Source organism: Pseudomonas sihuiensis (assembly GCF_900106015.1).
Classification (GTDB): Bacteria; Pseudomonadota; Gammaproteobacteria; order Pseudomonadales; family Pseudomonadaceae; genus Aquipseudomonas; species Aquipseudomonas sihuiensis.
Genome location: NZ_LT629797.1, coordinates 4,015,529 through 4,467,978, shown reverse-complemented (window position 1 = coordinate 4,467,978; position 452,450 = coordinate 4,015,529). Strand labels below are relative to the sequence as shown.

Genomic DNA, 452,450 nt, shown 5'->3' with positions numbered 1-452,450 from the left:
CGCATGCCAGTTGGGGGGAGGAGGTGGAGCGCGTACTGCAAGGCTTTCCCGCCTATCAATCCATCCAGTGGGTCGGCGACGATCTACGCATGCGCTGGCTGCTACCGGTGGCCGGCAACGAAGCGGCGCTGAATTTTCGCCTGTACCCGGAGCACCCCAATTACCCACTGGCGATGGAGGCTCGCGAGAGCGGCGAACAACGTTTCTCCAACAGCTTCGATCTGGTCCAGGGCGGACGCGGCTTCGTCCTCTACACACCGCTGTACCGCGAACATGACGGCACCAAGGTGTTCGACGGTTTCCTCCAGGGCGTATTTCGCGTCGAACCGCTGATGCTGCAGTTGCTCACCCAGATCGATCGCGAAGCCTTTAACCTCGAACTGCTGGAGAACAGCCACAGCCTGTTCCGTCATGGCGCAGCGGACACCGATATGCGACACAGCCTGCAACTGGGCCTGAGTCTGCTCAACAACCAGGACTTCAGTCTGCGCCTGAGCCCCACCGAGCAACTGCTCGACCAGCTCGAGTCGCCCTTGCCCGGCGTGGTGCTCGGCGCCAGCCTGGCGATCAGCCTGCTACTGGTCGCCGCCCTGGCCCTGGCCCTGGAGAACAGCCGTCGTGCCCATGCCCTGCAACTGGCCAACCGCCGCTTCAAGCTGGAGGCCGAACGCCGCGAAGAGACCGAGCAGCGCCTGCGCGAGAACCGCGAGCGCCTACAACTGGTGCTGGACCTGACCGACTCCAGCCATGACGGGCTGTTCATCTTCGACAGCGGCACCCGCGAGCTGCTGCACATGAATCAGGCCACCTACGCCACGCTCGGCTATCGCCCTGAACAGTTCGCCGAGCTGCTGCGCGATGATCCGGAGAAACTCCTGCCAGGCTTCCACCGCTGGCTGGAGCAGGCGCGCCAGGCGCAGCGCGACAACCTCTCGCGGATATTCCAGCGCGAGCTGATCCGCCGCGATGGCAGTCGCCAACCTGCCGAAATCAACACCCAACTGGTGCAGTTGCATGACCGCGAATACCTGATCGCCGTTTCCCGCGACAACAGCGAGCGCCTGCAACTGGAAGCGCAACTGCAGCGCCTGTCACAGCTCGACGGCCTGACCGGGCTGTACAACCGCCGTTACTTCGATCAGCAACTGCTCGCCGAATGGCGCCGCCTGCGCCGCCTCGACGCGCCCCTGGCGCTGCTGATGCTGGATATAGACCACTTCAAGGCCTACAACGATGCACTCGGCCACCTCGCCGGTGACGATGCCCTGCGCAGAGTCAGTGCAGCCCTGCGCGACAGCCTGCAACGCGAAGGCGATACGGCCTGCCGCTACGGTGGCGAGGAGTTCGCGATCATTCTCGCCAACACCAATCAGGAGGGTGCCGAGCAGGTCGCCGCGCGCGTCCATGCAGCCATCGCCAGCCTGGATATCCATCACCCGGCCAGCCCGTTCGGCCAACTGACCCTGAGCATCGGTATCACGGTGGTCGACCCAGTGAGCGACGAACAGCCAGGCGAACTGCTCGCCCAGGGTGATCAGGCGCTGTATCGTGCCAAGCATGAGGGTCGCAACCGAACCTGCCTGTGGCAGCCCCCCGCGCTTGACCTGCATCAAGGCCCCTGAGGCGCATCAGGCAGACAATGGAAATGTCGTGAAAGCCTCCAGCCATGGGGCGCTACAGGGAAGCCGAGATGACCAACGCAAAACGCCGCCTGCCCTATCTGTTCGCCGCCAGCCTGGCCTTGCTGGCGGCCGCAGCCTGGTGGCAACTGCGCCCGGCGGGGCTGGGCGAGGGTTTCGCCAGCGGTAACGGGCGCATCGAAGCCACCGAAGTGGATGTGGCGACCAAACTCGCCGGGCGCGTCGCCAGCATCGAGGTCGACGAAGGTGACTTCGTCGAGCCCGGCCAGATTCTCGCGCGCATGGACACCCAGGTGCTCGAAGCCCAGCTGGCCCAGGCCCGTGCCCAGTTGCGCCAGGCAGAGAATGGCCAGATCACCGCCGCCAGCCAGATCAGCCTGCGTCAAAGCGAAAAACTTGCCGCCGAGGCCGTGGTGCACCAACGCCAGGCTGAGCTGGATGCCGCGCGCAAACGTCACGCGCGCAGCGCCACGCTGGTCAAGCGCAACGCCCTGCCTCAGCAGACTCTGGATGACGATCTGGCCCGCCTGCAGAGTGCCGAGGCCGCGCTGGCCGCCGCCCGCGCTCAGGTCAGCTCGGCCGAGGCCGGCATAGCTGCAGCCCAGTCGCAGGCCATCGAAGCGCAATCGGCGACCGAAGCGGCCCGCGCCAGCGTCGAGAGGCTGCAGGTGGACATCGACGACAGCCAGCTCAAGGCTCCACGCGCCGGCCGCGTGCAATACCGCGTCACTCAACCCGGCGAAGTGCTCGGTGCCGGCGGCAAGCTGCTCAACCTGGTGGATCTGACCGACGTCTACATGACCTTCTTCCTGCCCGAGCGCCAGGCCGGCCGCGTCGCGTTGGGCAGCGAGGTGCGCCTGGTGATCGACGCCGCGCCGCAATACGTGATCCCGGCCAAGGTCAGTTATGTCGCCAGCGTCGCCCAGTTCACGCCGAAAACCGTGGAAACCGCCAGCGAGCGCGAGAAACTGATGTTCCGGGTCAAGGCGCGCATCGACCCCGAGCTGCTGAGCAAGCACCTGCAGCAGGTGAAGACCGGTGTGCCCGGCATGGCCTACCTGCGCCTCGACCCTGAGGCTGAATGGCCTGCACATCTGGCGATCAAGGTTCCGCAATGAACGCGCCGGTCGCACGCCTGGCTGGCGTCGGCCTGCGCTATGGCCAGACCCACGCCCTGCAACAGGTCGACCTGGCCCTGCCAGCCCGCTGCATGGTCGGCCTGATCGGCCCGGACGGCGTCGGCAAGTCCAGCCTGCTGGCGCTGATCGCCGGGGCGCGCAAGCTTCAGGAAGGCAACATCGAAGTGCTTGGCGGCGATATGGCCGATGCCCGCCATCGTCGCCGCGTCTGCCCGCATATCGCCTATATGCCGCAGGGCCTGGGCAAGAACCTGTATCCGACGTTGTCGGTGTTCGAGAACCTGGATTTCTTCGGTCGCCTGTTCGGCCAGGACGCCGCCGAACGCGAACGGTGCATCGACGACCTGCTGCGCAGCACCGGCATGGCGGCCTTCCGCGAGCGCCCAGCGGGCAAGTTGTCCGGCGGCATGAAGCAGAAGCTCGGGCTGTGCTGCGCGCTGATTCATGACCCGGATCTACTGATCCTCGACGAGCCGACCACTGGCGTCGACCCGCTGTCGCGCAACCAGTTCTGGGAGCTGATCGCGCGCATCCGCACGCAGCGCCCGCAGATGAGCGTGCTGGTGGCCACCGCCTACATGGAGGAGGCCGAGCGCTTCGACCATCTGGTGGCGATGGATGCCGGCCGCGTGCTGGCCGAAGGCAGCCCGGCGGAACTGCGCGCACGCACCAACAGCGTCAGCCTGGAGCAGGCCTTTATCGCCCTGCTGCCCGAGGAACGCCGCCGCGGCCATCAGCAGGTGGTCATTCCACCCCTGCAAGACAGCAACGAGATCGCCATCGAAGCCAAGGGCCTGACCATGCGCTTCGGCGATTTCATCGCGGTGGACTCGGTATCGTTCCGCATCCGCCGTGGCGAGATCTTCGGTTTTCTCGGCTCCAACGGCTGCGGCAAGAGCACCACCATGAAGATGCTCACCGGCCTGCTACCGGCCAGCGAGGGCGAGGCGCTGCTGTTCGGCCAGGCAGTCGACCCGCGCGACATGGCCACGCGCAAGCGCGTCGGCTACATGTCCCAGGCGTTCTCCCTGTATGGCGAGCTGACGGTTCGGCAGAACCTGGTACTGCATGCCCAGCTGTTCCATGTCCCGGCCGAGGAGATCGAGCCGCGTGTGACGCAGATGGCCGCACGCTTCGACCTCGGCGAGGTCATGGACATGCTCCCCGAACGCCTGCCCCTGGGCATCCGCCAGCGCCTGTCGCTGGCCGTGGCGGTGATCCACAAGCCGGAGATCCTGATCCTCGACGAACCCACCTCGGGGGTCGACCCGGTCGCCCGTGACGGCTTCTGGCAACTGATGCTCGACCTGTCGCGCCAGGACGGCGTGACCATCTTCATCTCTACCCACTTCATGAACGAGGCGCTGCGCTGCGATCGCATCTCGCTGATGCACGCCGGCAAGGTACTCGACAGCGACACGCCGCAAGGCCTGATGGAAAAACGCGGGCTGGACAGCCTGGAAGCCACCTTCATCGCCTACCTGCAGGAGGCCGTCGGCGTGCAACCGGTCAGCGAGGTGCCGCCACTGGAACAGGCGCCACCCGCGCAGCGTCAGCGCTTCAGCCTGCGCCGCCTGCTCAGCTACGCCCGCCGCGAGGCGCTGGAGCTACGCCGCGACCCGATTCGCGGTGGCATGGCGCTGCTCGGCACGGTATTGCTGCTGTTCATCATCGGCTACGGCATCAGCCTCGATGTGGAAGACCTGACCTTCGCCGTGCTGGATCGCGACCAGACCACCACCAGCCAGGAATACCACCTGAACCTGTCCGGATCGCGCTACTTCCTGGAGAAAACGCCGCTCTCCGATTACGACGAGCTGGAACGACGCCTGCGCAACGGAGACATCAGCCTGGCGGTGGAGATTCCGCCGAACTTCGGCCGCGACCTCAAGCGCGGCGCCAGCCCGCAGATCGGCATGTGGATCGACGGCGCCATGCCGACCCGCGCAGAAACCATCAAGGGCTACGTGAACGGCCTGCACCAGCACTACCTTAGCGAGCTGGCGCGGCGTTCGCCGCAGCCGCAAGCAGCCAACGCCGCCGAGTTGGAAGTGCGCTATCGCTACAACCCGGACGTGGAGAGCCTCAAGGCCATGGTGCCGGCAGTAATTCCGCTGCTGCTGATGCTGATTCCGGCGATGCTCACGGCCCTCGGCGTGGTGCGCGAGAAGGAACTGGGCTCGATCATCAACCTCTACGTCACCCCGGTCACCCGCCTGGAATTCCTGCTCGGCAAGCAACTGCCCTACATCGCCCTGGGCCTGTTCAACTTCATCCTCCTGGCGCTGCTGGCAGTCACCGTGTTCGACGTGCCGCTCAAGGGCAACCCGCTGACCCTGCTGGCCGGCGCCCTGCTCTACCTGGCGTGCGCCACAGGCCTCGGCCTGCTGATGTCGACCTTCACCAAGAGCCAGATCGCCGCGGTCTTCGGCACCGCCATCGTCACCCTGCTGCCGGCCATCCAGTTCTCCGGACTGATCTACCCGGTCGCCTCGCTGGAAGGCGCAGGCGCGGTGATCGGCCAGCTCTACCCGACCTCGCAATTTCTGGTGATCAGCCGCGGCATCTTCTCCAAGGCACTGGAGCTGCAGGACCTGGCCGGCTACTTCGCCGCCCTGGCACTGACCATCCCGCTGCTGACGCTGCTCAGCGCCAGCCTGCTGCGCAAACAGGAGGTCTGATGGAACGCCTGGCCAATATCCTGCACCTCGGCATCAAGGAGTTGCGCAGCCTGCAGCATGACCTGGCGCTGGTACTGCTGATCCTCTGGGCCTTCAGCATGGGCGTTTACTCGGCCGCCACCAGCATGCCGGAGAGCCTGCACAACGCCGCCATCGCCGTGGTCGACGAAGACCAGTCGCAACTCTCAGAGCGCCTGATCCAGGCCTTTCAGGAGCCCTATTTCCGTACCCCGGAACGCATCGACCTGAGCGAGATGGATCGCGGCATGGATGCCGGGCGCTACACCTTTACCCTGAACATTCCGCCGAACTTTCAGCGCGACGTGCTCGCCGGTCGCAGCCCGGCAATCCAGCTCAATGTCGATGCGACGCAGGTAAGCATGGCCTTCACCGGTGCCGGCTACATCCAGAACATCGGCGCCAGCGAAGTGGCCGAGTTCGTCCGCCGCTACCGTGGCGAGCTGCAGCAGCCGGCCGAACTGGCGCTGCGCATACAGTTCAACCCCAACCTGACGCGCGCCTGGTTCGGCTCGGTGATGGAGGTGATCAACCAGATCACCATGCTGTCGATCATCCTCACTGGTGCGGCGCTGATCCGCGAACGCGAGCATGGCACCGTGGAACACCTGCTGGTGATGCCGGTGACGCCACTGGAAATCATGCTGGCCAAGGTCTGGTCGATGGGGTTGGTGGTGCTGGCGGCTGCAGCCCTGTCACTGCTGCTGGTGGTGCAGGGATGGCTGCAGGTGCCGATCGAAGGCTCCATTGCTCTGTTCCTGGCCGGGGCGGCGCTGCACCTTTTCGCCACCACCTCGATGGGCATCTTCTTCGGCACGCTAGCGCGCTCGATGCCGCAACTGGGCCTGCTGATCATCCTGGTGCTGCTGCCGCTGCAGATCCTCTCCGGCGGCACCACGCCACGCGAGAGCATGCCCGAGCTGGTGCAGCAGATCATGCTGGCGGCGCCGACCACTCACTTCGTCGCGCTAGCCCAGGCCATTCTCTATCGCGGTGCGGGGCTGCCCATCGTCTGGCCCTATATGCTGGCCATCGCCGGCATCGGCGCTCTGTTCTTCGTCGCGGCGCTGAGCCGCTTTCGCAAGACCCTGGCGCAGATGGCCTGAACAACATGTAGGAGCGGCTTCAGCCGCGAAAATCACGCTGCTGAAGCCGCACCCTTTCACTGAATAATCAGATTGTTGAACAGCAGGTCTTCGACGATGGGCTTGCCCTCTTCGCCATTGATCGCGTCCTGCACCTGCTTCAAGGCCTCCAGGCGCAGGTTCTCACGGCCATCGGGCGCGTTGATGATCTCGCTGGTCTGCGCCGAGAACAGCATCACCATCTGATGGCGGATCAGCGGTTCATGCTGCTTGAGCTTCTCCTCGGCCTCGGTGCCGGTCACCCGCAGGGACACATCGGCCTTGAAGAACTTCAGACGATTGCCTTGATCCGCCAGGTTGCCGATCAAGGCTGGCGTCAGGTTGTGATAAATCGTCGCAGGAGCCTCCTCCTTCTTTTCCGAAGAGGCCAGGGCAGGCAGGCAGATCGACAGGCTCAGTAGCAGGGCGGTCAACAGTTTCACGTTCGGCACTCCATCGGGGATGTGCCTAGCATAGCCATCCACAGGCCTGCACCCAAGTCCGGCGCTTATGCCGACCTATCAGGCATCGGCATGCTCGTTGACCCCCGGCGGGCGCTTTCTACACTGCATGGCACCCTGCAAGAGGAATGACCTTGATGAAAGCCCTGCTGTGCAAAGCCTTCGGCCCCGCCGACACCCTGGTACTGGAAGACCTGCCAAGCCCCGAACCGAAAAAAAACGAGGTGCTGATCGAGGTGCAGGCCGCCGGGGTCAACTTCCCCGACACGCTGATCATCGAAGGCAAATACCAGTTCAAGCCGCCCTTCCCCTTCGCCCCGGGTGGCGAGGTAGCCGGTGTGGTCAAGGCCGTCGGCGAGAAAGTCAGCCATCTGCGCGCGGGTGATCGGGTCATGGCGTTGACCGGTTGGGGAGGCTTCGCCGAAGAGGTCGCCGTGCCGGCCTACAACGTGCTACCGGTGCCAAAGAGCATGGACCTGACCACCGCGGCGGCCTTCGGCATGACCTACGGCACCTCGATGCACGCCCTCAAGCAGCGCGCCAACCTGCAACCGGGTGAAACCCTGCTGGTCCTCGGCGCCTCCGGCGGCGTCGGCCTGGCGGCGGTGGAAATCGGCAAGGCCATGGGCGCCAAGGTCATCGCCGCGGCGAGCAGCGCCGAGAAACTGGAAGTGGCGCGCAAAGCCGGCGCCGATGAGCTGATCAACTACAGCGAGCAGAGCCTGAAGGACGAGGTGAAGAAGCTCACCGGCGGCCAGGGCGTGGACGTGATATACGACCCGGTGGGCGGCACGCTGTTCGAAGAAGCCTTCCGCAGCATCGGCTGGAACGGCCGCTTCCTGGTGGTGGGCTTCGCCGCCGGCGGTGGCATCCCGGCACTGCCGGCCAACCTGCCGCTGCTCAAGGGCGCATCCCTGGTCGGCGTATTCTGGGGCTCATTCGCCCAGCGCCAGCCGCAGGACAACGCCGCGAATTTCCAGCAACTGTTCGCCTGGCATGCCGAAGGCAAGCTCAAGCCGCTGGTGTCGCAAACCTTCCCGCTGGAGCGTGGTGGCGAGGCCATCGATGCCCTCGGCCAGCGCAAGGCGGTGGGCAAGGTGGTGGTGACTGTGCGTTAGCAGTGCGTAGGGCGGGTGCAACCCGCCGAATCAATCAGTGGCGGGTCGCACCCGCCCTACCACTTTTTCGTTCAACCTCGCGGCGCGTAGGCGAACACGTCGGCGCGCATCTGGTGCGCGTCCATCCCCGCTTCGACCAGTGCATCGAGCGTGGCGTAGACCATCGCTGGCGAGCCGCTGGCATAGACGTGCAATGCCTTGAGATCCGGGAAATCCTCGCGCACTGCTTCGTGCAACAGGCCGCAACGACCCTGCCAGCCACACTGGTCGCTGACTACCTGATGCAGGTGCAGATTATCCAGCTGTTGCCACTCGGCCCAATGTGGCAGCTCGTAGAAATCCTCGGGCCGACGCGCGCCCCAGTACAGATGCACTGGGTGAGCGAAACCCGCCGCGCGGCAGTGCTCGATCAGGCTGTGCATCTGGCCCATGCCAGTGCCGGCAGCGATCAGCACCAGCGGCCCATCGGGCAGGTCGGCGAGGTGGGTGTCACCGTAGGGCATCTGCACGCGAGCCATGCCGTTGCTGCGCAGATGCTCCAGCAGGGCAATGCTGCTGTCCTCGCGGGCGAGGATGTGCAGCTCCAACTCACGCCCGGCGTGCGGCGCCGAAGCCAGGGAGAAGGCCGCCATCTCGTCATCCGGGCGCTGCAGCAGCAGGTACTGCCCGGCGTGATAGCGCGGCGCCTTGCCGGCCGGGGTGCGCAGACACACGCGGAACACATCGCCACCCACGGCCTGGCATTCGGTTACCTGGCAGTTCAGCTCGCGCACCGGCAACTCACCCGGCGCCAGCACGCCATCCCAATGCAGCACGCAGTCTTCCAGCGGCTCGGCCAGGCAGGTGAACAGCTCGCCGTGATCCAGCTCGGCGCCGTTCTGCCGCACGCGCCCTTCCACCAGCAAGGCGGCGCAGATATGGCAGTTGCCGTTGCGGCAGCTCTGCGGACAGTCGTAGCCCAGGCGCCGGGCGCCATCGAGAATGCGTTCGCCCGGATGCAGCGCGAGGGTGACGCCGGAAGGTTGCAGGGTGACGTTCATCAATCGATTCCCAGCTCGCTCCACAGCGCGTCGATACGTGCCACCACGGCTGGATCCTTCTCGATGGCGCGGCCCCATTCGCGGGTGGTCTCGCCCGGCCACTTGTGGGTGGCGTCCAGGCCCATCTTCGAACCCAGGCCGGAGATCGGCGAGGCGAAGTCGAGGTAGTCGATCGGTGTGTTGTCGATCATCACCGTGTCGCGCTTGGGGTCCATGCGCGTGGTAATCGCCCAGATCACGTCATTCCAGTCCCGTGCGTTGATATCGTCGTCGGTGACGATAACGAACTTGGTGTACATGAACTGTCGCAGGAACGACCACACACCGAGCATTACGCGCTTGGCGTGGCCCGGGTACTGCTTCTTCATGGTCACCACCGCCATGCGGTAGGAACAGCCTTCCGGCGGCAGATAGAAGTCGGTGATTTCGGGGAACTGCTTCTGCAGGATCGGCACGAACACTTCGTTCAGCGCCACGCCAAGAATCGCCGGCTCATCCGGCGGCCGGCCGGTGTAGGTGCTGTGGTAGATCGGATCGCGGCGACGGGTGATGCGCTCGACGGTGAACACCGGGAAGGTGTCGACCTCGTTGTAGTAGCCGGTGTGGTCACCGTAGGGGCCTTCCGGCGCGGTTTCGCCCGGATGGATCACGCCTTCGAGCACGATCTCGGCACTGGCCGGCACCTGCAGGTCGCTGCCACGCGCCTTGATCAGCTCGGTGCGATGACCGCGCAAGAGGCCGGCGAAAGCGTATTCGGAGAGGGTATCGGGCACCGGCGTCACGGCGCCGAGAATGGTCGCCGGATCCGCGCCAAGCGCGACACAGACCGGGTAAGGCTTGTCCGGGTGCTTCTGGCACCACTCACGGTAATCCAGCGCGCCGCCACGGTGGCTGAGCCAGCGCATGATCACCTTGTTGCAGCCGATCACCTGCTGGCGGTAGATACCGAGGTTCTGTCGTTCCTTGTTCGGGCCCTTGGTGATGGTCAGACCCCAGGTGATCAGCGGTGCCACGTCGCCCGGCCAGCAATGCTGGATCGGCAGTTTGCCCAGGTCGACATCGTCGCCCTCCTCGATCACCTCATGGCAAGGCGCGTCCTTGACCACCTTGGGCGCCATGGAAATGACCTTCTTGAAGATCGGCAGCTTGCTCCAGGCATCCTTGAGGCCCTTGGGCGGCTCAGGCTCCTTGAGAAAGGCCAGCAGCTTGCCGATCTCGCGCAACTCGGACACCTCTTCGGCGCCCATGCCCAGGGCCACTCGTTTGGGCGTGCCGAACAGGTTGCCGAGCACTGGCACATCGAAGCCTGTGGGCTTTTCGAACAGCAGCGCCGGGCCGCCCTTGCGCAGGGTGCGGTCGCAGATTTCGGTCATTTCCAGAACGGGCGATACCGGGGTCTGGATGCGCTTGAGTTCGCCGCGCTTTTCCAGTTCACGGATGAAGTCGCGCAGGTCGCGATACTGCATGCAGGAGCCTCGTGTCGGACAGGCAAGAGTCGGCCGCAAAGTTTAGCGCCGAAGTCGGGCTTTCAGAAGGCTTGAACGCCTCCAGATACGACAAGGCCGGGTTTCCCCGGCCTTTTGGCAAGACGTGATGTCTTACTTGCGCTTCATCGACAGGAAGAACTCATCGTTCGTCTTGGTCGCTTTCAGCTTGTCGATGAGGAACTCGATCGCTGCAATCTCATCCATCGGGTGCAGCAGCTTGCGCAGAATCCACATGCGCGACAGCTCTTCTTCACCGGTCAGCAGTTCTTCGCGGCGGGTGCCCGACTTGTTGATGTTGATCGCCGGGAACACGCGCTTCTCGGAAACACGGCGATCAAGGATCAGCTCCATGTTGCCGGTGCCCTTGAATTCCTCGTAGATCACTTCGTCCATCTTCGAGCCGGTTTCCACCAGCGCGGTGGCGATGATGGTCAGCGAACCGCCTTCTTCGATATTACGCGCGGCACCGAAGAAGCGCTTGGGCTTCTCCAGGGCGTGGGCGTCGACACCACCGGTGAGGACCTTGCCGGAGCTCGGGATCACGGTGTTGTAGGCACGCGCCAGACGGGTGATGGAGTCGAGCAGGATGACCACGTCCTTCTTGTGCTCGACCAGGCGCTTGGCCTTCTCGATCACCATTTCGGCGACCTGCACGTGGCGGGTCGGCGGCTCGTCGAAGGTCGAGGCAACCACTTCGCCGCGCACGGTGCGCTGCATTTCGGTCACTTCTTCCGGGCGCTCGTCGATCAGCAGAACGATCAGGTGGCACTCGGGGTTGTTGCGGGTGATGTTCGAGGCGATGTTCTGCAGCATGATGGTCTTGCCCGCTTTCGGCGGGGCGACGATCAGGCCGCGCTGGCCCTTGCCAATCGGCGCGCAGAGGTCGATCACACGGCCGGTGATGTCCTCGGTGGAGCCGTTACCGGCTTCCATGGTCAGGCGCTTGTTGGGGAACAGCGGCGTCAGGTTTTCGAACAGGATCTTGTTCTTGGCGTTTTCCGGACGGTCGAAGTTGATGCTGTCGACCTTGAGCAGGGCGAAGTAACGCTCGCCTTCCTTCGGCGGGCGGATCTTGCCGACGATGGTGTCACCGGTACGCAGGTTGAAACGGCGGATCTGGCTGGGCGAGACGTAGATGTCGTCAGGGCCGGCCAGGTAGGAAGAGTCGGCGCTGCGCAGGAAGCCGAAACCGTCCTGGAGGATCTCCAGCACGCCGTCACCGGAAATTTCCTCGCCGCTTTTGGCATGCTTTTTCAGCAGGGCGAAGATGATGTCCTGCTTGCGCGAACGAGCCATGTTTTCCAGGCCCATTTGTTCGGCCATGTCCAGCAGTTCGGCAATCGGCTTTTGCTTGAGTTCGGTCAGATTCATAGGAATGACGTGATCATCGAGAGGAGAAGAAAGCTGTTAGCTTGAGAGGCCGCGCCGCAGAGAAGGCGACAGGATCGCGAACGAGTTCGTATAGGAATGAATCGGCGACGGCGTGCAGAGAGCTGCATGGAGGATGCAGCGGGGTCGAATTTAACACCGTGAAAAAACAGCGTCTAGCCCCGAAAACGAAAAAACCCCGCGAATTACGGGGCCTCTTCCAGAGCGACTTGCCTCAGAGCGGTAGGGTGGGCTTCAGCCCACCAGCACGCCAACTGCAACCAGCTCGGTGGGCTAAAGCCCACCCTACTTCTTCAGCCCCCTCAGATGTTGCTGTCGAGGAAAGCAGCCAGCTGCGACTTGGACAGCGCGCCAACCTTGGTCGCTTCGACGTTGCCGTTCTTGAACAGCATCAGGGTCGGGATACCACGCACGCCGTACTTCGGCGGGGTTTCCTGGTTCTCGTCGATGTTCAGTTTGCAGATCTTCAGCTTGCCTTGGTATTCCTTGGCGATCTCGTCGAGCACCGGCGCAATCATCTTGCACGGGCCGCACCACTCAGCCCAATAGTCGACCAGAACCGGACCTTCAGCCTGGATGACGTCCTGGTCGAAGCTGGCGTCGCTGACGTTGGTGATGAATTCGCTCATGAGGAGTCTCCGTATATTCGGAAGCAAAAAATTGCCGGGAGGAATTTTTGACGTCGCTTGCGACGGCCCGATGGGCTGCTGCCAAGGATGACTGGCAACCAAAAAGTGGCGACATCATAGCCCGGCTTGCCTGACACCGAAAGGCACTGGCGATTGAGCCACTCAATAGTTTCAATCACCAAGCGTGATGAAGGCTATTCCAGTGCGCAGCGCCGCCGCGCGGATGTGCTGCTGCATGGCTTTCTGTGCCGGGCCGGCGGCATGCCGGGCCAGGGCCTTGAGGATCTTGCGATGCTCCTGCCAGGTTTCCTGCGCACGCTCCGGGCGGATGAACGGCAGCTTCTGACTTTCCAGGAAGATCTCGGCGCTGGAGGTAACCAGGGCGAACATCGCCTGGTTGCCGCTGGCGGCGAGAATACGCTGGTGAAACTCGAAATCCAGCCGGTTGGCCTGCTCGAAATCACCTGCACGCAGCTCGCGGCGCATCTGCTCGACGTTGTCTTCGAGAATGTCCAGCACCTCGGCGGTCATCACCCCGGCCGCCAAACCACAGGCGAAGCCCTCCAGAGCAAAGCGCAACTGGAAGGTATCGGCCGCCGACACCTGTGCGGCGAAGGGCCAGGCGAAAGCGCCGGCCGCCTCGGCCTTACTCGCCTCCTGCACGAACACACCCTTGCCGGCCTGTACGCTGACCAGGCCCAACGCGCTGAGCGACGACAGCGCCTCACGCAGTGACGCACGGCTGACACCAAGGCGCTCGGCCAGATCGCGCTGCGACGGCAGCGCGTCGCCGGGGCGATAGCCCTCGTCCTCGATCAGGCGGCGGATCGCCTGCAAGGCGTATTCGGGTACCGCGCGGGGAGCAGAAGCATTCATGACTGTTCGGGCCGGTCAGTCCAGTGAAGTCGCCTTTGTACGGCCATAAGGCCGCCCCAGGCAAGCGACGCCCTCTTGTGGAACAGCCTGTCACGCGGATGCACCGAGATAGCTCAGAAACGCTTCTGACCAACTGGTCAGCTACGCCAACTGTTCAGACCAGTAAGACCTTGTTTCCACTCACCCGAAACGATGAAAGCCCTTATTTCATTGAACTTGGCACAGGCGATGCACTGCATGAGCCAGGCAAAACGCTTCAGTTTTCGTTCATTCATCGGGAGTTCGACATGCGTAAACTTCACCGCACCCTGCTGGGTACCCTGTTCGCTGCACTGGCCTTTGGCGCTGCCACCGCGCATGCCGATGCCCTTGAAGACATCAGCAAGGCCGGTGTGCTGAAGGTCGCCGTGCCGCAGGATTTCCCGCCGTTCGGCTCGGTCGGCCCGGACATGAAACCGCGCGGCCTGGATATCGACACCGCGCAACTGCTGGCCGACAAGCTGGCGGTAAAGCTGGAGCTGACCCCGGTCAACAGCACCAACCGCATTCCCTTCCTCACCACCGGCAAGGTCGATCTGGTGATCTCCAGCCTCGGCAAGAACCCCGAGCGTGAAGCGGTGATCGACTTCTCCGCCGCCTACGCGCCCTTCTACCTCGGCGTGTTCGGCCCGGAGGACGCCGCCATCGCCAGCCTCGACGACCTGAGCGGCAAGACCATCAGCGTCACCCGTGGCTCCATCGAGGACATCGAGCTGAGCAACGTCGCTCCGAAAGGCGCCACCATCAAGCGCTTCGAGGACAACAACTCGACCATCGCCGCCTACCTCTCCGGCCAGGTCGAGCTGATCGCCAGCGGCAACGTGGTGATGGTGGCCATCTCCGAGCGCAACCCCAAGCGCGTACCGAGCATGAAGCTCAAGCTCAAGGATTCGCCGGTGTACGTCGGCGTGAACAAGAACCAGAGCGCGCTGCTGGACAAGGTCAACACCATCATCGCCGACGCCAAGGCCGACGGCAGCCTCGAGTCGCTCAGCCAGAAGTGGCTGAAGCAGCCGCTGCCGGCCGGCCTCTGAGCCACGCGGAGAGCTGAACCATGGCGTACCAGTTCGACTTCGCCGCCGTCCTGCAGCACAGCGATCTGCTGCTGCAGGGCGCGGCCTTCACCCTCGGCCTGACGGCGATCGGCACCCTGCTGGGCGTCGGTCTCGGCATCGTCGGGGCGATACTGCGCGCCTGGCGCATCCGCCCGTTCGACCGGATATTCGGCATCTACGTGGAGCTGATCCGCAATACGCCTTTCATCGTTCAGCTGTTCTTCATCTTCTTCGGCCTGCCCTCGCTCGGCGTGCGCCTGAGCGAGTGGGAAGCCGCGGTGCTGGCCATGGTGATCAACCTCGGCGCCTACTCCACGGAAATCATCCGTGCCGGCATCCAGGCCATCCCACATGGCCAGCTCGAGGCCGCCAGCGCACTGGCCATGAGCCGCTTCGAAACCTTCCGCCATGTGGTGCTGCGCCCGGCACTGGGCAAGGTGTGGCCGGCGCTGTCGAGCCAGATAATCATCGTCATGCTCGGTTCAGCGGTGTGCTCGCAGATTTCCACCGAGGAGTTGTCATTCGCCGCCAACTTCATCCAGTCGCGTAACTTCCGTGCCTTCGAGACCTACCTGCTGACCACTGCGCTGTACCTGGTCATGGCCATCGGAATTCGCCAACTGCTGGCCTGGTTCGGCCGCCGTTTCATCATGGGAGCCCGCTGATGGACTTCACCCTCTGGGACATCCTGCGCAACCTGCTCACCGGCTTGCAGTGGACGCTGCTGCTGTCACTGGTGGCCTTCGTCTGCGGCGGTATCGCCGGCCTGCTGGTGTTGCTGGCGCGGCTGTCGCCACTGTCGGCGCCGCGCATCCTGGCCCGTGGCTATATCGAACTGTTCCAGGGCACGCCGCTGTTGATGCAGCTGTTTCTGGTGTTCTTCGGTATCGCCCTGCTCGGCATCGACGTGTCGCCCTGGCTGGCTGCGGCCACTGCACTGACGCTGTTCACCAGCGCCTTTCTCGCCGAGATCTGGCGCGGCTGCGTCGAGGCCATCACCCGCGGCCAGTGGGAGGCCGCTGAAAGCCTGGCCATGAGCCGCCTGGAAACCCTGCGCCATGTTGTCCTGCCGCAGGCCCTGCGCATCGCCGTGGCGCCTACCGTCGGTTTCTCGGTACAGGTGGTCAAGGGCACCGCGGTGACCTCGATCATCGGTTTCACCGAACTGACCAAGACCGGCAGCATGCTGGCCAACGCCACCTTCGAGCCCTTCATGGTCTACGGCTTCGTCGCCCTCGGTTACTTCCTGCTTTGCTACCCGCTCTCGCTCGCTGCATACCGCCTGGAAAGGAGGCTGAATGTCACTGCTTAACGTCACCGCCCTGCACAAGTATTACGGCGACAACCACGTGCTCAAGGGCATCGACCTCAAGGTCGAGGAAGGCGAAGTGGTCGCCATCATCGGCCGCAGCGGCTCGGGCAAGAGCACTTTCCTGCGCACGCTGAACGGTCTGGAGTCGATCAACGACGGCGTGATCGAAGTCGACGGCGAGTACATCGACGCCGCCCGCGCCGACCTGCGCAGCCTGCGGCAAAAGGTCGGCATGGTGTTCCAGCAGTTCAACCTGTTCCCGCACCTGACCGTCGGCGAGAACGTCATGCTCGCTCCGCAAGTGGTGAAGAAGACCCCGCGCGCCGAAGCCGAGAAGATCGCCCGGCAGATGCTTGAACGCGTCGGCCTGGCGGAGAAGTTCGACGCCTATCCCGAGCGCCTGTCCGGCGGCCAGCAGCAGCGCGTGGCCATCGCCCGCGCCCTGGCCATGTCGCCCAAGGTGCTGCTGTGCGACGAAATCACCTCGGCGCTCGATCCGGAGTTGGTCAACGAGGTACTGGCAGTGGTCAAGCAACTGGCCAGCGAGGGCATGACCCTGATCATGGTCACCCACGAGATGCGCTTCGCCCGCGAGGTGGGTAACAAGCTGGTGTTCATGCACCATGGCAAGGTGCATGAGATCGGCGATCCGAGAGCGCTGTTCGCCGCCCCGCAGACCGAAGAGCTGCGTAATTTCATCGGTTCGGTGAACCTGTGAACGCGCCGGCGCCCCTGCCGCTGCGCATCGAGCCACTGACCCGCGCAGCCTTCGCCCCCTTCGGCGAGGTGATCGAGACGGCTGGTGCCACGGCCTTCCCGATCAACGTCGGCACCACCACGCGCTACCACGACCTGGCGCAGGTGGAGCTGGCCGGCGAATCACCAAGAACCCTGGTGAATATCTTCGAGGGCAAGGCTTGGCACGCGCCCATCGCCATCCGCATGCTCGAACGCCACCCGCTGGGCAGCCAGGCCTTTTATCCGGTGGACGGCGGGCGCATGCTGATCGTCGTCGCCCCACCCGGCGAGCTGGACGAGTCGCAGATTCGCGCCTTCATCAGCGCGCCAGACCAGGGCGTGAACTACGCCCGCGGCACCTGGCATCACCCACTGCTGTGCCTGCAGCACCCCGGCCGCTTCATCGTGGTGGACCGTGGCGGCGAGGGTCACAACTGCGACGAGCAGGTGTTGAAACAACCACTGAGTGTGCTGAACCTGCAGTAATCACAGGTCTAGACCAGTTTCATGCGACATCCGTATGCGTTGGCTCATGCGCTCAGTCGTGGCAGGATGCGCGGAAATCGAACGAGATGCCGTAATCATGCCCAAAGCCCCTGCCGAGAGTTTTCCCCTGATCGCTGCCATCGACCTGGGTTCGAACAGCTTTCACATGGTGCTGGCCAAGGCCGACAGTCACGAAATTCGCATCCTCGAGCGCCTCGGCGACAAAGTGCAACTGGCCGCAGGCCTGGACGACGAGCGTCAGCTCAGCGAAGAAGCAATGCAGCGCGGGCTCGACTGCCTGCGCCGCTTCGCCCAGTTCACCAACACGCTGCCGGAAGGCGCCGTACGCATCGTCGGCACCAACGCCCTGCGTGAGGCGCGCAACCGCGCGGTGTTCATCCGCCGCGCCGAGGAGATCCTCGGTCATCAGGTCGAGGTAATTTCCGGCCGTGAGGAAGCCCGCCTGATCTATCTGGGTGTGTCCCACAGCATTGCCGACACGCCCGGCAAGCGCCTGGTCGCCGACATCGGCGGCGGCAGCACCGAGTTCATCATCGGCCAGCGCTTCGAGCCGCTGCTGCGCGAAAGCCTGCAGATGGGCTGCGTAAGCTTCACCCAGCGCTACTTTCGCGACGGCAAGATCACCCCGGCGCGTTATGCCCAGGCCTACACCGCGGCCCGTCTGGAACTCATGAGCATCGAACAGGGCCTGCGCCGCCTCGGCTGGGAAGACGCCGTTGGCGCTTCCGGTACCATCAAGGCGGTCGGTCTGACCATCAAGGCAGCGGGTTTGGGCAGCGGCGAGGTGACGGCCGAAGGCCTGGCCTGGCTCAAGCGCAAGCTGTTCAAGCTCGGCGAGGTGGAGAAGCTCGACCTCGACGGCATCAAGCCGGACCGTCGCGGCATCTTCCCCGCCGGCCTGGCGATTCTCGAAGCGATCTTCGATGCCTGCGACATCCAGCGCATGAGCCATTCCGAGGGCGCATTGCGTGAGGGCGTGCTGTACGACCTGCTCGGCCGCCATCAGCATGAAGACGTACGCGAACGCACCCTGGCGGCGTTCATGGAGCGCTACCACGTCGATGTCGACCAGGCCGCACGGGTCGAGGCCAAGGCACTGTCGGCGCTGGACAAGGTGTCCGCCGATTGGGGCCTGACCGATGACTGGCATCGCGAACTGCTGAGCTGGGGCGCCAAGGTGCACGAGGTGGGTCTGGATATCGCCCACTACCAGTACCACAAGCACGGCGCCTATCTGATCGAGCACTCCGACCTGGCCGGCTTCTCGCGCCAGGACCAGCAGATGCTCGCGCTGCTGGTGCGCGGCCACCGCCGCAACATTCCCAAGGACAAGTTCGCCGACTTCGGCGAGGAAGGCGTGAAGCTGATGCGCCTGTGCGTGCTGCTGCGCTTCGCCATTCTGTTCCACCACATCCGTGGTACGCAGGACATGCCACAGGTGCAGTTCAAGGCCGGCGACAACAGCCTGGAGATCGTCTTCCCTGAAGGCTGGCTGGCCGCCAACCCGCTGACCCTGGCGGACTTTGAAGCCGAAGCCGAATGGCTCAAGCGTATTGATCTGACGTTGAGCGTGCGCTGATACCCCGGTGCGCATGGCGCACCCTGCGGGCGCGGCTCGGCCTGTAGGGCGGGTGAAACCCGCCAGGACCACAAAGCCCCCTCTCCCGCACTTCGGGCACCCCGCTCCGCGCCCCGACCTGATCGCCAGCGATCAGGCGCTCAGGCGCTCATCGGCGCAGGAAGCAGTGCTTCCAAAAGCGCGCCTCTTCGCCCCACAAGTGGGAGAGGGTCATCAGATGGCCGCAAGCGGCCTTTTTAACGCGTCACGATCACTGGTGCGGTGAGTTTCTCCAGCAAGCCGGACTGTGCGCTGCGCGGGTTCTGGTTGCCGGTGGGCTGTTGGCGCAGGTAACGACCATCGGACTGCAGCACCCAGGCCTGGGTGTTGTCGGTCAGGTAGCTTTCCAGCTCCTTCTTGACGCGCGTGATGAGCTTCTTGCCCTCCACCGGGAAGCAGGTCTCCACGCGCTTGTCGAGGTTGCGCTCCATCCAGTCGGCGCTGGACAGATAGATTTTCTCGTCGCCGCCGTTGAGGAAGTAGAACACCCGCGTGTGCTCGAGGAAGCGGCCGATGATCGAACGCACCTGGATGTTATGCGAGACCCCGGCAATACCCGGCCGCAGGCAGCACATGCCACGCACCACCAGGTCGATCTTCACCCCGGTCTGGCTGGCCTTGTATAGCGCGCGGATGACCTTGGGGTCGGTCAGCGAGTTGAACTTGGCGATGATATGCGCCGGCTTGCCTTCGGCCGCCGCTGTGGTTTCCTTGGCGATCAGGTCGAGCAGGGTCTTCTTCAAGGTGAAGGGTGCATGCAGCAGCTTCTTCATGCGCAGGGTCTTGCCCATGCCAATCAGCTGACTGAACAGCTTGGACACGTCCTCGCCCAGGGCCACATCGGCGGTGAGCAGGCTGTAGTCGGTATACAGCTTGGCGTTGCCAGCGTGGTAGTTGCCGGTGCCTAGGTGAGCGTAGCGGACGATCTCGCCGTTCTCGCGGCGCAGGATCAGCATCATCTTGGCGTGGGTCTTGAAGCCGACCACACCGTAGATCACTACTGCACCAGCGGCCTGCAGACGGCTGGCCAGGGCCAGGTTGGACTCTTCGTCGAAGCGCGCACGCAGCTCGATCACCGCGGTGACTTCCTTGCCGTTACGCGCTGCCTCCACCAGGGCGTCGACGATCTCCGAGTTGGCGCCAGAACGATACAGGGTCTGCTTGATCGCCAGCACGTGCGGGTCTTTCGCCGCCTGGCGCAGCAGGTCCACTACCGGGGTGAAGGACTCGAAGGGATGCAGCAGGAGGATGTCCTGCTTGCTGACCACGCTGAAGATGTTCTCGGCGTTCTGCAGCAGCTTGGGGATCACCGGGGTGAACGGCGCGTACTGCAGATCCGAGTGGTTATCCAGGCCAGTGATGCTGAACAGGCGGGTCAGGTTGACCGGGCCGTTGACCTGGTACAGCTCGCCCTCGGTCAGGCCGAATTGCTTGAGCAGATAATCGCGCAGGTGTTTCGGGCAGGTGTCGACCACTTCCAGGCGCACCGCATCGCCATAACGACGGCTGAACAGCTCGCCACGCAGGGCACGCGCCAGGTCCTCGACGTCCTCGGTGTCCACCGACAGGTCGGCGTTGCGGGTCAGGCGGAACTGGTAGCAGCCCTTGACCTTCATGCCCTGGAACAGGTCATCGGCGTGGGCGTGGATCATCGACGACAGGAACACGTAGTTGTCGCCGGGGCCGCCGACGTCTTCCGGGACCTTGATGATACGCGGCAGCAGGCGTGGCGCCGGGATGATGGCCAGACCGGAATCGCGACCGAAGGCATCGACGCCTTCCAGCTCGACGATGAAGTTCAGGCTCTTGTTCACCAGCAGCGGGAAGGGGTGCGTCGGGTCGAGGCCGATGGGGGTGATGATCGGCGCGATCTCGTCGCGGAAATAACGGCGCACCCAGGCCTTGAGCTTGGTGGTCCAGAACCGCCGGCGGATGAAGTTGATGTTGTGCTTGGCCAGCGCCGGGAACAGCGTGTCGTTGAGAATGGCGTACTGTCGCTCGACCTGCTCGTGCACCAGTTCGCTGATGCGCGCCAACGCCTGGTGCGGCTGCAGGCCGTCGGCACCGGCCTGTTCACGGGCGAAATTGATCTGTTTCTTCAGGCCGGCGACGCGGATCTCGAAGAATTCGTCGAGGTTGCTGGAGAAGATCAGCAGGAACTTCAGACGTTCGAGCAGCGGATAGGACTCATCCAGCGCCTGTTCCAGGACGCGGATATTGAATTGCAGCTGCGACAGCTCACGGTGGATATACAGGCTGCTGTCATCCAGGTTATGGATCACCACAGGCGCAGGTACGACCGGCGCAGGGGCCTCGATGACAGGGGTTTCCACGGCTACAACCTCATCGACGACCGGTTGGGCATCTTGCAATTCAGGGGTACTGAGTCCTTCGGTGTTCATCTGGAGTTCCTGTGGGGCCTACTGCCCCTGCTTCAGCAGTTCTGCCGCGCGCACGGCGAAATACGTCAGGATGCCATCGGCACCCGCACGTTTGAAGGCAGTCAGTGATTCGAGAATCACCGCCTCGCCCAACCAACCATTCTGGATCGCCGCCATATGCATGGCGTACTCACCACTGACCTGATAGACAAAGGTCGGTACCTTGAATTCCGTTTTGACCCGCCAGAGGATGTCCAGATAGGGCATGCCTGGTTTGACCATGACCATATCGGCGCCTTCGGCCAGATCGGCGGCCACCTCATGCAGCGCTTCGTCGCCATTGGCCGGGTCCATCTGGTAGCTGGCCTTGTTGGCCTTGCCCAGGTTGGCCGCTGAACCCACCGCATCGCGGAACGGGCCGTAGTAGGCGCTGGCGTACTTGGCCGAGTAGGCCATGATGCGCACATTGTTGTAATCGGCCAGCTCCAGCGCCTCACGGATCGCCTGCACGCGGCCGTCCATCATGTCCGAAGGTGCGACCACCTGAGCACCGGCTTCGGCATGCGACAGCGCTTGCTTGACCAGGGCATCGACGGTGATGTCGTTCTGCACGTAGCCGCTTTCATCGAGGATGCCATCCTGGCCGTGAGTGGTGAACGGGTCCAGCGCCACGTCACTGATCACCCCCAGCTCAGGGAATTTCGCACGCAGGGCACGAATCGCGCGCTGGGCGATGCCGTCCGGGTTCCAGGCTTCTTCAGCCAGCAGGGATTTCTTCTCCAGCGGCGTCACCGGGAACAGCGCCAGCGCGGGAATGCCCAGGGCGACCCAGTGCTCGGCTTCCTTGAGCAACAGGTCGATGGACAGACGCTCGACGCCTGGCATCGAGGCAATTGCTTCGCGGCGGTTTTCGCCGTCGAGGACGAACACCGGCAGGATCAGGTCATCGACACTCAGGCGGTTTTCTCGCACCAAGCGCCGGGAAAAATCATCACGGCGGTTGCGACGCAGGCGAGTGGCGGGAAACAAGCGATTAGCGGGGGTAAAGCTCACGGCAGGCTCCGAAGCCCGTAGCAACGGGCGAGTGTGACAGTTATAAGCGGTCATTATGACCAAAGTATGACAACGCACGACAGCGCTGCGACCGCTTGCCGCAAGCCCAGCAAGCATAGCGCCGCAACTGTGGCGAAGATATGTATCACGCGTCTACACCACAGCCGTTTCCCCGCCCCGGAAAGCACAAAGGTGGACGGGCCTGCGCCTGTCCACCGTTGTAAGGGCCAGCCATGAATTAGCTTTAGGCAGGCACAGCATCCTGCCCACGCGGGGTCCAGAACAGCGCGCCCAGGCTCAGCAGGCTGTAGCCCAGCAGCAGCGCCCAGAGCAGTGGCTGGGCGGTCAACAGACCAAGCTGCAGGGCCAGCCAGACCGCTGGCAGGTTGAGCAGCAGACGCAGTACTTCCAGACGCTTGGCCGTCGGCCGGTTTTCCAGCCAGCTGCCGATGATCGTCAGCCCCACGGCCATCCACACAATGCCCAGCAGCGCCTGCGCCAGGCTCAATGTGTCGCCCATGCCCAGCAGCACGGTGCCGGCCACCACATACAGGCTGAACTGCACACCGGCATAGAGCTTCTGCGCCAGGCTCAGCGGCACGTCGAATTTGACAAACTGCCTGAGGTCCGGCTTGGTTTGCGGGTATTTCGCTGCGACATCGGCCGGACGCCAGCCGGTGCGCATAAACCAGATACGCAGCTTGTCCCACCAGGACTCGGCCCGCACCGCATCACGCCACAGCGCCACATAAAACTGCGCATTGGCCCACAGCGGGTTCCAGCTGGCCAGCGGCGTGGTCACGCCAAAGATCACCGGTTCTTCGTCCAGCTCCTCCTGAAAGGTGCCGAACAGGCGATCCCAGAGAATGAACACGCCGCCGTAATTGCGATCCATATACACAGCATTCTGCGCATGGTGCACGCGGTGGTTGGACGGCGTGATAAAGAACCACTCGAACCAGCCCAGTTTGGGAATGTGCCGGGTATGCACCCAGAACTGATAGAGCAGGTTGAGTGCCGCCACGGTGAGAAATACCAGCGGCGGAACACCGATCAGGGCCATCGGCAGGTAGAAGATCCAGCCGAAGATGAAACCGGTGCTGGTCTGCCGCAACGCCGTGGAGAGGTTGTAGTCCTCACTCTGGTGATGCACCGAATGCGCCGCCCAGAGTACGTTGCGCTCGTGGCCCAGGCGGTGGTTCCAGTAGTAGCAGAAGTCATAGAAGACAAAGGCGAACAGCCAGACCCACAGGCTGCTGGCCGATAACTCGAACACACCAAAGTGCTGCCAGGCCAGGGTGTAGGTAAGCAACCTAACGGCCTTGGTCAGCAGGCCCACGGAGGTTGACAGGAAGCCGGCACTGAGGCTGTTGAGCGCATCGGAGAAGCGGTAGGTGCTGACCCCGCGCCAACGATCGAGCAACAGCTCAAGGGCGATCAGGGCAAAGAAGAACGGCACGGCGTAGAGGATGTAATTCATGGTTTCACCTGTGGCATAGGCCATATCGCAGCACGCGGCTAACGGTTAGGATTGCTGAATAAATCCTAGCCCAGCACTGCAAGCGTCTCGCGGCGCGCCATGCCAACCTAAGTGGCATATGGCGACATCAGAGCTCAGGCTCAAAGGACATGACTCAACCCGGTACAGCTGGCAATTCAGGAGAACTTGATGAACAAGAAAGTCGCGGTGATTCTTTCCGGCTGTGGCGTCTACGACGGCGCGGAAATCCATGAGAGTGTGCTGACCCTGCTGCGCCTCGATCAGCGTGGTGCTCAGGTGCAGTGCTTTGCCCCCAACGTGCCGCAGCTGCATGTGGTCGATCACTACAGCGGCGACGAGATGGACGATACGCGCAACGTACTGGTCGAGTCGGCGCGCATCGCCCGCGGCAAGATCAAGGACGTCAAGGAGCTGCACGTCGGCGACTTCGATGCACTGATCCTGCCCGGCGGTTTCGGTGTGGCGAAAAACCTTTCCGACTTCGCCACCAACGGTGCCGGCTGCACCGTGCAGCCGGACGTACTGGCCGCATGCAAGGCCTTCGTCGATGCCGGCAAGCCGGTCGGCCTGATGTGCATCGCCCCGGTACTTGCGGCGAAGATCTTCGGTGCCGGCGTGGTCTGCACCATCGGCAGCGATCATGACACCGCCGCCGCCCTGACCCAGATGGGCGCCGAGCACCATGAGTGCGAGGTCAGCGACATCATCGAAGACAGCCAGCGCAAGCTGGTGACCACGCCGGCCTACATGCTCGCCCAGTCCATCGCCGAGGCAGCGTCGGGCATCAACAAACTGGTCGACCGTGTGCTGGAGCTGGCGCACCACTGACTTACGCTATGTAGGGGCTTTGTAGGGTGGGCGGGAAGCGTTCCGCTTAAGCTTCAGCATCGATCTGTAGGGTGGGCTTTAGCCCACCAATGGCGATCAATGTGGGATAAAGCGCAACGCCGCCCGCCCCACCCTACAAAGTTCAGGGTTCCTGTCTGTAGGGTGGGCTTTAGCCCACCAATGGCGATCAATGTGGGATAAAGCGCAACGCCGCCCGCCCCACCCTACCAACCAGCACCACTACAGGGCGCTTCGGTCATTGGCCAGGGCAGTCTGGCCGCGCCGCTGGTCAAACCGCTTGGGCTGCGGCAGCGTGGCGACAGGATTTCCCGGAGCCCCTGCCATGTCCCAGCCCTTCGTCCTCAGCCCCGACCTGCAACAGGCGGTGGCCAGTTTCTTCCAGCGCATTCCCTTCAATCAGGTGCTCGGCATCGAGCTCGATGAGCTGAGCTCCGAGCGGGTGACCATGCACCTGCCGATGAAGCCCGAACTGATCGGCAACTTCGTCCACGGCATCCTGCATGGTGGGGTGATTTCCTCGCTGCTCGACGTCTGCGGCGGCGCCATGGCGCTGATCGGCGCCTTCGCCAACCACCAGCACCTGCCGCCAGCCGAACGCATGAGCAAACTGTCCAAGCTCGGCACCATCGATCTGCGCATCGACTACCTGCGCCCCGGTCGCGGTCAGCGTTTCACTGCCACGGCCACGCCACTGCGCGCCGGCAACAAGGTGGCGGTGATTCGTATGGAGCTGCATAACGACGAGGGCGTGCTGGTGGCGGTTGGCACCGGCACCTATCTGTGTGGCTGACGGAGTCCGCCCAGGCTACAACTGTGCGTATGAACGGATGCCTTTGTAGGAGCGAGCTCTGCTCGCGAAGCGCCCTGCCCCAGGAAATTCGCGAGCAGAGCTCGCTCCTACGGTCATTGCCTCGGTAGCCGAGGCAGCTAGCGACTCAGCCGTGTGAGAATTCGATCCAGCGCATTGGCGAAGGCCTGCCGGTCCTTTTCCGAATACGGCGCCTGGCCACCACCCACCTGCCCCTGCTCGCGCAGGTCGGTGAACAGATTACGCACCGCCAGGCGCTCGCCCATGTTGCGCTCGTCGAACTCGCGACCACGCGGGTCGAGTGCGGCGACGCCCTTCTTCACCAGGCGGTCGGCCAGCGGCACATCGCTGCAGATCACCAGCTCGCCGGGCACCGCATGTTCCACCAGATGATCATCGGCCGCATCCGGCCCGCTGGGCACCACAATCAGTTTCACGCAGGCGAAGTTCGGCCGCGCCACGGCCTGCCCGGCCACCAGCACCACTTCGAAGCCCCGCTTGAGGGCGAACTTGACCACCTGATCCCGCGCCGCCCGAGGGCAGGCGTCGGCGTCGATCCATACACGCATGCAGCTACTTCCGCAGAGAAACCAGCGCCCAGTATGCCAGCAGGCGCGAGGCTCAGGCCTGGTAGAACGGTTCGCAGCGCTCACGCACGGCGCGCGACAGGTTGTCCTCGGCCAGTTCGATCAGATCCAGCTCCACCTCGTCCGGCAGCAGCTCCGCTACCAGCGCAGCCAGGCGACGCTGGCCACTCATGTCGGCGCCGGAAATTGCCAACAGCAGCCGCGGCTGCAGACCGATGGCTGGATCACGCAACGCAGCGAGAAAGGCCTCACGTATGGCAAGTTGGGCACAGGCCGCTGAGAGTGCCTGCTCCAGGGTGGGGTGACGCAATACAGCCAACGCCAGATCGGGGCTGTCGGCGTAGTGAGTGGAATGGATCGAGGAAGACATGCGCGCACTCGGCAGAGGAATTGGAAGCAGCCTAGGTGCACTGAGACCAGGTGTCGTAGCGGCGGTTCACGCTATGACACAACGAGGGCGGGCAAAGCTCGCCCTCGTTCCAACCTGAGTAGACTGTCTAGGCCTGCTCGACCATGCGTCGACGCTCCCCTAGCAGGCTGCGCCCGTACAGCAGCGCGATACCGACCAGCGCCAGGCCCTGCGCCGACAGGCTCCAGGCATCGGCATGAATGCCCAGCCAGTCGAACTCGAAGAAGGTCACCGGACGCGTGCCGAGCACGCCGGCCTCCTGCAACGCGGCCACGCCATGGCCAGCGAAGACCACGGAGAGCGCGCACAGCAGCACCGCGTTGACGCCAAAGAAGGTCGCCAGCGGCAGTTTGCGCGAGCCGCGCAGGATCACCCAGGCCAGGCCGATCAGCAGCACCAGCGCGGCAGCGGCGCCGACCAGTACCGCACCGTGCCCGGCAGGGCCGGCCTGCAGCCAGAGGGTTTCGTAGAACAGAATCACTTCGAACAGCTCGCGATACACCGAGAAGAACGCCAGCATGGCGAAGCCGAAACGGCCACCACCGCCGACCAGGCTGCTCTTGATGTAATCCTGCCAGGCCGCAGCGTGGCGGCGATCATGCATCCACACGCCGACCCACAGCAGCACCACGCTGGCGAACAGCGCCGTGGCGCCTTCCAGCAGCTCACGCTGAGCGCCGCTTATGTCGATCAGGTAGGCCGCCACCGCCCAGGTCGCGACACCGGCCAGTAATGCCAGACCCCAGCCGATGTGCACGCTGCGTACCGCCTGCTGCTGCCCGGTATTGCGCAGAAAAGCGAGGATCGCCGCCAGCACCAGAATCGCCTCGAGCCCCTCGCGCAGCAGAATCAACAGGCTGGCGAAGAAGCTCAGGCTGTCATCCATTGCGCCATCGGCCAGCAGCGCCGCAGACTTGTCCAGCTCGACCTTGGCCTGCTCCAGTGCCTGAGCAGCCTGCGCGACGCTGGCACCATCCTGCAGCGCCTGCCGATAGGCCATCAGGGCGCGCTCGGTAGTCTTGCGCTGTGCGGCATCGAGGTTGTCGAGAGCGCTTTCGACCAGTTCGAAGCCTTCCAGATAGGCGCCTACGGAGAGGTCATAAGCCTGCTCGCGATCACCTTCGCGGTAGGCCTGCAGGCTGCGCTCCAGGGTCGAGCGGGTGTAACCGATGAGCTGCTGCGGACCACGCTGCTCCACTACCGGATGAGCGCGCTGGGCGCGGAACGCGGCGACATCGCCGCCGGTGGCGGCGATCTCGGCAGGCGTGCGCCCTGCCAGCTCGTTCATGGCGAAGCGTGTCTGGCTCTGCGCTGGCGCTGTTGTGAAACCGGCGATGTAGGCAGCCAGATCCCAGCGTTGACGCTCGTCGAGCTGATCGGCGAAGGCCGGCATATCGGTGCCTTCGATGCCCAGACCGAGGGTGTTGTAGAGATCGTAAAGGCTCAGCCGATCCAGACGCGCGGCATCACGCAGATTGGCCGGTGCTGGCTCCAGGCCGATACCGGCAGGTCCATCGCCCAGGCCGGTGTCGCCGTGACACACCGAGCAGTGCTGAGCGTAGAGCGGCGCGCCGCGTTCCGGGTCCGGCGTCAGCACTGGGCTCTGCAACACCTGATAGAGCTCGGCCAGACGTGCGCCCAGTTTGCGGGCGGCGCCAGCCACCTCCTCGCCCGGCTGGCGCTGAGCAATTGCCTGACGCAGATTGCTGACGCCCTGCTCCAGCTCGGCGCGGCCGGCCTGAGCGGGCAAGGCGACGATCAGGCCCTGCAGTACATCGAGAAACTCCAGTTGCTCCTGATATTCACCGGCATCGATAACCTGACCGCCCGCAACGGTGGCCGGGTAATCAGCGCCGATGTAACCGATCAGGTGCAACGCCTGTGCGGCACCGTCGAGGGGCTCGCCAATGGCGAGAAAGCTCAGGCTGGCCAGCAAAGGCAGCATCAGCCAGGAAAGAGAGAAGCGAAAGCGGGTCATTAATGCATCCCAAACGAGAATGGGTGGCATTAAATTGTTGCTGGCCTAACGATTGAGCACAAGAAGAATATGAAATACTCAGTAACAAACTGCCGAGCGGAACCTGAAAGACCGTCTTGCCCGCACAGGCGGGCATGCAGAACCTGCGAATCACCTGGGCTCCCGCCTTCGCGGGAGTGACGATGAATGGCTTTTTCAGAACATCCCTGGCAAACGCTATCGGCCAGCGTTGAACGATAGCGACCGAGACTCAGACTGCCGCGCGCTTGACTGTCGCCAACAGGCCGGCCGCAGCTGCGAACAGGGCGGCGAAACTGCGATTCATCACCCGCTGCTGGCGGGGTGTGCGCAGCAGGCGCAGCACTCGCGAGGCAAGGCCGGTGTAACCGGCCATGACGATCAGATCGACGATGATCATGGTCACGCCCATGACCAGATACTGCGCCACCAGCGGCGCATGCGGATTGATGAACTGCGGCAGCACCGCGAGCATGAAGACGATGGCCTTGGGGTTGCTGAAGTTGACCAGAAAGCCACGCAACACCAGGGTCAGCGGCCGGCCGATAGGACGCTCGGCCGCGCCGGCATCCAGATCGCTGGGCAGGGCGACCCACTGTTTGTAAGCGAGGAACACCAGATAGGCCACGCCGAACCACTTGATCAGGCTGAAGGCCAGGGCCGAGGCCGCCAGGACGGCGCCTACACCCGCGGCGACGATGGCGATCTGCAGCGCCAGACCGAGCTGCAAGCCGAGCGCGTTCCAGTAGCCGCGCCAGAAGCCGTACTGCATACCGGCCGACATCGAGGCTACGGCACCAGCACCCGGCGACAGGCTGATCACCCAGCAGGCGACGAAAAAAGCGAGCCAGGTTTCGAGAGCCATGGCGTGATACCTCAGGAAAGAAAAACGGGAGCAGGCGTTAAAGCCTACTCCCGTCCGATCAATCCGGCGAGCCCTTGCGCAGTTGCACCGGCTCACTCGGTTCCTGCTTGCGCATCCGCCCGCGCAGGCGGATGTTGATGGCCTCGACGGCGAGAGAGAAGGCCATGGCGAAGTAAACGTAGCCTTTCGGCACATGCACATCGAAGCTCTCGGCGATCAGCACGGTACCGACGACGATCAGGAACGACAGCGCCAGCATCTTCAGGCTCGGATGCTTGTCGATGAACGAAGCGATGGTGCTGGCCGACAGCATCATCACCAGCACCGAGATGACGATGGCGGCGACCATCACCGGTACGTGCTGCACCAGGCCGACGGCGGTAATCACCGAGTCGAGGCTGAACACGATGTCGATGATGGCAATCTGGATGATGATGCCCATGAAGCCGTAACTCTTCTTCGGTGCATCCTGGCCGCCCTCTTTCGCACCTTCGAGGCTGTGGTAGATCTCCGCCGTACTCTTGAACAGCAGGAACAGGCCCCCGAAGAACAGGATCAGGTCGCGCCCGGAAATCCCCTCACCGAAGACATGGAACAGGTCAGTGGTCAGGCGCATCACCCAGGTGATCGACAGCAGCAGCAGGATGCGCGTCCCCATGGCCAGCGCCAGGCCGAAGAAGCGCGCCCTGGGCTGCTGCTCGACCGGAAGTCGGCTGACCAGAATGGAAATGAAGATGATGTTGTCGATACCCAGAACAATTTCCAGGGCGGTCAGAGTCAGGAACGCGACCCAAATTTCCGGGTTGCTAAGCCATTCCATTCGGAGTTACTCCAGCGAGGGGTTAGGTTGTGTAGGAAAAGTGACTGGCGACGACGGCCACGCATGGCCGCGGCGTACAGGCACCTTTCGTACAGACCCTAGGTTGCGCGATGCTTCTCGAAGTACGCGAGCTCAGCGCCAGCGCCGTACCGACTTCTGGAAGAACAGACTGTTGGGCACCTGGAGCAACGCGCCGGCCGCGTCTTCGCTGAGATCCTGCAGAGTGGTATAGAACAGATTGATGGCAATGACCCGGCCTTTGACGCCCGGTTTGTCGGCACTGTCGATCACCTCGACCGTATCGCCGATACGGAACGGCCCCATGGTGAAGATCAGCAGCGCGCAGAACATGTTCGACAGCACGCTCCAGATGGCGAAGAACGCCACCGCGGCGACCGCGGTGAAACCGGTCAGCGCCGTCCACAGCACGGTCGCGGAAACACCCAGGCGCTCCAGCACCATGAGCAGAGCGCTGCCCATGATCAGCCAACGCACCAGCCCGCGCAGCGGCTGCAGCACCTCTGCCGGCAGCAGGCTGTAACGCGCTCCGAGGCGGCTGATGGCGCGGGTGAGAATGCGCTGGGCGATCCACGCCAGCAGGATGATCAGCAGTACCTGGCCGGTGCGAATCAGTGGGTCGCGCCAGGCCGCCAGCAGTTCAAGCTGTTCCATTACTCGGCTTCCTCCAGTTGCTGCTGCAACGCCTCCAGGGTTTCCAGCGCCAGCAGCCAGGCTTCCTCCAGCTCGGCCTCGCGGGCCTTGAGCTGCGCCTGTTCGGCCAGACGCTGGCGCAGCTCATCCTTGCGCGCGGACTCGTACAGACCGCTGTCGCCCAGCTGGGTTTCCACGGTGGCGAGCTTTTCCTGCACCTTGCCCAGCTCCTGCTCGAGCTTGTCGGCCTGCTTCTTGTGCGGCGCCAGTTGCTGACGCAGCGCGGCGGCGGCCTGGCGCTGGGCGCGCTTGTCGGTCTTGTCCGCCGCCCCTTCAGCCGGTGCGCTCGGTGGCGCCTGGCGCTGCCGGTAATCGACCAGCCAGCGCGCGTAATCGTCCAGATCGCCGTCGAACGGCACCACCCGTCCTTCGGCAACCAGCAGGAATTCATCGGTGGTGCTCTTGAGCAGATGACGATCGTGCGAGACCACCACCACAGCACCGGCGAACTCCTGCAGGGCCATGGTCAGGGCCAGGCGCATTTCCAGGTCGAGGTGGTTGGTCGGTTCGTCGAGCAGCAGCAGGTTGGGCTTGCCCCAAGCGATCAACGCCAGGGCCAGGCGCGCCTTCTCGCCACCGGAGAAATTCACCACCGGCTCGTCGCAGCGCGGGCCACGGAAATCGAAGCCACCGAGAAAATCACGCAGGGTCTGCTCGCGCTCGGCCGGTGCCAGGCGCTGCAGGTGCAGCAGCGGGCTGGCCTTGTCATCCAGGGCGTCGAGCTGATGCTGGGCGAAATAGCCGATCACCAGGTTCTCGCCACGGGTCAGGCTGCCACCGAGCGGCTGAAATTCGGCCGACAGGTTCTTGATCAGCGTCGACTTGCCCGCGCCGTTGGGGCCGAGCAGGCCAATACGTGCGCCCGGCACCAGGCTCAGCTTGACCTGCTGCAGCACGGTCTTGTCGCCATAACCCAGGCGACCTTCGCTGAGGCTGAGCAGTGGCGTGGAGATCTTCTCGGCCTCGCGGAAGACGAAGTCGAAGGGCGAGTCGACATGCGCCGCGCTCAGCTCTTCCATGCGCTCCAGAGCCTTGATCCGGCTCTGCGCCTGACGGGCTTTGGTGGCCTGGGCCTTGAAGCGGGCGATGTACTTTTCCATGTGCGCGCGCTGCGCCTGCTGCTTCTCGTACGCCTGTTGCTGCTGGGCCAGACGTTCGGCACGGGTACGCTCGAAGGCCGTGTAGCCACCACGATAAAGCGTGAGCTTGCGCTGCTCGACATGGGCGACATGGTCGACCACGGCATCGAGAAAATCGCGGTCGTGGGAAATCAGCAGCAAGGTGCCGGGGTAGCTTTGCAGCCAGCCTTCCAGCCAGAGAATGGCGTCCAGATCCAGGTGGTTGGTCGGCTCGTCGAGCAGCAACAGGTCGGACGGGCACATCAGTGCCTGGGCCAGGTTCAGGCGCATGCGCCAGCCACCGGAGAAGTCGCCGACACGGCGATCCATCTGCGCGTTCTCGAAGCCCAGGCCGGCCAGCAGCTTGCGCGCGCGGGCGTCAGCGCTATAGCCGTCGGCGCTGTCCAGCTCGCTGTGCAGGCGAGCGATGGCCGCACCATCATGCGCCTGCTCGGCGGCCGCCAGTTCGGCCTGTACGCGGCGCAGGTTGTGATCGCCGTCGAGCACATAGTCCACCGCCAGCCGATCGAGGGTATCGACCTCCTGGCGCATATGGGCGATGCGCCAGTCACCGGGCAGCAGGCAATCGCCGGCATCAGGCGTCAGCTCGCCACGCAACAGGGCGAACAGGCTGGATTTACCGGCGCCATTGGCACCGATCAGGCCGGCCTTGTGACCGGCGTGCAGGGTCAGCTCGGCGCCTTCGAGAAGACGCTGCGGGCCACGCTGTAGAGTGAGGTTCTGGAGTCGGATCATAATGGCGGCGGAGTCTACCAAATCGCCCCGGAGGCCGCGTGCAGGATCTGTGGAATTTCGCCCTCAAACTCTACGCCAGAGCAGGCGTGGAACAGGCCTGCCTGGAGTTGCAGGAAACAGGCAGTGACGTATGCCTGCTGCTGACCGGTGCCTGGTTGCAGCGGCGCGGTGTGCGCTGCCTGGATGAGCGCCTGCAAGCACTGCAGCAAGCGGCTGCCCTTTGGCAACGCGAGGTGATCGCGCCCTTGCGTCAGGTACGCCAGGACTGGCGCGCGAACGCTAGCCAGGATGCGGAACTCGCAGCCTTACGTGAGCAGGTCAAGAAGCTGGAACTGCAGGCCGAGCGGGTATTGCTCGATCGTTTGCAGGCGCTGGCCGAGAACTGGCCAAACGAGGCAGGCGGAGACGATTGGCTGATTCGCCTGGCCGGAGGGGACAGCGCCGCGCTGCAGGTGCTACGCGGCGCCGTTGATCACCCTTAGGAAGCGCTCGGAGTACCCGGGGCGGTGGCCCCATTGGTGGCCGCAGGAGCAGCAGGGGCTGCCGCAGCAACTGGTGCGGCAACTGCCTTGGCAACTGCTGGCTTGGCCGGAGCCTTCTTCGCCGGCGCCTTGGCAGCGGCTGGTTTCTTCACCGCAGCCGGCTTGCTGACCGGTTTGCTCGCGGGTTTTGCAGGCGTGGCCTTGGCAGCCGGCTTAGCAGCGGGTTTGGCGACCGGTTTACTGGCTGCTGCGGGCTTGGCCGGTGCTTTTGCTGCAGCAGGCTTGGCTGCCGGTTTGGCGGCTGGCTTGGCTGCAGCGGGCTTGGCGGCAGCTTTCGGCGCAGCGGGTTTTGCCGCAACAGCCTTGCTGGCAGCTGGCTTAGCCGCAGGTTTGCTGGCTGCCGCCGGTTTCGCTACTGGCTTGGCGACGGGTTTGCTCGCCGGTTTGGCAGCAGCCGGTTTGGCCGGGGCCTTCTTCACGGGCGTCTTCGCAGCAGCAGGCTTCTTCGCCGCGACCGGCTTGCTGGTCGGCTTGGCGGCCGGAGCAGCGGCTTTGGCCTCACGTACATCCAGCGCCTTACCAGCGGCTTCCTTCACGTTGCCTACGCCCTGTGCCAGCTTCAGGCTTTCCTGGGCATCACGCTTGAGCTGGGCGATGTAGGTGCGGGTTTCGCTCTGGCTGGCCTTGAGCGAGTCGAGCAGCTCCTCCAGCTCGGCGACTGCGTCCTTGGCTTTGGCTTGCGCCTTGGCCTTGCCGGCAACAGCAGCGTCTTGCAGCTTGCTGCGAGCCTTGTGCAGTTTTTCCTGCGCCTTGCCGCGCTGCTTCTCCAGCTTCGCGAGCAGTTTCTCGGCGTCGATCAGCGCTTGCGAGCAGGCATTTTCCAGGTGTTCGAGCAGGCTGGCAGACAGTTGGTGCAGCAGGTGCAACGGGGTAGTGATGGACTTCTTCTTGGCCGACATGGCGCGCCTCCAGGCGGATGTGAACGCGCCCATACTAGACGCAGCCGCAAGGCCTCGCCATAGGCCTTTTGGCGAGCCGAGCAGATGCCGAACCGCGCTGGCATAATCGCCGAAGCCTTTTGCCGTTTCAGCGCACGCCACGGCGCCGCGTAATCTCAACAGCCCCTAAGCATCTTGATCGGGAGACACCGTAATGAGCCGCGCCGTACTAGCCGCCCTCGCTATCTGCTGCAGCCTGGGCGTACAGGCTGACCAGCACCAGCAGGATCTGGCCTACAGCCTCGGCGTGCGTCTTGGCGAGCGCCTGCACGACGAGGTGCCAGACCTGCCGCTGAGCGAGTTGCTCGAAGGCTTGCGCCAGGCCTACGAGGGCAAGCCCCTGCGCCTCGACGCCAGCCGGATCGAGCAACTGCTCGATGAGCACGAAGCGCGTATCGAAGCCTCGCCACAGCGCCAGAGCAAAGCTATCGAGGCCGAGCAGCGTTTTCTCGCCGAGCAACGTCGCCGCCCTGACGTACGGGCGCTGGCCAACGGCGTACTGGTGACCGAGCTCAGCCCTGGCAGCGGTCCCATGCCCACCGCTCGCAGCCGAGTACAGGTGAGCTACCGCGGCGAACTGGCGGACGGCAGCGTCTTCGACGAGAGCAGCACACCGCAGTGGTTTCGCCTGGACAGCCTGATCGGCGGCTGGCGCAGCGCACTGCTGCAAATGCCGAAAGGCGCTCACTGGCGCCTGGTGATTCCATCGGATCAGGCTTACGGGGAGGAAGGTGCGGGCGACTTGATACCGCCCTATGCGCCACTGGTGTTCGATCTACGCCTGCTCGACGTAGCCGACTGAAGGCTAGCCTGCCGGCCTGATGCCGATCCGATCAGAGCGGCCTTGCGTAGGAGCCCCACCCCGGGGCGAAGCTTTTCAAGTGCGTTCAAGTGCGCACCGTCCTGATTCGCGGCGAGGCGCCGCTCCTACAAACTTGATGCGCCGACGCTTAACTGACTGGCGTCAGCCTCACGGCCCGGAGTACTCCGGACCATTGCCAGCACGGGCTCAGAGCGCTTCGGCGGCCAGTTCCTGATGAGCGTTGTGCAGTACTTCGATCAGGCAGTCTTCCAGCTCGAAACGCTCGTGCAGCAACTGCCCCAGATGATTGAGCTCTGCCACCAGCGACGTGCTGTCGCGACAATCGCCATTGTCGCAGTGGTCATTGAACGCCAGCGCGACCGCCGTAATGGCTTCGATACGCGGGTAGATCTGCTTGGCCAGCTCCAGACCACGCTGGTCGTTGAAGGCCTTGGCCTCGTTGGTCAGCTGCTCGTAGACCTCGAAGTGACCAGCAGACACGTAGTCCACCAGCAACTCGCAGAAACCCTGCAGAGACTCACAGTTGATGGCTGGCGCCTGCGGCGCCTTGGTGAGGGCGGTGTAAGCCAGCACAAGTTCGCGGCGTTCACCCAGCCAGCGATCGATCAGCTGGTGAACCCCACCCCAACGTTCCTGTGCATTCTGACAACTCTCAAGCATGATGAACCTCGCTTCCCTTATCGATAATGCCTGTTATACGTCCGCTCCCGAGACGTTTTTCTGTCAATCGGTGCTTGGCCTTGGGAAGGCAACCGCAAAATGGCATTTTTCCGGCGGTGCGTGCGAGCCAGATTATGCTCGTGGGCACCCACCATCAAGGCATCGCCGTGAGAAAGTTTCATACGAGCGTTTAATCTCGAAGCCACGACCCGCGTGGCTTCGTGCAATTCGCATTCTCAATTGCGACGCAGCAGCTGGAACAGGCAGAAACCGAGCATGCCGATGAAACCGAGCAGGCTCCACTCGGGGATGCTCATGCCAAACAGCGTCCACTTCACCTCGGCACAGTCAGCGCTCCCCTGGAACACCAGGCGCACGATGTCCTGCATCGGCAGGGCTTCCATCATGAACTCGAGGCTGGGCAGACAGGCTTCGAGCTGATCGGCCGGTACGCTCTGCAGCCAGATCTGCCGGCCAGCGGTAGCGGCGCCAGCGCCGGCGAACAGCAGTGCCAGCACCGCGTAGATGCGACGACCGAGACTCCCCGGCCCATGGATCGCAGCGATCAGGCAGACCACGCCGAACAGAATCACGCAGATTCGCTGCAGCACGCACATCGGACAGGGTTCCAGGCCGACGACATGTTCCAGGTACAACGCAGCCGCCATCAGCAGTACGCAGCCGATGAATGCCAGGAAAAACAGAGGACGCGGGCTGGCCAAGTGCATGGTGGCTCCGGGAGGGAAATCGAGGGCAGTACGGTAGAGGAAAGCGAGGGCGCCTTTCAAGGCGCCCCATGACTCAGAGCAGGCTGTTCATCATGCCCGAATGCCCCTCCGTCCGTACGGCGAGTGCGCTGCGGCAATCAGCCGCATCCATTCAGGCTGTCACGCCCTGCGGTTGCGGCAGCGGTGGCAAGCCCTGATGCAACAGGCCGAGGCTCTCCAGCAACAGCTGATTGCTGCGTTCCAACTCGCCCAATTGCGCCAGCAGACGCGCCAGCTCGGCGCAGGTTTCCGGGTGGCGCTCGAGCTTCAGACTGGTCTCGAAATAGTCTCGCGCCTTGCCCCACAACTGGTTCTGCAGGCTCAGACGGCCCAGGGTCAACAACAGGGCAGGATCCTGCGGATGCTGCTTGAGCCAGAGTTCGGCCGTTTGCAGCTGACGCGCCGGGTCGGCGCCACGCAGCACACCGTAGAAGCGCGCCAGACGGCTGTCGTAACCACGTTTGAGCGCGCTGCGCAGCACTTCCTCGGCTTCTTCCTGCGCGCCCAGTCGACGCAGTTGCTCGACATAGGTGGCGATCAGCTCAGGCTCCTGACGCAGTGGCGCGGAAAGCTGCTGCCAGGCTTGCGTCAGCGGCTGAAGTGCAGTTTCGCCATGGCCCTGGCCAGCCAGTCCGGCATCGGCCAGGCGACCACGCCAGGTTTCGCGCTCCAGCTCGTCGAGTTCTGCGGCGGGCAGCGCCTTTTCCTTGCGCAACTCGGGCAGCAAGCCAAGCAGTGCCGACCAGTCCTGGCGCTGCAGATACAGACGCTGCAATTGTCGCAGCACCAGGTGATGGCCTGGGTGGCGTTCACGCATGGCCTGCAGGGTTTCCAGTGCCGCGTCGCTGTCGCCGCGGTTACGCTGCAGCTCGGCGTGAGTCAGGGCAATCGCCAGTTCGGCCTGGGGTTGCTTGTTCAGTGCGCGTTCGAGCAATGCGTCGCTCTGCTCGTGATCGCCAAGCTTGCTAGCGGCACGAGCAGCGCCGAGGTAATACATCAATGGCTGACTGTCGGCTTCGGCGGCACGGGTCAGTTGACGCTGGGCACGCGCCCAGCGACCTTCGGCCAGGTCGAGCATGCCCTGCTCGGAAGCCAGGCGCACACGGCGGTTGCGATGCAGACGCGACCAGGGGTTGGCCAGCCGTGTCGAGCTGAGCAACAAACGCAGTGTCCACTTGACCAGGTAGTACAGCACCACCACGACCACCAGCAGGCCAAGGAATGCCCACAGGCCGGACTGATAGCGAAAGCCCTGGTAGGCGAACAGCACATAACCGCGATCAGCCTCGATGGCCAGACTGAGCAGATACAGCCCGGCGGCGATGGCCAGCAATAACAGGAGCCAGATCAGGCGTCTCATTGCGCCTCCTCGGCCGCCGCGGCCCCCTGCCGACGTTGCGCCTGTTTACGTTGCAGGTAGGCCTGCAGCGCATCGAGCGAGTCGCTCAGGTCCGGCACCTTGACCTCGATGCTGGCATCGGCCAGCTCGCCGAAGCGCTGGCGCAGGGCACGACTGTCCGGGTTGTCCAGGTTGAAGTGGGCATCGAGGATTTCCTCGGCCTGTTTCAGCGACTGCTTGTACACACCGGTCTGACCATGCAGCGCGGCCCATTGCGCCTGTTCCAGCGCCAGCGAAAGGCTCAGGCGCACCTGCGACAGGCTTTGCCCGGACAGCAGCGGACGCACGTTGCGATCGGCGTCGAACTCGATACGGAAGTACTCCGAAAGCTTCTTCGCCCACTCGCTCCACCAGGCACTGCCGTCGCCTTCGGCTGCCAGGTCGGAGAGCACGTCACCCTGCCCTTCGAAGGTCGGCGCCAGTGGATTGAGGGTAGCGGCCTGCTCACGCAAGGCGCCCAGCTGCAGGAACAGGCCGACGCGATCCGGGCGCTCGGTGGTGCGCAGGGCTTCGAGACTACGGCTGAGCTGCTCGCGGGCAGCAAAGGCGGCAGGGTCGTCCTGTTCGCGAAGAATGTCATCGGCAGCCGCCACCAGTGCCTCGGCACTGGCGACGTCCTGCAGCGCAGACAATCTCAAGGTGGCCAAGCGCAGCAGGTGTTCGGCCTCGTCCAGGCGCCAATCCTGGCGGCTACCATCGAGCACGCTTTCCAGGCGCTGACTCAGGCGCTGCTGATCGCTCTGCAGATTGGCCAGCAGGCGACGGCGCTCGTCCAGCTCGCTGGCACTGGGTAACTCGGAGAGACGCTTATCCAGTTGCCGGGACAAGTCAGACACTTGCTTGGCACTGTCGTCGCGGGTGCTTTGCAGGTCTTCGGCCTGCTGCTGGTCCCTGCCCTGCATTTCATGCAGTTGCCAGAGGCTCCAACCGCCAGCACCGGCGCCAGCCAGGCCAATCAGCAAGGCGAATGCGGCAAGGCCGCTGCCAGCGCCACTGCGTGGTGCCTTCACCGGTGGCGGTGCAGGTGTGGATTTCACGGCTTCGCTGGCCGGTTTTTCTTCTGGCGTGTTCGGGGTGGATGCTTCGCTCACGTATCCGTCCTTTTAGAGGGCGGCAGCCGGAAACTGCTCCAAAGCTGCCTGCAAGGCCGCGGCACTGGCGCCGCGACAGTCCACAACGATCTGGGCACCCGCAGCGCGGGCCTGTTCGGCGACGCGCGGGCTGGGTACGAACAAGGGTAGCCGAGCCAACGCCGGCCAGTCATCGCCGGCTAGCTGCAGCAGATGTTCGAAACCCTGCCCACTGCTGACAACCAAGCCATTCAGGCGTTCCGCTTGCACTTGTCGGCTCAGCTCGCCCGGCGCGTACTGCGGCAGCACACGGCGATACAGTGGCAGATAGTCGACGCTCACACCTTGGCTGCGCAAGCGCTCGGCGAGGAATTCTCGGCCACCTTCGCCACGCAGGATCAGCACGCGCGGTGCAGGTGCCGCGATGGCCTGCTGCAGTGCAGGCAGAGCGAGCAACGCCTCGCTGTCATCGCCCAAGTCGGGAAAATGTACGCCCAAGCCTTGCTCGGCGAGTACCGCAGCGGTAGCCGCGCCGACACTGAACCAGGGCAGATCAGGCGTCGGCGCCCCATGCTGCGCCAAGAGCTGCAGGCCAATTCGGGCTGCCGGCTTGCTGACCACGATCACCGCGCAGTAACGCTGCAAATCGGCAAAGGCGCTGCGCTGCTCGGGTGTCTCGTCCAGTGCCTCGATGGCCAGCAGCGGCATGCAGTGGCTGACGACACCCTGCGCAGCCAGGGTCTGCGCCAGCGCCGCACAATCCTCGGCAGGACGCGTCAGCAACAGGCGCCAAACGCTCAAGGGTGACCGGCCTCACCATAGACGGCCTGGAGAATGGCATCGGCCCCCTGCGCCAGCAGCGCCTCGGCGACACGCACCCCCAGAGCCTCGGCATCGCTACTGGCGGCGCGATCTTCGGCGCGCAGCAACAGGCCGCCGTCAGGTTGGCCGACCAGGCCGCGCAGCCACAGCTGATCATCTTCGAGCAGGGCATAGCAGGCGATAGGGACCTGGCAGCCGCCATTGAGGTGCTTGTTCAGCGCGCGCTCGGCGGTGACACGTAGCGCGGTGTCACGGTGATGCAGCGGCGCCAGCAAGGCATGCACGTCGCTGTCGGCACTGCGGCACTCGATGCCCACGGCGCCCTGGCCGCCGGCCGGCAGGCTGTCCTCGGCGCTGATCGAACTGCGGATACGATCCTCGAACCCCAGGCGGATCAGGCCGGCTGCGGCGAGGATGATGGCGTCGTACTCGCCGGCATCGAGCTTGGCCAGGCGGGTATTGACGTTGCCGCGCAGGAACTGGATTTTCAGGTCAGGCCGGCGCGCCAACAATTGAGCCTGACGGCGCAGACTGGAAGTACCGACCACGCTGCCGGCGGGCAATGCATCAAGGCTGGAGTAGGTGTTGGAGACGAAGGCGTCGCGCGGGTCTTCACGCTCGCAAATGCAGTACAGGCCCAGCCCTTCGGGAAAGTCCATCGGCACGTCCTTCATCGAGTGCACGGCAATGTCGGCCTCGTTTTCCAGCAGTGCGGTTTCCAGCTCCTTGACGAACAGGCCCTTGCCACCGATCTTCGCCAGCGGCGCGTCGAGCAGCTTGTCGCCGCGGCTGACCATGGGCACCAGGCTGACCTTCAGACCGGGATGAGCCTGTTCCAGGCGGGCTTTGACATGTTCGGCCTGCCACAGGGCCAAGGCGCTCTTACGGGTGGCGATGCGAATTTCGCGGGACATGAGGCAATTCCAGAAAACCGATTGCCGCGAATCATAACAGGCTCGCCCGACGCCGGCGGAAGGAGGCGGCCATAGGCCGCAGCCGGCGCCCCCTTATAGAGACTGCATCAGTTTGCGTACACCGGCCACATGACGGCGGCTGACCACCAGCGAGTCGCCGTCCAGACCTTTGAGGAACAGTTGAAAGTGGCCGAGCGGGGTGCGCTGCAGGCGCTCGATACGCTCGCGCGCCACCAGCGCATTGCGATGGATGCGCACGAAGCGATCACCGAACTCGTCTTCCAGCGCCTTCAACGGCTCATCCAGCAGGACTTCACCACCCTCGTGACGCAGGGTGACGTATTTGTGGTCAGCGATGAAGTAGACCACGTGATCCAGCGGAATCAGCTCGATGCCCTTGCGGGTACGGGCACTGATATGGGTACGCGGGCCACCGCCAGTCTCAGCTGCGGGACGAGTCAGGGCGGCCAACTGCACACGATTGGGCCGCTCGGCCTTTTTCAGCGCTTCGCTCAGGCTCTCAGGGCGCACCGGTTTGACCAGATAGCCCACTGCACTGACCTGGAAGGCTTCCAGAGCGAACTCATCATGCGCCGTGCAAAAGATCACCGCTGGCGGCGCTTCGCGCTCGCACAATTTGGCAGCCACCTGCAGGCCGTCGAGGCCGGGCATGCGGATATCCAGCAGGACCACATCCGGCTTGAGGCTATCAATCAGGGTCAGGGCTTCCTCGCCATTGCTGGCGGCGGGCTCCAGGACCCGGTAACCCTCGAGCTCACCGACCATGCGGCTCAGGCGCTCGCGGGCAAGGGGTTCGTCATCGACGATCAGGACATTCATATTGCTCTGGCTTCCTGCGTGAGTCTCGCACAAGGATAGCGTAGACAGCTGTAATGACGGCCGTCACGGCGCTCCACGCTGAGACTCGCGCGCGGCCCAAAAAGTGCCGCCAGGCGCGCATCGATATTACTCAGCGCTTGCTGCGTTCCCCGTGACGGATGCTGCTCGCCCCGCTCTTCATACGGATTGCTGACACACAAGCTGAACACACCATCCTGGTAATCCGCCTCGACCCGCACCAGGCCGCCTTCGATACGCGGCGCGATGCCATAGATCAGCGCATTCTCCAACAGAGGCTGCAGGGTCAGCTGGGGAATCGGCAGATCCTCCGGCACACCTTCGACCTCCCACTGCAACTGTAGTCGCTCGCCGAGCCGATAGTGCTCGATCGATAGATATCGTTTCGCCAGTTCCAGTTCCTCCTTCCACGGCACCAGCGTGCCAGGTTTGGCCAGGCTGGCGCGAAACAGATCGGACAGATCCAGCACCGCCTGCTCGGCCTTGTAAGGATCGAGCGTGACCAGGCTGGCGATGCTGTTGAGGCTGTTGAACAGAAAGTGCGGGCGAATCCGCGCTTGTAACGATTCGATCCGCGCACGCAGCTCGGCCTGCTCCTGCCGACGCCATTGGCTCTGCAGATAGAAATAGCGTAGCAGCAGTGCGGACATGATCAGGCTGATCAACGCATGACGCAGATAAAGATTCACTTCACCACTGCGCGGCAGCGGCCCACCCAGCTCGTAATAGTCGGCCACCGCCGTACAACCCAGGGTCAGCAGCACCACCAGCGCGCAGCACAGCCCCCCAGCCAACGCGGGACGCAGACGTGCCAGCAGCGGCCGCAAGCGGCAGAGCACAGCAGCCGACAGCAGCACGATCCACTGCACGAACAGTGAAGTCAGGGCCAGGCGTACCCAGTCGAACCCCGGCGTCATCGGTTCGGCGAGCACCAATACCAATACCAGCAACTCGGCCAACAGCACCATGCTCAGCAGCGCTTCGGGCTGACACAGTTCCGGGACGAAGAAGTCGTCGATAGCGGCGTTGTATTTGTTCTTGGTAGAGGATTGTCTGTGCATCGACGCAGTTTCCTTGTCGCCCTGCGAGCCGGCAAGCCAGACGGCCCCAGCCGGACAAAATAAAGCACCGAAATGCCGCCTTCAGGGCAAAATTGTGAAGCAGCCGACAACGCCATCGAACGCCCAACGGCGAACGCGCCCCGGCGAAACGCCTGCCGACCCTGTTATTATCGACGCACTTTGTCCGCCATGCCGGCCGCCGACGCGGCCGCCCGATCCAGAGCCCGAACCAGAGCAAGTGCCATGAGCAGCGAAAAAACCAACCAATCCTGGGGCGGCCGCTTCAGCGAACCTGTCGACGCCTTCGTCGCCCGCTTCACCGCCTCGGTCGAATTCGACAAGCGCCTGTACCGCCACGACATCATGGGCTCCATCGCCCACGCCAGCATGCTGGCCAAGGTCGGCGTCCTCAGCGATGCCGAGCGTGACGCCATCATTGATGGGCTCAAGCAGATCCAGGGTGAGATCGAAGCCGGCCAGTTCGACTGGCGCGTCGATCTGGAAGACGTGCACATGAACATCGAAGCGCGTCTGACCGACCGCATCGGCGTTACTGGCAAGAAGCTGCACACCGGTCGTTCGCGCAACGATCAAGTGGCCACCGATATCCGCCTGTGGCTGCGCGACGAAATCGACATCATCCTCGCCGAGATCACTCGCCTGCAGCAGGGCCTGCTGGGATTGGCCGAAGCCGAAGCGGACACCATCATGCCGGGGTTCACCCACCTGCAGACCGCCCAGCCGGTGACCTTCGGTCATCATCTGCTGGCCTGGTTCGAGATGCTGTCGCGCGATTACGAACGCCTGGTCGACTGCCGCAAGCGCACCAACCGCATGCCGCTGGGCTCGGCGGCGCTGGCCGGCACCACCTACCCGATCCAGCGCGAAATCACTGCACAACTGCTGGGTTTCGACGCCGTTGGCGGCAACTCGCTGGACGGTGTATCGGACCGCGACTTCGCCATCGAATTCTGCGCTGCCGCCTCGCTGGCGATGATGCACCTGTCGCGCTTCTCCGAAGAGCTGGTGCTGTGGACATCCGCCCAGTTCCAGTTCATCGACCTGCCGGATCGCTTCTGCACTGGCTCCTCGATCATGCCGCAGAAGAAGAACCCGGACGTGCCGGAGCTGGTGCGTGGCAAGACCGGCCGCGTGTTCGGTGCCCTGACCGGCCTGTTGACCCTGATGAAAGGCCAGCCGCTGGCCTACAACAAGGACAATCAGGAAGACAAGGAACCGCTGTTCGACGCCGCCGACACCCTGCGCGACAGCCTGCGCGCCTTCGCTGACATGGTCCCGGCGATCAAGCCCAAGCGCGAGATCATGCGCGAAGCCGCGCTGCGCGGTTTCTCCACCGCCACCGACCTGGCCGATTACCTGGTACGCAAGGGCCTGCCCTTCCGCGACTGCCACGAGATCGTCGGCCACGCCGTGAAGTACGGCGTCGACAGCGGCAAGGACCTGGCCGAGATGAGCCTGGACGAGCTGCGCCAGTTCAGCGACCAGATCGATGATGACGTGTTCGCCGTGCTGACCCTGGAAGGCTCGGTGAACGCCCGCAACCATATCGGTGGCACGGCGCCGAACCAGGTGCGTGCCGCCGTGGTGCGTGGCCGCAAACTTCTCGCTACTCGCTGAGGTCGCAAAGGGGCGGCGCACGCCGCCCCTGCCAAGGCAGGCCATTCGACCAGGAGGTCGCCATGCGTTACACACTCCCAACGACCTTGCTACTCAGCCTGCTGGCAACATCAGCAGTCGCGACCGAACACGACTACTGGCAAGTACAGACGAGCGTCTACACGCGGCACTACCACCCCGAGCCCGATCACAACAATCACCAGCGCCTGATTGGCCTGGAACGTGGTTATGCGTCCGGCAACCTCTGGGGCGGCGCAGTCTTTCGCAACTCGTTCGACCAGAGTTCGCAGTACGCCTATGTAGGCCGCCGCTTCGACAGTAACCGCCACCCGTTCTACGCCAAGCTGACCGGCGGCCTGTTACATGGTTATCGCGGTGAGTATCGCGACAAGATCCCTCTCAATCATCTGGGTGTAGCACCCGCGATCATTCCTTCGTTGGGCGTGCAGAGCCACGGCATGGCAGCGGAGCTGGTACTGCTGGGCAACGCCGCGCTTATGGTCAACCTCGGCCTGCGCCTTTGACCGCGCCATAACGACAGATAGCGCACCGCTGAGCGCCAGGAGACATCAATGCCTTTGCACATCCGCCCCGCCACCCCTGACGACGCCGAGCTGATCCTGCGTTTCATCACCGACCTGGCCATCTACGAAAAGGCCGAGCATGAGGTGAAGACCGATGCTGCCGGTATCCGCGATAGCCTGTTCGCCGAAGGCAGCACTGCCCACGGTCTGATCTGCGAGAACGACGGCCAGCCCATTGGCTATGCCGTGTACTTCTTCAACTACTCCACCTGGCTGGGCAAGCACGGCCTTTACCTGGAGGACCTCTACGTCAGCCCCGAGGCTCGCGGACTGGGCGCCGGCAAGGCGCTGCTGCGCCACCTGGCACAACTGGCCGTGGCGAGAGGCTGCGGTCGCTTCGAGTGGTCGGTGCTGGACTGGAACACCCCGGCGATCGACTTCTACGAATCCTTCGGCGCCCGTCCGCAGAGCGAATGGACGACCTATCGCCTCACCGGCCAGGCCTTGCTGGACTTCGCCGCAGGCTGAGCAAGCCAGCGTCTGGCCGGGGCAACATCTCTGGCCTAAGGTAATTACACCTCCACCTGCCCCGGACCATCATGCGCACACTCCTTGCACTGCTCAGCGTTATCGCCCCGGCACTGACAGCGGCGACACCGGTCACCATTCCCGTCAATGCATCCTGGCATATGCAGCTCGATGGCAAACTGCAAACACCCAATCGCCTGGTCTATGACATCGACCTGTACGACACATCCAAGCAAACCATCACCAATCTCAAGGCGGGTGGCCGTATCGTCATCTGCTATTTCAGCGCGGGCACCTGGGAAGACTGGCGCAGCGACGCTCAGGCCTACCCCACGGCGGCGCTGGGCAAAGCATTGCCTGATTGGCCTGGCGAGCGTTGGCTCGACTATCGCCGTGACGATGTACGCCAACTGCTCGCCAAACGCCTGGACCTGGCCGTCGACAAGGGCTGCGACGCTGTCGATCCGGACAACGTGGACGGCTACAGCAATGACAATGGCCTGAGCCTGACGGAAGCCGAGCAAATAGACTTCAACCGCTGGCTGGCCAGCGAGGCGCATAGCCGCGACCTGAGCATCGGTCTGAAGAATGCCGTGGAACTGCTGCCTGAGCTTGGCGACTACTTCGACTTTGCCATCAACGAGAGCTGCTATCGCTACAACGAATGCGACGGTTACAGTCACATGCGCAGCCAGGGCAAACCGATCTTCATCGCCGAATACCGCACCCTCAATACGAGTCTTTGCAGTCGAGCCGCGAACTCGGGCTTTCGTCTGCAATTCTTCAAAGTCAGCCTGAAGGGCGTTGGCGTCCCCTGCGACTGAGCCAAGGCCGGAACACGAGAGGAACCATGAGTCAAAACAACGAGCAAGAAGACGAAGACTTCGCCGAAGCCACCCTGATTCAGGCCATCGAAAACCAGTTGGAAAGCGGTGAGCCCGCTGCAGCCAAGGCGGTTTACAACAAGCTGACGCTGGTCGGTTACGAGCGCGAGGAGATCCTCGAGCTGATGGCGCTGGTCCTGGCCCATGAAGTCGACGCCATGCTGCGCGAGGATCGCCCCTTCGATGGCGCCTGGTATGAGCAGGCCCTGCGCGCCCTGCCGGAGCTGCCGGAAGAAAACTGAGCAAGGATTGATCCAGGCCACTGGCCGGACTGGCAAGCAGATTGCTACTGTCACTGCCAACTCCGACCAGGAAGGCACCGTCTTCGATGGCCTGTCAGTCGACTCGAACTCTCGCTCTGCTTGTCTTCACGCTCTGCTTGAGCGGAGCGTGCATTGCTCGAGCCGAAACGCCGCGTATTGGTGCCGAGGATGACTGGTACCCCTACACCGCTCTGCGCAATGACAGGATCGAGGGCATGTCGGCAGACATAGTCCGCGCCGCTTTCAGTGCCAGCGACACGTCCGTCGAGCTGACGCCCTACCCCTATTCGCGCTGCATGGAGCTGGCACGTTCAGGCAGCCTGGCAGGCTGCTTCAACACCACGCCTGACGCGCACATCCGCGCGGAGTTCCTGTTACCGCAAGAGGTGCTGTTCAGCGACGATATTCTGCTCTGGGGCCATGCAGGGGACGCGGCAATAGATGACCTGGACGCGATCCGTGGCAAACGCGTGGCAGTCACCATCGGCTATACCTACGGCGAGTACTTCGACAGCTATGCAGATATCCAGCGCATTGCGGTACGGCGAGATATCAATGGCTTTCGCATGCTGCAGCGTGGGCGCGTGGACTACGTCATCGCCTTTCGCGGCACCACCGACGCACTGCTGCGCGACAACCCCGAACTGGTCGGCCAATTCAAGGCGCTAACGAGGGTACATCGCCCGCGACTCTACTTGACCTTCTCCCGCCACCATCCACGGGCTGCTGCCTTGCTGCGCGACTTCGACGCAGGCATGCGACAGATCAGGCAGGATGGTACCTATCAACGAATTCTCGGCAACTGGCAGCTCAGCGATGGGCAGAGCGCGGCACATGGCTCTACACTGCAAGAGCGCCATAACAACAAGACGGAGTCACCATGAAGTCATTCACCGCTGACCTGATCGACGAGCTGGAAATCCTCGCCCTGTACAACCTGGACAACCATCAGGAGGGGCTAAAGGTGCACAACAACGCCTCATTCAAGGCGCAAGGCGCCATCACCCGTCTTCACGAAAAAGGCCTGGTGAGCCAAGCCGACGGCGGCTATCTGACCAGCCTGGGCATCGATGCCGCCGAGCATGCGCAAGCCCTGTTGACCATTCTCTCGACCCGTCAGACCACCTCCGCTTAATCTCGGTTGCCCGCCGGCCGCCCTTAAGGGAAAGGCGCGGCGGGCGATATAGCGTCAAAGGCACTGCACTGGCGAGCCTGCCGCTGATAGGCTTGCCGGATCTGCAGTAGAGTTCGAGCATGACGCGCACGCAGGAAATACGCCCCGATATCGATGACGGCATCGACCGCAAGGTGCTGGCGCAATTGCGCGCGCGCTTTCTGCAGATCAATCAGGGCCGCCTGCAGCGGGCCATGGAGGCGCTGTCCACACGCCAGCAACTGGTCCTCAAGCTGTTGCCATTGCTGCTGCACGTCAATCATCCACTGCTGCCTGGCTATGTCTCGGCCAGCACGCCGGCCGGCCTCAGCGGCTTCGAGCCGGATGATGCCAGCCTCGCCGAAGTCCAGCGCCTGACCCGCTCGTTCGTCTACAAACCGCGTCGCGGCCAGGGCGCAGCGCCGCTGCATGGCCTGTTCCTGATGGGTAGCCTGGGCACCGTGGCGCAGGCCGAACAGAGCGATATGGACCTGTGGTTGTGCCACTCGCCCAACCTCACGGCGCAGGAACTGCAGGACCTGCGCAAGAAGTGCGATCAACTGGAAAGCTGGGCTGCCACTCAGGGCGCCGAGGTGCATGTCTTTCTGGTCGACCCGCAGCGCTTCACCCAGGGCGCGCGTGAGGCGCAACTGACCTCCGACGACTGCGGCACCACCCAGCATTATCTGCTGCTCGACGAGTTCTACCGCACCGCCATCTGGCTAGGCGGTCGTACGCCGCTCTGGTGGCTGGTGCCGGTCTACGAGGAAACGCGCTACCACGACTACTGCCGCACCCTACTGAGCAAACGCTTTGTACGTGCAGAGGACGTACTCGACCTCGGCAACCTGGCACATATCCCACCGGAAGAGTTTATCGGCGCCGGCATGTGGCAGCTGTACAAGGGCATCGAGTCGCCCTACAAGTCGGTACTCAAACTGCTGCTGACCGAGGTCTATGCCAGCGAGCATCCCAAGGTCGAGTGCCTGGCGCTGCGTTTCAAGCGGGCGGTGTTCGAAGGCCGCCTGGACCTCGACGAACTGGACCCCTACATCGTCGTCTACCGTCGCTTGGAAGAGTATCTGAGCGCGCGCGGCGATCAGGAAAGGCTGGAGCTGATTCGCCGCTGCCTGTACCTGAAGGTGAACAAGAAGGTCAGCCGCCCACCGACGCGCGGCCGCGCCAAAAGCTGGCAGCGCCTGCTGCTCGAGCGCCTGACTGCTGAATGGGGCTGGCACAGCCGCCAGCTCAACGTGCTCGACAGTCGCAGCCAGTGGAAAGTGCGCCAGGTCGCCGCCGAGCGCCGCGTGCTGGTCAACGAGCTGACCTACAGCTACCGCTTTCTCTCGCAGTTCGCCCGCAGTGCCGAGACCGGCAGTTCGCTGAACAACCGTGATCTCAACGTGCTGGGCCGGCGCCTGTATGCAGCCTTCGAGCGCAAGGCCGGCAAGGTGGAGTACATCAACCCCGGCATCGCCCCGGACCTGGCCGAAGACACCCTGACCCTGGTCCAGCACCCCAGTCCCGAGGCGCCCAACGAATACCAGTGGGCGCTGTTCAACGGCAGCCTGGGCGCCCAGGAGTGGAGCGACTTTGCCCCGCTAAAGCGGTCGCGCGAACTGATCGAACTGCTCGCCTGGTGCCATCGCAACGGCGTGATCGACAGCAGCACGCGTCTGTCGCTGCACCCAGGCAGCAGCGACCTGACCGATTTCGAACTGTCCAACCTGATCACCAGTCTGCAGCAAAGCTTCCCCTTGCCGCAGCCCAGCGTCGAAGAAACCGCCCTGTTGCGCGCCAGCATTCCCAGCCAGGTGCTGTTGCTGGTCAATGTCGGGGTAGACCCGCTCAGGCAGCACAGCCAGATGAACGTGCACATGACCACCGGGCGCACCGATGCGCTGGGCTATTCGGGGGTGCGCGAGAACCTGGTACTGACCCTCGATCAGGTGGTGCTCAACAGCTGGAACGAACTGCAGGTCAGCCGCCATGACGGCACCGACGCCCTGCTCGACTGCCTGCGCGACCTGCTCAACAGCCTGCCGATCGGCGGCCCGCAACCCCAGGTACAGGTGCGCTGCTACTGTCGTAATCGCGCCCAGCCGATTGCCGAACGCGTCGACGAGTTGCTGCGCGACCTGCTCAACACCTATGCCGAAGGTCGCCAGTCACGCTATCTGGTGCAGGTACGTCAGCATTACCACGTGTTGCAGCTGACACCCGGCCAGGTCAGTCACGCTGCTCTGGGCGACCTGCCGGCGCTGCTGGAGCACCTCGGCGCCGAGCAGGAGCTCTACAGCCCCCTGCACCTGGACCGTCATGCCCTCGATGGCGACGACCTCGCGCTGATCCTGCCCATGGGCCGCCCACAGTGCATCCAGGTGTTCTATCGCCTGCACGAAACCAGCGGCGAAGCGGAACTGACCCTGCTCGATGAACGCAATGCACTCTGGCGCCGGCGCCTGCCATTTCGCGATGAGCAGAGCCTGCTGACGCCGATCCATCGCTTCCTGCAGTCACTGCTGTATCGGCGCAATGCCATGCTGCCGCTCGATGGCGCCGACAACCAGCCGCCGCTGGAAATTCTCTACTACCAACTGCTGCCGGCGGCGCCATTACGGGCTCAGCGCCTCGAGCGCAGGCCGGCGCCCGAGGCGCAGGTCAGCCACCCGTTCTACGATGTGCAGGCCATCGTCGAGCCTGGCGACGGTCGCCAGCGCCACGTCACCCTATACTGCAACCATCGCGAGTTTTCCGAGCTGGAGTACGGCCGCGAGCTGTATCGCGCCGTGGCGCAGCACATCCTTGCCCAGCGTGCCGGCGGCGAGCGCTACCCCTGCTACATCACCGACCTCGACCTGTCCGCCGTGCTGGCCGGGCAACAGGCGCAAACGGTGCATTACCTGCACTCCAAGAGCGGGCTGGAAGATGCCCTCAATACGGCGCTGCAGCAGGTCTAGCCCTTCATCGGCGCATCCGGATTGCTCAGTGCATAGAGGTAGCAGCCGCCCATGCTGTGGTTGGCGGCGACACCTCCGTAACTGGCGGTGAAGGTCACCGGCAAGCCCAGGTGCTGATAGAACCAGCGATCACTGTCCGCCGGTGGCACCTCGGGCACCAGGTCGCTGTCGTTGACCAACCGATAAGTCGGCACGACCAGCCCGTTGTAATAGCTGGCGAACGCCGGGGACGCCAGACGCGGGCTGGCAAAGTTGTAATGCTGCAGCGGCAATGCAGGCCAGCGCTGCAGCAGATCCGGCACCACCAGCGTACTCAGTGCGCTGCCCAGGCTGTGACCACAGGCCCAGAGCCGCGCCTGCGGCTGCAAGCCGTCCAGTGCCAGCAGAGCCTGGTCACGCAACGAGGTGTAGAGTTTCAGAAAGCCGTCGTGCACCAGACCCGCCCCAGCCTGCCAGGGGTAGTCGCGCTGATCCAGGTCGAGGTCATCGAGCCAGTCCTGCACCGACTCGGTGCCGCGAAATACGAGGTAGCAATCACCCTGCGGATCCCGCGCGGCGAAGCCGAAGGGCTCGGACTCATTGAACACATGCCACTCGCTGAGCACGCTCCAGATTGGCGCGGAAAGCTGCCAGCCTTCCAGATCAGGCTGTTGCCAATGAAAGTGCTCGGGCGTGCGCGGGCACTGCTGCGCCAGCCATTGCTCGTACTGGTCGTAGGCGGCCATCAGCAGCTCGGCGCAAAGCAAGGCGCGCGACAACTGGTAGGACGGCGGGAAATACAGCGGCAGACTCGGCATGGCGAGGCCTCCTTGCCATTAGCGGAAACCTCACTCTAGCCCAGCCTGGAGAAAGGCGTCAGCGGTCGTATTCGCCTGCTGCTTCCGGTTGGTATTCGACTTCCAGGAGGGTCAATTTGAGCTGCTTGCCGCCCGGCGCCGGCCAGTCGATATGCTGGCCGACGGACAGACCGAGCAAGGCGCTGCCGACTGGCGCGAGGATGCTGACCTTGCCTTCGCCACCGGCATCCTGCGGGTAGACCAGGGTCAGGTGATAGTCCTTGCCGCTGCTCTCCTCGCGGCAGTGTACGCGCGAATTCATGGTCACCACACCAGCCGGCACCTCGTCGTGCCCCACCACTTCGGCACGATCCAGCTCAGCCTGCAGCGCCTGGGCGCCAGGACCGAACTCGTCCAGGCTGTCGAGCAGGCGCTCCAGACGCTGCAGATCGAGGCGAGTAATGGTGATGGTCGGTGAGCTGTTCATGATGCCGGGCGGACTCCTTGCGTAAACCGTAAAAAAGCAAAACCCCGCCCGAAGGCGGGGTTCAGCTGAATGTTCTGTCGACCCTAACACAGCCGGACAAATAAACAAGACCGCCGGATCAGTGCGCCCGTTTGCGCTCGCGCAACCGCTGCTCGGCGGCCTGGCAGATCAAGCGGCGCCGCGCGTTATCGGCCGCGCCCCAGTCGAGAATCTCCTGCAGGGTGCGACCGCAACCGAGGCACTGCTCGTGCTCGTCGAGGCAACACTGGCGCCGGCACGGCGAAGCCAGCGGCGCCACGTTCGGCTCAGAGCTCATCGAACTCCAGCTCGGCGCCCGACTGCTCGAGCGTGATGCGTACCAGCATTTCACCCAGCTGTTCGTCGCTGGTATCGCAGATCCAGCGGCCGTCGGCCTCGTCGTAGTCGAAGTGGAAGCCACCGGAGCGCGCGGCCAGCCACAGCTGACGAATCGGCTCCTGACGGCTGAAGATCAGCTGGCTGCCATTGTCGAAACGCACCGTCAGCACACCGGCGCTGTTTTCCAGATCGACGTCCAGACCGCTGTCGTCGAAGATGTCCTCCACCGCCTGCTGGGTGGCATCGACCAGGTCGTGAAAGCGGGCTTCGCTCAGGCTCATCGGGGTGTCCTCACTAGATGCAGCGACTGCAGAAAAATTAGGCGAAAACGCAAGACCAGGCTAGCGGCCTAGGCGCAAAGGTGGCGACGGTACTCGCCCGGACTCGTTCCCGTCCAGCGACGAAATGCGCGCGCCAGCGAACCCGGCTCGCTGAAACCGACCAGAAAGGCGATTTCCGCCAGCTCCAGTGCGGGATCTCGCAGGTAGTGCAGCACCAGCTGCTGGCGGGTTTCGTCGACCAATTGGCTGAACGACAGCCCGCCCTTACGCAGACGCCGCTGCAAGGTCCTTGGGCTCAGCGCCAGGGCAGCGGCGATGGCCTCCAGATCAGGCCCCTGCTCCGGCAACTGGCGCGCCAGCTCCAGGCGCGCGCGATCGAGCACACTGTTGCCCTGATTGAGCTCGGCCAGCAGGCGATCGGCGTAGGCATCGAGCATGCCACGCACCTGAGCATCGGCCTGGTTCAGCGGCGCCGCGAGCAAACGTTTGGGAAAGATCAGGGCATTGTCGGGTTGATCGAACAGCACCGGGCAGCGAAAGATGCGCGCGTGCTCAGAGGTATCCGCCGGCGCCGGATGCTGGAAGCGCACCTCGGTCGGCGCAATATCCAGGCCGCTGATCCAGCGTCCAAAACTGACCCAGCCGGCCAGGGTTTCTTCACTCAGCTGGCGCTGCTGCTGCGCCAGCAACGGCTGCCAGCTGTGGGCGACCAGCGGCTCGCTGTCGGGCCGAGCGGGCTCGTCGTCGAGCACCACCAGCCCCAGGTTGCCAACCAGCGAGGCATAGCGCGCCTGGCGATGCAGCGCGTCAGCCAGGGTCGCGCAGCTCATGATCAGGTAACCGAGCACGCCGTAATAACCCGGCCGCACCGATTCCCCCAGATGCAGGCCCAGATTCGGGTCGCCGGTCAGGCGCACGCCTTCGCCAAGCAGCGTCAGGTAAGCACTGGCCGCGATGCGCTGATCGCGCTGGCTCAGGGCTTCAGGGCTGAGCTGGGCATGGGCGAGCAGCGCGTCGGCCGCCACCCCCTGGCGCTGCAGGTGTTCGATAAGGCCTTGCAGGTAGGCTACCGAGACCGAGCCGGCCAGAATCGCGGGATTGTCCATCGAGGCTCCTCGTAACTCGCCGCATGCTAACCCAAGCCGGCACGAATGCCTTCGGCACACACGCCAGATGCAGACGCAAATCGAGCCAGCGCCCCGCCAGGCGGGCGCCGGGCGCATAGGCAAGGTGGCAGGGGGTCGGTATACTCCGGCGCAATTCACGCTTATTTTCAAGGACTGCCCCATGAAGCGACTGACCCTCGCGCTCCTCGCCGCCGTTTGCCTGCTGGCTGGCTGCGGTCAGAAAGGCCCGCTGTATCTGCCGGGCGACGACAACGCCGGCAACAGCCGAGACCGTTTCGAACTCTGACAGGAGCTGCCCCATGGAAGCCTTCAACTACCGCGACGGCGAGCTGTTCGCGGAAGGCGTTGCCTTGTCCGCGCTGGCCCAGCGCTTCGGCACGCCCACCTACGTCTATTCCCGCGCCCATATCGAAGGGCAGTACCGCGCCTATGCCGATGCCCTGGCCGGCATGCCGCACCTGGTCTGCTTCGCGGTCAAGGCCAACTCCAACATCGGCGTACTGAACGTCCTGGCGCGCCTCGGCGCCGGCTTCGACATCGTTTCCAGCGGTGAGCTGGAGCGCGTCCTGGCCGCTGGTGGCGAGCCGAGCCGCATCGTTTTCTCCGGCGTTGGCAAGAGTCGCGACGACATGCGCCGCGCGCTGGAAGTCGGCGTGCACTGTTTCAACGTCGAATCCAGCGTCGAGCTGGAGCGCCTGCAGAAGGTCGCTGCCGAGCTGGGCGTCAAGGCGCCCGTCTCGCTGCGGGTCAATCCGGACGTGGACGCCGGCACCCACCCGTACATCTCCACCGGCCTCAAGGAAAACAAGTTCGGCATCGACATCGAGCAGGCCGAGGCGGTCTACGCCCGCGCTGCCGAGCTGCCGAACTTGGAAGTGATCGGCGTCGACTGCCACATCGGTTCGCAGTTGACCACCCTCGAACCCTTCCTCGACGCCCTGGATCGCCTGTTGTTGCTGGTCGACAAACTGGCCGCGCGCGGTATCACCATCAAGCATCTGGATCTCGGTGGTGGCCTTGGCGTGCAGTACCGCGACGAGCAGCCGCCGCTGGCCGGCGACTACATCACCGCCGTGCGCAAACGCCTGCAAGGTCGCGACCTGGGCCTGGTGTTCGAACCGGGCCGCTTCATCGTCGCCAACGCCGGCGTGCTGCTGACTCAGGTGGAATACCTCAAGCACACCGAGCACAAGGACTTCGCCATCGTCGATGCGGCGATGAACGACCTGATCCGTCCCGCCCTGTATCAGGCGTGGATGGACGTGTCGCCGGTGCAGCCACGTGAAGGCGAGTCGCGTAACTACGACCTGGTCGGACCGATCTGCGAGACCGGCGACTTCCTGGCCAAGGATCGTCAGTTGGTGCTGGCCGAGGGTGACCTGCTGGCCGTGCGTTCGGCAGGCGCCTATGGCTTCGTCATGAGCTCCAACTACAACACCCGCGGCCGCGCCGCCGAGGTGCTGGTGGATGGCGAACAGGCTTATGAAGTGCGTCGTCGCGAGACAGTCCAAGAGCTCTATGCCGGCGAAAGCCTGCTGCCGGCCTGAGGGCGACGTCATGCTATTGCGCTTTACCAAGATGCACGGCCTGGGCAATGACTTCATGGTCCTCGACCTGATCAGCCAGCACGCCCACGTGCAACCCAAGCATGCCAAACAATGGGGCGACCGCCACGTCGGTGTCGGTTTCGACCAACTGCTGATCGTCGAGCCGCCGAGTCACCCGGATGTCGACTTCCGTTACCGCATCTTCAACTCCGACGGCTCGGAAGTTGAGCAATGCGGCAACGGTGCGCGCTGCTTCGCCCGCTTCGTGCTGGACAAGCGCCTGACCACCAAGAAGGTCATTCGCGTCGAGACCAAGAGCGGCATCATCGAGCTGCGCGTGCAGAACGATGGCCAGGTCTGCGTCAACATGGGCGCACCGCGCCTGCAGCCGGAACAGGTGCCGTTCCAGGCCGACCAGGCCGCGCTGACCTATCACGTCGACGTCGAGGGTCAGAGCGTAGAGCTGGCCGCGCTGTCGATGGGCAACCCGCATGCGGTGCTGCGCGTCGATAGCATCGATGACGCACCGGTGCATACGCTCGGGCCGAAGCTGGAACACCATCCGCGCTTCCCGCAGCGGGTCAACGTCGGCTTCCTGCAGATACAGGATCGTCAGCGTGCGCGCCTGCGCGTGTGGGAGCGTGGTGCCGGCGAAACCCTGGCCTGCGGCACCGGCGCCTGCGCCGCGGCCGTCGCGGCCATTCGCCAGGGCTGGATGGATTCGCCCGTGCAACTGGAACTGCCAGGCGGCAAACTGTCCATCGAATGGGCAGGCGAGGGTCAGCCGGTTATGATGACCGGGCCCGCTGCCCGCGTATACGAAGGACAGGTTCGCCTATGACCGACCAGCAGGATTCGCCCAAACCGCTCGATTCGGAAACGGTCGCGGCCTATCTGCGCCTGCACCCGGAGTTCTTCATCGACCATGAAGAACTGATCCCCGAGTTGCGTATTCCGCACCAGCCCGGCAACGCCGTGTCGCTGGTAGAACGCCAGGTCAAGCTGCTGCGCGAGCGCAACATCGAGATGCGCCACCGCCTTGGCCAGTTGATGGACGTCGCACGCGACAACGACCGCCTGTTCGACAAGACCCGCCGCCTGGTGCTGGATCTGCTCGATGCCGGCAGTCTCGAGGAAGTGGTCGGTGTGGTCGAAGACAGCCTGCGCCATGAATTCCAGGTGCCCTTCGTCGGCTTGATCCTGTTCAGCGACAACAAGCTGCCGGTCGGCCGCTCGGTCAGCTCGGCCGAAGCGCATCAACAGGTTGGCGGCCTGCTCAGCGGTGGCAAGACCATCTGCGGCGTATTGCGCCCGCACGAGCTGGAGTTTCTCTTCGGCAAGGAAGACGCGGCGCAAGTCGGCTCCGCCGCCGTGGTCAGCCTCAACCATCAGGGCCTGCATGGCATTCTCGCCATCGGCAGCGCCGACCCTCAGCACTACAAGAGTTCGCTCGGTACCTTGTTCCTCGGCTACATCGCCGAAGTACTGGCACGTGTCGTGCCCGGTTTCTCCACGCCGCTACGTTCGGTACGCTAGGTCGTGTAGGGTGGATGACGCGAAGCTCATCCACCATTGGCCCGTTCGGAACCCGGCACGTGACACTTGAAGCCCACCTCGACGCGTACATCGAACACCTGCGCCGCGAGCGCCAGGTGTCGACGCATACCCTCGACGGCTATCGGCGCGACCTCAGCAAGGTACGGGCATTCTGCGAAGCCGAAGGCCTGAGCGACTGGGCCGGGCTGGACACACGCAACCTGCGCCGCCTGGTCGCCCGCCTGCATCAGCAGGGCCTGGCAAGCCGCAGCCTGGCGCGCCTGCTCTCGGCCACCCGCGGCCTCTATCAATATCTGTTGCGTGAAGGCCTGTGCCGTCACGATCCGGCGACCGGCCTGAGCCCGCCAAAACGCGAGCGCCGCCTTCCCCGCACCCTGGACGCCGACCGCAGCGCGCAACTGCTCGACGGCGCGGTGGAGGACGACTTCATCGCCCGCCGCGATCAGGCCATGCTCGAACTGTTCTATTCCTCAGGCCTGCGCCTGTCCGAGCTGGTCGGACTCGATCTAGACGGCCTGGACCTGCCTGCCGGTCTGGTACGTGTGCGCGGCAAGGGCAACAAGGTGCGCGAACTGCCGGTCGGCAGCATGGCGCGACAGGCACTGGAACACTGGCTGCCACTGCGCAAGCTGGCCAACCCTGGCGACGGTGCCGTGTTCATCAGCCAGCAGGGCCGTCGCCTGGGGCCACGCGCGGTGCAACTGCGCGTGCGCCAGGCCGGCGTGCGCGAACTGGGCCAGCACCTGCATCCACACATGCTGCGCCACAGCTTCGCCAGTCATATGCTGGAATCCTCACAGGATCTGCGCGCGGTACAGGAGCTGCTCGGTCATGCCGATATCGCCACCACGCAGATCTACACCCACCTGGACTTCCAGCACCTGGCCAGTGTCTACGACCAGGCCCATCCACGTGCCAAGCGCAAAGGCGGTTCCGAATGAGCATTGAACTGATCACCTTCGACCTCGACGACACCCTGTGGGACGTCACTCCGGTGATGCAGGATGCCGAAGCCGCCCTGCGCAATTGGCTGGCCCTGCATGCGCCGCGCTTGGGGGCAGTGCCGGTCGAGCATCTGTGGGCGGTCCGCAGCCGTCTGCTCGACGCCGAGCCGATGCTCAAGCATCGCCTCAGCGAGCTGCGCCGGCGCATTCTGTTTCACGCCCTGGAGGACGCCGGCTACCCGCACAGCGAAGCGCAGACGCTGGCCGAAGCAGGATTCCAGGTCTTTCTCAGCGCCCGCCATCAGGTCGAACTGTTCACCGAGGTACATCCGACGCTGGAGGCCTTGGCCGAGCGCTTCATGCTCGGGGTGATCACCAACGGCAATGCCGACGTGCGTCGCCTGGGCCTGTCGGACTACTTCCAGTTCGCCCTGTGCGCCGAAGAGCTGGGCATCGGCAAACCCGACCCGAAACCTTTCCGTGAAGCGCTCAGCCGCGCAGGCGGCGTGGCGGCCGAGCGTGCCGTGCACATCGGCGATCACCCCAGTGACGACATTGCCGGTGCCCAGGCAGCCGGGATGCGTGCGATCTGGTTCAACCCGCAAGGGCGAACCTGGGAGGGTGAAACGACCCCGGATGCGCAGATCGCCAGCCTGGCCGAGCTACCGGCACTGCTGGGCAGCTGGATGCGTTAATGCCGCCCCCCCTTGATCTGCGCCGCCCCGGATTGCCGCCAGGGATGGCGGACACAAAAAACCCGCCACAGGGGCGGGCTTTTTGTAGCTAGCCGTCCTCAGATGGGGCGGCTGCCGTATTTGCTGTCGGGCTTCTTGGGTGGATCGGCGACCACATTGGGCTCCACCTCCTGCACCTTGCCACCACGGGAGAGAAACTCTTCCATGGCACGCGCCAGGGCATCGCGCTCCTTCTGCTTGGCTTCGATGCTGGGCAGCTCATCGACTTCAACGGCTTTGGCCTTGCTCTTCTTGCCGCTGGCTACGACCGCACCATCGCCTTCATCGTCGCCGCTGTCACCGTCATCGGCAGCAGCCAGCTCCTCACCATCGTCCTCGTCAGCCCCGTCCAGATCGTCTTGTTCCAGGTCTTCGTCGCTCATGTTCAACCTCATGACTTGCGAAAAGCAGGTTAGTTATAGCCCAGTCGCGCGATGTACACCGCTCGACCGGAAAAAATTCAAATAGCCTCACCATGCAAGGTCGCCACCACTCGCCGAGCACCGCCATGATCGCGATGCTCACCAAGGTAGATCCCCTGCCAGGTACCAAGCGCCAGCCGTCCCTGCTGTATCGGCAGCTGTAGCTGAAAGCCCAGCAGACTGCCCTTGAAGTGCGCCGGCAAATCATCCGGCCCTTCGTAATCGTGCTCGTAGCCCGCCTCCCCCTGCGGCACCAGACGGTTGAAGAAGCGCTCGAAATCGCGGCGTACCGCGGGGTCGGCGTTCTCGTTGACCGTCAGCGATGCCGAGGTGTGCTGCAGCCACAGATGCAACAGACCAACACGTACCTGCGCCAGTTCCGGCAATGCTGCCAGCACTTCTTCGGTCACCAGATGAAAACCGCGCTCACGCGGGCGCAGACTGATGATGCGTTGCTGCCACATGCCGCTCTCACTCTCGATGGCTCCAGCGCGCGCATTCTAGCGTGCTGCCAGAAAAAACAAAGGGCGCCCGAAGGCGCCCTTTGCGATTTACCGGAGGATCACTTATTGGTGAATTCCGGGTAGGCCTCCATACCGCACTCGGCGATATCCACACCTTCGTATTCTTCTTCTTCGCTGACGCGCAGACCGATCACCGCCTTGATGATGCTCCAGACGATCAGGCTGGCGATGAATACCCAGGCGAAGATGCTGCCGATACCCAGCAACTGAGCACCCAGCGAGGCATCGCTGTTGGTCAGGCAGACAGCCAGCAGACCCCAGATGCCGACCACACCGTGTACGGAGATGGCGCCAACCGGATCGTCGATCTTGACCTTGTCCAGACCGAGGATGGCGAACACCACCAGCACACCACCCACGCCGCCAATCAGAGTCGCCTGCAGGCCGCTCGGGGTCAGCGGTTCGGCGGTGATGGCCACCAGGCCAGCCAGGGCACCGTTGAGCGCCATGGTCAGGTCAGCCTTGCCGAACAGGATGCGGGCAACGATCAGCGCGGCAATCAGGCCGCCGGCGGCTGCCATGTTGGTGTTGACGAACACCTGGGCAACGGCGTTCGCGTCTTCGATGGTGCTCATCTTCAGCTGCGAGCCGCCGTTGAAGCCGAACCAGCCCATCCACAGGATGAAGGTGCCGAGCGTCGCCAGCGGCAGGTTGGCACCCGGGATGGCGTTGACCTGGCCGTTGGCGCCGTACTTGCCTTTACGTGCACCGAGCAGCAGCACACCAGCCAGAGCAGCGGTAGCACCCGCCATGTGAACCACACCGGAGCCTGCGAAGTCGAGGAAGCCTGCTTCGTTGAGGAAGCCCGAGCCCCATTTCCAGAAACCCTGAACCGGGTAGATGAAGCCGGTCATGACCACGGCGAAAGCCAGGAAGGCCCACAGCTTCATGCGCTCGGCAACGGCACCGGACACGATCGACATGCAGGTCGCGGCGAACACCACCTGGAAGAAGAAGTCCGAACGGGCCGAGTAGTAAGGTGCATCGTCGCCACCGGCAAGTACCGAGTCGACGCTGTTTTCGTCACCGATCAGGAAGCCCAGGCTCGGCAGGATGCCGCCTTCCGGGCTGGAGTACATGATGTGGTAGCCGATCACCAGGTACATGACGCTGGCCACGGCATAGAGCGCCACGTTCTTGGTCAGGATCTCGGTGGTGTTCTTGGCACGCACCAGGCCGGATTCGAGCATGGCAAAACCCGCTGCCATCCACATCACCAGGGCACCACAGATCAGAAAGTAGAAGGTATCGAAGCCGTACTGCAATGCAGTCAATGCTGTGTTATCCATTTTTCACCTCTTGCCGCGCTTTTGTAGTGCGCTGTTCGGTTGAAACGTCCAGGTTGGCTCAGGACGCGTCCGCATGCTTACAGGTCGTTGCCACGCTCGTTCTGGATCACCGGAACCCCTGCGCCGTGAGGCGACCAGGCATTCCCATCACTAGGCCGAGCGCAGGACCAAAGAGGGTCTGGCACAGCAGAGCGGCGAAGACATCGCCGGCTCCGGCTTTGGCCCTCGAAAACAGCGTAAAGCCAGAATTCGAGGACAAAAGGGCTCCTAGCCCTGCGAAAGTTCGCAGAGTCATGGGTTTACTCCTGGGGCGTGGGGTTCGGAGGCTTGTTAGATCGCGTCGGTATCGGTTTCGCCGGTACGGATACGAATCGCCTGTTCCAGGTTGACTACGAAAATCTTGCCGTCACCGATCTTGCCGGTGTTGGCAGCCTTGGTGATGGCCTCGATCACGCGATCGAGCTGATCGTCAGCGATGGCCACGTCGATCTTCACCTTGGGCAGGAAGTCGACCACATACTCGGCACCGCGATACAGCTCGGTATGGCCTTTCTGGCGGCCGAAGCCCTTGACCTCGGTGACGGTAATGCCCTGCACGCCGATCTCCGACAGCGACTCGCGCACGTCGTCCAGCTTGAACGGCTTGATGATGGCAGTGACTAGCTTCATGAAACTTTCTCCCGTGTAAGGTGGACTTGCCCCAGGAATTGCGAACCCGGCTCAAGTCTAAGCGCAGTGTCTGGCTTTTGTAATGCACCGACCGCTCCAGCCTGGTGTGGTCGATACCCACCAACCGCTCCCGACGAAGCACTCCCCCGCTTCGCCTGCAGCACCAGAACTGCATCGGTGCATGCGTCGCTGGGGTCTAAGCAGAAAGCTTGCCAGCTCACGCAAAAGCGCTATCTATCAAGCCTTTAACAGCTTCCAGCCACAGTGACCGGTCATTCACGCCGAATGCAACGCACAAACTTGGTGCATCTACACATTGGGTAATGCTCAAAAATCGTGCAACCAGTGCTAGACCGCCCCGCCGGTGGCTGCGTGCTACACTGCCGACCGTCTGTTTACGGAACCTGATCATGCTGCCGCCGAAAGCCTTGCTCGACACTCTCAGTAGCCACGCCTCGCGTCTTTTCAGCGGCGACAGCCCGCTGCCTCGCGCCGAACTGGAAGCGCAGTTCAAAGCCCTGCTACAGAGCGGTTTCAGCAAGCTCGATCTGGTCAGCCGTGACGAATTCGACAGCCAGATGGTGGTCCTGGCCCGCACCCGCGCTCGCCTCGAGGCGCTGGAAGCCAAGGTCGCCGAACTGGAAGCCAAGCTCACCGCCGCAGACTAAGGTTATGTTGTAGGAGCGGCTTCAGCCGCGAACAGGCTTCGCGGCTGAAGCCGCTCCTACAGGCACTGCACCCCACCTGATCAAGGAGCGATCATGTCCCTGGCCATCGTTCACAGCCGTGCCCAGGTCGGCGTCGAAGCACCGGCTGTCACCGTCGAAGCGCACCTGGCCAACGGCCTACCCTCCCTGACGCTGGTGGGCCTGCCGGAGACAGCAGTCAAGGAGAGCAAGGATCGCGTGCGCAGCGCCATCCTCAATGCCGCCTTCGAATTCCCCAGCAAACGCATCACCTTGAACCTCGCGCCCGCCGATTTACCGAAAGACGGCGGCCGTTTCGATCTCGCCATCGCCCTGGGGATTCTCGCGGCCAGCGGCCAGGTGCCGGCTCAATCCCTGGACGAATGCGAATGCCTGGGCGAACTGGCGCTGTCCGGCGCGGTGCGTCCCGTGCAGGGCGTATTGCCGGCAGCCCTGGCCGCGCGCGCAGCCGGGCGCACCCTATTGGTGCCGCAGGCCAATGCCGAAGAGGCCAGCCTGGCCTCAGGGCTGAAGGTAATCGCCGTCGAGCACCTGCTGCAGATCGCCGCGCACCTCAACGGCAGTGCTCCTCTCGAACCCTACGCCGCCCAAGGTCTGCTCAGGCAGAGCCTGCCCTATCCGGATCTGGCTGAAGTGCAGGGCCAGTTGGCCGCCAAACGTGCGTTGCTGGTGGCCGCCGCTGGATCGCATAACTTGCTGCTCAGCGGCCCACCCGGTACCGGCAAGACGCTGCTGGCCAGCCGCCTGCCCGGCTTGCTGCCGCCGCTGGACGAGAGCGAGGCCCTGCAGGTCGCCGCCATCCATTCGGTAGCCAGCCATCTACCGCTGCAGCACTGGCCGCAGCGCCCCTTTCGCACGCCGCACCACAGCGCCTCAGGGCCGGCATTGGTAGGGGGTGGCAGTCGCCCGCAGCCTGGCGAAATAACCTTGGCCCATATGGGCATCCTGTTCCTCGATGAGCTGCCGGAGTTCGATAGGAAAGTGCTGGAGGTGCTGCGAGAACCGCTGGAAAGCGGCCACATCGTCATTGCCCGGGCACGCGACAAGGTACGCTTTCCCGCGCGTTTTCAGCTCGTTGCCGCTATGAACCCCTGCCCTTGCGGCTATCTGGGCGACCCGAGCAACCGCTGTCGTTGCACACCGGAGCAGATCCAGCGTTACCGCGCCAAGCTGTCCGGGCCACTGCTCGATCGCATCGACCTGCACCTGACGGTCGCCCGCGAAACGACGATATTGAACGCCCCACCGCAAGATGGCGAAAGCACTGCGCAGGCGGCAACCAAAGTGGCGCGGGCACGTGAGCGACAACTGCAACGTCAAGGGACGGCCAATGCCTTTCTCGACTTGCCCGGCCTGCGTCGGCACTGCGCCCTGAGCGGCAAGGATCGTCAGTGGCTGGAAAGCGCCTGCGAACGTCTCGGCCTGTCGCTACGCGCCGCGCACCGAGTGCTCAAGGTGGCGCGCACGCTGGCAGACCTGGCGGAGCAGCAGCAGATCAGCCGGGAACATCTGGCCGAAGCGCTGCAGTATCGCCCCGCCGCGGGATGAATCAGCGGAAGCGCTCGACCTCCTGACGCAGCTGAGCGGCCAGGCGATCCAGCTCGCGCGCGGTATCGGCCAGGTTGGCCACCACTTCACGCTGCTCGCCATTGGCCTGGGCGATGCTCTGCAGGTTGGCGCTTAGCACGGTCGCAGTGCTGCTCTGCTCGCTGGTAGCGGTGGTGATGGCGGCGAATTGCTCGCCCGCCTCGGCGCTCTGCTCACTGATCTGAGCCAGCGCCGCAGCCACCTTGGCATTACGCTCCAGGCCATCCTGCATCAACTGTCGGCCGTGCTCCATGGTGGCGATGGCGCTGCTGGTCTCGCTCTGGATGCTGCCGATCATGGTGGAAATCTCGTTGGTCGCCTCACGGGTGCGTCCAGCCAGGTTGCGCACCTCGTCGGCGACCACGGCAAAACCGCGGCCCTGCTCGCCGGCACGTGCGGCTTCGATGGCAGCGTTGAGCGCCAGCAGGTTGGTCTGGTCGGCAATCGCGGTAATCACGCTGACGATACCGCCGATCTCCTGGGAGCGCTGGCCGAGGCCGTTGATGGCCGTGGAGGTTTGCTCAAGTGCTTCGGCGATCTGCACCAGCGCTTCGGAAGCCTGATCCATCGAGGTACGCCCGATGCGGGTTTGCTGGGCATTGTCGCTGGCCAGGCGTTCGGTGCTGCGCATGTTGTCGGCGATGTTCTGCGAGGTGGCACTGAACTCCTCCACCGCGCCGGCCATGCTGCTGATCTCGCCGGATTGCTGGTCGATGCCCTGATAGGCATCGCGCGACAGCGTGGACATCCCCTGCGAACGCGCGCTGACATCCTGAGCGGCGCTGCGAATACCCGCCACCATGCTTGCCAGCGCCTCGCCCATGCGGTTGAAGCTGCGCGCCAGCTCACCGATCTCATCGTCGCTGGACTGCGCCATGCGCGCACCAAGATCACCGGCACCGAGCGCCTGCGCCTGCTGTACCAGATCGCCCAGCGGGCGCAGTTTGCGTCGCAGCAGCCAGACCACGGCGATCACCGCCAGCAGCAGGGTCAGTGCGCTACCGATAGCCAGCTGGGTACCGACACGCCAGGTAACGGCCTGAATTTCCTCGCGCGGCATGCTCGCCAGCACCATCCAGGGTCCGCCGGTAAAGGGCATGGCGACGCTGTAGAATTCATTCTGGCCATCGTTCCAGAAACCGCCGTCCCCCGAGTGAGCGATCAGCTCGCCGAGGGCTGCCGGCAGTGTATCCAGAGCGCCAGTGCCAGCGGGCTTGACCAGCCACTTACCCTGCTCGTCGAGCAGGGCAAGTGAGCCCGTTTCGCCAATCCGAAATTCGCTCAGTTTTTTGAATTGCAGCTTCTGCGCATCGGTGTAGTCGAAGCCGACGAACAGCACGGCAATGACCTGCCCACTGCCATCACGCACGGGGGTGTACTGGGTCATGTAGTTGCGGTCGAAGAGCAAAGCCCGGCCCACGTAATTCTGCCCGGCCAGCAGGCGCTGATAGGCCGGGTGCTGGTGATCAAGCGCCGTTCCCAGCGCACGAGTGCCGTCCTGCTTGGTCAGCGAGGTGGTGATGCGAATGAATTCGCTACCGTCACGCACGAATACCGTGGCCACACCCGCAGTCATGCGCGTGAAGTCATCGACCTCGGTGAACTCGTTGTTCAAGCGCGTAGCCCCCAGGTAAAGCGCAGGTGTCTGCAGGCTGCCGACGCTCACACGCTCTTCACTGCGCACCTGCAGCCCTGTGCTGAAGCGCTGTTCGAACAATCCAGCCAGACGCTGCGTGCTCTCACGCAGGCTGCCGTGGAAGGTTTCGAGCTGGTCGGCCAGCAGCCCCGCCTCGCTGCCCAGGTGCTTTTCGCGAGTGACCAGATTGGCCTCGTTGAGTGAGCGCAGGGCAAACAGGGTGCTGACGCCGATCAGCAGCACCAGCACCAAAGCCAGCATGGCAGCCAGTTGCAGGGCTATACGAGAGCGAGGAGGATTCATTAGGACTCCAGGTGTGCGCCCATGGGCATATGGGCATATGGGCAGATAACTCAGGCAATTTCGATACCACCCAGCCGTCATATGACTCGGCGAAAGGGCGCGAGGATACTTGAGCATTCAGCTCGGTCAATATCCAAGCGCCATAAGGCCGTCATTTATTATCAAAACAGTGTTACAGAGTGATGATTGATAGGTTTTATCGATCACTAAATAGATGCTGGCACTCATACCCACAGAGAGCAGCCTGGCCACACTACAGTCGGCCTGCCCGGTCTTGGATGGCCGTCAGCGCCCTGAGCGCTGGCCATGACCGTTCAGCGCAAACGCTCGACCCCGGGCAGTGCCAGCGCGGCGACCTCCGCCAGCAAGTAGTCACGCAAACGCTGCAGACGTGTCTGCGCACGATGTCCACGCGGCCACACCATATAGTAGCTGTCGCCACTGAATACCGCCGTCGGCCAGGGCACGCCGAGCCGGCCGGCATTCACGTCCTCGGCCACCATCAGCAGATCACCAATGGACACGCCATAGCCGCGTGCCGCCGCAACGATGCCCAATTCGAGCATGTCGAACAGCTGCCCGGTCTTCAGCGGCACCTGTTCGATCAGGCCTGTAGCCTGCAGCCAGCGCCGCCAGTCGCGGCGATCCGGCGTCGGGTGCAGTTGCTCCGCCGCGCGCAGCCGCGCCAGCGACCAGGGGCCGGCCTCAGAATCGCCGGCAGCGCACACCGGAATCAGCCACTCCTCGAACAGCAGCACGCTCTCCCACTCATCTGGGAACTGACCGTCGGACAGCAGCACCGCGCAGTCGAAGGGTTCATGGCGGAAGTCGACCTTGTCCACGTCCATCCAGGCACTGGTGAGCTGCACTTCGCTGTCCGGGTTGGCCAGACGAAAGTGCGACAGGCGCGCCAACAGCCAACGCATGGTCAGGGTCGACGGTGCCTTCAGACGCAGCACCTCATCGTCGGCGTGCAAGACAGCGCTGGCACGCTCCAGTGCATCGAAACCCTCACTCAGCCCCGGTAGCAGGGCGCGGGCCGGATCGGTCAGGTGCAGGCTGCGACCACGGCGCTCGAACAGACGGCAGGCGAAGTACTCCTCCAGCGTGCGGATATGCCGACTCACCGCGCTCTGGGTGATGGCCAGCTCTTCGGCGGCGCGCGTGAAGGAGGCATGCCGGGCTGCAGCCTCGAAGGCGCGCAGGGCGTAAAGCGGTGGCAAACGACGACTCACCGCATCGAACCATGAGTTTTAATCATGCCTGGCATGGCTATTTTCCTTTTGTGAGCAATCGACGAGAACCACAGAATAGCGGTCATTGCTCATTCCCCGACAGCCTGGGGATGCTTACCCTGCCGAAGTTTTACTCATCATGAAGAACTCCCTTGGCCACGAGCTGGGTGCGCTGCTGCGCCTGGCCGGCCCGCTGATCTCCGCACAGCTGGCCCACGCGCTGATGATTTTCACCGACACGCTGATGATGGCCATGCTCGGCCCGCAGCAGTTGGCCGGCGGCGCGCTGGGCGCCACTTGCTATTTCATCTTCTCGATCTTCTGCACCGGGGTGATCGCCGCGGTGGGCAGCCTGATCGCCATCCGCCATGGCGCGGGCGATCCGGCAGGTATCACGCGCCTGATCCAGAACGGCCTGTGGCTGGCCATGCTGCTGGGCGTAGCCAGTGCGCTGTGCCTCAACAGTCTGGGCCCGCTGCTGCCGCATCTGGGTCAGGACCCAGGCGCGGCCGGCCAGGCCATGGAGTTCCTGCGCCCACTGTCGCTGGCCCTGCCTGGCTACCTGTGCTTCATGGCGCTGCGCGGCTTCACCAGTGCCATCGGTCATCCCGGCCCGGTGATGGCCATCAGCATCGCCGGTACCATCGCCAACTTTGTCATCAACTATGCGCTGATCAAGGGCTGGTTCGGCCTGCCCAGCCTGGGCCTGAGCGGCATCGGCATGACCACTGCGCTGGTCAGCAGCGCCATGGCACTGGCATTGGCGCTGTACATCCTGCTCTCGCCGACCTATCACCGCTACAAACTGCGGGGCGGTGTGGGCCGCCCACAAGGGACGGAAATGCGCGCCCTGCTGCGCCTGGGCTTGCCCATTGGCGGTACCTACGCCGCCGAGCAAGGGCTGTTCACCTTCGCCACCCTGTGCATGGGCGCGTTGGGCAGTGTGCAACTGGCGGCACATCAGATCGCCATGCAGACGGTGGCGCTGGCGTTCATCGTGCCGCAAGGGCTGTCCTATGCGGTGACGTTCCGCGTCGGCCTGCATTACGGCGCCGGGCACCTGCACCTGTCGCGCCTCAGCGGCCATCTGGGCATGGCCCTGGGAGCAGCGTTGATGCTGCTGTTTGCCCTGCTGTTCTGGTTGCTGCCGGAGTGGATCATCGGTCTGTTCCTCGACCGTCACGACCCGGCGTTCGCCGATATCGTCACCCTCGCGGTCAGCCTGCTGGCGATCGCCGCCTGGTTCGAGCTGTTCGATGGTTTGCAGAGCATCGCCATGGGCGCGATCCGCGGGCTGAACGACGGCCGCACCACCCTGCTGATCGGTCTGACCGGCTACTGGTGCGTGGGCGCACCGCTAGTCTGGCTGTTCGCCTTCGCCCTTGGCTGGGGCGCACAGGGTGTCTGGTGGGGCCTGGCTGCCGGCCTGGCGGTAACGGCGAGCGGTCTGGTGCTGGGCTTCCAATGGAAGACCGCACGGCTGCAGCGGCCGAACAGGATAGAGGGCGAGGTCTATCTGTCGTAGCCCGGATGCAATCCGGGAAATGCCCGGCACACGGCCCCGGATTGCATCCGGGCTACGGGTTACGATCCGGCGAGTAGCGGCTGGCGCAGGCCGAACACCAGAAAGCGTGCCAGCTCCGCCAGAGGTATGGCCTTGCTGATCAGGTAACCCTGTACCTGATCGCAACCATACTGGCGCAGCATGTCGAGCTGCTCGATGTTCTCCACCCCTTCGGCCACCACCTCGAGATTGAGGTTGTGCGCCAGATTGATCATCGCCCGCACCAATTGGCGATTCTCGGCACGCTCGCCCATACCGCCGACAAAGCTCTTGTCGATCTTCAGCAGAGTGATCGGCAAGTTGTTGAGATGAACGAAAGACGAGAAACCGGTGCCGAAGTCGTCCAGCGAGAAACGCACGCCGAGCCGCCCAAGCGCCAGCATGGTCTGCTGCACCTGATCGCTGCGGCGCATCACCGCGGTTTCGGTCAACTCGAACTCCAGCCACTGCGCATCGACCCCGCGTTCTTCGATCAGGCGGCTGAGGGTCGGCAGCAACTGGCTGTCCTGAAACTGGCGGAACGACAGGTTGACCGCCATATGCAGTGCCGGCAGGCCGCGCCCACGCAGCCACTGCATATCGCGCAGGGCACGGGAGATGACCCAGTAACCGAGCGGTACGATCAGCCCGGTTTCTTCAGCCAGCGGTACGAATTCATTGGGCGAAAGCAGCCCACGCTCGCTGTGCTGCCAGCGCACCAGTGCCTCCAGGCCGACGATGCGCCCGCTCTTCAGACACAGGCGGGGCTGATAATGCAGCTCCAGTTCGTCACGGCGTAACGCACGCCGCAGCTCGCCTTCCAGATCGGCCTGGCTGCGTGCGCTGCGGTTCAGGCGTTCGTCATAGACATGAAACACGCAGCCTTGCTGATTCTTGGCCTGTTGCATGGCGATATGCGCGTGCCACAGCAGCGGATCGGCGCCCTCGCCCGCACGGGCGTGGGCCAGGCCAAGGCTGCAACCGATCAGCAGACTCTCGCCATCCACCCAGTATGGCTCTCCCAATACCTCGGTGACGCGCTCGGCCAGGCGCTCCACGCGCTGCGGATCGCGGCGTGCATCGAGCAACAGAGCGAATTCGTCGCTGCCCAGGCGGGCGATCTGATCGCAGGGCTGCAGCAACCCCTTGAGCCGCGCCACCACCTGCAGGATCAGGCGATCTCCGGCCTGGTAGCCAAGGGCATCGTTGGCGTGACGGAAGTTGTCCAGATCGAGGTGACCCAGCACCAGGCCACGGCCGCCACACTCGGCCAGGCGCGCCGCGAGCAGGGTCTGGAAACCCTGGCGATTGGCGATGCCGGTCAAGGGGTCCTGTTCGGCCAGGCGCTGCAGGGTGTGCTTGAGGTTGCCCTGCTCGCGCACGTAGCGCAGGCAACGGCGCAGCACGTCGAGGTTGAGGCTGCCGCGCACCAGCCAGTCGCTGACGCCGGCGGGCTCTTCGATTGGCTCCTCGTCAAGCAGCAGGACGATGGGCAGGGGGCACTGATGGGGCTCGGGAAGACGATCCGGGGTACTCAGCAACAGACCACTGGCGTGATCATCGAACAGGTTGCTGGCCGCTTCCCACGACGGCGCGGTAATCAGCGGGGATGGGCTGCCCAGGGCGCTCAACTGCTCGCGCAACAATTCGGCCCAGTCCGGCGTTTCCGCCAACAGGACCAACCGCAAGGGTTCGACGAGCGTGGACAAGCAACCTCCCCAATGACCACAAGAATGATGGCGAATCGCGTCGCCTGAACGCGCCGTAATCGGCGTCTAATCAATCACATCCGTGCGAAAGGTAGTGCAGATCCTGAGGTATAGCCAGTAAACCGACAAGTGGCACCAGAGTACTGGAATAAAGTGATTAACCAAGTGCATGGCTATGCAATTTCGTGCGCTAGGCCACAGTTCCGGACGGTCGCGGCAGAAGTCGCCAGGCCTGTTAAAATGCGCGGCCCTTTTTCTGCGAACGATCCCATGTCCCGACTGAACCCCCGGCAACAAGAGGCCGTGAACTACGTCGGCGGCCCGCTTCTGGTGCTCGCCGGTGCCGGTTCCGGCAAGACCAGCGTGATCACGCGCAAGATCGCCCACCTGGTGCAGAACTGCGGCATCCGCGCCCAGCACATCGTCGCCATGACCTTCACCAACAAGGCCGCGCGTGAGATGAAAGAGCGCGTCGGCACCCTGCTCAAGGGCAGTGAGGCGCGCGGCCTGACCGTGTCCACCTTTCACAACCTGGGCATGAACATCATCCGCAAGGAATACGCGCGCCTGGGCTACAAACCCGGCTTCTCGATCTTCGACGACGGCGACATCAAGGCGCTGCTCAGCGACATCATGCAGAAGGAGTATTCCGGCGACGACGGCGCCGATGAGGTGAAGAACCTCATCGACAGCTGGAAGAACGACCTGATCCTGCCCGACGAAGCCCTGGCCAAGGCGCGCAATCCCAAGGAACAGACTGCCGCCATCGTCTACCTGCACTACCAGCGCACGCTCAAAGCCTACAACGCGGTGGACTTCAACGACCTGATCCTACTGCCGGTGAAGCTTTTTCAGGAGCACGCCGACATCCTGGAGAAATGGCAGAACCGCATCCGCTACCTGCTGGTGGACGAATACCAGGACACCAACGCCAGCCAGTACCTGCTGGTGAAGATGCTGGTGGGCATGCGCAACCAGTTCACCGTGGTCGGCGACGATGACCAGTCGATCTACGCCTGGCGTGGCGCGCGCCCGGAAAACCTGATGCTGCTGAAAGAGGATTATCCGTCGCTGAAAGTGGTGATGCTGGAGCAGAACTACCGCTCCACCAGCCGTATCCTCAAATGCGCCAACGTGCTGATCGCCAACAACCCGCACGTGTTCGAGAAGCAGTTGTGGAGCGAGATGGGCATGGGCGACGAGATTCGCGTGATCCGCACCCGTAACGAAGACGCCGAGTGCGAGCGGGTGGCCCTGGAAATTCTCACCGAGCATCTGCGTACCCAGCGTCCCTACAGCGAATTCGCCATCCTCTATCGCGGCAACTACCAGGCCAAGCTGATGGAGCTGAAGCTGCAGCACCACCAGATTCCCTATCGCCTCTCAGGCGGCACCAGTTTCTTCGCCCGCCAGGAGGTGAAGGACCTGATGAGTTACTTCCGCCTGCTGGTCAACCCGGACGACGACAACGCCTTCCTGCGCGTGATCAACGTGCCACGTCGGGAGATCGGCTCCGCCACTCTGGAAAAACTCGGCAACTACGCCAGCGAACGCAAGATCAGCATGTACGCCGCCGCTGGCGAGATGGGCCTCGGCGAGCATCTCGATGCGCGCTTCACCGAGCGCCTGCAGCGCTTCACCCGCTGGATGGATCGGGTGCGCCAGGAGTGCGCGCAGAACGATCCTATCGCTGCGATTCGCAGCATGGTCATGGACATCGACTACGAGAACTGGCTACGGCAGAACGCCTCCAGCGACAAGGTGGCCGACGCGCGCATGGGTAACGTCTGGTTCCTCGTCGACGCGCTGAAGAGCACCCTGGAGCGCGACGAAGACGGCGACATGACCATCGAAGACGCCATCGGCAAGCTGGTGCTGCGCGACATGCTCGAGCGCCAGCAGGAAGAGGAAGAAGGCGCCGAAGGCGTGCAGATGATGACCATGCACGCCTCCAAGGGTCTGGAGTTTCCGTCGGTGTACATCATCGGTTTCGAGGAAGAGATCCTCCCCCACCGCTCCAGCATCGAAGCCGACACCATCGAGGAGGAGCGGCGCCTGGCCTACGTCGGCATCACCCGCGCCAAGCGCAACCTGGCGCTGACCTTCGCCGCCAAGCGCAAGCAATACGGCGAGGTGATCGACTGCTCGCCGAGCCGCTTCCTCGACGAACTGCCGCCGGAAGACCTGGTGTGGGAAGGTCTGGAAGAGGCGCCGGTGGAGGTCAAGGCCGCACGCGGCAACGACGCCCTGGCCAATATGCGGGCGATGCTCAAGCGCTGAAAACCGGACCTTGCTGCCTGGTGGGCCGAAGCCCACCCTACCGCGCTGAAAACCGGACCTTGCTGCCTGGTGGGCTGAAGCCCACCCTACCGCGCTGGATCGCCGCCCGGCCCACCCTACGCCTGAGCGGAGTAGGGTGGGCTTCAGCCCACCACTTCAATGCCACTGGCACCCTCGTCACATTTGCCAGTCAGAAAGAAGATACCGCTCAGACACAGAGGGCTGGAACCATGCGCACATTCACGCTCGACCTCGATGCCCTGAGTCAGCTGATCAACGGCCGTGAGCAGCAGGAGAACTGGCTGGATCTGGAAAGTGGCAGCGTTCTGACCCTGCCTGCGGGAGATCACTACAGCGACGAGCGCCAGCAGATCGAGCTCGATCCCGAGCGCTACAGCCAGGTGCCCAACCTCGACGCCCCCCAGCGCGTGGCCATGCGCGAATCCTTCCTGTTCACCCTTGACGATGTGCATGCCCACCCGCTGCTCAGCGCCGCGCTGACCGGCCGCAGGCCGCTGCGCGCGTTCGACTACGAGATCGAGGCCTTTCCAGCGATTCGCGAACAGTGGCAGGCCTACGAGATCAAGCAACTGCGCGAGTACGTCCTAAACTGGCTCTACGAACTGGGCATCGAGCCCGCGCCGGACAAGCTGCCGCTGGATACGCGCGGCATTCCCAGGGACATTCTGCGGCGGCTGAGCAAGAGCGCCTGAGCGCAGTGCGCCCCCGGATTGCATCCGGGCTACCAACCTGTCCAGGCGGTCAATGGGTCACGACTGTCGGGCAGGCTGCGGTTTCACTACACAATGCGGGGCATTTTGAGCGAAAATCCGCAGCTTTTCTGCTCAACCAGAGGATCGACCGTGGAGTCGTTGAAACAGAAGATTCGCAGCGAAGGCATCGTGCTGTCCGAGCATGTACTCAAGGTAGACGCCTTTCTCAACCACCAGATCGATCCGCGCCTGATGCAGGAGATCGGCCACGAGTTCGCCCAGCGTTTCGCCGGCCAGGGTATCACCAAGATCGTCACCATCGAGGCCTCGGGTATCGCCCCGGCGGTGATGGCCGGCCTGGAACTGGGCATCCCGGTGATCTTCGCACGAAAATTCCAGTCGCTGACGCTCAAGGACGACCTGCTGATCTCCAAGGTGTTCTCCTTCACCAAGCAGACCGAAAGCACCATCGCCATCTCCGCCCGTCACCTGACGGCAGCGGACCGCGTACTGGTGATCGACGACTTCCTCGCCAACGGTCACGCCGCCAAGGCGCTGATCGACCTGATCCAGCAGGCCGGCGCACAGATTGCCGGTATCGGCATCGTCATCGAGAAATCCTTCCAGGACGGCCGCAACCTGCTGGAGAGCGAAGGCTACCGCGTCGAATCGCTGGCCCGTGTTGCCGCGCTGGAGAACGGCCAGGTGCGCTTCCTTGACTAAAGACTGTGCACGGCCTCGCGCGCTTTAGGGCGCGGCGGTAGCCTGCAGGCCCGCCAGTAGCAAACGCTGGTAGAGGGCTTCACGCACACCGTCCGGCGCCTCCAGACTCATGCGTCGCAAATGCTCGGCATAGGCTGCCGGCGCCGGCGCATCGAGCGTGGCCTTGCCCAGGTCCAGCACCTCGCTCAGGCGCAGCTTGCTCTTGAGCCAGCTCAGCGCCCGCACCAGATCCTGCTCCACCGCGCTGAAGTCACTGCCCAGTGGATATTCGGCGAACAACTGTGAATGCTCTGCGCGCAGCGCCTGCAGGCGCTCGGGCAGGTTGTTGCAAAAGCGCTCATCGAGGCGGAAATCCGTCGGCAGCTTGCCGGCCTGCTGCGCCTGCTCGATCAGCCCGTTCTGGAAACGCGAATCGCTGATCTTGAGCAGCGCCTCGATCACCTGCGCGTCGGTCTTGCCGCGCAGATCGGCGATGCCATATTCGGTCACCACGATATCGCGCAAGTGCCGAGGGATGGTGGCGTGACCATATTCCCAGACGATGTTCGAACTCACCTCGCCGCCGGACTCGCGCCAGCTGCGCAGCAGCAGGATCGAGCGGGCATCCTCCAGCGCATGGGCCTGGGCAACGAAGTTGTATTGCCCGCCGACCCCGCTGAGCACGCGACCATCTTCCAGTTGGTCGGCTACCCCCGCGCCGAGCAGGGTCATGGTGAATACCGTATTGATGAAGCGCGCATCACGGCGCTGCAGACGCTTGAGTTCCTCCTGACCGTAAAGCTCGTTGATGTAGCGGATGCCGGTCATGGCGAAGCGCTGCCGTTCGCTGTCATCCAGCTCGCGCAGACGCCGGTAGAAGCTTTCCGGGCCGAGAAAAAAACCACCGTGCAACACCACGCCGCCGTGCGCGCTGCCGAGGCAGGCTTGCAGGCGAGCCTGCGTCTGTGGATCACCGAGGTCCGCGGCGACGCGGCTACCATCAGGCCACTGCAGTTCGCCCTCCTCCAGGCGCATATCGCCCCGCAGCAGGCCGCTATCGCGCAGCCAGGCCAGATCGCTCGGCTGCAACTTCGTCGGCAGCCCCGCGTCAACCAACGCCTGAACGCTGTGTGGCTGCCCCTGTTCATCCAGTGCACCACTACAGGCCAGACGCTGCAGGCGTAGATCTGGATAGACCCGGCGCCGTAGCAAGCCGGCCTCGGCCAATTCCAGCAAGCCGTTGATGAACATTTCGCTGCAGCCATAGAGCCCATGCTCGAGCGGCTTGAGGCCGCCATTGGCGGTAATCTCGCACGCCCAATCATCAGCACGCAGCGCCTGTAACAGCGCGCGGTATCGGGCATTGTCGTCCTGCCTAGCGATAAGTGCCGACGCCAAGGTATCGCCCATCGAGCCGATACCGATCTGCAGGGTGCCGCCGTCACGCACCAGGGTGCTGGCGAACAGGCCGATGCAATGATCCTGCAGGGTCACCGGCATGTTCGGTGTGGAAAACAGCCTGGTGCGCTCGTCCTCGCCGATATGGATATCGAAAGTATCGCGCGGCACCTGGGCATCGCCGGCCATGTAGGGCAGATCACTGTGGATCTGGGCGACGCTGAGCACGGTCTCGCCAGCCTCGCGGCGCTTGTCCAGCAGTGGCAGCAGATCGAGGGTGACGTCCGGGTTGCAGCTCAGGCTGAAATGCTCGGGCTGCGCGGCGTCGACGGCGACCAGTTGGGCGACCAGATTCAGGCCCTTGGCATTGAGGTCGCGGGCGACATGGCTGTAGTTGCTGCTGATGTAGTCCTGCTGCGCCGGCTCGCATTCGAGCAGGCTGCCGGGCTGGAAGAAGAACTGCTCGACGCGCACGTTGCTCGGCAGCTTGCCGCTGTGCAGATCGGCGAGAAAATCCAGCTCGGGATAATCGCCGTAGACCCGGTCGACGAAAGGTTCGAGAAAGCGTCGCTGCAAGTCCTGGGCGGCACGCGGACGCGCCAGGCACAGCGCGGTGTAGATGGTCAGTTGCCGCTCGGGCATCTCCCGCACCCGTGCATACAGCGCGTTGACCCAGCGATTGGGCTTGCCCAGACCGAGCGGTAAACCCAGATGAATCGGCCCGGCGATCTCGCTCAGTACGCGGTCGACGGCTTGTTCGAGGGTACAGGTGTGCGGCATCTGACGCTCCTCGCGACATCCATGACGAATGCAGCTTGGACTGTGTAGCCACCGGCATGGTTGCATGCCGCCGCCCTAAGAACCTGCTTACGATCTGCTGCGCGTCGGCCCTACTGCGTTAAAAACAGGCTGGAGCGCCAGCCCGGTCGGAAGCCGCTTGCGGCTAACGCACTTTAGTGCGGCCCCGAAGGGGCGAGCGAAGCGAGTACTGCTCATTTACAGCTCGTAAAGTCGAGCGCGACTCCGACCGCTCCTCGCCTATTTTTGCCTTGTATGGCTCTAGCTCGCGAGCTCGTGAGCAGGCTCTAAACGAAAAAACCGCCCGGAGGGCGGTTTTTCAGGGAAGAGACGGGTCTTACAGACCGGACATCTTCTTGATCGCTTCGCGCAGTTCGTCGTCCGAGCAATCAGCGCAGGTGCCTTTCGGTGGCATGGCGTTGATACCGGAGATGGCAGCAGCGAGGATGCCGTCGAGACCGCCCTGGTGGTCAGCACGCTCTTTCCAGGCAGCGGTGTCGCCGATCTTCGGCGCGTCCAGCACACCGGTGGCGTGGCAGGCACTGCAATGCTTGGCGATGATGTCGTCAGCGGTGCGTGCACCACCACCGGCGGATGCGGCGACGGTTTCGACGCCCTTGCACTCTTCGCCCATGATGCACACCTCGCCTACAGGCTTGAGGCGCTCGGCGATAGCTTCATCGGTCGTGGCCTGAGCAGTCACTGCCCACAGGGCCAATACGGCAGCCGGTACTGCCAGCATTTTCTTCATCAGATTCACGGTACACCCTCTTCGTGGCTAGTCACGCCCGCGGCCACGGTTTCGCGAGCGGGCGACAGTATAACGGCAAGCAGGCCAGGCCGAAACAACCCATATTGTCGCAGGGTTATTGATCAGAAGTTCGCTGGCGTCGTGGCACTGATCAACCGCGCCGGTACATCGAACGGATTGCGGAAGCGATGCGGCTTGCTGCTTTCGAAATAATAGCTGTCGCCTGGCTCGAGGATGAACACCTCGTTGCCAACGGTCAGCTCCAGCTTGCCCTCGACCAGCATGCCAGCCTCTTCGCCTTCGTGGGCGTACATTTCGTCACCCGTATCGGTGCCGGCCGGATAGGTCTCGTCGAGAAAGGAAATGGCGCGACTCGGGTGGGCCTTGCCAATCAGCTTCATGGTGATGGCGCCACTGCAGATATCGGTCAGTTCGGCGGCACGATAGACCACCTGGGTCTGGTTCTCCTGCTCCATGTCGAGCGAGAAGAATTCCACCAGCGACATGGGAATGCCGCCGAGCACCTTTTTCAGCGAACTGATCGAGGGGCTGACGCTGTTCTTCTCGATCATGGAAATGGTGCTGTTGGTGACGCCCGCCCGCTTGGCGAGTTCACGCTGGGATAGGCCTTTGAGCTTACGAATCGATTGCAGTCGAACGCCGACGTCCAATGCTGGAATCCCCCTTGGGATAAGAGACGAAAAAGTGTCCGTATCATGGCATAGCGTTCGGAATTTACAACACTTGCGTTCACCCTTCGCCTACACACCTCCCAGGAAACCCGTTAAAAGGCCGCGAGCCAGAGCCATGCAACGCAAAAATAGGGGAGGATGCAGAGTGTACGAGCTGTACATGAGCAATACGACCGGGCTGGCGAACCAGCCTGTTTTTAACGCAGCATGGCCGACGCGCAGCCGTCTTTTAACGGGTTTCAGCCCCCGAGATAGAGCAGCGGTACCCGCCGCAGGTTGCAAAAAATCTGATAGGGAATGCTACCTGCCGCCATGGCCACGTCGCTGGCCAGCACCTGTTTGCCCCATAGTTCGACATGGCTGCCAAGGCCGGCCTGTGGCAAATCGGTCAGGTCGACAGTGAGCATGTCCATCGACACCCGACCGATCAGCCGGGTCAGCTGACCGTCCACCACCACTGGCGTGCCGCTCGGCGCATGGCGCGGATAGCCGTCGGCATAGCCCATGGCGACCACACCGACGCGGGTCGGCCTTTCGGCGACGAAGCGCGCGCCATAACCCACCGGCTCGCCGGCCGGCAGTTCACGCACGCTGATCACCTTCGATTCGAGCGTCATCACCGGCTGCAGGCGAGCGGCCTGCTCCTGAGCCTGCTCGAACGGCGTGGCGCCGTACAGCATGATGCCGGGGCGCACCCAGTCGCTCGGCACCTGCGGCCAGCCAAGCACGGCCGGCGAATTGCGCAAGCTGACCTCGGCGCTGAGGCCTTCGCGCGCCTGCTGGAACACCGCCAGTTGCTCACTCGTGCGCTCGCACTCGGGCTCATCGGCGCGAGCGAAGTGGCTCATCAGCACGATCTTGCCAACCTTGCCGCTGGCCAGCAGGCGCCGATAGGCGGCCTGGTACTCGGCCGGATGCAGGCCGACGCGATGCATGCCGCTGTCCAGCTTGAGCCAGACGGTCAGCGGCTTGCTCAGTTGGGCCTGCTCGATAGCCTCGATCTGCCACTGCGCATGGGCGACACACCACAGGTCATGCTGGTCGATCAGCGCCAGTTCGTCGGCCTCGAAGAAGCCTTCGAGCAGCAGGATCGGCGCCCTGATGCCGGCCTCGCGTAACGCCAGCGCTTCTTCGATGCAGGCCACGGCAAAACCATCGGCCTCGGCTTCGAGTGCCTGCGCACAGCGCACAGCGCCATGTCCGTAAGCATCGGCCTTGACCACGGCCAGGGCGCGGGCGCCGCTCAGTTCGCGGGCCAGTTGGTAGTTGTGACGAAGCGCTTGCAGATCGATCAGGGCACGAGCAGGACGCATGGCAAGGTGTTCCCTCGGTTGTAATCAGTCACACGGTGGCCGCTAGCGGCACTGTTCAAAAAAAACCCGGCAGGGAGCCGGGCGAAAAGCCAACACAAAAAAAATCCGGGAGAATTTTTTGACGTCGCTTGCGACGGCCCGGAGGGTTGCCGCCATGGATGGCAGGCAACAAAAAGCTGTGGCCGCCTCAGACGGCAGCCACCACACACATTTCCACCAGCACTTCGGGCTTGTACATCTTCGCCTCGACGCAGGCGCGGGCCGGTGCATGGCCGTCAGCGACCCAGGCGTCGTACTCGGCGTTGAGGCCGTCGTAGTCGGCCATGTCCTTGAGGAAGATGGTCAGCGAGAGAATCTTGCTCTTGTCGCTGCCACCCTCGGCCAGCATCTTGTCGATGTTGGCCAGTGTCTGGCGGGTCTGCTCGCGGATGTCACCGCCGAAGTCATCAGCCAACTGGCCGGCGAGGTAAATCGTGCCGTTGTGGATCACCACTTCGCTGTAGCGTTTGGCCACATGCAGGCGCTGAATCGACATAAAGCTAAAGCTCCTTGGATTGCGAAAGCGCGAAGGCTATCAGGTGCGCAGCGGCTGCGGTGCTGCTTGCACTTCACGCGCCTTGCGCGAGTAACGCGAGATATCCAGGCCGTCGGCGCTGATCTGCGGACGCTTGTTGGCCATCAGATCGGCGAGCAGGCGACCGGAGCCGCAGGCCATGGTCCAGCCCAGGGTGCCGTGGCCGGTGTTGAGGAACAGATTGCGGTAGGCGGTGGCGCCGACGATCGGGGTGCCATCGGGCGTGGCCGGACGCAAACCGGTCCAGAAGTCGGCGCGCTGCAGATCGCCGCCTTGCGGATAGAGGTCGGCAGTTATCATTTCCAGGGTTTCGCGACGACGCGGGTTGAGCGACAGGTCGAAACCGGCGATCTCGGCCATGCCACCGACACGGATGCGACTGTCGAAGCGGGTGATGGCGACCTTGTAGGTCTCATCGAGAATGGTCGAGGTAGGTGCCATGTCCGGGTTGGTGATCGGCACGGTCAACGAGTAGCCCTTGAGCGGATACACCGGCGCACGGATGCCCAGCGGCTTGAGCAGTTGCGGGCTGTAGCTGCCGAGGGCAAGCACGTAGCGGTCGGCGGTTTCCAGCTTGCCGTCGATCCACACGCCGTTGATACGGTCGCCCACGGCGTCCAGGCGCTGGATGATCTGGCCGAAACGGAACTCGACGCCGAGCGCCTTGGCCATGTCCGCCAGCTTGGTGGTGAACATCTGGCAGTCGCCGGTCTGGTCGTTGGGCAGACGCAAGGCACCGGCCAGCTTGTGCTTGACGCCAGCCAGGGCCGGCTCGACGCGGGCGATGCCGTCGCGGTCGAGCAGCTCGAACGGTACGCCAGAGGCTTCCAGCACGGCGATGTCCTTGGCAGCGGCATCGACCTGGGCCTGGGTGCGGAACAGCTGGGTGGTGCCGAGCTGGCGACCTTCGTAGGCGATGCCGGTCTCGGCACGCAGCTCGTCGAGGCAATCGCGGCTGTACTCGGACAGACGCACCATGCGCTCCTTGTTGATCGCATAACGGCTGGCGGTGCAGTTGCGCAGCATTTGCGCCATCCACAGGTACTGGTCAACGTCACCGGTGGCCTTGATCGCCAGCGGAGCGTGTTTCTGCAGCAGCCACTTGATGGCCTTCAGCGGCACGCCTGGGGCAGCCCAGGGCGATGCATAACCGGGAGAAACCTGGCCGGCGTTGGCGAAGCTGGTTTCCAGCGCCGGGCCGTTCTGACGGTCGACCACCACCACCTCGAAGCCCTGACGGGCGAGGTAGTAAGCACTGGCGGTACCAATCACACCGCTGCCGAGAACCAGAACACGCATGTTTTTCTCCCCGCCGCGCCCAGGGCGCGTGCGTTACAGGCCATTGTTGTAGATGGGCGCAGTATAGGAAGAGCCGCGCAGTGCTTTTCACCATATACACAGCTATATTTGGCGAGAATTCTTGGCAATAAGCCGTTTTGCAGAGGCGGATTCCCCATGAGAACCCAGCACCAAAGTCGTCGTGAACTGGACAAGATCGACCGCAACATCCTGCGCATCCTGCAGGAGGATGGGCGCATCAGCTTCACCGAACTGGGCGAGCGCGTGGGGCTGTCGACCACGCCCTGCACCGAGCGCGTACGGCGCCTGGAGCGCGAAGGCATCGTCATGGGCTACCACGCCCGCCTCAATCCGCAGCACCTCAAGGCCAACCTGCTGGTGTTCGTCGAGATCAGCCTGGACTACAAGTCCGGTGACACCTTCGAGGAGTTTCGCCGCGCCGTACTCAAGCTGCCGCATGTGCTGGAATGCCACCTGGTGTCCGGCGACTTCGATTACCTGGTGAAGGCGCGCATCAACGAGATGGCCAGCTACCGCAAGCTGCTCGGCGACATCCTGCTCAAGCTGCCGCACGTGCGCGAATCGAAGAGCTACATCGTCATGGAGGAGGTGAAGGAGAGCCTGGCGCTGCCGGTGCCGGAGTGAATCTGTAGGAGCGAGCTCTGCTCGCGAACCAGACCAGCAAAAGCTTCGCGAGCAGAGCTCGCTCCTACACAATGGTCGATCGTTCCCACGCTCTGTGTGGGCATGCAGCCCCGGACGTTCTGCGTCAGCCTGCTGCACGCGGCAAGTCGTGGCGCGGAGCGCCACTGCAGGGGGCTACCACGCAGAGTATGGGAGCCATCAGCCTAGACGAGTCGCTGGCGAGTGGTGGCGATCAGACGGTGCACCTGGCGCTCCACCGCCGGCTCGATCGGCAGTTCCGGCCCACGCCCATGCGGGCAAGGCAGACGCGGTGTGGTGCCGAACAGGCGACAGATCAGCGGGCGCTGGTCGTACACCTCGCAACCATTTGGCCCCAGGTGCACGCAGTTGTACTCGGCCAGTGCCGCGTCGTGTTCGGCATCGCTTTTCACCGGCAGGCGCGCCAGCTCTTCGGATGAGGCGGTCACCGGCCCGCAACAATCTTGGCAGCCGGGTATGCAGTCGAAGCGCGGGATCTGCCGGCGCAGGTGATCGATCTTGCGGTCGGTGCAACTCATACTCGGGCGCCTTGAAACAAAGGTGGCAGTTTACAGCGCCGCAGCAGACCTGGCGTAGCCGGATGCAATCCACGAACTGCTGCGCGAGCGTGATGCGCACGACCTTGGCGATCCCGCGCCCACGGGCAGGAAATTCCGCTTTTTTCCGTAGGCCTCTTGGCGCCGGACAGATCACCCGCTTATGCTGCGTTGAATTTTCCACACAACAAAATCAGGATTTCGCACATGAACGCCCGCGTTCACCAGCCCGTCCACAGCCCGCAGCATGCCGCTTCCTATTACGCCGCCAGCGTCAATCGCCAGCAGGCCTACCCGCCCCTGGGCGGTGAGCTGCAGGTGGACGCGTGCATCGTCGGTGGCGGTTTCAGCGGCCTGAACACCGCCATCGAGCTGGCTCAGAAAGGCCTGTCGGTGGCGCTGCTGGAGGCGCGCAAGATCGGCTGGGGCGCCAGCGGGCGCAACGGCGGGCAGCTGATTCGCGGCGTTGGCCATGATGTCGAACAGTTCGAATCGGTGGTCGGCAAGGACGGCGTGCGTCAGTTCAAGCTGATGGGCCTGGAGGCGGTGGAGATCGTGCGCGCACGCGTCGCCCAGTACCAGATCGATTGCGATCTGACCTGGGGCTACTGCGACCTGGCCAACAAGCCGGCGCACATGGAAGGCTTCGCCGAAGACAAGGCCGAGCTGGAAAGCCTCGGCTATCGTCACGAACTGCGCATGGTGCCGAAGGAGCGCATCCACGAAGTGGTCGGCTCCGACAACTATCACGGTGCCATGATCGACATGGGCTCGGGCCACCTGCACCCGCTCAACCTGGCGCTCGGCGAAGCCGCTGCCGCCCAATCGCTCGGCGTGCAGCTGTTCGAAGACTCACCGGTGACACGCATCGACTACGGCAATGAGGTGCGCGTGCACACCGCAGGTGGCCAGGTGCGCGCCCAATATCTGGTACTGGCCTGCAATGCCTACATCAACGGCCTCAATCCGACCCTGAGCGGCAAGGTGCTACCGGCCGGCAGCTATATCATCGCCACCGAACAACTCTCCGAAGAGCAGGCGAGGCAACTGATTCCACAGAATATGGCGCTGTGCGACCAGCGCGTGACAGTCGACTATTACCGACTCTCCGCCGACCGCCGCCTGCTGTTCGGTGGTGCCTGCCACTATTCCGGGCGTGACCCGGCCGATATCGCTGGCTACATGAAGCCGAAGATGCTCAAGGTGTTCCCGCAACTGGCCGATGTGCGCATCGACTATCAATGGGGCGGGATGATCGGCATCGGCGCCAACCGCCTGCCGCAGATCGGCCGACTCAAGGATCAGCCCAACGTGTTCCACGCCCAGGCTTATGCCGGCCACGGCGTCAACGCCACGCACCTGGCCGGCAAGCTGCTCGCCGAGGCCATCGCCGGTCAGGCAAGCCGTGGCTTCGATCTGTTCGCCCAGGTACCGCACATGACCTTCCCCGGCGGCAAGCACCTGCGCTCACCGCTGCTGGCCCTGGGCATGCTCTGGCACCGGCTGAAGGAAGTGCTCTAGCTGGCCAGGGGCATCAGGAGCGTGCCGCGCCCACTGCCTGCATCTCGCTGAAGGCACCGCGCTGACTGGCCAGGATGATGAATACCAGGGCACCGGTAGCCATCATCAGCGGCAACGCATGGCCGCTCAGCCACTGGCTGACGGCGCCCGTGGCCAGCGGCCCGACCAGGCAACCCAGGCCCCACAGCTGAGCGACGTGGGCGTTGGCACGCACCAGTTCATCATCGCGGTAACGCTCGCCGATCATGATCAGCGACAGGGTGAACAGACCACCGGCGCTGGCACCGAAGGCAACGAACACCGGCCAGATCAGCGGCGTGTGCAGGAGCAACGGTATCGCCAGGCTGGACAGCAGCAACACCACGCCACAACAGCGGAACAAGGTCTGCCGCGACATGCGGTCGGCCAGCCAGCCGATGGGCAGTTGCAGCGCGGCATCGCCGATCACCACCACGCTGACCATGACCAGCGCCACCTCCTGGGTGAAGCCCTGGCGCAGGCTGTAGATCGGCAGCAGGGTCAGCATCATCGCCTCGAAGGCGGCGAACAGCATTACCGCCCAGGCAATCGCCGGCAACTTGCGGCAGAACACCAATAGCCCGCGCCCAGAAGCGCTATGCGCATCCACCTGGGGTGCACCGGTGCGCCCGAGCAGAATCAGCGAACCGCCGATCAGCAGACACACGCCCGTCCAGAAACCCCGGTCAGTCGCCGTGCCGAGCGCTGTCAGCAGCAACGGCCCGCTGAGCTGGCTCAGCGCATAGCCGGTGCCATAGAGCGCCACCAGACGGCCGCGCCACTTTTCCACGGCGAGCTGGTTAATCCAGCTTTCGCCGAGCACGAACACCACGGTCAGCGCCACGCCGAGGAACAGCCGCAGCCCCACCCACACCGCATAATTCTGCACCAGCGCCAGGCCAGCCACCGACAGCGCACCGAGCAACAGACACAGCTGCATCAGCACGGTGGTACCGAAACGTGCCGCCAGGCGCCCGGCCAGCGAAGCTCCGAGCAACACACCAACCGCAGGAGTGGCCGCCATCACACCAATGGCAAAAGAATCATAGCCCCAGCTTTCCAGGCGCAACGACACCAGCGGCATGGTCACGCCCAGCGCCAACCCGATGCTGATGACCGCCGAGCAGACGGCGAAGTAGGTGCCCCAACGCATTGGTGAATTCCTTGGCAGACGAGCCACTGCAAAGACAACGGCCGGGCTCCTCGGGAACCCGGCCGTAGGTTTCGGGAGCGAGATAGCCGGCAGTTTCGCTGCGTTCTCGGCCCTCTCCCCCAGCCCCTCTCCCATAAATGGGAGAGGGGAGCCGATCACCTGGCCGACGACCAGGAGATCGCCCCGGTGCCGCTACAGCTTGATCCAGGTGGCCTTGATCTCGGTGTACTTGTCGAAGGCATGCAGCGACTTGTCGCGACCGTTGCCGGACTGCTTGAAACCACCGAACGGCGCGGTCATGTCACCGCCATCGTACTGGTTGATCCACACGCTGCCGGCACGCACGGCGCGGCCAACGCGATGGGCGCGGGACAGGTTGCTGGTCCAGATACCTGCCGCCAGGCCATAGATGGTGTCGTTGGCGATGGCCACGGCATCGGCCTCGTCATCGAAACCGATCACCGACAGCACCGGGCCGAAGATCTCTTCCTTGGCGATGCGCATGGCGTTGTTCACCCCGTCGAAGATGGTCGGCTCGACATAGGTGCCGCCGGTCTCCTCCATCACCCGCTTGCCGCCGGCCACCAGCTTGGCGCCGTCGTCATGGCCGGCCTGGATGTAGTTCAGCACCTGGTTCATCTGGGTGGTGTCGACCAGCGCACCGACATTGGTTGCCGGGTCCAGCGGGTTGCCCGGTTTCCAGGCCTTGATCGCCTCGACCACCATGGGCACGAACTTGTCCTTGATCGAGTTCTCCACCAGCAGGCGCGAACCGGCGGTGCAGACCTCGCCCTGGTTGAAGGCAATGGCGCTGGCAGCCGCTTCGGCAGCGGCCTGCAGGTCCGGCGCGTCAGCGAAGACGATGTTCGGGCTCTTGCCGCCTGCTTCCAGCCAGACGCGCTTCATGTTCGACTCGCCAGCGTAGATCATCAGCTGCTTGGCGATCTTGGTCGAGCCGGTGAACACCAGGGTGTCGACATCCATGTGCAGGGCCAGGGCCTTGCCGACGGCGTGACCGAAGCCCGGCAGCACGTTGAATACGCCAGCCGGGATGCCGGCCTCGATGGCCAGCTGGGCGATGCGAATGCCGGTCAGCGGCGACTTCTCGGACGGTTTGAGAATGACCGAGTTACCGGTGGCCAACGCCGGACCGAGCTTCCAGCAGGACATCAGCAGCGGGAAGTTCCACGGTACGATGGCGGCGACCACACCCACCGGCTCGCGGGTGACCAGGCCGAGCTGGTCGTGAGGCGTGGCAGCGACCTCGTCATAGACCTTGTCGATGGCCTCGCCGCTCCAGCGGATGGCGTTGGCGGCGCTGCCGACGTCGATGCTCAGCGAGTCGCTGATCGGCTTGCCCATGTCGAGGGTTTCCAACAGGGCCAACTCCTGACCGTGCTCTTCGATCAGCTCGGCGAAGCGGATCATCACCTTCTTGCGCTTGGCCGGGGCCATGCGTGACCACACACCGGATTCGAAGGTGGCGCGGGCATCCTTGACCGCCACGTCAGCGTCAGCCTGGTCACAGCTGGCCACCATGCCAAGCAGGCGGCCGTCGACCGGGCTGATGCATTCGAAGGTAGCGCCAGACTCGGCGGAGCGGTACTCGCCGTGTACGAACGCACGGGTTTCGATGGTCAGGGTCTTGGCACGCTGTTCCCAGTCGGCACGAGTCAGGCTAGTCATTCCGGCATCCTCTCAATGGGTGGAAGCGGCGCCTGCGAGGGCGCGCACTGTCAATAATTCTGCAAGGCCAGATCGCTGGCCAGATCCTGGCTGACACACTAAACCAGGGGGCTGTGGCTTTTCAATATTTTTGACACGGACCGGCAAAAGCCCTTGTCATGTGCGTTTTTTTAAACATAGACTGCTGCCACGACTTTCCCGCGAAGGCCCTGCTGGTCGCGCGGTTGCCGCCACCGAAACCATGGAACAGCCAGATGAACATCGAACAGATCGTCGACTTCGCCCAGGCTGGCACGGCCGCCGAACACTATCGCCCAGCGCCGGAAAAAGTGCTCAAGGGCGATCCGGAGCAAAGCGTGCGCAACCACTACAGCAGCCCGTGCGGTCAGTTCAGCACGGGCATCTGGGAAGGCGCCGTGGGTCAATGGACGGTGAGCTACACCGAGTACGAGTACTGCGAGATTCTCCAGGGCGTGTCCGTGCTGCGTGACGCCGACGGCAACGCCAAGACCGTACGCGCCGGCGACCGTTTCGTGATTCCTGCTGGCTTTTCCGGCACCTGGGAAGTGCTCGAAGCCTGCCGCAAGGTGTATGTGATCTTCGAGCCCAAGTAGGTTCCCGAACTCCTGTTGCTTGTCACCCTTTGGCCCGCCTTGCGCGGGCCTTTTTCTGCGCGCCCCATGCCCAGCGGCAGTGGAGCGCGCGTCGTGTAGGGCGGGTGCAACCCGCCTTGAAGGAACTGGCGGGTTTCACCCGCCCTACCCCAGCCGGCAGGCAAAAAAAGACCCGCACGCGGCGGGTCTCAGGTGCGCCCGGCCTGGTGAGCCACGGGCGCAGGTACAGCAGGAACGACTCAGGCCAGCTCGTCGAAGCACTCGGCGACGATGGCGATGCCTTTTTCCAGTTGCGCGTCAGGGATGGTGACAGGCATCAGGAAACGGATGACGTTGTAGTAGGTGCCGCACGACAGCAGGATCAGGCCCTTCTCGCGAGCACGGGCGACGATCTTGCCCACCAGCTCGGCAGCCGGCTTGCTGTGGTCACCGCCCTCGAACAGCTCGATGGCGACCATCGAACCCAGGCCACGTACGTCACCGATCACCTTGTGCTTCTCGGCGATCTTGTTCAGGCCGGCTTTGAGCTTCTCGCCGACGGCGTTAGAGCGCGCCAGCAGGTTCTCTTCATCGAACACCTTGAGTACGGCCAGGGCCGCGGCGCAGGCGATCGGGCTGCCGGCATAGGTGCCGCCCAGGCCACCGGGGGCGATCTTGTCCATGATCTCGGCCTTGCCGCACACGCCGGAGATCGGGAAGCCGCCGCCAACGGACTTGGCGAAGGTGGTCAGATCCGGCACCACGCCCAGTTGCTCGGTGGCGAAGAAAGTGCCGGTACGGCCAGCGCCGGTCTGCACTTCGTCAGCGATCAGCAGAATGCCGTGCTGGTCGCACAAGGCGCGCAGGCGCTGCATGAAGGCCGGGGAGTTGACGTAGAAACCGCCCTCGCCCTGCACCGGTTCGATAATGATCGCGGCGATGTCCTGCGGCTGCGCGTCGTTCTTGAAGATGCGCTCGATGCTGGCGATGGACTCATCCTCGCTCACACCATGCAGCGGGCACGGCGCCTGGGCGCGGTACACACCAGCGGGCATCAGGCCCATACCGGCGGAATACGGTACGACCTTGCCGGTCAGCGACAGGGTCATCATGGTACGACCGTGGTAGGCGCCGGTGAAGGCGATCACGCCGGCGCGGCCGGTGGTGGCACGGGCGATCTTCACCGCGTTCTCCACGGCTTCGGAGCCGGAGGTGACCAGCAGGGTCTTCTTGGCGAAGTCACCCGGCACGCGCTTGGCGATTTCTTCGCACAGCTCGATGTAGGGCTCGTAGGCCAGCACCTGGAAGCAGGTGTGGGTCAGCTTGGTCAGTTGCTCCTGAACGGCGGCGATCACCTTCGGATGCAGGTGGCCGGTGTTGAGGACGGCGATACCGCCGGCGAAGTCAATGTACTCGCGGCCTTCGACGTCCCACACGGTGGCGTTCTCGGCGCGCTCGGCGACGATCGGGTGGATCTGGCCGACACCGCGCGGTACGGCGGCCTGGCGGCGTTGCAGCAGGGATTCGTTGGTCTTGCTCATGGTGTCCTCATGGTCATCCCCGGCGGGAGGTCGGCTCAGCATGCGATGATCGACTGAACCGAGCCCGCGAGGGACTCAATAGGGTTACGACTTACAACCGGGGCGCCGCACGCTCTTTCGCACCTTGCCCCGTCTTGGAAATCAGCGGATTTCCGAATCAGATTCCACCGAGGCACATGTACTTGATCTCGAGGTAGTCCTCGATCCCGTACTTGGAGCCTTCACGGCCCAGGCCGGACGCCTTCACGCCGCCGAACGGGGCGACTTCGTTGGAGATCAGGCCGGTGTTGATACCCACCATGCCGTACTCCAGCGCTTCGGCCACGCGGAACACGCGGCCCAGGTCACGGGCATAGAAGTAGGACGCCAGGCCGAACTCGGTATCGTTGGCCATGGCAATTACCTCGGCCTCGTCCTTGAAGCGGAACAGCGGCGCCAGCGGACCGAAGGTCTCTTCCTTGGCCACAGCAGCGGTTTTCGGCACGTCGAGCAGAATGGTCGGCTCGAAGAAGGTGCCACCCAGGGCGTGCGGTTTGCCGCCCAGGGCCAGCTTGGCGCCTTTGCCCACGGCGTCCTCGATGTGCTCTTGGACCTTGGCCACGGCCTTCTCGTCGATCAGCGGACCGGTGGTGGTACCGTCTTCCAGACCGTTGCCAATCTTCAGCTTGCCCACTGCCGCGATCAGTTTCTCGGCAAAGGCATCGTAGACGCCGTCCTGCACGTAGATGCGGTTGGCGCAGACGCAGGTCTGGCCGTTGTTGCGGTACTTGGAGATCAGTGCACCTTCCACGGCAGCATCCAGGTCGGCGTCATCGAAGACGATGAACGGCGCGTTGCCGCCCAGTTCCAGCGACACCTTCTTGATGTCCTGGGCGCACTCGGCCATCAGCTGACGACCGATTTCGGTCGAGCCAGTGAAGGACAGCTTGCGCACGATGGGGTTGCTGGTCAGCTCGCCACCCACTTCGCCGGCGCTGCCGGTGACCACGCTGAGCACACCTTTGGGGATGCCGGCGCGCTCGGCCAATTCGACCAGGGCCAGGGCGGAGAACGGGGTCTGCGAAGCCGGCTTGATCACCATGGTGCAACCAGCGGCCAGTGCCGGGCCGGCCTTGCGGGTGATCATCGCGGCGGGGAAGTTCCACGGAGTGATGGCGGCAGTCACACCGATCGGTTGCTTGATCACGATCAGGCGCTTGTCCGGCTGGTGACCAGGAATCACGTCACCGTAGACGCGCTTGGCCTCTTCGGCGAACCACTCGATGAAGGAGGCGGCGTAGGCGATCTCGCCCTTGGCTTCGGCCAGCGGCTTGCCCTGCTCCAGGGTCATCAGACGGCCCAGGTCATCCTGGTTTTCCATCAGCAGCTCGAACCAGCGACGCAGCTTGTTCGCACGCTCCTTGGCGGTCAGCGCACGCCAGGCCGGCAGCGCCTTCTCGGCGGCCTCGATGGCGCGGCGGGTCTCAGCACGGCCCATCTTCGGCACATGGCCGATGATCTCGCCAGTGGCCGGATTGTTCACGGCAATGGTCTGACCGCTGTCGGCGTCCAACCACTGGCCATCGATATAAGCCTGTTGGCGCAGCAGCTGGGGGTCTTTCAGTTGCATGGCAGTCTCCTTCAGTTCCGACACCCGGGCGTCGGCGTAAGTCGTTGGAGTCACGGGCAGAGCCCGCAAGGCCGAAACGAGCCGTGCGGGGCCTGATAATGGATTCAGAACCGTTGAACGTGCGAGGGTTCAGAATGACTGAACACGCCGTTTGAAATCTCAAACGAATCCTAGGATCGGCAAGGGTAAAGGGCAATAGGCGGCCAAGGAAAATCCATAAAATAATGGCAAAAACTTCTCAGAAGGCCGTTCTGGCAGCGCAAAAGTGTAAAGTGCGTTTTAAATAATGCACAGTCATGCAGAATGGACGCTAACCGCCGAGATGCGTATGATTGCGCCCCGCAACGCACTCGTAGCTCAGCTGGATAGAGTACTGCCCTCCGAAGGCAGGGGTCGTGGGTTCGAATCCCGCCGAGTGCGCCAGATAGCGAAAGGCCCCAGATGAAAATCTGGGGCCTTTTTGTTTTTGCAGACACTCAACTCAAGGCGCCGTCTGATAGACGTCATACGGCAACGATGAGATCCGCCCGCGACGCGCCTTTTAACTCGTTGCCCATCTCCTGCTCGTTCCGGCTACCGCCATACCAAAGCAGCTCGCTCATTCTCCAGAAGCAGCAACTGGGCCGCACGCGCATTGGCCTGCCCGCATGCAGGTGCTTATCGCCCCGGCCACAGCCCGTGATCGTTTGGCACACAGACACCAGAACTTGGCACCCAGAAGCAAACTCCAGCGGGCCGATCTGGCTTAAATGGCTTGCAGAAGTCCAGCACTCGGCAGTTTGAACGCTGGACGAACGTCAATGCCTGCGGAGGTGCCCGATGAAAGTACTGCTTGCCTTGCTCGCTCTGCTGGCAACCATCGCTCAGGCGCATGCCGAACAGGTGGTGCGCGTATACGGGTGGAAGGACTACCTGGCCCCTGACGTGCTCAGAGATTTTCAGCAGCAAACCGGTATTACCGTCGATTACCAGACCTATACCAGCACCGACGAGTTGCGCCAGGCGCTCAGTGATGGCTCGCACTATGACCTGGTGATGCCGAGCCACTTCATGCTCGAACAACTGATCGAGGAGCAGCGCCTCACGCCGTTGGATACCAGGCAACTGACGCACTACGCCGAACTCGACCCCTGGCTGCTGACGATTCTCGCCGGTCTGCCACAGGCCAACCGTTACGCAGTGCCCTATCTATGGGGCTCCACCGGGCTGGTAATCGCCCCAGACCTGGCGCAAGCCAGCTACGGCGCTCCCCCGCCGAACAGCTGGAAGCTGATGTTCGAGGCCGCCGAAACAGAACGGCTCAGCACATGCGGCGTAGCGATGCTGGACGCTTCCGATGAGACCTCATCAGTGCTGCTCAACTACCGCGGGCGGCGCCTGTCGCGTATCACCAACCGCCAGTTGATCAAGCAACTGGACGGATTGAAGGCCGTCACGCCGTTCATTCGCACGATGAACAACTGGGACTTCGTCGACGACCTCATAAACGGCAAGCTGTGTCTGGCCATGGCCTGGAGCGGCCATGCCGTGCGTGCGATGCAGGACAATCCGAAGCTCGTCTACCGCATTCCGGAAGAAGGCGCGGCGATCTTCATCGATACCCTGGCGATCCCGAGCGATGCCGCCAACCCGCAACTGGCCTACCGCCTGCTCGATTTCCTGATCGACCCACCAATCGCACTGCGCAACGCGCTCAACTCTCGTTTCTATGCACCGCTGCCTAACGAGACGCCAGCCATGCAGAGCTTCGCAAAAGCGCACCCGGCACAGGTGCTGACGACCGATCAAAGACGACGCAGTTATCTGCTCGAGAGCGTGCCCACCTCACAACGCAAGATCCTCGATGAAGCCTGGCAGGACCTGAAGAGGAACCGCTATTGAAGCCCCAGGCGATTGAGGCGCTCTCGGCATGCGCGCCCTGGATAGGGCGCGGCAAGCAGCACAGCGACAAAGCAGCAAATTCCCCTACGAGGCCCCGCCAATACCAACAAGCTCGGGCCACTCAAGCCCCTCAGGAGACCCCATGAGCGAAATTCAGTTACTGCCCAAAGTACGCCAATACCTGCAACGCGATCACGGCCACTTCATCGACGGCCAGTACCGTAGCGGCAGCGGCGACAAGCGTATTCCCGTCGTCAACCCCGCCAATGGCGAGGTCATCGCACAGGTCAATGGCGCGACAGCCAGTGAGGTCGAAGAGGCCTGCCTGTCCTCCCGACGCGCCTTCAGTGGCGAGTGGGCGCAGACGTCGCCCTATCAACGCGGCCTGATTCTCAATCGTCTGGCCGACCTCATCGAGGCCAACGGCGAGGAACTGGCGCAACTGGAAACCCAGTGCTCGGGCAAGCATATTCAGCTGTCGCGCATGTTCGAGGTTGGTCAAAGCGCGATGTTCCTGCGCTACTACGCCGGCTGGGCCACCAAGATCAGCGGCGAGACCATGACCCCGTCGTTCCCGTCCATGGCCGGCGAGCAGTACACCGCTATGACGCGCCGTGAGCCAGTCGGCGTGGTCGCGGGCATCGTGCCCTGGAATTTCTCGGTAATGATCTCCATCTGGAAGCTCGGCGCAGCCCTGGCAACCGGCTGCACGCTGATCCTCAAGCCGAGCGAATTCACCCCGATCACCCTGCTGCGCCTGGCCGAACTGGCCATAGAAGCAGGCTTACCGGCAGGCGTACTGAACGTGGTCAACGGTACGGGTGAAGTCGGTGCACAGCTGATCGAACACCCCAAGGTAGCCAAGGTTTCGTTCACCGGCTCGGTTCCAACGGGCCTCAAAGTCGGTCAGAGCGCAATGGCCGCCAACCTGACCCGCGTGACCCTGGAGCTGGGCGGCAAGAACGCCGCAGCACTCTTGCCCGATGCGGATATCGATGCCGCCGTGGCCGGCCTGATCCAGACGGGCTACGTGCACCAGGGCCAGGTCTGCGCCTCGCCGGAGCGCATCTACGTGCACCGCTCGCAGCTCGATGAAACCCTGGCCAAGTTCGCCGCAGCGGTGAAGGGCATGAGCATTGGCTCGCCACTGGACGAGAGCGTGCAGTTCGGCCCGCTGGCCAACAAGCCGCAGTTCGACAAGGTGTCGCAATTTCTCGCCGCGGCCCGCCATGACAACCAGGTCATCTGTGGCGGCAACCCGCTTGCGGGCTCGGGCTTCTACGTCGAACCCACCGTGCTCCTGGCCAACGGCCCGCAGGATCGCTTCCTGTACGAGGAAACCTTCGGCCCGATTCTCTGCGTAGTGCCTTACGACGAAGTGGATGAACTGCCGGCACTGATCAATGACTCGCCCTTCGGCCTCACCGCCAGCATCTGGACCAACGACCTGTCCCGCGCGCTGCGCCTGATCCCGCAGATCGAGGCAGGCACGGTCTACGTCAACATGCACACCTTCCTCGACCCATCGGTGCCCTTCGGCGGCATCAAGGCATCCGGCATGGGGCGCGAGTTCGGCAGCGCCTTCATCGATGACTATACCGAGCTGAAGTCGGTGCTCATCCGCTACTGAGGGTAGGGCGCCCGGCCAGATTCACAAGCTGGGCGCCTTGTTGCGCGCTCGCGGGTGCAGCCGATGAGGTTGAAACGACGGGCAGCTGCGCTGCAGTGCCCGCTGCTCGAGTTACTTCTGCGTGCTCAGGAAGCACGCCACTGCATGGCGATCCTCGGCATTCGCCAGGCCCATGTAGGGCATGTAGGTACCGGCCACGAATGCCTGAGGTGAAGCGATGAACTGCTCCAGGCTTTGCATCTGCCATTCGACCGCCTTCGCCTTCATCGCCTGGGAATAGCTGAAACCAGGCAGACTCCCCGAGGTTCGACCAAACAGGCCCTTGAGATTCGGCCCCATCTTGGTGGCACCGCCCACGGTGACCGAATGGCACACCGAGCATTCGCTGGTAAACAGCGCCTCACCCTTGTGCTGCTGCGCAGTGGTGCATTGCGCCGCGAACACGGGCGCGGACAGCAGCAGGCAGCCAAGGCCGGCCAGCTTGGTTAGGGTTTTCAAAGCAGAACCTCACATCATCCAGTTTCTGAACAGGCCAGCGGCGATGTCGCCAAACTCAGCCGTTTGCCCTCTGGATTGTCCTCGCTCGACAGCGAGGGGGTTTTATTGCCTGTGCCAGGCCCCTTTGCCAACTTGCCAAAATGGGAAAAGCGCCGCGCCAGCCCCTGATAGAGGCCGGCGGCCACGCGCACGACTGATACAGGCTGCGCCTAGCGCCCGCTGTAGCGCTTGCGGTAATCGCTCGGGGATACCCCGAAGCGCGCCTTGAAGGCCGTGGAGAAGTAGCTGGAGTCGGTGAAACCCCATTCGTAGCCCAGGGCCGAGAGCTTCTGCTCGCTGCCGGCCTGACGCAGCGTCTCGGCGCAGAAGTCCAAGCGCCGGTTCTTGATGTACTGCGCCACAACCAGGCCCTTCTTGGCGAACATGCGATACAGACCCCGCATCGAAACACCCACCTCCCGGGCGATGGCCTCCGGGCAGAGCTCTTCGCTGCAGATATGTTCGTCAATGAAACGTAGCGTCTTGCGGAACAGCCGCTCGTGGGCGTCGGGAACGCTATCGCTGGCACACAACACGGGCCGCAACAGGCTGACCAGCGCCTCGAGGGTCGCCTCGCTCTCGCTGACGCTCAGCGCACCCTGCTGGGTCGACTCGAGAATCAGGCGGTTGGCCATTGCCGCCATCGGCGCGCTGGCGGGAATGCGCTGAGCGCAATGCACTTCGGTGAAGCGCCGACTCTGCTCAAGCAGGTGGCGCGGAAGGATCAGGGAGATCTGCCGCGAAGAATCCTCGTAGAGAAAATTGTTCGGCACGCTGGAGTCGATCAGGGTGATATCGCCTGGCTGCATTTCCACGCAGTTGCCCGCTTGCTCCATGCCTGCACGCCCCGCCAGCTGGGACACCAGGTAGAAATGCTTGCAGTCACTCTGCGCTATTTCCTTCGACGAGCGAAACAGGCGCGCCTGGGTAATGTCAACGAAACTCAATCTCAGCGCACCCGTCTGGTGCTCACGGATGGAGCCGGAGAATCCTTCACCCAGGCATTGGGCATCGAAATGCCCGCACACTTGATTGACGTCATGCAGCCAGCCATCGAAGCGGCCGGCTATTTCTGCTCGTAAGATCGTCATGGCTTTAGAGCCTCACACTCGGCTGGATCTTGTTATAGGTTGCCGCTGTGCCAGATTGTTACCGTCAGCAGTTACTACTTTAGCCCTCCGAAACGCTGATAGAAACTTTCACTGGCATCCGGCAGAGGGCCATCGGCCGTTTCCAGCGTGGCATTCAGCCAGGCCTCGGCACTGCAATAGATGAGACGGTAAATATTGCGACACAGCTGACGTGCAGCACGCCCTTCCCAGTCGCCCGGGAGGAGCTCATCCGGCAACTGCGGATCGCGCAGCAGCAACCGGCGATACTCATGGATCAGCAAGGTTCGCGCCAGAAAGCAGTCTGCAGGCTTCAGGCTTTCCTGCTCCCTCAGTTCCTTCCACAACGGGCGGAACAGCTGGATGAATTCACTGTAATGCCTGCCCAGCTCATCGATGTTCCAGCTCTCGCGAACCTGGGCGCGTAGCGCTCTCGAAGCCAGGACATCCTGGGTGCGGGTCTCGAAGATGATGCTGTCGTCCAGGGCATCGAGCTCCTGCAGCGTCGCGCTGACGTCGACCCGGTCGCAGCGGGGGTTGGCCAGCACCGTCGGCGCGATTGCACCAAAACCTTGCCACTCCAGCTCTTCGCGCACCTGTTTGCGCTTGTCCTGCGACAACTGCGAAAGCACCACCAGGCACCAGGCACCGTCCCACACCGGCACACTGGAGCTGTAGACCCGCTTGAAGGCCTTCTCGAAGCGGCGCCGACCGGCGCCGGTCAGGCTGTAGTAACTGCGCCGCCCGACCTTCTCGGCGCTCAACCAGCCTTCCTTGGTCAGACGAAAGATCGAGGTGCGGATCAGCCGCTCGTTGATGCCCATGGGCTCGAGCAACTGAATCAGGCTACCCAGCCACACGGTACCGCCATGGGGTTCTATGGCATCGCCGTACAGGGTGATGATCAGCGAGCTGACGCGAATCGGCGTCTGCTGCTGGAAGCGGGTGATGAGTTGGTCCAAGGGAGCAAGCGAAGTCATGGGCATTCTGGAAGCGGAAAAGATGCCGAATATACCCGCTGGTACTTCGGCATGACCATCGGCGCGGGGCGCCGTTTCGAGTTCAGCGGGCTCATGGCGACGAACTCCCCTTGGGCCGCAGTCCCCGGTCGGCGATGCGTGGCCGCTGCGCCTCGACGGCCGGCAGCGGTTCGCAGACCGCGAGGCTCTCCATGCAACGCCGAGCCAGCACCTGGTACTCATGGGTGCCTGTGCGTTTCCAGGCCACTTCCTCATCGCTGAGGCTGCGCTTGACCTGCGCCGGCGCGCCCATCACCAGTGACTGCTCGGGGCAGCTGAAACCTGCCTTGACAAAGGCAGTGGCAGAGACGAAGGAGCGCGCAGCGATCTCGGCGCCATCCATCACCACCGCATTCATGCCCACCAGTACGTCATCGCCAATTTGGCAGCCATGCAGCACGGCGCCGTGGCCGATATGGCCATTGCGCCCGACCACGGTGTCGCTGTCGGGAAAGCCATGCATGACGCAGGTGTCCTGGATGTTGGCGCCTTCTTCGAGGATGATCCGGCCGAAATCGCCACGCAGGCTGGCCAGCGGCCCGACATAGCAGCCCGGGCCGATGATCACGTCGCCGATCAACACCGCGCTGGGATGTACGTAGGCCGTGGGGTGCACCACAGGCACCAGGCCATCGAGGCTATAGCAGGTCATCGGCACGCTCCCAGGCAGCGACATGACGGCGACTCTGCACCACGACGAAACGCCGCACGACGAAGGCCATGTCGGTAATCGAGGCGTTCGCCGCCGGGTTGCCGCCGCTGGCATGAAAATCACTGAAGGCAGCCGACTGGTTGACCAGCACGCCGCCATCGAGGTTGATCGACAATGCCACCGCCACCTCCTGGGCCAGCGCTTCGGCACGCTCCAGCACCTTGTCGTCGGTGCTGTAGACGCCCAGGGTCAGGGCGCCTTTCTCGGCGATCAGCTCACCGGCAAGTTGCAGGCTGTGGGCACTGTCGTCGGTGGCGATGACGAAGGCGATGGGGCCAAAACGTTCTTCGCCATAGGCCTCCCTGGCGCTGGCATCGACCTGCAACAGCAGCGGCGTGCGCACACGCGCCCCTGGAAACTGCGGATGCTCGCGCACTTCGCTGTCGAGCAGTAGTTCACCCAGCCTCCGGCAAGCCTGGATACGCTCGGCAGTGGCGTTCGACTGGATGGCGCCGAGCACCGCGCAAGCACGCTCGTTGTCGCCGAGAAAGTCCCGAATGGCGCCAGCCAGGCCCTGGGCCACCTCAGCGAAGGACAGATGGCCGTCAGCCGTGGCGATACCGCCGCGCGGCACATAGATGGCCTGAGGGGTGGTGCACATCTGCCCGGAATAGAGACTCAGAGAGAGCGCCAGGTTGCGCGCCACGGCCTGGAAATCCCGCACGCTGTCGATGATCACGCTGTTGATGCCAGCTTTCTCGGTGAAGACCTGAGCCTGCCGCGCATTGGCCTCCAGCCAGTTGCCGAAGGCGCTGGAGCCGGTGAAATCCACCAACTTCACCCGCGCATCCAGCGCCAGGCGCTGACTCACGGGGGCCTCGGGGGTATCGACCACAAGACTGACCAGGGCCGGATCGAAGCCCAGCTCAGCCAGCACCTGTTGCGCCACCTTGACGCTCATCGCCAGCGGCAGGATGGCGCCCGGGTGCGCCTTGACCATGACCGGGTTGCCGCTGACCAGGCTGGCGAACAGCCCGGGGTAGGTGTTCCAGGTCGGGAAGGTGGAACAGCCGATCACCAACGCCAGGCCACGCGGCACGATGTGCCAGCGCTTGTTCAACAGCAGCGGCGCCTGCTTGCCCTGTGGCTTGATCCAGCTGGCAGTCTCCGGCACCGCGGCCATGGCCTGCCAGGCATAGGCCAGCACTTCCAGAGCACGATCCTGGGCATGCGGCCCGCCAGCCTGGAACGCCATCATGTAAGCCTGCCCACTGGTATGCATCACGGCATGCGCCAGCGTCGGGCTCAACGCATTGAGACGCTGCAGTATTTCCATGCAGGCCCCCAGGCGCGCGCGCGGCCCGGCATCACGCCAGGCCGGCAGAGCCGCCTGCAGGCGCGTCATCAGGGCATCGGCATCGTACTGGTCGTAGCTCACGCCCAGCTCCAGCCCATAAGGGGAGCGCTCGCGCCCTACTCGTGCCAGCGGGTCCGGCCCTTCCAGCTCGAAATGCCGCCCCAGCAGCGCCTCGAATTGCGCCTGTGCGTTCTGCACCGAGGCCTCCGGGTACTGCTTGAGGCTCTCGGGGAACGGCGACCAGTAGCCCCGCTCGCCAATGGCCTCGACGGCACGTTGCAGGGTCGGGCGGTGACGCTCGAACAACTCGATAGCGGCAACCTGGGCTTGCGTGGACATGAAGAACTCCTCGACCCATACAGGCCTTGAAATGGCGCAAATAAACACGCTTCGTTTCATTTTTTGTATCACATAAGAAAAATATAGAAAAGCGCCAGTTTCTGTATCGGATGCCGAGCACCCTTGTGCAAGCCCCATAAACACGTCAAGAACGCCGAATAAAGCCAGGCCTGAGCATGGCTCGGGGAATCCCACGACCGCATGTCCGCGCCACTCTCACCACTAAAAGACACGTAAATATTATTTTTTACTCTTGTTTTGTATCGCTTCGCGCATATACTCGAAGCCAGGTCGAGCCGTGAACTAGCGGCTCGCCTCCGCGAAGGGCACCGCCCCGAGCCACTAATCAATAAGAGCGGCTGGCACCAAGCCGCGCGTGCAGCAGAGGACGTTCGCCATGCCTCGTACCCTTGCCGTCCTGCAGCCAGAGCAGGGCGTCCGCCTGATCACCTTGCAGCGCCCCGAGGCGCTCAATGCGCTGAACACCGAATTGCTCGCCGAGCTGGCCAGCGAGCTGGATCTCGCCGAGCAGGACATCAACAACCGCGTGGTGGTCATCACCGGCAGCCGCAAGGCATTCGCCGCCGGCGCCGATATCAAGGAAATGGCCGAGCGCGATCTGGTGGGCATCCTCAATGACCCACGCCTGGCGCACTGGCAGCGCATCACCCGCTTCAGCAAACCGCTGATCGCCGCCATCAATGGCTTCTGCTTGGGCGGAGGCTGCGAGCTGGCCATGCACGCCGACATCCTCATCGCCGGCGAGGACGCGCGCTTCGGCCAGCCGGAAATCAACCTCGGCATCATGCCCGGCGCTGGCGGCACCCAGCGTCTGCTACGCGCGGTGGGCAAATCCCTGGCCATGCAGATGGTGCTCGGTGGCGAGCCCATCGACGCCCGCCACGCCCTGCGTGCCGGACTGGTCAGCGAAGTGACCCAGCCTGAGCTCACGGTCGAGCGGGCCATGGCCATCGCCCGCCTGATCGCCCAGAAGGCGCCGCTGGCCGTGCGCCTGGCGAAAGAGGCCGTGCTCAAGGCCGAGGACACCGACCTGGCCAGCGGCCTGCGCTTCGAGCGCCACGCCTTCACCCTGCTCGCCGGCACCCGCGACCGCGACGAAGGCATCCGCGCCTTCCAGGAAAAGCGTCGCCCCGACTTCACCGGCCAGTGACCACTGGCCACCCTCTCCCGCCGCACCGGAGCGCCCGAGACATGACCTTCGACCACATCCTCTTTGCCATCGAGGCGGGTGTCGCCACCCTCAGCCTCAACCGCCCAGAGCAACTGAACAGCTTCAACGCCAAGATGCACGGCGAAGTCCGCGAAGCCCTCAAGCAGGTACGCCAGAACCCGGAGGTTCGCGTCCTGTTGCTGACCGGCGAGGGCCGCGGCTTCTGCGCCGGTCAGGATCTGGCCGACCGCAACGTCGCGCCGGGCAGCGCCGCGCCGGATCTGGGCGCCTCCATCGAGCAGTTCTACAACCCGCTGATCCGCACCCTGCGCGACCTGCCCATGCCGGTGATCTGCGCGGTCAACGGGGTCGCCGCCGGCGCCGGGGCCAATATCCCCCTGGCTTGCGACCTGGTGCTGGCCGCCCGTTCCGCCAGCTTCATCCAGGCCTTCTGCAAGATCGGCCTGATCCCCGACTCCGGCGGCACCTGGACCCTGCCACGCCTGGTCGGCATGGCCCGTGCCAAGGCCCTGGCCCTGCTGGGCGAGCGCCTCAGCGCCGAGCAGGCCGAGCAGTGGGGGTTGATCTACCGCGTGGTGGACGACGCCGAGCTGCGCGACGAAGCCCTCAAGCTGGCCCGCCATCTGGCGACCCAGCCCACCTACGGCCTGGCGCTGATCAAGCGCAGCCTCAACGCCAGCCTGAACAACGGCTTCGACGAGCAACTGGAACTGGAGCGCGATCTGCAGCGCCTGGCCGGTCGCAGCGAGGACTACCGCGAGGGCGTCAGCGCCTTCATGGCCAAACGCACCCCTGCCTTCAAAGGACGCTGAGCCATGCCTGCCCTGCCCAACACCTCACTCGTCGCCGTCATCGGCGCCGGCGCCATGGGTGCCGGCATCGCCCAGGTGGCGGCCCAGGCCGGCCATCCGGTGCGCCTCTATGACAACCGCCCCGGCGCCGCCGCCCAGGCCGTGGAGGGCATCGCCCGCCAGCTCGCTCGCCTGGTCGAGAAAGGCAAGCTCGACGCCGACGCACAACGTGCCATCGTCGCTCGCCTGCAACCTGCAGACGCACTGCAAGAGCTGGCCGATGCCCACCTGGTGATCGAAGCCATAGTCGAGAACCTGGAGGTCAAACGCAGCCTGCTGCGCGAACTGGAAGCGCTGTGCGCCCCCACCTGCATCCTCGCCAGCAACACCTCGTCGCTGTCGATCACCAGCCTGGCCACCGGCCTGAAGCACCCTGGTCGGGTGATCGGCATGCACTTCTTCAACCCGGCACCGCTGATGGCTCTGGTGGAGATCGTATCGGGCCTGGACAGCGACCCTGCGCTGGCCGACAGCCTGCATGCCACCGCCAAAGCCTGGAACAAGAAGCCGGTGCACACCCGCTCCACTCCGGGCTTCATCGTCAATCGCGTGGCGCGCCCCTTCTATGCCGAAAGCCTACGCCTGCTGCAGGAAGGCGCCGCCGACTGCGCCACGCTCGATGCGCTGCTGCGTGATGCCGGTGGCTTTCGCATGGGCGCCTTCGAGCTCACCGACCTGATCGGCCATGACGTCAACTACGCCGTCACCTGCTCGGTGTTCGACGCCTACTACGGCGACTTCCGCTTCCAGCCTTCGCTGATCCAGAAGGAACTGGTCGACGCCGGCCGCCTGGGCCGCAAGAGCGGTCGCGGCTTCTACGACTACGCCGAAGGTGCCCAGCGCCCCAACGCCAGCGAGTTGAGCAGCGACCTGAGCGTCGACGGCTGCGTGGTGGAGGGCGACCTGGGTGCGGCCGAGCCGCTGCTGGCACGCCTGCAGGCCGCCGGTCTGGCGGTGACCCGGCGTGACGGCGCCGGCCTGCTGCGGGTCGGTGACGCGGTGCTGGCACTCTCCGATGGGCGCCTGGCCAGCCAGCGTGCCCGCGAGGATGGCCTGGCCAACCTGGTGCTGCTGGATCTGGCGCTGGACTACACCAAGGCCAGCCGCCTCGGCATCAGCTGGGCAGCCGACACCTCCAAACTCGCCCGCGACCAGGCCGTGGCGCTGCTGCAACGCGCCGGCATCACGGCCAGCCCGCTGGCCGACCTGCCGGGCCTCGCCGTACTGCGCACCGTCGCCATGCTCGCCAACGAGGGCGCCGATGCCGTGCTGCAAGGCGTTGGCTCGGCGGCGGACATCGACCTGGCCATGCAGGCCGGCGTCAATTACCCCCGGGGGCCGCTGGCCTGGGCCGACGCCATCGGCCTGCCCTGCGTGCTGCGCATTCTCGACAACCTGCAGGCGGCCTACGGCGAAACCCGCTACCGCCCATCACTGCTGCTGCGGCGTCATGCCGCCGAAGGGAGAGTCTTCCATGACCAACTATGAAGCACTGTCATTGGCAGTGGAGTGCGGCCGCGCGCTGTTCGAGCGCGACAGCGCCAGCCAGGCCATGGGCATGCGCCTGATCTCCGTGGCACCCGGCCAGGCACAAGTCGGCATGAGCGTGCGCGCCGACATGGTCCAGGGCCACGGCACCTGCCACGGCGGCTACCTGTTCGCCCTGGCCGACTCGGCCTTCGCCTTTGCCTGCAACAGCTATAACGAGGCCACCGTGGCCATCGGCTGCAGCATCGACTATGTGGCCCCGGCCAGCCTGGGTGACACCCTTACCGCCCAGGCCAGCGAGCAGAGCCGCAGCGGACGCACCGGCAACTACGACGTGCGTATCGAGAACCAGAACGGGCAACTGATCGCCCTGTTCCACGGCAAATCCTACAGAGTGCGCGGCACAGTGCTGGCGCAGGAGACCCCTGATGAATGACGCCCAACTGCACGATGCCCTGATCATCGACGCCGTGCGCACCCCCATCGGCCGCTATGCCGGCGCGCTCGCCAGCGTGCGTGCCGACGACCTCGGCGCCATCCCCATTCGCGCCCTGCGCGAGCGCCACCCGGAGCTGGACTGGAACGCGGTGGACGACGTGATCTATGGCTGCGCCAACCAGGCCGGCGAGGACAACCGCAACGTCGCGCGCATGGCCGCGCTGCTCGCCGGCCTGCCGCAGAGCGTACCCGGCACCACCCTCAACCGCCTGTGCGGTTCCGGCCTCGATGCCGTGGGCAGCGCGGCGCGTGCCCTGCGCTGCGGCGAGGCCGGACTGATGATCGCTGGCGGCGTCGAGTCCATGTCCCGCGCGCCACTGGTAATGGGCAAGGCGGAAACCGCCTTCTCCCGCCAGGCCGAGCTGTTCGACACCACCATCGGCTGGCGCTTCGTCAACCCGCTGATGCAGGCCGAGTTCGGCATCGACTCCATGCCGGAGACGGCCGAAAACGTCGCCGCGCAATTCGCCATCTCCCGCGCCGACCAGGACGCCTTTGCCCTGCGCAGCCAGCAGCGCGCTGCCGCCGCGCAGGCCAACGGGCGCCTGGCGAAAGAGATCGTCGCCGTGGAGATTGCCCAGCGCAAAGGGCCACCCAAGGTAGTGAGCCAGGACGAACATCCGCGTGGCGACACCACCCTGGAGCAACTGGCCAGACTGGGCACGCCGTTCCGCGCCGGCGGCTCGGTCACCGCCGGCAACGCCTCGGGCGTCAACGACGGCGCCTGCGCCCTGCTCCTGGCCAGCCCCGCCGCCGCCCGCCAGCACGGGCTGAAGGCCCGCGCCAGAGTGGTCGGCATGGCCAGCGCCGGGGTCGAGCCACGCATCATGGGCATCGGCCCGGTGCCAGCCACCCGCAAGGTGCTGGAGCTGACCGGGCTGACCCTGGCCGAGATGGACGTGATCGAACTCAACGAAGCCTTCGCCGCCCAGGGCCTGGCCGTGCTGCGCGAACTGGGCCTGGCCGACGACGACGCCAGGGTCAACCCCAACGGCGGCGCCATCGCCCTCGGCCATCCACTGGGCATGAGCGGCGCCCGCCTGGTCACCACCGCCCTGCATGAACTGGAAGAACGCGGTGGCCGCTACGCCTTGTGCACCATGTGCATCGGCGTAGGCCAGGGCATCGCCCTGATCATCGAACGAATTTGACTCACGAAGGAGCGCACGCCCTGCCATTCATCGTGAAAGCGGCGGACTGGCAGGCACAGCAAAGACTCTGACACGGAGCGCGAACTACCCCAAGAACCGGGAGCGCTATGCTCCCTCATGACACTCGCGGCCCCTGCCGGGCTGGCGTACAAGAACAACTCGAGTGAAACCATGAACATGTACCATGATGCCCAACGTGCCCTGCTTGACCCGATCGAAACCGCCAGCGTCGATGAACTGCGCCAGCACCAGCTGCAGCGCATGCGCTGGAGCCTGAAACACGCCTACGACAACGTGCCACTCTACCGCCGCCGCTTCGACGAGGCCGGCATACACCCGGACGACCTCAAGTCACTGGACGACCTGGCCAAGTTCCCCTTCACCAGCAAGGGTGACCTGCGCGACAACTACCCCTTCGGCATGTTCGCCGTGCCACAGAGCGAGGTCGTGCGCGTCCATGCCTCCAGCGGCACCACCGGCAAACCAACCGTGGTGGGCTACACGCAGAACGACATCGACACCTGGGCCAACGTGGTGGCGCGCTCGATTCGCGCAGCCGGCGGGCGCAAGGGCGACAAGGTGCATATCTCCTACGGCTACGGCCTGTTCACCGGCGGCCTCGGCGCGCATTACGGCGCCGAGCGCCTGGGCTGCACCGTGATCCCCATGTCCGGTGGCCAGACCGAGAAGCAGGTGCAACTGATCCGCGACTTCCAGCCCGACATCATCATGGTCACGCCGTCGTACATGCTGAACCTGGCGGACGAGATCGAGCGCCAGGGCATCGACCCGCACAAGCTGGCGCTGCGCCTCGGCATCTTCGGCGCCGAACCCTGGACGGCCGAGCTGCGCCGGGCCATCGAGGAGCGCCTGGGCATCACCGCCCTGGACATCTACGGCCTGTCGGAAATCATGGGGCCAGGTGTCGCCATGGAATGCGCCGAAAGCAAGGATGGCCCGACCATCTGGGAAGACCACTTCTACCCCGAGATCATCGACCCGGTGACCGGCCAGGTGCTACCGGACGGCGAGTACGGCGAGCTGGTGTTCACCTCCCTGTCCAAAGAGGCGCTGCCGATGATCCGCTACCGCACCCGCGACCTCACCCGCCTGCTGCCTGGAACCGCACGCCCGATGCGGCGCATGGACAAGATCACCGGCCGCAGCGACGACATGCTGATCATCCGTGGCGTGAACGTGTTCCCGACCCAGATCGAAGAGCAGGTGCTGAAGGTTCGCCAGCTCTCCGAGAACTACGAGATCCACCTGTTCCGCAACGGCAATCTGGACAGCATCGAGATCCATGTCGAACTCAAGCACGAGCACGATGGCCTGGGCGAAGCCCAGCAGCAGTCCCTGTGCAACGAGTTGTCGAAGCACATCAAGACCTACATCGGCATCAGCTCGCGCATCGTCCTGCGTCCCAGCTATTCGCTGAAGCGCTCCGAAGGCAAGGCCTGCCACGTGTACGACAAGCGCAACCAGTAAGCGCACCACTGTGCGAGGCGCTGCATTGCGAGCGCCTCGCACGCCTACCCCCTATCACCGACAACAACCCGAGATGCAGCCGACTGCCTCACGGCTGCATTCGCTCGCCAAATAAAACCGAAATATAAAACAAGAATATATTTTCGTATCTCTTTATAGAGCATCCCGTGCCACGGCTCTGGGCGCTATCTACGCCACGGAAAATTCTATTGCCGCGAGACGCTATCGGTCTCCAAGCGCACTCATGGCGCTTCCCCCTTCCTCGCTCATGACCAGAAAGCATGAGGACGGCCTTCAGATACGATACAAAAATCTAATTCGATACATATTTTAGTGTTTGATATTTTTTTACGTATCATTTAAAAATATCACCATGGCAACGCCACCCCACGAACCCCGCACAGCTGGAGAACGGCATGTACGCACAATTGGTTGAGACCGGCGTGAAGCGCGTGAAGACGCTGGAGGAAATGCCTCCCGAGGAACGCGCCTTCCAGGAAAAGATCGACGCTGAAATCAAGATCGAACCGAAGAACTGGATGCCCGACGGTTACCGCCAGACGCTGATCCGGCAGATGTCCCAGCACGCCCACTCGGAAATCGTCGGCATGCTGCCCGAAGGCAACTGGGTGACCCGCGCCCCGACCCTCAAGCGCAAGCTGCAATTGATGGCCAAGATCCAGGACGAAGCTGGCCACGGCCTGTACCTGTACAGCGCCATGGAAACCCTCGGCGCCTGCCGGGACGAGGAAATCGCCAAGCTGCATGCCGGCAAGGTGAAGTACTCGAGCATCTTCAACTACCCGACCCTGAACTGGGCCGACATGGGTGCCGTGGGCTGGCTGGTGGACGGTGCTGCGATCGTCAATCAGGTGGTGCTGCAACGCACCTCCTACGGCCCCTACTCGCGCGCCATGGTCCGCATCTGCAAGGAAGAGTCCTTCCACCAGCGCCAGGGCTACGAAATCCTCCTGCACATGATGCGTCACGGTAACCAGGCGCAGAAGGACATGGTGCAGGACGCCATCAACCGCCTCTGGTGGCCGGCCCTGATGATGTTCGGCCCCAGCGATGCCGACTCCCCCAACAGCGCCCAGTCCATGGCCTGGAAGATCAAGCGCCAGAGCAACGACGAGCTGCGCCAGCGCTTCATCGACCAGACCGTGCCGCAACTGCAGTTGCTCGGCTGCACGGCCCCCGACCCCGACCTGAAGTGGAACGAAGAACGCGGCCATTACGACTTCGGCGAGATCGACTGGAGCGAGTTCTACGCCGTGCTCAAAGGCAACGGCCCCTGCAACCACGAACGCATCGCCACCCGCCGCAAGGCCATCGAAGACGGTGCCTGGGTGCGTGAAGCCGCCGTGGCTTATGCGCGCAAACAACAACACAAACGCGACGCCGCCTGAACCGACAACCCCTGCCCCGCCAATGCGGGCCAGCGCGAGGAGATACGCACATGAGTGAATGGACCCTTTTCGAGGTCTTCGTCCGCAGCAAGCACGGCCTCAACCACAAGCATGTCGGCAGCGTGCATGCCGCCGATGCGCCAATGGCCATCGAGAACGCCCGCGAGCTGTACACCCGACGCAACGAGGGCGTGAGCCTGTGGGTGGTGCCCTCGGCACTGATCACCGCCTCTTCCCCGGACGAAAAAGAGCCGCTGTTCGACCCATCCCAGGACAAGGTCTACCGCCACGCCAGTTTCTACGAGTTGCCCGCCGAAGTCGGCCACATGTGAGGCACCAGCCATGACCGCCCAGCACGATCTGATCGAATACCTCCTGCGCCTCGGCGACAGTGCCCTGATCCAGGGCCAGCGCCTGTGCGAATGGTGTGGCCGCGCTCCAGCCCTGGAAGAGGAACTGGCGTTGATGAACGTCGGCCTCGACCTGGTGGGCCAGGCCCGCAACTGGCTGGAATATGCCGCCGAACTGCTCAACGATGGCCACGATGCCGATCACCTGGCCTTCCGCCGCGATGAGCGCGCCTACCGCAACCTGCTGCTGGTGGAGCAACCCAACGGCGACTTCGCCGTCACCATGACCAAGCAGTTCCTCTACGACGCCTGGCACTTCCAGGTGTTGCACGGCCTGTCCAGCTCCACGGATGCACGCATCGCCGGCATCGCCGCCAAGGCCCTCAAGGAAGTCACCTACCACCTGCGCCGCTCCAGCGAGTGGGTGCAGCGCCTGGGTGACGGCACCGAGCACAGCCACCAGCGCATGCTCACCGCCGTGCAGGAACTGTGGCGCTTCAGCGTCGAGCTGGTGAATGCCGACGACGTCGAGCAGCGCCTGTTCGAGGCCGGCATCGCGCCCGCCCAGCAGGACGTCACCGCCGGCTGGCAAGCCAAGGTGGCCGACACCTTCGCCCGCGCCACCCTGCCCGTACCGGAAGCAGCCAGCCACTTCTACCTTTCCGGGCGCCGCGGCCTGCATACCGAGCACCTGGGTCTGTTGCTGGCCGAAATGCAGTTCCTTCAGCGGGCCTACCCCGATGCCAGCTGGTGAGCTGATCGCCAGCGACCGCGCGCCCCTGGGGGCCGGTGACGTCGATCGCGCCTGGCAGGTACTGGACGCGGTGATGGACCCGGAAGTCCCGGTGGTCAGCGTGGTCGACCTCGGCATCGTGCGCGCGCTGAGCCCCGACGGCGGCACCCTGCATGTGCTGGTGACTCCCACCTACTCCGGCTGCCCGGCTACCGAGGTCATCGAACGGGACATCGAGCAGGCGCTGCTGCAGGCGGGTTTCGCCCCGCGCCTAGAGCGCTGCCTGACGCCCGCCTGGACCACGGACTGGATCAGCGCCGCAGGCCGTGAACGGCTGCGCGCCTACGGCATCGCCCCGCCACAGGGCAGCGCCAGCAAGCGCAGCCTGCTCGGCGAAGAGGTGGAGATCTGCTGCCCGCAGTGCGGCAGTGCTCATACCGAACGGCTCAGCGAATTCGGCTCCACCGCCTGCAAGGCCCTGCACCGCTGCAAGGACTGCCTGGAACCATTCGATTACTTCAAGTGCATCTAGAGGAGCGGGAGAAACGTCGCGAGCGCAATGTTTCTCCGCCGGAGAACAACAATGAGCAAGTTCCACAGCCTGACCATCAAGGACGTCCGCGCCGAAACCCGTGACGCGGTGTCCATCGCCTTCGACGTTCCCGGCGACCTGGCCGACGCCTTCCACTTCACCCAGGGCCAGTACCTGGTGCTGCGCACCGAGCTGGACGGCGAGGAAGTACGGCGCTCCTACTCCATCTGCACCGGCACCGGCGATGGCGAGCTGCGGGTGGCCATCAAGCGCGTAGCCGGTGGCCGTTTCTCCAGCTATGCCAACGACCAGCTACGGGTCGGCCAGCAGCTCGAAGTCATGCCGCCGGATGGCCGCTTCTTCGTGCCCATCGAGCCCAGCCGTCGCGGCAACTACCTAGCCGTGGCCGCCGGCAGCGGCATCACGCCGATCCTGTCGATCATCAAGACCACCCTCGAGTGCGAACCGCAAAGCCGCTTCACCCTGCTCTACGGCAACCGCTCCAGCGCCTCGGCACTGTTTCGTGAGCAGTTGGAGGATCTGAAGAACCGCTACCTGCAACGCCTCAACCTGATCTTCGTGTTCAGCCGCGAGCAACAGGACGTGGATCTGTACAACGGTCATATCGATGCCGGCAAATGCAGCCAGCTGTTCAGCCGCTGGATCCAGGTCGATGCGCTGGACGCCGCCTTTATCTGCGGCCCGCAGAGCATGACCGAAACCGTGCGGGAGCAATTGCGCGAGCACGGCATGCCCAGCGAGCGCATCCACTTCGAGCTGTTCGCCAGCGAAGGCGGCGCCGCTCGCCGCGAAGCACGCGAGGCAGCCCGCAGCGCCGACAGCGTCAGCAGCCAGATCACCGTCATCAGCGACGGCCGCGCCCTGAACTTCGAGCTGCCACGCAACACCCAGAGCGTGCTCGACGCCGGCAACGCCCAGGGCCTGGAACTGCCCTACTCGTGCAAGGCCGGGGTGTGCTCCACCTGCAAGTGCAAGGTCATCGAAGGCGAGGTGGAAATGGACAGCAACTTCGCCCTGGAGGACTACGAGGTGGCCGCCGGCTACGTGCTCTCGTGCCAGTCCTATCCGGTCAGCGAAAAGGTCGTCCTCGACTTCGACCAACTCTGACAGCGCCCTGCCAAGGCCTCACCCGAATCGTAGGAGCGAGCTCTGCTGGCGAAACGTTGGCTTGAGCATGTGTTCGCTCGCGAGCAGAGCTCGCTCCTACAAAGGACTCCACCCGCTTCACCTGCGTTGCACCGCCTCTACAACCACAACAAGAGAGAGCAAACATGAGCCCGCACGACCTCGAACGCATCAGCCAGCACCCGGACTTCATCCAGCTGGTACGGCGCAAGCAGCGTCTCACCTGGTCCCTCACCGCCGCCATGCTGGTCATCTACTACGGCTTCGTGCTGCTGGTGGCCTTCGCCCCCGGCGCGCTCGGCCAGTCCCTCAGCGGCGGCGTCACCAGCGTCGGCATGCTGGTGGGCGTCGGCGTGATCCTGCTGTCGTTCGCCCTGACCGGCATCTACGTCGCGCAGACCAACAGCGTCATCGACCCGCTCAACGACAAGGTCAAAGAGGTGCTCGCCCCATGAAAGCACTCACCTCCCTGCTGCTCGGCGCCGGCCTGCTGGCCTCGCCGCTGGCCTTTGCCGCCGACAGCGGCCGCCCACTGAACTGGACGGCCATCTACATGTTCCTGGCCTTCGTCCTGTTCACCCTCGGCATTACCCGCTGGGCCGCGCTGCGCACCCGCTCCACCGCCGACTTCTACACCGCCGGCGGCGGCCTCAGCGGCTTCCAGAACGGCCTGGCAATCGCCGGCGACATGATCAGCGCGGCGTCCTTCCTGGGCATCTCGGCGATGATGTTCATGAACGGCTACGACGGCCTGCTGTACGCCCTGGGCGTGCTCGCCGGCTGGCCGATCATCCTGTTCCTGATCGCCGAACGCCTGCGCAACCTGGGCAAGTACACCTTCGCGGACGTGGTGTCCTACCGCCTGGAGCAGAGCCCGATCCGCATCACCGCCGCCTTCGGCACCCTGACCGTGGCGCTGCTCTACCTGGTGGCGCAGATGGTCGGCGCCGGCAAGCTGATCGAGCTGCTGTTCGGCCTGTCGTACCTGCAAGCCGTGCTGCTGGTGGGCGTGCTGATGGTCTTCTACGTGACCTTCGGCGGCATGCTGGCCACCACCTGGGTACAGATCATCAAGGCCGTGCTACTGCTCTCCGGCACCAGTTTCATGGCCTTCATGGTGCTGCGCCACTTCGGTTTCAGCACCGAGGCGATGTTCGCCGCCGCCACCGAGGTGCACGCCAAGGGCAGCGCGATCATGGCCCCGGGCGGGCTGTTGTCGAACCCCATCGACGCCATCTCCCTGGCCCTGGGCATGATGTTCGGCACCGCCGGTCTGCCGCACATCCTCATGCGTTTCTTCACCGTCAGCGACGCCCGTGAAGCGCGCAAGAGCGTGTTCTACGCCACCGGCTTCATCGGTTACTTCTATCTGCTGCTGATCGTGGTCGGCTTCGGCGCCATCGTCATGGTCGGCACCAATCCCGAGTTCCGTGACGCCGCCGGCGCCATCATCGGCGGCGGCAACATGGTGGCGGTGCACCTGTCCCAGGCGGTGGGCGGCAGCCTGTTCCTCGGTTTCATCTCCGCCGTGGCCTTCGCCACCATTCTCGCCGTGGTGGCCGGGCTGGCACTCTCCGGTGCCTCGGCGGTGTCCCACGACCTGTATGCCTGCGTACTGCGCAAAGGCAAGGCCAGCGAGCGCGAGGAAATGCGCGTCTCGCGTATCGCCACCCTCGGCATCGGCGTGCTGGCGGTGATCCTCGGCCTGCTCTTCGAGTCGCAGAACATCGCCTTCCTCTCCGGCCTGGTGCTGGCCATCGCCGCCTCGGTCAACTTCCCGGTGCTGTTCCTCTCCATGTTCTGGAAGGGCCTGACCACTCGGGGCGCGGTCGCCGGCAGCCTTGCCGGGCTGCTCTCGGCCATCGTCCTGCTGGTGCTGAGCCCGGCGGTGTGGGTCAACGTGCTGCACCACGAAACGCCGCTGTTCCCTTACGCCAACCCGGCGCTGTTCTCCATGAGCCTGGCTTTCTTCAGTGCCTGGCTGCTCTCGGTGACCGACACCTCCGAGCGCGCCCGGCAGGAGCGCGGCCGCTACCTGGCGCAGTTCATCCGCTCCATGACCGGCATCGGCGCCAGCGCTGCCAGCCGCCACTGACTCCAACGGATTGACGGACACAACAACAATGAACCTCAACCGCACCACCACACTGCTCGCCACCCTGGCCCTGCCTCTGGCCACACCGGCCCTGGCCGGCTTCATCGACGACAGCAAGGCCAGCCTGGAGCTGCGCAACCACTACCTCAACCGCGACTTCCGCCAGCACGGCGCGGGCCAGTCCAAGGCCGAAGAATGGGCCCAGGGCTTCACCGCGCGGATCAGTTCCGGTTTCACCGAAGGCAGCGTCGGTATCGGCCTCGACGCCATCGGCCAGTTGGGCGTCAAGCTGGATTCCAGCCGCGACCGCCGTGGCACCGGCCTGCTGCCCTTCGATCCCGCCGACAAGCAGCCGGTGGACGACTACAGCGAACTGGGTCTGACCGCCAAGCTGCGCGCCGCCAACAGCGTGCTGCGCCTGGGCACCTTGCAGCCGCAGCTACCGGTGGTCAGCTACAACGACACCCGCCTGCTGTCCTCCACCTTCCAGGGCGGGATGCTGACCAGCCAGGAGGTCGACGGTCTGACCCTCAACGGCGGCCGCCTGACCCGCGTCAACCTGCGCGACTCCTCCGGCCGTGACGACATCGGCTACGGCGCCGCCAGCAGCGATGCCTTCGATTTCGCCGGCGGCACCTACGCCATCACCCCGCAGCTAGCGGCCAGCTACTACTACGGCAAGCTCGACGACATCTACCGTCAGCAGTTCGCCGGCCTGGTGCACAGCTTGCCGCTGCCCGGCGGCTTCAGCCTGAAGAGCGACCTGCGCTACTTCGACAGCCGTGGCGACGGCGCCGCACATGCCGGGCGCATCGACAACCGTAACCTCAACGCCATGTTCAGCCTGAGCCAGGGTGGGCACCGCATCAGCGCCGCGTTCCAGCGCATGTCCGGCAGCAGCGCCTTTCCCTTCCTCAACGGCGGCGACCCTTACGTGGTGAACCTGGTGACCTACAACACCTTCACCCGCGCCGAGGAGGACGCCTGGCAACTGCGCTACGACTATGACTTCGCCGCCGTTGGCCTGCCGGGCCTGAGCTTCATGACCCGCTACGTCGACGGCCGCAACGCCAAGACCGCCAGCGGTGATCACGGCGAAGAGTGGGAACGCGACAGCGACCTCGCCTACGTCATCCAGAGCGGCGACCTCAAGGGCCTGAGCCTGCGCTGGCGCAACGTCACCTTCCGCTCGGGCAACGGCCTGAGCACCGACCTCGACGAGAACCGCCTGATCCTCGGCTACACCCTCGCCCTCTGGTAGGCCAACCACGAACCCCGGCCGGCACCCCTGGTGCCGGCCTTTGTCACGGAGAATTCCCATGAGCAACGCCCCCACCCTGCAAAGCTTCATCGGTGGCCGCTGGATCGGCCAACACGGCGCCCAGCTACTGCGCAGCGCGGTCAACGGCCAGCCCCTGTTCCGCACCCACGAAGAGGCGCTGGACTTCGCCGAAGCCCTGGACTTCGGTCGCTCGCGCGGCATCCCGGCGCTCATGGCCCTGGACTTCCAGCAGCGCGCCGCGCGCCTCAAGGCCCTGGCGCTGTACCTCAACGAGCGCAAGGAACAGCTCTACGCCATTTCCCACCACAGCGGCGCCACCCGTGCCGACAGCTGGATCGACATCGAGGGCGGCACCGGCACCCTGTTCGCCTATGCCGGCGTCGGCGCCCGTGAGCTGCCCTCCGGCAACATCGTCCACGAAGGCCCGGCCATGCCCCTGGGCAAGCAGAACCTGTTCGCCGGCAGCCACATCCTGGTGCCGCGCGGCGGCCTGGCCGTGCACATCAACGCCTTCAACTTCCCCATCTGGGGGATGCTGGAAAAGTTCGCCCCCACCTTCCTCGCCGGCATGCCCTGCATCATCAAACCGGCCAGCGCCACCAGCTACCTGACCGAGGCCACGGTGCGCCTGATGCATGAGTCCGGCCTGCTGCCCGAAGGCAGCCTGCAACTGATCATCGGCGGCACCGGTGACCTGCTGGACCGCCTGCAAGGCCAGGACGTGGTGACCTTCACCGGCTCCGCCGACACCGCCGCCAAGCTGCGGGTCAACGCCAACCTGGTGCGCAACTCGATCCCCTTCAACGCCGAGGCCGACTCGCTGAACTGCGCCATCCTCGCCCCGGAAGTCACCCCGGACGATACGGAGTTCGACCTGTTCGTCAAGGAAGTGGCCCGCGAGATGACCGTCAAGGCCGGGCAGAAGTGCACCGCCATCCGCCGTGCCATCGTCCCGGCGAAACACATCGACGCCGTGGCCGAGCGCCTGCGTGAGCGCCTGGCCAAGGTAGTGGTGGGCGACCCCTCGGTGGAGGGCGTGAAGATGGGCGCGCTGGCCTCCCACGCGCAGCAGGCTGACGTTGGCGAGCGCCTGCAAGCCCTGTTGGCCGGTAGCGAGTTGCTGTTCGGCGCCCAGGACGGCTTCGCCCCCCGTGGCGAGGGCGTCAACGAAGGTGCCTTCTTCGCCCCCACCCTGCTGCGTGCACGCGATCCGCACGCCGAAGGCGGTGCCCACGACATCGAGGCCTTCGGCCCGGTCAGCACCCTGATGGCCTACGACGACCTGGACGAAGCCATCGCCCTGGCCGCCCGCGGCAAGGGCAGCCTGGTGGCCAGCCTGGTCACCAAGGATGCGGCCGTCGCCGCCCGTGCAGTGCCGGTGATGGCCGCCCTGCATGGCCGCGTACACATCCTCGACCGCGAAGCCGCTGCCGAATCCACCGGCCACGGCTCACCGTTGCCGGTGCTCAAGCACGGCGGCCCGGGCCGGGCCGGCGGCGGCGAGGAGCTGGGCGGCGTGCGTGCAGTGAAGCATTACCTGCAACGCACCGCCATCCAGGGCTCGCCGAGCATGCTGGCCGCGGTGACCCGCGAGCACGTGCGCGGTGCCCAGGTGATCGAGACCGAGGTGCATCCGTTCCGCCGTTACTTCGACGAACTGCAGATCGGCGAATCCCTGCTGACGCACCGCCGCACCGTCACCGAAGCGGACATCGTCAACTTCGGTTGCCTGTCGGGCGATCACTTCTATATGCACTTCGACGAGCTGGCAGCCACGGAGTCGCAGTTCGGCAAACGCATCGCCCACGGCTACTTCGTGCTCTCCGCTGCCGCCGGCCTGTTCGTCTCCCCGGCACCGGGCCCGGTACTGGCCAACTACGGCCTGGACACCCTGCGCTTCATCAACCCGGTGGGCATCGGCGACACCATCCAGGCGCGCCTGACCTGCAAACGCAAGATCGACCAGGGCAAGAAGAGCCCCAAAGGCGAGCCTCAGGGCGTGGTGGCCTGGGATGTGGAAGTCAGCAACCAGCTCGGCGAGCTGGTAGCCAGCTACGACATCCTGACCCTAGTACTGAAACGTCCACAGGCGCAGTAACGCAGGTTAAAAACGCTGAACAACCGGCCCTCGGGCCGGTTTCCTCATGAAGCGAGCCCTCTTCGACAGTTCAAAGTGAGCGCCCCAGCCCAACGCGGTGTGGTGACATACGTCTGCGCAGGTAATCGCTTGATCTAACTCCTACCTGGATGCAGTAATGGACTTGTATGCCCCCGCATCGTTGGATAGACCTATCCAATCGACCTGACTCGCAGATCACGACACGGAAATTACGAGCCCCGAAAATGCCCGCAACAGCTAATTGTTTCACCCTGATCAGGGTTGCCCACTACACCAGCATTGAATTTCGGCAGATACTCTGGCACTACCCGTATCAAGGCGGGTAGGAGCCGTCATCGTAACGACAGGAACAACCCTCCAATGAGGCATTTCCAGGAGCCTGAAACAGAGTGGATGTCAGAACTTGGCTGAGCAACCAAGGACAGGCCGAGGCCGATGTACTGTGCGACCACCTGACGGACGACTACAACTTACTGTTGATGAAGTGCTCTGTTCCTCAGCGCTCTAACAGTGAGTTACCTCAGCAGGTAGGAGAACGGAGCTCATCTGCCCCGCCCCTAATCAATCAAACTGGTACTGCACGCCTGCGCCGACATACCAGGCGCGCTCAGGGCCGGGTTCGTAATAGCGGCCGTTGCCATCGCCGACGATCACCGAGCCGATGTACTGGCGATCCAGCAGGTTGTCGATACGCAGCACCTGGTTGAAGGTCAGCGCGCCGGCCTTCTGTTCGAAGCGCGCCTGCCAGTTGAACAGCGCGTAGCTGGGCGCCGCCTTGGCGGTGTTGCTGTCCTCGACGTAGAGCTTGCTGCGATAAAGGCCTTCGACGCTGCTGCTGAACCATTCCAGCGGTTGCCAGGCCAGCTCACCATAGAGGGTGCGCGCGGGAATGCCCGGCAGGTGGTTGCCCGACTCGATCAGCCGGCCGTTGCTGGTGAAGTCCTGGCTGTAGACGGCATCGATCTGGGTGTAGGCGAGATTGGCGCGCAGGGTTTCGCTCAGCTGGCTTTCCAGAGCCAGCTCGACGCCGCGACGGCGGGTCTGGGCGGCATTCTGGAAGCGTGAGCGACCGCCACTGGCTGATTCGACCACCAGTTCGTCGTCGGTATCGATCTGAAACAGCGCCAGTTGCAGGCTGCTCGCCTCGCCCAGACGCGCCTTGAGGCCAACTTCGAACTGCTCGCTGGTGGCCGGCTTGAGGTCGAAGCCGAAGCTGTTGTCGGCGCCCGAATAGGACAACTCGTTAAGCGTCGGCGTCTCCACACCCTTGCCCCAACTGGCGTAGACATTCAGGTCTGGCGACAAGGCGTAGCTGGCGCCCAGGGTTGGCGTCAGCTCGCGGTAGGTGACCGAGCCGCTGTCATCGCCATTGCTCAGGAAGCGGTCGTCCACCTCGAATTCCACCTGGTTGTGGCGCAGGCCGGCCTGCAGGTCGAGCTTGCCCAGCTGCCAGGCAGCCTGGACATAGGGCGACAGGCTGGTGACCTCGTTACGCTCGTCGCGGCGCAGATCGCCTTTGACGCCCAGGGTGCTGCCGACGAAGTTCTCATAGCCCTGGCGATCGTCGCGTGAATGGTCGTAATCCAGGCCGGTGGTGATGGTCAGCAGGCTGCTGCCGAGGTCGAACGACTGGATCCAGCGGTTGCCAATACCGTGGAAGCGCCGTTCGAAATCGATCACTCCACCAGATTGTGTTGGGTTGTTTTCTTGGAACGATTTGCCAATCGACTGGTATTGGATCACCCGTCGTGTACCGCTGTAGACCGTGCTCTGCCAGGTGCCGGCGGCGAAGCTGCGCTCGTAGTTAAGGGCGAACTGGCGATGGTCGACGGTCTTGCGTGTGTTGAACAGCAGGGCGCTGGGGGCGGCGGCGCGGAGGTTGTTCTGTACCTGCGCCCAGGTCAGACCCTGCGGGTCTTGTGTGTCGTTCTGATCCAGTTCGCTGACGCTCAGGCTGAGCTTGCTCGCGTCATCCGGGTACAGGGTCAGCTTGGCGAAGGTCTTGTCGAGGATGGCGCCGCTGTGGTCGCGGTAGCCATCGGTCTCGAAGTGCGAGCGATTGATGATGAAGCCGGCCTTGTCGTTGCCGCCCTCGGCGGCGACCCGGGTACGACTGGTGCTGTAGGCAGCCTGCGAGGTGTCGACGGACACCTTGGGCGCACCTTCGCCATCGCGTGAAAACATCTGGATGACGCCGCCTGAGTTGCTGCCGTAGACGCTAGCGAAGGGACCGCGTAGCACCTCGATGCGCTCCAGGGTATCGAGATCGAACGTCGCCGCCTGGCCCTGACCGTCGGGGTTGGACAGTGGCACACCGTCGGCCAATAGCTTGATGCCACGGATGCCGAAGGCCGAACGCGCGCCAAAGCCGCGCGAGGAAATCTGCAGGTCCTGCGCATAGTTCTGGCGGTTCTGCGCCACCACCCCCGGCACGCTGCCTAGGGCTTCGGACAGGTTGACGCCTGGTTTGCCCAGCGTCGCCTGCTCGGCATCGATGCGGTTGACCGAGAAGGGCAGTTGCCAGCCGCTGGCTTGGTAGCGGCTGCCGGTGATCACCAGTTCGTCGAACTCGTAGGGCGTCTGCTCGGCCATTGCAAGCCCGGGCAACAGGACAATGCAGGTCAGCTTGAAACGCATGAGCAGTCCTTAGTCAATTTCAACTTATTTGTATCCCTAGTTAGATGCAGCCGATGATTTCCTCGCGGCAGAGCAGTCGCTGTCTTGGTGCACCAGGTCAACGAACGCCTATGGCTATCCATCCCGGAAGACGGTACATACCAAGCCAACTTCCCCCCTCCCAACGCCTTCAATCTGATCAATAAAAACTGCATCGCCAAAGGCCTGAGACTGGGTATGAACGTGAGGACTTGGATGACAGAGGCCCCATCACAAAAATAGCGACGCTACAGCGCAGCCGACTGAGTAAGCTCCATAGGCTCAACGAGAGTGTATGCCTATGGAGCTAGGCACTCCGCAAGCCGGTGTTGCTGGCACTGTCTTATCCCACTCGCGCTAACCGACGGCTCAAGCCCTCCGAGTCGCCTCTCAACTAGTAGATATACGCCAGACGGAACTGCAGCGAATGGTCGACCATCGGCCCAGAACGCACCTCCACATCCCGCCAGTACTGCCCCATCAGTTGCCATTGTTTGCCAAGCATCGTCGTGGCCGACAGCCCTATTGTTCCGTTGTTATGGCTAGTTTGCAGAGTCTGCCCATCCAAGGTCTCGCGCGAGCCCCAGTTGTGGCGGTATGACAGCGCCAGCGAGGTGGCCGGGGTGAAGTTGTAACGCAGATGGTTGTGCAACTGCATCAGCGGTTCGCGGCGAGCGCCGGTATCCCGCTGTTCCTGATAGAACTCGGTTTCGGCAATCACATCCCACGTCCAGCGCTCATTGAAGCCATGCACGTAGCCCACCTGGAAATCCGCTGCCCAGCGGTTGTTGCTCAGAGCAAAGCCCTGGTTCTTATCGTCGCCGGTGGGCGCAGTGATGAACAGCGACCAGCCTAGGTGGCGGTTGCGCTCCATGTCGGCCAGAGTCCATACAGTAGCGCCAAAAGTGATGTCGCCGATGCCCTTGTTTTTCTGCCCGTTGACACCGATTTCCTGATGGCCATAAGGAATCACAATCTGTGGATCCCAAATCAGGCCGGTATTGAAGAACTCTGTAAAATGCACCAGACGCAAAACCTCAACAGTCAAATCCAGATCCATATTGTCGGCAACGCGCTTGCCGCCACTGTAAAGGCGGTCGATGCGCGGGTTCTGCTGGTACAGCAAGGCTAGGTCGGTGCCGGCAGGCAATGCAGCGTAGTCGCCAGAGTCAGGCTTGACATCAGCAAGCGCAGGGGTAGCGCATAACGCAAGGATCAGCGAGCACAGCAAGGCGCCACTTTTGTGCAAAAGCGTTTTCATGGGGTTCACCTTTCTACCAGTTAATTGTTATTGGAACGGTTTGAGGCTTGCCCGCTCGCAAGGATTTGCGAGCGGGTCTAGGGGATGGGTTAGTGCGCAACGGCGGCTTCGGTGGCAGCGCGTAGATCGAGACTGCGCTTAATGATGTATTGATGAATCAATTGCATCTGCGGCATGTCCAGCACCCCTGCGAAGCTCGGCATGCCCTTGTTCATGAACGCGCCGCTGACGATACCGACGAAAGCTTGGTGCTTGTCGGCGCTCAGGTAGCGTAGATCCGGGATAACTCCCCCACTGGCCGCGTTGAGGCCGTGGCAGGCACCACACATACCGTTAAACAGGGTGCGTCCCTGAGCGATTTCATCCACCGAAGCCGTCAAGGCTGGCACGTGCGGGGGAAGTACCGGAGCCTTGCGCGGCGGCGGCAACTCACCTTTAGCGCCGAGCTTGAACACTAAAACACGTGACTCAGGTTGCACCTTACCCTTGTCGGTCAACGGACCTGCGATCAGCGGCATGATCCCGCCCCAGCCGGCCATGAACGCCACATACTGCTCACCCTTGACTTCGTAGGTGACCGGCCCGCCGAGCACCCCGGAGTTGGCGCGATGCTCCCACAGTTGCTCACCCTTATCGGCACTGAAAGCCATCACGCGACCATCGGAGGTGCCCTGAAAAACCAGGTTGCCTGCGGTACTCAGGGTGCCGCCATTGCCCGATTCGACATAGTCATGGATCCAGGCAGCCTTCTGCTTGATTGGATCCCAGGCGATCAGGTGACCACGCCAAGCGCTACGAATCTGACTGAGAATTTTCGGATCTTCCGGCAGATCGGGAACGTCCAAGCCGAAGTTCACGACCGACTTGGTCGGCAAGAAAAGCGGCTGGTCGGCGGCCTTGAGTTCGGCCATGGTTTCCTGAGCTGGGATGTACACATAGCCGGTCTGGGGATTGAACGACATTGGGTGCCAGCTATGCCCCCCGAGAAAACTCGGCTGCACTACCTTGGGGGCTTTGGAGTAGTCGGACTGCTCAGTGAGGATTGGGCGTCCTGTCTTGGGGTCAAGGCCGCTAGCCCAATTCACCTGCACAAAGTTATTGCCCGAGATGAACTCACCGTTGGTACGGTCGATCACGTAGAAAAAACCGTTCTTAGGGGCCTGCATCAGCACCTTCCGGGTTTTGCCGGCAATCTGGATGTCGGCCAAGATGATCTGCTGGGTGGCGGTGAAGTCCCAGCGGTCGCCCGGGGTCACCTGAAAGTGCCATACGTATTCGCCGGTTTCGGGGCGCAACGCGACAATCGAGGACAGGTACAGGTTGTCACCTTCACCCTGACTGCGGAACTGGTAATTCCAAGGCGAGCCGTTGCCAGTTCCAATGTAGAGCAGATCTAGCTCGGGATCATAGGACATCGAGTCCCAGACAGTGCCACCACCACCCCACTTGACCCAGCCGCTGCCCTTCCAGGTTTTCATGGCCTTGGCCATAGCTTCGTTTTCAGGGGGCAGTGCGGGGTCGCCGGGCACGGTAAAGAAGCGCCAGGCTTGTTTGCCGGTGTCGGCGTCGTAGGCGGTGACATATCCACGCACGCCAAACTCGGCGCCACCGTTGCCGATCAGCACCTTACCTTTGACGATACGAGGGGCACCGGTGATGGTGTAGCTTTTGCTGGGATCCAGGACGGTGTCAACACTCCAGACCTCCTTGCCGGTGCCGGCGTCGAGGGCGATCAGGCGGCCATCGAAGCTACCTACATAGACCTTACCCTGCCACACAGCCACGCCGCGGTTGACCACGTCGCAGCAGCCCTGGCTGAGTTTTTCCATGGGGATCTTGGGGTCGTACTTCCACAGCGGTTTGCCGGTGGCAGCGTCGAAGGCGTAGACGATGCTGAAGGCGCCGGTGGTATACATCACCCCGTCGACCACGATTGGGGTAGCCTCGGTGCCGCGGTCAATGTCGAGCTTTTGCGTCCAGGCCAAGCCTAGGCTGGCGACGTTCTGGTCGTTGATGCGAGTCAGAGGACTGAAACGCTGCTCGTCATAGGTGCGACCGTGAGCAAGCCAGTTTGCAGCGTCCTGATTGGCATTGAGCAGACGGTTGGCGTCGATGTTGCCGGGGGGGGCCGCGTGGGCGAGCGTGGCTAAGCAAAGCAAGGAAAGCGGCATCAAGAGTTTCATTTTTATATTTATCTCTTTCAGGGTTGATCTTGGGCTTGTGTATAGGTGCTCTGACAGAATTAGAGCAAAAGAAGGACGAAAGAACGTTTGCTTGCGTGCCAAGCACTGTTGATTGCCTGCCATGTTGCGGGGGCGTGATGCCTGAGGATTAAGGTCTGGCGAGATGGTGATCATCCTAGCGGTGGAGAAAACCCAGACAGTCGCCAAGTAAGACTCCAATCGCCTGAACGAAAAATGCCGCACCTTGAAGGGTGCGGCATTTTTCGTTACAGCGCTCGGATCAGTTCAACGCGTCACGGCTGTGCACGCCGTCGACCAGACGCTGGATGCCCAGCGGGTTGGCGTTCTGCAGCGCTTCGGGCAGGACCTCGTCCGGGTAGTTCTGGTAGCACACCGGACGCAGGAAACGGTGGATCGCCAGGGTGCCGACCGAAGTGCCGCGGGCGTCGGAAGTCGCCGGGTACGGGCCGCCATGCACCATGGAGTCGCAGACTTCCACGCCAGTCGGGTAACCATTGAGCAGCACGCGGCCGGCTTTGACTTCCAGCAACGGCAGCAGGTCGCGGAAGGCGCTGAGGTCTTCACGCTCGGCGATCAGGGTGGCGGTCAGTTGGCCGTGCATGCTTTGCAGCGCGCGGGTCAGCTCGGCGCTGTCGGCGACTTCGACGACGATGCTGGTCGGGCCGAAGACTTCCTCCTGCAGCAGGTGGTCGCCTTCGAGCAGCATGCTCACGTCAGCCTTGAATAGCTGCGGCTGCGCCTGGTTGCCGGCCTGCTCGTTGCCTGCCAGGTGGCTGACTTTTGCATGGCCTTTGAGCTGCGCCACACCGTTGGCGTAGCTGCGCAGGGTGCCGGCGTTGAGCATGGTCTGCGCCGGTTGCGCGCCGATGGCATCGGCCAGACCGGCGACGAACTCGCTGAACTCGGCGCTGCGAATGCCGATGATCAGGCCAGGATTGGTACAGAACTGGCCGCAGCCCAGCACTACGGAACCCGCCAGCTCCTTGGCCACGGTGACGCCACGCGCTTGCAGGGCGCCCGGCAGGACGATCACCGGGTTGACGCTGGACATCTCGGCGAATACCGGGATCGGCTGCGGACGGGCAGCGGCCATGTCGCACAGGGCGCGACCGCCTTTCAGCGAACCGGTGAAGCCGACAGCCTGGATGGCCGGGTGCTTGACCAGAATCTCGCCGACGCCACCGCCGAAGATCATGTTGAACACGCCCTTGGGCATGCCGGTTTTCTCGGCGGCGCGAATCACTGCGTCAGCCACGCACTCGGCAGTGGCCATGTGGCCGCTGTGCGCCTTGAACACCACCGGGCAACCGGCAGCCAGAGCCGAGGCGGTATCGCCACCCGCGGTGGAGAAGGCCAGCGGGAAGTTGCTGGCACCGAACACGGCGACCGGACCGACGCCGATCTGGTACTGACGCAGATCCGGGCGCGGCAGCGGCTGGCGATCCGGCAGGGCGCGGTCGATCCGTGCACCGTAGAAGTCACCACGACGCAGCACCTTGGCGAACAGACGCATCTGGCCACTTGTACGACTACGCTCGCCCTGGATACGGGCAGCCGGCAGTGCGGTTTCGCGGCAGACCAGGGCGACGAAGTCATCACCGAGGGCGTCGATTTCGTCGGCGATGGCCTCGAGGAACTCGGCACGACGCACAACCGACAGATTGCGGTAGGTCGGGTAAGCGGCGGCAGCAGCCTGGGCGGCCGCGTCGACTTCTTCCGGCGTGGCCTGGATGAAAGTGTACGGCAGCGCTTCACCGCTGCTGGCGTCGAGGCTTTTGTGCTCCACGGTGCCGGCAGCGCGGCGCTCACCGCCGATGTAATTGTGGCCAGTCAGACTCAGCATGGCGTTCTCCTGTCAGTAAATGGCGGGCAAGGCGCCATCGGGACAATGAATGAGGCCCGGCGGCAAAGCCGGGATGCACAACCACCTGCGCAGTTGTAGGACGTATGATAAGTGACAACATATCTATTTGTCCTCGGATACGCACGCTTGAAGCAAAGTAAGTTGCAATGCCTTGCAGACTGAACCAGGAAATCGGCCAAGCGACATGGTGCGGATTGGGCAAAAGCCCACGGACGCTATGGGAAAATTCCATGTGTGTTTGATGCGCGCGGTATGGTGCAAAAAACCGGTAGCCGGACGCTGGCCTGAACGATCACGACGCGGTGTGCGCCCCGGTATTGATGCAGTGGCTGTGGTTGCGCGGCCATGCGCTCTGCTGGCGCGGAGGCTCTCAGGCACATGCCCTCGGGCTATCGATCAGCAGCCGAGACGGGTCAACGATTGCTCAGGCCTGGACATCTGCGGCTTCGTCCAGACCCGGGCGAGCAGGCGCTCTGGCCACCTCCAGGCGGTCACGACCGCGTTGCTTGGCCTGGTAGAGCAGCTTGTCGACGGCGCTGAGGAAGTCCTGCGAACGGTCGTGGGCGCCCGGCACGATGGTGCCCACGCCGAGGCTGATGGTGAGCAGCGACGACACGGCGGAGCGCGCGTGCGCGATGCGCTGCTGACGCACCTGCTGGCGGCAGCGTTCGGCAATGTGCCGGGCGGCGGCCTCATCGGTCTCCGGCAGCACCAGCACGAACTCCTCGCCACCGAAGCGGCCGACGAAATCCCGCGGCCTTTTGACCGCGCGGCTCAGCGCCTGACCGACGCTCTTCAGGCAATCATCGCCCTGAACGTGGCCGTAATGGTCGTTGTACTGCTTGAAATGGTCGATATCCAGCAGGATCAGTGATAACGGCTGCTGACTACGCTGGGCGTTGGCCCATTCGGTGGCCAGCACCATGTCGAACATGCGCCGGTTGGCCACACCGGTGAGGCCGTCCTTGTAGGAGTACTCCTCCAGCTGCTTCTGCAGGGTCAGCAGCTGTTCCTCGGTCTTCTTGCGCTCGCTGATGTCGAACATGAAGCCGATCAGCGCGTCTACCTCGCCGTTATCGTCGCGCACCACATGCACCACGTCGCGAATCCACACGTAGTCGCCAGCGGCGGTCAGCGCGCGGTAGTCGGCCTCATGATCGACGCCGTTCTGCGACTGCGAGATGCAGAATTGCACCACCTTTTCGCGGTCGTCCGGGTGCATGCGCGTCGCCCAGTCCTCGGCGCTGACCCAACTGGCCTGTGACCAGCCCAGCAGGCTCTCGATCTGCGGGCCGATATAGGCGAAGGTCATGGTCTTCCAGTCGATCTTCCAGGGGATCGCCTTGGTGGACTCCAGCAAGGTCTTGTACACCGCCTGATCAGTTGCTGCGCTCATGTCCACCACCTCTGCCCGCCTTGCGCTTCGTTATAGCGCAAAGGCGGGTGGAGGGTGGTGCAATCCTTACTCGTCCGCTTGCAAACCCGCATACAGACGCGTCAGCTCGTTGAGCTGGCGAAACAGCGAATCGGCGCTCACGGTGGGCACGGAGGACTGGGTGTTGTGCAGGTCGATGCCCTTGAGGGTAAAGCCCCAGTGGGCGCGGGCGCGACGCTGGGTGTTGGCGATTTCCTCGTTCGGCGTGCCGCGGGCCTCCAGCTCCTTGAGGATGGTCTCGAAATCGCTCACGGCTTTGTCCAGCTTGGCGTCCAGGTCCGGCGCAGGCACACGCCAGGACTTGGCCATGTAGAGCATTCCGGCTTGGCTTCGACCTGCTGGCGATGAACAGCCCAGGTGGCGTCGACCTTGGCCAGCGCAGCCTTGATCTCGGCAGTGGGTGCGTAACCGGCCAGGGCCTTCTGGCTGGCATCGAAGTGCTCGACGGTTTCCTGCAACTGACGCTGAGCGGCATCGACACGCACATCCGCCCCCAGCATCAGGTAATTCTTGACCATGCGCTGGCTCAGCGAACGCTGCAGGCCGGCCATGTTCATGGCTTAGGAATCGCTCAACTGCGCCAGGCCAGGCTGGGCATGCTTACCAGCGTGCTACAGGCGAGCAGAAAAATAGACAGATACTTCTTCAAAACGTCGATACTCCAAAATTCGAGGACGAGGCAATACACCATAGACCGGCGCCTACAGTGACGGGTAAACCCTTGAATGCGGGATTTTTATTGGAATGCGGAGGGGCAGTTTCGGCAGGGATGAATACCCGGCTACTGTGCAAGGGGCGCAACAATAGCTGCTAAAAAGCCATCATTCTGTGCGGACAGTCATGCTCGTCGCATACCGTATTGCTGTGTCAGGGCGGTGCACGACCCTATCAGGCCCAACCTTCAAGGCGCATGGTGGCGCGCACCAGGCGCTGCTCTTCCTGCTCGATCTCCTGCAGATTGTCGCGAATGCTGTTGATATGGTCGCGAGCGGCGCGCTGCGCCTGTTCCGGCAGGCGTTCGATTACCGCGTGATACAGCCGTGAATGCTGGCGGTCGATCTGCCGCTTCTGCGCCGGGCGGTGGTAGAGGTTGTTCACCGAGGCGAATACGGTGCTGAGCATCAGGTCGGTCAGCGATTGCAGGGTATGCACCAGCACCGGATTGTGCGAGGCCTCGCAGATGGCCAGGTGGAAGGCATGATCGAGGCGTGCGTGTTCGCGCGGGTCGACCGGGCTGTCCTGGGCATGGGCGGCGAGCATTTCCTCGTAACGTCGGGTCAGCAGGACGAAATCCGCCTCGGTGCCACGCAGCGCCGCCAGGCGCGCCGATTCGCCTTCGAGCAGGCCGCGTACTTCCAGCAGGTCATACAGGGTGCGCGGCTGCGAGTTGAACAGATGCATCAGCGGGCTGGCGTCGCGCTCGCCACTGAGCTTGGCCACCCGTGAGTCGCGACCCTGGGCGGTGTCGATGATGCCGCGACCGCGCAACACCTTGAGGCCTTCGCGCAGCGCAGAACGGGAGATGCCCAGCTTTTCGCACAGGCGCCGTTCCGACGGCAGTGGCTGGCCCACCTTGAGTACGCCGTCGACGATCAGCCGCTCGATGCGCTCGGCCACCACGTCACTCACCTGGCGTCGTGCAGCACCCTGATTCGTATTCATTTTCAGCCCTCCAATAACTGGTCGTACCAGTTTTCGCAGGCACATTCACTTGCGTTCGAAGCCAGTGCCCAGGCCTTAAAGCATAAGTCTTTTGTCTGGATCGCGGTGAAAGACTGACGAAAGAAACTGGTCATACCAGCACAAGCAAAGATGGACGGAAAAATACAGACGGCCTAAAGATGCAGACCAAGGTCTGCAGCATGACCGCCAATAACAACATCGTCCACGATTGAGCCTGCCATGAGTATTCTGTACGACGAGCGCGTCGACGGCGCGCTACCCAAGGTCGACAAGGCCGCCTTGCTGGCCGAGCTGCGCCAGCGCCTGCCCGACCTTGACATCCTGCATACCCAGGAAGACCTCAAGCCTTACGAGTGCGATGGCCTCTCCGCCTATCGCACCACACCCATGCTGGTGGTACTGCCAGAGCACATCGAGCAGGTGCAGCAGTTGCTCAAGCTCTGCCATGCCCGTGGCGTACCGGTGGTGGCGCGCGGCGCCGGTACCGGTCTGTCCGGCGGCGCACTGCCGCTGGAGCAGGGCATCCTGCTGGTGATGGCGCGCTTCAACCAGATTCTCGAGATCAACCGCGAAGGCCGCTTCGCCCGCGTGCAGCCCGGCGTGCGCAACCTGGCGATCTCCCAGGCCGCCGCGCCCTTCGACCTGTATTACGCCCCCGACCCGTCCTCGCAGATCGCCTGCTCCATCGGCGGCAACGTCGCCGAAAATGCCGGTGGCGTGCACTGCCTGAAGTACGGCCTGACCGTGCATAACCTGCTCAAGGTCGACATCCTCACCGTCGAAGGCGAGTTCATGACCCTCGGCAGCGATGCCCTGGATGCACCGGGTTTCGACCTGCTGGCGCTGTTCACCGGCTCCGAGGGCATGCTTGGCATCGTCACCGAGGTGACGGTCAAGCTGCTGCCCAAGCCGCAGGTGGCCAAGGTGCTGCTGGCGGCCTTCGACTCGGTGGAAAAGGCCGGCCGCGCCGTGGGTGACATCATCGCGGCCGGTATCATCCCCGGCGGCCTGGAGATGATGGACAACCTGGCGATCCGTGCCGCCGAAGACTTCATCCACGCCGGCTACCCGGTGGAGGCCGAAGCCATTCTGCTCTGCGAGCTGGACGGCGTGGAGGCCGATGTGGCCGACGACTGCGAGCGCGTGCGTGAGGTGCTGGAAAAGGCCGGCGCCACCGAAGTGCGCCTGGCCCGCGACGAGGCCGAGCGGGTGAAATTCTGGGCCGGGCGCAAGAACGCCTTCCCCGCGGTCGGGCGCATCTCGCCGGACTACTACTGCATGGACGGCACCATCCCGCGTCGCGAGCTACCCGGCGTACTGCGCGGCATCGCCGAGCTGTCCGAAGAGTACGGCCTGCGCGTGGCCAACGTGTTCCACGCCGGCGACGGCAACATGCACCCGCTGATCCTCTTCGATGCCAACGTACCCGGCGAGCTGGAACGCGCCGAGGCCATCGGCGGCAAGATCCTCGAACTCTGCGTCAAGGTCGGCGGCAGCATCACCGGCGAGCACGGCGTTGGCCGCGAGAAGATCAACCAGATGTGCGCACAGTTCAACAGCGACGAGATCACCCTGTTCCACGCGGTGAAGGCGGCGTTCGACCCCAGCGGTCTGCTCAATCCGGGCAAGAACATCCCCACCCTGCACCGCTGCGCCGAGTTCGGCGCCATGCACGTGCACCACGGCCAACTGCCCTTCCCGGAACTGGAGCGCTTCTGATGTCGCATGATTTCGATGCCAGCGCCGCGTTGCTGGAACAAGTCAACTACGCGCTGAACAGTGCCACCCCGCTGCGCATCCAGGGCAGCGGCAGCAAGGCCCATCTGGGTCGTGTCACCACGGGCGAAGTGCTGGATACCCGCCTGCATCGCGGGATCGTCAGCTACGACCCCACCGAGCTGGTACTCACCGCCCGCGCCGGGACGCCGCTCAGCGAGATCGAGGCAGCGCTGGAAGCCAACAACCAGATGCTGCCCTGCGAGCCGCCGCACCTGGGCGATGGCGCCACATTGGGCGGCATGGTCGCCACCGGGCTGTCCGGCCCGCGCCGGCCCTGGGCCGGTTCGGTGCGCGACCAGGTGCTCGGCACTCGCGTGATCACCGGCCAGGGCAAGCTGCTGCGCTTCGGCGGCGAGGTGATGAAGAACGTCGCCGGCTACGACCTGTCGCGCCTGATGGCCGGCAGCTTCGGCTGCCTCGGCCTGCTCGCCGAGGTGTCGATCAAGGTGCTGCCCAAACCGCGCCAGGTACTCAGCCTGCGCCTGCAAATGGACGCCCTGCATGCCCTGAACAAGCTCGCCGAATGGGGTCAGCAGCCGCTGCCGATCAGCGCCGCCAGCCACGACGGCGCGGCGCTGCACCTGCGCCTGGAGGGTGGCGAAGGCTCGGTTCAGGCCGCGCGCCAACGCCTTGGTGGCGAAGAGATCGACAACGGCTACTGGCATGAACTGCGCGAACAGCGCCTACCGTTCTTCGCTGGCGAGGGCACCCTGTGGCGCCTGTCGCTGCCGGCCAACAGTGGTCTGCTCGACCTGCCCGGTCGCCAGATGATCGACTGGGGCGGCGCGCAACGCTGGCTGATAACCGACGCCGATGGCGAGCTGATCCAGCGCGTGACGGCCAAGCTCGGCGGCCACGCCACCTGCTTCGCTGCCGGCCAGGCGCAACCTTTCCAGCCGCTGGCCGCACCGCTGCTGCGCTACCAGCGCCAGCTGAAGAACCAGCTCGACCCCCAGGGTATTTTCAACCCTGGCCGCATGTACGCCGAGGTATAAGACGTGCAGACCAATTTGAGTGAACAGGCCAAACGCCTGCCGCGCGCCGAGGAAGCCGAACGCATCTTGCGCTCCTGCGTGCACTGTGGCTTCTGTAATGCCACCTGCCCGACCTATCAGTTGCTCGGCGACGAGCTCGACGGCCCGCGCGGGCGTATCTACCTGATCAAGCAGATGCTCGAAGGCAACGAAGTCACGGCCAAGACCCAGGAGCACCTGGATCGCTGTCTGACCTGCCGCAACTGCGAGACCACCTGCCCGTCCGGCGTGCAGTACCACAACCTGCTGGATATCGGCCGCGAAGTGGTCGAGCAGGCGGTGCCGCGGCCACTGAACGAACGCCTGCTGCGTCAGGGCCTGCGCGCCGTGGTGCCACGACCGGCGCTGTTCAAGACGCTGACCCAGACTGGCCTGGCCCTGCGCCCGCTGCTGCCGGCCGCGCTCAAGGCCAAGCTGCCACGCGAAATTCGCCCGGCCAAGCCACGCCCGACGCAGCAGCACACGCGCCGCGTGTTGATGCTCGAAGGTTGCGTGCAGCCGGGGCTGTCGCCCAACACCAACGCCGCCACCGCGCGAGTGCTCGATCGCCTAGGCATCAGTGTCACGCCAATCCGCGAGGCCGGCTGCTGCGGCGCCGTCGACTATCACCTCAACGCTCAGGAGGCCGGCCTGCAACGCGCCCGGCAGAACATCGACGCCTGGTGGCCGGCCATCGAGGCCGGCACCGAAGCCATCGTGCAGACCGCCAGCGGCTGCGGCGCCTTCGTCAAGGACTACGGCCATCTGCTCGCCAGCGACCCAGCCTATGCGAGCAAGGCGGCGCGGGTCAGTGCCCTGGCCAAGGATTTGGTCGAGGTGCTGCAAAGCGAGCCACTGGAGCAGTTGCAGGTACGCGCCGAGCAGCGCCTGGCCTTCCATTGCCCCTGCACCCTGCAGCATGCACAGAAGCTCGGCGGCGCTGTTGAAGGCGTGCTGACGCGCCTCGGTTTCGGCCTCACTGCCGTGCCGGACAGCCATCTGTGCTGCGGCTCGGCCGGCACCTATTCGCTGACCCAGCCGGTGTTGTCACGCCAGCTGCGCGACAACAAGCTCAATGCCCTGGAAAGCGGCAAACCGGACGCCATCGTCACCGCCAATATCGGTTGCCAGACCCATCTGGACGGCGCCGGACGTACGCCGGTAAGGCACTGGATCGAAATAGTCGAAGAGGCCATGCACTGATCGCCGTAGCCCAATTCGGGACAACGAACGCCGCAAATCCCGGATTGCATCCGGGCTATGAAACCACGTATATGAGGTATGCCATGCAACATAAAGCCGTACTCAGCCAGAACGAAGTCGCCCAGATCCTTCAGGCAGCCCGCAGCGAAGCGCAGCAACAGGGCTGGGCTGTAGCCATCGCCGTGGTCGACGACGGCGGTCACCCGCTGGCCCTGGAACGCCTCGACGGCTGCGCGCCGATCGGCGCCTACATCGCCACCGAGAAAGCGCGCAGCGCCGCCATCGGCCGCCGCGAGACCAAGGGTTACGAGGACATGGTTAATGGTGGTCGCAGCGCTTTCCTCAGCGCACCGCTGGTGACTTCATTGGAAGGTGGCGTACCGGTGCTGGTGGATGGCCAGGTGGTGGGTGCCGTGGGCGTGTCCGGGGTCAAGGCCGAGCAGGATGCGCAGGTGGCCAAGGCGGGGATAGCAGTGCTGTAAGCAGCGCGCATCGTTTTCTCCCCTCTCCCGCTTGCGGGAGAGGGGCTGGGGGAGAGGGCTGGAAGCGACGCGAAACGCCGCTATTCCCCTCTCCCTAACCCTCTCCCCAGAGGGGCGAGGGGACTGATCGAGGCGAGACGAAATTCATAGGCATCCCAGGCAACCGGATGCAGACAGGAGAACAGAAAAATGACCGAACGCGTGCAATGTCAGCGCCTGCAGGTAGCCGCCGAGCTCAAGCAATTCATCGAAAGCGAAGTGCTGCCCGGCAGCGGGATCGAGGCTGCGGCCTTCTGGAGCGGTTTCGACGCGCTGGTGCACGACCTGGCCCCGCGCAACCGCACCCTGCTGGCCGAGCGTGACCGTCTGCAGACCGAGCTGGATAACTGGCATCGCGCCAACCCCGGCCCGATCACCGACATGGCCGCCTACCGCGCCTTCCTCGGCTCCATCGGTTACCTGCTGCCGCAGCCGGAGCAGGTTAAGGCCAGCACCGCCAACGTCGACAGCGAAATCGCCACCCAGGCTGGCCCACAGCTGGTAGTGCCGGTGATGAACGCACGCTACGCACTGAACGCTGCCAACGCCCGCTGGGGCTCGCTGTACGACGCCCTGTATGGCACCGACGCGATCAGCGAAGAGGGTGGTGCGAGCAAGGGCCCGGGCTACAACGAAGTACGCGGCGCCAAGGTGATCGCCTTCGCCCGCGCCTTCCTCGACCAGGCGGCGCCGCTGGCCAAGGGCTCGCACGCCGACGCCAGTGCCTATGCCGTGGTCGCCGGCCAGTTGCAGGTGACCCTGAGCAGCGGCGCGCAGACCTCCCTGGCGCAACCGGAGAAGTTCGTCGGCTACCAAGGTGAGGCCGCCACGCCGAGCGCGGTGCTGCTGAAAAACAACGGTTTGCACTTCGAGATTCAGATCGACGCCAGCAGCCCCATTGGCAGCACCGACGCCGCCGGCGTGAAAGACGTGCTGATGGAAGCGGCGCTGTCGACCATCATGGACTGCGAGGACTCCGTGGCAGCCGTCGACGCCGCCGACAAGGTGGTGGTCTACCGCAACTGGCTGGGCCTGATGAAGGGCGATCTGGTCGAGGAACTGGAAAAAGGCGGCAAGCGCATCACCCGCCGCCTCAACCCGGATCGCACCTACACCGCCGCCAATGGCAGCGAACTGACCCTGCATGGCCGCTCGCTGCTGTTCGTGCGCAACGTCGGCCACCTGATGAGCAACCCGGCGATCCTCGATGGTGAAGGCCATGAGATTCCCGAGGGCATCCTCGATGCGGTGGTCACCAGCCTAATCGCCCTGCACGACCTGCAGCGTCGCGGCAACTCGCGTACCGGCAGCGTCTATATCGTCAAGCCGAAGATGCACGGCCCGTTCGAAGTGGCCTTCGCCAACGAGCTGTTCGGTCGCGTCGAACAGCTGCTGGGCATGCCGAACAATACCCTGAAGATGGGCATCATGGACGAGGAGCGGCGCACCAGCGTCAACCTCAAAGCCTGCATCGAGGCCGCCAGCGCGCGGGTGGCCTTCATCAATACCGGTTTTCTCGACCGCACCGGCGACGAGATGCACACCGCCATGGAAGCCGGCGCCATGCTGCGCAAGGGCGATATGAAATCCAGCGCCTGGATCCAGGCCTACGAGCGCAACAACGTGCTGGTCGGCCTGGCCTGCGGGCTACGCGGCAAGGCGCAGATCGGCAAAGGCATGTGGGCCATGCCGGACCTGATGGCGGCCATGCTCGAACAGAAGATCGGCCACCCGAAAGCCGGCGCCAACACCGCCTGGGTGCCGTCGCCGACCGCCGCCGTGCTGCACGCCCTGCACTACCACAAGATCGACGTGCAGGCGGTGCAGAGCGAGCTGGAGCTGATCGACCCGGCCAGTCAGCGCGACAGCCTGCTGAATGACCTGCTCAGCGTACCGGTCAGTGCCGAACGCCCCTGGAGCGCCAGCGATATTCAGCAGGAACTGGACAACAACTGCCAGGGCATCCTCGGTTACGTGGTGCGCTGGGTCGAGCAAGGCGTCGGCTGCTCCAAGGTGCCGGACATCCACAACGTCGGCCTGATGGAAGACCGCGCCACCCTGCGCATCTCCGCCCAGCACATCGCCAACTGGCTGCACCACGGCGTGGTCAGCGAGGCCCAGGTACGTGAGACGCTGCAGCGCATGGCGCAGGTGGTCGACGGACAGAATGCCGGCGATGCGGCCTACCGCCCGATGGCACCGAACTTCGAGCAATCCCACGCCTTCCGCGCCGCCAGCGACCTGGTATTCAAGGGCCGCGAGCAACCGTCCGGTTACACCGAGCCGCTGCTGCATGCCTGGCGTTTGCGCTTTAAAGAGGAGGTCTGAACATCTCACCGATCATGTAGGAGCGGCGCCCCGCCGCGAAGCTGGAGAAAAGCTTCGCCCCGGGGCGGGGCTCCTACACAAGGGGGTTAACAACCGTGGATGGCTATTGATGCCTTCACGGAGCAGTAGCAAGCCCTGACGGTTTCTGACCGTCGGGGCTTTCGAGCATGAGCGCGGCGGCTGCCGTCGCAGCTCACGGAAAGGTCGGTGCCGTGGTGCCCGGCCCTTCCAGATGCGTGGCGCCGGGTGTCCCCGGAAAACTGTGGTTCACAAGAAAAAGAAGGAACCAACCCATGAGTCAAACGCTGCTGTCCATCCTGGCCTTCGTGCCACTGGTGCTAGCGGGTGTACTGCTGATCGGCTTTCGCTGGCCGGCCAAGTACGCGATGCCGCTGGTGTTCGTCCTCACCGCCCTGATCGGCCTGCTGGCCTGGGACATGTCCCTCAACCGGGTCATCGCCTCCAGCCTGCAGGGGCTGATTCTCACGGCCTCGATCCTGTGGATCATCTTCGGCGCGATCCTGCTGCTGAACACCCTCAAGCACTCCGGAGGTATCTCGGCGATCCGCCGGGGCTTCTCCAATATCAGTCCGGATCGCCGCGTACAGGCGCTGATCGTCGCCTGGTTGTTCGGTTGTTTCATCGAGGGCGCCTCCGGTTTCGGCACCCCGGCTGCCGTGGCCGCACCGCTGCTGGTAGCCCTGGGCTTCCCGGCACTGGCCGCGGTGGTACTGGGGATGATGGTGCAGTCCACACCTGTCTCCTTCGGTGCGGTGGGTACGCCGATTCTGGTGGGTGTCGGCGCCGGTCTGGATAGAACCGGCATCACCGAACAACTGGTGGCCACCGGCAGCACCTGGGAAACCTTCTTCCACCTGATCTACTCGCGGGTGGCCATCACCCACGGCCTGATCGGCCTGCTGATGCCGCTGATCATGGTGATGATCATGACGCGCTTCTTCGGCAAGAATCAGAGCTGGAAGGAAGGCCTGGCCATCGCGCCGTTCGCCATCTTCACCGCCTTCGCCTTCTCCCTGCCGTACATGGCCGCCGGCGTGTTCCTCGGCCCGGAATTCCCCTCGATGATCGGCGCCCTGGTTGGCCTGGCCATCGTGGTGCCGGCCGCCAAGGCCGGCTTCCTGCTGCCAAAGGAAACCTGGGACTTTGCCGATCCCAAGGACTGGCCGTCCGACTGGATGGGCAAGATCGAGATGAAGCTGGATGAGGTGGCCGGCAAGGCGCCAATCTCGGTGCCCATGGCCTGGGCGCCCTACCTGCTGCTGGCGGTGTTCCTGGTCATCTCGCGTATCTTCCCCGAGGTGAAAGCGGCGCTGATGAGCCTGAGCTTCGGCTGGAAGGACATCCTCGGTGAGACCGGCGTATCCGGCACCATCGAGCCGCTGTATCTGCCAGGGGGCATCCTGTGCATGGTGGTGCTGGTGACCTTCTTCCTGCACCGCATGCGCTTCTCCGAGCTCAAGGCGGCAGTGGGCGAGTCGAGCAAGACCCTGCTCGGCGCCGGCTTCGTGTTGATCTTCACCATTCCCATGGTGCGTATCCTGATCAACTCGGGGGTCAACGGCAGCGATCTGATGTCGATGCCGGTGGCGATGGCGCAACTGGTGGCCGACAGCGTCGGCGGCGTGTATCCGTTCTTCGCCCCGGCGGTCGGCGCCCTGGGCGCCTTTATCGCCGGCTCCAACACCGTATCCAACCTGATGCTGTCGCAGTTCCAGCTCAATGCTGCCGAGCTGATCGGGGTATCCGGAGCGATGATGGTGGCCGTGCAGTCGGTCGGTGCCGCGGCGGGCAACATGATCGCCATCCACAACGTGGTAGCGGCATCGGCGACCGTTGGTCTGCTCGGGCGTGAAGGCATCACCCTGCGCAAGACCATCCTGCCGACGCTCTACTACCTCGCTGCAGCCGGCTTGATCGCGCTGGTGGCGATGTACGGCATGGCACTGACCGATCCGCTGATGACCAGTCGCTGACTCTGACGGGTCGTGCACTGTGCGACCCGACTTTGGTTGGTCCCTGGCTGGTGGCGAATGCCACCGGCCGGCTTGGCGCGTCAGTACAATTGCGGTAGCTTGCGTCGCGCAACACCGTGAGATTGGCCTGAGGTTTTTATGAAAAAGTGGCAATGCGTGGTCTGTGGACTGATTTACGACGAGAGCCAGGGCTGGCCGGATGACGGCATCGCTCCCGGCACCCGCTGGGAAGACGTGCCGGAAGACTGGCTATGCCCTGACTGCGGCGTCGGCAAGATGGATTTCGAGATGATCGAAATCGGCTGATCACGCCTGGTTTTCAAAAAACGGCGACCCTCGGGTCGCCGTTTTTATTACATCAATCGCGCCTACTGAATAATCACCAGCCTTGCATCCGGGCTACGAAGCCGAACCAACATCACAGCAGCACCCTGCCAAGCCCGCGCCAGAGCCTTCGCCGCGATTGCTGGAGAAAAATCTTCAGCGCCATTTAATCAGCGCCAGAAGCCGGTCGCCCTTCACTTACAGCAGGCAATCACAGCCAGCTTCACTCAACTGAAGGAATATCATCATGGCTCTGTCGATTCATACCAACTACTCCTCGCTGATCACCCAGACCAACCTGGGCAAGACCAACAACGCCCTGGGCACCAACCAGCAGCGTCTGGGCACTGGCTTCCGCATCAACTCCGCTGCCGACGACGCCGCCGGTCTGCAGATCGCTACCCGTCTGAACGCCCAGTCCCGCGGTATGGACGTGGCCATGCGCAACACCAGCGACGCCGTATCGCTGCTGCAGACCGCCGAAGGCGCCTTCAGCGAAATGACCGATATCGTTCAGCGCATGAAAGACCTCGCCACCCAGTCCTCCAACGGCACCAACGCCCAGGCCGACCGTGACGCCCTGCAAGCCGAATACGACGAGCTGGGTAAAGAGCTGGCCAATATCATGACCAACACCAGCTACGCTGGCGACGCCCTGTTCGGTCTTGACGGTGCTACCGGCAAGTTCGGTGCCGCCGCCGTGACGTTCCAGATCGGTGCCACCACTGCCGAAACCCTGGAGCTGGACGCTACTACCCAGTCCGCTGCCCTGGGTACTGCCCTGGACGGCCTGTCCAGCAACTACACCACCCCAGGCACTGCCGGTACTGAAATCGCCGACGCCGCTGGCGCCAACGCCATGATTGATACCATCAACACCGCTCTGGACGACATTGGTGCCATGCGCGCCGCCTTCGGTGCCAACATCAACCGCCTGAACCACACCGCCAACAACCTGGCCAACATGAAGGACAACACCGACATGGCCAAGGGTCGCATCATGGACGCCGACTTCGCCAAGGAAAGCGCCAACATGAGCAAGAACTCCATGCTGATGCAGTCGGGCATCTCCATGCTCAAACAAGCCGGCCAGATGCCGGGCATGGTCATGTCCCTGCTGGGCTGATCCCGCGTCATCCAGGCGCAAAGGATTGCGCCGATCCCTCCCAACGCCCCGCATCCGCGGGGCGTTTCTTATGGCCAGCGGCCACCTCTGCATCCCACCTCATCAGGCGCATTGATCAACTGTCATCAAGCTCAGACATGATCGATACGGCTTCGGCGAATCTCGGCGATATCGTCGACTTCGCCCACAGACTGGCTAGTATTGAGTGAGCGCCCCCAGCGAACGGCAACCTGCTTCCAGCAACAAGCAGCTGGCACAAGACTTGCCAGTGCATTTCTCTGGCGCCAGAATGCCGACCGTCTGTCGCCGGGAAATTTCCCGCATGGAATTGCCGCTCGCCTCAAGGACCGCATGAACACCAGCCCCGAAACGCCGCTAGCCGAGCCGGAAAGCAACATTGCGTGCCTGATCATCAGGACCGGCCGCAGCGATTGTTATGCGCATTTCTACCCGGCGTTGTATCAGCTGACTCTGATCAAAAGTGGTATCGAGGAGAAGATCGACCTGGGCTATTCCGGCAGCCGCCTGCTCGAACGCCTGCTGCAGGAACCTGGCGAGGTGGTGTCACGCGACGAGTTGATGAACCACGCCTGGGCTGACCGGGTGGTCGGCCAGGGCAGCCTCAACCAGCAGATCTATACCCTGCGCCAGATACTGAGCGACGAGAAGAGCCGGGAAATCATCCAGACCCTGCCGCGCCGCGGCTATCTGCTCAACCCCAACTACCTGGTCGAGCCGCCGAGCGTCGATGACGTTGGCGCAGCCAGCGAAACGCTCGACACACCGGCCGTGCAGCCTGCCTTCCTGCGCCGGCATAGTCGCCAGCGGGCATCCTGGCTGATCCTGCTGAGTGTTTTCGGCATCGCCGGAATCAGTCTGTTCGCGACGCTGTACCACATCAGCCAGCCCAAGGATCTGCACAACAGCGAAATGAATCTGGGCCCGCTGCACGTGCACTACATCGATCAGGACTCGCACCGTCTGCAGCAGCTGATACTGCAAACTCACGGTCTGACCAGCCGGCTTGCGGTGCTGGCCAGCAAGCCGGCTACCGTGGTGCTGCGCCTGCACGGCGGTTTCTATGAGCTGCTGTGTCTGCAGCCCAGCGGCGCAGCGCGATCGCTGATGCTGCATGAAAGCCAGCTGAGCCAGGTGGCCGACGCCCAACTGAGCAGGTGTCTGCCATGAGCCTCGGTAGACAGTGCGGCATCAGCGGCGCCTGGTTGCTGAGCATGTTCGCCACGGCAATGGCCATGCTGCTGGGCATGCTTGCCCTGTGGCTGAGTTTCCTTTCCAGCAGCGAACTCGACGGTCGCTACCAGTCCAGCGGGCAGGTGCAGTTGAGCAATGGCCAGGTGCTGGACATCAGTCACAGCCTGCAGGTCAACAACGGTCGCTTCTATGCCATGACCCGCCAGGGCGACAGCATTCTGGAAACCTCGGGCGTGGTGGATTATGGCTTCCTCGGCAATTATCGATTGCGTGTCGAGGACGGCCAGGTCACCGGACTGGCCAGCGAGATCGACGACGAGCTGGTGTTCAACCTGCTCTACGGCCGGCACAAGGGCTCGACCATTCGCCTGACCAGTATCGATGGCTGTCTCTATGCGCTGGAAACCCGGCAGGTGTACTGCCAGGCCCGCACTCCCTGAGGCGGAACGCGCCATCGCTCAGGACTCCGGCAGGCTGAGCTTTACGCCTTCGGCACGGACTTCGGCGCGCACCTGCGCCTCGCCGAACAACTCGCGATACAGGCCTTCGGCCTGGCTGGTCAGCAACAGCAGCTCGATACGCCGATTGGCCCCGTTCTCCGGGTCGTTCGGTAGCAGCGGCATGCCGTCTGCCTGGGCGGCCACCTGCAGCACGTTGCCGGTCGGCAGGCCGGCCTCGACCAGCACGTTGCGCGCGCGCAGCGCACGGTCGCCAGAGAGATTCCAGTTGTTGTAGCCACCGACCACGCCACGATAGGGCATGGAATCGGTATGACCGCTGATGATCAGATGGTTTTCCACCCGCCCCAGAATGCCGGCCAGACGCCGCAGCAGGGTCTCGAAATGCGGATTGAGGTGGGAGCTGCCGCGGTTGAACATGAAACGCTGCGCATCGTCCTTGATCAGGATGCGCAGGCCCTGCGGCACCACCTGGATTTCGATATTGGCCTCGGCATCCAGCTGCAGGGCCAGCTCCTTCATCAGTTTGGCCAGCTCCTGCATCTGCAGCGGCTCGGCAAAATGCGGCCGGCGCGGCTCGCCGGGCTGGCCCTCGCCCAGAGCCGCGCCGGGGTCTTCCTGAGGCGTGCGCGCGCGGTTCTCGGGGTCGCGGCGCGGGGCAACCTGCACCGGCACGCCATCGAGGTCCAGCGGCGTGGTGCTGGAGCCGTCGAAGATGCCGGCCCCACCGTCGACCAGCGGATTGTTCAGCATGTCGGCATTGGCACGACTGGCGTCCTGGGTCTGCGGCTGGATGATCCACAGCACCATGAACAGCGCCATCATGGCCATGGTGAAGTCTGCGAAGGCCACCTTCCAGGCACCGCCATGCTCGTCGTGGCCGCCCTTCTTGCCACGCCGCTTGATGATGATCTCGTGGCCGTCACCGCCGCGCGGTTTCATGCAGCGTCCCTTTCATCTTCGTAACGGTTGACCCAGATCTCCAGCTGCTTGAACGCCGGTTTGACGTCCTGCTCGATCAGCTTGCGCCCGGCATCCACCGCCAGCAGCGTGGGCTTGCCGGCGACGTGGGCGACCAGGGTGGTACGCACGCATTCGAGCGCAGACATCTCGGTCTTGATGCGCTGGCCCATGGCACTCGACAGCGGCTCCATCACGCAGTAGCACATGAAGATGCCGAGGAAGGTGCCGACCAATGCCGCCGCGACGTGGGCGCCGATCTCGGCCACCGAACCGCCGATGTTGCCCATGGTGATGACGATGCCGAGGATCGCCGCGAGGATGCCGAAGCCCGGCATGGCCTCGCCGATCTTGTGCAGCGAGCGCGAAGGCTGCATCAGCACGTGCTCCATGGCCTCCAGCTCCTGCTCGAGGAAGCCTTCCAGTTCATGCGCGCTGATCTTGCCCATGGCCATCAGGCGGAAGTTGTCGGCGATGAAGGCCATCAGGTTCTTCTCCTGACGGATCAGCGGGTACTTGGCGAACAGGTCGCTCTGCTCCGGCTCCTCGATATGCGCATCGAGCACCTTGAGACCACCGACGTCGACCATTTCCAGCAGCTCATAGAGCATCATCAGCAGTTGACGCTGGAACTCCTCGCCACGCTTCTTGTAGACGAACACCCCCTTGATCTGGTGCAGCATCTCCAGCAGCACGTCCTTGGGGTTGGCCACCACCAGCGCGCCAAAACCGGCGCCGACGATGATGATCACCTCGGCCGGTTGCCAGAGCATGGCCAGCTCGCCATGGGCCATGACGTAACCACCGAGCACGCAGGCGACGATGATCAATGCACCTAATAACTTCTGCACCCTAGCCTCTCTCGTTCAGGTAACGGCTGGCCTTGGCGATCGCCTGCTTGCTCAGCTGGCAGACGCGCGCGTCGCTCAGCTCCAGCACCAAGGCGATTTCCTTGAGGCTCAGCTCGTGTTGGTAGTAAAGGGTCAGCACCAGCCGTTCGCGCTCGCTGAGCTGGCTCAGCGCCTGGGTCAGCAGGCGTTCCTTGAGCACCCGCTCCTCGACCGCACTGCCGCCGCAGGCGAAACCCTCGTGACCGTTCTGCAGCAGCTCGTCGAGGCTTTCGATGGCTTCGCAGGCATCGGCCTGGAGAAACTCCTGGTATTCCTTGGCGCTGATCGCGGCCGCCCGGAGGATCTCCTCTTCCTGCGGCACACGGCCCAGCTGCCGCGCCAGTTGGCGAATGGCATCGCGAATCCTGTGCGTCTGCTGACGAACCTGGCGCGGTCGCCAGTCCTGACGACGCAGCTCGTCGAGAATCGCGCCGCGAATGCGCAACGCGGCGAAACGCCCGAACTGCTCATCCGGCGTGCCGTAGCGGCGCAGGCATTCGAGCAGCCCCATCAGGCCGATCTGCTCCATGTCCTCGCGGTCGAGCACCTGATTGGCCTGCAACGACAGCTGGCTGACGATGCGCTTGACCAGCGGCAGATACTGCAGCAGCCACTTCTGCTCGGCACCGGGGGCGAACAGCGCGGCTCCGCCCTGTTCGGCGGCGTAGCGGTAGTCGATGGCGCAGGTGGCATTCATGGCTAGGCTCTGCTCTTTACTGGACTATCAGCTTGCTGACCAATACGTGGGCGAAGGGCATCGCCAGTTTCTTGCTGGCGAAATCATCCAGCAGCACCCGTTCCAGAGCGCCTTGCAGCTCTGGAATGGGCATACCACGCAGCTTCTCGAAGGTCAGCGAGGACAGATGCGCCACCACCGAATTGCGCACCATGGGATCGATCTGCTCGAGCTTCTTCGGATCGGTCTCCGGGTCGGCCTGCAGCACCAGATCCAGAACGAAATAATGCTCGCGGGTCTCACCCTGCAGACTGACGATCACCTTCTCGATGGGGAAGAAGCGGTACTCGCTGTTGGCCTCCTGAGCTTCGCTGCCGCCAGCGCCAGCGGAAATGCCGAGCACGCTCTGGCCGCTCTGCATGGACTTGAGCGTGGCGTAGTTGAAGAAGGTGCCGCCGATCACCACCAGGGTGTTGAAGATAACCAGCAGCAGGAGGACGCGCGGCATTGTCATGACTAGTCTCGATTCACTCACGGGAAATTAAACGGTGACCAACACATCGCTGGTCGATTGCGCAGCGCTACGCTCGCCACTTGCCGGTAGCGTGACGGCAGCGGCCACCTCGTCTTCGGCGGGCCAGGTCTGCGCCTGTTGCTGCTGGCGTCCGCCCTGGGCATCGGCGGAGACCTGCACATTGACCTGCACGAAGTTCTGCCCGACCAGCTCCTGACGCAGGCGCTCGCTGGTCTGCTGCAACAGACGCGCCACGTCGGCATTGGCAGCGGACAGTTGCACGCTGAGACGACCGGATTCGTGGCTGAGGAAGATTTCCAGGCTGCCCAGTTCCGGCGGGTCGAGGCGGATGGTGGCGTTCTGGATGCGCTGGTTGATCTGCAAATCGACGTGTTCACGCAGGCTGGCCAGCATCTGCTCGCCCCACTGTGCCTGAGGTGCGTGCAGTTTGAGCGGACGCTCCGCGCTCAGCGGCGTAGCGGCAGTCGAGGTGGTGGCGGTGCTGCCCGGCGTCGCCTTGTCGCTGTCGACGCTGCCAGGCAGGCGCTCAAGCACCTGCACTTCGGCAGCCTCTTCGATCACCAGTGGCGAAGCGGTCCTGGGCGTGACCCCGACGACCATCAGCGGCCGGGACGCTATTGGCTCTGCAACCGCCAATGGCGGCAGGCCTGGGGCTGCCGCCTGGGTGGTGCTCGACCTGTCCGCTGGCAGTTGCGGCTCGCGAGGGAGCGCCTGGTTGAGCACCTCGGCAGGCAATACGGCTGCTTGCTCCAGCGACTCGGCTTCCTCCTCGCGCAAGCGTTCGTCCTGCTCCGGCTCCGGCGCTTCCCGCGCCTCGATGCGTACGGCCTGCTGTCCCAGCACGCTGGCCAGCCACTGTTCGGCATCCGCTTCGCTGACGTGAATGGTTTCAGGTGTGCTGCTCGCGCTTTGCAACGCCTGTGGCGCAGCGGCGGCGAAGCCCTGAATGGCCATCTGTTGATCGAAGGGCCGAGCGGTAGCGTCGGCGCTACCAGCCTGGGCAAACCCCGACGGTAGCGTTTGCTCGGCGGAGCCGCTCGGACTGGTCCGCGCAGTGGCATTGATCAGTTGCAGCACCTTTATCTCCCGGCTTGGTAAAGGTCCACGCGCATGTAAGCGCTGCGCCCTTCGGCATATTCCAGATGCGTCAGTAACAACCGACGCACCCGCTCGCATTCTTCGGCGCAGGCAATGCGTGCCTGCCCGTGCAGCTGTCGCAGCTGCTTCTTGGCCTCAAGCACTTCGTCGCTCAGCGTCGGTAGCCCGGCCAGTAACTGCAGGCAGGCGCGAATCAGCGCATCGATCTCGCCGATGCGCGTCCAGTCAGCCTGCTCCAGCGCTTGTGACAGCTGCGCGTGCAACTGCTGCAGCGCGCGCAGTTCACTTGCGCGTTGCATTCACGCCTTCCCAGCCTTCACGCAGCACGCCAAGCAGACCGACCACTTCATCCAGACCCTCCAGCGACAGGCTGACGCTGACGTCGGAGAGGCGATAGATGCAGTAGTCGTAGAGCCGCGCCAGCCCCTGCACCAGCTCGCCGCCATTCTCGTAATCGAGGGCGCCATTGAGACCACCCAGGATGTTCAGGCACTTCTCCAGGGACTGGCCCTTCTGCTGGTAACGCTTGGCTTCGATATGGCCACGGGCGCGGGCCAGCTCGTCGAGCAGGCCGTCGAACAGCACCAGCACCAGCTCGTAAGGCGAGGCTGCGGCTGCGCGCGCCTCGAGGTCCACGGTGCGGTAGCTGTCGTAACTTTCGTTGAGGTTGTAGGCACTCATCAGAACATTCCGTAGGTCTGTTCCATCGCCGCCATGGTCTGCATGAGACCGGTGTACTGGCGGAGATAGCGGGCGTAGTAGGAGTCGTACTGCTTCTGGATGGTGTCGAGTTGTTGATCGACACGGCGCAGCTGGGTGTTGAGGGTGTCCTTGCGGTTGGTCAGCAGACCACCGGCGCTGCTGGTGTAGGCAGCCAGGTTCTTGTCCAGGGTATCGAGCAGGTTGCCCTTGTCGGTGAAGAGCTTTTCGAAACCTTCGGGGTTGGCTGCCACGGCTTTTTCAAAGCGCGCGTTATCGATGGTCAGCTTGCCGTTACGGTCGGCGCTGATGCCAAACTCGGTGAGGCTCGCCCCGCCAAAGGACGTCCGCACCAACTGATTGAGCATGCCTTCGATGGCACGCACGCTGGCATCACCGGCCAGGGCTCCACGACCGCCGCTCTCGCCGCCGCTGGCGGTGAGCGAGTCGAAACTGGTCATCAGCGCGTTGAAGGCGTTGATGAAAGACTGCGCCTTCTCCTTGGTGGCCTTCTGATCCTGGCCGACTTCCATGGTCAGAGGGGCATCGCCGCTCTTGTGCGCCTTGTTGAAGGTCAGGCTGACGCCATCGATGATGTTGTCGAAGGTGTTGCTGGTACTGGTCAGCTCGATACCGGTCTCGCCACCCAGACGCACGATGGCGTCCTTGGCCACGGACAGCTCCTGCCTGCTGGCCACCGCACCTTCAACCGCGGCATTGCCACTGGCGCTCAGGCTGATGGCCTGGTCGGCGCCAGTCTTCTCGCTGGTCAGCACCAGGTTGACCTGGCCATTGCTGCGTACCAGGGTCGCCTTGACGCCATTGTTGTCGCTCGCGCCGTTGATCGCTGCGGCCAGCTCATCGAGCGTGGCGACGGCTCCGAGGTCGACATTGAACGCGTCGCCGCCCTGGCCGATGGTCAGGCTGCCACTGCCGAGGTCGCCGTCCTGCAGCCCTTGCAGGGCAACCTGGCTCTTGCTGGCCAATTGCTGAACGAAAAAGTCGTAACTGCCGGCCACGGCCTTGGAGCCCACTGTAGCGCTGGCATAACCTTCCTGGCTGAAGCTCGCACTGTTGACCAACATGCTGCTGCCGGCCAGCTTGAGACCGCTGGCGGCAGTCTTGAAAGCCTTCAGTGCGGTATCCAGGCTGGTCAGGGCACTGAGCTGCGCCTTGTATGCGGCCTGGTTGCGGTTGGCCTTGGCCAACTGGCCCTGAATTTCGTATTGGGCCAGTTGGGTCGCCATGCTTTGCACGTAATCTGAATCGATAGCCATAGTCGGACACCCGTTTTCCTGTGAGATAGCAATAGCGGTGCCAACAGCTGAAACCCTTGATTTAGAGGGCTCTAGGCGTTCCGCCAGGTGAAAGATCCTTTCCGCTTGCACACTGCTGAACGACGAGCGGAAGGCCAACTTCCGCCTGCGTCGCGCTGGTGGCGGACGTACCGATTACAAAGGCGACAGCACAGGGGGGTGACTTAAGGAAAACGCCGCAGAGAGCGGGCAAACCACAGCATCAGCGGTGACGCGGTGCGCGCAGCGCACCCTACCGATGGCACCAGCCCCGTCCGCGGTACACGCATGCCCCGTAGGGTGCGCCATGCGCACCGGCGCCACTGCGCAACAACGGAAACACCAGAAATGCGCGAGCGCGCGACAGTGTTGCGGCGGGATATCCGCAGAAGGAGCGTAGCCGGCAGGCCTTGCCGAGCTATTCGCCGCCGACGGCGAAGTTCGGCAGGCTGTTGACCGGCTGACGGAAGTTGAAGGGAATGGACTCGACGGCCAGACCGACGTTGCGCTGCACCACGAAATGCAGGTGCGGGCCGGTGCTGTTGCCGGTGTTGCCGGAGCGCGCCAACAGGCTGCCGGTTTCCACCCGCTGGCCTTCACGCACGCTGACCGAGCCCTTCATCAGGTGCAGGTAAACGCCCATGGTGCCGTCGTCATGCAGGATGCGCACGAAGTTGCCGGCCGGGTTGTTGCCGCGGCCGCTCTGCTGGTTCTCGGTCTTGACCACCACACCACCGCGCGCGGCGACGATGGGCGTGCCCTCGGGCATGGCGATGTCCACTGCATAGCGGCCCTTGGGCGTGAAATGACTGTAGGTGCCGTTGGCGCCCTGGGTCTGACGGAACGGACCGCCACGCCAGGGCAACGGATAACGATGGATGCTCGGCTGCAGGCGCGGATCACCGAGGGCGTAGCGCAACCTGGGTTTGTAGCGCAGCGGTTTGCTGGCGTCCTGCGCGGTGAGGGTAGCCAGGCGGATATTGCTGCGCGGTGGCAGCACCCAGCGAATCGGTTTGTCCGGCGCGCCGATGGCGTTCTGTACCTGTTCCAGCCGCAGTTCGATTTCCACCGGCGCATACAGGTCATTGCGAATCAACAGGGTCTCGCCGGCTTCGTGCTTCTTGGTTTCCAGCTTCACCTGGTTGTCCAGGCGCTCGACCATGCGGTCGTTGAACACGAACACCTGCGCGCCGGGCGCAGCCTGATCGCTATAGGTCACCACGCCGTTCTTGTCGACGTACTTGTAGATGGTCAGCGCAGCGGCCTGGCCGCAAAAGACCAGCAGACTGCAGAGAATAATCAGACGCCCTAGCATAACGACTCGGATCTTATGGCTTTTTGATATCCGGGTTAGCAAGACTAGCAGCGCAGCACGGAGTGCGCGAGACACCGACCGTCAGGCTGTGAACCGGCTCACCGCCATTGGTCGGCATGGCGCCCTGGATTGCACCCGGGCTACGGGTTGGCAGGCCCAGCAGCGTGTCAGCGAGGAAGATAACGGCGTAAGCCGAGGCAATGCGTAGCAGAAGATGGTGCGGGGACAGCGCCGGGCGACCCGCGCCACCCAGAGCCTCGGAGCAGATACAGATGATCGCTGTCGTGACACTACGCGCCGGGGCTGAAATGCTTCTGCGCGGTGCCACGGGCGATCAGCCGCGACAGGTAGTCGAGCTTCTGCGGATCGCGGTCGACGAAGCGAAAGGTCAGTTGCAGCCATTCGCTGTCGGGTTTGGGTTCGAATGCCGCCACCGCGTGCAGGTAGCCATTGAGCCGCGCGGTTTCCGCTGCTTCGCCCTGTTCCAGGTCGAGCACTGCACTCTCCAGCACCTGCGGCAGCTGCTTGGTGCGCTTGACCACCAGCAGTGCCTCCTTGAGGCTCAGCGCCTTGATCACGCAGGCCATACTGCCCGCTGGCAAACGCAGCTGACCCTGGCCACGACCGGCCGGCGACTTGCTTGCGGCGGCCGGGGCAGGTGCGACACTCGGTGCCGCAGGGGCGTCAGCTGCCGGCGCTGGTGCACTGGTCTTTACCACCTCGGCCTTGCCACCGGTGAGTGCAGCCAGCGAGTCGTTGGCGAATCCACCCGTGCTCAGCATCTTCGACGGCGCACTGGACATCAGCGCCTGCAGCTTGCCAGCGCGTTGCAGGGCCTTCTTCACCTTGGTCACCAGTTGCTCATTGGAGAAAGGCTTGCCGATGTAGTCGGAAACACCGGCCTGGATCGCCTGCACCACGTTCTCCTTGTCGCCACGGCTGGTGACCATGATGAAGGGCGTGGTTTTCAGGTTGTCCTGCTCGCGGCACCAGGTCAACAGTTCGAGGCCGGACATCTCCGGCATTTCCCAGTCACAGAGGATCAGGTCGACCACCTGACGGCTCAACATCTGCTGGGCCTTGCGGCCATTGATCGCTTCCTCGATCTGTACGCCGGGGAAATTATCGCGCAGCCCTTTCTTGACCAGATCACGGATAAAGGTTGCGTCATCCACCACCAGCACACTGACTTTGCTCATCGACCACTCCTGCACGAATAGCGGTAAGCATAGTCATGGCCAGTGGCCTAAGGCCAACGGAAAACGCCGGACGTGCAACAAATCGCGCAAGCGAAACGGCCCGGGCAAGCCCGGGCCGTCAGCACGAAGCAGGCGTCAGTCCCTGGACTTGCCCTCGACCTCTTCACGCATACGAGTCAGGCCGATGTGGCGCACATCGGTGCCACGCACCAGGTAGATCACCAGTTCGGCGATGTTGCGCGCATGATCGCCAATGCGTTCCAGCGAGCGCAGCGCCCAGATCACATTGAGCACGCGGGAGATCGAACGCGGATCTTCCATCATGTAGGTGACCAGTTCACGCAGCGCGGTCTTGTACTCGCGGTCGACGGTCTTGTCGTGCTGGGCCACGGCCAGGGCCAGGTCGGCGTCGAAACGGGCGAAAGCGTCGAGAGCGTCCTGCACCATCTTGCGCACCTGGTCGGCGATGTGGCGGATCTCGACGTAACCCTTGGGCGCCTCGCCTTCCTCGCTGAGGAGGATGGCGCGCTTGGCGATCTTGGTCGATTCGTCGCCGATGCGTTCCAGGTCGATCACCGACTTGGAGATGCTGATGATCAAGCGCAGGTCGGAGGCCGCCGGCTGGCGGCGGGCGAGGATGCGGATGCACTCCTCATCGATGTTGCGCTCCATCTGGTTGATCTGGTCGTCGATCTCGCGCACCTGCTGGGCCAGGCCGGAGTCGGCCTCGATCAGCGCGGTGACGGCATCGTTGACCTGCTTTTCCACCAGGCCGCCCATGGCCAGCAGGTGGCTGCGCACTTCTTCCAGCTCGGCGTTGAATTGCTGGGAGATGTGCTGGGTAAGGTTGTCTTTGTTGATCATGTTTCGCTCCGCGAAAGCTGCCGGCTTGGATGGCCATGGTGCGAACGGCGCACCCTACACGTTGAGTTTCAGCACTAAGGCCCTTGGAAAATGCTCTCTGGCGCGAAGGGCGCGCGCTGACAGTACGGCGCCCGACAAAGCCAGGGAGTATTTGCCATGGCCTTAGCCGTAACGACCGGTGATGTAGTCTTCTGTCTGCTTCTTGGCCGGGTTGGTGAACAGCGTGTCGGTGTCGCCGAACTCGATCAGCTTGCCCATGTACATGAACGCGGTGTAGTCGGAAACGCGCGCCGCCTGCTGCATGTTGTGGGTGACGATGACGATGGTGTACTTGCTCTTGAGCTCGTAGATCAGCTCTTCGACCTTCAGCGTGGAGATCGGGTCGAGGGCCGAGCAAGGCTCGTCGAGCAGCAGCACTTCCGGCTGCACGGCCACGGTACGGGCGATGACCAGGCGCTGTTGCTGACCGCCAGACAGGCCGAGGGCCGAGTCGTGCAGGCGGTCCTTGACCTCGTCCCACAACGCGGCGCTCTTCAGTGCCCACTCCACCGCCTCGTCGAGTACGCGCTTGCTGTTGATGCCCTGGATACGCAGGCCATACACCACGTTCTCGTAGATGCTCTTGGGGAACGGGTTGGGCTTCTGGAACACCATGCCGACGCGGCGACGCAGCTCGGCGACGTCCTCGCCCTTGCGGTAGATATTGCGCCCGTCGATGTTGATCTCGCCTTCCACGCGGCAACCATCGACCAGGTCGTTCATGCGGTTGAAGGTGCGCAGCAGGGTCGACTTGCCGCAGCCGGACGGGCCGATGAAGGCGGTCACGCGCTGCTTGGGGATATCCATCTTGACGTCGAACAGCGCCTGCTTCTGGCCGTAGTACAGGTTCAGACCCGGCACTTCGATGGCCGTGGTCTCGTTGGCCAGGTTGAGGCTCTGCTTGTCGCGGCCGAGGGCGGCCAGATCGATACCGTGGGTATGGGTTTCGTGTTGCATAAACTCACTCCGTTCGTAGCTACAAGCTGCAAGCTGCGCACCGGCGGTGCGCGACTCGTAGCTGCGTTAGTGATCCAGCGCCTTGTACTTCTCGCGCAGGTGGTTACGGATATAGACCGCAGTCAGGTTGAGCAGGGCGATAACGATCACCAGCAGCAGCGCAGTGGCGTAAACCAGCGGACGCGCGGCCTCGACGTTGGGGCTCTGGAAGCCGACGTCGTAGATGTGGAAGCCCAGGTGCATGATCTTCTGATCCAGGTGCAGGTAAGGGTAGTTACCGTTGAGCGGCAGGGTCGGCGCCAGCTTCACCACACCCACCAGCATCAGCGGCGCCACCTCACCGGCGGCTCGTGCCACGGCGAGAATCAGGCCGGTCATCATCGCCGGGCTGGCCATCGGGATGACCACCTTCCACAGCGTCTCGGCCTTGGTCGCGCCAAGCGCCAGCGAGCCTTCACGCACCGCACGCGGAATACGCGCCAGGCCTTCCTCGGTGGCAACGATGACCACCGGCAGGGTGAGGATCGCCAGGGTCAGCGAGGCCCACATCAGGCCCGGGGTGCCGAAGGTCGGTGCCGGGGCGGACTCGGGGAAGAACAGCTGGTCGATCGAGCCACCCAGCACGTAGACGAAGAAGCCCAGGCCGAACACGCCATAGACGATCGACGGTACGCCGGCGAGGTTGTTCACCGCAATGCGGATGACCCGGGTCAGAGCGCCCTGGTGCGCGTATTCACGCAGGTAGACCGCCGCAATCACGCCGAACGGGGTGACGATCACCGCCATCAGCATGACCATCAGCACGGTGCCGAAGATGGCCGGGAAGATCCCGCCTTCGGTGTTGGCCTCACGCGGCTCGTCGCTGACGAACTCCCACAGCTTCATGGCGTAGAAGCCGAGCTTGTCGACGGTGCTCATGGCATTCGGGCGGAAGGCGCGGACGATCTTGCCCAGCTCGATTTCGGTCTGCCGGCCATCGCTGGCGGTCAGGGTCACGCTGTCGCGATTGATCTGCTGGGTCAGCGCCACCATGCGTTCTTCGAGTACCTTGTACTCGGCATTCAGTGCATCGCGACGGGCATCCATGTCAGCCTGGGCAGCGGCGTCCAGCTTGTCCTGCAACTGCAGCTTGCGGCCTTCCAGACGAATGCGCTCCAGGCCATGGTTGATACGGCCGATGTCCTTCTTCTCCAGACGCACCAGCTGTGCGTGCAGGTCGTCGACGCGATCCAGGCGCTCCTGCAATGCAGCCCAGGCCGCATCGCCCTCAGCGACCACCTGGCCACTTTCCTTGACGTTGACCAGGTTGCCGTAGAAGTTGCCCCACTCGCGGCGCTCCAACACGGTGATGCCGGCCGGCTTGCGCGGGTTGCTCAGCCACTCGCCAACCACCCAGGTGAAGTCGGCACCGAACAGCTCGCGGTTACCCACCTTGAGCAATTCGCGGGTCATGAATTCGCCACCTTCGGCCACCGGCAGGCCGGCTGCGGCGAGACGTGCACGTGGCACTTCCTCGACCTGCACCACCTCACCCAGCATCACCCGGGCTTCCTGGCCAGGCACCTGGTAGTCAGCTTCGAGAATATCTGCCGGCCAGAAGTGGCCGAGGCCGCGAGAGGCAATCACTGCCAGCAGACCGAGGGTCATGATGATGGCGATGGCAACGGCGCCTCCGCTCATCCACACGCCTGGGGCGCCGCTCTTGTACCAGGATTTCAGGTTGTTCTGTTTCACGGACATATACCTTCCAAAACCTTAGAGCGACGAATACTTGGTGCGTAGGCGCTGACGAATCAGCTCGGCCAGGGTGTTCATCACGAAGGTGAACAGGAGCAACACCATCGCCGCCAGGAACAGCACACGGTAGTGGGTGCCGCCAACTTCCGACTCGGGCATTTCCACGGCGACGTTGGCCGCCAGGGTGCGCATGCCTTCGAAGATATTCATGTCCATGATCGGCGTGTTACCGGTAGCCATCAGCACGATCATGGTCTCGCCCACCGCGCGGCCCATGCCGATCATCAGCGCCGAGAAAATGCCCGGGCTGGCCGTGAGAATCACCACGCGGGTCAGGGTCTGCCAGGGCGTGGCACCGAGCGCCAGGGAACCGAAGGTCAGGCTCTTGGGCACGCTGAACACGGCGTCTTCGGCAATCGAGTAGATGTTCGGGATCACCGCGAAGCCCATCGCCAGGCCGACCACCAGAGCGTTGCGCTGGTCGAAGGGGATGCCCAGGTCGTTGGACAGCCACAGGCGCATGTTGCCGTCGAACAGCCAGTTTTCCAGATGCCCACTGATCGCGATGGAGAACCAGCCCACAGCGACCACCACCGGAATCAGCAGTGCCGCTTCCCAGCCTTCGGGAACACGGTGGCGGATGGACTCAGGCAGCTTGGTCCAGAGGAAACCGAACAGCAGGATGCCCACCGGTGTCAGCAACAAGAGGCTGAAGATGCCGGGTAAGTGGTTCTCCAGAAACGGCGCGAGGAACAGGCCGGCGAAGAAACCGAGAATCACCGTCGGCAACGCTTCCATCAGCTCGATCACCGGCTTGACCTTGGTGCGCATGCGCGGCGCCATGAAGTAGGCGGTGTAGATCGCTGCAGCCACGGCCAGCGGCGCAGCCAGCAGCATGGCGTAGAACGCCGCCTTGAGGGTACCGAAGGCCAGCGGCGACAGGCTCAGCTTGGCTTCGAAGTCGGTGTTGGCGGAAGTGGACTGCCAGACGTAGTCAGGCTCCGGGTAGCTTTCGTACCAGACCTTGCCCCACAGCGAGCTCCAGGAAATTTCCGGGTGCGGGTTATCCACCACGAAGCGCTGCAGCTTGCCGTCCGACTCGACCAGCACACGACTGGCACGCGGCGACAGGGCGGCGATGGCGCTGCCTTCGGCGACCTGCTCCTTGAGCAGGGTGCGGTGCGCGGTGCTGTGGAAGATGCCCAGGCGCCCGTCGGCATCCAGGGCCATGAAGCCTTTGCGGCGCTCTTCGGGAAGGATCTGGGTGATTGCGCTGTCGCCGAGCTGGAAGCTGCGGATCGACTGGAAGGTGGACTTGCCATCCTGGTCGCGCACCATGAACCACTGCTGGATGCCACCCTTGGCGTCGCCGATCATGATCGAGATGCCACCGAGCAGACTGGTGGCGCTGGTCACGCGATTGGAACCGCCCTTGAGCAGTTCGTAGCGGCCATTGAGGCCGCGCTTGCGCAGATCGAAAACGTCGGCACTGGAATCGCCGTTGAACACGTACAGCCACATCTGCCGCGGGTCGAGAATCAGCTGACTGATCGGCTCGCCGATCTGCGGCAGGTTGATGCGCTCCTCGCTGACACTCACCTCGCCGGTGAACAGGTTCTCTTCGCGAGCGAGGCTGATCAGGTGCAGCTCGTTGCCCGTGGAGCCAGCCAGCATCAGCGTGCCGCTGTTGAGATTGACGGCGATGTGCTCGAGCGGACGCCCCTGCGGATCGACCTCGATCGGTGCTTCACCGTAGGGGTATTCGATCTGCGGCGCGATGGCACGCACGTTATCCGGGTAGGTGATCTTGTAACTGTGCTGAATGATCAGCGCTTGGCCGTTGGACAGGCCCAGTACCACGCGGCGCGTACCCGGCTGATCCTGACCGACGGAGGCGACGCTGACGCCTTGCGGCAGTGGCAACTGCAGGCGCTGCAGGGCTTCGCCACTCTTGAGCTCGAAGAACTGCACGGCGCCGGAAGTATCCAGGCGCATGGCGACCTGGTTCTGCTCTTCCACGGCGAGAAGCAATGGCGCCTGGGCCTCGGCCAGCCAGGCCGGTTGCTGAGCCTTGCGCGACTCGAGCTCGGCGCCCTGGAACATGGGCAGCACGACATGGGCGAGGTAGAAGAAGATAAGGGTGATGGCACCGAGCACCGCCAGACCACCGATGGAGACGTACCAACGCGCCATGCGGTCCTTCAACGCGCGCAGACGGCGCTTGCGTTGCAGGGCGGGCGTGTTGAAGTCGATCCCTAGAGGGTTCTGCGAACGGTTCATGGATTCGTTTGCCAAGTCATTCATGCGAGAAGTCTCTGCGCGGGCTTGATTGCAGCGCATACGGCTGCCCAGGCTTGTCAATTTAGCGGGCTTGTATGACAGAAAGATTACAGTCTACTGACATGACAAAGCCCGCCACCCATGGGGTGGCGGGTTCGTCGAATGGCCTCGCTAGCTAGAGCCAGGCCATCAGGCTGGAAGCCTTACAGACCCAGGTCCTTCATCGCTTTATCGGCGACCTTGGACGGCAGCGGGATGTAACCATCCTTCATCACGACTTCCTGGCCCTGCTTGGACAGCACCAGCTTGATGAACTCGGCATCCAGCGGGCTCAGCGGCTGGTTCGGCGCCTTGTTGACGTAGACGTAGAAGAAGCGAGCCAGCGGGAACTTGCCAGCCAGAGCGTTCTCTTCCGACGCCTCGAAGGCTTCACCGCCCTTCTTCGACAGCGGCACGGCGCGGACGCTGGAGGTCTTGTAGCCGATGCCCGAGTAACCGATGGCGTTCAGGGTGCTGGAGATCGACTGGACAACCGAAGCCGAACCCGGCTGCTCGTTGACGTTGGACTTGAAGTCGCCTTTGCACAGGGCTTCTTCCTTGAAGTAGCCGTAGGTGCCGGATACCGAGTTACGACCGAACAGCTGCAGCGGCTTGCCTGCCCACTCGCCAGTCAGACCGAGGTCACCCCAGGTCTTGATGTCCTTGTCGCCACCGCACAGGCGGGTGCTGGAGAAGATCGCATCGACCTGCTCGATCGACAGCGACTTGATCGGGTTGTCCTTGTGTACGAACACGGCCAGGGCGTCGATGGCAACCGGAACGGCGGTCGGCTTGTAGCCGTACTTCTCTTCGAAGGCCTGGATTTCGCTGTCCTTCATCGGACGGCTCATCGGGCCCATGTTGGCGGTGCCTTCGGTCAGCGCGGGTGGCGCAGTGGAGGAACCAGCGGCCTGGATCTGGATGTTGACGTTGGGGTAGTTCTTCTTGAACTCTTCTGCCCACAGGGTCATCAGGTTGGCCAGCGAGTCGGAACCGACGCTGGACAGGTTGCCCGACACACCGGAAGTCTTTTCATAGGTCGGCAGAGCCGGGTCGACGGCGGCTACAGCAGATACGGCGCTTACGCCAGCGGCGGCGAAAGTCAGGGCCGCCATCAAACGCTTCAGTTTCATGCCTTGCTCCTAGCAGGATAGTGTTGGATGGAACTGGCCCAAGTATCTGCAGGCCACGTGACCACTCTATGAAACGAATGTGACAGTTAAATGAACGTCGACGAGTTTCGGTTGCGGCAGAGAGAGAAAGTACTTCGGATGGTTTGGGGGAAGTGCGGGTCATACTGAACTGGCAGGTTGTGTGCGTATCGCTTACTGGCTTAGCACTATCCGTTACCGCGTGCGCTGAGCGTTTGGGTGGCGCCCGTAAGGGGCGAAACCCAAACGTTCAGACGACGTGCTAACGGATAGTGCCAGCACCGAAAGCACACACTTATTTGCCAGTCCGGGCTACTCAGACCCAATAAAAAGCCCCCGCACGCAATGCGTGCAGGGGCTCGTAACAGCGCCGCAGTGGTTACTGCATGTTCTGCTTCAGCGCCCGCATGCGGTCGTGGCAAGCCCGCACCTTGGGCATCTCCACGGCCAGCAGCACGCGAACATCATTGTCCGCACTTTCCAGCGCATCTTCGAAGGCATGCAAAATGCGGTCTTCCGCTTCCTCCAGCTGCGCGACGTAGGTGGCGTCCTCATCCTTGGCCAGGGTCGCGCGGGTGTCGGCGTAGAACTGGCGCAGTTTGCCCAGCATGGTGCCGCCAGACGCCGGCTCACTCTGGTTGGCCGCGACCTTGACGCTCAAGGCGTCGATCACTTCGGTCTTGGCGCGCACCATGTCGCGGAACAGCGCCTGCAGGCGGATGTCCTTGACCTCTTCGTGGGCATGCTCGTAGAAGCGCTTGCCGTCACGGGTGATTTCGATCAGTTCGTTGAGTTGTGCGGTCTTGCTGCTCATGGATTCACTCCTTGGCGATGGGACTTGCGGGTTGATGGCCATTCCAGTGGCCGGGATTGCTTGAGATTCAACTGCTGATGCGCAGGGCGTCGGCATCGACGCCACGCACACCGCGAATGTTGCGGGCGGTCTCGACTGCCAATCGCTTCTCGGCACTGCTCAGCACACTGCCGCGCAGACTGACCAGGCCGTCGTCGGTGCTCACCGTAATGTTCATGGCGTCCAGATTGCGGCTGTAGAGGAAACTGGCCTTGACCTTGCTGGTGATCCAGCTGTCACTGATGTTCTCGCGCGCTTCGTCGAGTGTGGTTTGCACTGCGCTGCTACTGCTGTCGGCAGTGCTGATGCTGAGGTGGTTGAACACTTCGCGCACGCCATCGGTATTGGCTGCCAGCTGGCCTGCCAACTCCTTGGCCGCCGGCGTCTGCGCATGACCACTGAGGGTGATGTTGCCGGTTTCGCTCTTGACCTGGATGTCCAGGCCGCGGGTGTTGCTGTTCCACAGCAACTTGGACTTCACCGTGGCGGCGAGGCTGGCGTCCTCAAGGCGCTGCGCCATGCTCGGCGCATCGCCCTCGACCGCGTCACTGCTGACCTCGATGCGATTGTCCACCGAATCGATGCCATCTATGCTCAGCGCCACCTGCTCGGCCAGCTCTTTCTGAACATCGTTCTCGACCTTGCCGTTGAGGGTGGCCGCGCCATCCTCAACGTCGATATCGAGCTTGAAAGGGTTGAGATGCCGGTTGAGCGCGAAGGCTGTCCAGATCGAACCTTCCTGGCGGGCCGCATCCAGCTGTGCTGATAGCTGACCTTCGGCAGCGTGGCTGGCCACAGGCGTCAGGCCGAGCATCAGCGCGGTGCCGGCGGCCAGTAACAAAGGCTTGAACGGGGGCATGAGTTCACTCCTGTTCGTGAGACGATACAGGCAATATCGCAAGCCCCGTGCCAGTCAGAAGAAATTAAAATTCCCTTTTAAAACAAATATTTATCAACAATAAAGGCACCCTGCCTGCATGCAGGGTGCAGTATCGGCACAGTCGAGCCGTGCAACTTGCATGGTTTTTACCTGACTAAGCTGCATTGACCCGTCAGATGGAGCACATACATGGCAGTTGCAGAGCAAACCAGTGGACGCATTCTGCTGGTGGACGACGAAGCGGCAATCCTGCGTACCTTCCGTTACTGCCTTGAAGACGAAGGCTATGACGTCGCCGGTGCCAGCAGTGCGACTCAAGCCGAGGCGCTGCTGCAGCGACAGGTGTTCGACCTGTGCTTTCTCGACCTGCGCCTGGGCGAGGACAACGGCCTGGACCTGTTGGCGCAGATGCGCATCCAGGCCCCCTGGATGCGCGTGGTGATCGTCACCGCCCACTCGGCCGTGGACACCGCGGTCGATGCCATCCAGGCCGGCGCCGCCGACTATCTGGTCAAACCCTGCACCCCCGATCAATTGCGCCTGGCCGCCGCCAAGCAACTGGAAGTGCGTACGCTGGCTGCACGCCTGGAAGCTCTGGAAGGTGAGGTACGCAAGGCCAAGGACGGTCTCGACTCGCATAGCCCGGCGATGATGGCGATTCTGGAAACCGCACGGCAGGTCGCCGCTACCGACGCCAACATCCTCATTCTCGGCGAATCCGGCACCGGCAAGGGTGAGCTATCGCGTGCCATCCACGGCTGGAGCCGCCGTGCCAAGCGCACCTGCGTGACCATCAACTGCCCGTCACTGACGGCCGAGCTGATGGAAAGCGAGCTGTTCGGTCACGCCCGCGGCTCCTTCACCGGTGCCAGCGAAAGCACCCAGGGCCGCGTCAGTCAGGCCGACGGCGGCACCCTGTTCCTCGACGAGATCGGCGACTTCCCGCTGACCCTGCAGCCCAAGCTGCTGCGCTTCATTCAGGACAAGGAGTACGAGCGCGTTGGCGATCCGGTGACCCGGCGGGCCGATGTGCGCATTGTCGCCGCGACCAACCTGGACCTCGACGAAATGGTGCGCGAGGGCCGCTTCCGCGAAGACCTGCTGTACCGCCTCAACGTCATCACCCTCAAGCTGCCGCCGTTGCGCGAACGTCACGAAGACGTGATGGGCCTGGCCGAACGCTTTCTCGCCCGCTTCGTCAGCGACTACGGGCGCCCGGCGTGCGGTTTCAGCCCCGAGGCTGCCGCCGCCCTGCAGGCTTATCACTGGCCAGGCAATATCCGCGAGCTGCGTAACGTCATCGAGCGCGCCAGCATCATCTGCCAGAGCGACGTGGTGGAGGTTAGCCATCTCGGCCTGGGCGGCAACGGCGAAGCGCCGAACAACGCCGTACGTGTCGGCGCAGCGATGAGCCTCGAAGAGCTGGAAAAGGCGCATATTGCCGCCGTGCTGGCCAGCAGCAACACCCTCGACATGGCGGCCAAGACGCTGGGTATCGATACCTCGACCCTCTACCGCAAACGCAAGCAGTACAACCTCTGACCACGGGATTTCCATGAAGCTGTCGATGAAGCTTCGCACGCGACTGTTCCTTAGCATCTCCGCGCTGATCACCGTTGCACTGCTGGGCCTGCTGCTCGGCCTGTTCAGCGTCACACAGATGGCGCGCAGCCAGAGCGACCTGATCCAGCGCGGCTTCGACGCCGTGCAGATCGGCCAGAAGTTGCGCCAGCACCTGGGCGACGAACTGATCGTGCTGATCGCTCAGCAGCCCGATGCGCAGCGCCTCGAAGCCATCCGCCAGTCGTTCCGCGCCACCTTCGACGAAGGCCTTAGGGCCAACCTCGGCAAAGACTACGCCAGCGGACTGGAGCAAGCAGCAGCGCTTTACGACGAGATGGAACAGGCTGCCAGTAGCGCGATGCCGGACGGCCAGACACCCCATAACCTGGGTGCTCACAAACCCTTCACCGAGGCCTTCCAGCGTCTGCGCAACCATCTCCTGGAACAACAGGATCAGATCGTCGACTGGGTCATCTCGGCCGAGAGCAAAGCGGGCGAGCGCTCTCAACTGATCGCCGGGTTGCTGGTGCTCATCGGCCTCGCGGTACTGGCGATCGGTGTACTCACTGCCCACGGCATCGCCCGCCGCTTCGGCGCCCCCATCGACATGCTGGCACGAGCCGCCGACCAAATCGGCCAGGGCAAGTATGACGTGGTGCTGCCGGTATCGCCGGTGCTCGAACTGGCCGTGCTGAGCCGCCGCTTCGGCCTGATGACCGAGGCGCTGCGCGAATACCACTCGAGCAACCTCAACCAGTTGCTCAGCAGCGAGGGGCGTCTGAAGGCAGTGCTCGACAGCATCGATGATGGCCTGGTCATTCTCGACACCCAGGGCAGCATCGAACACGCCAATCCGGTGGCGCTGCGCCAGCTGTCCTGGTCGGCCGAAATCGTGGGCCAGCCCATCGGCCCGCTGTTGCCCGAGCATGCGGTGGACGAGGCGCTGCGCCGGGTGCTGGCAGGCGAACTGCTGCAGGAGCCACCGGCCGACCTGCAGATCGAACGCGACGGCGAGACCAGACTGCTGGCCTGGGCCCTGACCCCGGTACAGGTGCGCGAGGGCGGTAGCGCGGGGGCGGTGATGGTGCTGCGTGACGTCACCAAGCAACGTGCCTTCGACCGGGTGCGCAGCGAGTTCATCCTGCGCGCCTCCCATGAGCTGCGCACGCCGATCACCGGTATTCATATGGCTTTCAGCCTGCTGCGCGAACGTCTCTCACTGCCGTCAGGCGGACGCGAGCAGGAACTGATACGCACCGTCGACGAGGAGATGCACCGCCTGGTGCAGTTGATCGACGACCTGCTCAACTTCTCACGCTACCAGAATGGCGTGCAAACCCTGCAGCGCCGCCCCTGCGACCTAAGCGAAATGATCCAGCAGCTGTCTCAACGTTTTACCGAGAGAGCCGCGGAGCGCGAGGTGACGGTGCTTTGCGAAGTCCACGAGCCCCTGCCGCAGCTTGAGCTCGATGCCGCGCAGCTGCAGCGACTGCTCGATAACCTGACCGACAATGCCCTGCGCTACAGCAACCCGGGTGACAAGATACGACTACAGGCGCGCCGCCATGGCGAACAGGTGATCGTCAGCGTGCAGGACGAAGGCGAAGGGATCCCCTTCGAACAACAGGCGCGGATCTTCGAACCCTTCGTTCAGGTCGGCAGGCGCAAGGGTGGCGTCGGCCTCGGCCTGGCGCTGGCAAGGGAGATCGTGCAGCTGCACGGCGGCCAGCTGAGGGTTCATTCGCGCCCGGGCGAAGGCGCCAACTTCTATTTCAGCTTGCCGGTCTGAGGTAGACGACCGGGGTAACGGCCTGTTCACGCGCAATAAAAAACGCCACGATCTTCGTGGCGTTTTCTTGTTTCCTTGGCGCGAGATCAACTTCAGCGCAGCACCGGGTCGAACTTGATCCGGCGCCCGGCCATCAACGCGACCAGAAAGCCCGCACCAAAGACGACGCTGCCACCCTTGAGCAGCAGGGCGATACCCTCGTCCAGAGCGGGGCTCAGCCACAACACCGCCAGGCTCGACAGGGTCATGATCAACAACAGGACGGCACTTCTGGACATGGCAGGACTCCTTGTCGGTCAGAACACCCAGCGCGGGGTGCTATTGGCAGGGCGTGGCTCACGGTTGGCGGTATCGGTGTCGCCCTCGTTGGAGATGCGCAGCCACTGCGCATCGTCGCCGATGGCTCCGACAGCGCGGGAGGGCTGGGTACGCAGTTCGGCGGAGCCTTCCTGCTGTGCAGCAGCGCGCGATTGCCACACCGGCGAGTTGGAAAGGGTGAACTCGGCCGTTTTCGCAACGGCTCCGGCCGAACCACTGAAATCTTTGGCGTAAGCCCCGTTGACCAGCAATGCAGCGACGCAAAACAGGCTCACTCGGACGATGTTCATGACGCTTCTCCATCAGCAGGTCAGTCGGGGGCTTACATAACTGATTCTGCAGCGCTCATGCCAACATCAATTCCTCTAAAATATCCTTATAAATCAATAGCTTAAAATTAAAATCAACACCTTCTTCCATGCACTTTGCAAGATACATGAATTACGACACGTGCAATTTGCACGATCAGCTGCGTAATGGCAGCAGGATGCTGAAACAGGAACCTTCGCCGAGACGGCTGCTGAGCTCGATGCGACCGCCATGGGCCTGGACGATCTGCTCGCTGATGAACAAGCCGAGCCCAAGCCCCTGCGCGACGCTGGTTCCGGAGACGCGCTCGAACTGCTCGAATACCCGCCGCTGATCGGCCTCGGAGATGCCCAGGCCCTGGTCACGCACCTCGGCGCGGGCCATATCGTCCACCACCCGCACACGCACCGACACAGGTTTACCATCACCGTAGCGCAGGGCGTTGGTCAGCAGGTTGGCCAACACCTGCTCGATGCGGAACTCGTCCATCATCACCGGCGCCGGACCCTCGACGTGCAACTCGATATGGCTACCGGTATTGGTGAACTGCGCGGCCAGGCTCTCCACCACGTTGCCAGCCAGCACGCCGAGGTCGCCGGGTTCTGGACGCACGGAAAGCTTGCCGGTGCGAATGCGCGAAACATCCAGCATGTCGTCGATCAGGCGGCTCAGGCTGCGGATCTGCCGCTCGTCGCGGCTGACCATCTCCTGCAGCTTTTCCGGGCTGAAGGCATCCATGCGCCCCTGCTCCAGGCGCAGCCGGCGCAGTTGCACGTCGAGGATCAAACCGTTGAGTGGCGTGCGCAGCTCGTGCGAGGCGATGGACATGAACACGTCGCGCATCTGCACCGCTTTCTGCAACTCGCCCTGAGTCTCGCGCAGCTCGGCGAGCAGTGCCTCCTGCTCACGACGCGCCGCCTCGACCACCTCCAGCTGCATGCTCAACGCCTTGCGATGGCGGTACAGCTCGACGAACATCGCCACCTTGCTGCGCACCTCGAAGGGCGACAGCGGCTTGTGCAGGAAATCCACCGCGCCGCTCTCGTAGCCGCGGAAGGCGTAGTCCATGTCGCGGCCGACCGCGCTGACGAAGATGATCGGGATATGCTTGGTCTTCTCCGTGCCGCGCATCAGCTCGGCCAGTTCGAAGCCGTTCATGCCCGGCATCTTGACGTCGAGAATGGCCAGGGCGAACTCGTGCTCGAGCAGCAGCGACAGCGCCTCGTCGGCGCTGCTGGCCTGGAACACGGTGCGGTCCTCGCTCTGGATCAACGAACGCAACGCCAGCAGGTTTTCCGGCAGGTCGTCGACGATCAATACCTTGGCTTCAATCTTCCTCAGCATGGCAGGGCATCCAGTTCGGCCAGCAGCAGGCGCATGGCATTGATAGACAGGAGAAAATCCGGTTTCAGCAGGGCCAGCGCGGCATTCGGCATGGTGGGCACCTGCGCGTCGGCAGGCTCCTGCACCAGCGTCAGGCCGCCCGCCTGCTTGATCGCCAGCAGACCGGCCGCGCCATCCTCATTGGCGCCGGTGAGCAGCGCGGCAGCCAGCTGCTCGCCATAGGCATCGGCAGCGGACTCGAAAAGAATATCGATCGACGGCCGGGAGAAATGCCGCGGCTCCTCACGACTGAGGGAGAAGCTACGATCGGTTTCGATGGACAGGTGGTAACCGGCGGGCGCCACGTAGACCACGCCGCCACTCAGGTACTCCTTGTCCTCGGCTTCCTTGGCGGGCAGCTTCAGGCGGCGCTGCAGCAGATCGGCGAGCAGACTGTCGCTGCGATCCGGCTGATGCAGCAGGCAGACCACCGGCAGCCGGTAGTCCGGCGGCAGGTCTTCGAGCAGGCTCAACAGCGCCTCGACACCACCGGCCGAGGCGCCAATCAGCAGGGCCTGCAGCGGCGCCCGCACCTGGCCGCGGAGGTTGATCCGTTGGCTGCTCATCGCTTGCGGAAAATCCGCTCGGGCCGCGACACCGCTTCGAACTGCCGGGCATAGGCAGAGAAATCCAGACTTTCCTTGCTGCCCAGACCGAGAAAACCGCGGTGGCAAAGGGAGTCGTGGAACAGGCCCAGTGCACGGTCCTGCAGGTCGCGGTTGAAATAGATCAGCACGTTACGGCACGACACCAGATGGGTTTCGGCGAACACGCTGTCGGTGGCCAGGCTGTGATCGGCGAAGGTCACGTTGGCACGCAGCGACTTGTCGAACAGCACCCGATCGTAGGCCGCCGAGTAGTAGTCGGAGAACGCCCGCTTGCCGCCGGACAGCTGGTAGTTCTGGGTGTAGGTGCGCAGGTTGTCGAGGGCGAAGATGCCCTGCTCGGCCTTCTCCAGCGAGTGCGGATTGATGTCGGTGGCGTAGATCATGGTGCGTTCCAGCAGGCCTTCCTCGTGCAGCAGAATAGCCAGGGAATACACCTCCTCGCCCGTGCTGCAGCCAGCCACCCAGACCTTCAGCGAGGGATAGGTGTGCAGCAGCGGCACCACCTGCTCGCGCAGGGCGAGGAAGTATTCGGGGTCGCGGAACATCTCGCTGACCGGGATGGTGAGGTACTGCAGCAGCTGCATGAACGCCTGCGGCTCGTGCAGGATACGCGCCTGCAACGCCGAGATGGTCGGGCAATCCAGCTGAGTCTGCGCCTGGCGCACACGGCGCTTGAGCGAGGCTTTCGAGTAGTCGCGAAAGTCGTAGCTGTAGCGCAGGTAGATCGCCTCGATCAGCAGGCGCAGCTCGATTTCGTCAGGCATCACAGACGCTCCAGCTTGGGCATCCACACGCGGATCAGGGAGAACAAACGATCCAGGTCGATGGGTTTGGCCAGGTAATCGTTGGCACCGACCTCGCGGCAGCGCTCCTGGTCATCCTTCATCGCCTTGGCCGTCACCGCAATGATCGGCAGGTTCTTCCAGCGGTCTTCCAGACGAATCTGCCGGGTGGCTTCGTAGCCGTCCATCTCCGGCATCATCACGTCCATCAACACCAGGTCGATGTCTTCGCGCTCGCGCAGCTTGTCCAGTGCCTCGAAACCGTTGCGCGCGACTTCGACCGTGGCGCCCTTCTGCTCCAGCGCGCTGGACAGGGCGAAGATGTTGCGCACGTCATCGTCGACCAGCAGCAGGCGCCGGCCCTCGAGCAGCTTGTCGCGGCTGCGCGCGGTCTTGAGCATGCGCTGGTGCTCGCTGGACAGCTCGGCCTCGACCTTGTGCAGGAACAGGGTGACCTCATCCAGCAAACGCTCCGGCGAACGCGCGCCCTTGATGATGATCGAGCGCGAGTACTTGAGCAGCTCGGCTTCCTCGTCGCGGGTCAGGTTGCGCCCGGTGTAGACGATCACCGGCGGGAAGGAGCAGATGTCCTCCTCGGCCATGCGCCGCAGCAGCTCGTTGCCCTGCATGTCGGGCAGCTTGAGGTCGATGATCATGCAGTCGAACACCGTGTCGCGCAGCTTCTCCAGCGCATCGCCAGCCAGTGCGACGGCGGTGATCTCGATGTCTTCGTCGCTGATCAGGCGGGCAACGCTGTCGCGTTGCAGCGGGTCATCCTCGACCAGCAGCACGCGCTTGACCTGCTGATTGAGCTTGGCCTCGAGCCTGCCGAAGACGTCCTTGAGCTGATCGCGACTGGTGGGCTTGAGCGCATAGCCAACCGCCCCCAGGTGCAGTGCGGCCTCGCTCTGATCCTCCACCGAGACCACATGCACCGGGATGTGACGGGTCTGCGGGTCGTCCTTCAGCCGTTGCAGCACACCGAGGCCTGAGCCGTCGGGCAGGCGCATGTCGAGCAGGATGGCATCCGGGCGGTACTGCCGCGCCAGCTCCAGGCCTTCATCGGCGCAGGTAGCCACCAGGCAGGCGTAGCCCAGCTCGTGAGCCAGATCGAAGAGGATGCGGGCGAAGCGTACTTCGTCCTCGACCACCAGCACGCGGCGGCCGCCACGCTCGTCGAGGTGCTCGCGGTCATCGGCGAAAGGCGCTGGCGCTCGCGGCATCGCCGGGGCGGCAGCGGCAGCGACAGCGGCGACCGGCAGTGGCGGCTCAGCCACCACCCGAGGCGCGGCAATCGGCTGACTGGGAGCAGCGCCCTCGACCAGGCGCTCGGGCAGCAGCAGGGTGAAGGTACTGCCCTCGCCCGGCACGCTGCTGACCGTGATCGAGCCACCGAGCAAGCCGGCCAGGTCACGCGAGATGGACAGCCCCAGGCCGGTACCGCCATAACGACGATTGGTGGTGCCATCGGCCTGGCGGAAGGCCTCGAAGATCGCCTGCTGCTGATCTGCAGCGATACCAATGCCGGTATCGCGCACGGCGAAGGCCAGGTACTGGTCATCCTGCCGCGATACGCTGAGGGTCACGCCGCCGCGGTCAGTGAACTTGAAGGCGTTGGACAACAGGTTGCGCAGGATCTGCTCGGCGCGCTGGCGGTCAGTGAATAGCACCTGCGGCAGCTCGCCCTGCTGTTCGATCTCGAAACTCAGGGCGCGCTCGCCCGTCAGCGGTACGAACACATCACGCAAGCCTTCGAGCAGACTTGCCAGCGGCGTGCGCTCGGGGCGTATCTCGAGCTTGCCGGCCTCGACCTTGGCGATGTCGAGAATGTCATTGATCAGATTGAGCAGATCGTTGCCGGCCGAGTAGATCGACTCGGCGAACTTGACCTGTTCGTCGTTGAGGTTGCCGTTGCCGTTTTCCGCCAGCAGCTTGGCCAGGATCAGCGAGCTGTTGAGCGGCGTGCGCAGCTCGTGGCTCATGTTGGCAAGGAACTCGGATTTGTAGCGGCTGGCGCGCTGCAGCTCCTCGGCACGCTCTTCCAGCTGCGCCTGAATACGGCCGAGGGTGGTGTTGCGCTGGTCCAGCTCGTCGCGCTGGTCGGCCAGTGTCTGCGCCTGCTCGGAGAGCTTCTCGTTGGTCTGCTCCAGCTCGGCCTGCTGGGTTTCCAGGTGCGCCTGCGACTCCTTGAGCACGCGCGCCTGCTGCTCCAGCTCCTCGTTGGCGGCACGCAGCTCTTCCTGCTGGGTCTGCAGCTCCTCGTTGAGTTGCTGGGTCTGGCCGAGCACCTCTTGCAGACGCTGGCGATAGCGCGCCGCTTCAAGTGCCATCCCGACATTGCTGGCGATGGCCTCGAGGAACTCGCGCTCACGCGGCTCCAGTACACGCATGAAGGCCAATTCGACCACACCGTTGACGCGATCTTCGGACTGCAGCGGCAGCAGGGCAACGCTAACCGGCTGGCCTTCGCCGAGACTCGAGGCGACCTTGATGTAATCCGCCGGCAGATCATCGAGGCAGACCAGACGACGGCCGCGAGCGGCCTGTCCGATCAGGCCCTCACCGCGGTAGAAATGCGCCTTGAGTCTGACGTCCTCGCTGAAGCCATAACCCGCAACGCGCGTGAGGTCGCCAGTCTGAGCATCGCGCAGATACAGGGCGGCGACCACGCAATCGAGATATTCGGCGAGAAACTCAAGGGAGCGGTCGGCCAATTCCTGCACCTGCAGCTGGCCGAGTAGACGCTCGGCCAGCTGGGTCTGGCCGCCGCCCAGCCAGGCGCGGCGGCGCTGCTCATCGGCGTATTCGGACTGCTTGGCCATCGCCTGAGAATAGGTCTGCGAAAGGTTCATCAGCTCACGGCGACCGAACAGCGCCAACAGGGCGCTGAACAGGATGCTGACCACCAGATAGATACCGGCCCCCCAAGTCGTGCTGCTGCTGACCTCGGCATTGCGCTGCCGGCGCAGCTCGCGTTCACTGTTGATGAAGGTGTCGAGCTCACGGCGCATGCCGTCAGTGAGGTTCTTGCCGCGCCCGCGCCCAACCTCGGCCAGGTAATTGCCGCCGTCACGGCGGCTGCCTATGACCTCCTGGGCGAACAGATCCCACTGCTCCTGCAACGCCAGCAGGCGTTCGAGCCGCTGCACCTGTGGCGGGTTGTCGCCGACCATATCGATGAGCTGCTCGATCAGCGGGCGATACTTGCCGCGCGCCTGCTCGTAGGGCGCGAGGTAGTCTTCCTCGCCGCTGAGCAGGAAGCCGCGCATGCCGGTTTCCAGGTCTAGGGTCAGCTTGTACACCTCGCTGGCTCTGTTGAGCACCTGGTCGGTGTGCTCGACCCAGCGGATCACATTGAGCAGGTAGCCGATCAACAGCGCGAAGAACAGCGCGCCGACCAGCCCCAGGCCGAGCGGCAGCCCGACGTTACGGTTGAGAATCCGGCGAAACCCTTTTTCGTCCATTGCGGACTCATTCGACATTGGGACGTCCATTCGATGATTGTCTCGCTTGTTCTTGTCTGTCCGGGGAAGGCGTATGGCACACTGACCGCGCACAGACTCCGAAGTTTGCCAAACATTCGCGCATTCTGCGCGCTGAAACAGAGAGCCCCATGACCGAAATCGACTGCGCCAGTGCCAAGACCATCCTGCTGGTCGAGGATGACGATGTCGTACGCCAACTCACCGCTGAAGTCCTCGGGGAGTTCGGCTATCGCGTCCTTGCCCTGCGCGACGGGCACAGCGCCCTGGAGCGGCTGCGCAGCGAGCAGCATTTCGATCTGCTGATGAGCGACATCGGCCTGCCCGGGATGGACGGACGCGAACTGGTGGAAGCCGCGCGCCAGTTGCGACCGACCCTGCCGGTGCTGTTCGCCAGCGGCTATTACGAACGCGAACTGCTCGAAGAAGTGCGCGCCCGCGACAGCGCGGCGCCCACCGAAAGCATCGTAAAACCTTATGACTTCAAGCTTCTTGCTCAACGATTGAGCGAACTGGCGGGCTGACGAAGCGGCATCTAGGCTGATTGCAGGTCCCTGGACAGGAGAGTCCGCCGATGCGTTACGCCAACCCGCTTTGCCTGGCTCTACTCACTGCTCTGCTGCTCAGCGGCTGCGCCAGCCAGACCACCGAACCCACACAGTTCTCCGGCTACCTCGCCGACTACTCCCAGCTCCAGCCAGCCACTTCAGCCACTGGCGCACCGGTGCTGCGCTGGATTTCGCCGCAGTTCAGGAGCGAGCGCTACACGGCGGTGTATGTGGAGAAGCCGACCTTCTATCCAGAGCCAGTTCCCAGCGATCAGGTCAGCGCGCAAACGCTGGAAAGTGTCCGTGATTATCTGCATCAGGCGTTGATCCGTGAGTTACAGGGACGCATGACGGTGGTCAACGAACCGACCATGGACAGCCTGGTGCTGCGTAGCGCGATCACTGGCGTGACGGTTTCCACCGAAGGGCTCAAGGCCTATGAGGTGATTCCTGTCGCCCTGGTGCTGGCGGCAGCGACCACAGCCGCTGGCACCCGTGACCGCGACAGCGCCATCTTCATCGAGCTGGAGGGCCTCGATGCCCGCACCAGCGAACCGGTGCTGCGCGTGGTGCGCAAGGGGCACGGCCTGGCGCTGGAGAACAGCAGCACGCAACTGACCCTGGAAGATCTCAAACCGGTGCTGGATGTCTGGGCGCGTGATGCACGTGATTTCCAACCTGGCCCACGCTGATCGGCCTGCCAGTACAGCAACCGTAGCGCAGCACCATGCTGAGCAGATGATCGGCTATCAGGCGGACCGATAGCACTTGCCGCACTCGGCTTCAGGCGTGAGGCTCAGGGAAAACACCAGCCGAGGAACGTGCATGCCCAGCATCAACCCCAACCGCGAGGATTTGCTGGCGTTCGCCGAGCGCATGCCCAGTGATACACCGATCCTGATGCTCAATCTGCTGCGTTTCAACAGCCAAGCTGCGTACGGCGCAGACAGTCCCCATGCGCCCTGCAGCGGGCGCGAAGCCTATGCGCGCTACAGCCGCACCGCGCTGAGCAAGGTCCGTGGGGTGGGTGGTGAGGTGCAGGTGATGGCAGACGTCCACCTGGCGCTGATCGCACCGAAGGAAGAGCAGTGGGATCTGCTTCTGCTGGTGCGCTATCCCTCGTCAGCAGCCTTTTTGAGCATGCTCGCGGACCCCGAATACCAGGCCGCCACCGTTCATCGCAGCGCAGCGCTGGCCGACTCTCGGCTGATCGGCACCACGCCTAGCTGAGCTCTATCCTGCCGCCTGCAGATTGAGCACCAGTAACCGCGCTGCAGTTTCGGCGTCCGGCTGACCGTCGTAGTTGGCCGGGCGATACTTCATCTGGAAGGCGGCAATGACATTGCGCGTCGCCTCATCCAGCTCACCGTGCTGCGGCACCGTGTAACCGTTTTGCGCCAACTGCTCCTGGAACCACTGCACGCTGGGCAGGCTGGTGCTGAACAACGCCTGTTGGCGCGCCACGGCGTCCTCGTTCGGCCAGGGCGCCAGGCCCTCGTCGGCCAGACGCTTCCAGGGGAACAATGGGCCCGGATCGACCTTGCGCTGCGGCGCCACATCGCTGTGCGCGATGATCGAGCCCAGCGGTAGCTGGTGACGCTTGACGATGTCCTTGAGCAGCACGATCAGGGTATCGATCTGCTGCGGCGCGAAGGGTTGCCAGTAGCGCCCCGCCGGCGTCTGGTAGTAGCCCTGGTTGACCAGCTCGATGCCGATCGTGGTGCTGTTGAGCCAGGTGCGCCCCTTCCATTCGCTGACACCAACGTGCCAGGCGCGGCGGTTCTCGTCCACCAGGCGGTAGACGGTCGGCGGTGCATCACCGATCAGATAGTGGCTGCTCACCTCGGTCTGCGTCAGCAGATCGAGCGAGCGTTGCAGGTCAGCGGAGGTGTAGTGCAGCACGACGTATTGCACACGGCTGTTCTGACCGATCGCGGTGTGACTGTCATCGATACGTAGACCACCGGTGCAACCGGCAAGCAGAACAAGAACTAGGGCAAGGCAAAGAGACTTCATGCGTGACCGAATACGCTTTGCAGGTTGTCCAGCAGCATGTCGACGCTGAGCATGATCAACAGCATGCCCATCAATCGTTCTACCGCCATCAACCCGCGATTACCAAGAAAACGCTGCAGGAACGAAGCCTGCAACAGAATGAATGCCGTCGCCGCCCAGGCCAGGATGACCGCCAGGTAGAGCTCCCAGAGCGGCCCGGTGTGGGTGTTGCGCAGAGTCATCAGCACCGCAAGCGCTGAAGGTCCGGCGACCGCCGGCGTGGCCAACGGCACCAGCATCGGCTCGCCATCCGGCACGTCGCCGAGCAGGCCCTGCGGGCTGGGAAAGATCAGGCGCATGGCGATGACGAACAGGATGATACCGCCGGCAATCGCGGTTGCCTCGCGTGACAGCCCGAGGCTGGTGAGGAATTTGTCACCAAAGGTGAGGAACAGCAGCAACAGGCCAAGGGCGAACAGCAGTTCGCGCGCGGCGATCCACAACCGTCTGCGCGGCTCGACGTTCTTCAGCGCGGCAATGTAGATGGCGATATTGCCGAAAGGGTCGGTGACCAAAAAGATCAGCACGGCAATGCTGAAGATGTCCATGGGCGTCTCCGGTGGCTAGTGCGCATAGTCTAGGGCCTTAGGGGGTCGCCTCGCGAGTCGGGGCCACGGTCAGATTCGAGCATCTTCAGCGCGCGTGGAAATTTTATGACCATTAGCGCCGTAATGGTTCCAGGAAACAACACTCGAAAAAATGTATACAAAGTAGTAGCCAATGTGACAACAAAATGTCTACATTGACCGCACAAGAACAACAGCGAGTAGCTTTCCCCATGACCTCCACCACCCAGCGCCCCGAGGACGAGAACCTCGGCCTCGGCTCCAATCTGCTCTACGGCCTGCAGCACGTACTGACCATGTACGGCGGCATCGTCGCGGTACCCCTGATCGTCGGCCAGGCGGCCGGTCTGTCGCCTGCCGATATCGGTCTGCTGATCGCCGCCTCGCTTTTCGTCGGTGGCGCTGCCACTTTGCTGCAGACCATCGGCTTGCCGTTCTTCGGCTGTCAGTTACCGCTCGTGCAGGGCGTGTCGTTCGCCAGCGTCGCCACCATCGTGGCGATAGTCGGCGCCAATGGCGGTGAAGGCGGGCTGCCGGTGGTATTCGGCGCGGTGATAGGCGCAGCGGCGATCGGGCTGCTGATCACGCCGATCTTTTCCAAGATCACCAAGTTCTTCCCGCCGCTGGTGACCGGCATCGTCATCACCACCATCGGTTTGACGCTGATGCCTGTCGCCGCGCGCTGGGCCATGGGCGGCAACAGCAGTGCAGCTGACTTCGGCAGCATGGCCAACATCGGCCTGGCCGCCTTCACCCTGACCACCGTGCTGCTGCTGAGCAAGGTCGGCAGCGCCACCATCTCGCGCCTGTCGATCCTGCTGGCCATGGTGATCGGCACTCTGGTGGCGGTGGCATTCGGCATGGCCGATTTTTCCAAGGTCAGCGAAGGGCCGGTGCTGGCCTTTCCGGCACCGCTACATTTCGGCATGCCGGTGTTCGAGGTGGCAGCGATCATCTCGATGCTGATCGTGGTGATGGTGATCCTGGTGGAAACCTCGGCCGACATCCTCGCCGTCGGCGACATCATCGACACCAAGGTCGACTCCAGACGCCTCGGCAACGGTTTGCGCGCGGACATGATCGCCAGTGTCGTTGCGCCGCTATTCGGCTCCTTCACCCAGAGCGCCTTCGCCCAGAACGTCGGCCTGGTTGCCGTGACTGGCGTGAAGAGCCGCTACGTGGTCGCCACCGGCGGGCTGATTCTGGTCACCCTCGGCTTGCTGCCGATCATGGGCCGAGTGATCGCCGCAGTGCCGACCTCGGTGCTTGGTGGTGCCGGCATCGTGCTGTTCGGCACCGTTGCCGCCAGCGGCATCCGCACCCTGGCCAAGGTCGACTACCGCAACAACATGAACCTGGTGATCGTCGCTACTTCCATCGGCTTCGGCATGATCCCCATCGCCATGCCCAGCTTCTACCATCACTTCCCGGCCTGGTTCGAGACCATTTTCCACTCCGGCATCAGCTCGGCGGCGATCATGGCGATCCTGCTCAACCTGCTGTTCAACCATTTCACCGCCGGCAACTCGGATCAGCAGTCGGTATTCGTCGCAGGCACCGAGCGCAGCCTGCGCTACCGCGACATCGCCGCCCTGCACGATGGCGACCACTTCATCGGCGGCAAGCTGTACGACGCTCAGGGCAACGAGGTGCCGCTGCAGGAGGAGGACGATCACGCGCCACGGGCACGAACCGCTGGAGCAACCAGCAGGGACCCGGCCGAGGCAACATCCTAGAAGGAGTGAGTGGTTCGTACGGGAGCCGCGGCGCCTGCCGCTGCGGCTCGACGTAGACGGGATCAGGCAGCCTGTTCGACTCGGTTACGCCCCGCGCCCTTGGCGCGATATAGCGCCTGGTCGGCACGTTCGAAGGTGACCTCGGTCGCCTCGCCATTGCGAAACTCGGCGATACCGGCGGAGAAGGTGATGGTCACCGGCTCACCCTTGAAGTGGAACGGGCAGGCCTCGATTGCCGCGCGCAGGGTTTCCAGAAGCTGGACACCTCCCTCCAGCGGCGTTGCAGGAATCAGCAGAACGAACTCCTCGCCACCAAAACGGGCAATGAAGTCGGTCTTGCGCAAACGCTTGCTGAGCTCCCCGGCGATGATCTTCAGCACTCGATCACCTGCCAGGTGGCCGTAGCCGTCGTTGATCCGCTTGAAGTGATCGACGTCCAGCACCGCCAACAACAGCTGGCCGCCATAGCGTTGGCGACGAGCAACTTCCAGGTCGAGACGCTCGCTCCAGGCGGCACGGTTGGGCAACCCAGTCAGGGGGTCCAGCAAGGACTTCTGTCGCTGCTCCTCGATATGCTCGCGAAATTGCTGCGCTTCCTGCTCCATCTCGGCGACACGCTTGACCAGGCCCTGCAGCCGCTCGGCCACGTCGTCTTCACTGCTGTCGCGCTGACGCTGATGACTGCTGACACTTTGCAAGAGCCCTTCCAGGCGCTGTTCCAGAGCCTGCTTGAGCGATTCCAGATCGGCAGCTTCCTGCACGCTGTTCTGCAGATCGCTGACCTGATCCCGCAGTTGCTGGTTGAAACTGCGCGCATTCTCCACTGACGCGCTGTAGCCCTCGTGCGCCTCGCTGAGGGTTTCGATGAAGGCAGCCAGGCGCTCGTTGAGTTGCTTGAGATAGCCGGCAAACTCGCGCTGGCCGCTATCGGTGACGGCAAGCACCAGCACGGCCAGATCATCCAGCACCGGCACCAGCTCGTACCAGTTGAGATTGCCCTCGAGTCGCAGGCGCAGCGCGTCACCCTGCGGCAGATGGCGCGCCGGCAGTTCGAGTTCGTCGAGCAGATTACGCAGACTGCTGGCGATATGCGGCGCCACCGCACTGTATCCGGGTTCGCTGCTGGGCAACGAGAACGGGCTGTCGCCGGCTTGCTCCTGCCGTACCAGACCCGGTGGCAGCGGCAGGCTATCGAGCACAGGCGAGAGGTCTTGGACCTGATGCCGGGCTGGCACGCTGGCCACGTTGGAGACACTGGGAGGTGGCTCGTTCGCCACCGCTACGGCCGCTGGCGTTGGCGTTGGCGTTGGCGTTGGCGTTGGCGTCAACTCTGCTGCGGGCTCCTCGGCAACGCCAGTGGCCTCGGCGACACTGCCCTGCGCCTGCGCAGTGCTTTCGCTGGTCTCGCCGCGCGAACCGAACAAACGCTGGAGCAGGCCCGGTTGCTCCTGCACCGGAGCCTGCAGAACGGTCAGCGCCTGCCCCTGCAGGTTGCTCAGCTGGCTGAGCAGCGCCGGCAGCAGATACTGATGAGTGGTGGCGTCCTCTAGCTGTTTGCCCAGCGATTTGAGCGCCTTGCGCACCTCACGGGGCGGCCGCAGGCGCTGCAGTTGCTCAATCAAGCTCGCCAACGCAGCCGCAGCCTCGCCGGCACGTTGCTGGCGGCGCTGCTCGGAATCCAGCACGGCCTTTTCCAGGCGCGGAATGAGATTGCCCAATGCTGCGTCCATATCGTCGCGACGAAGGATTTCGCGCATTTCCTGCATGCATTGATCGACCGCCTTGTCCGCGCCCTCGGCGGCCAGGCTGCTGCGCACCAGACCACGGCGCAGCAGATCCAGGCGCGACTCCCACCGGCGGTCGAGCTTTTCCTGCTGCTCCAGGCTACTCAGGTATTTGTCTTTCCAGCGTTGCGCGTCATCGCTCATACGGCTTACTCGGGAGATGGCGTGTTCAGCATAGGCATCTGCGCAACATTCTGTGTTTCCGGCAGGCGGATTTCCACGGCCACGGGAAGGTGATCGGAAATCGGCTGACTGAGCACATCGACGCGCCCCAGTTCGAGCTCGGAACTGAGCAGGATATGATCGAGACAGCGCTGCGGTCGCCAGCTGGGGAAGGTTGCCTCGACCTGCGGCGCGATCAGGCCGAGGTCGCGTAGCGGGGAGTTCTCCAGCAGGTCGACAGCATGGGTGTTCATGTCGCCCATCAGCACCAGGTGGCGAAACTCACTGACGCGCTCACGAATGTAAGCCAGTTGCCGCGTACGGGTGCGCGCACCCAGCGCCAGATGCATCATCACCACGCCCAGCGCGTGCTCGCCCTCACCGAGACGCAGGAAAATCGCACCACGCCCGGGCGGACCGGGGAGCGGATGATCTTCCAGCAGGGTAGGCCGCAAGCGGCTGAGCACGCCATTGCTGTGCTGGGCGAAGCGCCCGAGATTGCGATTGAGCTGTTGATACCAGTAGGGAAAGGCGCCCTGCTGGGCCAGGTACTCGACCTGATTGATGTAGCCCGAGCGCAGGCTGCCACCATCGACCTCCTGCAACGCCACCAGATCGAAGTCGGCGAGCAGATCACCGATGCGCTGCAGATTGCCGGCACGCCCGGCATGAGGCAACAGGTGCTGCCAGCTGCGGGTCAGGTAGTGGTGGTAACGCTGGGTGTTGATGCCGACCTGGACGTTGAAACTGAGCAGACGCAGGAGGCCGTCGGCTGGCCAGTAGGCCTGCGGCGAACAGTGCGGGTTGACCTGTGGATCGCACAGGCCAATCGCACGTGTCTTTCGCCAGCGGCGCAGCATGCTTCGCGCCTGCGGCCGCTTAGAGCGCGGCACGCTCCTTGGCGATCAGGTGATCAGCGACCTCGAGGGTCTGCTGCGGGCCACCGGCCGAGCCCAGGTCGAAGCGATACTTGCCACCGACGACCATCACCGGCACGCCAGTGATCTGGTAAGCCATGGCCAGTTTCTTGGCCTTTTCCATCTGGCCTTTGACGGCGAAGGAATTGAAGGTCTTGAGGAAGGCATCGCGATCAACGCCCTGGGTAGCGACGAAGTCGGCGAACTCTTCAGCCGAGGCCAGCTTCTTCTTCTCCTGGTGGATGGCGTTAAACACGGCGTCATGCACCTTGTGCTCGACCTTCATGCTTTCCAGGGTGATGAACGCCTGGCCATGCACGTTCCAGATGCCACCGAACAATGCCGGCACGCGCACGAAATTGACGTCTTCCGGCAGCTTCTCGACCCAGGGGTTGAGGGTCGCTTCGAACTGATAGCAGTGCGGGCAGCCGTACCAGAAAAGCTCCACCACTTCGACCTTGCCAGGCTTGGACACCGGCACCGGGCTCTTCAGCTCGACATACTGCTGGCCGGCTACCGGTTCGGCATGGGCAGCAAGGCCGAACAGGCTGCTGATCGCCAGAGCGGCGCCAAAAATCAGGTTACGCATGGGGGTACTCCTCGACTGGATAAGCGTCGCCCTAGTGGCGATTCGAGACTATGACTCGCTACCGCTGGGCCGGTTCCGCCCATTGTAGCCATGGCGTCTATGAAAAAGGGTGGCCGTGGCCACCCTTTGTCTTGCCAAAAGCAACAAGCCCTTGGTCTTTTGAGAATTTCGCGAGCTAGAGCCCTGCAAGGAAGAAACAGGAGAGGAACGGTCGGAGTCGCGGGCGACTGTACTTTTGTACACTCGCATGACTCGCTCCGCTCGCCCCTCCGGGGCCGCCCTGAAGGGCGTTAGCCGCAAGCGGCCTCCGATCCTGTTTCTGACGCCGCAGGGCCGACGCGCAGCAAATTATCAGTGCAGACCCTGGATGAAGCTGGATACGGCTTCGATATCCTTGTTGCTCAGCTTGGCCGCAATGGCACGCATGATCATCGCGTCACCGTCGTTGGTGCGGTCACCCTCGCGGAAGTCGGTCAGCTGCTTGGCCACGTACTGAGCGTGTTGACCACCCAGGTGCGGGAAGCCAGCGGCAGCCAGGCCAGCGCCATCAGGCGAGTGGCAACCGATGCAGGCCGGCATGCCTTCTTCCAGTTTGCCGCCACGGAACAGCGCCTCACCACGCTCGACCAGCTTGGGATCGGCAGCACCAACGCTCATCTTCTGACTGGCGAAGTAAGCGGCGATGTCAGCCATGTCCTGATCGCTGAGGTTATCCAGCATGCCGGTCATCTCGATCACCGGACGGGCACCGGACTTGATGTCGTGCAGCTGCTTGAGCAAGTAACGCTCGCCCTGACCGGCCAGCTTGGGGAAGTTTGGTGCAGGGCTGTTGCCATCGGCGCCATGGCAGGCAGCACAGACAGCGACTTTGCCCTGACCGGCTTCGGCATCGCCAGCAGCCTGTGCCACGCCAGTGAGGCCCAGGGTCAACAGCAGACTCACGAGTACTTTGTTCATCAGCTAATCCAATTACGGCTAAGAGAGAAAGGGTTATCGAGCGGGCTTACTCACTCGGTCATCAGCTTGATGACCGCCTGGTAATCCTCGGCCGAGCAGTCCATGCACAGGCCGCGCGGCGGCATGGCATTCAAACCATTGGTGACGCTCTGCACCAGTGTATCCATGCCCTTGGCCAGACGCGGCTCCCATGCGGCCTTGTCGCCCTTCTGGGGCGCCGTGGGAATCTGGCCGTTGTGACATACACCACAGGAACGGTCATACACAGCTTGCGGATCCTGAGCAGCATAGCCGTTGAACGACAACATCATAACGGCAGCAGCAAGCAGCATTTTCTTCATCAGATCAACCTCATCAGGGTTGGGAGCGTCCTGCTTTCTATCGAGCAGAGATGTAATCGCTCCCGGCAATTGGGTTCCTGCGGGTGGGACAAAGCGCACACAAAATCTGCGGCATTATATACTGGCAATACTGAAACGGAAACGACGCTCCCTGCCGCTCCCTCTGGAGTGCAGCAGGTGCGCGGAAATGTCGCAAGCCCTCGAACCACTGAACAGGAATCGAGGCATCCACCGGATACCCCCATGCTCCCGAAAAATCCCATCATCGGTCTGTGCCAGCAGGCCAGCTTCCTCATCAGTGCCGCCAAGGTCGACCAGTGCCCCGAGGACAGCGGCCTGGAGGTGGCATTCGCCGGCCGCTCCAACGCTGGCAAGTCGAGCGCGCTCAACACCCTTACCCACGCCAGCCTGGCGCGCACCTCGAAAACACCGGGACGTACGCAGTTGCTCAACTTCTTCCGCCTGGACGACGAGCGTCGCCTGGTCGACCTGCCCGGTTACGGTTATGCCAAGGTACCGATCCCGCTCAAACAGCACTGGCAGAAACATCTGGAAGCGTATCTGGGCAGCCGCGAGAGTTTGAGCGGTCTGGTGTTGATGATGGATATCCGCCATCCGCTGACCGAGTTCGACTGTATGATGCTGGACTGGTCGGTAGCCAGTGGCATGCCGCTGCATATCCTGCTGACCAAGGCCGACAAACTGGCTTTCGGCGCAGCGAAGACCACTTTGCTTAAGGTGCGCCAGGAAATTCACAAGCAGTGGGGCGAGGGCATCAGCATCCAGTTGTTCTCGGCGCCTAAGCGTATGGGCGTGGAAGAAGCGCAGATGGTACTGGCCGGTTGGTTGGATCTATTGCCGGAAGAGGATGAGGAAAGCGCTGAGGAGGAATGAGGCGCAGGGTGCGCTGTGCGCACCGAGATCGCAGGGAGTATTCGGTGCGCGCAGCGCACCCTACGGAGCGGCAGCCGCCCGTTTTGACTTGAAAGCGCATCAAAGAAGCCCTCTCCCGCCCTTCGGGCACCCTCTCCCATAAATGGGAGAGGGTCATCAGAATGCCGCTAGCGGCAGCTTTTTTTGGGCAAAAAAAACCCCGAGCTTCGTATGGGGAGGGAGAAGTTCGGGGTTCAAGGTCTGAACCGCTAGGGCGGGGTTCAGATGTCTGCCAACACTTAACACAACAAAGGAGCATTGAAGGGCTTAACGGCCATTCATGAACTCTGACCGGGTGGGTTTACAGAAAGTTCATCGCCGCCTTAAAAACCATTTGCAATAAGAAAGCGCCTTTTGATTCCCTGAAACCCAAAAGCTAAAGCGGCCGCGGCTTTACGCCGCGGCGACGGGGCTTAATGCGCTTCGTCCCAGTTGGCGCCGACACCGACTTCCACCAACAGCGGTACGTCCAAGTCGGCGGCACCACTCATCAGGCTCTTGAGTTTGGCGCTGACCTCGTCGATCAGTTCCTCACGCACTTCCAGTACCAGTTCGTCGTGCACCTGCAGGATGATGCGGGCGTCGATGCCGCTGTCCTGCAGCCAACCATCCACGGCGATCATGGCGCGCTTGATGATGTCCGCCGCCGTGCCCTGCATCGGTGCGTTGATCGCCGCGCGCTCGGCGCCCTTGCGCATGGCCTGGTTCTGCGCGTGGATTTCCGGCAGGTACAGGCGCCGGCCGTAGACCGTCTCGACATAGCCCTGCTCGGCAGCCTGCGCGCGGGTGCTTTCCATGTAGGTCAGCACCCCCGGGTAACGGGCGAAGTAGCGGTCGATGTAAGCCTGCGCCTCCTTGCGTTCGACATCGATCTGCTTGGCCAGGCCGAAGGCGCTCATGCCGTAGATCAGGCCGAAGTTGATCGCCTTGGCCTTGCGCCGCTGGTCGCTGGTCACCTCTTCCAGTGCCACACCAAACACCTCGGCAGCAGTAGCCCTGTGCACGTCCAGGTCATGGTGGAAGGCATCGAGCAGACCTTTGTCCTTGGCCAGGTGGGCCATGATGCGCAGCTCGATCTGCGAGTAGTCCGCGGCCATCAGCTTGTAGCCCTTGGGCGCGACGAAGGCCTGGCGGATGCGCCTTCCTTCGGCGGTGCGGATCGGGATGTTCTGCAGGTTCGGGTCGCTCGAGGACAGGCGGCCAGTAGCGGCCACTGCCTGGTGATAACTGGTGTGGATACGCCCGGTGCGTGGGTTGATCTGCTCCGGCAGCTTGTCGGTGTAGGTGCTCTTAAGCTTGCTCAAGGAGCGGTACTGCATCAACACCTTGGGCAGCTCGTAGTCCTGCTCGGCCAGCTCGGCGAGCACCGCCTCGGCGGTGGAGGGCTGACCCTTGGCGGTCTTGCTGATCACCGGATAACCGAGTTTCTCGTAGAGGATCACGCCCAGCTGTTTGGGTGAGGCAAGGTTGAATTCCTCGCCAGCGATTTCGAAGGCCTTGCGCTCCAGCTCCACCAGTTTTTCGCCCAGCTCGACACTTTGCTCGCCGAGCAGCTTGGCGTCGACCAGCGCGCCGTTGCGCTCGATGCGCGCCAGCACCGGCACCAGCGGGATCTCGATTTCGCGCAGCACCTTGGCCAAGGAGGGCACGGCTTCGAGGCGTCCCCAAAGCTCCTGATGCAGACGCAAGGTCACGTCGGCATCTTCGGCGGCGTAGGGGCCGGCCTGCTCCAGAGCGATCTGGTCGAAGGTCAGTTGCTTGGCGCCCTTGCCGGCGATGTCCTCGAAGCGAATGGTGCTGTGGTTCAGGTACTTCAGCGCCAGGCTGTCCATGTCGTGGCGCGTCGCCGTCGAATCCAGTACGTAGGATTCGAGCATGGTGTCGAAGGCCACGCCCTGCACCGTGATCGGTGTGCTGGCGTTGGCCAGGACGTTGATGTCGTACTTGGCGTGCTGGCCGACCTTGGCCTTGGCCGGGTCTTCGAGGATCGGCTTGAGCGCCTTGAGCACCGCGTCGCGGTCGAGCTGCTGCGGCACGCCCATGTAGGAGTGAGCCAGCGGGATATAGGCCGCTTCGCCGGCCTTGACCGCGAAGGACAGGCCGACCAGTTGCGCCTGCTGAGCGTCGATGCTGGTGGTCTCGCTGTCGAAGGCGATCAGCTCGGCCTGCTCCAGCTTCTGCAGCCAGGCATCGAACTGCGCCTGTTCCAGCACAAGCTGATAATCACCGATGCTTGCCGATGCGGGTTCAGCGGCCTCTTCGGCGGCTTCACCAGCAGGTTCGGCGAACAGATCGCCAGCCGGCGCAGCAGCCTTGGCCGCCAGCGCCTTGTTCTGCCGCAGCAGGTCGTCCAGCCAGTTCTTGAACTCCAGCTGGCTATACAGCTCGACCAATGCAGCCTGATCCGGCTCGCCGGGATGCAGCGAGTCGATCTCGATATTCAGCGGCACGTCGGTCTTGATGGTCGCCAGCTGATACGACAGGTAGGCCATCTCGCGGTGTTCTTCGAGCTTGGCCGGCAGGCCCTTGGCGCCGCGGATCGGCAGCTCGGGGACCTTGTCGAGGTTGGCGTAGAGCACGTCGAGACCGCCGCCAATGCCGACCAGCAGGCCGAGGGCTGTCTTCTCGCCGACGCCGGGCACGCCGGGGATGTTGTCGACCTTGTCCCCCATCAGCGCCAGGTAGTCGATGATCAGCTCAGGGCCGACACCAAATTTCTCCTTTACGCCATCAGCATCGTAGACGCTTCCAGTCATGGTATTGACCAGCGTAACGTGCGGGCAGACCAGTTGTGCCATGTCCTTGTCGCCGGTGGAGATCACCACGTCGCGCTTTTCCCCCGCCGCCTGGCGCGCCAGGGTGCCGATCACGTCATCAGCTTCAACGCCTTCGACGCACAGCAGCGGCAGACCCAGAGCGCGCACGCTGGCATGCAGCGGCTCGACCTGGACGCGCAGCTCGTCCGGCATGGAGGGCCGATTGGCCTTGTACTCGGCGAACAGCTCGTCGCGAAAGGTGCCACCCTTGGCGTCGAAGACCACCGCGAAGGGGCTGTTCGGGTACTGCTTGCGCAGGCTCTTGAGCATGTTCAGCACGCCTTTTACCGCTCCGGTGGGCATGCCCTTGGAAGTGGTCAGAGGCGGCAGGGCGTGGAAGGCGCGGTACAGGTACGAGGAACCGTCGACCAGAACGAGGGGAGCTTGGCTCATGCGCGGGATCAACCTTTTCGGCGGGTGCAGCGGTAGAATGGCTGCATCGGTGAACAACGAAGGAGCAAGATTATCATGGGTACGCTGAATCGCCTGTTGCTGGTCGGCCTGCTGGCCTGTCTTCCGCTTGCCGCGCATGCCGAGGATCCGGTCTCGGGTGATCCGGACGTGACCATCCGCCAGGACGGCGACCGCACCATTCAGGAATACCGGGTCAATGGCTTCCTCTACGCCATCAAGGTGATTCCGAAGAACGGTAAACCCTACTTTCTCGTTCGTGCCGATGGCAGCGACGGCAACTTCGTACGTTCGGACGATCCGGACATGCTGATCCCGTCCTGGGAAATCTTTAGCTGGTAAGTCATTAAGGTCTGATATGTCGGTATTCACCCCCCTGGAGCGTCATGAGCTCGAAGTCTTCCTGGCGCCCTACGGGCTTGGTCGGTTGCGTGATTTCCAGGGCATTGCTGCGGGCAGCGAAAACAGTAATTTCTTCGTCAGCCTGGAGCAGGGTGAGTACGTTCTGACCCTGGTCGAACGCGGGCCGGTGGCCGACCTGCCGTTCTTCATCGAATTACTCGATGTGCTGCACGATGCCGGCCTGCCGGTGCCCTACGCCCTGCGCACGCAGGATGGCGAGGCGCTGCGCCGCCTGGCGGAGAAACCGGCGCTGCTGCAGCCCCGACTTTCCGGCAAGCATGTGCGCGAGGCCAACGCGCATCACTGTCAGGAAGTGGGTAGCCTGCTGGCCCGCATCCACCTGGCGACTCGCGAACAGCCGGTGGAACGTCGCAGCGACCGCGGCCTGGACTGGATGCTCGCCGAAGGTCCGAGCCAGGCGCTGAAGCTTGATGAACAGGCGTTACCGCTACTGCGTGATGCGCTGGCCGAGATCGCCGAGCTGAAGCCACGCATCCTCGCCCTGCCGCGTGCCAACCTGCATGCCGACCTGTTCCGCGACAACGTGCTGTTCGACGGCAACCACCTGGCCGGAGTGATCGACTTTTACAACGCCTGCTCTGGGCCGATGCTCTATGACCTGGCGATTACCCTGAACGACTGGTGCTCGCAGGAAGACGGCAGCCTCGATGGCGCTCGTGCCCGTGCGCTGCTCGGCGCTTATGCGGCGCTGCGGCCCTTCAGCGCTGCCGAGGCTCAGCTGTGGCCAGCCATGCTGCGCGTGGCCTGCGTGCGTTTCTGGCTGTCACGTCTGATCGCCGCCGAGTCGTTCGCCGGGCAGGAAGTGCTGATTCATGATCCGGGCGAATTCCAGCGGCGCCTGGCACAACGTCAGCAGATCAACCTGCCGCTGCCGTTCGCGCTGTAGCGGGATCGACGCGTTTCGTAGGGCGGGTTGACCACCTGTCACGCCGTTTGAGACGCCCGCTGTGCCTGCAGCGGCGTCACCCACCGTCGGCGCAATGCCATCCATCACCTGGTGGGTTACGCGGCGCACTGCCCTTATCTGCGTTTGCAATATTGGCGTTCGGCGCCGCTAACCCGCCCTACGCGTCGGCGTCCGTAGCCCGGATGAAATCCGGGAAATGCTGTGCCATGCAACCTGGGTGATGGTGGTGCGTAGGCGCCCCCCAGCGGATCAGCTACCCGAAACCAGTCCGGGAAGTTGCGCCGCCAGCTTGGTGTTGTTGATCGGCGCGCGGATGAAACCGCGCTGGGTACCATCCGGGCCGATGATCACCAGATTGCCGCTGTGGTCGACGGTGTAGTTTTCCTTGCTGGTGTCAGCCGGGATATAGGGAATGCTCACCGAGTTGGCAAATTTCTGCAGGGTTTCCTCTTCGCCGGTCAGGCCTTTGAAGCCGGCATTGAAGAAGCCCAGGTACTTGCTCAGTTGCTCCGGTGTATCGCGATGCGGGTCGACGCTGACCATCACCACGTTCAGCCGTGCGCGAGTTTCTTCAGGCAGCTGAGTCTGCAGTTGGCGCAGCTGGGCGAGGGTCGCCGGGCAAATGTCCGGGCAGAAGGTGTAGCCGAAGAACAGCAGCGTCCAGTCGCCCTTGAGCTGATCCACCGCGACCTCCTTGCCGTCCTGATCGATCAGGCTCAGCGCTGGCAGGCTGCGGTTCTGCGGCAGCAGGACGATACCGGCATCGAGCAGTGCCGCCGGGTCACCCTGGCTTTTGCTGTTGAGCACCTTGTTGACGGTCAGCCCCAGCACCAGGGCCACGATGGCGACAAGAACGAAAACCGTTGTGTGGGTACGCGTCATGAAAAACCTTAGATATTCAGCAGCAGATAGTGATCCGCCAGCAGCGCGATAAACAGCAGGAACAGATACCAGATACTGTACTTGAAGGTGTTGATCGCCGCGTGCGGTTTGCTGTCACGGTACAGCACCCAGGCCCAGTGCAGGAAGCGGCCGCCCAACAGCAGGGCGCAGACCAGGTACAGCGGCCCGCTCATGTGAATGGCGTAGGGCAGCAGGGTCACCGCGAACATCACCAGGGTGTAGAGCAGGATATGCACCTTGGTGTAGTGCTCGCCATGGGTCACCGGCAGCATGGGGATGTCGGCCTTGGCGTATTCGGCCTTGCGGTGGATGGCCAGGGCCCAGAAGTGCGGCGGCGTCCAGGCGAAGATGATCAACACCAGCAGCAGCGGCTCGGCACTCAGGTGACCGGTGACGGCGACCCAGCCCAGCAGCGGCGGCGCGGCGCCAGCCAGGCCACCGATAACGATGTTCTGCGGCGTGGCACGCTTGAGAAAGCCGGTGTAGATCACCGCATACCCAAGCAATGAGGCCAATGTCAGCCAGGCGGCCAGCTCGTTGGTGAACACCATCAGCAGGCTCATGCCGGCGATGGCCAGCAGCAGCGCGAAGGCCAGCGCCGCCACCGGCGAGACCCGCCCGGCTGTGACCGGACGCTTGTGCGTGCGCGCCATGATCGAGTCGATACGCCGATCCACCACGTGGTTGACCGCCGCCGCCGCGCCAGCGCAAAGGCCGATGCCGAGGTTGCCGAACAGCAGCACGGTCCAGGGCACACCGGCACGGGTGGCGAGGAACATGCCGACCAGCGAGGTGATCAGCATCAGCATCACCACCCGCGGTTTGGTCAGCTCCAGATAATCACGCCAGGTGGCGTGTTCGGAGTGAGCTCGCAGCATTGTCGCCATGGCATTGCTCCTTGATTCGTTATTTACCGGCCTTGAACCAGACCGTTGGAAACCAGAGTCGTGCGCCTGCCTGCCAGACCGGATGCTTCGCGAGTCGTCGCAGAAACAGTCCTCAGGCGATAGTTAATCAGCACCATAACCAGCAGCAGAGCAGCGCCACCTGCGTTGTGCGCCACCGCCACCAGCAGCGGCAGATGGAAGATCACGTTGCTGATGCCCAAGCCAACCTGCAGGGCCAGCGCCAGCAGTAGCAGACCGGCCAGGCGCGGTAGCTTGGCAATGCGCAGTTGCCAGGCCAGTGCCAACAGCGCCAGCGTTACCAGCAGCGCCCCGATGCGATGGCTCATGTGAATGGCGGTGCGCGCGTCGCTGTCGAGTTGTCCGCCCAGGTAGTTGGGGCCGATGTGCTGGGTCAGGTGAAAACCCTTGCCGAAATCCATCGTCGGCCACCACTCGCCATGACAGGTAGGCAGGTCGACGCAGGCGACGGCAGCGTAGTTGGAACTGACCCAGCCGCCCAAGGTGATCTGCCCGATCACCAGCAACAGGCACGCCGCCGCCAATGTCCGCAGGCGTCCTGGCAGCTGCAACGGGGCGAAGCGTCCAGACAGACGCAGAGTGAGCAAGGTCAACAGACTGAGCGTGGCGAAACCGCCGAGCAGATGAGCTGTGACCACCTGCGGCCACAGCTGCAGGGTGACCGTCCACATGCCGAATGCGCCCTGCAGGATCACCAGCGCCAGAATCGCCAGCGGCAGCTTGAGCGGCTGGGTGGGCTCCGCGCGACGGCGCACGGCCTGGGCAGCGATGACGAGAATCACCAGCCCCAGGGCGCCGGCGAAGTAGCGATGGATCATCTCGTACCAGCCCTTGGCGACCTCAACCGGGGCCTCGGGAAAACGTGCTTCGGCGATGGCCTGCTTGTGCTCGCTCATCGGCACGCCGAGAAAGCCGTAGCAACCCGGCCAATCCGGACAACCCAGACCGGCATGGGTCAGTCGGGTGTAGGCACCTAGCAGCACCACCACCACGGTCAGGAGGGTCGCGAACAACGCTAGACGGTAACCGGGCTTGTGCATGTCTACTCCTTGGGCACTGGGCCTGACGCTCTGTCGATATGGACAGAGCGCGGCGTCAACCGATCAGGGAAATTTTCAGCAGGTAGCGCAGATCATCGAGAATGGCCTTGCCCTTGCTGCCGGCCGGATAGCGCAGCACCAGGTTGCCGTGTGGATCGACCAGCCACAGCTGTGCACCCGGTAACGCCTCGGCGGCCTTGTCGTAGGCCTGCAGATCCAGCTGATAGCGTCCAAGCTGCGGGTACTCGCGCTTGAGCGTGGCGTCGTACTCGGCCGGCAATGGTTCGGCCAGCGCCAGGCCGTGACTGGCGCGGGCAGTCTCGCGGTTGAGACCGATCTGGATCTGCCGCGCCAGGTAAACCAGCTGCTGACAGTCGGCCTCACATGCGCCGGGCGCTGTCACCAGAATCTGCCACAGCGGCTCCACCTCACCCTGCACGCCGAGATCGGCCAGGGTGCGCCCATCGCCGATCAGCACGCCGTGGTAGCTGCGCGTCTCCGGCACCCAGAAGCGCCACTGGTACATGGCGCTGGCCAGGAACATCGGGCCGATGGCAATGGCCAGGATCAACAACAACTGCAGGCGCCCACGCCCCTTGCGCGGTGCCTCAGGCATGGCGATGGCTGGGTTCATGACGACGCTCCCGTGCATTGTGAATTCCGAGATAGATGAACAGACCAAGCAGCGCGGCAGCCAAGGAGAACCACTGCACCGCATAGCCCAGATGCTTGCTGGGACTCATGGCCACGATTGGCCAGTCGACGCGATAACTGGCCGGCCCGGACTCCAGGCGCACCTCGAAAGGCAGGCCACCACGGCCCAGCTGGCGCCAGAGGCTGTCGGCCTCGACCTGCGTGATCAGGCGCGGCCAGCCTTCGGATGCCGCGCCGGATCGCAAATTCAAACCGCCAGAAGGCGCCACGTAGACCCAGGCCGTGAGCTGCAGCATGCCGTCGGGCGTATCGAAGTGCGGCGGCGTGCGCCGGTCCGGCCAGGGTAGCCAGCCACGGTTGAGCAACACCCAGAGGCCGCTGGACTGATCGTAAAAAGGCTGCAGCAACTCGACACCGGCATGACCATCACGAATGCGGCTGTCCAGCAGCAGGCTGTGCTCGGTATCGAAGTGCCCACGCAGGTGAACGCGGCGGTAGGCGGGGTCCGGCATGGGCTCGAGTTGCTCGAGACTGATCGGCTCGGCCTGGCGCCGCGCCTCGAAGCTGGACAATAGCTGACGCTTCTCATCGCCACGCTGCAGCTGCCAGAAGCCCAGCCAGAGCAACCCCGGCAGCAGCAGGGCAACCAGCACGCTGGGCAACCAACCGGGACGGAAGGCGCTCATTGCGCCCTGCCGTTACGATCGGGGTTGCTGGCTATACTGCAATGCATCACGTCAATCCCCCGGAGTCTCACATGCTCAAGGCCGCGATCGTCCTCATGCTGCTGGCAACCATCGCCAGCCTGTTCAGCGGCCTGTTCTTCCTGGTCAAGGATGAGGGCCATGGTTCCCGCGTGGTTGGCGCGCTGACTGTCCGTGTCGGCCTGACCGCCATTACCGTTGCCTTGGTCGCCTGGGGCTTCTACTCAGGGCAACTGGTGTCCCACGTTACGTGGTAGCCCCCGCTACAGTACGTAGACGAAGACGAACAATCCCAGCCAGACCACATCGACGAAGTGCCAATACCAGGCGGCCGCCTCGAAGCCGAAGTGCTGATCGGCGTCGAAATGCCCGCGCGTGATGCGCACCAGCATCACGATCAGGATGATGGTGCCCAAGGTCACATGCGCGCCGTGGAAGCCGGTGAGCATGAAGAAGGTGGCGCCATAGATGCCCGAACCCAGGGTCAGCCCCAGCTCGGTATAGGCCTCGATGTATTCCTCGACCTGAAAGAACAGGAACGCCAGGGCGAGGACGATGGTCGCCGCCAGCCAGGCCTTGAGCGGGCCACGGTGGTTCTTCTTCAGCGCGTGGTGAGCCAGGGTAATGGTGAAGCTGGATGACACCAGCAAGATGGTGTTGACCAGCGGCAGGTGCCAGGGGTCGATCACCCCGGTTGGCGGCGGGAACAGCTTGGAGTCGGGGTTCTGCAACAGCGGCCAGCTGTATTCGAAACCTTCCCAGAGCATGTTGGCCACGCCCTTGTCACCCTCGCCGCCAAGCCAGGGGCCGGCCCAGGTACGGATATAGAACAGGGCGCCGAAGAAGGCGGCGAAGAACATCACCTCGGAGAAGATGAACCAGCTCATGCCCCAGCGGAAGGAGCGGTCCATCTGCGCGCTGTACAGACCGCTACGACTTTCCTTGATGACGTTACCGAACCAGCCGAACAGCATCCAGGCCAGAATCAGCCCGCCGACGAAGAAGATCAGCGGTCCGTTGGAACCTTCGCGGCCTGCCGACAGATCGTTGAACCAGGTACCGACACCGTAGAAGCTGACCAGCAGGCCGATAGTGGCGACGATGGGCCACTTGCTCTGCGCCGGTACGTAATAGTTCTCGTGACTTTCGTGACTCGACATTGTTGTTCTCCTTATGGAGCCTGTGCCACTGGCGGTTTGCGCGCGGTGATATCGAACAGGGTGTAGCCCAGGGTCAGGTGCTTCACGTCCTTGGGTAGATCCCTGTCGACGATGAAACGCACCGGCATCTCGATGCGCTCGCCCGGTTGCAACACCTGCTGGGTGAAGCAGAAACACTCGGTCTTGTGAAAGAAGGCCGCCGCCTTCGAGGGCGATACGCTGGGAATCGCCTGCGCGCTCATCGGCTGGTCGCTGGGGTTGTAGGCCACGAACAGCATGTCGCGCGCTTCCCCCGGATGGACCAGGATCTCGTCAGCCTGCGGGCCGAACTCCCAGACCATGCCGGCGGCGTTGGTGGCGAGAAACTGCACGCGCACCTGACGCTGCTCATCCACCATTTGCTCGCCCTGGTAGGCCCCGGCCGTCTTGCCGTTGATACCGAACACCCGGCACATGGCGTCGTAGAACGGCGGCAGGATGAAGATGCCGAAGCAGAACATCACCACCACCACGAGCAGCAGACGGGTAACCAGGCGACGAGTCGCGATGACCTCGCTCACGGCAGACCTCCTATTTCACTTCCGGTGGCGTGCTGAAGGTGTGATAGGGCGCCGGTGACGGCACCGTCCACTCCAGGCCTTCGGCACCGTCCCAGGGTTTCGCCGGGGCCGGCTTGCCACCGCGAATGCACTTGATGACGATGAACAGGAACAGCAGCTGGGTGGCCCCGAACATGAAGGCACCGATGCTGGAGACCATGTTGAAGTTGGCGAACATCATGTTGTAGTCGGGGATACGCCGCGGCATGCCGGCCAGGCCAACGAAGTGCATCGGGAAGAACGCCAGGTTCATGCCGATGAAGCTCATCCAGAAATGCAGCTTGGCCAGGGTTTCGTCATACATGTGGCCGGTCCATTTCGGCAGCCAGTAGTAGGCCGAGGCGAAGATGCCGAAGATCGCACCGGGTACCAGCACGTAGTGGAAGTGCGCCACCACGAAGTAGGTGTCGTGGTACTGGAAGTCCGCCGGGGCGATGGCCAGCATCAGCCCGGAGAAGCCGCCGATGGTGAACAGGATGACGAAGGCCACCGAGAACAGCATCGGCGCCTCGAAGGTCATCGAGCCCTGCCACATGGTGCTGGCCCAGTTGAACACCTTCACCCCGGTGGGCACGGCAATCAGCATGGTGGCGTACATGAAGAACAGCTCGCCGGTCAGCGGAATGCCGACGGTGAACATGTGGTGCGCCCAGACGATGAACGACAGGAAGGCGATCGAGGCGGTGGCGTAGACCATCGAGGTGTAGCCGAACAGCGGCTTGCGCGCGAAGGCCGGAATGATCGAGCTGACCGCGCCGAAGGCGGGCAGGATCATGATGTACACCTCGGGGTGGCCGAAGAACCAGAACACGTGCTGGAACAAGACCGGATCACCACCACCGGCAGCATTGAAGAAGCTGGTGCCGAAGTGGATGTCCATCAGCATCATGGTCACGCAGCCAGCCAATACCGGCATCACCGCGATCAACAGGAAGGCGGTGATCAGCCAGGTCCAGACGAACAGCGGCATCTTCATCAGCGTCATGCCGGGGGCGCGCAGGTTGAGGATGGTGGCGACCACGTTGATCGCCCCCATGATCGAACTGATGCCCATCAGGTGGATGGCGAAGATGAAGAAGGTGGTGCTCTCCGGCCCGTAGGTCGTCGACAGCGGCGCATAGAACGTCCAGCCGAAGTTCGGCCCTCCGCCCTCCATGAACAGCGTGCTGATCAACAGGCCAAAGGCCGCTGGCAGCAGCCAGAAGCTGAAGTTGTTCATCCGTGGCAGGGCCATGTCCGGCGCGCCGATCATCAGCGGGATCATCCAGTTGGCCAGGCCGACGAAGGCCGGCATCACCGCGCCGAAGACCATGATCAGGCCGTGCATGGTGGTCATCTGGTTGAAGAATTCCGGCTGCACGATCTGCAGGCCCGGCTGGAACAACTCGGCGCGAATCACCATCGCCATCGAGCCGCCGAGCAGGAACATGCAGAAGCTGAACCACAGGTACATCGTGCCGATGTCCTTGTGGTTGGTGGTCAGCACCCAGCGCATCAGGCCCTTGGCCGGGCCATGGTGGTGGTCAGTATGACCGTGGTCGATCACTGCACTCATGTCCTTACTCCTGCGCCTTGGAGAAATCGAGAATGTCCTTGGGCGTGACCATGTCACCGACATTGTTGCCCCAGGCGTTGCGCTCGTAGGTGATGATGGCGGCCAGATCGACCGGCGACAGCTGCTTGCCGAAGGCGGCCATGGAGGTGCCCGGCTTGCCGTTGTAGACGATGTCGATATGCCCCTCGGCTGGCCCCTTGGCGATGGCCGAGCCCTTGAGCGCTGGGAACATCGGTGGCAAACCTTCACCATTAGGCTGGTGGCAGGCTGCGCAGGCAGTAACGTAGGCGTTCTCGCCACGCGCCATCAGCTCTTCCATGGTCCATTCCTTGCTGGTCAGCTCACGCTCGGCGGCGGCTGCCTCCTTGCGCTCGGCCAGCCAGGCATCGAAGTCTTCCTTGGACTTGGCCTCGACCACCACCGGCATGAAACCGTGGTCCTTACCGCACAGCTCGGTGCACTGGCCGCGGTAGATGCCGGGCTCCTCGATACGCGTCCAGGATTCGTTGATGAATCCGGGGATGGCGTCCTTCTTCACTGCCAGTGCCGGCACCCACCAGGAGTGGATGACATCGGCGGCGGTGATCAGGAAACGCACCTTGGTGCCCACCGGCACCACCAGTGGCTCATCGACTTCCAGCAGGTAGTGTTCGCCCTTGGCTTCGCGGTTGTTGATCTGCGAACGCGGCGTGGTCAGGTTGCTGAAGAACTCGACGTCCTGACCCAGGTATTTGTAGTGCCACTTCCATTGGTAGCCAGTGACCTGAATATCCAGCTCGGACTCGGAAGTGTCGTAGATCTCGATCAGCGTCTTGGTCGCCGGGATCGCCATCACCACCAGAATGGCCAGCGGCACCACGGTCCAGAGAATCTCGACGGTGGTGCTTTCGTGAAAATGCGCGGGTTTCTGGCCGGTGGAGCGGCGGTGCATGATCATCGACCAGAACATGGCGCCGAACACGATCACACCGATCACAACGCAGATCCAGAAAATGGTCATGTGCAGATCGAACACGGAGCGGCTGACGTCGGTTACACCGGGCGCCATATTGACCGTCCACTGCGCGTGCGCCGAGCCTAATGCCAGCCACAGCAGGAGGCCCATCCAGACTCGTGGATGTCGCATCATTGCGGGTTCCCCTTGATTGTTCTTGTTATCCCGCCGGCTGAGCCTGCGGCTAAGGGATCGACTGCCATGGAGCGACAAGGCGGACTCACTGTCCGCGCACCGCGCTCAACTGCTGGCGACTACTGCCGAAACCTCTCCGTGCCTGAGCTCGTCCGGTTCCATCAGGTACTGCCTTTCGAACTCGAGTATAGACGGCGAGTTTCACCTCGCAACGTGCGTGCAAAAATGGCCGAAGGCGCGCAAGCCTTGTCCTAAACGCCCCGAATGACGCGGGGTGTAGCCGTTCTGATACAGGTAGTTATAGCTAACTCGCATAAGTATGAAAAAATTATGACAATCGCGTCTTAGCCCGACCAAACGGCCGGCTAATGTTCACGCCCATGTCCTGAAATGTAGGAGCCGTCATGAACACCGCTGCCCTTCGTCAATTGATCGCTCAGGCTCGCCAGCAGGAAAGCGGCAGCCAGGCTCTCTCGCGCTTCCTGCAGACTCAGCTGGAGCGCCTGCACCCGTCCATCCGCCTGCCGAAGGAGGATGCGCCAGGGGTTCTGAGCGCATTCGTCATCGCTTATATCGAGGAGGTGCCGGATGTGCTCGATGCCGCTGCCGAGGTCGCGCGCGAAGCGGGAATCGAGGCCGCTGTGAAACCGGTGCTGAAGATCGCCGAGCATTTCTTCCTGCAGCCACCGGCGCTGATGGAAGGCCACGAAGGACTCGAAGGCCTGCTCGACGAGGCCTATCTGGCCCATCGCCTGGTGGAGGAGGTCAATGACCGCTATATCGCCCACCTCGGCCAGCCGCTGATCCCGCTGGACACCACGCGCGCCAATCTGATCGCCCATCAGTTGATCGGCGAACCCTTCGCCAATCAGCTCGATGAGGCTGTGCATCATGCCCTGACCGGTATGCTCGACGACGCCAGTTTCGACCAACCCTCGGTGCAGGCCTACCGCGAGCGCCTGGCGGCGCCGGATACCGCATCGGCCTGGCAGCGCTGGCCCTGCCTGTCACAGCAACTGGGTGTGGAACTGCAGCTCAAGGGTTGATCGCCAGCAGGATCAGCGACAGGGTCAGCAGCGAACCGAGGGTGGAAAACAGGATCGCCCGCGACACCAGCGCCGCCTGGCGCTGGTAATACTCGGCCAGCATGAACGGCCCGGTGCCGGTTGGCAGTGCGCTGAGCAGCAACGCGGCATGCGCCCAGAAGGCTGGCAGGTCGAGCAGCACGAACGCGATGAACCAGGTCACCAGCGGTTGCAGCACCAGCTTCAGCGCCACCAGCGGCCAGGCGCCTTCGCTCGGCCCGCTCTGGCGCTGCGCCAGGAACAATCCCAGCGACACCAGTGCACAGGGTACGGTGGCCGCGCCGAGCAAGCGGAGAAACTCGTCCAGTGCCGCGGGCATCTGCACGCCACCAAAGGCCCAGGCAGCACCGAGCAGTGGCGCGACCACCAGCGGGTTCTTCAACAGGGCGGTGACCACCTGAACGATGGCACCACCCAGCCCCTTCTTGCTCTGCAGACCTACTTCGATGCACACCACCGCCAGGCCGAACAGCACGCAGACCACCAGCAGCGAGGCGATCAGCGCGGGCGCCATGCCTTCCTCACCCAGTACCAGCACGCACAGTGGAATGCCGATATAGCCAGTGTTGGCATAACCGGCGCTGAGCCCATCGATGCTGGCGTCGACCAGGCTGCCGGTGGTTTGCCAGCGGTATGCCAGGGTGACGAGAAACACCGCGAGCATGCCGCCGGTGAAGGCGAGCAGGAAACCGGGTTGCCAGATCTGCGCCCAGTCGGCCTTGGCCGTGAGGCTGAAGAGCAGGGCCGGCAGGCCGAGCCAGACCACGAAGCGGTTCATCTCCGATGCCGCGGTCGGCCCCAGGCGATTGGTTCGCCGGCAGATGTAGCCGACCAGGATCAGACCGAAGATCGGCAACAGGACGTTGAGAACGGTGGACATCAGGCTACGCCGTCGACAGGAAGAGGCCGAGACTAGGGCGCAGAACCGTGCAGAGCAAGCCGCGCGCTGTGATTCGTGTCCGTCACTGGGCGTCTAGCTCAGACCTGCCGGGCAATGCCCGACGCCCTCGCGAGCCTGAGCATGCAAGCGTTGTTGAACGAAATTCTCGATGAAGTCCGCCCACTGATCGGCCAGGGCAAGGTGGCCGACTACATTCCCGCACTGGCCAGCGTGGTGCCCGATCAACTGGGCATCGCCGTGTATGGCAACGACGGCCAGGTGCATGTCGCCGGCGATGCCCGCACGCCTTTCTCGATCCAGAGCATTTCCAAGGTGTTCAGCCTGGTCCAGGCCATCGGCCACAGCGGCGAAAGCATCTGGCAGCGCCTCGGCCACGAGCCGTCCGGGCAGCCGTTCAACTCGCTGGTGCAGTTGGAGTTCGAGCGTGGCAAGCCGCGCAATCCGTTCATCAATGCCGGCGCCCTGGTCATCTGCGACATCAACCAGTCGCGCTACGCCGCACCGGCGCTATCGATGCGCGACTTCGTCCGGCGCCTGTCGGGCAACCCCGAAGTGACGGTGGACAACCATGTCGCCGAGTCGGAGTACCAGCACCGCGCGCGCAACGCGGCCGCAGCCTACCTGATGCAGTCGTTCGGCAATTTTCACAACGAAGTCGAGGCGGTGCTGCGCAGCTACTTCAGCTGCTGCGCGCTGCGCATGAGCTGCGTCGACCTGGCGCGTGCCTTCGGCTTCCTGGCCAATGAAGGTTTCTGCCAGCACAGTGGCGAACAGGTGTTGTCGCCCCGCCAGACCAAGCAGATCAACGCCATCATGGCTACCAGCGGCCTGTACGACGAAGCCGGCAACTTCGCTTATCGCGTCGGTCTGCCGGGCAAGAGCGGCGTCGGCGGCGGCATCGTCGCGGTGGTACCAGGGCAGTTCAGTGTCTGTGTGTGGTCACCGGAGTTGAACGCCGCAGGTAACTCCCTGGCCGGGATCAAGGCGCTGGAGCTGCTCAGCGAGCGCATCGGCTGGTCGGTGTTCTGATTCGATAGGGTATGGTCGCAGCAGGCCGCGCCGTCGTGCGGCCACTGACGAAAAGACCAGGAGTGCCCATGTCGATGCCCGAATACCACATGTTCGCCGCTGCGCCCGCGCCGGTCGCACCGTTCTCCCACGCCTGCGAAGCCGATGGCTGGGTATTTATCACCGGCCAGTTGCCCATCGATCCAGGCAACGAAGCGGCGCCGCTGCCCGAAGGCATCGAGGCGCAAACCCACAAGACCTTCGACAACCTGCTGGTAGTGCTCAACGGCCTGGGCCTGGGGTTGGAAAACGTGGTCTCGGCGCGCGCGTTCCTCACTGACTTCTATAGCGATTACGAGCGCTTCAACGCGGTTTACGCCAGCTACTTCCCCGAAGGCAAACGCCCGGCGCGCACCTGCATCGGCACCACCGGGCTGGCGCGGCACGCGCTGGTGGAGATCGATTTCATCGCTCGCCGGCCATAGGGCCTGTTGAGCTTTTGTAGGAGTCGCGCCCCGCGACGAATGCGGTGTACACCCTCGATTTCACTGAGTGGCAACAATCGCTTCGCCCCTAGGCGGGGCTCCTACAGGTGTGCGCTATGGCCTGCACAGGGTTGCAACGACCCTTTTACAAACCACAGACGCTGCCGTCGCTACGCGGGTCCGCAGCGCCTTCGAGAACGCCGCTGGGGTGGCGTAGCAGCGCGCCAGCGTGGCCCATGGTGTCGCTGAAGGCTTCGTCCAGCACCTCGATCACATGGCCGGCGGCGCGCAATTGCTCGATCAGCTCGGCGGAGAAGCGATTCTCCAGCTTGAGACTGGTGCTGACGTCGCCCCAGGTGCGCCCCAGCAGCCAGCGCGGCGCGGTGATGGCGGCCTGCAGGTCGCTGCCCAGACGATAACGGCTGAACAGCGCGGCCTGGGTTTGCGGTTGGCCTTCGCCGCCCATGGTGCCGTAGCTCAGCACGCGGCCGTCGTCGAACAACGCCAGCGCCGGGTTGAGAGTGTGGAACGGCTTGCGTCCAGGCTCCAAGGCCTGCAGCGCGGCCGGGTCGAGGGAGAAGCTGATGCCGCGGTTCTGCCAGGCCACGCCGCTGGACGGCAGCACCATGCCGGAGCCGAACTCCCAGTACACACTCTGGATAAAGCTCACCGCGCGGCCTTCGCTGTCGATGCAGCCCATCCAGATGGTGTCGCCGGGGGAGGTCGGGCGCGGCCATTCCAGGGCGCTGTCAGGGTCGACCGCCGCCGCCAGAGCATCGAGGTTTTCCGGGGCGAGGAAGCCTTGCGGGTCGGCCGGCACGCGGCGCGGGTCGGTGACCACACGATCACGGATCATGAATGCCTGTTTGGTCGACTCGACCAGGCCATGCACATGGGCGAAGCCTTCGGCCTCGACGACCTTGAGGCGCTCGAACACGCCGAGGATCAGTAGCGAGGCCAGACCCTGGGTTGGCGGTGGCATGTTGTACAGGGTGGCGTCGCCCAAACGCACCTGCAGCGGGGTAACCACCTGGGCCTGGTAGGCCTGCAGATCGGCCAGGCGCAGCGGGCTGCCCAGTTGTTCCAGCTCGGCAGCCATGCGCGTAGCCAGCTCGCCTCGGTAGAAGTCATCCAGGCCTTTTTCTGCCAGGTGCGCCAGGGTGTCGCCCAAAGCCGTCTGCTTCATCAGGCTGCCTTCGGCGGGCACCTGACCATTGTTCAGATAGACATCGGCGAAACCCGGCACGTCCTTGAGTTCATCGAACTTGACCCGCGTCAGATGCGCCTGGCTGCGGCTGACAACGATACCGTTGCGCGCCTGGCCAATAGCCTCGGCGAGCAAGTCGCGCAGCGGCAGCGGCGTACCCCATGCGGATGCCACTTCCAGAGCCTTGGCCCAGCCGCCGATGGTCCCGGCGACGGTAAGCGCGGCCGTCGGACCACGGCTGGGGATCGCCTCCAGGCCAGCGTAGAACGCGCGATCAGCCAGGGCCGCGCTGCTACCGCAGGCGTCGATGGCCACCGGGGCCTTGCCCGGCTCGTGGATCAGCCAGAAGCCGTCACCGCCAATGGCGTTCATGTGCGGATAGACCACCGCGATGCTGGCAGCCGCGGCGACCATGGCTTCGACAGCGTTGCCGCCTGCCTTGAGCACGTCACGGCCGGCCTGGGCGGCCAGGTGATGGGGGGCGACGAAAATGCCGCGGGTGGCGTGGGTACTTTTCAGCATGATCGTTCCTCAGAGGGCAAAGGCGCCAAACAGCATGCGTACTGCTGTAAGGGCCAAAAACAGGGCAAACAGACGGCGCAGCAGGCGCGCGTTGATGGCATGGGCGATGCGTGCGCCCCAGGGCGCGGTGAGCATGGTCACCGGCACGATCATCGCCAGGCCGAGCAGGTTGACATAGCCCAGGGTGGCCGGTGGCAGGTTGTCCGCACCCAGGCCGTTGATCAGGTAGGCCAGGGCGCCGGGCAGGCTGATCACCACGCCCAGGGCGGCGCCGGTGCCCACGGCAATGTGCATGGGCGTGCGGCAGGCATTGAGGATCGGCACGCTGAGGGTGCCGCCGCCAATGCCCATCAGGGTCGACAGGCTGCCGATGAACACCCCGAGCACACTGGTACCGGCTGTGCCGGGCAGCCCGTCGCGCAGGCTCAGGTTGCGCTCGACCGCCATGTTCAGCGCCACCAGCAGGGCGATCACAGCGAAGATCGCCGCCAGCACCTGGCCGCTGAGATAGCCGCTTAGCAACGCACCGATCAGCACGCCGATCAGGGTGCCGGGTATCAGCGGCTTGAGCAGTTCAGGCTTGAGCCCGCCGCGCTTGTAGTGCGCCCTGGCGGAGATGATCGAGGTCGGCACGATGGCCGCCAGCGAGGTGCCGACCGCCACGTGCATACGTACTTCAGGATCAATGCCGAGCAGGGTGAACAGGTGATACAGCACCGGCACGATGACGATACCGCCACCGACGCCGAGCAAGCCGGCGAGAATGCCGGCCACCGCGCCGGTCAGCAGCAGAGCGCTGACCAGCCCGGCCAGCCACAGCGGGCTGTAGGCAGAGAAAAATTCCATAGGCGTTCTCTTATGTGAGGGTTACCAGCCGATTGCCTTAGGCAGCCAGGTCGCCAGGGTCGGGAAGGCGAACACCAGGGCCACGGCGAGCATTTGCAGCGCCACGAAGGGCAGTGCGCCGATGTAGATGTCCTTGGTGCTGATGCCTGGTGGTGCCACGCCCTTGAGGAAGAACAGCGCCCAACCGAACGGTGGCGTGAGGAACGACATCTGCAGGTTCAACGCCACTAGAATCGCCAGCCAGACCATGTCGGTGCCATAGCCCATGAATACCGGCAGGAACATCGGCAGGGCGATGTAGGAGATCTCGATCCACTCCAGAAAGAAACCGAGCACGAACAGCAGCACCATAAGGAACAGGATCGCGCCCAGTTCGCCGCCCGGCAGCAGGCTGAACAGATCATGCACCAGGGCTTCGCCGCCCAGGCCGCGGAAGGCCAGGGAGAACGGCTGCGAGCAGAGCAGGATGAGGAAGATCATCGCGCTGATGCTCAGGGTGCCGTGCAGGGTCTGCTTGAGGGTATCTCGGTTCAGACGTCTGGCGCAGCCGGCGATGACCAGCGCGCCAAGTGCACCGATGGAGGCCGCTTCGGTCGGCGCGGCCAGGCCGCCGATGATCGAGCCAAGCACACAGACCACCAGCAGCAGCGGCGGCAATACCGATTTGGCGATGTTCTGCCACAGCTGTTTGCGGCTGATCAGCGCGCGCTCCTCGGCAGGAATCGCCGGCACCCACTGCGGGCGCAGCCAGCCGAGCAGCAGAATGTAGACGATGTAGACGCCGGCCAGCATCAGGCTGGGAATAAAGGCGGCGGCGAAGATCGAACCCACCGACTCGCCGAGAATATCGGCCAGCAGAATCAGCACCAGGCTCGGCGGAATGATCTGCCCCAGGGTGCCGGAGGCGCAGATGGTGCCGCAGGCCACGCTGGGTTTGTAGCCGCGGCGCAGCAGCACCGGCAGGGTCAGCAGGCCGATGGTCACCACGGTGGCGCCAACGATACCGGTCGAGGCACCGAGCAGCACGCCGACCAGCACGATGGCCAGGCCCATGCCGCCGTTGAGGCCACCCATGGCTTGGCCAACCGTCTCCAGCATGTCCTCTGCGACCCTGGATTTCTCCAGCATCACCCCCATGAAGGTAAACAGCGGAATCGCCAGCAGCGTGTAGTTGCTGACCACGCCAAACATGCGCGCCGGTAGCAGGCTGAACAGCATCGGGCCGAAACCGATCAGGCCGGCGGCGAAACCGGACACAGCCAGGGAGATGGCCACCGGTACGCCGACCATCATCATCGAGAAAAAGGCGAGCACCATCAGGATTGCCAGCCATTCATTGGGGCTCATGGCAAGGCCTCCTCAGGTGTCGGGTTGGATGCGAGCAGGCTCTTGAGGGCACGCAGGGTGTCAGCAATGCCTTGCAGGGCAAACAGGGCAAAGCCCAGCGGCAGAAAGGCCTTGACCAGAAAGCGATGGGGCAGGCCGCCAGGGTCCGGCGAGCCTTCGCCAATGGCGTAGGACTGCATCATGTAATGCCAGCAGACCCAGGCCAGGAACGCGCCGATCAGGCAGGTCGCCAGGGCACTGAACAGATCCACCGCAGCCTGGGTGCGCGGCTGGAACTTCTCGTAGATGAAGTCCACCCGCACATCGGCACGGTGTTTCAACACGTAGGAGATGCCAAGCAGCGCGATGGGCGAAATCAGAAACCATTCAAGCTCCTGCAACGCCACCGGGCTCACGGAAAAGCCATAGCGGATCAGCACGTTGGCCGACACCAGCAGGACCAGCACCAGCACGCAGCCGCGTGCCAGACTGCCCAGGGTCTCGACCAACTGCTCGATGCGGTTGATCACGGCATGCATCGCCTCACACCCCCAGGTCCATGAAGCCTTTTTCGCCGGTGGCCGACCAGCTGCTGTACTTCTTGCGGAACGCCATGAAGTGATCGTGCACTTTGCGTGTTGCCGGGTCGGCGGCAGCCATGCTGGCGAGGGTGTCGTTGGTCACCTCGCGCAGGCGGGTGATGATGTCGCCCGGCAGCGGCTTGGCGATCACACCTTCATTGGTCACCAGGTCTTCCAGGGCATCGGCGTTGACCGCATCGGACCATGCCAGGCTCTCGGCATTGCAGGCCTGGGCGCAGATGCGCACGATGGCTTGCAGGTCGGCCGGCAGGGTTTCCCAGGCCTTCTTGTTGATGATCAGCTCGGTGACGTTGGTCGGCTCGTGCCAGCCGGTGGTGTAGTAGTTCTTCGCGGCTTTATGCAGGCCCATGCGGCGGTCCTGATAGGGTCCGACGAATTCGGCAGCATCGATCACTCCGCGCTCCAGCGCCGGGAAAATCTCGCCGCCAGGCAGCAGCCTTACCGCCACGCCCAGTTCGCTGTAGACCTTGCCGGCCAGGCCCGGCACACGCATTTTCAGGCCCTTGAGGCTATCGACGTTTTCCAGTGGCTGACGGAACCAGCCGGTCATCTGGGTGCCGGTGTTGCCCATGGGCATCGGCACCAGGCCATGGGGCGCGTAGAGTTCTTCCCAGAGTTGCAGCGCGCCGCCGTTGTACAACCAGGCGTTCATGCCCTGGGTATTCATGCCGAAGGGCACGGCGGTGAAGAACTGCGCGGCGGGGATCTTGCCGGCCCAGAAGAAGGCATTGGCGGCGTTCATTTCCACCATGCCACTGGACACCGCATCGAAGCCTTCCAGCGCCGGGATCAGCTCGCCAGCAGCGAAGTGCTGAATCTTCAGGCGGCCATTGGACATGGCCTCGACACGCTTGCAGAAATCGGTCGGGCTGCCCGGCCCCTGCACATAGAACGGCGAGCCGGGCGCGTAGGCGTTGGTCATCTTCCAGTTGAAGGTTTTCTCGTTGGCAGTGGCGATGCCCGAGGCACCCAGGGTCAGGCCTGCGCCTGCGGCAACGGCTCCAGCACCGAGGAATTTACGACGGTTAAGGCTCATGGGGCGGTCTCCAGTTACACAGTGGCTCCGATCAGCGGGATGGCCTATCGGATGTAAAGTGGTCTGGAAGCCCTAGAGCAACACGCGTGCCAGTAGAAAAATATATATAACTTATTGTTTTATAATGACTTATCTATTTTTTGAAGAATATGGCCGTTAGCCAGACTGCACAAAAAATAAGCACCTCTGGGCTGTCGCTTGCGACGAATCGTCAATACGCCACGGGTAATGAATACATTTGTCAGCAGTGCCAAACCATTTGCATACGATCGGTCCGCTGACCTTGCCTTCAACTGACGAATGTCAGTTATGCACTAGATGAGCGCACTGAGCGCTTTTTTAAGGCGCCGACGCTTCCGGAACAGTGAGAAATAGCTCGATGTATCAGGATGTTACAGGCGAGCACCGCCACGACGGTGCTTCACCCGCGTCATCAGTGCCTTGCAGTCAACCGTGAGAATCTCCGGGTGGTTGAAGATATGCTCGCGCACGAAAGCATCGAAGGTCTCGTAGCTGTCGGTCAACGTGTGGATGTGCAGGCTTTTCAGATCACTCATGATGTACAGGCTGACCACCTCCACGGTAGCCGAGAGTCGCTCGGCGACGGCTTCGATAGCATGCGGCGCGACAGTAAGATCGACGAAGGTGGAAATACCCTTGCCGAGCTTTTCCGGATTCACCACAGCGGTGAATTTCTCGATGACGCCGGTATCGACCAGGGCCTGTACCCGAGTGCGTGCGTGGGCTCTGGATATATTGAGCTGGCGAGCGATATCGGCAAAAGAGGTGCGCGAGTCCTTGATCAGGATATTCAGCAGAGCGTTGTCGAGCTTGTTCATGGCTGTCAGCTTGAAGACGAGGGGGCACTGGCGATGCGCAATGCATGCCAACCTCCCTCTCTCGCCCCCACCTACAGCAGCTTGCGGTACTGCACGAATCCCGAGCGCTCACCGATGCGCTCGTACAGCAGCTTGGCCTGGCTGTTGCTCTCGTGCGTCAGCCAGTGCACCCGTGAACAGCCGGCAGCACGCGCCTGCTCGTAGACATGCTGGATCAGCTGACGACCAACGCCGCCACTGCGCTGGCCCTTGGCGACGAACAGGTCCTGCAGGTAGCAATAGTCACCGGTGGTCCAGGTCGAGCGGTGGATGACCCAGTGCACCAGGCCAATGGCCTGGTCACCCTGCCAGGCCAGGGCGGCGCCCATGGGCTCGGCGGGGTCGAGAAAGCGCTGCCAGGTAACGGCGCTGGTCTCGGCTGGAATCTCGGTCATATAGAAGCGCTGGTAGCCCTGCCACAAGGGCAACCAGGCTTCGTGATCGGCAGCGACTACAGGGCGAATTTCGATGCTCATCGTCCTTCCTCTGTTCGGGCAGGTGGATCAGTCGCTCATCTCACCACAGAGATCGCGCGCCAGCCAGTGTTCAACCTCAGCTTGTGGCAAACCGGCGCCGAGCAGGGCGAACAGCTTGCCCAGTGCCGCCTCGCGGGTCATGCCGCCACAGGACACCAGGCCGACCTCGGCCAGACGGCTGCCGGCCGCATACACACCGAACTGCACATGGCCTTGCGGGCACTGACTGATTGCCGCCAGCACCACACCGCGCTGATGCGCCTCACGCAGCACGCTCATCAATTGCGCATCGCCGGCCGGGCCGGTGCCACTGCCGTAGCACTCCAGCAGCAGCCCCTGCACGCCGCTGGCCAGCAGAGCTTGCAGTTGCCCGGCCTGCACCGCCGGATGCAGTGGCAGCACGGCAAGATTGACCGGCTGGCGCGGCTGGCGGAAGTCGATCCGCGCATCGACCGAGGCCCGTTCGGCCTGACGCTGACGCGGCAGCACCTGGAAGGCATCGAAAGCGTCGCTGCGCAACTTCGAGCAACGTGCGCCATGCAGCAGCTGGCCGTTGAAGTAGAGGTGCACGCCAGGCGCGACGCCGCGATACAGCGCGCGCATGGCGCCGAACAGGTTGGGCCAGGCATCACCGCCATCGACACCGGCCGGCTGCATGGCGCCGGTCAGCACCACCGGCACGTCGAGGCCGAGCAGCAGGAAGCTCAGCGCGGCGGCGCTGTAGGCCAGGGTATCGGTACCATGCAGTACCAGCACGGCGTCGTGGCCATGGGTCTGCACGGCGGTGACGATCTCGTCACGCAGCGCCAGCCAGTGGCCGGTGTTCATGTTGGCGCTGTCGATCAGCGGCAGCAGCTCGCGGAAGGTCCATTGCGGCAGCTCGCTGGCGTTCTCGCTGGCTTGTTGGGTGCGCATGCGCGCCTCGAAACCCGAGGCCGGCGCCAGGCCGTCCGCGCTCATCTGCATGCCGATGGTGCCGCCTGTGTACAGCACCAGGAGTTTTTCTGGGGTCGCCATGGGCTCTCCTCACAAATCACGGGTCTGCGCGACATTCGCAACGTCGCTTACGACTGCCCGAACAATGGCTGCCAAAGCTGGCAGGCAAGAAAAAGGGGGCCTTGCCCCCTTCTTCCATCTGAGTCAGATCAACGCTGGTAGACGCGATCACCGATTTCCGCCTGGTCGGCGGTTTTACCCGGCTGCCCCCCCCAGACGGCAGGGTCGAGGTCCAGATCAGCGAACTGCTTGGCATCGAGTACCGGCGACTCAACACCTGCCTTGATCTGGCTATCGTAGTCGCGCATCAGGCGCAGGCCCACCTTGAACAGCAGCGCCAGGGCAATCAGGTTGCAGATCGCCAGCAGACCCATGGTCACGTCAGCGAAGGCGAACACGGTGCCCAGATCCTGCACCGAACCCCACAGCACCAGGCCGACCACCAGCACGCGGTAGATCATCACCGGGCCGCGCTTCTGGCTGAAGAAGCCCAGGGCGTTCTCACCCAGGTAGTAGTTGTAGATCAGGGTGGTGAAGACGAACAGCAGCAGCGCCAGGCTGACGAACACCCGGCCCCACTCGCCGACCACGGCCGCAACGGCGCTCTGGGTCAGCACCACACCGGCCTGTTCCATGCCCGGCTGATACACGCCGGACAGCAGGATGATCAGCGCGGTGCAGCTGCACAGGATCAGGGTGTCGATGAATACGCTGAGCGACTGCACGATGCCCTGCGCAGCCGGATGCTTGACCTCGGCGACCGCGGCCACGTTCGGCGCACTGCCCAGGCCGGCTTCGTTGGAGAACAGGCCGCGCTTGACGCCCATGATGATGGCCGCGCCGATGCCACCAGCGAAGGCCGGCTCGAGGCCGAAGGCGCTCTTGAAGATCAGGGCGAAGGTGGCTGGAACTTCGGTGATGTTCAGACCGATCACCAGCAGCGCCATGCCCAGGTAGGAGAACGCCATCACCGGCACCAGCACGTCGGCGAACTTGGCGATGCGCTTGATGCCACCGAAGATGATCAGACCGATCACCACGGTCAGGGCAATGCCACTGGCCAGGGTCGGGATACCGAAGGTGTCGTGCAGCGAGCTGGCGACGGTGAAGGACTGCACGGCGTTGAAGCCGAAGCCGAAGGTCACCAGCAGCAGGATCGATACGACGATACCCAGCCAGCGCTGACCGAGACCATGCTGAATGTAGAAAGCCGGGCCGCCGCGGTAGCCGCCATCAGCCTCGCGACGCTTGTACAGCTGCGCCAGCGAGCACTCGAAGTAGCTGGTGGCCATGCCAACCAGGGCCACGACCCACATCCAGAAGATGGCGCCCGGACCACCGAGCATGATCGCCACCGATACACCGGCGATATTGCCGGCGCCCACGCGGCCAGCCACCGAAAGCATCAGCGCCTGGAACGAGCTGAGCTGGCCCGGCTGACGCTGGAATGCCTCGCTGAAGATACGGAACATGCTGCCGAAGTAGCGGAACTGGACGAAGCGTGAGGCGATGGTGAAGAACAGGCCAAGGCCGATCAGCATCACGATCAGCAGCTTGCTCCAGATGAGGTCATTGAGAAGATCGAGCATGGAGGCTTTCTCTCTTGTTGTTCTGAATGGGAATGCGCCGCGCCGGGCGGGTGGCGCAATCTTTGGTGAAGGCGCCGCGCGGGACAATTTCGCAGGTCGCGGCGATCTGATGCGAGTTGATGCTAGAATCGCGTCATTCGCATCAGCTGGAGCGGCCATATGTCCGATTCCCTCGGCAGCAATCTGAAATTGCTTTGCAGCCATTACCGCTCGATTGCCGAGGTATGTCGCAAGCTGGCGATCAACCGCGCGCAGTTCAACCGCTACCTGGCCGGGCAGAGCCGACCGACCACGCACAACCTCAAGCGCATCTGCGATTTCTTCGGTGTAGAACCCTTCGAGCTGGCCATGCCGGCCGAGCAGTTCACCCGCCTGATCGGTGCCCGCAGCGGCGATGCGCAGCAGCAAAGTGGCAACGACCCGCTGCTGGACCTGTTCGCCCCACTGCGCCGTCAGGCCAGCCCGATGGAGCGCTACTGCGGCTACTACTTCGAATACTCCAACTGCATGTCGGTACCGGGACACGTACTGCTGTCACTGGTGCACCTGCGCGAGGAGCGCGGCAACTACCTGTTCGAGCGCCAGGAACGCCAGGAGCGCCAGGAACCCACACGCGGCGGCAGTGAGGACTGGGTGCGCTGTCGCTACCTGGGCACGGCGTTCTTCCTGCAGGACCGCCTGTTTCTGGTGGACTACGAGTCGCTCACCGGCAACGAAATGAGCCAGACCATCCTCATTCCCAGCTTCAAGAGCCGCATCATCCGCCTCAATGGCATCAAGACCGGCGTCTCCAGCGGCGACCGCCGCACACCAGCCTGCACCCGCGTGGTCTGGCAGTACCTGGGCAACGAGATCAACCGGGTCAACGCCTATCGCCAGTTGATGCTCTACGCCCCCGACGACCCGCGCATCGACGACGACATCCGCCAGCGCCTGGGCGGCGCGCAGCTGCGTGCTGGGTTGTTCGAGATGGAGTAGGGCGTTACCCCCGCAGCGCCTCCAGGCGCTGCCTCTGCCGCCCCGCTTCATCGAAGTTATCCACAGCCAGCCAGCGCTCGAAGGCCTCGCGGCATGCCGGCCATTCCCCGTCGATGATGGAGAACCAGGCGGTGTCACGGTTGCGGCCCTTGCGCACCATATGTTGACGGAACAGCCCTTCCTGGCTGAAGCCGAAGCGCTCGGCGGCGCGCAGCGAGCGGGCATTGGCCGCATCGCACTTCCATTCCAGGCGGCGATAACCGAGATCGTCGAAGGCGTGGCGCGCCAGCAGATAGACCGCCTCGGTCGCGCCTGGGGTACGCTGCATCGGCGCGCCGAAGGCGACGTGGCCGATCTCGATGCTGCCGTCCTGCGCGGTGATACGCAGGTAGCTGAACAGCCCCAGGGCGCGGCCGCTGGCCAGGTCGACCACCGCATAGAACAGCGGATCACGGCTCTGCGCATTGCCGGCCAGCCAGGTATCGAAGGCGCCTCGCTCGGTGAAGGGACCGTAGGGCAGATAATCCCAGAGCGCCGGGTCCGGCCCCTGCAGCGCGCGCCACAGATCATCGCCATGCCGCGTGACATCGAGTGCTTCGAGACGCACGAAACGGCCTTGCAAGGTGCGCTGGTCCGGTGTGGGACGGGGTTGCCAGTGAGCGAGATCACGCGTCATCAGAAGAGCTTCCTGTACTGGATGAAACCGGAGCGGTCGCCGATGCGGTCGTAGAGCATACGCCCCTGGTAGTTGCTTTCCTGGGTCAGCCAATGCACGCGGCTGGCACCGGCAGCGCGGGCCTCGGCGTAAACGTGCTCGATCAGCGCGCGGCCGATGCCACCACCACGAATGTGCTCGGCGACGAACAGATCCTGCAGGTAGCAGTAGTCACCACTCGTCCAGCAACTGCGGTGATAGATGAAGTGCACCAGACCGACCGCCTCGCCGTCCTGCCAGGCCAGGGCGGCGTGCATCGGCTCGGCCGGGTCGAGAAAGCGCTGCCAGGTGAGGGCGCTGGTCTCGGTTGGGATCTCGGCCTGGTAGAAACGCTGGTAAGCCTGCCAGAGCGGCAACCAGGCGGCGTGATCGGCAGCGGTGATGGGGCGAATGTCGAGCATGATGGCCTTCCTTCGGTGATCAGTCGGTGGGATTCATCTGCGCCGCCAGTTCGTGGTCGCGCGGGTTGTTGGACGTTGCCAGGCCGGTGCGCACGCCGGCCTGATCGCTGGCTGAGCGGTTCTGGCTGAGCTTCCATTTACCTTCGAGTCGGCGAATCGGCAGGGCGAAGCCGACGATGGCGCGCAGCATGGCGTCGATGTAATCGCGCGGCGCATCGCTGACAGCCCAGGGCTGCGGGCGCCCTTGTTCGTGACGGTCGCTGAGGCGGCTGACCAGTTGCAGCAGGCGCTCCGGCTCGTCGAACACCTCGGCCCGGCCCCAGGCATGCACGGCGATGTAATTCCAGGTCGGCACCACCTTGCCGTGCTCGGCCTTGGCCGGGTACCAGCCAGGGTGCACGTAGGCGTCCGGCCCACTGAACACAACCAGCGCCTCGGCGCCGCTGGCCAGGTCACGCCAGTGCGGATTGGCGCGGGCGAAGTGGCCGTACAGGGTGCCGAGCTCGCCTTCGCCAGGTTCAAGCAACAGCGGCAGATGGCTGGCTTGAAGGCCCTGTGCGCCAGCGCTGGTCACGATGGCCAGTCCACTGGCCTGTATCTGCACGTGCAGGCTGGGCAGATCGTCCTGGCGAAAGGCGGCGGGGCAGTACATGACGTTTTCTCCTGGCGTGATGGGGCCATGCTAGGCAGGATATTGGCCTGACGTAAGGTCCATTACCGACGACTTTGATAGAGCCAATCTACCCATCATGAAACGCTCGCCCGCCTTGCCATTCGACCTTTCCGGCATTCATCTGCAGCCCGGTCAGGGCCTGGCGCGCCAGCTCTACCAGGCCTTGCGCGAGCGCATCCTCGATGGCCGCCTGGCCAGTGGCACGCGCCTGCCGGCAAGCCGTGAGCTGGCCACCCTGCTCGGCATCTCGCGCAACACCGTGACCCGCGCGCTGGACCAGCTGTATGCCGAGGGCTACGTGGCCGGGCGGGTCGGCGATGGCACCTACGTCGCCGAGCTGACGCGCCATCGACCTGCCCCGGTGGCAGCCGTCGCCCCGGCAGCGGCCAGCCCGGCAATGCAGCTGTTGCACAACCATCACCTGGCGATGCCCGCCGCGGGCGCACCGCGCGCCTTTCGTATCGGCGTGCCGGCTTTCGACCTGTTCCCCTTCGAGACCTGGGCACGTCTGCAGGCGCGCTTCTGGCGCAAACCCTCGCTGGCACGACTCGGCTATGGCGACCCCGCTGGCGACCTGCAGCTGCGCGAACTCATCGCCGCCTACCTGCGCAACAGCCGCGGCCTGACCTGCGAGGCGCAGCAGATATTGATCACCTGCGGCTCGCAGCAGGCCAGCAGCCTCTGCGCGCAATTGCTGATTCAACCGGGCGACCGTGTGGCCATTGAAAACCCCGGCTACCGCGCGGCGGGCCATGCCTTCGCCGTGGCCGGCGCGCAGCTGTGCGGCGTGCCGGTGGACCATGACGGCCTGGACGTCGACGCCCTGCAGCGTCTGAACGATTGCCGGCTGGCCTATGTCACGCCCGCGCACCAGTACCCCGCCGGCGTCACCCTGTCGCTGCCCAGGCGCCTGGCCTTGCTGGAGTGGGCCAAGCGCGTGAATGGCTGGATCATCGAGGACGACTACGACGGCGAGTACCGCTACAGCGGCACGCCACTCGCGCCCTTGGCAGCGCTGGATGACCAGCAACGGGTGATCTACATCGGCACCTTCGGCAAGCTCGCCTTTCCGGCGTTGCGCCTGGGCTATCTGGTGCTGCCGCCAGCGCTGGCCGAGCCTTTCGCGAGGCGCCAGGCGCTGGAGATACGCCACTCGGAGGTCGGCACCCAGGCAGTGATGGCCGAATTCATCGCTTCTGGGCACTTCCAGCGCCATGTGCGACGTATGCGTCAGACGGCGCGCAGCCGCCGTGACGCCTTGCTCACGGCGTGGCCGCAGGCGATTCCCGGATGCTCGCCGTTACCGGCCGTGGAAGCCGGTCTGCACCTGAGTATCAAGGTCGAGAGCCTGGCCCGTGAGCGTGAGTTGATTGCCGCCGCACGCGCAGCCGGTATCGAGATGACCCCCTTGAGCGATTACTGGCTGCCCGCTAGTGAAACGGCTGATGACGCCCGCGCCGGGCTGGTGCTGGGCTTCGCTGCGGTGCCCGAGGCGCAGATCATCGAGGCGGTGCAGACGCTACGTCGGGCCTGGAGGCTGTAATGCAGGCCAACCGGCGGTGCGCGCGGCGCACCCTACGGCAGCCATCCTTGAATGACAGGAAAAAACTGCCGGGAGCAGTTTTTGACGTCGCTTGCGACGGCCCGAAGGGGGGCGCCTCTAAAAACGTTGGCGAGGCAGTCAGCGCAGTACCGATGGCGGCCCCGCAAAAACAGGCGAAAAACGGTCGGAGTCGCGCTCGACTTTACGTGTTGTAAATGAGCATTCTGAGCCTGCTTTCAACGCAGCGATGACAACGCAGGTAGTTTTTAGAGGCGCCCAAGGGTGGCCGCGAGGGACGGCAGGCCACAAAAAAAGGGATGGCCGAGGCCATCCCTGAAGGTTGAGGCTGGTGAAGGCCTCCTATGAAAGCGGTTGCTCAGGCAGCGTTGTCGCTGTTGTAGATCTCGCGATCCAGCTCCTTCTCGCTGCTGCCCACCAGGGTGGTGGTCATCAGGTCGCCGGCGACGTTCACCGTGGTGCGCGCCATGTCGAGGATGCGGTCGATACCGGCGATCAGCGCCACGCCTTCCAGCGGCAGGCCGACCGAGGTCAGCACCAGGCCGAGCATGATCAGGCCGGCACCCGGTACGCCGGCGGTGCCGATCGAGGCCAGGGTGGCGGTGAGGATGATCATCAGGTACTGGCCGGCATTCAGGTCGATGCCGAAGGCCTGGGCGATGAACAGCGCCAGCACGCCCTGGTAGATCGCGGTGCCGTCCATGTTGATGGTGGCGCCCACCGGCAACACGAAGCCGGCTACGCCCTGCGACACACCGAGGTTCTTGCGCGCGCACTCGATGGACACCGGCAGGGTGCCGGAGCTGCTCGAGGTACTGAAGGCCACTGCCAGCGCCGGGGCGATGCCGCGGAAGAAGCGCAGCGGGCTGAGACGCGCCAGGCCGCCGATCAGGCCACCGTAGATCAGCAGCATATGGGCGATGCTGGCCAGGTAGATCACCCCGATCACGCCGGCCAGCGGCAGCAGCACCTCGATACCGTGGGAGGCGACCACGCCGGCGATCAGCGCGAATACGCCGATGGGGGCGAAGCGCATCACCAGATCGGTGAGCTTGTAGAACACCTCGGCCAGGCTGTCGAAGAGACGGACCACCGGCACAGCCTTTTCGCCAACCAGATTCATGCTCACGCCCAGGGCGATGGCGAAGACGATGATCTGCAGGATGTTGCCTTCGGCGAAGGCGGTCACCGGGTTGGTCGGCACCAGGCCCACCAGGATCTGCACCAGCGAGGGCGCCTGCTTGGCCTCTTCACTGCCGCTGGCAACCATGTTCATGCCTTCACCGGGGCTGAACAGGGTGCCGAATGCCAGGCCGATGCTCACCGCGAAGGCAGTGGTGATCAGGTAGATGGCGATGGTCTTGACGCTGATGCGGCCAAGCTTGGCGCTGTCGCTCATGGCGGTGATGCCCGCCACCAGGGAGACGAACACCAGCGGCACGATGAGCATCTTGATCGCGTTGAGAAACAGCGCGCCGACCGGCGCCAGCCCCAGGGCGAGACTCTTGAACAGCATGCCGACGACCACGCCGAGCACCAGGCCGACGAGGATCTGCTGCCACAACGGCACGCGCGCAAGGAAGGAAGAGGAAGCGGTGTTGCTCTGACTCATGTGGTTGTACACCCGGATTGTCGTTGTTGTGGGGCCGTCTGCGCGGCCTTCAGCGGTGCCGCCCCATGAACAGGCTCGAGGGCGGAAATGAACACGCCGCCCAAAGGGGCGGCGCGTGTCATTCGATCAATCAGCCCTGCAGCGGAACCAGGCGCGGGGCAATCATGTTCTCGGGGCGCAGGATGTCGGCCAGGGTGGCCTCGTCCAGCAGCTGCTCTTCGCGCACCAGCTCCAGCACGCCGCGCCCGCTGTCCAGAGCGACCTTGGCGATGCGGGTGGCGTTCTCGTAGCCGATGTAGGGGTTCAGCGCGGTGATCAGACCAATGGAGTTTTCCATCAGTTCACGGCAGCGCGCCTCGTTGGCGGTGATGCCGTCGATGCACAGCTCGCGCAGCATATCCATGGCGCGGGTGAGCAGGCGGATCGAGTCGAAGATCTTGTAGGCGATCAGCGGCTCCATCACGTTCAGCTGCAGCTGGCCACCTTCGGCCGCCATGGTCAGGGCCAGATCGTTACCGATAACCTCGAAGGCCACCTGGTTGACCGCCTCAGGGATCACCGGGTTGACCTTGCCAGGCATGATCGAGCTGCCCGGCTGACGCGCCGGCAGGTTGATCTCGTTGATGCCGGTACGCGGGCCACTGGAGAGCAGACGCAGGTCGTTGCAGATCTTCGACAGTTTGACCGCGGTGCGCTTGAGCATGCCGGAGAACAGCACGAAGGCGCCCATGTCGCTGGTGGCTTCGATCAGGTCGACAGCCGGGGTCAGCGGGTGACCGCTGATGATGGCCAGACGCTTGACCGCCAGGGCCTGGTATTTCGGGTCGGCGTTGATGCCGGTACCGATCGCGGTACCGCCCAGGTTGACTTCGGTGAGCAGGGTCGGCGCCAGCAGTTTCAGGTGCTGCAGGTCTTCACCGAGGGTGGTGGCGAAGGCGCGGAATTCCTGGCCGAGGGTCATCGGCACGGCGTCCTGCAGCTGGGTGCGACCCATCTTCAGCACGTGGCCGAACTCCAGACCCTTGGCGGCGAACGACTGGATCAGCTTGTCCAGCGCACCGAGCAGGCTGTCGTGACCGAGCAGCAGGCCGAGGCGGATGGCGGTCGGGTAGGCGTCGTTGGTCGACTGCGCCATGTTCACGTCGTTGTTCGGGTGCAGGTGCTGGTACTGGCCCTTCTCATGTCCCATGGCCTCGAGGGCGATGTTGGCGATCACCTCGTTGGCATTCATGTTGGTCGAGGTGCCGGCGCCGCCCTGAATCATGTCGACCACGAACTGCTCGTGGAACTCGCCCTGGATGATGCGTGCGCAGGCGGTGCTGATCGCCGTGTGCTTGGCGGCGGACAGATGACCCAGTTCGCGGTTGGCGTCAGCCGAAGCCTGCTTGACCATGGCCAGGCCGATCACCAGCTTCGGGTAATGCGACAGCGGCACGCCGGACAGGCGGAAGTTCTGCACGGCGCGCAGGGTCTGGATGCCGTAATAGGCATCGGCAGGGACTTCGAGGGTACCGAGCAGGTCTTTTTCGACGCGAACAGATGCAGCAGAGGACATGATAGAGATGACTCTTGGGAAATACGGCGAGTGCCGCGATGCCCATAGAATAGGGGCCCCGACCGTATCGCTACCAATGCCGTTACTTGCTGCCCTATGCACAATCGGCATAATGTCGATGTGACTGCGGGATAGCGGCAAACGTAGGGTGGGTTAGCCGCATGCTGCCATTGCCGAACGTCACGTCGTTCGAGACGCGGTGTAACCCACCATCGGGGCAACACGGTCGCCCCTCTGACGTATCTGTAGGAGCAGCGCCTCGCCGCGAATGCTCTGGCCGGGCGTCTGAAAAGCTTCGCCCCGAGGCGGGGCTCCTACACGGGCGCAAACCGGATCAACACGCGGAGCCTGCAATGAACTTGGAAACCAAATGGCTGGAGGACTTTATCGTCCTGGCCGCCACCCGCAGCTTCTCCCAGGCCGCGGAAAAGCGCTTCGTCACCCAGCCGGCATTCAGCCGACGTATCCGCAGCCTGGAAGGCATGCTCGGCCTGACCCTGGTCGACCGCTCCTGCACCCCCGTCGAACTCACCGAGGCCGGCCGGCTGTTTCTGGTCACCGCGCGCAGCCTGGTCGAGCAGCTCGGCGAAGTGGTGCGCCACCTGCACAACCTGGAAGGCCAGCAGGGCGAGATGCTGTCGATTGCTGCCGCCCACTCGCTGACGCTGGGCTTCTTCCCCGAATGGATCGCCCGCCTGCGGCGCGAAGGCCTGCCCCTGACCACCCGCTTGGTGGCGACCAACGTCGGCGAAGCGGTGCATTCACTGCGTGAAGGCGCCTGCGACCTGATCCTTGCCTACTACGACCCCGACGCGGCGCTGCAGATGGACCCGGCAATATTCCCCTCGCTGCACCTGGGCGCCACCTCGATGTTGCCGGTATGCGCGGTGAGCGAATCCGGCGCGCCGCTGTTCGACCTCGACGGCGGGCAGAGCGTGCCTCTGCTGGCCTACAGCGCTGGCGCCTTTCTCGGCCGTTCGGTCAACCTGCTGCTGCGCCAGCGCGCCCTACGCTCGACCACGGTATACGAAACCGCCATGGCCGACAGCCTCAAGAGCATGGCCCTGCAGGGCATGGGCGTGGCCTGGGTGCCACGGCTGTCGGTCACCGCCGAACTGGCCCGCGGTGAGCTGGCCATCTGCGGCGGCGAACACTGGCAGATCCCCCTGGAGATCCGCCTGTACCGCTGCGCCCTGGTGCGCAAGGCGGCGGTGCGTTTGCTCTGGCGCAAGCTGGAGACGGGGGAGGTGGGTGGCTGAGCGCCCTGCGGGTAAGGCATTCGCGGCTGAAGCCGCTCCTACAGCTTGTGCGGTGTTCCGTAGGAGCGGCTTCAGCCGCGAGCTTTCAGGGCCGCTCACTTACCCGACTTGATTGATCGTTCCCACGCTCCGCGTGGGAACGCAGCCGAGGACGCTCTGCGTCCGTTGCCATAGTTGCAGTAGCCAGCATCTCCCAACATGACACAGAGCGTCACAAACGCAGGTGCCCACGCAGAGCGTGGGCACCATCGGTTAAGCCGCTCCTACAGCTTGTGCGGTGTTCTGTAGGAGCGGCTTCAGCCGCGAGCTTTTAGAGACTAATCGTCACTTACCCGACTTGATCGACGTCCAGGCCCGCGTACGCACCCGCTCGATCTTCTGCGGCAGCGGCTGCACCACGTAGAGCGACTTCTGCAGCTCCGGCGTCGGCGTCAGATCGGCATCGTCGGCGATCTCCGCGCCCACCAGCTGCATGCCCGGAACGTTGGGGTTGGGGTAGCCGAGAAAGTCGCTGATCGGCGCGATGACCTTGGGTTCGAGCAGATGGTTGATGAAGGCATGGGCTTCATCGACGTTCTGCGCGCTCTTGGGGATGGCCCAGGTGTCGAACCAGATCGGCGCGCCTTCTTTCGGCAGACGCCAGTTGATCTTCACGCCGTTGCCGGCTTCCTTGGCGCGGTTGGCGAACTGGTAGAAGCTGCCGGAGTAGCCAATGGCCACGCAGATGTCACCGTTGGCGATGTCGGTCATGTACTTGGCCGAATGGAAGTAGGCCACGTACGGGCGCACCTTGAGCAGCAGTTCGGTGACCTTGTCGTAGTCGGCCGGGTTGGCGCTGTTGGGGTCGAGGCCCAGGTAGTGCAGGGCGATGGGGATGATCTCGGTGGGCGAGTCGAGCATGGCCACGCCGCAGGATTTCAGCTTCTCCATGTACTCGGGCTTGAACACCAGGTCCCAGCTGTTGACCGGCGCGTCGTCACCGAGCGCAGCCTTGACCTTGTCCGGGTTGTAGCCGATCAGCACGGTGCCGTACATGTAGGGCACGCCGTACTGGTTGCCCGGGTCGTTCTTCTCCAGCAGGCCGAGCAGCACCGGGTCGAGGTTCTTCCAGTTGGGCAGCTTGGACTTGTCCAACGGGGCGAACACGCCGGCCTTGATCTGGGTTTCGAGGAACTGGTTGGACGGGATCACCAGGTCATAGCCGGAGTTACCGGTTAGCAGCTTGGCTTCCAGCGCCTCATTGGTCTCGAAGGTGTCCCAGGTGATCTGGATGCCGGACTCCTTCTGGAAGTCCTTGGGCACCTCCGGGAGGATGTAGTCGGCCCAGTTGTATACGCGCAGCTCCTTGGCCTGCACCGCGCCGCTGAGCAGGGTGGCGCTGCACAGGGCGACGCCGAGCATCTGTTTGATGGCTTTCATCGTTTCTCACCCCTGAAATGTTGCTCTTGTTTTGGCAGATTTGATCGCCGATCAGGCGCCTTCGAAGCCTTCCAGCACGTTGACCGCGTTGACGCCAATGGCCTCCACGGCGTAGCCGCCTTCCATGATGAACAGCGTCGGCAGGCCCAGCGCGGCGATGCGTCGGCCCATGGCCAGGTAGTCCGGGCTGTCGAGCTTGAACTGCGAGATCGGGTCTTCCATGTAGGTGTCCACGCCCAGCGACACCACCAGCACCTCGGCGCCGTAGTCGGCGATGCGCTGGCAGGCCTGTTCCAGCGCGGCGTTCCAGGTGTCCCAGGAACTGCCCATGGGCAACGGGTAGTTGAAGTTGTAGCCCTCGCCGGCGCCCTCGCCCAGTTCGTCGGCGTAACCGAGGAAGAACGGGAACTCCTCGGCCGGGTCGCCGTGGATCGAGGCGAACAGCACGTCGCTGCGCTGGTAGAAGATGTCCTGGGTGCCGTTGCCGTGGTGGTAGTCGACATCGAGGATGGCGACTTTCTTGCGGCCCTGGTCGAGGAAGGCCTGTGCGGCGATGGCGGCATTGTTCAGGTAGCAGTAGCCGCCCATCAGGTCGCCGGCGGCATGATGGCCTGGCGGACGACACAGGGCGAAGGCGCTGTGAGCGCCGTTGGCAATCTCCTGCTGGGCGCTGAGCGCGACCTGGGCAGCGCTGTAGGCGGCCTGCCAGGTGCCGGCAGTGATCGGCGCGCCGCCATCGAAACTGTAGTAGCCGAGCTGGCCGTGCAGGTCATTGGGGATCATCCGCCGCAGGGTACGTGCCGGCCAGGTGAACGGCAGCAGATCGCCCTTGCCGCCCTGTTCCTGCCAGCGCGCCCAGGCGCCCCGGAAAAACTCCAGGTAGGCCTTGCTGTGGATGCGCTCGATGGGCGCCAGGCCGAAATCCTTGGGCGCGCGGACTTCGCCGAGCTGGCGAGCCTTGACGCGCGCAAGGATGTGGTCGGCGCGCTGCGGCTTCTCGAAGCAGGGCATCAGCTGCCCGTCGATCAGCTCGCATTTGCCGTGGTGCAGGTGGTGGTCGTCGCTGTAGTAGGTGAGCATGCAAAGCGCTCCAGGCTCGTTGTTGTGCCTGCATTGTTCGCCCGCTGGCAGCGAATCGAGAACGCTGGCAACGGCCAAAAGGGGATCGAAATGGCCAAAAAATGGCCGAGAGCGATTTTTTAACAGCGCGTAGCGACGCTGCCCGCCGGGTCGCCGCCAGGGAGGGTAGGCCATGAATCTCCCCACCACCCACGGCAGGTAAATGTAACAACCCGTGATGCTTAAGCTTTCCTTAAGCCTGGCGGCCGATGGTGGCAACCTGCCTGGGGCCAAGCCCCTTACCATCAGCCACGCCAAAGGATGCCGAGCATGTCGACACCGGCCCGCCGCCCCGTTCGCGCCCTGACGATGCTGGCACTGCTTGCACTATCCAGCGCCGCACTCGCTGATACCGACTGCGCTCGGCAAGACCGCAGCGCCTGGATGCCCGAGTCGCAGTTCCGCGAGCAGATGAAGCGCCAGGGCGTGCAGATCACCAAGTTCCGCATCACCCCCGGCAATTGCTACGAGATCTATGGCTTCGATGCCAACGGCCGCAAGCTGGAGATCTACTACGACCCGGTAGATGCCCGCCCGGTAGAAGAAGTCGCCAGCTCGCACCTGGCTTCGCCCAGACACCCCTGAACCACCGAACATGACCTCGACCCTCAAGACCTGCGCCCTGCTGCTGGGCGCTGCCACGGTGTTCACCTGCGCCTGGTTCGGCGCTGCCCCCCACGCGCTGGCGCCCTTCGCCAGCCAACCACCGGCGCCAGCCGATGCGTCACCGGCCATGGCCGCGCACTTCGCCTCCTCCGATCTGGAGGATTTCGTCCATTCCGCCTCGATCACCGGCCTGCCCGGCGGCGATCTGATGGCAGCCTGGTTCGCCGGTACTCGCGAAGGTGCCGCCGACGTACAGATTCGCGCCGCACGCTTCGATGCCAGCAGCGGCCAGTGGAGCGCCGAGCGTGTGTTGGCCAGCCGCGAGTCGACCCAGCGCGCGGTCGGCAAGCACATCCGCAAGCTGGGCAATCCGGTGATCAGCCTGGCGCCGGACAACCGCCTGTGGTTGTTCTACGTCTCGGTGTCGCTCGGCGGCTGGGCCGGCAGCGCGGTCAATGCCATGGTTTCCGACGACCTCGGCGACACCTGGTCGGCGCCCCGGCAACTGGTCACCAGCCCCTTTCTCAACATCAGCACCCTGGTGCGTGCCGCGCCGGTGTTCCACACCGACGGCAGCATCGGCCTGCCGGTGTATCACGAGTTTCTCGGCAAGTTTCCCGAGTACCTGCACCTGAGCGCGAACGGCGAAGTGCTGGGCAAGTACCGCATCGGCAAGGGGCGTGATTCCCTGCAACCGACCGTGGTGGCGCTGGACGAACGCCGCGCCGTGGCCCTTTTGCGCTATGCCGGCGAGGAGCATCACCGCGTGCTGGCCAGCTACAGCGAGGACGCCGGGCGCAGCTGGAGCCATCCGCAGCCGGTCGAGCCGAGCAACCCCAACTCGTCCCTGGCGGCGGTCGGTCGCCCGGACGGCAGCTTGCTGGTGGCGATGAACGACCTCGAAGACGGGCGCTTTCGCCTGACCCTTTATGCCACCGACGCCAACCTGGCCAACTGGCGCACTCTCGGCGAGCTCGACGAAAGCCCCAACCCCTGGGGCGAACCGATTGCGCAAGACGAATTCCCGGCCGTGGTCAGTGAAAAATTCCGCGCCAGCGGCGGCAAGCCGGAGCAGCAGGCGCAGTTCCTCGAACGAGTGAGCGCGCGCATGTGCAGCGCCGAGGGCTGCACCTTCGATTACGAATATCCCTATTTCACTCGTGACCGCGAAGGCGCCTACCACCTGGTGTATTCGTGGAACGACATGTTCATCAAGCACCTGAGCTTCAACGAGGCCTGGCTCTCGGAGCGCCGCCCACATGACTGATTTCTGGCTGCCGCATCTGGCCTTCACCCTGCTCGCATTCCTGATCTTCGCGCGCCTGACGCGCACTGCGACGCAGCGCGGCATCCTGCTGGCGGGTTGCCTGCTGCTCAGCCTGGTGCCGATCCAGGACATCAGCCTGGCGCTGCAGTTGCGCACCTATATCGGCGACCTGTCAGTGGTCAGCCTGGTGCTGCTTGGCTGGGCGACGCTATGCCGTTTTGGCCTGTCGCACGCCGGCGCCCGTGATCGCCTGGCCAGCCTGGCGCTGTTCACCGGCCTGGCCGTGCTGCTCTACCCGGCGGCGCTGGGCCTGAGCTATGCCGACCCGTACCAACTGGGCTTCGAACCCCGGCCGATGCTGCTGGTGCTGGGCCTGTTGTGCGCGGTGCTGATCCTCCAGCGCAGCTGGCTCGGCGCCCTGGCGCTGGTGTTGGCGACCCTGGCTTTCGCCCTGCGCCTGGGCGCCTCGGAAAACTACTGGGATTACCTGATCGACCCCTACCTGGCCCTCTATAGCCTGGGCGCGTTGTTGAGCGCCGCTGTGCGCTGGCTGCTGGCCCGACCGACAAGGAAACTCGCATGAGCTGGCTGAAATCACGCCGCCTGCATTACCTGGCAGGCCTGACGGCGCTGCTGTTCGTACTCTTCGCCGCCCTGCGCGGGCTGTTTCTGCTGGGTTTTTCCGCTGTCGAAAGCATCAGCGAACCGGATGTGCTGCCCACCCTCGGCATAGGCTTGCGCTTCGACCTGCGCCTGGCCCTGCTGCTGATGCTGCCGGCAGGCATCCTGCTGGCCTTGCCCAGGCTGCGCCTGGCGCGCTTTCGCGCGGTGCGCTGGCTGCTGCGCGGCTATCTGCTGCTGGCCGTGGCCGCGCTAGGCCTGCTCTACATCATCGACTTCGGCCACTACACCTATCTGGGTGTGCGCCTCAATGCCACGGTGTTGCGCTTTGCCGGTGATGCGCAGATCTCCGCCGGCATGCTCTGGCAGACCTACCCGGTACTGTGGATAACCCTGGCCTGGCTGGCCGGTGTGGTGCTGTGGGCCTGGGCGCTGCTGCGCCTGGAGCGCGTCACCCTGGATCGACCGCAAGCACAACGAGTCGGCGTGTTGCCGGCAATCGGCGGTGCGGCGGCGGTGGGCGTGCTGGTCTTCTTCGGCCTGCTCGGCCGCGCCAGCGCGCTGAACCTGGAGAACCCGGTGCCGCTGCGCTGGAGCGACGCCTTCTACAGCGGCAACAGCCAGATCGGTGCGCTCGGGATCAATCCGGCGCTGTTTCTCTTCGACACCCTCAAGCTCGAACCCGCCGCCTTCGACGAGACCGCCACGCGCGAGCATTACCAGGTGGTGGCCGATTATCTGGGCGTCAGCGAGCGCGATGCGCAGGCGCTGAACTTCTTCCGCCACCAGCCGCCGCAGGCGCACCGCATCCAGGCCGAGCGCCCGCCCAACGTGGTCTTCGTCATGCTCGAATCCCTCGGCACCAGCGCCGTGGGGGCCTATGGCAACCCGCTGAACCCGACGCCGAATCTGGATCGTCTGGCTAAGGAGAGCTGGTTCTTCCGCCACTTCTACGTGCCGGTGACCGGCACCGCCAAGACGGTGTGGGCGAGCATCACCGGCATCCCCGATGTTTCACGCCAGGAGACGGCGACGCGCAACCCGCTGATCGCCCGTCAACGCACGCTGATCAACGCCCTGCCAGGCTACGAGAAGTTCTACATGATCGGCGGCAACGCCGGCTGGGCCAACATCAATGCGCTGATCCGCCAAAGCATCGACGGTGTGCAGCTCTATGAGGAACGCCACTGGCAGTCGCCACAGGTGGACGTGTGGGGTATCTCCGACCTGGATTTCTTCAAGGAGAGTTCGCAGATTCTCGGCGCACTGCCGAAGGACAAGCCGTTCTTCGCCTACCTGCAGACCTCCGGCAACCACCGGCCCTTCACCATCCCCAAGGACAACGACGGCTTCGAGCCGCTCGACCTGCCGCTGGAACAGGTGCAGCAGGCCGGCTCGCGCAGCGTCGAGCAGTACAACGCGGTGCGTCTGCTGGACTTCAACATCGGCCGGCTGATGGAGCTGGCCAAGGAGCAGGGTTTTTACGACGACACCATTTTCGTCTTCTTCGGCGACCACAACACCCGTATCAGCCAGATCCCGCACATGGCGCCAGCCTTCGAGCAACTGGGGCTGGAGAGCAACAACGTGCCCCTGCTGATCCATGCACCGAAATGGCTGACGCCGCGTGAATTCGACGAAGCCGTGGGCCTGGCCGATCTGCTACCGACCGTTGCCGGGATGGTCGGCGTGTCTTTCGACAACGGTGGCCTCGGCCGCGACCTGCAACTGCCGGCGCCGGAAGGCGAGCGCGTGGTGCCGCTGGTGCTGCAGGAAGGCACCTTCCCGGTGATCGGCGCGGTAACCCGAGATTTTCTCGTGCAGATGCAACACGACGGCAGCTCGCCGACCCTGCACGACCTGCGCTCGCCGACCCCGCGCGATAACGTCGCCGAGCGCCACCCGCAAGAGTTCCAGCGCCTGCTGGCGCTGAGCCGTGGCTTGCATGAAGCAGCGCGGCTGCAGATGTACCGCAACGTGCAGGCGGAGGAATGAGCGACGCCTGTGGGAGGCGCTTCAGCGGCGAGCCTTTATCGCGGCTGAAGCCGCTCCCACTGGGGGTGAGTTACCGCTCTTGTAGGAGCGGCTTCAGCCGCGAATGCCATCGCTCGTCTCAGGCACGAAAGCGACTCGGCGGCACGCCGCTCCAGCGTTGGAAAGCATGGCGAAAACTGGCCGTCTCGCTGAAGCCGAGCACCTCGGCGATGCGATACACCGGCCATTGCTCCTCGCTGAGCAGCGCCTTGGCGCGCTCGAAGCGCAGCTCGTCGAGCAAGCCCTGGTAGCTGGTGCCCAGTTCCTGCAGGTGACGACGCAGGGTGCGCGGCGAGCAGTGCATCTGCTGCGCCAGGTTCTCCAGCCCCGGCGGCTCGGCCAACTGCGCGGCGAGCAACTGGCGCACCCGCTCCAGCCAGGCCTGGCGGCTGCTGAACTCGGCGTTCAGACGGCGGCAGCGTTCCACCATATCGCCGTGGGTGACGCTGTCGGCCAGCGGCAGCCGGCGCTCCAGCAACGCGGCGGGAAAGGCGAAGGCATTGCGCTGTGCCGAGAAACGCAGCGGGCAGGGAAAGCTCTGCGCATAGCGCGAGACGTAGTCTGGCCGAGCGTAGGTGAACTCGGCGCCTTCCAATGACAGCGGCTGGCGTAGCAGTTCGTCACCGATCAGCTTCAGCGAGGCCAGGCACATCTCCACGTTGAAGACTTCCAGTGCCTCGGCATCGCGGTAACCGCTGGCGCAGATCCAGGCCAGCTCACCTTCCACCTGCATGTCGAGGCGAAAATAGGTGCCGAGTAGCGCCGGGTACTGCAGCAACAGACGCCAGGCGTCACCAAAGGTGGCAGCCGAGAGCGCGGCGTAACCCAGCAGCCCATAGGAGGAAACATGCAGGCTGCGCCCCAGGTCGAGTCCCAGATCAGCACGCAGGGCCAGGGCATTGGCGCACACCCGCAGCTCCTGCACCCGGGTGATGCGCGCGTCGGCATTGTCCAGATCAGCCGCACCAATGCCGCTCCCAGCCAGCAATTGCGGGCGTAGTTCGGGCTGCTCGGCGAAGCGCTGGAGGATCAGGGAAACCACATGCAGGGTGGTCAGTGGGGCGTGCAGCATGATGCGTTCCGTAAGCGTGATTAGGCAAAGGAACGCAAGAAATATGCCGCGAGACGGCGGGCCGTAGCCCACCCGAGAGGATCAGCGATTACGCAGAATGGCGTTGATGAAGTCGCCCTGATTCGGTTCGTCCTTGAGGGTGGTGAACTGCAGTTGGCCGTCCTGCTCGCGCAACTTCATGCTCTCGCCGAAACGGCAGTCGACACCCTTGAGGGTCTTGGCCTCAGCCTTGTAGCGGTCGTCCTTGCCACACAGGTAGGCCATCTGGTTAACCACTTCACCACAGAAACTCGGCACGCTGAGGCCGATCAGCTGCTCATCGGATATCGCGCTCCAGTCCACCTGGGTGCTCAGCGGGGTGGCGCAGGCCTTGGAGGCTTCGCCGTCGATCTCCTGCAGGCGCGCGCTGTAATCGGCAACACGCTGCTTACGGTCGAAGGCGGCGAGGCGCGCCTGCAGGCCATCTTTCTCCTGCTTCTGGTAAATCGCCAGGAGGTCCTTCGGCTTCAGCGCCTTGGTCTTGTCCTCGTTGTAGCTGAGCTCGAAGCCCTGGGTGTTCGGCAGGTTGAGCTGGTAGCTCTCGCCGCTCCAGGCGCGGCGCTTGTTCAGCAGGTTGTAGTCACGGCCATCGAGACGGATGCCATAGTCGCGCTGCTCGTTGCCCAGCTCGCGAACGTCGGTAAGAAACACCACTTCGTCGAGCGGGTGATTGATGCCGCGCACCTGCACCAGCGCCTGCGTGCCGTCGGCGGAAGGGGCCAGCGCCAGGCTCACGCCCTGGCCGGCATCGAATACCTGCGGATGCTTGGCCAGATCCAGCGCAGCGGCTTGAAGGGAAAGCAGGGAGAGGGCAACGAGCGAAACGTACTGTTTCATGACGACACGTCCTTGTTCGGATGAAGAGCGCACAGTATAGCCCGCCGCCTGGCGGCGATCTGTGCGCCCGTCCGCGTCCGTTCTGTAGGAAAGTTGCCAGTCCGTGGCCTTGCTCGAATCAGAACTGCAGCACCACCCGCCCCTCGATCTGCCCACCGCGCATTTGATCGAAGATGCCATTGATGTTGTCCAGGCTGTCGCTGTGCACCGTGGCCTTGACCAAACCCTCGCCAGCGAAATCCAGCGCTTCCTGGAGATCGGCGCGAGTCCCGACGATCGAGCCGGTGATCGTGATGGCCTTGAGCACCACATCGAAGATCGGCGTGGGGAAATCACCCGGCGGCAGGCCGACCAGGGCCACCGTACCGTGCCGGCGTGCCATGCCGATGGCCTGGCCGAAGGCGGCGTTAGAGACCGCAGTGACCAGCACGCCATGGGCGCCGCCGATATCGCGCTGCACCACCTCGGCGGGGTTTTCCTTGCGCGCGTTGATGGTCAGGCTGGCGCCGAGCTTGCGCGCCAGTTCCAGCTTGGCGTCGTCGACGTCCACCGCAATCACGTGCAGGCCCATGGCGCGGGCATACTGCACCGCAACGTGGCCGAGGCCGCCGATACCGGAGATCGCCACCCACTGGCCGGGGCGCGCCCTGGTTTCCTTGAGGCCCTTGTATACCGTCACGCCGGCGCAGAGGATCGGCGCGATCTCGAGGAAGTCGACATTCTTCGGCAAAATACCGACGTAGTTCGGGTCAGCCAGCACGTATTCGGCGTAGCCACCGTTGATCGAATAACCGGTGTTCTGCTGACCCTCGCACAGGGTTTCCCAGCCGGTCAGGCAGTGCTCGCAGCAGCCGCAGGCGGTGTACAGCCAGGGCACGCCGACGCGGTCGCCTTCCTTGACCCGTGTGACGCCGCTGCCGACCGCCGCCACGTAGCCAACGCCTTCGTGGCCGGGAATGAACGGCAGGCTCGGCTTCACCGGCCAGTCGCCTTCGGCGGCGTGCAGGTCGGTATGGCAGACGCCCGAGGCCTCGATCTTCACCAGAATCTGCCCGGGGCCAGGCAACGGGGTTTTCACCTCCTCGATACGCAGCGGCTGCCCAAAGGCGTGGACGACTGCGGCTTTCATGGTCCGGTTCATGCGCGGTTCCTCTTGCATGCGAGTGTCTGTCCAGTGTGCGCGCGCAGCCCACGCCGACATTGCTCCAGAGCAAGGTTTAGGCGGTTTTTACCCTCTGCCACAGCTTGCATGACAAACGGTCATCGCCACTGCCCGCCAGCAGTGGCTTTGCGTTATACTGCGCGGCCTTCGGCCGGCAGCACCCGGCCAACGAATCATGACAAGCCACGCTGGCCCGCCCGCGTGGCTTGTTGGTTTTTGACGCGCCGCGAGGCGCCCGAGAGAAGAGGCACGACGATGAGCGCACTGGTTGGCGTGATCATGGGCTCCAAGTCCGATTGGTCCACCCTTAGCCACACCGCCGAGATGCTGGACAAGCTGGGCATTCCCCACGAGGTCAAGGTGGTCTCCGCCCACCGCACCCCGGACCTGCTGTTCCAGTACGCCGAAGAGGCTGAAGCACGCGGCATTCAGGTGATCATCGCCGGTGCCGGTGGCGCCGCTCACCTGCCGGGCATGTGCGCGGCCAAGACCCACCTGCCGGTGCTCGGCGTACCGGTGCAGTCGTCAATGCTCTCGGGCGTCGACTCGCTGCTGTCGATCGTGCAGATGCCGGCCGGCATTCCGGTCGCCACCCTGGCCATCGGCAAGGCCGGTGCAGTCAACGCCGCCCTGCTGGCCGCCAGCATCCTCGGTCACCAGCACCCGCAGTTCCATGCGGCGCTGAAGCAGTTCCGTCAGGAACAGACCGAGACTGTGCTGAGCAACCCGGACCCGCGCGAGGCCTGAAGCCATTCCATCAGGGGCTGCGACACGGCGCATTTGAACGCTGTGCGCTGCTCGGAATGCTCATTTACCGGCGTAAACTCCGCTTCCTGCGCTGCGGGCAGCGTTCAACTGCTTGGTCTCGCCACCTGCTGAAAAGGGGCTTTGTTATGAAAATCGGTGTGATCGGTGGCGGCCAACTGGGCCGCATGATGGCCCTGGCGGGCACCCCGCTGGGCATGAACTTCGCCTTCCTCGACCCGGCGCCGGACGCCTGCGCGCAGGCGCTCGGCGAGCATATCCGTGCCGACTACGGCGATCAGGATCACCTGCGCCAGCTGGCCGACGAGGTCGACTTGGTCACCTTCGAATTCGAGAGCGTGCCGGCCGAAACCGTCGCCTTCCTCTCGCAGTTCGTGCCGGTCTATCCGGGTGCAGAGGCACTGCGCATCGCCCGCGATCGCTGGTTCGAGAAGTCCATGTTCCGCGAGCTGGGCATCCCCACCCCCGAGTTCGCCGACATCCAGTCGCAGGCTGATCTGGACGCCGCGGTGGCCAGCATTGGCCTGCCGGCGGTGATGAAGACCCGCACTCTGGGTTATGACGGCAAGGGCCAGAAAGTCCTGCGCAAGCCCGAAGACGTCACTGGCGCCTTCGCCGAACTGGGCAGCGTGCCGTGCATCCTCGAGGGCTTCGTGCCCTTCACCGGCGAGGTATCGCTGATCGCCGTGCGCGCCCGTGACGGCGAAACGCGCTTCTACCCGCTGGTGCACAACACCCACGACAGCGGCATTCTCGCCCTGTCCGTCGCCAGCACCGATCATCCGCTGCAGGCGCTGGCCGAGGACTATGTCGGCCGCGTGCTGGACAAGCTCGACTACGTCGGCGTGCTGGCCTTCGAGTTCTTCGAGGTGGACGGCGGCCTCAAGGCCAACGAGATCGCCCCGCGCGTGCACAACTCCGGGCACTGGACCATCGAAGGCGCCGAGTGCAGCCAGTTCGAGAACCACCTGCGCGCCGTCGCCGGCCTGCCGCTGGGCTCCACCGCCAAGCTGGGTGAAAGCGCCATGCTCAATTTCATCGGCTCGGTGCCGCCGGTGGACAAGGTGATCAGCGTTGCCGACTGCCATCTGCACCACTACGGCAAGGCCTTCAAGGCCGGACGCAAGGTCGGTCATGCCACCCTGCGCTGCGCCGACCGCGCCAGCCTGGATGCGCGTATCGCCGACGTTCAGACGTTGATCGCCGAAGTCTGACAGATCGATTCGCAGCTAGACTCTTGAACGACGGTGGTCGTTCAAGAGCCCCCCATGAAGCGTCTTCTTTCCTTACTGCCTCTACTGTTCACGCTGACCTGCGTGGGCGCGCCAGAGGTGCTGCGCGTCGATTTTCGCGAACGGCCACCGGAGATGCGTGCTGTCGACGGACTACCCAGCGGCCCGCTGATCAGCGTGCTGGAAACGGCCGCACACCGTGTCGGGGTAGACTTGCAGTGGCGTGAAGCGCCTTTCCTGCGCAGTCTTGACGACCTGCGCTCCGGACGAGTCGACCTGGTGCCGCGCGTGCTGCTCACTCAACAGCGCCGCGAGTACATCCATTTCCTGCCCAGCATCGGCAATCAGCAACTGAACGTTCGCTTCGTCGTACGCCCGGGGGAAGAGGCCAGACTGAGCCGCTACGAGGATCTGTACGACCTGTCTCTGGGCGTCAAACGCGGTACGGCCTATTTCGAACCTTTCGACAGCGATGACCTGCTCGGTCGCGCCTATGCCAGCGACGATGCGCAACTGGCCGCGATGTTCCGGGCTGGGCGCCTGGACACCATCGCAGTGCTCGACGCCGTACCGATGGAGGCGCAATTCCAGGCCATGAACTTTCGCGCCTACAGCTATGCGCACTACGCTCACCAGCAGGTACTGGGCAACCACTTCGGCGCATCGCTGAAGCGCTACCAGAGCGACCGACGTGAACTCTATGATCGCCTTGGCGCTGAGCTGCAACGCATGCGTGAAGAGGGCGAAGTTGCCCTGATCTACCACCGCTATGGCGTTCTGCCGCCAGACGAGGCGAACTGATAGCCCCATTGACTTGTCCCATGACGGGCCTGCCGCACGAGCGGCACTTATCAAGGAGACACGCCAATGGGCATTATCGGCACCATCTTCATCGGCCTGATCGTCGGGTTGATCGCACGTTTTCTCAAACCTGGCGATGACAGCATGGGCTGGATCATGACCATCCTGCTCGGCATCGGCGGCTCCATCGCCGCTACCTATGGCGGCCAGGCGCTGGGCATCTACCAGGCCGGACAGGCGGCCGGTTTTATCGGCGCAGTGATCGGCGCCATCGTTCTGCTGGTAATCTACGGCGCGATCAAGAAGGGCTGACAAGCCCCGCTCAGGAGCCGACTTGTAGGCTCCTCGTTAATGCCTCCACGAGATGCCATACCCCATGCGCCACCTGCTGCTCGCCCTGCTCTTTTGTACCAGCCTGGCCCACGCCGAACTGCCGGAAACCGACTGGCTCGACCTGATGCCACCCGAAGACCGCAAGGCCCTCGAGGCAATGCCCGAGATCAGCCACGACAGTCCTGAAGGCGACAGCACCTTCTACAGCGAGGGCGGCCTGCGCCAGCAGGATCAGGATCTGCCGGCAGTGATGTACTCCGCCAAGACCGTGCCCGAACTCGACGGCAAGGCCATTCGCCTGGGTGGCTATCCGGTACCGCTGGAGAACGACGAGAAAGGCAACAGCACCCTGTTCTTCCTAGTGCCCTATCCGGGCGCCTGCATCCACGTGCCACCACCGCCGCCCAACCAGCTGGTGTTGGTGCGCTACCCCAAGGGCATCCCGCTCGAGGACATCTACGCCCCACTGTGGGTCAGCGGTGAGCTCAAGGTGGAGCAGGTCAGCAACGACCTGGCCGACGCCGCCTACGCCATGGACGCTGGCGAAGTGCGTTTGGTGACCGACGAAGACCTTTACTGATCGCTCTGGAGTCTGCGCATGAAAGCTGCCGCCCTGTTGTTGCTGTGCCTGCTGTCTACCGCCGTACTGGCTCTGGAGCCCGGCGAACGCCTGGCACCCTGGACGCTGCTGGATCAGCATGACGTACCCTACACCCTGAACGACGAGACCCGCATCCTGCTGGTCGCCCGCGACATGGACGGTGCCAAGCTGGTCGACGCTGCCCTGGAAGGCAAGCCCAAGGGTTATCTGGACGAGCGCCACGCGGTCTTCCTCGCCGATATCAGCCGCATGCCCCGCATCATCGCCACCCTCTTCGCCCTGCCGAAGATGCGCGACTACAACTACCGCATCCTCCTCGACCACGACGCCCGCATCGCCCCGCGTTATCCGGCCGGCGAGGGCGAAGTGTTGTGGTTGCAGTTGGAGGATGGGAGGTTGGTGGAGCAGAAGGTGTTCAAGGAGGCGGTAGCGCTGGAGCAGGCATTGGCCGCAGAGCAGCCCTGATTGCTGCGCGCTACTTTCTCTCCAGCACGCGCGGTGGAATCCTCGCCTGCTTTTGGGCGGCGGTCATCTTCTCATGATACTGGCCATAGGCTTGCCGGGCCTGTTCTCGCTCTCCCAGCGCCCAGTAGGCATCCGCCAGGTTGAGGTAGGCGACGACCCTGTCCGGATGCTTGCGGGTGATGTGCTGCAGCAGTTCCACCGCCTCCGGGTAATGGCCGGCCTGCTCGAACAGAAAGCCTAGGTCGTTCGACCAGCCGACCTTTTGCGGGAAGTAGTATTTCTCGACGATGTAGTTGCCGGGCTCGCAGTCGCCATCCTCATCGCCCGAGAGGAAGTAGCCGACGAGGGTTTTCAGCGCTTGTGCGTCACCCACCTTGTAAGCCTTCAGAGCGGCGTCGAAATTGCTAGCTACCGTCTCCGGCATCAGTTTTTCCGCCATGTTACCCGATGTCTGGTGCGCCAGACGTAACTCCTTCAATACACCGAAGACTCGTCTGCCATCGAAGTTAGCAATCGATATAACGCCAAGGATCTTCCTGTCGATTGAGTAGGTACTCAGGAGCGAATGGTCGCACTCGGAGTTGTTCTCGTTCAGAAGAACCTGGTTCAGATCGAAGGACTTCGCGGTGGCGTCGTACCTGAATCTCAGGTTGAAATTATAGGCACCATTACCCTCCTCACGGGTGATCAGCAGCAGGTAATCTCCTGATCGGGTAGATGGCGAAAGCAGATCGTAGCGCTCGCCCTGCAGATCAATGGCAGTTATCTTGGTCTGACGCTCGGCAAGCAGTTTCGCCGTGTAGCCGTCGTAACTATTGGGCGAGTATTCGTTCTCAATAAGCGGCAGTGCCTTGTCCGTGTCGACCAGTACCATACCTGAGCGATCAGTAATCTGCAGACGCTGTATGTCTGCGCTACCCTCTTCAATGGGCAACTCTCTCAGCGATAACAAGCCTTCGGGACGTAGCGTTTCTCCTAAGGTCACAGGGCTGACCAAAGTCAGAGCCAACGGAAAAATAAACGCCTTGAGTTTATTAGTCACTTTTCAATATTCCGTATATAAATTCGAAATTTTCTCTGCGCTTTTCGTAACTATCGGTATGCAGGTTCACAATCTTGGTAATTTCGTTTGTATGGGTTGTGCTATTACCCGATTTAGCATTCAGCCTTTTCCATTCCCAGAAGCCTAGAGCACTTAGAAGGCCATACTTGGTTTCAAGTACCTGATCAGGATTGGCAACGATGTTGATGTTCTCGTTGGGAATTTTAGCCTTTAGCAGGCGCTCGACCTCTTTGTAGTTTTCCTTCCAAGTCAGCTGAATGAAACCCTTACCCTTATAGGCTAGTCCTTCAGAACAACCACCAGGATTCAGATGGAAATTCTGTCCAGGCACGCTACAACAATATATGCGCTTGGCAATTTCGTCTTCTTGTGGCAATTGTGAATAGGCCTTATCTCTTATGACTCTGTAGCCACTTTTCACGTTTGCTGGCAGCGCATTGTATTGTGCCAGCGATATACGCTTATACCCTAGCTCCTCTGCCTCCTGGGGATAATGACTGAAATATCTAGCAAATTTATCCTTAAGAGCCTCCGTCGAGTACCAAAGACTTTCTTCTTTACCGACGAGTGCGTCGCCCACTTCGGCCTTAACTTGGGCAAAGAATTGGGAAATCCTCTCTGGAGTATTGACCTCGAACAACGTGGCGTATTTGTTGAACAGTGTCCTGACTTCTTCCCGTACGGATTCCTGCGAGGACGGGAAGATCTTTTTCATGTTCTCGGCACTGATCAGTTCGCCTCCCGGGGCTGCAGAGAGGTTCTGCATAATCACCAAGTTGATCGGCTGAAAATGCCAGGCCTTGCCCGCCGCATCGAGCTTCAGACTGTCGGCCACATCGCTCCACCAGCTCAGGGTCTGGATGCGGTTCTTCTCTTCGACCCAGTCCTGGTTGGGGTCATCGGCTGCGTGGCCCATCAGGTCGTCGAGTTCGTCCCAGCGCGCCACATCCCAGAACCACTCGCTGTCGTGCCGGGTGACCAGCTGCGAAATGGATTGTGCGAGCCAGGGCTTCGCCAGTGCCGCCTGAATCTCTTCGGCGGTCATCTTGCCGTCGCGGTTGGTGTCGATGATGTCGTACAGACGGCTGCGCACCGGGCCTTTGTCGGACTGGTCGATAGCGCCCTGGTAGCTGGCCTTCTCGTCGTCGGACAAGCGGCGAGCCGCGTTGAGGTAGTAGGCCAGCCCCGAACTAGGGGTATCGGTATCCTCGAGAAAATCGAAGCCTTCCCACTCCCACGGACTGTGGCGGGTGGTGATGAGCTCCTGTTCTGCCAACCAGCCATTGATGGGCTGGCCATCCTTGTTGGCCAGCAGATCATCGAGGCGCCACCAGTTGGTCTCGGGCGAACAGCCAGTTACCGTGTTGCTGGCCGGAATCTTGATCCTGGCCTCAGCAGGCAGCGCATCCAGCAGGTTCTGCGGCAGGATCAGGTCGACGCCGATCTCGTCTCCTTCATCACTCAGTTTCGGCGGATTGTCGCTCTTGATGTCATCCCGGTGAGGGATCAGCTTGCTGGCTCCGGCGTGGATCTTGAGCAGGGTCTTTTCTTCGACCGGCAGGTTCTGCGCCCAGGTACGGCTTTCGCTGATGAACGCAGGTACGTCTTCACAACTGAAGACTTCCAGATGCAGCAGTTCCTGAGGTGAACCGTCGCTCTTATTTTGGTACTTGCCGACATGGCCGATCAGGTCGCCGGCCTTTATTGGCACGGGTGGATCGAGAAGCACCACCGAGCCCGTGGCCTTGGGCTGCGATTGAGACGTCAGGAAGGAAGACGCGACATAGCCCGGCAGGCTGCCGTCCTCCTTTGGCGTGAGGGCGGGCTGGTCATTGCCACTGATCACCTGTTCGAGCTTGAGGAAGGTGCCCTCGCCCGAGGCGCGAATCTGGGCGCCCTTGCTGAGCTTGCCGATAATCGAGGCATTGCTGCGGGCTTCGGCCCTGACATTGAGTTCGCCGCTGCGAGTGTTGACCGTATAGATACCGGCACCCCAGAAGGTCGGTCGCGCCAGCTTCTCGTCCTGGCGGTAGTCCTTCCAGCACTTGAGGTGCATGTACAGGCTGTAGAGGGTCAGCTTCGGCGGCTTGGGTTTCGACTCGTCAGTGGTTGCCGGGGCCTTGGGCTGCAGCGTATGCCTGACCAGGACGAAGGCGGTGGAAAACGGCGCCCTGATCTGCAGTGGTGGCCGGCCGGCGTAGGTGCTGACGGGATACTCGTCATTGATGCGATAAGCGACCACTTCACCATGAGTCATACAATTGACGCGGCTCTGATCGAAGGCTTCGGAGGTACCTTTGTCCAGATGGATTCCGCCATGCCACAGGCCATTTCCACCGATGGGGTAAAACCCGGCCCTAGCTTTGCTTAATGCGGTCAGATGTTGCAGCGCATTGCCTGTAAGCGCCGTGCATGGGTAGCACCAGTCACCCTTGGCTGCGCTTACACCGCCACCGGCAACGCTCGGATTTTCTTCGTCCGGGTTGAGGGTGCCGCTGACCATATCGGCGATATAGCGCTTGAAATCGGCTTCCTCAAGCTCGGCATGGACGTGGATGGCGCCTACCTGGTCTCCCGATCTATCCGTTGTGGCTTGAATGCCTATGTGCTGGCCATAAGTGATGGCATCGCCATCGTTGACTTTAAACGTAGGATGAAGGTGCAGAATTTGCCCGAGCAACTGGCCGTTGCTGGGCGCATCGTAGATCTTCAATGTGCCGAAGGAGCGGCTGGTCTTGGCGTAGCCGGACAACGGACTGGGAACCGGGACAGATCGGTTACTGCTATCAACCAGCAGCACGAAATCCTTCTTGATGAGTGTGCGCCCACCGATATAACGCACCTCTTCAAGCTTTCCGTTGATAACCTCATAGTCTCGGTTGGCTTCCCGCCCTTTGGAGGGATGGTGCTTAGCGAGGTCTTCGTAGCGGTTCACGTCCTCAATGCGGTTTCCAACACTTTCAACGATCTTGTAGCGACGCCTTGTCATGTCATGTCCTGGGTTTTAATCGTGTTGAACGGTCAGAGGCCGCAGGCCGCTCCGAAAGTCTTGTATGTCTCTGTCTTGCCGTCCGAATCGAAGGTGAGGTCGACGTACCGGTCATCCGACTCGTTGTATTCCGAGTGATTGAACTGCCTGACGGTCGTGAGCGTGGCACTCATGTCGGCATAGGCGTATGCCGCCCCGGTCTCGGTGATCTCGGTCTGTTGCAGTTCCTGGACGGTGCCGGCGATCTTGACGAATAGCACCTCGTCGATTTCCACGGCGATCGGCTGGGCGTAGGGCAGCGCCCGGTAATGCTCATCGGCCGGTACCAGCGCGCAACGGTAGTTCTCGATTCCGCCCCCTTCTTGGTACTGGGTGACGGCTTCCTGGTAGGTTATGGGGTCGAGCTCGAGAGCGGCGCAACCCGCCAGATACCCGCACGACAGGATGCATAGCAGTACCTGGCGGGCGGTGTGTTGCAAGGGGTGTCTCTTTATCTTGGTATTCATCGTTTGGTTCAGCCCGAAAAATTCATGGTTCTCTTCACTTTCTTGCGGGGGTTGAGCAGATTGGCGAATGCCTGCTCCAACAAACTCCCCGCCTTATCGCTATCGGCCATGCCCGGCAGCACGGGCGGTTTGATGCCGATGCCCGAGCCCTTGCCTGGTGAGCCGCCGGCGTTGAGGCGGGTCAACGGGCCGCTGATGGTGATGCCGCCGGGGTCGAGTTTGATAAAGCTTCCGCCGGCCTTGAGCGTCAGTTCGATGCCCGCTTCGATGACCATCTTCTGCCCGGCCTTGAGGTGGATCTCGCGGCCCGCCTTGGTCAGTTGTGCGGTACCCAGTTTGATGTGCTGGTCGGTGCCCACCGTCAGGTGATCCTGCGGTTTGACCTCGACCTTGCGGTCGGCGGTGACGGTGAGGTGTTCCTCGGCCAGCAGTTCGGTGTAGCTGTTCTTCTCCACGGTGTCGTGGCGCTCGTTGCCGACGCGGATCTTCTGGTCGTGTTCGATGTTCTCGTCCCAGTCGCGCTGGGCATGAATGTAGATCTGCTCGGCGCCCTTGCGATCCTCGATGCGCAGTTCGTTGTAGCCACCACCGCCGGGGCTGCTCAGAGTCTTGAACACGCTGCGCGTCTTGTTCGCCGGCAGGTCATAGGGCACCACGTGTTCGGCGTGGTAAAGGCAACCGGTGACCAGCGGCTGGTCGGGGTCGCCTTCGAGGAAGGTGACCAGCACTTCCATGCCGATACGCGGGATGGTGATGGCGCCGTAACGATCGCCGGCCCAGCTGGAGCTGACGCGCAGCCAGCAGCTGGTTTTCTCGTCGGCCTGGCCTTCCCGGTCCCAGAAGAATTGCACCTTGACCCGGCCGTATTCGTCGCAGTGGATTTCTTCGCCGGCAGGCCCCGTGACCACGGCGCTCTGGCTGCCCAGCACGCGGGGTTTGGGGTGAGCGAGTTGCGGGCGGTAGGGCACGTTCCAGGGGGTGGCGAGGAAGCGGTTGCGGTAACCCTGGCAAAAGTCCTCGTCTGCGGCGGACTGCGCCTTACCGGTCACGCCGTGCAGGAGCGCGTTCGCCCCCTTGCTCAACATCGAATCGCTAGTGATCGACTCTTCCAGCACCTGCGGCTGCTTGCCTTCGTGCAGCACTTCGGTGAGCAGCCAGAGGTCGTTCCAGTCGCTGCGTGGATGCTCGGAAATCTCCAGCAGGTGCCCCGTAACCAGCCGCGGCTGGTCGCTCTGTCCTTCCAGTTGCTGGTAGTCGGCGCGGTGGCGCTCCAGGGCGCGTTTGGCCAGGTGCTTGCCGCGCGTGCGGTCGGTGTAGCGGCCGGGATAGTCGTAGTCTTCCAGATCGGGCAGGCCGTCGTTCTCGCCGGCTTGCTCGCTCTGGTAGGCCGCCTCCAGGAGCAGCCGTGGCTGCTCGAAATCGTAGTCACGGCGGGTGGTGCGGCGGGTGCGGGTTTCCAGGCGCAGGGCCAGGCGCTTGATCACCGGGTCGTCGGCGGTCATGCCGCTGTCCTGGATATAGGGTGTGGGCTGGCCAAGCTTGGCGAAGGCGGTCTGGTCGTCGCCGAAGGTCAGCACGTGGCCGCTTGCGCTGTGCTGGAAGTGGTAGTGGATGCCTTCCTCCTCGCACAGGCGCTGGACGAAGTGCAGGTCGCTCTCGTCGTACTGCACGCAGTAGTCGCGCTCGGGGTAGACGGTGGGGCCGAGTTGGAACTGGTAGCCACCCTGGACGATGCCGTGCTCTTCCAGCACCTGGGCGACGATCTGCGGCACCGTCAGGTGTTGGAAGATGCGCTGGTTGGTGCGGTGCGCCAGGTACGCAAGCTGCGGCACGATGGCCAGGTGGTAGCGGGTCAGGCGCTTGCCGGACTCGCCCTGCTCGACCCGGTGGATCAGGCCGTGGATGCCGTCGCCATTGGGGCTGAAGGCGAGGAAGGCGCGCTGGTGCAGCAGGCTGGCCAGGTCGAGGTCCGGCCGTTCACTGATCAGCTCGACGTCGAAGCGATAGGGCTGGCTGATGGCCTCGCGGCCGCTGAATTCGAGCAGCTGCAGGTCGTGCTCGACGCCCTCGATGCTCAGGCTGAAATGGGTTTCGTTGGCCGGGTTGAACATGTGCGTATCCTTTCGATTGAGTCCTTTTCAACAGCCTGTTATGCCTTCTTGCCCAGCCAGCGCTGCAGACGCGAAGCCGGTGGCCGGCGAAACGCGTCGAGCAGCTCGCTGCAGCCGATCTGCCGCTGGCTTTCCTCAAAGGCCAGCGCGATACGCAGGGCCTGCCAGCAGTGCAGCGGCACCTGCGCCGGGCGTTGCAGTTGCCTGTCCAGCTCCATGCTCCTGGCCTGCTTGGCACTGAGGCGACGGAACGGGTGTTGCCCACTGGCCAGCTCCACCAGCACACAAGCCACCGCATAAACGTCGGCAGCAGCCGACAGCGCGGCGCCTTCGAGCAGCTCCAGCGCGGCGTAGCGCGGTGTCCAGGCGGCAATACGGTTGCGACACAGGCGTGGCAGACCAGGCAGCAAGCCCTCCATAGGCTGGCCCAGACCATAATCGAACAGGCGCAGGCCGTCGTCGGCCAACATCACATTGCTGGGCTTCAGGTCACCGTGCAGCACACCCAGTTCGTGGGAATAGGCGAGGGCGTCGAGCAGGGGGATGGCGATATCGCGAAGTTCCTCCCAGGGCAGCCCCTCCGGGCGTTCGCACAGCAGCTGATCGAGGGTCAGGCCGCGCATCAGCTCCAGGGTGATGAAGGCGCGCTCGCAGGCAGTGTCCACTTCGAAGCCGAACAGGCGCACCACATGCCGGTGGTTGAGCCGCGAGGTGAGGGCGAACTCGCTGTAGAGCAGGGCGTTGGCGTCCGGGTACTCGGCGAAGTCGTCGCTGAGAGTCTTCAGCGCGACATAGGGCTCGGGGTCGCCGAACTGTTCGCGCAGCAGATCGCGCGCGCGGTACACCGCCCCCATGCCCCCAACGCCGAGCAGGCGCTCGATCTTGTAGCGACCGCCAAGCACATCGGGCAGCTCGCCCGGCGCCTGGCGCGGCGTTTCGCGCACAGGTTCCCTGGCGGCGGTGGCGGCCAGGGCGAAGTAGGTGAGGTCGCTGGCTTCGGCGGCTTCGATCATTGGCGGATCACCACGGCACTGAGGTTGTCACGGGCCGGGCCGTCGAGCACGCGCTGGAACAGGCGCTCCACGGCCAGGTGCGGCGAGGGCAGGTTGAGGCAGGCGCCCAGCTCGTCGGCGGAAACGCCCTGATAGAGGCCGTCGCTGCACAGCAGGAAGACATCGCCAGGCAGCACGTCGAGTTCGAGGATGTCCAGTTGCAGGGTTTCGCTGGCGCCGATGGCACGGGTCAGGGCATGCGCCGCCGGATGGCGCGCGGCCTCCTGCGGTGTCAGGCCCTGCTCGTCGATCAGTTGCTGCACCAGTGAATGGTCGCGACTGAGCTGATACAGCCGCGCGCCGCGCCATAGGTAACAGCGGCTGTCACCGGCCCAGACGCAGGCGGCGCGGTCCTCCTCGAGCAACAGGGCGACTACGGTGCTGCCGATCACCGTGTCCGGGCGGTCGGCGGTAACGGTCAGCTCCTGGCCGAGCCGATGGTTGAGCCGGTGCAGCGCCTGGCGCAACTCCACCAGCCGCTGGGCGAGGCTGCCTTCCGGCAGCTCGGCCAGATGCTCGACGATCAGACGGCTGGCCAGAGCACCGTTCTGATGCCCGCCCATACCGTCGGCCACCACCCACAGGCCCTGCTCGGGCAGGGCCAGGAAGGCATCCTCGTTGCGCGCGCGCACCTTGCCGGTATCAGTGCGTGCGGCACTGCGCCAGGCGTTGGCAACTGCCGTCATCAGAGCGTCGCCGGTAGCTTGAAGCTGCGCAGCAGGCCGATGTCGAACGGGTTCGGCGAGCGCTGACTGTGCAGCAGGTAGTTGGCGTGCAGACCACCGAGGTTGGCCTTGAGGATCAGCACGTCACGACCGCTGTGGTAGTCCACGTCCATCAGGTCGAGCAGGCGGAACAGCGACCAGGGGCCGGTGTTCTTCTCGATACCGACGCGGCGGCCACCCAGCTCTTCGACCACCAGGCTGGTGCGGTCTTCCTCGCTCGCTGCCGGCCAGCGGAAGGCGGTGGCGACGATCGGCCCGTGGCGGTATTCCAGTTGCTGCTTGCCGAAGCGGAAGTCGGCGCGGCTCAGGCTGGAGTCCAGCGAGTAGGGTTCGAGCTTGAACAGCACCTGCGGCTCGGCCGGGTTCTCGGCGAAGAAGCTGCGGCGGATCACCTGGGCACGGCTCATCTGCAGGAGGAACTCGCGCGATAGCGGCAGGCCACGACCATCGACGCGGCGCAGGCGGTATTCGTCGGCGCTGCCACTGACGAAGGGGCGCAGGTACTGGTCGAAGAAGCGCTCGGCGATGCCCTGGGCCTTGAAGAACTCGCGGAAATCCGCCACCGCCACGTCGCTTTCGCTGTGCGCGGTGAAGGGGTAACGCTGCTTCAGCGAGTTGTCGTAGGCGGCGTACAGCTCGCTCTGATAGCGCTGGTTGAGGAAGTGGTAGGCGTCATTGAGTACCAGCGTCCAGCTGTCCTCGGCCAACAGCGCCAGCCAGTTGCCAATGGGCTGTGGCAGGCGCGCGGCGGCAGTGCGTACCTGGTTGATCGCATCACGCTTGCCGCCCATGCGTGCCTTGGCCATCTCGAATGCAGCCTGGTCGCTGGCGCCGGCATTGGCCAGGCTGGCCAGCTGGCGTTGCAGCTCGTCCAGAGCCTGCAGGCTGGCCGCCAGGTCGACGCCGGCACCGCCGTTATCGTCGAGTAGCTTGTGCAAGCTCTCGAAGCGGCGTTCCAGCGTCTTGCGCGCCGTATCCGGGGTGTTCTTGGCCAGCGCCTGCTGCGCCTGTTCAGCGGCGGCACTGGCCAGCTTGGCGGCTTTGCCCAGCTTGCCCTTAGCGCCTTCCAGCGCTTCGGCGGCGGCACCGGCATCGTCGGCGGCCTCAGCCAGCCCCTTGAAACGGGTGTTGTCACGCACTTCCACCAGCAATTGCAGCAGCGGCGAGTTGGCAGCGGTCAGGCCGTTGAGCAGGGCTGCACCGCGACCGGCACTGCCGATCGGTTCCAGGCCAAGCTGAGCGATGGCCTCACCCCAATAGTTGCCGTAATCGCGGAAGTACAGTTGCTCCAGCTCCACCATCAGGCGACCCAGGTCACCTGCGCTGAGGGTTTCGCCTTCGCCCAGCACCCAGTTGTCACGCAGGATCTCGCGCACCAGATTGCCGCCCTGAGCGGTGAAGGTCTTGCTGTAGCCGTTCTGGGTGTAGAAGCCGGGTATGGCGTAGTCGCTGCCACTGATCAGCCCACCCTGCGGGCCGAGTTTCTGGCTCAGACGGTATTCCGGCAGATTGCGCGCCTGTTCCCGCAGCATGCGGTAGACCACGTTGGCCAGCGACTCGCTGCGCAGCACCTGGCGCGCCTGGGCAACCAGCTGGGCGTTGAGGGCATAGGGCGCGAACGGCTCGTCGAGCAGACGCGCGAAATGGGTATTGAGACCATGCTGCGCCGGGCTGTTGCCGGCGTAGCGCAGCGACCAGTCGGCGGCGACCCATTCCTTGAGGAAGTCGGCATCGCGACGTTCTTCCAGGTTGAGCATCAGGTAGGCACGCAGGCTACCGAGCAGACGCTCGCGGTCGCTGAGGTTGGCGCGGATCTGTGCTTCCAGCTGACGGGCCACGCGCGGCAGCAGCAGGTTTTCCAACTCGGCGCGATAGGTCGAATACACCGGAGGATTGACCGCCTCGCCCTGGAACAAGCCGGTACGCTCCAGGTAGGACACCTCGCCCTTGGGTGGGAACACCAGGGTCGCGGCGTAGCTGCTGTCCAGCGCCTTGAGGGTTTGCAGGGCATCGTCCTGCGCATTGATCGAACCATGCTCGCGGGTAAGCTTCTGGGCGATCTCGCGTAGCTCTTCCAAACGGCCGTGGTTGGCCGAGAAGCCGCTGGCCCAGAGCACACCGAACAGCGCCAGCACGGCGAAGGCGGTGGCGTACATGGCACGCTGGCCCCAGTCGATGCGACGCACCTCCTTCTGATCCAGGCCGGCCAATTCGGCCTCGGGGAAGATCACCCGGCTGAGCAGATGATTGATAAACCGTGCGCGACCGCTGCGGAAGGTCGGCAGCGCGCTGTCGGCCAGGCCGAGGTTGCGACCGATACCAGCCGTCAGCGGGTCGAGTTGTTCGTTCAACTGCGGTGCACTGGTCAGGTAAAAGCCGCGCAACTTGCTGGCCCGCTGGTAGCGGTTGCCGGCGAAGGCCAGTTCGATGAACAGGCACAGGCGCTCGCCGATCTGGCCGAGCTGGTGCGGGAAGTCGAGGATGCGGCCACGGCGCTGGGTGTCGCGCTCCTGGTGCATGCGCAGGATCACCTGGCTGTTGAGGCGGCGCAGCAGTTCTTCGAACTCCTGGCGTACGACGCCCACATCGCTGGCGCTCTGCTCCTTGCGGAAGCTGGCGCCGAGCACCTGCTCGCTTTCTTCGCGTGACAGCTGGTCGAAGAACTCGTCGAAGCCCAGTACCTTGTCGGCCTTGCTCAGCACCAGATAGACCGGCACATCGGCGCCCAGGCGCTGGTGGATCTCATGCAGGCGCTGGCGGGTCTGACGGGCCAGGGTTTCCAGCTCCACTTCGCTACCGCCCTGCAGCTGCTCGACCGGAATGCTCACCAGCACGCCGTTGAGCGGGCGCGCACGGCGCTGACGCAGCAAGCCCAACAAGGTGCCCCAGGCGCGGCCATCGACCTGCGCATCAGGCTGGGTCAGGTAGCGCCCGGCGGTATCGATCAGCACCGCATGGTCGGCGAAGTACCAGTCGGCGTAGCGGGTGCCGGACACGTCCTTGGTCAGACGCTGGCTCTCGCCGCGGTTGAGCGGGAAGTCCAGGCCGGAGAAATCCAGCAGGCTGGTCTTGCCACTGCCCTGCGGGCCAAGCAGCAGGTACCAGGGCAGGTCGTTGCGCCACTTCTCGCTGCGCCCGCGGTACAGGCTGGAGCGCTTGAGGGTGCGCAGGGCGTCCTTGAAGCGGTGGCGCAGCTCGTTCTGCTCTTCGCTGATCTGCTCCTCGCGACGCAGGCGCTCCTGGGCGTCGGCGTCACTTTCCTCGGCCTTCTTGCGCGCGGTGGCGCGCCAGCTGGCGAAGACCATGGCCAGGCCCCAGAGCAGGAAGATCAGACTGATGGTCAACAGACGGCTGGTGGCCGACTCCCAGAACTTGTAGTCACTGACGGCCAGCAGCGGGCCGACGAACCACACCAGCAGGGCGAGAATCAGAACCAGCAGCAGGCTCCAGACCCAGGTCTTGCGGAAAAAGGCGCCAAGTTTGGCGAAGAAGCTCTTCATTTCACGTCATCCATGCTGACACCCGAGGCCGGGTCGAGTTGCTGATACGGCTTGAGCACGGTGTCGCGCTGCTCGCCCAATACCCAGGCGAAGCCGCCATACATCATCACCAGGCACATCAGGGTGAACAGCGCCACCAGCCACCACGGCACGATGCGCACCAGGCGTCGGCGGGTGTCCTTGAGGCCCTGCCAGTGCGGCGAGACTTCACGCGGCACATCGCCGCGCAACTGGCGGATCTGTCGGTAGAGGCTGTCGCGCACCGCTTCCAGTTCGAGCATGCCGCGCTGCAGCACGCGGTACTTGCCCTCGAAACCGAGCGACAGGCACAGGTACATCAGTTCCAGCATCGGCAGGTGCTTGACCGGGTTGCGCGACAGGCGCTCGAGCAGCTGGAAGAACTTCTCGCCACCGAAGGTCTCGTTGTGGAACGAGGACAGCAGGCTCATCTGCGACCACTGGCTCTCGTTTCCCCAGGGCGTGGTCACCACCGCTTCGTCGACCACGGTGCACAGCACGTAGCGTGCGGCCATTACCTGGCTGCTCTCGGCGCCATCGTGCAGAGCACGGTGCTCGAACAGCTTGATCTCGCGGGTCAGGCGCTGGTTGAGCGCATCCATGTCCTCGCTTTCGAAGCTGTGTTTGAGCCGCACCACTTCCGAGAGCAGCGTGGAGGCTGCCGCCACCAGCGGGTTGAGGCTGATGTTGAAGCTCTCCGCCGGGCGCAGGCGCGCGGCGAAGATCATGCGTTCCTCAAGCTGCTCGAACTTCGGTGGCGCGCTGAAATCGGTCAGCGGGCTTTCGGCGCGCGCTTCGCCCTTGCGGTTGAGGATGACCGTCTTGTCATCCTGGCCGTATTCCATTTCCTTGGTTGTCATGGTCAGTTCCTGATCGCCCAGAATTTCAGCTCAAGCCCGGTGAACTCGCCGGACACGTGGAAGGCGAAGCCGCCGGAGCGTTCCAGCTGCGCCAGTTCCTCGGAGCTGAGCTCCAAGGCGAAGTAGGTCTTGCCCGAATGGAATGGGATCTGCCGCGGTGCCACTGGCAGCGGTTTGACCTTGATCCCCGGAAGGTGCAGGTTGACCAGTTGGCGGATGCGCTCCACCGGGCCGACCTTGAGGTGCGCGGGCAGGCGCTGACGCAGCTCCTCGGAGTCGCACTGGGCGCTGGCGGCGAGTACGAAGCTGGAGGTGCCGAGCAGCTTGTGGTCGTGCAGCGGCGACACCTGGATGCCGTACTGACGCTGCTGCAGAAGCATCTCGATGGCGTGCTGCTCGAGCACCATCGACAACACCTGGCGGATGGCGTCCATCAGCTTGCGGAAACTCATGCCCTGGTCGCTGTGCAGATAGCGGCCTTCCAGGCGCGGACGTTTGGTCTCGCTGGAGAAGGTCGCCAACTCGCCGAGCAGGCCGACCAGTTCGCGGTAGATCTGCTCCGGGTGTACCTGCTCGACGCCCAGGTGGTGGCGCAGGATCGGTTCGTAGCGGTTGATCAGCTGCAGCATCATGAAGTCACCAACCTCGGCGCCGCCCACCTTGCCGGTGGCGCGGATGCGCTCGGCGAGGATGTCGCCGCGGTGGGCGAGCATGCTGATCACTTCCTTGAGGCAGCTCAGCAGGTAGCCGGAGGCCTGGAAGTTGACGTAGGTCGGGCTGAATTCCGGGTCGAGGCTGATCACCCCGTCCGGTGTGGTGTCGAGCACTTCGCACAGCTTCATCTTCACGTAGCCCTGGTCGCTCTGCTGCTCGCCGAGCAGCAGGCGGAAATCCGGGCGACCAGTGCTGACCTGGCTGACGCTGCTGTCACCGGCGTTGCAGTCGGCCACTTCCTCGTCGAAGGCGACGTAGCGCGCCAGCACGTCGCGCTGGTCCGGGCGACGGCTCTCGATGTGATTACCGGTGACCAGCGGCAACGCCAGGTAGACGGGGGTGTTGCCGGTGTTCGGCGGTACGTCCAGGCCCAGCGGCTCGCGCTCGGCACCGAGGTCGAACAGACTGCCGTCAGGCAGCACGCCACTGGCCTTGCTCACCACCAGCTTGCCCATGTTGAGAAACTGGCGGTCGATCTCCAGTTCGAAGAAGCCCCAGGCGTAGCTGTCCAGTTTCTGCGTACGCACCTTGAGCTGGTGATCGAAGTAGCGATCGTTCTGCTGGAAATGCTGTGGTCGCAGCAGCATGCCTTCCTGCCAGACGACTTTATGCTGGCTCATCGGTTGCGCTCCTGCTCGTCATCCAGGTTGCGAATGCCGCGCTCGTCGAGCCGCAGGTTGGCCGCGTTGCGTTGCTGCTCGTCAATGGCAATGACGTAGCGCCAGCTGGCTTCCGGCAGGTCGCGATAGGCGGCGAGCACGCCGACATAGCGGCTGCCCTCCTGCACCGATACTTTCAGTTCGCGGGTTTCGCCCGGGCGCAGCTCCAGTTCCTCCTGGGTCACCAGGTCCGGCGCCAGCGCTTCTTTCGGACGCTGGTAGAGGGAGAAGAAATCGGCATTCTCGAAAGCCACCGGGTGCTTGAGCTCCATCAGGCGGATGACGATAGGCGAAGGACGACCGTTGAGGTCCGGGTTGAGCTGGTCGCTGCCGGCCAGGCTCAGGTCCAGCTTGGTCATGGTCGAGTAAGGCGACATCGCGGCGCAGCCAGCGAGAGTCAGGAGTGCGGCGCATAGGGCCAGGGAAAGCAGGCGAGGCATGGTGTTCATCCTTGAAGGTCGGTATTGAGGGTGGCGATCAGGCGAACCTGCTCTTCGTAGGCACTGGCAAAATCACGGGCGAACAGGCGATCGCTCCAGTCATCGTTCTGCGCCAGCGCCGCATGCAGGCGACGATAGGCACGCCAGCGGCCGCCATCGGTCGGCAGCAAAGGCTTGCGACCGTTACGCTCGAAACGCAGGGTCAGTTGCTCCGGGGCAAACTGTTCGAACATGCCCTGAACGGCCGCGCGGCTGGCGGCGAGCAGCGCCACCTGGTGCGCCTGCAGGTCGCGGAAGCTGCGGTTGATGGCCTGCTCGGCCGGCAGTTGGCCAGGCTTGCCGCCACGCAGCAACGCGGTCAGCGTCTCGCTGGTATCCAGGCCATGCTTGAGCGGGTTGTTGCCAGCGCTCTGCACCGTGGTCAGGGCCAGGCGCAGTTCGTTCTTCAGCTCGCTGCGGGTACGCAGGGCCTGCTGCAGGCTGCCGACGCTCTGCTTGAGCAGCTTGGCGGCATTCAGCGCCAGCGCTTCGCGGGCATCGTCGTCGAGGTCGTCGAGGCGCACGCCGAGGGCATCGGCGAACTTCTCCCAGAAAGTCGGCGGCAGGCGCTCGGGCTCCGGGGCGACTTTCGGCTGCGGCGCGGGCGTCGGCATCACCAACTCGGGCACCAGCAGGTTTTCCTCGTCGATCTGCGCGTAATCGCGCTGCTGCGCCTGGGCCATGCTCGGGCGCAGTACGGCAGTCAGATCGTCCACTTCGGCGTAGACGCGCTCCTGCTGTTCCAGGGCGGTGAGCGGGTCGAGGTCGAGGAAGGCGTCATCGGGGATGATGCTCCCAGCGGCCTGCGGCAGACCGATATCACCCTCGAACATGGCCGGGTCACGCACCAGGCGCGCACGGATCTCGAAGTCGCCCAGGCAGTACACGCTGCCATGCTCGATGCGCTGCGGACTGCCCTTGGCCAGAGTGGCGCCACTGTCCTTGAGCTGGATACCGTTGCTGCTGGTGTCGGTCAGGTAGAAGGCGCCATCGCGATAGCTCACTTCTGCATGCCGACTGGACAGGATGCGCTTGCGATCCGGGATCACCCAGTCGCACTCGTCGGCTCGACCGATCACGCCGCCGGCCTGCTTGAACGTCTTGGTGGTCAACAGACCTGGCACGAATTGCTGCGCGCTGACCACATCGAATACCAGTTCCATGGTGAACCTACTCCTTGCGGTCAGTGGCCGCGTTTCTCGGCTTGCGGATCGCCCAGCGGGCGGTATTGGTCGTCGCTGAACTTGTAGTTGCCTGTGCAGCCGGCCAGGGCAATGGCCAGGGCGAGCAGGGCGGCGGTCCGATAGCGATGCAGCATGGAATGCGCTCCTTGGGTGGAAGTGAATGAAAGATGGGCAGGCATGCTCAGACCTCGCTCGGGCTGATCTTCAGCCGTTGCATGCGGTACAGCAGGGTGCGCCGGGGCAGACCCAGCTCGTTGGCGGCGTTGGTCTGGTTGCCGCGGTTCTTGCGCAGGCAGTCGAGCAACAGGTTGCGCTCGAGCCGATCCATGCGCTCGCGCAGGCTCAGCGGTTCGCTGCCTTCGCTCTGGGTCTGCTCCAGATTGAAGTGCTCGGGCAGTAACTCGCCGCCTTCGCAGAGCAGTACGGCGCGCTCGACCACACCCTTGAGCTCACGCACGTTGCCGGGGAAGGCGTAGCCGGCCAGATGCTCCAGAGCGGCATCGCTCCAGCGGCAGGCGTCACGCTGCAGCAGGCCGCTGGCAGTGCTGGCGAAGTGACGCGCGAGCAACAGGATGTCTTCGTCACGCTCGCGCAGCGCCGGCAACTCGATGGGGAAATGCGATAGGCGATAGAACAGGTCTTCGCGGAAGCGGCCTTCCTCGACACGTTTGCGCAGCTCCTGGTGGGTGGCGGCGACGATGCGCACGTCGACCTTGTGCGTCTCGCTGCTGCCCAGGGGGCGCACTTCGCCCTCCTGCAGCACGCGCAGCAGCTTGGCTTGCAGGGTCAGCGGCATGTCGCCGATCTCGTCGAGAAACAGGGTGCCGCCATCGGCCGCATCGAACAGGCCCGGCTTGTCACGGTCGGCGCCGGTAAAGGCGCCCTTGCGGTAGCCGAACAGCTCGCTCTCCAGCAGGTTTTCCGGCAGCGCGGCGCAGTTCTGCACGATGAACGCCTTGCTACGCCGCGCGCCGCAATCGTGGATGGCGCGAGCGACCAGTTCCTTGCCGGTGCCGGTCTCGCCGGTGAGCAGCACGCTGACCGGGCTGTGCAGCACCTTGCCGATCAGTTGGTAGACGCGGCGCATGGCCGGGCTCTGGCCGAGCAGGCCGTAGCCGCTGGCACAGGGCGTGCCTGGAACAGACGAGACGCTTGCAGCACTGGCGGCACCGTCGACAGCTGGTGCACGTAGACGCTGCAACAGCTGCAGCTGAGCCAAGGCGAAACTGCCAAGCTGGGCGAAAGAGGCGGCAAAGCCCTGCAGGATTCGCCGCTCATGGCTGGCCACCAACAGCAGACCACGAGTACGGCCAACGCCGTCATGCAGCGGCAGGCACAGCAAGCTGCGCCAGGCACGGCTGCCTTCCGGCAGACAGGCGATGTTGTGCAGACCGCTGTCGAGTTCGTCGATACACAGCACCTGGTTCTGGCACAGGCAGTACTGCAGCAGCTGTTCGCCGTCATAGTCACTGGGCAGGCTGGCTGACTCACGCGGTTGCAGCAGGCCGTCGAGCCACTCGGCCGAGAGGGTCAGGCGGGTGTTGGTATGGTCCAGCAGATACAGCTGGCCCAGCGCACAGTCGGCAAGTTCGGCCGTGGCACGCACCAGGTTGGCGAGCAGGCGGTCACTGCTGGCAGCGCCGGCCAGTTCGGCATAGCGGCCAAGCAGGGCTTCGGCGTAGCGAAGCGGTTGCGGAACTTCGGCGAACATCGGCGGCACCTCAGGCGAACTCGCAGATCACGGCCGCATCGCCATCCAGCGTGGCGTGCACACGTTGCAGGCTTTCGCCAGCGGCCATGGCATCGAGCAGGCGGTCGACCACCAGCGGCTGCAGGTGCTGGTCGATCAGGTGATCGATCAGGCGCGCGCCGCTGTCGCCATGGGTGCAGCGCTCGGCCAGGTGCTCGACCAGGCCGTCGCAGTGACTGAAGGCGAGCTGACGACGGGCCAGGCGCTCGCCGAAACGGGCCAGCTTGAGGCCGACCAGCTGGCGCAGCAGGTCGCTGTCCATCGGGTAGTAAGGCACCACGCGCATACGGCCGAGCAGGGCCGGCTTGAAGTGCTGGCTCAGCTGCGGGCGGATGGCCAGCTCCAGGTCCTCGGCGGCCGGGCGCTCGCCGCCGGCGCAAAGGCCGGCAATGCGTTCACTGGCCAGGTTGCTGGTCATCAGGATCAGGGTGTTGCGGAAGTTGATCTCGCGCCCTTCGCCGTCGTTGGCCACGCCCTTGTCGAAGATCTGGTAGAAAACGTTCATCACGTCCGGGTCGGCTTTTTCGACTTCGTCGAGGAGGATCACCGAGTAGGGTTTCTGCCTTACCGCCTCGGTGAGCATGCCGCCTTCGCCGTAACCGACGTAGCCGGGCGGCGCGCCGATCAAACGCGAGACGGTGTGTTTTTCCTGGAACTCGGACATGTTGATCACAGTGAGGAAGCGCTCACCGCCGTACAGCAGGTCGGCCAGGGCCAGGGCTGTCTCGGTCTTGCCGACGCCGCTGGGGCCGACCAGGAGGAACACGCCCACTGGTGCATCGGGCTTGTTGAGGCCGGCGGCGGTGGCGCGCATGGCCTTGTCCAGCGCCTGGATCGCCTGCTCCTGACCACGCACGCGCTGGCGCAGGTCGTCGGCGAAGGTGATGACCTTGGTGTTGTGCTCACGGGCCAGTTGGCTCAGCGGCACGCCGGTCCAGTGGCTGATCACCTCGGCCACCAGGCGCGGGCAGACCTCGAAGCTGACCAGACGCTCGCTGGCCTGGGCGGCAGCCAGCTCGGCCTGGATGGCGCGCAGTTCGGCTTCCAGTTCTTCCAGGCTCGGGCGTGGTTCGTCGCTGGCCTCTTCATCGTTACCCAGACGCGCGGCGGCGCATTGCTTGCGCTGTTCCAGCAGCCGTTCGGCCAGCTCGCGCTGCACGGCCCAGCGGGTTTCCACCTGCTCCAGCTCGGCGCGGGCGGCGACCAGACGGTTTTCCAGGGTATCTAGCGCTTCGCCGTCGATAGCCAGGCCGGCGTCCAGGTCACGGCGCATGGCCTCACCCTGGCGCTCGCCCTCGGCAATCTCGCCGCGCAGACGCTCCAGCGCCTCGGGCGCAGCAGCCAGGCTGATGCGCACACGGGCGCAGGCGGTGTCGAGCACATCCACGGCCTTGTCCGGTAGCTGGCGACCAGCGAGGTAGCGCGCCGACAGCTCGGCAGCGGCAACCACGGCGTCGTCGCGCAGGTAGATGCCGTGGCTCTTCTCGTACACCGGCGCCAGGCCGCGCAGGATGGTCACGGCTTCGTCGACGGTGGGCTCGTGCAGCTGCACCGGCTGGAAGCGGCGGGCCAGGGCCGGGTCCTTCTCGAAGTACTTCTTGTACTCGCTCCAGGTGGTGGCGGCGATGGTGCGCAGCTCGCCGCGGGCCAGGGCCGGCTTGAGCAGGTTGGCGGCGTCGCCACTGCCGGCCTGGCCACCGGCGCCGATCAGGGTGTGGGCTTCGTCGATGAACAGGATGATCGGCTTGGGCGAGGCCTTGACCTCGTCGATCACGCCCTGCAGGCGGCGCTCGAACTCGCCCTTGACGCTGGCACCGGCCTGCAGCAGGCCGAGGTCCAGGCACAGCAGCTCGACGCCCTTGAGCACCTGCGGCACCTCGCCAGTGGCGATGCGCAGGGCCAGCCCCTCGACGATGGCAGTCTTGCCCACGCCAGCCTCGCCGACGACGATGGGATTGTTCTTGCGTCGTCGAGCGAGGATATCGACCATCTGGCGGATCGCGCCGTCACGGCACAGCACCGGGTCGAGCTTGCCGTCGCGGGCCTGCTGGGTGAAGTTGTGGGTAAAGCGCGCCAGGTTGGATTCACCACCGGCTGCCGGCTTGCCACCTGCGGCCTGCGGCTGCTGGCTGAGGGCGAAGTCGCGCAGACGCTCGGCATTGAGCTTGCTCAGCAGCGTCTGATAACGGCTGCCGGCATAGCGCATGGGGTTGCGCAGCAGGGCGAGGATCAGCGCGGCCTGGTCGATCTGACTGGCGCCCAGCTCCAGGTTGGCCACCAGCAGGGCGTCCTGCAGCCACTGCACCAGTTCGGCAGAAAACACCGGGTTGCGCGACTCGCTGTGCTCGCCGCGCGGCTGCAGCGCCTGGGCCAGCTCGCCGGCATCGATCTCGGCATCCTGCAGGGCACGCGCCAGCATGCTTTCCGGGCGCTCGAGCAGGCCCAGCAGCAGGTCTTCGACGAGGATCTTGTTGCCGCCGCGTACCACGCAGCGTTCGGCGGCCATCTCCAGGTCGCGCTTGCTCGCGGCGTCCAGGGCTTGAACCAGTTGTTGCAGGTCGACGTTGATCATTTCATCTGTCCTTAATGAATCTTGCTACCGAGGGTGACCAGACCGTCGGCGTTCTCACGGCCGAGCCAGGTGGTCCAGCCCAGCAGGCAGGGGTTGCCTTCGCCGATGCGCAGGTCGCGGATTTCGTCCTGACGCAGCTCCAGGCGGATGTCGTAGTCCAGCGGATCGCGCAGGGTGAAGCGCACCAGCGCACAGAGCGGTTGGTAACCCGTGCCGATCGGCAGGAACTCGTGAAAGCGCGTCCAGCCCAGCTGGCGCACGTGGATGCGGAACTTGCCACCGCGGTCGCGTACGCGCTCGCCGAGCACGGTGTCTTCGCCGAGCAGACTGTTGGCACGGCCGAGGCGGTTGCGCTGCTCTTCCAGCACCACCACCTGGCGCTCCAGGCACTGCTCGATGAACAGTTCGGCGTGCTTGAAGTAGTAACGCAGCACCGACTCGATCAGCGCCGCCGAATGGGCGCGCAGGCTGAGCAGGCCGAGGTAGGGCAGCAGGCGCTTCCAGTTCAGCTCCTGGGCCTGGCGGATCTGCTCGCTGCCCAGGCCGATCAGGGCGAACAGGTGCGCAGAGAAGGCGTCCATCGCCCCGCTCTGGAAGCTGGCGCGGTAGCGGTACTTCTGCCAGATCGGCAGCAACAGGCGCTGCAGACGATTGTTGAACAGGTCGAGGAAGTCGCGGGTCGGGTTGCCGTCCTCGCTGTCGCCCAGAGCCTGCTCGCTGTAGAAGGCCGGTAATGGTGAACCGCCGCCGAACAGGCCGACCAAGTTGACGCGCATGCGCGCGCGCAGCTCGCCGTGCTCCTCGAAGAACTGCACGCGATCGATATCGCTGCCGGGGAAACCCAGGCTCGGATTGGCCTGGAACTCCAGGTATTCGTAAAGGCGCTCCTCATCCAGATGCGGATGCGCAGCACCCAAGCGCTCCAGCACCAGCTGTACGGCCTGGAACAGGCTGTACTCGCGGATGCCTTTGCTCAATCGAGTTAGAGCAGGGGCTGCTGCCCCATACGTGGCGTCCATTTGTACAACTCTCCCTGTGTGCTCTGTACGTGCAGCTCGTGGTAGCTGTTGAGGCTGGCGTAGAGGGCGAAAAATTCATTGAGTACCGAGGCGAAGAGGAACAGGTCGCCCTCACCCAGATACCCTTCCGGGTTCATGGTCAGTTCAGTGCGTACGCCGCGCACCGGCAGGCCGCGGTGCAGGCGGTCGACGTGGCGATGGCCAATGTTCTTGAGGCCCCCGAGCAGGCGCTTGCTGACGCGCTCGGCGTGCTGGTCGTAGTAACGCGGCAGGTCGTAGGTTTCGAGGATCACCTTGAGCGCCTCGACGTTGGCCAGCGACAGGTAGTTCAGCGACATGTTGGAAATCAGCTTCCACAGGAAGTCGCGGTGCAGCGGCGGCGCATAACTGGGTGTAACGGCGCTGATATTGCGGAAGCTGAGGAAGTCCGGGGTGTCCTCGCTGGGCAGGCAGATATCGCCCAGGCGCAGTTGACGCGGCAGGTTCTGGTTGGTGCAGGTCAGCTCGATGGACAGTGTCTCGTGCTGGTCGAGGTTGCGCAGGCCGAAGCTGAGCCAGGTTTCCAGGCCGTCGCCGAGCATCGAGGGTTGCTGGCGCACGCTGTAGTGCGGGCGCGCCACCGGCACGTCGAAGCTGGGGTCATGTTCGAACGACTCGAACGGCACGTACTCCTCGTAGCCCATGCCGCCCGGCTTCCAGCCGGTGACGCGGTCCACCGAAAACACACCGCAATGCTGCGAATCGAACTCGGCCGGCAGCAGCAGGTACTGATCCTGCTTGCCATCGAGGCGGATCGGGATGGCGTCATGCTGGAACAGGTTGACCACCGGCGTGCAGTACAGGCGCACGTTTTCCAGGGTCGGACGGATACGCTGCACGCCCGCCTTGTGGATATCGAAACGCAGCTCCAGGCCGCGCGCCTGCTTGAGCAGATCCTCGGGCAAGCTTTGAATGGCCTCCAGGCCGAGCAGGTCGACGAAGAGGAACTTCTCCTGGAAGGCGAAGTATTCCTGCAGATAGCGGTAGCCGCGGAAGGTATTCAGCGGGTAGGGGATCAACGCCTCGTCTTCGGCGAAGCCCACCGGCTGCACCTTCTCAGGCTTGAGCTGCAGCGTGCCGAGGGTCTGGCCGAAGGCATCCTGCATCGGTTTGCCAGCAGCATCGAGCAGCACCAGCTGGATGCCGCCGAGATTGCGCAGCAGCGCCAGGTAGAGCATCTGACCGATATAACGCTCGCCGGCCAGGTGCAGACGCAGCTTGTTCAGGCCGATCTCGCCGATATGACCGTCGGCGCTCATGCCCAGACGCAGGCTGAGCAGCGCGCCGTCACCCTTGACCGAGTAATCCAGGCCGTTCAACGCCAGCGGCAGCACTTCGGTGGGGAAGCAGGTGCGAAAGCGGCAGGTGACGCCCTCGATGGCCTTGGCTTCTACCGGCGTGCCACGACCAACCGGCAGCGCCGGACCGGGGCGGGTTAACGGGTCGAACTGCAGCATGCTGAAGGCCGGCAGCGGGCGCATGTAGTTCGGCCACAGCAGATGCATCAGCGAGTGAGTCAGCTCCGGCAGCTCGTCGTCGAGCTTCTGCCGCAGGCGCCCGGTGAGGAAGGCAAAGCCTTCGAGCAGACGCTCGACGTCCGGGTCGCGCCCCGCCTGGCCGAGGAACGGCGCCAACGCCGGGCTGCGCTCGGCGAAACGCTTGCCCAGTTGGCGCAGGGCAGTGAGTTCGCTTTGGTAGTAGTGGTTGAAAGACATCTCAGCGGCTCGTCCATGTGGCTGGGTCGACACAATCGCCGGCGTTGGCCAGCAAAGCGTCGGCGCGGTGGTCATTCCACTGCGCGGGGATCAATTCCAGGTCGCCTATCGGCGGGCTCTGGGTCGGGCAACCATTACGGGACGTCCAGACGCAATGCCGTGGCTGGAACCCTTGCGCTTCGACCGTCATGACAACGATGCACAGCGGCGCATCTGCCAGCACAGCGAAGAGCCGCCAATCCTCGTGGGCGCCAAAGGCGAATCGACCCTGACTGTCGCTGCGCACCTGATAGCTGTGCGAGGTGTCGCTGGCGACCTCAAGAATGAGCGCCGCACCACGCACCGGCTGACCGTTCTCTGCGGAAACTAGACGCCCATCGATAGCCGGGTTGATCGGCGCCGCATGCGGGGCCAACACGCACCCCTGCAGCGCAAGCACTGCCAGCAGATAGCTCCATCGAACCCGAGAACGCAGATGACGATTCATCACGAGCGACTCAACCGCCAATCAACACGGTGCCGGAGCCAGCCACCACGGTATTGCCATGACTGCCCACGCTACCCACCACCGCCGCCGGCTTGCCGTTGATCAGCACGGTAGGAATCACCGCGCCGGACATAGTGCCGCCGCAGGCGGAGGCATCGCCCATGCGCGCAGCGGGCAGGCTGTCGAACAGCACGTCGGGTGAGCCGGCGGCGATCGGGTTGGTGCCGTGGCCGGGAATCGGGCAGGCAGTGGGATCGCTCAGGCGGGCGGCGGGTTTACCGGACATGTGACGCTCCTGGGTTGACGTTGACCTGACCGCTGCCATCCAGGCTCGCGGAGAAACTGACCTGACGCCTGATGCCGTCCATTTCCAGCATCGCGTCGATGGCGAAGGCCTGACGCAAAGGGTCATGGGTACGCGGCAGGGAAATCACCCGCACCTGGGTCAGTCGTGGTTCGTACGCTTCGATGAAGCGTTCGATGGCGATACGCGCCTGCTGCAGCGAGTCGTGCAGCGACAGACGCATATCGTTCAAATCGGGCAACCCGTAGTCGGGCAGCGTCTGCACGCTGCCCGCACGGGTGCTGAGCATCTTGGCCAGATGGGCAGCCACCGAGGCCATGGCGGCGACCTCGCGGCTCCAGCCGGCACGTTGGCCGACCTCGCCACCGAGGCGCTCGAACAGGCTGCCGTAGGCCATGCGTGCTTACTCCTTGTCCAGCTTGCCGACCAGCGACAAGGTGAAGTCGGCACCCATGTACTTGAAGTGCGGGCGTACGTTCAGGCTGACGCGGTACCAGCCCGGCTCGCCTTCGACATCGCTGACGATGACCTGGGCGGCACGCAGCGGACGACGGCTACGCACTTCGGAGCTTGGGTTCTCCTGGTCGGCGACGTACTGGCGAATCCACTTGTTGAGTTCCAGCTCGAGGTCGGTACGCTCTTTCCAGGCACCGATCTGCTCGCGCTGCAGCACTTTCAGGTAGTGAGCCAGGCGGTTGACGATGAACATGTACGGCAGCTGGGTGCCCAGCTTGTAGTTCAGCTCGGCGTTCTTGCCTTCTTCGCTGATGCCGAAGAACTTCGGCTTTTGCGCCGAGTTGGCGGAGAAGAACGCGGCATTGTCGCTGCCCTTGCGCATGGTCAGGGCGATGAAGCCTTCTTCGGCCAGCTCGTATTCGCGGCGGTCGGAGACCAGCACCTCGGTGGGGATCTTGGTCTCGATCTCGCCCATGCTTTCGAAGTGGTGCAGCGGCAGGTCTTCCACCGCGCCACCGCTCTGCGGGCCGATGATGTTCGGGCACCAGCGGAACTTGGCGAAGCTGTCGGTCAGCCGGCTGGCGAAGGCATAGGCGGTGTTGCCCCACAGGTAGTGCTCGTGGCTGTTGGCCACGTTTTCCTTGTAGACGAAGGTCTTCACCGGGTTGTCTTCCGGGTCGTACGGGTTGCGCAGCAGGAAGCGCGGTACGGTCAGGCCGACGTAGCGGGCATCTTCCTGCTCGCGGAAGCTCTGCCACTTGGTGAATTGCGGGCCTTCGAAGTGGTCTTTCAGATCCTTCAGATCCGGCAGGCCGGTGAAGGTCTCCAGGCCGAAGAATTTCGGGCCGGCGGCGGCGATGAACGGGGCGTGGGACATGCAGGCCACCGAGGCGACGTACTGCAGGGTCTTGACGTCAGGAGCGCTCGGATCGAAGAAGTAGTTGGCGATCAGGGCGCCGACCGGCTGGCCACCGAACTGGCCGTACTCGGCGGTGTAGATGTGCTTGTACAGGCCGGACTGAACGATTTCCGGGCTGTCTTCGAAGTCATCGAGCAGATCCTGCTTGGAGGCGTTGAGGATCTCCAGCTTGATGTTCTCGCGGAAGTTGGTGCGATCCACCAGCAGCTTGAGGCCGCGCCAGGAGGATTCCAGGGCCTGGAACTGCTCGTGGTGGAGGATTTCGTCCATCTGCCGGCTGAGCTTGGCGTCGATCTCCGCGATCATGCGGTCGACCATGGCCTTCTTCACCGGCTCGTTTTCGTTCTGCGGCTTGAGCAGCTCTTCGATGAAGGCCGACACGCCACGCTTGGCGATGTCGTAGGCTTCGTCGTCCGGAGTCAGCTTGGTTTCCGCGATGATGCGGTCGAGGATGCCGAGGTCGGCGGCGCTACGGCCACCTTCTACTGCTGCGCTAGTCGTGCTCATGAATATGCGTCCTTGTCAGTGAGAATCAGGAATCGAGCTTGCCTTGGGCGGCCAGGCCCAGTTCGCCGAGCACGCGGTCGCGCGAGTCGTCGTCAGAGAGCACGCTCTCGATGGCTTTGCGGAAGGCCGGGGCGTTGCCCAGCGGGCCCTTCAGGGCGACCAGAGCGTCGCGCAGCTCCATCAGTTTCTTCAGTTCCGGCACCTGGTCGACCAGGTTGGCCGGGTTGAAGTCCTTCATGGAGTTGATCTTCAGCTGTACGGCCAGCTCGTCGCCTTCCTGCTCGTCCTGCAGACGATTCGGTACGGCGAAGGTCAGGTTCAGTTCCTGCTTGGCCAGCACTTCGTCGAAGCTGTTCTTGTCGATGCTGATGGGCTTGCGGTCTTCGATCTTGCGATCGTCGGCACGCTGGGTGAAATCGCCGAGCACCATGAGTTTCAGGGGCAGTTCGATTTCTTCCTGGGCACCGCCGGTGGCGGGTTTGAAAGTGACGTTGATGCGTTCCTTGGGGGCTACCGAGCCTTCTTTGGCCATGGGTGTTCTCCTTTGCGTTGATGGCCCGGAGGCCTTGATTGGGCGTGTTGGCGCCTTACTCCAGCACCACCTCGAGGTCGAGGTGGCACAACCTGCGATAGATCTCGTCCTTGCTGTCGCGCACTGCATGGTTCTGCGGCAGGAGCTCGCAGCAGTTGTGCAGCAAACGCAGCACATCCAGGGCGAGATCGGGTTCCCACTCGCCGAGACCGGAGGCTTGCAGCGTCTGGTCGAGCGATTCGAGTTGGGTCTTGGCCAGGTCGTACTTCTTCGCGGCGAAGCACAGGCGGGCCAGGGTCAGTTGCCAGAAGAAACGCTCGCGGCCGCCACGGGCACGCGACATGCCTTGCTTGAGCTGTTGCACGGCGGCTTTCAGGCCGTCCTTGCGCAGCCCGGGTAGCACCTGCTGCAGGGCTTCCTCCCAGGGCGGTGTGGCACCCTGCTCGCTGGCAACTGGCTTCTTCTCCACTTCCGGCGCCTGCAGGTGCGGCAGCACGTGGGCGCCGATCCAGGCACGGGTTTCGGCGTCGGCGAAGGGCACGCCGTCGTGAAAACGCAGCTCGTCCAGACCGGGAACACGCTGCAGGAACAGGGCGAACTGGATTTCCACCTCGCGCATGGCCTGTTCGGCCTTGAGCTCCTGCAGGCATTCCCAGACCAAGCGCTGGCCGTCGAGCCAGAACGGCGCACGGGCGATGCTGGCTTCGAGGTCAGCGAGCAAATCGGCATAGGCGCCCTGGGCGAAGCGCTCCTTGTAGGACGCCAGCTTGTCGGCTGGCAGGCCGCGCAGGGCGGTGATCTGTTCGGCGTTACGCTCGGGCAGCGACTCGATGGGCAGCCACAGCAGGGTGCGCGCCAGGCGCAGCGGCTTGAGGTCGGTGGCCTTGTTCTTCAGCCACCAGGCGCACAGCGGGCGAGCGGCATCCTGCTGGCTGCGCAGGGCCTTGTGCGCATCCTTCTCGCTTTCGATGGGGCCGCTGCCGGTGATGATCTGGGTAGCGACTTGCTTGACCTGGGCGATGGCAGCGCCGACTGTGCCCGGCTCGGCCTGGCCCTGGCTGGCGCGCTTGATCTGCTCGTCGAGGCGGCGGCACAGCGGCAGCAGCAGCGGCGAGTCCTCGCCGAGGTGGCTCGACAGGGCGGCTTCCAGACCGTGCAGGTGTTCGGCCAGGCGGCGAAACAGCGGCAGCTGTTCGCTGATCGGCACGTGTTCGGCCAGCGCCTGCTCCAGGCGCGGCAACAGCCAGTTGATGGCGGCAGTGCGGGTACGCGCCTTGCGCGGGTGCAACTCGTGCCAATGGTGCTCGCAAAGGTAGTGCAGCAGGTTCAGACCGGCCTGCAGGCCGGCGAAGGATTCGCGCTGGAAAAGGCCCCAGGTCAGCCAGGTGGCGGCCCGCAAATCCTTGGACTGGGTGGTCAGCAGGTTCTCGCTGCCCTCGCGTACCTTCTGCCAGTCGATAGCGCCGGTTTCATGCAGCGACGAGGCCTTGCCCAGCTCGGTTTCCAGCATTTCGTATTCGCTGGAATAACGCACGTCTTCACCGGCGAAGTTCCCTTCATTAATAGGGGATTTGGCCAGATTGAGATAATGAGCGGTGAGCTTGCTGGAGTACGTCATTCCATGACTCGACTATTAAAGTGGGCAACTTCCGCGAAATCTCATATCGCCGCTATGGCTTAGAGAAAACATCGCAGTGCGCAACTTTTTGCGCAGTTGTTTGTGCAACAAATTGCGCAAGATCCTTATAGGTCGGGCATCCTAGCCCCATGACCCGAGGTGAGCAACCGCCCAAAGTGTGAAACACCTAACATTCGTCGACATCTTTCAAATTATTACCGGAACGCTAGAGCCGACTATTTGTCTCGCACTTAGGACAAGTTGTTATCGATGTTTTGCGTTTCAGATAAGCCCTTGGATAGTTGTAAGAAATTACTTACTAGCAAATTAGTGGCGCATCACACTTACTGGCGCATTGATATTATTTTTTGTGATGCCAGCCACTGTCCAGAGAGCTGGCTTTATGCCAGGACAGCCAGCCAGCTCAGCGCCTGTCAGTTCAGCAGAGGCTCGCTGGACAGGCGCAGCTCCAGACGATGCCGCTCGTCGGCTTTCAGTTGCAGGACATCCTCAAGCACATTGGCCGTCTCGATGCAGAGCATGTTCTGCCAGGCGTCGTCGGGAAATTGCGAGAGGCGCTTGGCCTTGTCGACCCACGGATTCCACAGCACGGCCGAACGTGAACCACGGGCATCCAGATGGATGCGCCGCCCCCAGCCGGGGTCGACGATACTCAGCCGCGCGGGGGTATCGAGGTAGATGCGATCCGTCTCGGCGCTGAATCCCAGTTCGTCCTGCTGACGCAGCTCCTGCCAGTCCAACAGGGTGTCGAGGTAACGACAGGCCTGCAGCCCCTCGACGCTGACCTGGCGCACGTCGCTGACGGCGAAGTAGCTGTGCAGCGCCTGGCTCAGGGTCAGGGGCGTGTCACCGCGATTGTGGGTTTCCAGGCTCATGCTGAGATCCTGCGCCAGACGCACGACGAAGGTCAGGCCGACGTCCCTGGGCCAGCCGTCCAGCGGCTGATTACGCGTGTCATAGGCAAAGCGCAGAGTGACAGTGTCGTCCTCCTCGTCGATGCCCAGCAGCTCCCAGTCCAGCGCTCGCACCAGGCCGTGGGCCGGCGCCTGCTCCTGATGGTAGTGCGCCTGCACGGCCTGCGGATTGCGCCGCAGGTCACCGAACCAGGGCCAGCACACCGGCACACCACCACGCACGCTTTGGCCACGTTGGTAGGCCGCATCCGGGCTTAGCCAGATCAGCGGCGGCTGCTCGCCCTGCTGGTAACTGAGAATCTGCGCACCCTGCTGGGCCACCAGCAATTCGCTGTCGGCGGCACGAATGCGCCAGCAGACCAGTTGATCCAGTTCCACGCGTTCGACTTGGGCGGTGCTCATGACGACCTCTCGCTGAGATAGATGACAGATAGTGTGACAACGCAAAAAGCAAAACGCCCATCACAAGGACGGGCGTTTTGCCAAACCAGCCAGCGATACTTATTTGCCGTAGACCTGCTCCGGCAGCCAGGTGATCAGCCCGGGGAAGATGTAGGCGATTACCAGCAGCAGAATCTGGATCAGGATGAACGGCACGACACCCTTGTAGATGGTGCTGGTGGGAATGCTCGCCGGCGTCACGCCACGCAGATAGAACAGCGCGAAGCCGAATGGCGGAGTGAGGAAGGACGTCTGCAGGTTCAGTGCGATCATCACGCCGAGCCAGATCGGATCGAGGCCCATGGCCAGCAGCACCGGCCCGACGATCGGTACCACCACGAAGGTGATCTCGATGAAGTCGAGAATGAAGCCGAGCAGGAAGATCACCAGCATCACCAGGAAGAACGCACCCAGCACGCCGCCTGGCAACTGGGCGAACACGTCCTCGATCAATGCCTCACCGCCGAAGCCACGGAACACCAGCGAGAACAGCGAAGCACCGATCAGGATCATGAAGACCATGGCACTGATTTCGGTGGTGCCGTAGGCCACTTCCTTGAGCTGGCCAAAGTTCAGCTTGCCCTTGCTGAAAGCCAGCAACATGGCGCCCACGGCACCCAATGCAGCAGCCTCGGTCGGCGTGGCATAACCGGCGAGGATCGAGCCCAGCACCGCGCCGATCAGGATCAGCGGCGGAATCAGCGCCTTGCCCAGCTTGCCCCACTCGATCGGACCCAGTTCCTCCTGCGGCAGCGCCGGCAGTTTCTTCGGCTGGAGGATGGCGACTGCGATGATGTAGACGATGTACAGGCCAACCAGCAGCAGCCCAGGAATCAGCGCGCCGACGAACAGGTCGCCGACCGATACGGTCTTCGGCGAGAAGATGCCCATCTTCAACTGTGCCTGCTGATAGGCGCTGGACATCACGTCACCCAGCAGCACCAGCACGATCGAGGGTGGAATGATCTGCCCCAAGGTGCCGGTAGCAGCCAGTGTCCCGGTGGAAATGGCCGGGTCGTAACCGCGGCGCAGCATGGTCGGCAGTGCCAGCAGGCCCATGGTCACCACGGTGGCACCGACGATACCGGTAGAAGCAGCCAGCAGAGCGCCGACCACGCACACGGAAATCGCCAGGCCGCCACGCAGGGTGCCGAACAGGCGCGACATGGACTCGAGCAAGTCCTCGGCCACCCGTGAACGTTCCAGCATCACCCCCATGAACACGAACAGCGGCACGGCGAGCATGGTCTGGTTGTTCATGATGCCGAACAGACGGTTCGGCAGGGCGCTGAGGTAACCGGGGTCGAAGGTGCCCGTGACGACGCCGATAGCGGCGAACAGCAGGGAAACGCCGGCCAGGGTGAACGCCACCGGGAAGCCGGCCATCAAGGCCACGCAAATACTGACGAACAGCAGAATCGCCATCAACTCAGCCATGTTTCACCTCCGGAGCCGGCAGGCGACCGCTGAAGACGTAGAGCGCCTTGATCAGATTGGAAATACCTTGCAGTACCAGGCTGATGACCAGTACCAGGATGATGCTTTTCTGCAGGTAGACGAATTTCAGCCCGCCAGACTCGCTGGAGGCTTCGAAGGTCGACCAGGCATTGCTGACGTAGTCCCAGCTGGCCCAACCGAGAAACAGCGCGACCGGCAGCAGGAACAGCAGGTTACCGAAAATCTCCACCAGCGCCTGACGGCGGCCGCTGAACTTCTGGTAGAAGATATCCACGCGCACGTGACCGTTGCGCTGCAGCACCCAGGACGCTGCGCCCATGAACACCAGTGCGTGAGCGTAAAGCACCGCCTCCTGCAGGGCTGTCGCGCCGATACCGAAACCGTAACGCAGTACCACGACGATGGTGGTACCGATCACCAAGAATACCGTCAGCCAGGCGCAGGCCTTGCCGAACCAGCTGTTGAGCGCATCGATCAGATATGCAAGAGCTAGGGGAAATGAAGGCTTGTCGGACATAGTGAGTCCTTTATCGTTATGAGTAGGAGACAGGACAGCAAGCCGGTTGGCTGCACGTCACGCCGCCCGCGTCCTTGTGAGCCGCAGGCCGGCGATTCTAGGCAGGCTACTGGTAATGCAGCAATGCCCGTACAACTTTAGTCGTATTAGCTAGGCTTGTAGGTCACGACCCCCTATGTTATTCACGCCCGGTCTACCTTCGGCGATCCCGTGGTAAGACCAATACAACAAGAAGGAGCATTGCATGAAACGTCGCGACATACTCGCCGCAGCGGGCGTAGGCCTTGCAGCAACCGCACTGGCTGGCTGTAAAGAAGATGCCAAGAGCGCCGCAGCACCCCAAGAGGGTTCGAGTTCCCAAACCTTCAACTGGAAGATGGTCACCTCCTGGCCGAAGAACTTTCCGGGCGTCGGCGTGGGGGCCGAGCGCTTCGCCAAGCTGGTCGAGGAAATGAGTAACGGCCGCCTGAAGGTCAAGGTGTACGCAGCAGGTGAACTGGTACCGGCACTGGAAGTGTTCGATGCAGTCTCCCGTGGTACCGCCGAGATGGGTCACGGCGCACCGTATTACTGGAAAGGCAAGGTCCCGGCTGCGCAGTTCTTCTGCGCCTCGCCATTCGGCCCCAACGCCCAGGAAATGAACGCCTGGCTGCACCGCGGTGGTGGTCAGCAGCTGTGGGAAGAGGTCTACAAACCCTTCGGCGTGCTGCCGATGGCCTGCGGCAACACCGGCGTGCAGACCGCTGGCTGGTTCAACAAGGAAATGAACTCGGTCGACGACTTCAAGGGCCTGAAGATGCGTACCCCGGGCCTGGGCGGCGAAGTGCTGACCAAGATGGGCGGCACCGTGGTCAACATGCCCGCCGGTGAAATCTTCACTGCCATGCAGACTGGCGCCATCGACGCCACCGAGTGGATCGGCCCATACAACGATCTGGCTCTCGGCCTGCACAAAGCAGCCAAGTACTACTACACCCCGGGCTGGCAGGAGCCGAGCGTTCTGTTCGAGCTGGACGTCAACATCAAGGCCTGGGAAACCCTGCCGCCGGACCTGCAAGCCATCGTTCGCGCTGCTGCTCGTGACGTCAACGGCGACATGCTCGACGATTACAACGCCAAGAACATGGAGGCCATGGAGCAACTCAAGGCCGACGGCGTGGAAGTTCGCCGCCTGCCGGACGAAGTCCTGGCCCGCCTGAAGGAAGTGGCGGCCGAGGTGGTCGATGCCAGCGCAGCGGCCGACCCGGCAGCAACCAAGGTGTGGGAACACCAGAAGGCCTACCTCAAGCGCCTGTACGAATACGCGGAAAGCAACGAGAAGGATATCTACAACATCCGCGGCTGATCGCTCAGCAAAACAAAACGCCGGCTTCTAGCCGGCGTTTTCGTTACTGCAGTTCGCGTTTGCGCTGGGTGAACGTCAACCGCGTCGCGGCGGGACCGGACGAGTGCGACCACTGCCGTCGATGGCGACGAACACGAATACCGCTTCGGTGACCTTGCGCCACTCGTTGGACAGCGGATCGTCGCTCCACACCTCGACCATCATCTGAATCGAACTGCGGCCGATCTCCAGTGCCTGGGTGTAGAACGAGAGCTGGGCGCCCACCGATACCGGTACCAGAAAGGCCATGCGATCGATGGCAACGGTCGCCACGCGGCCACCTGCGACCTTGCTCGCCATCGCGGTGCCGGCGAGATCCATCTGCGATACCAGCCAGCCACCGTAGATATCACCGAAACCATTGGTCTCGCGCGGCAACGCAGTGATCTGCAGGGCGAGGTCACCCTGGGGAATCGGGTCTTCCTGTTCGTAGTCGTTCATCGGTTCGAGACTCGCGGCGCGGTTGTTGTTCTGGGCGCGGAACCCGCATGGCACACGGGCGCAGCGAGTATACCGACTGTGCAGTCGACGAGCGACCACTCTGGCGGGGCGTAAAACGTCACAGCCCATGCGGGGTCGGGCAAAACGCACGACCGGGCAAACCTCGTTCGGGCAGTATGCCTGCCTCCTAAGACTTTATAAAAACGCAAACCAATGATTTACAAGGCTTTTATAAAAATAAAAAGTCTGGCACGGGTGATGCAACGTTCCCAGTGAGTGACCGGTCATGCACCGGTTGCAATACAGAACAAGGAAGAGACGGATAGCGCGCCATCCGCCTCCAACGCAACAGGAGAATCGCCATGTGGATAGTTGCTCTGGTGCTCGCCACCTTGCTGCTTCTGCTCAGCCTGACGCTCGCCAGCGTTGTACTGATTGGCCAGACCCTGTGCGCGAGCCGCAATACCGCCGAGCTGGAGCTGCCCACGGGCGCTGCGCCCCAGCCTCTGGACCCGAGCAACGCGCAAGACCCCTGGCCTGCCTGGGCCATTACCCACTGATCCATCGAGGAGAAACATCATGCTTAGTTGGGCAGTCACTTTCCTGATCATCGCCATCATCGCCGCAGTACTGGGCTTCGGTGGTATCGCCGGCACCGCTGCTGGTATCGCCAAGATCCTATTCGTGGTGTTCCTGGTGCTGTTCATCGTCTCGTTCGTCATGGGCCGCCGCCCGCGTCTTTAGGGAGAGATAGATGCAGTCGATTCACGCCATTGCCGCCGCCCTGCTGATGGGCGGCGCCCTGGCGGCTCAGGCCGCCGACCGCGACACCAGTTTCCATCCAGGCGAGTTGCTCACCAGCAACACCGAGTACCGCCAAGCCTGGCAGGACCTGGTAAAGGATGAAGAGCGCCTGCCGGACTGGCTGATCAATCTCAGCGGCCTTTCTACCCCCATGCAGGCAGTGGAAGCCGATAGTGATCGCTACCTGGTCGGCCAGGTCTGCGAAGCGCACAGATGTTTCGGCCAGCGCGCCTATGTCGCCTTCGAATGGGAAGACGACGAAGCCTACGCGCTGTACGTGCAGGTACCCGACGGCCTGCCCGAGGATCGCGCGCCCAGTGAACACGCCAGCCTGCGCTGGTTGGGCGACCCGGACGAGGAGGTCCAGCAGATGCTGATGGAACAGCTGCGCAGTGATCCCAACTGGTACTAGGCATGGTGCCCGCTTATCGAGGCTGGGAGCGAACTGACCGCCGAACAACCGCGTAACGGCAGTTTGCCGGACGTCCCATGGAATCGGGCGACGCGTTATCATCCCCCGCCAGAACGACGAGGGGGTACGGCATGCTCAATGGCCTGTGGCTGAGTTTTTTTCTGGTGGCAGCAGTCGCGGGCTTCTCCCGCTGGCTAATCGGCGATGACCCGGCGGTGTTCGGCGCCATGGTCGAGAGCCTGTTCGCCATGGCCAAGCTGTCGGTGGAAGTGATGGTGCTGCTGTTCGGCACCATGACCCTGTGGCTCGGCCTGCTGCGCATCGCCGAGCAAGCCGGCCTGGTGGATGCCCTGGCGCGCGTGCTGGGCCCACTGTTCGCGCGCCTGATGCCGGAAGTGCCGCGCGGCCATCCGGCGCTCGGGCTGATCACCATGAACTTCGCCGCCAACGGCCTGGGTCTGGACAATGCCGCCACGCCCATTGGCCTCAAGGCCATGCGCAGTCTGCAGGAGCTGAACCCGGACAAGCTCACCGCGAGCAACGCGCAGATTCTCTTTCTGGTGCTCAATGCCTCGTCGCTGACGCTACTACCGGTCTCTATCTTCATGTATCGCGTCCAGCAGGGTGCAGCCGACCCGACTCTGGTGTTCCTGCCCATCCTGCTGGCAACCAGTGCCTCGACCCTTGTCGGCCTGATCTCGGTAGCGCTGATGCAGCGCCTGCGCCTGTGGGATCCGGTGGTACTGGCCTACCTGATCCCAGGGGCGCTGCTGCTCGGTGGCTTCATGGCCCTGCTCGCCGGCCTCAGCGCCACCGCTCTGGCGGCGCTGTCATCGTTGCTCGGCAACCTGACCCTGTTCGGCGTGATTCTGGCCTTCCTGGTGGTCGGCGCACTGCGCAAGGTCAAGGTCTACGAGCAGTTCATCGAAGGCGCGCGCGAAGGCTTCGATATCGCCAAGAGCCTGCTGCCGTATCTGGTGGCGATGCTCTGCGCAATCGGCGTGCTGCGGGCTTCCGGCGCCCTGGAGTTCGGCCTCGACGGCATCCGCTGGATGGTGGAAACCTTCGGCTGGGACACCCGTTTCGTCGATGCACTGCCCACCGCCCTGGTCAAGCCGTTCTCCGGCAGTGCAGCGCGCGCCATGCTGATCGAGACCATGCAGACCCATGGCGTGGACAGCTTCCCAGCGTTAGCCGCGGCAACCGTCCAGGGCAGCACGGAAACCACTTTCTACGTGCTGGCGGTTTACTTCGGCGCAGTGGGTATCCAACGTGCTCGCCACGCCGTCGGCTGCGCTCTGCTGGCGGAGCTGGCGGGAGTGATCGCAGCGATCACCGTCACCTACTGGTTCTTCGGCTGATCATCTTCGCGCTGGGGCGGCTCAATCGGCACCCAACCCCAGCTTGTCGCCCGCCCAGCTCAGCAACGGATCGGTGTGCTGGTATTCACGCAACGCCAGCAGCTTGGGCGCGATGAACGCCTCGAAGTCCTCGGGCTGCTCGAAATACACCCCGGTGAAGATGGTGAACATCGACTTGTTGCCGACCGTGGCATAGAACAGGTTGCCCACCGGCTCGCCGTCCTGGGTAAGCAGCTTGAGGCTGGCGCGACTGGCCAGCTTGGTTTCCAGCGGCAGATCCTGCTGCACCAGCCCGCTGTCACGCAGGCCGAACGAGGCGCCGAACGTCTCGGCATAACTGGTCATCAGCGCATCAGCGGCGCGCGGATAGAGAGAGACACCGCTGTAGAGATAGAACCAGTCGCTGCCCTCGCTCTCAAAACTGAGGTCGATGCTGCGCGCAGCGTAGGTCACCAGCTTCTCGTAGTGCCCTTCGTCCGGCGCCTCGTAAGCGGCGAAATCCTCACCGCTGAGCAGCAGGCGGCGCTCCTCGGCAAGTGGCGGTTCGTTGTCGATGCAGCCGCCGAGCGACAGCGCGACGAACAACACCAGCATCATCCTGAACATGACTATCCTCCCTGAATAAGCGCGGCCAGCTTGCCTGATCCACGCCTCTGTGGCCAGCCGCAACCCTCGTGGCTGTGCGCGGCACCACAGCCTCCGTGCGCCTGGCGTAAATCGCCACGGCCGCTGGCGACTTCTGCCATTGTCAGCTGGCGGTCGTCTGCCTAGCCTGGCGTCGGTAAAAACCATAATCACAAGGCCTGCGTCTCAACGGGCCACGTCCGTCGCACCGGCGCTCTTCCGGTATTTGAACGGACCAGGGCGGACATCAGTATCCGCCGGGAGGCAATCATGCGCGTTCTGATCACCGGTGCTGCCGGCTTCATCGGCCATCAGCTGCTCGACGAACTGGCCATCCAGCACCCTGAATGGACACTGATCGCCGCAGACATCCGCCCCCTCGCCAGCCAAGGGCTGAAAGCCAACGTCGAGCCAGTGCTACTGGACATGGGCCGCCCGGCGCAGGTGCGTGCCTGCATCAGCGGCTGGAAACCGGATGCCATCGTCCATCTGGCCACGGTGATCCGCCCACCACGCGATATGACCGAAGCCCACCTGCACGCCATCGAAGTCGGTGGTACCCAATGCCTGGTCGATAGCGCACTCGCCAACGGTGTGCGCCAACTGGTGCTCACCAGCTCCGGTGCAGCTTACGGCTACGCCGCGGACAATGCCGAATGGATCGACGAAGATCAGCCGCTACGTGGCCACCCACATTTCGCCTACGCCAAGCACAAACTGGAAATCGAACAACTGTTGGCGCGCTACCGCAAGGAACATCCGCAGCTGCGTCAACTGGTGCTGCGCCCCGGCACCATCCTTGGCAAGCGCCTGAACAACCCGATCAGCGACCTGTTCAAGAAGCGCACGGTGCTGGGCGTGCTCGGCCACAGCAGCCGTTTCGTGTTCATCTGGGAGCAGGACGTGGTCGGCATCATCCGCCAGGGCCTGGAAAAGAACCGCGAAGGCATCTACAACCTGGCCGGCGATGGCGCGTTGGGCCTCAAGGAAATCGCCGAGATCCTCGGCAAACCCTACCGGCCGCTACCGGCGCCGCTGCTCAGCGGCGCGCTGCGCCTGCTCAAACCACTGGGGCTGAGCCAGTACGGCCCGGAGCAGCTGGATTTTCTGCGCTACCGACCTGTGCTGGCCAACCAGCGCCTGAAGGAGGAATTCGGCTACCAACCGCGCTATTCAAGCCGCGAAGCCTTCTACGCCTTCCTCGCCGCCCAGGGCATCAGCTACCACTCAAGCGAAAGCCAATCTTGAGCGTGACCTGGTAGTGACCCACCTTGCCATTCTCGATATGGCCACGGGTGTCGACGACCTCGAACCAGTCCATGTTGCGCACGCTCTTGGCGCATTCGGCCAAGGCGTTCTCGATGGCCTCCTCGATGCTGGTGCGGGACGAGCCGACGATCTCGATCTTCTTGTAGGTGTGGTGGTTGGACATGTCATTGCTCCACGGTGGCTTTACTACCAGCCTAGACCAGCAGCCAGAGCGCGCCCCCGAAATGACCTAAACCCGTAGCTCGCGCTCCAGCCAGCGCGCCAGTTGCTGAGCGCGGCCGTCCCGCGCGCGACCAGGCACCCACAACGCCAGGCGCGCCGACGTTTCGACGAAGCCCCAAGGCGCGACCAGGCGACCATCGGCCAGGTCGTCGGCTACCAGCATCTGCGGAGCTATAGCCACACCGAGGCCCGCCGCGGCGGCCTCCAGCAGATAGTAGAGATGTTCGAAGCCCTGCCCATGCTGCAGCTTGTGCGAGTCGAGCCCTTGCGCAAGGGCCCATTGCGGCCAGGCTTGGGGGCGCGACGCGGTATGTAGCAGCGGCTCATCCAGCAAGGCGGCCGCCGGCGCCGAACCGAGCTGCCCATAACTGGCGTAGCGTGGGCTCAGCACCGGGCCGATGCGCTCTACGCCCAGCTCGTACACCTGCATGTCCACCGGCCAGGGCGGGCTGGCGAAGCACAGGGTGGCATCCACTCCAGGGCGACGCGGGTCCAGTTCGCCCTCACTGGCGGATAACTGCAGGCGCAGTTCCGGTAACTCGCGATTGAGGCGATCCAGACGCGGGATAAACCAGCGTGCCAGCAGGCTGCCGGGGCAACCGAGGACGAAGGGTGCATCGTCCTGGCGCTGGCGCAGCTCGGCACAGACGCCACGCAGGCGCTCGAAGGCATCGCTTGCCGCATCACGCAGGCGCATGCCGGCATCGGTGAGTTTCACGCCGCGACCATCCTTGTCGAACAGGCTGACCCCAAGCTGTTCTTCCAATGCACGAATCTGCCGGCTGATCGCACCATGGGTAACATGCAGCTCCTCGCCCGCACGGCTGACACTCTGCAGACGAGCGGCGGCCTCAAAGGCGCGCAGGGCATTCAGCGGGGGCAGTTCTCGGCTCATTGACTTGTGACTTTTCCTGACATGTCAGGGCAATCTAATCGCTTTTCAGCCTGCCCGCCAGGGGTAGAATGGCGCCATTGCCAATCCTCCTGTCCGCTTGTGGGCAGAGGACCCAGACAGGAGCTCGATCATGACCTCATTTCGCACCGGCCCCGACGCTCGCGGCCTGTTCGGCCGCTTCGGCGGTCAGTTCGTCGCCGAAACCCTGATGCCGCTGATCAACTCGCTGGCGGCCGAGTATGAGAAGGCCAAGAACGATCCAGTCTTCCTCGAAGAACTCGCCTACTTCCAGCGCGACTACATCGGCCGTGCCAGCCCGCTGTACTACGCCGAGCGCCTCTCCGAGCACTTCGGCGGAGCGAAGATCTACCTCAAGCGCGAAGACCTGAACCACACCGGCGCGCACAAGATCAACAACTGCATCGGCCAGATCCTCCTGGCCAAGCGCATGGGCAAACAGCGCATCATCGCCGAGACCGGCGCTGGCATGCATGGCGTGGCCACCGCCACCGTGGCTGCACGTTTCGGCATGCAGTGCGTGGTGTACATGGGCACCACCGACATCGACCGCCAGCAGGCCAACGTCTTTCGCATGAAGCTGCTCGGCGCCGAGGTGATCCCGGTCACGGCCGGCACCGGCACCCTCAAGGACGCCATGAACGAAGCCCTGCGCGACTGGGTGACCAACGTCCACAACACCTTCTACCTGATCGGTACCGCCGCCGGTCCGCATCCGTACCCAGCCATGGTGCGCGACTTCCAGTCGGTGATCGGCAACGAAGTGCGCGAGCAGATCCTGGGGAAGGAAGGGCGCCTGCCCGACTCGCTGGTCGCCTGCATCGGCGGTGGCTCCAACGCCATCGGCCTGTTCCACCCCTTCCTCGATGACGAAGGCGTGCAGATCGTCGGCGTCGAGGCAGCTGGCCATGGCATCGATACCGGCAAGCATGCGGCGAGCATGGCCGGTGGCGCACCGGGCGTGCTGCACGGCAACCGCACCTTCCTGCTGCAGGACGAGGACGGCCAGATCACCGATGCCCACTCGATTTCCGCCGGCCTCGACTACCCCGGCGTCGGCCCGGAACACGCCTGGTTGCACGAGATCAAGCGCGTCGAGTACGTGCCGATCAGCGATGACGAAGCCCTCGAAGCCTTCCACCACTGCTGCCGCCTGGAGGGCATCATCCCGGCCTTGGAAAGCGCCCACGCGCTGGCCGAAGCCTTCAAGCGCGCACCCAAGCTGCCCAAGGATCACCTGATGGTGATCAACCTGTCCGGTCGTGGCGACAAGGACATGCAGACCGTGATGCACCACATGCAGGACAACCAGGAGAAGCACGCATGAGCCGCCTGCAGAACCGTTTCGCCGAACTGAAAGCGGAAAACCGCGCCGCGCTGGTGACCTTCATCACCGCCGGTGACCCCGACTACGCCACCTCGCTGAGTATCCTCAAGGGCCTGCCGGACGCTGGCGCCGACGTGATCGAGCTGGGCATGCCCTTCACCGACCCGATGGCTGATGGCCCGGCCATTCAGCTCGCCAACATCCGCGCACTGGCCGGCAAGCAGGGCATGCAGCAGACGCTGCAGATGGTTCGTGAATTTCGCGAAGGCAACCAGAGCACGCCGCTGGTGCTGATGGGCTACTACAACCCGATCTTCGTCTACGGCGTCGAACGCTTCATCGCTGATGCCAAAGAGGCCGGCGTCGACGGCCTGATCGTGGTCGACCTGCCGCCGGAGCACAACGACGAGCTGTGCGAGCCAGCGCAAAGCGCGGGCCTGGACTTCATTCGCCTGACCACGCCGACCACCGACGACGACCGCCTGCCCACCGTACTGGCCGGCAGCTCCGGCTTCGTCTATTACGTGTCGGTGGCGGGTGTCACTGGCGCCGGTGCGGCGACCATGGATCATGTCGAAGAGGCAGTGGCGCGCCTGCGTCGCCACACCGACCTGCCGCTGTGCATCGGCTTCGGCATCCGCACCCCGGAGCACGCCGCCGAAGTGGCCAAGCGCGCCGAGGGCGCGGTGGTCGGCTCGGCGCTGATCGACAAGATCGCCGAGGCGAAAAGCCCGCAGCAGGCCATCGACGGCGTACTCGGCCTGTGCCGCGAACTGGCTGAAGGGGTGCGTGGCGCGCGCCGCTGATCGTCCTCGATGCAAAGAAAAACCGCTGCTCCTGGCGACAGGGCAGCGGTTTTTTCGTTACGGCATCAGCCGTCTACTCGCCAGCACGCTTGAGCAACTGCTTGCAACGCTCGGACAGGTGCACCACACGCAAGTGCTTGCCGGCGCGCTCGTAGCGCTCACGCAGAGTCTTCAGCGCGGCGATGGCCGAGTAGTCGACGAAGCTCAGGTGGCGGCAGTCCAGGGTGACCTGCTGCGGGTCATCGGCCGGCTCGAACTGCGCGAGGAAGGTGGTGCAGGAGGCGAAGAACAGCGTGCCGTGGGCACGGTAGAGCTTGCTGCCATCGGTCTGCATATCGCTGTCGGCATACAGCTCGCGGGCGTGCTGCCAGGCGAAATTGAGCGCGGCGATGACGATGCCGCAGAGCACGGCGGTGGCCAGGTCGGTGGCGACGGTGATGGCGGTCACCGCGACGATCACCAGCACATCGTTGGCCGGCACCTTGCCGGCCACGCGCAGCGAACCCCAGGCGAAGGTCTGCTGCGCCACCACGAACATCACGCCGACCAGCGCCGCCAGCGGGATACGCTCGATCAGTGGCGAGAGGAACAGCACGAAGAGCAGGATCATCGTCCCGGCGACCACCCCGGACAGGCGCCCGCGCCCGCCCGAACTGAGGTTGATCACGGTCTGGCCGATCATCGCGCAGCCGCCCATGCCGCCGAACAGGCCGGAAGTCATGTTGGCCACGCCAAGGGCTACACACTCACGATCCGGGTGGCCGCGGGTGGCGGTGATCTCGTCGGTCAGGTTCAGCGTCAGCAGGGTTTCCAGCAGACCGACCAGGGCCATCAGCACGGCGTAGGGGGCGATGATGATCAGAGTGTCCAGCGTCCAGGGAATGTCCGGCAGCACCAGGCTCGGCAGGCCGCCGGCAATCTGCGCCATGTCGCCGAGGGTGTGAGTGGGTAGATCCAGCAGATAGACCAGCGCACCGATGCCGAGAATCGCCACCAGCGCCGGCGGCACGGCGCGGGTCAGCCGCGGCAGCAGGTAGACGATGACCATGGTCAGCGCCACCAGGCCGAGCATCAGGTACAGCTCCTTGCCTTGCAGCCAGTGGCCGTCGTGCTGAAAGTGCTCGAGCTGAGCCAGGGCGATGATGATCGCCAGGCCGTTGACGAAGCCCAGCATCACCGGATGCGGCACCATGCGGATCAGCTTGCCCAGGCGCAACAGGCCGAACGCCAGCATGATCAGGCCGCCGAGCAGCACCGTGGCCAGCAGGTACTGCACGCCGTGCTGCACCACCAGGGCGACGATCACTACCGCCATCGAGCCGGCGGCGCCGGAGATCATGCCGGGCCGGCCACCGAACAGGGCGGTGAGAGTGCAGATGATGAAGGCGCCGTACAGGCCCATCAGCGGGTTGACCTGGGCCACCAGGGCAAAGGCGATGCACTCGGGCACCAGGGCGAAGGACGAGGTCAGGCCGGCCAGCAGGTCAGCGCGTAGGCGTGCGGGTTTCATGGAGTCTCGGCAAGCCGGCGGGGGCCGGGCGATGGCAGCGGAACGAAAAGGGGCGCGCATGGTAGCGCCCGAGCGCTCGTCCGTCATGCCCGATGCCGACTGTTCAGACGATAGTTGCCACACCTACGGATATGAAGCAGCCGCTGCTGGATCGCTCCAGCAGCAGCTCGCTCATCGCGGTCTCAATGGCTGTGTGTCGGACTCTGCCCCACATTTGCCTGAGCCGGGGCGAACTTGGAAAGGACGTGGTCCTTCATCCCGCGCGCCAGTTCTTCCTCGTCGAAGAACACCTCGCCAAAACCTTCGCGGCGGAAGATTTCCACCGCATCGGCGCTGTGGGTGCGGATCACGACTTCCACCTGCGGGTTCAGCGCCCGCGCGGTTTCGACCATGCGCTGCACGTTCAACGGATCGGGCGTGGCGATCACCAGCATCGACGCCTTGGCGATATGCGCCTGGATCAGCGTGCCCGGCTCGGCCGAATCACCGCTGACCGCCGCGATGCCCTGGCCGCGGATCTGCTCGACGCGCTCGCGATTCTGCTCGACCACGACGAAGGGAATGCCGCGCTCCAGCAGAGCCTTGGCGATGCGTCGACCTACCCGGCCGTAGCCAACCACCACCACTTGCCCCTCGAGGTACTTGCGCTCGGTACTGGCCGGCAGCACTGCCAGCGGGTCTTCACGAAATTCGAGGCGTCGCGCCAGGGCAGAACGCCGCAGCGCCAGCTCTTTGATCGGTTTGATGCAGGCGAACACCAGTGGATTGAGAGCGATGGAAATCAGCGCGCCAGCCAGCACCAGGCTCATGCCCTCGGCCGAGAGCAGACCAAGGTCCTTGCCCAGTCCCGCGAGGATGAAGGAGAACTCGCCGATCTGCGCCAGGCTCGCCGCCACGGTCAGCGCCGTGCTCAGCGGGTAGCGGAAAGCCAGAACCAGTAGCGCCGCCGCCAGGCCCTTACCGACGATGATGATGGCCACCACGGCTAGAACGCGCAGCGGCTCTTCGACCAGCACGGCCGGCTCGAACAACATGCCCACCGAGACGAAGAACAGTACCGAGAAGGCATCGCGCAGCGGCAGCGACTCCTCGGCCGCACGGTGCGAGAGGTCTGACTCGCGCATCACCGTACCGGCGAAGAACGCGCCAAGCGCGAAAGACACATGGAACAGCACCGCTGCACCATAGGCGATGCCGATAGCAGCGGCGACGACGGAGAGCGTGAACAGCTCGCGAGAACCGGTCTTGGCGATCTGCAGCAGCAGCCAGGGCAGCACGCGGCGCCCGACTACCAGCATCAGCGCAATAAAGCCGGCTACCTGCAGCAGGGTCATACCCAGCACCTGCCAGAGCGGCGTACCGGCATCGGCACCGATCACCTTGCCGCCGAGCATGCCGGCCAGGGGCGGCAACAGCACCAGCACCAGTACGGTGGCCAGGTCTTCCACCACCAGCCAGCCTACGGCGATACGGCCATTCATCGAGTCGGTGATGCCGCGCGTATCCAGCGCCTTGAGCAGCACCACAGTGCTGGCGCAGGACAGCGACAACCCCAGCAGGAGACTTTCACCGAAGGTCCAGCCCCACCAGCTGGCCACACCAAGCCCGAGCACGGTGGCCATGCTCATCTGCACCACCGCGCCCGGTAGGGCGATTTTCTTCACGGCCAACAGGTCTTTCAGGGAGAAGTGCAGGCCGACGCCGAACATCAGCAACATCACGCCGATCTCCAGCAACTGCGGCGCCAGTTCCATGTCCGCAACCATGCCGGGGGTCGCCGGGCCTAGCGCGATGCCCGCCAAGAGATAACCCACCAACGCCGGCAGCTTCAGCTTCTCCGCGATAAAACCGAAGATCAGAGCCAGACCAAAGCCACCGGCCAACATGGTGATGAGAGATATGTTGTGCTCCATCGCACCTCCTGTTTGCGTGAGTTTTCCTATCGCAACATCTGTGCCGCGACCAGATATACCCCAATAGAATAAGAAACAAATCTTATATCACGCTTTCATTCTTCCTACTTTTCCAGTCAGCTACTGGTTCAGCAAGCGTTGTGCAACGTACCCGTTGGATACCTACAACGCCCGGAATAGACGCGAATGACCGGCATGTACCATTCATCGGAAGAAACCCGCGCTAGCGAGCCCGCCGCAAATTCGGCAACCTGAAGGCAAGCAAGACGAGGAGCCCCGCCATGAGCAAGAATCTACTGATCACTGGTGCCAGCCGCGGCATCGGTCGCGCTACTGCCTTGCTGGCCGCCGCTAGCGGCTGGACGGTCGGGGTCAACTACCGCAACGACCGTGCCGCCGCCGATGAGGTGGTGGCGCAGATCGAGGCCATGGGCGGCAAAGCCGTCGCCCTGCCTGGCGATGTGGCCAATGAGGAGGATGTACAGCGCCTGTTCGAGGCCATGGACAGGCTCGGCTCGCTGCACGGTCTGGTGGTCAATGCCGGCATCGTCGCCCCGCCCATGCCGCTGCTGGAGATGAGCGGCGAGCGCTTGCAACGGATGTTCGACGTCAATGTGCTGGGCAGCTACCTCACCGCACGCGAGGGCGCCCGACGCATGGCCCGCAGCCGCGGCGGCGAGGGTGGTTCGATGGTGCTGGTGTCGTCGGTGGCCGCCAGTCTTGGCGCGCCCTTCGAGTACGTCGACTACGCCGGCGCCAAAGGCGCGATGGACGTGCTGACCCGCGGCCTGGCCAAGGAGTTGGGCGGCGAAGGCGTGCGGGTCAACGCCGTGCGCCCGGGGCTGATCGATACCGAGATTCACGCCAGCGGCGGCCAGCCGGACCGTGCCGAGCGCCTGGGCAAGGCGACACCGTTGGGCCGCGCCGGGCGTGCCGAGGAAGTCGCCGAAGCCATCGTCTGGCTGCTCGATGACAAGGCCAGCTACACCACTGGCGCGCTGATCGATATCGCCGGCGGGCCGATAGAGCCCAGGATCGCGCCTAACGCCCCTGCTACACTCGCAGAACTCAATCCCAGTGCGGCGCGAAGCCCGGGTTGGCGACGCGCTCGCCACGCTCCAGAGCCTTGATTGCAGCCATGTCCTCGGTGCTCAAACGCAGCTCGGCGGCGACCAGGTTGGCGGCCAGATTGTCGCGTTTGGTCGACGACGGAATCACCGCATAACCCTGCTGCAGCGACCAGGTCAGGGCCACCTGCGCCGGGCTGACGCCATGGCTAGCGGCGATGCGCTGGATCACCGGCTCGGCCAGCACCTTGCCGTAGGCCAGCGGCATGTAAGCAGTCAGATGGATGCCCTGCTGACGGGCGAATTCCACCAATTTGCGGTTCTGCAACAGCGGATGGATTTCCACCTGATTGGTGGCGATTTCGTCCACCCCCACGGCCTCGATGGCCTGGCGCAAATGGGCGATGGTGAAGTTGGACACGCCAATCGCTGCGGTCAGCCCCTGGCGCTTGGCTTCCAGCAGCTCGCCCAGATACTGCGCCACGGGAATCTCATCGTTCGGCGACGGCCAGTGGATCAGTGTCAGATCGACCCGCTCCAGGCCCAGGCGCTGCAGACTTTCCTGCAAACTGGCGATCACCCGACCGCTGCCGAGGTTCTCGGTCCAGATCTTGGTGGTGACGAACAGCTCGTCACGCGCCACGTTGCTGGCGGCGATGGCCTGGCCGACCGCGGCCTCGTTACCGTAGATCTGCGCCGTGTCGATATGCCGGTAACCCAGCTCCAGGCCGGTATGCACCGAGTCGATGGCCACCTGGTCCTTGAGGCGGAAGGTGCCAAGACCGAAGGGGGGAATGAATTTCATGACGAATGTCCTCATCAGGTCGTGAATGGATGGCCGATCAGCAGACCGACGCTGGAACTGAATGGTTCGGCCTGACTCAGCGGATAAAAGTTGCAGGCCGAAGGCAAAGGGCGGGCAGCAGGCAGGCTTGCTGGGGAGCAGTATCCGCGCCAGACTCATGCGAAAAAACCTAACAAGCCAGCAAACACTTTTGACTGAAGATCAACAATGAAGACCAGCCTGGAAGAAATGCTCGCCTTCGTCAGCGTGGTCGACTGCGGCTCGATCAGCGCCGCAGCCGAGCAGCTCGAGCAAACCGCGTCCGGCGTCAGCCGTGCCCTCAGCCGGCTGGAGGAAAAACTCGCCGTCACCTTGCTACGCCGCACCACGCGGCGTCTGGAATTGACCGAGGAGGGCGAGGTGTTCCTGGCCCAGGCGCGGCGTATCCTCGCCAGCGTCGAGGAAGCGGAGGAACAGATGACCCTGCGCCGCCAGGCACCGGCCGGGCGTTTGCGCATCAACACCGCCTCGCCTTTCATGCTGCACGTGATCGTGCCGCTGATCGGCGAATTTCGCGCGCTTTATCCGCAGATCGAGCTGGAACTGAACAGCGACGACCGCATCATCGATCTGCTGGAACGCCGCACCGACCTGGCCATCCGCATCGGCAACCTGCCGGACTCCAGCCTGCACGCCCGACCACTGTGTCACAGCCGCCGCCGCGTGCTGGCCAGCCCCGATTACCTGCGCCGCCATGGCACGCCGACACTTACCGAGGATCTGACCGGGCACAGCCTGATCGGCTTCACCGAGCCGGACAGCCTCAACGAATGGCCGCTACGCCACGCCCTCGGCGAGCGCTGGCGCATCACACCGAGCCTGCGCGCCTCCAGTGGCGACACCATTCTCGAACTGGCCCTGGCCGGCCAAGGCCTGGTGTGCCTGTCGGACTTCATGACCGATGCCACCCGCACCAGCGGCGCACTGGTGGAGGTGCTGGCCGAGCAACGCGTGGAGGTGCGCCAGCCGATCAACGCGGTGTACTACCGCAACACCGCGCTGGCGTCGCGCATCACCTGCTTTCTCGATTTTCTCAGCGAGCGGCTGGGCTGTCCGAGCTGAAGCACACCACGACTGAGGAAAATCGACCGTAGCCCGGATGCAATCCGGGGCCTGAGCTGCGGGTTCCCCGGATTGCATCCGGGCTACGGCAGGCATAACGAAAAGGGCGACTCATCGAGTCGCCCTTTTTCCGATGGCCGGCGTAGGAGCCGCGCCCGCGGCGAATGCTACGGGGCTGGCGACGCAGAAGTCCGAGGCTTCGCCCCCGAGGCGGGGCTCCTACACTTTTGCGTCTCGTGCTGGCCCTGCAGGGCGTGCACAGCGTCTTACTGCGCGGCCTGCAGGCTCCACTCGGCCAGCTTCTGCTGCTTGTAGCTGAGCGCCGCAGCCGGCACCGGGGTGACCTTGCCAGTCTCCATCCAGCGCTTGAGGCGGTTGGCGTCGGCCATGTGGGTGTACTTGCCGAATGCACCGAGTACCACGAAGGCCACCGGACGGTTGGCGATGGTGGTGGCCATCACCAGGCAGCGACCGGCGGCATTGGTGAAGCCGGTCTTGCTCAGGTTGATGTTCCAGTCGGGCTTGCGCACCAGGGCGTTGGTGTTGCGAAAACCCAGGGTGTAGTTGGGCTTGCGGAAAGCCACGGTGGCTTCGGAGTCGGTGCTGAACTGGTGGATCAGCGGATACTGGTTGGCCGCCTTGACCATCAGCGCCAGGTCACGGGCCGTGGCGACGTTCAGTTCGGACAGGCCGGTGGGTTCGACGAAGTGGCTGCTGTGCATGCCCAGCGCCTTGGCCTTGGCGTTCATGGCTGCGACGAAGGCGGCGTGACCACCTGGGTAATGGTGCGCAAGACTGGCGGCAGCGCGATTCTCCGAGGACATCAGCGCCAGGTGCAGCATTTCGCGGCGCGTGATTTCACTGCCGATGCGCACGCGGGAGAACACACCCTGCATTTCCTGGGTGTCGCGGATGGTGATGGGCAGCATCTCGTCCAGCGGCAGCTTGGCGTCGAGCACCACCATGGCGGTCATCAGCTTGGTGACCGAGGCGACCGGCAGGCGCAGGTCCGGGTTGCTGGAATAGAGCTCCTGGCCGGTCTTCAGATCGATCAGCAAGGCACTACCGGCGGCCAGCTCCTGCTTCGGCTGGGCAGGCGCGGCCTGGAGGTTCGAAACAACAAGGCTGCCGCACAGCAGCAGGCCCAAAATCGAATGACGGAGTTTCACGGTTCACTTCACCGGTTGGAGTGTGGGGGCCGCTGGCAGACGTGGAAAACGACCGGCTAGAGCGGCGGCGATCAGTATAAGGATCACGCTTGGCTATTGCAGTATGGCCCGATCAAACGGTTGCTGCTGGCGAATCCAGCTCGGCCTGCAACCAGTCGACGAAACGCGCGGTCAGGCGCTGGCGACGCTTGCGCTCGGGTAGCACCAGGTAATAGCCACGCGCCGAATGCGCCTCGGCCTCACCCAGACGACAGAGCAGCCCCTGAGCCAGAAGTTCATCCACCAGGTGGCGCCAGCCGATGGCCACGCCCTGCCCGGCAATCGCCGCCTGGATCAGCAGGGTGTAGTTGTCGAAACGCAACGCGCCGGGTGTCGGCAGGCTGGCGATGCCGAGGGCGCGGAACAATCCCTCCCAGTCGAACCAGCGCGAGCGGTGCTCGGGGCGCAGGTGCAACAGCGGCAGCTCGGTCAGAACCTCCGTCGGCAGCGGTAGCTGACGTTCGCCGAGCAGACGCGGGCTGCACACCGGAAACACCTCTTCGCGGAACAGCAGGTGCGCTTCGCCATGCTTGAAACGACCGTCGCCAAAACGGATCGCCACGTCGATGTCGCTGGGTACCGTGGCCGGGTCGCGCTCGCTGGTGATCAGGCTGACGTCCACCTCCGGGTACAGGCGGTTGAAGCGCTGCAGGCGCGGCATCAACCAGTAGGCGGCGAAGGCGAAGTCGGTGGCCACCTGCAGCACTTCATGCTGCTGGCGCGCGGTGACGGCGACGAGCCCGGCATCGAGGCTGGCCAGCCCTTCCTGCACATGCGCCAACAACAGCTCGCCGGCCTCGGTCAGCACGATGCCCCGATAGACGCGATCGAACAGGCGCGTGGCCAGTTGCTGCTCCAGACGCTTGATCTGCTGGCTGATCGCCGGCTGGCTGCTGCCCAATTCACTGGCGGCGGCGGTGAAACTGAGCTGGCGCGCGGCCGACTCGAACACCCGCAGCGCGTCGAGCGACAGCCCATCGATGGCTTTAAACATAAGCTCTGCTTATCCGAGGCATGTTTCACAGCCGGGTTTACCCTGCTGCCGTTCTACCGGAATCATGGAGCCAGCACTGTCGCATAAACCAATAGTATGGAATAGCCGCCACCATGAAGCGCCCGAATATCCTCTTCATCATGGCCGACCAGATGGCCGCGCCGATCCTGCCGCTGCACGACGCCGCCTCGCCGGTGCAGATGCCCAACCTGATGAAGCTGGCCGAGCAGGCCGTGGTGTTCGACTCGGCCTACTGCAACAGCCCGCTCTGCGCGCCGTCGCGCTTCACCCTGGTCAGCGGGCGGCTGCCATCGAAGATCGGCGCCTATGACAATGCCGCCGATTTCCCCGCCGATGTGCCGACTTACGCCCATTACCTGCGCCGCCTCGGCTACCGCACTGCGCTATCGGGCAAGATGCACTTCTGCGGCCCGGACCAGTTGCACGGTTACGAGGAGCGCCTGACCAGCGACATCTATCCCGCCGACTACGGCTGGGCGGTGAACTGGGACGAGCCGGACGTGCGCGCCAGTTGGTACCACAACATGTCCTCGGTGCTGCAGGCCGGCCCCTGCGTGCGCAGCAACCAGCTGGATTTCGACGAGGAGGTGGTGTTCAAGGCCCGCCAGTACCTCTACGACCACGTGCGCATGACCCCGGATCAGCCGTTCTGCCTGACCGTGTCGATGACCCACCCGCATGACCCCTACACCATCCCCCGCGAATACTGGGATCGCTACGAGGGCGTGGACATTCCCATGCCGCGCCAGCACATCGAGCAGACCGAACAGGACCCGCACTCGCAGCGTCTGCTCAAGGTCATCGACCTGTGGGACAAACCGCTGCCCGAGGACAAGATCCGCGACGCCCGCCGCGCCTACTTCGGCGCCTGCAGCTATATCGACGACAACATCGGCAAGCTGCTGAAGACACTTGAAGAATGCGGCCTGGCCGAGGACACCCTGATCGTCTTCTCCGGTGACCACGGCGACATGCTTGGCGAGCGCGGCCTCTGGTACAAGATGCACTGGTTCGAAATGTCCGCCCGCGTGCCGTTGCTGGTGCATGCACCGCAGTGCTTCGCCGCGCGCCGGGTCAGCCAGTCGGTCTCCACTCTCGATCTGCTGCCAACGCTGGTGGAACTGGCCGGCGGCCAGGTCGAGCAGGGCCTGGAGCTGGAGGGTCACTCGCTGCTACCGCACCTGCAAGGCAAGGGTGGCCACGACGAAGTACTCGGCGAATACATGGCCGAAGGCACGGTCAGCCCGCTGATGATGATTCGCCGCGGGCCATGGAAGTTCGTCTATTCCGAACAGGACCCGCTGCTGCTATTCAACCTGGACAATGACCCGCTCGAGCGTCAGAACCTGGCCGAGTGCGGCGAGCACAAGGGCATCCTCGCCGGCTTCCTGGCCGAGGCCCGCGAGCGCTGGGATATTCCGGCCATCCACGCCGCCACCCTGGCCAGCCAGCGCCGTCGCCGCCTGGTGGCCGAAGCACTGAGCCAGGGCAAGCTGACCAGTTGGGATCACCAGCCCTGGGTCGACGCCAGCCAACAGTACATGCGCAACCATATCGATCTCGACGACCTGGAACGCCGCGCCCGTTTTCCCCAGGTATGAACCTTTTCCCACTGCCGCCCCCAAACCAGAAGAAAAAAGGAGAGACGCCATGAACCGATTCAGTGTGCTGTTACTCGCGGCAGCGCTCACCAGCGCCGGCGACGTCTGGGCCGAGGACGCCGCCTGTGCCACGGTCAAGCTGGGTGACCCGGGCTGGAGCGACATCGCCGTGACCAACGGCATCGCCAGCTTCCTGCTCGACGGCCTGGGCTACAAGGCGCAAACCCAGACCCTGGCCGTGCCGATCATCTTCGCCGGCCTGCAGAAGGGCCAGGTCGATGTATTCCTCGGCAACTGGATGCCGGCGCAGCAGAGCAATTACGACAAGTTCGCCGCCAGCGGCGAAGTGGACAAGCTGGCGCAGAACCTCGAAGGCACCGAGTACACACTGGCCGTACCAACCTATGCCTATGAGGCCGGGGTGAAGACCTTCGCCGACCTCGACAAGCACGCCGACAAGTTCGGCAAGAAACTCTACGGCATCGCCTCCGGCTCACCCGCCAACGAGTCGATCAGGCAGATGATCGCCGCCGACGAATTCGGCCTGGGCGACTGGACGCTGGTGGAGTCCAGCGAACAGGCGATGCTGGTGCAGGTCGGCCGCGCGGTGAAACGCGACCAGTTCGTGGTGTTCCTCGGCTGGACGCCACACCCGATGAACGTGCAGTACGACATGAAGTACCTGAAAGGCGGCGAGAAGTATTTCGGCGACAGCGGCCAGGTCAACACCCTGGCGCGCAAGGGCTACGCCGCGCAGTGCCCCAACGTCGGCAAGCTGCTGAGCAACCTGACTTTCACCCAGGAGATGGAGAACAGCATCATGGATCAGGTGCTGAGCAAACAGGCCAGCAACGACGCCGCGATCAAGGCCTGGCTCCAGGCCAACCCGCAGGTACTCGATGGCTGGCTGCAGGGCGTCACTACCCGCGACGGTGGCGACGGTCTGGCCGCTGTGAAGGCGCGGCTTTGAATTAACCGCGGCAAGTGAGTAGGGTGGAGTCGCCTGCGGCCCACCCTCGACCCGAATCATGCGCCTACCTGACCGACAGACCCTGCTGCCGTTTCTCCGCTGGTTGCCTGGCATCAGCCGCAAGACCCTCGGCAACGATCTGCTGGTGGGCCTGACCGGCGCCATCCTGGCCCTGCCGCAATCGCTGGCCTACGCGCTGATTGCCGGCCTGCCCGCCGAATACGGCCTGTACGCCGCCATCGTGCCGGTGATCATCGCCTGTCTGTGGGGCTCGTCCTGGCACCTGATCTGCGGGCCGACCGCCGCGATCTCCATCGTCCTGTTCACCAGCGTCAGCCCCATGGCGCGCATCGGCAGCGACGAATTCATCGCCCTGATCCTGCTGCTGACCTTTCTCGCCGGGCTGTTCCAGTGGCTGCTAGGTATGCTGCGCTTCGGCGCCCTGGTGAACTTCGTCTCGCAGTCGGTGGTGCTCGGCTTCACCCTCGGCGCGGCGCTGGTGATCGCCATCGGGCAGATGCCCAATCTGCTCGGCGTCGAGGTCGCCAACCAACCCACGGCCCTGACCAGCCTGCTGCAGATCGGCCAGCACCTGCCCGAGGCGCACTGGCCGAGTCTGGCCCTGGCGGCCTTCACCCTGCTGCTCAGCGTAGCCGTGCGCAAGCTCTGGCCCAAGGCACCTGCGTTGCTGATCGGCCTGGTCTGCGGCAGCCTGCTGGCCTGGTTGCTGCCTGCGCGCTTCACCGCTGACATTGCCCTGGTCGCACCATTCACCAGCGGCCTGCCACCGCTGACTGCGCTGAGTTTCGACCTCGACGACGTGCTGCGCCTGCTACCGGCAGCGGTGGCCTGCGGCATGCTCGGGCTGGTCACCAGCCTGTCCATCGCTCGTGCGCTGGCGGTGAAATCGCACCAGTTCCTCGACGCCAACCAGGAGGTGCGCGCCCAGGGCCTGTCGAACATGCTCGGGCCGTGGTTCTCCGCCTCGCTGTCGGCCGGCTCCTTCACCCGCTCGGCGCTGAACCTGCAGGCTGGCGCGCGTACGCCGTTGGCCGGGGTGTTCTCGGCGCTGCTGGTGGCGCTGTTCGCGGTGTTCGGCGCAGCGCTGCTGACGCATATCCCGCTGCCGGTGATGGCGGCCGGCATCCTGCTGATCTGCTGGGGCCTGGTGGATCTGCCGGCGATCCGTGCACTACGTCGAGTCAGCCGCTCCGAGTTCATGGTGATGCTGCTGACCTTCGCCGCCACCCTGGTGCTGGAGCTGCAGACGGCGATCTACGCCGGCGTGTTGGCCTCGTTGTTCTTCTACCTCAAGCGCACCTCGCAGCCGCGCGTGCGCCTATGGCAGGACGGCGAAGACGAGGTGCTGCGCATCGAGGGCTCGATCTTCTTCGGCGCCTGCCAGTACATTCAGCAGTTGCTGCAGCGCAGCCGCGGGCAGCGCCTGGTGATCGACGCGCGGCACATCAACTTCATCGACTATGCCGGCGTGGAGATGCTGCATCAGGAGGCACGCCGCCTGCAGGCGCTGAAACGCAGCCTGGTAATGCGTCAGGCACGGCCGCCAGTGGTGGAGGAAATTCTCAAGCTCGAAGGCGCCGAGCGCTGCCCGGTGTTGTTCGAGGATTGAGTGAGATACGGGCGGTGCGCGCGGCGCACCCCACCTGGCGGCGCAGGGAACGCTGAGGTTCAGCCCGCCAGTTGACGGCGCAGCTCAGCCAGCACCGGCGCGGTGTCCGGACGCACGCCACGCCACAGCTCGAACGCCTCGGCCGCCTGCTCGACCAGCATGCCCAGCCCGTCCAGGCAGCGCGCCGCGCCCTGCTCGGCTGCCCAGCGGTTGAAGGCGGTCGCCTCACGGCCGTACATCATGTCGTAGCAGACGGTATGACCAGGCTGGATCAGGCTCGGCGCGATCGGCGGCAGCTCACCACCGAGGCTGGCGGAAGTACCGTTGACGATCAGGTCCACCGGCGCATCGATCCAGTCGAAGCCAGCGGCGACCAGCGGACCGAGATCGGCGAATTCACGCACCAGTTGTTCGGCCTTGGCCACGGTACGGTTGGCGATCACCAGCACGGCCGGCTTCTGCGCCAGGAAGGGTTCGAGCACACCGCGCACGGCACCGCCGGCACCCAGCACGAGGATGCGCTTGCCGGCCAGGCTGAAGCCAGCGTTGTCCTGCAGATCACGAGTCAGGCCGGCACCGTCGGTGTTGTCGCCCAGCAGGCGGCCGTCGGCCAGTTTCTTCAGGGTATTCACCGCGCCGGCGCGACGCGCACGCTCGGTCAGCTCGTCGGCCAGGCGAAAGGCCTCTTCCTTGAACGGTACGGTGACGTTGCCACCTTGGCCTTCGGCGAAGAAGGCGCGGGCATCGCCAACGAAGTCATCCAGCGGCGCCAGGCGTGCATCGTAGGTCAGCGCCTGGCCGGTTTGCTCGGCGAACAGACGGTGGATCAGCGGCGATTTGCTGTGGCCGATGGGGTTGCCGAAGACGCAGTAGCGGTCCATGGAAAGTCCTGTTTGTGTAGGAGCCAGCTTGCTGGCGATTCGCTCTGGGCCAGATCACCCGCAAGCGGTCTCCTACGGGAAAATGGCGCCAGTTCGTAGCCCGGATGAAATCCGGGGCGGCCTATAAACTGTCCCGGATTGCATCCGGGCTACAGGATCATGACGTGGCCGACAGCCAATCACGATCGGTCAGGAAGTACTCGGTCAGGCGCGCCTCGATGCTGCCCGGCTCCGGCTTCCAGTCATAGCCCCAGCGCACATGCGGCGGCAGCGACATGAGGATCGACTCGGTGCGCCCGCCGGACTGCAGGCCGAACAGCGTGCCACGGTCGAACACCAGGTTGAACTCGACGTAGCGGCCGCGGCGAAAGGCCTGGAACTCACGCTCACGCTCGCCGAACGGCATCAGCTTGCGGCGCTGGACAATGGGCAGATAGGCCTGGATGTAGGCATCACCAATGGCACGCATGAAAGCGAAGCTGGTATCGAAGTCCCACTCGTTGAGGTCGTCGAAGAACAGCCCGCCGATGCCACGCGGCTCGCCGCGATGCTTGAGGTGGAAGTAGCGGTCGCACCAGGCCTTGAACTTGGGGTAAACCTCGGCGCCGAACGGCGCACAGGCGTCATGCGCAACCTGGTGCCAGTGCACGCAGTCCTCTTCATTGGCGTAGTAGGGCGTGAGGTCGAAACCACCACCGAACCACCACACCGGCTCCTCGCCTGCCTTCTCGGCGCTGAAGAAGCGCACGTTGGCGTGCGAGGTCGGCACGTAGGGGTTTTCCGGATGGATCACCAGCGACACGCCGAGGGCCTGGAAGCCACGACCGGCCAGCTCGGGGCGATGGGCGCTGGCCGACGGCGGCAGGCTGTCGCCGAACACGTGGGAGAAATTCACCCCGCCCTTTTCGATCAGCGCGCCGTTCTCGATCACCCGCGTGCGCCCACCACCACCGGCCGGACGCTGCCAGGCGTCCTCGGCGAACACGGCCTGGCCGTCTTCGGCTTGCAGGGCAGAGCAGATGCGATCTTGCAGGTCGAGCAGGTAGGCCTTCACGGCCTCGGTACGGTCAGTCACGGCGGCACCTTGAACAGAGAGCAGGTCGAAATCGGCGGGCAGCATAGCATTCACCCAGGCACATCCGCAGTTGACGTCGGTCAATCGGGACGATTGGATAGGCTCTTTCGCCGCTTGCAGCGGCGCCGATCAGACAAGGAATCCGAGATGGCCAAGCGTATCGAGTTCAGCCAGCACGGCGGCAGCGACGTGCTGCAGTACCGTGACTACCAGCCGGCAGCACCTGGCCCGCGCGAGGTGCGCGTGGCCAACCGGGCCATCGGCCTGAACTTCATCGACACCTACTTCCGCAGCGGCCTCTATCAGCCGCCCGCGCTGCCGTCGAGCCTGGGCACCGAAGGTGCCGGCGTGGTCGAGGCGATTGGCAGCGAGGTCGAAGGCCTCAAAGTCGGTGACCGCGTCGCCTACGCCACCGGCCCGCTCGGCGCCTACAGCGAACTGCACGTGCTGCCCGCCGACAAGTTGGTGAAACTGCCGGACAACATCAGCTTCGAGCAGGCCGCTGCGGTGATGCTCAAGGGTCTGACCGTGCAGTACCTGTTGCGCCAGACCTATGAGCTCAAGGGTGGCGAGACCATCCTGTTCCACGCTGCGGCCGGCGGTGTCGGCTCCTTTGCCTGCCAATGGGCCAGAGCGCTGGGTGTGAAGTTGATCGGCACCGTCAGCTCGGCCGAGAAAGCGGCGCGGGCCAAGGAACAGGGTGCCTGGGCGACCATCGACTACAGCCATGAAAACGTCGTGCAGCGCGTACTGGAACTGACCGACGGCGCCAAGTGCCCGGTGGTCTACGACGGCGTCGGCAAGGACACCTGGGAAACCTCGCTGGACTGCGTGGCACCGCGCGGCCTGCTGGTCAGCTTTGGCAATGCCTCGGGCGCGGTAACCGGCGTCAACCTGGGCATCCTCGCGCAGAAGGGCTCGCTGTACGTCACCCGCCCGACCCTGGCCGGCTACGCCACCAGCGCGCAACGCCTGCAGGCCATGGCCGACGACCTGTTCGGCATGATCGCCAGCGGCAAGCTGCAGGTGGAAATCAGCAACCGCTACGCGCTCAAGGACGCCGCCGCCGCACAGGATGCGCTGAGCTCAAGGCAGACCACCGGCTCGACCATTTTGATGCCGTAAAACAGTCGCGGCTAAAGCCCCTCCCACGATCGTGGGAGGGGCTTTAGCCGCGAGCATTGGCCAGTCAGGACGGGCGAATTACATCGCCCGTACGCAGGTCACGAATCAGACTGGGATTCTTGCGTCCACCCAAGGCGCCGCCGAGCACCTTGTCCAGTTCATCCGGGAAGTACTGCTCGACGCGCAGACGCGAACGCGCTGAAGGGCGCCCCGCCGGGTTGGCCGAGGTGGAGATCAGCGGCCCGGTGTAGCGGCACAGCGCACGCACCAGCGGATGGTCACTGACGCGCAGGGCAACGGTATCGTGCTGACCTGTGACCCACTCGGGCAGACGATTCTGATGCGGCACCAGCCAGGTGTTCGGACCTGGCCAGCTGCCGGCCAGGCGCTCCTGCCAGACCTCAGGCAGATCATCGAGCAGGAAGTCGAACTGTTCGATGTCGTCGGCCACCACGATCAGCCCCTTGTGCATCGGCCGCTCCTTGAGCGCCAGCAGGCGATACACCGCCTCTTCATTCCAGGGATCGCAGCCCAGGCCCCAGACCGCCTCGGTCGGATAGGCGATCACGCCCCCCTCACGCACCACTCGCGCCGTTTGCTGTATCTGCCAGTTGCTGGCCATCGACTGTCTCCCGCGGAATCAATGGGCGGCAGTCTATCCAAGCCAATGGTTGCCTGCCACGGGCCTTAACAGCCTGTTAACGATTGCGCGCCAGCCAACGCCCGGCCTCGTTACACACCAGACCATCGAGCTCCAACTCGGTCAAAGCTCCCAGCACCTGTGACAGCGGCCAACCGCTGGCCTGCACCAGCGCCTCGGTGCTGTGCGGCGCGGCATGCAGCAAAACCAGCAATGGATGCTCGACGCTAGCAAGCGGCACCGATACAGGTTCGGCGGTTGGAGTCTGCCAGCCATGCAGGGCTTCGAGGATATGCTCGATGCTTTCCACCAGGGTGGCGCCATCCCGAATCAGTTGATGGCAGCCTCGCGCTCCGGGATGGTGGATGGAGCCAGGAATGGCGTAGACCTCGCGCCCCTGCTCGGCGGCCAGGCGCGCGGTGATCAGTGAGCCACTGGAAGGGCTGGCCTCGACCACCAGTACACCCAGCGACAACCCACTGATGATCCTGTTGCGCCTCGGGAAATTACTGGCCTGCGGTGGACAGTCCAGAGGCAATTCTGAGACCAGCGCGCCACCTTGCTCGATGATCTGCGCCGCCAGCCCCACATGCCGCCGCGGGTACAGGCACTGCAAGCCAGTGCCCAGCACGGCCACCGTTTTGCCGCCGCCCTCCAGCGCCCCCTGATGCGCGGCGCCATCGATCCCCAATGCCAGACCGCTGGTGATGACGAAACCACCGCCCGCCAGGCTACGGGCAAAGGCCCGCGCGTTATCCAGGCCGGGCTGCGAGGCGCGTCGACTGCCGACCATGGCCAGTTGCGGCGCCTCCAGCACACCCGGATCGCCCGCCACGAACAACAGCGGCGGCGCATCCGCCAGCTCGCCGAGCAGAGCCGGATAGGCTGGATCGTCCCACATCACCACATGCTGATCAGGCTGATCCAGCCAGTGCAGGGCAGCAGCCGCTCGCTCGCGGATATCCGCACTGCGCCGGGGCTCGGCGCAGGCAGCCGGCAACCCCAACGCACGCCAGGCGCTGGCCGGCGCACTGAGCGCAGCCGAGGCGCTATCGAAAGCGCTCAGGAGTTTGCGAAAGCGCCGCGGCCCCAGCTCTGGCAATAGATGCAGACGCAAGCGGGCTTCGAGCTCGGCAGGAGAAACGGCGGGGGAAAGCGAGGAGGATGCAGGCATGGCGATTCTTCCCTGATAAGTCGCACCGCCATCCTGGCGGCCAGAAAGCACGAGCCCCGCTAGTGCGGGGCTCGTTGGGCATTACGGGTTGCGGACCTTGTCCATCACCGCCAGTTGACGGCTGGCCTGCAGTACCAGACCGTAGCTGAGCTTGTCATAGGTGCGGAACACCATCAGCAAGCCGGAGCGCTCGTCCGGGATCTTCACGTTTTCGCCGGTAACGCGGTCACGTACGGTCTCGCCGGTCTTGAACACCGCCAGCACGTTGCCGATTTCCAGGCCATCGCGCAGCCCCTTGTTCAGGGTGACAACGTCGAACTGGCCGATCTGGCTGACGCCGCGCGGCACATCGAGGATCAAGCCGTCGATGTCGGTTATCGGTTCGCTGGGCATGAAGGTGGAGTTGATCGCACGCTCCTCGGTGGGGAACAGGCGATCTCCCAGGCGTACTTCCTGAGTCGAGCGCTTCAGCAGCAGGGTACCGACATCACCTTCTTCGGCCACGATCTCGCCAGAACCGACATCATCGGCGTTGATACCGAGGAATTCCTGAGTCTCAGGGTCCACGTAGGTCTTGCCCTGACGGAAGATGCCGTAGATCGGGTTCTGTTCGTCGAACTCGCCACGGGCGTAGACACGATCGCCAGCGCCGCTGACCACGCGCTCGGCGTTGCCGGCGACGACGTAAGGCTTGCCGTTGAATTCTTCCGGCGTGTCGACGATACGGTTGCTCAGCAGGAAGCTGTTGATCGCCTCCAGCGGGATAGTCGGGATCGCTTCGGCCATTGGCGTGCTGCGCACCTGCGGCGACAGCTTGATGGTACCGCGCGACTCACCGCGGTTGAGCATCAGGCGCGGCTGACCGTCAACGTAGACCAGGTTGAGGGTATCGCCGGGATAGATCAGGTGCGGGTTGGCGACCTGTGGGTTGGCGTGCCAGATCTCCGGCCATTTCCACGGCTGGCGCAGGAACTTGCCGGAAATGTCCCAGAGGGTATCGCCCTTGACCACTGTGTAGCGGTCCGGGTGACCGTCCTTGAGTTGCACTTCGGCCTGAGCCAAGCTGGTCAGGGCCAGTCCGCCAGCTGCAAAGAGCAGGGCGAGTAGTGATTTCCTCATACGGTGAATCCCTTTATTATGTGCCTTCACGTGAAGCGCCCTAGCGCCGCGTGCCAAACCCGCTGAATACGCGGCGTGAAGCCGTTTTTCAATGCTGTTCATCATCTTAGCAGCGGATTTTGACTTTATTCCACAAGTGCATCACAAACGCATATGGCGATCCTGAATATCCTTGAATTTCCTGATCCACGCCTGCGTACCATCGCCAAACCGGTGGACGTCGTGGACGACTCGATCCGTCAGCTGGTCGACGACATGTTCGAGACCATGTATGACGCTCCGGGTATCGGCCTGGCCGCGACGCAGGTCAACGTGCACAAGCGCGTGGTGGTCATGGACCTGTCCGAGGACAAGTCCGAACCGCGGGTGTTCATCAACCCCGAGTTCGAGTCGCTGACCGACGAGATGGACCAGTACCAGGAAGGCTGCCTGTCGGTGCCCGGCTTCTACGAGAACGTCGACCGCCCACAGAAGGTCAAGATCAAGGCACTGGACCGCGATGGCCAGCCCTACGAGCTGATCGCCGAAGGCTTGCTCGCCGTGTGCATCCAGCACGAGTGCGATCACCTCAACGGCAAGCTGTTCGTCGATTACCTGTCCAACCTCAAGCGCGACCGCATCAAGAAGAAGCTGGAAAAACAGCATCGCCAGCGCGCCTGACGCCCCATCTTGAAGGCTTGCTACGGCAAGCCTTTTCTTTTAGCGAGCCTCCATGCCTGACTCATTGCGTATCGTCTTTGCCGGCACCCCGGAATTCGCCGCCGAACATCTCAAGGCCCTGCTGGCCAGCCCGCACCAGATCATTGCGGTCTACACCCAGCCGGATCGCCCGGCCGGCCGTGGTCAGAAGCTGATGCCGAGCCCGGTCAAGCAGCTTGCTCTGGAGCACGGTATTGCCGTCTACCAACCGGCCAGCCTGCGCAATGAAGAGGCCCAGGCCGAGCTGGCGGCGCTCAAGCCGGACCTGATGGTGGTGGTCGCCTACGGCCTGATCCTGCCGCAGGTGGTGCTCGACACCCCGCGCCTGGGCTGCATCAACAGTCACGCCTCCTTGCTGCCACGCTGGCGTGGCGCAGCGCCGATCCAGCGCGCGGTGCAGGCCGGCGATGCCGAGAGTGGGGTCACCGTGATGCAAATGGAAGCGGGCCTGGACACCGGACCGATGCTGCTCAAGGTGAGCACGCCGATTAGTGCTGACGATACCGGCGGCAGCCTGCATGACCGCCTCGCCCAGCTTGGTCCGCAGGCGGTGCTGCAGGCCATCGACGGCCTGGCTGCCGGCACGCTGAAGGGTGAAGTGCAGGACGATGCCCTGGCCAACTACGCGCACAAGCTGAATAAAGAAGAAGCGTTTCTGGACTTCAGCCGCCCGGCCGTGGAATTGGAGCGCCTGGTGCGCGCTTTCCATCCCTGGCCGATCTGCCACACCACGCTGAGCGGCGATGCGCTGAAAGTGCATGCCGCTGAGATTGGAGAAGGCAAGGGCGCGCCGGGCAGCATTCTCGCCGCTGACAAGAGCGGTCTGACCGTGGCCTGCGGCGAAGGCGCGCTGCGCCTGACCCGTCTGCAGTTGCCCGGCGGCAAGCCGCTGGCCTTCAGTGATCTGTATAACAGCCGCCGCGAGCAGTTCGCCCCCGGCCTGGTACTCGGTCAATGAACCCACGCCTGGCCGCCGCCCGCGCCCTGACCGCCGTGCTGTCCGGCAAGGCTTCGCTGGGCAGCAGCCTGCCACCACAGCTGGACAAGGTCGAGCACCACGACCGCGCCCTGGCGCAGGATCTGGCCTTCGGCGCCGCACGCTGGCAACCACGTCTGCAACTGCTGGCCGAGAAGCTGCTGGAAAAACCCTTCAAGGCTGCCGACAAGGACGTGGAAGCGTTGCTGCTGATCGGCCTCTACCAACTGCTGCACAGCCGCATCCCCGAGCACGCCGCCATCGGCGAAACGGTCGGTTGCGCTGGAGCGCTAAAGAAGCCCTGGGCCAAGGGCCTGCTCAACGCCGTGCTGCGCCGCGCTCAGCGCGAGCATGAAGCGATTTTCGCCGAACTCGATCGCGATCCGGTGCTGCACAGCGCGCACCCACGTTGGCTGCAGAAGGCGCTCAAGGCGCATTGGCCGCAGCACTGGCAGGCCATCTGCGCCGCCAACAACGCCCATCCGCCGCTGATCCTGCGCGTCAATCGCCGCCACGGCAGCCGCGACGCCTACCTCAACGAGCTGCGCGAGGCTGGCATCGAAGCCGAACCCTGCACCCATAGCCGCGACGGCGTGCGTCTGTTGCAGCCCTGCGACGTGACCACCTTGCCCGGCTTCAAGGAAGGCCGCGTCAGCGTCCAGGACGAAGCCGCGCAACTGGCCGCCGACCTGCTCGAGCTGGCGCCTGGCCAACGTGTGCTGGACGCCTGCGCCGCGCCGGGCGGCAAGACCTGTCACCTGCTGGAAGTCGAGCCGGGACTCAGCGAAGTGGTCGCCGTGGATCTGGAAGCCAAGCGCCTGGCGCGCGTACGCGAGAACCTCGAGCGTCTGCATCTGGAAGCCACGCTGATCGCCGCCGACGGCCGCGATACCGGCGCCTGGTGGGACGGCCGGCCATTCCAGCGCATCCTGCTCGACGCGCCGTGCTCGGCCACCGGGGTGATCCGCCGTCATCCGGACATAAAGCTGACTCGCAAACCTGAAGACATTCCCGCCCTGGCCCAGCTACAGGGCGAGCTGCTCGATGCGCTGTGGCCGACCCTGGCACCCGGCGGCATCCTGCTCTACGCCACCTGCTCGGTGCTGCCAACGGAAAATAGCGAGACCATCGCCGCCTTCCTCGCCCGCACCCCCGACGCGCAGGAAGTCGCCATCACTGGCGAGTTCGGCCTGCAGCCAGCCCACGGTCGCCAGTTGCTGCCACAGCTGGACGGCCACGACGGCTTCTACTATGCCAAGCTGATAAAGACCGCTGTGACCAGCCACAGCTAACGGAGCGATCAGTGAAAATCATCATTCTCGGCGCCGGCCAGGTGGGCGGCACCCTGGCCGAACACCTCGCCAGCGAGGCCAACGACATCACCGTGGTCGACACCGATGGCGACCGCCTGCGCGACCTCGGCGACCGCCTGGACATCCGCACCGTGCAGGGCAAGGGCTCCTTCCCCACCGTGCTGCGCCAGGCTGGCGCCGATGATGCCGACATGCTGGTGGCGGTGACCAATAGCGACGAAGTCAACATGATGGCCTGTCAGGTGGCCTACACCCTGTTCCACACGCCGACCAAGATCGCCCGGGTGCGCGAGGCGGCCTACCTGACCCGCGAGGCGCTGTTCGACAACGAAGCGATTCCGGTCGATGTGCTGATCAGCCCCGAGCAGGTGGTGACCAACTACATCAAGCGCCTGATCGAATACCCCGGCGCCCTGCAGGTGATCGACTTCGCCGAAGGCAAGGCGCAACTGGTGGCGGTCAAGGCCTACTACGGCGGCCCGCTGGTGGGCCAGCAACTGCGCCAGTTGCGCCAGCACATGCCCAACGTCGATACCCGCGTCGCGGCGATCTTCCGCCGCAACCGGCCGATCATGCCCAAGGGCGACACCGTGATCGAGGCCGATGACGAAGTGTTCTTCATCGCTGCCAAGGCGCACATTCGTGCGGTGATGAGCGAGATGCGTCGTCTCGAGGACAGCTACAAGCGCGTGGTGATCGCCGGTGGCGGCAATATCGGCGAGCGTCTGGCCGAGGCCATCGAAAGTCGCTACCAGGTGAAGATCATCGAGATGAACCCGGCGCGCTGCCGCTATCTGTCGGAGAACCTCGACAGCACCATCGTGCTGCAGGGCAGTGCCTCGGATCGCGACCTGCTGGTGGAAGAGAACATCAACGATGCCGACATCTTCCTCGCCCTGACCAACGACGACGAGGCCAACATCATGTCCTCGCTGCTGGCCAAGCGCCTGGGTGCGCGCAAGGTGATGACCATCATCAACAACCCGGCCTATGTCGACCTGGTGCAGGGCGGCGAGATCGACATCGCCATCAGCCCGCAGCTGGCCACCATCGGCACCCTGCTGACCCACGTGCGCCGCGGCGATATCGAAAGCGTGCATAGCCTGCGCCGCGGCGCAGCCGAGGCGCTGGAGGTGATCGCCCATGGCGATGCCAAATCGAGCAAGGTGATCGGCCGTGCCATCGAAGACATCGCCCTGCCACCGAGCACCACCATCGGCGCCATCATCCGCGACGAACAGGTGCTGATCGCCCACGACGACACGGTGATCGAGTCTGGTGACCACGTGATCCTGTTCCTGGTCGACAAGAAGTACATCCGCGACGTCGAGCGCCTGTTCCAGGCCGGTCTGACGTTCTTCTGAATAAAACCGTAGCCCGGATGCAATCCGGGGATGAATCGCGCCGGGCCTCACCCGGATTGCATCCAGGCTACACGGAGAAGGCTCATGAGCGCCGAAGCGCTGGAAAAGATGCTGGCCAAGGGCATGGACAACGCCCTGCTGCGCTTCGGCCTGGGCAAGGCCCACCTGGATGGTGGTAACGCCGCCCAGGCTGCCGAGCACCTGCAACGTTGCGTCGAATTCGACCCCGGCTATTCCGCTGCCTGGAAACTGCTGGGCAAGGCACTGCAAGCCGAAGGCAACACCGAGGCAGCACGCCAGGCCTGGCAGCAGGGCCTCAAAGCCGCCCAGGCCAAGGGTGACAAGCAGGCCGAGAAGGAAATGAGCGTGTTTCTGCGCAAGCTGGACAAGCCAGAGAGCAATCGCGGCTAAAGCCCCTCCCACAAGCTCAGTACTACCCCGCTGATCGAAAAGCCCGCCGCGGACTGTGGGAGGCACTTCAGCGGCGAGCTTCTGGGCATCCCTGGAGGTCGCCGATCCCGGCTCAGGGCTCAAGCCGTCGCGGCTGAAGCCCCTCCCACAGGACGGCAACCTACTGCTCTAGCGAGCTCAAAGCACCTCGCTGGCCACCGCATCCACCGCCGCCTTGGCAATCCCCACTATCTCGTCCGCCTCAGCCTTGGTCAGCACCAGCGGCGGGGCGAAGCCGAGGATGTCGCCGTGCGGCATGGCGCGGGCGATCATGCCGCGCTCCAGGCAGGCAGCGGAAACCCGCTGGCCGACCTTGAGCGCCGGGTCGAATGGCGTGCGCGCCTCCTTGTCGGCCATGAACTCCAACGCGGCGAGCATGCCGACGCCGCGTACCTCGCCCACCAGCGGGTGGCCTTCGAAGGTCTGGCGCAGTTGCTGGTTGAGGTAGGCGCCGACGTCGGCGGCGTTGGCAGAGATATTTTCCTTTTCGAGAATATCCAGGTTGGCCAGTGCGGCGGCAGCGCAGATCGGGTGACCGGAGTAGGTCCAACCATGGCCCATGGCTCCGTCACGGCTGGAGGCCTCATCGATCACGTTCCACACCTTCTCGCCGACGATCACCGCTGAAAGCGGCGCATAGGCGCTGGTCAGTCCCTTGGCGGTGGTGATCAGGTCCGGCTGCATGCCGAACATCTGGCTGCCCATCGGCGTGCCCAGACGACCGAAGGCGCAGACCACTTCGTCGGCGATCAGCAGGATGTCGTACTTGGCCAGCACCGCCTGGATCGCCTCCCAGTAACCGGTGGGCGGGACGATGATGCCGCCGGTGCCCATCACCGGCTCGCCGATAAAGGCGGCCACGGTCTCCGGCCCCTCGGCCAGGATCAGACGCTCCAGATCCTCGGCGCAGTGGCGGACGAAGGCTGCCTCGTCCATGCCGGCCGGCGCCTTGTAGAAGTGCGGGCAGGCGGCGTGCTTGATGTCCGCGTGGGGCAGGTCGAAGTGCTGGTGGAAGCTGGCCAGGCCGGTGAGGCTGCCGGTCATGATGCCCGAGCCGTGGTAGCCGCGCTGGCGGGAGATGATCTTCTTCTTCGCTGGGCGGCCGAGCACGTTGTTGTAGTAACGCACCAGCTTGATCTGGGTCTCGTTGGCGTCGGAGCCGGACAGACCGTAATAGACCTTCTTCATGCCCTTGGGCGCCCAGTCGATGATGCGCGCCGACAGCTCGATGATCGCCTCGGTCGAGTGGCCCACGTAGGTGTGGTAGTAGGCCAGCTCCTTGGCCTGCTTGTAGATCGCCTCGGCCACCTCGGTGCGACCGTAACCGATGTTCACGCAGTACAGCCCGGCGAAGGCGTCGAGCAGCTCGCGGCCTTCATGGTCACGAATACGGATACCCGAGGCGCCGGTGATGATACGGCCCTTGAGCGCGCCGCTGGCGTGATCGTGGGCGTGGGTGGACGGGTGCATGAAGTGGGCACGGTCCTGGGCGAACAACTCGTCGTAATGGCTCATGAAAAATCCTCCGGTTTGGCTCAGTAGCGCTGGCCCTGATGATGAATGCAGAAGTATTTGGTCTCGACGAAGGGCTCGAAGCCTTCCGTGCCGCCCTCACGGCCGAGGCCTGAGGCTTTCATGCCACCGAATGGGATCGGGTGGCCGGTGAACTTGGTGCCGTTGACCGCGACCATGGCGTGGTCGAGGCGGCGGATCAGCGGGTGGACGACGTCCACGCGGTTGGAACAAATGTAGGCGGCCAGACCGTATTCGGTGTCGTTGGCCATGGTCACAGCCTCGTCCAGGTTGTCGAAGGCGCGCACGCCGGCGATGGGGGCGAAGTTCTCCTCGCGGTAGATGCGCATGCTGTCGGTAACGTCGGCCAACAGCGTCGGCTGCCAGAACCAGCCGCCCAGCGCATGCGGCTCGCCACCGGCCAGCAGGCGCGCGCCCTGTTCGATGGCATCGGCGACCCGGGCGGCCGTCACGTCCAGCGCGGCCTGGTGCATCAGCGGGCCGATCTGATTGCGCGCGTCATGGCCCGGGCCGACGTGCAGGTCGCGCACGGCCTTGGCGAAGCGCTGTAGAAATTCTTCATAAACAGGGCGCTCGACCAGGATACGGTTGGCAGCGCAGCAGTCCTGGCCGGAGGTCTGGAACTTGGCGTCCAGCGCCACCTGCACGGCGTGATCCAGGTCGGCGTCAGCGCAGACGATCAACGGCGCGTTGCCGCCCAGCTCCAGCGCCACCTTCTTCACATCTTCGGCAGCGGCCTGCAGCACCAGCTTGCCGACGCGGGTCGAGCCGGTGAAGCTCACCGAACGCACCCGCGTGTCCTTGACCAGGGTTTCCATAGCCATCTGCGGTTCGCCCAGCACCACGTTGAACACGCCGGCGGGCAGCCCGGCTTCCTCGGCCAATTGGGCCAGGGCAAAGGCGGAATAGGGCGTCTCGTGCGCCGGTTTGACCACCACGGTGCAGCCGGCGGCCAGGGCAGCGGCGGCCTTGCGGGTGATCATCGCACTGGGGAAATTCCAGGGTGTGAGCAGCGCGCAAACGCCGACCGGCTCCTTCAGCGTACCGAGCTGGGCACCGGGGATATGGCTGGGAATGGTCTGGCCGTAGAGCCGGCGCGCCTCTTCGGCGAACCAGGGAATGAAGCTGGCGGCGTAGCGGATCTCGCCACGGGCTTCGGCCAACGGCTTGCCCTGTTCCTGGCTGAGGATGCGCGCCAGGTCTTCCTGATGCTGCAGGATCAGCTCGGCCCAGCGCCGCAGCAACGCCGCGCGGGTTTCCAGGCTCTGCTCGCGCCAGTCGGCGAAGGCGCGCTGGGCGGCGTCCACCGCGGCGATGATCTGCGTCTGGCCAAGCATCGGCACATGGCCGATCACGCTCTGGTCGGCCGGGTTGTGCACGGCGATGCTGGCGCCGTCGTCACTGTGCAGCCAGTGACCGTCGACGTAGCACAGCGATTTGAACAGCAGGGGATGGTCGAAGGGCATGGCAATGTCTCCGGGCCGATGGGCATGGGAGACATGCTAGGGAAGGGTGGCTTGGCGTTTTTTCCAAGCGCCCCCGGCGTCACCTCAGTTTTTTCTGAAGGTGGCGGGGCAATAGGAGAATTCTCGTGTGGCGTAGCCCGGATGAAATCCGGGGCAGGGCACAGAACATTCCCGGATTGCATCCGGGCTACGGATTCAGCTCAGGCCGTGGCGGTACGCTGCGGCAACGCCCGCACGATGGCACTGAGCAGCATGCCGTACAGCGGCACGAAGAGGATCAGGCTGATGGCCAGCTTGATCACGTAGTCCACCGTGGCGATCTCCACCCAGTTGGCCGCCATGAACGGATCGTCGCTGCGCCAGAAGGCCACCGAGAAGAACAGGAAGGTATCGAGCAGGTTGCCGAGGATGGTCGAGGCCGTCGGCGCGACCCACCACTGGCGCATCTGCCGCAAACGGTCGAACACCTGGATATCGAGCAACTGGCCGAAGGCGTAGGCCAGGAAACTGGCCACGGCGATACGGAAGACAAACAGGTTGAATTCGCCCAGCGCCAACAGGCCGCCAAATGCACCTTCGTGGAACAGCACCGACACCACGTAGGAGGCGACCAGCGCAGGTAGCATCACCCGGGCGATCACCACCCGTGCGGCATGCTTGCCGATCAGACGCACGGTCAGGTCGGTGGCCAGGAAGATGAACGGGAAGCTGAACGCACCCCAGGTGGTATGCCAGCCGAACAGGGTGATCGGCAGCTGCACCAGGTAGTTGCTGGCGATGATGATGAGGATATGGAAGGCGATCAGGCCGGCCAGCACGGGCCGACTGACCGACGCAGGAATCAGGGTCATATCGATGTCCTTTTTCATGAAGTGGGGTGAGGGAACCCACTGCCGCAGCCGACATGGCCACGAGCGGCGCGCATTCTAGCGCGTTGTTGACCCACGGGATAGGTTTTGCCGCAGATGGCCAGGCCGCTCGGATGAAAGGTCGCGCCGTCGCTGACTCAGGCCTCCGGCACCACCCGCTTGGCCAGTTGGAAATGACGCTGCCAGTACGAATTGTTGAGGCGGTCGATACGCACCTTGGTGCCGCGCCGCGGCGCGTGGACGAAGCGGCCCTCACCGATGTAGATGGCCACGTGATCCACCGAGCGGCTGCGAATGCGGAAGAACAGCAGATCGCCGGGCTGCAGATCGCTGCGCTTCACCGACGGTGCATCCAGGCGTGACAGTGCGCGCGAGGTACGCGGCAGGTCGAGGTCGTCCTGAGTCTTGAAGGCATATTGCACCAGGCCGCTGCAATCGAAGCCGTGGCGCAGGCTGGTACCACCCCAGCGGTAAGGCGTGCCCAGTGCACCGAGGGCGCGGTCGATCACTTCGCTGGCCGGTTTGGGCGCGGCCGCTGGCGCAGTGGCTGGAATGGTGTGAATGCGAAAGGTGGCGGAGGCTTGGGTACAAATTCCCAGTAAAAGAGCGCCTCCCAGGCAAAGTGACATGAAGAATTTATTCAAACCCAGTGACCCTGGTGATTGGCCTTTGCGCGGAAGCCCTTCCGAATCAAGGCATTGCATCGGAAACGGACCTCCTGCCCGTCCCGGAGACGGACTGCCTGGAAAAGTCTTTGGTTCATTTTCAAGCGAGACGAGTCGACGAACGGTTTGCCGCTGAAGCCTTCGTATTCCCGACCAATCGCGCCCAATTGCACCCCTCCGTCTGAGCCGCCCCTACAGGCCGTTAAGGCCACGGAGCGACCCATACCGACGGCGTGAGTAGCCACGGCGATGGCCTGACGGCGGTGAAGACGAAGAGCTGCTGCCCTCGGTCGAGCCACTGACTGTAGAGTGGGTTAGCGACGCTGAACGTGAATCGAAGATGCCCACTATCGCGGCGCGTAACCACAGGCGATGAAACGTAGCGCTCCGATGGTGGGTTACGCCGCAGCCAATGGGGTGAAACGCTCGGTCACCTCGGCAGGCGGCTAACCCACCAGATGCCCGACATCTCATGGCGGCGTACCTTAGTCGTCCAGTTCTGCGGGCGCACCTGCCGTGTCCGCCTTGATGGTCTTGGTGACGATGTAAGTGAAGTAGCGCTCGATGCCGAGGTCTTCCAGCAGCAGTTGGTCGATGAAGCGCTGGTAGTGGTCGATGTCGCGGGCGCGGATCATCGCGATGTAATCGACGCCGCCACCGGTGGCGTAGCAGAAGCCCACCTCCGGCGCCTCGCTCAGGCGCTGCTCGAAGCGGCGCATGTCCTGCGCGGTGTGGCGGGCCAGGGTGATTTCCACCAGCACCTGTTGGCTGCGAAACAGCGCTGCCCAATCGATCTGCGCGCGGTAGCCCTTAATCAGCCCGGCGCTTTCCAGCTTGCGCACCCGCTCCCAGGCAGGCGTCACCGACAGGTTGATCGCCTCGGCCAGGGCCGACTTGGTGATCCGCCCGTCGCCTTCGAGGATGCGCAGGATCTTCAGGTCATAGCGGTCGAGCTTGTGCATCGGCAGTACGCCTATCTTGGGAACGATGCGAGGCCTGTAGGAGCGAGCTTGCTCGCGAAGTTTTTGCCTTACCGGCGTTCATGAGCATGGCCAGGCGCTCTCACAGCGGCTGCAGGTTGGGTTTCTCAACTCACCACCTCGGCGATGACCGCGAGGGTATCACCACCTTTCACCAACCCCGGAAAATGCCGCGCAGCGAGCAGGCCGCTGCGTTTGGCGCGGTATTCCCGGGCCGGCTCGCCGGTGCGACGGGCGCTGTGCACGCGGGCGATTACCTCGCCTTTCTCGACGTGCTCGCCGAGGTCACGGCACATCTCCAGCAGGCCGTCATCCTCGCTGGCGACGAAGCAGTCGCCGTCGAGCATATCCAGCATCACCGATTCACCGGCTTCGATTTCACCCTGCAGCAAGCCGAAGTGGATCAGCAGGTTGCGCACCCCGCGCTCGGCGATGGCCAGGCTTTTCGCCGTGCTGCTACCGCCGCCACCCAGTTCGGTGGTGACGAACACCTTGCCCAGCTCCTCGGCGGCGGTGTCGTACATGCCCACTGCGTCCAGTTCCAGCATGCGCATGCAGTAGGGCGCGGCGAAGGCGCGCATGCCGGCGGCGCAGGCAGCGTCCTGGGCCGCATCCGGCAACATGTGGCAGGCGGCGAACGGCAGGAAGTCCAGGGTCTTGCCGCCGGAGTGGATGTCCAGCACCACGTCGGCCAGCGGCAGCAGCGTGCGCTGGAAGTAATCGGCGATCTTCTGCGTCACCGTGCCGTCCGGCTTGCCGGGGAAGCTGCGGTTGAGGTTGCCCTTGTCGATGGGCGAGGTGCGGGTGCCAGCCTGCACCGCCGGGGTGTTCATGAACGGCACGATGATCACTCGGCCAGTGACGTCCTCGGCGCGCAGGCGCTGGGCCAGCTTGCTCAGTGCCAGCGGGCCTTCGTACTCGTCACCGTGGTTGCCGCCGGTAAGCAGCGCGGTGGGGCCGCTGCCGTGCTTCACCACGGTAACCGGGATCATCACCGCGCCCCAGGCCGAGTCGTCGCGGGAATAGGGCAGCTTGAGGAAGCCGTGTTGTACGCCGTCACGGTCGAAATCGACCGTGGGGCTGATGGGGTTGTCGCGCAGTTGGGTCATGGTGCAAAGCCCGGCATAAGTGGATGTCTCGATAGCGCCGCTTTTCGTAGGAGCTGGCTTGCCAGCGATGCGTTGTTGATGCGGATCGCCGGCAAGCCGGCTCCTACAATCAAGCGGCATCAATCCTTCACGAACAGCTTGCGCGGTACGTCGCAGAGGGTTTCCACGCCGCTGTCGGTGATCAGGATCGATTCGGTGATCTCCAGGCCCCAGTCGTCCAGCCACAGGCCGGGCATGAAGTGGAAGGTCATCCCTGGCTGCAGCACGCTCTCGTCGCTCGGACGCAGGCTCATGGTGCGCTCGCCCCAGTCCGGCGGATAACTGATACCGATGGGGTAGCCGCAGCGGCTGTCCTTGTGGATGCCGAACTTCTCCAGCACCTTGAAGAAAGCACGGGCGATATCGCCGGTGGTATTGCCCGGTTTTGCAGCCTCCAGGCCGGCGGCGATGCCTTCGACCACGGCTTTCTCGCCATCGAGGAAATGCTGAGGCGGCTTGCCCAGGTAAATAGTGCGCGACAGCGGGCAGTGGTAGCGCTTGTAGCAGCCGGCGATCTCGAAGAAGGTGCCGGCACCGCTGATCATCGGCGAGTCGTCCCAGGTCAGGTGCGGTGCGCTGGCATCGGCGCCGGTGGGCAACAGCGGCACGATGGCCGGGTAGTCGCCGCCGTGGCCGTCGGCACCGAGGATGCCGGTGCGGTAGATCTCGGCGACCAGCTCGTTCTTGCGCAGGCCCGGTTCGATCTTGTCGAAGATCGCCGCGTGCATCTTCTCGACGATCTTCGCCGCGACGCGCATGTAGCCGATTTCGGTAGGCGACTTGATCGCCCGCTGCCAGTTGACCAGCGCAGTGGAGTCGACGAAGCGCGCGCTGGGCAGGTTGCGCTGCAGCGAGGCGTAGGCAGCGGCGCTGAAGTAGTAGTTGTCCAGCTCGACGCCGATGCTGAGCTTGTCCCAGCCACGTGCGGCGATGACCTCCTTGGACAGGTAGTCCATCGGGTGGCGCTCGGTGGACTGCACGTAGTGGTCGGGGTAACCGACGATGTTGCTCTGCTGCATGAACACCGTGCGCTTGGCGCCGTTGGCATCCTGGCCACGGCCATACCAGACTGGCTCGCCGTCCAGCGCCAGCAGCACGCACTGATGCACGTAGAACGACCAGCCGTCATAGCCGGTGAGCCAGGCCATGTTCGACGGATCGGTGACGATCAGTAGCTCGATGCCCCTGGCCTGCATGGCGCTGCGCGTCTTGGCCAGGCGCTGGGCATATTCCTCCCGGCTGAAGGGGAGGTTGACGACGATTTCGGACATTGCGTTGCCCTCGTGATGGAACGGTTATTCAGGCGCGGCGTGCCGCGCCCGCAGGTTTTCAGGAGTCGAAACTGAGGCCTTTGCCGGCCGCGACAGCGCGCTGGTAGGCGAGGCTGGCGATGGCGGTGTCCTGGGCGCCGGTACCGGTGAGGTCGCACAGGGTGATCTGCTCGGCCGAGGTACGCCCCGGCCGCTGCCCGGCGATGACCTGGCCGAGTTCGGCGAAATCAGCATCCGCAGCAACCAGGCCGGCGGCGATGGCGTGATTGAGCTCACCGAGCACGCGGGTCTGGCTCAGGCGGTCGGCGACATAGGCATCGACCCGCGCCAGCACGGCCGGGGCGATCTCGTTCTTGTGCTCGGCATCCGAGCCCATGGCGGTGATATGCAGGCCCGGACGCAGATGCTGCGGCTGGATCAGCGGCTCGCGACTCGGCGTGGTGGTGATGGCGATATCGGCGCCATCCAGCGCGGCGTCGACGCTGTCCACCGCGCGCGCATCGTCCAGTTCGGCAGCCATGGCCTGGGCCTTGGCGGGATCACGCGCCCAGATACGCACCTCGCGCACCTCACGCACCAGGCGCAGGGCCTGCAGCTGCAAGCGCGCCTGCTCGCCGGCACCGAGGACGGCGACCACCTTGGCGTCCTCGCGGGCCAGCCATTTGGCGGCGATGGCGCCAGCGGCAGCAGTACGCACCGCGGTGAGGTAGCCGTTATCCAGCAGCAGCGCATCGGCCAGGCCGGTCTGTGCCGAGAACAGCATCATCAGGCCGTTGAGGCTGGGCAGGCCAAGCTTGGGGTTGTCGAAGAACCCGGGGCTGACCTTGATGGCGAAATGCGCCACACCGGGCAGGTAAGCGGTCTTCACGTCCACCTCGCCGTTATGCTCGGGCACGTCCAGACGCAGGATCGGCGGCATCGCCACCGCGGCCGTGGCGAGCAGGCGAAAGGCGTTTTCCACCACCTCGAGGCTGTCGGTGTCGAGGCCGACGCACCCGCGCAAATCGGCCTGGTTGAGTATCAGGGTCTTGCTCATGGAGGCTCCTCAGGCGTCGGCGCCGTTGAGCACGCGCAGGTGCTGGTCGATATCAATGTTGCGGCCGCTGATCACCACCACCACCGGGCCACGCGGCTCGACCAGCCCGTCGAGCAGGGCAGCGATACCGACGGCGGCAGCGCCCTCGACCACCAGCCGCTCCTCGCGGTAGGCATGGCGAATGCCACGGGCGATGGCGGCCTCGTCGAGCAGGTGAACCTGGTCGCACAGCTCGCGAGTGATGGAATAGGTGAAGCGGTTGTCCAGGCCGATACCGCCACCGAGGGAATCGGCCAGGGTCGGCAGCTCTTCCACCTCGACCGGCTCACCAGCCTCGAGGCTGGCGTGCATGGCGGCGCCCAGTTGCATGCTGATGCCGTGGGTACGAATGGCCGGGCTGGCCGCCTTGATCGCCAGCGCCACGCCGGCGAACAGGCCGCCGCCCGACAGCGGCACCAACACTTCGCAGACATCCGGGCACTGCTCGAGAATCTCCAGGCCCAGGCTGCCCTGGCCGGCGATCACGTGCGGGTGGTCGAAGGGCGGGATGAACGCGGCGCCCTGCTCGCGAGCAATGCGCAGGGCTTCGCGCTGGGCATCGTCCTGGCTGCGGCCGCTGATCACCACCTCGGCGCCCAACTCACGAATGGCGCGCACCTTGTTCTGCGGCACCAGCTCGGAGAGGCAGACGATGGCCTTCACGCCCTGCTGCGAGGCGGCGAAGGCAAGCGCACGGCCATGGTTACCGGTGGAGGCAGTGACCACGCCAAGGCCTTTCTGCTCGGCATCCAGCTGCGCCACCGCGTTGCTCGCACCGCGCAGCTTGAAGCTGCCGGTGGCCTGCTGCGACTCCAGCTTCAACCACACCGGCACACCGGCCAGGCGACTCAGGCTCGGTGAGTGCTCCAGCGGCGTCTGACGCACTAGTCCGGCGATACGCTGGCGAGCCTGGAGCAGGTCATCGAAGGGGATGGAAGACATGGCGCACGTTCCGTGAAGGTGTGCGGCCGAGTGTATGAGCGGGAAATTGAGCGGCTGAATGTACTAGGACGATTTTTTATTCGGGTACTTCAAGAGGTAAACAATCGGTGCGTTTGCATAGGGTGCGCCGTGCGCACCGATGCAACCCGGAAGCATTGGTGCAAACCGCTCCCGGATTTCATCCGGGCCACACGAGCCCCTCTCCCCAACCCTCTCCCGCAAGCGGGAGAGGGGGCTAAATCCTTGTACCGTTGGAAGTGTTGTAGGAGCGGCTTCAGCCGCGAAACTCTTCAACAGCGCTAAAAATCATGCACCTTCGGGTACTGCTCGAAGACGTCACGCACGATCTGCACGCCCTGGCGCATCTTCGCTTCGCTGCATTCGGCGCCGACGCACAGGCGCACCGCGCGCGGCCGAGGCATGCCGGGCGGGACGAAGGGATCGGGCAAGGTCAGCGCAACGTTGCGCCGACGCAGCTCGCGCAGCAGGCCATCGGTTTCCCAGCCTTCGGGCACGCGCAACCAGCTGTTGAGCGAATAGGGATGGTTGCCGATCAGGTGCTCGCCCAGTTCCTGCTCCACCAGCGCCTGCCGGTTGGCCAGCAGTTGCCGCTGCAACTGCACCAGGTCCTCGGCCTCGCCAGAGTCGATCCAGCGCGTGGCGATCTCTCCGAGCAACGACGGCGCCATCCAGCTGTTGACCCGCAGGATGCTCTCGGTGCGCAGGGCCAGGCGTTTGGGCATCACCAGATAACCTATGCGCAGGCCGGTGAGCACCGATTTGGTCATGCTGGTGCAGTAGAACGACAGCTCCGGCGCGTAATGGCTGAGCGGCCGCGTGGCCTGCTGGCCGGCCAGCAGCGGGCCGTAGACGTCATCTTCGATGATGTACACGCCATAGCGGCGGGCGATCTCGGCGATCTCGCGGCGGCGCTCGTCGGGCATCAGTGCGCTGGTCGGGTTGTTCAGGTTGGGCGTACAGACCAGCGCGGTGATCCGCTCGTTGCCGCACATGTCCTCGAAGTGCTCGGGGTTCAGCCCATAGCGATCCATCTCCAGGCCCTTGAGGGTGAAGCCGAGCACCTGCGAGCTGCCGATGGCGCCGTGGTCGGTCAGGCCTTCGCAGAGCACCACGTCATCCGGGCCGGCGAGGGTGGCCAGGGCGAGGAAAATACCGTGGGCAGCGCCGCTGGTCAGCAGCACGTCCTCGATACCGACATCCATGCCCAGACGCGCCAGCCAGCGCACTGCCGACTCGCGCTGGTGCTGCATGCCGGCTATCGGGCGAAAGGCGTGAATCCACGGCTGATCCGGCTCCTGCGCCAGCTCCAGACAGGTCTGTCGCCACAGGCGATCGTGGGCATCGGTGTGCAGGATGCGCGCGTTGGAAAAGTCCATCAGCGCCTGCTCGGTTTGATCGAGCATGCTGGTGGCCACCCGCTCGCTGGTGCGCCGCGAAACGAAACTGCCACGGCCCACCTCGCAACGCACGCGGCCCTGGCGCTCCAGCTCCTTGTAGGCGTTGGTCACGGTCTGCACGCTGATGCCCAGGGCATCCGAAACCTGGCGTTGCGGTGGCAACCGCTGGCCGTCGATCAGGGTACCCTGTTCGATATCGGCGGCGACTGCCTGGACCAGCAGCTTGTACTTCGATTCGCCCGGGCGAGCGTTAGCCAGGGCCTTCTTCCAGTTGTGCATCGATGGCTCCTCCGGCGACTGCGTTCAAGCATCCCGCGTGAGGCGTTACGATTCAATTGTCCTAGTGCAATGCCGTAGCCAAAAAAGCCTTTGTATGCTCGGGCCAAGGGTGGAAAACAGTGCCTTGGCACCTCAGAAGAATTACCACCTGGCGTGAACAGCGCTCCAACGCTCTTGATTTACCTGCCTCCTAACACAGCACGCCGCCGTTGGCGGACTACAAGAAACAGGAGAACACCAAGATGAGTAGCGTTATCCCCTCCCGCTTCGGCCGCCTCGCGCTGGCCTGCACCCTGCTCACCGGCCTCGCCGCCGGCGCCCAGGCCTCGACCCTGGACAAGGTCAAGGACAGCAGCAGTGTGCGCATCGGCTACGCCAACGAAACCCCCTTCGCCTACACCGCTCTCGATGGCAGCGTTACCGGCGAGTCACCGGAGATCGTCAAGAAGATCTTCGAGCGCATGGGCGTCGAGAAGATCAACCCGGTGCTCACCGAATGGGGTTCGCTGATCCCCGGCCTTCGCGCCAGCCGCTTCGACCTGATCGCCGCCGGCATGTACATCACCCCCGAGCGCTGCAAGCAGGTGCTGTTCACCGACCCGCACTACCAACTGCCCGACACCCTACTGGTGAAAACCGGTAACCCGAAGGGCCTGCACAGCTACGAAGACATCGCCAAGAGTGGGGCCAAGGTGGCGATCATGTCCGGCACGGTGAACCTGGGTTATGCCCGCAGCGCCGGCATCACCAACGACCAGATCCTCCAGGTGCCGGACACCACCGCACAGTTGCAGGCCGTGCGCGCCGGGCGTGCCGATGCCGCCGTCGGCACCCAGCTGACCATGAAGGGCCTGGCCGACAAGGGCGGCGACAGCGTCGAAGCCATCGCCGAATTCAAGGACGATCCGGCCCATACCGGTTACGGCGCCCTGGCCTTCCGCCCGGAAGACAAGGAGCTGCGCGATGCGGTGAATGCCGAGCTGAAGCAGTGGCTGGGCAGCGAAGAGCACCTGGCCACGGTGGGGCCCTTCGGCTTCGACCAGTCCAACATCACCGACAAGACCGCCGCCGAACTCTGCGGCCAGTAATGCACGGGTAACGCCGCGCACCCAGGTGCGTGGTGTATTTCCCTGCATAGAGCGGTAGACATCCATGACCGATCTTCTTCCCCTGCTGCTGCAAGGCGCCTGGGTCACCGTGCAAGTCACCTTCTGGGGCTCGCTGCTGGCCATCGTCAGCGCGGTGATCGCTGCCCTGGGCAGGCTGTCGCCAATTGGCCCGCTGCGCTGGCTGGCGATCACCTACATCGAAATCTTTCGCGGCACCTCGCTGCTGGTGCAGCTGTTCTGGCTGTATTTCGTGCTGCCGATGCCGCCATTCAACGTCGAGATGAGCGCCTTCACCGTGGCCGTCGTCGGCCTCGGCCTGCATATCGGTGCCTATGGCGCGGAAGTGATGCGCGGCGCGATACGCTCGGTGGCCAAGGGTCAGTACGAGGCCTGTACGGCACTGAACATGCGACCCTCGAAACGCTTCCTGCGCATCATCCTGCCGCAGGCGCTGCTGGCGGCGATTCCACCAGGTACCAACCTGCTGATCGAACTACTGAAGAACACCTCGCTGGTATCGCTGATCACCCTGTCTGACCTGGCCTTCCGCGCCCGTCAGCTGGATCAGGCGACCTTCATGACGCTGGAGATCTTCGCCCTGACCCTGCTGCTGTATTTCGTCATGGCCCAGGTGATCAACCTCGGCATGCGCCTGCTGGAAAAACGCCTGAGCCGTGGCCGGATGCGCGGAGGCCTGCAATGAATTTCTTCGACTGGGATTTCGCCCTGAGCATCCTCCCGGATCTGCTCAAGGCCTCGCTCAATACCCTGCTGATCACCTTCGCCGGTTTTGCCATCGCCATCGTCCTCGGCCTGCTGCTGGCCATCGCCCGGCGCAGCAAGCACCTGTGGCTGTCCTGGCCGGTGGCCGGGCTGATCGAGTTCATCCGCAGCACGCCGCTGCTGATCCAGGTGTACTTCCTGTTCTACGTGTTCCCCAACTACGGCCTGAATCTCACCGCGCTGCAGGCGGGCATCCTCGGCATCGCCCTGCACTACGCCTGCTACACCGCCGAGGTGTATCGCGCCGGGCTGGATGCCGTGCCGCGTGGCCAGTGGGAAGCGGTGACGGCATTGAACATGTCGCCGCTGTCGGCCTACCGGCAGATCATCCTGCCGCAGGCACTGCGGCCGATCCTGCCGGCGCTGGGCAACTACCTGGTGGCCATGCTCAAGGACACCCCGGTGCTGTCGGCCATCACCGTGGTGGAGATCATGCAGCAAGCCAAGAACATCGGCTCGGAGAGCTTCCGCTACCTCGAGCCCATCACCATGGTCGGTCTTTTCTTCCTGCTGCTCAGCCTGGCCCTGGCCTGGTGCGTGCGGCGCGTGGAAGATCGGCTGGAGGTCACTGCCCGATGACTGCTTTCCTCAACTCCACAGACGCTGCCGGGAGTTCCTCAATGCCCCAGCCCATCGTTCGCTTCACCGACGTGACCAAGCGTTACGGCAATCTCACCGTGCTCAACAAGCTCAACCTGGACGTCGCCCCCGGCGAAAAGGTGGCGATCATCGGCCCCAGCGGTTCGGGCAAATCGACCCTGCTGCGCGCGTTGATGACTCTGGAGAGCATCGACGAAGGGGTGATCTCGGTCGACGACGAACCTCTCACCCACATGCCCGGCCGCGACGGTCGTCTGGTGCCCGCCAGCGCCAGCCACCAGCGCAAGGTGCGCGGCAAGATCGGCATGGTGTTCCAGAGCTTCAACCTGTTCCCGCACATGTGCGCGCTGCAAAACGTGATCGAGGCGCCGATGCAGGTGCTCGGCATGGGCAGGAAGGAGGCCACCGAACGCGCCGAGGACCTGCTGGCAATGGTCGGCCTGGGCGAGAAGCTGCGCCATTTCCCCTTGCAGCTCTCCGGCGGTCAGCAGCAGCGCGTGGCCATCGCCCGTGCGCTGGCGATGCGGCCCAAGGTGATGCTGTTCGACGAAGTGACCTCGGCGCTCGACCCGGAACTGTGCGGCGAGGTGCTCAATGTCATCCGCCGTCTAGGCAGCGAGCACAACCTGACCATGCTGATGGTCACCCACCAGATGGGCTTCGCCCGCGAGTTCGCCGACCGTGTGTGCTTCTTTCACCAGGGCTGCATCCATGAACAGGGCACGCCGGATCAACTGTTCGGCAACCCACAGCAGGAGCGAACCAAGGCGTTTCTGAGTGCGGTGAACGAGGCCAATTGAGGATGGGTTCACGCCCTGCTGCGCGCAATCTTGTAGGAGCGGCTTTAGCCGCGATTTTTCGCGGATGAATCCGCTCCTACAGAATCGGTATGCGTCAGCGGGACTAACGCGGCTGGCGCGCCTTGATCGCCGCCAGCATCTTCTGCGCCAGCGCAGCGTAATCACCGTCGAAGTGGTGTCCGCCCTTGATCATCAGGTGCTCCCCCGGAGCGCCGGCTTCGGTGCAGCCGCTCTCGGCCGTCTCCTCGCTGCCGTAGATGCAATACACCTTGGCCGCCGGCACCTTGCGCAGTTCGGGGCTGGTCGGCGCCTCCGCACCATCCTTGCCGAGCCAGCCACTGACGGCGATCTCGAAACTGCCGCTACGGGCGAAGGCCAGCAGCAGCATCGCGTCGATCTGCTGCTGATCGATGGCCGGCAAGCGGTTGTAGATCGCCGGCAGCACGTCGGCGCCGAAGGAATAACCGGCCAGCACGAAGCGCTGCACATGCCACTTGTCGCGGTACTGCTGCATCAGCCGAGACAGGTCGGCGGCGCTCTGCTCCGGGCTCTTGTGCTGCCAGTAGTAACGCAGGGTGTCGATGCCCACCACCGGATAACCGGCCGCGGCCATGTGCTCGGCGGACGCGCGGTCGAGGTCACGCCAACCGCCATCGCCGGAATAGAACAGGGTCAGAGTTTCGGCCGGCTGCGCCGAAGGATGCTCGATCACTGGCATAGCCGCGCCCTGACTGGCGAGCAGGCGCTGCAACTGATCGGCCAGCAGCGTCGGCAGCGGCGTGCTCAGCGCGCCGATACGCGGCTCACCGTTGGACTGTTCACGCAGGAAGCGGGCGTTGTCGTCACCCGGATTGTCGTTCCACAGGGCGATCCAGTGACCGTGCTCGGCCTTGTTCGGCAATGGCTCGGCGCAATCGGGCTTGGCCAGGTCGAAGCCGACCGACAGCGCCTGGGCCTCATCGCTCTGCTGCGCCGCCAGCCAGCGCCAGGCCGAGGCCGCTGCCGGGCCGATACCGGCCACCAGGGTCGGGGCGCCGCTCAGTTCCTCGCTGGCCAGGCTGATCAGTTGCTGTTGCGCCTTGCAGTCGCCAGGCGAGAAGGGCAGTTGCAGCAGGCGCAGATCGCCGACTTCGGCAAAGCGGCGTAGCGTGGTTTCGTCCAGCGCCTGGTCGGCAGGCGCGAGCAGCAGCACACGCTGACGCGCGTCCCCCTGGCTCAGCAGTTGCGCCGAGTTGCCCTGTATCTGCACCGTCTGCAGATGCGGTACCGCACGCATCGACCACCAACCCACTGCGCCTGCAGCCAGGGCCACAACCAGCAACAACCCACCCAGCCTCCTTGTCGTCCTGCTCATCTCAGCGCCTCACCAGTCCACCCAGGCCGCCAGCGATCAACGTGGCGGTGTCGGCCAATGCCACCCAAGGATCGAGCCCGGCCGGCACGGCCAGGTAACGCGGCTCCCACTGCGGCAGGAACTTGTCCTTGAAGCGGCGCAGGCCCTGGAAGTTGTAGAAGTTCTCACCACGGTCGAACACCAGCGCACCCAGGCGCAGCGGCAGCGGCGCCCCCTTGCGCGTCTGCAGACCGGCCAGCGGCACCATGCCGAGGCTGAAGCGCGCATAGCCCTCGCTCTGGAACTGCTGGATCAGGCCGAGCATGAGAAATTCCATGGTCGACTTCGGCGCATCCGGCAGCACGCGCATCAGGTCGAGGCTGGCCACAGCGCGCGTCTTGCATTCCAGCAGGTTGGCGAAGGCCACCGCACGACCTTCGAAACGCACCACCACGACGCGAAAGTGCGCCAGGTACTCGGGGCTGAAACGGCCCAGGGAAAAGCCTTTCTCGCGTACGTTCTTGCCCTGCAACCAGGCATCGGAGATCGCCTGCAGCTCTGCCATCGGCACCTGGCCGGGGGCATGGAACTCCAGGCTCAGGCCATCGCGCTGACCGCGATTCCAGGTATAGCGCAGCGCCTTCATCTCCTTGCCGTTGCTGGCCAGATCGAAGGTTTTCAGGTCCACCAACGCCTCTTCGCCGAGCTTCAGCGCGGTCAGGCCTATGTCGATATAGCCGGGCAGATTCTCCGCGCGCACCTGGTAGAACACCGGCCGCGCATGGTGGCGGTCACACAGGTCACGGAACTGCCAGATCAGCTCGGCACGTGCCGCCGCCGGGCCAATAGGATCGAACAGTGCAACCAGGCTGCGGCCGCGCAGCGCGTACATCAGAAACGCTTCGCCATCAGGGTGGAACAGCAACGCCTTGTCGCCACTCAGGGCCAGGCTGCCCTCCGGCTGGCGCGAGGCTTGAACGATGGCGCGGGCACGCAGCAACGCCTCGCTGTCCGGCAGGCTGATGCTCGGTGGTGTGGCGCGCAACAGCCAGGTCAGGCCGACGGCCAACAGCACCAGGGCGCTGCCCAGTGCGGCCCGCAGGCCGCGCGGGGCGTTGGCATCCAGCTCGAACTGCCACCACAGCTGATGGCTGTAGGCGACATCTTGATAGACGAACAGCAGCAGCCACACCGAGGCGGCGATCACTCCAGCCGTGGCCGCCAGCGCCAGGCCGGATGCCGGCACGTCCATCAGCCGGCTGCGCCGGTAGAACTCGCGGCGAAACAGCGCCAGCAAGCCGGCGATGGCCGCCAGGGCCAGGGCCTCCGGCCAGTCGAAGCCCTTGAGCAATGACAGCACCACACCCAGGCAAAGCAGCACCAGGGTCAGTGCCCAGGCCGCCGACAGGCGCCGGCGCAGCCCTTGCGCCAGCAACAGGCAAAGCGTGCCCACCAGGCTGGCCGCCAGGTGCGAGGCAGCGATCAGTTGCGGTGGCATGAGAAAGCCCAGGGCCTCGAGATGCTCATCCACAGTGGGGGTCACCCCGGAGAACAGCAGCACCATACCGGCGCAGAACACCAGCAGCGCCAGCAGCGGCACCGCCATGCCGCTGGCCACGCGCGCCACCTGCCGTGGAAACCACAAGCGGCGCGCCTCGGCAGCCAGCAGCAGGAGCCCGGCCGCCACCAGCGGTAGCACCACATAGAGCAGGCGATAGAGCAGCATCGCCGCGACCAGACCGGCCGGGTCGATGCGCGAGGAAAAGGCCGCCAACAGCACTGCCTCGAACACCCCGACACCGCCCGGTACATGGCTCAGCACACCGGCCGCCAGCGCCAGCATGTAGACCAGCACGAAGGAGGAGAAAGGCGGAGCCTCGGGCAACAACAGGTAAAGCACGCTGGCGGCAATCAGCACATCCAGGCTGCTGATCAACAACTGCGTCAGGCTCATGCGTAGGCCCGGCAGACGCAGACTGAAACGTCCCAGATCCACCTGCCAGCAGCCGGGCGCGGGGCACTCGGCCAGGCGTTTGCGGCTGACCAGCAGCACCACGGCCGTGGCGGCGACCAGTATGGCAACAGCCAACGCCGCCAGCACCGGCTCGGACAGGTGCAGCGCGGCCGAGGCATCCTCGAGATCGAACAGCGCCGCCAATGCTGCGAGGATCGGCAGGCTGACGCCGAGCGACAGGCTGGCGAACAGGCTCATACGCGCCACATCGCCCGCGCTCAGCCCATTGCGCCCGTACAGGCGGTAGCGCACCGAACCACCGGACAACGCCGACAGGCCCACCGCATTGCCGATGGCAAAAGCGCAGAAACCGCCGAGTGCCAGGGTCGGCGGCGGCAGGTCGACGCCCGCATAGCGGCTGGCTGACCACTCGTAGGCGAGCATCACCAAAAAGCCCAGCACGGTGGCCAGCAAGGCGGCGAGCAAGGCCTGCGGCGGCACGGCCGCCAGGGATTCACGCACCTGATCCGGGTTGATCTCGCGCACCAGGTGCCAGCAGGCGACCAGCGCCAGGCCGAACAACAGCAGCGAGAGACCGAGACCGATCAGTTGGCGGTTGCGTTGCAACCAGCCGGGTTGTGAAGGAGGAAGAAGATCAGGCGCATCAGCGCCCTGGACGGGGAGTTCGGATACCGCTCGACTCATGTCGAAAACGCCTCTGATGGACGCCACCTCGGAGTGAGGCCTAGATCAGAGTGTAGATGTAACAAAATGTTCCATTGAGCCGAAACGCTCGTTGCGAATGTCCGAACTGGCTGGCTCCGTTCAGGCCTCGCCGAGAAACCTCAGGCCGGCCCCTTCAGCATCCACGCGCATCACTTCCATCTTCAATACCGGCGCAGGGAAGGGCAAATCCTGCACCTGGCCGATCACTTCGGTGCCGACCGACAAGCTGGCCATGTCCGGATGCTTCACGTAGACACCGCTATCGGACAGGTCACGAGTCTGCGCCAACAGCTCGCCGAAGCTGGGGTGGCTGATCTTGATCCGGCACTTCATCGGGGTACGCACCTGCTGGCGCTGGTTCGGCATGACGGCTCCGGGGGTAGGCGGACGATGCAGCCTTTAATAACGCAAAATCGAAGCAATTCCCAACGCTCGACAGAAAAAAGGCGCCATCGAGGCGCCTTCGTTCATCATCGTGCTCAGTGGCAGTACGTCAGTACCACTTGGCCTCACCATCCGGGCGTTTCTTGAAGCGCTTCATGCTCCACATGTACTGGCTCGGGTAGTTGCGCACGTAACGCGACACCACTTCGCTCATCGCCGCCACGCCTTCTTCGACGTTCTCGCTGTACATCCCTTCGGGGGCCGCCTCGAGGATCACCTTGTAGCCGCGGCCATCCGGCAGACGCAGCGCATGCAGGAACACACCGACCGCCTTGCCACCGGTGAGCATGCCCGGCACGAACTTGCTGGTCAGCGCGGTGGTACCGAGGAAGGGCACGAACACACCCGACGAACGGCTCGGCTCCGGGTCGGCCGGAATGCCCACGGCGCCGCCACGGCGTACTTCCTTGATGACACTGAGGATGCCTTCCTTGGTCGACGGCGCGACGCGGTTGCCCATCTGCACGCGCTGCTGCTGCAGCAGCTCGTCGACCGCCTTGAGCTTCGGCGGGCGGTAGAAAATGATCGGTTTGCACTGGTTGCAGTAGAAGTGGTTGAGCACTTCCCAGTTGCCCAGATGGCTGGTGATGCCGACCACGCCCTTGCCGGACGCCAGCGCCTGCTGCAGCACGTCCAGGCCTTCCACTTCACGCACCAGCTTGAGCGATTTCTGCGCCGGCCAGATCCAGGCGCAGGCACTTTCGGTCAGGGTCTTGCCGATGTCCTTGAGGCTTTGCCCGACCAGTTTGTCCAGCTCGGCCTGATTCAGCTCCGGGAAGCACTTGCTCAGGTTGATGCGCACCACGTCACGCGAGCCGTTCGGCAGCTTCCACATCAGCCAGCCGATGGCATTGCCCACGGCCTGTACGGCGCGCCAGGGCAGCAGTGCGAACAGACGCAGGAACCCGACCACCAGGGCGCCCTTGAGTTTTTCCACGAGAGACTCCAAGCGTTTCTGCAAAGCGCCCAGTTTAACAGGACGTTCAAAAACGTTGGTGAGACAAGGCGTAACGACCAGGGCCAGCTCAGTCAGTAAAGGCTCGTCCGCAGCCGCTGCTGTAGATCGCGCTCGTAGGCCTCGACGTCGAATTCCTCATAGATGCAGCGGAAGATGTCGCCCGCACTTGGCAGGCTGGCGCGCACCACCTGGCGCGATGCATCCCACAGACCGGAACGCACCGCCGCTTTGGAGCACTGGAAGTAGCAGCTGTCGATATGGATGCGCAGCACGCTGCGCGGCAGCTTGCCCTGGGCACGGCCCAGTTCCAGAAGCTCGGGGTCGAGGGAGATTTCGGCACGGCCGTTGACCCGCAGGCTCTCGCCGACGCCCGGAATCAGGAACAGCAGCGCCACCTGCGGGTTGAGCACGATATTGCGCAGGCTGTCGATGCGATTGTTGCCGGGGCGATCCGGCAGCAGCAGGGTCTGGTCGTCGAGAACCTGCACGAAGCCCGGCGCATCACCACGCGGCGAGCAATCCAGGCCATCCGGGCCAACGCTCGCCAGCACCACGAAGGGCGAGGCTTCGATCAGCGCGCGGTAGGGTTCGATCAGCCGCGGCAACTCCTTACGCCGCGAGCGCTCGTGGCTTTCGCCGTACAGTGCCTGCAATTCATCCAGCGTGGTGATGGTGGTCATGAGCCCTTCAGTTGCGCATAGCGGTCGCAGTCGGTGGTGTGGTCCATCACCATACCCGTGGCCTGCATGAAGGCATAGCAGATGGTCGGTCCGACGAAGTTGAAGCCAGCCTTGCGCAACGCCTTGCTCATCGCCTCGGCTTCAGGCGTCACTGCCAGCATCTGGCTGCGGTCGCTGAAGTGGTTGATCTTCGGTTCGCCGCCGACGAACGACCAGAGCCAGGTCACCGGATCCTCCAGCTTCAGCCAGGCCTGGGCGTTCTGCCGCACGGCCTTGAGCTTGAGGCGGTTGCGGATGATCCCGGGGTCCTGCATCAGCACCTCGATCTCTTCATCGCTCAAGCGCGCCAGACGCTCGGGATCGAACCCATGCAACACCTGGCGATAGCGCTCGCGCTTCTTCAGCACAGTGATCCACGACAGGCCGGCCTGCGCGCCTTCGAGCAGCAGCATCTCGAACAGATGGCCGGCATCGCGCTGCGGCACGCCCCATTCCTCGTCGTGATAGGCCTGGTACAGTGGATCGTCGGTACACCAGAAGCAGCGGGGCATGGCGGTAAGCCTCGGTCGGGGGTCGAAGCGACGACTATAGCGGCAAAATAACTGGATATAAATACAGTCTAATGTGACTTGAATGATGCCGATGTGCCGTACCCTGCGGCCTGCGCCGAGTTTCGATATACTCCCCGGCTTTCCCTCGCAAGCCTCCACAGGTGATTTTTTCGTGAGCCAGACCAAGCCTGCCGTGCGCACCTTCCAGGACCTGATCCTGGCCCTGCAGAACTACTGGGCCGAGCAGGGCTGCGTGGTGCTGCAACCCTACGACATGGAAGTGGGCGCCGGCACCTTCCACACCGCCACATTCCTGCGCGCCGTCGGCCCGGAGACCTGGAACGCCGCCTACGTGCAGCCTTCGCGTCGCCCCACCGATGGCCGCTATGGCGAAAACCCCAACCGCCTGCAGCACTACTACCAGTTCCAGGTGGTCTTGAAGCCCAACCCGGAGAACTTCCAAGAGCTGTACCTGGGTTCGCTGAAGGCCATCGGCCTCGACCCGGAAGTGCACGACATCCGCTTCGTCGAAGACAACTGGGAATCGCCGACCCTCGGCGCCTGGGGCCTGGGCTGGGAAATCTGGCTCAACGGCATGGAAGTCACCCAGTTCACCTACTTCCAGCAGGTCGGTGGCATCGAGTGCTACCCGGTGACCGGCGAGATCACCTACGGCCTGGAGCGCCTGGCCATGTACCTGCAGGGCGTCGACTCGGTCTACGACCTGATTTGGACCGACGGCCCGTTCGGCACCGTGACCTATGGCGACGTGTTCCACCAGAACGAAGTGGAGCAGTCCACCTACAACTTCGAGCACGCCAATGTCGAGAAGCTGTTCGAGCTGTTCGATTTCTACGAGAGCGAAGCCAATCGCCTGATCGAGCTGGAGCTGCCGCTGCCGACCTACGAGATGGTGCTCAAGGCCTCGCACACCTTCAACCTGCTCGACGCCCGCCGCGCTATTTCAGTGACCGCGCGCCAGCAGTACATCCTGCGCGTGCGCACCCTGGCCCGTGCGGTAGCGCAGAGCTACCTGCAGGCGCGCGCCAAGCTCGGCTTCCCCATGGCCACCCCCGAACTGCGTGACGAAGTACTGGCCAAGCTGGAGGCGCAAGCATGAGTGCACAAGATTTCCTGGTCGAACTGGGCACCGAAGAGCTGCCACCGAAAGCCCTGAAAAGCCTCGGTGAGGCCTTCCTCGCCGGTATCGAGAAAGGCCTCAAGGCCGCCGGCCTGGGCTATGCCGCCAGCCGCGTGTACGCCGCGCCCCGTCGCCTGGCAGTGCTGGTCGAGCAGCTCGAAGAGCAGCAGGCCGACCGCAGCATGAACCTCGACGGTCCGCCCATCCAGGCCGCCTTCGACGCCGACGGCAACCCGACCCAGGCCGCCCTGGGCTTCGCCCGCAAGTGCGGCGTGGATATCGCCGAGATCGACCGCAGCGGGGCGAAACTGCGCTTCGCCCAGCACATCCCTGGTCAGCCAGCAGTCAACCTGCTGCCGACCATCGTGCAGGACTCGCTGAACGACCTGCCGATCCCGAAACGCATGCGCTGGGCCGCCCGCCGCGACGAATTCGTGCGCCCGACCCAATGGCTGGTGATGCTGTTCGGCGACGCCGTGGTCGACTGCGAGATCCTCGCGCAGAAGGCTGGTCGCGTGTCCCGTGGCCACCGCTTCCACGCCAACCGTGACGTGCGCATCAGTAGTCCGGCCAACTACGCCGAAGACCTGCGCAGCGCCTACGTGCTGGCCGACTTCGCCGAACGCCGCGAGCTCATCAGCCGCCGCGTCGACGAACTGGCTGCGGCCGAGCAGGGCACGGCCATCGTGCCGCCGGCGCTGCTGGACGAAGTCACCGCCCTGGTGGAATGGCCGGTGCCGCTGGTCTGCTCGTTCGAGGAACGCTTCCTCGAGGTGCCGCAGGAGGCGCTGATCAGCACCATGCAGGACAACCAGAAGTACTTCTGCCTGCTCGATGCGAACGGCAAGCTGCTGCCGCGCTTCATCACCGTGGCCAACGTCGAGTCCAAGGACCCGGCGCAGATCGTCTCGGGTAACGAGAAGGTGGTGCGCCCGCGCCTGACCGACGCCGAGTTCTTCTTCAAGCAGGACAAGAAGCAGAAGCTCGAAGGCTTCAACCAGCGCCTGGCCAACGTGGTGTTCCAGGCCCAGCTCGGTTCGGTATTTGAAAAGGCCCAGCGGGTATCGGCGCTCGCCGGTTTTATCGCCCGCGAAGTCGGTGGCGACGCCCAGCGCGCCGCCCGTGCCGGCCTGCTGTCTAAATGCGACCTGGCCACCGAGATGGTCGGCGAATTCCCCGAGATGCAGGGCATCGCCGGTTACTACTACGCGCTCAACGACGGTGAGCCGCAGGACGTCGCCCTGGCCCTGAACGAGCAGTACATGCCGCGCGGTGCCGGCGCCGAACTGCCGAGCACCCTGACTGGCGCTGCCGTGGCCGTGGCCGACAAGCTCGACACCCTGGTCGGCATCTTCGGCATCGGCATGCTGCCGACCGGCTCGAAGGACCCGTACGCCCTGCGTCGCGCCGCCCTCGGCGTGCTACGCATCCTGATCGAGAAGGGCCTGGATCTGGACCTGGCCACTACGGTCGACTTCGCCGTGGCCCAGTACGCCGGCAAGATCAAGACCGACGGTCTGGCTGCTCAGGTGCTGGAGTTCATCTTCGACCGCCTGCGTGCGCGCTACGAAGACGAAGGCATCGAAGTCGCCGTGTACCAGGCGGTGCGTGCGGTGGGTCCGACCTCGCCGCTGGACTTCGACCAGCGCGTGCAGGCCGTGCAGGCCTTCCGCAAGCTGCCGCAGGCCGCTGCCCTGGCCGCCGCCAACAAGCGCGTGTCGAACCTGCTGAGCAAGGCCGAAGGTGGCGTTGCCGCCCAGGTCGAAGCGCACTACTTCGACAACCCCAGCGAGTTCGCCCTGCACGCCGCCATCCAGCAGGCCGACCAGGCCGTACAGCCCCTGGCCGCCGCCCGCCAGTACAACGAGGCCCTGGCCAAACTGGCTGGTCTGCGCGAGCCGGTGGACGCCTTCTTCGAGGCGGTGCTGGTCAACGCCGAAGACGCGCGCGTGCGCGCCAACCGTTACGCCCTGCTGGCCCGCCTGCGCGGGCTGTTCCTCGGCGTGGCGGACATCTCGGTACTGGGCTGACGCCAGGCGCTGGCCGCGAAGGTTTTCGCGGCCAGCGGTCGTTTCCATCTCTGCTTCTGGCGTGGCTGCATGAAACTGCTGATCCTCGACCGCGACGGTGTCATCAACCAAGACTCCGACGCCTATATCAAGACGCTCGACGAGTGGATCCCGATCCCTTCGTCGATCGCCGCCATCGCGCGCCTGTCGCAAGCCGGTTGGACGGTGGCCGTGGCTACCAACCAGTCCGGCATTGCCCGTGGCTATTACGACCTGGCGACCCTGGAGTCGATGCACGCGCGTCTGCGCCAGCTGGTGGCGGAGCAGGGCGGTGAGGTCGGCCTGATCGTCCATTGCCCGCACGGGCCGGACGATGGCTGCGACTGCCGCAAACCGAAACCTGGCATGCTCCGGCAGATCGCCGCGCACTACGCCACGGATCTGGCAGGAATCTGGTTCGTCGGCGATACCAGCGGTGACCTGCAGGCCGCGCTGGCCGTCGATTGTCAGCCTGTGCTGGTGAAAACCGGCAAGGGCGAACGCACCCTGGCCAAGCCACTGCCGCCAGGAACCCTGGTATTCGATGATCTGGCGGCTGTCGCCGATCAATTGCTCTCATAAGGTGTGAAGGTTCATGGCGCTAGTGCAGGCATTCAGAGTCACGCTTTTCTACCTGCTGCTGTCGTCCAGCTCGTTCTTCTGGTGCCTGATCAGCCTGGTGGTCGCACCGCTGCTGCCGTTCCGCCAACGCTACCGCTTCGTCGTTCAGGCCTGGTGCAACTGCGCCGTGTGGCTGGCCAAGGTGATCGTCGGGATTCGCTATGAAGTGCGCGGCCTGGAGAACATCCCCGAGCGCCCCTGCGTGATCCTCGCCAACCACCAGAGTACCTGGGAGACCTTCTTCCTCTCCGGCTTCTTCGAGCCACTGTCGCAGGTGGTCAAGCGCGAACTGCTGCGCGTGCCGTTCTTCGGCTGGGGCATGGCGCTGCTCAAGCCCATCGCCATCGACCGCAGCAACCCCAAGGCGGCGCTCAAGCAACTGGCCAAGCAGGGCGACGAACGCCTCAAGCAGGGCGCCTGGGTGCTGGTGTTCCCCGAAGGCACGCGGATTCCGCCAGGCCAGATCGGCAAGTTCTCCCGCGGCGGCACCGCACTGGCGGTGAATGCCGGCCTGCCGGTACTGCCCATCGCACACAACGCCGGTGAGTTCTGGCCCAAGGCTGGCTGGGGCAAGCGCCCGGGCACTATCCAGGTGATCATCGGCCAGCCGATGTACGCAGAAGGCGAAGGGCCGCGTGCCATCGGCGAGCTCAACGAACGTGCTTTTCAGTGGGTACGCCAGCAACAGACCGAACTGCGTGGCGAAGAGCCGCAGTTGAGCCGTCTGGGCGAAACCGCCTGATCTGTGGATAAGCTGTGCATCAAATGCAAGCAAAGCGCCATCATTGCCTGCATCGAACTGATTTTCCTGGCGAATCACCAGCGCTAGGAAAATCGCCTAACAGGGTATAAGTTGTCGCCTCAGTAGGGCGGGTGCAACCCGCCATCAGCGCTCTGGCGGGTTGCACCCGCCTTACGCATGACCGTCGATAAAGCCGCTTCTACCTCGATGGGTTCACAAGTCTCGCCCGCGGCAATGGCCGAAGATGGGACACGAAAAGGAATTCGCTGCCATGCCGTCGATCTACCAGCTCAAACCGGCCTTCCAGAACCTGCTGCGTCCCGGCGTCGAACGCCTTTACGCACGCGGCGTCACCGCCAACCAGGTCACTCTGGCTGCAGCCTTGGTCTCCGTGCTGCTGGGCGCCCTGCTCGCAGCCTGCAGTCATATCACCTGGCTATTCGCCCTGATTCCCCTGTGGATGCTGCTGCGCATGGCGCTGAACGCCGTTGACGGCATGCTCGCCCGCGAGTTCGGCCAGCAATCGAAGCTCGGCGCCTACCTCAATGAACTCTGCGACGTGATCGCCGACAGCGCCTTGTATCTGCCTTTCGCGCTGCTGGCCGGCGTCTCGCCGCTACTGGTGATCCTCGTGGTGTTGCTGGCGGTGATCAGCGAATACGCCGGCGTGCTCGGCCCCATGGTCGGCGCCTCACGGCGCTACGACGGGCCGATGGGCAAGAGCGACCGCGCCTTTTGCTTCGGCGTGCTCGGCGCAGGCGTCGCCACGGGCCTGCTGCCGGCCTTGTGGATCAACCTGCTGCTGGGCCTGATTCTCGCCCTGCTGCTCTACACCCTCTACAACCGCGTTCGCCGGGGTTTGGCCGAAGCGGTCTGACCCGTCCTACGGAATAAGGAGATTCCATGCGCCCCGTACAGCTTCACACCTTCACCACGCATGACGGCGTCGAGCTGAACTATCGCCACTGGCCGGCGACGACGCCTGCCGATGGCCCACGTCAGGCCGTAGTGCTGTTTCACCGTGGCCACGAACATGGCGGGCGAATGGCCTACCTGGTGGACGAACTGGAGCTGCCGCACTGCGATTTCTTCGCCTGGGATGCCCGTGGCCATGGCCTGTCGCCCGGCGCACGCGGCGACAGCCCAAGCTTCGCCACCAACGTGCGTGACGTGCAGACCTTCGTCGAGCATATCGGCAGCCAGCACGCCATTGCCGAACAGGACCTGGCCGTCGTGGCGCAAAGCGTCGGCGCGGTGATCGTTTCCACCTGGGCCCACGACTACGCACCCAAGGTGCGCTGCCTGGTGCTCGCCTCGCCGGCGTTCAAGGTCAAGCTCTACGTGCCCTTCGCCCGGCCCGGTTTGAAGCTGCTGCACGCCTGGCGCGGCAACTTCTTCGTCAACAGCTATGTGAAGGCGCGGTTCCTTAGCCACGATCCCGAGCGCATTGCCTCCTTCGAGAATGACTCGCTGATCGCCCGACCGATCTCGGTGACCATGCTGCTCGGCCTGTACGAGGCCGCCGATCGCATCGTCGCCGACGCCCAGGCGATCCAGGTGCCGACCCAACTGCTGATCTCCGGCGCCGACTTCGTCGTTCATCGCAAACCGCAGGAGGACTTCTTCGAGCGCCTCGGCAGCCTGCGCAAGGAAAAGCACCTGCTACCGGGTTTCTTCCATGACACCCTCGGCGAGCGCGACCGCGCCCATGCCCTGAGCCGCGCGCGGCGCTTTATACTGCGCAACTTCGAGGAGCCAGTGGCGCGTCCCTCGCTGCTCGATGCCGACCGCCTGGGCGCCACCTGCGCCGAGGCCGAAGAGCTGGCCGCACCGCTGCCGAAAAATTCGCTGCGCGACCTTTACTGGCGCGCCACCCGTGCCGGCATGCGCCTGGGTAGCACGCTATCCGAAGGAGTGAAGCTGGGCTTCGACACCGGCTTCGATTCCGGCAGCACGCTCGATTACGTCTACCGCAACCAACCGACCGGCAAGGGCGCGCTGGGCCGGTTGATCGACCAGAACTACCTGGACTCCATCGGCTGGCGTGGTATCCGCCAGCGCAAGCTGCACGCCGAAGAGCTGCTGCGCCTGGCCATGGCCAGGTTGCGCGAGGCGGGCAAGGCAGTGCGCATCGTCGATATCGCTGCAGGCCAAGGCCGCTACATCCTCGAATCGCTGGAAGGCCAGGAGCAGCGCCCCGACGCGATCCTGCTGCGCGACTACAGCGACATCAACGTGCGTGACGGCAATGCACTGATCCAACAAAAGGGCCTGGGCGACATAGCCCGCTTCGTCAAAGGCGATGCCTTCGACCGTGAAGACCTGGCCGCGCTAGAGCCGAAGCCGACCCTGGCAGTGGTCTCCGGCCTGTACGAGCTGTTCGGCAGCAACCAGATGGTCGGCGACTCGCTGGCCGGATTGGCAGCCGCAGTCGAGGAGGGCGGCTACCTGGTCTACACCGGCCAGCCCTGGCACCCGCAGCTGGAACTGATCGCCCGCGCCCTGACCAGCCACCGCGATGGCCAGGCCTGGGTCATGCGCCGGCGTAGCCAGGCGGAGATGGACCAGTTGGTGGAAGCAGCCGGTTTCCGCAAGGTGGCACAGCGCATCGACCAGTGGGGCATCTTCAGCGTGTCCCTGGCGCAGCGGGTGAAGTGATGGACAACACACGCGAACAGGGATTGTGGAAGCGCGGCGTACTCTGGCTGCTATTGCTCGGCCCGCTGTTCTTCGCCAGCTACGGCTTCGCCAACTGGTTCACCGGGCAACGCGATGATGTCGGCAGCCTGGTCTTCGCCTGGGAGCCGCAGATCCCGCTCTGGCCATGGACCATCGTGCCGTACTGGTCTATCGACCTGCTCTACGGACTGTCCTTCCTGTTGCCGGCTTGCCGTCGCGAGATGGATCGCCATGCCCTGCGCCTGCTCGCCGCACAGGTGATCTGCGTGGCCTGCTTCCTGCTCTGGCCGCTGCGCTTCACCTTCGAGCGGCCGCCCCTAGACGGCACCTTCGGCCTGATGTTCGACGTGCTGATGGGCTTCGACAAACCCTTCAACCAGGCGCCTTCGCTGCATATCACCCTGCTGGTGATCATCTGGGCGATGTTCGCCAATCACATCCGCGGGCTGTTCTGGCGTGGCCTGCTGCACGGCTGGATGGCGCTGATCGGCATCTCCGTGCTGACCACCTGGCAGCACCACTTCATCGATCTGCCCACCGGGGCGCTGGCCGGCTTCTTCTGTCTATGGCTGCTGCCGCTGCAGGGCGATACGCCGCTGAAGCAGATACGCCTGGCCAGCGATCCGCGCCGTTGGCGCCTGGCACTGCGCTACGGGCTTGGCGCAACGCTATGCGCCGTGCTGGCCGTCAAGCTGGGCGGTGCCTGGCTGTGGCTGTTCTGGCCGGCGGCTTCACTGGCGCTGGTTGCGCTCAACTACCAGCTGTTCGGTGCTGGCGGTTTCCAGAAGCAGGCCAATGGGCGCCTCAGCCCAGCCGCCACGACGTTGCTCGCCCCCTATCTGCTCGGTGCCTGGATCAATTCGCGGTTGTGGACGTTTCGCAAGCCAGCGCCCAGCCAGATCGTGGAGGGCATCGACCTCGGCCGCCTGCCCGCCATGGGCGATCTCGGTGGTTATGCCGCCCTGGTCGACCTCTGCGCCGAGCTGCCGCTGCAGCACACGCCACAGAACTACTGCAGCCTACCGTCACTGGATCTGGTGGCGCCGGATGCGCTGACCTGCCAACGCGCCGCCGAGGCCATAGAAAACCTGCGCCACAAGGGCCCAGTGCTGGTGTGCTGTGCACTGGGCTACTCGCGCAGTGCCACCGCCGTGGCGGCCTGGCTGCTGCATAGCGGCCGCTGCCAGGGCGTGGATGCGGCCGTGGCGCTGATCCGCCAGGCGCGGCCACAGGTCGTGCTCGGCCCGCAGCATCTGGCCGCGCTGCAATCCATGGTCGATGCACAACCGGGGTTGGAGGTCGCTCATGCAGGCTGATCTGCTGCTGGTCGCGGCACTGTTACGACGTGGCCGCAGCCTCGATCATTGCTCCAGCGCGCTAAGCCTGGTCGCCGTGCTCTTCGGCCTGGCACCTTGGCTGGGTGCACCGCCCAGCCTGATCCTGGCGCTGCTCTGCGCCGTGCTGCTGATCGCCGGCCTGGCCGAAAAATACTGGGCGTTGCGCGTGGCGCTAGACGCCGAGCTGTTCCAACGCCTGGCTGAAGCCGGAGAACAGCTCGACAGCCAGACTCATGCGCTGGATCAGGCCCTACAGAATCTTGGCCTGCAAAATGCGCAACAGGCTGGCCGCAGCTGGAGCCTTCGATCTCAGGGCGCACTCGGCCTGCTGCGCAAACAGGCCCTATGCCTGTTGCTACAGATCGTCATCGTCGTACTCGGGTTCTTCATCGTTCTCGCTTAAGGAGTCGCCATGCTCGCCGCATTGACCGCTTTCGCCATCACCTCGGCAGCTCGCCTGCTGACCGGCGCACGAGCCCTTTGGCTCGGCAGTACCGCGCAGGCGACCCAGCGCCTGTACTACGCCAACCACAGCAGCCACGGCGACTTCGTCCTGCTCTGGGCCTCGCTGCCGCCGGAGCTGCGCAAGCGCACCCGGCCGGTGGCCGGCGCCGACTACTGGCAGAAACCGGGCGTGCGCAGCTTCCTGATCAACAAGGTATTCAACGGCGTGCTGGTCGACCGCGAGCGCAAGGAAGGCGCCAACCCGCTGCAGGCGATGCTCGACGCGCTGGACGGCGGCGACTCGCTGATCATCTTCCCCGAGGGCACGCGCAATCTCGGCGACGAGCCCTTGCTGTCCTTCAAAAGCGGCCTTTATCACCTGGCTCAGGCGCGCCCGGACGTGGAGCTGGTGCCGGTGTGGATCGCCAACCTCAACCGGGTGATGCCCAAGGGCAGGGCGCTGCCGCTGCCGCTGCTGTGCACCCTGAGCTTCGGTGCGGCGCTGGAGCCCATCGAGGGGGAGGGCAAAGACGCCTTCCTGGAACGCGCGCGTAACGCCCTGCTGGCACTGGCACCCGAGGAGGCCTGAGATGGATAACAACACTTTGCTGCTGTTCGCCGGTATCGGTGCCCTGTTGTTGCTGGCCAGCCTGGTCGGCTTCGTCCTCAAGCGGCGCAGTGGCGATCAGCCCAACCCGGTGATCGACAACCTCAACGCGCGGATCAATGCCTGGTGGGTGATGGTGCTGGTGATCGGCATCGCCTTCCTGTTCGGCAACAATGGCGTGATCCTGCTGTTCTACTTCGTCTCCTTCTATGCCCTGCGCGAGTTCATGACCCTGACGCCGACCCGGCGCAGCGATTACCCGGCGCTAGTGGCGGCCTTCTACTTCGCCCTGCCGATGCAGTACCTGCTGATCGCTTTCGGCTGGTACGGCCTGTTCGCCATCTTCATCCCGGTCTATCTGTTCCTGCTGTTGCCGATCCTGGCTTCGCTGGGCGGCGACACCACCCGCTACCTCGAGCGTGCGGCCAAGGTGCAGTGGGGCTTGATGATCGCCGTTTACTGCATTTCCTCTGTACCTGCTCTGCTGACTTTGGATATTCCCGGCTATGAGGGGCGCAACCTGCTGCTGATCGCCTGGCTGATCATCGTCGTGCAGCTCTCCGACGTGCTGCAGTACGTCTGCGGCAAGCTGGCCGGCAAACACAAGATCGCGCCCAACCTGTCACCCTCGAAAACCGTGGAAGGCTTTGTCGGCGGCGTAGCGCTGGCCACGCTGATTGGCGCCATGCTGTGCTGGATCACGCCGTTCGCGTTCTGGCAGGCCGCACTGTTCGCGCTGCTGGTGTGCATCCTCGGCTTCGCCGGCGGCCTGGTGATGTCGGCGATCAAACGCGACCGCGGGGTGAAGGACTGGGGCCACATGATCGAAGGCCACGGCGGTATGCTGGATCGCCTGGACTCGGTGTGCTTCGCCGCGCCGGTTTTCTTCCATATGGTGCGCTACTGGTGGGCCTGATCTGGCGCAAGTACTGGGGCAGAGGATTGCACTAGAGTTAAGCAACTCCAGAGAACAAGAAGGCCGACATGATCGCCCACACCCAGACACTGTTCGGAGCCGTCGCGCTGGTCGCCGTGATCATGGGCAGTTGCCTGATCCTGGTCGGCCAGTTGCGTCATCGCGACGGCATGCTCACCACTGGACTGGGCATGGTCTCCCATGCGCTGGCCTACATTGGCTTCACCCTGTTCGGTCAGGTATCGATGTGGATCAGCTACGTGCTGGCCAACACCTTGCTGTCCACCGCGCTGGCGTTCTACACGGTCAGCCTGCCGCTGATCCACGGCCGACGCCCGCCCGGGCGACTGGCCTTCGCCTTCCCGCTGCTGCTGGGCGCGTTGCTAAGCCTGCTGATCGATACCCAGGAACCCCGCCAACTGGTAGCCTGCCTGCTGCTGTTCACGCAATGCCTGGTCATCCTGCGCCTGAGCCGCACCCATGCCGTGTCCGGCGGGCGTGCCCACCGAATCCTGATGATCGGTGCTGGCATCAGCCTGTTCGGCCTGGGCATTCGTGTGGTGGTCATCCTCAGCGGTGCGCCGGCAGAGATGCACTACGACGTCAGCAACCTGAAGCAGACGGTATCGGTCGCCCTCGGTGCCGCCACCATCATCATGTTCTCCTTCGGCCTGGTGCTGCTGTCGCGCGAGCGCATCGAATCGGAGCTGCGCCAGACCGCCCTGCGCGACACGCTCACCAGGCTGCCCAATCGCCTGGCGATACTCGAACAACTCACCGACGAGCTGGAGCGTGCCCGCCGCCAACACACGCCGCTGTCCATCGCCATGCTCGATCTGGATCACTTCAAGCAGATCAACGACAGCCACGGCCACCTGGTCGGCGATGACGTGCTCAGGCACTGCGCGGACCATCTTCAGCAGCGGCTGCGGCGCAACGACAGCATCGGTCGTTATGGTGGTGAGGAATTCCTGCTGATTCTGCCCGGCACCGACGCCAGCGGCGCGCTGGAGTTGGTCGATCAGCTCCGCCAATCCCTGACTCAGCACCCGGCGCAGGTCGACGACAAGACCATCGCCTTGAGCTTCAGCGCCGGTGTTTACGGCAGCACCAGCCCCGTCGCCGAGGACATCACTGGCATGCTGCTGAAGGCCGACGCCGCGCTCTATCGAGCCAAGCATGCCGGGCGTAACACACAGGTCCTGGCCACAGCGGACTGAGGGAGGGGCTCGGATTTACTGGAGATCCCCGGAAGGCCAACAGCTTTCTTCTGGCAGACCTGAGTCATACCTGGCTACCAGCGTTCAGCGTCGCCTGACTTTCCTGCAGGCAACAAAAAAGTGCCGGTGTCAAGTCTTTTGCGCAAATCACGCAGGGCTTGAAACCGTATATGGGACAGTACGTTAGCTCTTTTCGGGCCCGCTTTGCAGAACCACGGCTTCGTCGGCTAGGAGCCACATAAGAGCGTCGGGGGAGAAAGCCGCATCGCACTGTGTCGTGCTGGATTGCCGAGGAACGGCGGGCCTGTCGCGTCATCATAGCCCAAGAGACATAGCGGCATCCAGAATGAAGAACGCGCAGCCTGGGGCTGCGCGTTCGATGGATGCCGTTGGTATGCGACGCCATCATGTCGGCTTCGATGGCGCGCTCCGGGTCGCCGTGTCCTTCCTGAATCCCCGATCCCCCGCCATGAACGCCTCCAGCATGTGCGGGATCAGCGTCATGGCATCAACCGCCTCGCCGTAGGTCTGCGCGTGCAGCGCGGCGTAGCGGTCGAGGTCGGCTTTCAAGCTGGCTGGGCAGGCAAAGGTCAGTTTGACGCTTTCGGTCTTGGGCAGCGGCCCGAGCCGCAGCTTCTTGGTCGTGCTCATTGCGAAGCTCCCCGATTGAAGAACAGCGGCTGGTACGGCCGCAGCACCAGATCCCGGTTGACGATGATTCGCACGGGCAGGCCCGGCCGCTCGGTCAGCGTCGGCTGGATATTCATGTTGCGCCGGGTGATTTCCTGGCCGACCTGATTGATGCTGTCCTGTGCGCCATCGCGCCCGGCGATGACGATGCGGTTGCCATCCTGGCGGTTCTCCGGCGCGGCCAGCTCGGCACCTACGCCCAGCAACGTCGTCAGCACCGCGCCGGCAACGATGCGATTCCAATGCCAGTCCACGTCGTCTTCCAGGCCGGAGTAGCCGGCCGGATCGGTGCCGACAAGGTTGTCCAGCGTCAGCGAGGATGTGTCGGGCAGAATGACGCGATTCCACACCACCTGCACGCGGCTTTGTCCGTAGCTGACCTGGCTGTTGTATTTGCCAAGGATGCGCGAGCCCTGCGGGATCAGCAGAAACTTGCCCGTGGCCGTGTCATAGACCGGCTCCGTCACCGTGGCGATCACGTCGCCCGGCAAATCCGACTGGATGCCCGTCACCAGCGCACCCGCGATCACCGTTCCGGCCATCACCTGATAGGGCGATGCGGGCAGCGCCAGATGGCCGGAATTGCGGGTTTCCGTAGAACCGGCTTTCAGGAATGCCTCTTTCTGGTCTTGCCGGTTCTGCACGGCGGTCGGGTCGGCGGGCTGGGCCGCTGTCGAGGCAGGCCCGGCAGCGAGAGGATCGAAGGCCGCGAGTGTGTTTGCAACACCAGGCGCACCCGGCGCAGCTTGCGCGACCGTGGCGGCGGCCTGGCCCTGACCCTGGCCGCCCGAGCGGAAGAACACCGACGAGGCCGCCGCCGCGTCCGCCTCCTTGCGCAAGGCATCTTCGGGATCATGGCCTGGCGGCGAATAGCCCGGCGTCACCGGCTGCTGCGAAGCGACGATGGCCGGACCAAGGTCGCCGGGCAACGGCGGCCCCAGTTCGGGCACATCGGGCGGCAAGGCTGGCGGCAGCTTCGAGTAGTCCGTCGGCAGCGCATCCAGCCCTTCGGACTTCGAGACGCGATCGACGTTGTAAAGCTCGGTCTGCTCGTTGGCTCCGCGCCGCTGCGGTTGCAGCGACCAGATGGTGGCCCCAAGCACGGCGACCGACAGGCCGCCGGCGAGGATGGCCAGCGTGCGCCGATTCAGGCGCGTGACCGGGCGTGGCTGGGCGCGCAGCGCCACCGCCTCCGGCGCAACCTTGCCCGCCTGCGGCGTGGCGAGGTCGGGGGTGTCGTCCTGGCTCATGGTCAGTTCCTCCGCGCAACGCCGTCCGTGCGTTCAATTCGCACCACGTCGCTCTTGTCTCCGCCCAGGCGGAGTTCGGCGGCGCCGAACAGCCGATCCACGATGTAGTACGGCGAGCGGAAGCGATAGTTGACCAGTTGCCCGTCGCCTTCCGGCCCGATCACGAACAGCGGCGGCAGCTCGCCTTGCGCGATGCCGGCGGGGAACTGGATATAGACCTTCTGCCCGTCGTCGAACGCGCGCAGCGGCTTCCACGGCGGGTTGCTACCGCTGACCGCGTAGCGGAAGCGCAGGTTTTCCAGCGACAAGCCGGAGTCCACCGGCGCGGCGGCGCTGGCCGCCTGCGCTTGGCGCTGCAAAGCCAGCATCCGGTCGCGCGGGTACTCCCAGGACACCGACGCCATCCACGTCTTTTCCGTAGAAGCCAGCTCCAGAAGGTACGTCCTGCGGCTGGTGGTGATGACGAGATTGGTCTTTAGGGCCGAACGGATTGGCTTGACCAGCACGTTCACGCGCAGGTCGGCGCCGCTACCGCTGGACGTATCACCCACGATCCAGCGCACGGTATCGCCGGCGGCCACCGTCACCAGTTCCTCGCCCGGCTGGAGCGCGATCACGGTCACGCGGCCCACGGCCGCATAGACCTGATACAGCGCACCGTCAGTGAAGGGCCAGACCTGAATCGCATTGACGTAGCCCTCGCGCGTGGGCGCGACGCGCGCCTCCGTATTGGCCCGCGAGACGCGCACCTTCTCGTCGGCCGGTTCCGGCGCGGCCTTGGCGTCCTCTGCCTCGGGCAATGGCTTCAACTGCGCCGGCAGCGCCAGCGGCTCGGGCACCTTGACCACTTCCACCGGCGCGGGCGGCTCCGGCAGCGGCTGGGCCTGCACTGGCTCATCGAGCGAGATGGTCGGCGGCGGTTTGCCCTGCGTGGCGCAGCCCGCGAGGGAAAGCAGGATCAACGGCAAGGCGGATTTACGGAAAAGATCATTCATGGCTTGGCTCCTTCGGAAGAATCCAGTTCACGGCTCCACGACAGGCCGTTGACGTAGATGCCCAGGGGGTTCTTGCGCAGGCGTTCTTCGGTGCGTGGCGGCTGGAGCACGATGGACACCACGGCCGTCCACCGCTCCAAGCCCGCCGCGGCACCGTTGACGTATCGGCGTTCCGTCCAGCGCACGTTGAAAGACGTGTCGCTGGCGCGCACGACGCTGGTGATCTGCACCGTCACCGACTCCTTGCCGATGCGCGCGAACGGGTCGTTGACCCGTGCGTAGTCGTTGAGCACGGCCGCGCCCTTGTCGGTCGTGTAGTCGTAGGCGTCGAGCCAGTTCTGGCGGACGACGATGGGGTCGATGGACAGCGAGCGCACCAGCGTCACGAAACGCGCGATGTGATGCGCCGTCTGCGCATCGTTGGGCCGGTACGGCGTGGCGGCTTCGCCGACCGCGCGTACCTGGCCCGCGTTGTCCACTTCCACGACGTAGGGCGTCACGATGGACTGCGCCGAGCGCCACACCAAGCCGCCGGCCATCAGCAGCGCGAGCGTCAGGCAGCCGAAGGCCATCAGGCGCCAGTTCTTCGCCTGCACGCGCGGCGAGCCGATACGGTCGTCCCACACCTGGCCGGCAGCTTGGTACGGCGTGGCAGGCTGCGGCGTGCCGGCATAGCGCACCTGCGGTTTTCTGAATCGCATGGTCAGTTCTCCTTGTGAATCGCTTTAGTCGTCGGAGCCGCGCAGGCTCGGGCCTTGCCCCGAGCCGCCACCGTCGCCGCCGCGCAGCGTGTGCGCGGCGGTGGTCGCGGCGTGGGTGAGTTGCTGGCGGCGATGCAGCCGCTTGGCCCAGGCGGGTTGTTCCGGCTTCTGTGCAGCGGCGCCGCCTGCGGGGGCTTCTCCTGCGGAGGCTTGACCGGTTGACGCGCCAGCGTCGGCCGTCGAGCCATTCCAGCCAGCACGGAACGGAGCGGCCATCCGCTGCCCGGCAGCGGAAGCACGGGATGCTGCGGCGCGTCCGGCGGACTGCGCGCCGGTCTTGGCGACGTTGCCTAGGCCCGCCATCGCGCCCTTTGCGCCGCCGCCAGCGGCGGCGGAACCGGCCTGGAACGCCGACTTCGCACTGCTGGCCGCCGACGTGGCGGCGCGCGCGCCGCTGCCGGCAAGCTTGGCGGCGGCAGGCGCCATGCGCGCCCCGGCCATGACTGCGCCACCTACGCCCGTCGCGGCGGCGCCGATGGCGACGGCCGTGCCGGCAGCGCCGACAGCAGCACCGGCCATTGCGCCAGCGCCGAGCTGCGGCGCACCGGACACGAGGCCCGTGGCGATGCCGGGGCCGAAGATCCCGAGCGCCAGCAAGGTGAGCGAGGCCAGCATGATGACCAGCGCGTGGTCGATAGACGGCTCGGCGGGATGGACTTGGAACTGAGCGAACAAGCCCGAGCCGATACCGACGATCACGGCCAGCACCAGAACCTTGACGCCGGAGGCCACCACGTTGCCCAAGACCTTTTCCGCGAGGAACGCGGTCTTGTTCCAGAGCGCGAATGGCACCAGCACGAATCCGGCGAGCGTGGTCAGCTTGAACTCGATCAGCGTGATGAACAGTTGGATCGCCAGCACGAAAAAGCACAAGACCACGACCAGCCACGCGAGGAACATCACCACGATGGGGTCGAGGTTTACGAATACTTCGGGAAAGCCCGCCATCTCACCGATCTGCTCCAGAATCGGCGCCCCGGCGTCGATGCCGGTTTTCGCCAGCCGGCCCGGCTGCAAGAAGTTTTCCATCGTGATGGCCGAGCCGGTGGCGGTTATGCCTAATCCCGCAAACGAGCGGAATACGATGCTGGCCAGCCAGTTGAAGTTATTGATGATGTAGGCGAAGGCGCCGACGTACAGCACCTTGCGCAGAAGCTTGGCGATCACGTCCTCGCCCTGACCGGTGGCATGGCTCATGGCCCAATACAGGCCGGCGATCGTCATGTCGATGACGATCAGCGTGGCCGTGAGGAACGCCACTTCGCCCCGCAGCAGCCCGAAACCCGAGTCGATATACGCGGCAAAGGTGTTGAGGAACTGGTCGATGATGGTCACGTCATTCATGGCGTGTTCTCCGGCTCGGCGGGAACGGCCGGCGCCATGCCATCGGCCGGTTCATCGAAGCTCGGCGGGATCGGCGGCAGGTCGGCCAGCGTCTGGTATTCATCCGGCCCGGCCTTGCCGGAGAAGAAGCGCCGCCGGAAGGCTTCGGCGGCGGCACGGCAAGCGTCCTCGCCCGTGGCCTGCCGGTCGGCCGCGCATTGCGCGCGCAATGCCTTGAGCCGCACGGGATCGACGGCCAGGGCATCGGCAAGGTTGTCGGCCGGCTGCTTGCCGCAAGCGGCCAGCAGCACGACAAGCACCACAACAGACGGGGCGAGGACGCATCGCATGGCGGCCTCCCGTCAGTTGCCGTAGAAGTTCACGGACTGCGGCGTGTACGGCGTCCCTTCGCCCAGGAAGCGCCGCCGCACTTCGCGGGCGCGCTCCGTGGCCGCCGCCTGCCGCGCCAGCTCCAGCGACGCCGCCCGGTCTTGCGTGATCTGGAGCCGCTGCGACTGGATCGACTGCTTGGCCTGCAAGGCCAGCAACTGATTCATGGCCTGCATCGCCTGCAACGCACCTTCGGCCGACTGGCTCTTGCCAACGAGATCGGCCAGCACGCTCTCGTCTTCACCCAGGTTCTGCGACACCTGAGCTTGCATCTGCATCGTGGTCTGCAAGCCGTTGAGCGTGTTCCGCCAACGCTCCTGTGCGTCGCGGTACATCTGGTCGCCGCTGACGGTGGCGGCGTACTGCTCGGGATACAGGCGTGCGAACTCCCGATCCAGATTCGTCACGTCATAGGCCAAGCCTCGGGCCTGGGCGATCAGCCGCTCGGTCGTTGCCAGATTGGCGCGCAACTGGCCGACCACGCTGGACGGCAGGCTGGCGAGGTTGCGCGCCTGGTTCATCAACATCTGTGCTTCGTTCTGGAGCTGCTGGATCTGGTTGTTGATCTGCTCCAGCGTGCGGATCGCGGTCAGCGTGTTCTGCACGAGGTTCGTGGGATCGACCACGACCCATTGCGCATGAGCGGTGGCGGTGCAAAGCATGGCCGCGACGGCGGCGGCGATAAGGCGCTTCTTCATGACAGGCTCTCCTGTGGGTGGTCGGTGGTACGGAGGGAACCCGGCGCCAGGCCGGGGAACGAGGGCAGCAGGTCGGCCGCCCAATCGAGGCCGCGATGGCGCAGCCAAGCGCCCGCGAAGCCGGGTGCGCCGGCGTCCAGCAGCAGGCGGTCTATGTCGCGCTGGTCTTGCGGCGTGGACGCGCCCGCGAAGGCCAGCGCCGCCGGCCCCAGGTCGAGGTCGAACAGGCGGTTGCCGAGACGGGATTGGTAGTAGTAGTCGCGCTTGGGCTGCGCGGTGGCGACGATTTCGATCTGCCGCCTGTTGAGGCCGAAGCCCTCGTAGATCGTGCGAATCTGCGGCTCGGTGGCCTGCGGGTTGGGCAGGAAAATCCGACTCGCGCAGCTCTCGATGATCGCGGGCGCGATGCTCGAATCCTTGATGTCGGCGAGGCTCTGCGTGGCGAAGATGACGCTGACGTTCTTCTTGCGCAGCGTCTTGAGCCACTGGCGGATACGCTCGGCAAACACCGGGTCATCGAGGAATAGCCACGCTTCATCGAGGATCAGCAGCGTGGGCGCGCCGTCGAAGCGTTCATCGAAACGCGCAAAGAGGTAATGCAGCACGGCCATGACGGCGGCCTTGCTGTGCATCAGCTCCTCCATCTCGAAGCACTGCACGTCGGCCATGCCGAGCCGGTCGTGATCGGCGTCCAGCAGCTTGCCGTGCGCGCCGCCCAGCACATAGGGCGCGAGCGCTTGGCGCAGCGCGTTCGATTGCAGCAGCACGGAAAGCCCCGTCATCGTGCGCTGCTCCACCGGCGCACCGGCGAGGCTGCCGAGCGCCGACCAGATGGCCGCTTTCTCGTCGGGGCCAACCGCCACGCCTTCGTGCAGCAAGCGGCCTTCGATCCATTCGGCGGCCCAGGTGCGGTAGCCCTCACGGTCGATGCGCGCGAGTGGCTGGAAGGCGATTTCGCCATCCGTGCCCAGGTCGTAGTGCTCGCCGTCCAGGCCGAGGATCGCGGCCCGCATGGAGCGGCCCATGTCGAACGCGAAGATGCGCGAGCCGCGATAGCGGCGGAACTGCATTGCCAGCGTGGCGAGCAGAACCGACTTGCCCATGCCAGTCGGCCCCGCGACCAGCGTGTGGCCCACGTCGCCGATGTGCGTCACCAGCCGGAACGGCGTGGCGCCATCGGTGCGCGTGACGATCAGCGGCGGGCCGTCGAGGTGGTCGTTCTTCTCCGGCCCGGCCCATACCGCCGACACCGGCATCATGTGAGCCAGGTTCAGTGTCGAGACGATGGGCTGGCGCACGTTGGCGTAGGCGTTGCCCGGAATGGACGACAGCCACGCATCCACGGCGTTGAGCGTTTCGGGGATAGTCACGAAGCCCCGCCCCTGGATGACGCGCTCCACCATGCGCAGCTTCTCGTCTGCGACGGCGGCGTCCTCGTCCATGACGGTGACGGTCGCCGTCAGATAGCCGAAGGCGACTTGATCGCTTCCCAGCTCCTGCAGGGCGGCGTCCGCGTCGGCGGCCTTGTTGTTGGCGTCGGTATCGACCAGCGGGCTTTCCTGCTGGAAGATCGTTTCGCGCAGCAGCGCGATGACGTTCTTGCGCTTGGCGAACCACTGGCGGCGCAGACGGGAAAGTTCTTTTTCCGCCTCGGCTTTGTCCAGGCAGAGGAAGCGCGTACTCCAGCGGTAGGCAAAACCGAGGCGGTTGAGGTCGTCCAGAATCCCCGGCCAGGTCGAGGTCGGAAAGCCCCGCACCGACACCACGCGCAGGTGCTGGTCGCCCAGCATGGGTGCCAGGCCACCGACCAGCGCGGAGTCGGTCAGCAGCGCGTCGATGTGGAACGGCACTTCGGGCACGCCGACGCGGTAGCGCCGCGTCGAGATGGTGGCGTGCAGGTAGCTCAGCGTCTGGCTGTCATCGAGCCAGGCGATTTCCGGCATCACGCCATCGAGCAGGTCGAACACGCGATCTGTTTCCGCCACGAAGGCCGTCAGGCGCTCGCGCCAGTCCACGCCATCGGTGGGCCGGTTCTCGTACAGCATCCCCGCCGCGCGGGCGCGCGATTCCTCGGGCGGCAGGTACACCAGCGTCAGGTGATAGCCACTCTCGAAGTGATTGCCAGAGTCCTCGAAGGTGGCGCGGCGTTCCTCGTCCACCAGCCACGACAGCGGCTCAGGAAACTCCGAGTGCGGATGGTCGGCAGCGGGACGGCGCTCGGCTTCAATGAACAGCGCCCAGCCCGATCCCATACGGCGCAGCGCGTTGTTCAACCGCGCCGATGTGGCGATCAGCTCGCCTTGCGTCGCGCTGTCGAGGTCAGGCCCGCGAAACCGGGCCGTGCGCTGGAAACTGCCGTCCTTGTTCAAGACGACGCCCGGCGCGACCAGCCCGGCCCAGGGCAGCCAGTCGGCAAGTAAGGCCGGGCGCTGGCGGTATTCGGCGAGGTTCAGCATCGCGGCGTCCTCCCCTCACACGTCCAGCAGCGGGCGATGCTTGATGTGCCGGGCGAAGACTTGCATGAACTGCGGATCGACGCGCGCACCCCACACCGCCAAAGAATGGCCGACGATCCAGAGCACCACGCCGGGAATCCACAGTTGCAGGCCCAGCCCGACAGCGGCGGCCAGCGTGCCGTTGGCGATCGCCACGGTGCGCGGCGCACCGCCCAGCAGAATCGGCTCGGTCAGCGAGCGATGCAGCGGCACCTCGAAACCGTCCGCGAAGGTGTCTGGGGCACTCATACGACCGCCCCGCCGGAGAAGCTGAAGAACGACAGGAAGAAGCTCGAAGCGGCGAAGGCGATGGATAGACCGAAGACAATCTGGATCAGCTTGCGGAATCCGCCGGATGTGTCGCCGAAAGCCAGCGCGAGGCCCGTGGCGATGATGATGATGACCGCGACGATTCGCGCCACCGGCCCCTGGATGGATTCGAGGATGGATTGCAGCGGGCCTTCCCACGGCATCGAGGAACCGGCGGCCTGTGCGGTTCCGGCCAGGAACAGCAGCAGCGCGGCCAGCAGCAGCCCTTGCCCCGCAGGGCGGGCCAGGCAGCGCAGCCGCGCAAGACGCAAAGCCGGATTTGCAGAAAAACGGAAAGCAGGAATGGTCATCTGCGTCATGGCAGTTCTCCAAGTGAGTCAGGGGATGGGGAAGTCGCCGCAGCGGGTGCGGCATCGGGAAGTGGCGGCAGCTCGGGAAACGGCGTTTCCAGCGCGTCCGCCAGTTGGTAGCCCACGCCGTCGAAGCCGACGACGCGAGCGATGCTCTCGATGCGGCGCTTGCGCCCGCGCCCGGCGATGTGGATCACCACGTTGACCGCTTCGGCGATCAGCGCACGGGGCGGATTCACCGCCACTTCGAGAATCAGTTGCTCCAGGCGCTGCAGCGCGCCGAGCGCGGAGCCGGCATGGATCGTGGCGATTCCGCCCGGATGGCCTGTGCCCCACACCTTGATGAGATCCAGTGCCTCGGCGCCGCGCACTTCGCCAACGACGACGCGATCAGGCCGCAGGCGCATGGACGAGCGAACCAGCTCGGTCATCGACACCACGCCTGCGCGGGTACGCAGGGGAACGTGGTCGCGGGCCGCGCATTGCAGCTCCACCGTGTCTTCGAGCACCAGCACGCGGTCGCCGGTGGCGGCGATTTCGGCGAGCAAAGCATTGGCGAGCGTGGTCTTGCCGCTGCTGGTGGCGCCGGCGATCAGCACGTTCTGCCGCTCGCGCACGGCGCGAACGAGAAAGCCCGCTTGCGCGCTGGTCATCATCCCGTCGATGACGTACCGCTCCAGCGGAATCACGCCGATGGCGCGCTTGCGCAGCGCGAAGACCGGCCCCGGCGCTGCCGGCGGCAAGATGCCCTCGAAGCGTTCGCCCGTTTCGGGCAACTCGGCGGACAACAGCGGCTGGCCGCGATGCACTTCCGCGCCAACGTGGGCGGCCACGAGGCGGATGATTCGCTCGCCGTCCGCCTCGGGCAGTTCCACGCCCATCGGCGCGCGCCCACTGGAAAGCCGATCCACCCAAAGGGTGCGATCGGGATTCAGCATCACCTCCACCACGTCCGGGTCTTCGAGCGCGGCGGCGATCAGCGGCCCCATCGCCGTGCGCAGCATCTGGATGCGGCGGTCGAGCGACGTGGCGGTTATGGATTGGGGAACGGCGCTCATGACGCACGCTCCCGCGCTTGGGCGGCTGCCGCCGCGTCCTCCATCCGCATCGGATCGGGATGCAGTTCCTCCACCACGTCGCGCACCAAGCTGCGGCCCCGCAGCAGGTGGCGGCCAAGCTTCTCGGTGAACTGCTCGAAGCGCGCTTTGCCCTGCGCGCGTGCCGCGTCTTGGTGCGCCTCGGGAACCGGCGTGCTCACGGTCAGGTAGTAGCGGATGAACAGCGCCAGCGTTTCGATGGCGATGTTCTGGTCGCGCTCCATTCGCTCGGCCTGGCGCGAGAGGCGATCCAGCCGCTTGGCAATGGCCGCCTCGCGCTGGTCGGCAGCGTCGGGCGACAGCCACGATGCGAGCGCCGCCGCGACAATGGACGACTTGGACACGCCTTTCTTGGCGGCCAGCTCGTCCAGGCGCTTGGCGTGCTCCGGCTGGATGAACAAGTTGAGGCGGTAGTGGCTCATAGCTCGATTCCGTCGTTGGGGTCGAGGGAAGCCAGCCGGGCCGTGCGCTGCATGGCTGGATCGAGCTGGCGAGGAAGGGGAAGCGGCAAATCGTCGTCGTCATCGAGTAGCCCAAGGTCGGCCGCGGGCGCGGCCAGCTCGGGGTCGTAGGCGACGGTTTCGGAGAGTTCGGGCTGACGGCGCGGGCCGCCGTCGTCGGCCGAAGCCGAGTTCTCCAGGCCATCGGCGGATGCCGTGGCAGGTGCAGCGGGCACGGACGGAATCGCCAGCCCGCTCCAGTCGTCGGGCCGCGACGGCGGCGCGTCGGCGTACTGCTGGTTCGCCAGCGTGGGCGGTGGCAGCACGCGACGCTTGAAATTGGCGTCCGCGTAGTAGCGCAGTTTCTTCGCCTTGATCGGCGCCACGCTGGACACCATCACCACGGCCTCGTCGGGCGGAAGCTGCATCACCTCGCCGGGCGTGAGGAGCGGTCGGGCCGTTTCCTGGCGCGACACCATGAGATGCCCGAGCCACGGCGCCAGCCGGTGGCCCGCATAGTTGCGCTGGGCGCGCAGCTCGGTGGCCGTACCCAGCGTCTCGGAGATGCGCTTGGCGGTGCGTTCGTCGTTCGTGGCGAACGTCACGCGCACATGGCAGTTGTCGAGGATGGAGTGGTTTTGCCCATACGCCTTGTCGATCTGATTGAGCGACTGCGCAATGAGGAAGCTGCGGATGCCATAGCCGGCCATGAAGGCCAGCGCCGTCTCGAAGAAGTCCAGGCGCCCCAGCGCCGGGAACTCATCGAGCATCAACAGCAGCTTGTGGCGGCGCTCGATGCCGTCGGAGCCGTCGAGCGATTCGGTGAGGCGCCGGCCGATCTGGTTGAGGATCAGGCGAATGAGCGGCTTCGTCCGCGAAATGTCCGAAGGCGGCACCACCAGGTACAGCGACACCGGATGCTCGGCAGCGATCAGGTCGGCGATGCGCCAATCGCAGCGCGAGGTGACTTCGGCCACCGTCGGGTCGCGGTACAGACCGAGGAACGACATGGCGGTGCTCAACACGCCAGAACGCTCGTTGTCCGATTTGTTGAGCACTTCGCGCGCCGCAGAGGCGACGACCGGATGCGGCCCATCGCCCAGGTGCGGCGTGGTCATCATCCGGTGCAAGGTCAGCTCGAACGGGCTGGCCGGGTCGGACAGGAAGTTGGCGACGCCGCGCAGCGTCTTGTCCTCGCCGGCGTAGAGCACATGCAAGATCGCACCGACCAACAGCGCGTGGCTGGTTTTCTCCCAATGGTTCCTGCGCTCCAGCGCGCCTTCGGGATCGACCAGAATGTCCGCGATGTTCTGAACGTCGCGCACCTCATGCGCGCCGCGCCGCACCTCCAGCAGCGGGTTGTAGGCCGCCGACTTCGCATCCGTGGGGTTGAACAGCAGGCAATGAGAGAAGCGCGAGCGCCAGCCGGCGGTGATCTGCCAGTTCTCGCCTTTGATGTCGTGGACGACGGCGGATGCAGGCCAGGAAAGCAGTGTCGGCACCACGAGGCCGACACCCTTGCCCGATCGCGTAGGCGCAAAGGTCAGGACGTGTTCCGGGCCTTCGTGGCGAAGGTACTGGCGGTCGTGCTGGCCCAGGAACACGCCGGCCGGCAGCGTGAGGCCCGCTTTGCGAATGTCATCCGCGTTCGCCCAACGGGCCGAGCCGTAGGTCGTGACCAGGCGCGACTGCCGCGAGCGCCAGATCGACATGCCGATGGCGACCACCACCGCCAGCAGGCCGCTGCCGCCCGCGATGGCGCCGCCGGTGTCGAACACGCGCGGCGCGTAGGCGTCGAAGAAGAACCACCACTCGAACAGGCGCCATGGGTGGTAGATCGGCGTGCCGAGAAGATCGAACCAGGGCGAGCCAAGGCGTAGCTGGTAGCCAAGGGCTGCTGCTGTCCATTGTGTGGCGCCCCACACTCCGGCGATCACGATGCCAAATACCACGGCGATCTGACCGAACAGCACGCTCGTCCCTTGCATGACCTGGCCTCCGATTTCTCCTGAGCTGATTCCTCATGGAAGAAGCGGCACAAAGGCGTGCCGCAAGCGTCAGAATCGGTGCCGGGTCGGTGCCGGTCAAAGACCGTTTTCAGCAGAAAGGTCGAGCAAAAAGACAGAATGAGTGCGACGGCGAATCAAAGAATAACGCCGCAAGCGCAGGCGCATTGCGGCGTGTCGAGCAGAAAAATGAAGGTGATGCGGCGAGCCGCCGACAATCAGAACTTGGGAGGTTCCTTCGGCGGCGTGTACGGCGTTTCACCGTCGCCATAGAACCGCTTGCGTGTGGCCTCAGCCACTCGGTTGCACAGCACGTCGCCCAGCTTGGGGCGATCGGTCTTGCACTGCTGGCGAAGCTCCTTGAGCCGTTCGGGGTTGGCCGCCAGTTCTTCCACCGACGGGACATTCGCTTCTGTGGTGTTGGCCCTCTGAGGCGTTTCGGACTGGCCGCAGGCGGTCAACGCCGCCACCAGTAAGAACGGAATGATCTTCTTCATGGCGCAGGTTCCTCCGGGGGATCAAGATTGCGGCCCAGCATGGGCCTGGGAGATTCCAGAGATTCGATGGCCTGTACGCGCTCAATGAATCGGGCCAGAACCTCCGATGGTTCGCCTATAGGGTGCAGCAGATAGGTTGTCAGGGGTGGGACACGTGATGCCAGGGGACGAGCCACCACCCCCGGCTCTCTGCTGGCTGTAATATGTGCTGCACCCGTAAGCCCAAGCGCGAAGCCGGCCGATACAAGCGCCATCATCAAATCGCAGGAGGCCACGCGCTCCGCGATCAAGGGTTCCATGTCCGCCCGGCGCAGTATCCGATCAACGTGTTTCGCGTGGCTTTCGCAAACCTGCGGGTCGCATAGAACCAGAGGGTAGCGGAGCAGTTCCTCCAACGGAATGCGCTTATGTGCCAGCAGAGGATGCCGAGCCGGCACAGCCACCATGAGCGCATCGCTCCAGACTGGTATAGCGACGATGCCATCGCCCACTTCGTCTGATTGCGCGAATCCTACGTCATAAAGATCGTCATGTAGCCCCTTGATTTGTTGCGACAACGGCACTTCGGAAAAGCGAATTTCGACTTCAGGTTCTTCCTGTCGGCATAGGGCGAGCACTGCCGGAAGGCGCGATGGTGTAATACCGTCCGACAAGGCCACCCGCAACTGACCGTGAAATCCATTGGCTGCTGCTTTTACGCTGTCGCGCGCCTGTTGCAGAACAGCGAATACCCGGCGGGCATGCTCCAGAAACAGCTTGCCAGCACGTGTTAGCCGGGTGCTGCGTGTGGTGCGGGCAAACAGCACAACACCTAGTTCCTCCTCTAGCTCCTTAATGGCACGAGAAAGTGGAGATTGTTCGATGTGCAGCTTCTCCGCTGCCCTAGCGAAGTGAAGCTCCTCCGCTACGGCGAGAAAGTATTTCAGATGTCTCAACTCCATAGACGAATAGCTCCCAATAGCTCCCACGAGTGCGCATCGCAGGCGGTAGCCGCGACCTGTGAGTCGCGGCTACGCTCTGAACAATCAGTTGCCGTCGTTGGATGAACCGCGGGCTGCGGGAGACTGTGCCGCGTTTGGCTTCTTCTTCGCGGCGTCGCACTGCTCTTTCAGCTTCTTCACTTCGGGATAAGCCACGTCACTGATGTACCGCTTCGTATCTGCCAATTGCTCGCATGTCTTCGGCATCGCCTTCTCGTCGTCGTCATGTCCACCGGGATGGGCCATCACGAACGGCGAAGCGAGCGAGGCGCTTGCTAGAACGGCAATCAAAAACGGACGAATTTTCATTTCATAATCTCCTGGGGTGAGACCCAGCCTACGTGGCAGGGCGGGAAATTTCGACCTCCTGCTATGCAAATTGCATAGCAATAAAGCCGAGGTGCATGGGGCATTCGCCCCTAACTAATTTGCCAATCACAAGACACGCTTCATTTCCGCGTATTGGCCGCGAGTGCGAACAATCACCGTTACATCAGCATCGCCACGGTTCCGCCAGAACCAACCGTGATTGCCATTAAAGGCGGCCTGGATCACGCCATCACTTGCGGGCACAGCTCGACCTTTTTCATAGCTGATGGACTGTCCGCCGCCATCGCCGTGGGTATCGAAATTCACTACGCCGCCTTCGCTAGTCCAACTGAACTCGGCCTGTTCGCCGGCCTTCATGCTCAACTTCACTTCGGCCCCTTGGCCGGACTTGAGTACGACGCGCATTTCATCGCGCCAAGCAGAATCGTTCGTCACCTGTGCGGTACTTTGCGCCTGTGCAGGCACGACGGTGCCTGCATTCCCAGTCGTCACGGCAACGGCCTTGGCCGCATCCATTGCGGCGTCGGCAGCAGCTTCTTCGGCCAACTGCGTTTTGATTCCCCCCATTTCCGTCAGGCCGAGTACGCGGCCAATTCCTGTTGGATCGATCGCATGCTCGGAGGGAAGGACGATGGCGACCAGAATTGCGATGGCAGCGACGAGTGCAATAAACGTCGAGCGCAGCAGTTGTTTCGATGAAGGAAGATCGTCGAGGGTTGGCTTGGATACGTTGTACATAAATATTTTCTCCGAGTGCGATTCAGGAAACGAAGTAGCCGGTGAGCTGATAGCCGATCAGAATGAAGCCGGCACACATCATCGCTACGTTTGCGGTGTACGCATGGCGCCAGAAACTTGCGGTTCGGCGCCAGTAGCTCATTGCGATCAGAATGGAGCCGAGCGCAAGCAACTGTCCGATTTCAACTCCGACATTGAATGCCAACAGATTTGGAATCAGGCCATCAGGTGAGATGTTGTATTCGATGATTTTGGTGGACAGGCCAAATCCGTGAAATAGTCCAAATACAACCGTTGCAACTTTCGTGTTGGGCTGAAAGCCGAGCCATCGCTGAAATGCGCCGATGTTGTCGAGTGCCTTGTAAACCACCGAAAGGCCGATGATCGCGTCGATGATGTAGCTATTGATCCCGACGTTGAAATACACGCCAAGCAGCATCGTCGTCGAGTGGCCGATGGCAAATAGCGTCACATACAGGGCGATATGCTTCATCCGGTACAGGAAGAAGATCACACCGAGCAGGAACAGGATATGGTCGTACCCTGTCGCCATGTGCTTCGCCCCTAGATACATAAAAGGGATGAGGTTGACGCCGGATATTTCCTGGATGTAGCCCTTATCACCCTCGGCAACGGCATGGGCGAGCGCCTGATTCGCACACGCGAACAACAGGAGAACCGTCGCCATGAGAAACAGGGAAATCCGTTGCCAGATCGGTCGATAGCGATCCAGTATTACGTCAAGTGATCTTTCACGCATGAATGTCATACCTCAATTAATCTCCTAAAAATCCTTGTTGTTCGAGTGCGGCAAGCATCTTTCTTGCGTTCGCCGCACCATGTGAACCTGTTGATAAATTGGCATCGTGCTTACGCTGGCGCGGTGTTCTGGCGGTCGGTACGCCGATGAATGAGGCGATACAGGGCCGGCAGTACCAGCAACGTCAGCAGCGTCGAAGAGACAATGCCGCCGATGACGACAGTTGCGAGGGGTCGTTGCACTTCCGCGCCCGTTCCAACGTTGATGGCCATCGGTACGAAACCGAGGCTTGCAACCAGCGCAGTCATCAGCACCGGGCGTAGCCGCGTCATCGCGCCATTCACAATGGCATCCTGAATCGGCGCGCCATCGTGGTGCAGCTTGCGAATGAAGCTCACCATCACCAGGCCGTTGAGCACTGCCACACCGGATAGGGCAATGAAGCCGACCCCTGCCGAAATCGAAAGCGGAATATCGCGCAGCCACAATGCGGCAATGCCGCCTGTCAGTGCCAATGGTACGCCGCTAAAGACGACCGTGGCGTCCCGGCCCGAGCCGAAGGCCATGAACAGAAGGCCGAAGATCAGAACCAGTACAGCCGGCACGACGACGGACAGCCGTTGGCTCGCCGAAATGAGTTGCTCGAACGTGCCCCCGTAGTTGACCCAATAGCCCTCTGGCAGTGTGATTTCGCGGCTTACGCGCTCACGCAGCTCTTCCACGAACGACCCTAGATCGCGTCCGCGCACATTGCTGGTAATGACGATCCGGCGTTTACCGTTCTCGCGGCTGATCTGATTGGGGCCGGGAGCCACTTCGATTGACGCAAGCTGGCCGAGCGGCACGTAAGCGGCTTGGCCCGGTGCGGCAGCAGCGCCGGTCGGAACGGGAATGGGCAGTGTCGCCAGTGCTTTAGGGTCTTGGCGCTGCGCTTCGGGCAGCCGAACCACAATATCGAAGCGGCGATCGCCCTCAAACACTTGGCCAGCGACGGCACCACCAAGAGCGATTGCCACCGTCTGCTGTATGTCGTCGATCGCCAGGCCGTACCGGGACAGTGCATCCACGTTCGGCGTGATTGTCATCAGCGGCAGGCCCGTAATCTGTTCGAGTGCCACGTCGGCAGATCCCTCGATACTCTCGGCCACGGCTTCAATCTTGGAGCCTAGTTGGGCCAGTTGCTCCATGTCATCGCCATACACCTTGATCGCCACCTCGGCACGGACACCCGCGATCAACTCATTCATGCGCATCTGCACGGGCTGAGTGAACTCGTAGTTGTTGCCGGGAATGGTGTTCACCGCCTTTTCCAGTTCGGCAAGCAGTACGGCTCTCGGTTTGCGCGGATCAGGCCATTCGCTGCGATCCTTGAGCATGATGAAGGTGTCAGCCACCGAAGGAGGCATGGGATCAGTCGCAACCTCGGCAGTACCGATCTTGGCAACGACTTCCTCAACCTCTGGAAACTCCTTGATCCGCGCTTCCAACTGGCGCTGCATGCCAATCGCCTGGGTCAGACTCGTTCCGGGAATCCGCATCGCGTGCAAGGCGATGTCGCCTTCATCCAGATTGGGGATGAACTCGGTGCCCAGGCGCGTCGCAAGCAAACCAGACAGCACTACCAACACTGACGCCGCCGCGACAACGGCGACCCTTAGCCTGATTGCCTTCTGGAGAAGTGGCGCATAGAAGCGGCTGATGCCGCGCATCACCTTGGTTTCCTTCTCGGAAACCTTGCCGGTGACAAACAGCGCGACCGCAGCGGGCACGAAAGTCAGGGACAACACCATCGCACCAGTCAATGCGATCACGACGGTAAGCGCCATCGGATGGAACATCTTTCCTTCCACACCCGACAACGCGAAGATTGGAAGGTAAACCGCCGTGATGATGAATAATCCGAACAGGGCAGGCTTGATGACCTCTGCACTGGCGCTCGAAACCAGCGAGAAACGCTCATCGCGGGTCAACAGCCGACCGAGCTGGTGCTGTCGTTCGCTGAACCTGCGCAAGCAGTTCTCCACGATGATGACCGCACCATCGACAATCAGGCCGAAATCCAGTGCGCCCAAGCTCATCAGGTTGGCCGAGATTCGGTTTTGCACCATGCCGGTGATCGTCAGCAGCATGGCAAGCGGAATGACCGCTGCGGTTATCAGGGCTGCACGCAGGTTGCCTAGCAACATGAACAGCACGGCAATCACCAGCAACGCGCCTTCCAGAAGATTCTTCTGCACGGTTGCGATGGTGCGGTCAACGAGTTGAGTGCGGTCATAAACCGCGTGTGCTCGGACTCCCTCGGGAAGTGTCGCGTCGATTTCAGCGAGCTTTTCCACCGTGCGCTGTGCAACCGCTCGGCTGTTCTCGCCAATCAGCATGAATGCCGTTCCCAGCACGACCTCCTTGCCGTCTTTCGTGGCCGCGCCGGTTCGTAGTTCGCTACCCTCCAGAACTTCCGCCACGTCGGATATTCGGAGTGGCAGCCCATCGCGCGTTGCCACGACAATTTTCCGCAGTCGCTCGATGTCGCCTACCTGTCCGGGGATGCGGATCAGGTACTGCTCGCCGTGACGTTCGATGTAGCCGGCACCGACGTTGGCGTTGTTCCGCGCAACGGCGTTCAGCACGTCGTTCATCGTCAACTCGTAGGCCAGCAGCTTGACCGGATCGGGTGTGATGTGGAACTGACGCACGTAACCGCCGATGGTGTTGACCTCGGTGACGCCTTTCAGATTGCGGAGCTGCGGACGCACCGACCAGTCTTGCAATGTGCGCAGCGCCGTCGGCGTCCAGATTTCCTCGTAGCCCTTCTCGGGTTCCAAGGTGTACATGAATATCTCGCCCAGGCCGGTTGCCACCGGGCCGAGAGAAGGATTCAGGCCCGCCGGAAGTTGCGAAGATGCCTGCTGCAAGCGTTCGGCAACCTGCTGGCGGGCAAAGTAAATGTCGGTGCCGTCCTCAAAGACCGCAGTGACTTGCGACAGGCCGTAGCGGGAAATCGAGCGGGTGTAGTCCAGCCGGGCGAGGCCAGCGAGCGCCGTCTCAACCGGGAAAGTGACGCGCTGCTCCGCCTCCATTGGCGAGTAGCCTGGTGCCTCGGTATTGATCTGTACCTGGACGTTGGTAATGTCCGGTATCGCGTCGATCGGCAAGCGGCTGTAGTTCCAGACGCCCAGCCCGGACAGGGCGAGCACCAATAGAAGCACGAGCCAGCGATGCGCGATGGACGCGCGAATGATACGTTCGAGCATGTCCGCGTCCTTAGTGATCGTGGCTTGCGCCAGACTTTTCGATGTCTTGGCGTATCAGGAAACTTTGCTCGGCCACGTAGTTCGTGCCGGGCTTGAGTCCGCTAGTCACTTCGGCGTATTCACCATCACGCTCGCCAAGTTCGAGCATTCGGACTTCGTATGTCTCGCCAACCTGTGCGAAAACCACGGTGAAGTCGCGGAATCGCTGCAACCCGGACTCTTTTACCGCCAGCGGTACGTTGCGCGTGCCTACTGTGACCTCGGCCGCCACGGTCATGCCGGGGCGCCAGCGCCCCTCCGGGTTCGGGATGCTGACGCGGGCAATGACGCTCTGGCCGCTGCCAGCCACCGGCAACAATCGCTGGATCTTTCCGCTGGCTTCGGTCTTCCCGGTGGCTGACCGGATTCGTACCGGCTGCCCTGGCTGTAGGGCTTCGGCATCGGTGCCGATGGCGCGCAGGTCGATCCATACGTAGGACGGGTCAGCCAGCTCGAACAGCGCACCTGCTTCGGCCACATCACCGACGTTCGTGTTGCGTGCGAGTACCACGCCGTCGAATGGTGCGGTAATCGGGTAGGTGCGCATGCTGTCGTTGCCCTCAACGATGGCCAGTGTCTGGCCGCGGCGGACTCGTTCGCCCTGCTGCACGTTCACTGATCGCACGATGCCAGGAAAGCGTGCGCGAACCGCTGCGTGTCTGTCGGCATCCAGAACAACGGTTCCCATCAGCCGCACAACGTCTCGGATGACCGCCGGCCCCGCTGATTCGGTTTTGATGCCGGCATCCTTGGCGATACCAGCCGGAATGCTTACGCGGCCCTCATAGGATTCATAAGACCAAGTGGACCTCTTTCCGGCGTGTTCGGCGGACACGGCGACATCGAAAGAATGCGGCTCGGTCACTTCACCGCTGCCGACCAGATAGTTGCCTTCTGGCCTGAACGTGAATTGGTTGACCTCGCCATCCAAACGGGAGAGCTTGATCGTTGCGGCAACATCAGCGGGGGCGACTGGCTTGCCGTCACGATAGGCGTAGAGCCTGTAATGTGGGGGGGCGTTGGTTTCGTAGATGGTGACTTCCAAAGCGAAGTCTCCATCGCGGAGTAGCCGGCCATTGTTTGGGCCGCGCTCATAGCTTCCGCTGGCTTGGGCGCTGGCCGCCTCTTTGGGCTTGTCGCCGCCAGGGCTGCATGCAGCGGCAAACACACAAAGTAGCAACAGGGAAAGAATGCGAATCATGGTGCGGTGTCCTCAACGGTGGCGGTGAGGCGTTCCACCTCGACCAGCAGAAGGTGATAGCGAGTGGCGGCTTCCACAGCGCGCGCGCGCAGATCGAATAGCGTTCGCTGCGCTTGAGCCAACGACAAATAGGAGAATCGGCCCTGCTCGAAACCGCGACGAGTCGTTGCCAAAGCGCTTTCAGCCATAGGCAGCATTCGTGCGCGTAGCGAGTCAGCCTCTGTCCGTGCGTGCGTGAGTTCCTGATATTTGTCGAACAGCGCCTGGTGGCGCTCGAAGCGCTCGGCGTCACGCCGCGCTTCAAGCGCAGCAAGCTCCGCATTGGCCTGGGACACCGCGTATCCAGAGCGCGTCGGGCTGCCCAGCGGCACCGAGATCGACATCACTACGCCGTGATCCTTGTAGTCTTCCAAACGCCGCACGCCCAAGCTGACGTCGATGTTGGGTTTGGCTTCGGCCTCCGCGAGCCGGCGGCGGGCGCCGATGGTGTCGGCCTGCAAACGCGAAGCCCACAGTTCCGGCGTCATGGGCAAACGGGCAGCCAGCGTCTCGAATGGCGCCACGGTCGGCAAGGTTTGGAGGTCACCGACGACTTCGCCGAAGTCGGGGGTCATTGCCCCCCAGCTCGCGGCCAAAGTCATCTTGGCGCTCGCCAATTCGAGTTCAGCACTCTCGCGATTGAGCTGCGCCTCAGCGACCGCAATATCGGCGGCCTGCAAATCCGACTCAGGATTGCGAGCGGCTTTTACCCACGCTGCAACCTCTCGACGGGTGCGCTCCGCTTGCTTGATACGCTCCTCGGCATACGTCAATCGCTGTTGCCTAGCGAGCACTTCAATGAAGCGGGCCGTAGTTGAACTGGCCAGGTCGATCCGCGTTTTGGTGGCCTGATGCTCTTGTTCTCTCAGTTCGGCTTGTCCCAGCGTTTGGCGAGCCTCGCGCTTGCCACCGAGTTCTATGACCCGACCGATGCGCAATGTCGTTTCGGCCGAGCGGATACCTCGCAGGTTGCCGTTCCCAGCGACGTTCTCAACCTCGCCGCCAATGGTGTAAGGCGGTGGCAGGGCTTCGCGCTGTGTGCGCGCTCGAACGGCCTGGAGCTGCGCCGTTTCGGCGGCGATGGATGGGTGGGCGGCCAGTGCGCGGGAGACAGCCTCCTCCAATCGCAGGGGTTCGGCGGCCAGGGCGGTGGATGTACCGCAGGCTCCGACAAACACCAAGGCTACTAAGCGGATCAAATTCATGAAAATCCTCACGACGACGACAGGTGGCGAGCAAACGATTCCGCGTCACGGCTGCTCGCACACGCCTTAGTGGAATCGTCATAAACCGATCATCAATCGGTTTTTCAGGCAAAAAAACACAGCACGCGCGCATATGGACTTACCTCGTCATCACAGTGATGAGAGATTCGGTCACGGAATGCAGCCAGCCGGTAGATAGGCTGCAAAACGCCAGAACAAGAATGCCTAGCATCGGCCCCAGGTATGAGACAGACGTGTGCTTGGACGACAGCAACGCCTCGACACGCTCAGGGACGAAATCGGAAAAGAACGCCATAGCCAACGGCATCTGTTCCTTGGCGTGTTGCCGAAATATCTTTTCTACTGCAACGATGGTTTCGGCTACGGCGACAGGGCATCCCACTTCGTTTGCAGCAGCGAAATCACAACGCTGTTCCAAGGCGAGTTCCAGATCGCGCAACAGCCGGCGACGAGTGCCCGGCAACTGGATGCTCGACAACACGACAGCGATCAGGCGATGCAGCACATCTCGATTGGCGATATGAGCCTGTTCGTGCGCCAGCACCACGCGCAATTGCGTTGGGTCGAGTCGCCGCATCAACGAGGTTGAAAGCAGGATGTGGCCATTCCCGACGCCACAGGCCAGCGCCATAGGCTGATCGACATCAAGCACGCGAAGTTTGTCTGGATACCCCGGACGCCAGCTCAGGCGCACCATCGAGGCAAGGGTTCGACGAGCACGCCAAAGGCCCACTACGGCCCGTAATGCCAGCCAAACCGCGTATCCCGCCAACAATGCCAATGCTCCCCATAGCCAGGCACTTTGCCCATTGCCGCTCGGGTGCCAAACGCACAGGTGCAGGAGCGTGTCAGCGTGCGCAGAGCAGGCAGCGGCAAATCTGGCCGAATCATCAAACATCGACGGCATGGCGATAGTCATGGCCGTATAGGCAATACCCGCCAATGCGGGTGTTACCAGCATCCACCAAGACACTCTTGCTCGCTGATAGGGGCTCTTTCCTGACAGCGCACGGCGTAATGGGCGCTCGCAGGTTCCAATCAGCAGGGTAAGCGTTACTGCCAGCACGAAGCCGGATAGCAATGCGAACTGAAGTAGTGGGCCATAACTCATCATTACGGCTGATCCAATTCAGCGCGACGACGGGCAATCAACTCCTCCAGCCTCTTGAGCTGGTCATCATCCGCCCTTGCAGCAAGATCGACAAAGGCACTCAACAACGCATCCGGCTGCGGGCCTGCGACACGACGCACCGTGGACTCGACCAGCTTCTGGATCAGTTCCCGGCGAGATACTCGTGCCGAGTATTCGTAGGCATGGCTGATCTTTTCGCGCTGGAGCATGGCCTTGCGAAACAGACGTTCCAGCGTGGATTGCACTGTGTTCAAGGAAATCGAGCGAGACTTCCCAATGCGCGCGTACACCGCCTTGGTGTCGGACGGGCCGAAGCGCCAGATGTCTTCGAGCACGGCGATTTCGAGATCGCCAAGTGTTGGTACGCTGTGGTTGGTCAATGTTGTCGGCTCCGAGCTTTGACTCGAACTCAAGAGTATCCACCACGAAAAACCGACCGTCAATCGGTTTATTGTGCAACCCCCATGCCGGGCACTGCTATCGCGGGAAGTTAACCGACGGCAGGCCCACGTTGCCGTCCTATCTCCCAGGACACGCCGCCGCCGCGCACCGTAGCGGCAAGCTGCTGGCCCAGCCGCTGCTCGACCACCGGCCTCCACGGCACAAGGCTGAACCCCATGCCGTCATCGAGCATCGCGTAGCGCCCACTGGCGAGCATGACGCTACGCCGGTAGATACCCGCCACGCGCTGCCCGTCGGCCACCGGGCGATGCTCCAAGCCGGTATCGGCGGTGATGTCCTTAGCGGCCTGCGCCAGCTCCCGATTGCGCAGCGTGCCCAGCAGATTACGCGCCAGGATCACCCGCTGGCCGCGTCGCTCGGCCAGCCCTTGTTCGGCCAGGAAGTCGGCGCGCTGCTGCATCGCCTGCTTGGCCTCGCCACCAAAGCCCAGTTCGCCCAGGCCGGTGCCGCCGCCGATCAACTGCTGGTCGAGCCACGTGGCGCCGATCACGCGGGCCTGTCGCTCGATGGGTAGGTGCGATTTCAGTTCCACGGCCACGCCGCCTAGGCGTTGCGCGTCGTACTGACGGCCCTGCTCGGGCAGGTTGTCCGGCACCTTCCATAGACCTTCGGCGACACGTTCCACGATGCCGGCTCGGCGCAGGGCTTCGAGCCGGCGGACATGGGCGGCGACGACTTCCTGCGGATCGCGGCCCGGCACGGCCTGACTCTGCGCGATGGCGAGGTGGTGGTCGGTGAGGTACAGGCCATCGCTCGCCAGCGCGGCGATGTTGCGGTCGGCCGCACGCACGTCGGCCGATCCCTTCACCTCCACCACGGCGCCGGTCGGATAGTTCGCCAGTTCGTCGCGGGCGTTGAGCGCAACATAGTGGGCCTTGCCGTCCACCCCGTCGATGACCAGATAACCCCGGTCGCGCAGCTCGTCGGCCAGCCCCTTCGCGGCCACGCGGCCGAGGATGGTTCGGCCATCGTCGCCCGGGTCGAACACCGCCAGTTCGCGCGGCTCGCCGCGCATGGCCCGCTGCATGGTGCGGATGATGTCGCCACGCTCGCCCAGGGCGCGTAGCGTCTTTTCGGCATCGGTATGGACGGCCCAGGTGCCCGGCTGCATCTCGTCGGCCAGGCCCAGGCGCTGCAAGCGTTGCAGGCGGCCGATCAGCAGCAGGCGCTGGCGTTGCAATCTCGGCTCGTTGAGGCGTTCGACATGCACCAAGCCATCGTCGCCCAACTCGCGTTTGAGCGTGCGATCCAAGCTCGTCCATCGCTCTTGTTCCACCTCGCGTTGCAAGGTCTGCTGGATCTCCAGCTCGGTGCGCGGCCCCAGCCATTCGGTCGCCAGTTCGGCGGCGCGATGGCGGAAACCATCGGCGATGTAGTCGCCCGCGATGATGAGGTCTTTGCCGGTGTCGTCGCGTCCGCGCACGACGATGTGCGTGTGCGGGTTGTCGGTGTTCCAGTGGTTGACGGCCACCCAATCGAGGCCCGTGCCCAGGTCGGCCTCCATGCGGCCCATGAGGTGCCGCGTGTAGGTGCGCAGGTCTTCCAACTCGGCGCCGTCCTCCGGCGAGAGGATGAAGCGGAAATGGTGCCGGTCGTCGGCGCAGCGTTCCTTGAAGGCGTCGAGGTCGGCGGCATCGGTCTGCGGCCCGTAGGCTTGGCCTGGCTCGCCATCGCGGCCCACGCCATCGCGCTCGATGTAGCGCAGGTGCTTGGCGAGCGATTGCGGGCTGGCCTGGCGCTGATTGACCAACAGCGTCTTGATGGTCACGCGCCGCGACATGGGCGTCAGCTTCGCCCCGGCGAAGCGCGCCGCCGTGTGGCCGCGCCCCAGACGCGAGCCGGGCCGATGCCCGGTTCCTGCGCCCTTGCCAGCTCCCCCAGGACGACGCACCGACGACTTGCCGCTACTGGCCTTGCCCGCCTGCTTGAGCACCTTGGAGACGAAGCCCTGGCCCTGGTTCTTCGGGGCGCTGGGGCGGATGCGGAAATCATCGTCGCGGCGGTCGGTCATGGCTGCGCCCCCTGCAAGCTCTGGCATGTCCGGTCGTGCGAAGCACGCGGACATGCCTGCATTGGCGTGGGCCTCGCGCCCCAAGCGGCACGGCGGCGAAGCCGCTCCGTGCCGCGCCAACCCCATGTGCAGACAGGCTTTCGACGCGGCCCGGTGCCGCGTCCTTTTGTCTTGCCTTCCGCCTTTGCCCCTCGCTGTCGCTCCGGGCAGCGGCGGCCCGGCGGCGCTGCTGCGCGAGCAGCCAGCGCGCCGGCGAACGCGGACACGGCCGCAGGCCGGGCGCGTTCGAGGCAAGACGCCTGCACGTTGGACGGCTGCGCCGAAGGCAGCGCGAAGTGCGGTGCGAATGCACCCGCACTGCACGCGCGACGACACGGCGACGAACAGCAGAACGACACGCCCGATGGCACGATGAGATGCACGGCGGCGTGCAGCGAATCGACGGCCATCATGGGCGGGATTCCAGCCAGACCGGATGCGCGACGCCGATCACGGCGGATGTGCTGACCGGCCCGAAATACCGGCTGTCGAACGACGCCGGGTTGGTCACACTCAAGAGGAACAGTTCGCCGGGTTCGAGGCGACGGCATTGCTGCCGGGATGGCAGCGGCCGGCCCCAGCGGTCAGCAGGCAGCACGGCGGCCGAAGGCACGCCGTCGATGCGGACGATGCCGCCCGCGATGCACACTTCCTGCGGCGCGACGGCGCCCACACGCTTGAGCAGCGGCACGCGCGCCGGCAGGTAGCCGCGCTGCGCGGCCAGCGCAGCGGCATCTGGCGGCAGCGTGGTCAGGACGATGCTGCCCACGGACAAAGGACGTGGCAGCGAGCCGGTGCCGTTGCTCAGCGGATCGACGCGATACCAGCCGACCGCCACGCTGTCGGACGGGTTGTAGATCAGGCGCGGCAGTGGATGCACGAAGGACGCCCAGGCCAGCGCAGCGAGGCCGCAGGCGGACAGGCCCGCCAGCACGATGCGAGCGCGCAGGCGCGAGCGAGGACGCGGCGCGGTGCCGACAGTCGAAACGGCGTTCATGGCAGCGCCCTCCCGATGAGCCATGCGGCGTGCCGCTCGGCGGTGTATTCGGGCAGCGGCAGGCGTGCAGCGAGCCGGTTGGCGAGCGTGCGCCAGTACACGGGCGAGGCACCGATAGGCGCGATGCCCAGCGCCTCGATGGCGTCGATGCGCTCCAGCACGGCGCGCACCTGATTCTCGCCCTCGGCGTGCAGCAGCAGGCGTGCGCCCGGCTGCACGCCGGGAATGCGCTGCGCCGCATCGAACGGCGTGCAAGCCTGCATCACCATGAGCTGCCAGCGAATCGTGCCGTAGTCGTTGGCCTGCCAGCGGATGCGGCAGAACATGGCGCCCGGCTGGAACACCGCGCAGCGCCGCCAGCGGTCGAGCTGGTGCGTACGCGCGGGTTCGCCGAAGCGCAGGTAGAGCTTGAAGCGTGGTTCGGTGTAGGCCAGTGCCACGCGCGTCAACGGCGCGCTGGCAGGCTGGCCGGAAGGTGCTGCGAGCGCAGCCGTAGCCGCGCCAGCGGCAGGCGAAGCGGATGCGGTCATGGTGTGTTCTCCCTGCGATGCTCGGGAAACTCACGCTCCAGCAGGCCGCGCAGCAGATCGGCCACGGTCACGCCCTGCGTGAAGGCCGACACCTTGATGCGCGCGCGCAGCGCGGGCGTGATGTCGAGGGTCAGGCGAGCGGTGTAGAGGTCGCCCTTGCCCAGCGCATCGGCGTCGCCTTGGCGAATCCACGCCTCGGCGTGCGGATTCGCGGGCGGACGCGCGCCGATGCCGACGCGCTTTGCGCGTATCGGTGGCTTCGCTGTCATGTCGGCCACCGCAGCAGTTCGTCCACCAGTGCGGTGATTTCGCGGGCGGCGGCGCTGTCCGGCGCCGTCTCGCGTGCAAGCCGGCCAGCGGCCACGCTGTCGGCGAACACGATGCGCTGATGCACTTCCGCGCGCAGCGCAGGAAGCGGCTGGTCGGCGAGCGCCTGGCGCGCTTCGCGCCCGATCACGGTGGTACTGACGCGCCGATTGATGACGAAGGCCGCGCGCAGCGCAGGCCGAAACACCTGGGCCTCGCGGATCAGCGCCACCATCTCGGCGCTGGCCCACAGGTCGTAGGGGCTGGGCTGCACGGGGATCAGCACGCGCTCGGCCGCCAGCAGCGCGGAGCGCGCCAGTGCCGCGATGCGCGGCGGGCCGTCGATGATGACGTGATCGGTTCGCCTGGCGAGTTCTGGCGCCTCTTGGTGCAGCGTTTCGCGTGCGAGGCCCACGGCGCTGAAAAGCCTTGGCAAGCCTTGCTGGCTTCTGCGCTGTGTCCAGTCCAGCGACGAACCCTGCGGGTCGGCGTCCAGCAGGACGACGTGCTGGCCGCGCATCGCAAGCTCGCCGGCGATATGCGTGGCGAGCGTGGTCTTGCCCACGCCGCCTTTCTGGTTGAGCAGAGCGACGATCATGACGCGGCCCTCCGTGTTGGAGAGCCGGGCTTTTGCTGCTGCGCTTGTGGCCGCGTGGTGGTTGTCCACCGCAGCGGCGTTTCCCTACTAAAAGTTAGAGAAATTAAGTTAGGGAAGTTAGAAGGTGCGCAAACCCAATGCTGGCGCGGGTTTGCGGCCGATCGGCACGCCTGATAGCACGATAGTCCCACGCCTGATAGCACGATACCCCGCACGCCTGATAGCACGACACTGTTCACAGGTTTTCCCGGAGTTATCCCCGTGCCGTCTGCGGCACGGGCCGGAAGGTCAGCAGCTCCATGCCGTTGTCCGGCATCCGCTCGATGCCCAGGACGTAGCCGGGCAGCGACTGCCGCGCGACCAGCGCGCGCAGGTCGCAGGCGAAGTCGTAGGGCTTGGCGGTGCTGCCGGATTTCTGGTGCAGGTAGCGGAAGTCGAACTGCCAGCCGTGCTCCTGCCGCCCGCCATGCTTGCGCACCAGGCGGTACAGCCAGCGTTCGATGCCGCCGGTAAGCCGGAAGTACGCCGGGTCGATGGTCAGCACCAGGGCGGCGTCGAGCACGCCCGCATAGAACCAGTCCGGCAGGATCAGCTCGATGCCCAGCGGCGTGCCGCTGGCGTCGGCCAGTTCCTTCCACTCGTTGATCCAGGAGAAGCGGTGCAATCGCCGCCCGGTCGTCTCGCGGATGGACGTGGCTACCGTGGTCGATTGCAGGCGATCCAAGGCCGCCTTGAGGCGCTGGTAGTCGCGCAGCGACTTGCCGCGCCCGAAGAAGCGCAGGATCTCGTAGGGTGTGGCGTGCATCAGGCGCGAGGGCCGCAGGCCCGCGTCCTTCGCCTCCACGATCTGCGAGGCCGCCCAGATCAGCACGTCCGCGTCCCAGATCGTGGCGATGCCGTGCTCCTGCGTGCCTTCCACGCGAATCGTCACGTTGCCCGCACGGAAGTCGATGGGCTTGACCCGCTTGGACTTGGCGAGCGAAAAGAACGGATAGGCCATCAAATCCTGGCTGTCGCGCGGCGCCATGTCGCCGGGCAAGGCGCGGAACAGGTCGAGCTGTTCGCGCTCCTGCAACGGCCGCTGCCGGGACGGCAGCCCGGTGCTGGACATAGCGATGGCCTGCCGCGCGCCGCCGATCAGCGCGCACGGCTGTCGGCCGAGTGGTGCTCGGCGTATTCGGGATCGGAAGTCGTCTCGAAACTGCGGTCGGCAGCCCAGGCGTCGAGGTCGGCCACGGCGTACATGACGCGGCGGCCGAACTTGCGAAAGCGCGGGCCGCCGCCGATCACACGCTGCTTTTCCAGCGTCCGCGGCGACAGGCGCAGGTATTCGGCGGCTTCGTCGTTGGTGAGATAGCGTTGGGGCTGCGCGGCAGCGGTCGAGACAGTGGCGGCAGGCCGCAAGGGAGCGGGACGCATGGTGTGAACCTCCATCGGTTGAAAGCGCCCGGCCACACAGCGCGACCGGATGGAGGCAGTCTCAGAAAACCAAGCTGTTCTGCTCAGGGTCGTTTTGCGTCGTCCTCAAAACGACCCTTCTCAAGCGGCGGAAGCTGTGCTAGACGGCGATAGCCGCCGCGCATCAGCGCATCACCGCGCCGTACCAGGCGGCGTACCTTGGAGCGCAGCCCGCCATCGCTGTACCAATCGGCTGCGGCATCTACGCCGAACAGTCCTTCCGCGACTTCACGCAGGGATGCGCCCGCCAGGGTCGCGTCGAGCGCCTGCAAGCTGTGCAGTTCCAGCAGTGCGGTAGGTGTCGGTCTGGGCTTGGCGGCCGCCAGTGCTCCGTGGAGCGCACGACCGCGCGCAGGCGCGGCGGTGCCGCTCCGTTGGGCATAGGCCACGGCCATGCCGTCTTCCAGGCCGGGCGCGAACGCGAAGCGCAGGCAATGACCTGGGCTGCGCGCGATCAGCGCCAGCCCTTTACCGTCATGCAGCAGTTGCTTGTGACCGGGGATGCGCCAGAACGCGAAGGTCGCCGCATCCTGCGACGGATCGGCATCGGGGTAGAGCTGCACCACGGCGGCATGGCCGGGCAGCCAAGCCGGATGCGCGTCGCGCGCATCGAGCGCCGGGTCTTCCAGTAGGCGTAAGCCCCAGCGATGCGCCGTGTCTGGCCGGCGATGACGGCGAAGCCAGTCGAGCCGGTAGTCGGGATGCCTGCGCAGATACTCCCAAGCGAGCGCGAGCGCATCCAGCCCAAAGACATACAGGTATGCGGCAGTCGGATACCAGTGTGCGAGGTGATGAGGATTGACCATGACGCCTCCTCCTGCGAACAGGACTCGCCGCCACGGAAGAACTACGCGCTACATCGCCATCGTTAGAGCGTCATGGGTTAAAAAGGCGAATGGGATTGTCAAGACCGATTGGCTCCGATGCGTTGCGGTATTCGTCTCAATGATGTGGCGGCAGCGCCCCGAACTTGGAGTGCTGCACAGGCCAGCCTGCCGCAGCCCGCGCTGGGCATCATGTCAATTTGGATCAGACTGGTGGGGCTACGCCGCAAGAATGCTGATTAAGACCTGCCCGGTATGACGCCAGACTGAAAAAGTCACAGTCGGCCGTATTCAATCCGAGATCGCGCCATCGCGCTCGGCCAGCCGGGTGTATTCCGACAGCGTGCGCGTAGGGCGGAAATAGGTGTCGCGTAACACGGGCTGCTTGCACGGCCCGACGATGCCGGCCAGATCGGATAGCTTGACAGTGCCCTGCGCCGGGATCCCCAACCCCAAGTCGATGAGGCCCCATGCGGTGTCGCCATCGGCGGGGTCGAGCGCGGCCAGCAGCCAAGTCACATGCGCGTCCGGCGTGAACAACCGCACCACGGGCACCGGGTCGATGGCCCGGCCAGCGGCGCGGGCCTCGCCGTTGGCGAGCAGTTGCGCGCGCTCCGGGGCGGTGGCGAGTGGCTGGGGCATGGTCGGCAATTCCACAAATCCAATGATGCACGAATGCGGTTTCACGCCAAAGCGCAGAACCGCGAAACCGGATTTACGCCTTCGTGCGCAAGCACGGATGCGGTTCCGTGGCTTTGCCGGAACCTGCCGATGCGGATTTCCGTAAAGGCACAAAAACGTAGAACACCAAATGAACACTATAGATTGTAGCCCTATAGGGCGCAATGGGCTGTCATCTTGGTTTTTCGAGGGAAACCATAGGTGGCGGCTAAGAACTCATTGGCGAAGGCGTTGAAGACAGTCAGAAAGGCGCGTGGCTTGAGCCAGGAAGCCTTTTCTGACGTGTCCAGCCGTACCTATATGAGTACCCTCGAACGCAACCTTAAAAGCCCGACCCTGCATAAGCTGGCCGAGCTGTGCGAGGTGATGAAGATCCACCCGCTCACGCTGCTGACGCTGGCCTATGCGGGCGACAGTCCGCGCAAGGCCGACGAGCTGCTGGCGCAAGTGCGCCGGGAGCTGGAGGCGGTGGCCAAGGAACGCGACTCGGCGAAGCCTCGTGCGTGACGTGGTGGTGTGCTGCGACCAGCAGCACAGCGCCCCGCCGCGGTGGGCGGGGCGCTGCGGCGGTCACGCCGCCTGGGGCTTGCTGCGCGACCAGATCAGGTCGTGCGTGCCGTCCTCGCCTTCGATCAGGCGGGCATAGACCGGAGCCGGGAACGAAGGATCGTCGAGGGTCACGGACTTGTATTCCCGCCCGGCCTCGCTGGTCTTGTTCCATGCCGCGCCGATGTCGTGGCCGGCGGCCTGGAGGCGGAAGTCGGGGGCGTTCTCGCTGCTGCCCTTGTCGTTGGGAACCAGCTTGACCTTGACGTTGAGCGTCAGGGTGCGCAGCGTGCCGGTGAAGCCGTCTTTGTCGGTGGTGAAGGTGCCGATGTTGGCCATGATGTTTTCTCCTTTCGGTTGAACAAGGTTCGCGCCCATCGCGTCCTTGTTGTGATCCGGCCGGCGGGGGGACGGGCTGGCTGCACCGCTTGCGGTCGAAACGCAGTGGAGAGCCGGGAGGCGAAAAGAATTTGTTGCGCGTGGAAGCCGCGTAGCGGCGGGGAAATTGTTTTCGCCGGACGGTTGCAGCCATAAGCCCGAGGCGCAGCCGCGCCACCGCCAGGATTCACAACGAGACAAGGACGCCTTGGGCCGAACCGCTCCGAAAGGAGATGGGGCCGACTCGGCACCCCCGCCCGAAGGCTTCTCCGGCTCGCCCGCTGATGCGGGCCAGGTCAACCATCCGACGACAGGCGAGAACGCCCCCGCCGCACCTTGCGGCGCCGCTCTTGAGGCGTGGCGTGGAAGCTCCATAGCGATGCCGGGCGGGTTGTCCGTGAACCGTCCTTCGTGACGTGATGGGCAGGAACCGCCAGCGTTGAGGACGGCACGCACCTGCACAACCTGTCGCAGCGAGCGCCAGCGTGTTCGCCAGCGCCCGTCCATCGCGGCGGGGCGCTGGCCGGGCCGATCCGGCGCAGCCGGTTCGGCCGCATCGAGGGGCGCCAAGCATCGCGCGGCGGGGATAGCCCGCAGGGCTTTCCCCTGGAGGCAAGCGAAGCGCGCAGCGCCGCAGGCGCGAAGGCGTGAGGGATTGAAGCCGAATGGCCGTGACGGCAAAGGCGGCACGGGGCGCAGCCCGAAAGCCCGGCGGCGCATCGCGCCAACACGCCCAGGCCGTTCTATATTTTCAGAAAGGAACCCAAGACAAGCCCATGACACTCCAGCTCCGACACGAAACCCCGGACGACATTGCTGCCATCGAGGCGGTCACGGTTTCCGCCTTTGCCGATGCGCCGCATACCAGCCACACCGAGCAATTCATCGTGCGGGCCTTGCGCGCTGCGAACGAACTGACGCTTTCCATCGTGGCCGAAGAACACGGGCAGGTTGTAGGCCACGTCGCGCTGTCGCCGGTGAAGATCACCGATGACAACGGGCGAAAGGCCGAAGGCTGGCACGGTTTGGGGCCTCTCTCCGTCCTGCCGCAAAGGCAGGGGCATGGCATCGGCTCGCGCCTGATGGAACAGGCGCTGTCCGAACTGCGAACTATGCGGGCCCCAGGCTGCGTGCTGCTGGGAGATCCCGCGTACTACGCGCGCTTTGGTTTTCAGGCCCACGCGAGCCTGCAACTGCCGGGCGTACCGCCCGGCTATTTCATGGCGCTGGCCCTGCATGGGCCAGTACCGGAAGGTATCGCGCACTATAGCGATGCCTTCACCGCCGCCGCCTGAGCCAGCGCGAAGGCGGCGGCGTTCTGATTCGGCTGTTGGCCTTCGACACCGGGCGCGGCCACTGCCGCGCCCGGTTTTGCTTTCCATTGCGCCCAGGACGGAACGGCCTGGGCGCGGTGCTAATCGGGTTATTCCTTCGTCTCGATGCGCCACCACACAAAGCGAAGCGCCCCGGTCAAGGCCGGGGCGCTTGCCTTCGGCGCGGGTCAAGCGGCCAGCGCCTCGGCGGGTTCATCCGCCATTGCCTCGGCTTCCTGCGGGGCGTCGTCCTGCTCCTGCGGTTCTTCCTGCGTGGCTTCCGGCGTTTCGGTCTTGAAGATGGCGGGCATCCAGCCCGTGCCATCCGCCAGCCGTTCGGCTTCGCTGGCAATGTCGGCCTTCTTCAACTTCGCCAGCCTAGTGACGTGCTCGGGCGCGTACTCGCCCACGGCTTGCAGGATCGCGGCCTTCGGAACGTGCTTGAAGTAGCCTTCTGCGGTCGGTTGCCACCATGCGGCCATGTCGAGGCCCACGGCCTGCGCCAGTTCCTCGCCGGGCCGGTGCGGCGTGGCGCGAGGCGTCACCACGTCCACCGTGGAAGCCACGCACACGGCAAGCAGCCGCACCAGTTCGTCTTGCGACTTCGCCAGCAGCACGGCGAACAGTTCGGCGCTGTCCTCCGGCAAGGCAACACCTGCCACCTGTTGCAGTTCGCGCAGCGCCACGGCGGCGGACGATTCCGGCCAGTCCGGGGCCATGCCTTCCAGCCGGTCTTGCACCGTGAGGCGCACGCCGAGCGGCAGTCCATCGCCGTAGGCGTCGGGCTGCAAGACCTTCTGCACCATGCCATGCACCAGCGCGGCCAGCGCGACCTGCGGATGCCGGGCGACTTCGATTTGCAGCGCCGCCGTGCGATGGGCACTCAACCGCTGCGCCAGCCGGTCGGACAGGCTCGCGGCCTTGGGTGCGTCGTCGGCGTCCTCGTGCTCGTCGTTGGCGGCTTCGCCTTCGGTGCTGCCGAAACCGCGCCGCAGCTTTTCCAGCGTGCGCAGCGCCTTGGCCTCGGCTTCGCGCAGCAAGCCGCGATGAATGACGGCCTCGCCGTTGCGGTCGATGGTGACGATGGCACCGGCCACCTCGCGCACCTCGGGGGCATAACCTTGCAAGGCGTCCTCCGCGTCTTGCAGTTCGCCGACCACCTGATCGCGCCGCTGTTCCAGTTTCTCGGCCTTGGCCTCGTCCTCGCTGCTTTCACCTTGGCAGGCTTCTTCCAGTTCGGCGTCGATCTTGTCGAGGCGGGTTTGCAGCGAGGCAATGCGGCGGGCCTCGCGGGTGGTCGGCTCGCGGCGCTGGCGCGGGGCGTTCTGGAAAGCCTGCCGTTCCTCGTAGGCCAGATGCGGCACGGCCTCCACCCATGCCCAGCCCTCGGCGCGCACGTCCTCGGCCAGCGTTGCCAGCTTGTCGCGCACCAGCGTTTCCAGCACTGCGGTATCGGTGAGGTAGGTTCCGGCATCGCCTTCCGCGAACAGGTCGCGGCGGATGCCGCCGCCTGCCTGCCGGTAGGCGTCCAGCCCGACGAAGCGCACCAGCGCGTGCGCGGCGTCGATTTCGCGCTCGGTCAGGCGCTCGCGCAGCTTGGACGGGCTGCGCTGCCATTCCGGCGCACCATAGAACGCGGCCTCCTGCGCGGCGTGGTCGTCGGTGATGGTCAAGGCCATCAACTGTTCCAGCGTCACGCCACCGGCCCGGTAGTCGGCCATGAGGCGCGGCGAGACGTTCGCCAGCTTCAAGCGGCGCTGCACCACCAGCGGGGACACGCCGAAATCGGCGGCAATGTCCTCGATGGGGCGTCCTTCCTTGACCAGCGCGGCGAAGGCCGCGAACTGGTCGGCGGGGTGCATCTGCTCGCGCATCAGGTTTTCCGCGAGGCTGACGGTACGGGCCGAAGCATCGGGCACCAGCAGGCACGGCACTTCGTAGTCGGCGGGGATGCGCTTCTTCTTCGCCAGCAGCTTCAAGGCGGTCAGTCGGCGGTCGCCTGCCACCACCTCGTAAGCCTCGCCATCTGCGGAAAGGATGACGATCAGGTTTTGCAGCAGGCCGATGCGGGCAATGCTCGCGGCCAGTTCGGGGATGGACAGGCGCGGCATCTTGCGGGCGTTGCGCTTGGAGCGGCGCGGCAGCAACTGCGAGAGCGGAACCAGAATCAGGTTCTTGGACGGGTCGGCCATTTCCAGCGGTGCGGCGGCTTCGATGGCGACGGCTTCGGTTTTGAGTACGGCGTTCATGGTGATAACTCCTTGCGGTTAGGGATGCAGCAGCGAGAGAAGCGGCAAGGGCTGCTGCCTGCCCCTGCCGCGTGGGGATTCAGGCTTTCAACTGGCGCAGGCCATCGGCCAGCAGCCACAGGGCGCGATTCAGGCGCACGCTTTGGTCGATGCCCTGCACGGGCCGGGTGGTCTGACGGCGGCCATTCGCGGCGCGGGCGGACAGGCCGCCTTTGGTCAAGTTCTCCTGCGTGCGGTTGAACACGCTCCACAGGTCGCGGCGGTCGTCGTCATGGCGGCGCGGCATCAGGATTTGCGATTCCGTGATGGGCGCGGGCTTGTCCTCGTCGTACTTCAACGCCAGCGCAGCGCGGGCGAACACTTCCGATTCCCCGGCGTCCAGCGTGATGGCGCGCATGGCATCGCGCGATTCCTGCACCCGGTCGAAGCCGTGCAGGACTTCGTATGCGCCTTCGATGACGTGAGCGGCTACGTCGCCCTTGTGGGGTACGCGCACGTCGGCCACGGTGTCGCCGCAGACAAGGCCATTGCTGCAAACGAAGCGGAACATCCCGGCCAGCATCTGATAGCTGCTGGTGCCGTCATGGGAGTTCAGCAGGATGATTTCGTTGGCCTCGCGCCCGTTGATCTGGCTGGCGTGGCGCAGCCGGATCATGTGCTTGGTGTAGTCGCGGCGGTCGTCGTGGCGCACGCGGGTTTGCGTCACCATGAAAGGCTCGAAGCCTTCCCCGCGCAGTTCCTGCAGCACGGTGGCGGTGGGGATGTAGCTGTACCGCTCGGAGCGGCTTTCGTGCGGTGCCTTGGCGAAGATCGACGGGGCCACGGCCCGGATTTGGTCATCCGACAAGGGACGTTCCGAACGCAGCACCGGGGAGCGGGAAGCGAAGCGGGATGCGAGTTGCATGGCATTTCTCCTGACAAAGAAAAAAGGGTTTGCTGTTCACCGCACACCGGATTCCTAGATTCGGAAGCCCAGCCTTTCGGCTGTTCGGTGCGGTCGGCACGAGGAACCCGGTTGGCCCTGTTGCCACCGTCTTTCCTGAGTTCATCGCCCGCGACGGTCAGGAGCGCGCGGACGGGGGGCCGTCAAGGAGATAAGCGCAGGGTTGGTGCGGCCCGCAGGCGAAGCCGAGGACACGGCCCTGCGCGCCTTGACGGCACACGGCCGCGGGCTACAGTCGCGGTGAAGGTGATGAAGTCAGGGGAGACGGCTGGACATGGCAACGGCCCCTCAACACGCCGACCGCACGGCAAGCGAAGCGCGCAGGCCCGGATCTGGAAGCCGGGCCGGAGGCGTCAGCCGAGCGGAGCGAGGGAACGATGGAAGCCCGTCAGGGGCGAGACGCCGCAGGCGGCTCGATGCGCCACGCGCACGACAGCGTGACCGGCCATGTTTCTTGGCCGGGGACGCACAGCCTTCAATGCTTGATGCACAAGCTCATGCGCCAGTCATCGGGAAACAGGTTCGACAGCGACTACTGTGGTCAGGCCGATCCGGCGCAGCCGGTTCGGCGGTCTTTGAGGGGCGCCAAGCATCGCGCGGCGGGGATAGCCCGCAGGGCTTTCCCCTGGAGGCAAGCGCAGCGCGCAGCGCCCCGTCAGGGGTGCGAAGGCATCACGCCGAGTCGTCAGGGCGCAGGCTGGATTCCGAAACTGGCATCCAGGGCGATGACGAGTTCAGCAGGTAGCGCGCACCGCGCGCGTACAGGCCCGAAAGCGCGGTTGGCCGGTAGAACCCGGTAACGCGGCGCCGGAACTGTGCGCCAAATTCGTTGGTGTAGATCACCGCGTCGCCGATCTTGAAGCGCAAGGGCTGGCCGTTCTCCGGCGCGAACGGCTTGAGCGCATCGTGCTGCGCCGTGATTTCGATGATGTAGTCGTTATGGCTGCTCATGGCATTGATCTCCTGTGATGGTTGAGAAAGCACAAGGAGCGCCTTGCAGCGCTCCCAGGGCCGGGTCAGACAACGATCCGCCCGGCCAGCCGCGCATCGCGCGCATAGACGCTCAACCGCTTCTCGGCGCGGAAAGACAGGTCACGTTCGATCGGCAGGCCCAGCCCGCCGCGCACCGCCGCCAGCTCGTCCAGGCTGACCCAGCCGATTTCCGGCTCCCCCAGGCCCAGGTCGCAAAGACCAAAGGCGTGGTCGTGGTCGTCGGGATCAATCTCGGTCAGCAGCCAGGTCGCGCCAGCGTCCGGCGTGAACAGCTTGACCACGGGTGCCGGATCGAAGTCCGGGTTCTCCAAGGATTCGCGGCCGTTGGCCAGCAGCACGATGCGCTGCTCGTCGGTGATGAGTGCGTTGTTCATGGTGAACTCCTGGAAGGTTGCCGGGCGGAATTGCCCGACCCTTCCGGGGCACGGCGCAGCGCAAGCCGTCAGGGGTCAACGACGGCCGTCAGGACGCAAGCGCGCATGGCGCGCGCAGCCCTTGACGGCGAGAACGCCGTGGCACGATGAAGGGAACAGCAAGACCGCCCCCACTCACTCCGATTTTGGGCAAGCGAGCGCGCAGGCCCGGATCTAGCAATCCGGGCCGGAGGCGTTGGGGATGTGAAACGCTGACAGCCGCTAAACGCGCGTCCAGTCCCGGTGCAGGTCGTCCACGATCGCAGGGTGGCGATGCCCGCCGCGATCTGCGTGTTCGCGCAAGTGAGGATGATCTGACGGCAGATCAGGGTGATCGTGAGTGATGTCGGAAGAATCACTAGCGGGCCAGAGCCGCAACGCCAATCCCACTCCTACAAGACCGATCAGCGACATGACGATGAAGGTCGATTGCAGTCCAAAGGCAGCACCGAAGCGACCGGCCAAGGGGTAGCAGATGAGCCAGCACGCATGGGACAGGGCGAATTGCGCAGCAAAGACCGCAGGACGATCCTCGGGGTGAGCGGAGCGACGCAGCAACCGACCGGATGGCGTTTGCGCCACGCTGTAGCCAAAGCCGACCACCAGCCAGATCACCACTAGGACGGCATAGGTCGGAATCATCGCTCCGGCTGCTGTCCCCAACACCAGCATCGTTGCCCCCGCAATCATGGCTGGCCGATCAGCAATCTTGTCGAGCAAGCGAGGCAGCGCGAATGCCGCAATCATCGAGCCGCCTCCGAAGGCGGCCAGCGCCCACGCCACCTCGGATTCGCCCAGGCCGAAGCGCGCCTTGACGATAACCACCGTGTTGACGATCACCATTGATCCTGCTGCCGCCACGGCGAGGCTGATTGCCAGCAAACCTCGCAGGCGTGGCGTGGCGAGGTAAATGCGCGTGCCGCGCGTAGTGCGATCCCAGATGCCCCGGCGTGGGCCGGGTACGGTTGTGGGCAGCCCCACGCTGACCACGAGCGCGGCCGAGACGAGGAAGCCGAGAACCGTTCCCGCAAACAGATTGTGAAAGCTGATGACGGTCAGCAGCGCGGCGGCCAGCATTGGGGAAATCAGGCTTTCCAGATCGTAGGCCAGCCGGGAAAGAGACAGCGCCTTCGTGTATTCGTCTTCGTCGGGAAGGATGTCCGGGATGGTGGCTTGAAAGGTCGGCGTGAAGCCTGCGGACGCCGCCTGTAGCACGAAGATCAGCAGATAGATTTGCCAGATTTCGCTGACAAAGGGCAGGCAGAGCGCAACGGATGCTCGCACCAGGTCGAGGGCGACCAGCAACGACCGTCGCGGCAGCCGGTCGGCGAAAGCCTGCGCGACAGGTGCGACGCCGACATAGGCGAGCATCTTGATGGCCAGCGCCGTCCCGAGCACCGCGCCGGCATCCGCGCCGGCCAGATCGTAGGCAAGCAGGCCGAGCGCCACTGTCATCAGGCCGGTGCCGACGAGTGCGATCACCTGGGCGGAAAACAGGTGGCGATAGGTGCGGTTCTTCAGAACGGAGAGCATGGGATGGCCTCAGAGCAGTTTGGTCAGCGCCTTCATTTCGGCCAGAACGGAGTCCTCGTCATGGGACAGGCAGTGGTCGATGTGGTCGTGGATCAGGACGCGCTTTGCCGCCGTCACCGCGCTTTCCACCGCCGCGAGCTGGCGGGCGATGTCAAGGCAGGACTGACCACCTTCGATCATGCCGATGACGTGCCGAAGATGGCCCTCGGCGCGTTTGAGTCGCTTCACAAGGTCGGTGTGGGTTGAGTGCTTGTGCGTCGCTTTCATGCGGCAATTGTATCCCCCCAGGGGGGATATGACAAAATCGCCTTGCCGCCCTTCTGTCGGCCGCCGCAGGTGTGCTTTGTCAATCGGCACCGGATGCAGCAAAAAGGGGGCCGAAGCCCCCAAGGTCAAAGCAGGCCGCGTTCGGCGAATGACGTGGTACGGCTTCCAGCGACAATGATGTGATCCAGCGTGCGAACGTCCACCAGCGCCAGCGCCTGCCGAAGCTGCGAGGTCATCGCCTTATCGGCCGCGCTCGGCTCGGGGTTTCCGCTCGGATGGTTGTGCGAAACGATGACCGCCGCTGCATTGAGCCGCAGTGCCTGCTTCACCACCTCGCGCGGATGCACCTCGGCGGCGTCGATCGTGCCGTGGAACATCTCCACGTAGTCGATCAGCCGATGGCGCGTGTCGAGGAACAACACCGCGAAGACCTCGTGCTCGAAGCCGGCCAGCTTGGCGCGCAGGTAGTCCTTCACCGCCGCCGGCGAAGTGAACGCCTCGCCGCGCTGCATCTTCTGTTCGATGACCTGGCGCGCGGCTTCCAGAATCTGGTCGGCGTCCGCCGGCCGATAGCGCCCACGGCCATCGCGCACCATCAGCGGGGTATCGTGAGAGAGGGTCAGTTGCGACATGATCGTGCTCCGGTTGCTCGGGCGGAATTGCCCGGAACCGTGGCCAGCACGGCGCAGCGCAAGCAGTCAGGGGTCGCAGACGGCCGCCAGGACGCAAGCGCGCACAAGCGCGCGCCGCCCTTGACGGCGAGAACGCCGTGATACGGTGAAGGGAACAGCAAGACCGCCCACACCCGCCCACTGCACACAGTCGGCTTTTGGCAAGCGGAGTGCGCAGGCCCGGATCAGCGAGTCGGGCCGGAGGCGTCAGCCGAGCAAAGCGAGGGAACGATGGAAGCCCGGATGGGGCGAGAGTCGCGCAGCGAGGCTCGATGCACAGCACGACAGCGCGACGGCGGCACGCCGGGACGCCCGACTGCTTGGGACAGGGCTACTCGTTGTCGATTTTGCGCTGCTCGATCTGCAACTGTGCCCGCTGCGTTGCCTGTTGCAGTCGCTCCACCAGCACGCCCCTCGGCGGCAAGGCGGTCAGGTACTCGGCGACGTGGATGCCCGACTTGTCCAGCTCCAGCAATTCGATCTGCTCGCGCTTCTTGCCGGTGCAAAGGATGATTCCCAGCGGCGAGGCTTCCTCCGGCTCCCGTTCGTGCTTGTCCAGCCAGCGAAGGTAAAGCTCCATCTGTCCCTTGAAAGCCGCCTTGAACTCGCCGACCTTCAACTCCACTGCCACGAGCCGGCGCAGCTTGCGGTTGTAAAACAGCAGGTCGAGGTGGAAATCCTCGCCGTCAATTTGGATGCGCTTCTGCCGGGCCACGAAGCTGAAACCCGCGCCCAGCTCCAGCAGGAAGGATTCCATTTCCCGGATGATCGCCGCTTCCAGGTCGCCTTCCTGCCAAGTGTCCCGCAGCCCCAGGAAGTCGAGGATGTACGGGTCGCGCATGACCAGGGCGGGCGACATGCGCTGCGCATCGCGCATCGTCGCCAACTCCTGTGCGATCGTCTCGCCCGGCTTTTGGGACAGTGCCGTGCGCTCGTACAGCATCGAGTCGATGCGCTCGCGCAGCGTCCGCACGCTCCAGCGTTCGACGCTCGCCATCTGCGCGTAATAGTCCCGCTGGAGCGGGTCTTTCAGCGGGATCAGGGCGATGAAGTGCGTCCAGCTCAATTCTCGTATCAGTGATACGAGAATCTGCTCGTCGGGGAAGGTGGCTGCGAACTGCACCATGCGGCGCAGGTTCTGCTCGGCAAAGCTGTTGCCGTACTCCTTCACCAACTGCGCCGCCAGGGTAGGCAGGACTTCCTTGCCATAAGCGCCCCGGCGCCCGTCCAAGACCTGCGTATGGATGCGCTGGCCGATGCGCCAGTAGAGCATCGTCAGTTCGCTATTCACCGTCGAGGCGGCGCGCTTGCGCGCCGCCTCGATCAGTGCCCGAATGTCGCCCAGCAGCGCCGAAGGCGCTGCGGACGATGCTGCGGATGACCGGCGCGTGTTCATGCTGCCGCCTCCGCAAGCTGGCGCGCGCCCGTGATGGCCTGGCGCCGGCTGGCCACCAGCTCGGCGGCATCGCGCACCGGCTTGTCCTCGGTATGGACGTAGTGCATGAACATCGCCACGGTCTTGTGGCCCGTCAGCTTCATCCCCACCTTGGTCGGTACGCCAGAATTGGCAATGTCGGTCGTCGAGCGATGGCGGATGCCGTGCGTGCCGACGTGCGGGACGCCGGCGGCCTTGAGCACCCGGCACCAGCCGCCATAGTGTTCGCCAAAGGTCAGGTGCTTGGCCGGGTCGTTGGGCGACGGCAGGACATAAGGGCAGCCCTCCCGGCGCGGCGCCGTCGAAAGCAGCCGATAGGCTTCCTCGCTCATGGGCTTGGAAATGCCGCCGACCTTGCTGTCGGGCCACACCACGCGCCGGTTCTCGAAGTCCAGCCAGCTCCATTCGAGCGGGCAGATTTCGGAGCGCCGGGCGGCGAACTCGAATTGCAGCCGGATCGCCAGAGGGATGACGTAGTTCTCCAGCCCTTCCGCCTCCAGCTTCTCCAGATGGCGGAAGAGCCGCACCATTTCCTCGTCCACGATGAGCCGGGTTTCCTTGCCCGGCGGGTACATCGGGACGTGGCGGCACGGATTTGTGCCGTCCGGGCGGTAGCCCCACACTTCGGCCAGGTTGAACATCTTGCGCAGCACGCCGAAGGTCTTGTTCGCCTCGGTCGGCTTGTAGGCCAGCTTCTCCATCAGCCCGGCAATGTCGGGCCGCTTCACGTCATGCACCTTCTTGCGGCCCAGCAGCGGGATGATGTTGCGGTCGATGACGCCCTGATAGCCGTCCTGCGTGCTGGGCTTGTTGCGCTTCTTGGAGTAGTCCTCCATGAACTTCTTGCACAACTCGGCCATCGTGGGCGCCTTGCGCGCCTCGGCCTTGGCGCCGCCGGGGTCGCCGCCCCGGCGAACCTCGGCCAGCCAGTCCTGTGCCTTGACTCGTGCCTGTTCGACGGTCAGTTCCCCGTACAGCCCCAGCGAGGGCTTGCGGGGCTGGCCGGAGTTCGTGCGGTACTGGAGCATGAACACCCGGCGGCCCGTCGGGGTAATCTTGCACAGGAAGCCGGGCACCACGGTATCCCGCAGTTCAACATCCTTGGCCTGGGGCTGGGCCGCCTCCACGGCGGTCTTGGTGAGCTTGATCTTTGCCATGATGACTCCTTGGAACGACCCGGATTCCAAGAGCCAGATAGGAGCGGCGCGAGGGAAAACCGGGTCAAGTTTCAGAAAGCACCGGCATATGATGGACGCGCGTAAGCTATTGATAAACCTGCTGTATCGAGCTGCGGCGCAGTCCAGCGAACTACCGGGCTGGAGTCATCGTGAAACAAAAAACCCGCCGAAGCGGGTTTTTCATGACCTTCCGACATCCTGTCGTTTGCCATCCTGGCGCGGTCTGTCTTCCGTGACTCGGGACATCCAGTTCCCGGTAGGTGTATGTAGATTAGCTAGCCTGCGCAGGCAACGGGAGAGGTCAGTTGCGCCTCTCCATGTAAGCCTTTTGCCACAACATCAGAAGTCCAGATTCGACACCGCCAGGGCGTTGGACTCGATGAAGTCGCGGCGCGGCTCCACGGCATCGCCCATCAGGGTGTTGAAGATCTGGTCGGCGGCGATGGCGTCCTCGATGGTCACCTTGAGCATGCGGCGCACTTCCGGGTCCATGGTGGTTTCCCACAACTGATCCGGGTTCATCTCACCGAGACCTTTGTATCGCTGGATGCTGTGACGCTTGGTGCTTTCGGTCATCAGCCAGTCCAGCGCTTCCTTGAAGGTGCTGACCGGTTTCTTGCGCTCGCCACGCTGCACGTAGGCGCCTTCTTCCAGCAAGTTGTTCAGCTGTTCGCCCAGGGTAGTGACGGTCTTGTAGTCATTGCTGGCGAAGAAGTCGCGGTTGAAGGTGGTGTAGCTGGAAAGGCCGTGAGATTTGACCTCGACCTCCGGCAGCCACAGGTGACGCTCGCGGTCTTCACGCAGACTGGCACTGTAGGTCTGGCCAGACTTCTCGGTAGTCTTCAGACGTGCAGCGAAGCCTTCCAGCCAGTTCTGCATGAAGGCCTGATCAGCGAGCTGCTCCACCGGAATGCGCGGCAGATAGACGAAGTGCTCGGTGATGTCCTTGGGATAGACACGCGATAGTCGATCCAGGGTCTTCATCACGCCACGGTATTCGCCCACGAGCTTTTCCAGCGCGCCGCCAGACAGGCCTGGGGCATTCTCGTTGACGTGCAGGCTGGCGTCTTCCAGGGCCGACTGGGTCATGTATTCATCCATGGCCTCGTCGTCCTTGATGTACTGCTCCTGCTTGCCTTTCTTCACCTTGTACAGCGGCGGCTGAGCGATATAGATGTAGCCGCGCTCGACCAACTCCGGCAACTGACGAAAGAAGAAGGTCAACAGCAGGGTACGGATGTGCGAACCGTCGACGTCAGCATCGGTCATGATGATGATGTTGTGATAACGCAGCTTGTCGATGTTGTATTCATCACGGCCAATGCCGCAGCCGAGCGCAGTGATCAGCGTGCCGACTTCCTGCGAGGAAATCATGCGGTCGAAGCGCGCGCGTTCGACGTTGAGGATCTTGCCCTTGAGCGGCAGGATCGCCTGGGTCTTGCGGTTACGGCCCTGCTTGGCAGAACCGCCCGCGGAGTCACCCTCCACGATGTAGAGTTCGGACAGCGCCGGGTCTTTTTCCTGGCAGTCGGCCAGTTTGCCGGGCAGGCCGGCAATGTCCAGTGCACCTTTACGGCGAGTCATTTCACGGGCTTTACGAGCCGCTTCGCGGGCACGCGCGGCATCGATCATCTTGCCGACCACGGCCTTGGCTTCGTTGGGGTTTTCCAGCAGGAAGTCGGAGAAGTACTTGCCCATCTCCTGTTCGACCGCAGTTTTTACCTCGCTCGATACCAGTTTGTCCTTGGTCTGCGAGCTGAATTTCGGGTCCGGCACCTTGACCGAGATGATCGCAGTCAGACCTTCGCGGGCATCGTCACCGGTGGTGGAAACCTTGAACTTCTTGGCCAGGCCTTCGGCCTCGATGTAGTTGTTCAGGTGGCGGGTGAGGGCGGAACGGAAACCGGCCAGGTGCGTACCACCGTCACGCTGCGGAATGTTGTTGGTGAAGCAAAGCAGGTTCTCGTTGAAGCTGTCGTTCCACTGCAGGGCAACTTCGACACCAACGCCGTCTTCTTCGCGCTGAACGTTGAAGTGGAACACCTGGTTGACCACGGTCTTGTTGGTGTTCAGGTACTCAACGAAAGCCTTCAGACCACCTTCGTACTTGAACAGCTCTTCCTTGCCGGTGCGCTCGTCGCGCAGCAGGATGCCCACGCCGGAGTTGAGGAAGGACAGTTCGCGCAGACGCTTGGCCAGGATGTCCCAGCTGAAGTGGATGTTGGCGAAGGTCTCTTCGGACGGTTTGAAGTGGATCTGCGTACCGGTACCGTCGGTGTCACCGACAGCGGCCAGAGGCGCTTGCGGTACACCATGCACGTAGGTCTGTTCCCAGATCTTGCCGCTACGGCGGATGGTCAGCACCAGCTCCTTGGAGAGGGCGTTCACCACCGAGACACCCACGCCATGCAGGCCGCCGGATACCTTGTAGCTGTTGTCATCGAACTTACCGCCGGCGTGAAGCACGGTCATGATGACCTCGGCCGCCGAGACGCCTTCTTCCTTGTGCATGTCGACCGGGATACCACGGCCGTTATCGCGCACACTGATCGATTCATCCGGGTGGATGGTGATGATGATTTCACTGCAGTAGCCTGCCAGCGCTTCGTCGATCGAGTTGTCGACCACCTCGAACACCATGTGGTGCAGACCACTACCATCGTCAGTGTCACCGATGTACATCCCGGGACGTTTGCGTACGGCGTCCAGTCCTTTCAGCACCTTGATGCTGGAGGAGTCGTACGTTTGGTTCTCGCTCATGCCTTCACTCCCGATGGTCTTGGGTCTGGGTGATACGGCCATGTTCCACGTGGAACATGGCAACCGGCGTATCCGTCTGCCAGCCTTCCCTCAACAATTCATGATCTACACAGGTGATGAACACCTGGCAGCGCAAATCTTCCAGCAGCCGGCACAATGCCTGACGATGCTGTTCATCCAGCTCCGACGGTAGGTCGTCCACCAGATAGATACACTGGCCACGCTTGGCTTCGTTGACCAAGTGGCCCTGGGCGATGCGCAAAGCGCACACCACCAGTTTCTGTTGTCCTCGCGACAGAATCTCTGCCGCGTTGTGCCCCGCCAGTCGCAGACGCAAATCAGCGCGCTGCGGTCCGGCCTGGGTATGCCCGAGTTGCTGGTCGCGGAGGAGGGATGTGGCGAGCACTTCGCTCAATTCCCGATCCTTGTCCCAACCGCGGTAATAACTCAGGGTCAGTCCTTCCAGCTCCAGCAGCTCGGCCAGGGTCCGTTCGAACACCGGTTTCAGGGCCTGAATGTAGGCACGTCGGTAGGTGTCGATTTCCTCGCTGGCACTGCACAGTTCGCGGTCCCATGCGGCCTGCGAAGCACCGTCAAGTGTACCATGGCGCAGCCACGAGTTCCGCTGCCGCAGGGCTTTCTGCAGGCGTTGCCAGGCGCCGAGAAAGCGATGTTCCACGTGGAACACACCCCAATCGAGAAACTGCCGGCGAATCTTCGGTGCACCTTCAAGCAGTCGAAAACTATCGGGGTTTATCAGCTGTAGTGGCAACAGATCGGCTAGCTGCGCAGCGCTACGCGCGTTCTGCCCATCGATACGAATCTGCAGCTCACCCTGACGATCGCGAGAGATACCCAGATTGCTGGAGCCGCCTTCGGCCAACTGCACCTGACCGAAAATGGTACAGGCGGGTTGCTCGTAATGGATGACCGGCTGCAGGCGGGTGCTGCGGAAGGAGCGGGCGAGGCCTAGCAGATGGATCGCCTCGAGCACGCTGGTCTTGCCGCTACCGTTGGCGCCGTGGAGGATGTTGATGCGGGAGGAGGGGGAGAGGGTCACCGGGTGCAGATTGCGCACCGCGGTGACCGTGATACGGCTTAGGGACATTAAAGACGCATCGGCATGACAACGTAGGCCGAATCGTCGTTGTCGGCTTCCTGCAGCAGGGCACTGCTGTTGGAGTCGGAGAGGATCAGGCGCACCTGCTCGGTTCCCATCACGCTCAGCACATCCAGCAGATAGCTGACGTTGAAACCGATCTCCAGGCCGCTGCCCGCATAGTCGACAACGATCTCTTCCTCGGCCTCTTCCTGCTCAGGGTTGTTGGCTTGAATCTTCAGCAGACCAGACGCCAGGGTCAGGCGAATGCCACGGTACTTCTCGTTGGACAGAATCGCGGTGCGGCTGAAGGCTTCGCGCAGGCCCTGACGATCCGCCAGCACCAGTTTGTCACCACCACGTGGCAGCACGCGCTCGTAATCCGGGAACTTGCCGTCGACCAGTTTCGAGGTGAAGGTGAACTCGCCGGTGTTGGCACGGATGTGATGCTGACCGAGAACGATGGCGACTTCGGCGTCTTGCTCGGTGAGCAGGCGAGCCAATTCGAGAATACCTTTGCGCGGCACGATGACCTGATGCTTGCCTTCCTGCTGGATGATCGCTTCCATGGAGCACATGGCCAGACGGTGACCGTCGGTAGCGACCGCTCGCAGCAGACCGCTCTGTACTTCCAGGAGCATGCCATTGAGGTAGTAGCGCACATCCTGCTGGGCCATGGCGAAGCTGGTGCGTTCGATCAAACGACGCAGCTTGGCTTGCGGCAGGTTGAAGGTCAGCGACCCCGGACCTTCCTCGACGGTGGGGAAGTCGTTGGCCGGCAGAGTCGACAGAGTGAAACGGCTGCGCCCGGCCTTGACCAGCAGCTTCTGCTCGTCGACACGAATATCGATCAGCGCGTCGCTCGGCAGGCTTTTGCAGATGTCCATCAGCTTGCGCGCCGGCACGGTAATTTCACCCGGTTCGGCGGCATCTTCGAGTGTGACGCGGCCAACCAGTTCGACCTCGAGGTCGGTACCGGTAAGCGACAGCTGCTGGCCTTCGACCACCAGCAGGACGTTGGACAGAACCGGCAGCGTCTGGCGTCGTTCCACGACACCGGCGACCAGTTGCAGGGGTTTCAACAGGGCTTCGCGTTGAATAGTGAAATGCATGGTCTAGTCCCTTGCCTCGTGGAGCTGCATTGATTTGATCAGGTAGTCAGGGTGCGCAGCAGGTTCTTGTAGTCCTCGCGGATGTCCGCGTCGGATCCCCTAAGTTCAGCAATCTTACGGCATGCGTGCAACACCGTGGTGTGATCGCGACCGCCGAAGGCCACACCGATTTCCGGCAGGCTGTGATTGGTCAGTTCCTTCGACAATGCCATGGCCACCTGACGCGGCCGGGCGATCGAGCGCGAACGGCGCTTGGAAAGCAGATCGGTGATCTTGATCTTGTAGTACTCAGCGGTGGTGCGCTGAATATTATCGATGCTGACCAGCTTGTCCTGCAGGGCCAGCAGATCCTTGAGCGACTCGCGGATCAGCTCGATGGTGATGTCGCGACCCATGAAGTGCGAGTGGGCGATCACACGCTTCAGCGCGCCTTCCAGTTCGCGCACGTTGGAGCGAATGCGCTGGGCGATGAAGAACGCGGCATCGTGCGGCAGATCTACCTTGGCCTGGTCGGCCTTCTTCATCAGGATCGCCACGCGGGTTTCCAGCTCAGGGGGCTCGACCGCCACGGTCAGGCCCCAGCCGAAGCGCGACTTCAAGCGCTCTTCCAGACCTTCGATCTCTTTCGGGTAGCGGTCGCTGGTGAGAATCACCTGCTGACCCCCTTCGAGCAGCGCGTTGAAGGTGTGGAAGAACTCCTCCTGGGAACGCTCCTTCTTGGCGAAGAACTGGATGTCGTCGATCAGCAGCGCATCGACCGAACGGTAGAAGCGTTTGAATTCGTTGATGGCGTTGAGCTGCAAGGCCTTTACCATGTCGGCGACGAAACGCTCGGAGTGCAGGTACACGACCTTGGCGTTAGGGTTCTTCGCTAACAGGTGATTACCCACAGCATGCATCAGGTGAGTCTTGCCCAGACCAACGCCGCCATACAGGAACAACGGGTTGTAACCGTGCTTGGGGTTGTCCGCCACCTGCCAGGCGGCCGCGCGCGCCAACTGGTTCGACTTACCCTCGACGAAGTTATCGAAGGTAAAGGTGCGGTTGAGGTAGCTGGTGTGCTTGAGGCCACCTTCGACCTGTACGGTACGTTCGGTGCGTGGCGCCACCGCGGGGGTCGGCGGTTGTGGCGCGGAGCCGCCCATGGAGTCGAAGCTGGCACGCGACGGCTCCTGCTGTGCAGGCGGCGGCACCGGCTTGCTGACGGATGCGGCGGCCTGAACCTGAGCGGCACGCGCAGCAGCAGGCAAAGGGGCCGTTGGCGCGACTCGGGCAGTCGCTGCCCGCTTGCTGCCTATTAATAAGGAAAGCGCAGGAACCAGACCACCAGCGCGCTCACCGAGCAACTCGAGCAAACGGCTCAGGTACTTCTCGTTGACCCAATCGAGTACGAAACGATTCGGCGCATACACGCGCAGCTCGTCGCCTTCGGCTTCGACCTGCAGAGGACGGATCCAGGTGTTGAATTGCTGGGCTGGCAACTCGTCGCGCAAAAGCTCGACGCATTGCTGCCATAGTTCCACTGACACTGACTATCCCCTATCCAGGCGGCGATGCAAAAACAGCCGCCATTGTAACGGCCAACGACCGAGTTATCCACACAGCAGGGACTAGATGGCCAAGTAAAATCAAAGCCTTAGTTCCATTCATCAGACTTATCAGTAGCTGCGTAAGCCTTGTGGATAAGAACCCCGTAAGCTTCCGTAAAAGCCTGGGGATGAACGGGCGGATAACCCTGCTGTGGGTAACACGGCATTCTATCCTCAGGCTGTCTGCAGGACACGCACAGACGAACCACGCCTTTTGGACAGACTTATCATCACCGGATGAGCAAGCAGGGCGCTGCAGCCAAAGGGTTGTCCACAGACGCTGGCAGCACCATTCAACATAAACATAGAAAAAGAGCTTTAAACCCTTTTCCTTCTTTCTATTTCTATCTGGCGAATAAGGTTGGTTGGAAATTGACCTACCGCGCGGCTTTCTCTAGAATTGCCGGTCTCTTTAAACCAGGGTCATTCCGACCCTAGTCGATCACCCAGGTAACGCACCATGAAACGCACTTTCCAACCCAGCACCATCAAGCGCGCTCGCACCCACGGTTTCCGTGCCCGCATGGCCACCAAGAACGGCCGTGCCGTCCTGTCGCGTCGTCGCGCCAAGGGCCGCAAGCGTCTGACTGTCTAATTCATCCAGACAGGTGGTGAGTCGAGGCTTCGGCCGGGAAAAGCGACTGCTGACTCCCCGGCAATTCAAGGCAGTCTTCGACTCCCCAAGCGGTAAAGCTCCGGGCAAAAGTGTCCTGCTGCTAGCGCGCGATAACCAGCTTGATCATCCCCGCCTAGGTTTGGTGATCGGCAAAAAGAGCGTCAAGCTCGCCGTCGAGCGCAACCGCATCAAGCGTCAAATCCGCGAGTCCTTTCGCCTCAATCAGGACAACCTGACAGGCTGGGACATCGTGGTGGTCGCCCGCAAAGGGCTAGGTGATCTGGAGAATGGCGAACTTGCTCAGCAGTTCGGCAAACTCTGGAAACGCTTGGCCCGAAGCCGGCCCAGTCGCGACGCAGACTTATCCCCCGGGACAAGCGACAATCCCCATGCGTAAAGCGGCTCTAGCCTGTATTCAGGTTTATCGCTACGCCATCAGTCCGCTGATGGCCAGTCATTGTCGCTTCTATCCCAGCTGCTCCTGCTATGCCTACGAAGCCATCGAGCAACATGGCTTCCTGCGTGGTGGCTGGCTGACAGCGCGCCGTCTCGGTCGCTGTCACCCCTGGAATGCCGGCGGTTTCGATCCAGTTCCACCCGTTAAAAAATCCCGTTCCCCTTCGATGGCCGAATAATCATGGATATCCAACGTTCGATCCTGATCGTCGCCCTGGCAGTCGTGTCCTACCTCATGGTCCTGCAATGGAACGAGGACTATGGCCAGGCTGCCCTGCCAGCCGAGGTTAGTACCTCGACCGCTGCGACGCCTGCCCTGCCCGACACACCTGCTGCAACCGCCAGCACCGGCGGCGACGACATCCCCACTGCCGTGGCCGAGCCCACTGCTGCTGCCGTTGCGCCTACCGCCGCTGTCAGCGACGAGCTGATTCGCGTCAAGACCGATGTGCTGGACCTGGCCATCGACCCGCGTGGTGGCGATATCGTGCAGCTGCGTCTGCCGCAGTACCCGCGTCGTCAGGACCGCCCGGACGTTCCGTTCCAGCTGTTCGATAACGGCAACGAGCGTACCTACCTGGCACAGAGCGGCCTGATCGGTCAGAACGCGCCGGATAAATCCAGCGGTCGTTCCCTGTGGAGCAGCGAGAAGCAGAACTACGAACTGGCCGAAGGCCAGGACAGCCTGGTGGTCGATCTCACATTCAGCGAGAACGGCGTCAACTACATCAAGCGCTACAGCTTCAAACGCGGCCTCAACCCACAGTGCTCGGCGCGTGAGCAACAGTTGAAGAAGCCTGGCTGCATCGATCCGTCCGCCTATCAGGTCGACGTACGTTACTTGATCGATAACCAGAGCGAGCAAGCCTGGAGCGGCAACCTGTTCGCCCAGCTCAAGCGCGACAACAGCGGCGACCCGTCCTCGACCACCGCTACCGGCACCGCTACCTACCTCGGCGCGGCACTGTGGACCGCCGACGAGCCGTACAAGAAGGTGTCGATGAAGGACATCGACAAGCAGTCCTTCAAGGAAACCGTGCAGGGCGGCTGGGTCGCCTGGCTGCAGCACTACTTCGTCACCGCCTGGGTGCCGAGCAAGGACAGCACCAACCTGGTACAGACCCGCAAGGACAGCCAGGGTAACTACATCGTCGGCTTCACCGGCCCGTCCGTGCAGGTCGCTGCCGGCACGCAGGGCGAAACTGGCGCGATCCTCTATGCCGGTCCCAAGCTGCAGGAGCACCTGGGCACCCTGTCCCCGGGGCTGGAGCTGACCGTCGACTACGGCTTCCTGTGGTTCCTCGCGCAGCCGATCTTCTGGCTGCTGGAAGTGATCCATGGCGTGCTCGGCAACTGGGGTTGGTCGATCATTGTCCTGACCATCATCATCAAGCTGATCTTCTTCCCGCTGTCGGCTGCCAGCTACCGCTCCATGGCGCGTATGCGTGCCGTATCGCCGAAACTGCAGGCGCTGAAAGAGCAGCACGGTGACGATCGCCAGAAGATGTCCCAGGCGATGATGGAGCTGTACAAGAAAGAAAAGATCAACCCGCTGGGCGGCTGCCTGCCGATCCTGGTGCAAATGCCGGTGTTCCTCGCCCTCTACTGGGTGCTGCTGGAATCCGTCGAGATGCGTCAGGCGCCCTGGCTGCTGTGGATCACTGACCTGTCGATCAAGGATCCGTTCTTCATCCTGCCGATCATCATGGGCGCGACCATGTTCATCCAGCAGCAGCTCAACCCGACGCCGCCGGACCCCATGCAGGCCCGCGTGCTGAAGCTGATGCCGATCATCTTCACCTTCTTCTTCCTGTGGTTCCCGGCTGGTCTGGTGCTGTACTGGGTGGTCAACAACTGCCTGTCCATCGCCCAGCAGTGGTACATTACGCGCAAGATCGAAGCGGCAGCGAAACCGGCCAACGCCTGATTCGCCAAGGCTTCCAAGCATCAAGCAAACGCCCCATGATTGGGGCGTTTTGCTATCCAAACATTTGTCGGAGGAGCGAGCTCTGCTCGCGAATCTCTGTATCCACAAGCTTCGCGAACAGAGAATCAGGCTTCCCCCTCGCCCCCATATTCAGCCGTACGCATCGAGTAAACCGCCATGAACCATGCCCGAGATACCATCGCCGCCGTCGCCACCGCCCAAGGTCGGGGTGGTGTGGGTATCGTGCGGGTATCCGGTCCTCTTGCAGGTCAATTGGCTCAGGCCATCTGCAGACGCGAGTTGAAGCCGCGCTTCGCTCATCACGGGCCGTTCTATGGCGAGAGCGAGCTGACGCTGGACGAAGGTCTGGCCATCTACTTTCCAGGCCCCAACTCCTTCACTGGTGAAGACGTACTGGAACTTCAGGGCCACGGTGGCCCGGTGGTGCTCGATCTGCTGCTGCGCCGCTGCATGGCGTTGGGGGCGCGCCTGGCGCGTCCTGGTGAGTTCAGCGAACGTGCCTTCCTCAATGACAAGCTCGACCTGGCTCAAGCCGAGGCCATCGCCGATCTGATCGAAGCCAGCTCCGAACAGGCCGCACGCAATGCCCTGCGTTCGCTGCAGGGCGAGTTCTCCAAACGCGTGCATGCACTGACCGAATCCTTGATCCAGCTGCGCATCTATGTCGAAGCCGCCATCGACTTCCCCGAGGAGGAGATCGACTTTCTCGCCGACGGCCATGTGCTAAGCCAGCTCGACAGCGTGCGTGCAAACTTATCCACAGTGCTGCGCGAAGCCGGCCAGGGCGCCCTGCTACGTGACGGCATGACCGTGGTCATCGCCGGCCGGCCCAATGCCGGCAAATCCAGCCTGCTCAACGCCCTGGCCGGCCGTGAAGCGGCCATCGTCACCGATATCGCCGGCACCACCCGCGATGTGCTGCGCGAACATATCCACATCGACGGCATGCCCCTGCACGTGGTCGACACCGCCGGCCTGCGTGATACCGACGATCAGGTCGAACGCATAGGCGTGGAGCGTGCACTCAAGGCCATCAGCGAAGCGGATCGCGTGTTGCTGGTAGTGGACTCCACCGCGCCGGAAGCCGCTGATCCCTTCGCCCTGTGGCCAGAGTTTCTGGAGCAGCGCCCGGACCCGGCACACGTCACCCTGATCCGTAACAAGGCCGATCTCTCCGGCGAGGCAGTAACACTTGAAACCAGCGCCGATGGCCACGTCACGCTGAGCCTGTCAGCCAAATCAGCCGATGGCCTGGAACTGCTGCGCGAGCACCTGAAAGCCTGCATGGGCTATCAGCAGACCGCCGAGAGCGGCTTCAGCGCGCGGCGGCGCCACCTCGAAGCGTTGCTGCAGGCGCAGCAGCACCTCGAGCACGGCCGCAATCAGCTCACCCTGATGGGCGCGGGTGAACTGCTGGCCGAGGATCTGCGTATGGCGCAACAAGCCCTGGGCGAGATCACCGGTGCCTTCAGCAGCGACGATCTGCTGGGACGCATCTTCTCCAGCTTCTGTATTGGCAAGTGAAACCAAATACTCAGGCGCTCTACATTCACCGTCCTCTTATCCACAGCTAGCCTGTAGGAGCGGATTTATCCGCGAAAAGAGCATAGGTCGCGCCGTCAATCCGCCTCTTCCTGCCTCCCCGGATTTCATCCGGGCTACGAACTGCAGGCCAGACACAGGCTGCGTCTCAGGCTGACACCGATGGCAATCGTTGGCTCATCCAGCCCACCTTCCATAAGCTTGCGAGCCATCAAGGGCTTACATGGCACCGTGCCAATGCCCGATTTTCAGACGAAATCCGGGTGTTCTGAAGAGTTATTCATAGTGAAATAAACCCTGTGGAAAACCGCCCTTAAGCCCTGCCCATAACCCTATGACAAAGCTGGGCGTAACTGCCCCTGTGGGTAACTAGCACTTTCATCCACAGTGGTTCAGCAGCTTGCCCAGCGGAACCGAGCAGGAATGACACAGGCTTATCATTCGCTGTACACCAGTAGCAGCAAGGCTTGTAAAGCTTTATCCACAGAAAGGCTCCCTCTATACATAAACATAAAGAACAAGCTTTATAAAAATTCTCTCTTTTTTATTCTTTATAAGCCTGAGCGTACTTTTCACCCGGAAGGGGTCATCAGGTAAAGGCTCGAGGAGAGAGGAACACAACCAAGCAGCTGGCTATTTTTTGTGCAGAAGGCTTCATTCAGCAGGCTTAAGTCCCTATACTTGCCGCCTTTCTTTCAGACCCCTTCTCAACAGGCACGAGGTGCGTGGTGGATTTCCCTTCCCGTTTTGACGTGATCGTGATCGGCGGCGGTCATGCCGGTACCGAAGCAGCCCTGGCTGCAGCACGCATGGGCGTGAAGACCCTGCTGCTCACCCACAATGTCGAGACCCTCGGCCAGATGAGCTGCAACCCGGCTATCGGCGGGATCGGCAAGAGCCATCTGGTCAAGGAAATCGATGCCCTGGGCGGCGCCATGGCCATCGCTACCGACAGGGGCGGTATCCAATTCCGTATTCTCAACAGCCGCAAAGGCCCAGCCGTACGTGCGACCCGCGCACAGGCCGACCGCGTGCTGTACAAAGCCGCGGTACGCGAGATCCTGGAAAACCAGGCCAATCTGTGGATTTTTCAACAGGCAGCTGATGACCTGATTGTGGAAAACGCTCAGGTCAAAGGCGTGGTCACCCAGATGGGCCTCAGGTTCCATGCAGATTCTGTGGTTTTGACCACAGGCACTTTCCTCGGCGGACTTATCCACATTGGTCTGCAGAACTACTCCGGCGGCCGTGCCGGTGATCCGCCCTCCATCGCTCTGGCTCACCGTTTGCGCGAGCTACCGCTGCGCGTTGGCCGTCTGAAGACCGGTACGCCGCCACGCATCGATGGCCGTTCGGTAGATTTCTCGGTGATGACCGAGCAACCGGGCGATACCCCCACGCCGCTGATGTCATTCCTCGGCAAGCGCGAACATCAGCCCAAGCAGATCAGTTGCTGGATAACCCATACCAACGCGCGTACCCACGAGATCATCGCCGCCAACCTCGACCGCTCGCCGATGTACTCCGGTGTGATCGAAGGTGTTGGTCCGCGTTATTGCCCGTCGATCGAAGACAAGATTCACCGCTTCGCCGACAAGGACAGCCACCAGGTGTTCATCGAGCCGGAAGGCCTGACCACCCATGAGCTGTATCCCAATGGCATCTCTACCTCGCTGCCGTTCGACGTGCAGCTGGAGATCGTGCGTAGCATTCGCGGCATGGAGAACGCGCATATCGTGCGTCCCGGTTATGCCATCGAGTACGACTACTTCGACCCGCGCGATCTCAAGTACAGCCTGGAAACCAAGGTCATCGCCGGCCTGTTCTTCGCTGGCCAGATCAATGGCACCACCGGCTACGAAGAAGCCGGTGCTCAAGGCCTGCTGGCGGGCTGCAACGCTGCCCTGCGCGCGCAGGGCAAGGAGGCATGGTGCCCGCGTCGTGACGAAGCCTACATCGGCGTGCTAGTCGACGACCTGATCACCCTGGGCACCCAGGAGCCATACCGCATGTTCACCTCGCGTGCCGAATACCGGCTGATCCTGCGCGAGGACAATGCCGACCTGCGCTTGACCGAAAAAGGCCGCGAGCTGGGCCTGATCGACGACGAGCGCTGGGCCGCTTTCGAGGCCAAGCGTGAAGGTATCGCGCAGGAAGAGCAGCGCCTGAAGAGCACCTGGGTGCGCCCGGGCACGCCGCAGGGTGATGCCATTGCCGCGCGCTTCGGTACGCCGCTGGCCCACGAATACAACCTGCTCAACCTGCTGGCTCGCCCGGAAATCGACTACGCCACCCTGGTCGAACTGACCGACGCGCCGGCTGTGGATAACCAGGTGGCCGAGCAGGTCGAGATCAAGACCAAGTACGCCGGCTACATCGACCGCCAGCAGGACGAGATCGCCAAGCTGCGGGCCAGCGAAGACACCAAGCTGCCGGATGATCTGGACTATGCCTCGATCTCCGGGCTGTCCAAGGAGATCCAGTTCAAGCTGGGCAATACCCGCCCGGCCACGCTTGGCCAGGCTTCACGGATCCCCGGGGTCACCCCGGCGGCGATTTCCCTGCTGCTGATTCACCTGAAAAAACGTAGCGCCGGGCAGAAGCTGGAGCAGAGCGCCTGATGTCGGTCACTCAGCGTCACGCCGAAGAACTGCTGCAGGGTGCCCGCGAGCTGGGCATCGAGCTCAGCGCCCTGCAGCAGGAACAACTGCTCGCCTACCTGGGCCTGCTGATCAAGTGGAACAAGGCCTACAACCTCACCGCGGTGCGTGATCCCGACGAGATGGTCTCGCGCCATCTGCTCGACAGCCTGTCGGTGGTGCCGTTCGTGGCCGAGCTTGGGGATAACTGGCTGGACGTCGGTAGTGGCGGCGGCATGCCTGGCGTGCCGCTGGCGATCATGTTCCCCGAGCGGCGTTTCACTCTGCTCGACTCCAACGGCAAGAAAACCCGTTTTCTGGTGCAGGTGAAACTGGAGCTGAAACTCGCCAACCTCGAGGTTGTCCACAACCGGGTCGAGGCGTATCGCCCCGAGCAGCCTTTCGATGGCATCAGCTCGCGGGCGTTCAGCAGCCTGGAGGACTTCAGCAACTGGACGCGCCACCTCGGCAGCGTCGATACCCAGTGGCTGGCGATGAAAGGCGTGCACCCGGATGACGAATTGCAGGCCCTGCCGACGGACTTCCGTCTCAGCGCCACGCATGTGTTGCGGGTTCCCGGTTGCCAAGGCCAACGCCATCTGTTGATACTGCGTCGCTCGGTCTAAGGGGAAAGAAGATGGCCAAGGTATTCGCGATCGCCAATCAGAAAGGCGGCGTGGGCAAAACCACGACGTGCATCAACCTGGCCGCTTCACTGGTGGCGACCAAGCGCCGCGTGCTGTTGATCGACCTCGACCCGCAGGGCAACGCGACCATGGGCAGCGGTGTCGACAAACACGGTCTTGAGCACTCGATCTACGACGTGCTGATCGGCGAGTGCGACCTGAGCCAGGCCATGCAATTCTCCGAGCATGGCGGCTACCAGTTACTGCCGGCCAACCGTGACCTGACCGCCGCGGAAGTCGCCCTGCTGGAAATGAAGATGAAGGAAAGCCGCCTGCGTTATGCCCTGGCGCCGATCCGCGAGAACTACGACTACATCCTCATCGACTGCCCGCCTTCGTTGAACATGCTGACCATCAACGCCCTGGTCGCCGCCGATGGCGTGATCATCCCCATGCAGTGCGAGTACTACGCGCTCGAGGGGCTGTCCGATCTGGTCAACAGCATCCAGCGCATCGCTCAACTGCTCAATCCCAAGCTGCAGATCGAAGGTCTGCTGCGCACCATGTACGACCCGCGCATCAGCCTGACCAACGACGTCACGGCTCAGCTCAAGCAGCACTTCGGCGACAAGCTGTATGACGCAGTGATCCCGCGCAACGTGCGCCTGGCCGAAGCACCGAGCTTCGGCATGCCGGCGCTGGTCTACGACAAACAATCCCGTGGGGCCATCGCCTACCTGGCCTTGGCCGGCGAGCTGGTGCGCCGTCAGCGCGCCGCCGCGAAAACCGCTACCGCTTAAGGAACATCCGCATGGCTGCGAAGAAACGAGGTCTGGGTCGAGGTCTGGACGCACTGCTCGGCGGCAACACCGTCAATGCACTGCAGGAAGAGGCCGCCCAGGTCGACACCCGTGAACTGCAATACGTGCCCCTGGAGCTGATCCAGCGTGGCAAGTACCAGCCGCGTCGTGACATGGACCAGACCGCTCTGGAAGAGCTCGCCGCCTCCATTCGTGCCCAGGGTGTGATGCAGCCCATCGTCCTGCGCCCCATCGGCGGTGGTCGTTTCGAGATCGTCGCCGGTGAACGCCGTTGGCGGGCCAGCCAGCTGGCCGGTCAGGACAAGATTCCGGCCATGGTCCGTGAGCTGCCGGATGAAGCGGCGATCGCCATGGCGCTGATCGAGAACATCCAGCGCGAGGACCTCAACCCGATCGAGGAAGCCGTCGCCCTGCAGCGCCTGCAGCAGGAATTCGAGCTGACTCAGCAACAGGTCGCCGATGCCGTGGGTAAATCCCGTGTCACCATCACCAACCTGCTACGCCTGATCGCCTTGCCGGAGGAGATCAAGACCCTGCTTTCCCACGGCGATCTGGAGATGGGACATGCCCGTGCCCTGCTCGGTTTGCCCCTCGAACAGCAGGTCGAAGCCGCGCGACATGTTGTCGCACGTGGCCTGACCGTTCGTCAGACCGAGGCTCTGGTGCGCCAGTGGCTGAGCGCCAAACCTGCCCCGGCCAAAGCCAAGGCCGACCCGGACATCAGCCGCCTGGAGCAGAAGCTCGCAGAGCGCCTGGGCTCGCCCGTACAGATCAAGCACGGCAGCAAGGGCAAAGGGCAGTTGGTGATTCGCTACAACTCCCTCGACGAATTGCAGGGTGTACTGGCGCACATTCGTTGAAACAATTCAGTCTGTAGTCCTACTTCTCTCCTACTACAGCAAGGTTGATCGGGCGCAGGCTGAACCCTATACTCGCCGCGCAATTTTGTCGGCTACAGGCCGGGTTTCGGCGCCTTGCAGGGAGAGGTCGATGGGCATCCCCAGTAAGGTCCCGTTTCATCGTCAGCCAGGTTTTCCGATCCTGATTCTTCAGGCCATCGTGACAGCTGTGATTGCAGTGATTTTTGCCGTCAGTGGCGGATGGGTCGCGGCCTATTCGGCATTGCTGGGAGGGCTGATCGCCCTGCTGGCCAACGCGTATTTCGCATTCAAGGCCTTTCGTTACTTTGGCGCGCGTTCGGCCCGAGCCATCGTCCAGTCGATCTGGGCCGGGGCCATGGGTAAATGGATTATCACGGCAGTGCTGTTTGCACTGGCGTTCGTAGGGGTTGAACCACTTGCACCGATGCAGCTGTTCATCGGTTATCTGCTTGGCCTTCTGGCTGCAGCCTGTGCCCCCCTACTCATGAAAGTTTTCTGAAGCATTGGACCGTTTGAGGCGTTTATGGCTGATACCCCAGCAGAATATATCCAGCATCACCTGCAGAACCTGGTCTACGGCTCTCACCCGGATAAGGGCTGGATCATTGCCCAGACCCCGGAAGAGGTGAAAGCGATGGGCTTCTGGGCTGTCCATGTGGACACCCTGGGCTGGTCCCTGTTCATGGGCCTGATCTTCATCACCCTGTTCCGCATTGCCGCCAAGCGCGCCGTTACCGGCGTACCGACCGGCCTGCAGAACATGGCCGAGATGTGCATCGAGTTCGTCCAGGGCATCGTCAAGGACACCTTCCACGGCAAGAACCCGCTGGTTGCGCCGCTGGCCCTGACCATCTTCGTCTGGGTGTTCCTGATGAACAGCCTGAAGTGGATCCCGGTCGACTACATTCCTGGCCTGGCCCATGCCATGGGCCTGCCGTACTTCAAGATCGTCCCCACCGCCGACCCTAACGGTACCTTCGGTATCTCCCTGGGCGTGTTCCTGCTGATCATCTTCTACAGCATCAAGGTCAAGGGTATCGGTGGCTTTACCAAGGAACTGTCGTTCACCCCGTTCAATCACTGGGCGCTGATTCCTTTCAACCTGTTCCTGGAAATCATCGGCCTGCTGACCAAGCCGTTGAGCCTGGCCCTGCGTCTGTTCGGCAACATGTATGCCGGTGAAGTGGTGTTTATCCTGATCGCGCTGCTGCCCTTCTACGTTCAGTGGGGTCTCAACGTGCCATGGGCTATCTTCCACATCCTGGTCATTCCGCTGCAGGCGTTCATTTTCATGGTGCTGACCGTGGTTTATCTGAGTGCTGCGCACGAAGATCACCACTGATCAACATCGAAAAACCCGAAAACCCCTAACTCGTAACCTTAACCTCTAAAAACTCTGGAGCTAACTATGGAACTCGTCTACATCGCCGCTGCCATCATGATCGGTCTGGGTGCCCTGGGTACCGGTATCGGCTTCGCCCTGCTGGGCGGCAAGCTGCTGGAATCCACCGCTCGCCAGCCTGAGCTGGGCCCGCAGCTGCAAACCAAGACCTTCCTGATGGCCGGTCTGCTCGACGCCGTTCCGATGATCGGTGTTGGTATCGCGATGTACCTGATCTTCGTTGTCGCGGGTTAAGAGTTCCTGAGTTCGAGGCAGCATGATGAGTGCTGCCTCTTCAGGCTTTTCTTCCCTGAACACGAGATAGCACGAGGTAAATCGCTGTGAACATTAACCTGACCCTGTTCGGTCAAACGATTGCCTTCGCTATTTTCGTCTGGTTCTGCATGAAGTTCGTATGGCCGCCGCTGACGCTGGCCATGCAGGAACGCCAGAAGAAAATCGCAGAAGGTCTGGATGCTGCCGGGCGCGCTGAGCGCGATCTGCAGTTGGCCCAGGAACGCGCTGCCCAGATGCTTCGTGAAACCAAAGAGCAAGCTGCCGAGATTCTCGATCGGGCGAACAAGACCGCCAACGCAATCGTCGAAGAAGCCAAGGCCCAGGCCCGCTCCGAAGGTGAAAAGCTGATCGCTGGCGCCAAAGCCGAAATCGATCTGGAAGTGAACCGTGCCAAGGATCAACTGCGTTCGCAGGTAGCAGCTCTGGCTGTCACCGGCGCCGAGCAGATCCTGCAGTCCTCCGTGGACGGCGCTGCGCACAACGATCTGGTCGCAAAACTGGCCTCTCAACTCTAAGCGAGGCTCGCGATGATCAATACCAACACGCTCGCTCGGCCCTACGCGAAAGCTGCGTTTGAGTTTGCCAGTGCTGCACAGCAGGCCGATGCCTGGCTGAACATGCTGTCGCTGTCCGCGGCCGCGGTTCAAGCGCCGGCCATGGCTCAGCAGTTGGTCAACCCGGCGTTGACCGATGAGCAGAAAGTCAATGTGCTGGCGCAGCTCTGTGCCGGTCACATCGATGCTTCGTTCAGCAACTTCCTGCGCTCGCTGGGCAGCAACGACCGACTGTCGCTGTTGCCGGTAGTACGCGAACAATTCGCTGTGCTGAAGGCTGAAGCCGAACGCGCCCTCGATGTCGAGGTCGAGTCGGCTTTCGAGCTCAGTGCTGAGCAATTGCAAACTCTGGCTGCCGCCCTTTCCAAGCGGCTCGATCGCACCGTCCAGCCCACGCCCGTGGTCAATCCCGCCCTGATCGGCGGTGTTGTCATTCGTGCAGGTGACCTGGTCATCGACGGTTCGGTCCGCGGCAAGCTGAACAAGCTGGCCGAAGCGTTGAAATCCTGATTTGAGGGAACTGGCATGCAGCAATTGAATCCTTCCGAAATTAGCGAAATCATCAAGCAGCGCATTGAGTCGCTTGATGTATCCGCTCAAGCCCGTAATGAAGGCACCATCGTCAGCGTTTCCGACGGTATCGTGCGCATCTACGGCCTCGCCGACGTCATGTACGGTGAGATGATCGAATTCCCTGGTGGCGTGTATGGCATGGCCCTGAACCTGGAGCAAGACTCCGTAGGTGCCGTAGTACTGGGTGGTTACCTGACCCTCGCCGAAGGCATGAGCGCCAAGTGCACCGGTCGCATCCTGGAAGTTCCGGTTGGTCCGGAGCTGCTGGGTCGCGTCGTTGACGCACTGGGCAACCCGATCGATGGCAAAGGCCCGATCAACGCCGCCGCTACTGACGCCGTTGAAAAGGTTGCGCCGGGCGTGATCTGGCGCAAGTCGGTCGACCAGCCGGTGCAGACCGGTTACAAGTCGGTCGATGCCATGATCCCGGTAGGCCGTGGTCAGCGTGAGCTGATCATCGGTGACCGTCAGATCGGTAAGACTGCTCTGGCCGTCGACGCCATCATCAACCAGAAAGACAGCGGCATCCGTTGCGTCTACGTCGCCATTGGTCAGAAGCAATCGACCATTGCCAACGTGGTACGCAAGCTGGAAGAAGCTGGCGCCCTGGCCAATACCATCGTGGTTGCAGCTTCGGCTTCCGAATCCGCTGCCCTGCAGTTCCTCGCGCCGTACTCCGGTTGCACCATGGGTGAATACTTCCGCGACCGCGGTGAAGATGCCTTGATTGTGTACGACGACCTGTCCAAGCAGGCCGTTGCCTACCGTCAGATCTCCCTGCTGCTGCGCCGTCCGCCAGGCCGTGAAGCCTACCCGGGCGACGTGTTCTATCTCCACAGCCGTCTGCTGGAGCGCGCTTCCCGCGTTTCCGAAGAGTACGTCGAGAAGTTCACCAATGGCGCCGTGAAGGGCAAGACCGGTTCCCTGACCGCTCTGCCGATCATCGAAACCCAGGCCGGTGACGTTTCCGCGTTCGTTCCGACCAACGTGATCTCGATCACCGACGGTCAGATCTTCCTGGAATCGGCCATGTTCAACTCGGGTATCCGTCCGGCCGTCAACGCCGGTATCTCGGTATCCCGCGTGGGTGGTGCTGCACAGACCAAGATCATCAAGAAGCTTTCCGGTGGTATCCGTACCGCTCTGGCTCAGTACCGTGAACTGGCAGCATTCGCCCAGTTCGCTTCTGACCTGGACGAAGCCACCCGCAAGCAGCTCGAGCATGGTCAGCGCGTAACCGAGCTGATGAAGCAGAAGCAGTATGCGCCGATGTCCATTGCCGAAATGTCGGTGTCCCTGTACGCAGCCGAGCGTGGCTTCCTGCAGGACGTCGAAGTCGCCAAGATCATCAGCTTCGAGCAGGCCCTGATCGCCTTCTTCAAGCGTGATCACGCCGACCTGATGGCGAAGATCAACGAGAAGGGTGACTTCAACGACGAAATCGACGCTGGCCTGAAAGCCGGTATCGAGAAGTTCAAGGCCACCCAAACCTGGTAACCGCAGCGGGGGCTTCGGCCCCCGCCTGCTTGAACCAAAAGGTGTGAAATGGCAGGCGCAAAAGAGATTCGCAGCAAGATTGCGAGCATCAAAAGCACGCAAAAGATCACCAGCGCCATGGAAAAAGTGGCGGTCAGCAAAATGCGCAAGGCTCAACAGCGCATGGCTGCCGGTCGCCCCTACGCCGAGCGTATTCGTCAGGTGATTGGTCACCTGGCCAAGGCGAACCCGGAATACCGCCACTCGTTCATGGTGGAGCGTGATGTAAAGCGCGTCGGTTATATCGTGGTGACCTCGGACCGTGGTCTGTGTGGTGGCTTGAACATCAACCTGTTCAAGGCGCTGCTCAGAAGCCTGAAGGAATGGCGCGACCAGAAGGTCGAGGCTGATTTCTGCGTGGTGGGCAGCAAGGGCGCGAGCTTCTTCCGCAGCAACGGGGGCAACGTGGTTGCCGCCATCAGCAAGCTGGGTGAAGAGCCGTCCATCAACGACCTGATCGGTAGCGTCAAGGTCGTGCTGGATGCCTACGCCGAGGGCCGTATCGACCGTCTGTATCTGGTGTCGAACAAGTTCGTCAACACCATGACGCAGAAGCCGGAAGTGCAGCAGTTGTTGCCGTTGGCCGCGAGCGATGCGCAAGGCGTACAGAAAGGTCTGTGGGACTACGTGTACGAGCCGGACGCCCAGCAATTGCTGGATGCGCTGCTGGTACGCTACGTCGAGTCGCAGGTCTATCAGTCCGTGGTCGAGAACAGCGCGTGCGAACAGGCTGCGCGGATGATCGCGATGAAGAACGCAACCGACAACGCCGGTGAGCTCATCAAAGACCTGCAGCTGGTTTACAACAAGGCACGTCAGGCAGCGATCACCCAGGAAATTTCGGAAATCGTCGGCGGCGCTGCCGCGGTTTAAGAACGGTTCAAATATTCAGAGGAACCAAAGATGAGTAGCGGACGTATCGTTCAAATCATCGGCGCCGTCATCGACGTGGAATTCCCGCGTGACAAGGTGCCGAGTGTTTATGAAGCGCTGAAAGTAGTTGGCGCCGAAACCACCCTGGAAGTTCAGCAGCAGCTGGGCGACGGTGTGGTACGTACCATTGCGATGGGTTCGACCGAAGGCCTCAAGCGTGGCCTGGACGTCAACAGCTCTGGCAAGGCCATCTCCGTACCGGTCGGTAAAGCGACCCTGGGCCGGATCATGGACGTGCTGGGCAACCCGATCGACGAAGCCGGCCCCATCGGTGAAGAAGAGCAGTGGGAAATCCACCGCCCTGCGCCGAGCTATGCCGAACAGGCTGGCTCCAACGAGCTGCTGGAAACTGGCATCAAGGTTATCGACCTGGTCTGCCCGTTCGCCAAGGGTGGTAAAGTCGGTCTGTTCGGTGGTGCCGGTGTCGGCAAGACCGTGAACATGATGGAACTGATCCGTAACATCGCCATCGAGCACAGCGGTTATTCCGTGTTCGCCGGTGTGGGTGAGCGTACTCGTGAGGGTAACGACTTCTACCACGAGATGAAGGACTCCAACGTTCTCGACAAGGTAGCCCTGGTCTACGGTCAGATGAACGAGCCACCAGGCAACCGTCTGCGCGTAGCACTGACCGGCCTTACCATGGCCGAGAAGTTCCGTGACGAAGGTCGTGACGTTCTGTTGTTCGTCGACAACATCTACCGTTACACCCTCGCCGGTACCGAAGTATCCGCACTGCTCGGCCGTATGCCGTCGGCAGTAGGTTACCAGCCGACCCTGGCCGAGGAGATGGGCGTTCTGCAGGAGCGTATTACCTCCACCAAGAAAGGCTCGATCACCTCGATCCAGGCTGTATACGTACCTGCGGACGACCTGACCGACCCGAGCCCGGCGACCACCTTCGCCCACTTGGACGCCACCGTCGTACTGAGCCGTGACATCGCTTCCCTGGGTATCTACCCGGCCGTTGACCCGCTGGACTCCACCAGCCGTCAGCTGGACCCGAACGTGATCGGCCAGGAGCACTACGAGACCGCTCGTGGCGTTCAGTATGTTCTGCAGCGCTACAAGGAGCTGAAGGACATCATCGCGATCCTGGGTATGGACGAACTGTCCGAAGACGACAAACAGCTGGTATCGCGCGCTCGTAAGATCCAGCGCTTCCTGTCCCAGCCGTTCTTCGTGGCTGAAGTCTTCACCGGTGCCCCGGGCAAGTACGTTTCCCTGAAGGACACCATTGCCGGCTTCAGCGGCATTCTCAAAGGCGACTACGACCACCTGCCGGAACAAGCGTTCTACATGGTAGGCGGCATCGACGAAGCCATCGAGAAAGCCAAGAAACTGTAAGTAACGGGTGCGCCCTCTAGGGGGCGTCCGGGCCGGAGCGGGCAGTAGCCCAATCCGGCCTCTCAACCGAGGCATTGTTATGGCTATGTCAGTCCACTGCGATATCGTCAGTGCGGAAGAAGAGCTGTTCTCGGGGCTGGTGGAAATGGTCATCGCCCACGGTCACCTGGGTGACTTGGGTATCCTGCCGGGCCACACCCCGCTGCTGACCGATCTCAAGCCGGGTCCGGTGCGAGTGATCAAGCAGGGTGGCACCGAGGAGGTGTTCTACATCTCCGGTGGCTTCCTGGAAGTTCAGCCGAGCATGGTGAAGGTACTTGCCGACACCGCTGTTCGCGCCGGCGACCTGGATGAAGCCGCCGCCATCGAGGCGCGCAAGGCGGCCGAGAAGGCGCTGAGCGAAAAGGGCACCGAGTTCGACTACGGCAGTGCGGCAGCACGCCTGGCCGAGGCAGCTGCCCAGCTGCGCACCATCGAAGAGATGCGCAAGAAGTTCGGCGGCCGCATCCGCTGATCGCGTATCGCGGTATCACGTAAAGGGGCGACTTAGGTCGCCCCTTTACGTTTCTGGCAAAATAGCGCTTTCTTCGCGCGGCCCTCTGGCCGCGGCCAACTCTTGCCCAGCAAGGAGCTTTCTATGAGTCTGGATATCGTCATTCTTGCCGCTGGCCAGGGCACGCGCATGCGTTCGGCGCTGCCCAAGGTACTGCACCCGGTCGCCGACAAACCCATGCTCGGGCATGTCATCGACACCGCACGCAGCCTGCAGCCGCAGAGCATCCAGGTGGTAATCGGCCACGGCGCCGACACCGTGCGTGAGCGCCTGGCCGCCGATGACCTGAATTTCGTCATCCAGGCCGAGCAGCTCGGCACCGGCCACGCCGTGGCCCAGGCTCTGCCGCAGCTCAGCGCCGAGCGCGTGCTGATTCTCTATGGCGACGTGCCGCTGATCGAAACGGCTACCCTGCAGCGCCTGCTGGCCCTGGTCAGCGATGATCAGCTCGGCCTGCTCACCGTCGAACTGGCTGACCCGACCGGCTATGGCCGTATCGTCCGTGATGAGGCTGGCGTGGTGCAGGCCATCGTCGAGCACAAGGATGCCAGCGAAGCACAGCGGCAGATCCGCGAGGGCAACACCGGCATTCTCGCCGTACCGGGCAAGCGCCTGGCCGATTGGCTGGGGCGTCTGTCCAACAGTAACGCCCAGGGCGAGTACTACCTGACCGACGTGATCGCCATGGCCGTGGCCGACGGCCTGGTGGTGGCTACCGAGCGCGCTGCCGACGAGATGGAAGTGCTCGGCGCCAACGACCGCATCCAGCTGGCTCAGCTCGAATGCCATTATCAGCAGCGCATGGCTCGTCGCCTGATGGCCCAGGGTGTCACCCTGCGTGATCCGCATCGCTTCGATGTGCGTGGTGAAGTCAGCGTCGGCCGCGACGTGACCATCGACATCAACGTCATCCTCGAAGGCCGCGTGATCATCGAGGATGATGTGCAGATCGGCCCGAACTGCGTGATCAAGGACTCGGTGCTGCGCAGGGGCGCCATCGTCAAAGCCAACAGCCACCTGGACGGTGCCGAGATGGGCGAGGGCGCCGATTGCGGTCCGTTTGCCCGCCTGCGTCCAGGTACCAAACTGGGCGCCAAGGCCCATGTGGGTAACTTCGTCGAACTGAAGAACGCCGTGCTGGGCGAAGGTGCCAAGGCCGGCCACCTGAGCTACTTGGGCGATGCCGAGATCGGTGCGCGAACCAACATCGGCGCCGGCACCATCACCTGCAACTACGACGGTGCCAACAAATCCCGCACGGTGATGGGCGAGGACGTCTTCATCGGCTCCAACAGTGCGCTGGTGGCGCCGGTAACGCTGGGCGACCGTGCGACCACCGGTGCCGGTTCGGTAGTGACCAGCGATGTGCCGGCGGATACGCTGGCAGTGGGTCGGGCCAAGCAGCGCAATATCGAAGGCTGGAAGCGCCCGACGAAGAAGTGAACCCGATCCAGCCTGGGTGACCAGGCCTGTGGATAACCTGCCGGAGGCAGTCCTGTATGTTCGGTGTGACGGATTACGCCGCCTTCGTGGTGGCCTTCATCATCCTGCTGGCCATTCCCGGGCCCGGTAACCTGGCGTTGATCCTGTCCACCGGCAAGGGCGGCATTCGCGGCGGGCTGGCCTCGACCTTCGGGATCATGCTTGGCGACCAGGTACTGCTGTGGTTGGCGGTGGCCGGGGTCGCCGCGTTGCTCAAGGCTTATCCGACAGCCTTCCATGTCGTGCAGTGGCTCGGCGCCGCCTACCTGGTCTACCTTGGCCTGCGAATGATCCTGGCCAAGCCGGGTGCAGCGCCGACGCTGGATATCAAGCCGCGCCAATACCTCTGGCAAACGCTGGTGATCACCGTCTTCAATCCCAAGGCCATCATCTTCTACATGGCCTTCTTCCCGCTGTTCATCGATCCGCAACGGCATCAGGGGCTGATTACTTTCGGTTTCATGGCCGTGACCATCATGGCGCTGACCTTTCTCTACGGCCTGCTGATCGTGCTGCTGACGCACTTTCTCGCCGAGCGCATGCGCGCTAACCCTCGTATTGCGCGGGGATTGGAGAAATTGGCGGGGCTGTGTCTGGTTGGCTTCGGGGTCAAGCTGACACTGAACTGACCAGCGGGCGCTTGCGGGCTTTTCGATCATATGTTTTGATTCGCGCCACTATCTTTCGAATCGAAACTTAAAGATGTCGAAGCGCAACACGCCGCAACGTCGCCATACCATCCTCGCCTTGCTCGCCGAGCAGGGCGAAGTGAGCGTGGACGCCCTGGCGCAGCACTTCGCCACCAGCGAAGTGACCATTCGCAAGGACCTCGCTGCCCTGGAAAAGAACGGCCTGCTGCTGCGTCGCTATGGCGGCGCGGTGCCGGTGCCGCAGGAACTGATCAGTGAGCCAACCCAGCCCATTTCGCCGTACAAGCAGGCGATTGCCCGGGCCGGCGTGGCGCGCATTCGCGAGCATGCACGCATCATCATCGACAGCGGCACCACCACGGCGGCGATGATCCCGCAGCTCGGCCACAAGCCCGGCCTGGTGGTGATGACCAATTCCCTGGGCGTGGCCAATGCCTTGCGCGAACTCGAGCACGAGCCGGTACTGCTGATGACGGGTGGCACCTGGGACCCGCACTCGGAATCCTTCCAGGGCCAGGTGGCCGAACAGGTGCTGCGCTCCTACGACTTCGACCAGCTGTTCATCGGCGCCGATGGCATCGACCTGGAGCGTGGTACCACCACCTTCAACGAGCTGCTCGGTCTGTCGCGGGTGATGGCCGAGGTGGCCCGTGAAGTCATCGTCATGGTCGAGAGCGACAAGATCGGCCGGCGCATTCCCAATCTGGAACTGCCCTGGAGCAGCCTCCATACCCTGATAACCGACGAGCGCCTGGATGCCCAGGCTGCCGAACAGATACGCGCGCGCGGCATTCAGCTGATCCTCGTGCCGCTGGAAAACTAAGGAGAGCCCCATGTGTGGAATCGTAGGCGCCATCGCCGAGCGCAATATCACCCCGGTCCTGGTCGAAGGCCTCAAGCGTCTGGAATATCGCGGCTATGACAGCGCCGGTGTGGCGCTTCTGACCGAGCAGGGCGCACTGGATCGCCGCCGCCGCGTCGGCAAGGTCAGCGAACTGCAGGCCGCGCTGCAAGCCGAGCCGCTGGCGGGGCGTCTGGGCATTGCCCACACCCGTTGGGCCACCCACGGTGCGCCGAGCGAGCGCAACGCCCACCCGCATTTTTCTGGTAAAGAGCCCGGGCACGAGCTGGCCGTGGTGCACAACGGCATCATCGAGAACCACGAAGAGCTGCGTGAGCGCCTCAAGGGCCTAGGCTATGTCTTCAGCTCCGATACCGACACCGAAACCATCGTCCACCTGCTCGATCACAAGCTGCAGCAGCTCGGCGACCTCAGCGCTGCGCTCAAGGCCGCCATCCCGGAACTGCATGGCGCCTACGGCCTGGCGGTGATCAGCGCCAAGCAACCGGACCGCCTGCTCGCCGCGCGCAGTGGCAGCCCGCTGGTGATCGGTCTGGGTCTGGGCGAAAACTTCCTCGCTTCCGACCAGTTGGCCCTGCGCCAGGTCACCGACCGCTTCATGTACCTGGAAGAAGGCGATATCGCCGAGATCCGTCGTGACGGTGTGCAGATCTGGGACGCCGCCGGCAATCCGGTGCAGCGTGAAGCCGTGCAGTACCACGAAGGTGCCGAGGCAGCGGACAAGGGCGAGTACCGCCACTTCATGCTCAAGGAGATCCATGAGCAGCCCAAGGTGGTGCAACGCACCCTGGAAGGCCGCCTGGGCAGCGATCACGTGCTGGTGCAGGCCTTTGGCCCGCAGGCCGCCGAGCTGTTCGCCAAGGTCAAGAATGTGCAGATAGTCGCCTGTGGCACCAGTTACCACGCCGGTATGGTCGCCCGTTACTGGCTGGAAGAACTGGCCGGGATTCCCTGCCAGATCGAAGTGGCCAGCGAGTTTCGCTACCGCAAGGTGGTGGTGCAGCCGGACACCCTGTTTGTCAGCATTTCCCAGTCCGGGGAAACTGCCGATACCCTGGCCGCGCTGCGCAACGCCAAGGAGCATGAAGCGGGCAAGGGCGGTTACCTGGCCAGCCTGGTGATCTGCAACGTCGGCACCAGCTCCCTGGTGCGCGAATCCGACCTGTGCCTGCTGACCCAGGCCGGCCCGGAAATCGGCGTAGCTTCGACCAAGGCCTTTACCACCCAATTGGTCGGCCTGATGCTGCTGACCCTGGCCTTGGGTCAGGTGCACGGCAGCCTGGACAAGGCCCTGGAAGCCGAGCTGGTGGAAGAGCTACGGCGCCTGCCAACCCGCCTGGGCGAAGCCCTGGCCATGGACAAGACGGTGGAGAAAATCTCCGAACTGTTTTCCGAGAAGCACCACAGCCTGTTCCTCGGTCGCGGTGCCCAGTACCCGGTGGCCATGGAAGGGGCGCTCAAACTCAAGGAAATCTCCTATATCCACGCCGAGGCCTACCCGGCCGGCGAGCTCAAGCACGGGCCATTGGCCCTGGTCGACAGCGATATGCCGGTGGTCACAGTAGCGCCGAACAACGAATTGCTGGAGAAGCTCAAGTCCAACCTGCAGGAAGTGCGCGCCCGTGGTGGTGAGCTGATCGTCTTTGCGGACCAGCAGGCCGGTATGCGCAACGGCGAGGGCACCCATGTGGTGAACATGCCGCATATTCACGACCTGCTGGCGCCGATCCTCTACACCATCCCGCTGCAGCTGCTGTCCTATTATGTTGCCGTGCTCAAGGGCACCGACGTCGACCAGCCGCGCAATCTGGCAAAAAGCGTTACGGTGGAGTGAGGGGGCGCTTGTGAAACGTGAAGATATAAGGGCCAGAAGCGCCGCTGGCGTGCAGTTCGATACCCATCTGATGCCCAACCCGGGCAATACCCGGGAGTGGATCGTGCTGTTCAAGAAGGATGCGGGTACCAGCTACTTTCTGATCGACGAGCAGGATGAGGTGGAGTGCTTTGCCGACCTCAATGGTCTGATCGAGGAATTGCGGCAACTCGGCATCAAAGGTGCGGAGATTCATCTGTGAGTCTCTCGCGCCACTTCGTCACCTAGGTGCCCTATGCCGATCCGCTATGCCCGACGCCTGACCGGGCGCAAACGCAGTGTCGTGGCCAACCGTCATCTGGGTTACGCCCTGGCCTTTGTCGCCGGGGCAATCAATGCCGGGGGCTTTCTTGCGGTGCAGCAGTACACCTCGCATATGACAGGGATTGTCTCGGCCATGGCCGACCATATCGCCCTGGGTGCCTATGATCTGGTGCTCGGTGGGCTGGGTGGGGTGTTGTCGTTTGTCCTGGGTGCCATCGCCTCGACCCTGATGGTCAATTACTCCAAGCGCCGCCGCCTGCACAGCGAAAACGCCCTGCCGCTGCTCTGTGAGGCGGCACTGCTGCTGTGCTTCGGTCTGCTTGGCGCCACCCTGGCAACCATCGAGGGGCTGTTCGTGCCCCTGACGGTGATGCTGCTGTGCTTCATCATGGGGCTGCAGAATGCCCTGATCACCAAGTTGTCGCGGGCAGAAATCCGCACCACCCATATCACCGGCATCGTCACCGATATCGGTATCGAACTGGGCAAGCTGCTGTACTGGAACCGCCATGGCGACAGGCACGGTCGGGTCCAGGTCGACCGTCAGCGCCTGCAGGTGTTGAGCCTGCTGGCGCTGTATTTCTTTATGGGTGGGATTGCCGGTGCCTTTGGCTTCAACGGCCTGGGCTATATCGCCACCCTACCGCTGGCGTTGTTGCTGGTAGGCCTGGCTCTGGTGCCAGCGGTGGATGATCTGCGCTCGGGGTGGCGCCGTTTTAGACGCGCCCGGCAGGGTTGAGTCGACCTTGAGAGCGGGTGGACAACTGCGCGTTGTCCACCTTCTTAAGCCTCTGCCGCGCCCTGCTCCTTGATCCCGTAGAACACGCAATACAGCACCGGCAGCACCACCAGCGTCAGCAGGGTGGCGAAGCCCAGGCCGAACATGATCACCACCGCCATGCTCTGGAAGAAGGCATCGGTCAGCAGCGGGCTCATGCCCAGGATGGTGGTCAGGGCGGCCATGGCCACCGGGCGCACGCGGCTGATCGAGGCGTCTTCCACGGCTTGCAGGGCATCCTTGCCGCTGGCCAGCTGCAGCTGGATTTCGTCCACCAGGACGATGCCGTTCTTCACCAGCATACCGCTCAGGCTAAGCAGGCCGAGCAGGGCCATAAAGCCGAAGGGGATGCCGGTCAGCAGAAAGCCCAGGGTCACGCCGATCATCGCCAGGGGCACGGTGAGCCAGATCACGGTGGCGCGCTTGAACGAGTCGAAGAGCAAAATGGTGATCATAAACATCACCAGATAACCCAGCGGCAGGCTACCGAACACTGCACCTTGCGCATCGCGGGAGCTTTCATACTCGCCGCCCCATTCCAGGCTGTAACCCTCGGGCAGGGGGATGGCCTCGATCTGCGGCTTGAGGCGCTGGAACAGCTGGGCTGCGGTTTCGCCGCTGAGCAGGGAAGGATCGGCCTGTACGGTGAGCGTGCGTTTGCGATCCAGACGCATGATCAGCGGGTCTTCCCACTCGGTGTTAAAGCCCAGCAGCACCTGTTCGATGGGCAGGTAGCCGCCCCGGGCGTTGCTCCAGATCTGCAGGTCACTCAGGCTGTCGGCATTCAGCCGCTCGTTGTCCGGGGTGCGCGCGACTATTGGCAGCAGGCGGGTGCCGTCGCGGTACAGGCCGACATTCATGCCGGAGAAGCTCATGCGCAGCAGGTCATCCAGCTCACTCTTGTCCACCCCCAGTTCGCGGGCGCGGGCCTCGGCGAATTGCGGGCGGACCAGCTTGGTGCGCTCATACCAGTCGTGCATCACTGCATTGGCTACCGGGTCCTGGCGCATCAGACGGCTGACCTCGCCTCCCAGGCGGCGCAGTTCGTCGGGGTCGGGGCCGCTGAAGCGCGCCTCGATCTTGCTGTCGTTGCCGGGGCCGAGCATCAGTTGCTTGAACTTGGGCTTGATCTGCGGGTACTGCTCGGCGACATGCAGTTCCAACTGGTTGATCAGCGGCTCGATGCGCTCCAGGTTGTCGGTGCGCACCAGCAGCTGAGCGTAGTTGGGGTACTGCTTCTGCGGTGAGTAGGTGAGGATAAAACGCAGGGCGCCCTGACCGATTGTGCTGCTGACCGTGGTCACCCCTTCCTGCTCCAGTACATGCTGATCCAGTTCGGCCACCAGCTGCTCGGTGTAGCGGATATCAGTGCCCTGGGGTAGCCACAGGTCGATAAAGAACATCGGCGTATTGGACGGCGGAAAGAAGCTCTGGCGCACCTTGCCGAAGCCGGCAATGGCCACCACCAGCAATACCACCAGCATGCCCAGAGTGAGGCTACGGCGGTGCAGGGCGAAGTCGAGCAGGCGCCGGTAGCTGGTGAAGATCACCCCGCCGTAGGGGTCGCCCTGATCCTGGCCGGTCAGGGTCTGGTTATCGCGGAAGAACAGGCTGGCGAAGAACGGCGTCAGGGTGATGGCAGTCACCCAGCTGAGCAGCAGGGAGATCATCAGCACCTGGAACAGCGACAGGCAGAACTCGCCGGTGGAGTCGTCCGACAGGCCGATGGGGGCGAAGGCGATGATGGCGATCAGGGTGGCGCCGAGCAGCGGCAGATTGGTCTGGCGGACGATGCCCCGCGCTGCCTCCAGGGTGCTCTGGCCGCGTTGACGGCCGACCAGAATGCCTTCGACGATAACGATGGCGTTGTCCACCAGCATACCCAGGGCGATCACCAGGGCACCGAGGGAAATGCGCTGCAGCTCGATGCCCAGCAGGCGCATAAAGATAAAGCTGCCGAGCACCGTGAGGGCCAGGATCAGGCCGATCAGCAGGCCGCTGCGCAGGCCCATAAAGATCAGCAGCACGACGATCACGATGGCCACCGAGGCGACGAAGTTGATCACGAAACCCTGCACCGAGGCCTGCACTTCGGCGGCCTGGTCGTAGAACACCTGCAACTGCATACCGGCCGGGCGCTGGGCGTCCAGTTCGGCCAGGCGCGCGTTGATCGTCGCGCCGACATCCACCACGTTGACCTTGGGTGCGAAGGAAACGCCCAGGGTCAGGGCCGGCTGGCCGTTCATGCGGTAGAGGTTGCCCGGTGTTTCGCTAAAGCCGCGGCTGACCTGGGCGATATCGCCGAGAGTGACCTGCTGCGCGCTGCCCGGGTCGCTGATGATCAGGCGCTCCAGCTCGCGCACATCCTGCAGCTCGCCAGTGGGGTGCAGGCGGATCGACTCGCTGCCGACCAGAATGCGCCCGGCGTTGGACACCACGTTCTGCTGGCTGAGCACCTGGGCCAGGCGCTGCGGGGCGATACCCAGGGTGCTCATCTTGCTGCGCGAGATTTCCACCTGCACCTGCTCCTGGCGGGCGCCGGCCAGGCTGACCTTGCCTACGCCAGGCAGCAACACCAGTTCACGGCGCAGGTAGTCGGCGAAGTCGCGCAGCTCCTGGGCGCTGTAGCCTTCGCCGGTGACCAGCAGGAAGAAGCCGAATACATCACTGAAGTCGTCGCGGATCTGCGGCGGGTTGACTCCCGGTGGCAGGCTGGGCTGCAGGTCGTTGATCTTGCGCCGCAATTCGTCCCAGATCTGCGGGATCTGCTCGGCCTTGTACTGGCTGTGCAGCTCCAGGCTGATCTGCGAGAGCCCGGCGCTGGAGATGGAGGTGACCTTCTTGATCGAGGGCAGCTGCTGAATGGCGTTTTCCAGGGGATAGCTGACTTCCTCTTCCACCTGCTGCGGCGAGGCGCCGGGGTAGCTGGTGATGACCATGGCGTTTTTCAGGGTGAAGGAGGGGTCTTCCAGGCGGCCGATGCCGAGAAAGGCCATCAACCCGCCGATGCCCAGCACCAGGGTGACCAGCCAGCTGGTGACGCGGCGCTGGATAAAATAACCGGCGATATCCATTTACAGCCCCCGCTCGCGTACCCAGGGCCGCACTGCCTGGCCTTCCTCCAGTTCGGCGCCACCGACGGCGACGATCTGCTCGCCGGGCTCGATGCCGCTGAGCACTTCGATACCGTTACGGGTCAGCTGGCCGACTTCGACCTGGCGCGCGGTGAGGCGCAACGTGCCGTCCTGCTCGCGCGCCACCCATACCTGCTTGACTTCGGCGGCGACGCTATCCGGGCTGAATACCGCCTCCACCGGCACCAGCAGGCGATTGTCCGGGTTGCGGCTGATTTTGGCGAAATCGATCTTGACCGTGGCGCTCATGCCCGGCAGCAGGTTGAGCTCCTCGGGGCGAGGCATGGACAGGGTGACCTGATAGGTCAGGGTCTTGGGGTCTGGCTGGGTGCTGTGTTCCTTGTACACCGCCTCGAATTCGCGATCCGGCAGGCTGTCGAGAATCACGCTGGGGTGATAGCCCACGCTGTCTTCACGACTGCGCAGGTTGGTCAGCAGGTTTTCCGGCATCTGGAACAGCACATCCAGGCTGTCGCCGCTCTGCAAGGTGACGATAGGTTGCTTGGCCTGCACCACCTGGAAGTTATCCACATGGGTGTTGGCCGCTACACCGTCGAAGGGTGCGAGGATGCGGGTGTAGTCCAGCTCCTGACGAGCCAGGCTCAGGGCAGCGCTGGCCGAGTCGAGGGCGGCCTTGCGCTGGTCATATTCGGAGCGGGAAATCATCTGCCGCTCAAGCAGTTGAGCAATGCGCTTGAACTGGGCGTTGGCCAGGTCGAAGCTGGCCTGGCGATCACGTACCCGCAGACGCTGGTCGGTGTCTTCGATGCTGGCAATCAGCTGGCCGCGCTTGACCGGCTGGCCCTGCCGCACCTCCAGCGTCTTCAGCTGGCCGCCGATGCGAAAGGACAGCTCGGCTTCCTCGGTGGCCTTGAGGCGGGCGGGGAATTCGCGCAGGCGCTCGCTGGCGGGGTCTTCCACGGTAAACAGCTTGACCAGGCGCGGTGCCTGTTCCTGGGGGGCGGGTGCCTGGTCGCAGCCGACCAGTAGCAGGCTGGCCGGTAGGCACAGACAGAGGAGGGGGCGTAGGTTCAAGATGACTATCCCTGATAACGACACAATAGAAGGTCGCACCCAATCGAGTGCGTATGGCCGAGAGTTTAGGGGGTAATTGCTGCGATCTCCATGGGCGTGTTCGGCGACGCCAAGATGACCACCGCCCTGCTGGATCGGCTGACCCACCACTGCCACATCGTCGAAACCGGTAACGAGTCCTATCGCCTGCAACACAGTAGCTTGGCGGCCCAGGCCAAGATCAAATCACGGGAGCGAAAGCGTAAGGGCGGCCAGGAACCGGAGGACGATGAGTCGTTCTGATTTCATGGTGACGACGGCCTGCTGCATGGCTGCATGTGGCAGGTCTTCAACAGCTGAACTGGGACAGCGAGGGAGTGGGTTCAAAAGCAGCTGCGCTGGTAGACTTATCCACAGTTGCTGGTAACAAAATCAGCAATCCGCCCTGGGTCAAATTTCAATCGGCAGGGTGGGTCAATTTTCCATCAGCGCCAACAGTACAAGTATGTCGAGCAGATTCACTGCGGCGATATCATGGCTGGTTGAGCATCGGTCGCAGTGGAATGACTGGCTAGGGTTAGGCCACCAGCCGCAGTTGCGGGGCAAGGGCAAGGTAGTCTTGGGGCATGGTTGATAGGATTGCGGCGACTTTCTCTCGCGGTAGCTGGTCAGCGAGCAGCGCTTCAAGTTTGCCGAGCCGCTCCAGGACGGCGTGGGTACGATCCCATTGAGTACTGAACCGCTTGGCCGTCATCTTCTGCTCGACAAGTACCAGATAACGGCTGCGATCGTAGGTATAGCGCATGGTGACCTTGCTCGACGATCCGTCTTCATCTTGCTCCGAGAAGACCAGCTCGAACACCAGCCCCTGCGATGTCTTTCGCGCCGAGGACTCGACGTAGTCATCTTCGAAGAGATTGTCGATAAGTTCGCTGGGCTGAACGCCACGGGTTACGTGGAGAGTCGAGAGCTCATCAACCAGTATTCTGATGGATTCTAGACTCATTTCAGCATTCTCCTTAATTCATCGATGATCACTACCACGTACTCAATCGACTTGGTCAGTGAGCTGTTGTCACGGTCAGCAACCCTACCGAATTTCTTCACCAGCTTGGTGTAGATAAAGCTCACCAGTATACCGTCGTTAGGCATGTTGGGTTTCGCCATCGGTAGGTGGTTTTTGAATATCGGATAAAGGGTAGAAGCTTTTTCTTCGATTTGCAGATCGCTGAGCAATGTTGCGACCTCGTCCTGAGCCTTCTTGGTAAGGATCTCGCGGAGTTGCTTACGCGCGATTTCAGGCCGCTTCTCCACGAGGTTGGGGTCTATGATCTGAGCTGCTTTCTTTGTCTCAGCACTCAGGAAGACGTTCTTGAGCTGTGCAAGAACATCCGCGTCATAGCCCTCAATCCCCGGAAGCGCCTGGACCTTCTGCGTTGCGATGGACTCGACTTCGGCCCGTTTCTCCGAAAATATCTTGTTGAAGTCCAGATCTCCAAGGTAGGAGTCACGGTCACTCACAAATGCTTCGGAGCTGGAAACACCACCCAGGTTCTGCTCTTTGCGCGTGTAGTCCTCGTCCGTGATTGTGTAGTCGCGGGTGCGCTGGTGTTTGGCCCGATCAACCTCAGTCTGGAAGGCAGTCCACATCGAATCCAAGCCGGTCTCCTGGTGATAGATCACCACGGCGTTGTTATCGATCTCAAAAGCCGTGATCTCGTCGGCTGGGATCGCCCGCAAAACCCTGCCCACAATTTGTGCGAAGGCATTTTCGCTTCGGTAGGGACGGAAGAGGGCCAGAACAGTGAGGTAACGATGGTCGTAGCCTTCCATCAACATGTTCACGGAGATAACGACATCGCACTGGTGGTTATCGATTACCCGGAATGCCGCATCGATATCTGCTAACTCCATGTCGCTGTGCACTACAGCTGCAGTCAGGTTCTTGGATTGATACCAGGTGCGCAGGTCCTCGGCGTGGGTGATGCTGCAACCGACAGCGAGAATCTTGTGTGGCACGTCCGGAGAGGTTTTCCGGAGCTCATCCAGTTTCTGAATGCTTAGGTTGATTACGTCCATTGAGCATTCTGGAGACAAGGCTACGCTGCGCTCTACCCACTCTCGGTCCTTGAATTCGAGGACTTGCTCTTTGGAGAGCCGAACACCTGGCTGCTCGGTGACGGTGAAGTAAAGCTCATGAGCATTTACGGTCTCTTTCCTCAGCCACTTAACATACCGATCACGCATCACCTCGGAGAGAGGCGTCTTATGGATCAGTTTTCCTGGCACTTCTTGGTTGTCGCCGCGGAACGGCGTACCAGTCACAAAGATCTTCTTAGCCTTGGAAAAGTGGGCCAGGGTCTTTTGCCAGCTACGTGCCGGCGCATGGTGCCCCTCATCAATGATGATGAGGTCGAAGAAGTCGGACGGCACCCGCTTCGTCAGTGACTGTCCGCGCTCGTTGTATACCTGCTGGATGTTCGAATAGACGAAGTGGGCTTGCTCAAGGCTGGCCTGATGGGTATCAGACGTAAATTCGCATGTGACCGGCAGATCCTCGGCACTGAAAATCACATCGAAATTGATCCAGAAGTTGTCTTCTAGCAGCTCCTGTGTCCGTCGAATGCTCTGCTTGGTGACCAGGCCTGGTGTAATGATCAACACACGTCCCTTTGCCAGGCCGAAAGGTACGATGGAGATCAGCCCGCTTTTGCCCGTCCCTGTCGGCAGGACGATTAGTGCATCCTCGTTGGAGTTCTCGAAATGCTCCTGCGCCTTGATATAGGCCTCGATCTGGGGGCTACGCAGCTTTTTATTGCCAAGGATATTGGCTGCCGTTTCGGTGAAATAATTCATAGACAGTCGAGATTCCTATCGGCGACGCGCGCCAAGGTGCCTGCTCGCTGGACAAGCACTCGGCGACGGGGACAGAGGTAGTTGAGGTGCGGCGGACGTGGCATTGAAATATCCGTATTTCGGGCTGGGCATCACGAGATTCTGATGATGGTCGAGCGTGTGCACTACGACTGATTGTAGCCTAGTGACATCACGCTTTGGCGCCTGACTTTCTTGAGAATACCCACACGCCATCGTGTGCGTGGACAATTCAATGCTGAGCTTTGTAGCCAACGACAAGGTTCATCGCCACTAGGATGTCCAAGGGGTGGTCAGTGATGGCACCCCTGAGCCGTCTCAGGGTTCTGGCACCCGCTGACTACCATCATGATGGGCCCCATATCTGGATCACCAAGCCCACGCGGTACTCCCTTAAGCCAATTCAATGGACGGTATCTCGATCCAGCGGCAGTGGGCTGCGATCCTTGTTTATGGCACGCGGCATGTGTGTAGGGCACGTGTGAGGCGGGGGCTGGCTGTGTCAAACTTTATTCTTGGCTGCGGTGGGGCTTTTTGGGCGGGCGCGTTAGGCTGTGTCAAACTATGTTTCGGTTGTTGTGGCAGGCCCTAGCGCTGAAGCTAGCGGATTTTGCGGCCCTCTATGTCAAACTATATTCTGGGTATCCACCGTCCATCTGGACGGGCTTTTGCGTTTCCATCACGCCGAAATTCTGCTCAGGTGCAGCTCTTCGGGGCGCAGCGTAAGGACGCGAACACCGTCGCGGGTGACCGCCACGGTATGTTCGAATTGTGCCGAGAGCTGGCCGTCGCGGGTCACCACCGTCCAGCCGTCGCGCAGGGTACGCACGTCCGCCGTTCCCCGGTTGAGCATGGGTTCGATGGTGAAGGTCATGCCTTCGCGCAGGGTCAGGCCGGTGCCGGCTTTGCCCCAGTGCAGTACTTCGGGTGGCTCGTGCATTTCCCGGCCGATGCCGTGGCCGCAATACTCCCTGACCACCGAGTAGCGATGGGCGCGGGCATGGCGTTCGATGGCATGACCGATATCGCCGAGGCGGGCGCCGGGTCTGACGGCTTCGATGCCCTTGCACATCGCCTCATAGGTGACTTCGGCCAGCTGACGAGCCTGGTCCGACACCTTGCCGATCAGGTAGGTCTTGCTCGAATCGGCGATATAGCCGTTCTTCTCCAGGGTGATATCGAAATTCACCAGATCGCCATCGCGCAGGATATCGTCGGCGCTGGGGACTCCATGGCACACCACCTCGTTGCGTGACGTGTTCATGGCGTAGGCGAAACCATACTGGCCCTTGCTCGCCGGGCGCGCCTTGAGTTCACCCACGATGTAGTTATCCACAAGGTCGTTGACCTGCAGGGTCGACATGCCGAGCAGATCCAGGCGATCCAGGTAGCCGAACACGGACGCCAGCAACCTGCCGGATTCCGCCATCAGGGCGATCTGTTGCGGTGTCTTGCTCATGAGGCATCCGCCATTCTTGGCGGAACCACCACGCCGGCTGCACGCATCTCGGCGGACATCAGCTCATTGAAGCTCAGCGTCGGGTTCATCTCGCAGAGCATGCCGATGCGAATCCAGAAACCCGCCTGTGCATTGATCGAACGGCCCGAGACGCTGCTCGCCCGGCGGATTTGGTCATGCAGCTCGTCATCGATGTTGACGATGCCCATGGATACCTCCTTATATATGATTCGTATATGAAGCATATATAACTATGGGACTGATTTCACTCACCGATCATCAGTGAGCAAGGCGTGCTCACCTCATCCTTTACACTATGAGCCGTATCCGCTGCCGTATGCAGGCAGTGGGATCATCTGAGTCACGCTGGAACAGGAGAGAGGATGAAGCGCGCGGATGTGAAACGCAGAACGAGCGAGGGGGTTGTGTTCGATACCCAGGTCATGGTCAATCCGGCCAATACCGCTGAGTGGATCGTATTTTTCAAGAAAGGCGCAGGGCGTAGCTTCTTTCTGGTTGATGAGGCCGAGCAGGTCGAGACCTTTGCCAGCCTGGATGAGTTGATGCCGGAGCTGCGGGCTCTGGGTATCAAGCGGGTCGAGGTGCAGCTCTGAGGGTGAGTTGCTAACAGTTGCCGTGGATCATCTTGTGGATATCCTTGTGATACCAGGCTGAAGCCCAGATAAATCGGGCTACTCAGCCTGTTGTTCAAAAACTGATCCTTGTCGCATCGTTATTCACAATAGCTCTGGATAAACTTCGGCCTATCTTGTTGATAAGTTCTCAGGCGTCAGCTATCACGGGGCTTTCAGCGCTTTGCACAGTTTCTCGCCAGATGACGGATGGCTCAGTCGTTGCCAGGGCGATAAAGATGGCGATGCGCCGAGTCATATAACGCTGATTCGGCAAAGACACCCGGATCGAGCACTCGCCCGACCAGAATCAGTGCCGTGCGGCGAAAGCCCTTGGCTGCGACCTTGGTCTCGATATCGGCGAGGGTGCCGAGCACCCAGTCCTGATCCGGCCAACTGGCCCTGTGGATAACCGCGATGGGGCAGTCGGCGCCGTAGTGCGGCAGCAGTTCGCCGACTATGGCCGGCAGCTGGCGCACGCCGAGGTGGATGGCCATGGTTGCGCGGTGCCGCGCCAGGTCGTGCAGTTGCTCGCCCTCGGGCATCGGCGAAGTGGTGCCGTAGCGGGTGAGAATTACGGTCTGGGCGATGCCCGGCAGGGTCAGCTCGCTTTCCAGCAAGGCCGCGCAGGCGGCGGTGGCAGTCACTCCGGGGATGATCTCGAAAGGGATGCCCAGAGCACGCAGCTCGCGAATCTGCTCGCCGATAGCGCCGTACAGCGAAGGGTCGCCGGAGTGCACGCGGGCCACGTCCTGGCCGCGCTTATGGGCCTGGCTCAGCAGCGTAATGATCTCACTCAGGTGCAGCTCGGCCGTGTTGATTACCTGCTCGGCGTTGTGGCCTTGCAGGACCGCCTCGGGCACCAGCGAGCCGGCATAGAGGATCACCGGGCACGAACGAATCAGGCGCTGGCCCTTGACGGTAATCAGCTCGGGATCGCCGGGGCCGGCGCCGATAAAGTAGACGGTCATGAGGTGTGCCTTGTCAGGGGGGAGTTTGCGCTGTTCATGGTTGGCGCATCAGAATTTTGGCCGTGATGATGGCGGGCTCGTTTTCATAGCCGCGCTTGGCGAGGGCGATCACTTTGTTGCGGATATCTTCCGGTGACCAGAACAGCCAGCCGTTTCGCGAGAACAACTCCTTGATTTCAGCATTCCTGGATTGATAGACCTTACCGGCAGCGAGTCCCAGAACTATTTCGGTAGTACTGTCACCCATTCCACAATCGATAAGATCCTGTCTGAGTCGTTGGAAAACGATCGACCTGTAATTTTCGCAAGTAAACAGCTTGTATTTGCCTTCGGGAATGTCATGGATTTCGCTAAGACATGACAGTCGGACACCGGGAGAGTCGAGGAAGGATTTTGCTTCAAAGGCGAGAAGTCTATTTTCGCTGGGCTTGTAAGCGAGAAGGTCGATTTCCGGGCGTGGAATGGAATGTTTACCCACCTGCCTTTTTTCTTCCTTGGTCAGGTTGACCTTGAACGACTGTCGAACCCAATACCCTTCACCTTCAAGCAAAGTCTTAATAACGCTTTCGAAGTAATCCAAGGCTGTATGCTCAAACTATTGAAGTCCTGCCAACGCACAGGTGGCGTTGGCTGTGCGGGTTTTCTCGCCCAGCAGGCGAGCTGCCTTGCCCAGTTGCGTGGCCAGAGCCAGGGCGCAGGGTTCAGCCACAGCGGGGCTGCCTGTTACGGATCGGATGAGGGCACTGTCGGCATTTTCCGGCTGGTAGAGGGTGAGTGCTTCGGGGGGGAAGAACGTCAGCTCCAGATTCAAGTGGATTGCCAGTTGATGCAGCCCCGGCTCGTCGCGTTTGTGGGCGATGCTGGCCAGTCCAACGAGGTTATCCACAGTCAACTCATGCTGGGCCAGGCTGTGGATGAGCAGGGCGAGCAGGTCTTGCTGGGGGCAGTCGCGCCTGCAACCAAGCCCAGCCACCACCATGGGCGAGGCGTCAGGGCTGGGATTCAAGGGGCTAGGCATCATCAAGGGCGCTCGTGCTGTGCAGCGGCGTAGCTCAACATGGCGCATCCCACCGGTCAACCGCGATTGACCGGCCGCCGCGGCCTGCGTAGCCTTCTCGCTTTCGAGGTTCTTCCCGGTACGGCGCCGGGGAGCTAAGAGGGAACAGGGTCGATGCCCTGGCTGCCCCCGCAACTGTGAACGGTCTTAAACCCTTCGTACACCACTGCCGTCAGGCGGGAAGGTGAAGGGCGCGCAATGCGCAGACCGTGAGCCAGGAGACCTGCCTCGACTGACCAGCCATTTGCTCGGACGGGGTGATCCGACGGGGCCAGCACGCACCTGCGTGCCCGCCTGCGCGTACCCGTCCGCCGAACTTACCGACGCCACGGGGCCTTCCATGAAAACCCTTGCCAAACTGCCTGTCACTATCGTCACCGGTTTTCTCGGTGCCGGCAAAACCACCTTGCTGCGGCACCTGCTGGCCCATGCCGAAGGACGCCGTATCGCGGTGATCGTCAACGAGTTCGGCGAGCTGGGTATCGATGGCGAGATCCTCAAGCAGTGCTCCATCGGCTGCAGTGAGGAAGAGGCGAACGGCCGCGTCTTCGAGCTGGCCAACGGCTGCCTGTGCTGCACCGTGCAGGAAGAGTTCTTCCCGGTGATGCGTGAGCTGGTGGCGCGCCGTGGCGACCTTGACCATATCCTTATCGAGACCAGCGGCCTGGCGCTGCCCAAGCCGCTGGTGCAGGCCTTCAACTGGCCGGAAATCCGCAACGCCTGCACCGTCGATGCGGTGATTACCGTGGTCGACAGCCCGGCGGTGCTCGCCGGCACCTTCGCCGCCTTCCCGGATCAGGTGGACGAGCAGCGCAAGCTCGACCCCAACCTCGATCATGAATCGCCGCTGCACGAGCTGTTCGCCGACCAGTTGGCCAGCGCCGACCTGGTGATCCTCAACAAGGCCGATTTGCTCGACGCCGAGGCGCTGGCCGCGGTGCGCGCCGAGGTGGCCGAGGAGCTGCCGCCGGCAGTCAAGGTGATCGAGGCGCACGGCGGCGAGCTGCCGCTGGATGTGCTGCTGGGCCTGAACAGCGAAACCGAGCTGCATATCGACAGCCGCCGCACCCATCACGATGATGAAGACGAAGACCACGATCACGAGGAATTCGACTCGTTCCACGTGGAACTACCGGAAGCCGAGGAGGCGCGTCTGCTGGCCGCACTGAAGGATGCGGTGGCCAAGTACGGCATCCTGCGGGTGAAAGGTTTCGCTGCCATCCCTGGCAAGCCGATGCGTCTGCTGGTGCAAGGTGTCGGTCAGCGTTTCGATCGCCACTTCGACCGCGCCTGGCAAGCCGACGAGCCGCGAGTGAGCCGCCTGGTAGTGATCGGCCAGCAGCTCGACCGCGCGGCTATAGAAGCCGAGCTGCAAGCAGCGCTGGCCTGAGTGATTGTGGGAGGGGCTTTAGCCGCGATCCAATTCGCGGATAGTCGCGGCTAAAGCCCCTCCCACGATTCGCGCCTTCCTCGGAGCGAACATGCATCTCCTGCGTACCCAGCCTGGCACCCAACTGCCGGCCGACAGCATTGCCGACCTTGGCCAGACGCCTGCCGAGCTGGTGATCCTGTGCACGGGTGATTCGCACCTCGCCCTGCTGGCTGAAGCCGCCCGGCAACTGCCGGAGGACTACCCCAGCCTGCGCCTGGCCAGCCCGGCGCAACTGAGCAACAACGCCTCGGTGGACTTCTACGTCGAGCAGGTGCTGCAGCACGCCAAGGTCATCCTGATCTCGGTGCATGGCGGGGTGAGTTACTGGCGCTACGGTGTCGAACGCCTGGTGGAGCTGGGCGCGCGCGGCGCCACGGTGATCATGGTGCCCGGCGACGACAAGCCTGACCCGGAGCTGAGTGCCCTTGGCAACGTTAGCGAAGAAGACAGCCAGCGCCTTTGGCAGTACCTGCGCCAGGGCGGGCTGGATAACGCGCGCCAGCTGTTCCGCTGCATCGGCAGCCGCTGGCTGGGGCGTGACGAGGCCTGGCAGGAGCCGCAAGCGCTGCCGCGTGTCTGCCTCTATCACCCGCAGCACAGTCCGGCCACGCTGGCCGACTGGCGTGCGCACTGGCAGCCGGACGCGCCTGTAGCGGCGCTGCTGTTCTACCGCAACCATGTGCAGTCGGCGAACACCGCCTTCGTCGATACCTTCTGCCAGCACCTGTTCGGCCAGGGCCTTAACCCGCTGCCGATTGCGGTGGCCAGCCTGAAGGAGCCGGCCTGCCTGGATCAGGTGCAGGACTGGCTGGACGAAACGAGCGCCGCGCTGATCATCAATACCACCGGCTTTGCCCTGTCCAACCCCGAGGCGCCGCAGGCGCGGGTGTTCCGCCGCGACATCCCGGTGCTGCAGGCCATCTGCTCGCTGGACAACCAGGCGCAGTGGCAGGCCAGCGCCCAGGGCCTGGGCTCGCGCGACCTGGCCATGCACGTGGTGTTGCCCGAGCTGGATGGCCGGCTGATCGGCACTGCCATCAGCTTCAAGGGCCTGGCCTGGCGCAGCGAGCGCAGCCAGAGCGATGTGGTGTGCTATCAGGCACACGAATCGGGTATGGCCTTCGTCGCTGAACTGGCGCGTAAATGGTGTCAGTTGGCGCTTAAAAGCAACGATCAGAAGCGAATCGCGCTGATTCTTGCCAACTACCCGACCCGCGATGGCCGTATCGGCAATGGCGTTGGCCTGGATACGCCCGCCGCCGCGTTGAATATCCTCCGCGCGCTGCAGGCGCAAGGCTATCCAGTGGATAACCTGCCCGATAGCGGCACCGCACTTGTCCACAGCCTGCTCGGTGGCGTTACCAACGATCTGGATGGTCTGGATACGCGGCCCTGTGCGCAAAGCCTGGCGCTGGACGACTACCTGAGGTTTTTCCACAGCCTGCCGCCGGCCAACCAGCAGGAGGTGCGCGAGCGCTGGGGCGAGCCGCAGAGCGATCCCATGTTCCGCAGCGGGCGGATGATGGTGGCCGGCCTGCGCTTCGGCCTGACCTTCGTTGGTATCCAGCCTGCTCGCGGCTATCAGCTCGACCCCGCGGCGGTGTATCACGACCCCGATCTGGTGCCGCCGCACGGCTATATCGCCTTCTACGCCTGGCTGCGCACGGCCTTCGCCGCCGATGCGCTGATTCACGTCGGCAAGCACGGCAATCTGGAATGGCTGCCGGGCAAGAGCGTCGGCCTGTCCGAGGGCTGCTGGCCGCAGGCGCTGATCGGCCCGCTGCCGAATATCTATCCCTTTATCGTCAACGATCCGGGCGAGGGCGCGCAGGCCAAGCGCCGCACCCAGGCGGTGATCATCGACCACCTCATGCCGCCTTTGACCCGTGCCGAAAGCTACGGCCCGCTGCGCGATCTGGAGCGCCTGGCCGATGAGTACTACGACGCCAGCCAGCTCGACCAGCGCCGCGCGGTGGAGCTGCGTGGCGAGATCCTGGCCAAGGTGCGCGAGGCCAGCCTCGACCGCGAGCTGGGCCTGCAACTCAACGACGATGCTGACAGCTGGCTGCCGCAGCTCGATGCCTACCTGTGCGACCTCAAGGAATCGCAGATCCGCGATGGCCTGCACGTGTTCGGTGAGTCGCCGACTGGCCAGCTGCGCCGCGACACCCTGCTGGCCTTGCTGCGCATCCCCCGTGGCGATGGCCAGGGCGCCAATGCCAGCCTGCTGCGCGCGCTGGCGCGCGGGCTGGAGCTGGGTCTCGATCCGCTGGATTGCGATATGGGCCAGCCCTGGGAGGGACTGCGTCCACAGGCACTGCTGGCTGTGGATAACAGCCTGTGGCGTACCGTCGGCGATACCCGCGAGCGCCTGGAGCTGCTGGCGCTGAGGCTGATCGAACAGCGCCTGGCAGGGGAGCGCAGCGAAGCCTTTGGCGCCGAGGTGGCGCTGATTCTCGATGGCCTGGCCGAGCATATCGCGCCGCTGCTGGATGCCTGCGGCGACGCCGAGATGGGCGGCCTGCTGGCCGCGCTGGAGGGGCGTTTCGTGCCTGCCGGGCCGAGCGGCGCGCCCAGTCGCGGGCGTCTGGACGTGCTGCCCACCGGGCGCAACTTCTTCACTGTCGACGTGCGCCACCTGCCCACGCCCACGGCCTGGCGCCTCGGCGTGCAGGCAGCGGATCGCCTGCTGGAGCGCCATCTGCAGGACGAGGGCGACCATCTGCGCCAGCTCGGCCTGTCGGTATGGGGCACGGCGACCATGCGTACCGGCGGCGACGATATCGCCCAGGCGCTTGCGCTGATGGGCGTGCGCCCGGTATGGCAGCCGGGCAGCCAGCGCGTCGAGCGTTTCGAGGTGCTGCCGCTGGAGCAGTTGGGCCGCCCCCGGGTGGATGTCACCCTGCGCGTCTCGGGCTTCTTCCGCGATGCCTTCAGCAACCTGATCCGCCTGTTCGACGAGGCCGTGCAGGCGGTGATCGAGCTGGACGAACCGGAAGACATGAACCCGCTGTCGGCGCGGGTCTGGCGCGAGTCGCTGGCGCTCGAGGACAGCGGCCTGGATGAAGCCGAAGCGCGGCGCCAGGCCGGCTGGCGGGTGTTCGGTGCCAAGCCGGGGGCCTATGGTGCCGGTGTGCAGAACGCCATCGAGGAGCGCTTGTGGCAGAGCCGCGCCGATCTCGCCGAGGTGTATCTGAACTGGGGCGGCTACGCCTACGGCAGCGGCGCCGAGGGCGCACCCGCGCGGCAGCGCTTCGTCGAACGCCTGGAACAGATGCAGGCGGTGCTGCACAACCAGGACAACCGCGAGCACGACATCCTAGATTCCAACGACTACTACCAGTTCCAGGGCGGCATGCTGGCGGCGGTGGAAACCCTGCGCGGGCTCAAGGTGGCCAGCTACTTCGGCGACAACAGTCAGCCGGATACGCCACGCATTCGCACCCTCAAGGAAGAACTTAACCGTGTGGTGCGCGCCCGCGCGGCCAATCCCAAGTGGATCGCGGGCATGAAGCGCCACGGCTACAAGGGCGCCTTCGAACTGGCCGCGACCATCGACTACCTGTTCGCCTTCGACGCCACCAGCGAGCTGGTCGATGACCACCAGTACGCGCTGCTCACCGATGCCTACCTGCTCGACAAGGACACCCGCGATTTTATTCAGCAGCACAACCCGGGGGCGCTCAACGATATCCTCGAACGCCTGCTGGAAGCCCAGCAGCGCGGCCTGTGGGAGAATCCCGGCGAGTATCGCGAAGCGCTGGAAAACCTGCTGCTCGATAGTGAGGAGTCATGAAGCGCTTGAGTGCGGGGGGGTTGTGCTCCCTCTCCCGCTTGCGGGAGAGGGCTGGGGAGAGGGTGGTTCAGGTCGCTCGGTGTCGCTGGATAAACCCTCTCCCCCGGCCCCTCTCCCATAAATGGGAGAGGGGAGGAATCCCTCTGATCCGCTGCAATCGCCAATTGCCCGCACCGCCATTCCCGGATTTTATCCGGGCTACCGTCGGAACCATGTTTATCCACAGGCCAGAGCCATGACCGAACATCACTTCCCCCTCGCCGCCGTGGTCGGCGCCGATTCGCTGAAGCTGGCGCTGTGCCTGGCGGCCATCGATCCGGCCATCGGCGGCGTGCTGATCGAGGGCCCGCGCGGTATGGCCAAGTCCACCCTGGCCCGTAGCCTGGCCGATCTGCTCGACGGTGGCCGCTTCGTCACCCTGCCGCTGGGGGCGAGCGAGGAGCGCATCGTTGGCACCCTGGATCTGGACGCGGCCCTCGGCGAGGGCCGCGCGCAGTTTTCCCCAGGCCTGCTGGCCCGTGCCGATGGCGGCGTTTTGTATGTGGATGAGGTCAACCTGCTGCCCGATCATCTGGTCGATCTGCTGCTCGATGCTGCCGCCAGCGGGGTCAACCACGTCGAGCGCGACGGCATCTCCCATCGCCACGCCGCGCGCTTCGTGCTGATCGGCACCATGAACATCGAAGAGGGCGAACTGCGCCCGCAACTGCTCGACCGCTTCGGCCTCAACCTGGCGCTCGATGGCCAGCCGCAGCCGGCTGAGCGCGCCGAGATCGTCCGTCGCCGTCTGGCCTTCGATGCCGACCCCGCCGCTTTTCTGCAACGCTGGCAGGATGAGCAGGATGCCCTGGCGATGCGTTGCCAGAACGCCCGCCAGCGCCTGGCCGATATCCCGCTAGATGACGCCGCCCTGGGTGAGATCAGCCAGCGCTGCTTCGCTGCCGGCGTCGACGGTCTGCGCGCCGATCTGGTCTGGCTGCGCGCCGCCCGTGCTCATGCGGCCTGGCGTGGCGCGGCGGGCATCGAGCCTGTGGATATCGAGGCGGTGGAGGACTTCGTTCTGCGCCATCGCCGTCGCCAGCAACAACCGCCGGCTGCCACACCGCCCGAGCAGAGCCAGGCGCCGCAGCAGGCGCAGGAACAGAGCCAGGGCGAGGGCCAGTGGGGCGAGCTGCCGGCGCAGCCGCAGGCCATGGGCGAACGGCGCGTGCCGCCGCGTTGGCCAAAAAAGTCCTGAGCATCCGCCCGCGCACAGCCACAGGCGCGGATGCCCGCAACCGGCCCGGACGACTCGGCGGCGGCCTGCGTGGTGCTGCGCGTAGCGGTGCGGGCGGACGAATCGACTGGGCCGCGACGCTGCGCCAGGGTCGACCGCAACGCCGAGAACAGTTGGTGCTGCGCCCGCGCAGCCAGCAGGCCGAGGAGCTGTGGCTGGTGTTGGTCGATGCCTCCGCTTCCACCCGTCGCCATGGTGCACTGAGCCGGGCCAAGGGCGTGCTCGCCGAGCTGTTCGACAGCGCCTATCGCCAGCGTGCGCGGCTGGCCGTGCTAAAGGCCGGTGGTCGTGAGGCGCAGTGGTTATGGCAGGGGCGCAAGGCCAGCGCGGAGTTACATCGATGGCTGCACGAATTGGGCGCCGGTGGCGGCACGCCGCTGCTCAATGCACTGAATCAGGCGGGTGACTGGCTGTCGCGTCGGCAACGGGCGAAACCGAGCGAACGCCAGCGCCTGCTGATCCTCACCGACGGTCGCCTGCGTGACCTGCCCAACCTGGCGCCGCTGCCATGCCCAACCCTGCTGCTCGACACCGAGCGCGCGCCCATCCGCCTGGGCCGTGCGCAGCAGTTGGCACAGGCGCTGCAGGCCGAGTACCAACATATTGATGATTTACTGCCTGTAGGAGCCGAGGACGCTGATCGCCGGCAAGCCGGCTCCTACGGGTTGTCCGTTACCTGGAGAACCCCATGAAAACCCTGCTGCTGGTCGGCATCGGCGCCGGCGACCCGGACTACATCACCTACCAGGCGATCAAGGCGCTGCGCCGCAGCGACGTGATCTTCCTGATGGACAAGGGCCCGGCCAAGCACAAGCTCAACGCCCTGCGCCGGGAAGTCTGCGCGCGCTTTCTCGAAGGCCACACGCCGCGTTTCGCCGAAGGCCAGCAGCCGGAGCGCGAACGCGAGGCGGCGGACTACCGCGCCAGCGTCGACGAACTCAACCGCGACAAGCAGGCGGTGTTCGAGCAACTGATCGACGAGCAGATGGCCGATGGCGAGACGGCGGCCTTCATGGTCTGGGGCGACCCCTCGCTGTACGACAGCAGCATCCGCATCATCGAAGCCATCGCCGCGCGCCGTAGCGATTTCGTCTATGACGTGATTCCCGGCATCACCAGCCTGCAGGCTCTGACCGCACGCCACCGCATCCCGCTCAACAGCATCGGCCGCGCCGTGGAAATCACCACCGGCCGCCTGCTCGCCGAAGGCTGGCCGCAAGGCGTGGACAGCGTGGCGGTGATGCTCGACGCCAAGGACACCTACCGCCGCTTCGTCGGCCAGGAGTTGCATATCTACTGGGGCGCCTATGTCGGCACTGCCGATGAAATCCTTATCGCAGGGCCTCTGGACGAGGTGGCCGAAAATATCGCCATCACCCGCGCTGAGGCGCGTGAGCGTAATGGCTGGATCATGGATAGCTATTTGTTGAGGAAGGAAGGAGCAGTGCAGGAGTGAGGTGAAGGGCGGCGGACAGGAAGAGCGCTGTCCACCCTACGTGCTGGGCGATCATACCCCGATGATGCAGCAGTATTGGACGCTGGGTAAAAGTCTGCTTTAGCTGGATATATCGCAAACTTCTTCCTGATAAACCCGCATCCCACGCGCCTGGTAATTAGCCAGAGCAGCAGGATGATCGAAGGTGCAGGTATGCACCCAAACGCGCTCAGTCCCCGGCCACTGCCAGGCCGATTGAATGGCATGGCTGAGCAGTGGGCCACCGAAGCCGCGGTCGAGAAACTGCGGAGCCAGGCCGAAGTAGCGGATCTCCGTGTTACGACCGTCAGGACGGAACAGCTCGTAGTAACCAGCGATGGCGCCACGGTGATAGGCGACCCAGGTACGGTGTGCTTCGTTTTCCACCATGGCGCGCCACTGTTCGTCGCTCCAGTCGTCCAGATCACCCCATTCCCAGGTCGAGCCGACCAGTTGGTAGAGAAAGCGATTGAGCGCCGGTTGCGGTTCTTCGCACTCGACGATCTGCAGGTCGCTGCGCTGAGGCTTGGCCTTCAGCTGGTCCGGCGAGGTCATTTCCAAGTAGTACGTGGTGTACGTCTGCGCCATCAGAGCCAACTCCAGGACAGTCCGGTATACACCCCAAACCCTTCCCCAGGTGTGGAGCGCGCTGCGTCCGCGCCGTTGTCGTCATAGCCCGGCGTAACGGTGGCGGCATAGCGTTTGTCGGTCAGGTTGCGCAGGTCGAGCCAGGCTTGCCAGTCGTCTCTCGGCGAGGCGTAGCCGAGGGTGGCGCCGAAGGTGGCGTAGGCATCGGCGTAGTAGGAGTTGGCGTAATCCACCGCGACCTTGGAGGCGTACTGGGTGTTGAGGCCGGCGTAGAAGCCGCTCGGGTGGTCGTAGCGGACTTCGGCCTGGTAGTAATGGCGCGGCAAGCCGGGCAGGCGGTTGTCGCCGAAGGTGTCGTCGTCGCGGTAGTGGAAGTCGCTGAAGGTGTAGGCCTGGCGCAGGCTCAAGGCGCCTGCCGTGCCACCTTGCCACAGCGGGCTGGTCAGGCCGACTTCTATACCCTGGTGCACGGTGGGACTGGCGTTGGATTCAGCGAAGACGTTGGGCTCGATCTCGACGGTGAGGAGTTCGTGGCGCACCTGTGAGTAGTAATAGGTCAGCTCCCACTGGCCGAGCGCAGAGTCGCCACGGCCGCCGACCTCGAAGGTGGTGGCGGTCTGATTGTCCAGGCTGATGGCAGTGCTTTGACGATTGCTCCATGGCTGGTTGCTGGTGGGGAAGCGTAGCGGCGAACTCCAGAGCATCGACCAGGCATGCGGCGGCTCCACCGAGCGGCTGATATTGCCGAATAGCTGCACATCCGGGTTGAGCTGGTAGCGCAGGCCAATGCGTGGGGCGTAGTCCCAGCTGTGTTCGCTGAGCCTGTCGTCGGTGGCCGGCCAGGTCACTTCGACTTCACGCCGGGTATGGATCAGGGCCAAACCGCTGGTCAGCCACAGGTCAGGCACCAGCTCCAGCTCGTTACCGATATGCAGCACGTTGTCCGAACCCAGGTGTTCGTAGTCGCGCATCAGGGTGCCCGCTGGATAGGTGGTGCCGTTGACGTCGATTGGCAACGCTGCGGTTTCCTTGGATTTGCTGCTCGGCAGGTTGGTGGTGCTGCGCAGTCCGAGGGTGGTCACGCTGTTCAGGCCGAACAAGCTGTGCCGGCGGGTGTAGTTCAGGGTGCCACTGATATCGCTGTAGTCCACGCGGATTCGATAGGCGCCGCCGCGGTAAGCGGTCTCGGTGATATCCATCGGGTAATGGTGGTAGGCCAGGCCGGCGACCAGGGTGGAGTCGTCGTCGTTCTGCCAGGTGGTCTTGTTTGCCAGCCAGGTGCTGCCGGGCTGGTCGCGGTGGGCGTCGATAAGCAGGTTATTGGCTGCGGCCTGACGCGGATCGTCCTTGAGCTGAGCCTTTGTCAGGCGGCCAGGCGTTTCGTGCGCGGTCTCGCGGTAACGCAGGTAGAAACGCGTCTCCAGGTTCTCATTGAGGCGATAGCCGAAGTTGCCGGCGACGCCTTTGCCCTTGCCTGAGGAATGATCCTGATAGCCGTCGGTTTCGCTGTCGGTGAGGGCGAAGTAGTAGTCGAAATCGCCCAGCACCTGACCGGAGGCGATGTTGCGCTTCTGGTAACCGTAGCTGCCGATTTCATAGCGCAGTTGCAGCTTGGGCGCGGTGTAGCCGGTGTGGGTGATGTAGTCGATGGCGCCGCCCAGAGCCAGCGAGCCGCGGTCGAAGCCATTGGCACCACGGAGCACCTCGGCGCGACTGATCCACAGCGGCTCCAGCAGCTCGTAAGGCGTGCCGCCGGGGCCGGTCAGCGGCAGGCCGTCGAGCATGATATGGGTGCCGGAGGCGTGCGAGCCGGGGCCACGGTTGATACCCGAGCCGCGCACGCTGATCTTCACGCCTTCGTTGCCGGGGGACTGCGGTAGACGCCTGGCTGGTAGGCCAGCACATCGGCGACGCCAGCCACGCGGCCTTGTTCGACCTTGGCCATATCCACCACATTGGTGGCCCCGGGGACGCGCTTGAGCTCCTCGCGCGCGGCCTCTACTTCACTTACCTGTTCGCCGGTGACCTGCAGTGAATCGAGTTGCACGGGCTCTTCGGCGAAGGCGCTGTGGCCGCTCAGGCAGGCGAGGGCGAGCAGGGTGAGATGGGCAGGTTGGCGGGAAAACGGCAGGGGCAGCATGCAAGGGCTCCGTTGAGCGGGCGGCGAGAGTGTCTGATGGAGGCCGACGAGGATTCGTCACGCCCGCAGGGTGCTGGCGCGGGGGCACATCATGCCGGTTTTGCCCGTGCTGTGCAGCGGGCGGCTCAGGGAGAAGCAGGGGCCGCGCGACTGGCGACCGCCCCTGTGGATAACCTTCAGGCCAGACCGGCCTTGTCCAGGCCGAACTGCTTGTCGGCGGAGCCGGGCACGGTGCGGAAGGCCACGTTGAGGCGGTTCCAGCCGTTGATGGCGACTACCAGGAAAGTCAGCTCAGACAGTTCCTGCTCGGAGAACTGCTCGCGCACGCTGGCATAGATGGCGTCGGACACGCCGTGCGGCGACAGCTGGGTCAGGGCTTCCGTCCACTCCAGCGCGGCGCGCTCCTGCTCCGAGAACAGTGGCGACTCACGCCACACGGCGACATGGTGCAGGCGCAGTTCGCGGTCGCCATGGATCTTCGCTTCTTTCACGTGCATGTCGACGCAGAAGGCGCAGCCGTTGATCTGCGAGGCACGCAGCATGACCAGGTGGGCCAGCGGCGCAAGAAAGGGGCTGCGGGTCAGCAGCATGGAAAACTCGGCATATTTGCCGGAAGCCTTGGGGGAGAGTGCGAAGTAGTCGAGGCGCTGGCTCATGGTGATCATCCGTATCCGCGTTGAGGGGCGCGATGGCGTGACGGCCTGCCCCGGTAGCGGTGAATCTACGCAGCAGTGGCCCAGCCACATAGATCCAATTGTGCAGATTCGGATTGACCCACTTCCCTCAGCGACGAGCCTGCGACGGTGGAAAGCCGTACTCGCGCTTGAAGGCGGCGCTGAAGCTGCTGAGGTGCTCGTAGCCGGCCAGATTGGCGGCATCCTCCACTGACAGGCCCTGCTGGCGCATGGCCTGATAAGCGCGGGCCAGGCGCTGGCGGCGCAGGTAGGCGGCGATGGTGGTGCCGTTGCGGCTGCGAAAGGCATTCTGCAGGTCGACCGGGTTGGTGCCGAGCTGGCGCGCCATGTCGGTGATGCTCAGGGCATCTGCCTCGCCGCTGTCGAGCCATTCCTTGAGGCGCGCCAGGCAGCGTTCGAGATGGCTGCCGAGGCGTTTCTCCTGGGGCGTGTCGATGCCGCGCAGGATGTCGCAGGCCAGATCCAGGGCGAAGCTCTCGCGTTGCAGGCGTTGCATCAACGGCGGCAGGGTCGCGTCACGTTCGAGCAACTGGTGGGCACGTTGAAGGATATCCACTGAGGGTTGCCAGGGCAGGCTGTGCCAGTGGCTGCGGCTGAAGCGCAGCAGGGCGTCGCTGCGCAGCTGGCTGCCGATTGCGACCTGCTGCAGCCAGTCCGGGGTGATGCTCAGGCATACTTTGGTTTCTTCGCGGCCGCTGCGCCAGTGGCGCTGGAACTGATCGCTATCGGTCAGGTTGACCAACATGGCGCGCTGGCCGCCAGGCCGGGCGTCGAAGTGCAGGCGCTGGCGCGGCAGGCTGACTTCGGCCTCGCCCTGCAGCAGAAAGGCGGCGGTAATGCCTGGTGCCAGGCGGTTGTCGCTGCTGGCGTCGACCAGATCGCGGCTGCGGCTGAAGTACAGCACCAGGCCTTCGCTCAGCACCTGCACCTGTTGTTCGCCGTCGAGCACTGGCTGTTCGCCCGATAGCTCGCGCTGGAAATGCAGGTTGCCGCCCAGGGTGTGGGCGACATCGCTGAGCTGACCGCAGGTGAAGACCGTCATGCTGGCTTGACCGATGGAAGTTTCGTTGCGGCTAATTTTTCCTTCTTTTCCCCTAAGCGCGCAACATTGTTCAGAATTATTCTCATGTGCAATGATGTCGCAATCGTCTTGATTGCGTTACCAACGATCATGGGAATCACACAGCGATGGGTTTGCTCCTCACGCAAACGACGGTGGTCGAGGCGGTCTTCCATGACCATGTCGACGCGGCGCAGATAAGCCAGTGGCTGGACGGCATCGAGCGTCTGATCGAAGACCGTCAGCCGTTCTTCTTCATTTCCAGTACCCGCGAGGGCAGCACCCTCGCCGAGGATTACCGGGCCATCCAGGGCGTCTGGTACAAGCAGCACAAGGCGGCGTTCCGCGAGATTTGCCAGGGGCTGGTGCGCATCGCCGCTGACGCCGAGGAGCAGGCCCGGCTCGACACCCCGGCGCTGCATGCCGCCTGGGGCGTGCCCTACTTCGTCACCCTGGACAGGACGCACGGCTATCGCTGGATCGCCGAGCGCATGGTGGATCATGCAGCGTCCGTCTGAGCAGGTGCCGGTGACCCGGCTGGCGTTGGCGGTGATCGTGGTGCTGTACCTGGCCCACGCGCTGCCGCTGTACTTCTTCAACGTGGCGATGCCGGCCATCCTGCGTAGCCAGGGTGTCGACCTGCGCTGGATCGGCATGCTTTCGCTGCTGTATGTCCCCTGGGCGTTCAAGTTTCTCTGGGCGCCGCTGGTCGACCGGCATTACCTGCACAGCCTCGGCCGGCGCCGTACCTGGCTGTGGCTGACCCAGGCGGCGCTGGTGGCCGCCATCTTGGTGCTGGCGCTGACCGGCCTGGAGCACGGCTTGTTGTTGTTCGTGCTGGTGAGCCTGTGGATATCCACCTTCGCCGCCACCCAGGACATCGCCATCGACGGCTACACCGTGGAGTCGCTGGCCAGCGAGGATCATCGCCTGGGCAGCATGGCGCAAAGCATCGGCGTGGCGCTGGGCAGCATGTTCGGCGGTGCCGGCGTGCTGTGGTTGTACCAGGTGGTCGGCTGGCAGAGCGCGCTTCTGACCCTGGCCGGCCTGAGTGCCTTGACCATGCTGGCGGTGGTGCGGGTCGATGATCGCCTGCCGACGCAGGCCGAGGCGGCCAAGCCGGGTTTCATCGCCACGTTCAAGCGCCCGGAGATCCGCTGGGCGCTGCTGCTGATCCTGGTCTATCGCCTGGTCGAGGCGCCGGCCATGGCCATGCTCACGCCGATGCTGGTGGATCGCCAGTGGTCGTTGACGCAGATCGGCCTGCTGATGTCGGTGGCCGGCGCCAGCGTCGGGCTGCTCGCCGCCGTGGCGGCTGCGCGCCTGCTGCTGCGCCAACGAGCGGCGACCCTGCTGCTACGTGCCGGCTGGCTGCGCAGCCTGGCCTACCTGGCGGTCGCCGGGCTGCTGCTCAGCGGCCTGGCCGACGGCTCACCGCTGTGGCTCGGCACCATGGTGCTGGTGCTCCTGGCCATCCGCTACCTGGCGATGACCAGCCTCTACGCCCTGTTCATGCAGCTCTGTTCGCGGCAGCAGGCCGGCACCGACTTCACCGTGCTGGTGTGCTTCGAGCTGCTGGTGTTCTTCGTCGGCGGTTCGCTGTCGGGCTTCCTCGTCAAGGGCCTGGGCTACGAAACCTATTACCTGCTGCTGGGCGCACTTTCAGTGCTCAGCGTCCTGCTCTGCAAACCTATCGTCCGGTCGATCCAGGCCGGCTCCGGCAATCATTGACGCGCTTTCTCTGGGGGAAACCATGAGGCATCTTTCGGCATCCATGCAGGTCACCTTGCTCAGCCTGGCGGTAAGCGGCGCGCTCCACGCGCAGGCCGATGACACCGCGACCAGCCAGGTCAAGGAACTCGGCCCGATGGTGGTCACCGCCACCCGTTCGGCCAAGAGCATCGCCGAGATCGCCGGCACGGTGTACAGCATCGACCGCGAGCAGGTTGCCGAGCAGGCCGCTGCCGGCCGTTCCACCGCCGATATCCTCGGCCAGTTGGTGCCCTCGCTGGCGCCGAGCAGCGGCACCACCAGCAACTACGGCATGACCATGCGCGGGCGTACCGTGCAGGTGATGATCGACGGCGTGCCGCTGACCGGCTCGCGTGACGGTTCGCGCCAGCTCAACAGCATCAGCCCGGCGATGATCGAGCGCATCGAGGTGATCTCCGGTGCCACCAGCATCTACGGCGCCGGCGCCACCGGCGGCCTGATCAACATCATCACGCGTAACGCCGACGACGAAACCAGTGACTTCAGCAGCCGCATCGGCCTGCGTACTCCTGGCAAGGCGGCGCGTGACGCCATGGCCTACGAGGCCTCGCAGACCGCTGCCTTTCACCATGGGGCGATCAGCGGTTTCGCCGGCCTGAGCTTCACCAAGCAGGGCGAGATTCGCGATGCCGACGGTGATCGCATCGGCCCGGAAATCTCCCAGACCGACCGCCAGGACACCACCAGCTTCGACTTCAACGGCCGCCTGACCTGGCACTTGGACGACGACCAGCAACTGAGCGCCGGCGTGCGCTACTACAACGACGAGCAGGACAGCGACTACGGCCCGGACTACGGCCCAGGCCTGGCAGCGCTGTTCACCCCGGCGACTTTCCAGCCGAGCCTGCAAGGCATCAAGGGCCTGCAACTCGACGATCAGCCGCGTACCCGTCACTACGGCGCCAACGTCCAGTATCTGAATCGCGACCTGTTCTGGGGCCAGCAATTGACCGCCGAGGCCTATTACCGCAAGGAGAAGTCGCGCTGGTTCCCGTCCGTGGCGGCCGCGGTGCACCCGGCGCTGCCGGGGGGCTTCACCTACGTGGCGCTGCAGTCCAACACCGATATCGATGTGTGGGGTGTACGCACCGCGTTGCAGAAGGGCTTCGAACTGGCCGGGCGCGACCTGCAACTGACCTACGGCCTGGATCACGAACGGGAAAAGGACAGCCAGAGCGGGCAGTCTTACGACCTCAATACCTTCATCGCCAGCAACGGCCTGAACTACCGCGAAGCCCAGCGCTATGCCATGGGCCCGGACGTTGAAGTGAGCAAGACCGGCCTGTTCCTGCAGGGCGACTACCAGCTCACCGAGCGTCTCAGCCTGCAGGCCGGGGTGCGTCGCGAGACCATTGGCAACGACGTGGACGCTTCCATTCCCTATGGCGAGGCGATTGCCGCCGACCGTGTGCCGGGTTATCAGCCGCAGACAATGGCCGGCGGCAACGTTCGCCACAGCGAAACCCTGTTCAACCTCGGCGCGGTGTACAAGCTGACCGACACTCAGCAGCTGTTCGCCAACTTCTCCCAGGGCTTCAGCCTGCCTGACACCCAGCGCATGCTGCGCGACGTGTCGGCCAACTTCTCGATCGATAACAGCAGCATCGATTCGATCAAGGTCAACAACTACGAACTGGGCTGGCGCCTGGGCGATGCCCGCGGTCTGAATGCCGGGGTGACCGCGTTCTACAACACCTCCGACAAGGTGGTGCAGTTCAACCGCGACTACAGCGTCTCGGTGGCCGATACCGACGAACGCGTGTGGGGCGCCGAAGGCAATCTGCAGGTGCCGGTTGCCGAGGGCTGGACGCTGGGCGGCACCCTGGCTTACACCCGCGGCCAGTACAAGGACGCCGCCGGCAAATGGCGCGAGCTGAACGCTTTCCGCGTGTCGCCGCTGAAGGCCACCGTCTACAGTGACTGGCGCTTCCTCGATGGCTATGGCGTACGCCTGCAGGCGCTCACCGTGGGCGGCAGTGACCGCGCTTATGACGACGCTCAGTCCGCCGCGATCAGCCCAACCATCCGCGCCACCCCGGCGACCAAGATCCAGGGCTATACCGTGGTCGACCTGATCGCTCACGCGCCCTGGCTAGGCGGCGAGGTTGGTTTCGGCGTCTACAACTTGGCCAACCGCGACTACAAGACCGTCTACGGTCAGCAGGCCGAGGCCACCTACGGCGCCATCTCCAGCCTGCCGGCGGCGGGGCGTACCTTTGGCTTGAGCTACTCGGTGCAGTACTGATCGTTCAGCGCTGGTAGCTCAGCGGCCGCTTCGATGACTCCGGCAGCGCCAGGCCGCCGGCCATCAGCAGCACGGTGATCGACAGCACGCGCTTGCGTCCGATCCGATCACCGAGAATGCCGAAGACGATGCCGCCCAGTGGGCGCAGGGCGAACGACACGGCAAACACGGCGAAGGTCTGCAGCAGCGCCAGGGTCGGGTTGCCCGGCGGGAAGAACAGCGAAGCGATGGTCACGGCGAGAAAACCGTAGACGGCGAAGTCGAACCACTCGACGAAGTTACCGATGGCCGAGGCGGCGATCACCTTGTGCAAGGTGGCCGGGCTGACCTGCTGGCCCGTGTGGATGGCATTCATGTAACGCTCCTGATCCCTGATTTAGACGGCTTCAGGCAGGTTACGGAGCGATAGCCGGGGTGGGCGCTTCGCAGGCGACAGCGGCGTTGTCGTGAGCGACCTCAGCCCTGGGGAAACTGCGCCGGATTGGAGAAGCAGGCGCGCAGGTGATCGAACACCAGACGCACCCTTGGCGGCACCGGGCCCTGCTGTGGGCGGTAGATGAACAGCTGCCAGGGATCGGGCGCCTGCTCGGTCAGCACCGCCTGCAGGCGGCCGTTCTCCAGGTACGGTTGCGCCAGGTAGGCGGGTAACTGGCCGTAGGCCAGGCCGGCGAGCACGGCTTCCAGCTCGGCTTCAGGGTCGTCGCACACCAGCGCTGGCGCGGGCGGATGCAGGCTGGGGCCGTGAGCGAATGTCCACGGCCAGGGGCGGCCGTTCTTGCGGTCGATCAGCACCGACAGCGGCCGCTGCTGCAACTCGTCGAGGTCACGCGGCGCACCGCTGGCGGCGATCAGTTGCGGTGTGGCCACCACCTGCAACGGTACGGGTGCGAGGGCGCGGGCGACGTAGCGGCTGTCACGCAGGAAGCCGACGCGGATGCCGATGTCGATCTGCGCTTCCACCGCGTCGGTGATCTCGTCCTCCAGGCGCAGGTTCAGCACCAGCTGTGGGTGCTGCTTGAGCAAGGGCTGCAGGAACGCCACCAGAAAGCGCTTGCCAATGGCCTGCGGCGCGGTGATGCCGATGCGCCCGGCGATGACCGATTCGGTTTCGGCGCGGTGGCCGCGAAACAGCGCGTCGAAATCCTCCAGCATCTGCCGGGCGCGCAGCGCATAGGCCTCGCCGAAGGCGGTGATATGCACCTGGCGGGTGTTGCGGTGGAACAGAATCTCGCCCAGTTCCTCCTCCAGCGCCTTGATCGCACGGGTCACCGCCTGCGGCGAAACCCCCAGGCGAGTCGCTGCCTCGCGGAAATTGCTGCAGTCGGCCGCGCTGCAGAAGATGCGGATCATCTCCATGCGGTTGAGCATGTCGGGGCGCCTTTGTATTCCAAAAACTGGAATAGCCTAATCCAAACTCTTCCATTCATTGAAACTTAAATCGTCTCTAAGGTGAGTCTATGTCCGGCGTATGGCGCGGACACTCCCATGAATCCAGAGAGGGCTTACTCATGAGCAACAACATTTCCGGCAAGGTCGTGGTCATCACTGGCGCCAGCAGCGGACTGGGCGAAGCGACTGCGCGTCATCTGAGCAAGCTGGGCGCCAAGGTGGTGCTGGCCGCACGGCGCAAGGAGCGTCTCGAGCAACTGGTCAGCGAGCTGGTCGCCGCTGGTGGCGAGGCTGTGGCCTACACCACCGACGTGACCCGCGCCGATGAGGTCAAGGCGCTGATCCAGGGCGCACTGGACAGCTTCGGCCGCGTCGATGTGCTGATCAACAACGCCGGGCTGATGGCCATCGCGCCGATGAGCGACGTGCGCGTCGAGGAGTGGGAGCGCATGATCGACATCAACATCAAGGGCGTGCTGTATGGCATCGCTGCGGCGCTGCCGGTATTCCAGCAACAGAACGCCGGGCATTTCATCAACATCGCTTCGGTGGCCGGGATCAAGGTGTTCAGCCCGGGTGGCACCGTCTACAGCGGCACCAAGTTCGCCGTGCGCGCCATCTCCGAAGGGTTGCGTCATGAGGTCGGCGGCAGCATCCGCACTACCACCATCGAGCCGGGCGCGGTGGATTCGGAGCTGAAGTTCGGCAGCTCGCACCAGCAGAGCCGCGATTTCGTCGTCGACTTCTACAAGCGGGCGATTCCGGCGGAATCGGTGGCACGCGCTATTGCCTACGCCATCGAGCAGCCGGCTGACGTCGACATCAACGAGATCGTCCTGCGTCCGACCACGCAGGAGTTCTGATCCATAACCGCTGTTGCAGGCGCTTGCGATGCTGGTTCACCCGAGCCAGCATGCAGGCGCCTTTTTCGCTTTCAGGAGTCTGCATGAGCGCGTCCATTCATTCCGTCGACCTGGCCAAGGCCTACCGTCTGCTCAACCACGGGCCGACCGTGCTGGTGTCGGCGCGTCATCAGGCTGTGGATAACGTCATGGCGGCAGCCTGGTGCTGCGCCCTGGATTTCGATCCGCCGAAGCTGACCGTGGTGCTGGACAAGGCCACCCGCACCCGCGCGCTGATCGAAGGCAGCGGCCTGTTCGCCATCCAGGTGCCGACCGTGGCTCAGCTGCAACTGACCCAGGCGGTGGGCAGTGCCAGCCTGGCCGATGATCCGGCGAAGCTGGCCCATGCCGGGGTCGAGTTGTTCGAGATGGCAGGCCACGATGTGCCATTGGTGGCCGGCTGCTCGGCCTGGCTGGTCTGCCGGCTGATCGATGAGCCGCATAACCAGCAGGCCTACGACCTGTTCATCGGCGAGGTGATCGCGGCCTGGGCGGACGAGCGCGTGTTCCGCGACGGCCGCTGGCATTTCGAAACGGCCGACCCGAGCCTGCGCAGCCTGCATCACGTCGCGGGCGGGCACTACTACGCGATTGGTGAGGCGCTCAAGGCCTGATGTCGGGCGTGCTCAGCGCGCCAGCGGTAGCGCTACACCGATCAGCACGAAGAGCACGCCGCAGCTGCGGTTGAAGGCGCTGCCGCCGCGCTGCAACCAGGGCCGTACGCGAAACGCCAGTAGTGCCAGCAGCAGTTCGACGAGGAACTCGACCACGGCGAAGGTCGCTGCCATCACCACGAACTGCACGGCCAGGCCGCGCTGCGGGTCGAGGAACTGCGGCAGGAAGGCGCCGTAGAACAGGATCACCTTGGGATTCGACAGCGCCGACAGCAGGCCCTGGCGAAACAGCCGGCTGGCGCTGGGGCGCACAACGCTGTCGGCCAGGGTCAGGTTCATCGGTGGCGAGCGCCACAGCTGCACGCCCAGCCAGATCAGGTAGGCGCCGCCGATCCACTTCAGCGCCAGCAGCGCGTTGGGCGCGGTCTTGAGCAGCGCACTGAGGCCGAACATGGCCAGTGCGATCAAGGTACTGAAGCCAACCACACCGCCAAGGATGGTGGCCAGTGCCATGCGCGAGCCGTACAGCCCGCCGTGGGTCAGCGCCAGAAGGCTGTTGGGGCCGGGCGTCAGAGCCAGGCCAAGGGTGGCGACGAAGTAGACGAGCCAGAGTTCTAGAGCCATGCGGGTCTCCTGTTTGGGCGCGGCCAGTCTAGTCAGCGGCAGGTACTTGAATAAGGTAGATTCTGGCTATCTAGCAGTTGATTCTGGACATCACATGGCCGAAAGCCCCGATCTGCGTTTTCTCCTGTTGCCCTTGCCGGAGTTCGCCCTGCTGCCGTTTGGTGGTTTTCTCGACAAGTTGCGTTTTAGCGCCGACGACGAGGACTACAGTCGCCAGCGTTACTGCACCTGGACGATTCTCGGCCTGCAACCAGGGCATGTGCTGTCCAGCAGCGGTGCTGCGCTGCGGATCGAGGCGACGCCGGACGAGCTGAAGCTGGCCGACTACGACTATCTGGTGTTGTTCGGTGGGCGCAACGCACAGGCCACCGCTGCGCTGGCGCCGGCCTACCAGCCGTTGCTGCGTCGCGCCGCACGCGCCGGAGTGAAGCTGGTGGCGATCGACAATGCCAGCTTCCTGCTCGCCGCCTGCGGCCTGCTCGACGGTCATCGGGTGGCAGTGCACTGGCGCCATGAGGCGGAATTCCGTGCCAGCTTCCCGAACTTGCGCCTAGCCCGCGAGCGCCTGTACTGCTTCGATGGCGCGCGGATCTCCTGCGCTGGCGGTACGGCGGCCATCGACCTGGCGGTGGAGCTGTTGGCCCAGGGCAGCGGCCGGGCGCGGGCGCTCAAGGGCCTGGCCGACATGCTGGTGGACGAGACGCGCAGCGGCCAGCACGCGCTGCGTTCACTGCACACCACACCGAGCGGCGAGCGCCATGTCGACCGCGCCATCGCCCTGATGCGCCACGGTCTGGCCAGTGCCGATGGCATCGAGCAGTTGGCGGCCAGCGTTGGCATCAGCCGGCGTCAGCTGGATCGCCTGTTCCACGCCAGCCAGGGCATGAGTGCGCGCGAATACTGGAACGAGCTGCGCCTGCAGCATGTGCGCTGGCGCCTGCTCAACTCCAGCCACAGCCTGGCGCAACTCGCCGACGAGATCGGCGCCGGCGATGCCAGCCACCTGGGCAAGCTGTTCCGCCAGCGTTTCGGTGTTGCGCCTGGCGCCTTCCGCCGTCAGGGCGGTGTGTTGTAGGAGCCGCGCCCCGCGGCGAATGCTGCGGATAAGCTCGGTATCGCGGCATCGCCGCAATCGCTTCGCGCCGGGGCGGCGCTCCTACAGGCTTGCCAGCGGCGGCAGCCACACTGAAGCCAGTAGCAACAGGGCCATGCTGCGGTTGAACAACAGCAGCCGGGCCGGTTGTCGCAACAGGCGCGCGCCGCCGACGCCCAGCACACCCCAGACCAGCAGGCAGGGCGTGGATACCAGCAGGAACAGCGTCGCGTAGCTCGCCACCGCGCCGAACGAGGCCTGGCCGTCGAGGAAGATCGCCGTGACCGAGATGCTCATCAGCCAGGTCTTGGGGTTGATCAGTTGCAGGCCGGCGCCCTGGGCGAAGCCCTGGCGCCGGTCGACGCCGCGCTCGTCCAGGCCGGCAGCTTCGGCGCGCATCAGCTTGCAGGCCATCCAACTGATCCAGGCGGCGCCGGCCCAGGTCATCGCCGTCTGCAACAGCGGGGCGCGGGCCAGCAGTTCACCGAGGCCCAGGCCGACCACCAGCAGCATCAGACTGGCAGCGAGGCTGGCGCCCAAGGCGATGGCCAGAGCGATGGACAGGCCGAAGCGCGCGGCGCTGCCGAGGATCAGCAGGTTGGTCGGGCCGGGGGTGATCGACGCCACCGAGGCGAAGAGGATGAAGGGCAGCCACTGGTTCATGACCGCGCTCGTTGAGCAGTGAAGGGCATCGGGCATCGCTCCATATCGGGTATGGCGCGATTGTCCGGCTGGCTGATTCAGCGGTCTTGAAGCTTTGTGCAGAGGCTGCGGTAGGCGCCTGGGGTAAGGCCATTGGCGCGGCGAAACCAGCGGCCCAGGTGACTCTGGTCGGCGAAGCTCAGGTCGCTGGCGACATCCGCCGGTGCCGTGCCGAGGGCCAGCAGCCGACGTGCGCGCACCAGGCGCAGCTGGATCAGGTAACCATGAGGAGCGATGCCGAAGGCTGCCTTGAACGCACGGCTGAGGCGGAAGCGGTCGACGCCGCAGACTCGCGCCAGTTCGTCGAGGCCGATGTTCTGGTGAAAGTGTGCGTGCAGGTAGTCGCGGGCACGCAGGGCCACGCGGGGTATCTGCGGGCTGCCCGGCAGGCGCTGGCGCCAGTGCAGGCTGCGTGAGATGCGCTCCAGCAGCGTATCCAGCGCCGCGTCGCGCACCATGCGTGGCTCGTTGTCGTTCAACGCCTGCAGGGCATTGGCGATACAGGGCAGCAGGCCGGGGTCGTCCGGCTGGGTGCGCGGCACGCCGGGCAGGCAGTCGGCAGGTGCCTGCTCGAACAGCGCCGGCAACGCGCGTTCCAACCAGACCGGCTCGAGATAGAGGGTGGAGTAGGTGAAGCCGCCCGGTGTCGGCGCATGGCCGTCATGGATGTCGCCAGGTTCGAGGAAGAAGGTTTGTCCCGGCACACTGCTGAACAGCGCGCGTCGGCAGTGGAACTGCTGCACGCCCTGCTCGGTAAAGCCGATCAGGTAGCTGTCGTGCCAGTGCGGGTCGTAGGCGTGGCCCTCGAAATGCGCACGGATCACCTCGATGCCGGTATCGGCATCCTGCTTGAGGTCGACCCAAGATTGCGCGTTCATCGCCTGTTGCCCATTTGTGCTGTGAACGCTTGAGCTTACCGCGTTCGGCGAACAGGACTAGAAGGTTTGTGCAGGCGTGCCATTCGTAGGAGCCGGCTTGCCGGCGATCAAGGTGTCCGACGGTGCTGGATCGCCCGCAAGCGGGCTCCTACGGGTTGGGATACCGGCACTTGGTGCGTGGGTCTGTAAGGTGTGCGTAGACGCGCTTTTCGTAGGAGCCGGCTTGCCGGCGATCAGTATGTCCGACGGTGCTGGATCGCCCGCAAGCGGGCTCCTACGGGTTGGGATATCGGCACTTGGCGCGTAGGTTTGTAAGGTGCGCGCAGACGCGCTTTTCGTAGGAGCCGGCTTGCCGGCGATCAATGTGTTCGACGGTGCTGGATCGCCCGCAAGCGGGCTCCTACAGATCGGGATACCAGCGCGGCGTATAGACCCACTCGCCGCTATCGGCACGGGGGAAGCGACGGGTCTGGCTGGAGCCGATGATCACCAGGGTGCGCATATCCACCATCTCCGGGCTCAGCTCGCCTAGGGTGAGGTTGCGCAGGGACTCGGCGGGGCGGCCAATGTCGCGGCCGAGCACCACCAGGGTCTGCGGTTCGCGGTGCTGGCGCAGCAGCTCCAGGGCGCGACCGAGCTGCCACGGCCGGGCCTTGGAGATCGGGTTGTAGAAGGCCATGGCCAGATCGGCGATGGCGGCATGCTGCAGGCGTTTTTCGATCACCGCCCAAGGCTTGAGGTTGTCAGATAGTGAGATCAAGCAGAAGTCGTGACCCAGCGGCGCGCCGGCCTTGGCGGCGGTGGCCAGGGCGGCGGAGACGCCCGGCAGCACTTCCAGCTCGACGCTGTGCCAGGCTTCGTTTTGCGGGCTTTCCAGCGCCTCCATCACGGCGGCAGCCATGGCGAACACGCCGGGGTCGCCCGAGGAGATCATCACCACCCGCCGACCGCTGGCGGCCAGTTCGAAGGCGTGGGCGGCGCGCTGCAGCTCCTCGCGGTTGTCGCTGGGGTGCACGCATTGATCGGCGCGCAGCGGGCCGGCCATTTTCACGTAGGTGTCGTAGCCGAGCAGGTCTTCGGCTTCGTCGAGGGCACGGCGCACGGCGGGCGTCATATGTTCGGCGGCGCCGGGGCCGAGGCCGACCACGCTGAGGCGGCCACGGCGCTGGCCGAGGCGTTCGATATCCAGTGGTTGTTCGCCCAGCAGCAGGCGCAGGCCGTCGCCGGCATGGTGCTCGGGCGGCAGCTCGGCTGTGCTGTGAATAAAGCGCAGTGGCAGGTTCAACTCGGCTGCAGCAGCGTGTAGCTCGGCATTGGCCATCCAGTCTTTGTCCGCGAGCAAAACGGCCAGCGCTTGCGGCGCCAGGTTGGCATCGCTATACGCCTGCTGCAGGCGAGCCGGTAGGTCGGCGCCGGGGCGTTCGATAAGTGCGGCGGCGCTGCGCGGGTGGATCAGCAGTTCGTCGGCCCTCGGTGGACGTTGCTCGGCGGTGACATGGATAACCCGCGACGCGGTCTTATCTACCGGCAGCTGCGCCGCCTCCAGCCAGGGCGCCTCGCCTTCGATACGCACGCTTTCGCCGCCGAGCAGGTCGCTGACGAAGCGCTTGCCTTGTTGTAGGTCGGCCAGCGCGTAGCCGGCCGGTGGTTCCAGCAGACAGGTGCCGAAGCGCAGCTCGCCGCTGGTGGTGATGGCCGGCGTCACACCCAGGTGCGCGGCGATCTCGCGGGCCAGGCGGTTGACCCCGGCCAGGCCACCGAGCAGCGGCACCACGGCGCTGCCGTCTTCGGCCAGGGCCAGTACCGGCGGCTCGGCGCCTTTTTCCGCCAGCAGCGCGGCCAGGCTGCGGATGACGATGCCGGCGGCGCACAGCACCAGCAGCGGCTGGCCGGCGCGATACAGGGCGCGCAGGTGTTCGCCGAAGTCGTCGTAGTGACGTTCGGCGCCATCGGCACGGCCGCGCAGGCCATGGATCACGGCCTGTGGATAAAGTGACTTGAGGCGTTGTGCAGTGGCCAGCGCGCTGGCGCCGAGGATGACGATGTTCATGCGGTAAATCCTTGCAATCCGGGGAATGGGTTTCCCGGGGTGCATCCGTATACGGTCTTGAGACGGGTAGGGCGGGTGCAACCCGCCAGCTCGCTGCAGGCGGGTTGCACCCGCCCTACGGCATTACCCCCGCCATTTCTGCCCAGGCACCAGAATCATGGAAAAGTACGGCGAATCCATGGGCTCTACCTCGTCCAGCGGCACGATCTTCTGGCTAACCATGGTCGCGCGTTCGACGTAATGGGCGCGGTCGTCCAGGCCGAGCTTGCGCAGCACGCGGCGCACCTTGTCGAAGTTGCGCCCGAGCTTCATCACAACCGCCGCTTCGGCGTCGCGCAGGCGCTGTTCCAGCTCGTCTTCCGGCAGCACGCCAGAGAGCACGCTCAAGCTCTGGTTGCGGTAGACCAGCGGCGTGCCCAGCACCGAGGCGCAGCCGAGCATGGAGCAGACGCCGGGCACCACCTCCACCTTGTAGCGGTCGGCCAGGCGGTCGTGCAGGTACATGTAGGAGCCGTAGAAGAACGGGTCGCCTTCGCAGATCACCGCCACGTCCTGGCCGGCGTCCAGTAATTGGGCGATCTGCTGCGCGCAGGTGTCGTAGAAGTCGGCGATCACATCCTCGTAGGACAGCGGCGGGGCGAGCTTCTCGGTGGTCACCGGGTAGACCAGCGGTAGGCGCTGTTGGGCGGCGTCCAGGTGCTCTTCGATGATGCCGAAGGCATTGCCGCCATGGCCGGCATTGTGCTTGGCCTTAGCCACGAAGTAGGCCACCACCGGCGCGCTTTTGAGCAGGCGCAGCGCCTTGAGGGTAAGTAGCTCGGGGTCGCCGGGGCCGACGCCGAGACCGAGTAGACGACCGGCCATCATTCCACCTCCGAGGCGAGGGCGTTGACTGCCGCCACTGCCATGGCGCTGCCGCCGCGGCGACCACGGACGATCACGTAGGGCACGCCACGGCTGTCTGCGGCCAGCGCATCTTTCGATTCTGCCGCGCCGATAAAGCCCACCGGCATGCCGATGATCAGCGCCGGTTTCGGCGCGCCGGCGTCGAGCATTTCCAGCAGGTAGAACAGCGCAGTGGGCGCGTTGCCGATCACCACCACGCTGCCTTCCAGATGTTCACGCCAGTGTTCCAGAGCCACCGCCGAGCGGGTGTTGCCCAACTCGCGGGCCAGCTCCGGTACGCCGGCGTCGTGCAGGGTGCAGATCACCTGGTTGTTCGCCGGCAGGCGCGGGCGGGTGATGCCCTCGGCGACCATGCGCGCATCGCAGAGGATCGGCGCGCCGGCTAGCAGGGCGGCGCGGCCAGCGGCGCCAGCACCGGGGGAGAAGCGCAGGTCCTCCACCACATCGACCATGCCGCAGGCATGGATCACCCGCACGGCGAGTTTTTCCAGGTCGGCGGGGATGCCATCGAGGTTGGCCTCGGCGCGGATGGTGGCGAAGGAGCGGCGGTAGATTTCCTGGCCGTCGCGGATGTAATCAAGCATCGGGGGTTCCTGCGGGGTGTTGGCGGGCGAACCAGGCGCCGGCTTCGTCGATGGTCATGGCTGGCGCCAGCAGACGGCCGAAACCGGGCGCCTCGGGTGTGCGTTGGTAGAGCTGGTAGTGATCGGGCGTGCTGGCCAGCAGGGTATAGGGCAGCACGCGGGCGCTGGCGCAACTGCGCGGGCAGGCGCTGAGATGCACCTGCGGGCGGGCGCCGCTTTCGCGCAGCAGCTCCGCCAGGTGCAGGGCGTGGTGTTTGCTATCGGCCAGGCCGCGCTCGCAGGCCGCCGCGCCGGTGCAGGCGACCAGGCCGAGCAGCGGTTCGTCGATATGCGTCAGCAGGCCGAGCTCGCCTAGCGCCGCCAGCAGCTCACCGCTGGCGGCTTCCGGCACATTGCCCAGCAGCACGCCCTGCCAGGGCGTCAGGCGTAAATTTCCATCGCCGTGGTGCTCGCTCAGTTGGGCCAGCGTCAACAGTTGCTCGGCGTGCAGCCGGCCTAGTTGGGCGCCAGCAGCGACCATACACAGGCCGCTCTGCGCCTGTGGATAAATACCAGCCGGGACGTGGTCGAGCGGAGCGCTCTGCTGCCAATTTACAGGCACCGGTTGCAAGGGAAAATCCAGACGTGCTTGCAGACGTTGCAGCAGTTCGTCGGCTGGGATCTGTTGCAGCAACTGGCGCATGCGCGATTGCTCGGGAGTCGCCAGTTCGAGGAACAGCAGCAGGAGTTGGCGCACCAGCTCTACGCCGTGTGTCGCTTCGATGCGCGCCAGCGGCGTCTCGGCAGGGCAGCCGGCCAGGCCCAGCAGCAGGTGCTGCTCGTTCTCGGCGACCAGCCATAGATCGTGTGGGTGTTCGCGCATGGCCAGGGCTTCGCCGCCGTCCAGTTGCAGGGCGAACTTGGGTGAAAGGGCATGTAGTGCCGGGGTGTCCTGCAACAGGTCGAGCAACTGGCCAGCCAGCGGGCGTACGTCCAGCCTCGCTTGCGGGTCGAGGCCGGCGGCAGGGCTGAGCATCAGGTTGCGCACGTCGTCGGCGGCGGCCACTCGCGGGCCGAGGCCGGCACCGAGGAGGGCATCGATCAGCGGCGCTTCCTGGCCGGGGAGCACGCCACGAATTTGCAGGTTGCTGCGGTTGGTAAGCTCCAGCACGCCACTGGCATGCTGCCGCGCTGCCTCGGCAATCGCCCGCGCCTGGGTGCTGCGCAGCACGCCGCCAGGCAGCTTGATGCGGCAGATGCCACCGTCCAGCGCAGGCACGATGCGCAGCAGGCCGGGGCAGGCGGAAGGGCGGACGGATGTGGGCAAGCGGTCACCTGTGGATAACGACGCGGCGACCGAACCAGCGAAATCCCATAGGGGACTCCATGGCATCGGTACACCCCGCCCGATGTTGGCACTCGCGACCAGCGTTCGTCGGCAGGTCTCCTGGCTGACAGGTCTTGATCCGCTGCGCCTTCCCGGTACAGGCCGTTGAAAAACTATCTGCGTTGGCAATACGGCGTTAAAAACGGCCTCAAAATGCTCATTTACAACACGTAAACTGCGTTTTTTCGGTCGTTTTTGCCTTGTCTTGCCTGCCTCGCTTACGTTTTTCAGCGGCCTGTTTCCAGTGGCCGATTGCGTTGGACTCGCTGTTTACAGTTGCGGGGGCAGCCACGGTTTTACCGTGTTCCCTCTTGGGGAAACTCTGAAATGGCCATTTACCGTCACTCCCGCGAAGGCGGGAGCCCAGGTAGTACTGAGATTCTGGATTCCCGCCTGCGCGGGAATAACGACTATTTCAGAGTTTCCTTAGGCCCTTTACTGAGTCGTATCGACTCAAGGGCACCGACGAAGGCGCTATTATGCCCGCTTTGCCCCGAGCGCGGACAGGCGGTCCGTCGGGCCTGTGCGAGGACATTGGATGAAACCCTGGTTGACCCTGGTCGGCATCGGCGAAGACGGCTATCCCGGCCTGGGCAAGGCCGCGCGCCGTGCTCTGCTGGCGGCCACGCGCGTCGTCGGCGCGCCGCGCCAGCTGGCGCTGCTGCCGCCGTGCATCAGCGGCGAGCGGGAAACCTGGCCCAGCCCGTTCGATCTGCAGCCGTTGCTGGCCCGACGCGGCGAGGCCGTGTGCGTGCTGGCCAGTGGCGACCCGATGTTCTACGGCGTCGGCGCCAGCTTGGCGCGGCAGGTGCCGGCCGACGAGTTGCAGGTTTTGCCTGCGCCGTCCTCGGTGTCGCTGGCGTCGGCGCGCCTGGGCTGGCCGCTGCAGGAGATGGAAGTGGTCTCCTTGGTCGGGCGGCCGCTGGCCACGCTCAACGGCCGGCTGTTTCCCGGCATGCGCCTGCTGGTGTTGAGCGCCGATGGCGACACCCCCGCGCAGGTTGCCGAAGCGCTGCGCGCGCGCGGTTTCGGCGCCAGCCGCCTGACCCTGCTGGAGCACCTTGGCGGCCCCGACGAGCGCCGTCTCGATGGCCTGGCCGCGAGTTGGAACCTTCCGCGCGGCGCCGACCTCAACCTGCTGGCGGTGGAGTGCCTGGCGGACGCCGGGACAACGCTGCTGCCGCCCACCTGCGGCCTGCCGGACGAGGCCTACCGCCACGACGGCCAACTGACCAAACGCGATGTGCGCGCGGTGACCCTGGCGCGCCTGGCGCCGCTGCCCGGCGAGCTGCTGTGGGATGTCGGTGCTGGCTGCGGTTCCATCGGCATCGAGTGGATGCGCGCACATCCGACGTGCCGCGCCATCGCCATCGAGGCCAACGAGGGCCGTCAGGATCATATCCGCCACAACCGAGATGCCCTCGGCGTACCCGGTCTGCAGCTGGTCGCCGGGCATGCACCCGAGGCGCTGGTCGGATTGCCGGCACCGGATGCGATCTTTATCGGCGGCGGCGTCACCGTGCCCGGTGTGCTGGATGATTGCTGGGCCGCACTCAAGCCCGGCGGGCGCCTGCTGGCCAATGCCGTGACCATTCAAAGCGAGGCGGCGCTGGTGGCCTTCCGTGAGCAGCAGGGCGGCGAGCTGCTGCGTCTTGCCGTGGCCCAGGCGCAGCCGCTGGGCGGCTTCGACACCTGGCGTGCGGCGCTGCCGATCACCCTGCTGGCGGTGCGCAAACCGTGAGCGCACGCATCCTGTTGCTCGGTGGCACCACCGAGGCGCTGCGTCTGGCGCGTCGACTGGGGTCGGAAACCATCTACAGCCTGGCCGGCCTTGGTCGCGTGCCGGATGAGCTGGCCTGCTGCGTGCGCGTCGGCGGCTTTGGCGGTGCCGAAGGCCTGGCGGCCTTTATCGACCGCGAAGGCATCGAGCTGCTGCTGGATCTGACCCACCCCTATGCGGCGCAGATCAGCCATAACGCGGCCCGCGCTGCAGAACTGGCGGGCGTGCCATGCTGGGCATTGCGGCGCCCTGGCTGGCAACCGGGTCCGGGTGACGACTGGCGCGAGGTGGAAGGCTGGGATGAACTGACCCGTGCGCTGGCACCTTTCGAGCGGCCGTTTTTCACCTCCGGCCGCGAGCCGCTGGCGCATTTGCACGAGATTCCCGCGCACCAGCACTGGACGGTGCGCTGCCTGCAGGCCGAGCCGGCACCAACCCGCGCCGAGATCATCGGTGCCCGTGGGCCTTTCTCCCTGGAGGAGGAACGCGCGCTGTTCGCCCGTATCCGCTGCGACGTGCTGGTAAGCAAGAACAGCGGCAGCGCCTCCACCGAGCCAAAGTTGCAGGTGGCCCGTGAGCTGGGCTTGCCGGTGTTGCTGCTGCGCCGGCCTGAGTTGCCGGCGGTAACGCGTGAGTTCGCGGAGTTGGGCGCTCTCTACGAGGCGCTGTCCTTGTAGGGCGGGTGAAACCCGCCAACGCCGGCCTGGCGGCCTTACGCCTGCGCTGATTCCGTAGGGTGCGCCGCGCGCACCGGGCCTTCTATTACCCGCCGGATTGCCTCCGGACCACGACGCGCTGCTAGACTGCCGGCCCGTTCTGGAGACCGTCATGAGCCAAACCCCCTACGCCCGCGTTCTGTTCATCGGCCCCGGCCTGGGTCGTGGGGCATCGTCCGAGCGTCTGCAGCAGCGCATTGAAGCGTTGCTCGGCGAGGCGCATCTGCATGACAGCGAGCAGGATGGCTTCTGGCAGGCCATCGATGAGGCGCCGCGCCCGCTGCTGGTGGTCGATCTGGAGCCGCGCGCCGATGCTGCGCACCGTGATTGGCTGCGCGAGCGCATCGCCGAACGGGGCGACGGCGCCGAGGTGTTCGTGGTCTGCACGGCACTGGAGGACACCTGGCTCGATGGCCTGAGCGCACTGCTGGCGCATCGCGAAGCGCATCTGCCCTGCAGCGATGTGCCGCCCGTTCCTGCGCATCACGCCTGGTCGCAGATCCCACCGCATGCGCAGCGCCTGCTGCTGTGCAACGGCCCGCGCTGCACCCGCAAGGGCGCGCTGGGCCTGTGGAAAACTCTGCGTCAGCGGCTCAAGGCCGCGGGAAAGCTGGAGTGCGAGGGCGGTGTGCATATCACCCGCAGCCAGTGCCAGTTCCCCTGCGATCTGGGGCCGACTGCGAGCCTTTATCCACAGGGCGAGTGGTACGGCATCAAGGACGAGGCGGCGGTGATTCGCCTGGTCGATGAGCGCCTGGTGGCGGGTAGGGCGTTGCCGGAGTTGCGCATCGATGAGCAGGGCAACAATTAGCAACTCGGATTACGCCTGCGGCCAATCCAGGCTACGAGCAGTCGCCGCTAAAGCGCCTCCCGCAATTGCCCCCGCGCCTTGACTTGAGCGGGTGTGGGTGGTCATATCCGCCCCGCTTCAGGTGTCTCACGCCGCCGCGCGTGAGGTGAAACGGGAAGTCGGTTGAAGTCCGACGCTGCCCCCGCAACGGTAAGCGAGCGACCGCATCGATACGCCACTGTGCGCCCCGCGCATGGGAAGGCGATGCGTTCATGACCCTCGCAAGCCCGGAGACCGGCCTGGAGTCGTTTGTGTCTGGCAACCCGCGGTGGGCGGGCGTTGACTCCAGTAGGGCGCCGCCGTGCCCCTGTCTGCTGTTGCGCATTTCCATCGGATTGCCGTGCCTTTTCTCTTTGCGATGGAAGCAATATGGCGCGCCATTTCCGCTACAAGAACCTCTCTTCTGCATGCCTGAACGAAGGGCGTGAGCCCGTTTCAGGCTACCTGCGAAAAACGATAATGTTATGTTATAACAATAACATTATCGCCTCAGGCACCGACTGCGAAGCGTCAAGGCTGACCGCCTTCAACGCGCACACCCGGAGCCTGGAGCGTCCTGACGACTCTCCTGGAAGATCCGGAATCACTCGCGTGCAGCACCTTCTACGCCTCTGCTCCCTGCCATTCGCGCTGCTGGTCGGCGGTGTGGCCATGGCCAGCGAATCTCATGTCGATCTCCCTGCCGTCACCGTCCAGGCGTCCGCTGCCGAGGAAGGCGAGAGCGATCTGCATACGCCCACCACGTCCGGCTCGCGCCTGGAGCTGTCGGCCCTGCAAACCCCGGCCAGCACCAGCAGCCTGAGCGGCGCCGAGGTACGTGGGCGCAACAACCTCACGGTGCAGGACGCCGTGACCCGCACGCCGGGTATCAGCAGCATCGGCTCGCCCGGCAATGGCGGCACCGCGCTGTCGGCGCGCGGCTTCACCGGCCATTCGGCGACCATGCAGCTGTACGATGGCACCCGCCAGTACGTCGGCGCCGGCACCGTGACCTTCCCGGTGGACACCTGGTCGGTAGCGCGCATCGACGTGCTGCGCGGCCCGGCTTCGGTGCTCTATGGTGAGGGCGCCACCGGCGCGGTGATCAACGTGGTGCCGAAGAAGCCCTTCGCCGGCGAGATCCGCAACCAGCTGCGCCTCGGCTACGGCAGCGACGACCGCCGCCAGGCTGCGCTGGACAGCGGCGGTTCGCTGAGTGACGAACTGAGCTACCGCTTCAACATCAATCAGCAGGCCAGCAATGGTTGGGTCGACCGCGGTGATTCGGACAGCCTGGCGCTCAGCGCGGCCCTGCGCTGGGACGCCCATGACGACCTGAGCTTCACCCTGTCCCATGACCATGGCGACCAGAGCCCGATGCGTTATCTCGGCACGCCGCTGGTGGCCGGCAAGTACCGCGAGAGCATCCGCGAACGTAACTACAACGTCGCCAATGCCGACATTCGCTACAACGACCAGATCACCCGCCTGGTAAGCGACTGGCACATCAACGACGTGCTCAGTGCCAGCAACCAGCTCTACTACATCAAAACCCAGCGCTACTGGCGCAATGCCGAGGCCTTTCGCTGGCAGCCGGGCGATACGGTCGAGCGCAGCGAGTTCTACGAGATCAAGCACACCCAGGAACAGGTCGGCGACCGCCAGACCTTCACCCTCGATCACACCCTGTTCGGCCTCGATAGCCGTACCGTGATTGGTGTGGATTACAACCGCATCCACTTCGCCCGCCAGCACGATTTCGCCAGCAGCTTCAGCGACAGCGTGCCGCTGAACGGCTCCGGCGGCGGTCAGTACCAGAGCACCGACCCGCTCGGCTACGGCCCGCGCGAGCGCAACCTGGCGCGGCAGTTCTCGCTGTTCGCCGAGAACCGTACCCAGCTGACCGAGCGCCTGTCGCTGGTCACCGGGGTGCGCCGTGATCAGGTGCATCTGCAGCGCGACAACCTGATCGATGGCAGCAGCGTCGACCGCAGCCTGAGTGGCGACAATTGGCGTGCCGGGCTGGTCTTCGCCCTGACCCCCGAGCTGTCGCTGTACGGTCAGTACGCCACCAGCACCGAGGGGGTGAACAACTTGCTGACCCTGAACCCGACTCAGCAGCAGTTCGACCTCAGCGAAGCCAGGCAGAGCGAGATCGGCCTCAAGCAGATGTTCTGGGGTGGGCAGGGCGAGTGGACGCTGGCCGCCTACCATATCGTCAAGAAGAAGCTGCTCAGCCGCGCAACCCCGACCTCGCCCACCGAGCAGATCGGCCAGCAATCCTCCGATGGCCTGGAGGCCACCCTGGAATTGGCGCTGGGTCGGGGCTGGCAGGTGTCGGCCAACGCCGCCTTCGTACGCGCCGAGTACGACGACTTCGTCGAAGGCGGCGGCGACCGCAGCGGCAATCGCCCGACCAACGTGCCTAAGCGCACCGCCAACCTGTGGCTGAACAAGGCGCTCGGTAGTGGCGTGGATGCCGGTATCGGCGCGCGTTATGTCGATGCGCGTTATGCCGATACGGCCAACACCGCCAAGGTGCCTGGCTACACCGTGGTCGACGCCAACATCGCCTGGCAGGCGTTGCCGGATGTGCGCCTGGGTCTGGAGCTGAACAACCTGTTCGACCGCCAGTACGCCACCACCGCCAGCAGCGACGGCGAGCAGTGGTACCTGGGGGCGCCACGTTCGTTCTTCGTCACCGCGGATTACAGCTTCTGATGACTCCGCGTTTGCGTATTCAGGCGCTGGCCTGGTCGCCCGACGGCCAGCGTCCGCTGCTCGAGGGCATCGACTTGGACGTCGGCGACGGCGAGCTGCTGGGGTTGATCGGCCCCAACGGCAGCGGCAAGACCAGCCTGCTGCGCTGTGCCTATCGCTTCCAGCGGCCCAGCGCCGGCCAGGTCAAGCTGGACGGCGAGGCGCTGTGGCAGCGCCCGCCGCGCTGGAGTGCGCAGCGCGTGGCCGTGGTGCTGCAGGAATTTCCGCAGGACTTCGGCCTGCGCGTGCACGAGGTGGCGGCCATGGGCCGTACGCCGCACAAGGGGCTGTTCGATGGCGACGATGCCGAGGATCTGCGTCTGGTGGATGAGGCGCTGGCCCGTGTCGGTTTGAGCGACCTGGCGCAGCAGCCCTTCGCCTGCCTCTCGGGTGGCGAGAAGCAGCGCGCTCTGCTCGCCCGGGCCCTGGTGCAGCAGCCGCAAGTGCTGATCCTCGACGAGCCGACCAACCACCTCGACCCGCGCTACCAGCTCGAACTGCTGGGCCAGATCAAGGCGCTGGGCCTGGCGACGCTGGCCAGCTTCCATGATCTAAACCTGGCGGCGGCCTTCTGCGACCGCCTCTGCGTGCTCGACCAGGGCCGTCTGGTGGCCATCGGTACGCCTGCCGAGGTGCTCACCGCCGAGTTGCTGCAGCAGGTGTTCGGCCTGCAGGCGCTGGTCGATACCCATCCACTGGCGGGTCATCCGCGCATTACTTGGATTGTTTGATGAAGCGTTCATGCACGGCTGCATCTGTAGGAGCGAGCTCTGCTCGCGAACCCTGGGAAACGACAGAAGCTTCGCGAGCAAAGCTCGCTCCTACACTCGTTGGTGCAATCCTGCTGGCGCTGGCCAGCCCCGCCTGGGCCGTCACCGTCACCAGCTGCGATCGCCAACTGACCATCGAGCGCCCGCCGCAACGCGCGGTCAGCCACGACATCACCCTGACCGCCATGCTCCTGGACCTCGGCCTGAGGCAGCGCATGGTCGGCTACAGCGGCATCAGCGGCTGGAAGACCGTCGAGCCGGCCATGCAGGCGCAGCTCGATGGGCTGCCCGAACTGGCCGCGCGCTATCCGTCGCTGGAGAATCTGCTCGATGCCGACGCCGACTTCTTCTTCGCCGGCTGGAACTACGGCATGCGCATCGGCGGCGAGGTCACCCCGGCCAGCCTGGCGCGCTTCGGCATCCCGGTGTACGAGCTCAGCGAGTCCTGTGCGCACGTTATGCCCAAGCGCGTCGCCAGCCTGGACGATGTCTATACCGACCTGCGCAATCTCGGCCGCATCTTCGCCGTCGAGGAACGTGCCGAGACCCTGGTACAGGGCATGCAGGCGCGGGTGGCAGCGGTAAGTGCGCAGCTCGGTGAGCAACCGACGCGACCGCGGGTGTTCGTCTACGACAGCGGCGAGGACCTGCCCTTCAGTGCTGGCCGTTTGGGCATGCCGCAGTCGCTGATCGCCGCGGCCGGTGGGCGCAACGTGATGGACGGCGTAGCGGCCAACTGGATGCAGGTGGGTTGGGAAGCCGTGGTCGAGCAGGACCCGGAGCTGATCCTAATCGTCGATTATGGCGAACGCACGGCGGCGCAGAAGCGCGATTTTCTCCTGCAGCACCCGGCGCTGCAGGGCGTCACGGCGATTCGCCAGCAGCGCTTCGTGGTGCTCTCCTATCTCGCCGTCACACCGAGCCTGGACAACGTCGCCGCCATCGAAACCCTGGCTGCCGCGCTGCATCCCGAGGCCTTCTCGCAGTGACGCGTTTTCACTTGCTGCTGCTCGGCCTGACGGTATTGCTGGCGCTGTCCTGTGCGCTGTCGCTGGTCTTCGGTGCGGCTCAGGTGCCGCTGGAGCGTGTGCTGGCAATACTCGCTCGGCAGCTGTTCGGCATCGAGCCCGCAGTGGCGGTGAGCGTCGGCCAGGACAGCATCGTCTGGCAACTGCGCGCGCCACGGGTGCTGCTCGGTGCGTTGGTGGGCGCTGGGTTGGCCCTGGTGGGTACGGCGCTGCAGGCGGTAACGCGCAACCCGCTGGCCGACCCGCACCTGCTCGGCGTCAGCTCTGGCGCAGCCTTCGGTGCGGTGCTCGTGGTGCTCTACCTGGGCGAGTTCGCCGGGATGCTCAGCTTGCCGCTGGCGGCCTTCGTCGGCGCCATGGCGAGCATGCTGCTGGTGCTGGCGATTGCCAGCCGCGGTGGTCGGCTGCACAGCGAGCGCCTGCTGCTGGCCGGCGTGGCGGTGTCGTTCGTGATGATGGCAGCGAGCAACCTGTTGCTGTACCTGGGCAACCCCCATGCGGCCAGCTCGGTGCTGTTCTGGATGCTTGGCGGCCTGGGCCTGGCGCGCTGGGAACTGCTCTGGCTGCCGGCGCTGTGCCTGGCGTTGGCGCTGGCCGTGCTGCTCGGCCTGGGTCGCGCGCTGAATGCGCTGATGGCCGGCGAGCAGAGTGCGGTGAGCCTGGGCCTGGAGCCTAGGCGGGTGCGCCTACTGGTATTCGTGGTGGCCTCGCTGCTCACTGGCGTGCTGGTGTCGCTGTCCGGCGCCATCGGTTTCGTCGGGCTGATGCTGCCGCACGTGGCGCGCTTTCTGGTCGGCGCCGAGCATCGTCGCGTGTTGCCGGTGGCGGCGCTGCTGGGGGCGCTGTTCCTGGTCTGGGTCGATGTCGCCGCGCGCACCTGGCTGGCGCCGCAGGATCTGCCCATCGGCATCGTCACCGCCGCCATTGGCGGAGCGTTCTTCGTGGCCCTGCTCAGGCGCCGCTAGTCGCCAGGATCGAACTGCTGCAAGGGCGCAAAGGTCATCTAAGCTAGTCTCTGTAACACAGACTCCTGGCCAGGAGGGATGCCCATGCTCGCGCAACTGCCCACCGCACTTCGTGATCTACGACTGCCGCTGCGCCTGAAACTGTGGGACGGCAAGCAGATCGACCTTGGGCCCAAACCCAGGGTGACGCTGGTGGTGAAGGATCCCTCGCTGGTCACGCAACTGGCCCATCCCAGCCTGGATGCTCTGGGCGCTGCCTATGTCGAAGGCCGGGTGGACCTGGAAGGCCCTATCGAAGAGGCCATCGAGGTTGGCGATGCGCTGAGTACGGCGCTGCTCGGTGATGAATCCACACCAACTGAGCATTACGTCGCCCACGATAAGCGCAGCGATGCCGAGGCCATCAGCTACCACTACGATCTGTCCAACGAGTTCTACCGCCTGTGGCTGGACCGCGACATGGTCTACTCCTGCGCCTACTTCGAAACCGGCCAGGAAGACCTGAACCAGGCCCAGCAGGCCAAGCTGCGCCACCTGTGTCGCAAGCTGCGCCTGCAGCCGGGTGACAGGCTGCTCGACGTCGGTAGCGGCTGGGGCGGCCTGGCGCGTTTTGCCGCGCGCGAGTTCGACGTCGAGGTCTACGGCATCACCCTCAGCCAGGCGCAGCTGGAGCTGGGCCTGCAGCGCGTGGCCGAGGAAGGCCTGGAAGGGCGCGTGACCCTGGAGCTGCTGGATTACCGTGACCTGCCGCAGGACGGCCGCTTCGACAAGGTGGTCAGCGTCGGCATGTTCGAGCACGTCGGCCACGCCAATCTACCGCTGTACTGCCAGCGTCTGTTCGGCGCGGTCAAGGCCGGCGGTCTGGTGATGAACCATGGCATCACCTCGCGCTTCACCGACGGCCGTCCGGTCGGTCGTGGCGCCGGTGAGTTCATCGACCGCTACGTGTTCCCGCAAGGTGAGCTGCCGCACTTGGTGACCATCAGCAAGGCGATTAGCGAGGCCGGGCTGGAGATCGTCGATGTCGAGAGCCTGCGTCTGCACTACGCGCGCACCCTGCAGTTGTGGAGCCAGGGTCTGGAGCGACAGTTGCAAGCCGCCGCGCAGTGGGTGCCGGAAAAGTCGCTGCGCATCTGGCGTTTGTACCTGGCTGGCTGCGCCTATGGCTTCCAGCATGGCTGGATGAACCTGCATCAGATCCTGGCGGTGAAGCCACGCGATGACGGCGGTCATGATCTGCCGTGGACCCGTGCTGACCTGTATTCGTGATGGAGTAACATGCGGCTCGTATTGATCCCGCGAGCCGCCTATGCCCTTGCCGCAACAGCATCGTTACCGCGTACTGTTCACCGTTCTGGCGATTCTCGCCGGTCTGCTGCTGAGCCTCTGGCTCGGTGGACGGCATGCCGAGCAGCGCGCCTGGGACGAGCGCAGTGTCGAGGCGCGCGGGCAGTTGCAGCTCTATGCCCAGTCGATCCGCACCCTGGTCGAGCGCTTCAGCTCGGTACCTGAAGTGCTGGCGCTGGACAGCGACATCCGCAGCCTGCTGCGTGCGCCGCATGATCGTCAGCTACGCCAGGCGCTGAACCAGCGCCTGGAGCGGCTCAACGCGGCCGCCGGCTCTACCGTGCTGTACCTGCTCGATGCCCAGGGCGAAACCCTGGTGGCCAGCAACTGGCGCGACTGGAGCAGCTTTGTCGGTAACAACTACGCCTTCAGGCCCTATTTCCAGAACGCCCTGCGCGATGGCGGTGCACGCTATTTCGCGGTGGGCGTGACCACCGGTATTCCCGGCTATTTCCTCTCCCACGTGGTGCGCGATGCCAAGGGTGAGCTGCTCGGTGTGCTGGTGGTCAAGCTGGAGCTGGAAGACCTGCAGCGCGAATGGGTCGGTCAGCCCGGCGTGCTGCTGGTCGCCGACAGCTATCAGGTGGTAATCCTCAGTAACAAGCCGGTCTGGCGCTTCCGCGCCTTGCAGCCACTCGACGAACAGGCGCGCGCCGAACTGGTGGAGGTGCGCCGCTACGCCGAGCAGGCGCTGCAGCCGCTGGCGCATCAGGTGCATCGGCATATCGACGACGATGCTGACTGGGCGCGCGTCGATGGCCCCGACGGTAATCGCGACTATCTCTGGCAGCGTCTGCACATGCCCGAAGAGGGCTGGACCCTGCATCTGCTCAGCGAGCCGGTCGGTCTGGCGGACAGCGTGCGCAGCTATCGCCTGGCTGCTGCCGGGGTATGGATGACCTTCGCCTTCCTGCTGTTGTTCCTTATCCAGCGGCGCAAGAACCAGCGCCTGCAGGCCGGTATCCGTGAGCGCCTGGAGCGTGAGGTGGAACTGCGTACCGCCGAGCTGCGCGAAGCCCAGGACGGCCTGGTGCATGCCGCCAAGATGGCTGCGCTGGGGCAGATGTCGGCGGCGCTGGCGCACGAGATCAACCAGCCGCTGACCGCCCTGCAGATGCAGCTCGGCAGCCTGCGCCTGCTGCTCGACAGTGGTCGGCCGGAAGCGGTGCGCGACGGTCTGCAGCGTATCGATGGCCTGCTGCAGCGCATGGCGGCGCTGACTGGCCACCTCAAGACCTTTGCCCGCAAGACCCCGGCCGGCCTCAGCGAGCGCCTGTGCCTCGGTGATGTGCTGGAGCAGGCCCTGCAGCTGTTGGCGCCGCGTATGCGCAGCGAGCAGGTGGAGCTGCGCACGCAGATCGACGAAGAGGCCGAAGTGCTTGGCGATGCCATCCGCATCGAACAGGTGATCCTCAACCTGCTGCACAACGCCCTCGACGCCATGGCCGACAGCGAATCACGCATCCTGCTGGTACGCATCGCCTGCGAAGATGATGGCTGCCTGCTCAGCGTCGAGGACAGTGGCGGCGGCATCGCCGAGGAAACCCTCGGTCGGGTATTCGAACCCTTCTTCACCACCAAGCCGGTGGGGCAGGGGTTGGGGCTCGGGCTGGCGGTGTCCTACGGTATCGTGCGCGATCTCGGCGGCACGTTGGAGGCGCATAACGGTGAGCTGGGCGCGGTGTTTACCCTGAGGCTGCCGGCCGCGCCGTAACAGCCTGTTAGTGTCGGTTGCGTAGGGTGGGTTAGGCGCACTTCACGCATACCGATGAATCCGCAATTTATGCCGCGCCGTAACCCACCATTGGTGTCTCGCGGGAAGATCGCCCGTTGGGTTACGCGCCGCAGCACTGGCGGGGTTGTGTTGAAGATAGTGGTTCGCGGCGCTAACCCACCCTACACTGCGGCCGTTCTCAAGAGGAGGTACCATGAGCGCTCAGGTCATAGTGGTCGACGACGAAGCGGCGATTCGCGAGGCGGTGCAGCAGTGGCTGGAACTGTCCGGTTTCGAGGTGCGTACCTGCGCCAGTGCGGCCGAAGCCTTGGCTCTGGTCGACCGCGACTTCCCCGGCATCGTCGTCAGCGATGTGCGTATGCCCGGCAGCGATGGCCTGCAATTGCTGGATAAGCTGCTGCAGGTGGACACCGACCTGCCGGTGATCCTGGTCACCGGCCATGGCGATGTACCCATGGCGGTGCAGGCACTGCGTCAGGGTGCCTATGACTTCATCGAGAAACCCTTCACCCCCGAGCGTCTGCTCGACAGCGTGCGCCGTGCGCTGGATAAGCGCCGGCTGGTTTGCGAGAACCGCCAACTGCGTCGGCAGGTGGCCGACAAGGGCCGTATCGAGAGCCAACTGATCGGCATTTCGCGGCCGATGGAAAACCTGCGGCGGCAGATCCTCGAACTGGCCGGCACCTCGGTCAACGTGCTGATCCGCGGCGAGACCGGCAGCGGCAAGGAGCGCGTGGCGCGCAGCCTGCACGATTTCAGCCCACGGGCTAGCAAGGCCTTCGCCGCGCTGAACTGTGCGGCGATTCCCGAGACCATCTTCGAAAGCGAGCTATTCGGTCACGAGAGCGGCGCCTTCACTGGCGCCCAGGCACGGCGCATCGGCCGTATCGAGCATGCCGATGGCGGTACCCTGTTCCTCGACGAGGTGGAGAGTCTGCCGCTGGCGCAACAGGTCAAACTGCTGCGTGTGCTGCAGGAGAAGACCCTGGAACGCCTCGGCTCGAACAAGAGCATCCAGGTCGATCTGCGAGTGATCAGCGCGGCCAAGCCGGATCTGCTCGACGAGGTCAAGGCCGGGCGTTTCCGCGAGGACCTGGTGTACCGCCTGAACGTCGCTACCCTGCATATTCCGCCGCTGCGCGAGCGCCGCGAGGACATTCCGCTGCTGTTCGAACATTTCGCCCATGAGGCGGCGCTGCGTCATGGGCGCGAAGCGCCGCCACTGGCGCCGAGCGAGCTCGCTCGGTTGCTCGGTCATGACTGGCCGGGCAACGTCCGTGAGCTGATCAACGCCGCCGAGCGCCATGCCCTGGGGCTGTCCAGCCCACCGCCGGCCGAGCGCTTCGCCGGTCAGGCGCTGGCGCAACAGATGGAAGCCTTCGAGGCACAGTGTCTGCACAATGCCTTGCTACAATGCCAGGGCAACATCACCGCGGTGATGGAAATGCTGCAGCTGCCGCGCCGCACCCTCAACGAGAAGATGCAGCGCCATGGCCTGGCGCGCGGTGATTATCTGCCAGGCGGCGAAGAATGAGCGCGCTGTAGGAGCCGGCTTGCCGGCGATCTTGGGTGGGCAGCTAACCTTGAGATGTTCTGAAAAGGCCACTTATCGTCACTCCCGCGAAGTCGGGAGCCCTGTTGATTGGCAGATTCTGGGTGCCCGCCTGCGCGGGCATGACGGTTTCCCTTGACCTGTGGCAGCCCCGCCCCGAGGCGAAGCTTTTGGGTATGAGCTTGGTATTGCGTGATGGCCGCCATTCGCCGCGGGGCGCGGCTACTGTGGGGTGCGTGACGCGATAAGCGGAATTTTGCCGACCCTGTCACAGATGTAGGCGATTTCCCGCTCAATGACCCATTGATCTTTAGATCTAACCCCTCTATCTCGGGCTTTTCAGGCCCTGGCACGGCATCTGCTATGACAGTTACAGCCGCGCAGCATCTTGCCGACGTGGCGACCATAACAACGACAAGAGGTCAGCCCATGAACTGCCATGCCCCTCGCGCCATGCCGCACTCGCTGCCGTGCATGGGCCGCCTTCCTACCGCGCCCGCCGCGGCTCTTGTCCTACGCTGCACCCTGCGCTGCTGATCGCGCAACGTCGACGCTGCCTGTGCGGCGTCGTCTAGAGTGAAACTCTGCATACAGCCAATAACAACGACGGAGATACTTCCATGCGACTGACCAAGAAACTCAGCCTGTTCGCCGCTGCCGCGGCCATCACTGCCAGCACCGCAGTGCTCGCTGCCCCAACTTTCATCAACGTGCTCACCGGCGGTACCAGCGGTGTGTACTACCCGATCGGCGTGGCCCTTTCGCAGCTCTACAGCAACGGCATCGAGGGCTCCAAGACCTCGGTCCAGGCGACCAAGGCGTCGGTGGAAAACCTCAACCTGCTCGAAGCCGGTCGCGGTGAGCTGGCCTTCGCCCTCGGTGACTCGGTCGCCGATGCCTGGAACGGCGTCGAAGACGCTGGCTTCAAGGCGCCGCTGAAGAAGATCCGCGCCATCGCCGGTACCTACCCGAACTACATCCAGATCGTTGCCAACGCCGAATCCGGCATCAAGACCCTGGAAGACCTCAAGGGCAAGCGTATCTCCGTGGGTGCGCCGAAGTCCGGCACCGAGCTCAACGCTCGCGCCATCTTCGAAGCCGCTGGCCTGACCTACAAGGACATGGGCAAGGTCGAGTTCCTGCCCTACGCCGAGTCGGTCGAGCTGATCAAGAACCGTCAGCTGGACGCCACCCTGCAGTCTTCCGGTCTGGGTATGGCCGCCATTCGTGACCTGGCTTCGACCATGAAGATCAGCTTCGTCGCTATCCCGGCCGAAGTGACCGCGAAGATCGACAACGCCGCCTACGAGGCAGCCACCATCCCGGCCGGCACCTACGACGGTCAGGACGCCGACGTGCCCACCGTTGCCATCACCAACATCCTGGTCACTCACGAAGGCGTGTCCGACGAGGTGGCCTACCAGATGACCAAGCTGATGTTCGACAACCTCGGCCGTCTGGGTACCGCTCACTCCGCCGCCCAGGACATCAAGCTGGAGACCGCTACCCAGAACCTGCCGATCCCGCTGCACCCGGGTGCCGAGCGCTTCTACAAGGAAGCCGGCGCGCTGTAATGACGGCTCGGGCCGTGGCGCTTGCGCCGCGGTCCGTTCTTCACAGAATCGCGAATAAAACCGGCGTTCATGGACGGTAGGTTTTGTTGGCGACTCTGTCCCGTATCGAAGTAGTCATGAGGTTTGCACTCCATGAGTGAGCAGAATCAGGGTATGGGCGCCAGCCCGTCCGACTGGCCGAAGGCGTTGTTCGCCGTCGCGCTGCTGTTTTCCATTTTCCAGATCGTCACCGCGGCTTTCCACCCGGTATCTACCCAGGTGCTGCGTGCGGTGCACGTCGGCTTCCTGTTGCTGGTGGTGTTCATCAGCATCCCGGCTTTCGGCGCCAAGCGCCCCTGGCAGCCGCTGGCCTGGCTGCTGGGCCTGGCCGGTATGGCCACGGCGGCCTACCAGTGGTATTTCGAGGCGGACCTGATCCTGCGTTCCGGTGACATGACCACCAGCGACATGATCATCGGCATAACCCTCATCGTACTGGTGTTCGAGGCCGCGCGCCGGGTCATGGGCATCGCCCTGCCGATCATCTGCGCGCTGTTTCTTGCCTATGGCATGCTCGGTCAGTACCTGCCGGGCGACCTGATGCATCGCGGCTACGGCTTCGACCAGATCGTCAACCAGCTGGCCTTCGGTACCGAGGGCCTGTACGGCACGCCGACCTACGTGTCGGCTACCTACATCTTCCTGTTCATCCTGTTTGGCGCCTTCCTCGAGCAGGCCGGGATGATCAAGCTGTTCACCGATTTCGCCATGGGCCTGTTCGGCCACAAGGTCGGCGGCCCGGCCAAGGTATCGGTGGTGTCCTCGGCGCTGATGGGCACCATCACCGGCTCCGGCGTGGCCAACGTGGTCACTACCGGCCAGTTCACCATTCCGCTGATGAAGCGCTTCGGTTATCGCCCGGCTTTCGCCGGCGGGGTCGAGGCCACCTCGTCGATGGGCAGCCAGATCATGCCGCCAATCATGGGCGCCGTGGCCTTCATCATGGCCGAGACCATCAACGTGCCGTTCTTCGAAGTGGCCAAGGCCGCACTGATCCCGGCGTTGCTGTACTTCGGTTCGGTGTTCTGGATGGTCCATCTGGAGGCCAAACGCGCCAACCTGCGCGGCCTGCCCAAGGAAGAATGCCCGAACCCGTGGAAGGCCGTGCGTGAACGCTGGTTCCTGCTGATCCCGTTGTTCATCCTCATCTATCTGCTGTTCTCCGGGCGCACCCCGCTGTTCTCCGGCACCGTTGGCCTGGCGTTGACCGCCATGGTCATCCTCGGCTCGGCGATCATCCTGCGGGTCTCGTCCAAGGTCATGCGCTTCGCCTTCTGGATCGCCCTGGGCGTGCTCTGCGCCGGCTTCTTCCAGCTCGGTATCGGCGTGGTGTTCGGCGTCATCGCGGCGCTGGTAGCGGTCTGCTGGTTCGTCAAGGGCGGCCGTGAAACCCTGACCCTGTGCCTGCACGCGCTGGTCGAAGGTGCGCGCCATGCCGTACCGGTGGGTATCGCCTGTGCCCTGGTCGGCGTGATCATCGGTGTGGTGTCGCTGACCGGGGTGGCGTCCACCTTCGCCGGCTACATCCTCGCCATCGGCCAGGACAACCTGTTCCTGTCGCTGGTGCTGACCATGCTCACCTGCCTGGTGCTGGGCATGGGTATCCCGACCATCCCCAACTACATCATCACCAGCTCGATCGCCGCACCGGCCCTGCTGGAACTGGGCGTGCCGCTGATCGTCTCGCACATGTTCGTCTTCTACTTCGGCATCATGGCCGACCTCACGCCGCCGGTAGCGCTGGCCTGCTTCGCCGCCGCGCCGATTGCCAAGGAGCGTGGTCTGAAGATCAGCTTCTGGGCGGTGCGCATCGCTATCGCGGGCTTCGTCGTGCCGTTCATGGCGGTCTACTCGCCGGCGCTGATGTTGCAGGGCGACAGCTTGCTGGCGACCTTCTACGTGCTGTTCAAGGCCGCGCTGGCCATCGGCATCTGGGGCGTGGTGTTCACCGGCTTCCTGCAGGCCAAGCTGACCTGGTGGGAGCGCATCCTGGGCCTGGCCGCTGGTGCCAGCCTGATTCTCGCCACCCCGATCAGTGACGAAATCGGCTTTGCCCTCAGTGCCATCTTCATCGCTCAGCACCTGTGGCGCGCTCGTCGTGCCGAGGCGGCGACGGCGTGATCGGCCTGTGCCTGGGGTTGGCCGGCGCGGTATGGGCAGAGTTGCCAACGCCGGCCTTCACCCTGGCCTGGACCCACACCATCGAGAAGGTGCGCTGGGAAGAGGATTACCGTGTCACCGCCGAGGGCCTGGTCCTCGGCGAGGCGCGGGTCAAGGGTTCCGGCGCCGGAATGGAAATTCCCGACGGCGCCGAACTGCGCAATGGCAGCTGGCACTACCAGCGTCAGCTACCGCCTTTGCAACCCCTGCGAGTCGGGCGTACGCCTGAAGCCGGGGATTACCAACTGTGTTTCAACCAGCGTTGTCGCCCGATGAGCGATTGGCTCGGCCCGCCACAAGCGAGCCAGCCGGCGTTGGAGCTCTGGAGCTGTGAGCTGAGCTCCCCTGCGGCTGACGCGGGCTAGGTTCGCCAGAGCGGACCCAGGTTCCCGGCGCCACAAGTGCCGGATCAAAAGAAGGAAACCCCCATGCGGCGCGAGCCTGTGGGGGTTTTGTTCATCTAGGGCCTGCTAGGCTTGGCTAACCACTCGCCCAGGAGACCCGTCATGCGCCCTATATTTCGCTCCACCATCCCGCTCGTCCTCTGCCTGTCGCCCGTCATGGCCAGCGCCCTGGATCTCCAGCCCGGTGTCTGGGAAGTCAGTTCGCACAACATGCAGGTGGGTGGCCAGGCCATGCCCGGTATGGAGGAAATGCTGGCGCAGATGCAGAACCTGCCGGCCGAACAGCGGCAGATGATGGAGAACATGATGGCCGAGCAGGGCATCAAACTCGGTGCCGGTGGCGTGCAGATGTGCCTCACCGCCGAGCAGATCAAGGCTCAGGAAATCCCCCTGCACGATCCTGACTCCGGCTGCAGCAACGAGATTCTCGAACGCAGCGCGACGCTGTGGAAATTCCGTTTCAACTGCCCGGATGCCCAGGGCGAAGGGGAGACGCGTTTCGTCAGCGACAAGGAATTCACCACCCAGGTCAAAGGCACTTACAACGGCCAGCCGAGCAGCATGGAAAGTCGAGCACGTTGGGTGGGGGCGGATTGCGGCACCCTAAGAAGCAGATAAATGCAGCTGTAGATGTAAATTATTCGTATTGACTGGGAAGATGCCTGCTGCGAGAATTTTGTCGCTAATTATTTGCATTTGCGATTGGCAAATGCCTGCCAGGGAGGCATTCGGCTGCGAAGGGACTGCCAGCGGCTATCGACAGCGCATCAGGAGATTGTCCCTTGTTCAGCAGAAAAACCCACCTGGCGGTGGCGGTTGCGGCCGCCTGCAGTTTCAATCAAGCCCTGGCCGAGCAGGAGCAGATCGAGCTCGATGCCCAGACCGTGGTTGGCAGCAGTACGGTGGCCGAGGTCGATAGCTACAAATCCACCCCCAGCAGCGCTGCGACCAAGCTCGACCTGACCCCGCGGCAGACGCCGCAGTCGATTTCCACCCTGAGCGGCGCCCAGCTGCGCGACTTCAAGCTCACCAGCGTCAACGATGCACTCAAGGCCGTGCCGGGCGTGCAGGTGCAGGAAGTCGAAACGGATCGCACCTA

Annotated in this window: 419 protein-coding genes, 1 tRNA gene, 5 pseudogenes and 3 riboswitches (2 of these 428 running past the window's edge); of the genes and pseudogenes, 180 read left to right on the top strand and 245 right to left on the bottom strand. The window is 63.9% G+C overall.

Going from position 1 to position 452,450, the window contains the following annotated elements; all coding sequences use genetic code 11:
• The 4 genes in view from BLT86_RS21020 to BLT86_RS21005 are tightly spaced (at most 44 nt apart) and all read left to right on the top strand, a layout consistent with a single transcriptional unit that may run on beyond the window.
• Window positions 1-1,622, top strand: the 3' portion of a protein-coding gene (locus BLT86_RS21020) for a sensor domain-containing diguanylate cyclase (protein WP_017678353.1). The gene continues 235 nt to the left of window position 1, outside the view; the window shows 1,622 of its 1,857 coding nt (coding positions 236-1,857); the start codon falls outside the window, past its left edge; the stop codon is at window positions 1,620-1,622.
• Between the two features lie 44 nt (window positions 1,623-1,666).
• Window positions 1,667-2,758, top strand: a complete 1,092-nt coding sequence (locus tag BLT86_RS21015) for an HlyD family secretion protein (RefSeq protein ID WP_017678352.1) — start codon at window positions 1,667-1,669, stop codon at window positions 2,756-2,758.
• Complete coding sequence (rbbA, locus tag BLT86_RS21010) at window positions 2,755-5,460, top strand: ribosome-associated ATPase/putative transporter RbbA (protein ID WP_017678351.1); 2,706 nt, start codon at window positions 2,755-2,757, stop codon at window positions 5,458-5,460. The genes BLT86_RS21015 and rbbA overlap by 4 nt, the downstream gene beginning before the upstream one ends.
• On the top strand, window positions 5,460-6,584 hold the full coding sequence (locus BLT86_RS21005) for an ABC transporter permease (protein WP_017678350.1): 1,125 nt from the start codon (window positions 5,460-5,462) through the stop codon (window positions 6,582-6,584). The genes rbbA and BLT86_RS21005 overlap by 1 nt, the downstream gene beginning before the upstream one ends.
• Window positions 6,585-6,640: 56 nt before the next feature.
• Here BLT86_RS21005 and BLT86_RS21000 read toward each other — a convergent pair whose 3' ends face one another.
• Complete coding sequence (locus BLT86_RS21000) at window positions 6,641-7,045, bottom strand: flagellar basal body-associated FliL family protein (protein ID WP_017678349.1); 405 nt, start codon at window positions 7,043-7,045, stop codon at window positions 6,641-6,643.
• A gap of 155 nt (window positions 7,046-7,200) precedes the next feature.
• On the opposite strand from BLT86_RS21000, the gene BLT86_RS20995 reads away from it, so the two are divergent.
• The gene (locus BLT86_RS20995) at window positions 7,201-8,181 is read left to right on the top strand and encodes an NADPH:quinone oxidoreductase family protein (RefSeq protein WP_017678348.1); all 981 of its coding nucleotides are present in this window, start codon (window positions 7,201-7,203) and stop codon (window positions 8,179-8,181) included.
• A gap of 71 nt (window positions 8,182-8,252) precedes the next feature.
• On the opposite strand, the gene BLT86_RS20990 is transcribed toward BLT86_RS20995, so the two are convergent.
• The 5 genes from BLT86_RS20990 to BLT86_RS20970 form a co-directional block, all read right to left on the bottom strand.
• Window positions 8,253-9,221 carry a CDP-6-deoxy-delta-3,4-glucoseen reductase gene (locus BLT86_RS20990; RefSeq protein WP_017678347.1) on the bottom strand — a complete coding sequence of 323 codons (969 nt, stop codon included), beginning with the start codon at window positions 9,219-9,221 and terminating at the stop codon, window positions 8,253-8,255.
• Complete coding sequence (ubiD, locus tag BLT86_RS20985) at window positions 9,221-10,687, bottom strand: 4-hydroxy-3-polyprenylbenzoate decarboxylase (protein ID WP_017678346.1); 1,467 nt, start codon at window positions 10,685-10,687, stop codon at window positions 9,221-9,223. The genes BLT86_RS20990 and ubiD overlap by 1 nt, the downstream gene beginning before the upstream one ends.
• Window positions 10,688-10,819: 132 nt before the next feature.
• On the bottom strand, window positions 10,820-12,079 hold the full coding sequence (gene rho, locus BLT86_RS20980; RefSeq protein WP_003458629.1) for a transcription termination factor Rho: 1,260 nt from the start codon (window positions 12,077-12,079) through the stop codon (window positions 10,820-10,822).
• Between the two features lie 320 nt (window positions 12,080-12,399).
• Complete coding sequence (gene trxA, locus BLT86_RS20975; RefSeq protein ID WP_003458627.1) at window positions 12,400-12,726, bottom strand: thioredoxin TrxA; 327 nt, start codon at window positions 12,724-12,726, stop codon at window positions 12,400-12,402.
• Between the two features lie 171 nt (window positions 12,727-12,897).
• The gene (locus BLT86_RS20970; protein WP_017678345.1) at window positions 12,898-13,602 is read right to left on the bottom strand and encodes a FadR/GntR family transcriptional regulator; all 705 of its coding nucleotides are present in this window, start codon (window positions 13,600-13,602) and stop codon (window positions 12,898-12,900) included.
• 287 nt (window positions 13,603-13,889) lie between these two features.
• On the opposite strand from BLT86_RS20970, the gene BLT86_RS20965 reads away from it, so the two are divergent.
• The 6 genes from BLT86_RS20965 (at window position 13,890) to ppx (ending at window position 18,832) form a co-directional block, all read left to right on the top strand.
• On the top strand, window positions 13,890-14,675 hold the full coding sequence (locus tag BLT86_RS20965; protein WP_017678344.1) for a transporter substrate-binding domain-containing protein: 786 nt from the start codon (window positions 13,890-13,892) through the stop codon (window positions 14,673-14,675).
• Between the two features lie 20 nt (window positions 14,676-14,695).
• A complete protein-coding gene (locus tag BLT86_RS20960; protein ID WP_017678343.1) occupies window positions 14,696-15,361 on the top strand; it encodes an amino acid ABC transporter permease in 666 nt (221 codons plus the stop codon).
• Window positions 15,358-16,008 carry an amino acid ABC transporter permease gene (locus tag BLT86_RS20955; protein ID WP_026088715.1) on the top strand — a complete coding sequence of 217 codons (651 nt, stop codon included), beginning with the start codon at window positions 15,358-15,360 and terminating at the stop codon, window positions 16,006-16,008. Before BLT86_RS20960 ends, BLT86_RS20955 begins: the two co-directional genes overlap by 4 nt.
• Window positions 15,995-16,726, top strand: coding sequence for an amino acid ABC transporter ATP-binding protein (locus BLT86_RS20950; protein ID WP_017678341.1), 732 nt, complete (start codon window positions 15,995-15,997; stop codon window positions 16,724-16,726). The genes BLT86_RS20955 and BLT86_RS20950 overlap by 14 nt, the downstream gene beginning before the upstream one ends.
• Window positions 16,723-17,232, top strand: coding sequence for an ureidoglycolate lyase (locus tag BLT86_RS20945; RefSeq protein WP_017678340.1), 510 nt, complete (start codon window positions 16,723-16,725; stop codon window positions 17,230-17,232). The genes BLT86_RS20950 and BLT86_RS20945 overlap by 4 nt, the downstream gene beginning before the upstream one ends.
• Window positions 17,233-17,329: 97 nt before the next feature.
• Entirely contained in the window at window positions 17,330-18,832 is a 1,503-nt protein-coding gene (ppx, locus tag BLT86_RS20940; protein WP_017678339.1) for an exopolyphosphatase, read from the top strand.
• Between the two features lie 236 nt (window positions 18,833-19,068).
• On the opposite strand, the gene ppk1 is transcribed toward ppx, so the two are convergent.
• The 3 genes from ppk1 to BLT86_RS20925 form a co-directional block, all read right to left on the bottom strand.
• Complete coding sequence (gene ppk1 / locus BLT86_RS20935) at window positions 19,069-21,273, bottom strand: polyphosphate kinase 1 (protein WP_092379368.1); 2,205 nt, start codon at window positions 21,271-21,273, stop codon at window positions 19,069-19,071.
• Window positions 21,274-21,291: 18 nt separating this feature from the next.
• A complete protein-coding gene (gene hemB / locus BLT86_RS20930) occupies window positions 21,292-22,305 on the bottom strand; it encodes a porphobilinogen synthase (protein ID WP_092379366.1) in 1,014 nt (337 codons plus the stop codon).
• 244 nt (window positions 22,306-22,549) lie between these two features.
• Window positions 22,550-23,785 (bottom strand): sterol desaturase family protein, encoded by a 1,236-nt coding sequence (locus BLT86_RS20925; RefSeq protein ID WP_092380468.1) that lies wholly within the window; start codon window positions 23,783-23,785, stop codon window positions 22,550-22,552.
• Between the two features lie 189 nt (window positions 23,786-23,974).
• Between BLT86_RS20925 and elbB the strand changes: the two genes are divergently transcribed.
• Window positions 23,975-24,634 (top strand): isoprenoid biosynthesis glyoxalase ElbB, encoded by a 660-nt coding sequence (gene elbB / locus BLT86_RS20920; protein WP_092379364.1) that lies wholly within the window; start codon window positions 23,975-23,977, stop codon window positions 24,632-24,634.
• A gap of 343 nt (window positions 24,635-24,977) precedes the next feature.
• Window positions 24,978-25,445: a thioesterase family protein gene (locus BLT86_RS20915; protein WP_003458608.1), complete on the top strand. Its 468-nt coding sequence runs from the start codon at window positions 24,978-24,980 to the stop codon at window positions 25,443-25,445.
• A gap of 137 nt (window positions 25,446-25,582) precedes the next feature.
• On the opposite strand, the gene BLT86_RS20910 is transcribed toward BLT86_RS20915, so the two are convergent.
• From BLT86_RS20910 to BLT86_RS20880, 7 genes are all read right to left on the bottom strand, one after another.
• Window positions 25,583-26,032 (bottom strand): YaiI/YqxD family protein, encoded by a 450-nt coding sequence (locus BLT86_RS20910; protein ID WP_004373364.1) that lies wholly within the window; start codon window positions 26,030-26,032, stop codon window positions 25,583-25,585.
• A 52-nt stretch (window positions 26,033-26,084) separates the two neighbouring features.
• The gene (locus BLT86_RS20905; protein WP_092379362.1) at window positions 26,085-26,420 is read right to left on the bottom strand and encodes an enhanced serine sensitivity protein SseB C-terminal domain-containing protein; all 336 of its coding nucleotides are present in this window, start codon (window positions 26,418-26,420) and stop codon (window positions 26,085-26,087) included.
• A 127-nt stretch (window positions 26,421-26,547) separates the two neighbouring features.
• A complete protein-coding gene (locus tag BLT86_RS20900) occupies window positions 26,548-28,437 on the bottom strand; it encodes a cytochrome c/FTR1 family iron permease (protein ID WP_092379359.1) in 1,890 nt (629 codons plus the stop codon).
• Window positions 28,438-28,687: 250 nt separating this feature from the next.
• On the bottom strand, window positions 28,688-29,320 hold the full coding sequence (locus tag BLT86_RS20895; RefSeq protein ID WP_017678330.1) for a LysE family transporter: 633 nt from the start codon (window positions 29,318-29,320) through the stop codon (window positions 28,688-28,690).
• A gap of 58 nt (window positions 29,321-29,378) precedes the next feature.
• Entirely contained in the window at window positions 29,379-30,140 is a 762-nt protein-coding gene (locus BLT86_RS20890; RefSeq protein ID WP_092379356.1) for a TerC family protein, read from the bottom strand.
• 132 nt (window positions 30,141-30,272) lie between these two features.
• Entirely contained in the window at window positions 30,273-30,812 is a 540-nt protein-coding gene (locus BLT86_RS20885; protein ID WP_017678328.1) for a mechanosensitive ion channel family protein, read from the bottom strand.
• Complete coding sequence (locus BLT86_RS20880) at window positions 30,812-32,725, bottom strand: ATP-binding cassette domain-containing protein (protein WP_092379353.1); 1,914 nt, start codon at window positions 32,723-32,725, stop codon at window positions 30,812-30,814. The genes BLT86_RS20885 and BLT86_RS20880 overlap by 1 nt, the downstream gene beginning before the upstream one ends.
• 38 nt (window positions 32,726-32,763) lie before the next feature.
• Here BLT86_RS20880 and BLT86_RS20875 point away from each other — a divergent pair, with 38 nt between their 5' ends.
• Window positions 32,764-33,207: a TIGR02444 family protein gene (locus BLT86_RS20875; protein WP_017678326.1), complete on the top strand. Its 444-nt coding sequence runs from the start codon at window positions 32,764-32,766 to the stop codon at window positions 33,205-33,207.
• On the opposite strand, the gene BLT86_RS20870 is transcribed toward BLT86_RS20875, so the two are convergent.
• Complete coding sequence (locus tag BLT86_RS20870; protein ID WP_017678325.1) at window positions 33,204-34,166, bottom strand: AlgP family protein; 963 nt, start codon at window positions 34,164-34,166, stop codon at window positions 33,204-33,206. The two genes, BLT86_RS20875 and BLT86_RS20870, sit on opposite strands and share 4 nt — an antisense overlap.
• Window positions 34,167-34,359: 193 nt before the next feature.
• Between BLT86_RS20870 and BLT86_RS20865 the strand changes: the two genes are divergently transcribed.
• A complete protein-coding gene (locus BLT86_RS20865; RefSeq protein WP_017678324.1) occupies window positions 34,360-35,007 on the top strand; it encodes an FKBP-type peptidyl-prolyl cis-trans isomerase in 648 nt (215 codons plus the stop codon).
• Window positions 35,008-35,214: 207 nt separating this feature from the next.
• Here the strand turns inward: BLT86_RS20865 and BLT86_RS20860 are convergent, their stop codons facing one another.
• From BLT86_RS20860 to BLT86_RS20825, 8 genes are all read right to left on the bottom strand, one after another.
• Window positions 35,215-35,688 carry an Rsd/AlgQ family anti-sigma factor gene (locus BLT86_RS20860; protein ID WP_017678323.1) on the bottom strand — a complete coding sequence of 158 codons (474 nt, stop codon included), beginning with the start codon at window positions 35,686-35,688 and terminating at the stop codon, window positions 35,215-35,217.
• 236 nt (window positions 35,689-35,924) lie between these two features.
• A complete protein-coding gene (locus BLT86_RS20855; protein ID WP_017678322.1) occupies window positions 35,925-36,416 on the bottom strand; it encodes a disulfide bond formation protein B in 492 nt (163 codons plus the stop codon).
• Window positions 36,417-36,567: 151 nt separating this feature from the next.
• Complete coding sequence (locus tag BLT86_RS20850) at window positions 36,568-37,815, bottom strand: heme biosynthesis HemY N-terminal domain-containing protein (protein WP_059390881.1); 1,248 nt, start codon at window positions 37,813-37,815, stop codon at window positions 36,568-36,570.
• The gene (locus BLT86_RS20845; protein WP_092379350.1) at window positions 37,812-38,945 is read right to left on the bottom strand and encodes a uroporphyrinogen-III C-methyltransferase; all 1,134 of its coding nucleotides are present in this window, start codon (window positions 38,943-38,945) and stop codon (window positions 37,812-37,814) included. The genes BLT86_RS20850 and BLT86_RS20845 overlap by 4 nt, the downstream gene beginning before the upstream one ends.
• Before the next feature lie 12 nt (window positions 38,946-38,957).
• Window positions 38,958-39,725, bottom strand: coding sequence for a uroporphyrinogen-III synthase (locus tag BLT86_RS20840; protein WP_092379347.1), 768 nt, complete (start codon window positions 39,723-39,725; stop codon window positions 38,958-38,960).
• On the bottom strand, window positions 39,722-40,660 hold the full coding sequence (gene hemC, locus BLT86_RS20835; protein WP_045733739.1) for a hydroxymethylbilane synthase: 939 nt from the start codon (window positions 40,658-40,660) through the stop codon (window positions 39,722-39,724). Before hemC ends, BLT86_RS20840 begins: the two co-directional genes overlap by 4 nt.
• 93 nt (window positions 40,661-40,753) lie before the next feature.
• Window positions 40,754-41,500: a LytR/AlgR family response regulator transcription factor gene (locus BLT86_RS20830; RefSeq protein ID WP_021487652.1), complete on the bottom strand. Its 747-nt coding sequence runs from the start codon at window positions 41,498-41,500 to the stop codon at window positions 40,754-40,756.
• Complete coding sequence (locus BLT86_RS20825) at window positions 41,497-42,579, bottom strand: sensor histidine kinase (RefSeq protein ID WP_017678316.1); 1,083 nt, start codon at window positions 42,577-42,579, stop codon at window positions 41,497-41,499. Before BLT86_RS20825 ends, BLT86_RS20830 begins: the two co-directional genes overlap by 4 nt.
• Window positions 42,580-42,822: 243 nt before the next feature.
• Here BLT86_RS20825 and argH point away from each other — a divergent pair, with 243 nt between their 5' ends.
• The 8 genes from argH (at window position 42,823) to BLT86_RS20785 (ending at window position 50,529) form a co-directional block, all read left to right on the top strand.
• Window positions 42,823-44,217: an argininosuccinate lyase gene (gene argH / locus BLT86_RS20820; protein ID WP_092379344.1), complete on the top strand. Its 1,395-nt coding sequence runs from the start codon at window positions 42,823-42,825 to the stop codon at window positions 44,215-44,217.
• Between the two features lie 62 nt (window positions 44,218-44,279).
• Entirely contained in the window at window positions 44,280-44,741 is a 462-nt protein-coding gene (locus tag BLT86_RS20815) for a sn-glycerol-3-phosphate transporter (protein WP_092379341.1), read from the top strand.
• Window positions 44,742-44,789: 48 nt separating this feature from the next.
• Complete coding sequence (locus BLT86_RS20810) at window positions 44,790-45,269, top strand: GNAT family N-acetyltransferase (RefSeq protein WP_092379338.1); 480 nt, start codon at window positions 44,790-44,792, stop codon at window positions 45,267-45,269.
• Between the two features lie 71 nt (window positions 45,270-45,340).
• On the top strand, window positions 45,341-46,093 hold the full coding sequence (locus BLT86_RS20805; RefSeq protein WP_231976556.1) for an endo alpha-1,4 polygalactosaminidase: 753 nt from the start codon (window positions 45,341-45,343) through the stop codon (window positions 46,091-46,093).
• 26 nt (window positions 46,094-46,119) lie between these two features.
• A complete protein-coding gene (locus BLT86_RS20800) occupies window positions 46,120-46,395 on the top strand; it encodes a hypothetical protein (RefSeq protein WP_017678311.1) in 276 nt (91 codons plus the stop codon).
• Between the two features lie 86 nt (window positions 46,396-46,481).
• On the top strand, window positions 46,482-47,300 hold the full coding sequence (locus BLT86_RS20795; protein WP_373422851.1) for a substrate-binding periplasmic protein: 819 nt from the start codon (window positions 46,482-46,484) through the stop codon (window positions 47,298-47,300).
• Window positions 47,297-47,551: a TIGR02647 family protein gene (locus BLT86_RS20790; RefSeq protein WP_021487644.1), complete on the top strand. Its 255-nt coding sequence runs from the start codon at window positions 47,297-47,299 to the stop codon at window positions 47,549-47,551. The genes BLT86_RS20795 and BLT86_RS20790 overlap by 4 nt, the downstream gene beginning before the upstream one ends.
• Before the next feature lie 119 nt (window positions 47,552-47,670).
• Window positions 47,671-50,529: a class I adenylate cyclase gene (locus BLT86_RS20785; RefSeq protein WP_092379333.1), complete on the top strand. Its 2,859-nt coding sequence runs from the start codon at window positions 47,671-47,673 to the stop codon at window positions 50,527-50,529.
• Here BLT86_RS20785 and BLT86_RS20780 read toward each other — a convergent pair.
• The 5 genes from BLT86_RS20780 to BLT86_RS20760 all read right to left on the bottom strand — a co-directional run bounded on the left by BLT86_RS20780 (window position 50,526) and on the right by BLT86_RS20760 (window position 53,536).
• Window positions 50,526-51,326: a lipase family protein gene (locus BLT86_RS20780; RefSeq protein WP_092379330.1), complete on the bottom strand. Its 801-nt coding sequence runs from the start codon at window positions 51,324-51,326 to the stop codon at window positions 50,526-50,528. The genes BLT86_RS20785 and BLT86_RS20780 overlap by 4 nt on opposite strands.
• 58 nt (window positions 51,327-51,384) lie before the next feature.
• Window positions 51,385-51,792 carry a nucleoside diphosphate kinase regulator gene (gene rnk / locus BLT86_RS20775; protein WP_045733733.1) on the bottom strand — a complete coding sequence of 136 codons (408 nt, stop codon included), beginning with the start codon at window positions 51,790-51,792 and terminating at the stop codon, window positions 51,385-51,387.
• A gap of 118 nt (window positions 51,793-51,910) precedes the next feature.
• Window positions 51,911-52,108 (bottom strand): DUF1289 domain-containing protein, encoded by a 198-nt coding sequence (locus BLT86_RS20770; protein WP_017678305.1) that lies wholly within the window; start codon window positions 52,106-52,108, stop codon window positions 51,911-51,913.
• Window positions 52,098-52,430, bottom strand: coding sequence for an iron donor protein CyaY (gene cyaY / locus BLT86_RS20765; protein ID WP_017678304.1), 333 nt, complete (start codon window positions 52,428-52,430; stop codon window positions 52,098-52,100). The genes BLT86_RS20770 and cyaY overlap by 11 nt, the downstream gene beginning before the upstream one ends.
• Before the next feature lie 68 nt (window positions 52,431-52,498).
• Window positions 52,499-53,536 carry an AraC family transcriptional regulator gene (locus BLT86_RS20760; RefSeq protein ID WP_092379327.1) on the bottom strand — a complete coding sequence of 346 codons (1,038 nt, stop codon included), beginning with the start codon at window positions 53,534-53,536 and terminating at the stop codon, window positions 52,499-52,501.
• Window positions 53,537-53,717: 181 nt separating this feature from the next.
• Between BLT86_RS20760 and lptM the strand changes: the two genes are divergently transcribed.
• Genes lptM through BLT86_RS20730 form a run of 6 tightly spaced genes read left to right on the top strand, consistent with a single transcriptional unit; the run spans window position 53,718 to window position 58,300 of the window.
• On the top strand, window positions 53,718-53,843 hold the full coding sequence (gene lptM, locus BLT86_RS20755; RefSeq protein WP_017361215.1) for an LPS translocon maturation chaperone LptM: 126 nt from the start codon (window positions 53,718-53,720) through the stop codon (window positions 53,841-53,843).
• A gap of 13 nt (window positions 53,844-53,856) precedes the next feature.
• Window positions 53,857-55,104 (top strand): diaminopimelate decarboxylase, encoded by a 1,248-nt coding sequence (gene lysA, locus BLT86_RS20750; protein WP_003458548.1) that lies wholly within the window; start codon window positions 53,857-53,859, stop codon window positions 55,102-55,104.
• Window positions 55,105-55,114: 10 nt separating this feature from the next.
• Entirely contained in the window at window positions 55,115-55,945 is an 831-nt protein-coding gene (gene dapF / locus BLT86_RS20745) for a diaminopimelate epimerase (RefSeq protein ID WP_026088712.1), read from the top strand.
• The gene (locus tag BLT86_RS20740) at window positions 55,942-56,640 is read left to right on the top strand and encodes a DUF484 family protein (RefSeq protein WP_017678301.1); all 699 of its coding nucleotides are present in this window, start codon (window positions 55,942-55,944) and stop codon (window positions 56,638-56,640) included. Before dapF ends, BLT86_RS20740 begins: the two co-directional genes overlap by 4 nt.
• A gap of 14 nt (window positions 56,641-56,654) precedes the next feature.
• Entirely contained in the window at window positions 56,655-57,602 is a 948-nt protein-coding gene (xerC, locus tag BLT86_RS20735) for a tyrosine recombinase XerC (RefSeq protein WP_051037329.1), read from the top strand.
• Window positions 57,599-58,300: an HAD family hydrolase gene (locus tag BLT86_RS20730; protein WP_017678299.1), complete on the top strand. Its 702-nt coding sequence runs from the start codon at window positions 57,599-57,601 to the stop codon at window positions 58,298-58,300. The genes xerC and BLT86_RS20730 overlap by 4 nt, the downstream gene beginning before the upstream one ends.
• A 98-nt stretch (window positions 58,301-58,398) precedes the next feature.
• Here BLT86_RS20730 and sutA read toward each other — a convergent pair whose 3' ends face one another.
• The 4 genes from sutA to glnK all read right to left on the bottom strand — a co-directional run bounded on the left by sutA (window position 58,399) and on the right by glnK (window position 61,243).
• Window positions 58,399-58,722, bottom strand: coding sequence for a transcriptional regulator SutA (gene sutA / locus BLT86_RS20725; protein WP_017678298.1), 324 nt, complete (start codon window positions 58,720-58,722; stop codon window positions 58,399-58,401).
• A gap of 77 nt (window positions 58,723-58,799) precedes the next feature.
• Window positions 58,800-59,225: a secondary thiamine-phosphate synthase enzyme YjbQ gene (locus BLT86_RS20720; protein ID WP_017678297.1), complete on the bottom strand. Its 426-nt coding sequence runs from the start codon at window positions 59,223-59,225 to the stop codon at window positions 58,800-58,802.
• A gap of 98 nt (window positions 59,226-59,323) precedes the next feature.
• Window positions 59,324-60,574, bottom strand: coding sequence for an ammonium transporter (locus BLT86_RS20715; RefSeq protein WP_017678296.1), 1,251 nt, complete (start codon window positions 60,572-60,574; stop codon window positions 59,324-59,326).
• Window positions 60,575-60,904: 330 nt separating this feature from the next.
• Complete coding sequence (gene glnK / locus BLT86_RS20705) at window positions 60,905-61,243, bottom strand: P-II family nitrogen regulator (protein ID WP_003096476.1); 339 nt, start codon at window positions 61,241-61,243, stop codon at window positions 60,905-60,907.
• Window positions 61,244-61,653: 410 nt separating this feature from the next.
• On the opposite strand from glnK, the gene BLT86_RS20700 reads away from it, so the two are divergent.
• Together BLT86_RS20700 and BLT86_RS20695 are read left to right on the top strand one after the other, a co-directional pair.
• Window positions 61,654-61,911 carry an accessory factor UbiK family protein gene (locus BLT86_RS20700; RefSeq protein WP_021487638.1) on the top strand — a complete coding sequence of 86 codons (258 nt, stop codon included), beginning with the start codon at window positions 61,654-61,656 and terminating at the stop codon, window positions 61,909-61,911.
• Window positions 61,912-62,004: 93 nt separating this feature from the next.
• A complete protein-coding gene (locus tag BLT86_RS20695) occupies window positions 62,005-63,498 on the top strand; it encodes a YifB family Mg chelatase-like AAA ATPase (protein ID WP_092379322.1) in 1,494 nt (497 codons plus the stop codon).
• A 1-nt stretch (window position 63,499) separates the two neighbouring features.
• Here the strand turns inward: BLT86_RS20695 and BLT86_RS26490 are convergent, their stop codons facing one another.
• The 3 genes and pseudogenes from BLT86_RS26490 to BLT86_RS20685 all read right to left on the bottom strand — a co-directional run bounded on the left by BLT86_RS26490 (window position 63,500) and on the right by BLT86_RS20685 (window position 66,711).
• The gene (locus tag BLT86_RS26490) at window positions 63,500-64,222 is read right to left on the bottom strand and encodes a methyl-accepting chemotaxis protein (RefSeq protein ID WP_370730832.1); all 723 of its coding nucleotides are present in this window, start codon (window positions 64,220-64,222) and stop codon (window positions 63,500-63,502) included.
• Window positions 64,223-64,357: 135 nt separating this feature from the next.
• Window positions 64,358-65,434 (bottom strand): annotated as a pseudogene (locus BLT86_RS26485) (Cache 3/Cache 2 fusion domain-containing protein); the annotation flags it as partial.
• 356 nt (window positions 65,435-65,790) lie between these two features.
• Complete coding sequence (locus BLT86_RS20685; RefSeq protein ID WP_092379316.1) at window positions 65,791-66,711, bottom strand: LysR substrate-binding domain-containing protein; 921 nt, start codon at window positions 66,709-66,711, stop codon at window positions 65,791-65,793.
• Window positions 66,712-66,850: 139 nt separating this feature from the next.
• Between BLT86_RS20685 and BLT86_RS20680 the strand changes: the two genes are divergently transcribed.
• A complete protein-coding gene (locus BLT86_RS20680; RefSeq protein WP_092379313.1) occupies window positions 66,851-68,236 on the top strand; it encodes a NorM family multidrug efflux MATE transporter in 1,386 nt (461 codons plus the stop codon).
• A gap of 59 nt (window positions 68,237-68,295) precedes the next feature.
• Here the strand turns inward: BLT86_RS20680 and BLT86_RS20675 are convergent, their stop codons facing one another.
• Window positions 68,296-69,963, bottom strand: a complete 1,668-nt coding sequence (locus tag BLT86_RS20675; protein ID WP_092379310.1) for a putative bifunctional diguanylate cyclase/phosphodiesterase — start codon at window positions 69,961-69,963, stop codon at window positions 68,296-68,298.
• Window positions 69,964-70,233: 270 nt separating this feature from the next.
• On the opposite strand from BLT86_RS20675, the gene rep reads away from it, so the two are divergent.
• The 3 genes from rep (at window position 70,234) to BLT86_RS20660 (ending at window position 73,679) form a co-directional block, all read left to right on the top strand.
• Complete coding sequence (gene rep / locus BLT86_RS20670) at window positions 70,234-72,243, top strand: DNA helicase Rep (RefSeq protein WP_084341908.1); 2,010 nt, start codon at window positions 70,234-70,236, stop codon at window positions 72,241-72,243.
• Window positions 72,244-72,473: 230 nt separating this feature from the next.
• Window positions 72,474-72,956 carry a UPF0158 family protein gene (locus BLT86_RS20665; protein WP_092379307.1) on the top strand — a complete coding sequence of 161 codons (483 nt, stop codon included), beginning with the start codon at window positions 72,474-72,476 and terminating at the stop codon, window positions 72,954-72,956.
• A 150-nt stretch (window positions 72,957-73,106) separates the two neighbouring features.
• Window positions 73,107-73,679 (top strand): xanthine phosphoribosyltransferase, encoded by a 573-nt coding sequence (locus tag BLT86_RS20660; RefSeq protein ID WP_072423583.1) that lies wholly within the window; start codon window positions 73,107-73,109, stop codon window positions 73,677-73,679.
• Window positions 73,680-73,703: 24 nt separating this feature from the next.
• Here BLT86_RS20660 and BLT86_RS20655 read toward each other — a convergent pair whose 3' ends face one another.
• The 6 genes from BLT86_RS20655 to dadA form a co-directional block, all read right to left on the bottom strand.
• A complete protein-coding gene (locus BLT86_RS20655) occupies window positions 73,704-75,836 on the bottom strand; it encodes an acetyl-CoA hydrolase/transferase C-terminal domain-containing protein (RefSeq protein WP_092379304.1) in 2,133 nt (710 codons plus the stop codon).
• Window positions 75,837-76,191: 355 nt separating this feature from the next.
• Window positions 76,192-76,614 (bottom strand): c-type cytochrome, encoded by a 423-nt coding sequence (locus tag BLT86_RS20650; protein WP_092379301.1) that lies wholly within the window; start codon window positions 76,612-76,614, stop codon window positions 76,192-76,194.
• 113 nt (window positions 76,615-76,727) lie between these two features.
• Window positions 76,728-77,276, bottom strand: coding sequence for a cupin domain-containing protein (locus tag BLT86_RS20645; protein WP_004423167.1), 549 nt, complete (start codon window positions 77,274-77,276; stop codon window positions 76,728-76,730).
• Window positions 77,277-77,536: 260 nt separating this feature from the next.
• A complete protein-coding gene (gene alr, locus BLT86_RS20640) occupies window positions 77,537-78,610 on the bottom strand; it encodes an alanine racemase (protein ID WP_084341906.1) in 1,074 nt (357 codons plus the stop codon).
• 187 nt (window positions 78,611-78,797) lie between these two features.
• The gene (locus tag BLT86_RS20635; RefSeq protein ID WP_021487631.1) at window positions 78,798-79,145 is read right to left on the bottom strand and encodes a RidA family protein; all 348 of its coding nucleotides are present in this window, start codon (window positions 79,143-79,145) and stop codon (window positions 78,798-78,800) included.
• A gap of 39 nt (window positions 79,146-79,184) precedes the next feature.
• The gene (gene dadA, locus BLT86_RS20630; RefSeq protein ID WP_092379297.1) at window positions 79,185-80,483 is read right to left on the bottom strand and encodes a D-amino acid dehydrogenase; all 1,299 of its coding nucleotides are present in this window, start codon (window positions 80,481-80,483) and stop codon (window positions 79,185-79,187) included.
• Window positions 80,484-80,639: 156 nt separating this feature from the next.
• Between dadA and dadR the strand changes: the two genes are divergently transcribed.
• Window positions 80,640-81,128 carry a transcriptional regulator DadR gene (dadR, locus tag BLT86_RS20625; protein WP_092379294.1) on the top strand — a complete coding sequence of 163 codons (489 nt, stop codon included), beginning with the start codon at window positions 80,640-80,642 and terminating at the stop codon, window positions 81,126-81,128.
• Window positions 81,129-81,331: 203 nt separating this feature from the next.
• Here dadR and BLT86_RS20620 read toward each other — a convergent pair whose 3' ends face one another.
• On the bottom strand, window positions 81,332-81,685 hold the full coding sequence (locus BLT86_RS20620; protein ID WP_092379291.1) for a YkgJ family cysteine cluster protein: 354 nt from the start codon (window positions 81,683-81,685) through the stop codon (window positions 81,332-81,334).
• A gap of 225 nt (window positions 81,686-81,910) precedes the next feature.
• Here BLT86_RS20620 and BLT86_RS20615 point away from each other — a divergent pair, with 225 nt between their 5' ends.
• The gene (locus BLT86_RS20615; protein WP_092379285.1) at window positions 81,911-83,224 is read left to right on the top strand and encodes an NAD(P)/FAD-dependent oxidoreductase; all 1,314 of its coding nucleotides are present in this window, start codon (window positions 81,911-81,913) and stop codon (window positions 83,222-83,224) included.
• 13 nt (window positions 83,225-83,237) lie between these two features.
• Here BLT86_RS20615 and BLT86_RS20610 read toward each other — a convergent pair whose 3' ends face one another.
• Window positions 83,238-84,395, bottom strand: coding sequence for an MFS transporter (locus BLT86_RS20610; RefSeq protein WP_074860347.1), 1,158 nt, complete (start codon window positions 84,393-84,395; stop codon window positions 83,238-83,240).
• 192 nt (window positions 84,396-84,587) lie between these two features.
• Window positions 84,588-86,081, bottom strand: coding sequence for an aldehyde dehydrogenase (locus tag BLT86_RS20605; RefSeq protein ID WP_092379282.1), 1,494 nt, complete (start codon window positions 86,079-86,081; stop codon window positions 84,588-84,590).
• Window positions 86,082-86,335: 254 nt separating this feature from the next.
• Between BLT86_RS20605 and BLT86_RS20600 the strand changes: the two genes are divergently transcribed.
• Entirely contained in the window at window positions 86,336-86,695 is a 360-nt protein-coding gene (locus BLT86_RS20600) for a cupin domain-containing protein (RefSeq protein ID WP_084342397.1), read from the top strand.
• Between the two features lie 239 nt (window positions 86,696-86,934).
• Here BLT86_RS20600 and gabT read toward each other — a convergent pair whose 3' ends face one another.
• Both gabT and gabD read right to left on the bottom strand, forming a co-directional pair.
• On the bottom strand, window positions 86,935-88,215 hold the full coding sequence (gabT, locus tag BLT86_RS20595) for a 4-aminobutyrate--2-oxoglutarate transaminase (RefSeq protein ID WP_092379279.1): 1,281 nt from the start codon (window positions 88,213-88,215) through the stop codon (window positions 86,935-86,937).
• Window positions 88,216-88,372: 157 nt separating this feature from the next.
• Window positions 88,373-89,824, bottom strand: a complete 1,452-nt coding sequence (gene gabD / locus BLT86_RS20590; RefSeq protein ID WP_021487620.1) for an NADP-dependent succinate-semialdehyde dehydrogenase — start codon at window positions 89,822-89,824, stop codon at window positions 88,373-88,375.
• Between the two features lie 346 nt (window positions 89,825-90,170).
• Between gabD and BLT86_RS20585 the strand changes: the two genes are divergently transcribed.
• The 3 genes from BLT86_RS20585 (at window position 90,171) to BLT86_RS20575 (ending at window position 93,335) form a co-directional block, all read left to right on the top strand.
• Window positions 90,171-90,247 (top strand) — tRNA-Arg (locus tag BLT86_RS20585).
• Window positions 90,248-90,643: 396 nt separating this feature from the next.
• A complete protein-coding gene (locus BLT86_RS20580; RefSeq protein WP_092379276.1) occupies window positions 90,644-91,705 on the top strand; it encodes an extracellular solute-binding protein in 1,062 nt (353 codons plus the stop codon).
• A 142-nt stretch (window positions 91,706-91,847) separates the two neighbouring features.
• Entirely contained in the window at window positions 91,848-93,335 is a 1,488-nt protein-coding gene (locus tag BLT86_RS20575) for an aldehyde dehydrogenase family protein (RefSeq protein WP_092379272.1), read from the top strand.
• 111 nt (window positions 93,336-93,446) lie between these two features.
• On the opposite strand, the gene BLT86_RS20570 is transcribed toward BLT86_RS20575, so the two are convergent.
• The 5 genes from BLT86_RS20570 to paaN all read right to left on the bottom strand — a co-directional run bounded on the left by BLT86_RS20570 (window position 93,447) and on the right by paaN (window position 98,348).
• Window positions 93,447-93,833 carry a c-type cytochrome gene (locus tag BLT86_RS20570; protein ID WP_092379269.1) on the bottom strand — a complete coding sequence of 129 codons (387 nt, stop codon included), beginning with the start codon at window positions 93,831-93,833 and terminating at the stop codon, window positions 93,447-93,449.
• Window positions 93,834-94,042: 209 nt separating this feature from the next.
• Window positions 94,043-94,963, bottom strand: a complete 921-nt coding sequence (gene feaR, locus BLT86_RS20565; protein WP_092379267.1) for a transcriptional regulator FeaR — start codon at window positions 94,961-94,963, stop codon at window positions 94,043-94,045.
• A gap of 74 nt (window positions 94,964-95,037) precedes the next feature.
• A complete protein-coding gene (paaX, locus tag BLT86_RS20560; RefSeq protein ID WP_092379263.1) occupies window positions 95,038-95,961 on the bottom strand; it encodes a phenylacetic acid degradation operon negative regulatory protein PaaX in 924 nt (307 codons plus the stop codon).
• Window positions 95,962-96,052: 91 nt separating this feature from the next.
• Window positions 96,053-96,652: a phenylacetic acid degradation protein PaaY gene (gene paaY, locus BLT86_RS20555; protein ID WP_092379260.1), complete on the bottom strand. Its 600-nt coding sequence runs from the start codon at window positions 96,650-96,652 to the stop codon at window positions 96,053-96,055.
• On the bottom strand, window positions 96,639-98,348 hold the full coding sequence (gene paaN, locus BLT86_RS20550) for a phenylacetic acid degradation protein PaaN (protein WP_092379257.1): 1,710 nt from the start codon (window positions 98,346-98,348) through the stop codon (window positions 96,639-96,641). The genes paaY and paaN overlap by 14 nt, the downstream gene beginning before the upstream one ends.
• A 397-nt stretch (window positions 98,349-98,745) precedes the next feature.
• Here paaN and paaF point away from each other — a divergent pair, with 397 nt between their 5' ends.
• From paaF to paaZ, 15 genes are all read left to right on the top strand, one after another.
• Window positions 98,746-99,519, top strand: a complete 774-nt coding sequence (gene paaF / locus BLT86_RS20545; protein ID WP_092379254.1) for a 2,3-dehydroadipyl-CoA hydratase PaaF — start codon at window positions 98,746-98,748, stop codon at window positions 99,517-99,519.
• A 41-nt stretch (window positions 99,520-99,560) separates the two neighbouring features.
• Entirely contained in the window at window positions 99,561-100,352 is a 792-nt protein-coding gene (paaG, locus tag BLT86_RS20540) for a 2-(1,2-epoxy-1,2-dihydrophenyl)acetyl-CoA isomerase PaaG (RefSeq protein WP_092379251.1), read from the top strand.
• Between the two features lie 3 nt (window positions 100,353-100,355).
• Window positions 100,356-101,879, top strand: coding sequence for a 3-hydroxyacyl-CoA dehydrogenase PaaH (gene paaH, locus BLT86_RS20535; RefSeq protein WP_092379248.1), 1,524 nt, complete (start codon window positions 100,356-100,358; stop codon window positions 101,877-101,879).
• The gene (paaI, locus tag BLT86_RS20530; RefSeq protein ID WP_061237255.1) at window positions 101,866-102,315 is read left to right on the top strand and encodes a hydroxyphenylacetyl-CoA thioesterase PaaI; all 450 of its coding nucleotides are present in this window, start codon (window positions 101,866-101,868) and stop codon (window positions 102,313-102,315) included. Before paaH ends, paaI begins: the two co-directional genes overlap by 14 nt.
• Window positions 102,308-103,528, top strand: coding sequence for a 3-oxoadipyl-CoA thiolase (gene pcaF, locus BLT86_RS20525; RefSeq protein ID WP_092379245.1), 1,221 nt, complete (start codon window positions 102,308-102,310; stop codon window positions 103,526-103,528). The genes paaI and pcaF overlap by 8 nt, the downstream gene beginning before the upstream one ends.
• A 171-nt stretch (window positions 103,529-103,699) precedes the next feature.
• Window positions 103,700-105,016: a phenylacetate--CoA ligase PaaK gene (gene paaK, locus BLT86_RS20520; RefSeq protein ID WP_092379242.1), complete on the top strand. Its 1,317-nt coding sequence runs from the start codon at window positions 103,700-103,702 to the stop codon at window positions 105,014-105,016.
• Window positions 105,017-105,432: 416 nt separating this feature from the next.
• Window positions 105,433-106,425: a 1,2-phenylacetyl-CoA epoxidase subunit PaaA gene (gene paaA / locus BLT86_RS20515; protein ID WP_092379239.1), complete on the top strand. Its 993-nt coding sequence runs from the start codon at window positions 105,433-105,435 to the stop codon at window positions 106,423-106,425.
• A gap of 50 nt (window positions 106,426-106,475) precedes the next feature.
• Complete coding sequence (gene paaB / locus BLT86_RS20510) at window positions 106,476-106,757, top strand: 1,2-phenylacetyl-CoA epoxidase subunit PaaB (RefSeq protein ID WP_061237246.1); 282 nt, start codon at window positions 106,476-106,478, stop codon at window positions 106,755-106,757.
• A gap of 10 nt (window positions 106,758-106,767) precedes the next feature.
• Window positions 106,768-107,529: a 1,2-phenylacetyl-CoA epoxidase subunit PaaC gene (gene paaC / locus BLT86_RS20505; RefSeq protein ID WP_092379235.1), complete on the top strand. Its 762-nt coding sequence runs from the start codon at window positions 106,768-106,770 to the stop codon at window positions 107,527-107,529.
• Window positions 107,516-108,040, top strand: coding sequence for a 1,2-phenylacetyl-CoA epoxidase subunit PaaD (paaD, locus tag BLT86_RS20500; RefSeq protein ID WP_061237242.1), 525 nt, complete (start codon window positions 107,516-107,518; stop codon window positions 108,038-108,040). Before paaC ends, paaD begins: the two co-directional genes overlap by 14 nt.
• Window positions 108,041-108,091: 51 nt before the next feature.
• Entirely contained in the window at window positions 108,092-109,168 is a 1,077-nt protein-coding gene (gene paaE / locus BLT86_RS20495; RefSeq protein ID WP_092379232.1) for a 1,2-phenylacetyl-CoA epoxidase subunit PaaE, read from the top strand.
• A gap of 164 nt (window positions 109,169-109,332) precedes the next feature.
• Window positions 109,333-109,641 (top strand): DUF485 domain-containing protein, encoded by a 309-nt coding sequence (locus BLT86_RS20490; RefSeq protein ID WP_061237238.1) that lies wholly within the window; start codon window positions 109,333-109,335, stop codon window positions 109,639-109,641.
• The gene (locus tag BLT86_RS20485) at window positions 109,638-111,281 is read left to right on the top strand and encodes a cation acetate symporter (RefSeq protein WP_092379229.1); all 1,644 of its coding nucleotides are present in this window, start codon (window positions 109,638-109,640) and stop codon (window positions 111,279-111,281) included. The genes BLT86_RS20490 and BLT86_RS20485 overlap by 4 nt, the downstream gene beginning before the upstream one ends.
• 28 nt (window positions 111,282-111,309) lie before the next feature.
• On the top strand, window positions 111,310-112,542 hold the full coding sequence (locus BLT86_RS20480; RefSeq protein ID WP_092379227.1) for an OprD family porin: 1,233 nt from the start codon (window positions 111,310-111,312) through the stop codon (window positions 112,540-112,542).
• A 58-nt stretch (window positions 112,543-112,600) separates the two neighbouring features.
• Window positions 112,601-114,661 (top strand): phenylacetic acid degradation bifunctional protein PaaZ, encoded by a 2,061-nt coding sequence (gene paaZ / locus BLT86_RS20475; protein WP_092379224.1) that lies wholly within the window; start codon window positions 112,601-112,603, stop codon window positions 114,659-114,661.
• 582 nt (window positions 114,662-115,243) lie between these two features.
• Here the strand turns inward: paaZ and BLT86_RS20470 are convergent.
• The 8 genes from BLT86_RS20470 to glcC form a co-directional block, all read right to left on the bottom strand.
• Entirely contained in the window at window positions 115,244-117,319 is a 2,076-nt protein-coding gene (locus tag BLT86_RS20470; protein ID WP_092379221.1) for a TonB-dependent receptor family protein, read from the bottom strand.
• Window positions 117,320-117,731: 412 nt separating this feature from the next.
• Entirely contained in the window at window positions 117,732-118,598 is an 867-nt protein-coding gene (locus tag BLT86_RS20465) for a transporter (protein WP_092379217.1), read from the bottom strand.
• 89 nt (window positions 118,599-118,687) lie between these two features.
• Window positions 118,688-120,781 (bottom strand): PQQ-dependent dehydrogenase, methanol/ethanol family, encoded by a 2,094-nt coding sequence (locus tag BLT86_RS20460; RefSeq protein ID WP_092379213.1) that lies wholly within the window; start codon window positions 120,779-120,781, stop codon window positions 118,688-118,690.
• 280 nt (window positions 120,782-121,061) lie between these two features.
• A complete protein-coding gene (locus tag BLT86_RS20455; protein WP_092379210.1) occupies window positions 121,062-122,645 on the bottom strand; it encodes an aldehyde dehydrogenase (NADP(+)) in 1,584 nt (527 codons plus the stop codon).
• Window positions 122,646-123,090: 445 nt separating this feature from the next.
• A complete protein-coding gene (locus BLT86_RS20450) occupies window positions 123,091-124,062 on the bottom strand; it encodes a GGDEF domain-containing protein (RefSeq protein ID WP_092379208.1) in 972 nt (323 codons plus the stop codon).
• Between the two features lie 66 nt (window positions 124,063-124,128).
• Complete coding sequence (locus tag BLT86_RS26010; RefSeq protein WP_169713332.1) at window positions 124,129-124,353, bottom strand: hypothetical protein; 225 nt, start codon at window positions 124,351-124,353, stop codon at window positions 124,129-124,131.
• Window positions 124,350-124,658, bottom strand: coding sequence for a type IV pili methyl-accepting chemotaxis transducer N-terminal domain-containing protein (locus BLT86_RS26005; RefSeq protein WP_169713333.1), 309 nt, complete (start codon window positions 124,656-124,658; stop codon window positions 124,350-124,352). Before BLT86_RS26005 ends, BLT86_RS26010 begins: the two co-directional genes overlap by 4 nt.
• 331 nt (window positions 124,659-124,989) lie before the next feature.
• Window positions 124,990-125,763, bottom strand: coding sequence for a transcriptional regulator GlcC (gene glcC, locus BLT86_RS20440; protein WP_004423071.1), 774 nt, complete (start codon window positions 125,761-125,763; stop codon window positions 124,990-124,992).
• Between the two features lie 240 nt (window positions 125,764-126,003).
• Here glcC and glcD point away from each other — a divergent pair, with 240 nt between their 5' ends.
• The 10 genes from glcD to BLT86_RS20390 all read left to right on the top strand — a co-directional run bounded on the left by glcD (window position 126,004) and on the right by BLT86_RS20390 (window position 137,724).
• Complete coding sequence (gene glcD, locus BLT86_RS20435) at window positions 126,004-127,503, top strand: glycolate oxidase subunit GlcD (protein ID WP_092379205.1); 1,500 nt, start codon at window positions 126,004-126,006, stop codon at window positions 127,501-127,503.
• The gene (gene glcE / locus BLT86_RS20430; RefSeq protein ID WP_074857081.1) at window positions 127,503-128,558 is read left to right on the top strand and encodes a glycolate oxidase subunit GlcE; all 1,056 of its coding nucleotides are present in this window, start codon (window positions 127,503-127,505) and stop codon (window positions 128,556-128,558) included. The genes glcD and glcE overlap by 1 nt, the downstream gene beginning before the upstream one ends.
• Before the next feature lie 3 nt (window positions 128,559-128,561).
• A complete protein-coding gene (gene glcF / locus BLT86_RS20425; protein WP_074857084.1) occupies window positions 128,562-129,779 on the top strand; it encodes a glycolate oxidase subunit GlcF in 1,218 nt (405 codons plus the stop codon).
• A gap of 83 nt (window positions 129,780-129,862) precedes the next feature.
• A complete protein-coding gene (locus BLT86_RS20420) occupies window positions 129,863-130,261 on the top strand; it encodes a heme-binding protein (RefSeq protein ID WP_092379202.1) in 399 nt (132 codons plus the stop codon).
• 189 nt (window positions 130,262-130,450) lie between these two features.
• A complete protein-coding gene (locus BLT86_RS20415; protein ID WP_092379199.1) occupies window positions 130,451-132,628 on the top strand; it encodes a malate synthase G in 2,178 nt (725 codons plus the stop codon).
• A 293-nt stretch (window positions 132,629-132,921) separates the two neighbouring features.
• Window positions 132,922-134,622 carry an L-lactate permease gene (locus BLT86_RS20410; RefSeq protein ID WP_017676457.1) on the top strand — a complete coding sequence of 567 codons (1,701 nt, stop codon included), beginning with the start codon at window positions 132,922-132,924 and terminating at the stop codon, window positions 134,620-134,622.
• A 138-nt stretch (window positions 134,623-134,760) separates the two neighbouring features.
• On the top strand, window positions 134,761-134,928 hold the full coding sequence (locus BLT86_RS20405; RefSeq protein ID WP_003242223.1) for a rubredoxin: 168 nt from the start codon (window positions 134,761-134,763) through the stop codon (window positions 134,926-134,928).
• Between the two features lie 265 nt (window positions 134,929-135,193).
• Window positions 135,194-136,072 carry a lateral flagellin LafA gene (lafA, locus tag BLT86_RS20400; RefSeq protein WP_017676456.1) on the top strand — a complete coding sequence of 293 codons (879 nt, stop codon included), beginning with the start codon at window positions 135,194-135,196 and terminating at the stop codon, window positions 136,070-136,072.
• 351 nt (window positions 136,073-136,423) lie between these two features.
• Complete coding sequence (locus BLT86_RS20395) at window positions 136,424-137,260, top strand: winged helix-turn-helix domain-containing protein (RefSeq protein ID WP_092379196.1); 837 nt, start codon at window positions 136,424-136,426, stop codon at window positions 137,258-137,260.
• A complete protein-coding gene (locus BLT86_RS20390) occupies window positions 137,257-137,724 on the top strand; it encodes a hypothetical protein (RefSeq protein ID WP_092379193.1) in 468 nt (155 codons plus the stop codon). Before BLT86_RS20395 ends, BLT86_RS20390 begins: the two co-directional genes overlap by 4 nt.
• Window positions 137,725-137,742: 18 nt before the next feature.
• On the opposite strand, the gene BLT86_RS20385 is transcribed toward BLT86_RS20390, so the two are convergent.
• From BLT86_RS20385 to BLT86_RS20305, 17 genes are all read right to left on the bottom strand, one after another.
• Complete coding sequence (locus BLT86_RS20385; protein WP_092379190.1) at window positions 137,743-138,684, bottom strand: flagellar motor protein MotB; 942 nt, start codon at window positions 138,682-138,684, stop codon at window positions 137,743-137,745.
• On the bottom strand, window positions 138,681-139,553 hold the full coding sequence (gene motA, locus BLT86_RS20380; protein WP_013713362.1) for a flagellar motor stator protein MotA: 873 nt from the start codon (window positions 139,551-139,553) through the stop codon (window positions 138,681-138,683). Before motA ends, BLT86_RS20385 begins: the two co-directional genes overlap by 4 nt.
• Before the next feature lies 1 nt (window position 139,554).
• Entirely contained in the window at window positions 139,555-140,289 is a 735-nt protein-coding gene (locus tag BLT86_RS20375) for a FliA/WhiG family RNA polymerase sigma factor (protein ID WP_024306296.1), read from the bottom strand.
• A 16-nt stretch (window positions 140,290-140,305) separates the two neighbouring features.
• The gene (locus tag BLT86_RS20370; RefSeq protein WP_024306295.1) at window positions 140,306-140,782 is read right to left on the bottom strand and encodes a flagellar basal body-associated FliL family protein; all 477 of its coding nucleotides are present in this window, start codon (window positions 140,780-140,782) and stop codon (window positions 140,306-140,308) included.
• A gap of 27 nt (window positions 140,783-140,809) precedes the next feature.
• Window positions 140,810-141,880 (bottom strand): flagellar hook-length control protein FliK, encoded by a 1,071-nt coding sequence (locus tag BLT86_RS20365; protein WP_092379187.1) that lies wholly within the window; start codon window positions 141,878-141,880, stop codon window positions 140,810-140,812.
• A gap of 2 nt (window positions 141,881-141,882) precedes the next feature.
• Complete coding sequence (locus BLT86_RS20360) at window positions 141,883-142,200, bottom strand: hypothetical protein (protein ID WP_024306293.1); 318 nt, start codon at window positions 142,198-142,200, stop codon at window positions 141,883-141,885.
• Window positions 142,184-142,582: a flagellar export chaperone FliS gene (gene fliS, locus BLT86_RS20355; RefSeq protein WP_017676447.1), complete on the bottom strand. Its 399-nt coding sequence runs from the start codon at window positions 142,580-142,582 to the stop codon at window positions 142,184-142,186. Before fliS ends, BLT86_RS20360 begins: the two co-directional genes overlap by 17 nt.
• Window positions 142,582-143,877 (bottom strand): flagellar filament capping protein FliD, encoded by a 1,296-nt coding sequence (gene fliD / locus BLT86_RS20350; protein ID WP_092379184.1) that lies wholly within the window; start codon window positions 143,875-143,877, stop codon window positions 142,582-142,584. The genes fliS and fliD overlap by 1 nt, the downstream gene beginning before the upstream one ends.
• Before the next feature lie 436 nt (window positions 143,878-144,313).
• Entirely contained in the window at window positions 144,314-145,210 is an 897-nt protein-coding gene (locus tag BLT86_RS20345) for a peptidoglycan DD-metalloendopeptidase family protein (RefSeq protein ID WP_017676445.1), read from the bottom strand.
• Between the two features lie 290 nt (window positions 145,211-145,500).
• Complete coding sequence (locus BLT86_RS20340) at window positions 145,501-146,409, bottom strand: response regulator (RefSeq protein WP_004423055.1); 909 nt, start codon at window positions 146,407-146,409, stop codon at window positions 145,501-145,503.
• Window positions 146,410-146,544: 135 nt separating this feature from the next.
• Entirely contained in the window at window positions 146,545-147,273 is a 729-nt protein-coding gene (gene phoU, locus BLT86_RS20335; RefSeq protein WP_092379181.1) for a phosphate signaling complex protein PhoU, read from the bottom strand.
• Window positions 147,274-147,435: 162 nt separating this feature from the next.
• Window positions 147,436-148,269, bottom strand: a complete 834-nt coding sequence (gene pstB / locus BLT86_RS20330; RefSeq protein ID WP_045733663.1) for a phosphate ABC transporter ATP-binding protein PstB — start codon at window positions 148,267-148,269, stop codon at window positions 147,436-147,438.
• 66 nt (window positions 148,270-148,335) lie between these two features.
• Complete coding sequence (gene pstA, locus BLT86_RS20325; protein ID WP_167377334.1) at window positions 148,336-150,009, bottom strand: phosphate ABC transporter permease PstA; 1,674 nt, start codon at window positions 150,007-150,009, stop codon at window positions 148,336-148,338.
• Window positions 150,010-150,024: 15 nt separating this feature from the next.
• Entirely contained in the window at window positions 150,025-152,310 is a 2,286-nt protein-coding gene (locus tag BLT86_RS20320; protein WP_017676441.1) for an ABC transporter permease subunit, read from the bottom strand.
• Window positions 152,311-152,489: 179 nt separating this feature from the next.
• The gene (locus tag BLT86_RS20315) at window positions 152,490-153,458 is read right to left on the bottom strand and encodes a PstS family phosphate ABC transporter substrate-binding protein (protein ID WP_017676440.1); all 969 of its coding nucleotides are present in this window, start codon (window positions 153,456-153,458) and stop codon (window positions 152,490-152,492) included.
• 397 nt (window positions 153,459-153,855) lie between these two features.
• On the bottom strand, window positions 153,856-154,290 hold the full coding sequence (locus BLT86_RS20310; protein WP_017676439.1) for a ferritin-like domain-containing protein: 435 nt from the start codon (window positions 154,288-154,290) through the stop codon (window positions 153,856-153,858).
• 67 nt (window positions 154,291-154,357) lie between these two features.
• Window positions 154,358-155,188, bottom strand: coding sequence for a BON domain-containing protein (locus BLT86_RS20305; protein ID WP_092379178.1), 831 nt, complete (start codon window positions 155,186-155,188; stop codon window positions 154,358-154,360).
• Between the two features lie 210 nt (window positions 155,189-155,398).
• Between BLT86_RS20305 and algB the strand changes: the two genes are divergently transcribed.
• Window positions 155,399-156,751 carry a sigma-54-dependent response regulator transcription factor AlgB gene (gene algB, locus BLT86_RS20300; protein WP_017676437.1) on the top strand — a complete coding sequence of 451 codons (1,353 nt, stop codon included), beginning with the start codon at window positions 155,399-155,401 and terminating at the stop codon, window positions 156,749-156,751.
• Between the two features lie 13 nt (window positions 156,752-156,764).
• Window positions 156,765-158,561: an ATP-binding protein gene (locus BLT86_RS20295; protein WP_021487565.1), complete on the top strand. Its 1,797-nt coding sequence runs from the start codon at window positions 156,765-156,767 to the stop codon at window positions 158,559-158,561.
• 92 nt (window positions 158,562-158,653) lie between these two features.
• On the opposite strand, the gene BLT86_RS20290 is transcribed toward BLT86_RS20295, so the two are convergent.
• From BLT86_RS20290 to BLT86_RS20265, 6 genes are all read right to left on the bottom strand, one after another.
• Window positions 158,654-158,839 (bottom strand): PA3371 family protein, encoded by a 186-nt coding sequence (locus BLT86_RS20290; RefSeq protein WP_017676435.1) that lies wholly within the window; start codon window positions 158,837-158,839, stop codon window positions 158,654-158,656.
• An 18-nt stretch (window positions 158,840-158,857) separates the two neighbouring features.
• Entirely contained in the window at window positions 158,858-159,169 is a 312-nt protein-coding gene (locus BLT86_RS20285) for a hypothetical protein (RefSeq protein WP_021487563.1), read from the bottom strand.
• Window positions 159,170-159,344: 175 nt separating this feature from the next.
• Window positions 159,345-160,532 carry a hybrid sensor histidine kinase/response regulator gene (locus BLT86_RS20280; RefSeq protein WP_092379175.1) on the bottom strand — a complete coding sequence of 396 codons (1,188 nt, stop codon included), beginning with the start codon at window positions 160,530-160,532 and terminating at the stop codon, window positions 159,345-159,347.
• Window positions 160,526-161,137: a chemotaxis protein CheB gene (locus BLT86_RS20275; protein ID WP_017676432.1), complete on the bottom strand. Its 612-nt coding sequence runs from the start codon at window positions 161,135-161,137 to the stop codon at window positions 160,526-160,528. Before BLT86_RS20275 ends, BLT86_RS20280 begins: the two co-directional genes overlap by 7 nt.
• Complete coding sequence (locus BLT86_RS20270; RefSeq protein WP_017676431.1) at window positions 161,134-161,943, bottom strand: CheR family methyltransferase; 810 nt, start codon at window positions 161,941-161,943, stop codon at window positions 161,134-161,136. The genes BLT86_RS20275 and BLT86_RS20270 overlap by 4 nt, the downstream gene beginning before the upstream one ends.
• On the bottom strand, window positions 161,943-165,443 hold the full coding sequence (locus tag BLT86_RS20265) for a response regulator (protein ID WP_092379172.1): 3,501 nt from the start codon (window positions 165,441-165,443) through the stop codon (window positions 161,943-161,945). Before BLT86_RS20265 ends, BLT86_RS20270 begins: the two co-directional genes overlap by 1 nt.
• A 131-nt stretch (window positions 165,444-165,574) precedes the next feature.
• Between BLT86_RS20265 and BLT86_RS20260 the strand changes: the two genes are divergently transcribed.
• The 3 genes from BLT86_RS20260 to BLT86_RS20250 all read left to right on the top strand — a co-directional run bounded on the left by BLT86_RS20260 (window position 165,575) and on the right by BLT86_RS20250 (window position 167,221).
• On the top strand, window positions 165,575-165,967 hold the full coding sequence (locus BLT86_RS20260) for a response regulator (RefSeq protein WP_075744764.1): 393 nt from the start codon (window positions 165,575-165,577) through the stop codon (window positions 165,965-165,967).
• Between the two features lie 50 nt (window positions 165,968-166,017).
• Complete coding sequence (locus BLT86_RS20255; protein WP_092379169.1) at window positions 166,018-166,683, top strand: DUF3313 domain-containing protein; 666 nt, start codon at window positions 166,018-166,020, stop codon at window positions 166,681-166,683.
• A gap of 133 nt (window positions 166,684-166,816) precedes the next feature.
• A complete protein-coding gene (locus BLT86_RS20250) occupies window positions 166,817-167,221 on the top strand; it encodes a DUF1330 domain-containing protein (protein ID WP_092379166.1) in 405 nt (134 codons plus the stop codon).
• 3 nt (window positions 167,222-167,224) lie between these two features.
• Here BLT86_RS20250 and BLT86_RS20245 read toward each other — a convergent pair whose 3' ends face one another.
• Complete coding sequence (locus tag BLT86_RS20245) at window positions 167,225-168,007, bottom strand: N-acetylmuramoyl-L-alanine amidase (RefSeq protein WP_092379163.1); 783 nt, start codon at window positions 168,005-168,007, stop codon at window positions 167,225-167,227.
• The gene (locus BLT86_RS20240; protein ID WP_017676425.1) at window positions 168,004-168,594 is read right to left on the bottom strand and encodes a MarC family protein; all 591 of its coding nucleotides are present in this window, start codon (window positions 168,592-168,594) and stop codon (window positions 168,004-168,006) included. Before BLT86_RS20240 ends, BLT86_RS20245 begins: the two co-directional genes overlap by 4 nt.
• A gap of 230 nt (window positions 168,595-168,824) precedes the next feature.
• Here BLT86_RS20240 and BLT86_RS20235 point away from each other — a divergent pair, with 230 nt between their 5' ends.
• Window positions 168,825-170,348: a nucleobase:cation symporter-2 family protein gene (locus tag BLT86_RS20235; RefSeq protein ID WP_017676424.1), complete on the top strand. Its 1,524-nt coding sequence runs from the start codon at window positions 168,825-168,827 to the stop codon at window positions 170,346-170,348.
• Between the two features lie 62 nt (window positions 170,349-170,410).
• Here BLT86_RS20235 and BLT86_RS20230 read toward each other — a convergent pair whose 3' ends face one another.
• The 5 genes from BLT86_RS20230 to BLT86_RS20210 all read right to left on the bottom strand — a co-directional run bounded on the left by BLT86_RS20230 (window position 170,411) and on the right by BLT86_RS20210 (window position 175,098).
• The gene (locus BLT86_RS20230) at window positions 170,411-172,276 is read right to left on the bottom strand and encodes a GGDEF domain-containing protein (RefSeq protein ID WP_092379160.1); all 1,866 of its coding nucleotides are present in this window, start codon (window positions 172,274-172,276) and stop codon (window positions 170,411-170,413) included.
• A 5-nt stretch (window positions 172,277-172,281) separates the two neighbouring features.
• On the bottom strand, window positions 172,282-173,154 hold the full coding sequence (locus BLT86_RS20225; RefSeq protein WP_092379157.1) for an endonuclease/exonuclease/phosphatase family protein: 873 nt from the start codon (window positions 173,152-173,154) through the stop codon (window positions 172,282-172,284).
• 19 nt (window positions 173,155-173,173) lie between these two features.
• Window positions 173,174-173,800 carry a thiol:disulfide interchange protein DsbA/DsbL gene (locus tag BLT86_RS20220; RefSeq protein ID WP_092379154.1) on the bottom strand — a complete coding sequence of 209 codons (627 nt, stop codon included), beginning with the start codon at window positions 173,798-173,800 and terminating at the stop codon, window positions 173,174-173,176.
• 351 nt (window positions 173,801-174,151) lie between these two features.
• On the bottom strand, window positions 174,152-174,757 hold the full coding sequence (locus tag BLT86_RS20215) for a c-type cytochrome (protein WP_092379151.1): 606 nt from the start codon (window positions 174,755-174,757) through the stop codon (window positions 174,152-174,154).
• 50 nt (window positions 174,758-174,807) lie between these two features.
• The gene (locus tag BLT86_RS20210; RefSeq protein ID WP_004423033.1) at window positions 174,808-175,098 is read right to left on the bottom strand and encodes a c-type cytochrome; all 291 of its coding nucleotides are present in this window, start codon (window positions 175,096-175,098) and stop codon (window positions 174,808-174,810) included.
• 243 nt (window positions 175,099-175,341) lie between these two features.
• Here BLT86_RS20210 and yihA point away from each other — a divergent pair, with 243 nt between their 5' ends.
• On the top strand, window positions 175,342-175,992 hold the full coding sequence (gene yihA, locus BLT86_RS20205; protein WP_072423674.1) for a ribosome biogenesis GTP-binding protein YihA/YsxC: 651 nt from the start codon (window positions 175,342-175,344) through the stop codon (window positions 175,990-175,992).
• Window positions 175,993-176,444: 452 nt separating this feature from the next.
• Here the strand turns inward: yihA and polA are convergent, their stop codons facing one another.
• Window positions 176,445-179,240, bottom strand: a complete 2,796-nt coding sequence (gene polA / locus BLT86_RS20200; RefSeq protein ID WP_092379149.1) for a DNA polymerase I — start codon at window positions 179,238-179,240, stop codon at window positions 176,445-176,447.
• 75 nt (window positions 179,241-179,315) lie between these two features.
• Between polA and BLT86_RS20195 the strand changes: the two genes are divergently transcribed.
• Complete coding sequence (locus BLT86_RS20195) at window positions 179,316-179,600, top strand: DUF2782 domain-containing protein (protein ID WP_090431415.1); 285 nt, start codon at window positions 179,316-179,318, stop codon at window positions 179,598-179,600.
• Window positions 179,601-179,616: 16 nt separating this feature from the next.
• Window positions 179,617-180,567, top strand: a complete 951-nt coding sequence (locus BLT86_RS20190) for a homoserine kinase (RefSeq protein ID WP_092379146.1) — start codon at window positions 179,617-179,619, stop codon at window positions 180,565-180,567.
• A gap of 270 nt (window positions 180,568-180,837) precedes the next feature.
• Here the strand turns inward: BLT86_RS20190 and BLT86_RS20185 are convergent, their stop codons facing one another.
• Genes BLT86_RS20185 through BLT86_RS20165 form a run of 5 tightly spaced genes read right to left on the bottom strand, consistent with a single transcriptional unit; the run spans window position 180,838 to window position 184,797 of the window.
• Entirely contained in the window at window positions 180,838-181,470 is a 633-nt protein-coding gene (locus tag BLT86_RS20185) for an SCO family protein (protein WP_059390951.1), read from the bottom strand.
• An 8-nt stretch (window positions 181,471-181,478) separates the two neighbouring features.
• Entirely contained in the window at window positions 181,479-182,378 is a 900-nt protein-coding gene (gene cyoE, locus BLT86_RS20180) for a heme o synthase (protein ID WP_021487550.1), read from the bottom strand.
• Window positions 182,379-182,401: 23 nt separating this feature from the next.
• Window positions 182,402-183,457 (bottom strand): COX15/CtaA family protein, encoded by a 1,056-nt coding sequence (locus BLT86_RS20175; RefSeq protein ID WP_059390953.1) that lies wholly within the window; start codon window positions 183,455-183,457, stop codon window positions 182,402-182,404.
• 55 nt (window positions 183,458-183,512) lie between these two features.
• Entirely contained in the window at window positions 183,513-184,091 is a 579-nt protein-coding gene (locus tag BLT86_RS20170; protein ID WP_021487548.1) for a hypothetical protein, read from the bottom strand.
• The gene (locus BLT86_RS20165) at window positions 184,066-184,797 is read right to left on the bottom strand and encodes an SURF1 family protein (protein ID WP_059390954.1); all 732 of its coding nucleotides are present in this window, start codon (window positions 184,795-184,797) and stop codon (window positions 184,066-184,068) included. Before BLT86_RS20165 ends, BLT86_RS20170 begins: the two co-directional genes overlap by 26 nt.
• Before the next feature lie 71 nt (window positions 184,798-184,868).
• On the opposite strand from BLT86_RS20165, the gene BLT86_RS20160 reads away from it, so the two are divergent.
• Window positions 184,869-185,072 (top strand): twin transmembrane helix small protein, encoded by a 204-nt coding sequence (locus tag BLT86_RS20160; protein WP_021487546.1) that lies wholly within the window; start codon window positions 184,869-184,871, stop codon window positions 185,070-185,072.
• Between the two features lie 6 nt (window positions 185,073-185,078).
• Here BLT86_RS20160 and BLT86_RS20155 read toward each other — a convergent pair whose 3' ends face one another.
• The 4 genes from BLT86_RS20155 to coxB are packed head-to-tail and all read right to left on the bottom strand — an operon-like array spanning window position 185,079 to window position 189,258.
• Window positions 185,079-185,975, bottom strand: coding sequence for a cytochrome c oxidase subunit 3 (locus BLT86_RS20155; RefSeq protein WP_021487545.1), 897 nt, complete (start codon window positions 185,973-185,975; stop codon window positions 185,079-185,081).
• A gap of 11 nt (window positions 185,976-185,986) precedes the next feature.
• The gene (locus BLT86_RS20150) at window positions 185,987-186,535 is read right to left on the bottom strand and encodes a cytochrome c oxidase assembly protein (protein WP_021487544.1); all 549 of its coding nucleotides are present in this window, start codon (window positions 186,533-186,535) and stop codon (window positions 185,987-185,989) included.
• 10 nt (window positions 186,536-186,545) lie between these two features.
• Entirely contained in the window at window positions 186,546-188,129 is a 1,584-nt protein-coding gene (gene ctaD, locus BLT86_RS20145) for a cytochrome c oxidase subunit I (RefSeq protein ID WP_092379143.1), read from the bottom strand.
• A 4-nt stretch (window positions 188,130-188,133) separates the two neighbouring features.
• Window positions 188,134-189,258, bottom strand: a complete 1,125-nt coding sequence (gene coxB / locus BLT86_RS20140; protein WP_092379140.1) for a cytochrome c oxidase subunit II — start codon at window positions 189,256-189,258, stop codon at window positions 188,134-188,136.
• A 404-nt stretch (window positions 189,259-189,662) separates the two neighbouring features.
• On the opposite strand from coxB, the gene BLT86_RS20135 reads away from it, so the two are divergent.
• Window positions 189,663-190,304, top strand: a complete 642-nt coding sequence (locus tag BLT86_RS20135) for a hypothetical protein (RefSeq protein WP_092379137.1) — start codon at window positions 189,663-189,665, stop codon at window positions 190,302-190,304.
• On the opposite strand, the gene BLT86_RS20130 is transcribed toward BLT86_RS20135, so the two are convergent.
• Entirely contained in the window at window positions 190,294-191,223 is a 930-nt protein-coding gene (locus tag BLT86_RS20130) for an AEC family transporter (protein WP_092379133.1), read from the bottom strand. The two genes, BLT86_RS20135 and BLT86_RS20130, sit on opposite strands and share 11 nt — an antisense overlap.
• A gap of 141 nt (window positions 191,224-191,364) precedes the next feature.
• Between BLT86_RS20130 and glsB the strand changes: the two genes are divergently transcribed.
• Together glsB and BLT86_RS20120 are read left to right on the top strand one after the other, a co-directional pair.
• Window positions 191,365-192,273 (top strand): glutaminase B, encoded by a 909-nt coding sequence (glsB, locus tag BLT86_RS20125; RefSeq protein WP_017676402.1) that lies wholly within the window; start codon window positions 191,365-191,367, stop codon window positions 192,271-192,273.
• 68 nt (window positions 192,274-192,341) lie between these two features.
• A complete protein-coding gene (locus tag BLT86_RS20120) occupies window positions 192,342-192,737 on the top strand; it encodes a RidA family protein (RefSeq protein WP_017676401.1) in 396 nt (131 codons plus the stop codon).
• A 145-nt stretch (window positions 192,738-192,882) separates the two neighbouring features.
• Here BLT86_RS20120 and BLT86_RS20115 read toward each other — a convergent pair whose 3' ends face one another.
• The 9 genes from BLT86_RS20115 to BLT86_RS20075 form a co-directional block, all read right to left on the bottom strand.
• Window positions 192,883-194,466 (bottom strand): gamma-glutamyltransferase family protein, encoded by a 1,584-nt coding sequence (locus BLT86_RS20115; protein WP_017676400.1) that lies wholly within the window; start codon window positions 194,464-194,466, stop codon window positions 192,883-192,885.
• A 9-nt stretch (window positions 194,467-194,475) separates the two neighbouring features.
• Entirely contained in the window at window positions 194,476-195,312 is an 837-nt protein-coding gene (locus BLT86_RS20110) for a sulfite exporter TauE/SafE family protein (RefSeq protein ID WP_017676399.1), read from the bottom strand.
• A 21-nt stretch (window positions 195,313-195,333) separates the two neighbouring features.
• Entirely contained in the window at window positions 195,334-196,659 is a 1,326-nt protein-coding gene (locus tag BLT86_RS20105) for a TRAP transporter large permease (protein WP_092379130.1), read from the bottom strand.
• On the bottom strand, window positions 196,656-197,177 hold the full coding sequence (locus tag BLT86_RS20100; protein ID WP_017676397.1) for a TRAP transporter small permease subunit: 522 nt from the start codon (window positions 197,175-197,177) through the stop codon (window positions 196,656-196,658). Before BLT86_RS20100 ends, BLT86_RS20105 begins: the two co-directional genes overlap by 4 nt.
• A gap of 4 nt (window positions 197,178-197,181) precedes the next feature.
• Window positions 197,182-198,276 carry a TRAP transporter substrate-binding protein gene (locus BLT86_RS20095; RefSeq protein ID WP_017676396.1) on the bottom strand — a complete coding sequence of 365 codons (1,095 nt, stop codon included), beginning with the start codon at window positions 198,274-198,276 and terminating at the stop codon, window positions 197,182-197,184.
• Between the two features lie 392 nt (window positions 198,277-198,668).
• Window positions 198,669-199,115: an Lrp/AsnC family transcriptional regulator gene (locus BLT86_RS20090; protein WP_017676395.1), complete on the bottom strand. Its 447-nt coding sequence runs from the start codon at window positions 199,113-199,115 to the stop codon at window positions 198,669-198,671.
• Between the two features lie 71 nt (window positions 199,116-199,186).
• A complete protein-coding gene (locus BLT86_RS20085) occupies window positions 199,187-199,630 on the bottom strand; it encodes a GNAT family N-acetyltransferase (RefSeq protein ID WP_017676394.1) in 444 nt (147 codons plus the stop codon).
• A gap of 27 nt (window positions 199,631-199,657) precedes the next feature.
• Window positions 199,658-200,647 carry an asparaginase gene (locus BLT86_RS20080; RefSeq protein WP_017676393.1) on the bottom strand — a complete coding sequence of 330 codons (990 nt, stop codon included), beginning with the start codon at window positions 200,645-200,647 and terminating at the stop codon, window positions 199,658-199,660.
• Window positions 200,648-200,775: 128 nt separating this feature from the next.
• The gene (locus BLT86_RS20075) at window positions 200,776-202,215 is read right to left on the bottom strand and encodes an alanine/glycine:cation symporter family protein (RefSeq protein ID WP_017676392.1); all 1,440 of its coding nucleotides are present in this window, start codon (window positions 202,213-202,215) and stop codon (window positions 200,776-200,778) included.
• A gap of 159 nt (window positions 202,216-202,374) precedes the next feature.
• Between BLT86_RS20075 and BLT86_RS20070 the strand changes: the two genes are divergently transcribed.
• A complete protein-coding gene (locus tag BLT86_RS20070; protein WP_017676391.1) occupies window positions 202,375-203,193 on the top strand; it encodes a helix-turn-helix domain-containing protein in 819 nt (272 codons plus the stop codon).
• A 4-nt stretch (window positions 203,194-203,197) separates the two neighbouring features.
• Here the strand turns inward: BLT86_RS20070 and BLT86_RS20065 are convergent, their stop codons facing one another.
• From BLT86_RS20065 to BLT86_RS20055, 3 genes are read right to left on the bottom strand one after another with little or no spacing between them, the layout of a single operon-like run.
• Window positions 203,198-203,869 carry a GNAT family N-acetyltransferase gene (locus BLT86_RS20065; RefSeq protein WP_017676390.1) on the bottom strand — a complete coding sequence of 224 codons (672 nt, stop codon included), beginning with the start codon at window positions 203,867-203,869 and terminating at the stop codon, window positions 203,198-203,200.
• Complete coding sequence (locus BLT86_RS20060; protein WP_017676389.1) at window positions 203,869-204,309, bottom strand: GNAT family N-acetyltransferase; 441 nt, start codon at window positions 204,307-204,309, stop codon at window positions 203,869-203,871. Before BLT86_RS20060 ends, BLT86_RS20065 begins: the two co-directional genes overlap by 1 nt.
• 19 nt (window positions 204,310-204,328) lie before the next feature.
• Window positions 204,329-204,961, bottom strand: a complete 633-nt coding sequence (locus tag BLT86_RS20055) for an FMN-binding negative transcriptional regulator (RefSeq protein ID WP_017676388.1) — start codon at window positions 204,959-204,961, stop codon at window positions 204,329-204,331.
• A gap of 97 nt (window positions 204,962-205,058) precedes the next feature.
• On the opposite strand from BLT86_RS20055, the gene pdxR reads away from it, so the two are divergent.
• Entirely contained in the window at window positions 205,059-206,525 is a 1,467-nt protein-coding gene (pdxR, locus tag BLT86_RS20050) for a MocR-like pyridoxine biosynthesis transcription factor PdxR (protein WP_017676387.1), read from the top strand.
• A 376-nt stretch (window positions 206,526-206,901) separates the two neighbouring features.
• On the opposite strand, the gene BLT86_RS20045 is transcribed toward pdxR, so the two are convergent.
• Together BLT86_RS20045 and BLT86_RS20040 are read right to left on the bottom strand one after the other, a co-directional pair.
• Complete coding sequence (locus tag BLT86_RS20045) at window positions 206,902-208,155, bottom strand: dicarboxylate/amino acid:cation symporter (RefSeq protein ID WP_026088513.1); 1,254 nt, start codon at window positions 208,153-208,155, stop codon at window positions 206,902-206,904.
• Between the two features lie 130 nt (window positions 208,156-208,285).
• Window positions 208,286-209,710: an aspartate ammonia-lyase gene (locus BLT86_RS20040; protein ID WP_017676385.1), complete on the bottom strand. Its 1,425-nt coding sequence runs from the start codon at window positions 209,708-209,710 to the stop codon at window positions 208,286-208,288.
• 353 nt (window positions 209,711-210,063) lie between these two features.
• Between BLT86_RS20040 and BLT86_RS20035 the strand changes: the two genes are divergently transcribed.
• On the top strand, window positions 210,064-210,969 hold the full coding sequence (locus BLT86_RS20035; RefSeq protein WP_017676384.1) for a LysR substrate-binding domain-containing protein: 906 nt from the start codon (window positions 210,064-210,066) through the stop codon (window positions 210,967-210,969).
• Between the two features lie 324 nt (window positions 210,970-211,293).
• On the opposite strand, the gene BLT86_RS20030 is transcribed toward BLT86_RS20035, so the two are convergent.
• Both BLT86_RS20030 and BLT86_RS20025 read right to left on the bottom strand, forming a co-directional pair.
• Complete coding sequence (locus BLT86_RS20030; RefSeq protein WP_092379127.1) at window positions 211,294-212,388, bottom strand: polyamine ABC transporter substrate-binding protein; 1,095 nt, start codon at window positions 212,386-212,388, stop codon at window positions 211,294-211,296.
• Window positions 212,389-212,439: 51 nt separating this feature from the next.
• Entirely contained in the window at window positions 212,440-213,468 is a 1,029-nt protein-coding gene (locus tag BLT86_RS20025) for a histone deacetylase family protein (protein ID WP_092379124.1), read from the bottom strand.
• Window positions 213,469-213,777: 309 nt separating this feature from the next.
• Between BLT86_RS20025 and BLT86_RS20020 the strand changes: the two genes are divergently transcribed.
• Genes BLT86_RS20020 through BLT86_RS20005 form a run of 4 tightly spaced genes read left to right on the top strand, consistent with a single transcriptional unit; the run spans window position 213,778 to window position 217,996 of the window.
• A complete protein-coding gene (locus tag BLT86_RS20020) occupies window positions 213,778-214,092 on the top strand; it encodes a PepSY domain-containing protein (RefSeq protein WP_017676381.1) in 315 nt (104 codons plus the stop codon).
• Between the two features lie 10 nt (window positions 214,093-214,102).
• Complete coding sequence (locus BLT86_RS20015) at window positions 214,103-215,380, top strand: sialidase family protein (protein ID WP_021487521.1); 1,278 nt, start codon at window positions 214,103-214,105, stop codon at window positions 215,378-215,380.
• A complete protein-coding gene (locus BLT86_RS20010; protein ID WP_092379121.1) occupies window positions 215,373-215,963 on the top strand; it encodes a hypothetical protein in 591 nt (196 codons plus the stop codon). The genes BLT86_RS20015 and BLT86_RS20010 overlap by 8 nt, the downstream gene beginning before the upstream one ends.
• The gene (locus BLT86_RS20005; RefSeq protein WP_092379118.1) at window positions 215,960-217,996 is read left to right on the top strand and encodes an LTA synthase family protein; all 2,037 of its coding nucleotides are present in this window, start codon (window positions 215,960-215,962) and stop codon (window positions 217,994-217,996) included. Before BLT86_RS20010 ends, BLT86_RS20005 begins: the two co-directional genes overlap by 4 nt.
• A 118-nt stretch (window positions 217,997-218,114) precedes the next feature.
• On the opposite strand, the gene BLT86_RS20000 is transcribed toward BLT86_RS20005, so the two are convergent.
• From BLT86_RS20000 to adhP, 3 genes are all read right to left on the bottom strand, one after another.
• Complete coding sequence (locus BLT86_RS20000; protein WP_092379114.1) at window positions 218,115-219,107, bottom strand: AraC family transcriptional regulator; 993 nt, start codon at window positions 219,105-219,107, stop codon at window positions 218,115-218,117.
• A gap of 81 nt (window positions 219,108-219,188) precedes the next feature.
• Window positions 219,189-219,983, bottom strand: coding sequence for a hypothetical protein (locus tag BLT86_RS19995; RefSeq protein WP_059390971.1), 795 nt, complete (start codon window positions 219,981-219,983; stop codon window positions 219,189-219,191).
• Window positions 219,984-220,101: 118 nt separating this feature from the next.
• Window positions 220,102-221,124 (bottom strand): alcohol dehydrogenase AdhP, encoded by a 1,023-nt coding sequence (gene adhP / locus BLT86_RS19990; RefSeq protein WP_021487516.1) that lies wholly within the window; start codon window positions 221,122-221,124, stop codon window positions 220,102-220,104.
• A 276-nt stretch (window positions 221,125-221,400) separates the two neighbouring features.
• Between adhP and purE the strand changes: the two genes are divergently transcribed.
• From purE to BLT86_RS19960, 6 genes are all read left to right on the top strand, one after another.
• Window positions 221,401-221,892: a 5-(carboxyamino)imidazole ribonucleotide mutase gene (purE, locus tag BLT86_RS19985; protein ID WP_017676373.1), complete on the top strand. Its 492-nt coding sequence runs from the start codon at window positions 221,401-221,403 to the stop codon at window positions 221,890-221,892.
• Window positions 221,893-222,038: 146 nt separating this feature from the next.
• Window positions 222,039-223,124, top strand: coding sequence for a 5-(carboxyamino)imidazole ribonucleotide synthase (locus BLT86_RS19980; protein WP_092379112.1), 1,086 nt, complete (start codon window positions 222,039-222,041; stop codon window positions 223,122-223,124).
• A 54-nt stretch (window positions 223,125-223,178) separates the two neighbouring features.
• Window positions 223,179-223,943 (top strand): substrate-binding periplasmic protein, encoded by a 765-nt coding sequence (locus BLT86_RS19975; RefSeq protein ID WP_092379109.1) that lies wholly within the window; start codon window positions 223,179-223,181, stop codon window positions 223,941-223,943.
• A gap of 66 nt (window positions 223,944-224,009) precedes the next feature.
• Window positions 224,010-224,255 (top strand): GlsB/YeaQ/YmgE family stress response membrane protein, encoded by a 246-nt coding sequence (locus BLT86_RS19970; protein ID WP_017676370.1) that lies wholly within the window; start codon window positions 224,010-224,012, stop codon window positions 224,253-224,255.
• Between the two features lie 64 nt (window positions 224,256-224,319).
• Entirely contained in the window at window positions 224,320-224,856 is a 537-nt protein-coding gene (locus BLT86_RS19965; RefSeq protein ID WP_092379106.1) for a DUF3299 domain-containing protein, read from the top strand.
• Window positions 224,857-224,874: 18 nt separating this feature from the next.
• Window positions 224,875-225,342 carry a hypothetical protein gene (locus tag BLT86_RS19960; RefSeq protein ID WP_017676368.1) on the top strand — a complete coding sequence of 156 codons (468 nt, stop codon included), beginning with the start codon at window positions 224,875-224,877 and terminating at the stop codon, window positions 225,340-225,342.
• A gap of 10 nt (window positions 225,343-225,352) precedes the next feature.
• On the opposite strand, the gene BLT86_RS19955 is transcribed toward BLT86_RS19960, so the two are convergent.
• The 25 genes and pseudogenes from BLT86_RS19955 to BLT86_RS19835 form a co-directional block, all read right to left on the bottom strand.
• Window positions 225,353-226,384: a tetratricopeptide repeat protein gene (locus BLT86_RS19955; RefSeq protein ID WP_017676367.1), complete on the bottom strand. Its 1,032-nt coding sequence runs from the start codon at window positions 226,382-226,384 to the stop codon at window positions 225,353-225,355.
• A complete protein-coding gene (locus tag BLT86_RS19950) occupies window positions 226,377-229,394 on the bottom strand; it encodes a hypothetical protein (RefSeq protein WP_177342771.1) in 3,018 nt (1,005 codons plus the stop codon). The genes BLT86_RS19955 and BLT86_RS19950 overlap by 8 nt, the downstream gene beginning before the upstream one ends.
• 32 nt (window positions 229,395-229,426) lie before the next feature.
• Window positions 229,427-229,873 (bottom strand): hypothetical protein, encoded by a 447-nt coding sequence (locus BLT86_RS19945; RefSeq protein ID WP_231976554.1) that lies wholly within the window; start codon window positions 229,871-229,873, stop codon window positions 229,427-229,429.
• Window positions 229,874-229,908: 35 nt separating this feature from the next.
• Window positions 229,909-232,011 (bottom strand): type VI secretion system Vgr family protein, encoded by a 2,103-nt coding sequence (gene tssI, locus BLT86_RS19940; RefSeq protein WP_017676364.1) that lies wholly within the window; start codon window positions 232,009-232,011, stop codon window positions 229,909-229,911.
• A gap of 38 nt (window positions 232,012-232,049) precedes the next feature.
• On the bottom strand, window positions 232,050-233,024 hold the full coding sequence (locus BLT86_RS19935) for a serine/threonine-protein kinase (protein ID WP_197676075.1): 975 nt from the start codon (window positions 233,022-233,024) through the stop codon (window positions 232,050-232,052).
• The gene (locus BLT86_RS19930; RefSeq protein WP_092379103.1) at window positions 233,021-233,749 is read right to left on the bottom strand and encodes a PP2C family protein-serine/threonine phosphatase; all 729 of its coding nucleotides are present in this window, start codon (window positions 233,747-233,749) and stop codon (window positions 233,021-233,023) included. Before BLT86_RS19930 ends, BLT86_RS19935 begins: the two co-directional genes overlap by 4 nt.
• Window positions 233,749-237,288, bottom strand: coding sequence for a type VI secretion system membrane subunit TssM (gene tssM / locus BLT86_RS19925; protein ID WP_092379099.1), 3,540 nt, complete (start codon window positions 237,286-237,288; stop codon window positions 233,749-233,751). The genes BLT86_RS19930 and tssM overlap by 1 nt, the downstream gene beginning before the upstream one ends.
• The gene (gene icmH / locus BLT86_RS19920) at window positions 237,285-238,166 is read right to left on the bottom strand and encodes a type IVB secretion system protein IcmH/DotU (RefSeq protein WP_017676360.1); all 882 of its coding nucleotides are present in this window, start codon (window positions 238,164-238,166) and stop codon (window positions 237,285-237,287) included. Before icmH ends, tssM begins: the two co-directional genes overlap by 4 nt.
• Before the next feature lie 2 nt (window positions 238,167-238,168).
• Window positions 238,169-239,500 carry a type VI secretion system baseplate subunit TssK gene (tssK, locus tag BLT86_RS19915; protein ID WP_021487504.1) on the bottom strand — a complete coding sequence of 444 codons (1,332 nt, stop codon included), beginning with the start codon at window positions 239,498-239,500 and terminating at the stop codon, window positions 238,169-238,171.
• Window positions 239,497-239,979, bottom strand: a complete 483-nt coding sequence (tssJ, locus tag BLT86_RS19910; RefSeq protein ID WP_021487503.1) for a type VI secretion system lipoprotein TssJ — start codon at window positions 239,977-239,979, stop codon at window positions 239,497-239,499. Before tssJ ends, tssK begins: the two co-directional genes overlap by 4 nt.
• A gap of 5 nt (window positions 239,980-239,984) precedes the next feature.
• Window positions 239,985-241,181: a type VI secretion system-associated FHA domain protein TagH gene (tagH, locus tag BLT86_RS19905; protein ID WP_059390983.1), complete on the bottom strand. Its 1,197-nt coding sequence runs from the start codon at window positions 241,179-241,181 to the stop codon at window positions 239,985-239,987.
• A 20-nt stretch (window positions 241,182-241,201) separates the two neighbouring features.
• Window positions 241,202-241,336 (bottom strand): hypothetical protein, encoded by a 135-nt coding sequence (locus tag BLT86_RS19900; protein WP_017676356.1) that lies wholly within the window; start codon window positions 241,334-241,336, stop codon window positions 241,202-241,204.
• A gap of 47 nt (window positions 241,337-241,383) precedes the next feature.
• On the bottom strand, window positions 241,384-242,913 hold the full coding sequence (locus tag BLT86_RS19895) for a sigma-54-dependent Fis family transcriptional regulator (RefSeq protein ID WP_017676355.1): 1,530 nt from the start codon (window positions 242,911-242,913) through the stop codon (window positions 241,384-241,386).
• Window positions 242,914-242,923: 10 nt separating this feature from the next.
• Window positions 242,924-245,524 carry a type VI secretion system ATPase TssH gene (gene tssH, locus BLT86_RS19890; protein ID WP_092379096.1) on the bottom strand — a complete coding sequence of 867 codons (2,601 nt, stop codon included), beginning with the start codon at window positions 245,522-245,524 and terminating at the stop codon, window positions 242,924-242,926.
• A gap of 11 nt (window positions 245,525-245,535) precedes the next feature.
• Window positions 245,536-246,543: a type VI secretion system baseplate subunit TssG gene (gene tssG, locus BLT86_RS19885; RefSeq protein WP_026088511.1), complete on the bottom strand. Its 1,008-nt coding sequence runs from the start codon at window positions 246,541-246,543 to the stop codon at window positions 245,536-245,538.
• Entirely contained in the window at window positions 246,507-248,297 is a 1,791-nt protein-coding gene (gene tssF / locus BLT86_RS19880) for a type VI secretion system baseplate subunit TssF (protein WP_017676352.1), read from the bottom strand. The genes tssG and tssF overlap by 37 nt, the downstream gene beginning before the upstream one ends.
• 1 nt (window position 248,298) lies before the next feature.
• Window positions 248,299-248,784 (bottom strand): carboxypeptidase-like regulatory domain-containing protein, encoded by a 486-nt coding sequence (locus tag BLT86_RS19875; protein ID WP_186351327.1) that lies wholly within the window; start codon window positions 248,782-248,784, stop codon window positions 248,299-248,301.
• A 16-nt stretch (window positions 248,785-248,800) separates the two neighbouring features.
• Window positions 248,801-249,070 (bottom strand): annotated as a pseudogene (locus BLT86_RS19870) (PAAR domain-containing protein); the annotation flags it as partial.
• Window positions 249,060-249,485, bottom strand: a complete 426-nt coding sequence (gene tssE / locus BLT86_RS19865) for a type VI secretion system baseplate subunit TssE (protein WP_017676349.1) — start codon at window positions 249,483-249,485, stop codon at window positions 249,060-249,062. The gene tssE and the pseudogene BLT86_RS19870, both read right to left, overlap by 11 nt.
• 6 nt (window positions 249,486-249,491) lie before the next feature.
• Window positions 249,492-250,970, bottom strand: coding sequence for a type VI secretion system contractile sheath large subunit (tssC, locus tag BLT86_RS19860; protein WP_017676348.1), 1,479 nt, complete (start codon window positions 250,968-250,970; stop codon window positions 249,492-249,494).
• Between the two features lie 25 nt (window positions 250,971-250,995).
• Window positions 250,996-251,502, bottom strand: coding sequence for a type VI secretion system contractile sheath small subunit (gene tssB, locus BLT86_RS19855; RefSeq protein WP_017676347.1), 507 nt, complete (start codon window positions 251,500-251,502; stop codon window positions 250,996-250,998).
• Between the two features lie 55 nt (window positions 251,503-251,557).
• Window positions 251,558-253,120, bottom strand: a complete 1,563-nt coding sequence (gene tssA, locus BLT86_RS19850; protein ID WP_017676346.1) for a type VI secretion system protein TssA — start codon at window positions 253,118-253,120, stop codon at window positions 251,558-251,560.
• Between the two features lie 434 nt (window positions 253,121-253,554).
• Complete coding sequence (locus tag BLT86_RS19845) at window positions 253,555-254,457, bottom strand: D-hexose-6-phosphate mutarotase (RefSeq protein ID WP_017676345.1); 903 nt, start codon at window positions 254,455-254,457, stop codon at window positions 253,555-253,557.
• Between the two features lie 99 nt (window positions 254,458-254,556).
• Window positions 254,557-255,933, bottom strand: coding sequence for a TRAP transporter large permease (locus BLT86_RS19840; protein WP_017676344.1), 1,377 nt, complete (start codon window positions 255,931-255,933; stop codon window positions 254,557-254,559).
• Window positions 255,926-256,471, bottom strand: coding sequence for a TRAP transporter small permease subunit (locus BLT86_RS19835; RefSeq protein WP_017676343.1), 546 nt, complete (start codon window positions 256,469-256,471; stop codon window positions 255,926-255,928). Before BLT86_RS19835 ends, BLT86_RS19840 begins: the two co-directional genes overlap by 8 nt.
• 244 nt (window positions 256,472-256,715) lie before the next feature.
• On the opposite strand from BLT86_RS19835, the gene BLT86_RS19830 reads away from it, so the two are divergent.
• Entirely contained in the window at window positions 256,716-257,816 is a 1,101-nt protein-coding gene (locus tag BLT86_RS19830; protein ID WP_017676342.1) for a TRAP transporter substrate-binding protein, read from the top strand.
• Between the two features lie 75 nt (window positions 257,817-257,891).
• On the opposite strand, the gene BLT86_RS19825 is transcribed toward BLT86_RS19830, so the two are convergent.
• On the bottom strand, window positions 257,892-258,296 hold the full coding sequence (locus BLT86_RS19825; RefSeq protein WP_017676341.1) for an acyl-CoA thioesterase: 405 nt from the start codon (window positions 258,294-258,296) through the stop codon (window positions 257,892-257,894).
• Between the two features lie 362 nt (window positions 258,297-258,658).
• Between BLT86_RS19825 and BLT86_RS19820 the strand changes: the two genes are divergently transcribed.
• The 4 genes from BLT86_RS19820 to BLT86_RS19805 all read left to right on the top strand — a co-directional run bounded on the left by BLT86_RS19820 (window position 258,659) and on the right by BLT86_RS19805 (window position 260,873).
• Entirely contained in the window at window positions 258,659-258,856 is a 198-nt protein-coding gene (locus BLT86_RS19820) for a hypothetical protein (protein ID WP_017676340.1), read from the top strand.
• Window positions 258,857-258,875: 19 nt separating this feature from the next.
• Entirely contained in the window at window positions 258,876-259,040 is a 165-nt protein-coding gene (locus tag BLT86_RS19815) for a DUF1328 domain-containing protein (RefSeq protein WP_017676339.1), read from the top strand.
• 10 nt (window positions 259,041-259,050) lie between these two features.
• Window positions 259,051-259,512, top strand: a complete 462-nt coding sequence (locus BLT86_RS19810; RefSeq protein WP_017676338.1) for an inhibitor of vertebrate lysozyme family protein — start codon at window positions 259,051-259,053, stop codon at window positions 259,510-259,512.
• Window positions 259,513-259,643: 131 nt separating this feature from the next.
• Entirely contained in the window at window positions 259,644-260,873 is a 1,230-nt protein-coding gene (locus tag BLT86_RS19805; protein WP_017676337.1) for a nucleoside recognition domain-containing protein, read from the top strand.
• Window positions 260,874-260,894: 21 nt separating this feature from the next.
• Here the strand turns inward: BLT86_RS19805 and BLT86_RS19800 are convergent, their stop codons facing one another.
• Complete coding sequence (locus BLT86_RS19800; protein WP_017676336.1) at window positions 260,895-261,479, bottom strand: hypothetical protein; 585 nt, start codon at window positions 261,477-261,479, stop codon at window positions 260,895-260,897.
• Window positions 261,480-261,767: 288 nt separating this feature from the next.
• Here BLT86_RS19800 and BLT86_RS19795 point away from each other — a divergent pair, with 288 nt between their 5' ends.
• Window positions 261,768-262,745, top strand: coding sequence for an SDR family oxidoreductase (locus BLT86_RS19795; protein WP_017676335.1), 978 nt, complete (start codon window positions 261,768-261,770; stop codon window positions 262,743-262,745).
• On the opposite strand, the gene BLT86_RS19790 is transcribed toward BLT86_RS19795, so the two are convergent.
• Window positions 262,714-262,929 (bottom strand): dodecin, encoded by a 216-nt coding sequence (locus tag BLT86_RS19790; RefSeq protein ID WP_017676334.1) that lies wholly within the window; start codon window positions 262,927-262,929, stop codon window positions 262,714-262,716. The two genes, BLT86_RS19795 and BLT86_RS19790, sit on opposite strands and share 32 nt — an antisense overlap.
• Before the next feature lie 66 nt (window positions 262,930-262,995).
• Window positions 262,996-263,883 (bottom strand): LysR family transcriptional regulator, encoded by an 888-nt coding sequence (locus BLT86_RS19785; RefSeq protein ID WP_017676333.1) that lies wholly within the window; start codon window positions 263,881-263,883, stop codon window positions 262,996-262,998.
• 130 nt (window positions 263,884-264,013) lie between these two features.
• On the opposite strand from BLT86_RS19785, the gene trpB reads away from it, so the two are divergent.
• Together trpB and trpA are read left to right on the top strand one after the other, a co-directional pair.
• Window positions 264,014-265,228 (top strand): tryptophan synthase subunit beta, encoded by a 1,215-nt coding sequence (gene trpB, locus BLT86_RS19780; RefSeq protein WP_017676332.1) that lies wholly within the window; start codon window positions 264,014-264,016, stop codon window positions 265,226-265,228.
• Entirely contained in the window at window positions 265,225-266,034 is an 810-nt protein-coding gene (gene trpA / locus BLT86_RS19775) for a tryptophan synthase subunit alpha (RefSeq protein WP_017676331.1), read from the top strand. Before trpB ends, trpA begins: the two co-directional genes overlap by 4 nt.
• A gap of 73 nt (window positions 266,035-266,107) precedes the next feature.
• Here the strand turns inward: trpA and BLT86_RS19770 are convergent, their stop codons facing one another.
• Both BLT86_RS19770 and ybaL read right to left on the bottom strand, forming a co-directional pair.
• Entirely contained in the window at window positions 266,108-267,544 is a 1,437-nt protein-coding gene (locus tag BLT86_RS19770; protein WP_017676330.1) for a SulP family inorganic anion transporter, read from the bottom strand.
• 182 nt (window positions 267,545-267,726) lie between these two features.
• Window positions 267,727-269,457, bottom strand: coding sequence for a YbaL family putative K(+) efflux transporter (ybaL, locus tag BLT86_RS19765; protein ID WP_017676329.1), 1,731 nt, complete (start codon window positions 269,455-269,457; stop codon window positions 267,727-267,729).
• Between the two features lie 281 nt (window positions 269,458-269,738).
• Here ybaL and BLT86_RS19760 point away from each other — a divergent pair, with 281 nt between their 5' ends.
• On the top strand, window positions 269,739-270,587 hold the full coding sequence (locus BLT86_RS19760; protein WP_231976553.1) for an SDR family oxidoreductase: 849 nt from the start codon (window positions 269,739-269,741) through the stop codon (window positions 270,585-270,587).
• On the opposite strand, the gene dkgB is transcribed toward BLT86_RS19760, so the two are convergent.
• On the bottom strand, window positions 270,526-271,329 hold the full coding sequence (gene dkgB / locus BLT86_RS19755; protein WP_017676327.1) for a 2,5-didehydrogluconate reductase DkgB: 804 nt from the start codon (window positions 271,327-271,329) through the stop codon (window positions 270,526-270,528). The genes BLT86_RS19760 and dkgB overlap by 62 nt on opposite strands.
• 207 nt (window positions 271,330-271,536) lie before the next feature.
• Here dkgB and BLT86_RS19750 point away from each other — a divergent pair, with 207 nt between their 5' ends.
• Window positions 271,537-272,430 carry a LysR substrate-binding domain-containing protein gene (locus BLT86_RS19750; protein ID WP_017676326.1) on the top strand — a complete coding sequence of 298 codons (894 nt, stop codon included), beginning with the start codon at window positions 271,537-271,539 and terminating at the stop codon, window positions 272,428-272,430.
• A gap of 266 nt (window positions 272,431-272,696) precedes the next feature.
• Here BLT86_RS19750 and pbpG read toward each other — a convergent pair whose 3' ends face one another.
• Window positions 272,697-273,599 (bottom strand): D-alanyl-D-alanine endopeptidase, encoded by a 903-nt coding sequence (gene pbpG, locus BLT86_RS19745; protein ID WP_017676325.1) that lies wholly within the window; start codon window positions 273,597-273,599, stop codon window positions 272,697-272,699.
• 112 nt (window positions 273,600-273,711) lie between these two features.
• Window positions 273,712-274,632, bottom strand: a complete 921-nt coding sequence (locus BLT86_RS19740) for a choline sulfate utilization transcriptional regulator (RefSeq protein WP_017676324.1) — start codon at window positions 274,630-274,632, stop codon at window positions 273,712-273,714.
• A 113-nt stretch (window positions 274,633-274,745) separates the two neighbouring features.
• On the opposite strand from BLT86_RS19740, the gene betC reads away from it, so the two are divergent.
• Genes betC through BLT86_RS19725 form a run of 3 tightly spaced genes read left to right on the top strand, consistent with a single transcriptional unit; the run spans window position 274,746 to window position 278,854 of the window.
• Window positions 274,746-276,254 carry a choline-sulfatase gene (gene betC, locus BLT86_RS19735; protein ID WP_017676323.1) on the top strand — a complete coding sequence of 503 codons (1,509 nt, stop codon included), beginning with the start codon at window positions 274,746-274,748 and terminating at the stop codon, window positions 276,252-276,254.
• A 49-nt stretch (window positions 276,255-276,303) separates the two neighbouring features.
• The gene (gene choX, locus BLT86_RS19730) at window positions 276,304-277,224 is read left to right on the top strand and encodes a choline ABC transporter substrate-binding protein (RefSeq protein ID WP_017676322.1); all 921 of its coding nucleotides are present in this window, start codon (window positions 276,304-276,306) and stop codon (window positions 277,222-277,224) included.
• A gap of 58 nt (window positions 277,225-277,282) precedes the next feature.
• Complete coding sequence (locus tag BLT86_RS19725; RefSeq protein ID WP_017676321.1) at window positions 277,283-278,854, top strand: SulP family inorganic anion transporter; 1,572 nt, start codon at window positions 277,283-277,285, stop codon at window positions 278,852-278,854.
• A gap of 59 nt (window positions 278,855-278,913) precedes the next feature.
• On the opposite strand, the gene aroE is transcribed toward BLT86_RS19725, so the two are convergent.
• Window positions 278,914-279,735, bottom strand: a complete 822-nt coding sequence (gene aroE, locus BLT86_RS19720) for a shikimate dehydrogenase (protein ID WP_017676320.1) — start codon at window positions 279,733-279,735, stop codon at window positions 278,914-278,916.
• Between the two features lie 157 nt (window positions 279,736-279,892).
• Window positions 279,893-280,810, bottom strand: a complete 918-nt coding sequence (gene hemF / locus BLT86_RS19715; RefSeq protein WP_026088510.1) for an oxygen-dependent coproporphyrinogen oxidase — start codon at window positions 280,808-280,810, stop codon at window positions 279,893-279,895.
• Window positions 280,811-280,957: 147 nt separating this feature from the next.
• Between hemF and BLT86_RS19710 the strand changes: the two genes are divergently transcribed.
• Window positions 280,958-281,935 carry an NADPH:quinone reductase gene (locus BLT86_RS19710; protein ID WP_017676318.1) on the top strand — a complete coding sequence of 326 codons (978 nt, stop codon included), beginning with the start codon at window positions 280,958-280,960 and terminating at the stop codon, window positions 281,933-281,935.
• 64 nt (window positions 281,936-281,999) lie between these two features.
• Here the strand turns inward: BLT86_RS19710 and BLT86_RS19705 are convergent, their stop codons facing one another.
• From BLT86_RS19705 to BLT86_RS19695, 3 genes are all read right to left on the bottom strand, one after another.
• Window positions 282,000-282,557, bottom strand: coding sequence for an L-threonylcarbamoyladenylate synthase (locus BLT86_RS19705; RefSeq protein WP_017676317.1), 558 nt, complete (start codon window positions 282,555-282,557; stop codon window positions 282,000-282,002).
• A gap of 76 nt (window positions 282,558-282,633) precedes the next feature.
• On the bottom strand, window positions 282,634-283,749 hold the full coding sequence (gene dprA, locus BLT86_RS19700) for a DNA-processing protein DprA (RefSeq protein ID WP_026088509.1): 1,116 nt from the start codon (window positions 283,747-283,749) through the stop codon (window positions 282,634-282,636).
• An 81-nt stretch (window positions 283,750-283,830) separates the two neighbouring features.
• A complete protein-coding gene (locus BLT86_RS19695; RefSeq protein ID WP_017676315.1) occupies window positions 283,831-284,868 on the bottom strand; it encodes a LysM peptidoglycan-binding domain-containing protein in 1,038 nt (345 codons plus the stop codon).
• Between the two features lie 153 nt (window positions 284,869-285,021).
• Between BLT86_RS19695 and def the strand changes: the two genes are divergently transcribed.
• From def to BLT86_RS19670, 5 genes are all read left to right on the top strand, one after another.
• Window positions 285,022-285,528, top strand: coding sequence for a peptide deformylase (gene def / locus BLT86_RS19690; protein WP_013713230.1), 507 nt, complete (start codon window positions 285,022-285,024; stop codon window positions 285,526-285,528).
• 52 nt (window positions 285,529-285,580) lie between these two features.
• Window positions 285,581-286,525 carry a methionyl-tRNA formyltransferase gene (gene fmt / locus BLT86_RS19685; protein ID WP_092379093.1) on the top strand — a complete coding sequence of 315 codons (945 nt, stop codon included), beginning with the start codon at window positions 285,581-285,583 and terminating at the stop codon, window positions 286,523-286,525.
• On the top strand, window positions 286,522-287,835 hold the full coding sequence (gene rsmB, locus BLT86_RS19680) for a 16S rRNA (cytosine(967)-C(5))-methyltransferase RsmB (RefSeq protein WP_092379090.1): 1,314 nt from the start codon (window positions 286,522-286,524) through the stop codon (window positions 287,833-287,835). The genes fmt and rsmB overlap by 4 nt, the downstream gene beginning before the upstream one ends.
• Window positions 287,836-287,846: 11 nt before the next feature.
• Window positions 287,847-289,220, top strand: coding sequence for a Trk system potassium transporter TrkA (trkA, locus tag BLT86_RS19675; RefSeq protein ID WP_017676312.1), 1,374 nt, complete (start codon window positions 287,847-287,849; stop codon window positions 289,218-289,220).
• Between the two features lie 84 nt (window positions 289,221-289,304).
• Window positions 289,305-289,631 (top strand): tetratricopeptide repeat protein, encoded by a 327-nt coding sequence (locus BLT86_RS19670; RefSeq protein WP_092379087.1) that lies wholly within the window; start codon window positions 289,305-289,307, stop codon window positions 289,629-289,631.
• Window positions 289,632-289,808: 177 nt separating this feature from the next.
• On the opposite strand, the gene BLT86_RS19665 is transcribed toward BLT86_RS19670, so the two are convergent.
• The 10 genes from BLT86_RS19665 to ehuR all read right to left on the bottom strand — a co-directional run bounded on the left by BLT86_RS19665 (window position 289,809) and on the right by ehuR (window position 301,316).
• Window positions 289,809-291,185, bottom strand: coding sequence for an aspartate aminotransferase family protein (locus BLT86_RS19665; protein ID WP_092379082.1), 1,377 nt, complete (start codon window positions 291,183-291,185; stop codon window positions 289,809-289,811).
• 20 nt (window positions 291,186-291,205) lie between these two features.
• Window positions 291,206-292,669, bottom strand: coding sequence for an NAD-dependent succinate-semialdehyde dehydrogenase (locus BLT86_RS19660; RefSeq protein ID WP_092379079.1), 1,464 nt, complete (start codon window positions 292,667-292,669; stop codon window positions 291,206-291,208).
• A gap of 200 nt (window positions 292,670-292,869) precedes the next feature.
• On the bottom strand, window positions 292,870-293,520 hold the full coding sequence (locus BLT86_RS19655) for a 7-cyano-7-deazaguanine/7-aminomethyl-7-deazaguanine transporter (RefSeq protein WP_017676308.1): 651 nt from the start codon (window positions 293,518-293,520) through the stop codon (window positions 292,870-292,872).
• A gap of 155 nt (window positions 293,521-293,675) precedes the next feature.
• Entirely contained in the window at window positions 293,676-294,242 is a 567-nt protein-coding gene (locus BLT86_RS19650) for a C40 family peptidase (protein WP_033377397.1), read from the bottom strand.
• 446 nt (window positions 294,243-294,688) lie between these two features.
• Entirely contained in the window at window positions 294,689-295,165 is a 477-nt protein-coding gene (locus BLT86_RS19645; protein WP_017676305.1) for an Lrp/AsnC family transcriptional regulator, read from the bottom strand.
• A gap of 125 nt (window positions 295,166-295,290) precedes the next feature.
• Complete coding sequence (gene doeB, locus BLT86_RS19640) at window positions 295,291-296,292, bottom strand: N(2)-acetyl-L-2,4-diaminobutanoate deacetylase DoeB (protein ID WP_017676304.1); 1,002 nt, start codon at window positions 296,290-296,292, stop codon at window positions 295,291-295,293.
• Between the two features lie 119 nt (window positions 296,293-296,411).
• Window positions 296,412-297,602, bottom strand: a complete 1,191-nt coding sequence (gene doeA, locus BLT86_RS19635) for an ectoine hydrolase DoeA (RefSeq protein ID WP_092379074.1) — start codon at window positions 297,600-297,602, stop codon at window positions 296,412-296,414.
• A gap of 58 nt (window positions 297,603-297,660) precedes the next feature.
• On the bottom strand, window positions 297,661-298,638 hold the full coding sequence (gene eutC, locus BLT86_RS19630) for an ectoine utilization protein EutC (RefSeq protein ID WP_092379072.1): 978 nt from the start codon (window positions 298,636-298,638) through the stop codon (window positions 297,661-297,663).
• A gap of 9 nt (window positions 298,639-298,647) precedes the next feature.
• Window positions 298,648-299,619 carry a hydroxyectoine utilization dehydratase EutB gene (gene eutB, locus BLT86_RS19625; RefSeq protein ID WP_092379069.1) on the bottom strand — a complete coding sequence of 324 codons (972 nt, stop codon included), beginning with the start codon at window positions 299,617-299,619 and terminating at the stop codon, window positions 298,648-298,650.
• A gap of 299 nt (window positions 299,620-299,918) precedes the next feature.
• Window positions 299,919-301,316, bottom strand: coding sequence for a MocR-like ectoine utilization transcription factor EhuR (ehuR, locus tag BLT86_RS19620; RefSeq protein ID WP_092379066.1), 1,398 nt, complete (start codon window positions 301,314-301,316; stop codon window positions 299,919-299,921).
• A gap of 242 nt (window positions 301,317-301,558) precedes the next feature.
• Here ehuR and ehuB point away from each other — a divergent pair, with 242 nt between their 5' ends.
• The 4 genes from ehuB (at window position 301,559) to ehuA (ending at window position 304,608) form a co-directional block, all read left to right on the top strand.
• Window positions 301,559-302,404, top strand: a complete 846-nt coding sequence (ehuB, locus tag BLT86_RS19615; RefSeq protein WP_017676299.1) for an ectoine/hydroxyectoine ABC transporter substrate-binding protein EhuB — start codon at window positions 301,559-301,561, stop codon at window positions 302,402-302,404.
• Between the two features lie 64 nt (window positions 302,405-302,468).
• The gene (gene ehuC, locus BLT86_RS19610) at window positions 302,469-303,128 is read left to right on the top strand and encodes an ectoine/hydroxyectoine ABC transporter permease subunit EhuC (protein WP_017676298.1); all 660 of its coding nucleotides are present in this window, start codon (window positions 302,469-302,471) and stop codon (window positions 303,126-303,128) included.
• The gene (ehuD, locus tag BLT86_RS19605) at window positions 303,125-303,787 is read left to right on the top strand and encodes an ectoine/hydroxyectoine ABC transporter permease subunit EhuD (RefSeq protein ID WP_017676297.1); all 663 of its coding nucleotides are present in this window, start codon (window positions 303,125-303,127) and stop codon (window positions 303,785-303,787) included. The genes ehuC and ehuD overlap by 4 nt, the downstream gene beginning before the upstream one ends.
• A gap of 41 nt (window positions 303,788-303,828) precedes the next feature.
• Window positions 303,829-304,608: an ectoine/hydroxyectoine ABC transporter ATP-binding protein EhuA gene (gene ehuA / locus BLT86_RS19600; RefSeq protein WP_017676296.1), complete on the top strand. Its 780-nt coding sequence runs from the start codon at window positions 303,829-303,831 to the stop codon at window positions 304,606-304,608.
• Between the two features lie 103 nt (window positions 304,609-304,711).
• Here the strand turns inward: ehuA and BLT86_RS19595 are convergent, their stop codons facing one another.
• The 6 genes from BLT86_RS19595 to BLT86_RS19570 form a co-directional block, all read right to left on the bottom strand.
• Complete coding sequence (locus tag BLT86_RS19595) at window positions 304,712-305,962, bottom strand: virulence factor family protein (RefSeq protein ID WP_408003006.1); 1,251 nt, start codon at window positions 305,960-305,962, stop codon at window positions 304,712-304,714.
• A 1-nt stretch (window position 305,963) separates the two neighbouring features.
• Complete coding sequence (mprF, locus tag BLT86_RS19590; RefSeq protein WP_092379059.1) at window positions 305,964-308,600, bottom strand: bifunctional lysylphosphatidylglycerol flippase/synthetase MprF; 2,637 nt, start codon at window positions 308,598-308,600, stop codon at window positions 305,964-305,966.
• Between the two features lie 120 nt (window positions 308,601-308,720).
• On the bottom strand, window positions 308,721-308,987 hold the full coding sequence (locus BLT86_RS19585) for a PilZ domain-containing protein (protein ID WP_017676293.1): 267 nt from the start codon (window positions 308,985-308,987) through the stop codon (window positions 308,721-308,723).
• A 127-nt stretch (window positions 308,988-309,114) separates the two neighbouring features.
• Window positions 309,115-310,002: a lysophospholipid acyltransferase gene (locus BLT86_RS19580; protein WP_017676292.1), complete on the bottom strand. Its 888-nt coding sequence runs from the start codon at window positions 310,000-310,002 to the stop codon at window positions 309,115-309,117.
• A 92-nt stretch (window positions 310,003-310,094) separates the two neighbouring features.
• A complete protein-coding gene (locus BLT86_RS19575; protein WP_017676291.1) occupies window positions 310,095-310,703 on the bottom strand; it encodes a pyridoxamine 5'-phosphate oxidase family protein in 609 nt (202 codons plus the stop codon).
• Window positions 310,700-311,254: a DNA-3-methyladenine glycosylase I gene (locus BLT86_RS19570; protein ID WP_017676290.1), complete on the bottom strand. Its 555-nt coding sequence runs from the start codon at window positions 311,252-311,254 to the stop codon at window positions 310,700-310,702. The genes BLT86_RS19575 and BLT86_RS19570 overlap by 4 nt, the downstream gene beginning before the upstream one ends.
• A 172-nt stretch (window positions 311,255-311,426) precedes the next feature.
• On the opposite strand from BLT86_RS19570, the gene glyQ reads away from it, so the two are divergent.
• The 11 genes from glyQ (at window position 311,427) to BLT86_RS19515 (ending at window position 323,009) form a co-directional block, all read left to right on the top strand.
• Window positions 311,427-312,374, top strand: coding sequence for a glycine--tRNA ligase subunit alpha (glyQ, locus tag BLT86_RS19565; protein ID WP_017676289.1), 948 nt, complete (start codon window positions 311,427-311,429; stop codon window positions 312,372-312,374).
• Entirely contained in the window at window positions 312,371-314,425 is a 2,055-nt protein-coding gene (gene glyS, locus BLT86_RS19560) for a glycine--tRNA ligase subunit beta (protein ID WP_092379055.1), read from the top strand. Before glyQ ends, glyS begins: the two co-directional genes overlap by 4 nt.
• A gap of 69 nt (window positions 314,426-314,494) precedes the next feature.
• Window positions 314,495-315,025, top strand: coding sequence for a D-glycero-beta-D-manno-heptose 1,7-bisphosphate 7-phosphatase (gene gmhB / locus BLT86_RS19555; protein WP_092379052.1), 531 nt, complete (start codon window positions 314,495-314,497; stop codon window positions 315,023-315,025).
• Between the two features lie 13 nt (window positions 315,026-315,038).
• Complete coding sequence (locus BLT86_RS19550) at window positions 315,039-315,806, top strand: lysophospholipid acyltransferase family protein (protein WP_092379049.1); 768 nt, start codon at window positions 315,039-315,041, stop codon at window positions 315,804-315,806.
• Window positions 315,807-316,077: 271 nt separating this feature from the next.
• Entirely contained in the window at window positions 316,078-316,683 is a 606-nt protein-coding gene (locus BLT86_RS19545; RefSeq protein WP_092379046.1) for a CDP-alcohol phosphatidyltransferase family protein, read from the top strand.
• Window positions 316,684-316,709: 26 nt separating this feature from the next.
• Window positions 316,710-318,464, top strand: coding sequence for a bifunctional alpha/beta hydrolase/class I SAM-dependent methyltransferase (locus BLT86_RS19540; protein WP_092379043.1), 1,755 nt, complete (start codon window positions 316,710-316,712; stop codon window positions 318,462-318,464).
• A complete protein-coding gene (locus BLT86_RS19535) occupies window positions 318,464-319,801 on the top strand; it encodes a phosphatase PAP2/dual specificity phosphatase family protein (RefSeq protein WP_197676074.1) in 1,338 nt (445 codons plus the stop codon). The genes BLT86_RS19540 and BLT86_RS19535 overlap by 1 nt, the downstream gene beginning before the upstream one ends.
• A complete protein-coding gene (locus BLT86_RS19530) occupies window positions 319,791-320,225 on the top strand; it encodes a hypothetical protein (protein WP_017676282.1) in 435 nt (144 codons plus the stop codon). Before BLT86_RS19535 ends, BLT86_RS19530 begins: the two co-directional genes overlap by 11 nt.
• Window positions 320,226-320,234: 9 nt before the next feature.
• On the top strand, window positions 320,235-320,855 hold the full coding sequence (locus tag BLT86_RS19525) for a lysophospholipid acyltransferase family protein (protein ID WP_017676281.1): 621 nt from the start codon (window positions 320,235-320,237) through the stop codon (window positions 320,853-320,855).
• Window position 320,856: 1 nt separating this feature from the next.
• Window positions 320,857-321,789: a phosphatidate cytidylyltransferase gene (locus BLT86_RS19520; protein ID WP_017676280.1), complete on the top strand. Its 933-nt coding sequence runs from the start codon at window positions 320,857-320,859 to the stop codon at window positions 321,787-321,789.
• Window positions 321,790-321,857: 68 nt separating this feature from the next.
• A complete protein-coding gene (locus BLT86_RS19515) occupies window positions 321,858-323,009 on the top strand; it encodes a GGDEF domain-containing protein (protein WP_092379040.1) in 1,152 nt (383 codons plus the stop codon).
• A 405-nt stretch (window positions 323,010-323,414) separates the two neighbouring features.
• Here BLT86_RS19515 and BLT86_RS19510 read toward each other — a convergent pair whose 3' ends face one another.
• From BLT86_RS19510 to BLT86_RS19345, 32 genes are all read right to left on the bottom strand, one after another.
• Complete coding sequence (locus BLT86_RS19510) at window positions 323,415-323,660, bottom strand: DUF2274 domain-containing protein (RefSeq protein WP_003097776.1); 246 nt, start codon at window positions 323,658-323,660, stop codon at window positions 323,415-323,417.
• Window positions 323,657-324,949, bottom strand: coding sequence for a TrbI/VirB10 family protein (locus tag BLT86_RS19505; protein WP_003097773.1), 1,293 nt, complete (start codon window positions 324,947-324,949; stop codon window positions 323,657-323,659). Before BLT86_RS19505 ends, BLT86_RS19510 begins: the two co-directional genes overlap by 4 nt.
• A 2-nt stretch (window positions 324,950-324,951) precedes the next feature.
• Window positions 324,952-325,944: a P-type conjugative transfer protein TrbG gene (trbG, locus tag BLT86_RS19500; protein WP_003097771.1), complete on the bottom strand. Its 993-nt coding sequence runs from the start codon at window positions 325,942-325,944 to the stop codon at window positions 324,952-324,954.
• Complete coding sequence (gene trbF / locus BLT86_RS19495) at window positions 325,941-326,645, bottom strand: conjugal transfer protein TrbF (protein WP_003097768.1); 705 nt, start codon at window positions 326,643-326,645, stop codon at window positions 325,941-325,943. The genes trbG and trbF overlap by 4 nt, the downstream gene beginning before the upstream one ends.
• A 24-nt stretch (window positions 326,646-326,669) precedes the next feature.
• Entirely contained in the window at window positions 326,670-328,049 is a 1,380-nt protein-coding gene (trbL, locus tag BLT86_RS19490) for a P-type conjugative transfer protein TrbL (RefSeq protein WP_003158124.1), read from the bottom strand.
• The gene (locus tag BLT86_RS19485) at window positions 328,046-328,378 is read right to left on the bottom strand and encodes a hypothetical protein (protein ID WP_010791835.1); all 333 of its coding nucleotides are present in this window, start codon (window positions 328,376-328,378) and stop codon (window positions 328,046-328,048) included. Before BLT86_RS19485 ends, trbL begins: the two co-directional genes overlap by 4 nt.
• A 12-nt stretch (window positions 328,379-328,390) precedes the next feature.
• A complete protein-coding gene (gene trbJ / locus BLT86_RS19480; RefSeq protein ID WP_003103988.1) occupies window positions 328,391-329,116 on the bottom strand; it encodes a P-type conjugative transfer protein TrbJ in 726 nt (241 codons plus the stop codon).
• Complete coding sequence (trbE, locus tag BLT86_RS19475) at window positions 329,113-331,572, bottom strand: conjugal transfer protein TrbE (protein ID WP_003103990.1); 2,460 nt, start codon at window positions 331,570-331,572, stop codon at window positions 329,113-329,115. Before trbE ends, trbJ begins: the two co-directional genes overlap by 4 nt.
• A gap of 15 nt (window positions 331,573-331,587) precedes the next feature.
• Entirely contained in the window at window positions 331,588-331,860 is a 273-nt protein-coding gene (locus BLT86_RS19470) for a VirB3 family type IV secretion system protein (protein WP_003103993.1), read from the bottom strand.
• Window positions 331,857-332,240: a TrbC/VirB2 family protein gene (locus tag BLT86_RS19465; RefSeq protein WP_003103996.1), complete on the bottom strand. Its 384-nt coding sequence runs from the start codon at window positions 332,238-332,240 to the stop codon at window positions 331,857-331,859. The genes BLT86_RS19470 and BLT86_RS19465 overlap by 4 nt, the downstream gene beginning before the upstream one ends.
• Window positions 332,237-333,289 (bottom strand): P-type conjugative transfer ATPase TrbB, encoded by a 1,053-nt coding sequence (gene trbB / locus BLT86_RS19460; protein WP_003103998.1) that lies wholly within the window; start codon window positions 333,287-333,289, stop codon window positions 332,237-332,239. The genes BLT86_RS19465 and trbB overlap by 4 nt, the downstream gene beginning before the upstream one ends.
• Entirely contained in the window at window positions 333,286-333,750 is a 465-nt protein-coding gene (locus BLT86_RS19455; RefSeq protein WP_003104000.1) for a ribbon-helix-helix protein, CopG family, read from the bottom strand. The genes trbB and BLT86_RS19455 overlap by 4 nt, the downstream gene beginning before the upstream one ends.
• On the bottom strand, window positions 333,747-335,756 hold the full coding sequence (locus tag BLT86_RS19450; protein ID WP_003104002.1) for a conjugal transfer protein TraG: 2,010 nt from the start codon (window positions 335,754-335,756) through the stop codon (window positions 333,747-333,749). Before BLT86_RS19450 ends, BLT86_RS19455 begins: the two co-directional genes overlap by 4 nt.
• Window positions 335,757-335,992: 236 nt before the next feature.
• On the bottom strand, window positions 335,993-336,271 hold the full coding sequence (locus BLT86_RS19445; RefSeq protein ID WP_003104004.1) for an EexN family lipoprotein: 279 nt from the start codon (window positions 336,269-336,271) through the stop codon (window positions 335,993-335,995).
• Window positions 336,268-337,212 (bottom strand): LysR family transcriptional regulator, encoded by a 945-nt coding sequence (locus BLT86_RS19440; protein WP_003104006.1) that lies wholly within the window; start codon window positions 337,210-337,212, stop codon window positions 336,268-336,270. The genes BLT86_RS19445 and BLT86_RS19440 overlap by 4 nt, the downstream gene beginning before the upstream one ends.
• Before the next feature lie 84 nt (window positions 337,213-337,296).
• Window positions 337,297-337,560: a hypothetical protein gene (locus tag BLT86_RS19435; RefSeq protein WP_003104007.1), complete on the bottom strand. Its 264-nt coding sequence runs from the start codon at window positions 337,558-337,560 to the stop codon at window positions 337,297-337,299.
• A 126-nt stretch (window positions 337,561-337,686) separates the two neighbouring features.
• Window positions 337,687-338,319, bottom strand: a complete 633-nt coding sequence (locus tag BLT86_RS19430; protein ID WP_003104009.1) for a hypothetical protein — start codon at window positions 338,317-338,319, stop codon at window positions 337,687-337,689.
• 22 nt (window positions 338,320-338,341) lie between these two features.
• Entirely contained in the window at window positions 338,342-339,007 is a 666-nt protein-coding gene (locus BLT86_RS19425) for a HupE/UreJ family protein (RefSeq protein WP_228012222.1), read from the bottom strand.
• 182 nt (window positions 339,008-339,189) lie between these two features.
• Window positions 339,190-342,330: an efflux RND transporter permease subunit gene (locus BLT86_RS19420; protein WP_003104015.1), complete on the bottom strand. Its 3,141-nt coding sequence runs from the start codon at window positions 342,328-342,330 to the stop codon at window positions 339,190-339,192.
• 10 nt (window positions 342,331-342,340) lie between these two features.
• The gene (locus tag BLT86_RS19415; RefSeq protein ID WP_003104017.1) at window positions 342,341-343,570 is read right to left on the bottom strand and encodes an efflux RND transporter periplasmic adaptor subunit; all 1,230 of its coding nucleotides are present in this window, start codon (window positions 343,568-343,570) and stop codon (window positions 342,341-342,343) included.
• Window positions 343,567-344,814: a TolC family protein gene (locus BLT86_RS19410; protein ID WP_003104019.1), complete on the bottom strand. Its 1,248-nt coding sequence runs from the start codon at window positions 344,812-344,814 to the stop codon at window positions 343,567-343,569. Before BLT86_RS19410 ends, BLT86_RS19415 begins: the two co-directional genes overlap by 4 nt.
• A 139-nt stretch (window positions 344,815-344,953) precedes the next feature.
• The gene (locus BLT86_RS19405) at window positions 344,954-345,949 is read right to left on the bottom strand and encodes a M56 family metallopeptidase (protein ID WP_020750593.1); all 996 of its coding nucleotides are present in this window, start codon (window positions 345,947-345,949) and stop codon (window positions 344,954-344,956) included.
• Window positions 345,949-346,347 carry a BlaI/MecI/CopY family transcriptional regulator gene (locus tag BLT86_RS19400; protein ID WP_003104024.1) on the bottom strand — a complete coding sequence of 133 codons (399 nt, stop codon included), beginning with the start codon at window positions 346,345-346,347 and terminating at the stop codon, window positions 345,949-345,951. Before BLT86_RS19400 ends, BLT86_RS19405 begins: the two co-directional genes overlap by 1 nt.
• Window positions 346,348-346,457: 110 nt before the next feature.
• Window positions 346,458-348,440 carry a relaxase/mobilization nuclease domain-containing protein gene (locus BLT86_RS19395; RefSeq protein WP_003104027.1) on the bottom strand — a complete coding sequence of 661 codons (1,983 nt, stop codon included), beginning with the start codon at window positions 348,438-348,440 and terminating at the stop codon, window positions 346,458-346,460.
• 448 nt (window positions 348,441-348,888) lie between these two features.
• The gene (locus BLT86_RS19385; protein WP_003107118.1) at window positions 348,889-349,476 is read right to left on the bottom strand and encodes a S26 family signal peptidase; all 588 of its coding nucleotides are present in this window, start codon (window positions 349,474-349,476) and stop codon (window positions 348,889-348,891) included.
• On the bottom strand, window positions 349,473-350,006 hold the full coding sequence (locus tag BLT86_RS19380; RefSeq protein WP_003107117.1) for a DUF2840 domain-containing protein: 534 nt from the start codon (window positions 350,004-350,006) through the stop codon (window positions 349,473-349,475). The genes BLT86_RS19385 and BLT86_RS19380 overlap by 4 nt, the downstream gene beginning before the upstream one ends.
• Entirely contained in the window at window positions 350,003-350,275 is a 273-nt protein-coding gene (locus BLT86_RS19375) for a hypothetical protein (RefSeq protein WP_003107114.1), read from the bottom strand. The genes BLT86_RS19380 and BLT86_RS19375 overlap by 4 nt, the downstream gene beginning before the upstream one ends.
• Entirely contained in the window at window positions 350,272-350,910 is a 639-nt protein-coding gene (gene parA, locus BLT86_RS19370) for a ParA family partition ATPase (protein ID WP_003107112.1), read from the bottom strand. Before parA ends, BLT86_RS19375 begins: the two co-directional genes overlap by 4 nt.
• Window positions 350,911-351,163: 253 nt before the next feature.
• Window positions 351,164-352,021, bottom strand: coding sequence for a replication initiator protein A (locus BLT86_RS19360; protein ID WP_003107111.1), 858 nt, complete (start codon window positions 352,019-352,021; stop codon window positions 351,164-351,166).
• A gap of 26 nt (window positions 352,022-352,047) precedes the next feature.
• On the bottom strand, window positions 352,048-352,329 hold the full coding sequence (locus BLT86_RS19355; RefSeq protein WP_003107109.1) for a helix-turn-helix transcriptional regulator: 282 nt from the start codon (window positions 352,327-352,329) through the stop codon (window positions 352,048-352,050).
• 83 nt (window positions 352,330-352,412) lie between these two features.
• Window positions 352,413-353,174, bottom strand: coding sequence for a DUF2285 domain-containing protein (locus BLT86_RS19350; protein WP_003107098.1), 762 nt, complete (start codon window positions 353,172-353,174; stop codon window positions 352,413-352,415).
• Window positions 353,175-353,483: 309 nt separating this feature from the next.
• Window positions 353,484-353,834: a DUF2958 domain-containing protein gene (locus tag BLT86_RS19345; RefSeq protein WP_003107096.1), complete on the bottom strand. Its 351-nt coding sequence runs from the start codon at window positions 353,832-353,834 to the stop codon at window positions 353,484-353,486.
• Window positions 353,835-354,074: 240 nt separating this feature from the next.
• Between BLT86_RS19345 and BLT86_RS19340 the strand changes: the two genes are divergently transcribed.
• A complete protein-coding gene (locus tag BLT86_RS19340) occupies window positions 354,075-354,380 on the top strand; it encodes a helix-turn-helix domain-containing protein (RefSeq protein ID WP_020750592.1) in 306 nt (101 codons plus the stop codon).
• Between the two features lie 63 nt (window positions 354,381-354,443).
• Here BLT86_RS19340 and BLT86_RS19335 read toward each other — a convergent pair whose 3' ends face one another.
• Window positions 354,444-354,758: a DUF736 domain-containing protein gene (locus BLT86_RS19335; protein WP_003107092.1), complete on the bottom strand. Its 315-nt coding sequence runs from the start codon at window positions 354,756-354,758 to the stop codon at window positions 354,444-354,446.
• A gap of 815 nt (window positions 354,759-355,573) precedes the next feature.
• Between BLT86_RS19335 and BLT86_RS19325 the strand changes: the two genes are divergently transcribed.
• A complete protein-coding gene (locus tag BLT86_RS19325; RefSeq protein ID WP_003107955.1) occupies window positions 355,574-356,092 on the top strand; it encodes a GNAT family N-acetyltransferase in 519 nt (172 codons plus the stop codon).
• A 206-nt stretch (window positions 356,093-356,298) separates the two neighbouring features.
• On the opposite strand, the gene BLT86_RS19320 is transcribed toward BLT86_RS19325, so the two are convergent.
• The 13 genes from BLT86_RS19320 to dnaA form a co-directional block, all read right to left on the bottom strand.
• Window positions 356,299-358,359, bottom strand: a complete 2,061-nt coding sequence (locus BLT86_RS19320; protein ID WP_003158123.1) for a ParB/RepB/Spo0J family partition protein — start codon at window positions 358,357-358,359, stop codon at window positions 356,299-356,301.
• Window positions 358,360-358,438: 79 nt separating this feature from the next.
• Window positions 358,439-359,263, bottom strand: a complete 825-nt coding sequence (locus BLT86_RS19315) for a DUF932 domain-containing protein (protein WP_003107836.1) — start codon at window positions 359,261-359,263, stop codon at window positions 358,439-358,441.
• A gap of 711 nt (window positions 359,264-359,974) precedes the next feature.
• Window positions 359,975-360,253 carry a hypothetical protein gene (locus BLT86_RS19305; RefSeq protein ID WP_003103165.1) on the bottom strand — a complete coding sequence of 93 codons (279 nt, stop codon included), beginning with the start codon at window positions 360,251-360,253 and terminating at the stop codon, window positions 359,975-359,977.
• Window positions 360,254-360,318: 65 nt separating this feature from the next.
• Entirely contained in the window at window positions 360,319-360,669 is a 351-nt protein-coding gene (locus BLT86_RS19300) for a DUF2958 domain-containing protein (protein ID WP_003103166.1), read from the bottom strand.
• Between the two features lie 261 nt (window positions 360,670-360,930).
• Entirely contained in the window at window positions 360,931-362,241 is a 1,311-nt protein-coding gene (locus BLT86_RS19295; RefSeq protein WP_003103168.1) for an MFS transporter, read from the bottom strand.
• A 9-nt stretch (window positions 362,242-362,250) separates the two neighbouring features.
• Entirely contained in the window at window positions 362,251-362,508 is a 258-nt protein-coding gene (locus BLT86_RS19290; RefSeq protein ID WP_003103170.1) for a metal-sensing transcriptional repressor, read from the bottom strand.
• 125 nt (window positions 362,509-362,633) lie between these two features.
• A complete protein-coding gene (gene radC, locus BLT86_RS19285; RefSeq protein WP_003103172.1) occupies window positions 362,634-363,140 on the bottom strand; it encodes a RadC family protein in 507 nt (168 codons plus the stop codon).
• Window positions 363,141-363,510: 370 nt separating this feature from the next.
• Window positions 363,511-364,575: a PDDEXK nuclease domain-containing protein gene (locus BLT86_RS19280; RefSeq protein WP_003103173.1), complete on the bottom strand. Its 1,065-nt coding sequence runs from the start codon at window positions 364,573-364,575 to the stop codon at window positions 363,511-363,513.
• A complete protein-coding gene (locus BLT86_RS19275; protein WP_003103175.1) occupies window positions 364,572-365,771 on the bottom strand; it encodes a tyrosine-type recombinase/integrase in 1,200 nt (399 codons plus the stop codon). Before BLT86_RS19275 ends, BLT86_RS19280 begins: the two co-directional genes overlap by 4 nt.
• A gap of 360 nt (window positions 365,772-366,131) precedes the next feature.
• Window positions 366,132-368,552, bottom strand: coding sequence for a DNA topoisomerase (ATP-hydrolyzing) subunit B (gyrB, locus tag BLT86_RS19270; protein WP_092379037.1), 2,421 nt, complete (start codon window positions 368,550-368,552; stop codon window positions 366,132-366,134).
• A 4-nt stretch (window positions 368,553-368,556) separates the two neighbouring features.
• Window positions 368,557-369,660, bottom strand: coding sequence for a DNA replication/repair protein RecF (gene recF, locus BLT86_RS19265; protein WP_017676277.1), 1,104 nt, complete (start codon window positions 369,658-369,660; stop codon window positions 368,557-368,559).
• A complete protein-coding gene (gene dnaN / locus BLT86_RS19260; RefSeq protein ID WP_092379034.1) occupies window positions 369,660-370,763 on the bottom strand; it encodes a DNA polymerase III subunit beta in 1,104 nt (367 codons plus the stop codon). The genes recF and dnaN overlap by 1 nt, the downstream gene beginning before the upstream one ends.
• Before the next feature lie 38 nt (window positions 370,764-370,801).
• Window positions 370,802-372,292: a chromosomal replication initiator protein DnaA gene (dnaA, locus tag BLT86_RS19255; protein ID WP_026088505.1), complete on the bottom strand. Its 1,491-nt coding sequence runs from the start codon at window positions 372,290-372,292 to the stop codon at window positions 370,802-370,804.
• A 520-nt stretch (window positions 372,293-372,812) separates the two neighbouring features.
• On the opposite strand from dnaA, the gene rpmH reads away from it, so the two are divergent.
• From rpmH to BLT86_RS19135, 24 genes are all read left to right on the top strand, one after another.
• The gene (gene rpmH, locus BLT86_RS19250; RefSeq protein ID WP_003246698.1) at window positions 372,813-372,947 is read left to right on the top strand and encodes a 50S ribosomal protein L34; all 135 of its coding nucleotides are present in this window, start codon (window positions 372,813-372,815) and stop codon (window positions 372,945-372,947) included.
• Between the two features lie 13 nt (window positions 372,948-372,960).
• Window positions 372,961-373,365 carry a ribonuclease P protein component gene (gene rnpA / locus BLT86_RS19245; RefSeq protein WP_036994791.1) on the top strand — a complete coding sequence of 135 codons (405 nt, stop codon included), beginning with the start codon at window positions 372,961-372,963 and terminating at the stop codon, window positions 373,363-373,365.
• Window positions 373,358-373,603 carry a membrane protein insertion efficiency factor YidD gene (yidD, locus tag BLT86_RS19240; protein ID WP_092379031.1) on the top strand — a complete coding sequence of 82 codons (246 nt, stop codon included), beginning with the start codon at window positions 373,358-373,360 and terminating at the stop codon, window positions 373,601-373,603. Before rnpA ends, yidD begins: the two co-directional genes overlap by 8 nt.
• Before the next feature lie 2 nt (window positions 373,604-373,605).
• Entirely contained in the window at window positions 373,606-375,351 is a 1,746-nt protein-coding gene (yidC, locus tag BLT86_RS19235; protein ID WP_017676273.1) for a membrane protein insertase YidC, read from the top strand.
• Between the two features lie 177 nt (window positions 375,352-375,528).
• Entirely contained in the window at window positions 375,529-376,896 is a 1,368-nt protein-coding gene (gene mnmE / locus BLT86_RS19230) for a tRNA uridine-5-carboxymethylaminomethyl(34) synthesis GTPase MnmE (protein ID WP_017676272.1), read from the top strand.
• A 746-nt stretch (window positions 376,897-377,642) separates the two neighbouring features.
• The gene (gene mnmG, locus BLT86_RS19225) at window positions 377,643-379,535 is read left to right on the top strand and encodes a tRNA uridine-5-carboxymethylaminomethyl(34) synthesis enzyme MnmG (RefSeq protein ID WP_055986055.1); all 1,893 of its coding nucleotides are present in this window, start codon (window positions 377,643-377,645) and stop codon (window positions 379,533-379,535) included.
• Window positions 379,532-380,179 carry a 16S rRNA (guanine(527)-N(7))-methyltransferase RsmG gene (gene rsmG, locus BLT86_RS19220; protein WP_164676884.1) on the top strand — a complete coding sequence of 216 codons (648 nt, stop codon included), beginning with the start codon at window positions 379,532-379,534 and terminating at the stop codon, window positions 380,177-380,179. Before mnmG ends, rsmG begins: the two co-directional genes overlap by 4 nt.
• A gap of 11 nt (window positions 380,180-380,190) precedes the next feature.
• The gene (locus tag BLT86_RS19215; RefSeq protein WP_017676269.1) at window positions 380,191-380,979 is read left to right on the top strand and encodes a ParA family protein; all 789 of its coding nucleotides are present in this window, start codon (window positions 380,191-380,193) and stop codon (window positions 380,977-380,979) included.
• 11 nt (window positions 380,980-380,990) lie between these two features.
• Window positions 380,991-381,860, top strand: coding sequence for a ParB/RepB/Spo0J family partition protein (locus BLT86_RS19210; protein WP_017676268.1), 870 nt, complete (start codon window positions 380,991-380,993; stop codon window positions 381,858-381,860).
• 130 nt (window positions 381,861-381,990) lie between these two features.
• Window positions 381,991-382,380 carry a F0F1 ATP synthase subunit I gene (locus BLT86_RS19205; RefSeq protein ID WP_045733559.1) on the top strand — a complete coding sequence of 130 codons (390 nt, stop codon included), beginning with the start codon at window positions 381,991-381,993 and terminating at the stop codon, window positions 382,378-382,380.
• A gap of 24 nt (window positions 382,381-382,404) precedes the next feature.
• Window positions 382,405-383,223 carry a F0F1 ATP synthase subunit A gene (gene atpB / locus BLT86_RS19200; RefSeq protein ID WP_021487440.1) on the top strand — a complete coding sequence of 273 codons (819 nt, stop codon included), beginning with the start codon at window positions 382,405-382,407 and terminating at the stop codon, window positions 383,221-383,223.
• Window positions 383,224-383,289: 66 nt separating this feature from the next.
• Window positions 383,290-383,517 carry a F0F1 ATP synthase subunit C gene (gene atpE, locus BLT86_RS19195; RefSeq protein WP_003241387.1) on the top strand — a complete coding sequence of 76 codons (228 nt, stop codon included), beginning with the start codon at window positions 383,290-383,292 and terminating at the stop codon, window positions 383,515-383,517.
• 86 nt (window positions 383,518-383,603) lie between these two features.
• Window positions 383,604-384,074 carry a F0F1 ATP synthase subunit B gene (locus BLT86_RS19190; protein ID WP_072425161.1) on the top strand — a complete coding sequence of 157 codons (471 nt, stop codon included), beginning with the start codon at window positions 383,604-383,606 and terminating at the stop codon, window positions 384,072-384,074.
• Window positions 384,075-384,086: 12 nt separating this feature from the next.
• Window positions 384,087-384,623, top strand: coding sequence for a F0F1 ATP synthase subunit delta (locus BLT86_RS19185; RefSeq protein ID WP_074677173.1), 537 nt, complete (start codon window positions 384,087-384,089; stop codon window positions 384,621-384,623).
• 15 nt (window positions 384,624-384,638) lie between these two features.
• Entirely contained in the window at window positions 384,639-386,183 is a 1,545-nt protein-coding gene (gene atpA / locus BLT86_RS19180) for a F0F1 ATP synthase subunit alpha (protein ID WP_021487437.1), read from the top strand.
• A 48-nt stretch (window positions 386,184-386,231) separates the two neighbouring features.
• Window positions 386,232-387,095: a F0F1 ATP synthase subunit gamma gene (atpG, locus tag BLT86_RS19175; protein WP_072425164.1), complete on the top strand. Its 864-nt coding sequence runs from the start codon at window positions 386,232-386,234 to the stop codon at window positions 387,093-387,095.
• A 30-nt stretch (window positions 387,096-387,125) separates the two neighbouring features.
• Window positions 387,126-388,502, top strand: coding sequence for a F0F1 ATP synthase subunit beta (gene atpD / locus BLT86_RS19170; protein WP_064493638.1), 1,377 nt, complete (start codon window positions 387,126-387,128; stop codon window positions 388,500-388,502).
• A 79-nt stretch (window positions 388,503-388,581) separates the two neighbouring features.
• Window positions 388,582-389,016, top strand: coding sequence for a F0F1 ATP synthase subunit epsilon (locus BLT86_RS19165; protein WP_003465090.1), 435 nt, complete (start codon window positions 388,582-388,584; stop codon window positions 389,014-389,016).
• 123 nt (window positions 389,017-389,139) lie between these two features.
• Window positions 389,140-390,498 carry a bifunctional UDP-N-acetylglucosamine diphosphorylase/glucosamine-1-phosphate N-acetyltransferase GlmU gene (glmU, locus tag BLT86_RS19160; RefSeq protein ID WP_092379028.1) on the top strand — a complete coding sequence of 453 codons (1,359 nt, stop codon included), beginning with the start codon at window positions 389,140-389,142 and terminating at the stop codon, window positions 390,496-390,498.
• 56 nt (window positions 390,499-390,554) lie between these two features.
• Entirely contained in the window at window positions 390,555-391,166 is a 612-nt protein-coding gene (locus BLT86_RS19155) for a LysE family transporter (RefSeq protein ID WP_092379025.1), read from the top strand.
• A gap of 73 nt (window positions 391,167-391,239) precedes the next feature.
• The gene (locus BLT86_RS19150; RefSeq protein ID WP_092379021.1) at window positions 391,240-392,010 is read left to right on the top strand and encodes a DeoR/GlpR family DNA-binding transcription regulator; all 771 of its coding nucleotides are present in this window, start codon (window positions 391,240-391,242) and stop codon (window positions 392,008-392,010) included.
• Window positions 392,011-392,020: 10 nt separating this feature from the next.
• On the top strand, window positions 392,021-393,883 hold the full coding sequence (gene glmS / locus BLT86_RS19145) for a glutamine--fructose-6-phosphate transaminase (isomerizing) (RefSeq protein ID WP_092379018.1): 1,863 nt from the start codon (window positions 392,021-392,023) through the stop codon (window positions 393,881-393,883).
• Window positions 393,884-393,893: 10 nt separating this feature from the next.
• Window positions 393,894-394,124, top strand: coding sequence for a hypothetical protein (locus tag BLT86_RS19140; protein WP_055986069.1), 231 nt, complete (start codon window positions 393,894-393,896; stop codon window positions 394,122-394,124).
• Between the two features lie 33 nt (window positions 394,125-394,157).
• The gene (locus BLT86_RS19135; protein WP_055986072.1) at window positions 394,158-394,925 is read left to right on the top strand and encodes a YoaK family protein; all 768 of its coding nucleotides are present in this window, start codon (window positions 394,158-394,160) and stop codon (window positions 394,923-394,925) included.
• A gap of 44 nt (window positions 394,926-394,969) precedes the next feature.
• Here BLT86_RS19135 and BLT86_RS19130 read toward each other — a convergent pair whose 3' ends face one another.
• Both BLT86_RS19130 and BLT86_RS19125 read right to left on the bottom strand, forming a co-directional pair.
• A complete protein-coding gene (locus BLT86_RS19130; RefSeq protein ID WP_055986075.1) occupies window positions 394,970-398,038 on the bottom strand; it encodes an efflux RND transporter permease subunit in 3,069 nt (1,022 codons plus the stop codon).
• Window positions 398,039-399,133 (bottom strand): efflux RND transporter periplasmic adaptor subunit, encoded by a 1,095-nt coding sequence (locus tag BLT86_RS19125; protein WP_055986078.1) that lies wholly within the window; start codon window positions 399,131-399,133, stop codon window positions 398,039-398,041.
• Window positions 399,134-399,229: 96 nt separating this feature from the next.
• Here BLT86_RS19125 and BLT86_RS19120 point away from each other — a divergent pair.
• A pseudogene (locus tag BLT86_RS19120) lies at window positions 399,230-399,415 on the top strand (ATP-binding protein); the annotation flags it as partial.
• Between the two features lie 274 nt (window positions 399,416-399,689).
• Here BLT86_RS19120 and BLT86_RS19115 read toward each other — a convergent pair.
• The 4 genes from BLT86_RS19115 to BLT86_RS19100 form a co-directional block, all read right to left on the bottom strand.
• Window positions 399,690-400,118 carry a hypothetical protein gene (locus BLT86_RS19115; RefSeq protein ID WP_055986080.1) on the bottom strand — a complete coding sequence of 143 codons (429 nt, stop codon included), beginning with the start codon at window positions 400,116-400,118 and terminating at the stop codon, window positions 399,690-399,692.
• Window positions 400,115-401,968 (bottom strand): DEAD/DEAH box helicase, encoded by a 1,854-nt coding sequence (locus tag BLT86_RS19110; protein ID WP_090335907.1) that lies wholly within the window; start codon window positions 401,966-401,968, stop codon window positions 400,115-400,117. The genes BLT86_RS19115 and BLT86_RS19110 overlap by 4 nt, the downstream gene beginning before the upstream one ends.
• 697 nt (window positions 401,969-402,665) lie before the next feature.
• Window positions 402,666-403,445 (bottom strand): type I methionyl aminopeptidase, encoded by a 780-nt coding sequence (map, locus tag BLT86_RS19105; protein WP_090335906.1) that lies wholly within the window; start codon window positions 403,443-403,445, stop codon window positions 402,666-402,668.
• Window positions 403,442-403,654, bottom strand: coding sequence for a ParD-like family protein (locus BLT86_RS19100; protein ID WP_090335904.1), 213 nt, complete (start codon window positions 403,652-403,654; stop codon window positions 403,442-403,444). The genes map and BLT86_RS19100 overlap by 4 nt, the downstream gene beginning before the upstream one ends.
• 174 nt (window positions 403,655-403,828) lie before the next feature.
• On the opposite strand from BLT86_RS19100, the gene BLT86_RS19095 reads away from it, so the two are divergent.
• Window positions 403,829-404,059: a hypothetical protein gene (locus tag BLT86_RS19095; RefSeq protein WP_074677152.1), complete on the top strand. Its 231-nt coding sequence runs from the start codon at window positions 403,829-403,831 to the stop codon at window positions 404,057-404,059.
• A 233-nt stretch (window positions 404,060-404,292) separates the two neighbouring features.
• Here BLT86_RS19095 and cobM read toward each other — a convergent pair whose 3' ends face one another.
• From cobM to BLT86_RS19080, 3 genes are read right to left on the bottom strand one after another with little or no spacing between them, the layout of a single operon-like run.
• Window positions 404,293-405,048: a precorrin-4 C(11)-methyltransferase gene (gene cobM / locus BLT86_RS19090; protein WP_092379015.1), complete on the bottom strand. Its 756-nt coding sequence runs from the start codon at window positions 405,046-405,048 to the stop codon at window positions 404,293-404,295.
• Window positions 405,049-405,082: 34 nt separating this feature from the next.
• Entirely contained in the window at window positions 405,083-405,628 is a 546-nt protein-coding gene (locus tag BLT86_RS19085) for a hypothetical protein (RefSeq protein WP_092379012.1), read from the bottom strand.
• Between the two features lie 15 nt (window positions 405,629-405,643).
• Window positions 405,644-406,069, bottom strand: a complete 426-nt coding sequence (locus BLT86_RS19080) for a cobalamin biosynthesis protein (RefSeq protein ID WP_092379009.1) — start codon at window positions 406,067-406,069, stop codon at window positions 405,644-405,646.
• Between the two features lie 86 nt (window positions 406,070-406,155).
• A riboswitch (cobalamin riboswitch) is annotated at window positions 406,156-406,350 on the top strand.
• A gap of 95 nt (window positions 406,351-406,445) precedes the next feature.
• Between BLT86_RS19080 and cobW the strand changes: the two genes are divergently transcribed.
• The 5 genes from cobW to cobF all read left to right on the top strand — a co-directional run bounded on the left by cobW (window position 406,446) and on the right by cobF (window position 414,065).
• Complete coding sequence (gene cobW / locus BLT86_RS19075; RefSeq protein WP_092379006.1) at window positions 406,446-407,495, top strand: cobalamin biosynthesis protein CobW; 1,050 nt, start codon at window positions 406,446-406,448, stop codon at window positions 407,493-407,495.
• A 91-nt stretch (window positions 407,496-407,586) separates the two neighbouring features.
• Window positions 407,587-411,333, top strand: a complete 3,747-nt coding sequence (gene cobN, locus BLT86_RS19070; RefSeq protein WP_092379003.1) for a cobaltochelatase subunit CobN — start codon at window positions 407,587-407,589, stop codon at window positions 411,331-411,333.
• Between the two features lie 235 nt (window positions 411,334-411,568).
• On the top strand, window positions 411,569-412,570 hold the full coding sequence (locus BLT86_RS19065; RefSeq protein WP_084342187.1) for an ATP-binding protein: 1,002 nt from the start codon (window positions 411,569-411,571) through the stop codon (window positions 412,568-412,570).
• Window positions 412,552-413,301, top strand: a complete 750-nt coding sequence (locus tag BLT86_RS19060) for a vWA domain-containing protein (RefSeq protein WP_231976552.1) — start codon at window positions 412,552-412,554, stop codon at window positions 413,299-413,301. Before BLT86_RS19065 ends, BLT86_RS19060 begins: the two co-directional genes overlap by 19 nt.
• Window positions 413,298-414,065, top strand: a complete 768-nt coding sequence (cobF, locus tag BLT86_RS19055; protein WP_092378999.1) for a precorrin-6A synthase (deacetylating) — start codon at window positions 413,298-413,300, stop codon at window positions 414,063-414,065. Before BLT86_RS19060 ends, cobF begins: the two co-directional genes overlap by 4 nt.
• A 99-nt stretch (window positions 414,066-414,164) precedes the next feature.
• Here cobF and BLT86_RS19050 read toward each other — a convergent pair whose 3' ends face one another.
• The 4 genes and pseudogenes from BLT86_RS19050 to BLT86_RS19035 form a co-directional block, all read right to left on the bottom strand.
• A complete protein-coding gene (locus tag BLT86_RS19050; RefSeq protein WP_092378996.1) occupies window positions 414,165-414,671 on the bottom strand; it encodes a GNAT family N-acetyltransferase in 507 nt (168 codons plus the stop codon).
• Window positions 414,671-416,811, bottom strand: a pseudogene (locus tag BLT86_RS19045) (TonB-dependent receptor family protein). The gene BLT86_RS19050 and the pseudogene BLT86_RS19045 overlap by 1 nt, the downstream one beginning before the upstream one ends.
• Window positions 416,812-416,987: 176 nt before the next feature.
• Window positions 416,988-417,476, bottom strand: a complete 489-nt coding sequence (locus tag BLT86_RS19040) for a carboxymuconolactone decarboxylase family protein (protein WP_092378993.1) — start codon at window positions 417,474-417,476, stop codon at window positions 416,988-416,990.
• Between the two features lie 118 nt (window positions 417,477-417,594).
• Window positions 417,595-418,548, bottom strand: coding sequence for a helix-turn-helix transcriptional regulator (locus tag BLT86_RS19035; protein ID WP_092378990.1), 954 nt, complete (start codon window positions 418,546-418,548; stop codon window positions 417,595-417,597).
• 146 nt (window positions 418,549-418,694) lie between these two features.
• On the opposite strand from BLT86_RS19035, the gene BLT86_RS19030 reads away from it, so the two are divergent.
• From BLT86_RS19030 to BLT86_RS19020, 3 genes are read left to right on the top strand one after another with little or no spacing between them, the layout of a single operon-like run.
• Window positions 418,695-419,084, top strand: coding sequence for a hypothetical protein (locus BLT86_RS19030; protein ID WP_092378987.1), 390 nt, complete (start codon window positions 418,695-418,697; stop codon window positions 419,082-419,084).
• The gene (locus BLT86_RS19025; protein ID WP_092378984.1) at window positions 419,068-420,297 is read left to right on the top strand and encodes an MFS transporter; all 1,230 of its coding nucleotides are present in this window, start codon (window positions 419,068-419,070) and stop codon (window positions 420,295-420,297) included. The genes BLT86_RS19030 and BLT86_RS19025 overlap by 17 nt, the downstream gene beginning before the upstream one ends.
• A 22-nt stretch (window positions 420,298-420,319) precedes the next feature.
• Complete coding sequence (locus tag BLT86_RS19020; RefSeq protein ID WP_167377333.1) at window positions 420,320-422,584, top strand: TonB-dependent receptor; 2,265 nt, start codon at window positions 420,320-420,322, stop codon at window positions 422,582-422,584.
• Window positions 422,585-422,627: 43 nt separating this feature from the next.
• On the opposite strand, the pseudogene BLT86_RS19015 reads toward BLT86_RS19020, so the two are convergent.
• Together BLT86_RS19015 and BLT86_RS19010 are read right to left on the bottom strand one after the other, a co-directional pair.
• Window positions 422,628-422,939: pseudogene (locus BLT86_RS19015) on the bottom strand (MFS transporter); the annotation flags it as partial.
• Window positions 422,940-423,040: 101 nt separating this feature from the next.
• On the bottom strand, window positions 423,041-423,952 hold the full coding sequence (locus tag BLT86_RS19010) for a LysR family transcriptional regulator (RefSeq protein WP_092378978.1): 912 nt from the start codon (window positions 423,950-423,952) through the stop codon (window positions 423,041-423,043).
• Window positions 423,953-424,092: 140 nt separating this feature from the next.
• Between BLT86_RS19010 and BLT86_RS19005 the strand changes: the two genes are divergently transcribed.
• Together BLT86_RS19005 and BLT86_RS19000 are read left to right on the top strand one after the other, a co-directional pair.
• On the top strand, window positions 424,093-424,836 hold the full coding sequence (locus tag BLT86_RS19005) for an SDR family oxidoreductase (RefSeq protein ID WP_092378975.1): 744 nt from the start codon (window positions 424,093-424,095) through the stop codon (window positions 424,834-424,836).
• 83 nt (window positions 424,837-424,919) lie between these two features.
• Complete coding sequence (locus tag BLT86_RS19000) at window positions 424,920-425,489, top strand: flavin reductase family protein (RefSeq protein WP_003464862.1); 570 nt, start codon at window positions 424,920-424,922, stop codon at window positions 425,487-425,489.
• A gap of 12 nt (window positions 425,490-425,501) precedes the next feature.
• Here BLT86_RS19000 and BLT86_RS18995 read toward each other — a convergent pair whose 3' ends face one another.
• The gene (locus BLT86_RS18995; RefSeq protein ID WP_092378972.1) at window positions 425,502-426,113 is read right to left on the bottom strand and encodes a LysE family translocator; all 612 of its coding nucleotides are present in this window, start codon (window positions 426,111-426,113) and stop codon (window positions 425,502-425,504) included.
• 94 nt (window positions 426,114-426,207) lie between these two features.
• On the opposite strand from BLT86_RS18995, the gene BLT86_RS18990 reads away from it, so the two are divergent.
• A complete protein-coding gene (locus BLT86_RS18990) occupies window positions 426,208-427,188 on the top strand; it encodes a GlxA family transcriptional regulator (protein ID WP_074856637.1) in 981 nt (326 codons plus the stop codon).
• Between the two features lie 81 nt (window positions 427,189-427,269).
• Here BLT86_RS18990 and BLT86_RS18985 read toward each other — a convergent pair whose 3' ends face one another.
• The 6 genes from BLT86_RS18985 to cobG form a co-directional block, all read right to left on the bottom strand.
• Complete coding sequence (locus BLT86_RS18985; protein WP_167377332.1) at window positions 427,270-427,869, bottom strand: LysE family translocator; 600 nt, start codon at window positions 427,867-427,869, stop codon at window positions 427,270-427,272.
• 77 nt (window positions 427,870-427,946) lie between these two features.
• On the bottom strand, window positions 427,947-428,786 hold the full coding sequence (locus BLT86_RS18980) for an AraC family transcriptional regulator (RefSeq protein ID WP_092378967.1): 840 nt from the start codon (window positions 428,784-428,786) through the stop codon (window positions 427,947-427,949).
• A gap of 400 nt (window positions 428,787-429,186) precedes the next feature.
• Window positions 429,187-430,836: a precorrin-3B C(17)-methyltransferase gene (cobJ, locus tag BLT86_RS18975; RefSeq protein WP_092378964.1), complete on the bottom strand. Its 1,650-nt coding sequence runs from the start codon at window positions 430,834-430,836 to the stop codon at window positions 429,187-429,189.
• Window positions 430,837-430,959: 123 nt separating this feature from the next.
• Entirely contained in the window at window positions 430,960-431,703 is a 744-nt protein-coding gene (locus BLT86_RS18970; RefSeq protein ID WP_167377331.1) for a precorrin-2 C(20)-methyltransferase, read from the bottom strand.
• Window positions 431,700-432,326, bottom strand: a complete 627-nt coding sequence (locus BLT86_RS18965) for a precorrin-8X methylmutase (RefSeq protein WP_092378958.1) — start codon at window positions 432,324-432,326, stop codon at window positions 431,700-431,702. Before BLT86_RS18965 ends, BLT86_RS18970 begins: the two co-directional genes overlap by 4 nt.
• Window positions 432,319-433,632, bottom strand: a complete 1,314-nt coding sequence (gene cobG / locus BLT86_RS18960) for a precorrin-3B synthase (RefSeq protein ID WP_092378955.1) — start codon at window positions 433,630-433,632, stop codon at window positions 432,319-432,321. The genes BLT86_RS18965 and cobG overlap by 8 nt, the downstream gene beginning before the upstream one ends.
• 93 nt (window positions 433,633-433,725) lie before the next feature.
• A riboswitch (cobalamin riboswitch) is annotated at window positions 433,726-434,050 on the bottom strand.
• Between the two features lie 180 nt (window positions 434,051-434,230).
• On the opposite strand from cobG, the gene cbiE reads away from it, so the two are divergent.
• The 15 genes from cbiE to BLT86_RS18885 form a co-directional block, all read left to right on the top strand.
• On the top strand, window positions 434,231-435,433 hold the full coding sequence (gene cbiE, locus BLT86_RS18955; RefSeq protein WP_092378952.1) for a precorrin-6y C5,15-methyltransferase (decarboxylating) subunit CbiE: 1,203 nt from the start codon (window positions 434,231-434,233) through the stop codon (window positions 435,431-435,433).
• Window positions 435,430-436,149 (top strand): cobalt-precorrin-6A reductase, encoded by a 720-nt coding sequence (locus BLT86_RS18950; protein ID WP_092378949.1) that lies wholly within the window; start codon window positions 435,430-435,432, stop codon window positions 436,147-436,149. The genes cbiE and BLT86_RS18950 overlap by 4 nt, the downstream gene beginning before the upstream one ends.
• Before the next feature lie 151 nt (window positions 436,150-436,300).
• Window positions 436,301-436,999, top strand: a complete 699-nt coding sequence (locus BLT86_RS18945) for a (2Fe-2S) ferredoxin domain-containing protein (RefSeq protein WP_092378946.1) — start codon at window positions 436,301-436,303, stop codon at window positions 436,997-436,999.
• Between the two features lie 102 nt (window positions 437,000-437,101).
• Window positions 437,102-437,295: riboswitch (cobalamin riboswitch) on the top strand.
• Window positions 437,296-437,629: 334 nt separating this feature from the next.
• Window positions 437,630-439,738 carry a TonB-dependent receptor gene (locus BLT86_RS18940; protein ID WP_092378944.1) on the top strand — a complete coding sequence of 703 codons (2,109 nt, stop codon included), beginning with the start codon at window positions 437,630-437,632 and terminating at the stop codon, window positions 439,736-439,738.
• Entirely contained in the window at window positions 439,738-440,508 is a 771-nt protein-coding gene (locus BLT86_RS18935) for an ABC transporter ATP-binding protein (RefSeq protein WP_092378940.1), read from the top strand. The genes BLT86_RS18940 and BLT86_RS18935 overlap by 1 nt, the downstream gene beginning before the upstream one ends.
• The gene (locus tag BLT86_RS18930; RefSeq protein WP_092378938.1) at window positions 440,508-441,536 is read left to right on the top strand and encodes an ABC transporter substrate-binding protein; all 1,029 of its coding nucleotides are present in this window, start codon (window positions 440,508-440,510) and stop codon (window positions 441,534-441,536) included. The genes BLT86_RS18935 and BLT86_RS18930 overlap by 1 nt, the downstream gene beginning before the upstream one ends.
• Window positions 441,533-442,540 (top strand): FecCD family ABC transporter permease, encoded by a 1,008-nt coding sequence (locus BLT86_RS18925; protein ID WP_092378935.1) that lies wholly within the window; start codon window positions 441,533-441,535, stop codon window positions 442,538-442,540. Before BLT86_RS18930 ends, BLT86_RS18925 begins: the two co-directional genes overlap by 4 nt.
• A gap of 84 nt (window positions 442,541-442,624) precedes the next feature.
• Window positions 442,625-443,809 (top strand): C17 cyclopropane fatty acid synthase CfaB, encoded by a 1,185-nt coding sequence (gene cfaB, locus BLT86_RS18920; RefSeq protein ID WP_092378933.1) that lies wholly within the window; start codon window positions 442,625-442,627, stop codon window positions 443,807-443,809.
• 40 nt (window positions 443,810-443,849) lie between these two features.
• Window positions 443,850-445,601: a sensor histidine kinase gene (locus BLT86_RS18915; RefSeq protein ID WP_092378930.1), complete on the top strand. Its 1,752-nt coding sequence runs from the start codon at window positions 443,850-443,852 to the stop codon at window positions 445,599-445,601.
• A gap of 214 nt (window positions 445,602-445,815) precedes the next feature.
• On the top strand, window positions 445,816-447,156 hold the full coding sequence (locus BLT86_RS18910) for a sigma-54-dependent transcriptional regulator (protein WP_074915649.1): 1,341 nt from the start codon (window positions 445,816-445,818) through the stop codon (window positions 447,154-447,156).
• Between the two features lie 638 nt (window positions 447,157-447,794).
• The gene (locus tag BLT86_RS18905) at window positions 447,795-448,748 is read left to right on the top strand and encodes a TAXI family TRAP transporter solute-binding subunit (RefSeq protein ID WP_072425202.1); all 954 of its coding nucleotides are present in this window, start codon (window positions 447,795-447,797) and stop codon (window positions 448,746-448,748) included.
• Window positions 448,749-448,880: 132 nt separating this feature from the next.
• Complete coding sequence (locus BLT86_RS18900; protein ID WP_092378927.1) at window positions 448,881-450,908, top strand: TRAP transporter permease; 2,028 nt, start codon at window positions 448,881-448,883, stop codon at window positions 450,906-450,908.
• Complete coding sequence (locus BLT86_RS18895) at window positions 450,905-451,312, top strand: DUF1850 domain-containing protein (RefSeq protein WP_072425204.1); 408 nt, start codon at window positions 450,905-450,907, stop codon at window positions 451,310-451,312. Before BLT86_RS18900 ends, BLT86_RS18895 begins: the two co-directional genes overlap by 4 nt.
• Window positions 451,313-451,453: 141 nt before the next feature.
• The gene (locus BLT86_RS18890) at window positions 451,454-451,969 is read left to right on the top strand and encodes a DUF3617 domain-containing protein (protein ID WP_092378924.1); all 516 of its coding nucleotides are present in this window, start codon (window positions 451,454-451,456) and stop codon (window positions 451,967-451,969) included.
• A gap of 164 nt (window positions 451,970-452,133) precedes the next feature.
• On the top strand, window positions 452,134-452,450 hold the start of the coding sequence (locus BLT86_RS18885; protein ID WP_092378921.1) for a TonB-dependent siderophore receptor. The gene runs 1,816 nt beyond the window's last position; only the first 317 of its 2,133 coding nucleotides appear in the window; it begins with the start codon at window positions 452,134-452,136; the stop codon falls past the right edge of the window.

Coding starts and splice junctions, on each gene's coding strand:
- BLT86_RS21015 (WP_017678352.1), top strand. CDS start 1,667: ATGGGGCGCTACAGGGAAGCCGAGATGACCAACGCAAAACGCCGCCTG.
- rbbA (WP_017678351.1), top strand. CDS start 2,755: ATGAACGCGCCGGTCGCACGCCTGGCTGGCGTCGGCCTGCGCTATGGC.
- BLT86_RS21005 (WP_017678350.1), top strand. CDS start 5,460: ATGGAACGCCTGGCCAATATCCTGCACCTCGGCATCAAGGAGTTGCGC.
- BLT86_RS20995 (WP_017678348.1), top strand. CDS start 7,201: ATGAAAGCCCTGCTGTGCAAAGCCTTCGGCCCCGCCGACACCCTGGTA.
- BLT86_RS20990 (WP_017678347.1), bottom strand. CDS start 9,221: ATGAACGTCACCCTGCAACCTTCCGGCGTCACCCTCGCGCTGCATCCG.
- ubiD (WP_017678346.1), bottom strand. CDS start 10,687: ATGCAGTATCGCGACCTGCGCGACTTCATCCGTGAACTGGAAAAGCGC.
- rho (WP_003458629.1), bottom strand. CDS start 12,079: ATGAATCTGACCGAACTCAAGCAAAAGCCGATTGCCGAACTGCTGGAC.
- trxA (WP_003458627.1), bottom strand. CDS start 12,726: ATGAGCGAATTCATCACCAACGTCAGCGACGCCAGCTTCGACCAGGAC.
- BLT86_RS20970 (WP_017678345.1), bottom strand. CDS start 13,602: ATGAATGCTTCTGCTCCCCGCGCGGTACCCGAATACGCCTTGCAGGCG.
- BLT86_RS20965 (WP_017678344.1), top strand. CDS start 13,890: ATGCGTAAACTTCACCGCACCCTGCTGGGTACCCTGTTCGCTGCACTG.
- BLT86_RS20960 (WP_017678343.1), top strand. CDS start 14,696: ATGGCGTACCAGTTCGACTTCGCCGCCGTCCTGCAGCACAGCGATCTG.
- BLT86_RS20950 (WP_017678341.1), top strand. CDS start 15,995: ATGTCACTGCTTAACGTCACCGCCCTGCACAAGTATTACGGCGACAAC.
- ppx (WP_017678339.1), top strand. CDS start 17,330: ATGCCCAAAGCCCCTGCCGAGAGTTTTCCCCTGATCGCTGCCATCGAC.
- ppk1 (WP_092379368.1), bottom strand. CDS start 21,273: ATGAACACCGAAGGACTCAGTACCCCTGAATTGCAAGATGCCCAACCG.
- BLT86_RS20925 (WP_092380468.1), bottom strand. CDS start 23,785: ATGAATTACATCCTCTACGCCGTGCCGTTCTTCTTTGCCCTGATCGCC.
- elbB (WP_092379364.1), top strand. CDS start 23,975: ATGAACAAGAAAGTCGCGGTGATTCTTTCCGGCTGTGGCGTCTACGAC.
- BLT86_RS20915 (WP_003458608.1), top strand. CDS start 24,978: ATGTCCCAGCCCTTCGTCCTCAGCCCCGACCTGCAACAGGCGGTGGCC.
- BLT86_RS20910 (WP_004373364.1), bottom strand. CDS start 26,032: ATGCGTGTATGGATCGACGCCGACGCCTGCCCTCGGGCGGCGCGGGAT.
- BLT86_RS20905 (WP_092379362.1), bottom strand. CDS start 26,420: ATGTCTTCCTCGATCCATTCCACTCACTACGCCGACAGCCCCGATCTG.
- BLT86_RS20900 (WP_092379359.1), bottom strand. CDS start 28,437: ATGACCCGCTTTCGCTTCTCTCTTTCCTGGCTGATGCTGCCTTTGCTG.
- BLT86_RS20895 (WP_017678330.1), bottom strand. CDS start 29,320: ATGGCTCTCGAAACCTGGCTCGCTTTTTTCGTCGCCTGCTGGGTGATC.
- BLT86_RS20890 (WP_092379356.1), bottom strand. CDS start 30,140: ATGGAATGGCTTAGCAACCCGGAAATTTGGGTCGCGTTCCTGACTCTG.
- BLT86_RS20885 (WP_017678328.1), bottom strand. CDS start 30,812: ATGGAACAGCTTGAACTGCTGGCGGCCTGGCGCGACCCACTGATTCGC.
- BLT86_RS20880 (WP_092379353.1), bottom strand. CDS start 32,725: ATGATCCGACTCCAGAACCTCACTCTACAGCGTGGCCCGCAGCGTCTT.
- BLT86_RS20870 (WP_017678325.1), bottom strand. CDS start 34,166: ATGTCGGCCAAGAAGAAGTCCATCACTACCCCGTTGCACCTGCTGCAC.
- BLT86_RS20865 (WP_017678324.1), top strand. CDS start 34,360: ATGAGCCGCGCCGTACTAGCCGCCCTCGCTATCTGCTGCAGCCTGGGC.
- BLT86_RS20860 (WP_017678323.1), bottom strand. CDS start 35,688: ATGCTTGAGAGTTGTCAGAATGCACAGGAACGTTGGGGTGGGGTTCAC.
- BLT86_RS20855 (WP_017678322.1), bottom strand. CDS start 36,416: ATGCACTTGGCCAGCCCGCGTCCTCTGTTTTTCCTGGCATTCATCGGC.
- BLT86_RS20850 (WP_059390881.1), bottom strand. CDS start 37,815: ATGAGACGCCTGATCTGGCTCCTGTTATTGCTGGCCATCGCCGCCGGG.
- hemC (WP_045733739.1), bottom strand. CDS start 40,660: ATGTCCCGCGAAATTCGCATCGCCACCCGTAAGAGCGCCTTGGCCCTG.
- BLT86_RS20830 (WP_021487652.1), bottom strand. CDS start 41,500: ATGAATGTCCTGATCGTCGATGACGAACCCCTTGCCCGCGAGCGCCTG.
- BLT86_RS20825 (WP_017678316.1), bottom strand. CDS start 42,579: ATGCACAGACAATCCTCTACCAAGAACAAATACAACGCCGCTATCGAC.
- argH (WP_092379344.1), top strand. CDS start 42,823: ATGAGCAGCGAAAAAACCAACCAATCCTGGGGCGGCCGCTTCAGCGAA.
- BLT86_RS20815 (WP_092379341.1), top strand. CDS start 44,280: ATGCGTTACACACTCCCAACGACCTTGCTACTCAGCCTGCTGGCAACA.
- BLT86_RS20810 (WP_092379338.1), top strand. CDS start 44,790: ATGCCTTTGCACATCCGCCCCGCCACCCCTGACGACGCCGAGCTGATC.
- BLT86_RS20805 (WP_231976556.1), top strand. CDS start 45,341: ATGCGCACACTCCTTGCACTGCTCAGCGTTATCGCCCCGGCACTGACA.
- BLT86_RS20800 (WP_017678311.1), top strand. CDS start 46,120: ATGAGTCAAAACAACGAGCAAGAAGACGAAGACTTCGCCGAAGCCACC.
- BLT86_RS20795 (WP_373422851.1), top strand. CDS start 46,482: ATGGCCTGTCAGTCGACTCGAACTCTCGCTCTGCTTGTCTTCACGCTC.
- BLT86_RS20790 (WP_021487644.1), top strand. CDS start 47,297: ATGAAGTCATTCACCGCTGACCTGATCGACGAGCTGGAAATCCTCGCC.
- BLT86_RS20785 (WP_092379333.1), top strand. CDS start 47,671: ATGACGCGCACGCAGGAAATACGCCCCGATATCGATGACGGCATCGAC.
- BLT86_RS20780 (WP_092379330.1), bottom strand. CDS start 51,326: ATGCCGAGTCTGCCGCTGTATTTCCCGCCGTCCTACCAGTTGTCGCGC.
- rnk (WP_045733733.1), bottom strand. CDS start 51,792: ATGAACAGCTCACCGACCATCACCATTACTCGCCTCGATCTGCAGCGT.
- BLT86_RS20770 (WP_017678305.1), bottom strand. CDS start 52,108: ATGAGCTCTGAGCCGAACGTGGCGCCGCTGGCTTCGCCGTGCCGGCGC.
- cyaY (WP_017678304.1), bottom strand. CDS start 52,430: ATGAGCCTGAGCGAAGCCCGCTTTCACGACCTGGTCGATGCCACCCAG.
- BLT86_RS20760 (WP_092379327.1), bottom strand. CDS start 53,536: ATGGACAATCCCGCGATTCTGGCCGGCTCGGTCTCGGTAGCCTACCTG.
- lptM (WP_017361215.1), top strand. CDS start 53,718: ATGAAGCGACTGACCCTCGCGCTCCTCGCCGCCGTTTGCCTGCTGGCT.
- lysA (WP_003458548.1), top strand. CDS start 53,857: ATGGAAGCCTTCAACTACCGCGACGGCGAGCTGTTCGCGGAAGGCGTT.
- dapF (WP_026088712.1), top strand. CDS start 55,115: ATGCTATTGCGCTTTACCAAGATGCACGGCCTGGGCAATGACTTCATG.
- BLT86_RS20740 (WP_017678301.1), top strand. CDS start 55,942: ATGACCGACCAGCAGGATTCGCCCAAACCGCTCGATTCGGAAACGGTC.
- xerC (WP_051037329.1), top strand. CDS start 56,655: ATGACGCGAAGCTCATCCACCATTGGCCCGTTCGGAACCCGGCACGTG.
- BLT86_RS20730 (WP_017678299.1), top strand. CDS start 57,599: ATGAGCATTGAACTGATCACCTTCGACCTCGACGACACCCTGTGGGAC.
- sutA (WP_017678298.1), bottom strand. CDS start 58,722: ATGAGCGACGAAGACCTGGAACAAGACGATCTGGACGGGGCTGACGAG.
- BLT86_RS20720 (WP_017678297.1), bottom strand. CDS start 59,225: ATGTGGCAGCAACGCATCATCAGTCTGCGCCCGCGTGAGCGCGGTTTT.
- BLT86_RS20715 (WP_017678296.1), bottom strand. CDS start 60,574: ATGGATAACACAGCATTGACTGCATTGCAGTACGGCTTCGATACCTTC.
- glnK (WP_003096476.1), bottom strand. CDS start 61,243: ATGAAGCTAGTCACTGCCATCATCAAGCCGTTCAAGCTGGACGACGTG.
- BLT86_RS20700 (WP_021487638.1), top strand. CDS start 61,654: ATGCTGCCGCCGAAAGCCTTGCTCGACACTCTCAGTAGCCACGCCTCG.
- BLT86_RS20695 (WP_092379322.1), top strand. CDS start 62,005: ATGTCCCTGGCCATCGTTCACAGCCGTGCCCAGGTCGGCGTCGAAGCA.
- BLT86_RS26490 (WP_370730832.1), bottom strand. CDS start 64,222: ATGGCCGGCGCGGTGGAGGAGTTCAGTGCCACCTCGCAGAACATCGCC.
- BLT86_RS20680 (WP_092379313.1), top strand. CDS start 66,851: ATGAAGAACTCCCTTGGCCACGAGCTGGGTGCGCTGCTGCGCCTGGCC.
- rep (WP_084341908.1), top strand. CDS start 70,234: ATGTCCCGACTGAACCCCCGGCAACAAGAGGCCGTGAACTACGTCGGC.
- BLT86_RS20665 (WP_092379307.1), top strand. CDS start 72,474: ATGCGCACATTCACGCTCGACCTCGATGCCCTGAGTCAGCTGATCAAC.
- BLT86_RS20655 (WP_092379304.1), bottom strand. CDS start 75,836: ATGCCGCACACCTGTACCCTCGAACAAGCCGTCGACCGCGTACTGAGC.
- alr (WP_084341906.1), bottom strand. CDS start 78,610: ATGCGTCCTGCTCGTGCCCTGATCGATCTGCAAGCGCTTCGTCACAAC.
- BLT86_RS20635 (WP_021487631.1), bottom strand. CDS start 79,145: ATGTCGATTCAGCGCCTGCATGTGGCCAAACGCTACAGCGAAGTGGTG.
- dadA (WP_092379297.1), bottom strand. CDS start 80,483: ATGCGTGTTCTGGTTCTCGGCAGCGGTGTGATTGGTACCGCCAGTGCT.
- dadR (WP_092379294.1), top strand. CDS start 80,640: ATGAGAACCCAGCACCAAAGTCGTCGTGAACTGGACAAGATCGACCGC.
- BLT86_RS20620 (WP_092379291.1), bottom strand. CDS start 81,685: ATGAGTTGCACCGACCGCAAGATCGATCACCTGCGCCGGCAGATCCCG.
- BLT86_RS20615 (WP_092379285.1), top strand. CDS start 81,911: ATGAACGCCCGCGTTCACCAGCCCGTCCACAGCCCGCAGCATGCCGCT.
- BLT86_RS20610 (WP_074860347.1), bottom strand. CDS start 84,395: ATGCGTTGGGGCACCTACTTCGCCGTCTGCTCGGCGGTCATCAGCATC.
- BLT86_RS20605 (WP_092379282.1), bottom strand. CDS start 86,081: ATGACTAGCCTGACTCGTGCCGACTGGGAACAGCGTGCCAAGACCCTG.
- BLT86_RS20600 (WP_084342397.1), top strand. CDS start 86,336: ATGAACATCGAACAGATCGTCGACTTCGCCCAGGCTGGCACGGCCGCC.
- gabT (WP_092379279.1), bottom strand. CDS start 88,215: ATGAGCAAGACCAACGAATCCCTGCTGCAACGCCGCCAGGCCGCCGTA.
- gabD (WP_021487620.1), bottom strand. CDS start 89,824: ATGCAACTGAAAGACCCCCAGCTGCTGCGCCAACAGGCTTATATCGAT.
- BLT86_RS20580 (WP_092379276.1), top strand. CDS start 90,644: ATGAAAGTACTGCTTGCCTTGCTCGCTCTGCTGGCAACCATCGCTCAG.
- BLT86_RS20575 (WP_092379272.1), top strand. CDS start 91,848: ATGAGCGAAATTCAGTTACTGCCCAAAGTACGCCAATACCTGCAACGC.
- feaR (WP_092379267.1), bottom strand. CDS start 94,963: ATGACGATCTTACGAGCAGAAATAGCCGGCCGCTTCGATGGCTGGCTG.
- paaX (WP_092379263.1), bottom strand. CDS start 95,961: ATGACTTCGCTTGCTCCCTTGGACCAACTCATCACCCGCTTCCAGCAG.
- paaY (WP_092379260.1), bottom strand. CDS start 96,652: ATGACCTGCTATAGCCTCGATGGCCTGGTGCCTGTGGTGCACCCCACG.
- paaN (WP_092379257.1), bottom strand. CDS start 98,348: ATGTCCACGCAAGCCCAGGTTGCCGCTATCGAGTTGTTCGAGCGTCAC.
- paaF (WP_092379254.1), top strand. CDS start 98,746: ATGCCTCGTACCCTTGCCGTCCTGCAGCCAGAGCAGGGCGTCCGCCTG.
- paaG (WP_092379251.1), top strand. CDS start 99,561: ATGACCTTCGACCACATCCTCTTTGCCATCGAGGCGGGTGTCGCCACC.
- paaH (WP_092379248.1), top strand. CDS start 100,356: ATGCCTGCCCTGCCCAACACCTCACTCGTCGCCGTCATCGGCGCCGGC.
- paaI (WP_061237255.1), top strand. CDS start 101,866: ATGACCAACTATGAAGCACTGTCATTGGCAGTGGAGTGCGGCCGCGCG.
- pcaF (WP_092379245.1), top strand. CDS start 102,308: ATGAATGACGCCCAACTGCACGATGCCCTGATCATCGACGCCGTGCGC.
- paaK (WP_092379242.1), top strand. CDS start 103,700: ATGAACATGTACCATGATGCCCAACGTGCCCTGCTTGACCCGATCGAA.
- paaA (WP_092379239.1), top strand. CDS start 105,433: ATGTACGCACAATTGGTTGAGACCGGCGTGAAGCGCGTGAAGACGCTG.
- paaB (WP_061237246.1), top strand. CDS start 106,476: ATGAGTGAATGGACCCTTTTCGAGGTCTTCGTCCGCAGCAAGCACGGC.
- paaC (WP_092379235.1), top strand. CDS start 106,768: ATGACCGCCCAGCACGATCTGATCGAATACCTCCTGCGCCTCGGCGAC.
- paaD (WP_061237242.1), top strand. CDS start 107,516: ATGCCAGCTGGTGAGCTGATCGCCAGCGACCGCGCGCCCCTGGGGGCC.
- paaE (WP_092379232.1), top strand. CDS start 108,092: ATGAGCAAGTTCCACAGCCTGACCATCAAGGACGTCCGCGCCGAAACC.
- BLT86_RS20490 (WP_061237238.1), top strand. CDS start 109,333: ATGAGCCCGCACGACCTCGAACGCATCAGCCAGCACCCGGACTTCATC.
- BLT86_RS20485 (WP_092379229.1), top strand. CDS start 109,638: ATGAAAGCACTCACCTCCCTGCTGCTCGGCGCCGGCCTGCTGGCCTCG.
- BLT86_RS20480 (WP_092379227.1), top strand. CDS start 111,310: ATGAACCTCAACCGCACCACCACACTGCTCGCCACCCTGGCCCTGCCT.
- paaZ (WP_092379224.1), top strand. CDS start 112,601: ATGAGCAACGCCCCCACCCTGCAAAGCTTCATCGGTGGCCGCTGGATC.
- BLT86_RS20470 (WP_092379221.1), bottom strand. CDS start 117,319: ATGCGTTTCAAGCTGACCTGCATTGTCCTGTTGCCCGGGCTTGCAATG.
- BLT86_RS20465 (WP_092379217.1), bottom strand. CDS start 118,598: ATGAAAACGCTTTTGCACAAAAGTGGCGCCTTGCTGTGCTCGCTGATC.
- BLT86_RS20460 (WP_092379213.1), bottom strand. CDS start 120,781: ATGAAACTCTTGATGCCGCTTTCCTTGCTTTGCTTAGCCACGCTCGCC.
- BLT86_RS20455 (WP_092379210.1), bottom strand. CDS start 122,645: ATGCTGAGTCTGACTGGCCACAATTACATCGGCGGTGAGCGCCGCGCT.
- BLT86_RS20450 (WP_092379208.1), bottom strand. CDS start 124,062: ATGAGCGCAGCAACTGATCAGGCGGTGTACAAGACCTTGCTGGAGTCC.
- BLT86_RS26005 (WP_169713333.1), bottom strand. CDS start 124,658: ATGAACATGGCCGGCCTGCAGCGTTCGCTGAGCCAGCGCATGGTCAAG.
- glcC (WP_004423071.1), bottom strand. CDS start 125,763: ATGAATACGAATCAGGGTGCTGCACGACGCCAGGTGAGTGACGTGGTG.
- glcD (WP_092379205.1), top strand. CDS start 126,004: ATGAGTATTCTGTACGACGAGCGCGTCGACGGCGCGCTACCCAAGGTC.
- glcE (WP_074857081.1), top strand. CDS start 127,503: ATGTCGCATGATTTCGATGCCAGCGCCGCGTTGCTGGAACAAGTCAAC.
- BLT86_RS20420 (WP_092379202.1), top strand. CDS start 129,863: ATGCAACATAAAGCCGTACTCAGCCAGAACGAAGTCGCCCAGATCCTT.
- BLT86_RS20415 (WP_092379199.1), top strand. CDS start 130,451: ATGACCGAACGCGTGCAATGTCAGCGCCTGCAGGTAGCCGCCGAGCTC.
- BLT86_RS20410 (WP_017676457.1), top strand. CDS start 132,922: ATGAGTCAAACGCTGCTGTCCATCCTGGCCTTCGTGCCACTGGTGCTA.
- BLT86_RS20405 (WP_003242223.1), top strand. CDS start 134,761: ATGAAAAAGTGGCAATGCGTGGTCTGTGGACTGATTTACGACGAGAGC.
- lafA (WP_017676456.1), top strand. CDS start 135,194: ATGGCTCTGTCGATTCATACCAACTACTCCTCGCTGATCACCCAGACC.
- BLT86_RS20395 (WP_092379196.1), top strand. CDS start 136,424: ATGAACACCAGCCCCGAAACGCCGCTAGCCGAGCCGGAAAGCAACATT.
- BLT86_RS20390 (WP_092379193.1), top strand. CDS start 137,257: ATGAGCCTCGGTAGACAGTGCGGCATCAGCGGCGCCTGGTTGCTGAGC.
- BLT86_RS20385 (WP_092379190.1), bottom strand. CDS start 138,684: ATGAAACCGCGCGGCGGTGACGGCCACGAGATCATCATCAAGCGGCGT.
- BLT86_RS20375 (WP_024306296.1), bottom strand. CDS start 140,289: ATGAATGCCACCTGCGCCATCGACTACCGCTACGCCGCCGAACAGGGC.
- BLT86_RS20370 (WP_024306295.1), bottom strand. CDS start 140,782: ATGACAATGCCGCGCGTCCTCCTGCTGCTGGTTATCTTCAACACCCTG.
- BLT86_RS20360 (WP_024306293.1), bottom strand. CDS start 142,200: ATGCAACGCGCAAGTGAACTGCGCGCGCTGCAGCAGTTGCACGCGCAG.
- fliS (WP_017676447.1), bottom strand. CDS start 142,582: ATGAGTGCCTACAACCTCAACGAAAGTTACGACAGCTACCGCACCGTG.
- fliD (WP_092379184.1), bottom strand. CDS start 143,877: ATGGCTATCGATTCAGATTACGTGCAAAGCATGGCGACCCAACTGGCC.
- BLT86_RS20345 (WP_017676445.1), bottom strand. CDS start 145,210: ATGCTAGGGCGTCTGATTATTCTCTGCAGTCTGCTGGTCTTTTGCGGC.
- BLT86_RS20340 (WP_004423055.1), bottom strand. CDS start 146,409: ATGAGCAAAGTCAGTGTGCTGGTGGTGGATGACGCAACCTTTATCCGT.
- phoU (WP_092379181.1), bottom strand. CDS start 147,273: ATGATCAACAAAGACAACCTTACCCAGCACATCTCCCAGCAATTCAAC.
- pstB (WP_045733663.1), bottom strand. CDS start 148,269: ATGCAACACGAAACCCATACCCACGGTATCGATCTGGCCGCCCTCGGC.
- pstA (WP_167377334.1), bottom strand. CDS start 150,009: ATGTCCGTGAAACAGAACAACCTGAAATCCTGGTACAAGAGCGGCGCC.
- BLT86_RS20320 (WP_017676441.1), bottom strand. CDS start 152,310: ATGAATGACTTGGCAAACGAATCCATGAACCGTTCGCAGAACCCTCTA.
- BLT86_RS20315 (WP_017676440.1), bottom strand. CDS start 153,458: ATGAAACTGAAGCGTTTGATGGCGGCCCTGACTTTCGCCGCCGCTGGC.
- BLT86_RS20310 (WP_017676439.1), bottom strand. CDS start 154,290: ATGAGCAGCAAGACCGCACAACTCAACGAACTGATCGAAATCACCCGT.
- BLT86_RS20305 (WP_092379178.1), bottom strand. CDS start 155,188: ATGCCCCCGTTCAAGCCTTTGTTACTGGCCGCCGGCACCGCGCTGATG.
- algB (WP_017676437.1), top strand. CDS start 155,399: ATGGCAGTTGCAGAGCAAACCAGTGGACGCATTCTGCTGGTGGACGAC.
- BLT86_RS20295 (WP_021487565.1), top strand. CDS start 156,765: ATGAAGCTGTCGATGAAGCTTCGCACGCGACTGTTCCTTAGCATCTCC.
- BLT86_RS20290 (WP_017676435.1), bottom strand. CDS start 158,839: ATGTCCAGAAGTGCCGTCCTGTTGTTGATCATGACCCTGTCGAGCCTG.
- BLT86_RS20285 (WP_021487563.1), bottom strand. CDS start 159,169: ATGAACATCGTCCGAGTGAGCCTGTTTTGCGTCGCTGCATTGCTGGTC.
- BLT86_RS20280 (WP_092379175.1), bottom strand. CDS start 160,532: ATGCTGAGGAAGATTGAAGCCAAGGTATTGATCGTCGACGACCTGCCG.
- BLT86_RS20275 (WP_017676432.1), bottom strand. CDS start 161,137: ATGAGCAGCCAACGGATCAACCTCCGCGGCCAGGTGCGGGCGCCGCTG.
- BLT86_RS20270 (WP_017676431.1), bottom strand. CDS start 161,943: ATGCCTGACGAAATCGAGCTGCGCCTGCTGATCGAGGCGATCTACCTG.
- BLT86_RS20265 (WP_092379172.1), bottom strand. CDS start 165,443: ATGTCGAATGAGTCCGCAATGGACGAAAAAGGGTTTCGCCGGATTCTC.
- BLT86_RS20260 (WP_075744764.1), top strand. CDS start 165,575: ATGACCGAAATCGACTGCGCCAGTGCCAAGACCATCCTGCTGGTCGAG.
- BLT86_RS20255 (WP_092379169.1), top strand. CDS start 166,018: ATGCGTTACGCCAACCCGCTTTGCCTGGCTCTACTCACTGCTCTGCTG.
- BLT86_RS20250 (WP_092379166.1), top strand. CDS start 166,817: ATGCCCAGCATCAACCCCAACCGCGAGGATTTGCTGGCGTTCGCCGAG.
- BLT86_RS20245 (WP_092379163.1), bottom strand. CDS start 168,007: ATGAAGTCTCTTTGCCTTGCCCTAGTTCTTGTTCTGCTTGCCGGTTGC.
- BLT86_RS20240 (WP_017676425.1), bottom strand. CDS start 168,594: ATGGACATCTTCAGCATTGCCGTGCTGATCTTTTTGGTCACCGACCCT.
- BLT86_RS20235 (WP_017676424.1), top strand. CDS start 168,825: ATGACCTCCACCACCCAGCGCCCCGAGGACGAGAACCTCGGCCTCGGC.
- BLT86_RS20230 (WP_092379160.1), bottom strand. CDS start 172,276: ATGAGCGATGACGCGCAACGCTGGAAAGACAAATACCTGAGTAGCCTG.
- BLT86_RS20225 (WP_092379157.1), bottom strand. CDS start 173,154: ATGCTGCGCCGCTGGCGAAAGACACGTGCGATTGGCCTGTGCGATCCA.
- BLT86_RS20220 (WP_092379154.1), bottom strand. CDS start 173,800: ATGCGTAACCTGATTTTTGGCGCCGCTCTGGCGATCAGCAGCCTGTTC.
- BLT86_RS20215 (WP_092379151.1), bottom strand. CDS start 174,757: ATGAACAAAGTACTCGTGAGTCTGCTGTTGACCCTGGGCCTCACTGGC.
- BLT86_RS20210 (WP_004423033.1), bottom strand. CDS start 175,098: ATGAAGAAAATGCTGCTTGCTGCTGCCGTTATGATGTTGTCGTTCAAC.
- yihA (WP_072423674.1), top strand. CDS start 175,342: ATGCTCCCGAAAAATCCCATCATCGGTCTGTGCCAGCAGGCCAGCTTC.
- polA (WP_092379149.1), bottom strand. CDS start 179,240: ATGAGCCAAGCTCCCCTCGTTCTGGTCGACGGTTCCTCGTACCTGTAC.
- BLT86_RS20195 (WP_090431415.1), top strand. CDS start 179,316: ATGGGTACGCTGAATCGCCTGTTGCTGGTCGGCCTGCTGGCCTGTCTT.
- BLT86_RS20190 (WP_092379146.1), top strand. CDS start 179,617: ATGTCGGTATTCACCCCCCTGGAGCGTCATGAGCTCGAAGTCTTCCTG.
- BLT86_RS20185 (WP_059390951.1), bottom strand. CDS start 181,470: ATGACGCGTACCCACACAACGGTTTTCGTTCTTGTCGCCATCGTGGCC.
- cyoE (WP_021487550.1), bottom strand. CDS start 182,378: ATGGCGACAATGCTGCGAGCTCACTCCGAACACGCCACCTGGCGTGAT.
- BLT86_RS20175 (WP_059390953.1), bottom strand. CDS start 183,457: ATGCACAAGCCCGGTTACCGTCTAGCGTTGTTCGCGACCCTCCTGACC.
- BLT86_RS20170 (WP_021487548.1), bottom strand. CDS start 184,091: ATGAACCCAGCCATCGCCATGCCTGAGGCACCGCGCAAGGGGCGTGGG.
- BLT86_RS20165 (WP_059390954.1), bottom strand. CDS start 184,797: ATGAGCGCCTTCCGTCCCGGTTGGTTGCCCAGCGTGCTGGTTGCCCTG.
- BLT86_RS20160 (WP_021487546.1), top strand. CDS start 184,869: ATGCTCAAGGCCGCGATCGTCCTCATGCTGCTGGCAACCATCGCCAGC.
- BLT86_RS20155 (WP_021487545.1), bottom strand. CDS start 185,975: ATGTCGAGTCACGAAAGTCACGAGAACTATTACGTACCGGCGCAGAGC.
- ctaD (WP_092379143.1), bottom strand. CDS start 188,129: ATGAGTGCAGTGATCGACCACGGTCATACTGACCACCACCATGGCCCG.
- coxB (WP_092379140.1), bottom strand. CDS start 189,258: ATGATGCGACATCCACGAGTCTGGATGGGCCTCCTGCTGTGGCTGGCA.
- BLT86_RS20135 (WP_092379137.1), top strand. CDS start 189,663: ATGAACACCGCTGCCCTTCGTCAATTGATCGCTCAGGCTCGCCAGCAG.
- BLT86_RS20130 (WP_092379133.1), bottom strand. CDS start 191,223: ATGTCCACCGTTCTCAACGTCCTGTTGCCGATCTTCGGTCTGATCCTG.
- glsB (WP_017676402.1), top strand. CDS start 191,365: ATGCAAGCGTTGTTGAACGAAATTCTCGATGAAGTCCGCCCACTGATC.
- BLT86_RS20120 (WP_017676401.1), top strand. CDS start 192,342: ATGTCGATGCCCGAATACCACATGTTCGCCGCTGCGCCCGCGCCGGTC.
- BLT86_RS20115 (WP_017676400.1), bottom strand. CDS start 194,466: ATGCTGAAAAGTACCCACGCCACCCGCGGCATTTTCGTCGCCCCCCAT.
- BLT86_RS20110 (WP_017676399.1), bottom strand. CDS start 195,312: ATGGAATTTTTCTCTGCCTACAGCCCGCTGTGGCTGGCCGGGCTGGTC.
- BLT86_RS20105 (WP_092379130.1), bottom strand. CDS start 196,659: ATGAGCCCCAATGAATGGCTGGCAATCCTGATGGTGCTCGCCTTTTTC.
- BLT86_RS20100 (WP_017676397.1), bottom strand. CDS start 197,177: ATGCATGCCGTGATCAACCGCATCGAGCAGTTGGTCGAGACCCTGGGC.
- BLT86_RS20095 (WP_017676396.1), bottom strand. CDS start 198,276: ATGAGCCTTAACCGTCGTAAATTCCTCGGTGCTGGAGCCGTTGCCGCA.
- BLT86_RS20090 (WP_017676395.1), bottom strand. CDS start 199,115: ATGAACAAGCTCGACAACGCTCTGCTGAATATCCTGATCAAGGACTCG.
- BLT86_RS20085 (WP_017676394.1), bottom strand. CDS start 199,630: ATGAGCATCGAAATTCGCCCTGTAGTCGCTGCCGATCACGAAGCCTGG.
- BLT86_RS20080 (WP_017676393.1), bottom strand. CDS start 200,647: ATGGCGACCCCAGAAAAACTCCTGGTGCTGTACACAGGCGGCACCATC.
- BLT86_RS20075 (WP_017676392.1), bottom strand. CDS start 202,215: ATGCTCGATCTTCTCAATGACCTCATCTGGAGCAAGCTGCTGATCGTG.
- BLT86_RS20070 (WP_017676391.1), top strand. CDS start 202,375: ATGTCCGATTCCCTCGGCAGCAATCTGAAATTGCTTTGCAGCCATTAC.
- BLT86_RS20065 (WP_017676390.1), bottom strand. CDS start 203,869: ATGACGCGTGATCTCGCTCACTGGCAACCCCGTCCCACACCGGACCAG.
- BLT86_RS20060 (WP_017676389.1), bottom strand. CDS start 204,309: ATGCTCGACATTCGCCCCATCACCGCTGCCGATCACGCCGCCTGGTTG.
- BLT86_RS20055 (WP_017676388.1), bottom strand. CDS start 204,961: ATGTACTGCCCCGCCGCCTTTCGCCAGGACGATCTGCCCAGCCTGCAC.
- pdxR (WP_017676387.1), top strand. CDS start 205,059: ATGAAACGCTCGCCCGCCTTGCCATTCGACCTTTCCGGCATTCATCTG.
- BLT86_RS20045 (WP_026088513.1), bottom strand. CDS start 208,155: ATGAGTCAGAGCAACACCGCTTCCTCTTCCTTCCTTGCGCGCGTGCCG.
- BLT86_RS20040 (WP_017676385.1), bottom strand. CDS start 209,710: ATGTCCTCTGCTGCATCTGTTCGCGTCGAAAAAGACCTGCTCGGTACC.
- BLT86_RS20035 (WP_017676384.1), top strand. CDS start 210,064: ATGAACTTGGAAACCAAATGGCTGGAGGACTTTATCGTCCTGGCCGCC.
- BLT86_RS20030 (WP_092379127.1), bottom strand. CDS start 212,388: ATGAAAGCCATCAAACAGATGCTCGGCGTCGCCCTGTGCAGCGCCACC.
- BLT86_RS20025 (WP_092379124.1), bottom strand. CDS start 213,468: ATGCTCACCTACTACAGCGACGACCACCACCTGCACCACGGCAAATGC.
- BLT86_RS20020 (WP_017676381.1), top strand. CDS start 213,778: ATGTCGACACCGGCCCGCCGCCCCGTTCGCGCCCTGACGATGCTGGCA.
- BLT86_RS20015 (WP_021487521.1), top strand. CDS start 214,103: ATGACCTCGACCCTCAAGACCTGCGCCCTGCTGCTGGGCGCTGCCACG.
- BLT86_RS20010 (WP_092379121.1), top strand. CDS start 215,373: ATGACTGATTTCTGGCTGCCGCATCTGGCCTTCACCCTGCTCGCATTC.
- BLT86_RS20005 (WP_092379118.1), top strand. CDS start 215,960: ATGAGCTGGCTGAAATCACGCCGCCTGCATTACCTGGCAGGCCTGACG.
- BLT86_RS20000 (WP_092379114.1), bottom strand. CDS start 219,107: ATGCTGCACGCCCCACTGACCACCCTGCATGTGGTTTCCCTGATCCTC.
- BLT86_RS19995 (WP_059390971.1), bottom strand. CDS start 219,983: ATGAAACAGTACGTTTCGCTCGTTGCCCTCTCCCTGCTTTCCCTTCAA.
- adhP (WP_021487516.1), bottom strand. CDS start 221,124: ATGAACCGGACCATGAAAGCCGCAGTCGTCCACGCCTTTGGGCAGCCG.
- purE (WP_017676373.1), top strand. CDS start 221,401: ATGAGCGCACTGGTTGGCGTGATCATGGGCTCCAAGTCCGATTGGTCC.
- BLT86_RS19980 (WP_092379112.1), top strand. CDS start 222,039: ATGAAAATCGGTGTGATCGGTGGCGGCCAACTGGGCCGCATGATGGCC.
- BLT86_RS19975 (WP_092379109.1), top strand. CDS start 223,179: ATGAAGCGTCTTCTTTCCTTACTGCCTCTACTGTTCACGCTGACCTGC.
- BLT86_RS19970 (WP_017676370.1), top strand. CDS start 224,010: ATGGGCATTATCGGCACCATCTTCATCGGCCTGATCGTCGGGTTGATC.
- BLT86_RS19965 (WP_092379106.1), top strand. CDS start 224,320: ATGCGCCACCTGCTGCTCGCCCTGCTCTTTTGTACCAGCCTGGCCCAC.
- BLT86_RS19960 (WP_017676368.1), top strand. CDS start 224,875: ATGAAAGCTGCCGCCCTGTTGTTGCTGTGCCTGCTGTCTACCGCCGTA.
- BLT86_RS19950 (WP_177342771.1), bottom strand. CDS start 229,394: ATGACAAGGCGTCGCTACAAGATCGTTGAAAGTGTTGGAAACCGCATT.
- tssI (WP_017676364.1), bottom strand. CDS start 232,011: ATGTTCAACCCGGCCAACGAAACCCATTTCAGCCTGAGCATCGAGGGC.
- BLT86_RS19935 (WP_197676075.1), bottom strand. CDS start 233,024: ATGATCGAAGCCGCCGAAGCCAGCGACCTCACCTACTTCGCCCTGGCC.
- BLT86_RS19930 (WP_092379103.1), bottom strand. CDS start 233,749: ATGACGGCAGTTGCCAACGCCTGGCGCAGTGCCGCACGCACTGATACC.
- tssM (WP_092379099.1), bottom strand. CDS start 237,288: ATGAAGAGCTTCTTCGCCAAACTTGGCGCCTTTTTCCGCAAGACCTGG.
- icmH (WP_017676360.1), bottom strand. CDS start 238,166: ATGACAACCAAGGAAATGGAATACGGCCAGGATGACAAGACGGTCATC.
- tssK (WP_021487504.1), bottom strand. CDS start 239,500: ATGAGCCAGCATAAAGTCGTCTGGCAGGAAGGCATGCTGCTGCGACCA.
- tssJ (WP_021487503.1), bottom strand. CDS start 239,979: ATGCCTCGCCTGCTTTCCCTGGCCCTATGCGCCGCACTCCTGACTCTC.
- tagH (WP_059390983.1), bottom strand. CDS start 241,181: ATGGAACTGGTATTCGATGTGGTCAGCGCGCAGCAATTCGTGCCAGGT.
- BLT86_RS19900 (WP_017676356.1), bottom strand. CDS start 241,336: ATGCTGCATCGCTATCGGACCGCCGCCCTGCTCGCCCTGGCCATTGCC.
- BLT86_RS19895 (WP_017676355.1), bottom strand. CDS start 242,913: ATGTTCGCCGAAGTTCCGCAACCGCTTCGCTACGCCGAAGCCCTGCTT.
- tssH (WP_092379096.1), bottom strand. CDS start 245,524: ATGATCAACGTCGACCTGCAACAACTGGTTCAAGCCCTGGACGCCGCG.
- tssG (WP_026088511.1), bottom strand. CDS start 246,543: ATGGACGCCACGTATGGGGCAGCAGCCCCTGCTCTAACTCGATTGAGC.
- tssF (WP_017676352.1), bottom strand. CDS start 248,297: ATGTCTTTCAACCACTACTACCAAAGCGAACTCACTGCCCTGCGCCAA.
- BLT86_RS19875 (WP_186351327.1), bottom strand. CDS start 248,784: ATGAATCGTCATCTGCGTTCTCGGGTTCGATGGAGCTATCTGCTGGCA.
- tssE (WP_017676349.1), bottom strand. CDS start 249,485: ATGGCCTACGGCAGCCTGTTCGAGCGCCTCGGTGGCGAGGTCGGCCAA.
- tssC (WP_017676348.1), bottom strand. CDS start 250,970: ATGAGCACGACTAGCGCAGCAGTAGAAGGTGGCCGTAGCGCCGCCGAC.
- tssB (WP_017676347.1), bottom strand. CDS start 251,502: ATGGCCAAAGAAGGCTCGGTAGCCCCCAAGGAACGCATCAACGTCACT.
- tssA (WP_017676346.1), bottom strand. CDS start 253,120: ATGACGTACTCCAGCAAGCTCACCGCTCATTATCTCAATCTGGCCAAA.
- BLT86_RS19845 (WP_017676345.1), bottom strand. CDS start 254,457: ATGAGCACCGCCCAAGTCGAACGCGTGGAACTGGATCAACTGGTCTGC.
- BLT86_RS19840 (WP_017676344.1), bottom strand. CDS start 255,933: ATGGCTGAGTTGATGGCGATTCTGCTGTTCGTCAGTATTTGCGTGGCC.
- BLT86_RS19835 (WP_017676343.1), bottom strand. CDS start 256,471: ATGTCCGACAAGCCTTCATTTCCCCTAGCTCTTGCATATCTGATCGAT.
- BLT86_RS19830 (WP_017676342.1), top strand. CDS start 256,716: ATGAAACGTCGCGACATACTCGCCGCAGCGGGCGTAGGCCTTGCAGCA.
- BLT86_RS19825 (WP_017676341.1), bottom strand. CDS start 258,296: ATGAACGACTACGAACAGGAAGACCCGATTCCCCAGGGTGACCTCGCC.
- BLT86_RS19820 (WP_017676340.1), top strand. CDS start 258,659: ATGTGGATAGTTGCTCTGGTGCTCGCCACCTTGCTGCTTCTGCTCAGC.
- BLT86_RS19815 (WP_017676339.1), top strand. CDS start 258,876: ATGCTTAGTTGGGCAGTCACTTTCCTGATCATCGCCATCATCGCCGCA.
- BLT86_RS19810 (WP_017676338.1), top strand. CDS start 259,051: ATGCAGTCGATTCACGCCATTGCCGCCGCCCTGCTGATGGGCGGCGCC.
- BLT86_RS19805 (WP_017676337.1), top strand. CDS start 259,644: ATGCTCAATGGCCTGTGGCTGAGTTTTTTTCTGGTGGCAGCAGTCGCG.
- BLT86_RS19800 (WP_017676336.1), bottom strand. CDS start 261,479: ATGTTCAGGATGATGCTGGTGTTGTTCGTCGCGCTGTCGCTCGGCGGC.
- BLT86_RS19795 (WP_017676335.1), top strand. CDS start 261,768: ATGCGCGTTCTGATCACCGGTGCTGCCGGCTTCATCGGCCATCAGCTG.
- BLT86_RS19790 (WP_017676334.1), bottom strand. CDS start 262,929: ATGTCCAACCACCACACCTACAAGAAGATCGAGATCGTCGGCTCGTCC.
- BLT86_RS19785 (WP_017676333.1), bottom strand. CDS start 263,883: ATGAGCCGAGAACTGCCCCCGCTGAATGCCCTGCGCGCCTTTGAGGCC.
- trpB (WP_017676332.1), top strand. CDS start 264,014: ATGACCTCATTTCGCACCGGCCCCGACGCTCGCGGCCTGTTCGGCCGC.
- trpA (WP_017676331.1), top strand. CDS start 265,225: ATGAGCCGCCTGCAGAACCGTTTCGCCGAACTGAAAGCGGAAAACCGC.
- BLT86_RS19770 (WP_017676330.1), bottom strand. CDS start 267,544: ATGAAACCCGCACGCCTACGCGCTGACCTGCTGGCCGGCCTGACCTCG.
- ybaL (WP_017676329.1), bottom strand. CDS start 269,457: ATGGAGCACAACATATCTCTCATCACCATGTTGGCCGGTGGCTTTGGT.
- BLT86_RS19760 (WP_231976553.1), top strand. CDS start 269,739: ATGAGCAAGAATCTACTGATCACTGGTGCCAGCCGCGGCATCGGTCGC.
- dkgB (WP_017676327.1), bottom strand. CDS start 271,329: ATGAAATTCATTCCCCCCTTCGGTCTTGGCACCTTCCGCCTCAAGGAC.
- BLT86_RS19750 (WP_017676326.1), top strand. CDS start 271,537: ATGAAGACCAGCCTGGAAGAAATGCTCGCCTTCGTCAGCGTGGTCGAC.
- BLT86_RS19740 (WP_017676324.1), bottom strand. CDS start 274,632: ATGTTTAAAGCCATCGATGGGCTGTCGCTCGACGCGCTGCGGGTGTTC.
- betC (WP_017676323.1), top strand. CDS start 274,746: ATGAAGCGCCCGAATATCCTCTTCATCATGGCCGACCAGATGGCCGCG.
- choX (WP_017676322.1), top strand. CDS start 276,304: ATGAACCGATTCAGTGTGCTGTTACTCGCGGCAGCGCTCACCAGCGCC.
- BLT86_RS19725 (WP_017676321.1), top strand. CDS start 277,283: ATGCGCCTACCTGACCGACAGACCCTGCTGCCGTTTCTCCGCTGGTTG.
- aroE (WP_017676320.1), bottom strand. CDS start 279,735: ATGGACCGCTACTGCGTCTTCGGCAACCCCATCGGCCACAGCAAATCG.
- BLT86_RS19710 (WP_017676318.1), top strand. CDS start 280,958: ATGGCCAAGCGTATCGAGTTCAGCCAGCACGGCGGCAGCGACGTGCTG.
- BLT86_RS19705 (WP_017676317.1), bottom strand. CDS start 282,557: ATGGCCAGCAACTGGCAGATACAGCAAACGGCGCGAGTGGTGCGTGAG.
- dprA (WP_026088509.1), bottom strand. CDS start 283,749: ATGCCTGCATCCTCCTCGCTTTCCCCCGCCGTTTCTCCTGCCGAGCTC.
- BLT86_RS19695 (WP_017676315.1), bottom strand. CDS start 284,868: ATGAGGAAATCACTACTCGCCCTGCTCTTTGCAGCTGGCGGACTGGCC.
- def (WP_013713230.1), top strand. CDS start 285,022: ATGGCGATCCTGAATATCCTTGAATTTCCTGATCCACGCCTGCGTACC.
- fmt (WP_092379093.1), top strand. CDS start 285,581: ATGCCTGACTCATTGCGTATCGTCTTTGCCGGCACCCCGGAATTCGCC.
- rsmB (WP_092379090.1), top strand. CDS start 286,522: ATGAACCCACGCCTGGCCGCCGCCCGCGCCCTGACCGCCGTGCTGTCC.
- BLT86_RS19670 (WP_092379087.1), top strand. CDS start 289,305: ATGAGCGCCGAAGCGCTGGAAAAGATGCTGGCCAAGGGCATGGACAAC.
- BLT86_RS19665 (WP_092379082.1), bottom strand. CDS start 291,185: ATGAGCCATTACGACGAGTTGTTCGCCCAGGACCGTGCCCACTTCATG.
- BLT86_RS19660 (WP_092379079.1), bottom strand. CDS start 292,669: ATGCCCTTCGACCATCCCCTGCTGTTCAAATCGCTGTGCTACGTCGAC.
- BLT86_RS19655 (WP_017676308.1), bottom strand. CDS start 293,520: ATGACCCTGATTCCTGCGTCGGTCAGTCGGCCCGTGCTGGCCGGCCTG.
- BLT86_RS19650 (WP_033377397.1), bottom strand. CDS start 294,242: ATGCAATGCCTTGATTCGGAAGGGCTTCCGCGCAAAGGCCAATCACCA.
- BLT86_RS19645 (WP_017676305.1), bottom strand. CDS start 295,165: ATGCACAAGCTCGACCGCTATGACCTGAAGATCCTGCGCATCCTCGAA.
- doeB (WP_017676304.1), bottom strand. CDS start 296,292: ATGACCCAACTGCGCGACAACCCCATCAGCCCCACGGTCGATTTCGAC.
- doeA (WP_092379074.1), bottom strand. CDS start 297,602: ATGTCCGAAATCGTCGTCAACCTCCCCTTCAGCCGGGAGGAATATGCC.
- eutC (WP_092379072.1), bottom strand. CDS start 298,638: ATGAGCAAGACCCTGATACTCAACCAGGCCGATTTGCGCGGGTGCGTC.
- eutB (WP_092379069.1), bottom strand. CDS start 299,619: ATGTCTTCCATCCCCTTCGATGACCTGCTCCAGGCTCGCCAGCGTATC.
- ehuR (WP_092379066.1), bottom strand. CDS start 301,316: ATGCACAACTGGAAGAAGGCCCTGGCTAACGCTCGCCCGGGCGAATCG.
- ehuB (WP_017676299.1), top strand. CDS start 301,559: ATGAGTAGCGTTATCCCCTCCCGCTTCGGCCGCCTCGCGCTGGCCTGC.
- ehuC (WP_017676298.1), top strand. CDS start 302,469: ATGACCGATCTTCTTCCCCTGCTGCTGCAAGGCGCCTGGGTCACCGTG.
- ehuD (WP_017676297.1), top strand. CDS start 303,125: ATGAATTTCTTCGACTGGGATTTCGCCCTGAGCATCCTCCCGGATCTG.
- ehuA (WP_017676296.1), top strand. CDS start 303,829: ATGCCCCAGCCCATCGTTCGCTTCACCGACGTGACCAAGCGTTACGGC.
- BLT86_RS19595 (WP_408003006.1), bottom strand. CDS start 305,962: ATGAGCAGGACGACAAGGAGGCTGGGTGGGTTGTTGCTGGTTGTGGCC.
- mprF (WP_092379059.1), bottom strand. CDS start 308,600: ATGAGTCGAGCGGTATCCGAACTCCCCGTCCAGGGCGCTGATGCGCCT.
- BLT86_RS19585 (WP_017676293.1), bottom strand. CDS start 308,987: ATGCCGAACCAGCGCCAGCAGGTGCGTACCCCGATGAAGTGCCGGATC.
- BLT86_RS19575 (WP_017676291.1), bottom strand. CDS start 310,703: ATGACCACCATCACCACGCTGGATGAATTGCAGGCACTGTACGGCGAA.
- BLT86_RS19570 (WP_017676290.1), bottom strand. CDS start 311,254: ATGCCCCGCTGCTTCTGGTGTACCGACGATCCACTGTACCAGGCCTAT.
- glyS (WP_092379055.1), top strand. CDS start 312,371: ATGAGTGCACAAGATTTCCTGGTCGAACTGGGCACCGAAGAGCTGCCA.
- gmhB (WP_092379052.1), top strand. CDS start 314,495: ATGAAACTGCTGATCCTCGACCGCGACGGTGTCATCAACCAAGACTCC.
- BLT86_RS19550 (WP_092379049.1), top strand. CDS start 315,039: ATGGCGCTAGTGCAGGCATTCAGAGTCACGCTTTTCTACCTGCTGCTG.
- BLT86_RS19545 (WP_092379046.1), top strand. CDS start 316,078: ATGCCGTCGATCTACCAGCTCAAACCGGCCTTCCAGAACCTGCTGCGT.
- BLT86_RS19540 (WP_092379043.1), top strand. CDS start 316,710: ATGCGCCCCGTACAGCTTCACACCTTCACCACGCATGACGGCGTCGAG.
- BLT86_RS19535 (WP_197676074.1), top strand. CDS start 318,464: ATGGACAACACACGCGAACAGGGATTGTGGAAGCGCGGCGTACTCTGG.
- BLT86_RS19530 (WP_017676282.1), top strand. CDS start 319,791: ATGCAGGCTGATCTGCTGCTGGTCGCGGCACTGTTACGACGTGGCCGC.
- BLT86_RS19525 (WP_017676281.1), top strand. CDS start 320,235: ATGCTCGCCGCATTGACCGCTTTCGCCATCACCTCGGCAGCTCGCCTG.
- BLT86_RS19520 (WP_017676280.1), top strand. CDS start 320,857: ATGGATAACAACACTTTGCTGCTGTTCGCCGGTATCGGTGCCCTGTTG.
- BLT86_RS19515 (WP_092379040.1), top strand. CDS start 321,858: ATGATCGCCCACACCCAGACACTGTTCGGAGCCGTCGCGCTGGTCGCC.
- BLT86_RS19510 (WP_003097776.1), bottom strand. CDS start 323,660: ATGAGCACGACCAAGAAGCTGCGGCTCGGGCCGCTGCCCAAGACCGAA.
- BLT86_RS19505 (WP_003097773.1), bottom strand. CDS start 324,949: ATGAGCCAGGACGACACCCCCGACCTCGCCACGCCGCAGGCGGGCAAG.
- trbG (WP_003097771.1), bottom strand. CDS start 325,944: ATGAATGATCTTTTCCGTAAATCCGCCTTGCCGTTGATCCTGCTTTCC.
- trbF (WP_003097768.1), bottom strand. CDS start 326,645: ATGCGATTCAGAAAACCGCAGGTGCGCTATGCCGGCACGCCGCAGCCT.
- trbL (WP_003158124.1), bottom strand. CDS start 328,049: ATGAATGACGTGACCATCATCGACCAGTTCCTCAACACCTTTGCCGCG.
- BLT86_RS19485 (WP_010791835.1), bottom strand. CDS start 328,378: ATGCGATGCGTCCTCGCCCCGTCTGTTGTGGTGCTTGTCGTGCTGCTG.
- trbJ (WP_003103988.1), bottom strand. CDS start 329,116: ATGAAGAAGCGCCTTATCGCCGCCGCCGTCGCGGCCATGCTTTGCACC.
- trbE (WP_003103990.1), bottom strand. CDS start 331,572: ATGCTGAACCTCGCCGAATACCGCCAGCGCCCGGCCTTACTTGCCGAC.
- BLT86_RS19470 (WP_003103993.1), bottom strand. CDS start 331,860: ATGAGTGCCCCAGACACCTTCGCGGACGGTTTCGAGGTGCCGCTGCAT.
- BLT86_RS19465 (WP_003103996.1), bottom strand. CDS start 332,240: ATGACGCAGATGACCATTCCTGCTTTCCGTTTTTCTGCAAATCCGGCT.
- trbB (WP_003103998.1), bottom strand. CDS start 333,289: ATGAGCGCCGTTCCCCAATCCATAACCGCCACGTCGCTCGACCGCCGC.
- BLT86_RS19455 (WP_003104000.1), bottom strand. CDS start 333,750: ATGAGCCACTACCGCCTCAACTTGTTCATCCAGCCGGAGCACGCCAAG.
- BLT86_RS19450 (WP_003104002.1), bottom strand. CDS start 335,756: ATGCAAGGGACGAGCGTGCTGTTCGGTCAGATCGCCGTGGTATTTGGC.
- BLT86_RS19445 (WP_003104004.1), bottom strand. CDS start 336,271: ATGAAGAAGATCATTCCGTTCTTACTGGTGGCGGCGTTGACCGCCTGC.
- BLT86_RS19440 (WP_003104006.1), bottom strand. CDS start 337,212: ATGGAGTTGAGACATCTGAAATACTTTCTCGCCGTAGCGGAGGAGCTT.
- BLT86_RS19435 (WP_003104007.1), bottom strand. CDS start 337,560: ATGAAAATTCGTCCGTTTTTGATTGCCGTTCTAGCAAGCGCCTCGCTC.
- BLT86_RS19430 (WP_003104009.1), bottom strand. CDS start 338,319: ATGTACAACGTATCCAAGCCAACCCTCGACGATCTTCCTTCATCGAAA.
- BLT86_RS19425 (WP_228012222.1), bottom strand. CDS start 339,007: ATGGCGACGGTTCTCCTGTTGTTCGCGTGTGCGAATCAGGCGCTCGCC.
- BLT86_RS19420 (WP_003104015.1), bottom strand. CDS start 342,330: ATGCTCGAACGTATCATTCGCGCGTCCATCGCGCATCGCTGGCTCGTG.
- BLT86_RS19415 (WP_003104017.1), bottom strand. CDS start 343,570: ATGATTCGCATTCTTTCCCTGTTGCTACTTTGTGTGTTTGCCGCTGCA.
- BLT86_RS19410 (WP_003104019.1), bottom strand. CDS start 344,814: ATGAATTTGATCCGCTTAGTAGCCTTGGTGTTTGTCGGAGCCTGCGGT.
- BLT86_RS19405 (WP_020750593.1), bottom strand. CDS start 345,949: ATGATGAGTTATGGCCCACTACTTCAGTTCGCATTGCTATCCGGCTTC.
- BLT86_RS19395 (WP_003104027.1), bottom strand. CDS start 348,440: ATGACCGACCGCCGCGACGATGATTTCCGCATCCGCCCCAGCGCCCCG.
- BLT86_RS19385 (WP_003107118.1), bottom strand. CDS start 349,476: ATGAACGCCGTTTCGACTGTCGGCACCGCGCCGCGTCCTCGCTCGCGC.
- BLT86_RS19380 (WP_003107117.1), bottom strand. CDS start 350,006: ATGACCGCATCCGCTTCGCCTGCCGCTGGCGCGGCTACGGCTGCGCTC.
- BLT86_RS19375 (WP_003107114.1), bottom strand. CDS start 350,275: ATGACAGCGAAGCCACCGATACGCGCAAAGCGCGTCGGCATCGGCGCG.
- parA (WP_003107112.1), bottom strand. CDS start 350,910: ATGATCGTCGCTCTGCTCAACCAGAAAGGCGGCGTGGGCAAGACCACG.
- BLT86_RS19360 (WP_003107111.1), bottom strand. CDS start 352,021: ATGTCCAGCACCGGGCTGCCGTCCCGGCAGCGGCCGTTGCAGGAGCGC.
- BLT86_RS19355 (WP_003107109.1), bottom strand. CDS start 352,329: ATGCGTCCCGCTCCCTTGCGGCCTGCCGCCACTGTCTCGACCGCTGCC.
- BLT86_RS19350 (WP_003107098.1), bottom strand. CDS start 353,174: ATGGTCAATCCTCATCACCTCGCACACTGGTATCCGACTGCCGCATAC.
- BLT86_RS19345 (WP_003107096.1), bottom strand. CDS start 353,834: ATGCCCCAGCCACTCGCCACCGCCCCGGAGCGCGCGCAACTGCTCGCC.
- BLT86_RS19335 (WP_003107092.1), bottom strand. CDS start 354,758: ATGGCCAACATCGGCACCTTCACCACCGACAAAGACGGCTTCACCGGC.
- BLT86_RS19325 (WP_003107955.1), top strand. CDS start 355,574: ATGACACTCCAGCTCCGACACGAAACCCCGGACGACATTGCTGCCATC.
- BLT86_RS19320 (WP_003158123.1), bottom strand. CDS start 358,359: ATGAACGCCGTACTCAAAACCGAAGCCGTCGCCATCGAAGCCGCCGCA.
- BLT86_RS19315 (WP_003107836.1), bottom strand. CDS start 359,263: ATGCAACTCGCATCCCGCTTCGCTTCCCGCTCCCCGGTGCTGCGTTCG.
- BLT86_RS19305 (WP_003103165.1), bottom strand. CDS start 360,253: ATGAGCAGCCATAACGACTACATCATCGAAATCACGGCGCAGCACGAT.
- BLT86_RS19300 (WP_003103166.1), bottom strand. CDS start 360,669: ATGAACAACGCACTCATCACCGACGAGCAGCGCATCGTGCTGCTGGCC.
- BLT86_RS19295 (WP_003103168.1), bottom strand. CDS start 362,241: ATGCTCTCCGTTCTGAAGAACCGCACCTATCGCCACCTGTTTTCCGCC.
- BLT86_RS19290 (WP_003103170.1), bottom strand. CDS start 362,508: ATGAAAGCGACGCACAAGCACTCAACCCACACCGACCTTGTGAAGCGA.
- radC (WP_003103172.1), bottom strand. CDS start 363,140: ATGTCGCAACTGACCCTCTCTCACGATACCCCGCTGATGGTGCGCGAT.
- BLT86_RS19280 (WP_003103173.1), bottom strand. CDS start 364,575: ATGAACACGCGCCGGTCATCCGCAGCATCGTCCGCAGCGCCTTCGGCG.
- BLT86_RS19275 (WP_003103175.1), bottom strand. CDS start 365,771: ATGGCAAAGATCAAGCTCACCAAGACCGCCGTGGAGGCGGCCCAGCCC.
- gyrB (WP_092379037.1), bottom strand. CDS start 368,552: ATGAGCGAGAACCAAACGTACGACTCCTCCAGCATCAAGGTGCTGAAA.
- recF (WP_017676277.1), bottom strand. CDS start 369,660: ATGTCCCTAAGCCGTATCACGGTCACCGCGGTGCGCAATCTGCACCCG.
- dnaN (WP_092379034.1), bottom strand. CDS start 370,763: ATGCATTTCACTATTCAACGCGAAGCCCTGTTGAAACCCCTGCAACTG.
- rpmH (WP_003246698.1), top strand. CDS start 372,813: ATGAAACGCACTTTCCAACCCAGCACCATCAAGCGCGCTCGCACCCAC.
- yidD (WP_092379031.1), top strand. CDS start 373,358: ATGCGTAAAGCGGCTCTAGCCTGTATTCAGGTTTATCGCTACGCCATC.
- yidC (WP_017676273.1), top strand. CDS start 373,606: ATGGATATCCAACGTTCGATCCTGATCGTCGCCCTGGCAGTCGTGTCC.
- mnmE (WP_017676272.1), top strand. CDS start 375,529: ATGAACCATGCCCGAGATACCATCGCCGCCGTCGCCACCGCCCAAGGT.
- BLT86_RS19215 (WP_017676269.1), top strand. CDS start 380,191: ATGGCCAAGGTATTCGCGATCGCCAATCAGAAAGGCGGCGTGGGCAAA.
- BLT86_RS19210 (WP_017676268.1), top strand. CDS start 380,991: ATGGCTGCGAAGAAACGAGGTCTGGGTCGAGGTCTGGACGCACTGCTC.
- BLT86_RS19205 (WP_045733559.1), top strand. CDS start 381,991: ATGGGCATCCCCAGTAAGGTCCCGTTTCATCGTCAGCCAGGTTTTCCG.
- atpB (WP_021487440.1), top strand. CDS start 382,405: ATGGCTGATACCCCAGCAGAATATATCCAGCATCACCTGCAGAACCTG.
- atpE (WP_003241387.1), top strand. CDS start 383,290: ATGGAACTCGTCTACATCGCCGCTGCCATCATGATCGGTCTGGGTGCC.
- BLT86_RS19185 (WP_074677173.1), top strand. CDS start 384,087: ATGATCAATACCAACACGCTCGCTCGGCCCTACGCGAAAGCTGCGTTT.
- atpA (WP_021487437.1), top strand. CDS start 384,639: ATGCAGCAATTGAATCCTTCCGAAATTAGCGAAATCATCAAGCAGCGC.
- atpG (WP_072425164.1), top strand. CDS start 386,232: ATGGCAGGCGCAAAAGAGATTCGCAGCAAGATTGCGAGCATCAAAAGC.
- atpD (WP_064493638.1), top strand. CDS start 387,126: ATGAGTAGCGGACGTATCGTTCAAATCATCGGCGCCGTCATCGACGTG.
- BLT86_RS19165 (WP_003465090.1), top strand. CDS start 388,582: ATGGCTATGTCAGTCCACTGCGATATCGTCAGTGCGGAAGAAGAGCTG.
- glmU (WP_092379028.1), top strand. CDS start 389,140: ATGAGTCTGGATATCGTCATTCTTGCCGCTGGCCAGGGCACGCGCATG.
- BLT86_RS19155 (WP_092379025.1), top strand. CDS start 390,555: ATGTTCGGTGTGACGGATTACGCCGCCTTCGTGGTGGCCTTCATCATC.
- BLT86_RS19150 (WP_092379021.1), top strand. CDS start 391,240: ATGTCGAAGCGCAACACGCCGCAACGTCGCCATACCATCCTCGCCTTG.
- glmS (WP_092379018.1), top strand. CDS start 392,021: ATGTGTGGAATCGTAGGCGCCATCGCCGAGCGCAATATCACCCCGGTC.
- BLT86_RS19135 (WP_055986072.1), top strand. CDS start 394,158: ATGCCGATCCGCTATGCCCGACGCCTGACCGGGCGCAAACGCAGTGTC.
- BLT86_RS19130 (WP_055986075.1), bottom strand. CDS start 398,038: ATGGATATCGCCGGTTATTTTATCCAGCGCCGCGTCACCAGCTGGCTG.
- BLT86_RS19115 (WP_055986080.1), bottom strand. CDS start 400,118: ATGAGTCTAGAATCCATCAGAATACTGGTTGATGAGCTCTCGACTCTC.
- BLT86_RS19110 (WP_090335907.1), bottom strand. CDS start 401,968: ATGAATTATTTCACCGAAACGGCAGCCAATATCCTTGGCAATAAAAAG.
- map (WP_090335906.1), bottom strand. CDS start 403,445: ATGAGCAAGACACCGCAACAGATCGCCCTGATGGCGGAATCCGGCAGG.
- BLT86_RS19100 (WP_090335904.1), bottom strand. CDS start 403,654: ATGGGCATCGTCAACATCGATGACGAGCTGCATGACCAAATCCGCCGG.
- BLT86_RS19095 (WP_074677152.1), top strand. CDS start 403,829: ATGAAGCGCGCGGATGTGAAACGCAGAACGAGCGAGGGGGTTGTGTTC.
- cobM (WP_092379015.1), bottom strand. CDS start 405,048: ATGACCGTCTACTTTATCGGCGCCGGCCCCGGCGATCCCGAGCTGATT.
- BLT86_RS19080 (WP_092379009.1), bottom strand. CDS start 406,069: ATGATGCCTAGCCCCTTGAATCCCAGCCCTGACGCCTCGCCCATGGTG.
- cobW (WP_092379006.1), top strand. CDS start 406,446: ATGAAAACCCTTGCCAAACTGCCTGTCACTATCGTCACCGGTTTTCTC.
- cobN (WP_092379003.1), top strand. CDS start 407,587: ATGCATCTCCTGCGTACCCAGCCTGGCACCCAACTGCCGGCCGACAGC.
- BLT86_RS19065 (WP_084342187.1), top strand. CDS start 411,569: ATGACCGAACATCACTTCCCCCTCGCCGCCGTGGTCGGCGCCGATTCG.
- cobF (WP_092378999.1), top strand. CDS start 413,298: ATGAAAACCCTGCTGCTGGTCGGCATCGGCGCCGGCGACCCGGACTAC.
- BLT86_RS19050 (WP_092378996.1), bottom strand. CDS start 414,671: ATGGCGCAGACGTACACCACGTACTACTTGGAAATGACCTCGCCGGAC.
- BLT86_RS19040 (WP_092378993.1), bottom strand. CDS start 417,476: ATGATCACCATGAGCCAGCGCCTCGACTACTTCGCACTCTCCCCCAAG.
- BLT86_RS19035 (WP_092378990.1), bottom strand. CDS start 418,548: ATGACGGTCTTCACCTGCGGTCAGCTCAGCGATGTCGCCCACACCCTG.
- BLT86_RS19030 (WP_092378987.1), top strand. CDS start 418,695: ATGGGTTTGCTCCTCACGCAAACGACGGTGGTCGAGGCGGTCTTCCAT.
- BLT86_RS19025 (WP_092378984.1), top strand. CDS start 419,068: ATGCAGCGTCCGTCTGAGCAGGTGCCGGTGACCCGGCTGGCGTTGGCG.
- BLT86_RS19020 (WP_167377333.1), top strand. CDS start 420,320: ATGAGGCATCTTTCGGCATCCATGCAGGTCACCTTGCTCAGCCTGGCG.
- BLT86_RS19010 (WP_092378978.1), bottom strand. CDS start 423,952: ATGCTCAACCGCATGGAGATGATCCGCATCTTCTGCAGCGCGGCCGAC.
- BLT86_RS19005 (WP_092378975.1), top strand. CDS start 424,093: ATGAGCAACAACATTTCCGGCAAGGTCGTGGTCATCACTGGCGCCAGC.
- BLT86_RS19000 (WP_003464862.1), top strand. CDS start 424,920: ATGAGCGCGTCCATTCATTCCGTCGACCTGGCCAAGGCCTACCGTCTG.
- BLT86_RS18995 (WP_092378972.1), bottom strand. CDS start 426,113: ATGGCTCTAGAACTCTGGCTCGTCTACTTCGTCGCCACCCTTGGCCTG.
- BLT86_RS18990 (WP_074856637.1), top strand. CDS start 426,208: ATGGCCGAAAGCCCCGATCTGCGTTTTCTCCTGTTGCCCTTGCCGGAG.
- BLT86_RS18985 (WP_167377332.1), bottom strand. CDS start 427,869: ATGAACCAGTGGCTGCCCTTCATCCTCTTCGCCTCGGTGGCGTCGATC.
- BLT86_RS18980 (WP_092378967.1), bottom strand. CDS start 428,786: ATGAACGCGCAATCTTGGGTCGACCTCAAGCAGGATGCCGATACCGGC.
- cobJ (WP_092378964.1), bottom strand. CDS start 430,836: ATGAACATCGTCATCCTCGGCGCCAGCGCGCTGGCCACTGCACAACGC.
- BLT86_RS18970 (WP_167377331.1), bottom strand. CDS start 431,703: ATGATGGCCGGTCGTCTACTCGGTCTCGGCGTCGGCCCCGGCGACCCC.
- BLT86_RS18965 (WP_092378958.1), bottom strand. CDS start 432,326: ATGCTTGATTACATCCGCGACGGCCAGGAAATCTACCGCCGCTCCTTC.
- cbiE (WP_092378952.1), top strand. CDS start 434,231: ATGAAACCCTGGTTGACCCTGGTCGGCATCGGCGAAGACGGCTATCCC.
- BLT86_RS18945 (WP_092378946.1), top strand. CDS start 436,301: ATGAGCCAAACCCCCTACGCCCGCGTTCTGTTCATCGGCCCCGGCCTG.
- BLT86_RS18935 (WP_092378940.1), top strand. CDS start 439,738: ATGACTCCGCGTTTGCGTATTCAGGCGCTGGCCTGGTCGCCCGACGGC.
- BLT86_RS18930 (WP_092378938.1), top strand. CDS start 440,508: ATGAAGCGTTCATGCACGGCTGCATCTGTAGGAGCGAGCTCTGCTCGC.
- cfaB (WP_092378933.1), top strand. CDS start 442,625: ATGCTCGCGCAACTGCCCACCGCACTTCGTGATCTACGACTGCCGCTG.
- BLT86_RS18915 (WP_092378930.1), top strand. CDS start 443,850: ATGCCCTTGCCGCAACAGCATCGTTACCGCGTACTGTTCACCGTTCTG.
- BLT86_RS18910 (WP_074915649.1), top strand. CDS start 445,816: ATGAGCGCTCAGGTCATAGTGGTCGACGACGAAGCGGCGATTCGCGAG.
- BLT86_RS18905 (WP_072425202.1), top strand. CDS start 447,795: ATGCGACTGACCAAGAAACTCAGCCTGTTCGCCGCTGCCGCGGCCATC.
- BLT86_RS18900 (WP_092378927.1), top strand. CDS start 448,881: ATGAGTGAGCAGAATCAGGGTATGGGCGCCAGCCCGTCCGACTGGCCG.
- BLT86_RS18890 (WP_092378924.1), top strand. CDS start 451,454: ATGCGCCCTATATTTCGCTCCACCATCCCGCTCGTCCTCTGCCTGTCG.